Raw genomic sequence first — 461,373 nt, forward strand, 5'->3', positions numbered from 1 at the left:
AACATCGATCAACTATGAACTCGGCGTTCAGGATACCGTCGTCAACCTGGTCAAGGTCAAATCAAATTTCTTTGTTGACGCCATCAGCGACTATATCGCATCCGTCAACACCGGCATCCTGGTAACCAATTACAACAACAAAAAAGTAAATCAGACCCAGAATAGAAACACTGGAAGGGTCAACCGGTACGGATATGAATTCGAAGCGTTGGCGCCAATTGGCGACACGGCAGAAGCAGGTTTCAACTACACGTTCATCTACAATGACAATTTGAGCAGTTCCGACAACATTACCGATATTCCCAAACACAAGCTGTTTGCCTACGGCAAAGTGTCTCCCATAAAACAGCTGAGTGTTCTTGCCTCGGTGGAGTACGACACCAAACGCTTCAGCAGCACCGATGGTTCAACCACTGCAAGAGAATTTGTCGTCGTCAACACCAAGGTCGGCTATGAAGTGATAAAAGACGGCACGCTGGAAGCGGGGATCAACAACCTGCTCGACAGGAACTATTCCTACAGCGACGGCTACCCGGAACCGGGCAGGACCTATTTCGTCCAGGCAAGGTATCGGTTCTAGACGGTACCACGGAGTCTGAACGGATTTTCGCCATCTTCCGCAAAAAAATACGCCCCGGTCCGCCGGGGCGTTTCACCATCCACCGAGCAACTATGACAAGGACAGAACATGAACGGACATACCATAGACTGGAACCATGCCTGGAAACAGGCCAAGGGAGAACTCGCGCGCATCGACAACCGGGAATTCTGGAACAAGCGGGCGCCGTCGTTCTCCAGCCATGTGCGGGAAACGGATTACGAAAAGCATTTTTTGCGGATGATGCCGGTCGATCCGTCCTGGAGCGTGCTCGATGTGGGATGTGCGGCCGGGACCCTGGCCATTCCGCTGGCAAAGAGCGTCAGGTCGGTGACCGCACTCGATCTTTCGCCCGTCATGATCGATCTGCTGCGCCAGCGCTGCACCGAGTCGGCAATCACCAACATCACCCCCCTCGTCGGCAGATGGGAGGACGACTGGGACAGCCTGGGCATCGGGGAATACGATGTCGCCATCGCCTCGCGGTCCCTGGTAATGGACGACCTTGCCGAAGGCATTGCCAAGCTGAACCGGGCGGCACGGCGGATGGTCTGCATCTCCGCCCTGGTGGGCGACGGCCCCTTCGACCGGCGGCTCTACGACGCCGTGGGGCGGCCGCTCAAAATGGGACCCGATTATATCTATGTGTACAACTACCTGTACCAGATGGGCATATACGCGGATGTCGGCTTCATCGGCACCACGGAATGGAAGAACTATGAAAGCCCGGCCGAGGCGCTGGAAAAGATGCTCTGGATGCTGGACGGGATTACGCCGGAAGAAGAACGCCGGCTCAAGGAGTATCTCGACGCCCAACTGGTCAGGCATGATGGTGGATGGCGCCTGCCGGAGCCAAAGGTGGTGCGCTGGGCCTTCATCAGGTGGGAAAAGGAGGCCTGACCATGCGGTGCAACTTCTGCGAATGGCGCTGTGAACTGGGTGCCGATACCTATGGCCGATGCCGGATGTATTACGCGGACGGTCAGGCCATCAGGGAACGCTTTCCGGGAATGTGGTGTTCCTACGAGGTGGGAAAGATCGAAGCGGTCCCCTTTTACCATGCATATCCCGGAAGCCGGTGCCTGACCACGGGCACGAGCAGTTGCAACTTTTCCTGCACCTACTGTTCGAATGCCTTCATTGCCAAACAAAACCCCGCCGCCATGCAGGGGAGCATGTTTCATTTCTCGGCGCAACGCATGGTGGGGATGGCGCTGAAACTGGGGTGCCGCAGTATTGTCTTTAATGTGAACGAACCGACCGTGTCCCTCCCCACCCTCCGGGAATTGGCGACAGAAGCGGCAGCGGCGGGCATCCCCCTCGGTTGCCTGACCAACGGCTACACGACCCCGGAAGCCACCGAACTGCTGGCCACCATCTTCACGTTCTTCAACATCAGCCTGAAAGGGTTGGCCGACGACTTCAACCGGAGCCATATCGGCATCCCGTCGGTTGATCCAATCCTGCGCACCATCACCCGGTTGGCGGGAACGCATCATGTCGAGGTGACAACGCCGGTCATTCAGGGGGCCAATGACCATGAGCTCGACGATATCGCGCGCTTTATCGCCGCTGTTGATCCCGAAATCCCGTGGCACGTGCTCCGTCTGCTCCCCGAAGACGAGATGAAGGACGCGGTCTATCCCGATATCGTGCGTATCAACGAGACGTTGCACACGGCAAGAAGGCACCTGCCCTATGTCTATTTTCACAATTTCGTCGGCTCCGACTGGGTGAACACCCTCTGCCCGGAGTGTGCCGCGCCGGCCATGGAACGTTTCAGCCTGGGGTGCGGGGGGGACCAGCTGCAACGTTTCTCATGCCCCGACGGGAACTGCCCATCCTGTGGTCACACCATCAAACTACTGAGGGACGAAACGCCATGAAACCGACGACGCACGACCACCACGCAAGCCTGGCCATAATAGACACCCGGGAGTGGCAGAACCGGTTTGACCTGAGAACCGGCGACAAGTCGGGCGAGCAGGGCCCCCTGGTCGAGATGATGCAGCAGGTGCTGAGCCGGCACCACTACCCTGGCGATCTCCATGCCGACAGCAACCGCTGGGTAACCGACATCGCCCTGGACCTGGCGGCCGGCTACCAACCGCGCTTCACCTTCCTGACCTATGCCCAACAGTATTTTGCCAGCAGGGTCGGCCCCATGGATGTCGCGGAACGCCGCCGGATGATGGCGGAACTGTTCCGCGAAGTGGAACGTTTTCTCGGCGAATCCGGATGTATGCCGGTAATCGTCGGACGGGGTGGCGTGACGTCCCTCAACGGCATCATCGACCTGAGCATGCTCGACGGAATCGGCATTTCCACCCATTGGTCGGCCAGATACGCCGGACTGCACGAACCAAGCGGGGCGGACCTGAAACGGCTGCGCGAGGAACCGGGCCTGGACAGGATCGTGACCAGGAGCGAGTTCCTGGAACTGTTCGATGGTTCCCCCGGGGACGGGAGACTGCTCCCCGATTACCTGCTGGTCGCCCGGCGGGGCTATGCCTTCAGGGCACTGGGGTGCACCATGCGGAAACCGGTCATGATCCCGGATGCCGCCGACCACATCCCGCTTTCCAGCCCTCTGGGGACGGCAGCCGACATAACCGCCATCCGGGGGCTCGTCGAACGGGGGTTGCAACAGGGACACCGGGTCGCTCTCATCGTCCTCGAGGGGGTGGGCAGCGACGATTTCCTGCTGCCCTTCACCCCCTGCGGGAACAACCGGGCCTGGTTTTGTTACGAACCGGGCGACGCCCAGTTTCTGGCCATTACCACCGGGCAACACCGGATATTCGACTACCCGCCGGGCTACCTGTTTCACGATGAAGACACCAGGGAGAAGGAATACCCGCTTTCCGGGTACTTCAAGAAAATACCGGCCGGGACCATCGGCGCCGAATTTTCCGGCAGGAGCATCGCCGTGGGCAACAAAAGCATGGCCATGCACATGGTAGCCGGTGCGGACCTGTGTGTGGAGTGCTTTGCCAGAAATTATTACAACCAGGGGACGCTGGGGGTGATCCACCGCCAGGATAAGCCGTGACGTCCCCCGTTATCCGTATTGGAGGTTATTACATGCTGCGTTTTGCCCTTACTATCGTCATGGTGCTTTCCCTTTGCGCCAGCGCATATTCGCGCACGATCACCGACATGACGGGGAGGCGGGTGGCCATCCCCGACCGGATCGAACGGGCCGTTGCCCTGTCGCCGCCGGCTACCTACCTGATCTATACGGTCGCTCCCGAGCTTCTGGCCGGGCTCAACTTTCCGTTATGGGAGAGCGAAAAGATCTTCACGCCGGAGCGGTTCAGAAAGCTCCCGGTCATCGGCGGCATGGTCGGCGAAGGGAGGAACCTCAACCTGGAGGTGCTGCTCAGGATCAAGCCGGACGTGGCCTTTCTCTGGGAACGGAACAGGGGCCAATTCAGTGCGGTCAACAGGGAATATGAACGAATCCTCAAGCCGCTGGGCATACCGCTGGTCTATGTGTACATCGACTCGCTGAAGGATTATCCCGCAGCGCTTTTGTTCATGGGAGACGTGCTGGGCAGGAAAGAGCGGGCGGCACGGCTTCACCGTTACGCGGTCAACGCGCTGCACAAGACGGAGCGGGCAGTGGCGGCCCTGCCGGAGGGCAGACGGGTGCCGGTCTATTATGCCGAAGGTATCGACGGACTCTCCACCGAGGGCGAAGGCTCCATGCACACGGAGCTCATTCAGCTGAGCGGCGGCAAAAACGCCTGCCGTCTGAAACCGACCAGCCCCAACGGCATGGAGCGGATCTCCATGGAGCAGCTTCTGGTGTACGATCCCGAGGTGATCCTGGTGAAGGAGCGGATCTGCTACGAACGGATTCTGAAGGATGCGCGCTGGAGACAACTGCGGGCCGTCCGCAGCAAAAAGGTCTATCTCATCCCCCATGTGCCGTTCAACTGGTTCGACCGGCCGCCCTCCTACATGCGGCTGTTGGGCGTCCAGTGGCTGACCAACCTCCTCCACCCAACCCGGTACCCGGCCGATATGATGAAGGAAACCAGGGAGTTTTACAGTTTGTTCCTCGGCAAGGAACTCTCGGACCGGGAAACCCGCGACGTGTTGCAACCGTGATTCCCTTTGCGGATCGTGGCGCCGGATGCTATTTTAGCCGCTATACGGAACGGGCGACGGTACGCCGGCCGATCGCCCGGCCTGAAGCGGAGCATGTATCGGAGCGGGATGAAAAGGGGGGGAAGACTATGGGAAATATGGCAACGATGCTGTTGTGCCTGGCGTTCATGGCCGGTTGCGCAACACTGGAAAAGCACGACACGACACCGGTCACCAAGGGAAGAGTTCAGGGCTACCTGCCCTCCGGCTCCCTGCCCGATATGGTGGCACTGATCCCGCCGCCGCCCGCCGCCGGTTCAACCGCGTTTGCGCTCGACCAGGAAACCGGCCGCGCCAGTTTCCCCCTGCGGGATTCGGCCCGCTGGGCGCTGGCCGTCCAGGATGCCGACCTCTCCTTTCCGGCCGCGGCAGAGAGTTTTTCCTGCGTCCTGAACGCCCGCATCAGCGAACAGGATACCCCCCGCCTCTTCCGTCTGCTGCGCCGTACCCTGGCCGATGCGGGCAACGCCGTTTCCCGGCCGAAGGATACCTATAAGCGCCCCCGCCCCTTCATGGTGAACGGAGAACGCATCTGCACCCCGGACTACGAGCAGCGTTTGCGCACCAGCGGTTCCTACCCGTCGGGGCACACCACGGCCGGTTGGGCCTGGGCGCTCATCCTGAGCGAGATCGCGCCGGAACGGGCCGAGGCGATCCTGGTTCGGGGAAGGGCCTATGGCCAGAGCCGGATCGTGTGCAACGTGCACTGGCTGAGCGACGTGAATGAAGGGCGCACCGTTGCCGCGGCGGTGGTGGCCCGGCTCCATACCGATCCCGCCTTCCGGGCGGATCTGGAGGCCGCCAGGGCCGAGCTTGCCGCGGTCAGGGCCAAAGGGCTGGCGCCTGTCCGCGACTGTCGCGCCGAGGCCGAGGCGCTGGCCCTGTCCCAGGTTCCCGGGCCGCAGCCGCCATCCCACTAGTGCCCGGAACCGCCACCGAAACCATCTGGCTCAAAACGGCCGGCATTGCCGAAAACCCACGACAGATCACACGTTCCAACTACCAAAGGGGGAAACGCCATGAATCACACCGAAAATACGAACCCGGAAACCAAACCCCATGGCAAGCATAAATACGGCCCGGAATACATGTCCCACGAACTGAAGGTGACCGGACGCGTGGAGAGGCCGCTTTGCTTGAGTGTCTCCGATCTGCGGGAGATGGCCGCCCTGGAGATCGAGGCGCTGCCCATCATCTGCGGCAGCGGCACGGAGAAGGGGACCATCAAGAGCTACCGCGGGGTATTGCTGCAGGAAATCCTGGACCGGGCGGCCGTAATCATCACGGAACATCATGCACCCAACAGGCTGTACCTCAAACTCACGTCCAACGACGGCTATATGGCGCTCTTCAGCTGGCAGGAGATCAACAACACCGCGGTCGGCGACAAGGCGATCGTGGTGTTCGAGCGGGAGGGGCAGCCCCTGGACGAGAACGAGGGCGAATTCGCCTTTGTCTCGGCCAACGACGACCGCCCCGGCCCGCGCCGCATGCGCTACCTGGGACAGATCGAGGTGTGCGAGGCCGTCTGATCGCCCCTGCCCCGGTATGGCCGCTCCCTCACGCGGGGGGCCATGCCGGGCCGGTTCGTCAGGGTTGCTCTATCAACTCGATGAACTCTTCCCGCTTGATTTCATCGACGATCCAGGAGCAGGCGGCAAAGCAGCGGTCCCGGGTCGCGCCGGAGACGATCGCCAGCAGCACCGAATCGCAGGCGCCGATGGTCCCGAGGCGGTGGACGATCAGGACCTGATTGAGCTTAAACCGCTCCTCTGCCCGGCGGGCAAGTGCGGCGAGCCGTTCGTCGGCATCGGCGACGAGCGGTTTAAGCTCGACGGCGGCAAAGTTCGGGACCTGCTTTCCCGGCCGTTTCACCCGGCCGTGGTGCATGACCACCGTGCCGGTGCTGTCGGTTTCACGCTCGAGAAAAGCGCGGTAGAGCCCCAGGTGGTCAAACTCCTCTGTGGAACAGAATGCGGTAATCACGTGCGTACACTCCTTGTTGTATAAAATCGGTCATGGGCGGACCGGTATCAGGTTCAAGGCAGCATCGGCGGCCCGGCCTTTTCCCCGTTCTCCCGGGTCTGCCGACAATGATCCGCAATTTATCAGAGTTTTACCGATTCTGCACCCACTCCGTACGCCTCCCCCGTCATCCAACCGGATCATCCGTGCGCTTTCCGGGATTTTTCACAAAAAAATCCCCGTAGCACGGAGGGATAGCTACGGGGCGCCTTATGGGCAATTCCCATCATGAATAGCGTTATGAATGGATATCCTTAGCCCGGAACAGACCTTGCGGGCGAAAAAACCGGCGAATTAGTGGGTAACCCACCACATCCTGGCCATGAAACCGGCAAAAAGGATAACGCCAAGCGTGAACATGCCCGTCACCCCAATGGGTACGATGGCATCCACCAGCATCATCTGCTGCCGCGCCCCCTGGCTTCGCTCCCGGTTGCTCTCATAATTTTCGTTTGATCTCTGCATGATATGCCTCCTGCTCGTACACTGCACACCTATTAAGGATAAACAATACCATTTTTATCCTTAATGTCAACCATTCTATTGAAACGCCCGGTATCCCCCGTCCCCGCGACAGGAGCAATGCAGAACAAAAAATATCACCGCTGCCGACAGCGGGAACGGGCGTATAATAGAAATGTAGGGCAGAAACGGTCCGCCCGGAAAGGATGGCCGATATGTCGGTCTTTCTCAGCTTCATCTCTGCGACGGGTCTGATGCTCGGATTATTCATCCTGGCGTTTGTGGGGGTGTACATATTGGCGTTGCTTTTATCGCCGATTGAACGCAGAATATCCAACTACGTATGGTCACACCCCGTGCATGCGCCGGCAACAGGCCCCCATAAGGGATCATTCAGAACATTCAGCAAGAGAATTCAGCATGGTCACGACACCAGATAACCGCATGCGTGGAGCAAGGCGTCACAGGAGGTTCCTGGGAGTGGCGGCCGTACTCTGCGGTGTCGTGCTGCAAGCCGCCGTTTGCCGCGCCGGCGAGGAGAAGGACGGTTTCTCGCTGGGGTACGGCATCCTGCGGCCTGTTGCCAACGATACGACCGGCAAGAGCCCCGGCCTGCTGACCGCGAAGTACGGCTTCAGCCTGCTGAAAAACGTCACCCCGTACATCGGGACCGGGGTGGCCTATATCCTCCCCCAGGATGCAACCGCCACGGACGCCGCCACAAAACTGAAAACCGGGGTGGCGGGCCAGGCCGGCGTCAGCTTCAGCCTGAGCGGCACGTCGTCCCTCGTCATCGACTACAAATATCTGCACTTCACCAACGAACCCGCCACAAACGACAAGAGCACGCCCCCCCAATCGCTGGGTATCGGCGTGCACATCAAGTTCTGAAAACTCATTAAATTACAATAAGCTTGTTTTTTCGAATGATTATAAGTGTATACACTTTTTTCACCATTTGACTTACCCGACGGCCATCGGCTATAGTTTCCACTTCGGCATACTATAGAGGGAGAGGGAGAGGGAGAGGGAATGCTCAGAAAAAAACTGGCTTTCAAGGTATTGGTAATCCTGGGGATTTCGCTCGGCTGCGGCCTGGCAGCCATGATGGTGATTTCGATCTGGCAGCAGGCCAGTTCGACCATGAAGCTGCAGTTGAAGAATACCCGCAACCTGGCGGCCATCTTCATCAGGGACATCGACGATTACATGATGAAGGGTGACTCCAAAGAGGTCAACAAGTACATCCGTGAAAACAAGGAAAAGAAGCTGTTCCTCGACCTCAAGATCTACGACGAGCACGGCAAGGAGTCGGAAGCCAAGGACGGCGCCGTACAGCCCGCCATCGTGAAAGCGCTTGAAACCGGCAAGACCATCGAGTTCAAAACCGAGGAAAACGGCGTGAAGGCGCTCAACCTCGCCATCCCCTTCGAGAACGAGCAGCGCTGCAAGCAGTGCCATGACGCCGCCCCCAAATTCCTGGGAGGGATGCTCCTGAAGACCTCCATCCAGGAGGGCTACGACAGCGCCAAAGAGACGTCCATTACCCTTCTTCTGACCAGCGTTCTCTTCTTCTTCGTCCTGCTCGGGACGATCTTCCTCTTCCTGAGAGCGGCGATCATCAAACATATCCTGGCGTTTTCCCAAAAGGTCGATGAGCTGTCCAGCGGCGCCGGCGACCTGACCACGGTTATCCAGGTGTCGTCCGACGACGAGATCGGCCACCTTGCCGTCGGGATCAACAAGCTCATTTCCAAAATCCACGACATCATGTCCCAGATCGCCCAGAATGCGGCGGCACTGTCGGTCTCCGCCGACCAGTTGCTCGCCACCTCCCGGAAAATGACCGAAGGGATCGACGATGCGGTCAGCCAGACGGACACGGTGGCCACCGCCAGCGAAGAGATGGCGGCGACTTCCGGCACGATCGCCACGAATTGCACCGCAGCGGCGGAGGAGTCCGACAGGGCGAACGATTCCGCCACCGCCGGCGCCCAGGTGGTGTCGAGAACCATCGAGGTCATGGCGCGCATTGCCGACAAGGTGCGGGAATCGGCATCGACCATCGAGTCCCTGGGCAGCAGGTCGGACCAGATCGGGGAGATCGTCGGCACCATCGAGGACATCGCCGACCAGACCAATCTCCTGGCCCTGAACGCCGCCATCGAAGCGGCCCGGGCCGGAGAACAGGGGCGCGGTTTCGCCGTGGTCGCCGACGAGGTCCGCGCCCTGGCGGAACGGACCACCAAGGCCACCCACGAGATCGGCAAAATGATCAAGGCCATCCAAAACGAGACCAAAAGCGCGGTCGCCACCATGGAAGAGGGTGTCAAAGAGGTGGAGGCCGGTACCGAAGAGGCCGCCAGTTCGGGAGAGGCAATCTTCGAGATCATCGAGCAGATTCGCGCCGTCGTGACCCAGGTCAACCAGATCGCCACCGCGGCCGAACAGCAGACGGCAACCACCAGCGAGATCAGTTGCAATATCCAGCGGGTCACCACCGTCGTCCAGGGGGCGGCAAACGGAGCCCAGGAATCGGCCGCAGCGGCCAACCAACTGGCGGACCTGGCCCACGACCTGAAACGGCTCGTGGGGCAGTTCAAACTCTCGTAACGGCAGGATAGCGCCCAGGCGGGGCAATTCCCCAACCGCCCGACATACAGCTGCACCAACGAAACGGGAGATGCCATCTCCCGTTTCGTGTGCGCAGGGCTGCAAGACACCATGCCGCCGCCCTTTTCCCCCCCAGGAGCGGATGCTGCGCCGCAAACAGCATCCGCATGCACTTTTGCCCTCATCTGTGGTACACTGTCTCTCGGCAAAAGACCCATCGGCACATCCAGCAAACATCCATCGAGGACCGAACGTGGCGATACCCGGCAACACGTGCATGACCACGCTGCTCGACACCTTGAGCCGCGATTACCTCCACGGCAAGGAAGAGGTGCTGCGCCTGTCCCTGGTCGCCCTTTTGACCGGCGGGCATATCCTGATCGAGGACCTTCCCGGCCTGGGCAAGACGACCATCGCCCTGGCCCTGGCCGGGATCACCGGCCTCTCCTTCGGCAGGGTGCAGTGCACCAGCGACCTGCTCCCGTCGGACATCACCGGCCTGTCGGTCTTCAACCGCGAGGAGGGGCATTTCGCCTTCCTGCCGGGGCCGATCTTCAACAACATCGTCCTGTTGGACGAGATCAACCGGGCCATGCCGCGCACCCAGAGCGCCATGCTGGAGGCCATGGAAGAGCGGCGGGTCACGGTGGAGGGAACGACGCACCACCTGCCCGACCCCTTCATGGTGTTCGCCACCCAGAATCCCTCCGACCAGAGCGGCACGTTCCCCCTGCCCGAATCCCAGCTCGACCGTTTCCTGATCTGCACCGGCATCGGCTACCCCCCGGAACATCTGGAAAAGGGCATCATCGCCGGCGGCGGCATCCGCGAGCGGATCGGCGGCATGACGCCGGTGGCCTCCACGGCCGACATCCTGGCCGCGCGCCGGTGCGTCGAAACCGGCATCTATCTCTCGGACAAGGTGGTCAACTATATCTACGCCCTGGTGGAAGCCACCCGTAGCCACGCCATGATCCAGACCGGCCTCTCCACCCGGGCCGCCATCAGCCTGGCCCAGGCAGCACGCGCCGCCGCCTTCCTGGAAGGGCGCGATTACGTGGCGCCGGACGACGTCAGGGGGATTGCGGCCGCGGTCTGCGCCCACCGCCTGGTCATGCGTCCCGATCAACAAACCGTTGACAGGGGAGAATTGTTACGGGCACTCGTCGCCGACATAGCGCTGCCTTTGGCCTGAAGATCAGCAAGGCGGGGGCGCTCTACATCGCCATCACCCTCCTTTTGGGCTTCTCGGCCGTCAACACCGGCAACAACCTGCTGTTCCTGGTGGTTTCGGGCCTGCTGGCATTCATGTCGGTTACCGGGTATGCCGGCATGCGCAACATCAAGGGGCTCGCCCCCGAGATAGTTCCGCCGGCCGAGATCTTCGCGGAAAGCGCCGCCCCGTTCCGCCTGCGCATCCACAATACCAGGCGGCATGGCGCCTCCTTCCTGGTCCGCCTGGAATGCCCCGGCGGCCAGGGTGTCACCTTCCCCCTGATCGGCTCCGGCGACTCGGCCGAGGGCAGCATCCCTCTCACGTTCCCCGACCGGGGACACGCCGCCATCGACCGGCTCACCGTCAGCTCACCATTTCCGGTGAACTTCTTCACCCGCTACTGGACCTACGCGACCGGCTGCAACTTTATCGTCTTCCCCCGTCTGCAGGCCGGTGTGACGATCGGCGATGGCGACGAGGCAAAACGCCAGGGCGGCGCTTCCCGGCATGATCGGGGCCTGGATGGCGAACTGGAACGGATCTCAACCTATTCCGGCCGCGAGCCGCTGCGGATGATTCACTGGAAACTTTCCGCCCGCAGCGAGGAGCTGCTGGTCAAGGAGTTCGGGCGCCAGACGGCGCCGCCCCTGGTCATCGATCTCGACTCCCTGCCGGGGCTGGGCCTGGAGCAGCGCATCTCCCGCGCCGCCTGGCTGGTCAGGCGCTGGGTGGGGTTGCGGCCGGTCGGCCTCAGGTGCAACGGAAGGATCATCCCGGCCGAAACCGGCCGGCACCACGGCCGAAAACTGCTGGCGGAGCTTGCCCTCTATGGTCGCGATTAGTTCGCTTACCGCCGTTCTCTCCTACGCCATCGCCCTGTGCGGGATCGTACCGCTCTTCCCCTGGCTGACCGCTGCGCCGCGAACAGCCCTGGCGGCAGGCCTCCTGGCCGGCATCTGGCAGGACCGCCGGGGCGCCTGGCCCATCAAAAACTGGCAGTTCAACCTGGCCGTCCTGCCGGTATTCCTCTACTACGCCTTCCAGTTCAGCCGCGCCAACCCGGTCCAACCGGTGGTAAACGCACTGGCCATCATGCTGGCGGCCAGGTTGTGCGGCGAGAAGAGCGTGCGCCACTATCTGCAGATTGCTGCCTTGTCACTGTTCTGCCTTGCCGCCTCCTCCCTGTTCGACCTCAGCCCTGTCTTTCTCTTCTACCTGGCCCTGCTGCTGCTGTTGGTGGCGGTGTCGCTGGTTCTGCTCACCTTTCTCGCCCAGGACAGCCGCCTGATCCTGTCCGGCGCCCACCTGCGCAAGGTGCTGGCCGCCGGCGTTCTGATGCCCCTGGCTTCGCTGCCGCTCCTGATCCTCTTCTTTCCGATCCTGCCCCGCACCCAGATCCCCCTGTGGAATATCGCGGCCGCTCCGGCGCCCCGCCCCTCCGGCTTCAGCGACAAGGTCGAGCCCGGCACCAGCGCCGCTGTCGGGGAATCGCGAACCATTGCCTTCCGGGTCGAGATGCCCCGGCAGCCGCAGCAGCAGCTCTACTGGCGCGGCACGGTCTTCAACCGCATGGAGGGGCGCCGCTGGGTGCGGGATGCAGCCGTGCCATCGGAACACCTGCTGTACAAAGGGGCGCGCATCGCCCAGACCATCTATCCCGAGCCGGGGCTCTCCCGCGCTCTCTTCAGCCTGGATGCCCCCGCCCTCATCGCCCTGGCCAGGGCGCGGAGCACCTCGGACGGCGTCTTCGAGTATCCGGGGCCGATCACCCGGCGCCTGGGCTACCGGGCGGAGTCGGTTGCCGCAGGTATCCTGCCGACGGCCGGGGGGATCGACCGGGCCTTCTACCTGAAGCTGCCCGACGGCATCCCGGAGCGGGTGAAACGATTGGCGAACGACATCAGACGCCGGGGGAGCAATGATGTCCGCAGGCTGGAGTTGCTGGAGCAATATTTCCGCGACGGCAACTACCGTTACAGCATGCGCGACCTCCCCACCGGAGAACATGCCCTGGAACAGTTCCTGTTTGAAAAGAAACAGGGACACTGCGAGTTCTTTGCCTCCACCTTCGCCCTGCTCCTGCGGGCCGCCGGCGTCCCGGCGCGGCTGGTGGGGGGATATCTGGGGGGAGATTACAACGACCTGGGGGGGTACTACCTGGTCAGCGACGATATGGCCCATGTCTGGGTCGAGGCATACCTGGACGGGCGCGGTTGGCTGCGGGTGGATCCCAGCAGCCTGGCCCGCAACGCCGGCGAGGTCTGGGGCGGCGAAAAGCAGCGCAGCCTGGCGACGAGGCTGCGCCTGTTCGTTGACTCCCTCGACCACACCTGGAACCGCACCATCGTCACCTACGACTTCGAGCAGCAGGTGGAAATCGCCCGCAGCGCCGGCAAGCGCCTGCAAAAATTCGAGGCGGGCAAGGCGGCCCGGGCCGCCCTCCCCTACCTTCTTCCCTCCCTGGTCCTGGCCTTCGCTCTGGTGGCGGCCGTGCGCCGTCCACGGCTGTTCCCATCGCAAAACGAGCGGTTGTTGCGGCGCTTCTACCGTTTGATCGAGCGGGATTGCGGCATACGGGTCCAGCCGGGCCGCCAGGGGCTCCTGGAAATTGCCGGACAGACCGGGAACGACAGGGTGCGGGAATTCGCAGGCGTCTACGCCGGAGCCCTGTACCGGGATCGGAAGTTGACCCACGCCGAGGCGGCACGGCTTCGCCGCATCCTGAAAGACGGTTTTGTTACAAGAACATGACAGCGTGCCGTAACACTTGCATTAATCGGCCCAAGGCATACAATAATCACACCTTCTTCCGGTTCGGGGCGGCTTGCCATCCCGCCGAAACGGGACGGGATTCCGAGTGGGTTCACATGCCGAATTACGGGGGGTGATCCGTGCCGAAGCCCGGCGACTATCGGGAACGCATCAATGCCGTTGTCAAAGCCCGCTGGAAAGGCCTGCTCAAGAATCGGGAGGCCTGCCTGCACAGCGACGATGTGGACGCCGTCCATGACCTGCGGGTCGCAACGCGCCGGCTCAGGGCGGCGCTCGGTCTTTTCGGGATCTTGTGCCCCGGCGGCGAGGCGCCGCGCGCCCGCGCGGCGATCCGGCGCCTGACCCGCGGCATTGGCGAGTTGCGCAACCTGGACGAAGGGATCATCTTCTTTTCCCGAAACATACCGGGCAAACGGACGGACGGCGATACCTTTGCCCCCCTGCTGGGCCATCTGCGCGGCAGACGGGAAGCCGAGGCCCGCCATGTGCACAGGTTATTGGAAAAACTGGATATAACCGGGATGGAACGGGCGATCGGCGGCCTCGCCGGATGCCTGCGGGAACCGGATCGCGGCAGGAACGGGAAAGGGGCGCCGGCCTCCATCCCGGCATACTTTTCAGAGGAGGGGCTGCGCCTGTATGGCGAAATCCGTCGCCACCTTCCCGGAGCGCTGGCGGCGGAGAACGTCCAAACCCGCCATGCGTTGCGGATTGCCATAAAGCGCTGGCGCTATTTTCTGGAGATAGCCGCGGAAATATTCGAGCAGGATTACCGCGAGACGCTGGAATTGCTCAAGGAGTACCAGCAACTGCTCGGCGACCTGAACGATCTGCGGGTATTCGGGGCTTTCACCAGCGAAACGCCGCTGGCCCCTGCCGGTTCGGCGCTGCTCGACACCCGGATCGAACGCCTGACAGCGGGCCATCTCAAGCGCCTTGCCCTGCTGCTCGACAAACGCCCGATCCGTTACCAATTTTCGGTGTAAGAGGTCTTCTGCAATGAAAAAGACACGACTGGCAGCTATCGACATAGGCACCAACTCCATCCGCTGTATCGTGGTCGAAGCGGAGCAGCAGGGGCGCTTCATGGTCCTGGACGACGAGAAGGCCACGGTGCGCCTCGGCGAACAGTTGAGCAAGACCGGCGCCATCTCTCCCGCCGCCTTTGCCCGGGCTGTCGAGGCCATCAGCCGCATCCGCAAACTGATCGGCGGCCTGAAGGTGACCGAGGTCGAGGCGGTGGCAACCAGCGCCGTCAGAAGCGCCGCCAACGGGCCCGAACTGGTGGAGGTACTGAGCCGGGAGCTGGGCCGGGAGATCAGGGTGATTTCCGGGGAAGAGGAGGCCGAGCTGGCCGCCATATCCGCCCTGCACAACTTCGAGATGAACGGCAAGCGTTATGCCATGATCGACATCGGCGGCGGCAGTGTGGAGATCGTCACGGCCCAGGGGAACCATATCGAAGAGTACTACTCCCTCGACCTGGGCGCCGTGGTGCTGACCGAACGCTTTTTCCCCACCGACCCGATCAAGACGGGCGATTTCCAGAAGTTCCAGCGCCATGTGCGGGCAGAGCTCAAAAGGGTCTTCGCCGGGCAGAAACTCGCCGTCCAGACCTTCATCGGCTCCGGCGGCACCATTACCTCCCTGGGCTACATGGTCATGAACATGCGGCGGCAGGAGTATTCATCGGTCCACGGCTACGAGACCCTGCGCTCCGAACTGGTGCACCTGCTGGCCATGCTGATGCGGCGTGACATCAAGGGACGGCGGGCGATACCGGGGTTGAATCCTGACCGGGCCGACATCATCGTGGCCGGCCTGGGGGTCGTCGACGAACTCATGCGCTTTTTCGGCGCCAACACGCTCCTGGTCAACGAGCGCGGCATCCGCGAGGGGTTGATCCTCCGCGGCATGAAGCGGCTCGGGCTCATGGCCGAGGAACAGGGGCAGCGCACCTGGCGCCGGTCGGTGCTGGAGTTCGCCCGTTCCTGCCACTTCGACGAGGCCCACTCCCGGCATGTGGCCGGCATGGCGCTGGCCATGTTCGATTCCCTGGCCAAGGAGTTCCGCCTGAAGAAAACGGAACGCCGGATGCTCGAAGCAGCGGCCTACCTGCACGATATCGGCTACTTCATAAGCTACACCAGCCATCACAAGCATTCCTACCACCTGATCCGCCATGCGGACCTGTTCGGCTTCACCCCCCAGGAACGGGAGATGGTCGCCCAGGTCGCCCGGTATCACCGCAAGTCGCTCCCCAAGAAAAAACACGCGGAATTCCTGCGCATGTCGGAAAAGGATCAGCAGACCGTCTGCAGGCTGGGGGGCATCCTGCGCATCGCCGACGGCCTCGACCGGCGCCGGAGCGGCCTGGTGGAGGTGGTGGAGCTTCTCCATGGCGGGAATGATTACCGGATGAAACTCTTGGGGACCGAGGACATCTCGGTGGAGATCTTCGGCGGCAATGCCAAAAAGGACCTGTTTGAAAAGGCCTTCGCGGGGAACATCGTCTTTGTGACCAGCTAACCTTACCGATTCTGCCGCATTACTGCACCCAGGACCGGTCCTCCGGCCATGGCCCTCTCACGTCGGGACGGGGAACAACCGCACCAGCTTTTCGAAGTCGTCCGGCGGCAGCGGCCTGCTGAAATAATGCCCCTGCATCTCCTCGCATCGCTGGCCCGCAAGGAACAGGTATTGATCCTCCGACTCGACCCCTTCGGCAACGAGCTTCTTGCCCAGGCTGTGCCCCATGGTGATGATCGCGGAAACCACCGCCGCCTCGCCCGGATCGAAGGTGATGCCGTTGACCAGGGATTTATCGATCTGCAATTCGTCGATGGGGAGGCGGTTCAGGTAACTGAGCGACGAGTAGCCCGTACCGAAGTTGTCGAGGGAAATCTTGACGCCGATCTCCCGCAATTCCCCCAGTTTGCGCACGCTTTCGGTGATATTGTCCATGATGATCTTTTCCGGGAGCTCGATTTCCAGGTACTGCGGGTCGAGCCGGGTAGCCGAGAGGGCCCGGGCCACCTTTTCCGTAAAATCGTCCTGGTGGAACTGGCGCGCCGACGTGTTCACCGCCACGCGGAGCGGCTCCATCCCCCGGTCCTGCCACGTCTTGTTCTGGCGGCACACCTTGTCGAGCAGCCATTCGCCGGCCGGGACGATCAGGCCGCTTTCTTCCAGCATGGGGAAAAATTCCCCGGGGAAAGCCAGGGGGGCCCCCTTGGGCTGCCAGCGCATCAGCGCCTCCATCCCGGTGATCTTCCCGGTGGTGGAATCGATGCGCGGCTGGTAGTGGGGCAGGAATTCCTCCCGTTCCAGGGCGGAACGCAACCGTTTTTTCATGACGGCCCGCTCGTCGCTCTTGAGGCTCATGGATTCGGTGAAGAACTGGAACGAGTTCTTGCCGTCCCTCTTGGCCTGGTACATGGCCATGTCGGCCGTTTTCAGCAGCCCTTCGATGGTGGTGCTCTGCAGCGGGTAGATGGAGATGCCGATGCTGGTCGTCACATAGGTGGGCTGTTCAAGGATGTAGAACGGCCGCTGGAACAGGTCCCGGACCTTCTCGGCAAACTTTACGATATCGTGGATGTCCGGCATCTCGTTGACCACGATGACGAATTCGTCGCCGCCGAACCGGGCGACCGTATCGTACTGCCGCATGCACTGCTGGAGACGCCTGGCCACGTCCTTCAGGAGGATATCCCCGACAACGTGGCCGAGCGTGTCGTTGATGTTTTTGAAGTTGTCCAGGTCGAGGATCATCAGGGCCAGCAGGTTGTTATGCCGGTCCTCGTAGGCCAGGGCCTGCTTCAGGCGGTCGAAGAGCAGTTCCCGGTTGGGAAGGCCGGTCAGGGAATCGTGGTTTGCCTGATGCTTGAGCTGTTTTTCCGAGTTTCTGCGCTCGGCGATCTCTTCCTTCAGGAGCGTGTTCACCTTGATAAGCTCGGCATTGAGGGCGCGAATTTCCTCCTGGGCCCGCTGAATCTCGGTGATGTCGATCATCGACACGACGCACCGCTCCGTGCCGGGCACCTTCTTGATCTTGGTGCAGACGTGGCTGGTACGCTGGTTGTTGCCGATGAACAGAGAGGTGGTATCCAGCGAAGCCGTCCCGTTGGTCGTCCCTTTCAGGCATTGTTGTATCTCTTTGGCGGCAAACTGCTCCATGACAAAGAAGTCGGACCACTCTTTCCGAGATTCCACCGCCTCCCTGGGGTAGCCGGACAGGTGTTCGAACTCTTCGTTGACCATGGCAATGGTGCCGTTTTCGTCCACGATCATCATGGCGCTGCCACTGACCTCGAAAATGGTGCGGTACTGCTCGCCGCTCTCCTTCAACCGCCTTTCCATCGCATGCTTGGCGAGCGCGACTTCGATGGTCTGGCGCAGGCGCAGGGAATCGAACGGCTTTAAGAGGAAGGCGAAGGGGCCGGTCAGGAGCGAGCGCCGGAACGTGGCGTCATCGGTGCGGGAGGAGAGGTAAATCACCGGGAGGTCGAAGCGGGTGCGGACCTTTTCGGCGATCGTAATGCCGTCGTCGCCTTTTCCGAGGGAGATGTCCATCAGGATAAGATCGGGCCGTTCCTCCGCCGTCGCATCGAGGACAAATTCTCCGGAATGGACCGCGGCGGGCACGTCGTAGCCCATCCCCAGCAGCGTCTGCCTGAGGTCTTCCGCGACAACGGCCTGGTCCTCGACGACCAGTATCTTCACCTTACCGGACATGCTCGCTCCCCTCCCGGGGCTATCCTCTGAATGAAATTTTACACACCGTTCCGGAAGTGCCGATAAACTCGACCACCCCCTGGAGCTGTTTGGTCAACGTGGCGACCAGGCTCAGGCCAAGGGTGGACGGAGCATCCAGGTCAAGCCCCTTGGGGAGACCGATGCCGTTGTCGCCCACCACAAGCGTGTACAACCCCGCTTCATCGCGATCGAAATCGATGCTGATCATGCCGTTGCGAATCTCCGGGAAGCCGTGTTTCAGGCTGTTGGAGACCAACTCGTGGATAATGAGGCCGCAGGGGACGGCTATCTCAAGGCTGACGACGATCCTGCCGATGCGCATCTCCACCTGAAGGTTGCTCTGGCTGGGACTGTAGGCGCTGATGATGCCCCCCACCAGGCTCCGCGCATATTCGTTGAAATCGATCCGGCCCTGATTGCCGGAGTTGCCCAGCATCTCGTGGATAAGCACCATGGCCCTGACCCGCTCCTGGCTCTCCCTGAAAAACTCCGTGGTGTCGGGATTGGCCAGATACCTCGACTGCAGGTTGAGCAGGCTCATGATGACCAGCATATTGTTCTTTGCCCGGAGGTGGACATCCCGGAGCATGTCGTCCTTTTCCTGAAGCGCGGTCTTGAGATCGTTTTCGGCGCGCTTGCCCGCGGTAACATCCATGGCCATGGTGATGAACAAACGACGTTCGTCGGGAAGGGTGCCTGCGGGGGCGGAGCAGAAGCTCCATACGAGTTTCTCGCCGCTGCTGGTGCTCACCGGCAGTTCCTCATACGTACAGGGCGTCTTGGTTTTATACAGGAAACCGAACGTCTCGAACATGGAAGCGGAGTCGGCGCCAAAAGCCTTCTTCACCCAGGCATCGATCGTGGGAATATCCTTGAAGGCATAGCCGGTTCGCCTGGTCCATTCGCTGTTGAGCATCACCACGACGCCGTCCTCGGCATGCACCATGATCGGAAGCGGTGCGGAAAAGACCGCCTGCCGGAACCTGCCCCCCGTTTCCAGGAGGTCCTTTTCCACCCGCCGGTACAGGGTGATATCACGCATAAAGACGCAGATGAGGTCCTTTCCCCCGGAACGGATCAGGCTCAGCCTCAGTTCCACGTCAACCAGCCCGCCGTCGGACCGCCGGCACTTCACCTCGCCTACATACTGTCCCTTCCCGGCAAAGACCTGGGTATAGAGCCTCTCGATCCCCACCGGAGAAAGATCGATAACATCGTTGAGGGTCATGGAGAACAGCAGTTCTTCCGGATAGCCGACCAGTTCGGCAAAGGCTTTATTGACCTCCAGCAGGTATCTGCTGGCGCCATCGATCAGGACAATCCCTTCCGATGCCTGCTCGAAAACCGTCTGAAAAAAATGCTCGCTCATACCAGTTCCTTAACCCTTCAAATCGGCGGCCCTACGAAACCATGTGCGCAGGAGGTTCGATTCCGCCTAATTGCGGCCCTCACCGGTTAAACACCGGAGTGGTGGAAAGACCCTGCCGAGGCACAGACCACCCCCTGGCCCCGAGGATACCCGTACCGTACCGGCGTCCTCTCTTGCCATACATCCCCATGCAGAGGGGGAGAGTCCCGACACCGGCAATCTTTGCAAGAATTGATCCTCAATCGGCAGAGAAATCAGGAAGGGTCACGATGGCGCTGTTTACAAAAAAACCTCGAAGACATAGCATGTTACCGCCATGAATTCGAGGCCTCCGTTTCTCTTGGATAAAGTTAGGGACAGTCGTGGGTACTAGCGATTTTTTAGCAGATTTCCCCCCCAACATCAAGCTGGAAATTGGTCCAGCACCCCACGATACGCCCCCAGTAAAGCGCCACCCAGGCGCTGCGTCTGTAAAGTAATCAAGAATCCTTGTCGATATATTTTACACAATACCGTCTCTCCCGCTCAATCGTCGGCGGCAGGCGGCGGCGATTTCCAGTCCACGTCCCGGAACGGCCCTCTATCCGCAGGCCTGATCACCGGATTGAAGCCACGATGGTGGAGATGTCCCAGCCACATCACCAACATCCGGCGGCCGCTTTCGTCAAGGGCGGTGATGCCCCGCAGATCGATCTCGGTGGTTATCCCGGCACCGGGACAGAGCTCGCTGAAGCGCAAGGCCTGTTCAGAGATCAGCTGGGATTGCCGGGCGATCCAGGGGATCCGGCCGGCGACCGAATTGACGGTCCATTCGCCTTCCAGTGAGACATGACATACCTTGCATTCGTTCCGATTGGCTCGCATCACGGGTGACCTGGTGCTACAGCTTGAACTGGTTCACGAGCCGCTGCAACTCCTCGGCCTGCCGCGAAACATTGTCGGCCGTCTCGGCGGTTTCCTGAATCGCGGCGTTGTTCTGGTGCGCCAGTTCGTTCAGGCTCAGCACGTTGTGGCTTATCTCCCGGGTCGTGGCGGTCTGCTCTTCGGCAGCCGTGGCGATCTGGCTGATCTGTTCGGTCACATCGTTGATGATCGCAAGGATTTCCTGCAGCGATTTGCCGGAGGCGGATGCATGGGTGCTCCCCTGCTCGACCTGGGCAACGCTCTGTTCCATGGTATGGACCGCCTCGCGGGTTTCTTTCTGGATCGCCTTGATCATCTCGCCGATCTCCTTGGTGGCGCGGGTAGTGCGCTCCGCCAGGGCCCGCACCTCGTCGGCCACCACGGCGAAGCCCCGCCCCTGCTCCCCGGCCCGGGCCGCCTCGATGGCCGCGTTGAGCGCCAACAGATTGGTCTGGTCGGCGATGTCCTCGATGGTGCCCACGATGGTGCCGATCTGATCGGAGCGGTTGCCCAGGGTCTCGACCGTATCGGCTGCGCTCTTGACCCGCTCGGCGATGGCCTGCATGATCCCGATGGACTGGTTCACGACCCCGGCGCCCTCGGCGGCCTTGTCCGAAGCACCGCCGGCATTGGTGGCGGCGTGATGGCAGTTGCCGGCAATGTCCGACGAGGTGGCCGACATCTCTTCTCCGGCGGTGGCCAGAGAGGTGGACTGGGACGACAGGTGCGCCACGCTTTGCGACATCTCCTTTGAAGTCGATTGCAGCTCATTGGCGGATGAGGAGAGTTGGAGGGCGCTGCCCGATACCTGGGAGATGATCCCGTGCAGTTTGTCCACAAAGGTATTGAACCATTCGCTCAATTCGCCGATCTCGTTGTTGCCGCTGATCGGCAGACGCTTGGTCAGATCACCCTCCCCCTGGGCGATGTCCTTGATGGTTTCCACCACCTCCTTGACCGGCCGGGTGATGGATCGGGAAACCAGACCGGCCACAAGGACGCTGAGCCCCAGGATCACCAGAAGGCCGGCCCAGATGCCGAACTGCACATGCCGCATATCCTCGTCCACGCCATCGATATAGATACCGGTCGCCACCACCCAGCCCCACGGTTTGAAAAGTTTGGTGTAGCTGAGCTTCGGCAGCGGTTTGGACTCCTTGGGCTTGATCTGGCGGTAACTGACGAACCCGCCCCCTTTGTCGCCCAACGCCGCCTTGGTGAATTCCTGGTACATGAGCATCCCGTCGGCATCCTTGAAGGAACTCATGTCCTTGCCTTCGTTTTCCGGACGCAGCGGATGGGCTATGAGCCGATTGTTGAGATCGCTGATGAAGAAGTATTCCTTGCCGTCGTAGCGCAGTTGCCTGATATCCGCGGCGGCCCGTTTTTTAGCGTCTTCCGGGGTGAGTATTCCCGCCTCGGCCTGTTTCTGATATGTGGCAAGGATGGTCGACGCCTCTTCGACCAGAAAGCGAACCATATCCTTTTTCTCATCCATGATCAGCCCGCGGATGTACGGCACCAACGCAAAGGTGGCGGCCAGCGCCAGAATTGCCCAGGTCAGCAGCGACAGGCTCATGATCTTGGAAAAGATTCCCCAGTGTTTGTAGCTTTTCATGGTGATGACTCCTCCGCGCATTCGTTGATAAGACCGTCAAATGCCAAAAAAACCGGCTGCGGTTTCCCGTATTGCAGCTTCCCACGGTAAAGAGCATGACACGTGCCAAGGGGATCTGCCAAATTTTTACTTATATTACAGTATGTTGCAATTGCACCACGGTGACGCCCCTGCGTCGCAAGTTGACAGGCCGGCAGGCAGGGCGGAATGGGTTGCAACGGATAGCAGGGGTTGCGGGGCAACGACAGAAATTGCGGCTGCAATAATTGTCGCAGGGGTGGGGCGTGCTACGCAGGTGAGCGGGAGAGGCGCTTGTTGAGGGCCTGACGGGTAATGCCGAGATATGAGGCGGCCAGGCGCTGGTTACCGCCGGCCAGCCGCAACGCCTCGGCGATCAGGTATTCTTCGGCTCCCTTCAACGTGGGGAAGCGGTCCCGCAAAAGGCAGGTATGGCACCGCTCCACGTTCGACGCTTCATCCTGCGGGAGGGCGAGATCGCTGCTTATGGCGCTCAGAAATGGTTCCAGGGAGAGGACACGGCCCGGGTGCCGGGCCACGGCATCCCGTACCAGGGCCTCGAGCTCGCGGATATTGCCCGGGAAACGATAGGCGGCCAGGTAACGGCTCAACTCCGGGGGGGCGGACGGACGGGCCTTATTGAGCGCCCGGGCGGCATTGTCGAGGAAATGCTCCAACAGAAGCGGGATATCCTCCGCCCGCTCCCGCAGGGGGGGGAGCGCCACATGATGGGCGCAGAGGCGGTAATAGAGATCGGAGCGGAAGCGGCCCGATTCCATGCCGGCCTTCAAGTCCACATGGGTGGCGACGACAATCCGCGCTTCACAGGTGCGGGGCGTATCGGCCCCCAGAGGCAGGTACTCCCTTTCCTGCACCAGGCGCAGCAGCTTGACCTGGGACGAGGGGGAGAGATCACCGATCTCATCCAGAAAGAGCGTCCCCGCCTCGGCACGGCGGACCAGCCCCTCCCGGGCCCGGTCCGCGCCGGTGAAGGCCCCCTTCTGGTGGCCGAAAAGCGTATCGCTGAACATGGTATCGTCCAGGCCGGCCAGGTTCACCGCGACAAACGGGCCGCCCCCCCCGCTCAGGGAATGAACGGCGCGGGCGACCAATTCCTTGCCGGTGCCGGTTTCGCCGGTGATCAGCACCGGCTGCCGGGAAGGCGCTACCGACTCGAGATAGAAAAAGATGCTGCGCATGCGGGGCGAAGCCGTGATGATGTCGCGAAAAGCGCCCTCGTTCTCCAGGTGCCCTTCCGACAGATGCCGGCGCAGGCGAGCCAGTTCGGTGCGGGTGCGCCCCAGGTCGTGGCAGGTCCGGACCGTGGCGACCAGCCTGGTGCGGTCCACCGGCTTCACCAGGTAGTTGTCCGCCCCGGCCTGCATGCAGGTCACGGCGGTGTCCACATCATTGACGGCCGTCATCATCACGATCGGCAGGCCGGGATGGGTTTCCTTCACCTGCCGGAGCAGATCCAGGCCGGAGAGATGCGGCATGGTCATATCCAGCACCAGTACGGCAATCGGATGCTCGTCGAGCATGGCCGCCACCAGGCGGCTGTCCGACTGGGTCAGGACGTTGGCGAAACCTTCCCGCCGCAGAATCAGGCGGGTGCTGAAGAGGAGTTCCTCTTCGTCATCGACCAGAAGTATGGCAGGTTCCTTGGCGTCAGTTTTCATGGAATGGCCCCCTGCCCCGGCACGACGCAGGGCGGTAAATGGATGATGGCGCGGGTTCCCTTTCCTTCTTCGCTTTCGAAGCACAAGGCGCCGCCGTGTTCCCTCAGGATCGAGTCGCTTATGGAGAGGCCCAGCCCGGTGCCGCCGGACTCGTGCCTGGTGGAGAAAAAGGGCTCCGTGAGACGCGCCAGGGTTTCGCGGGACATCCCCACCCCCTCGTCGGCGACCATTATCGTCCCTCCGCCGCGTTCCTCATCCCTGGCCGTACTGACCACAATCCCCCGCTCGCGCCCCGGCAAAGCCTGCAGAGCATTGCTGATCAGATTGATCAGGACCTGTTCGATCTGTTGCGGAAACCCGCGCACCGGCGGGAGATCGGGAGACAACTTGAGTTCGAAACGGTCGGTTATGCGCTTTATCTGATGATCCAGCAGCGTAACGGCGCTGGTGACCGCCCGGTTCACGTCGCACCCCTCGGCTCCCGTCCCACCGGGACGTGCGTATTGCTTGAGCTGCCCCACAATGGCGTCGATGCGGCGGGAACCATCCACAAGGCCTTTGAAGAGACGGTCGGTGGTGACGGGGACCTCCCCGAAGGGAAGCCCCCCAAGGGTGAAGCCGGGATGTGTTCCGGCGTGGCCGGCGAGGACCGGCAGGGAGTCGCGCCAGACCTCGGCCAGCAGATCGGTGTTGAAGGCGATCAGATTGTTGGGATTGTTGATCTCGTGGGCGATCCCCGAGGCCAGCATGCCTATGGACGCCAGCTTATGCGCCTGGATGAGGCGGGTCTGGGAGTCCTGCAACCGCTTCTCGAGCATGATTTTTTCCGTGGCATTGCGCAATGAGCAGTAGAGTACGGTTTCATTGCCGATGGTTATGGACCAGGCCTTGAGGGATACGACAAGCTCCGTGCCTGCGCGGTCCTTTGCCTCGAGGTGCTCCCTCAGGAAAAACGATTCGCCGGTCAGGCGTGCCAGGCCCGCGATCAGATCCGGCCGCTCCGCCGTTGCGAAGAACAGCGGCAGTTTTCGGGCGAGTATCTCCTGGCAGGGAAATCCGAACAGCTTGGACGCAGCCGGATTCGCATCCAGGATAACCAGGTCCGGGACCCGGCAGAGGATGATGGCATCATCGTGCTTGAGGAAAAACTGGTAGAAGCGCTGCTCGCTTTGCCTGAGCTGCCGTGTCCGCTCCTCCACGAGGTGTTCCAGGCGCTGGCGGTACTCCAGGTTTTCCCGCACCAGGCGGGCGCGTTCCAGCACGCGGGCTATGGTGATGCCGATCTCATCCAGGTTCATGATCGGCTTGGTGATATATCCCCAGGCGCCCAAATGCATGGCGCGAATGGCTTCGCCGAAGTTCCCCACGCCGGACATGGCGATGATGGGGACCTCCGGGAGTTCCTGCGTCAGCCGCTCCACCACCTCAAAACCGCTCATGACCGGCATGCGGAGATCGGTAAACACCAGGGTTGGCCGGTGACGGTACAACAGTTCGAGCCCCTGGCTGCCGTCGGAAGCCTGAAGCACGCAATAGCCCTGCTCCTCCAGGCAGCTTGCCAGGGACTCGCGGGCCAGCATCTCGTCATCTATGACGAGTATGGTGATGGGGGCTTCGGACATATGCCTCCGGGCACATGGTGAGGTACGGGGACAACCGCACTTCCCGACGTCTGCACTATATCATAAGCGGGCGGCATCTCAAGCATCGCCGCTTGATTTACCCGCGGTATTCAAGTATACCAATGACAAGGAATATTGTATACACATCTCGGAGACGTGATGACGGGATTTCTCAGAAAACTAAGACTGCGCTGGAAGCTGCTGGCACTGGTGCTGCCCCTGGTGATCGGCCCGATCTTCATCGTCGCCGGGGTGATCGGCTATATCGCCAACCACCAGGCATATCTCGGGGTCACCCAGACCAGCAAGGACGACCTGCAGCACATCACCGCCTTCACCATCGACCTGCTCAATTCCCATTATCAGCAGTTTCAGGTCTACAAACAGGACAAGATCAAGAACTTCAACAGCGAATTGGCGACCCTCACCAATCTCTCCTATAATCTGGTGGAGTCCGAACACAAGCAGTACAAACAGGGGCGCTTCGACCTGGCCACCGCCAAACGCGAAGCGCGGGACGCGCTGAAAAAGGTCAACGTGGGGGAGACCGGCTACATCTATGCCATGACCAGCCGTGGCGACCTGAAGGTGCACATCGCCCGCGAAGGGGAGAACGTCTACAACGAAATGGACGAGAACGGCCGCCACTTCATCCGGGAGATGTGCGAAACCGCCAAACGTTCGAAACCGGGCGAGGTGCTGTTCATCATCTATCCCTGGCGCAATGCCGTCCTGGGCGACAAATACCCCCGCAAAAAGATCGTTGCCTACCGTTACTTCCGGGAGTGGGACTGGATCATCGCCACCGGCGGCTACCTGGAGGAAACCTACGACGAAGCGGCCTTTGAGCGCAAATCCTTTGCCGAACTGAAGGAAAAGATCAAGGCCAAGAAAGTGGGCTCCACCGGCTACATCTTCTGCATGGACAGCGGGGGCACCTTCACCGTCCATCCCGACTCGGAGGGCATGAACTTCTTCAATGCCCGCGATTCCAGCGGCTTCCCCTTCATCCGCGAGATGTGCGCAAAAAAAAGCGGCTGGATCCGTTATCCCTGGAAGAATACCAGCGACAGCGAACCGCGCATGAAGATCGTGCGTTACGCGTATTTCAAACCCTGGGACTGGATCGTGGCGGTCGGCTCCTACGAGGACGAGTTCTACCGGGAGGCCAACAAGATCAAGGACCGCATCGTGATCAGCATGGTTCTCCTCAGCCTGCTGGTGGGGCTGTTCGCCGCGGCTCTGGTCTTCCGCGCCTCCACCATCATCACCAGCCCCATCACCCACATGATCGACGTCATTCGGCGCGTCAAACGGGGCAACCTGGAGGAGAAAATGGAGGTTGAAGGGCAGGACGAACTGGCCGAACTGGCCGGGGTGTTCAACCGCATGACCGACATAATACGCCGCAATAAGGAGATGGAGGCAAGCCTTGCCCAGCACGGCAAGATGGCCTCCCTGGGCGTACTTTCCTCGGGCGTGGCCCACGAGATCAACAACCCCCTGGGCGTGATCCTGGGGTACGCCGGCTACCTGGAAGGCAAGATGGCCGAGGATGACCCGAACTACAAATACATCCACGAGATCAAGCGCGAGAGCAAGCGCTGCAAGAAGATCGTCCAGGACCTGCTCTCCTATGCCCGCACCCCCCGGCCGAGCCTGGAACCGGTCGACCTGAACGACCTTCTGGCGCAGATTGCCGATTTCGCCGCCAACCACACCGATATGCGTGGCGTGGTCATCCGGACCGAGTTTGCCCCCGACCTGCCCAAGGTTCACCTGGACGGCGACCAGATGCGCCAGGTAGCCATCAACCTGATTCTGAACGCGGGTGGCGCCATGCCGGACGGCGGCACCCTTACGATCCGCTCCGAAGCGGTTGACCCCGGCCATGTACGCATGGTATTCAGGGACAGCGGCTGCGGCATCCCGGCCGAAAACCTGGAGAAGATCTTCGAGCCGTTCTACACCACCAAGGAGCGCGGCACCGGCCTGGGACTGGCCATCACCCGCCAGATCATCGAGCACCACCACGGTGAAATCAGCATCGCAAGCGATCCCGACAAGGGGACGACGGTCACCGTGACGCTGCCCATCGAACGGGACGAATTGTAAATTTCTAAACAAAAAAATCTGCCACGGAGACGCAGAGACACAGAGAACGTCAAAGACAGAACCTATTTTACAAGGATGAACAGGATGAACAGGATGAAAGGGATAAAAAGCCTAAACCCACGCTGTTGGCTGAATCGTTACATGGCTATCCAGTTTACCCCTGTTTTTTGCTTTTTCTCCGTGTCTCTGTGTCTCCGTGGCAGATTCTAGTACTTGGTATAACAAAGGAACGACGTAAAGATGCCCGACAAGAAACGCATCCTCCTCATCGACAACGAAGAAGGCCTGTGCCGCATGATGGAGCAGGTGCTGCTGGACAACGGCTACCTGGCCCGCGCCTACACGTCGCCGCTCAAGGCGATCGAGGAGTTCCGTCCCGGTGCCTGGGACCTGCTCATCACCGACATCAAGATGCCCGGCATGAGCGGCTTGGAAGTGCTCCAGAAGGCCAAGGAGAAGGAAAAGGACATCCCGGTGATCATGATCACCGCCTACGCCACGGTTGACATGTCGATCCAGGCCCTGCGCAAGGGTGCCTACGACATGCTGACCAAGCCGTTCGAGCCGGAGGAGCTGGTCTACCGGGTCAAGAATGCCCTGCAACAGTCGCGGCTTTTGGAGGAAAACCGCGAACTGCGGGCCGAACTGGAGGGCAAGTTCTGTTTCGACAACATCATCGGCGCCTCGGGCGGTCTGAAGGGGGTGCTGGAACGGGTCGAGAAGGTGGCGGTGCGCGACACCTCGGTGCTGATCACCGGCGAATCCGGCACCGGCAAGGAGTTGATCGCCCAGGCCATCCATTACAACTCGCCGCGGCGGGAGCGCAAGTTCGTTGCCATCAATTGCGGCGCCCTGCCCGAGACCCTGCTGGAAAGCGAACTGTTCGGCTACAAGAAGGGGGCCTTCACCGGCGCCAGGGAGAACCGTCACGGCCTTCTGGAAGCGGCCGACGGCGGCACGCTCTTCCTGGACGAGGTGGGCAACCTGCCCATGAACGTACAGAAGACGCTGCTGCGTTTTTTGCAGGAAAAGGAGTTCAACCGCCTGGGGGAAACCGCCCCCACCCGGGTGGACGTACGGGTGCTGTCCGCCACCAATTCCGACCTGAAAGAAGCGGTCAGGAGCGGCGCCTTCCGGGAGGACCTCTACTACCGGCTGAACGTGGTCAACATCCATCTGCCGCCGCTCAGGGAGCGGGCCGACGACATCCCCCTGCTGGCGGCCCATTTCATCGCCGTGCAGAACCAGAAGTTCGACGCGGCGGTCAAAGGGTTCGACAAGGAGGCCATGCAGGCGTTGTGCGACTGTGCCTGGCCCGGCAACATCCGCCAGTTGAAAAACGTGATCGAGGCCTGCATGGCCATGGCCGGCGAGGAACACATCTCCCGCGAGACCCTGGACCAGTTCGTGGAGATCGACCACGAACCGGTCGGCATCCCCCCGGCGGCGGCCACCACGGCGGGAGAGCTTCCCTTCAACGCCGCCCTGGAGCGCTTCGAAGCCGACCTGCTCACGGGGCTCCTGAAGAAACATGGGGGCAACATCGATGCCGCAGCCCGCGAAGCGGGCATGAACATGGCCACCATCTACCGCAAGATCAAGAAATACGGGCTCAAGAAGGAAGACTACCTGTAATGCCGGTTTCAGCTCCGGGGCAGGATCGAGGCGGCGAGGAGTGAGGCCATGTTCAATTGGTTTCGCAGAAAAGAAGAGCCCCCGGTGAATTTCCCGGATAATGGCGCCGCCTTTGCCCATGCCTGCACCATGGGGTATCGCCTGCTGCTGAATGCGCTGATCCCGGCCCTGGTGATCGGAACGGGACGGCGCGGCGGCGAGGGGGAACGCTGTTTTCGCCTGCGCCTGGCCGGGCCCGACGGGATGGAGATCTGGGGCTGCACCATGGCCGACGCTCCGGGCTACCCGGAGGTCGGGGACCTGGTGGCTTTCCGTATTGTCAGGATCGCCACGGAACTGCCAAAGGAAGCACAACTGATCGGCTACATCGCCTGCAAGCTCTCACCGGTCCTGAACGGGAGCAAGGGGTGGCGGATCGCCGCCAGTTTCACCCCCGCCCATCTCAAGCCGGAACTGCACCTGTAGAATCTCCCCCCAGCACCTCCCATCCCCTGGCCCCTCCCGCGGGCCACTGCCGTTTCCGCCCGCCTCCGTGCTTACTTTCCCCTGCCGACCTTCCGCCAGCGCCATAATGGGGTATACTAACGATAGAAGAGAAAGGAGGGCCTATGCGCCTCGGCCTCTGCATCTGCCTGTGCCTGCTGCTGGCATGGGCAATCGCCCCGGCAGCCGAACGGGCCAGGGTGCGGGTCGTAACCATCCACGACCCGATCACCCCGGTGACGGCCCAGTTTCTCCAGCGCACCCTGAATGAGGCGGCCCGGAGCGGCGACAGCCTGGTGCTGGTGGAACTGGACACCCCCGGAGGCCTGGATAAGGCCATGCGGGAGATCGTCAAGGACATCTTTGCCAGCCCGGTGCCGCTGGCGGTCTATGTGGCGCCCTCCGGCGCCCGGGCCGCATCGGCCGGCGCCATCATCTGCCTGGCGGCGGATGTGTGCGCCATGGCCCCCGGCACCAATATCGGCGCGGCCCACCCGGTCTCCCTGGGCGAAAAGCCCGACAAGACCATGGCGGAAAAGGTGGTCAACGACGCCGAGGCCTATGCGGAGGGGATCGCCCGCAAACGGAGCCGCGACGAGACCCTGGCGCGCAGGATGGTGCGGGAGAGCATCTCCCTGAGCGCGGAAAAGGCCCTGGCCGGCAAGGTTATCGACCTGGTCGCCCGGGACCGGGCCGACCTGCTGCACCAGATGGAGGGACGCAGCATCGTGCGGGACGGCCGGGAGGTGCCCCTGCGCCTGTCCGGGGCTGAAACGGTTTCGGCCGGGATGAGGTCGGGAGAGCGGATACTGAACGCCATCAGCAACCCCAACGTGGCCTATGTCCTGATGATGCTCGGCATGCTGGGCCTGTTCTTCGAGCTGTCCAATCCGGGGGTGATCCTGCCCGGGGTGATCGGGGGGATCTCCCTGATCCTGGCCTTCTTCGCCTTTCAAACGCTGCCGGTCAACTATGCCGGCGCCCTGCTCATCCTGCTGGCGCTGGTGCTTTTTATCGCCGAGATCAAGGTCGTCTCCCACGGCATGCTGACGGTGGGAGGGATCATCGCCATGGTGTTCGGCTCGCTGCTCCTGTTCGAATCCCCGGCGCCCTACCTGCGGGTTTCCTGGAGCGTGATCCTGGTGACCGTGCTCTTCACGGCCGGATTCTTCTCGGTGGCCGTTGCCAAGGCGCTGCGCGTCCATCGTTTGAAACCGGCCACCGGCGTGGAAGGGCTGCTGGGGAGGGAGGGGCGGGCCGAGAGTGCCATCGCCCCCGAGGGGAAGGTTTTTATCGACGGCGAGTATTGGGATGCCTGGAGCGACCGGCCGATTGCCGCCGGCACCAGGGTCGCAGTGGTGGCGGTGGAAGGCATGCGGCTCAAGGTGCGGGAGATGGCGTAGGGGCCAGGTGCCTCGCCGGGGCGCATCGTGCGCCGTTTCAGGCGTCCCGCGGACGCCTCACACGAAAGCGGAGGTTTGTCATGTTCAACCTGTTCAACTACATCCCGGTCCTTTTCCTCGCCGTCCTGTTCATCATGTTCGTTGCCAGCGCGGTGCGCATCCTCCCCGAGTACGAACGGGGCGTGCTGTTCCGCCTGGGCCGGTTGGCCGGGGTGCGGGGCCCGGGCCTCTTCTTCATCATCCCGGGCATCGACCGTCTGGTGCGGGTGACCCTGCGCACGGTGGTCATGGATGTCCCGCCCCAGGACGTGATCACCCACGACAACGTCACGGTTAAGGTGTCGGCGGTCATCTACTTCCGGGTCATGGAACCCCAACGGGCGGTCGTGGATGTGGAAAACTACCTGTACGCCACCAGCCAACTGTCCCAGACCACCCTGCGGAGCGTCCTGGGGCAGGTGGACCTGGACGAACTCCTGGCCAACCGGGAGAAGATAAACAAGGAACTGCAGGAGATTCTCGACCGCCATACCGGGCCGTGGGGGGTCAAGGTGGCCAACGTGGAGGTGAAGAACATCGACCTGCCCCAGGAGATGCAGCGGGCCATCGCCAAGCAGGCCGAGGCGGAGCGGGAGCGCCGCGCCAAGATCATCCACGCCGAGGGGGAGTTGCAGGCGTCGGAAAAACTGGCCCAGGCGGCGACAACCCTGGCCGCCGAGCCGACCGCCCTGCAACTGCGCTACCTCCAGACCCTGACCGAGATCGCTGCGGAAAAGAACTCCACCACCATCTTCCCGATCCCCATCGATCTGATCAAGATGTTTCTGGAGCGCGGGAACAAGGTGTGATGCTCCCTCGCGTCTTGCGCGGCCGGCCGGTCAGCCCGAAAAGGCGACGAACACCGTGCGTTCCCGGGGACCGTCGAACTCGCAGAAATAGATCCCCTGCCAGGTCCCGAGCCACAGGGCGCCGCCCCGCAGGATGACCTGCACCGACGAGCCGAAGAAGCTGGCCTTGATGTGCGCGTCGGAGTTTCCCTCGCTGTGGCGAAAATGAGGGTGGCGGGGAACCAACTCGTCGCTGAACCACTCCATGTCCCGCGCCACATCGGGGTCGGCGTTTTCGTTGATCGTCACACCGGCGGTGGTGTGGGGCACATACACGGTGAGCACACCGTCCTGCCATCCGTTCCGCCCCACGAGATCCGCGATCTGGCGGGTTAAGGAAATGAACTGGGTTCTTCTGCCGCTCGAAACGGAAATTTCGGCCGTAGCCGGCATACGGGCCTCCTTGCGCAGAGTCGGAACCGATACCCTTCAGGTCCTGGAATTGTGTTATACTGTAAATGGAGAGGAATGCAAAGGAGGTGGCGGCCATGAGAGATGCCAAAGGTCCGTTCGCGAAGCCTCGGAAAACAATGAAGACGGCCATGCCCGGCAAACATGAGATGATGATCCGCCGCGCGGGCAATCACAATGTCCATGTCATCACCCCCCACGGCAAGATTCAGGCCGGCCGCAAGGGACGCAAGGCGTGATGACGCACCGAAGACGCAAAAAAAGCCCGGTGTATGCCGGGCTTTTTCGTGACGCCATCCCTCCCCGCTATTCCCCCAGCCCGGGGGACACGCCACCGCTGGCGGCGGGAAGAACTATCTCGAAACGGCTCCCCACGCCGACGGTCGAGGACACCTCGACGGCCCCTCCGTGCTTTTTGACGATGGAGAGCACCGAGGGGAGCCCCAGGCCTGTTCCGCTGGGCTTGGTGGTGAAATAGGGGTCGAAGATCTTCTGGAGGTCCTCGGGGGGGATGCCGCTGCCCTCGTCCTCAACGGCAAGCCACACATAATCCCCCGGAGGCAGGCGATACGGTTTCCCGTACTCCAGATGCAGGTTGGCGGCCCGGACCGCTACCCTCCCCCCTTCGGGCATGGCCTGAACCGCATTGATCAGCAAATTGCTCAGGGCCTGGCCGATCTGTCCGCCATCCGCTTCAACCGGCCAGAGGCCATCCGCCACGTCCACCACCCGCTCAATCCGGGAGCTGTGCAATATGAACAGCGCCACATCCCGGATCAGGGGGGGGAGAGCGATCCGCTTCTTTGCCGCAAGTTCTCCGCCAAAATTGAACGCGAGCAGCTTGCGGGCCAGTTCGCCGGCCCGGACTGCCGCCTTTTCCGACTCTTCCAGCCGCAGGGCGGCCCCGTGGCAGGGTTCCAGCTGCATCCGTGCCAGGGAGATGTTTCCCAGGATACCGCAGAGGATGTTGTTGAAGTCGTGGGCGATCCCACCGACCAACACCTCCATGGCATTCAGCTTCTCGACTTTGTTCCGGTCCTCATGCTCAAAGCGGCCTATGGCATCCTCGAGACGGTGTATTTCGGCTATCAGTTCGTCCCGGGACCTTGTTTCCAAAGGCATGAAAATTCCTCTCACGAGCCATCGGCTGGTATAAGAGACCGTGAAATTCGGACTTTGCCGGACGTTCCCGTGGTGGCCCTGCGATGGCGACCGCAGCGGCATGAGACGCGCCTGCCGGCCGCGAGGGGAGCCATTCCATCCCCGACGACGTTTTTCAAAAGAACCGGGGCCGCCACACGGCCTCCCTGCCGTTGTTGCAGGACAACCTGACACGGATTAAGCAGTTTTGCGTATTCATCGTGACGAAACAGTATGCATCGCCGGCCAAATGTTGATATACTATAATTTTTCTAAATTAGAATTTCTGTCTCGTGGCCATTCCCTGCCAACGTCCAAGGTAGTGGGGTTGACAGCAGCGCCCAAACCCCATGGGAGGAGACGACACGACTCATGATTTCAGCCGGAAGAATTACGCACCATTACCGCGCTACCCGTGCATCATGCGGGCAGGGACATCGCCCATGACCTGTCCACCGGCGCATACCCCGCTTCTCCATACCCAAAAGGAAACCTGTCTTCGGCCGGCCGGTACGGCAGCGCCCGCCGGCTCGCGACGTTTTAATGAGACGCGACAGTTTTGCGTAAATTTAATCGCATGTCAACAAAAATATACTCATGAACGAACCTGCCCGGCACCAAGAAGCCGCGGCGCATCGGCCGGCCCGGATACGTTCATCGGAAGCTGCCTGGCCTCATCATCACCATTATGTCCAGCCATCGGCCCCCGGGCCTGCCGGCCGTTTCTTTGTCATCTTTATTTTTTTACGCAATGAGGGATAATGGGACGAAAAGGGAACACATCGCACACACCGAAAGCGCCCGATTCGCAAACGCCCGAAAAACCGGAGCCCACCCCCGAGCTCTTGGGCTTTTCGGAACGTCTGAAGAACGTCATCGGTGCGGAAAGCCTGCGCACCTTCGGCAGCCGCTGCCGTCTGTCGGAAGGGGTTCTGAGAAGCTATCTGCGCCGCAGCACCTTTCCCAGCCTCGACCGGCTGGCCGCCATAGCACGAGCGGGCGGCGTCAGCCTGGCGTGGCTGGCCAGCGGCGCGGCCCCCATGTATCCCGCGGGCAACGCCCCCCCGTCACGGGACGGGCAGCGCCTGAACGAAAGTTATATCCTGCCGCTTCGCGAGATCGTCGCACATGGGGGGGCCCGGCTGAGCAGGCAGGTTGTGGATTATCTGGCGTTGCATGCCGAATGGCTGACGGCGTCTCTCGGGCTTTCACCGGCCCATGTGGCGTTGATCAGCGTGATCGGCGACAGCATGGAGCCCTACCTGGCCGACGGCGACCTGGTCCTGCTCGACACCAGCGTGACGCACGTGGAGGCGGACAACGTCTATGTCCTGCAATACGGGGATGTGTTGCTGGCGAGGCGCATCCAGATCAAACTGGACGGCACGGTGGCAGTAAGAAGCTATAACGGCGCCTATGAATCCGAGGTGCTGCCGGCGGAGATGGCCGATAAGCTGCAGGTGATCGGGCGCGTCGTCCGCCGCATCGTGCGCTGACCGGGAGAACCCGGCCCGTGGTGCGGCACCATTACCCTGTAAAAACCCTTTTCCAGATCAGGCTGGCACCGATGCCCCACATGGTGCACCCCACCAGAATATCGAGAACCCGCCAGGCAACCGGCTTGCGAAACAGCGGCGCACAGACCCCGGCGCCATAGCCGATGCCGTAAAACCAGACAAGCGATGCCGTCATGGCCCCCACGGCAAAGAGAACCCGGGCCTGTCCGCTGAATTGCGCCGCCAGGCTGCCCAACAGCAGTACCGTATCCAGATAGACGTGGGGGTTCAGAAGGCTGAGGGCCAAGGTGGTCGCCACCACGGCGGCAAGCCCTCCATCCCCCGTGCTTTTCCCATCGGCCGCCAGCCCCTGCGGCCTGGCCGCCGACCAGAAGGAACGGATGCCGTAGCAGAAGAGGAAAGCGGCCCCTCCCCACAGGGCACAGACGAGCAAGCGCGGCGACGAGGCGACGACCGTGCCGAAACCGCCGGCCCCCAGCGCGATCAGAATCATGTCGCACAGAAAACAGATGGTGCTTACCGTAAAGACGTACTCACGGCGCAGCCCCTGCCGCAGGACAAAGGCGTTCTGGCTGCCGATGGCGATGATCAGGCTTGCGCCGAGGCTGAAACCGTGCACCAGGGGTTCATAGGACAAGACAGGGGTCATGGGGTCTGCGCTCCTGCCGCAAGAATACCGACTTCGCCACCATTAATCAACGCCGTTGTCCCCCGGCAATCGGGCCGCATGGCAGAAAATGCCTGTTTGTTGTCATTGCGCCCTCTGCCGCTTTGTGAAAAAATGCGCATCATGAATCGACGCAATCACGACCAGCATAGCAAGACCGGGGCACGCGAACCGCGCACCATCGTCGTGGTGGCCCATGAGGGGTGCGAGCTCCTGGATGCCACCGGCCCCGCCGCGGTATTCGGGGTGGTGAACAGGACGCTGCGGGAGCAGGCGGCGCCCACCGGCTACCGGACCATCATTGCGGCAGAGGAGCGGGGGGCCGTCACGACCTCCGCGGGGGTGCAACTGGTGGCCGACGCGGCATGGCGCGACATTGCCGGCCCCATCGACACCCTGCTCGTGGTGGGAAGCCCGGACGAGCCCCTCTGCCGCACCATGGCAAACCGGGAGTTGATCCACTGGCTGAAAGAAATGGGGGGACGGGCCAGGCGGCTGGTATCGGTCTGCACCGGCGCTTTCCTCCTGGCGGAGGCGGGTCTCCTGAACGGGCGGCGGGCCACGACCCACTGGATGGACGTGGACCGCATGGTCAGGGAGTACCCGGAAGTAACCGTGGAGCCGGATGCAATCTATGTCAGGGACGGCTCCGTAGCCACCTCCGCGGGCATTACGGCCGGGATCGACCTGGCGCTCGCCCTGGTGGAGGAGGATTACGGCAGGAAGCTGGCCCTGGCAATCGCCCGCCGGCTCGTCCTCTACCTCAAACGCCCGGGCGGGCAGAGCCAGTTCAGCAGCCGCCTCCGTTCCCAGATGGTCACGGGCGGGCCCCTGGCACCGCTTCTGGCCTGGCTTGAGGAAAACTCCCATCAGGATATCACGGTCGATGCCCTGGCAGACCGGGCAGCCATGAGTCCCCGCAATTTCGCCCGGGTGTTCCTCCGGGAAACCGGTACGACGCCGTCGAAATACCTGGACCGGTTACGGATCGAACGGGCCAAGCATCTCCTGGAGGAGACGAATCATCCCATGGAGACGGTGGCGCGGGAGAGCGGTTTCGCCAGCGCCGAGCAGTTGCGGCGCACTTTCCAGCGCTGCCTGGGGATCACGCCCCGCGCCTACCGCGAACGTTTCTGACCATTACCCCGAGGAGCCATGTATGGACTACCTGCTGAAACGAGGCGAAACCATTGCGGTCACCGCCGGTCCCGAGGGGTGTTCCCTGCGTACGGACCGGGGAAGCGTGTGGCTGACCCGCTACGACGACCCGCGCGATTATTTCCTGAAACCGGGCGAGGCCTTTGCCGTACGCGCTCCCGGCGCGGTGGTCATCGAGGCGCTGGAGGATGCGGCGATCTCCCTGGAATACCCCGGCGCCGGCCGGCCGGCCCGGGCCACCATCCAGGTCGGCCTCGGCATCCCCTCCTTGATTGCCATGGAACTGCACTGAGCCCCCCTACCCTCCCCCTTTGATTGACTTTTTCCCTTGGGCGGTATATTCAGAAAGGTCGCAATCTTGCCCAAGGAGTCCCGTGTGTCCGATACCCCCAAACCGAGCCGTCTGTTCGCCTTCGTCGCCAGGCGTCCGCGCCTGATCCTGGCGCTGGCCCTGTTCTTTTCCGTCGTTGCCGTCGTCTACACCAAACAAAACATGGAGTTTCTCACCGGCCGCGACGACCTGATGGCCAAAAACGCCCCCTTCCAGATGGATTACCAGGCCTATCGCCGGGAATTCGGCGACCAGGAAGAGATCGTGGCGGTCATCGAGTCGGACGACGCCGAGAAATCGACCCGCGCCGCCGATGCGCTCTACCAGCGCCTGAACCGGGAGACCGGCCTGTTCCGCGACGTGTTCTACCCGGGCGGCCTCCCCTTTTTCCGCAAGAACGGCCTGTTGTTCATGCCGCTGGAGGACATCCGGCGGCTGCGCCACACCCTGACCATGGCCGCCCCGGTGCTGAAGGACCTGGCCGCCTCCCCCTCGGTGCAGACGCTCTTCACCAGCCTGACCGGCCAGATTGACGGTTACCTCGCCTCCGGCGACCCGGCTGCCCTGGAGAGTCTGACCTTCATGCTGGGCACCCTCGACAAGGGGTTCAAGGCCGTTGACGGCAAGGGGAGCGGCATGTCCATGGACGCGTTCCTCAAGGGAGGGGGCGACGGCACGCCATCGACCCTGGAAAGCGCCGGCAGGCAGCAGGTCATCACCATGCGGCCGGTCAAGGACGAGGGGAGCTTCGTGGCCTCGGAAAAACCGATCAAGGCGGCCCGCGCCGCCCTGGCCGAACTGGTGAAGCGCCCCGAATTCAAGGGGGTCACGGCCGGCCTGACCGGCGTGCCGGTGCTCGAGTACGAGGAAATGGCCACCAGCCAGCGGGACATCGAGATCGCCACCATCCTCTCCCTCTCCCTCACCGTGGTCCTGCTGCTGTTCGCCTTCCGCGGCCTGTTGAACGTGATCAGCGCCATGGTCTCCCTCATGGTGGGCATCTGCCTCTCCTTCGGCTTTGCCACCGCCGCCGTGGGGCACCTCAACATCCTCTCCATGGTCTTCGCCATCATGCTCATCGGCCTGGGGATCGAGTACGGCATCCAGGTGGTCCTGCGCTATCAGGAGGAGTTGCGGAGCGGCTCGTCCGGCATGGCGGCCATCGAAACCGGCCTTACGGCCAACATCCGCTCCATCGTCATGGCCGCCGCCACCGTGGCCCTGGCCTTCGCCACCTTTGCCTTCACCGATTTCAAGGGCATCGCCGAACTGGGCATCATCGCCGCCGGCGGGGTCGTGATCTGCGTCATCACCACCTTCACCGTGCTGCCCGCCATGCTCATCCTGCTGGAACGGTTCAGGAAGCCGCTCCCGAGCGCCCCCGCGCAACAGGCTCCGGCGGAGCTTGCCGAAAAGCCCTTTTTCCGCGCCCTCTTCGCCAACCCGCGGACCGTCGTCGCTGCTACCCTGCTCCTGGCCCTGGCCTGCATCTATCCGACCCTGACCATGCGCTTCGACTATAACCTGATGAACCTCCAGGCCAAGGGGCTGCAATCGGTGGAATACGCCTACAAGCTGATGCGCAGCAAGGAAAACTCCGGCTATTTCGCCGTGGTGACCGCCAAGGACCGGGCAGAGGCCAAGGCGTTGACCGAACGCCTGGAGAAGCTCCCCAGTGTAGACCACGTGGTCAGCCTGACCGCCCTGGTGCCGGACGGCCAGGAGGCCAAGCTGGCGGAACTGGCGGCGCTCCGGCAGGTCCTGGCGGAGGTAAGGCCGGTGCCCTACGAGGAGAACCTGCGGGTCATGGAACTTCCCCGGGTCTTCGAGGCGTTCCGCGACCGGGTGGGCAAGCTGAAGGCCGCCCTGGATGCCAAAAAGGCGCCCGAGGCCAAGCCGGTGGGGGCTTTCCTGACGACCCTGGACGGCTTCTTCGCCACCCTGGAGAAGGAAAAGGACAAGAACGCTCTGGGGATGCTCCGGGAGTTTCAGGGGAGCATGTTCGCCGAGTTGCCGGTCAAGCTGACCATGATGAAGGAGAGCCTCGAGGCGTCCCCGGTCGTCGAGGCGGACGTGCCGCCCCAGCTGAAGCAGCGCTTTGTGGGGAAAAGCGGCGTGCTGCTGCTCCAGGTGGCCCCCAAGAGGGAGGTCTTCGAGCACGAGCCGCTCCAGGAATTCGTCACCCAGGTCAAGGGGGTCGTTCCCAGCGCCACCGGCGAGCCGGTCATGGTCTACGAATCCCTGACCACCATGCGTGACGCCTACCTCAGGGCCTTTGCCTATGCCTTCCTCGGCATCGCCGTGATCCTGCTCATCAACTTCAAGAGCGTCCGGTTCGCCGCCATGGGCGCCCTGCCGCTGGCGGTGGGCCTGTTGTTCATGGTGGGGGGGATGCGGCTGGGAGGGGTCAGCTTCAATTCGGCCAACATCATCGTGCTGCCGCTGATCCTGGGGGTGGGGATCGACTCGGCCATCTACATCATCAACCGCTACCGCCAGGGGAACGAAACCCCGGGCCAGGTGGCCACCCGCAGCGCCGGCATCGGCGTGTTCCTCAACGCCCTGACCATTCTGTTCAGCTTCGGCGCCCTCATGGTGGCCCACCACCAGGGGGTCTTCAGCATCGGCGCGGTCATGTCCCTGGGCATGACGGCCAGCGTGGCGGTCTTCCTGATCTTCCTGCCGGCGCTGCTCTCCCTGTGGGGGAGGCGGTAAGGCTCGCCGTCCATTCCGGGAATGGTGCGGATGGCAAGACCTCCGGGGTGGAACGCCCCGGAGGTCTTTTTGTCTGGTGGTGCGTGATGCCCGCTCCTGTTGCCGGGCCTTCTTCACATGCCCCCTGAATGGGCTGCGGCCGGGATTCGATACGGCGTGCGACATGCTTCACCGCAACGTTTCATTGTGGCCATGATGGTCATGGCCATAAATGGAGATGCAAGCGGGATCGTGAGAGGACATGGTATAACGTTCCGTATCGTGTGCGGTCGGTTCGCCGCAGTAATTTCGAGAGGTTAAAGTTCCAGGCAGAGGGGTTTTCCAACTTGAGGCCTTTTGGGATGAAAACCAGATGAAAACTAGGGACATCCATGATAAGTTTTGTCACATGGTCAATGCCCTATGGTTCTTTTTCGGTATAAATTGCCGGCAGGACATGGTGGGTTCCTTTCTCGGCAGTGAGTTGGCCGTGCTGCTCACATGACTGGAAAATCCCATCATGTCCTGCCCTTACCTCTTGCGGTGGATTTACGAATAGAACCCAGTACCCGGGGTTGCAGAGAAGGGACTCCCCCCAAAGTAAGCTCCGAAAATATCGCAACAGTTGACATCCTGTCCGCACCGTTTAGTATTTGATGCACAATAACTTCCAAGGAAACCGAATATGAAGAATCTCGGAAAGAAGAGCGGCACCCGGAAGACGGCCCCTGTCGAACCCGCTGCGGTACCCGGACAGGAACAGAAAAGCGACGAGGCAAACTTCCCGATCGTCGCCATCGGCGCGTCGGCCGGGGGTTGGAGGCGCTGACCCAGTTCCTGGAGCCGGTAGCGCCGAACTGCGGCCTTGCCTTCGTCGTCATCCAGCACCTCGACCCCGACCACGTCGGGATGCTTCCCGAACTGCTCCAGCGGGCCACCAAGCTGGAAGTGGTGCTGGTCAAGGACCGGATGCGGGTCAGGCCGGGCTGCGTCTACGTCATCCCCCCCAACCGGGAGATGTCGATCCTCCACGGCGTCCTCCACCTGTTCGAAGCGGCCGAGCCCCGGGGGCTGCGCCTCCCGATCGACCACTTCTTCCGCTCCCTGGCCGACGACTGCAAGGAACGGAGCATCGGCGTCATCCTCTCCGGCATGGGGTCGGACGGCACCCTCGGTCTCAGGGCGATCAAGGAGAAGGGGGGCCTCGCCCTGGTGCAGGACCCGGAATCGGCCAAATTCAGCGGTATGCCGAACTCGGCCATCAGCTTTGGCCTGGCGGATATCGTGGCCCGCGCGGAGGTCCTCGCCGCGAGAATCACCGAAATCCTCCAGCACGCCCCGCTCGGTGCGGTCCCGAAGGTGAAGCTCGAAGAGAAGGATCTCTCCGCCCTCGACAAGATCGTCATCCTCCTGCGGTCCGAGACCGGCAACGATTTCTCCCTCTACAAGAAGAGCACCCTCTACCGCCGGATCGAACGGCGCATGGGGATTCACCAGATCGACACCATCGCCTCCTATGTCCGCTTCCTCCAGGCGAACCGCCAGGAACTGGACCTCCTCTTCAAGGAATTCCTGATCGGCGTGACCAGCTTCTTCCGGGACCCGGTCGCCTGGGACCACCTGAAGAGCGACGTCATCCCGGGGCTTCTGACCGAACAGCCGTCCGGGGGGTGTTCAGGGCCTGGTCGGCGGGGTGCTCCACCGGGGAAGAGGCCTATTCCCTGGCCATCGTGTTCAAGGAGACGCTGGAGGAGCTCAAGCCCCAGTCCCACTACACCCTGCAGATCTTCGCCACCGACCTCGACCGGGACGCCATCGACAAGGCCCGGCTCGGGATGTTCCTCCCGAACATCGCCGGCGACGTCTCGCCGGAGCGGCTCAACCGGTTTTTCACCAAGGAGGATGAGGGGTACCGGATCAACAAGGAGATCCGGGAAATGGTCACCTTCGCCACCCAGAACGTCATCACCGACCCCCCCTTCACCAAGCTCGACTTCCTCGTCTGCCGCAACCTCCTGATCTACCTGGACGTGGAGATGCAGAAGAAGCTCCTGCCGCTCTTCCACTACGCCCTCAACCCCGGCGGCGTGCTGTTCCTCGGCAGCGCCGAGACGCTCGGCGTCAGCTCGGACATGTTCTCCCCCCTAAACGCCAAGATGCGGCTCTTCCGGCGCGACTACAGCATCAACCGGCCGAACGTGGTCTCGTTCCCCTCAACCGTGCTTCCCCCCGCCCCGGCGGGCTTCAAGGAACCGCCCGCCGTGAAACCGGACATCAATCTGCAGATCCTGGCCGACCGGGTCCTGCTGCAGAAGTATTCCCCCCCGCCGTGCTGGCCACGCACGAGGGGGACATCATCTACCTCAGCGCCCGGACCGGGAAATACCTGGAGCCGCCGGTCGGGAAGGCGAATCTCAACCTCTTCGCCATGGCCCGGGAAGGGCTTCGCGTCGAGCTGTTCGGCGCCTTCCAGAAGGCCCAGCACCAGAGCGATCCGCTGGTCGTCCAGAACATCCGGGTCGGTCCCCACGGCGGCAGCCAGACCATCGACCTGGTCGTTCAGAAGCTGGACGAGCCGGAGCTGCGGGGGATGGTAATGGTCGTTTTCCGGGATGTCCATACCTGCCCGGACATCCCCCGGAAGCGCTCCGGCAAGGCCAAGGATGCCGTGAGCACCCGGATCACCGAACTGGAGTCGGAACTCCAGCAGGCCCAGGAAAGCCTGCGGGTCAACCGGGAGGAACTCCAGACCACCCGGGAGGAGATGCAGACCTCCCAGGAGGAGCTGAAAGCGTCCAACGAGGAGCTCCAGTCGATCAACGAGGAGCTCCAGTCGACCAACGAGGAGCTGACCACCTCCAAGGAAGAGATGCAGTCGATGAACGAGGAACTCCAGACGGTCAACTCCGAACAGCAGGCCAAGGTGGACGAGCTCTCCCACTTGAACGACGACATGCGAAACTTCCTGAACAGCACCGAGGTCGCCACCATCTTCCTCGACAGCCGGCTGAACATCCGCCGCTTCGCCAACGCCTCCAGCAAGCTGTTCAAACTGATCCCGAGCGACGTGGGGCGCCCCCTTTCGGACATCGTCAACGAACTCTCCTATCCGGAGTTGACCGCCGACGCCGAAAAGGTGCTCCGGACCCTGGTCTTTTCCGAGAAACAGGTTTCCACCACCGACGGCCGCTGGTTCTCGGCCCGGATTCTGCCGTACCGGACCGTGGGTGACGTGATCGACGGGGTCGACCGACATCACCTCCTTCAAGCAGTTGGAAGATGAGCTGCGGACGCAGATCCGGCACTACGAGGAGGCGCGGAACAATGAATGATCCCCCCAGCGGCGGAGCCGGGGCACCCCGGCTCCGCCGCAAGGCCGAAAAGCTCGTCGACGGTTCCGCCACGGCGGCGCCCCCCCAGGGACGGAGGCGGACACCCTGAAGCTCCTCCACGAGCTGCAGGTCCATCAGGTCGAGCTTGATCTGCAGAACGAGGATCTGCAGCAGGCCTACGAAGACCTGCGGGCCTCCCGGGACCGGTATGCCCTCCTGTACGACTTCGCCCCGGTCGGCTATTGCACCATCGACCGGGACATGGTGATCCGCTCCGTCAACCTGACGGGAGCGGTCCTGCTCGGGATGGAGCGCTCCCGCCTGGTAAAGCGGCACCTCTGCCAGTTCATCGCCGACGGGCACCGCGTAACCTGCGCCAACTTCCTGGCAAAGACGTTTTCGGACCAAGGGATCGCGTCGTGCGAGCTGGCGCTCAAAACGGGGAAAGGCCGGCAGCTCATCGTGCAGGCCGAGGCCGCAACCGTCGGTCCGGGTAATGAATGCCTCGTCGCGCTGATCGACATTACCGCACGCAAGGAGGCGGAAGCAGCACTCCGCACGTCACGGGAAGAATTGGAGCAGCGGGTCGTCGAGCGGACGGCCCAGTTGGCCTTGTCGGCCGACCGGGAACGGGAGGAGATGGCCGGCCGGTTGCGGGCGCTGGAAGAGTTGCGGCAGAACGAGCTCCTGATGGTTCAGCAGGGGCGGCTGGCGGCCATGGGGGAGATGCTCGGCAACATCGCCCACCAGTGGCGCCAGCCGATGAACTACCTCGGGCTCCTGCTCCAGGAGATCGGACTCTCTCTCGAACTTGGCTACATAAACAAGGAGAAGTACAACGAGAACCTGGCCAAGGCGATGGTGACCCTCCGGCACATGTCGGAGACCATCGACGATTTTCGCTGGTTCAGCGCTCCGGACAAGGAAAAGAGGGTATTCCGGGTCGATGAGGTTGTCACCAAGGTGCTCCACCTCGTCGGGGACCACTTCAAGGCACAGGGGATCGCCATCGACCGGAGCACCACCGGCGCCCCCGCCATCAACGGCTATCCCAATGAGTACGGCCAGGTGCTGCTGAACCTGCTGATGAATGCCCGGGATGCCTTCCCCGAATCGGCGGAGGCAGGCAAACGGATACGCATCCAGCTCTGGGCCGAGGGGGAAAAAGCCGTCCTCACCGTCGCCGACAACGCCGGCGGCATCGACGACCGGATCGTGGACAGGATTTTCGACGCCTATTTCACCACCAAGGAACTCGGGAAGGGAACCGGCATCGGCCTGTTTTTATCGAAGATGATCATCGAGAAGAACATGGGGGGGCGCATCACCGTACGAAACGTCGCGGAGGGAGCAGAGTTCAGGGTCGAGGCCTGACATGAAAGCCGGAAGCGTCACATTCCCCACACGGATTATCCTGATCGTCGAGGACGACCATGCATCCGGCGTGATTCTCCGCGACATGGTCGCCAGGAAATTCCCCGGTTTCGCCATCTACGTCGCGGAAGATGGCGAAACCGGGATAGATTTTTGCCGGGAGCACTCCCCCGGCATTGTGGTGACCGACATCAACCTGCCGGGAATCGACGGCGCCCTGATGGCCAAGAGAATCAAGCGCCGGAAGCCGGACACGAAGTTCATCGTTCTGTCCGGCTACAGTGACACGGTGCACTTGCAGGAGTTCAACGCTATCGGCATTCACGACTTCCTTGTCAAGCCGGTCGATCTGAAACAGCTGTTCGCTGCGATTCAGGCATGCATCGATGCGCCCTGAGAGCAGTCCTCCGCAGGGTGGGTGTATGCCACCCGAAAGCCTCACTTGCCCGCTCCCCGTCCAATCCGATTCTGGAGGCATCGTTTGATTCTTCCCACGCCGCAAAAGCTGAGGGGCCAGCCCCCGACATGAGACATTTTCAGAGCGCACCAAGTCAATTCTTTCGTGGCACGGGCTGCCCCTTCAAGACACTTTCTCCCGCATGCGTTGATGGGGCGACCCCGAGATCACCTCGTTAGCGCAATAACTGCCATCACGCCAGCGACACCAGCCGCACGCAGTGGGCGCTGGCCTCGGCCCGGCTTCGGGCCTCGTCGGTGGACGCCCCCTGGACCAGGGCCACCCCCATACGACGGCCGGGACGGGTATCCGGCTTGCCGAACAGGCGCAGCTTGGCCCCGGGGACGTCCAGGGCCTCCGTCAGCCCCTCGAAACGCACGTTGTCCCGGCTTTCCTCCGCCAGGATCACATGGCTGGCCGAAGGGGCCAGGTTGAGAATCTCGGGCACCGGCAGCCCGAGGATGGCGCGCACGTGCAGTTCGAACTGGCTTGCGTTCTGGGAGATCATGGTCACCATTCCGGTGTCGTGGGGCCGGGGGGACACCTCGCTGAACAGGACCGTATCGCCTTTAACGAACAGTTCCACCCCGAAGATGCCGTACCCTCCCAAGGCGCCGGTGACCGCCGCCGCCTGGCGCCTCGCCTCGGCGAGGGCCGCCGCGGACATGGCCATGGGCTGCCACGATTCGTGGTAATCCCCCTTGATCTGCACATGGCCGATGGGGGGACAGAACGAGGTGCCCCCGGCGTGGCGGACGGTCAGCAGGGTGATCTCATAGTCGAACGGGATGAACTCCTCGATGATGGCGGTATCGGACGCGCCGCGCGCCCCCTCCATGGCGTAGCGCCAGGCGGCGTCCACCTCCGCGGCGGTCCGCACCACGCTCTGCCCCTTGCCGGACGAACTCATGATCGGCTTCACCACGCAGGGAAAGCCGATGGCCGCGGCATTGACGCGCAACTCTTCCGCACTTTGCGCAAAGGCGTAGCGGGCCGTGGGCAGCCCCAACTCTTCGGCGGCCAAGCGCCGGATGCCCTCCCGGTTCATGGTCAGGTTCGTCGCCCGCGCCGTGGGGATCACCCGCTGCCCCCCCTGTTCCAGTTCCAGCAGAAATTCGGTATCGATGGCCTCGATCTCCGGCACGATCAGGTCGGGGCGTTCCTCCGCCACCACCCGCCGCAGCGCCTCCCGGTCCAGCATACTGATGACGTGGCTTCTGTGGGCCACCTGCATGGCCGGGGCATGGGGATAGCGATCCACGGCGATCACCTCCACACCGAGACGTTGCGCCTCGATGGCGACCTCCTTGCCCAATTCTCCCGCTCCCAGCAGGAGCAGTCTGGTTGCGCCCGATTTCAGTGGGGTTCCAAGGTTCATGATGCAAAATCCTCCCAGATTCGTGAGTAGCGATTCTTCCCGCAAGCAGCGGTTTTAGCCGGAAACTATGCCCGACGCCCCGGCGAATGTCAAAGCGTAAATAAACCGCCCACGGGGCGCCAAAGCGGCCCCATCGACAGGCCTTATGCCTCTTGCTTCAGGTGGTCCCCCGCCGTGTCGTCCCTGCCGAAGCAATAGGTATTCTTGCCGCTGCGCTTTGCCCGGTACATGGCGACATCGGCGCAGATCAGGAGTTTTTCGGCGCTGTCGGCGTCATCGGGAAAGACACCGATACCGATGCTCGCCCCAAGACGTACGGGGGAACCGTCGGGCACCACCAAGGGCTGGCTCAGGGCGCCGATGATATGCTCGGCGACCTGGCCCGCGTCCTTGCCCTGGGACAGGGTGGCCAGGATAAGGGTGAATTCGTCGCCCCCCATGCGCGCCACGGTATCAGACCCCCGTACGCAGGAGGTCAGACGATCCGCCACGATCTTGAGAACGTGGTCCCCTGTTTCGTGGCCATGGGCGTCGTTGATCTCCTTGAAGCCGTCCAGATCCAGGTACAGGAGGGCGAAACGGTGACGGTCGCGGGCCGCCAGGGCGGCGGCCTGGCGGAACCGGTCGAAGAAGAGGGTCCTGTTGGGCAAGCCGGTCAATTCGTCGTAATGGGCCATCTGCTGCAGGCGTTCAACCAGCAGCTTCTTTTCGGTTATGTCTTCCTTGACCGCCACGTAGTGGGTTATCACGCCCAACCCGTCGCGGATGGGGGAAATCGATGCGGACTCCCAGAACAGTTCGCCGTTCTTCTTCCGGTTGTGGAACTCCCCGCGCCAGACCTCGCCCCCCTGGATACGGCGCCACAGATCGACGTAAAACTCCGGGGGATGCTCGCCGGCCTTGAGGATGCGCGGATTGCCGCCGCAGACCTCGTCCGGTCCATAGCCGGTCTGGTGGCAGAAGGAGGGGTTCACGTACTCTATGGTCCCCTCGCGATCGGTGATGACGATGGAAACAGGGCTCTGTTCCACGATGGTGGAGAGCTTGCGGATAGCATTCTCCGCTTCCCGTCTCCCGGAGATGTCGCGAGTAACGCCCACATACCCGATGATCGCGTCATTCTCGTCGCGATAGGGAGTGACATCGACCTCAACCCAGATATGGCCGCCATCCTTGCAGAGCATCTGGACTTCATAACGCAAAACGCCGCTCGCCGTTCCCTGGGCATCCATCTGCATCCGTTCGGCCTGTTTCCTGGTGACCTCGGCAACCCCTTCGGGCGTCAAAAGCGAAAAAAGCGGCTTGCCGATCAGTTCCTCACGGGTATAGCCGTGAAAATCCGTATGGCCGTTGACGAACACAAACCTCAACTCGGCGTCCAACTGCCAGATCGCATCGGAGACGTTTTCCGTGACAAAACGGTACTGTTCCTCGCTCTGCCGCAACGCCTGCACCACCCGCTTCAGGCCGGTGACATCCCGCAGCACCACCAGCCGCCCCCGGTCCACATCGTTGCCTTCGCTGATACGGCTGACGCTGACCTGCCAAAAACGCCCGTCGCGGCGGTCCTGCCAGAGGGGGCCGTCCCCCTCGTCCCGCGGACCGTCCACGACAGCGCCCAGCCCCGGCAGATGTTCCAGGGCCGGGGATACCGGAAGGCCGACCCGGTCTTCCATGCCGAAGCGGGCAGCGGCCCGGTTGCAGTCCACAAACCGCCCCTGGTTATCGAATACCAGGACCGGTTCGCTCATACGGTCGAAAAGGGTTTCCCGCGCCACCGGGGCCAGATCGAAAAGCCGGGTGGAGAGGATTCCCCAGGCGTAGAGCGGACCGGCCAGGGACAGGGCGATGGGGACCAGGTCGATGCCCCACGGGTTGAACCCCGCCAGGTAGACCAGGAAGGCGCACCAGGGGAAGAGCGACCCCACCAGCATGACCATATCCTGACGGCGGTACATGGTGGAGCGATACCTTGGCTTGACCCCGATCAGGAGGGTTCCGGCCAGCATGGCCAGATTGGTGTACGTGGTACTGACCCAGTACCAGGGGCCGGGCGTAAAGGCCAGCAGGGGAAACGGCGCGGCCGTATTGATCCAGGCACCGCGATAGACGAGCCATGAAAAGGCAGGGATCGTCCGCAGCACCAGGATCACAAGCGGCACAACGAACAGTCCGGCAGTGACCGGCACGGTAAGCCAGCGGCCCCTGCCGGAATAATGCAGCGTGGCAATGATCCACAAAGGCGCGATCAGCACGATCCCCAGGTACTGGACGCGGCTCCAGGCCAGCATGGCTTCCAGGGTGTCGCTGGACAGTTCCAGGGCATACCCGAAGGAATAACAGCCGACTGCCGCCATGAGCGCGGCAAAAGCGGGCGCGCCCGGCAGGTGGTTGCGCCGCCAGGCAAAACAGGCCAGGAAAACATCGCCGATGGCAGAGAGCAGCAGGAAACCTATGAGAAGAGGACGCAGTACTGTCATGATTTCAATCGATCATTTTGGCTGCTTCTGCACCAATGTGAGGCGCCTCCCGGTATCGGGAACGGGAAAACGGCCGTGGGTCACGGCGCGCTGACGTTGACCACCTGGCTCCCGTCGTTGCCCGGATTCACCACCTGGAGGCGGAAATCCTTGGCGACCGGCGAATAGGGAAAACGCTGGTAGACGAGCCTGGTGCAGTCGATGAAGATCACCTTCTCCCGCGCCGCCGAATCCTGACCGCCACTGCCGCCGATGCGCTGGCCGTCCACGTAGAGGGCCGAGTTCTGTTGGAAGTTCTTCCCCTCGATCAGCAATTCGTAATAATTCACGTACTCGTTGCCCCGGGTCACCAGGCTGATCTCCGGCTTGGTCTCGATCTCCAGCGCCAGCGGCACCGAGGCGTTCTCGGGGGAATTTTTCACCATGACCTGATGCAGCCCCCCCGCCACCTGGGGCACCCGGAAGGCGATGGCCTCGGGCGAAACCACCCGGCTCTTGATGGAGGCATTGTCGAAGAAGAGGAACGTCGACTCGCCGAAGTTCCTGCCTACGGCGGTCACGTCCCGCTCGCCCCCCTGGGCGCAGGAACTGATCCTGTCGGGGGAAAGGGCGAGCAGCACCGGGCGCAGCGGGAGTACGGAGAAGTTGTAGGCCCGCCCCACAACACCGTCGCCCCGCTTGAGGTACAGGGCGTACAATCCCGTATCCAGCGGCGGGACGATGAACTCGAGCTGTCTGCCGTCGGTCACCTTGGCCGGGATCTCCACACTGCCGAGGAACGCCGAGATCTGCTCGCCGAAATTGGCGCCGAAGATGGTCACCCTGCCGCCCGGTTCCGCCTGGGCCGGGATGATGCTGAGGATGGCGGGTGACGTGTCCGGGGCGGAGGCCGCAGGCTTCACCACGCGCTGCGGCCGTTCGGCCGCCAATGGCGGCGTATTCCCTGCCAGGCAGAACGTCGCGACGATCAGGACAGCGGCAATGCTCTTCATGTTCGGCCTCCTTGTTGCTTTCGGCGACAGGGTGCGTCGCCCGTCAAAGGGAAACCGCCGGGGCGTCTGGCGCATCCGGCCGGCATGTGTGCTCGATCGGGCTCAATTCCTCACGGTCATGGCCAGCCATGCCCCGCCCAGGCTGAAGATGATATTGGCCCCCCAGGCCGCGACCAGAGGCGGCAGAACCCCGCTGCGCCCGTAGGAGAGCAGCATGGCGTTCACCACAAAATAGGCGAAGCCGATGCCGATGCTGGCCCCGACCCCGAGGGCGGCGCCGCCCGAACGGCTGTTCCTGAAGGCGAAGGGAATGCCCAGGATGACCATCACAAAGGCGGCGAACGGCCCGGAAAGCTTGGTGTGCATCATGGTCAGGTAGCGAAAGGCCTGGTAACCGCCGTTTTGCAGGTTGTCGGCATATTCCCTGAGCTTCCGGTAGCTCAGGTTGTCGGCATTGTTGTCCAGGACGCGCAGATCGTCCAGTTTCAGATTCAGGGCCACATCCATGCTGCCGGTCCGCTGGGCGGCATAGCCGCGCCCCCGGCTGAAATCCTTCGTCACCACGTCCTGCAGGGTCCAGCGGCCGTCATGGTATTCGGCCGAGTCGGCATCCATACGGCTGGTGGGGTTCATGGAACCGTCCAGCTTCCAGAGGGTTATCCCCCGCAGCACCCTGGCCTGGGGATCGAACAGGCGGGCCTGAAGGATCTGGTTGTCGGAACGGAACCAGATATTGTTGCGCCGGAACACCGCATTGACCCCCTGCTTCCGGATATCGACCCGCTCGATCTTCTCCATGCGCTCGTAGCTGCCGGGCACCACCAGTTCGGCGTTCAAGAGCAGCGCAAAGCTGGCCGCCAGCCCCAGGAACAGCATGGGGAACGCGATGCGCAGCAGGCTGATGCCGCAACTGCGCATGGCGATGATCTCGCTGTTGCGGGAGAACATCCCCAGGGTCAGCAGGGTCGCCATCAGGATAGCGAACGAGGCGGTCTGTCCCACCATCTCCGGCAGCTTCCAGACGAAAAAACGGAGGATGTCAGCCGCCGAGCCGCCGGCGCGGATGAAGCGCGGGATCTTGTCCATCATGTCCAGCACCAGGTAGACGGCCACGAAACTGCCCAGGCAGAGGGCCAGAAGGCGCAACCAGGCAACCGCTATGTAACGGGAGAGGATCGTCATCGAACGGCGCTCCTCTTCCCGATCAGGGCCAGGAGCGCATCCTGGGCCGCGCTCAGGATGCTGCGTTCCAGGGACGCCATCTTCAGGAAATACCACCCCGCGGCCAGGAAGATCACGTTGGGGAGCCAGAGTGCCAGTTCAGCCGGCACGGTTCCCCGCTCCGCCAGGGTTCGCAGAAGCGACAGCAGCACGTAATAGGCCAAAAGAATGGCGATGCTCAGGGAGAACCCGGCGGATTTGCCCGAACGGCGATTCTGGATGCCCAGCGGCACCGCCACCACGGCAAAGACCAGGGAGGCGAACGGGAAAGCGAAACGGCTCTGGAGTTCGGCCGCCATCTTGAGGCGGGTCGCCTGGGGCGTGGCCGGATCGGCGATCTGCTGCCGCAGCTCGCCGATCCCCATATCCGTCTCGTTGCGGCCGATGCCCCCACCTTTGCCGGGACCGGCCACGGTCATGGCGTACTCGCCGAAATGGACCAGCCGGTACCCGTCCCCCTTGCCCGCCGCGTGGATGCTGCCGTTGTTGAGCACCAAACAGATATCCTGCTGGTTGGGCGTACAGCCCACATTCCCGGTAGCGGCGAAGATGGTCATGGGGCGCGCCTGGTCACGGCCATCGTGGATGATGACCCCCTTGAGGGTGTGGTTCTGCTCGTCGTACTGGTCGGTGTAAAGGATGATGCCCGGGATCTCGTCCCAGAACACCTTCTCGCGGATGGTCACGGCCACGTTCTGCTTCAGCATCTCGAAACTGATGCGCTTGAAGGCGCTGTTGCCCCAGGGAACCCCGACGGTGCTGGCGGCAAGGGTCAACAGCACGGCAACCATCCCGCACAGCACCACTGGTGGCATGATCTGCACCAGGCTGAGCCCGCCGGATTTCATCACCGTGATCTCGTTATCGGCCGAGAGGCGGCCAAAGGCCAGCAACACCGCCAGCAGAAAGGCCATGGGGATCGTGAACACCAGGAACGAGGGCATCAGGTACAGGATCATCCGGCTGATATCCGCCATGGGGACGCCGCGGGAGATGACCAGATCCGTCAGCTTGATCAGCCTCCCCATCAGCAGGATCAGGGTGAAGACCGCAATGCCGAGCAGGAAGAGCGAGGCGATCTCGCGGATTATGTAGAGGCTTAAGATGCGCTTCATGATGGCACGATGATACATGAGCCGCGGGCAGGTGTAAAGGGAGGCGGGAAGAAAAGAGAGAGCAAAAACGGGGTGAGCGTCCGGCCGGCCTCAGACGGCGCCGGCCAGCCCCAGCAGCGCGCCGGCCCCGATCAGCCAGAGCGGGTTCCGCCGGGTGTTCAGGACGACCAGCACGGTCGCCGCCGTGAGGGCGTATGCCCCCCGGCTTGTATCGGCTCCGCGGGTGATGATGCAGCCGCTCGCCAGCACCAGGCCGATGGCCAGGGGCGCGATGCCGGCCTGGATGACGAGCTGCCAGCGCGTGCCGTGGATCTTTTCCCAAAAGCGCATGAGAACGTAGATCAAAAGGCTCGACGGGCCGCACATGGCTATCGTGGCGGCCAGGGCGCCGGCCAGTCCCGCCACATGCCAGCCGATCAGGGTGACGATGATCGCGTTGGGCCCCGGCGTGGCCTGGGAGATGGCCACCAGATGCGCAAAGGTGGCGTCGCTCATCCAGTGGTGGGTCACCACCGCCAGGCGGTGCAGCTCGGGCAGCACCGCCCCGGCCCCGCCAAAGGCGACCAGGGAGAGCATCCCGAACTGGAGTACGATCTCGACGATGATGTTCATGGCGCCCTGTAGTAGCGGCGTGCCGCAAGCCACATGCTGAAGGGGGCCAGGCCAGCCATCACCGCCAGCAGTGGCCAGTGGAGGAAGACCACCGCTCCCAGGATCGCGGCGCTGAAAACCAGCAGGAGCGGCCGTTTCCGGAGGTCGGCAGCCATGCGCACCCCCATGGCCAGGATCAGGCCGGCTGCGACGGCGGCGATGCCGCGCAGCATGGCCTGGATCGCGGGCAACTCCCCGAACCGGCCGTAGAGCGCCCCAAGCGCGATGATGATGCCGAACGGGGCCAGCAACAGGCCGAGCAGCGAGACGACGGCGCCGCTGGCCCCCTGAAAGCGGGCCCCGATGCAGACCGAGAGATTGACGATGTTCGGCCCGGGCATGAACTGGCACAGGCCGAACAGGGAGGTGAATTCTTCGGAGGAGAGCCACCCCCGCTCCTCGACGATGGCGCGCCGGGCCCACGCCATGACGCCGCCGAACCCGGACAGGGCGATCCGGGTGAACCCCCAGAAAAGCTCCCTATGGCTGATTTCGCGGCGGTGCTCCATGTGCCCCCCAGGTTACCGGTGCCGTCATCTCCCCACACCTTGTTGAATACCATTCCGCCACGCGCTGTCAATATAAATTCATACAGGACGTTCGACGGTGGGGAGCAGGGAGAGGAGGCACGGGGCAGCAGGCCGAAGCGAGGGAGGGGGAGCGCCGCCACCGCAGGCGGTTGCGCGCCCGGAGCGGTACGCTGTTGAACCGGTTGCCACGAGTTCGATTAGTACCCGCCGTGTGGCGAAGTGAAGTTGATCAAGGGACCTTGGCTTCGAACTTGTGGCAGTCGTTGCAATACAACCGTGATTCTTTATGAATGCCATGGCACAGCGTACACCTCACCATGCCCTCATGGGAGGCGTGCATGTTCACCGAGCGCTGGTTCCCCTGATCGAGATACGTTTTGACCGAACCGGGAGCCTCGGTATGGCAGGCGATGCACGCGGCACTTTTGGCGGCTCTTTGCGGAGCGGCCTCTTCATGGCAATCACTGCATTTGATCCCGTTGTCCAGATGCTTTTTATTTATGGTGACGGCCCCTGAAATACAGGGAACGGATAAGGCAAGCGTTACCAACACGAAAAAACGAACGTAGTGCATGTCTCTCCCCTGAACTGTGGGGAGTTGGGCACAGCGCGCGGTCGTGCCCAACTCCACGGTTTTTAGTGATTATTCAACTGATTTGATGTACCCGGCCGCATGCTCTGCGGCCATGCGGCCCGTGTTGACGGCAAACCCGATGGTGCTCCCCGCCATCAGCAGGTCGTAGCTGTCGCCGTACATGCCGCCGGCGTCATTCCCGACGGCGTAAAGCCCGGGGATAACCGGCCCTTTGGTACTGACCACCTGCATATCCTTGGTGACCTTGGCCCCTCCCAGGGTTCCGAGGGCCGCGGGGTATGCCTTCACCGCATAGAAAGGTCCCTTCTTCACCGGCTGGAGATACTTGGGGTCCTTGGCGAATTCGCCGTCATGCTTTTTGTCGGCAAAGGTGTTATAGCGCTCGATGGTCGCTTTCAGGGTCGCCGCATCCGCCCCTATCTTCTTGGCAAGGCCTTCGACGGTGTCGGCCGAAAAGGCGACGCCCTTCCTGATGCCGCCCTCAAGCTCCTTGTCCAGGTTGGTCAGCTTGGTCTTGACGGGCACCATGACGCCGACCCCCACATCAAGCCCCTCTTCCATCATGTACCGCTTGGTCTCGGCATCGTACACGGCAAACATGGTGCCGCCGGCGCGTTCCAGGGCATTGCCGGCAAAAGGCCACTGGAAGATAACCATTTCGTCGCAGAAACGCTCCCCCTTCCTGTCCACCCAGAGGTAGGGCTGGCGGACGGTCGCCACGAGCTGGGAGGTGGTCGGCTCTCCCGGCAGGCCCGGCCGGTACGACTGCACGACTTCCATCCCTTCCGTGTCCGCCCCGGCGGCGATCATCATCCGGATGCCGTCGCCGGTCTTGCCCACATTGCCCACCGGCACCTGGTCGGGGAACCGGGTGTACTTCTTCATCATCTCCTTGTTGTTGAGGAACCCGCCCGTACCGACGATAACTGCCTTGGCGCTGATGACGATCTTCTCGCCCGTGGCGTCCTCGGAAACGACACCGGCAACCCGGCCGTCTTTCATGATCAGTTCCTTACCGGCGGTTTCGCTCAGCACCTTGACGTTCATCTGGGGGAATTTCGCCTTGAGCGTCTCCAGCATCGATTTGCCGCGTCCCTTGAAGATGTGCCAGGACTGCAGTCCGCCGGGGTAGTTGGCGGTCAGCTCCGTGAATTCGACCCCCTGCGCCTGCAGCCACTCGACGGTGGTCGGCGATTTGTCCACAAAGGCCCTGACGAGCTTGGCATTGGCCCGCCAATGGCTGTAGTTCATGATCATCTTGAAAGCGTCATCCCTGTTGAGGACAATGTTCCTCTCCTGCTGGATCTTGCTGTCCGCGGCAAAAATCCCTTCCGAAAACTTTCCGGTGCCGCCGGTTGACGGCTGTTTTTCGAGAACGATGACGCTTTTGGCGCCGGCCTGGGCCACGGCATACGCCGCGGTGATTCCCGAAGCGCCCCCACCCACGACCACAACATCGGCCTCCAGCCTTTTTTCGGCAAATGCCGCCGGTGCCCACGCGACAAGCGCCGCCAGCAAAGTACATACTACGGCAAACGTTCTGTTCATTTTTCCCTCCACGACAATTTTTCCATCATTTTCATTGGTTACCCTCCTCCGGGCCAGCCCCTTTCCGTGACCTTCGCGGCAGACTTCCGCGAAGCCGGGACAGGCGGCTTGGCAGCCCGGCCAAACCGGTGCGGTTCGCACCAGCGCAAAACGGCATCGACGTCATGCCAGCCGTTCTGCCGAATTTCCGGCCTCCTTTCCTTGATGGTGTCCGTACCAACAGCCTCCGTGCCGAATCCGTTTTTTACCCTGGCCTTACGGGGAACGACAACACCACCCCGCGCCACTCCGGATTCCGGACGGCAACGGAGCATGCGCAAGGAGCGTGCCGTCGAATAAAACGATGCAAAAACAGTTTGTTGCATTCAAGCGACAATTAAACTGCCAATTACGACAATTTAATTGTCGCATTCCGCAATAGTAGCTAAATAGTGCCGCATGTGGTAATTTGAGGCGCGAACAGTGCCGACAATTGGGGGAAACGATTATGGTCAGAGACGAAAACATATTCTTCCGCAGGGCGACCACCCACATCTGCAGCAGCCTCGACTGCGCGACAGCGCTGCACCGCTGCCTGCTGCACCTGAGGGAATTCATGCCGATCGACATGATGATCCTCTGGGTGTTTGACGAGAGCGCGCAGGGGTTGCGGCGAATCGCCGTGGCAACCCCGGAAGAGGGGCTCCACTCCGACATGGTCATGCTTCTTCCCCCCGCAACCAGGGAAAAGCTCCTGAAGATGGACATCCCCCACATGATCATCGAGCGTTCGGGATTTGCCCCGGTGGTCATGCGGCTGGTCAACCAGCCCGACAGCGACCCCATGGCGCGCAGCCTGAAACAGTACTTCGAGCCGAACGATTATTCGTCGATGGTGCTGTATCTGGAGATTGAAGGGAAACGGCTGGGAACCCTCTTTGTTCGGGCGGAGGGGAAGGACCGCTACACGGAATACCATACCCGGCTGCTTGCCTTGCTGCACGAGCCATTCTCCCTGTCGGTGGCTCATACGCTGCTCTTTGAAGAAAACAGAAAGGCCAGGAACCGGGAAAAGGATGGCGAAGGCTATTTTTTGCAAAAGATCGGCATGCCGGGGAACAAGGTAATCGGCGCGGATTGCGGTTTGAAAGGGGTCATGGAGATGGTGTCCCAGGTCGGGCTTTTGAACAGCCCCGTGCTGCTGCGCGGAGAGACCGGCGTGGGCAAGGATATGATCGCCAACGTCATCCACCACTGTTCACCCTTCCGGTGCGGCCCGTTCATCAAGGTGAATTGCGGGGCAATCCCGGAAACCCTTATCGACAGCGAACTGTTCGGCCATGAAAAGGGGTCGTTCACCGGTGCGACCATCCAGAAGCGCGGTTATTTTGAACGGGCGAACCACGGGACCATCTTCCTCGATGAGATCGGCGAACTCCCGGCCCATGCGCAGGTACGATTGTTGCGCGTCCTGCAGTTCAAGGAGGTACAGCGGGTCGGGGGGGCGGAACCGGTGCCGCTGAACATCAGGGTGATCGCCGCGACCCACCGGAACCTCGAAGAAATGGTCGAGGCGGGGCTCTTCCGTGAGGACCTCTGGTTCAGGCTCAATGTTTTCCCCATATTCATCCCGCCGCTGCGCCACAGAAAGGAAGACATCCCGGAACTGGTCCACGACCTGGTGATCAAGAAATCGCGGGAACTGAAACTGCTACGGGTACCGGCCCTTGCGCCGGGCACCATCGGCCGGCTCACGGCCTATCACTGGCCGGGCAACGTCCGCGAACTGGAAAACATCATCGAGCGGGCCCTGATCCTGTGCAAGGGGGACACCATCACCGCGGACGCCTTCCTCTTCCGCGACGAACGGGCGATCGCCCCGGCACAGCAGGAAACCGACGCCATCCCTCCATTGGACGAGGTGGTCACAGCCCACATCAAAAGGGCACTGACGAAAGCCAACGGCAGGGTACACGGCCCTGACGGGGCCGCCCGGCTCCTGGGGATGAATGCGAGCACCCTGAGGAACAAGATGGACAAGCTGGGGATAACATACGGCAGGGCGCTGCGGGCGAAGGGCACGACCGGTTATCAGCCCGCCTGAGTTTCATTGCCATCGCTGCCCGCCGGAAGCCCATGGTTCCCTAGTACCGGCATATGACGCGAGGCTCCTTCTCCCCACCGCCGGAGCGGGATGACAGGAGGAAGAGCAGGGCCGCCCCGAGCCCCAGAACCCCGGCGGCGTAGAACACCGCCGTCAGCCCCAGGGCGCTCTGCAATCCCGCACCCAACAGCGGGCCAGAGACGAAACCCAGGTTCAGCACCGCGTTGCAGGTGCCCACCGTCGCACCCATGCCGTGGCGGCTCCCCTCCTCCACCAGCAGCGCCGTGCTCGCAGGCTGGGACAACACGCTGAACAGGCCGATACCCACCCCCAGCGCCAGGATCTGGCTAAAACCCGCCGCCACCGGGATCAGGAAGTAGAGCAGCGAGACCGCCGTGCCCCCGGCAACCACCAGGGACTTGCGCGGCGCCCGGTCCGAGAGCATGCCCATGGGGCGGAGCAAGAGGGTCATCACCAGGGTGGAGGAGGCCATGACCAGCCCGGCCCGGGTGCCGCTCAGCCCCAGCCGGGCCGTGAGCATGATGGGGAGAAAGGCCCCCAACAGCGAGATGCCGCAGGCCCGGCCGAAGACGAAGGCCAAAAGCCCCCGCAGGGAGCTGTGGCGGGTGGCGCCCAGGAGGTCACCGAGGCGTTCGCTGTGGCTGGCTTGGCGTGGCGGGGGCTTATGGCCGGGGATGCAGATGAGGGCCACGGCCAGGGCGACGACGCACAGGAGGGCCAGGGTGGCAAAGATCCCCTGAAAGCCCCACAGGTCCTTGAGCATCCCCCCCACCACCGGCCCCAGACTCAGGGCGCCGTAGAAGGAGATGTCGAAGGTGCCCATGACCGTAGCCCGTTTGTGGTCCGGGGTGGCTTCGCCCACCAGGGAGAGCACCACGGGGCGGAACATGGCGCAGCCGATGCCCTGGAGCAGGCGCAGGAGGGTGATGAGGGGGAGACTGACGGTGAAGAGGTAGCAGAGGGAGACGAAGAGGTAGAGGCCGAGGCTGGCGGCGGCGACCTTCTTGCGGCCGATGCGGTCGGCCCAGGCGCCCATGAAGGGGCTGAGGACGATCTTGGAGAGGGAGTAGAGAACCAGCGGCAGTCCCAGGAGCGCTCCCCTTGCGCCCAGGCTGAAGACGTAGAGCGAGAAGAAGGCGTCGGCGATGCCGAAGCCCAAGGTGATGGCGAAGTTGATCAGGAACAGCCCCCGGAACAGGGTGCGGGTCTCCATGGTTTCTCCCCTACCCAGCCAGGAATTCCTCGAAGGCCCGGTCCTGGCAATGGATGTGTTCCAGCCAGAGGAGGCGGATGTCCGCCAACTCGTCGGGCAGCACCTCCAGCCCCCTGCCGAAGCGGGGGGCCAGTTCGGCGGTGTTCACCCAGAGGAGCTGGTGATGGAGGCGGTGCCGGGTGGCCTGGGGGAAGCCCACCAGTTCCATGTAGCGGTTCTCGGAACCGATGTGCTCCATCATGACCTCCAGGAGCCGCTCCAGTTCCCGGGTGAGGTCCGCGCCCGGTTTGCGGCGCAGCGCTTCGATCATGGCGTCCAGGTGGCCGATGATGCTCCGGTAGCGGCTGTCGCAGGCGAGCTTTCGCTCGGTCAGTTGGTGCGGGTCGATCGACATATCGTATCCCGGAGTGGTGCAGTGTCCGTAGGTCTGCAGTTCCATGTTTCGTGTCCTTTGAGGAAAGAAAGCCCGTGGACCGGGGTCACTTCTTGCCCGGCCAAGCGAAGCCGAACCCGTGGCAGGTCGAGCAGAAGTCCTTGAACGGGTCGTGGGACTGGTGGCAGTTGGTGCATTTCAGGGTCGGGTAGTGGGACTTGTGCGGATTGCGCGGGAACCTGGTTTTTGCCGTCCTTGCCGTCAAGGTATCGTACGTGCCGTGACAGGCGATGCACTTCTCGCTGTAGCTCTCGTCGTCGTCTTCGTTATAGGCCCGGTGGCAGGCCTGGCAGGAAACCCCGTTGTTCCGGTGAACATGGGCAAGTTTGTCCGAATCCAGCCAGGTGGCCATCTTCCTGGCCAGTTCGGGCAGGTCGCCGCGTGCGACCGTTGTCGTACCGGCACAGGAGAGCCGCATGTTCCCGGCGGCGTCGCCGGGGTGGCATCCCAGGCAGGTCTCGGCCGTTACGGTTCCTTTGGCAAGATGGGCCGCGTGGATTTTGCCGGACAGGCGGGGGGCCTTGCCACCGGCGGCATGGCAGGTGGCGCAGCCGGAAAAATCAGCGGCCTTCTGGTGCGTGGCCGGCAGTATTTCGGCGGTTTTGGCGTGACATGCCGCGCACTGGAAGACAGGCGCAGCCGCCTGCGCCTGGGCGATGCCGCCCCCCCCACAGCAGGTTGTCCCCCAAAGTGCCGCCAGGATGGTCATTACTTGAAAGTTTTTCATACTACGCTCCTGAGAATAAGTTCATCGGTATCTTACATGGTGCCACGGCCCGGGGGTGACGTTGCAAACGGCACCTTACGGCGCCATGAGTGCGGCATGGCCTGCCCGGGCACGCCATGCCGCATGCGGCGCGCCTTAAAACGCCCAGATCACCTTGACCCAGTACTTGTCGCCTTCCGGCCTGTTCTCCACCAGCATCTCCTTCTGGTATTTGGCCTCGATGCTCATATTCCTGTAGTCGTACTTGACCGTGGGGCCGACGGCGAAGACCTGCCCCTTGTTGCCGTCGTTGGCGGCAGCGCCGGCGCCATGGTCATCGGACACCTGCCGGTAGAAATAGCCGGTGGCGCCCATGGTCCAGGGGCCGGCATGGTAGGCGGCCGCGTAGTCGAAGTGGAATTCTTGGCCGGAGGTATACTTGGTGGCCGTATTCTCGGTATTGAAGTCGTACATGAACTTGCCGGACAGCTCCACACCGTTATCGCTCAGCAGGGTGCCGGTGAAGATCGGCTGGATGGTCCAGTAGTTTCTGCCGATATTGACAAGCCGGTTTTTGTCGTACTGCCCGGTAGGTGCGGTAATATCGAGCCCGGTGGCGGCGTGCCAGTTTTTGGCGTGCCATGCCAGCACGAACGGCGAAAAGGAGATGTCGCCCAGCCCGCTCTTGGTACTGCTCGAACTGCCGGCCGGCGTGCCGAGCGTGCCGCTGGCATTGACCAGAGGAGCGATCACGTACACGCCGTAGTTGGCGCCCAGCAGTTGATGCGTGGTCATGTAGACGAAACGGGACACGTTGGCGGTGACGTTGACGTGGAAGTCAAGGGGCTGTTTGTTGCCGTTTTTGTCGTTCAGCCGGTCGGCGGAGTAGTGGGTGAGGTAGTTGAGATAGTAGAGGCCCGGTGGCGGCAAGGCCCCCGCCATGACCCCTTCGGCACCGTTCGGGTAGGTGCCGCCGCCCCCCTCGGTTGCGCCGGCGGGCAGGGCCGACAGGGCCGACAGGGCCGACAGGGCCGACAGGGCGGCACAGGCACACAGGGCGAACGCCGCGATACTCCGTTTCGGCATGGTAAAGCGCTTCATTGAACTCCCCCTTCATCAAAGTGATGTGAAATCGGCAGTGCATCGCCTGCCATGCAGGCTGGTGCGCACAAAGGCGGCATGGATCAGCCGATGCCATGCCGCCTCGACCGCACTAGCGTTTGCCGTAGGCGGCGGCCTGCTCGCCGGCAATCTTGCCGGATTGGGCCGCCCACTGGAACATCATGCCCGACGTCCAGGTGGCGTAGGTATCGCCGTAGAGCCCGCCGACATCGGCGCCGGCGGCATACAGCCCGGGGATCGCCTTGTCGTTCTTGTCGGTAACCTCCATCTTCAGGTCCGTTTTTACGCCGCCGATGGAGACGAAGTTGTAGGGGAACACCTTGAGGGCGTACAATTTGCCGGTCTTCACCGGGACGATGGTATCGGCCTTCCGGTAGAACTTCTCGTCGCGGCCGGTCTCTTTTGCGTGGTTGTACTGATCGACATTTTCTTTCAAGCGGGCCGGCTCCACACCCATCTTCTGGGCAAGCTCTTCGATGCTGTCGCCGACGACGATGCTGCTGCTCTTCTGGGCCACGGCAGTGGCGATCTCGGCGCGCAGGTCCGTCAGCTTCGTGCCGATGGGCACGAGCACGCCCAAGCCGTTGTCGATCCCATGCTCTTCCATGTAGCGTACGGTTTCGTCGTCCCAGATGCTCCAGACAAAACCGTCGCGCTGGCGCTCGATGGCGTTGCCGGCAAAGGTGAAGGCCCATACGGCGTTTTCGTCCACAACGCGGTCGCCGTATTTGTTGACCCACAAGAGCGGCTGCCAGGTCATGGCGTACAACGGCCCCAGCGGTTTGATCCCTTCGCCGTGGGTCCCGGGATGCAGCATCAGGCCCCAGCCCTCGCTGTCCGCACCGGCGGCCAGCGCCATGTTGATGCCGTCGCCGGTCTTGTTGATGGGCACGGTGGGGAACACCTTGTCGGCGTCGAAGCGGGTCCACTTCCTGACCATTTCCTTGCTGTTGTTGAAGCCGCCGGTGGCGATCACGACCGCCTTGGCGTTGATGGTGTAATGATCGCCCTTGGCATTGACGGCCTTTACGCCGGCGACGGCGCCACCGTTATAGATCAGTTCCTTGGCCGGGGTTTCGAAGTAGATCTTGACGCCCAACTCCTTGGCCTTGGCCTGCATGGCCTGGACCAGGGCGGCGCCGTGGTGGGCGGTTCCCCAGTCCTTGATCAGGTGCCAGGTCGGCGCCTCGGTCGGCGACATGGTCACCACTTCAAACCCGACCCCCTGTTTTTCCAGCCACTCGATGATGCTGGTGGAATTGGCGACGGTCTGCGCCAGCAGGCCGGCATTGTTCCGGTAGTGATGGTAGTCCATGGCGTGCCAGTACGCCTCTTCCTTGGTAAGCCCGATCGCTTTCCGGCGCTGCTGGTCGGTTTTTACCGCAAACAGCCCCTCGGCAAAGTTGGAGCTGCCGCCGGCAAACGGCATCTTTTCGAGAACGATTACTTTTGCCCCCGCGTAGGCGGCGCTGACGGCGGCGGACAACCCGGCCGAACCCGCGCCGACCACAACCACATCGGTACTGATGCTCTTATCCGCGGCATTGCCGATGCCGGAAAACAGCACCACCAGCGAAAAACAGACCAACGACAGCCTTGAACTGCACCTCTTCATTTCCTTGCCTCCTTGCACGTTTGTTGAGTAACTCTGGTACAAACACGTCGACACGCCCTGCATTGAACCGCGACAGATCACCTCCTTCGCTTGAAGCCGCACCGTTAGCGCATGGTCACAGTATCTCCCGATTACCGCAACAATGTAATTGGGCATATTATTGTTTTTTAAAGGAAAATATCCCTAGAACCCGTGGGACGTTTTTTCTTAGGGGGACGAGGAAATCCAACCGTATTTTGCCGGGGTTTTTTACCTGGAGAGGGCTAGGGAAAACTACCAATGGCACGGCTTCGATACCGTCGCCACGGCCTGTTGACAGGCCTGGCTGCACCAGGGGCCGGATGAGCCGGGAACCGGCGTGGGTGGGAGCATGGGCCGGTTATCCCGGCCCAATTGCCCTGAATATGTTGATTAGGGATTACAAAAAAATGCGATCGCTCTTATACTAGGGCGTAGTTACGGGTAGTCCATTTCTCATGGTCCAGGGGAGACGAACCGCTGGGTATGGTGACGACATGAATTCATCGGAGGCACGGCGTGCGCCCGAAGCGGCGGAAACGCACACCACGGCAGGCGGGCTTGAAGAGGAACTGCTCCGGCTTCGGACGGCGTACGACAATCTGAAGAAGAGCGAGGAGCGCTACCGGCTCATGTTTGAGAACGTGCCGCTGGGCTACCTTTCCATGGACCAGAATGCGCGTTTGATAGATGCCAACAATGCGCTGCTGGATTTTCTCGGCTATTCCCGGGACGAATTCATCGGCAAGAGGTTTGCCGACCTGCTCGTGGAAGGGGTGGATTACCACCTGAACGTCACCTTCCCCGCCTTCAAGAAGAGCGGCATCTCCCAGAACATCGTCTGGAAGGTCCGCAAGAAGGACGGCAGCGTCGCCATCATACAGATGAACGGCAGGGTCCGGTATGACGAAAACGGCAATTTCATACAGACCCACTGCATGATGCAGGACATCACGGAACAGAAAAAGGCGGAAAAGGCCCTCAGGAAATCGGAACAGGAAAAGGCGCTCATACTCGGCGCCATGTCGGACCGGGTCATCTATCATGACGCCGACATGAGAATCCTGTGGGCCAACCGGGTGGCGGCCGACTCTTCGGGCCTGCCCCTGAGCGAGATGGAAGGGAAGTACTGCTATGCGGTATGGCACCAGCGGACGGAGCCGTGCGAGGGGTGCCCGGTTGCGGCCGCCTTTCAGACGCGCCAGGTATGCACGGGCGAGATGCACGTCAACAACAAGGTGATGCTCATCGGTGGCTACCCGGTTCTGGACGATAACGGCACGTTCCTGGGCGTGGTGCAGGTTTCCAAGGATACGACGGAGCGCAGGCTCCTGGAAAAGCAGATTCTGGACATGAGCAGCAGGGAGCAGCAGCGGATCGGCCACGATCTCCACGACGGCCTGGGACAGCACCTGACCGGAATTTCGTTCCTCGCCTCCGCCCTGCACTGCCAGCTCTCCGGCGCATCGCCGGAGGAATCGGACGACGCGAAACAGATCGCGGAACACGCCAATGCGGCGTTGAGCCTGATGCGCAGCCTGGTCAAGGGGCTCTGCCCGGTGAACAAGGATGCCAAGGGGCTGATGCTGTCATTGGACTCGTTGGCGGCGAACGTGGAAAACATGTATGGCATCGCCTGCCGTTTCCGTTGCGACGAGCCGGTTTTGATCCACAACAACCTGATCGCCACGCACCTCTACTACATCACGAACGAAGCGGTCAACAACGCCGTCAAGCATAGCAAAGGCAGTTGCATCGCCATATCCCTTTCGTGCGATGGGGATATGATCAGGCTTGCGGTGGCCGACAACGGCCAGGGCGGTTTTCTCGAAACCTATAATGGACAAAAGGGTATCGGCCTGCGCACGATGGAGTATCGCTGCAAAATGATCGGCGCCGCGCTGAGACTGCAGAGTACCGCTTCAGAAGGGACGACGGTGACATGCTCTCTGCCGGTCAGCGAGACCATGGCGGCGTTTGCGGGTGAATACGGTGAGTGATGCCAAAAACAAATCCAGGATTATGGTGGTCGATGACCATGCCGTCGTGCGCGAGGGGCTATCGAAGCTGATCAACCATGAAAACGACATGGTGGTCTGTTGCGACGCCGAGGACGGCCCTTCCGCGCTCAAGGCGATTGCCGCGCACAAACCGGACCTGGCCATTGTGGATATTTCCCTCGCGGCGTCCAGTGGTCTCGATGTGACCAAGAATATCAAGATTCACTACCCGGAGATTCCCGTGCTGGTTCTCTCCATGCACGAGGAGGCGCTTTTCGCCGAACGGGCGCTGCGGGTGGGGGCCTCCGGGTACGTCATGAAGGTCGAGCCGCCCGCGACACTGATACACGCCATCAGGCGCGTCCTGAGCGGCAAGACGTTTCTCAGCGAAAGGATGACCGAGTACTTCCTGAGCCAGGTGGTACACCCCTCCACCACGAAAAAGGAATCCCCCATCCACGGCCTGACGGACCGGGAGTTCGAAGTATTCCTGATGATCGGCAAGGGGTTGGCCACGCGGCAGATCGCCGAACGCATCAATCTGAGCGTCAAGACCATCGACGCCTATCGGGAGAACCTTAAGAAGAAGCTGAATCTGAAAAACGCCGCGGAATTGCTGCAGTATGCCATAGAATGGTCACGCAACGACGATGTGTGACCGGGGGACCGGCCGCGTGGCCTGCTCCATCCCCGACAGCAACTCCAACGCCTCCCCTGCGTCATGACCGCACATATCCGGGCTCGGTTGCAGGCTGGCGCAGACGCGGGGACGCTCGGGACGGCCAAAGATGCGGCAGCGGTTGTCGGTCGTCAGTTGCACGCACCGCACCCCCGCCGGCTTGCCGGCGGCCATGCCCGGGATCGGCGAGGAAATCGAGGGGGCTATGCAGCAGGCGGCGCATCCGGCGCGGCATGCCATGGCGGCCTTGTTTTTCATGGTATCGCCCGCAGGAGAAAAAAAGCCCGTCGGAATCCCCGGCGGGCTTTGCTTGTTCCTCGTTTGTTGCCGATGCCCATCAGGCCCGGGCAGACCAGAGACCGTGCAGATTGCACAACTCGCGGGCCGTCAGGCTGGTGGCGGTGATGTTGAACGTGGCGGTCGGCACATCCCCCGGCTGAAGGGCCTGGCGGTAGACCTTGCCGTCGGCAACCAGTTCAATCCACTCGATGTAGTGCTTCTCTTCCATGGGATGGAGTACGCTGCCCACCGTGACCTTGACGATGCCGTCGCCGATTTCGATGACCGGCACATGTTTTTCCTTGGCAGCATCGACGGTGTTTTCCGTCAACTGCTTCATCGGCTCGCCGCAGCAGTGCAGCGGAGCGCCGCCGGCGTGGACGATCTCGACGATATTGCCGCAATGTTCGCATTTGTAGATTTCAAGAAGCTTCGGCATGATGATCTTCCTCCTGTGTAGTGTTGTTTAGACCTGTTTCCAGGCAGCTGGTTACTAATCTTCGCCCGGCAATGCAAAATGGGCCTTGGGATGATGCAGCATTTCCGTAGTCCGCTCAGTCCTGCTCTATGCTACCGATTTCTGCTTTGGGATTCACCCGCTCCAAATACGACAATTTTTATCCTTTATACCTTATTTTTGCAGTTTTGCAAGTCCGAAAATGAAAAAAGGGGGATGCGCTGTCGCATCCCCCTGTCGCATCTCATGAAAAACCGGATCAGGACAGCTGGCGCCCGCCGTCGGCGGCCCACTTCTCCAGCATGGCCGTGGTAACGGACTTGGGACGCTCGATGGCGTAGCCCAGGCCGCGGTCCCACGTGATGTTGGCCATGCAGCCCAGGGCACGGCCGACACCGAACAGAACGGTGTAGAAGTCCCACTCCTTGACGCCGTAGTACCACTGGATGACGCCGGACTGGGCATCGACGTTCGGCCAGGGGTTCTTGGTCTTGCCGTGTTCGGTGAGGACGCCCGGTGCCGTTTCGAAAATCATGGCGACCAGTTTGAACAGCGAGTCGTCCTTGAGGCCCGGGGTGTTGAGGCAGAACTCACGCTGGGCGGTATAGCGCGGATCGGTTTTGCGCAGAACGGCGTGACCGTATCCCGGAACGACCTGGCCGGCATTGAGGGTGTCCCAGAGGGCCTTGGTGACGTTCTCTTTGGTCGGCTCGGCGCCGTTGAGCTTCTTCTGGAACTCCATGATCCAGCCCAGGACCTCCTGGTTGGCCAGGCCGTGCAGCGGGCCTGCCAGGCCGTTCAGGCCGGCGGCATAGGCATAGTAGGGGTCGGACAGGGCCGAATGCACCAGGTGGGTGGTGTGGGCCGAGACGTTCCCGGACTCATGGTCGGAGTGCAGGATGAAGTACATGCGCGCCACATCCTTGTATTGCTCGCTCTGCCCGATCATGTGGGCAAAGTTGGCGCCCATGTCGAGGGTCGGATCGATGGCGATCTGCTTGTCGCCCTTGTACTTGAGGTTGTAGATGAAGGCGGCGATGATGGGAATGCGCGCCACGATGTCGCTGGCATCTTCATAGACCGATTCCCAGGCGACCATCTTGTTGAATTTGCCGGAGTTGTAGAAAGCGGCAAACTTGGAGTCCTTCTGCAGGGCCATGATGCCGACCGAGAGCATGACCATGGGGTGGCTGTCCCTTGGCAGGGCGCGAATGGCGGTGAATACGTACTCGGGTACCGCCTGGCGCGTCTTCCACTCGGCCGCCACTTCGGCGACCTGGGCGTCGGTCGGCACGTCGCCGGTCAGCAGGAAGTACCAGAAGGACTCGACGGTCGGGTAGGCCGAACCGGCGGCCTTGGGCAGCGCCGCAAAGGTCTCGGGGATGGTCTTGCCGCGGAAGCGGATGCCCTCCTGGGGATCGAGATAGGAGATGTCGGTGACGAGGCTGCGGATATCGCGGGCGCCGCCGATGCACTGTTCGATGGTCACCTGATCGATGATCACCTTGCCGAACTCCTTGGTAAGCCTGGTGGTGCGGGGGCGGTGCTCCTCAATCTTCTGTTTGAGCGTCTCTTTCAATGACATGTCGGTACTCTCCTTTCGTTGTGAGGGTTAAGCTGAAATCAACAGTGAGCCGGACTTTTCGACACCATCAAAGCCAACCGGAACGGTCGTCTACCCAATACAATAATATTTTTTTAGGATACTGTATACACTTAAGAAGTGTCGTAGTTATACCAAAGCCTTGACAAATTGCAACAAAAATTTTGCTGGGGCGCTATGGCGACAGAATCACCAGATCCTCGCTCGAATAGGTCAATTGCTTGAGGCCGTCGTCGCTGATATAGAAGGTGTTTTCGATGCCGATCGCCCCCTCTCCCGGAAAGACCACCTTGGGTTCAAAGGCGAAGGCCATCCCCGCCTGGAATGTCATGTCATTGAACCCCCTGGCGATAAAGGGGTATTCATCGATCTCGACCCCCAGTCCATGGCCGATGAAGGAAACCTGCGAGCCTTTGGCCCCCATGAAGCTGTCGGCATACCCCTGCTCCACCGCCAGGGCCAGACACCGGTCGTACACCTCGCCCCAGGGGGCGCCCGTAACGACGGTCCGCTTCATCAGCTCCTGCACCTTGAGCATGTCGTCATACCCCCTGCGCAGGCGGTCGGAGAGGCCGCCCAGGGCGAAGACCCGGGTCTGGTCCACCAGATAGCCGTCAAAACTCCCGGCGAAATCCACAATGATCGGTTCGTTGCGGCCGATCGGCTTGTAGCTCGCCCCCTGGCCGAAGCAGGGGCTGGGCCCCACTCCGCCGAAGGGGGTGTCGGTATAGGCCGGAACCGCGCTATCCGTACCGGAAAAGGTGTGGCCGAAGAGCATTTCCCCATTGAAGACCCGCATCCTGATCACCCCCAGGTGACCGTTGAGGCGGGCCGTATGCTCAAGCTCCGCCGCCAGCTCCAAGTCGCTCATCCCCTCGCGGAGCACCTCCCGCACCCGGCGCGTCACCTTGTCCACCTGGTCGGCCGCATCCTTCATCACGTGGATCTCGTAGTGGCTTTTGATCATGCGCACCAGTCGGATCAGCGGCGTGGCATCGCTGAACTGCGCATGGGGAAAGACCTTGCGGTAGCGTTCGAAAAGAGCGACCGGCAGCACGTCGAACTCCATGCCGATCCTCTTCGGCTCGGGGTAGCCGTAGCCGGCGGCCAACCCGGGGATGTCCCGGGGAGAACTAAAGGGCATCACCTCTTTCAGGCCCGACTCCATCCGCGCCCGGGCGGCGTCCCGGCGCACCAGGTACAGCGGCTGTCCATGGACCGGAACGTACAGGCAGCCGCTCTGGACGGTACCGGTGAAATAGAAGAGATCGGCATTCTGGGCGATGATGACGGCATCCAATCCTTCGGCTGCCATATGGTTTTGCAGCATTTTGCAGCGGTATTCCAACTCGGTGGCGGGGGTCAGACGCATGAATCCTCCAGAAACGGCGCAGGTCGCCGGCATGGTCCCAACAGCCATTCAGCCTGCGGGGACGTGCTCCGTCCGCAGGGACGACAGTGGCGTTGCGGCGGACAGAGGAATTTTACACATGAACGGGAAATATGCAAGCGGGAGAGGCCGTGCAAGCTGGCGGCAGCCGTTCCCGGGCGCATGCTCAAACGGCACCACGCCGCGTTCGTCCCGATATTTCGATATGACGAAATTAATTTTGTGTAACACAAAAACAATTTTCTTGACTTGCATCATTTTTTGCACAAAGATCCATCGAAAAAAGACAAAGCGAATCGTATATATCTTTTTATTGGTTCTCGATATCGGGCTTGGGGCGTAAGCCCCAAATAACCACATTATGGGGAGGATCAGGCTGATGAGAAGAAGGCTACTTGGAGTGGCAGGAATTGCGGCAGCGGTGATGATGCTGGGAATGACAACCATGGCCGGGGCGGCGGATGACTACCAGAAGTTTGGCGTGCGGGTCAGGGCGATCTACGTCAAGCCGGATGAAAGTACAACTTTTAAGGCGGCAAGCGTAAAAGTAAGCGATGACATCATTCCCGAACTCGACCTGGAATACTTCTTCCTGAAAAACCTATCCACCGAGTTGATTGCCGGCGTAACCCGCCATGACATCAAACTCAACAATTCCTTCGCAGGTTCCACTTGGCTGCTCCCCCCCACCCTGACGGTGAAGTATCACCCGCTGGCAGGCAATACGATCAGCCCCTATGTCGGCTTTGGTGTTAACGTCATCTTCCCCTTCAATTCCAAAATCAGCGGCGTTGACCCCTCCTTCAGAATCGACAACAGCGTAGGGTGGGCCGCCCAGGCCGGCGTGGATTTCAAAATCAAGGACAGCCTCTACTTCAACATCGACTACAAGTATCTCAATGCCGACACCAAAATGACGGTCGGCAGCACGAAATACGACCTGGACCTCAACCCGCACCTCTTCGGCATCGGTGTCGGCTACCGTTTCTAAGCGGACCTGATACGTACTGAACCATGAAAAAAGGCGGGGGCATTATGTCCCCCGCCTTTTTTCATTCCCACTCCAGTACCGCGCGCAGCGCACAAAAGCCGCTTCACGATCCGCCCGCTTACCGTTGGCTTTCCGGATTCATCGCCTCGGACTCGGCCCGCCGCTGGCGTTCCAGCTTTCGCCGACGCTTGCCCCCCAGAAACAGCTCCTCGATCACAATGGCGATAAAACAGATTACGAACAACAGAAAAACGACGCCGATAAGTTTTTGCAATATCATGTCAGACCACCTCGCCATCCCGAAATCCTGCTGGTGAGCGGACAGCCCGTTCAGCCTGCCCTCGTTTCCAGCGTTACGCCGTCTCGCCGGCATCCTCCAATTGCAATTCCTTGATGGCCATCTCCCGGAGCTTGAACTTCTGGATCTTGCCCGAAGCGGTCATGGGATAACCGTCCACGAACTTGACATACTTGGGAATCTTGTAGTTGGCGATCCGCCCCTTGCAGAACTCCCGGACCTCCGCCTCGGTCATCTCCATCCCCTTCTTGAGGATGATGGCCGCCATGACCTGCTCACCGTACTTGCGGTCCGGCACGCCGTAGACCTGAACATCGGAGACCTTGGGATGGGTATAGAGGAACTCCTCGATCTCGCGGGGGTAGATGTTCTCCCCTCCCCTGATGATCATCTGCTTGATCCGGCCGGTTATCTTGCAGTAGCCGTTCTCGTCCATGATGGCCAGGTCACCGGTATGCAGCCAGCCGTCGGCGTCGATCACCTTGGCGGTTTCCTCCGGCATCTTGTAGTAGCCCTTCATGACCATATACCCCCGGCCGCACAACTCGCCCTGCTTGCCGGGGGGCAGGGTGGCGCCGGTTTCGATGTCCACGATCTTGACCTCGGCGCCCGGCAGAGCCCGGCCCACCGTGGCCACCCGCAACTCCACCGGGTCGTCGGTGCGGGTCTGGGTAATGCCGGGGGAGGATTCGGTCTGGCCATAGACGCTGGTGATCTCGGTCAGGTTCATATCCTTCACCGCCCGTTTCATCACTTCGATGGGGCAGACCGAACCGGCCATGATGCCGGTGCGCAGGGTGCTGAGATCGAACTTCGGGAATTCCGGATGTTCCATTTCGGCAATGAACATGGTCGGCACGCCGTGGAGCGCCGTGCACTTCTCCTGTTCCACGGTCTGCAACACCCTGAGCGGGTCGAAGATCTCCACCGGCACCATGGTCGAGCCGTGGGTGACGCAGGCCATGACGCCCAGCACGCAGCCGAAGCAGTGGAAGAACGGCACCGTGATGCAGAGGCGGTCCTTTTCGGTGAACTTCATGCATTCACCGATGTTGAAACCGTTGTTGACAAGATTGAAGTGGGTCAGCATGACCCCCTTGGGAAAACCGGTCGTGCCGGAGGTGTACTGCATGTTGATCACGTCATGGCAATCGAGGGTCGCCTCCACGGCATTCAGCTCCGCGTCGGACACCCGCTGTCCGGCCGCCACCATCGCCTCGAAATTGAACATGCCGGCCGGGGTCTCATCGCCGATGAAGACCACATTCTTGAGGTAGGACAGCTTGGGGCACGACAGCTTGCCCGGCTCCGCGGCCGGGAGTTCCGGCGCCACGTCGTACACGGTCTGCACATAGTCCGTATCCTTGAAGGATTTGACCATAAAAAGCGTGGTGGAGTCGGACTGGTTGAGGATATAGTCGAGTTCGGCCGATTTGTAGGCGGTGTTGACCGTTACCAGCACGGCGCCGACCTTGGCCGTGGCGAACTGGAGGATCACCCACTCGGGGACGTTGTAGGCCCAGATGGCCACGTTGTCCCCCTTCTTGACCCCCAGGGCGAGGAGCCCTTTGGCCACCTGCCGGCAGACCTCGTTAAACTCCCTGTAGTTGTACCGCAGGCCGCGCTGCGGATGGACCAGGGCGTCGTTTTCCGGAAAACGCCGCGCCATGTCATCCAGAAGCCCGCCTACCGTCAAAGTGATTTGCTGTGACATCGCCGCCTCCACATCAAAATAAAATTTGCTCGCGCAAAAACCATATGCAATTTAACATATTGATTTTAAAGAACTGTTTAAATAGCACAGGGAAACAGGCGCGTCAAGATGCAAAAGAGCGGGAAGCAGTGGGATTATCGGGCTGGAGGGTAAAGTAGAACGCGGCACCTTTTCTGGGTTCGCCTTCGGCCCAGATCCTGCCGCCGTGGCGATTGACGATGCGCTGCACCGTGGCCAGGCCGATGCCGTTTCCCGCAAACTGAGCCGGGTCGTGCAAGCGGGTGAACACCCGGAAGAGCCGGTCCACATCCTTCATGTCGAAACCGGCGCCCGTGTCGCTGATGAAGAAGACCGGGACAGGGCCGTTGTGCAAAGCCCCGAACTCGATCCGTGGAGCGGCGCTGTGGGCGGTGTACTTCCAGGCATTGCCGAACAGGTTGGTCAGCAGTATCTTCAGAAGCCGCAGGTCGCCGACGACGGTCAGGCCGGGGGCGATGACCACTTCGGGCCTCCGCTCCGGCTCCGCGGCCCTGAAGTCGATCGACAGACTTTCCACAATAGCGCTGAGATCCACCTGCTGCGGCTGGAATTCGCTGCGTGCCAGCTGGGCCAGCCTGAGCATGGCGTCGATCATCTCGTTCAGCCAGCAACAGGATTCGTAGATTCGGGTTGCGTAGGAGCGGGTCTGGGGGTCGAGGGCGGCCTCGTCCTCCAGTATCAGCTGACTGTACCCGGAAATGCGCGTGAGCGGGCCGCGCAAGTCATGGGATACCGAATAGTTGAAGGCCTCCAGTTCGCTGTTGGCCGCTTCCAGGCCGTTGGCCTGGCGGGCAAGCTCGGTGTTCAACTGGCGGATCTGCTCCATGTACATATGATCGGTCTCTTCCGCCAGTTTGCGGGACGTGATGTCCCGATCGAAGCCCAGGATATAGTTTTTGCCGTTGAGCCTGACCGGACCGGCATGCACCTCCAGGGGGAAGCGCGCCCCATCCCTTCTGAAATGCCACACCTCGAAGGTGATCCACTGGCCGCTGAAGATGCGTTCCATCCAGTCGCCCGCGGCTGCACTGGATTCCGGGACCGTAAGGTCGCGGATATTCATGGTGCACAGCTCTTCCACCGTACAACCGTGCTGGATGGCCGAGGCCTTGTTGGCGGCCATGATCCTGCCGGCCTCGTCCCCCTCCGTACCGAGCAGCAGGATGCTGTCCGGCGCCCGTTCGAACAGGATGCGATACTGTTCTTCCCGCTCCCGCAGGGTGGCTTCGGCCCGCTCCAGCGATTCCAGCATGCCGTTGATGGTCAGGGCCAGGTCGTCAAGCTCGTCGTTATGTTCCGTGACCTTCAGACGCGAGGAGATGTCGCTGTCATGGCTGATCTGCCGCACGGTGGCGCTGAGCCGTCCCAAACGTTTGAGGACCGTCCCCCGGACAAAAAACAGCATCACGCAGCAGAAGACAAAGCCGGCGATGCACAGGGCGGCCAGGATATAGGTAATGCTGGCCCTCCCCTGCTGGTACAGCAGGCGCCGCTCGGTGAGTTTGGCGATAAACAGCGGCTGCCCGTCGATATCGTTGAACAAGGCGTAGCCCGCTATGCGCGACTCGTCAAGCGGAACCGCATGAAAGGGCGCCCCATCGCCGAGGACGGCAAGTGCCTCCCGGAAATCGGCCGACAGTGCTTCGTCCCGGACCTGCCGGACTTCGAGGGCGAACTCGTTGATGTCGGACAAGCGGGCGATTTCTTCCCGGTCCATGTTCCTGCCCACAAGCAGGACGCCTCCACCGCTGCACGGCAGGGCAACGACCTGATGCAGGCGCGTACCGTTACGGATGGAACCGCTCAGATGCCGGTCCTTACTCTTGATGGCAAAAAGCGCGGCCTTGCCGAGACAGCGTGCCAACGCATCATCGAAATCGGTCGGACGGCGGAAGTGATAATCCGCCGACTTGGCCGAAAGCAGTTCCCCGGCGGCGCTGAACACGGCGACAAAATCCACGTGATGGTTGACAAGCGAGTCGGTATCCAACGCGCCGATCTCACGAGGCCCACGCCCCTGAACCAGGGTGACGTAATCCCGGGCGCACGACTCCATGTCGGCCAGCCCCTCCCGCAGTTCATACTTCATCTTGGCGATGTTTTCGCCCAGCAGTTTGTTTTCAAGCTTGGCAAAGCTGTTGAGCAGGATGAAGTCGGAGGTGATGGCCAGAATAAAGACCAGCCCGATAAAGGTGCTGACGATGACGAGAATTGTCTTGCGGGAGATATCCATTGCAATCCGTAGCGCGCTGGCGCCAACCGTACACACATGTGTAGTAAAACAACTCAAAAATAGCGAAAACGGAACACACCCTACCGAACGGCCCGGAAGCACGATACCGCCGCCACGGGAGAATGTCGGCAAATCTCTTACTATTTCAAGGGGTAATAATACCCATGGTCCCCCCTCGGCCGCAACTGTTTTTTCGGGCACAATGGTTGCTTAAGTAAATGGTCCGCTATCAGCCCACAAGCTCTCGGCATGCCGATGACAGCGGCCGCGCGCCCCGTTCGGCGCAGGAACCCGGTCCGTACCGGAGGAGGTAGAAAGTGCTTTATAAATCCGTCAACGAATCATTCAACGAGTTCATCATCGAACGTAGCGACCCAAAGTGTATCCGCTGCAAGGTATGCGTCCGCCAGTGCGCTTACGAGGTCCACAGCTACGTGGAAGCGGATGACCGCCTGGCTGAAGACAATACGCTCTGTATCGGCTGCCGCCGCTGTTCGGCGCTCTGCCCCACCGGCGCCATCACCATCCGCTCCAACCAGGAAACCTTCAAAAAGAACGAGTCCTGGTCCGCAGCCCATATCCGCAACGTCTATGCCCAGGCCGATACCGGCGGCATCCTGCTGACTGCCATGGGCAACCCGGCCAAGTACCCCATCTACTGGGACCACCTGCTCCTGGATGCCTCCCAGGTCACCAATCCTTCCATCGACCCGCTGCGCGAACCGATGGAGCTGCGCACCTACCTGGGCAAAAAACCGGACCATATCGAAGTCGTCCACAACGAAAAGACCGGGAAGCCGGAGCTGACGACCAAGTTATCGCCCCAGCTCACCCTGGAATATCCCTTCATCTTCTCGGCCATGAGCTACGGCGCCCTGAATCTGAACGCCCATCGCGCCATGGCCGCCGCTGCCCAGGAACTGGGCACGATTTACAATACCGGCGAGGGGGGCTGCACAAGGACCTCTTCAAATACGGCAAAAACGTCATCGTCCAGGTGGCCTCGGGCCGTTTCGGCGTCAGCGAGCAGTACCTCAACGCCGGGGTCGGCATCGAGATCAAGATCGGCCAGGGCGCCAAACCTGGTATCGGCGGCCACCTGCCGGGCGAAAAGGTGGATGACCAGATCTCCGAGACCCGCATGATCCCCATGGGCTCCGACGCCATCTCGCCGGCGCCGCACCACGACATCTACTCCATCGAAGACCTGCGCCAGTTGATCTACGCCTTGAAAGAGGCCACCAACTACACAAAACCGGTGTCGGTCAAAATCGCCGCCGTGCACCACATCGCCGCCATCGCCTCGGGCGTGGCCCGGGCCGGCGCCGACATCATCACCATCGACGGCTTCCGCGGCGGCACGGGAGCTGCTCCCCAGGTGATCCGCGACAACGTGGGCATCCCCATGGAACTGGCCCTGGCTGCGGTGGATTCCCGACTGCGCGACGAGGGTATCCGCAACCAGGTATCCATCGTGGTCGGCGGCGGCGTACGCAACTCGGGCGACGCCATCAAGGCCATCGCCCTGGGCGCCGATGCCATCAACATGGGGACCTCGACCCTGCTGGCCCTGGGCTGCACCCTGTGCCAGCGCTGCTACACCGGCAAGTGCCCCTGGGGCATCACCACCAATAACCCCTACCTGGGCAAGCGCCTCAACCCCGAGATCGGCGCCGAAAAACTGGTGAACCTGGTCCACGCCTGGGGGCACGAGATGAAGGAGATCCTGGGCGGCATGGGTCTGAACGCCCTGGAATCACTGCGCGGCAACCGTTACAAACTGCGGGCCGTCGGATTGACGGAGAAAGACATGTACTTGCTCGGCGTCATGCCGGCTGGAGAATAGACCATGAAACGAATCTACACCATCGAAGATGCCTGCATTGGCTGCCACCTGTGCGAGGTGGGCTGCATCACCGAGCATTCGCTCTCGAAAGACCCGGTCAAGGCCTTTCTGCATGAGTCCGAGCGCCCCATCTCCCGCTGCACGGTGGAGGAATTGCACGGCGGCATCATCTCCCTGTCCACCACCTGCCGGCACTGCGACGAACCGGACTGCCTGCGGGCATGCATCTCGGGCGCCATCCAGAAGAATGCCGAAGGGGTCGTGCGCATCGACACCGAACAGTGCGTGGGCTGCTGGTCCTGCGTGATGGCCTGTCCCTATGGCGCCATCCAGCGCAACCTCAAAAAGAAAAAGGCCAACAAATGCGACCTCTGTCCGGACAGGAAGTCGCCGGCCTGCGTTGACGCCTGCCCCAACCGGGCATTGGTGTACAGGGAGGGGAGCCAGAAATGAACTATGTAATCGTCGGCAATTCCGTAGCTGCCGTGGGCGCCATCCGCGCCATCCGCGAACGGGACCAGCAGGGCACCATCACGGTCATATCGCGGGAAAAGCATAACGTCTATGGCCGGCCGCTGATCTCCTACCTGCTGGGCGGCTTGATCAGCGAAAAACGCATGGCCTATCTGCCGGATGACTTTTACGCCCAAAACCGTATCAACCTGCTGCTGGCGTCGGAAGTCGTGGGGGTGGATACCACGGCCAGGAGGGTCAAACTGGCCGACGGCGACGCCATTGCCTATGACAAACTCCTCCTGGCCACCGGCGGCGACCCGTTCGTCCCGCCCATTGAGGGGATGGCCGACAAGGACCGCGTCTTTACCTTCACCACCTGGGAAGACGCCGCCAAGCTGAAGGGGATCGCCCCGGACATCAATCGCGCCGTGGTCATCGGCGGCGGTCTGATCGGCCTCAAGGCGGCCGAAGGGTTGAACCTGCTGGACAAATCGGTGACCGTCGTCGAACTGGCCGACCGGGTGCTTTCCTCCGCCTTCGACCGTCCCGCCGGCAAGATCGTGGCCCGCAAGATGAAGGCCAACGGCATCGACGTCATCACCGAGGACACGGTCGTCCGCATTGAAGGGGACGGAGCGGAGATCAGCGGCGTGACCCTCAAGTCGGGCGACTTCATCCCCTGCGATACCGTTGTCGTGGCCATCGGCGTCCGTCCGGCGGCTACCTTCCTCAAGGGAAGCGACATCGAGGTCAACCGCGGCATCGTGGTGGACGCAACGATGCAGACCTCCAACAAGGACGTCTATGCCGCCGGCGACGTGGCCGAGGCGACCGATTTTTTCAGCGGCCAGAAAAACCCCATGCCGATCTGGCCCGACGCCTACATTCAGGGCGACATCGCCGGCGCCGCCATGGCCGGCGGGACCAAGGAATATGTGGGAGGCCTGGCCATGAACTCCATCGAGTTCTTCAAGGTTTCCACCATCTCCATGGGGGTCACCAATCCCAAGGACCCGGCCGAATACGAAATCCACACCTATCAGGACATTCAGAATTACCAGTACCGCAAGGTCGTGCTGCAGGGCAACCGCCTGGTGGGCGCGGTGCTGGTGGGGAACGTTGACCGGGCCGGCATTTTCTCGGGCCTGATCCGGGAAAAAATCGACATGACCCCCTTCAGGGAAAGCCTGCTCACGCCCGATTTCGGGTTCCTCCAGCTCTCCAAGGAAATCAGGAACAGACTTTTCGCGCCCCAGGGGAAAGTGGCCGATAACGGCCGTGCCGCGCAGGCTGCAGGACATTAAACCTATGTTGGGGCATTCCTGACGAATGCCCGTCAAGCGGGTGAATGCAAACATCAGCCCCGCATTGAGGACGATCTATGAAACCACAACCTACCCACATTTTCCAGAAGGACATCTCCAACTGCGGCCTGACCGGCTTCATCTCCAAAAAGGGGCAACGGGTCGAGGGCTCGGTGATCATCAAATCCATCGCCCTCATGCATGACCGGGGCAACGGGTTGGGAGGCGGTTTCGGCGCCTACGGCATCTACCCGGAGTTCAAGGAGTTCTACGCGTTCCACCTCATGTACGAGAACGCCATGGCTCTGCAACTGGCAGAGGAATACCTGGATGCGAACTTCCACATCGAGTTGCAGGAGGACATTCCGACCCGCCGCACCAAGGCGATCGCCAACCCGCCGGTGTTCAAGCGCTATTTCGTCACACCGCTGGAGTCCGATGAATACCGGGAAGCGGTGGAATACCAGGGCATGACCGACTCGGACATCATCGTCCGCCACGTCATGGCCATCAACCACGAGATCGAGGGAGCCTTTGTGGTCTCCTCCGGCAAGAACATGGGCGCCTTCAAAGGGGTCGGCTTCCCCGAAGAGATCGCCGAGTTCTTCCGTCTTGAGGAATACAGCGGCCACATCTGGACCGCCCACAACCGGTTTCCCACCAATACCCCCGGCTGGTGGGGCGGCGCCCACCCCTTCACCCTTTTGGACTGGTCCATCGTCCACAATGGCGAGATCTCGTCCTACGGCATCAACAAGCGCTATCTGGAGATGTACGGCTACCTGTGCACCATGCTGACCGATACCGAGGTGGTGGCGTACATGCTCGACCTTTTGATCCGCAAGCACGGGCTGTCGCCCGCACTGGCCTGCACCGCCCTGGCGCCCCCCTTCTGGTCGCTGATCGACCAACTCCCCCAGAACGAACGGGAGCTGTACACCGCCATCCGCCAGGTCTACGGCAGCGCCCTCCTGAACGGCCCCTTCGCCATCCTGTTCGCCAGCAACAAAGGGCTGATCGGGCTCAACGACCGGGTCAAGCTGCGGCCGCTCGTCTGCGCCGAAAAGGACGACTTCGTCTACATGGCCTCGGAAGAGTCGGCCATCCGCGAGATCTGCCCCGCTCCTGCCCGCATCTGGACGCCGCGGGGGGGGGAGCCGGTCATCGCCATGGTGGAGGGAAACGTTTAGCGGTTGTTGAAAAACAGCCATCAGGCCTTCGTCCTCGAATGCCCTTTTGTGCGGCGTAGCGCCCGGCCTTCGCAGCCAAGGCTGCTTCGGCGGAGTAGGCCTGCTACGCCTCCGCAGGGCCTTCTGCGGGTGCGACGATCTGACTGTTTTTGAACAACCTGAGTTTTCAACGACCTGTCAGTCAACCATTACATCCGAAGTTTGTGGAGTTTGACATGAAAATAGATGCACAGGGAACCTACTACCGCGACCTCAACACCGCCATCCGCGAGGCGGTGCTGGCCGGTGCGGACCAGATCGAGCTGGACAACGTCAATGGCCAGTATTTCATCGGCGACGGCATCAACAAGCCGGTGACCATCACCATCAACGGCGTCCCGGGCAACGACCTGGCCGCATTCATGAATGGTGCGACCATCATCGTGAACGAGAACGGCCAGGACAATATCGGCAACACCATGAATGCCGGCAAGGTCATCGTCCACGGCCACGCCGGCGACGTCCTGGGCTACGGCATGCGCGGCGGCCGAATCCACATCAGGAAGGACGTGGGGTACCGGGTCGGCATCCACATGAAGTCCTACCAGGAGAACAAGCCGGTCCTGATCGCCGGCGGCAAGGCGGGCGACTTCTTCGGCGAATACATGGCCGGCGGGGTATTGATCCTCCTGGGCATGTTTACCGACGACCCGGCCAAGGACAAGCATGGCTACCTGTTCGGCACCGGCATGCACGGCGGCGTGATCTACGTGCGGGGCAACGTGGACGAGTCCCGCTTGGCCAAGGAGGTCGGTGTTTTCGAACTGGATGACAGCGATCGTGCGGAGCTGGAGGGATACGTCACGGAATTCTGCCGGGATTTCAAGCTCGATGCACAAGAGGTGCTCAAGGAGCGATTCGTCAAGGTGCTGCCCCGCAGTAAACGCCCCTACGGCAACATGTACTGCCCGATGCCCAAGTAGTTCGCGTCACGCCTCGATTTACCCATAAAAAAACCCCGCCGGGCCAGCCCGGCGGGGTTTTTCTGTACAATTTGCCGCATTTCCGGGTGAAAAGCCATCAAACCACACCGCTGCCTGCTCCCGGTTGCCCGGCGGCATGCTTCGGGTTATCCCGTCACCCTTCGCCACAATACCACGCCATTTAACCAGAGAATATCTCCCAAAACGTCATATGCCGCACACGAACTCCTTGACATTTCGCCAATAAATCAATATGTTTACAAACAAATAAAATAAAATCACCTATTGAACCAACACATAATATGCCGTCAAAAGACGCAAAAGGAACAACGATGCCGGTCTCGCACACAATCGACACCGCCCGATGCCGCGTTCAGACAACGTGCACGGGAACCATCACGGTCGATGACATCCTCGGACACTACGAAACCGAAATTCGGGAAGGATTCCTGAACTATCATGAACTGATCGACACGGGCGGCGTGACCCCTCCCTACCTTTCCGGCACGGATATATGGCGCACGGCCATGACGGTGAAGAATGCCCTGAAGGGGCAAAAGGTCGGGCCGCGGGCGATCATTGCCCCGAGCGACGTCCTGTACGGCATGGTGCGCATATTCACGACAATCCTCTCGGATGACGTTCCCATCAGAATCTTCCGCGACCCTGCAGCGGCTGCAACATGGCTGGAAACATGGTCCGAAACCTTCGCCAACACGGCCTGGGAGTGCATGGAAGCTACCGACTGACCCCCGCCGCATCATAGCCTCAGACTCCCAACTCCCTCAGGACAATGGCCGTTTCCGGCTGTCGGTCCAACCAAGCGGCCAGACGCTCCACTGCCGTCGCCTGATCGGAGGCGGCCTCATGGGGCCAAACGCCCAGCACCGGCGCGCCGCACAGGGAGCCGATGTAATGGGGTGCGCTTTGTTCGGCCAGGTCCGGCTCTTTGGGGAAATTATTGATGATGACCCCGGTCAGGGGAAGCCCCATCTGCCGGGCGGCAAAACAGGTCAGGACGGTATGGTTGACGGTCCCCAGATTGGGACGCGCCACCACCAAAAGCGGCAGGTCCAGTTCCCGCGCCAGGTCCGCCATGAGGAATCCGCCGACCAGCGGCACCATCAGTCCTCCGGCCCCCTCCACGATCACGAAGTCGTAGGTCGCCGTCAGACGATCGAAGGATTCCCGGATTCGGGCAAACTCGATCCTGACGCCGTCGATCTTCGCCGCTTCGGCCGGGGCCAGCGGTTCCCGGAGCAGGTAGGGGGTGACGTCGCCGTTGCAGGGGGTGCCGGCGGCATGGCACGCCAGAAGCGCGTCATCGGAAACCAGCCCCCCCTCCCCCTCGCGGCAGCCGCTGGTCACCGGCTTCATGACGCCGACGCGGATGCCCCGCATCCGGAGAAGCCGCGCCAGTACGGCGGTCACAATCGTCTTGCCCACGCCGGTATCGGTGCCGGTTACAAATACCCCTTTCCCCATTTCCCCCCCTATCTCAAGAAAATCTGCTCCATGCCGGGATGATCGCTGCCCCGAAAAGCAGGCTCCATCCTCCCCCCGAAGGTATCAGCGAAGCAAAAGGAGCTTCGCTCAGGAACATCCGCAGGGAGCGACGGTCAACCCGAGATCGGCCACCATTTGACGGTCGAGCGCAGGATTCCTGCCGGCCCTGGTCAGATAATTGCCGGTCATCATCCCGCTGGCGCCGGCCATGAAGATCCAGGACTGCAATTCGCGCAGGTTTTTCTCACGGCCGCCACAGACCGTTATCTGCCGGTCAGGCAGGAGAAAGCGGTACACCGCGATGGTCCTGAGGCACTCCAGGGGCGTCAGAAAATCTGCGTGCTCAAGGCGAGTCCCCTCCACCGGGTCGAGAAAATTGACCGGGATGGAATCGACCCCCAGTTCGCGCAGTGTCAGAGCCATCTCGACACGCTGGGCAAAGGTCTCGCCCAAGCCGAAGATGCCGCCGCAGCAGACCTTCAGACCGGCGCGTTTGGCCGCCCGGACCGTTTCCACGTCCTGCTCGTAATCATGGGTGCTGCAGATGTTCGGGAAAAAACTGCGTGCGGTTTCCAGGTTGTGATGATAGGTCACCATGCCGGCGTCCCTGAGCAGGCAAGCCGTTTCATAATCGATGATCCCCAGGGAGCAGGACGGCGCGATGCCCGCCTCCTGGCGGATGCGTCCCAGGGTGCGGCAGATCCGGTCCAACTCATCCCTGCTCCCGATCCCCGTGCCGCTGGTGATGATGCCGTAGCAGGAGGCGCCGTGCTGTTCGGCGTTTTTGGCGCAGGTGACCATCTGCTCCTCGTCCACGAGCGGATACGCCGCCGCCTGGGTCGAATGATGGGCGGACTGGGCGCAAAACGCGCAATCCTCGGGGCAGGTCCCTGATTTGGCGTTGATGATGGAACAGAGCGTCACCGCACTGCCGATAAAATGTTCCCGGATGCGCCCCGCCTCGGCCAGCAACCGGTAGAACTCCGCCCCCTCAACTTCCCCGAGGCGCAGGGCGTCGTCACGCTCCAGGGTGTGGCCCGCTATCACCGAATCAGCCAGCTTCTGCATCGTATCTTTCATGATTCCCTCCTCCGGCTTGCAATATCACGACTTACCGGTATTGTCAACCCGCCAGCCATTACAAGTTTACCACCATCAATCAACCAGCAATATATATTGCACCTGCCACATTGTTTTCATAGATGGGATTTTCCTTCTGGGGGCATAGTTCTGCCACATTTGCCCCATGATCCTGCAACTATTGTTGCATGGAGGCCGCAGGGGCACTTCCCGACTGCCCCAAAATACTCATTAATTTTAGATGGATGTGCAACCACACCAATTCGGTATACATAGTGCATCATATGGCGACTAACACGTTTTTTTATTGTCCATAGCCCCCTGTTTGGGCACATCGGACTGCAAAACATGGCACACGGATGCACCTGCCTTTCGTGAAATGAACGGGGGATTATCTATGAAAAAACTCGCCGTAACGATCTCGGCACTCCTTATTGCTTGCTCGGCATTTGCCGGGGACCCGCCAAAAACAGAGGAACAAAAAACCCTGTATGCCCTTGGCCTGCTGGTGTCACGCTCGCTGGCGACCTTCAACCTCACCCCGGCGGAACTCGAGTTTGTCAAACGGGGCCTTACCGACGCCGCAAGCGGTACAAGCCCGCAGGTCGATCTTGGCGTCTACGGCGGCAAGGTCCAGGAATTGGCCCGGGCGCGCCGCAAGCTTCAGGGTGAACGCCTGGCGGCCGCAAACAAGGATTTTCTCACTAAGGCAGCCACGGAAAAAGGCGCCGTCACAAGTGATTCGGGGCTGGTGTACCTTTCGCTGAAAGAGGGCACTGGAACCGTTCCGGGCCCTGCCGATGCGGTCAAGGTCAATTATCGCGGCACCTTGCCCGACGGCCGGGAGTTCGACAGCTCGTACAAACGGGGCAAGCCCGCCGAGCTCCGCCTGGACGGCGTCATCAGATGCTGAACCGAAGGGTTGCAAAAGATGAAGGCCGGCGGCAAGGCAAGACTCGTGTGCCCTTCCAGTATCGCTTACGGCGACGCCGGTGCGGGTGACCTGGTCCTGCCGGGCGCTACGCTGGTATTCGAGGTGGAGCTGCTTGAGGTGAAGAAGTAGCGGGCGGACGCGACCATGACGCGAACACGACAACTGACAGTGGCCATGGCCTTTGCCGTGGTGGGATGTGTGGACGCCCATGCTGCGGATAATTGCGGGATCACGGAGTATCTGGACCGCATCGAGGCGAGCTGCCAGGGAAGCCCTGCCGCCCCCCAGGAATCTCCGGAGACGTCCATGGTTCCCGTTGCCGCTCCAAAGGCCGAAGAGTTTCCGAAAGAGCCGGCCACGGACATCGGCCGCACTGCGGCGGTGCCGGCCCATGGCGAGCTCACGGAATCAGCTCCCCATAATCCCCCGCCACAAGTGGCAGACAGCCATCAGCAGCGCCGCATGGCGGCAGGCATCATGGAGAACGCCAGAGCGGCGCGCCTCCAGAAGATTATGAGCAACAGGCAGTGATCAAATTTATTGCGAACGGAAAGTGAGGCTTCCATGCGCTGTGCATCGTTCTTGTTTCCATGCCTGGTGTCCCTGGCGGGAATATGCCTCATTGTCCCCCGGCCCATGGGGAAGACCGGCACCAGCTCAACTCTCCAGGCGACAAAATTCAGTACGCCATAGGGGTCGAGGTTGCCAGAAACTTCAAAAACCAGGGGCTTGACCTGGACCTGGAAATGGTTGCGAAAGGTATGCGGGATGGATTGTCCGGGGGGGAACTCCTTGTTTCGGAAAAGGAGCTTCGAAGCATCCTGATCTCCGTCCAGAGCGATATACGGCGCAGGCAGTCGTTGGTGAAACAGGGAGCGGCCGGTGACAGGAAGCCGTAAGGGAACAAGCGATAACCATCTTTGAGAATATGCAAACGCAGATACGGAGCGACAGACCTTTCACCATGTAAAGAGAGGGCATCATGAAAAGAGAACTGTTCTGGCGGTTGATGCGACTGGTGCTGGTAATTGCCGTTTTCCTCTGGAGCCCGCCATGGGTCCAGGCAGGCCCGGGAGGTGGCACCTACTATGCCAACAGCCCTGCCGGGGGTGTTTCGGGTACGGGCCTTCGGAAATTTGTGGACAAGCTCCCGGGCTTGGGGCTCCCCAACTGCACCATGAGCAGCCCGCCGGGGGTGGGAACCTGCAACGAAAACAACCTGGGGAGCTACATCCCGATCGCCAACAAGGTCACCAGCCCCACATTCCCGGCAACAACGGCAACGGACGGCGTGACCGCCATACCCGCTTCCGACTATTATGAGGTCGGGCTCGTGGAGTATTCCCAGAAGATGCACTCCGACCTGCCGAAAAAGACCAGGCTGCGCGGATACCGGGATCTCAACGCCAGCTTCGCCAACATGTCCACCCAGTACCTGGGACCCCTGATCATCGCCCAGCGGGATGTGCCGGTCCGCGTCAGGTTCAGAAACCAGCTCCCCACGGGTAATGCCGGCAAGCTCTTCATTCCGGTGGATACGAGCCTGATGGGTGCCGGACGGGGCCCGGCGGTTACCACGTCCGCAATCCCCAGCACGATCGGCGCCACAGTCCCGGCATTCACCAATTACAGCGGCTCCTACACCCAGAACCGCGCCACGATCCACCTCCATGGCGGCAACTCACCCTGGATCAGCGACGGCACCCCCCACCAGTGGACGGTGCCGGTCAACGAGATATCCACCCCCTACCAGAAGGGGGTATCCGCCCGGGACGTGCCCGACATGGTGCCGACGAATCCGGGTGAATTGACCTTCTACTGGACCAACCAGCAGAGCGGCCGTCTGATGTTCTACCACGACCACACCCTCGGGATCACCCGCCTGAACGTCTATGCCGGCGAAGCAGCAGGCTACCTGATAACCGACCCGGTGGAAGAGGGGCTGATCAACAACGGGACCCTGCCGAACATCTGCCCCGGTGGCGGGACGGCGGTCTGCGAATACCGTTACGGGATCCCCCTGATCATCCAGGACAAGACCTTTGTTCCCAAGAATATCGACACCCAGGACGCCCTCTGGACAAAGAGCTCCAAGGGGGTTGCCAACAATTGGGGCGTCTACGGCGACCTCTGGTTCCCCCACGTCTATGAACGGAACCAGGACCCCACCAGCCCGGCCGGGGCCAATCCTTTCGGACGCTGGGACTACGGCCCCTGGTTCTGGCCGCCGGTATCGATCGCGGCGGACAAGGCGACCCTGCCCGAGCCTTCCACGACACCGGAAGCGTTCATGGACACCATGCTGGTCAACGGTACCGCCTATCCCTATCTGACGGTGGAGCCGAAACCGTACCGGTTCCGCATCCTGAACGCCTCCAACGACCGCATGCTCAACCTGAGCCTCTTCGTTGCAGACCCCAACGATCCCCTGGGTACGGAAGTGAAGATGGTGGCGGCCGCCCCCAACCCGACCTTCCCGGCCGGACCGTTCCCGGATGTGGCTATCTGGCCGACCGACGGCAGGGCCGGCGGCGTGCCCGACCCGACCACCATGGGACCGAACATCATCCAGATCGGCAACGAGAGCGGCATCCTGCCCAACCCGGTCGTTCACCCCAACCAGCCGGTCAGCTACAACTATAACCGTCGCGACATCGTGGTGCTGAACGTCCAGGAAAAGAACCTCTTCCTGGGCTCTGCGGTGCGGGCCGACGTGATCATCGACTTTTCCGACCCGAAATACATCGGCAAGGACATCATCCTGTACAACGACGCCCCGGCGCCGGTCCCGGCCTTCGATACGCGTATCGACTACTACACCGGCAATCCGGACCAGACCACCAGCGGCGGCGCCCCCTCGACCCTGCGCGGGTACGGTCCCAATACCCGCACCGTTATGCAGTTCCGGGTAGCGGGTACGCCGCAGCCCAATCCCAATCTGCTGGCCAACCTCAAAGCGGCCCTGCCGGCAGCTTTCAAGGCCAGCCAGCCGGCGCCCCTGATCCCCGAGCCGACCTACCCCGTGGCGGCGTGGGGCGTTACCGCTCCGACCGAGCAATACGCCAAGATCCAGGATTATGCCATTACCCTGAACCCGCTGAACCGCGACTACACCGCGAGCACCATACCGGTTACCATTCCCTTCCAGCCCAAGGCCATCCAGGAGTTGTGGGACCCCTACGGGCGCATGAACGCCACCCTGGGGATTGAACTCCCCTTCACCACCCAGCTCAACCAGACCACCATCCCCATGGGGTACGCCGAACCGACCACGGAGCGGATCGTGGACGGACATCCCCAGATCTGGAAGATAACCCATAACGGCGTCGATACCCATCCGGTGCACTTTCACATGTTCGACGTGCAGGTCTTGAACCGGGTCGGCTGGGACGGCGCCATCCGGCCGCCCGACGACAACGAACTGGGGTGGAACGAAACCGTCCGCATGAACCCGCTGGAGGACATCATCGTCGCCCTGCGGCCCAAGGCGCAGGCGCTTCCCTTTACCCTCACCACCAGCACGCGCCTCATCGACCCGACCCTGGCGCTCAACGCCCCCATAAGCGCCACCGACATCGGCAACCTCGGCCAGGGGGGGACACCGGTAGCGGGCCTTGCGGTCACCGTTCCCAACATACCGACCGACTACGGCTACGAATACGTGTGGCACTGCCACATCCTCGGCCATGAAGAAAACGACTTCATGCGGCCGGTGGTATTCAGCATTTCCACGGCGCCGCCTCCCGATCCGAGCCTGCTGAACGCCTACATCGGCGGAGGGTCGGTGCCGGGCAAAACCAACTATGTCACCACCTACACCAACTCGAACATCAACCAGATCGTGCTCCAGTGGACGGACAACGCGCCCGTTTCCACCCCCAGCCGTTTCCAGGTGCTGCGCGCTTCCGGCGCCGGCCCCTATACCTATCCGGCAAGCTATACCCCCCTGGCGGAGATCTCCTACCTGCCGGGCTATCCGCCGATCTTCACCGACGCCAACGTGGATCCGGGGACAGCCTACGGTTACGCCGTCGTCTCCCTGAACGATTTCGGAGCACCAAACACGAAATCGAACCCCGCCGTGAGCGCGCAGGTCACCACGGCCTCCTGGACCGCCGCCACCGGCGTGACCGTCACCGACAGCAAGCCGGTGGGGCATGTGGTCGGCACCAATGTGTCGTTTACCGCCGCCGGCACGGGCGCAACATCGAGTGATCCCGCCCTTGCCGTGGTCTACCAGTATCGTTTCCTGCTCAACGGCGTCGAGGTGCAGGCCTTCAGCACCAACAACATGTGGACCCTGCCGGATACCGCGGCCGTCGGCACCTATACCATCACGGTAGAAGCGCGCACCAGCGCGGGGCAAACCCCGGTGGCGACCACGACCGTCACCCATGTGGTCAACAATCCCCCCAGCCCGCCGGTGACGGTTGCCAGCCCGGTCCCCGCCGTCTATTCGGCGGCACCGGTGGTGGTGTCCCTGACGGCAACGACCAACGCGCCGCCGGCGACCATCTACTACACCCTGGACGGCAGCACGCCCACCACGGCGATGCCTCCCTACACCGGCCCGATCACGCTGAACCAGACCACCACCATCAACTACTTCGCCGTTGACGTCAACGGCACGGCCGAAGCGGTTCACACCGACACCTGGTACATCCATGTGCCGGACCTGGTGGCCACCATGCAGATCAACAACGGCGCCGCCCAGACCAAGTCCCTGGCTGTCACCCTGAATCTGAACGCCTATGACCCGGTAGGCGTCGCCACCATGGAATTCTCCAACGACGGCACCAACTGGAGCGGCGAGGAACCCTACGCGACCTCCAAGACCTGGACCCTGCTCACCGGCAGCGACGGGCCGCGCACGGTGTATGCGCGTTTCCGCGACAAGTCGTTGCCCACCGGCGTCCAGTATCCGCCGATCACCGCCGCCATCACCCTGGATACGACCCCTCCGGCCACCACGCCGAGCCCGATTCCCGGTTCGTACACCAACGGCAGTTCGCTTGCGGTCACCCTGACGGCCAACGAGACCGCCACCATCTATTACACCGCCGACGGCACCACGCCGACCACGGGCTCGCTGACCTATCAAACACCGATCCAGGTCAACACCGCCGCCGGCTCATCCACGACCATCAAATACTTTGCCGTCGACAGCGCCGGCAACCAGGAAGCGGTCAAGACCGCCGTCTGGAGCATGGCGACGATCGATCTGGTCGCCAGCGCCCAGATCAACAACGGAGCAAGTTGGACACCGACCCCCGATGTCACCCTGACGCTGAAGGCTTTCGATCCAACCGGCATCGCCAGTTACGAGCTCTCCAACGACGGGTCAACCTGGTCGGGCCCCTTCGCCTCGCCGGATACGTCCGCGGGAGTCACCGTAACCATAACGCCAAGCTGGACCCTGACCAGCGGCGAGGGGTTGAAGACCGTGTATGTGAGATTCACCGACACCAACCTGGGCGGCGGCACGACCTATCCCCCCATCACGGCCTCGATCCTCCTGGGTAATAAGGATGGCCTGCTGCCGGGCACCAGCGGCTACCTGGCCAGCGCCCTGAAAGCGCTCCACATCGCCACCGGCTTCGCGTCGCCCACCCCGATGGACCTTGTTCATGCCGACGTTGCTCCCTACAATAACGGAACGGCAAAACCGGACGGCAAAATCGACTTGGGCGATGTGACCATGATCCTGCTCCGTTCGCTGGGGCTCATCGCAACGTTCTGACACCATTACCGAGCCCCCTCCCCGCCTTTGCGGCGGGAGGGGGCCATATTTCTTCACCCCCGGAGGAACGATCCCTATGAAAAAACATAGTATTCCTGCAATCATCTGCGCAATGTCCCTCCTGACGCTGGCGGCCTGCGGCGGTGGCGGCGGTGGCGGAGGAGGGGCGGCGACACAGGCGGTCACGACGCTGTACCTGTTCGGCCAGATGTCCTCAACCACCAACAGCAAGATAGACAGCATCCAGACATCCTTCGTTGTGCCGGCAGGCGTGCTGGTCAACTACACATCGGCCCCCGGAGCCCCTGCCGGCAACTATCCCGTCCGTTCCGGCTTCGCCGTGCCGTCAGGCCCGGTCAAGGTTGCGGCAAGCGATATCAGCGGCACATACCATACCGGCACCCGATTGTTGACCATCAGCTTGCAGAACGTTTCCAACCCGAAGGTTGCCTTGCAGAGTTATACCACCGCAAAAAATGGAGCTACCATCAAGGGCGCCGAGGTTGCCAAAGTAACCTTGAAACTGGCAACAGCGGGGAGCGCCCCCACCTACCCGTCGCAAGACCTTCTCGCCACGGTCTGGCAATACCGGGAGTTGCCGTCGATTTACCTTGGCTTGTTGAGCGGTTGCCGTATAAATTACGACACGAAGTTTCAATAACCTCACGCCATCGCACGTGTATCCATTCAAAAGGCTGGCGACGGAGAACCTGCCCGTTGCCAGCCTTGTCCTTTTGCCGGGGCTATGCATGCAGCAACCTTTTCCAGCCAGCTTTCGGCGTCTTGACCGCGTAAATAGTGTTGCCATCAATTACGCCCTCAGCTATGCTCATACCTACTAAATTCCATCCGACAGAAAGAGGCAAACCATGACTCGACATATCGGACATATCTTTATGGCGGCCTTCCTGCTCCTGGCAAGCGCCTCGCTTTGCCTTGGGTCTGTGACGGTCACCTCCACGGGTAGCGGCACCTACACCGTCCAAGGGAGCAACATGGATGGTATCGCCGCTTTCGACCTGGTCCTGAAGTACGACAGCCCGGCCTTGGCATCGCCGACGGTAAGCCAGGGCAGCCTCATATCCGGCGCAATGCTGGCAGCCAACACCAACGTGGCCGGGACTATCAGGATAGCGGTCGTCAGCAGCAAGTCATTTTCGGGCAGTGGGCCGCTTGTCACCATTAAATTTGCGACCCATACGGGGGGCACCGTTTCAGTAGCCTCCTTCAGCCCGATCAACAGCAACGGGGCCGCTGTAAGCAGCGGCGACAGTGGCAGCAGTAGCAGCGACAACAGCAGCAGTAGCAGTGACAACAGCAGCAGCAATGGCAGTAGTAGCAGTAGTAGCAGTAGTAGTAGCAGTAGTAGTGGCAGTAGTGGCAGTAGCAGTAGTAGTGGCAGTAGTGGTAGTCCCACCTATCTCGGCACGGTCACCATGCCGTCGGACAGCCAGATGAAGAGTGAAACGAAGACAGCCGCCACTGAAACGCCCGCCCCGGCCAACGCCCCGGAGGCGACCGCCAAGCCGGGCGAGACGCCTCCCGCGGGCGAAGCCCCCGCCGCCGGAGAAACGCCGGTCGCGACCAAGGCTCCGGCAGCGGCCAAGAAAAACGAATCGATCAGCGTCGCTTCCAACACGGCGGTCCTCGAACGGTTCCGGGCCTACCAGGGCGACAAGACTCCGGCCATCATGATCGCGCTCTTCAAACAGCAGATCTCCCCACTCTTCCGCCAGGAGCCCTTTGTCGTCCTGAGCGACGGCGCGACCACCGTGACCATAGTCGCCGACCTTTCCGCAGAGACGGGAAGTTCGCCCAATTTCGCCCTGACCGGCGCAAAAATGGTTTCCCTGAAGAAAGACGACGCATCATCCACCTGGTTCATCGAGGCCCTTCCCGCGAAAGGCGCCCTGAGCGCAAGCCTGATGGTGCTCAATGAAAGCAAGGTCACCGAATACCCGCTGACCATCGCTCCGGCCATCAAAAAAGCGGCAGCCACGGAGAAAGAATTTGCCGCATTCCTCAAGGATGCCGCCAAGACCCCGGCACAGCACGACCTGAACGGAGACGGGAGCTACGACGGGATCGACGATTACATCTACACCGCGAACTATCTTGTCCGGCAGCAGAAGGCCAGGACGAGCGCAAAATAGGCATCACCACCCCAGGCCGAAAACAGGAAAGCCGCCCGGAATCGCCGGGCGGCTTTTTTTATGCTTCCCGTAAGGGGGGCACCTTCTCCTGCCATGGCCTCTTCATCGCCCCCCCCTTACTTTAGTTCGTGAATTTGTTCTTTTTGGCCGCATCGGCCTTCTGGGTCTCTATGCGCTTCACCACCTCTTCCACCACCTGGTCCGGCGAGAAGCTGGGCGTGGACGGGAGTTGCCCCTTCACCACTTTTTCGGGCTGAACGTTCACCCGTTCCTGCGTCTCCGCCCGGCGAGGCTGATGCACCGGCGGCGCGTCCTGATACTGCGCCATGGCGGCCGTCAGGCTGCGCAGCAGACGAATCCCCATGATCACGGAAATCCCCAGCGCCACGATATCCTCACGCCAGTACGCCAGGCTGAGGTTGGTCGTCATGGAACCGGCCAGCAATCCCGCTGACGCAATCAGCAGGCAAAAAGCGTTGCCGATCACGGTTATTTCGATGTCCTGAGGCTCTTTTCGCCCGACCGCATGGCTCGCCATGGTAGACCTCCCGTTCCCGTCCTCTACGTTTCCTGATCGGCACCGGGTGCTGAAAGCTTTAGCCTGATACGCTGCATGACCCACGCCTGCATACGGTCCATATAATAATATACCACCGGAGTGATGTACAGCGTCATCAGTTGCGACACCAGCAGGCCGCCCACAACCGCCAGCCCCAGCGGCCGGCGGGCATCGGCACCGGCACCGATTCCCAGCGCTATGGGCAGGGTCCCCATGAGCGCCGCCATGGTGGTCATCATGATCGGCCGGAAACGGACCAGGCACCCCTCATAGATGGCGTCGATCGGCGCCTTGTTCTCTTTCCGCTGGGCCTCCAGGGCAAAGTCGATCATCATGATGGCGTTCTTTTTGACGATGCCGATCAGCATGATGATCCCCACGAAGGCGTACAGGTTGAGTTCCTTGCCGAAAATCATGAGGGTCAAGAGCGCCCCCATGCCGGCCGAGGGGAGGCCGGACAGGATCGTCAGGGGGTGGATGTAACTCTCGTACAGGATGCCGAGTACGATGTAGATGACCACGATGGCCAGGATCAGCAGCAGGGCCAGCCCCTTGGTGGACTGCTGGAAGGCCTGGGCCGTCCCCTGGAAGGCGGTGGTGATCTTGACCGGCAGGGATGCGGCCGCCGTTTTTTCCACCGCCGCCGTGGCGTCCCCCAGCGGTACGCCCGGCTTGATGTTGAAGGAGATGGTCACGGCGTTGATCTGCCCCAGGTGGTTGACGGAGAGCGGCCCCAGGGAGGGGGTCAGCCGGCCGAGCATGCTGAGCGGCACCAACTGGCCGGTGCCGGAGCGCACATAGAGCAGCGAGAGGGCCGCCGGGTCCATCTGGTACCGGGGCTCCACCTCCAGGATCACCTGGTACTGGTTGGTGGGGGCGTAGATGGTGGATACCTGGCGGCTGCCGTAGGCGTAGTAGAGGGCGTCCTCCACCTGCTGCGCGCTGATCCCCAGGGCCGAAGCCCGGTCCCGGTCGATGTCCAACTGGATCTGGGGGTTGTTGATCTGCAGATCCGAGGTCACGTCCTGCAGCAGGGGGAGTTCGCGCAGTTTATGTTCCAGTTCTGCGGCGCTTTTGTAAAGCTCGCCGGTGTCCGGGGAGAGCAGGGCAAACTGGTACTGGGCCTTGGCCAGGGTGGCGTCCAGCCGTATGGGCGGCGGGTTCTGCATGAAGCACATGATGCCCGGCACCTTGGCCAGCTTGGGCCGCAGTTCCTGGATCACCTGGTCGGCGTTCAGCTTCCTCTGGCCGGGCGGCTTGAGGCGGATGAACATGAAACCGCTGTTGGAGCCGACCCGGTTGCCGGTCGCCCCGGCCGAGGACATGAACCCCGCCACATTGGGGTCCTGGTTGACGATGGCGGCCACCTGCTGCTGGTGCGCGGCCATTTCCTGAAACGAGACCCCCTGGGCCGCTTCGGTGATGGCAAAGATGGCGCCGGTATCCTCACTGGAGAACAGGCCGGTCGGCATACTTTTGAACATCGCGACCGTCACGGCGGTCATCACGATGGTCACCACCATGACCGCACGGCGCCAGGCGAGGGCCTGGCGCAAGGTTCGCTCGTAAAGGTGCAGCATACCGTTGAAAAAACGCTCCATGGCGTTATACAGACGGCCATGCCGCTGGTCGTGGGCCGGCTTGAGAAACCGGCTGCACAGCATGGGGGTAAGGGAGAGCGAGACCAGGCCGGAGATGAGGATGGCCATGCTGATGGTCACGGCGAATTCGTGCAGGATGCGCCCCAGCATCCCCGGCATGAAGAGCACCGGGATGAAGACCGCCACCATGGAGATGGTCATGGAGATGATGGTGAAACCGATCTCCCGGGAACCGCTGGAGGCCGCCTCCATGGGTTTTTCCCCCTGTTCCATGTGCCGGACGATATTCTCCAGCATGACGATGGCGTCGTCCACGACAAAGCCGACCGACAGGGTCAGGGCCATCAGGGAGATGTTGTTGATGGAGAAATTGAGGGCGAGCATGGCGGCAAAGGTCCCCACGATGGAGAGCGGCAAGGCCAGGCTGGGGATGATGGTGGCCGAAAGATTGCGCAGGAACAGGAAGATGACCATGATGACCAGGCCGATGGTCAGGATGAGGGTGAACTTGACGTCCTGCACCGACTCCCGGATCGTTTCGGAACGGTCATAGAGGACGTCCATGTTGACGGAACCCGGTATCTGGGTCCGAAAGCCGGGCAACAGCTTCCGGATGCTGTCCACCACCTCGATGGTGTTGGTGCCGGGCTGGCGCAGCACGGCCAGGACGATGGCGCGGGTCGCGGTGCCGTCCGTGTTGTACCAGGCGGCGATCTTGTCGTTCTCGATGCTGTCCACCGACGCGCCCACATCCTGTACCCGTACCGGAGAGCCGTTGCGGTAGGCCACGATGACCGGCTTGTAGTCCTCGGCCGTGTAAAGCTGGCCGGACGCCTGGATGGTGAGCGCCTTGTGCTGCCCCTGGAGGATGCCGGTGGGTATGTTCACATTGGCGTTGGAAAGCGCCGTGGCAATTTCGTCGATGCCGATCTTGCGGGACGCCAGCCCCTTGGGATCGACCCTGACCCGCACGGCATACTTCTGGGAGCCGTAGACCAGGACCTGGGCCACGCCGCTCACCATGGAGATGCGCTGGGCCAGGAGGGTATCGGCGTACTCGTGCACCTGGGACAGCGGCAGGGAGGGGGAACTGAGGGCCAGGTAGATGATCGGCTGGTCGGCCGGATTGACCTTCCGGAAGGAGGGGGGCGTCGGCATGGTCGGCGGCAATTGGCGGGCCGCCGCGGCGATGGACGATTGCACGTCCTGGGCCGCGGCGTCGATGCTCCGCTCCAGTGCGAACTTGAGGGTGATAATGGAGATACCCTGGCCGTTGGTGGAGGACATGGAATCCATGCCGGCAATGGTGGAAAACTGCCGTTCCAGGGGCGTGGCCACGGCCGAGGCCATGGTGTCCGGGTTGGCGCCGGGGAGCTCCGCCCTGACCTGGATGGTCGGATAGTCCACATTGGGCAGGTCGTTGACCGGCAGTTTCAGGTAGGCGGCAATCCCGAACATCAGGACCGCCAGCATCACCAGGCTGGTCATGATGGGACGTTTGATGAAAAGCCCGGAGATACTCATGCGCCCGGGACCGCCCCTTTCGCAGTTGCGGGAGCCGGAGCGGCGGCGCCGTTGGGTGCCGCCTTGGCCGGGCCCGCGCTGCCTGGCTGCTTGACCTCCACCCGGGCGCCCGGGATGACCCGCACCTGGCCGTCGATCACCACCTGTTCCCCAGGCTGTATCCCCTTCTCGATGACCGTCCCCCCCTGGTAGACAGGACCGACGCCGACCGGCCTGAGCTCGGCCATCATGCCCGGTTTGACCACAAACACGTACTGCCCCTGCTGACCGGTCTGCACCGCCTGGGACGGCACCACAACGGCATTCTTCCTGACCGACAGGGTTATGGAGACCGTGACGAACTGGCCGGGCCAGAGCAGCTTCCGGCTGTTCTCGAAGGTAGCCTTCAGCTTGATCGTGCCGGTGGCGGCATCGACGCCGTTGTCCAGGAAGGTTACCGTACCCTTTTCAACCACCCCCGGCTGGTTGGGCACCTCGGCCTCCACCACCACCCTGCCGCCGGCCATGTGCCGCTTGATCTCGGCCAGATCTTTTTCGGGAAGGGAAAAGGTGGCAAAGATGGGGGTCAGCTTGTTGATGGTCACCAGCGATGAGTCGTTGGCCTTGACCACATTGCCCTGATTGACGGTCAATACCCCCAGCCTGCCGCTGATGGGCGCGGTGATGGTGCAGTAGGAGAGCTGGGCGCGTGCGTTCTCCACCTCGGCACGGTCGGCCGCCACGCTGGCCTCGGCCGACTCTGCCGTGGTTCGATACCCCTCGGCCTGTTCCTGGGTAACGATCCCCTCCTTGACCAACTGGTGATAACGGCCGTAGTTTTCCCTGGCGTTCTTCATGATGACCAGATCGCGGGCCAGGGCCGCCTCGGCCTTTTTCAGCGCCGCCCGGTAGGGACGGGAGTCGAGTTGGCACAGAAGGTCACCCTTCCGCACGTCCTGCCCCTCCTTGAAGGCGACCTTGGTAAGCTCTCCGCTGAGCTGGGTCTTGATGGTGACGCTTTCGGAGGCCTCCATGGTGCCGATGGCCCGGAGGAGCACCGGCACGTCCCGCTGGGTGGCGGTGGCCACCACCACCGGCGCCGGGGGGCGGGGGGCTTGTTCAGGCTTCTTTTTGCCCGAACAGCCAGGAAGCAGCAGCGATAAGCCGGCAATCAGTACGGCGGCATTGGTGCGAAGCGGCATGAAGCGGACCTCAAACATGAGATAATCTGAATTTACCAAATAGTGCAAAAATATAGCACACAACACCGTTGAAACACATTACTTTAATCGCCAACGCCCCTCCATCCGGCGGATGAAGGGGCGTTGGCGTACCATGCCGCACTGTGCAAAAAAAGACGGGTTACTCCCTCACGTAGGTGTCCATATCGGTTTCATGCACCATGCCCATGACACGCGCATATTCGGATTCGATCATCAGGTAGTGATTGTGGGTTTCCCTGGCGTTCAGTTCGTACACCGCCCGGACACCGGCGTCGTCAAATTTTGCCGCGGTTTCCAGCAGGGTTTGTTCCAGGTTTTGTTCCCGCTCCATAGCCAGTTCCAAGGCCTTTTGCTCGGTAAACTCCTCGTCGATGAGCCGGGAGATCGACGCCATCCAGCTTGAGGCATTGTCGGGAGGGGCATCGAGAAACAGGTCCAGGGACGGGATGTCGTTGCCATCATATATCCGGTAGAATTGCCCGGCATGCTCCCGCTCTTCCTTTGCCAGCACTTCGAAGGTGCGGCGGGCCGCCGGGTCCTTCATCTGTCCGGCCCCCACCTGGTAGAAATTCATGGCGTTCTTTTCGGTCTGAATTGAACGTTTGACAGCCTCCTGAACGTTGATACTCATGAGACATGATCTCCTTTCCCTGGATTCTGATACGGCCGGCACCTGCCGTGCGGATAGACATAAACACTACCTATGAAGCCTTATTTGTCAAGCGATTGCCGAAAAAAATCCAAAGCGGTTGACAGCCGCAACGAGCGGCGTGTAAAAGGATGTGACATTTTTGGTTCCCAAAGGAGGCGGCGCGTGGCACAGGAAGTCAATAAAATCATTTACTCGATGATGCGGGTCAGCAAGTTTTACGACAAAAAACCGGTCATCAAGGACATATCCCTTTCCTACTTCTACGGCGCCAAGATCGGCGTGCTCGGCCTGAACGGTTCGGGCAAGAGTTCCCTGCTCAGGATCATGGCGGGCGTGGACAAGGATTTCAACGGCCAGGCCGTGCTCTCCCCCGGCTACAGCGTGGGCTACCTGGAGCAGGAGCCGCACCTGGACGAGACCAAGACCGTGCGCCAGGTGGTGGAGGAAGGGGCCCAGGAGACCGTTGACCTTTTGGCCGAGTTCAACGCCATCACCGACAAGTTCTCCGAGCCGGACGCCGATTTCGAAAAGCTGTGCGAGCGTCAGGCCACGTTGCAGGAGAAACTGGACCATCTGGATGCCTGGGACCTGGACAGCCGCCTGGAGATGGCCATGGATGCCCTGCGCTGCCCGCCGGGAGACACGCCGGTCAACGTGCTTTCCGGCGGCGAGAAACGCCGCGTGGCGCTCTGCCGGCTGCTCCTGAAAAAGCCGGACATCCTGCTCCTGGACGAGCCGACCAACCACCTGGACGCCGAAACCGTGGCCTGGCTGGAACACCACCTGCACAGCTATGCCGGCACCGTCATCGCCGTGACCCACGACCGCTATTTCCTGGACAACGTGGCCGGCTGGATCCTGGAACTGGACCGGGGCGAGGGCATCCCCTGGAAAGGCAACTATTCATCCTGGCTGGAGCAGAAACAGAACCGCCTGGCCCAGGAGGAAAAGCAGGAGAGCGACCGCCAGAAGACCCTGCAACGCGAACTGGAGTGGATCAGGATGTCCCCCAAGGGACGTCACGCCAAGTCCCAGGCCCGCATCAGCGCCTATGAGCAGTTGGTGGCCCAGGAAAGCGAAAAGCAGGCCAAGGACCTGGAGATCTACATCCCGCTGGGGCAGCGCCTGGGGGATATCGTCATCGAGGCGGACAACGTGGCCAAGGGCTTCGGCGACCGGCTGCTGTTCGAGGCCATGAACTTCCGGCTCCCCCGGGGCGGCATCGTGGGGATCATCGGCCCCAACGGCGCCGGCAAGACGACCCTGTTCCGCATGATCACCGGTCAGGAGCAGCCGGACAGCGGTTCGTTCCGCATCGGCGACACCGTGCAGTTGGCCTACGTGGACCAGAGCCGCGGCGCCCTGAACCCGGACAAAAACATCTGGGAGGAGATCTCCGAGGGGCAGGACACGGTCCAGCTCGGCAAGGTGGCGGTCAACTCCCGGGCCTACGTGTCGCGCTTCAACTTCTCCGGCGCGGACCAGCAGAAGAAGGTGGGCATGCTCTCCGGCGGCGAACGCAACCGGGTGCACCTGGCCAAGATGCTCAAGAGCGGGGCCAACGTGATCCTTCTGGACGAACCGACCAACGACCTGGACGTGAACACCATGCGCGCCCTGGAGGAGGCGCTGGAGAACTTCGCCGGCTGCGCCGTGGTCATCAGCCACGACCGGTGGTTCCTGGACCGCATCGCCACCCACATCCTGGCCTTCGAAGGGGATTCCAGCGTGGTCTTCTTCGACGGCAATTATTCGGAGTATGAAGAGGACCGCAAGAAGCGGCTGGGGACGGCGGCCGAACAGCCGCACCGCATCAAGTACCGCCAGTTGACCCGGGCCTGACGCGCAACGGAACGGCTTCGAGCCAAAACCCGACAGCCCCGGACCTCCGTGAGCGACTCACGAAGACCGGGGCTGTCGGGTTTTTTCGTATTTCACCTGCCTGACGGTGAGCGACCCCGTTCGAACGAGGTCGTCATCAGCGCGGCAAAGGCCTCCCGGATTTCAGGGTCGGCAATGCCGGCCGCCTGTTCGGCAACAAACATCCTTTGTTGCTCGCTCAGCGTTCTCGGCGGCTCCGGTTCGTCCTCAACGTCGGACAGCGTCTTTTCAAACGTACCGGGCCGGAGCACGATCTCCCTGATCAACTCCGCCCCAAGCTGCTCGTTGAGCTTTTGTTTCATCATGGTGGTGAGGAAGCGCAACTCCTGCATCCAGGCGGCGCTCGACACGGCGACGGTCAGGGTGCCGTTGATGATCCGCAGCGGTTGCGCCCGCGAAGCCACGGCCGGGCCGACCACCTCGGGCCAGAGGCGCCAGATCTCCACCTCCCGCAGCCGCTCCGCCACCCCGAGCCCCGCCATCTGTTGCTTGAGCAGGTCCGGCAGGGGTTGGGGGAAGCGCATCCGTGTCCGTCTAGCCATTCTGTTTTCTCCGCCGGTTGATGATGCCGCCCGTAATCTGGCCGGCCACCGCCCCGCCCACGGTGAGGGGGATGACACGCCAGCTGAGGCCGGCAGAGATGCGCAACAGGGCAATGATGGGGATCGAAACGTGGATGAGCAAAAACCACATGAAGGAATATTTTTTGTAGTTCTGGCGCAGATACCCGCACGGTACACTGGAAAGGAACGCCGCACAAACCACCAGTACGACTATCAAAGACTCTTGCATGAACAACTCCTTTCAAGCATAGTAGAAATTCGTCTACAGTTTGTCAATCCGCTTATGTTCTAACAGGATGGGGAGATGGAGAAACGCCTTATGGTGCAGGAGGGACATTTACTGGCGGTATTCAATTCCGGCCACCGGGTCATGAAGGCCGAGGGCGTGCTCAAGGCCCTGGGGCTGCCGGTGCTGCTCATACCCGCCCCCCGCCAGCTCCAGACCGACTGCGGGCTGGCCCTGCGCTTCGGCGAGGAGGCCCGGGAGGAGATCATGCAGGCCCTGGAGCGGGAGGATCTGCTGCCGGCCTTTGTCAGCCGCTACACGGGGGGGGAGTTCGTTACATCCTGGGTCAACGAGGCACACGAGCCTCCAACAATGTGAGAAAGAGGTTGAAAGAATGACTACCATCGATTGCAGGAACCTGGCCTGCCCGGCCCCGGTGATTACCGTGAAGAAGGCGCTGGCGGAACAGACGGAGCTGAGGGTACTCCTGGACGACGGCGCACCGCGGGAGAACGTCACCCGCTTTGCCCGCAACCGCGGCTGCCAGGTGAGCGAGGAACGCGACGGCAACGGCTGGGCCCTGACCATCACCGGTGGCGGCGAACCGGCACCAAAACCGGCGACGGCCGCCGCCACCGGCGAACGGGTGCTGTTGATCACCTCCGACCGCCTGGGGGACGGCCCGGAGGAATTGGGGCGCCTGCTGATGAAAAACTTCATCCACACCCTGCTGGAGACGAGCGAACTCCCGGCGCGCATGCTCTTCCTCAACACCGGGGTATTCCTTACCACGGAAGGGTCGGATCTGCTGGAGGCGCTGGAAAAACTGGGGGGCATGGGGGTGGAAATCCTCTCCTGCGGCCTCTGCCTCGACTTCTTCAAACTCAAGGACAAACTGAAGGCCGGAGGCACCACCAACATGCTTACCACCGCAGAAAGCCTGCTTTCGGCAGGACAGGCAATACGGCTTTAAAAACAAATAGTTCTTGACAGTTCTCCAAAGGCTACTTTATAGTAAACCCCTTTTGGAATATTCCGTACCATGAGACGACGCAACGACGATGTTTGACAGCCTTTCGGAAAAACTTGAATCGGTCTTCAAAAAGCTCCGCGGCCAGGGGGTAATGACCGAGGAGAACATCAAGGAGGCGCTGCGGGAAGTCCGCCTGGCGCTCCTTGAGGCCGACGTCAACTTCAAGGTCGTCAAGGACTTCGTCGAGAGCGTGCGCGTCAAGGCGGTCGGCACCGAAGTCGTGCAGAGCCTGACGCCCGGCCAGCAGGTCATCAAGATCGTCCATGACGAGCTGGTGGCCGTCATGGGCGGCAACGAGGACAATGGCCTCAACCTGGCGGCCAAACCGCCGGTGGCGATCATGATGGTCGGCCTCCAGGGGGCGGGTAAGACCACCACCTGCGGCAAGCTGGGCCGGCACCTGAAAAACCTGAAACGCCGCCCATTGCTGGTTCCGGCGGATATTTACCGGCCGGCGGCCATCGAGCAGCTTACCACCGTCGGCAGGCAGCTCGGCCTTGAGGTGTTCCCCTCCTCGGCCGACCGGAAACCGGTGGACATCTGTGCGGACGCCATGCGTTTCGCCGAACTGAACGGCTTCGACACGGTTATCCTCGATACGGCCGGCAGGCACCAGATCGACGATTTCCTGATGAACGAACTGGCCGAGATCAAGGCCTCCGTTTCGCCGCTGGAAATCCTCTTCGTAGCCGACGCCATGACCGGCCAGGAGGCCGTCAACGTTGCCGGCGGCTTCAACGAGCGGCTGGACATCACCGGCGTGGTCCTCACCAAGCTGGATGGCGACGCCAAAGGTGGCGCCGCCCTTTCCGTCAAGGCGGTCACCGGCAAGCCGGTCAAATTCGTCGGCCTGGGGGAAAAACTCGACGCCCTGGAGGTCTTCCACGCCGATCGCCTCGTGTCGCGCATCCTGGGCATGGGCGATGTCCTCACGCTGGTGGAGAAGGCCCAGTCGGTCTTTGACGAAAAAGAGGCGGCCCGGCTCCAGCAGAAACTGAAGAAAAGCCAGTTCGACCTGGAAGATTTCCTGGCCCAGCTCCAGCAGATCAAGAAGATGGGCTCACTGGAATCGCTCATGGGGATGATCCCCGGCATGGGCAAAATGATGAAGCAGATGCAGGGGGCTCAGCCCAGCGAGAACGAGATGAAGCGGATCGAGGCCATCATCCGTTCCATGACGCCGGGAGAGAGGGCCAACCACGGCATCATCAACGGCAGTCGGCGCCTGCGCATCGCCAAGGGGAGCGGCACCACCGTGCAGGAGGTCAACCAGCTGCTCAAACGCTTCACCGAGGCGCAAAAGGTTGTGAAACAGCTCCAGAAACTCGGCCCCAAGGGGCTCCTCAAGGGTATGGGGGGGCTTGGCAGGGGCATGCTTCCGTTCGGCTAGACACCATACCGCATTAACGGTTTTACTTAAACTTCGCAGAAGGAAAGAATCAGGAGGATTCAGATGGCAATCAAGATCAGGCTTGCACGCGCAGGCGCAAAGAAAAGACCTTTCTACCAGGTGGTTGTGGCCGATGAGCGCTGCCGCAGGGATGGACGTTTCATTGAGAATGTGGGAACCTACGACCCTACCAAGAATCCGGCGGCCGTCAAGCTGAACGCGGAAAAGGCCCAGGCCTGGCTTGAAAAGGGCGCACAACCGACCGACACCGTTCGCCAGCTTCTCAAGAATGCCGGCATTCTGGACAAGGCGGCGGCTCCGACGGCATAGCGAGTGTATCCACCCCGGTCCGCCGGCGATTCTACATGAGCAGAGGATACCGACATGAAAGCACTTGTTGAAACCATCGCAAAGGCATTGGTTGACGATCCGACTCAGGTCAAGGCGGCCGAGGAAACGGAAGAGGACACCCTGGTCATCAAACTGACCGTCGCCAAAGAGGACATGGGGCGTATCATCGGCAAGGAAGGCCGCACTGCCAAAGCGATCCGCACGATCCTCAACGCCGTGTCCACCAAGGACAACAAGAAAGCTATCCTCAAAATCGTAGAATAATGGGCGATCCGGACGAACTGATTACCGTGGGCAAGATCAGCGGGACCCATGGGATCAAGGGGCATCTCAAGGTCTACTCCTATTCGGGCAACCTCGAGAGCCTGGGCGCTGCACGGATCATCACCCTGAGAAGCCCCGACGGCGCGACCCTACGGGAATTCGGCATCAAGGGAGTAAAGCCGCACAGTGCCGGCTTCATCCTCGGCCTGAAGGATTTCGACAGTATCGACCAGGCCCTTCCCCTGGTGGGCAGCGAGTTGTGCCTCCGGCGCAGCCAGTTGCCGGAACCGGAAGATGACGAGTATTACTGGTGCGACCTGCTCGGCCTCCGGGTCGTGACCGACACCGGGGTCGAACTCGGCACGCTGGCCGACATCTTCGAGACCGGAAGCAACGACGTCTACGTGGTGCGCAAGGACAAGCAGGAGTACCTGATCCCGGCGGTGGCCTCCGTCGTCAGGTCCGTTGACCTGGCGGGCGGCACCATGGTCATCACTCCGCTGGACGGGCTTCTGGATTTATGATTTTCGATATATTGACCCTCTTCCCCGGGATGTTCGCCGGTCCGTTCGACGAGAGCATCATCAGGAGAGGGAAAGATAAGCAGCTCATTGAGATTGGCTTGCACAACATCCGCGACTGGGCCGTTGACCGGCACCAGACCGCCGATGACGCCCCCTATGGCGGCGGCGCCGGCATGGTCATGAAGGTGGAGCCGCTGGCCGCCTGCATCGAAACGGTCAAGGCCCGCCGACCCACCTCGACGGTGGTGATGACCTCCCCCCAGGGGCGGCGCCTCACCCACCAGGTGGCTGCGGAACTGGCCGGACGCGACGGCCTGATCATCATCTGCGGCCGCTACGAAGGGATCGACGAACGCATCCGGCAGTTGTACGTGGAAGACGACATCTCGTTGGGCGACTACGTTCTTTCCGGCGGCGAGATCGCCGCCATGGCCATCGTGGATGCCGTGACGCGGCTGGTGCCCGGCGTGCTCGGCAGCGACGAATCGGCTGAGACCGATTCGTTCTGCGACGGTCTTCTGGAATACCCCCAGTACACGCGCCCACCGGCATTCGGCGGCATCAGCGTGCCGGAGGTACTCCTGTCCGGCAACCACGAGCTGATCAGGAAATGGCGACGGCGCGAATCGTTGCGCAAGACGCGCTCGCTCAGGCCGGACCTGCTGGAGGGAATCGCCCTGAACAAGGAAGACCGCGCACTGCTGGCCGAGATCCAACGGGAAGAGGGCGCCTGTGGCTGCTGACAGGCACAACCTGGCCATAGCGCTGCTGCACCACCCGGTGTACAACAAGCGCCGCGAGGTGGTGACCACCGCCCTGACCAACCTGGACCTGCACGATATCGCCCGTTCATCGCGCACCTTTGGCCTGGAGCGCTTCTATATCGTGACCCCGTCCGCCGAACAGCGCAACCTGGCGGAGCGGATCACCGGCCACTGGCAGGAAGGATGGGGCGCGGACTACAACCCGGACCGTCGCGAGGCGCTCGGCATCGTCAGGATCTGCACGGATCTGGAAGCCGCCATACGCGATCTCCAGGCCGGCTTTGCCAAGCCGGTCAAGACGATCATCACCGGGGCGGCACGGCGGCCGGACAGCATTACCTTTCCGGCTTTCCGACGGATGCTGAACGAGGCCGACCAACCGCACCTGCTTTTGCTGGGTACCGGCTGGGGCCTGACGGATGAATGCTTTATCGCGGCAGACCACGTCCTTGAACCCATTGCGGGCACAGGAGCTTACAATCACCTCTCGGTCCGTTCGGCGGCGGCCATCATGCTCGACCGCCTGAGGGGAACACAACAAGAGGCACTTTAACAGGAAGCAGATACATAGAGGAGGAAGGCACTCATGAACACCATCGATATTCTGGAATTCGAACAGATGAAGAAAAACATCCCCCCCTTCAAGGTCGGGGATACGGTCAAGGTACAGGTTGCGATCGTCGAAGGCGACAAACGTCGTCTCCAGGCCTATCAGGGCGTGGTGATCGCCCGTCAGAACGGCGGCATTCGCGAGTCCTTCACGGTCCGCAAGATCTCCAACGGCATCGGCGTGGAGAGGGTGTTCCCGCTCCACTCCCCCAGCATCGAGGCCATCGAGATCGTGACCCGCGGCCATGTCCGCCGCGCCAAGCTGTACTACCTGCGCAAACTGCGCGGCAAGGCGGCCCGCATCCGCGAGAAGAAATACATCGCCGAAGCCTGAGAAGAACCGAAAAAGCCCCGCTCAGCGGGGCTTTTTCGGTTCAGGGACCGACCATGCGCCAAACGGAACTCTTCGCCTCCCCCCCCTGGACACCCTGGCATTGGAGCAGCACGCCTGCAGCCGGGGCTTTGCCCTGGTCGCCGGCGTGGACGAGGCCGGGCGCGGTCCCCTGGCCGGCCCCGTGGTTGCTGCGGCGGTCATCCTCCCCGAAGGGCTGCGCATCCCCGGGGTCGATGACTCGAAAAAACTCTCGCCGGAGACCCGCGAACGCCTTTTCGACGTCATCCAGTCCCAGGCCCTGGCCATCGGCGTCGGCATGGGCAGCCCGGAGCTCATCGACCGCATCAATATCCTGCAGGCCACCCGGCACGCCATGCTGGAAGCGGTGTCCGCCCTGTCCCCCCTGCCCGATTTCATTCTGATCGACGGGATCACCCCGATCGACTCCGTCATCCCCCAGCAGACCGTCAAAAAAGGGGACTCCCTCAGCCTCTCCATCGCCGCCGCCTCGATCATCGCCAAGGTCACCCGCGACCGCCTGATGCGCGAACTTGACGCCGTGCATCCCGGCTACGGCTTTGCCGGGCACAAGGGGTACGGCAGCGCCGCCCACCTTGCGGCGATCCGCCGGCTCGGCCCATCACCGGTCCACCGCCTGAGCTTCGGCGGGGTAAAGGAACACGTCCCATGTCCCTCTTCCTGATCACCTTCCTGAGCCTCTACGGCGGCATGCACGCCTACGCCTTCGTCCGGCTGCGCGGCGCCTTCCTGCCGAGCCACCCCCTCACCCTGGCCCTGGCGGCATGGATGGTCCTGATGACCGTCGCCCCCCTGCTGGTACGCCTGGCCGAAAGCGCCGGCCTGGAACGGGGCGCCCTTTTTCTGGCATGGCCCGGCTACACCTGGATGGGGGTGATCTTCATCTTCGTCGCCACCCTGCTGGCATGCGACGCGCTCCGACTGTTCGCCTGGCTGTCGCACCGCCTCTGGGGGACCGCCACCCCGGGATTCCTGAGCGCGACCGCCACCTGCGCCGCCGCCCTGGCGGTCGCGTTCCTTGCCAGCGCCTACGCCTTCTACGACGCCCGGCGCATCAGGACCGACCAGGTGACGGTGACCACCGCCAAGCTTCCGCCGTCGGCCGGCCGGATCAGGATTGTGCAGATCTCCGATGTCCACATTGGACTCCTGTTCCGCGAGTCCCGGCTGAACGGCATCCTGGCGGCCGTCCGCGCCGCCCGGCCCGACGTTCTGGTCTCCACCGGCGATCTGGTGGACGGCAGGCTCTCCCGGGAGGACGTCATGTCGCACCAGAACAGGCTGGCGGCCATACTGGCGTCGGTCGCGACCCCGGGCGGAAAATACGCCGTGACCGGCAACCACGAATTCTACGCCGGCCTGGACCAGGCGCTTGCCTTCACCCGCACGGCCGGCTTTACCGTGCTCCGCAACCAGGCGGCCCCCCTGCCCAACGGCATCACCGTCGCCGGGATCGACGATCCGGCCAGCCGGCGCGTGGGGGGTTCCGCCCCGCCCCTTTCGGAACAGGCGCTGCTGCAATCCGTCCCCAGGGACCGTTTTTGCCTGCTGCTCAAGCATCGGCCGGATGTACCGGCCGCCAGCGACGGTCTTTTCGACCTGCAGCTGTCGGGGCATGTCCACAAGGGGCAGATATTTCCCTTCAACCTGCTGGTGCGCCTCCAGTACCCCATCCCCTGCGGAACCACCGCCACCGCGAAAAAGTCCCTCATCCACGTCTCCCGCGGCAGCGGCACCTGGGGTCCGCCGCTGCGCCTGCTGGCACCTCCCGAGGTCACCGTCATCGACATCGTGCCCCAAGGGGCGCAGAGCCCTCCGTAGGGTGGTTTCGTCCGCCCCCTGCCCTCCCCCTGTGGTGACGCCGCGCCGGGGGGCAAAACGGGGCCGGCACGGAAAACCCATTGATTTCTCGGACTTGATACGTGTAAAGTACGGGGCAATCAGACCTGTCTCCTGTGAGGGCCCCATGACCCAAGCAAACACCATCAGCCCGGCCACAGTCCCCCCCATGGAAAGCACGGGGCTCATTTCGGCGCTTCTGCTGAAAGACGGCGTCATCGACGAGCGGCAACTCTCCTATGCCACCAGGGTCCGTTCCAAGCTCAGCACCCCCCGGACCATGATGGACACCCTCCTGGACCTGGGCTACGTAACCCAGGAGCAGCTCCAGAAAACCCTGCGCAGCAACCAGATGAACATCCGCCTCGGCGACCTCCTGGTGGAGCTGGGGTATCTGCGGCAGGCAGACCTCCAGCAGGCCCTGGGGATACAAAAAGAGTACCTGGGCAAAAAGCGGTTGGGGGAGATCCTGGTGGAACGGGGCTTCATCGAGGAGCGCCGGCTGCTGGAAACCCTCGCCTACCAGCTCGGCTACCCCCTCATCGAGTTGAGCTTCGTCACCCTCGACCGTTCCCTGCTTGCCACCATACCGCTCAACGTCTGCCGGGAACACAAATTCGTGCCGGTCAGGCGCGAAGGCGACGACATTGTCCTGGCCTTCTCCGACCCCCTCGACCAGAAAGCCCAGGATGCGGCCCGGAAGATTCTGGGACAGGGTCTCAAGATCGCCATCGCCCCCCGGGAGTCGATCCTGGAGAATCTGGCCGCCCTGGAGCGGACGTCGAGCCAGGCCGCCATTTCGGACGAATCCACCATCATCGGCATGATCAACACGCTCTTCGAGGAAGCCATCGAGGAATGCGCCAGCGACATCCACATCGAGCCGATGAAGGACCGCCTGCGCATCCGTCTCCGCTGCGACGGCGTCATGCAGCAGCACAAGGACTTTCCCCGGGAGATAGCCCCCCAGCTCACCAGCCGGATCAAGGTCATGGCCCAGGCCGACATTGCCGAGCGACGGCGCCACCAGGACGGGCGCATCCTGTTCGCCAGCGCCAAGCACGGCATCAACCTGGACATGCGCGTCTCCTTCTTCATCACCATCTACGGCGAGAAGATCGTCCTGCGGCTTTTGAACAACAAGGGGACCCTGCTGGACATCAGGGAGATCGGCATGGCGCCGCGCATGCTGGAGCATTTCATCTACGAGGCCCTGGAGGTCCCCACCGGCGTCATGATCATCACCGGCCCCACCGGGTCGGGCAAGACCAGCACCATGTACAGCTGCGTCAACTTCCTGAACAACATCAACACCAGCATCATTACCGCCGAAGACCCGGTGGAATACATCATCAACGGCATCACCCAGTGCTCCATCAACCCCAAGATCGGCGTCACCTTCGAGGAGACCCTGCGCCACATCGTCCGCCAGGACCCGGACGTCATCGTCCTGGGGGAGATCCGCGACCATTTTTCCGCCGAGACCGCCATCCAGGCGGCCCTGACCGGCCACAAGGTACTTACCACCTTTCACACCGAAGACAGCATCGGCGGCCTGATCCGTCTGATGAACATGGAGATCGAGGCCTTCCTCATCTCCTCCACCGTGGTCTGCGTGGTGGCGCAGCGCCTGCTCCGGCGGGTCTGTCCCGACTGCGCCGAGACCTACATCCCCACCCCCCTCGACCTGTCCCGTCTCGGCATGTCGCCCAACGACCTGGTGGGGGCGGAGTTCAGGGTCGGCCGGGGATGCACCTCCTGCCGTTTCAGCGGCTATCGCGGCAGGGTCGGCATCTTCGAACTGCTGGTGATGAACGAGATGGTCAAAAACGCCATCCTGAACAACAAGAGTTCGTACGATATCCGCAGGATCAGCATCGAGACCTCGGGCATGGTGACGCTCGTGGAGGACGGCCTCGTGAAAGGGGCGCAGGGTCTGGTCTCCATGAAGGAGATCATCACCGATCTGCCGCGCCTGGGAAAACCACGCCCACTCGGCGAACTTCGAAGGATACTGGGGGTCAGGCAATGACCACGGAACAACCGCTCGTTGAGATGATCAGAGACCGGCTGGCCGGTGACCTGCGCGGCCTGCCGGTCTTTCATTCGGTGGCGGTCAAGCTCCAGCAGATGCTTGCCAGCCGGGATTTCCGCATGGAAGAGGTCATCAGGCTGATCGGCGAGGACCAGGCCCTGGCCAGCCAGGTGCTCAAGATGGGGAACTCGTCCTTTTATACCGGCCTCTCCAAGGTGGCCACCATCAAGGACGCCGTCGTCCGCCTGGGCGCCCAGGAGATCGCCAATCTGGTCATGATGGCGTCCCAGGCCGAACAGTACACGTCCGGCCACCCGGTCCTGGACAGCTTCCTGCAGAAGCTGTGGGACCATGCGCTCTGCTGCGCCACGGGGGCCGCGTGGCTGGCCTCACGGGCGGGCTACGCCTCACTCGCGGCCGAGGCGTTCATGGGGGGCCTGCTGCACGATATCGGCAAGCTGGCCATCATCAAGGCGCTGGACGGGATCCTGCAAGCCGGCGGTACCAAGGCCAATGTCTCGGAGGTACTCATCAACGAGATCCTGGACACCATGCACGAGGATGTGGGCCACCGCCTGATGCTCGCCTGGTGCCTCCCCGAGACCTATTGCTCCATCGCCGTCAACCATCACCGTGCCGAGTATGACGGCAACGACATCCTGCTCGTCATCGTCAGGCTTGCCAACCTGGCCTGCCGCAAGGTGGGCAAGGCCCTCTCCCCCGACCCCACGGTCGCCCTTTTCGGGGCGCCCGAGGCGCAATTCCTGGGGGTCAAGGAGATCACCCTCGCCGAGTTGGAGATTGTCGTGGAGGATGCGGGAACGCAGGCGGCCGGCGTGCCGGGGTAAACGGACACGCGTGGCGCGGTTTACGGAAATTTTACCTTTTTCGCCACACTCGCTTCACATTTTGCCGTTAGATTTGGTATAATGCATAACATTTCGGGAGGTGCTCGGCAAAGGCTGAAAAAGGAGGTAGATAATGGGTAAAAAGATCCGCAATTCCATCGAAATCGTTGTGGAACAATTTCAGAATCTTCTCGAGAAATGCCTGCAAACCAAGGACGACAACGAAAGGGTCGTGCTGGTCCGACGACTCATCAACCTGGTTGGGGTCATTCAGTTCCTGGTCTCGGTGCAAAAGGCCACGCCCCACGTCTGAAACCCGTATCAACAAAAGAAACGGAAAGCCGGGGACCTGCGACAGGTCACCCGGCTTTTTTCTTGCGGAACTCCCCCATGGCGCGGGGATCAGTTTTTGAGATAGCGGGCGACGGCCCGGTTGTGTTCCTCCAGGGTACGGGAAAAATAGTGGGTGCCGTCCTGGCGGGCCACGAAATAGAGGTAGTCGCTGCGGGCCGGATGGAGGGCGGCGCGCAGCGCGTCGGCCCCCGGGTTGCCGATGGGGCCGGGGGGCAGCCCCTTGACCAGATAGGTGTTGTAGGGGGAAGGGCGGCCGATGTCGGCCTTGGTGACCTTGCCCGAAAAGGCCCGCACACCGTAGACCGCCGTGGGATCGCTCTGGAGCGGCATCCCCAGGCGCAGGCGGTTGTAAAAGACCGAGGAGATTACGGGTTTTTCCTCGCCGGAGACCGCCTCCTTTTCGATGAGCGAAGCCAGGGTCACGATCTCGTGGGACGACAGCCGGGTCTGCCCGCGGCCGGCCGCGGTCACATCGGCGTACACCTTCCGGAAGCGGCCAACCATCTGGGTGACCAACTGTTCCTCCGTACCGTTGCGCGCCAGGTTGTAGGTGGCCGGAGCGAGGTACCCCTCGGCGCTGGCGGCGTGGATGTCCAGGCGTTCCAGCAGCGCGGCGTCACGGCAGGCGGCCAGAAACGCATCCCGCTTGAAATATCCTTTCTGATCGAGCAGTTCGGCGGCCTGGTAGACGGAGTACCCCTCCGGCAGGGCAAAGCGGCGGTAATCCACGTCGCCCGTCGCCAGCTTGCGCAGGATATCCCCCGGCGTCATGGCGTCCGTAAGGCGATAGTCGCCCGCCTTGAGGCGGTGGGCCTGCCCCCGCAGACGGGTGAGAAGGATGAAGTGCCATGAGCTGCGGATAACACCGCCCTGTTTCAGCTCCCCAGCCAGCTTTCTGATGCCGCTGCCGGCCGGAAAAGAAACATCGCGGACAAGAGCGCCCTTTCCCGGCGGGATGAAGGTGCACGCCAGGTACCAGCCCAGCAGGAGCAGGAGACCGGCGCGGATGGAGAGTACGGCAATTTTTCGAGGTGTGGGGTTGAACGAAGGCATTGGCCGCATTATGGGTTTTTTCCGGCCCACAGTCAAGCCCGTGGGCGTTCCTTGACATCGGGGGCGAATGTTGCTACAAAAATTCGTACCGGGAGGGCCGGAACAATTGGTGCACCGTCGTACTGGACCGCCCCGATAGGGCGGCGAAAGGGGAGTCCATGCAACCGTTCAGGGATATCCGCGAGGTATTCGACTTTGCCATCGAAAAGGAAGAGGCATCCTACCAGTTGTACACCAAGGCCGCCGCCATGGCGTCGTCCACCGCCAGCCGCAAGATGCTGGAGGAGATGGCAGGACAGGAGTTGGGACACAAACGCCTCCTCCAGGGCCTGGACCGGGAAAAGGTCCATGAATACCGCTTCGTCAAGGTACCCGACCTGAAGATCGGCGATTACCTGGTGGACATCGAGTACCGGGACGACATGACGTTCCAGGAGATCCTGGTCTTTGCCATGAAGGCCGAGGAAAAGGCGGCCCGGCTCTACAGCGAGGCCAGCCACCTGAGCGACGTTCCCGAGATCCAGCGCATGCTGCTCATGCTGGCCAACGAGGAAAAGAAACACAAATTCAACCTGGAATCCCTGTACGACGACAAGATACTGACCGAAAATTAGCGGCCGGTTCTCCGCGCCGGGCACGAGCGATGCCGCCCCAGGGCGGCATTTTCTTTATGAGGTTATTATGACGTTTCCCGAACAGGTTCATCTCCCCTTCAATTTCGGCATCATCAAAGAGAGCTTCAAACTCTGCTATCCCGCTGTGCACGAACCGACGGAAGAAGGCTACTGGGCTATCATCCAGGGCACCAGCATGCTGGTGGTGCGGGAGAACGCCGCCCTGGCGCTGCCCCGGGGCGGCCTGCCGGAGTGGCTCCACCCGGAAAGCCGCCCGATCTTCATCGGCCACTGGCACGGCAGGCCGCTCCGCGCCTTGAGCGTCGGCAGCGACCTGCCCCTGCAGCCCCCCTTCGAGGCCGAGGCATTCAACGCTGCTGAACAGCGTCTGGACATGGCGACCCTCAGCGTGGGCGGCCTTGCCAAACAGATTCTGCATTGGGACCGACAGAGCCGCCACTGCTCCCGCTGCGGCGCCCCCACCGAGCCCATGACCGGCAATTGGGGCAAACGGTGCACCGGCTGCAACGCGGAGCACTTCCCCCACATCCACCCCTGCGCCATCGTGCTGGTCAAACGGGGCGACCACCTGCTCCTCACCCGCAAGGCCGAATGGCCGGCGGGCAGGTACAGCCTGGTGGCCGGCTTCGTGGACTTCGGCGAATCCCTGGAGGAATGCGCCATGCGCGAGGTCAGGGAAGAAACCGGGATCGGGATCGAAAACGTCCGCTACGTGGGCAGCCAGAACTGGCCCTTCCCGGCCCAGCTCATGGCCGGTTTCGTGGCCGACTATGCCGACGGCGAGATCGAGGTGGACACGAGCGAACTGGAGGACGCCCGCTGGTTCCCCCTGGACGCCCTCCCCTCGCTCCCGCCTCAGCGCAGCATTGCGCGTTGGATCATCGACAACTTCAAAACGCCGACATCCTACCCCATTTGAGGCAGCCCGGGGGACCGGCCCGCCGGAAAACGCCCGGTTACGCCATTTCTCCCCACGGCATGCTCTTTGCGTTATACTCAATCAAAGAGACACCATCGCCCCAACCGGGGCAAGGAGGTTGTTATGCAACGTATACTCTGGATAATTCTCGTGCTGTTCATCGCCATTCCGCCATCCCTGTCCCTGGCCGGGGTCATCAGCCCGGCCAGGGTGCGCCTGCAGGCCGGAGACGCCTATTTCCGCACCCCCAGCGATGCCGACTGGCTGCCGGTTGCCGCCAACACCCCCCTGGACGAGGGGGATTCGGTCTGGTGCCCCGACGGCTCACGACTTGAGATCCAGTTGAACGACGCGTCCCTGATCAGGATCGATGGCGGCTCCACCATGGAGATGCTCGCCGTGGAGGAAGGCTTCACCCAGATCCACCTCTCCTCCGGCCGCATGTACGTGCACACCGTCAGCAGCACCAAGGAACGCAGCCTGCAGATCGATGCCGACGACACCACGGTGCTCCCCGCCAGCCGCTCGCGCTTGCGCATCGACATGCTGCCCGACCGTGAAGAGGACGTATCCATTTTCAAGGGTTCGGCCTATGTGGAAGGCAACGGCAGCCGCACCAGGGTGCGGGCCGGCGAACAAATCGCTCTGGAAGAGGGGCATAACGAACTTCTGGCGCTGAATCCCCCCGACGATTGGGAGCGCTGGAACACGGACCGCGACCGGGGCATCGTACGCAGCTCGCGCTCGGAGGCCAATCTCCCCGAGGAGATCAGGGGATATGCCGGCGAACTGGACGCCAGCGGGGAGTGGGTGCGGGTTCCCGACTACGGCATGGTCTGGCGCCCGACGGTGATCCTGGCCGACGACTGGGCGCCGTACCGGAGCGGCCGCTGGATATGGAAAGGGGACGACTACGTCTGGATCTCCTATGAGAGCTGGGGATGGGTCCCCTATCACTACGGGCGCTGGATCGTGGTAAGCGGCCGCGGCTGGTGCTGGGTCCCGCCGGGGCGTGGCGATGTCTACTGGGGCCCGGGGTACGTGGGATGGTACCGCACCGGCGACCGCGTCGGCTGGACGCCGCTGGCGCCGGGTGAAACCTATTACGGGCATCGTTCCTACGGCCGCAACAGCGTCAACGTGAACATCACCAACGTCAACGTCAGGAACACCACCGTGGTGTACCGGAACAGCCGGGCCCGGGGCGGGGTGACCATCGTTCCCCAGAACGATTTCCTGCGGGGCAGAACCGTGCACACCCCGGTGGGCGGAAGAAACGCAGCTCCCCCCCGGCGGCCGTATCGGTGGGCAGCCCGCGCATCCAGCCGACCCGGGAATCGCGCATGCCGGTGGTCAAGACCCTTCCCCCGCGCGTCGCACCGCCGGAGGTGAAACGGGTGGCGCCCCAGGAGATGCGGCAGCGCTTCCCGCGGATAACCCCGTCGGCGCCCGCCTCTGCCACCGCTCCGGCACGAACGCCGGCGGCAACGGCTGCCCCTGCGGCAGCACCGACGATGCGGGACCGGAAGAATACCCCCGCCGCACAACCGGCTGGCAGAACGGCCCCGGCCGAGACCCGTGCCCCATCCACACCGGCACCGGCGGCCCAGGAGCGGGAGCGGCGCTCCATCATGCCGGTAACGACGCCGACGGTAACGGCGCCAACCGTGAAGACGGCCCCGGCCCCCCGCACGACGGCACCGGCGAGCCCCGCCCCCAACGCCGGGCAAATCCGGAGGGCGACGCCGTCGCCCCAGGCGCAGCCGAGAAAGGTCTGGAACGTCACCGCCCCGGAACAGCGCAATGAGAACAGGGGCACGTCGGCCACGGGAGGAGGGCGTTCGGAAGAACGCCGCGAAGGCCCGAAAGGCAGGTAAGGGGCTGTGCCCCGCTCCTTTGCCCCGTGATACCACAAAAGGCCCTCCTGATGGAGGGCCTTTTGCAATGGCAACACATACGAAAGCGGGTGGGGATGCGCCATGAGAGCGGCGGCTACTTCACCAGCATCGCCATCAGGTCGTGCCCCTTCACCACCAGTCCGGTCGCCCCGGCCTGCTCCTCGTCGTAGGAGCCGGCGCCGTTGCCCGGCCCTTCTCCGCCGCGATAGATGACAAAGGGAACCGGCTCCGCCGTGTGGGTCATCAGGCGCACCGGCGTGGGGTGGTCGGGGGTGCAGAGGATGGCGAAGTCGCCGAACTTCCCGATCCCCTCAAGCACCGTGCCCACCACTTGGCGGTCGAAATCCTCGATGGCCTGAATCTTGTGGTCCATCCTGCCGGAATGGGATGCCTCGTCCGGCGCTTCCACATGCACGTAGACGAAATCGTGGGTCTCCAGGGCCGCCAGGGCGGCCTGGGCCTTGCCCAGGTAGTTGGTGTCGATGTAGCCGGTGGCGCCTTCCACGTTGATCACGTCCAGCCCGGCGCAGACGCCGATCCCCCTGATCAGGTCAACCGCCGAGATCACCGCTCCCGAGAGACCAAATTTTTCGCGGTAAGAATCGACCCGGGGGGTCTTGCCGTGCCCCCAGAGCCAGATGGAATTGGCCTGGCGCTTCCCCTCCTCCTTGCGTTTCTTGTTGAGGGGATGGTCGTGGAGCACCATCTGGGCGTGGTTCATGATGTTGTGCAGGGTGGCGGCGCCGTCGCCGCTGGGGAGGTACTCCAGTACCGCCTTGCCGGTGATGTCGTGGGGGGGGTGGCCGTCATGCCGTCCTTGCCGCCGCGCCAGACCATCAGGTGGCGGTAGCCGACCCCGGGGTGGAATTCGAACTCGGCGCTGCCGATCTCCTTCTGGAGCGTTGCCACCAGGCCGCGCCCCTCCTCGGTGGAGATATGGCCGGCCGAAAAATCCTCCATGTAGAGCGAAGCGCCGTGGGGTTTGAGGGTCACCAGGTTCATGCGGAAGGCCACGTCGTCGGGGCCGAGGGAGACCCCCATGCTGACCGCTTCCAGGGGGGAGCGGCCGGTGTAGCAGCTGCGCGGGTCGTAGCCGAAGATCGACAGGTTGGCCACGTCGCTGCCCGGCGGCAGCCCCTCGGGGACGGTGGCGGCCAAGCCGACCTGGCCGTGCCGGGCCATGAAATCCATGTTTGGGGTCGCGGCCGCCTGGAGCGGCGATTTGTTGCCGAGTTCGCTGTAGACCACGTCCGACATGCCGTCGCCGAGGAGGATGATGACCTTCATATGCGCCTTTCAGGATGAAGATGGGGAACACGAAACTGTCGAGGTCACTAATATTAGTTTCCGAATCCCCCCCTTGTCAACCTTCCTGGCCCCTATTTCCGCACAAAAATCTCTTTTGCCAGGTTGCTGTCGATGGCGAACTCGGAAAATCCGACCCGGAAGATATAGGAGGGAAACGCCTGCACCAGGACGATCCGGTTGCCCGGCAGGACCCCCATGGCCATCAGTTTCTGCATCTTCTTGCTGTCTTCGGTCTGGATGTAGGCGATCTCACCCTCCTGCCCCGACTTGAATTCGGTCAGGGCCACCACGCCAAGGTCGCCCTGGGCCCGGGCATCCGTGCAGCAGTCGCCCGGCGGAATCGGCTTGCCATGGGGGCAGGTGGCGGGATGGTTGAGCATGGTGCAGATCTTCACGTCCACCCCTTCATTGAGCAGGTGTTCGAACTGGCACGCCTTGTCGTCGCCCGCATCGCCGCGCAGGTTGAACACATCCATCATCAGCCGCTCCGCCAGGCGGTGGCGGCGGATGGTCATCTTCCCCTCTTCACGCCCCTCGGGCCGGAAATAGACCATCCCCTGGCGCAGTTCCACCAGCGCGCGGTCGGTCAGCTCCCGGTAGGCCGGGTCGTCGGCCGGGAATCCCATCTTCTCCGGGTCGAGAAAACGCCCCCCCTCTTCTTCCACCGCGATCCACAGGGCTTCCAGGATCTCTTCCGCCTTTTCGGACAGTTTCATATACGCTCCTTCTTTGCCGCCAAAGATGTCAGGCATGCAGGGGAACAACCATCAGATCGGACATCGCGCCACAGCCGCTCCATCGGGAGCAACCATTTTAAGATGCCTTTGATTTTTTGTCCTCTGAATTCTCTGCGTCCTCGGCGCCGGATGATGTTTTCCGTTTCAACATATTTTTCAGCTTGCCGATAAAGGCCGGTTCCAGGGGGTTCTTGTAGTTGCAGCGCGGGCAGTGCACGCTGTGGCACCCGCCGGGGCAGCCGCCGCACCCTCGCTTTCCTGCATTTTCGTCGAATTCGTGTCCGCAAAATCCGCAAATCATCTTCATGTCTCCAAGGGGGCCACGGGGCGCTAGGAAAGAATCCCCGTTGCCAGAAGAAAACGGTTGAGCACATAGCCGCTGCCGAAGGCCAGCAGGCTGACGAACACACCGATGCTGCCCGCCACCTTCCACCCCCGCTCCTTCTTCATGATGAGAAACTGGGCCACACAGGGGATGAACAGGGTCAGGGTCACCGCGGCCACCGTCAGTTGGCGGGCGTCCATCAACCCCTTGGTCTGCAGTTCGTACAGGCCGGCGGCACCGTAATCCCGGCGGAAGAAACCGAAGATGAAGGCCACGGCCGTCTCCCGGGGGAGGCCGATGGAGGCCATCACCGGCGTCATTGCCGCTATCAGTTTTTCGAAGAAGCCGGTGATCTTGCCGAGCCAAAGCAGTACAGAGGCCAGCACGAACAGGGGAAGGATCTCCATGAAATACCACTGCATGCGGGTATAGGTCTTGGTCAGCACGTTGGAAAACTGGGGCAGCCGCATGGGGGGCAGTTCCATGTAGAACATGGGGGCCTCGCCCGGCATGACCCGGGCCGCCAAAAGCCCCACCACCACGAACAGCAGCAGCAGACAGATACCCCACACCGCCAGGGCGCCGGGGAACTTGGACAAGAGCGCCAGGATCACCCCCAACTGGGCCGAACAGGGGATGGTCAGGGCCAGCAGCACGGTGGCGATGACCCGTTCGCGGGTCGTTTCCAGGGTGCGGGTCACCATGGTCGCCATGGTATCACAGCCGAACCCCAGCACCATGGGGATCACCGCCCTGCCGGTGAGCCCGAACCTCTTGAAGATCCGGTCAACCAAAAGGGCCAGGCGCGGAAAGTAGCCGGTGTCCTCCAGGAAGGAGAAGAAGATGAAGAAGGTCGCCACGATCGGCAGGATGATCCCCACCGCATAGCGAATCCCCAGGGTGATGATGCCGTACTCCCCCACGAACAGCTCCCGGATGATCTCCCAGGGGATGGCCGCCTTGACGATGCCGGTTATCCAGGGGTTGAACAGCTCCACAAAGAGCTGCTTCTCCAGCACGTCCACCAGCGTGCCGGCGCCGAAGTCCCCCACGAATTTGTACAGGCCGAAATAGAGCACGATCAGGAGCAGGGGGATGCCGGTCAGGGGCTGCACCGAGATGCGCGACAGCCGCTCCCCCAGGGTGACGACCCGCTTCTCCGGGGTGATGAAAACCTCCTGGACCAGTTTCCTGACGATCTCCTTGCGCTCCAGGGAGAGGTCCAGGTGGAAGGACCCGCGGCGGTTGAAGGCAATGTCCCGCACCTTTTCCGCGATCACCTCGAACCCCTCCCCCTCCCTGCGGCGCACCAGCGAGGTGATCTCCTCGTCCTGCTGGAACAGCAACAGGGCCAGGGAGCGGCGGGAAAGGATGTACTCCCCCGCCATGAGCCCGGCCACCTCGTTGATGTCGTGCTCCAGGAGCCGGCTGTAGGCAAAGTGCGGGGGACTGCCCGCATCCCGGCAATAGGTTGCGATGGCGGAGCGGATTTCGCCGAGCCCCCGCTTGCGGGCCGTGGCCGCACCAATCACCGGGATGCCGAGCCTCTGCTGCAGCAGTTCCAGGTCGATCCTGAGCCCCATTCGCTCGGCCTCGTCCATGATGTTGACCACCAGGATCACCGGCAGGTCCGCCTCGATCAACTGGAGGGTCATGGCCAGCATCCGTTCCAGGTTGCGGGCATCGAGCACGTGCAGCACCACGTCCGGCGTTTCGTGCAGCAGGATCTCCCGGGCGACCCGCTCCTCCTCCGTGATGGTATGGATCGAATACATCCCCGGGGTGTCGATCACCTCCCACGGCTGGTCGTTGATCGTCGCATGGCCGCGGGATACCTCCACCGAGGTGCCCGGATAGTTGGAAACGGTCACGTACGACCCGGTCAGGGCATTGAACAGCACACTCTTTCCCACATTGGGATTGCCCACCAGGGCGACCCGCCGGGCATTGGGCACCTTCCCCGGTGCTTCCGTCTGTTTACCGCAGCATGTAGCCATTACCTCATCCTTTTATGCTTTTGATTTTCAATTTCAAATATGGCGTAAAAAAAATTACTGGTTAGCTCTGCATGCCGCGCACAGACCGTAAATCTCCAATTTATGGCTCCTGATCGTGAAGCCGTGGAGCTCGGCTATCTCCTTCTGCAACTTTTCGATGGTCTCATCCTCGAACTCGATGATCGCGTTGCACCCGGTACAGACCAGATGGTCGTGGTGCTCGCCCGCCGACACGTGCTCGTAGCGGGTCTGACCGTCATGCAGCAGGATCTCGCGGGCCAGGCCGGCCTCGGTGAACAGCTTGAGGGTGCGGTACACCGTGGCATGGCCGATGCCGGGGTGGCTGGCCTTGATCTTCAGGTACAGCTCTTCGACGCTGACGTGCTGGCGCGTGGAAAGAAAAAAGTCCAGGATGATGTCCCGTTGGCGGGTGGAGCGGAGCCCTTTGGCCGCAGCGAATGCGTTGAATGCCTTTTTCTTTTCGAGGATCATCCCGCCCCCTTGTTGAACTTGAAATTCAATATAGTGGATGTGCCGCCGTCTTGTCAACGCAAAAAATAGCATTATTTAACGGCCTGTCGAAAAGGGACAGCCGCAGGAGGACAGCGGCTACGAAAGAGTGCGCGATAAGCCATGACCTTCAGTCGCTTTGCCTTCTCCCCGCAGGCGGCACGTGCTCATAGGCCTTTTCTGCCGGAATCTGTGCCATGAACAGCGCCACGGCCCCGAGCCCCAGAACCCCGGCGGCGTAGAACACCGCCGTCAGCCCCAGGGCGCTCTGCAATCCCGCACCCAACAGCGGGCCAGAGACGAAACCAAGGTTCAGCACCGCGTTGCAGGTACCAACCGTCGCACCCATGCCGTGGCGGCTCCCCTCCTCCACCAGCAGCGCCGTGCTCGCAGGCTGGGACAACACGCTGAACAGGCCGATACCCACCCCCAGCGCCAGGATCTGGCTAAAACCCGCCGCCACCGGGATCAGGAAGTAGAGCAGCGAGACCGCCGTGCCCCCGGCAACCACCAGGGATTTGCGCGGCGCCCGGTCCGAGAGCATGCCCATGGGGCGGAGCAAGAGGGTCATCACCAGGGTGGAGGAGGCCATGACCAGACCGGCCCGGGTGCCGCTCAGCCCCAGCCGGGCCGTGAGCATGATGGGGAGGAAGGCCCCCAACAGCGAGATGCCGCAGGCCCGGCCGAAGACGAAGGCCAAAAGCCCCCGCAGGGAGCTGTGGCGGGTGGCACCCAGGAGGTCACCGAGGCGTTCGCTGTGGCTGGCCTGCCGTGGCGGGGGGGTGTGGCCGGGGATGCAGATGAGGGCCACGGCCAGGGCGACGACGCACAGGAGGGCCAGGGTGGTGAAGATCCCCTGAAAGCCCCACAGGTCCTTGAGCATCCCCCCACCACCGGCCCCAGGCTCAGGGCGCCGTAGAAGGAGATATCGAAGGTGCCCATGACCGTGGCCCGCTTGTGGTCCGGGGTGGCTTCGCCCACCAGGGAGAGCACCACGGGTCGGAACATGGCGCAGCCGATGCCCTGGAGCAGGCGCAGGAGGGTGATGAGGGGGAGACTGGCGGTGAAGAGGTAGGAGAGGGAGACGAAGAGGTAGAGGCCGAGGCTGGCGGCTGCGACCTTCTTGCGGCCGATGCGGTCGGCCCAGGCGCCCATGAAGGGGCTGAGGACGATCTTGGAGAGGGAGTAGAGAACCAGCGGCAGTCCCAGGAGCGCTCCCCTTGCGCCCAGGCTGAAGACGTAGAGTGAGAAGAAGGCGTCGGCGATGCCGAAGCCCAGGGTGATGGCGAAGTTGATCAGGAACAGGCCCCGGAACAGGGTGCGGCTCTCCATGCCGTGCGCTCCCATGCTTGTCACGCACAGCTTCTCTGCGCATTTTGGCGATAGATGGGACATGAGGCGCTGTCATCGATACAGAACGTAATTATGCTGGGAATGTTTCTGCTGGTAAGCTCGAAACAGTAACATTCGGGAAAAGGCTGTTCCACAAAACGGCACATTACCGCCTCAGCACCCTGTTTTTCGCGTTTGACGCCCGTACCGCTTTCCATGCCACCTCCCCGTGCGGATATGCCCTATCGCGGCTTCGCTGCTGCCGGCTGCCATGATCCTGCTCCTCCATGAACCGCCGGCCGCTCGCCCGGGAAAAGCCCGTGGAGGAAGGAGGAACAACTCCACGGGCTCCCGTTACGCAGGCTTCGGGTCGGCGAACCCTTTCTGCGTTCAACGCCCACATTGACCTGATGGCATTTGATACCGGCGGGGACGCATCCCCCAAGCGCCGCCGCAGCCGTAGTATGCGGGGAATCAATCAGAATACGTACAACAGGCGCGTGCCGAAGATATCGACTGCCGCGCCGTTTTTGGTGGAGAACGTATTCTGATACTGAAGCATCACCTGGACGCTGTCCGTGAGTTTGAAGTTGAAGCTGGCTCCCGCCTTGTGGCTGTCGATACGGCTGTTGGCATCGGAAACGCCGGCTGTTTTCGTTGCGGCGCCATTTTGATAGGTATAATCGCCTGCGATGAAGAAGGAGGGGGTGACGTCATAGCTCAGGTGGGTCTGGAGTTGAAAGAGCGGCTCCTTCGACTGGGTCACCTTTGCGCCGCCGCTCCCCGCATAGTCCGTGTTGTCGGTGTAAAACTCGACAGAGGGCTGAATGCCGACGACAAATCTGTCGCCGATGCCCTGTTCGATGCCGAACTCTTCCTTGAACGCCCATTGATTCGTTCCTGCGTTCAGGGTACGCGAACGGCTGTACTCGCCCAACGGCACGGTAAAGTAGGGTGAAAATCCTACGTATGTCTTGGAGGCGCGATTGTTGACCAGCCAAAACGTCGCCAGAAAACAGGGGTCCCCCATGCCCGAGGCCGAAAACTCGGGTTTGCCGCCACCTCCAAGATCAAGGTGCTGATCGTTAAAGAAAAACAGGGCTTGGTAATCAGCCATGATGCCGAAGGTCTCCTTGAAATGGACCAACCTGAAGAAGCCCAGGTTCTGGGTATAGTTGAAGTCGCCATTTCTCTTGCCGTTGACATAGGTGCTGTCGGCGGTGATGTGTTTCGCGTACGTCAGCAGCAGGGTTGTGCCGTCGGGAGCGGGGATATAGTCCCTGGCATCGGTCTCGCCGCACCAGGCCGCTTTCGGCAGGGCCAGACAAAGACCCAACAGCAGGGTAACTCCTATTTTTCCATTCATTTATGCGGTTCCTTTCACGAGGTTGGGCTTTGCTCCATGCGCTCATCCCACGATCTCTCCACATTGCACGTCGTGGCAACGCGCACCTGCCCGTCTTGACAAGGCGCTGGCCGTTACGGAACAGCTACCTTGAAATGATGGCATTTATTGCACGACAGCGTCGAGGGGGCATGGACCTTGTGGCATAAGGCACATCTCAGCGTCTGCCCGGCGTCATGGGGCCCTCTGTGGGGGACAATGGTAATGTCCCTCCCCTCGTGGGATACGTGAAGCTCCTTCATGGGGATATTCTCGTGACACTTCAGGCAAGCCGACTTTGGGGCAGCCTTTTCCGGGGCAGCGGTACCATGGCAATCGGCACAGCTCACCTTCCCGTTATGCTTGCCCTTGACATCGTTGGAAAACGCCACGGCGGACGTCATGCTGATGCATGTGAATACGACGAAAGGCAGAACGACGATTCCTCTTTTCATAACAACTCCTGGGTGTGGTTATTGGTGCCATTTCAGCAGTTAGCCCCGCTGCTGCGGACGTTTTGCCGCAGCAGCGGGGGGGCAACTATTTTTTGCCAAGCTCCTTGGCGATATGCTGTGAGGCAAAACGACCGGAAGCGATGGCGAAAGAACTGGCCATACCTTCCAGCTGCAGGTTGTAAGAATCGCCGTAAACACCGCCGGTCTCACAACCGGCAACATACAGGCCCGGGATCGGCTTCATGGTGGAGGCCTTGAGGACCTGCATGTCGGCGTTGGTGGAGGGACCCCCCAGGGTGATCAGGGTGGCATTGGCGCCCCTTACGGCAAAGAAAGGTGCTTTGGATATAGTGCGGATCAGCGTGCGAGGTTTCGGGAATTCAGCATCGTATCCCTGAGCAGCGTAACGGTTGTTGTCTTCCACCGTCTTGGCAAATGCGGCAGGATCGACGCCCATTTTGTTTGCCAGTTCATCGGTGGAGTCGGCAACGACGATATATCCCTTCTTCACGCCATCGGCAATGGCCTGGTCGAAGGTGTTCTTGTTGAGCTTGGTGCCGACACGGACCCAGTCGCTGTTGGAAACGTCGATCCCTTTTTCCTGCATGTAGGTTCTGATGTTGTCGTCAAATACGGACCAATATGAACCGCCGACACGTTCAACAGCCTTGTCCGCAACCATCCAGAGCGGGGCATAGCTTTCATCCATGAAGCGCTTCCCGTCTTTGGCCACCCACATATACGGCTGCCGCAACAGTGCGGCGCCAAGGCAGTCCGGCGTCGTTTTATTGGGCCTGCAAAGCTGGGTGTTGGGGTCCTGGCCGTACAGCCATGCGGCGATAGAGAGATGGGTGGACATGCTTTCGAGGCGGGCGCCGATCTTTTCAAACATCTTGATGCCGTCGCCCATATGGGAAGTCTTCGGCCCGATGATCAGGTAGTCCTGGCGAATGCCATACTTCTTCATCATTTCCGGATTGTTGTTGAAACCGCCGGTAGCCATGATGACGCCGCCCGTGGCATGCAAGCTGATCTTTTCGCCATCGGCATCAACGGCGACAAGGCCGGTGACCCTGCCATTATCGACAATCAGTTCTTTGCCGGTTGTTTCCGTCATAATGGTGCCGCCGGCCTTCTTGAATGCTTCCGTCAGCCTGGCGATAAACTCCACACCCTGGCCGTCCTTGAAGATGTGCCAGGTCCTGTTGCCGTCGTTAAACAGGGTACGAACATCGTGGAAGGTAATGCCACGGTCAGTCATCCAGTCGATGTTTTCCGCCGATGCATTAATCCAGCGCCGGATCAGCGGTCCGTTTATATGGCCATGATTGAATTCCATGGCATTCTTGAATGCCCAGTCCTTTGACAGAGCGATATACATCTGCTTCTGGAACTTTGACTCCACGGCAAAAGTCCCTTCGATATAAAGGGAAGAACCGCCAAGAGTGGCTTCCTTTTCGACCAAAACCGTTTTGAGGCCGGACTCTGCGGCCTCGACAGCCGCGGCCAAACCGGCAGCGCCGGAGCCAACGACAACAACGTCAAAGTTCGCGTCTTTGGCATACGATGCCGTTGAAAAACCCACCAGGGAAACGGCAACAGCAGTTAGTGAAATCATTCTTTTAATAATGCCGATCTTACTCATAACGCCTCCTTATTGTTTTTGTGGAATAGATACTACTGTTACTATGAAACCATCTCCTTTCCGTCGAATATCCAACACTATTCGACTAATAGCAATTTCAAGCATCGAGAATAAAATACTGGTGTTGAGCAGAATTAACCCAAACATTCAATAATTTGAGGTTTTAAAATACTAACCTGACAGTATGGCTTGCCTTGCTTATCCAGTATTCAACACCAATAACAAATGCCAAAACCAAATAGCATTTAATATGCCATAACATAATATATTGTAATTATTAACTTTTTATGTTTACACATTGAAAGCGAAGTTCCGTTATGGTACCATTAGTTCCATTTTGGAACTCAAGCGCGCTTTTGGGAAGGAGAGCAGATGCAGGCGAGGGACTTCAGCGTTAAAGACCTTCTTACGTTTATCCCCGAGGAAGGGATCGTCCGCCTCATGGAACACCGCGTGCTCATCTTCGATGCGGTAGCCCTGGGACTCCTCCGGAAAGAGATCGTCGACACGTTTGGTGTTTTTGCCGCGCGAAGCATACTGACACGCTTCGGCTATGCGCACGGCTGGCGGACCGCGGAGATATTGCGGTCGGAATATCCTGCGATATTCGCGGACTGGAGGGCCGGCTCCCACCTCCACATGATGTCGGGACTGACCAAAACGGTCGAGTTCAACCAGTCCGACGGCAATGGAGACGAACCTTTAATCGAGGTATGTTGGCATAATTCATACGAAGCCGAGCAGCAGCTCTTGTCGTGCGGCTTGGCAGATGAACCGATATGCTGGACGCTTACCGGGTTTGCGAGCGGCTACGAGTCGTGCAAGAATCTGCGTGAAGTATATTTCGTCGAGGACAGATGCTGCGGCAAGGGGGACTCCCATTGCCATATTGTTGGTCGCTTCAAGGAAAAATGGGGACCGGAACTCGAGCACCACATCCCCTTCTACAGCATGGAGTCCGCCGACGCCCTGCTCAGGGATTTGACCGACAAATTGAAAATCACGGAGAAACGGCTCAAGTCGAAACAGCGCCAATTGAATTTTTATGCTTCGGAAACGGAGGAGATATCCGGATTCATATCGCGCAGCAACGAGATGAAGGGCGTTATAGAACTTGCCCAGCGCATTGCGAAAGTGGATTCCTCAGTCATCGTCACCGGAGAAAGCGGCGTCGGAAAAGAGCGCATATCCCGTTTTATCCACGACCAGTCGGTACGCACGGCCCACCCTTTTGTCGCCATAAACTGCGGGGCGCTCACGGAAACGTTGCTGGAAAGCGAACTCTTCGGCCATGCAAAAGGGGCATTTACCGGTGCGGACCGAGACCGGGCAGGACTGTTTGAAGACGCCAGCGGTGGAACCCTGTTTCTGGACGAAATAGGGGAGATCTCTCCCGCCATGCAGGTAAAGCTGCTCCGCGCGCTCCAGGAAAAGGAGATTCGGCGGGTTGGAGACAACACGGTACGCCCCGTTAACGTCAGGATCATCGCGGCGACGAATCGCAACCTGAAGGACGATGTCGCGGCGGGGAGGTTTCGACGCGACCTGTACTACCGGCTCTGCGTCATCCAAATCACCGTCCCCCCGCTTCGTGAACGGTCTCAGGATATCCTGCCCCTTGCAAGGCTCTTCCTCGGCAAAACAGCCAGCACCATGGGACGCGACATCGACGGTTTCTCTCCCCATGCATCGGAGCTGCTTTTGCGTTACACCTGGCCGGGAAATGTCCGCGAACTCCAAAACGTCATCGAACGGAGCCTGGTGGTCTGCAACGGGAGACGTATTGAGCCGGAAGACTTTCCCGAGGAAATCCACGTATCGCCCAGGACCCAGGTGCTGACAAACCAGGATCTTTCCCTGGAGGAAATGGAGCGGGAATATATTTTGGCCATGCTTCGCTCATGCGACGACAACAAGAAGCTTGCTGCGGCCAGACTCAAGATCGGCAAAACGACTCTGTACCGGAAACTCGCCGAGTACGGAAAATTGTGACCCCTGCCCAATTCCGCCGAACCTTCGCGAGGCCAGGGTCATCAACTCAAAAAATACCGGCCGGCGGCGTGCCAATACCTTGAGTTACCCGGAACAGAATGCTATATATGAGCGGATACAAATTTTACAGCTGCGCGCATTATCGAGCCCCGCAGGCGGGGCAGCGTGCGGTTTTGCCGGTTTTCCCGGCACCCAGGTGACGTGTGGGACTGACCCAGATCGACAACCTTGAAGTGGGCATGACCCTGGCAAGCGACGTTCACGACCGCACCGGCAGGTTGCTCTTGGGCGCGGGCGTGGAGTTGAGCCAGAAACACCTTATGGTGTTGCGCACCTGGGGGGTGATGGAGGTCAACATCGTCGGCCTGGAGGAGGGTGACCCCAACGGCCACCTCCCCGCCGAGATCACCCATGAGCAAGTGGACGCCGCCATGGCGGCACTCGGACCGCTGTTCTGCAACAGCGATGTCCAGCATCCGGTCATGCGCGAACTGCTCCGCCTCGCCGCGTTGCGAAAGGCTGCCCATGAGCTTTGCTGAACGCCCCCCCATCACCCTGGAGCAGCTTGTGGAGCAGACGCGGACGATCTACTCCCTCCCCTATTTCTACGAGCGCTTCAACGAAGCCATCAACCACCCCCGCAGCTCCATCGCCGATATCGCCAAGATCATCATCGAGGACCAGGGCCTCACCGCCCGCATCCTCAAGCTGGCCAACAGCCCGATGTTCGGCTATTACTCCCGGGTCGATTCCATCACCAAGGCCGTGACCATCATCGGTACCCAGCAGTTGCGCGACCTGGCGTTTGCCGCCTCGGCCATGGGCGTGTTCAAAGGCATCCCCGAAGAACTGATGAACATGGCCTTTTTCTGGCGCCACAGCATCGCCTGCGGCATCGTCGCCCGCAATCTGGCGGCCTGCCTGCGCGAAAGCAACGTGGAACGTTTCTTCGTGGCCGGCATCCTCCACGACGTGGGGCAGTTGATCATGTGCGCCGCCATACCGGACACGGCCGGCGAACTGCTGGCGCTCAGCCGCTCGCGCCGGGAGCATTACCACCATACCGAGCGGGACCGGCTGGGATTCGACCACGCCGACCTGGGCGGGGCGCTGCTGCAGGCCTGGAAACTGCCAGCCAATATCTTCGAGCCGGTGGCCTGCCACCACACCCCCCGCGCCGCGGCCCAATTCCCCCTGGAATCGGCCATCATCCACCTGGCGGAGATCATCTGCCAGTCCTTCGAGTTCGGCGCCAGCGGCGAATGGTGCGTCTCCCCCCTGGACCCGGCGGCCTGGGAGCGCCTCGGCATGCCGGTCAGCATCCTGGCGACGATCCTCAAACAGTCGGAACCGCAGATCGAGGAGACCTTCGACATCCTCATGGAGGGGCAATGACGAGCAAAAACGCCCCCCTTTCCCACGAATTCCTCCAGGAGCGGGTCCAGTTTCTGGAAGAGGCCAACCGGCGCTACATGTCGATTCTCGACCTGCTGGCGTCGAGCCTGGATTTCCACGGCGACCTCAACCGCGCCAAGGATTTTTCCGACATCTTCCGGGCCACCCAGGCCCAGATTTGCAGGATTCTGGCATGCCGCACCATGGGCTGCCTCGAGGCGATGGAGGACGGCAGTTTCGAGTTGGCCTCCTGGGAGCCCGGGGAGGCCCGGGACGAGATCCAGGCCGAGATCGACGCCAAGATCATGGACGGAACCTTTGCCTGGGCCCTGAACCGCAACCAGGCCATTCTGGTGCCCCTTGCCGGCAACCGGACCCTGCTCCTGCACAGCATTGCCACCCGCTCCCGCATCCTGGGGATGTTCGCGGCCATCCTGCCCGGAGATTCCACCGCGGTGGATGCGGCGGCCCTCAACGCCATCTCCATCATCCTGTACACCTGCGCCCACGCCCTGGAGAGCACCACCCTCAACGCCAAGCTGCATGAAAATATGGTCACCCTGGAGGAGAAGGTCCTGGAACGGACCCACGACCTGGCCATCGCCCGCGAACAGGCCGAAGAGGCCAGCCGCGCCAAAAGCGCCTTTCTTGCCAACATGAGCCACGAGATCAGAACCCCCATGAACGGCATCATGGGGATGACCGACCTCCTGCTGGCGGGCGGACTCGCCCCCGGCCAGGAACGGCAATTCCACCGCGCCATCATGGACTCGGCCGACAGCCTGATGGTCATCATCAACGATATTCTCGATTTTTCCAAGATCGAGGCGGGCAGGATCGTGCTCGACCACTCCCCGTTCCTGCTGCGTACGGTCATGGGGCAGGTGCTGCGCTCCCTGGCGCCCAAGGCGGCCGACAAAAACCTGGAACTGCTCTGCGTCCCGGAAACGAACGTGCCCGACGCGCTTTTGGGCGATGCGGGAAAACTGCGGCAGGTGCTGGTCAATCTCGTGGGCAACGCCATAAAATTCTCCGATCGCGGAGAAATCGCCGTGCATGCCATCCTCCTGGCAGACGACGGCGATCAGGTGTCGCTCCAGTTCTCGGTTTCGGACCGGGGGATCGGGATCACCCCGGAAGCCTGCGGCCGGATCTTCAACATGTTCGAGCAGGCCGACTCGTCCACGACCAAACGTTTCGGCGGCACCGGGCTCGGCCTGACCATCTCCCGGCGGATCGTGGAGCTGATGGGGGGCAGAATATGGGTTGACAGCACGCCGGGACAGGGGAGCACCTTTCATTTCACCATCCGCATGCCGGTGCAGCAGCACGTCCCTCCCCGCCCCGAGCCGGCCGAAATGGCGGGCCGGCGGGTCGTGGTGGTGGAGCAGATTGAACTGAACCGGCGCACCTTGGCCGAATACCTGACGGCATGGGGCATGCGGCCGTTCTGCGCGGCCCATGGGGAAGAGGCGCTGGAGCTCGTCCGCCGCCTGGCTGACGACACCAAGCCGCCCCTGCTGGCGCTGGTCGATCTGCAGACCCTGGGCGCCGACTGCTGGGGCCAGGTGGAACGGCTTCGGGACGCCGGGCGCGACGGCCTGTTGATGATCGTCATGACCAGCGCCGGAATCCGCGGCGACGCCGAACAGTGCCGCCAACTGGGGGTCGGCGGCTATCTCGCCAAACCGTGGGTGCATGACGAGCTGCGGGACGTCATCCTGGAGGTCCTGACCGGCCGGGGCACGGGGCAGCAGATGCCGGTAACCCGGCACACCCTGCAGGAGGAGCGGGCCCGTCTCGACATTCTGGTGGCCGACGATGTGGAGGTCAACCGGATGCTGGCCATGGCCGTCCTCGAAAAACAGGGGCACCGGGTCACCCTGGCGACCAATGGCCAGGAGGCCGTTGCGGCGTATGCCGCGGGGCATTTCGATGCCATCCTCATGGATGTCCAGATGCCGGTCAAGGACGGGTTGCAGGCCACACGGGAGATCCGGGTGTTGGAGATGGCTGCCGGCCGAAAGTGTCCCATTCTCGCCCTGACGGCCTATGCCGGCCAGGAAGACCGGGACAAGTGCCTGGCCGCGGGTATGGACGGCTATCTTTCCAAACCGTTCAAGGCGAGTGAACTGGAAGTGGCCCTGCACCGGCAATGCGGCCTCCCCTTGCCTCCCCAGGAGCCCGATTCAGGGGCAGCCGCCTCCCGGAATGCCGCAGAGCCGGACCTGCCGGTATTCGACCGGGGGGGGCTGCTTTCCCGCCTGGGGGGCAAGATCGAGCTGATCGGCAAGTTTGTGGCATTGTTCCGCAAGGGTATGGACGCCAACCTGGCGAATCTTCTCGCCGCCGCGGAACGCCATGACAGGGAAGGGATGCGGGTCAGCGCCCACACCATCAAAGGGGCCGCCGGCAATATCGGGGCGCCGCGGGTCCAGGACATCGCCCGGCGCATCGAGGAGGCCGCCCGGGAAGAGAGGCTGGCGGAGGCACAGAATCTGCTCCCCCGCCTCGACGACGAATACAATGCTTTTGTGCATCTGATCGAGGAAGGCCCATAACCGGCCGACATCCCGCGATCGGAAGTCCCCAAAGGAGGAATCACATGGAACTCAAGAAATGCCTCGTCGTGGATGACGACGAGTTGGGCCGCGAGATCGTTGCCCAGTACCTGCAGAACGTTCCCGTCGTCGACACCGCCGCCGGCGGCCGGGATGCGGTGGAAAAATTCCAGGCAGCCCTGACGGAGGGCGTCCCCTATGAGCTGATCCTGCTGGATATCGTCATGCCGGATATGGACGGGATCTCTGCCGGCAAAGAAATGAGGAAACTGGAGAAGCAGCTGGCCCTGCCGGTGGACAAGCAGGTCAAAATCGTCATGCTGACCGCCCTCAACACCCCCCAGGACGTCATGCAGTCCATGCTGACGGTGCAGTCGTCCGCCTACTTGGTCAAGCCGGTGGAGCCGGAGAAGGTCCGCAAGACGATCAGCCAGTTGGGGCTGCGGATCGCCGGTTAGGGAATCCGGCACGCCGGCGTGGCGAATTGCCGGCGCAGGCGCGCCCTTGCCTTGCAATCGGGCCGTTTTGTGGTATGAAACCGGACTATGGCGATACCATCACTTTAATTCTTCGGGCGTGCAACCTATGACTGTTCCGACAATCCTCGTTGTTGACGATGATGAACTGAGTGTCCGCATGCTGGAGGCCCAGCTCGGCGATGCGGGTTTCACCCCCGTAGCCGCATTCAGCGGCGCGGAAGCCCTGGACATTATGGAACAACGGCAGATCGATCTGGTCATCTCCGATCTGGTCATGCATGAGATGGACGGCCTGGAACTCATCGAACAGGTGAGGAAGCGGCACGAAGGAATACCGGTCGTCGTGGTGACGGCAAACGGCAGTGTGGAGAGCGCGGTGGAGGCCATGCGGCGCGGGGCGTACGACTACCTGGAAAAACCGATCAATCCCGCCATCTTGCACATCACGCTCCAACATGCCCTCAATTACCACCACGTTGTCCGGGAAAACGAGCAGATCAAAGGGCTTTTGGGAGAGCGGTTCACCTTTCAAAGCATCGTAACCGTGAACCCGGCGATGAAAGAGCTGTTGCGGTTGGCCGCCAAGGTCGCCTCGGCACGCCAGACGACCATAGCCATCTATGGGGAAAGCGGTTCCGGCAAGGAGGTCCTGGCGCGGGCCATCCACTTTGCCGGTAACGGGCTGCCCAACGGTTTCGTCGCGGTGAACTGCGCCGCCATTCCCGAACACCTGCTGGAAAGCGAACTCTTCGGCCATGTGCGGGGCGCCTTCACCGGCGCCGATCGTGACCGGGAGGGCAAGTTCAGCCTGGCCCGGGGGGGCACCATCCTGCTCGACGAGATCGGCGACATGCCCCTGCCGCTTCAGGCCAAGCTGCTCCGGGTTCTCCAGGAGCGCGTGTTCGAAAAGATCGGGAGCAACGCCCCGCTACCCGCCGACTGCCGGGTCATCGTGGCCACCAACCGCAATCTGGCCGAATGGGTCGCCGCCGGGCGATTCCGGGAGGATCTCTACCACCGGATCAACGTCTTTCCCCTCACCATCCCCCCCCTGCGGGACCGCACGGATGACATTCCCCTGCTCTGCGAGCATATGCTCGACCATTTGCGCCAGCATCTGGGCAAGGCGCTACCCGGCATCTCCCAAAAGGCCATGGACGTCATGCTCAACTACCACTGGCCGGGCAATGTCCGTGAACTGCGCAACTGTCTGGAACGCGCGGCCATCCTCACGGAAGGGGAGTTGATCCGGCCTGCCCATCTGGGGATCAGCCCGGCAGGTTCCGACGATGCCGCTCACGGTGCCGCCGGGGACAGCATCACCTATACGCTGACGGTGCCGGGCGAACTCCTCTCCCTCGATACGCTGACGAAACGCATTCTCGCCATTACCCTGGAACGGTGCAACGGCAATAAATCAAAAGCCTCCCAGATGCTCAAGATCGGCCGCAAGGCGTTCTATCGCCCCTGACCCGCTGCGCCGCGCCCCGCCGGACAGCTTCCCGGGCAAGGCCAAGGACGCAGGCCGCCCCACCGCGTACCGGCCGTCACGGAGCCGGCGGCGGGAATCGGGAGGGGGAATGCCACGAAAGGATTTCAGTAGGTAATACGGAGAAGGCCGACCGACAGGGCAAGCTTGTTGGAGGCCGCGGGCGAGTCCACAAACTCGGGAACGATGGTGGGCATGGCAAATTTGACTTTGCCGTCTTCGACTTCCGCCAGCGTCTTTACCGCCTTGGCCAGGCCGAAGATTGTGCCGCCAATGGCGCCGCAGCCCGCGCCTATCCCAAAATTGACGAGGTGTTTCGCCGGTTTTTTGGTGAAAGCGACGGTGGCCCCACCGACTAACGTACCGATCATGACGCCGTACAGGGCATCCTGGAATGTTTCCTGGAGGGCCTGATCAACGGCGGAAGCCGGAATGGCCCCCAACAACAGGGAAGAGATAACGATCATCGAAACGATTTTACGGGTTTTAGGTGCTTTCATCGAGCCTCCTGTGCATGGTGTAACCGGCTCCCGGTTCATAGTTCCAGGCTTTTGATCTGACTGATGGAGCAAGAGCCGGATTGTATCCTGTGGACCCCGCCGCTGAAGTTTTCCTCGAAGGGGATGGTCAGATAGCGCCACTCGCCCGCGCGCCTGAGCAGGAACGTGATCGGGGCCCGAGGCTGGTGTGCGGCCAGACACTCCTCGATATCCCTGAGCGTCCTGGTCGGCTTCCCGTCCATGCCGGCGATGATGTCGCCGGTCTCAATACCCGCGGTGGCCGCCGTCCCGCCCCAGCCGACGACCATGACGATAAGCCCATCCGCCATGTCCATGCCGCTTCGGATGGCAGAGGCACGGCCGACCGCGGTCACAATCATCCCGAGAAAATCCAGCATGGCGGGAGATTTCTCCTGCATCGTCCTTGTACCTCTGTCCGGCCTCATCGTCGTCTCCCGTCTATCCGTTGCCATGGCTTCCCGGCATCACCCCGCCAACGAGGCATCCCCGCGCGATGCGCTTTCAGGGCCATCCGCCGCTCGCGCAGCCATATACTGCATCTGCAGCAATTTTTCGTGAACATCCTTGCGGCAGAACACCTCGACGGCGATGATCTCGCCATCGACCACGTCAACCAGGATATTGCCCTGTTTGGGAGCGAGGACAATCGTGGTCTGCCCCGCCCCCCACCCTCGTGAAGGCTGCAGCCCGGTACAGAGCATGGCGCAAAACTCCTCGCTGATGACACATCGATCCATATCCACCGGCATATTCTTCACTTGACAGGCAAACTCGGGCCTGTCTTCCGCAAGAAGCAGGCGTTCCAGTTCGCCCACGAAATCCGGCAGGCAGTCTTTCAGATATATTTTTTGCATGGCCCTACCACATAATCGCTCATCTCGCCGGGCCGAGGTGCCGCCTCGCTGCGCCGACGGGGATCAAGGTGTCCGAAATTCACTCGGATTTCGTTTGTGCGGCCAGTGATTCGGGAAGTGCTTCCTTGATATCGGCCTTGCGGATCAAAGATTTCATGAGTTCCATGGCGGTAAGATTCACGCCCTCCGATGTATCGTTGATGGTCACCCCCCACAGCAGTCTGCCGGTTGCGGTGTCGGCGATCTTGGCGGTCAGGGAAACGGTACAGCGGTTTTTCTTGTCCATATTGCTGGCCAGGCTGGCAACCAGCGAGGGGGACCGGATCGTTTCGCAACTGAAGTCATTGACGCTGCCGAAAACCACGGCAGCGATATTGTGGGACTGCAAGGTGTTGCGCATGTCGTCACTCAAGCCCGAGCCGTAGAATTTCGTCTCGTTCACCAAGGCGGTGGCAGTGCTTCGATCGATCACGACATACCCCTTGGCCACCATCTCCAATGCCACGCGGTCGGCAGCCTCCTGGCCGATGCTTTTGGTGCTGGAGGTGGAAAAGAAAGGCATGAGCGCCACCGTCTTCGAGTCAGGGGGGCTTCTGAACAGGGAACAGCCGGCCAGCGGTATGCAGAGAATAAGGTGGAGAATGATTCGTTTCATTGATGCTGTCTCCGTAACGTTTCTATGGTAAGTGCCGAGGAGAAAAAAATCATGCGGCCTCGAATTTGTAGCCCGCGCCATACACGGAATGAATGAACTCCGTGTCCGGGTTGGCATCGGCAATCTTCTTGCGCAGCTTTTTGATGTGGCTGTCGATGGTTCGGCTGCTGACAACACGGCGATCGATATAGATCTGTTCCATCAGTTGCTGCCGGCTGTAGATACGCCCCGGCTTTGCCGCCAGAAACTGCAGCAGCTTGAATTCCACGGCGGTGAGATCGAGCTCGTGTTCGGCAAGCGTGGCCCGATACCGTGATTCGTCGAGCATAAGCCCGGCGGCTTGCGTGGTCTGTTCGTCGCCCATGCGGCGCAGGACAGCCTTGACCCGGGCGACGACCTCCCGGGGACTGAACGGTTTGCAGATGTAGTCGTCGGCGCCCAGTTCAAGCCCGAGCAGGCGATCGACCTCATCGATGCGCGCGGTCATCATGATGATCGGCACATTCGAGAAGGTCCTGATCTCTTTGCAGATATCTATTCCATCCCGCCCTGGCAGCATCAGGTCGAGAAGTATAAGGCTCGGACCATGTTCCTTCACCCACGGCGTAACTTCAGTACCATTGAACAAACTGGACGCTTCAAATCCGGCAAGGTAGAGATAATCTTTCAATACATCGACAAGCTTCAGCTCATCTTCAACAATAAGTATCTTTTTCGCCATAGCCAATTCCCCGCTTCATGGAGTACGTAATAAAACAATAAGGCCACTTGCCGTGCACACTATTATCACAAGTCGGCTCGCCAGTATCGATACCTGCATGTCTTTTCCTATTTCTGACACATTGTGTTGACGTTTCCTTCTTTTCTGACCTTTTTGACACTGTCGCGCAGCGGCGGGTTGCATGACGTCACTCAAGCGTACCGCATACGACGAGGGACAGGGGGGCCGATGCTGTGGCCACCGTCGCCGCAGCCGCTGTCAGCGCCCCGGTCGTCTGGCTGACGGTGTACAGGGAGATGGAGTTGTCATAGTAGTTTGCCGCGTAGGCGTATTTACCCGAGGGGTCGATGGCCAACGAGCGGGGCTGCTTGCCGGAAGTCGCGGCCGTACCGGCTGTCAGCGTCCCGGTGGACTGGCCGATGGTATAGACGGATACGGTGCCGGAGCCGGAGTTCGCCGCATAGGCGTATTTCCCCGTGGGATCGACGGAAACCGCATAAGGGCTCGTGCCCGCAGCCACATCCGTCACCTTGACCAGCGCCCCGGTGGATTGTGTGATGGAGAATACCGAGATGGTGTTGGAGCCGCTATTGGCCACATAGACGAACCGTCCCGTGGGATCGGTGCTCACGGAGACGGGGTTGGTGCCGGCTGCCGCTGCCGTCCCCCCGACGCTGGTCAAGGCCCCGCTGGTCTGGTCGATGACAAAGGCAGCGATCGTGAACGTGGTGTAGTTCGCGGCATAAAGAAACCTTCCCGAGGGGTCAACGGCAACCGAGACGGGGTTGGTGCCGGTTCCCGTCGTTACCGTGGTCACCGCGGTCAAGGCGCCGCTGGTCTGGTCGATGGCGTAGGCCGAAATGGTGCTGGAACCGTAGTTCGCCACGTAGGCGAACCTTCCAGAGGGCTCCACGGCAACGGAGCGCGGCTCGCTGCCGGCAGCAACCGCCGTCCCGGCGGTCAAGGCTCCCGTGGTCTGGTCGATGGTATACACCGAGACATTATCGGACGAGCGGTTTGCCACGTAGGCGTGTTTCCCGGAAGGATCGACGGCAATGCCGTAGGGGCCGGTCCCGGCGGCAACCGCCGTCCCGGCGGTCAAGGCCCCGCTGCTCTGGCTGATGCCGTAGACCGAGATGCTGTCCGAAGCATAATTTGCCGCATAGGCGAATTTCGGCACGTAGGTGACGGCGGAGGTTCCCGATGTCATGGCCATGTGCACGGGACCGCTGCCGGCGGAAACCGTTCCCGCGGCGCTTAAGGCGCCGGTGGTCTGGTCGATGGCATAGACCGGGATGGCATAGGAATTGAAGCTCGTCGCATAGGCGAACTTGCCCGAAGGATCGACCATGACGGAAGCCGGGTTCGTCCCCGCGGCCACCGACGTTCCCTCGGTCAATGCCCCCGTGCTCTGGTTGATGGTGTAAACCGAAATGGTGTTGGAATCATAGTTGGCCACATAGGCGAATCTACTCGCAGAATCTACGGTCACGGCCATGGGGGTCACCTCGGTGAGGGCCGCCGTCCCTTTGGTCAAGACCCCGGTGGTCTGGTTGACGGTGTAGACCGAAATAGTATTGGAACCACTATTGGCGGCATAGGCAAATTTGCCGGAGGGAGCTATGGTCACGGATACGGGGGTCGTGCCGGCGGCAATGTCGGTCTTCCCGCTCAGGGCTCCCGTGCTCTGATTGACGGTATAGACCGAGATGGTGTTGTCGCCGCTGTTGGCCACATAGGCAAAGCCGCCGGAGGGAGCGATGGTCACCGAGCTGGGGGTCGTGCCGGTAGCCACGGCGGTTCCGGCGGTCAGGGCACCCGTAGTCTGATTGATGGTATAGACCGAGATGGTCTTGTCGCCGCTATTGACCGCATAGGCGAATTTGCCCGTGGGGTCGACGGTGACGGACGAGGGGGCCGTGCCCGTGGCCACGGCGGTTCCGGCGGTCAGGGCCCCGGTGGCCTGGGTGACGGTATAGACCGAAATGTTATTGGAACCGTAATTTGCGGCGTAGGCGAATTTGCCGGATGGGGTAACGGTCACGGAACGGGGGTTCGTCCCGGCGGCCACATAGCCGCTATGGCGCAGTTGGCCGGTCGAGGCATTAACGCTGTAGATGGAAACCGTTCCGTCATTGTAGTTGGCGGCGTAGGCGAAGCGGGGATAGGTGGAGGTGGTGCTTGTACCGCTGTTTTCGCCGCTGCCGCACGAAGCCGATGCCAATAGAACAAGAATCAAGACCGCCGTTTTCATTACATCCCGGATCATAGCCGTACCGCCCTCTTTGGATAGTATTTTTATCTAAAAAACAGATCTGTGCCGTTGCATGGGATTGTGCTGCCTTTGGGGAAAAAACACCGGTATACGGTTACTGTGCACGCTCTTTCGAGCGCCGGAATCTTCCAACCCGATAAACCGGATGCACCTGAACCTGCGATGGCAACCTAGAGCAGGAATGTGATTTAAATATGTTACAATTGAGCAAATGTGGCAAAGCACAGCAAATTGTTTCGTTGCCGGCGGCATCATCCGCGCACGGGAAAGGCGCATGCCCGCCCTTGTCACGGGGCAATTTGATGTGTATACTGTGTTTGCATTAACAAAATCACATTTTAGGTCCACATTTTCCCAAAAAGAGTGGTGCACCACATCGTTCGACACACCAGATTCAACCGTTGCCACTGACCGCCATACCACCCAAAAGGAGATTTCCCATGAGCAACCTGCCTGTCGCCAAAACCGAAGTGGGCCAGATGGCCCACGAGATCATCCAACTCGTCAGCTTCGAACTAGGAGGTGAGGAGTACGGGGTGGACGTGCTTGCCGTCCGTGAGATCATCCGCATGCCCGGCATCACCAAGATGCCCAACACCCCGGATTACGTGGACGGCATCATCAACCTGCGCGGCACGGTGGTGCCGATCATCTCCCTGCGCCGCCGCTTCGGCCTGGACGAACGGGAAAACGACCGCCAGAGCCGCATACTGGTCATGGAGGCCGGGGGGAGCCTGACCGGTTTCGTGGTCGATGCCGTGGCCGAGGTCATCCGCATTTCCTCCTCCGACATCCAGCCTCCCCCGGCCATCACCCAGGGCAACCTGGCCCAGGAGTGCATTACCGGCGTACTCAACCGCACGGAGCGGCTGTTGATCGTACTTGACCTCAACCGCCTGTTCAGCGACGAGGAAAAGGCCCAGTTCGAGGGGTTGGCCTGAAGACACCGGCCGCACCATCAGAAGGGCACCATCACTCCCGGTCACGCCTCACCAGACAAAAAGGAGAACGACCATGGCATGGATACGAGACATGAAGATTGGCGCCAAGATGTTGGCAGTGGTATCGGTGGTGATCCTGCTGACGCTCCTTCTGGGGATCTTCTCCATCCGTCAACTGTCCCAGGTGAACAACTCGACGGTGGACCTCGCCACCAACTGGATGCCGAGCATCAAAGTGCTGGGAAAGGTCAGCAACGACATGAACCTGCTCCGCCGCAGGGAATTCCAGCATCTCCTCTCCACGGAGAAAGCCGATATGGATTCGTGGGAGAAAAAGATGGCGGTCGTCTTCGACGATTTGAAAACTGACCTCCAGGCGTACGAGAAGCTCGTCTCGTCACCGGAGGAAAAGGCGCTCTATGAAGAGATAAAAAAGAATTGGGCAGCCTACCTGGTGGAGCACGAGAAGCAGCTCGCCCTGTCGCGGCAGAACAAAACCGCCGAAGCCCTTGCCGTCATGCGGGGCGACTCCACGAAGTTCTTCAACGGCACCATAGCGCTGGTTGACAAGGGCATCGCCATAAACAGCAAGGGGGGCGACGACTCCTACCAGAAGTCCATCGCCACCTACAACAGCGCCCGGATCTATATCGTCGTGGCGATTGCCGCAGCCATACTGGCCGGGATACTCCTGGCGCTGTTTCTCAGCCGCATCATCACCAGAGCCCTCATAGAGGCGGTCTCCGTGGCCAACAGCCTGGCCAGGGGGGATTTGACGGTGGAAGTCGAGACGAACTCCAAGGATGAGACCGGCCAACTGCTGCTGGCCATGAAGGACATGGTCCGGAACCTGCGCGACATGATCTCCAAAACGGCTGAGATCTCGTCGGGAATAGCCTCGGCCTCCAATCAGCTCCACTCCACCTCGGAGCAGATCTCCACCGGCGCCGAGGAAGTGGCCTCCCAGACCAGCACCGTGGCCACCGCCAGCGAAGAGATGGCCGCCACCAGCGGCGACATCGCCCGCAACTGCACCATGGCCGCAGAGAGCTCCAAACGGACCAGCGAATCGGCAACCAGCGGCACGACCGTGGTTCACGAGACGATCGTCGGCATGGGCAAGATCGCCGAGCGGGTGAAGCAGACCGCCGACACCATCGGCGCCCTCGGCACACGCTCCGAGCAGATCGGCGCCATCATCGGCACCATCGAGGACATTGCCGACCAGACCAATCTTCTGGCCCTGAACGCCGCCATCGAGGCGGCCCGCGCCGGAGAGCAGGGACGCGGCTTCGCGGTCGTCGCCGACGAGGTGCGCGCCCTGGCCGAGCGGACGACCCGCGCCACCAGGGAGATCGGGGAAATGATCAAGGCCATCCAGGCCGAGACCAGGGAGGCGGTAAAGGCCATGGAGGAAGGCGTCCGCGAGGTGGAGAAGGGGGCCACCTCTTCGCAGAAATCGGGCGAGGCCCTGGACGAAATCCTGAGCCGGATCAACGATGTGACCATGCAGATCAACCAGATCGCCACGGCCGCCGAAGAGCAGACCGCCACAACCGGAGAAATAACGTCGAACATTCAGCAGATAACCGAGGTGGTCCATCAAACGGCCCGGGGTGCGGAGGAAACGGCATTGGCCGCCGGCCAGCTTTCCGAACAGGCCCAACAGCTCCAGAGCCTGGTAAGCAGATTCAGGATAGCGTGATCCGGCTTGCAGATGGGGGAGCGGCAAAAGTTTTTTCATAAATGACCGATAATGAAATTACTGCTGCTTTTTGAATTAATATAGTATAATGCGTCCACATTTCGCGAAGTCATGATGCTTGAGGACGTTCATTCTACAGACCCCCAACGGAGAGGGAGGAAGTTCCATGAGTTTCTGGGCTGACCTGAAAGTACGGACGAAGCAACTGGTGTTGATCGGTATCTGCTGCCTTGCCATGCTTGTGGTGGGCGGCGTGGGAATGCTGGACATGAAGAAGCTGAATACACACCTGGGCGCGTCCAACGAAAACCTGCGGCAGGTTGCCATCCTGGGGGAAATGAAGAACAGCTTTCTGACGATGCGCCTCATGCTTTTGGCCAACGGCCTCACCAAGGAGCCGGCCAAGATACGGGAACGGCTTGTCGACTTCGGCAAGACCACGGCAAGCATCCGCGAAAAGATCAAGGCCCTTGAGGCCACGTCGCTGACCCCGGAAGGGAAGGAGAAACTGGACACCTTTAAAAAGGGGTTCGAGCTCTATGCAAGCACCGGACAGAAGTCGGGGGAAACGACCGCGGCCGCCATCGAAAGCCAGGACCCGAACGCGATAGACGCGGCCAACAAATGGGGACTCCAGAATCTCGCCCCGCTCTACGCCAAACCGGCCGAAGCGATCTCCCTGCTGGTGGAATCCCAGGTCAAAAGCTCGCAAATCAGCTATGAGACAGACCAGTCCATCTACCGGCGCGACGTGCTGCTCATGATGGTGATCATCTTTCTGGCGGTGACGGCATCCTTCACCATCGGCCTGTTCATCTCCCGTTCCATCACCGGCCCCTTGGGCAGGGTCTTCACCACCATGTCCAAGGTGGCTGCGGGGGACCTGACCGCCCATTCGGACGTGGATTCGCGTGATGAAATGGGGCTTTTGTCCACCGAGGTCAACACCATGTCCGCAAAGCTGCAGGGCATCATCACCCAGGTTGCGCAGTCCGCCGTACGGGTGGCGTCGTCCTCGGGCCACCTCCAGAGCACCTCGGACCAGATCGCCACCGGCGCCGAGGAGGTTGCCTCCCAGACCGGCACCGTAGCCACGGCCAGCGAAGAGATGGCCGCCACCTCCAGCGACATTGCCCGCAACTGCCTGAGCGCCGCGGAGAGTTCGAGTTTCGCCAGCGACACGGCACGCTCCGGGGCAGCGGTGGTTCAGGAAACCATCACCGGCATGGAGCGCATCGCCGGGCGGGTGAAGCAGGCGGCCAAGACCGTGGAGGAGTTGGGGGCGCGTTCGGACCAGATCGGCGCGATCATCGGCACCATCGAGGATATCGCCGACCAGACCAACCTGCTGGCCCTGAATGCCGCCATCGAGGCCGCCAGGGCGGGCGACCAGGGACGCGGCTTTGCGGTCGTTGCGGACGAAGTCAGGGCGCTGGCCGAACGAACCACCCGCGCCACGCGCGAGATCGGCGAGATGATCAAGGCGATCCAGACGGAAACCAAGGGGGCGGTAAACGCCATGGAAGAGGGGGTAAGCGAGGTCGAGAAGGGGACCGCCTCCTCCATGAAGTCGGGCGAGGCGCTCCAGGGGATCCTCAATCAGGTCAACGAGCTGACCATGCAGGTCAACCAGATCGCCACGGCCGCCGAGGAGCAGACTGCCACCACCGGCGAGATAACGGTCAACATCCACCAAATCACCGATGTGGTCCACCAGACGGCCAAAGGCGCCACCGAAACGGCTACGGCGGCGGCCGACCTCGCCCGCCAGGCCGAAGAGCTGCAACGGCTGGTCGGCCAGTTCAAACTGGCCTGAGGCGCGCAGGCTGAAGCTCCGTTCCCGCCGGGCATGGCGGGAACGGGTACGCACGCGGAAAAGGGATTCCACTATGGACCGCATTCTGGTTATCGACGACGATTTCCACATCCGGAAGACGTTGATCGACATCCTGAACTACAAGGGGTACGAGGTTATCGCGGCAAAGGACGCTGCCGAGGGCCTCGCCCTGCTGCGCGAAAACAGCTTCAGCCTGGCGCTCATCGACCTCGGCCTGCCCGACATGCCCGGCTTCGAGGTGCTGGACAGGCTCAAGACGGAGTCCCCCGCCACCGAGGCCATCATCCTCACCGGAAACGCCCCCCTCGATTCGGCCGCGGAGGCGGCAAGCCGGGGCGCCTTCGCCTGCCTGGGCAAGCCCTGCGAGATCGACCAGCTCCTGCTGCAGGTGCGGCGAGCCATGGAAAAGCGGCAGGCGGCCCGGGAACCGGAGAAAAAGCAGCATGACGCCGTCTCCCGGCGATAGACGTCCGTTGGTTCGAAACGGCCCCCCGAAGCGGTACGACAGCCAATGATACGACAGAATACGTCAATAGCTCGCATCGTTATTTTCGTCCTGGTGGCGGTTACGATCTTCGTGTCAACCGCCTTCGGCTTTTTCAGCTATTGGCAGGAGCGGAGCATACGCCTCAAGGAGCTTCATGCGGAGCTCACCATCGTTTCCGGGCAGCTCTCGAGCAGCCTGGCCCTGCCCGTGTGGAACTTCGACCAGCAGCAGACCGAGAAGATACTCGAAAGCGCCATGCAGAACCGGCAGGTCGCGGGCATCATCGTCAAGGAGCCCGGCCCGGGTAAAGTCGTGGCGGGCCGGACGCGGGATCCCCAGTGGCGCGTCATCCCGACCGGGAGCGACATCCCGCCGCACGGGCTGCTCTCCGTTCAAACCCCCATCACGATCCACGACCGGCAGATCGGCACCGTGCACCTCTATCTCACCCCCCGGTTCATGAAGGAACTGCTCCACAGCTATCTCATACGGTTTGCGTGCGGCATCGCCGTGCTCAATACCTGCATGGTCCTGATCCTGTTCCATCTGCTCAGGCGCGCGGTCATCAATCCGCTGAAAGCCGTCGTAGGCTATGCCCTGAAGGTCGGCGCCGGAGGGGCGGAAAAGGCCGCCATCGGCGCCGCCGGCTTCTACGGCGAACTGGACAACCTCAGACGCTCCATCGAGGATATGACCCACGCCCTCCTGGAGGCCCAGGAGCAACTGGTACGCAAGGAAAAGCTGGCGATCCTCGGACAGCTTGCCGGCAGCGTGGGGCATGAGCTGCGCAATCCGCTCGGCGTCATGAACAATGCCGTGTATTTTCTGAAGACGGTCCAGCCGGAGGCCGACGACACCGTCAAGGAATACCTGGAGATCATCAAAAAGGAGATCGACACCTCCCTGTGCATCATCACCGATCTCCTTGACTTCGCCCGTACCAGGAAACCGCGGATTGAAGCGGTAGCGGTCCGTCATCTGGTGGACGAGGCCCTCCAGAGATGCGCCGTGCCGGAAAATATCTCGCTTCGGATCGCGCTTCCCGACACCCTGCCCGCTCTCAGGGTTGACCCGCTCCAGATCGGCCAGGTGCTGTACAACCTCATCACCAACGCCATCCAGGCGATGCCCGACGGCGGAACCATCGAAATCCTGGCACTGAAGCTTCCCGCCTCCTCCACCATGAAAATCAGCATCATCGACAGCGGTGACGGCATCCCGCCGGAGAGGGTGGCAAAACTCTTTCAACCGCTTTACACCACCAAGGCGCGCGGTATCGGGCTGGGGTTGACCCTCTGCCGGAACCTGAGCGAAGCCAATGGCGGCACCATAGAAGTAGCGAGCCTCGTGGGGCGCGGAACCACCTTTGCCGTGACATTGCCGGCCGAGGAACCGGAGGAGCCATGAACGACGGAACAGTGACCGTCCTGGTGGTTGACGACGACCGGCGCATGGTCAAGACCCTCTGCGACATTCTGGAGATAAAGGGGCACAGGACGCTGGCAGCCTATGGCGGTGACGAGGCATTGGGGCTGATGGGGCGGGAGAAGCCTGACTGCGTGCTGATGGACATCAAAATGCACGGGATGAGCGGCATCGAGGTGCTGAAACGCATGCAGGCGGCACACCTGGACCTGCCCGTGGTCATGATGAGCGCCAATGCCACGGAAGAACAGATCGAGGAAGCCAAACGCCTGGGAGCCTACGCGGTTCTCTCCAAGCCCATCGACCTGCAATCGATCCTCATGTTCCTCTCGCTCATCAAGAAAGAAGAGAGCATCCTCATCGTGGACGACGATCCGCTCTTTGCCAGAACGCTCAGGGACATCCTGCAGGCCAGCGGGTACCGGGTGGAAACGGAGTTCGACTCGGACAAGGTGCTTGGCCACATGGAGCATGACGATCAGTTGATCGTCGTCCTGGACCTCAAGCTCGGCACGGCGAACGGCCTGGATGTGCTGAAGGAGATCCGCTCCCGCTATAAAGCGAAACCGGTGGTGCTCGTCACCGGATACGGGAGCGAAATGACCGCCGCCATCGTCCAGGGCATGCAGATCGGCGCCTATACCTGTCTTTACAAACCCTTCGAGGCGGAGGTGTTGCTGCGCCTCATCGAAGAGGTCAGCCTCACCAAGCTGCAGGCGGTGCTCGGATAGCCCCCGCAATCGTACCCGGCGGACACACATTGTATCCCACGGGTACACTTCCCCTCTCCCGCCAAATCATAACCCGCCGTAATTAATGCTTTCTTAATATTGGCATCCAACCTGCTAGATAAGTCCTGTAGCGCACGGACTGTCCCCATCCCGCGCAGACAGGGAGTGAGTACGGTGAGCGCCGTTGTGGGAATCATATCGTTACGGGGGGGGAAACATGGGATTTTCATCGGTCTTGCTGGAGAGACTTCATACAACTGAGGATGTGCTGGCAAAGCAGCTCGTACGGGACGTGAAAGATGTCTTCAACACCATGGTCGGCATGGACGACCTGCTGCATCTCCCGCTGGAGATCAATCCCGTGAATCATTTTTCCGGCTGCACCAGCGCCCTGGTCGGCCTGGCGGGCACCTACAACGGCCTCATCAGCCTGCATGTCCCGGACGAATTGGCCAGAGGCATCACCACCAACATGCTTGGTCAGGACGTGAGCGATTCCGGCGATGACATCCAGGACGCGCTGGGAGAGGTCGCCAACATGATTGCCGGCTCCTTCAAACAGCACCTGACCAGCAGCGGCCTGGACATCCGGCTCTCGACGCCCTCGGTGGTCACCGGAAAGCGGTACGCCATCTCCCTCACCAACAAGCCGGAGGCGCTGGCGCTTCGTTTTGCCGCCTCGGACGAGGACTGGTTCATGGTCGCCGTGGCCCTGGAAGAGGGCTAGGCGCCACCGTTATCCCTGGCCGACGAAATACCTGATGATATCGTTGTAGAACGCCAGGATCATCAGCCCCAAAAGCAGCATCAGGCCGACCTGTTGGGCATATTCGCGGGCCTTTTGGCTGACCGGGCGGCGGAATATCAATTCCCAGAAAAAGAAGAAAAGATGCCCGCCGTCAAGAACCGGCACCGGCAGGAGGTTGAGTACCCCCAGGTTGACGCTGAGCAGCGCCATGAAGGCCAAAAAGCTGGAGCCGCCGGCCTGGGCGGTTTCACCGGCCATCTTGGCGATCATGATCGGCCCGCCGAGCGAATCCAGCGGCACGACGCGCTGGGCCAGTTTTACCAGCGACATGACCGTGATCTCGATCACCTTCCCGGTTTGGACCGTACCCTTGCCGATCGCCTCGATGGGGCCGAAATGCTCGGTTACCACCTCGCCGGCCGAAGCCACGCCAATGGCGAAGCCGTTGACCTTTTCGCCGAACAGGTTCTTGCTGATGCGCGGTTCGGGCACGATGGTGAACTGCAGGTCCGCCCCATTGCGCTTCACCGCCACCACGACCGGTTGGCCCTTGGTCGCGGCAATCGCTTCGGCCACCTCTTCCCAATGGGCAATGCCCTTACCGTTGATGGCGGTTATGACGTCGTTCTTCTGAACGCCGGCCTTTGCCGCGGGCTTGTCCTTCAGGACCTCGCCGATCTTGGTGGTGATGGAAGGTACGCCCAGCATGCAGAGCACGATGAAGGCCAGCCAGGCAAAGACCAGGTTGAATGCCGGCCCGGCCATAACGATGGCGATCCGCGCCAGGGGCGGCTTATGGGCGAAGGAGCGGCTCTTTTCCTCCGCCGTCAACTCCCGAGGGACGGCGACAGCCTCGCCGGCAGGTGCGGCACCGTTTTCCTCCCCTTCCTCCGAAGCGGGATGGTGCGATTCCGCCCCCTCGATGAAGCCTCCCTCGCCGAACATCTTGACATAGCCGCCCAAGGGGAAGGCAGAGACCAGGTATTCCGTCTCGCCGATCTTCTTGCCCACCAGCTTGGGTCCGAAGCCGAGGGAAAACTTCTCCACCTTGACGTTGAACAGCTTGGCCACCAGGAAATGCCCGAACTCATGGACGAAGATCAGTACCCCCAGGACGATTACGGCATAGACGATCATCATATCAGTTCACCATTCCCCGGCAGATCTCGCGGGCCCGGTCGCGCCCCCAGCGGTCGGCCAGCAACACCTCTTCGATGGATTTCAGGTTATGGGCCTGGTGGGCATCCATGGTCCGCTCAATGACCTGGGCGATCTGCATGAAGCCGAGCCGTCCCTCCAGGAACGCCTCCACGGCGATCTCGTTGGCGGCATTCATCACGGCCGGCATGCTCTCCCCCTCCTTGATGGCCCGATAGGCCAGTCCGAGGCAGCGGAACTTCTCCTGGTCCGGCCTGAAGAAGGTCAGCCCGGACAGGGCGGTCAGGTCGAGCGGCTTGACCCCGGTTGCCACCCTCTCCGGATAGGACAGGGCGTAGGCGATGGGAGCCTTCATGTCGGGCGTGCCCAACTGGGCGATGACGCAGCCGTCCACGTATTCGACCATGGAGTGGATGATGCTCTGGGGGTGGATATTGACGTCGATCTTCTCCACCGGCACATCGAACAGCCAGCGCGCCTCCAGCACCTCCAGCCCCTTGTTCATCATGGTCGCCGAATCGATGGAGATCTTGCGCCCCATGCTCCAGTTGGGATGATTGAGGGCATCCCGCACGGTGACGCCGGCCAGCTGCTCGGTCGGCGTGTTCAGGAACGGGCCGCCCGAAGCGGTCAGGATGATCCGGGTGATGTCTTCGCTGCGATGCCCTTCCATGGACTGGAACACGGCGCTATGCTCGCTGTCCACCGGGTAGAGCTTGACGCCGTACTCGGCCACCATCTCCATGAAGAGATGCCCGGCGGTGACGAGGGTCTCCTTGTTGGCCAGGGCGATGTCCTTGCCGGCCCGGATGGCGGCGGCGGTGGGAACCAGACCGGCGGCGCCGACGATGGCGGCCACCACCATCTCCGTTTCGTCGGCGACGGCGGCGGCGATCAGGCCTTCAACGCCTCCCAGAATCTCAACCGCAATCCCGGAACACATCTCCCTGAGCCGGGGGACGTCCTCCTGGGCGGCGACAACGGCGATGCGCGGCGAGAACGCTTTGATCTGGCGGGCGAACAGTTCGAGATTGCGGCCGGCGGTCATGGCAACCACGCGGAAACGGTCCGGGTACGCGGCGACGATCTCCAGGGTGCTGACGCCGATGGAGCCGGTTGAACCGAGAATGGTGAGATGTTTCATAGAGCTATCCCTTGAAAAAATAGATGACGTAGTAATAGAGGGCCGGCGCGGCGAAGATGATGCTGTCCAGACGGTCCAGAACGCCGCCGTGGCCGGGGATGATGGTCCCGGAATCCTTGACCCCGAAACTGCGCTTGAGGAGCGATTCGAACAGGTCGCCGGCCTGCCCGAGGGCTCCGATGAACAGGGCCGTCGCCAGGGCATCCCGAAAGCTCAGCTGGGGGAAAAAGCTGAACTTGGCGATCAGGGTGCCGCCAATGCTGCCGGCCAGCCCGCCCAGGGCCCCCTCGATGCTTTTCTTGGGGCTGACCAGCGGGTAGAGGCGGTGTTTGCCGAAGGCGCCGCCGGTGTAATAGGCCGCCGAATCGTTGGTCATGACGATCAGCATGATCACCAGGAGCCACTGGATGCCGTAGGGGGTCTGGCGCAGCATGACCAGATGCATCAGCAGGAACGGGATGTAGAGAAACGCCAGCATGGCATGGGCGATCTCCCGCGCGGCATCGGCCACCTCCCGGATGCGGAAGAGAAACAGAAGGGCAAAGGCCAGGAACAGGAAAGCGACCCCTGCCAGGAGGTGGCGGTCGTTGCCGAAAAAGGGGACGAAAATGAGGAGCGTGCCGCAGACGGCCGCCGGCCACACCTCGACGGTCCTGTCCGGCAGGGCCATGCGGTAGAATTCGTGAATGCCGATGAAGACGAAGATGGCCAGCAGGCAGGCGAACAACAGCGGGCCGCCCTTGAGAATGGTCAGGATCAGGACCGGCAGGAGGATAAGCGCTGAGATCAGGCGTTTAATAAGGAGCCCCTATTCAGTAGTTGGTCGCTGGTTTTGCCGAAACGCCGCTCCCGGGACTGGAAATCGGCCAGCGCCTTGTGGAACTCGTTGATGGTGAAGTCGGGCCAGTAGGTTTCGGTAAAATACAGCTCGGTGTAGGCCAATTGCCACAAGAGGAAGTTGCTGATGCGCATTTCTCCGCTGGTGCGGATCAGGAAATCCGGATCGGGCAGGCCACCGGTGTCGAGATAACCGGAGAAAAGTTCCATGGTAATGTCGTCCGGCCTGACCGTGCCGGCCGCCACGTCCCGGGCCAGCCGGCGCGCCGCCATGCTGATCTCCTGCCGGCCGCCGTAGGAAAGCGCCAGGGTCAGCACCATGCCGGTATTGCCGGACGTTTCGCGGATGGCGTCCTCCAGGGTGGCGTTGACGTCGTCGGGTAGTTCGCTGCGGTTGCCGATGACGTTATAGCGGATGTTCTTGCGCATCATGCGCGCCGTTTCCTGGCGGATGTACTTCTTGAGCAGCGCCATCAGCGCCTTGACCTCCATGGCGGGCCGCGACCAGTTTTCCGAGGAAAAGGCGAACAGGGTCAGATACCTGATCCCCAGAAGGGACGCCTGCTCCACCACCATTTTGATGGTCTCGGCCCCGCGCTGGTGGCCTACGATGCGCTTGAGCATGCGCTGCTGGGCCCACCGCCCGTTGCCGTCCATGATGACGGCAAGGTGCGTGGGCAGTTTGCCCGGTTCGAGCGGCTCCATCAGACTTCCATGACCTCTTTTTCCTTATGGGCCACCGCTTCGTCGATCTTGGTCTCGAAGCTCTTGGTAATATCCTGTACATCCTTTTCATACTTCTTCAGTTCATCTTCCGTGACCGCCTTGTCCTTCTCCAGCTTCTTCAGCTTGTCCATGGCGTCGCGGCGGATGTTGCGCAGGGCGATCTTGTCCTCTTCGGCCTTTTTCTTGAGATCCCTGACGATTTCCTTGCGGCGTTCCTCGGTCAGCGGCGGCAGGTTGAGACGGATGATCTTGCCGTCGTTGGAGGGGGTCAGGCCGATATTGGCGTTGAGGATCGCCTTTTCGATGGGGCCGATCATCTTGGCCTCCCAGGGGGCGATGGTGATGGTGCGCGGCTCCGGCACCGCCAGGGTCGCCACCTGGCTGATGGAGGAGGGGTTGCCGTAATAGTCAACCTTGACCACATCCAGAATGCCGGTGCTGGCGCGACCGGTCCTGATCTTCTGGAATTCCCCCTTGAGAACGCTGACGGTCTTTTCCATATGGGACTTCATGTCGTCGATCACGGCCTTTGGCATATGTCTATTCTCCTTGTACGATGGTTCCGATTTCTTCACCGCAGATGACCTTCGTGATGTTGCCCTCGGTGGTCAGATCGAATACGATAATCGGCAGGTTGTTGTCCATGCAGAGTGAGGTGGCGGTGGCGTCCATAACCTGCAGCCCCATCTTGAGCACTTCAAGATAGGTCAGTTTCGGCAGCTTGACCGCCGTGGCGTCCTTCTTCGGATCGGCCGAGTAGACGCCGTCCACCTTGGTCCCCTTGAGGATCACCTGGGCGTTGATTTCCATGGCCCGCAGGCTGGCTGCGGTATCCGTGGTAAAGTACGGGTTGCCGGTGCCGGCGCCGAAGATCACCACCCGCCCCTTCTCAAGATGCCGTATGGCCCGCCGCCGGATATACGGCTCGGCCACCTCCTGCATGGCGATGGCCGACTGGACCCGGGTGGAAACTCCCACCTTCTCCAGGGCGTCCTGCATGGCCAGGGAGTTGATCACGGTGGCCAGCATGCCCATGTAGTCGGCGCTGGCACGGTCCATCCCCTTGGATGAGGCGGCCAGGCCGCGGAATATGTTGCCGCCGCCGATCACGAGCGCCAGTTGGACCCCCGAGTCCACAACCTCTTTGATCTCCCGGGCGATGGTGCTGATGGTCAGCGGATCGATGCCGTATCCCTGGTCGCCGGCGAGCGATTCGCCGGACAGCTTCAAGAGCACTCTGGAAAATGACGGCCTGTTCATATGGTCTGCTCCCGTCCTGAATGTGATGTATGTAGAAGTCGTCAGATGTGCGATGATGACAAGGCGGCGAGCATAAAAAAAAGCCGGCCATGACGGCCGGCTTCGGCGTCTGACTACATGCCGGCCGCTGCTGCCACTTCGGCAGCAAAGTCCGATTCCTTCTTTTCCAGTCCTTCGCCGAGGACGTACTTGGTAAAGCGGCGAATGGACATATTCTCGCCGATCTTGGCGATGGTTTCGTTGAGATACTGTTCGATGGTCTTGTCCGGGTCCTTGACGTACGCCTGCTCCAGCAGGCAGACATCGGCGTAGAACTTGTTGACCTGACCCTCGATGATCTTCTCGATGATATTTTCCGGCTTGCCGGTTTCGCGGGCCTTGGCGCGGTAGATTTCCTTCTCCCGTTCCAGAACGTCGGCAGGCACTTCCTCGCGGCGCACGCAGGTAGGCGAGGCGGCAGCGATATGCATGGCAATGTCCTTCACGAAGATCTGGAAGTTTTCATTCTTGGCAACGAAGTCGGTTTCGCAGTTGATCTCGACCATGACGCCGATCTTGCCGCCGGCGTGGATATAACAGCCCACGGCACCTTCAGTGGCGGCTCTGCCGGCCTTCTTCGCGGCAGCGGCCAGCCCCTTCTTGCGCAGGTAATCCACGGCCTTCTCGAAATCACCGGTACTTTCCTCAAGGGCCTTCTTGCAGTCGAGCATGCCGGCCCCGGTCGATTTTCTCAATTCGTTGATCTGTGCAGCAGTAACAGCCATCATATCCTCCTTCCCCGTTCCAGGGGATCAATGTGTGGATCAGTCCTTATTCGGCGGTCTCGCCGGCGACGTCTTCAACCGCTTCGGCGGCGAATTCCTCGCCCCCTTCGCTGTCGGCCTGGAGAGCGGCGCTACGGGCCTGGGCCCCTTCGATGGAAGCGTCGGCGATCTTGGAGCTCAGCAGGCGGATGGCGCGGATGGCGTCGTCGTTGCCGGGGATGACGTGGTCGATGGGATCGGGATCGCAGTTGGTATCGACGATGGCCACAACGGGGATGCCCAGTTTGTTGGCTTCCTGAACGGCGATTTCTTCGTTCTTGGGGTCGATGACGAACATCAGGCCGGGAAGCTTGCTCATCCCCTTGATGCCGCCCAGGATCTTCTGGAGCTTTTCACGCTCCTTGTCGAACTGGAGGGATTCCTTCTTGGTGTAGGCGTCGATGGTGCCGTCCTCGAACATGGCGTCGAGGCGCTTGAGGCGGTCGATGCTCTGCTTGACGGTGGCGAAGTTTGTCAGCATGCCGCCCAGCCAGCGCTGATTGACGTAAAACATGCCGCAACGCGTCGCCTCTTCGGCTACCGAATCCTGGGCCTGCTTCTTGGTGCCGACGAACAACACGGTGTTGCCGTTTTCGACCGATTCTTTTACGAAGTTGTAAGCGGATTTGAAATAACGGACGGTCTTCTGCAGGTCGATGATGTAGATTCCGTTACGTGCCCCGAAGATGTAGGGTTTCATCTTGGGGTTCCAGCGTTTGGTCTGGTGGCCGAAATGGACGCCGGCTTCCAGCAGTTCCTTCATGCTGATGCTTGACATACTCTTCTCCTTTGGTTTTTCCTCCGCCCCGTTGAATCCCCGCAAGCCACAAGGGACACCGCCGGTTATTATCCGAGGCGTGTGAATTGTAATCGAAATTTTATAGCACAATCGCCCAGAGGATGACAAGTAAAATTAACTATCTGGAACCGCACCCTTACCCACGCCCCTTCCCCGGAGTTACGCAATTTTTCATTCTGGGGCTTGACAGAAACCGCGCGCTCTGCTATTCAATGGGAACAATCGGGCGCTTAGCTCAGCGGGAGAGCACTGCCTTCACACGGCAGGGGTCACTGGTTCAATCCCAGTAGCGCCCACCAACAAAAACCATAAAATGGCTGGCCAACTGGCCGGCCATTTTTCGTTCCAGCGCCCACAGGGCGCCACCGCTCCGCTATCGAAACCCCCGGGGACCTCGCAATGAAAAAGCTCATTTGGTTATTGCTGACCTGCCTTACCATTGCAACGGGGTGCAGCAAGCCCGAGTCCCAGATATACGGCACCTGGAAAGCCGAGGGCTTCGATTTTGTCGCCGAATTCGTGAATGACCACACCGGGATCTCCACGAACAACATGGGAAAGACCCCTTTCACCTGGATGGTTCTGGACGATGGCCGAATCAAGATCATCGACCCCTTCAAAAAAGAGATTTATCTGAAATTCCACGGGGACGCCCTGAAAATCGACGGCAGCAACCTCACCCTGATCAAAATCAAATAACCCGCACAACATACCCGCCACACGACCAAAGGCCGAAGGAATCCATTCCCCGGCCTTTGGTCGTGTCGGCATCCGGCAAAACCCAGCCCCCTCCCCCCTCCAAAAGCTTGGTACGACTCCGCCACCGGACAATTTATCACTAAAATGAGTTACAATTTTATATAATAATATAAGATAATTACATTCTATAGTTCTTGAAAATCGTCCAGGTGTCACATTCATTCGAATAAAATACATCACCAATATGATAAAATTATCTCAAATATTTATTGACAGAATATGTGTAGTTTAGTAAAGATTGATTCAAGACAATTTAACAGTACCCAGACCTTATTGAGAGTGGTGGAGGGAAAGGCCCGACGAAACCACAGCAACCGGCCCGCACGGGGCGTCAGGTGCTAATTCCTGCCGATACGGGCGAAGATGAGGTGGGGATTACGAAGCCCATCCTTCGTGATACCCATCCCATCTCCCCCCGGATGGGATTTTTTTATGGAGACACACCGCATGGATACACCACTACGCTTTGATTCGCTCCTCGTGCACGGCGGCCTGGAACCGGGACCGGCGGGCGCCACCTCGGTCCCCATCGTGCAATCCAGTTCCTTTGCCTACGAGAGCGCCGACGCCCTGGAAGATGTCTTTCGCGGCCGTGCGGCCGGCCAGGTCTATACCCGCCTGGGCAACCCGACCACCGAGGCCCTCGAGCGGCGCCTGGCGCTGCTGGAAGGGGGCGGCGCAGCCCTGGCGACCGCCTCCGGCATGGCGGCCATCACCACCACGGTCATGACCATCGCCCGGGCCGGCGACGAGATCCTGGCCTCCTCATCCCTGTTCGGTGGCACTTTTTCCCTGTTTCGGGATACCCTCGCCAACTTCGGCATCACGGCCCGCTTCGTCGATCCCCTGGATCAGGAATCGGTCCAGGCCGCCATCAACGACCGGACCCGGCTTCTCTTCGTCGAAACCGTGGGCAACCCCAAACTGGATGTGCCCGACATCCCCGGACTGGCCGCGATCGCACATCAGGCGGGACTGCCGCTGGTCGTGGACGCCACCGTGACCACCCCCTATCTTGCCGACGGCGCCAAACTGGGGGCCGATATCGTGATCCATTCCACCAGCAAGTACATCAACGGCAGCGGCACCTCCATCGGTGGCGTCATCATCGACCGCGGGGTCTTCAACTGGAATTCGACCCGCTTTCCCCATTTTGAACTTTTTCATAAAAAGTACCGTCAATTCGCCTTCACCGCCCGCGCCCGCAAGCTGGTGCACAAGGATGTGGGGGCCTGCGCCGCGCCGTTCAACTCCTTCCTCCTGACCGAGGGCGTCCAGACCCTGGCCCTCAGGATGGAGCGGCACTGCAGCAACGCCCTGGCCCTGGCGCGCTTCCTCTCGACCCACCCCAAGGTGGCGTGGGTCAACTACCCCGGCCTGGAGAACACCCCCGGCCACGAGGTCGCCACGCGCCTGTACGGCGGACGTTACGGCGGGCTTTTGACCTTCGGCACCGGCACCAAGGAAACGGCCTTCCGCGTCATCAACGCCCTGCGCATGGCCAAAAACCTGGCCAACATCGGCGACGCCAAGACCCTGGTGATCCACCCCGCCAGCACCATCTGCGCCGACTATCCCCTGGCGGACAAGGCGCTCATGGGGGTGAGCGAGGACCTGGTCCGGGTGTCGGTCGGCATCGAAGACAGCGCGGACATCATCGGGGATTTCAACCAGGCCCTGGACGCCATCTAGACATCGAGACATCTATTAAAATTGAGATACACTGGAGAGTAACATGACCATCACTATTAACGGAAAAGAAACCGCCCTCGCCGAAAACCCGGCCCGCACCGTCGAATCGCTGCTGGAGGAACTGGACGTGGCGCAACGCCAGTACGTCACCGTGGAACTGAACGGCGAAATCCTGGAACGGGACGCCTTCGTGAAGACACCGGTACAGGGCGGCGACGCGCTGGAATTCATCTATTTCATGGGCGGAGGGCGCTAAACCATGCTGACCGACGAGCAGATCGAACGCTACTCCCGCCACATCATGCTGAAAGAGGTGGGGGGCAAGGGGCAGCAGCGGCTCTTCGACGGCCGCGTGCTGATCATCGGCGCCGGCGGCCTGGGGGCGCCCATCGCCCTCTATCTGGCGGCGGCGGGAATAGGAACCATCGGTATCGCCGATGCGGACGACGTGGACCTGTCCAATCTGCAGCGCCAGGTGATCCATTTCACCCCCGATGTGGGCAAGCCCAAGGTGGAATCGGCCCGGGAAAAGATGCAGGCCATCAACCCCGCCCTGCAGGTCAGGGCCTACAAGGAATGGATCAGTGCCGCCAACATTGCGGACATCATCCGCGACTACGACTTTGTCATCGACGGCACCGACAACTTCGCCGCCAAGTTCCTGATCAACGACGCCTGCGTCCTTGCCGGCATCCCCTACTCCCATGGCGGCATCCTGCAGTTCGACGGCCAGACCATGACGGTGCGGCCGGGGGAATCGGCCTGCTACCGCTGCATCTTCCCCGAGCCGCCCCCCAAGGACGCCATCCCCACCTGCTCCCAGGCCGGGGTGATCGGCGTGCTGCCGGGGGTCCTGGGCACCATCCAGGCCACCGAGGCGATCAAGTACCTGCTGGGCAAGGGGGAGCTGCTGACCAACCGCCTCCTCACCTACAACGCCCTGCGCATGAAGTTCCGGGAGATTCCGCTGAAGCGCAACCCGGCCTGCCCGCTCTGCGGCGAGCATCCGGCCATTACCGAGGTGCAGGACGAATTGGACGCGTTGACGGTGTGCGATTTAAAAAATTAGATAGTGCAAGAACTCGTTCTCTCACTCGCTCGCTGCGTTCGCTCGAGCTCACAGAGACACAGAGAAACAATTTGTGATTCTATCATTTGAATTCCTCCGTGCCTCTGTGTGCTCTGTGAGAGACCGTTTTTGATCGTTTTTCTTAACTTACGAGGTTTGAACATGCTGAAAATCCCCGTTTCCATCCATGACGACCTGATCGCCCATGCCCGGGAGGGATTCCCGCTGGAAGTATGCGGGATTCTCGGCGGGGCGGACGATACCGTCTCCGCCATCTACCGCATGACCAACACCGACGCCAGCAACGAGCATTTCATGATGGAACCGCGGGAGCAGTTCAGCGTGGTGAAGGATCTGCGGGCCAAGGGGCTTGCCATGCTGGCCATCTACCACTCCCACCCCGAGACGCCGGCCCGTCCGTCCCGGGAGGACATCAGGCTGGCCCTCACCCCGCAGGTATCCCACGTCATCGTCTCCCTGGCGAATCCCGGGGAACCTGTGGTAAAATCCTACAAGATCAACGACGGAAACGTAGAGCCCGAGCCGCTTGAAACCATTTAACACCAAATCGATAAAAAATGAAAAAATATTCTTGACAATGTCTATGTATTTAATATAGGTTTAAACCATACTTTTCAGGAGAGCAACCAATGTCCAAGGCACAACAACCCACAAAGATTGATTTGAGCAATCTCAAGTCAGGCGGCTTCATCAAGGAACGGGGCAAGGACCTGTTCACCGTGCGCCTGCGGGTTCCCGGCGGCAGGATGTCGGTTCCCCGCCTGAAAAAGATTGCGGAAGTGGCAGAGAAATACGGCGGCGAATTTGTCCATCTTTCCGTGCGGCAATCCATCGAGCTGATCAACATCAACTTCAGGGATTTCGACGTAGTGGTGGAGGAGTTGGGCGAGGCGGCCCAGAAGGTAGCCTCCTGCGGGGCACGGGTACGCGTCCCGGTTGCCTGCGGCGGGTGCGAGTACAACCCCAACGGCCTGGTGGACACCCAGAAATCGGCCCTGGAGGTGGATGAAAAGCTGTTCGGCACCGCCACCGGCCATCACAAGTTCAAGGTGGCCTTTGCCGGCTGTCCCTTCGACTGCCCCAAGTCGGCCACCAACGATGTGGGGTTCCAGGGTGCGATCTATCCCCAACTGGACAAGGACGCCTGCATCAGTTGCGGTCTGTGTGCCAAGAACTGTGTCCCCAAGGCGATCACCATGGGCGAGGACAACAAGCCGGTTTTCGACGCCGAACGCTGCATCTGGTGCGGCGACTGCGTCAAGGTCTGCCCCACCAGCGCCTGGAGCGAGAAACGCCGCGGTTATACGGTGCGCATCGGCGGCAAGTGGGGACGCAACCCCCTGGTCGGCACGCTGTTCGCCACCTTCCTCCCCGAGGAACGGGTCGTGGATTTCATCTCGACCGTATTGGCGTGGTACAAGGAAAAAGCCGAGGCCCTGGGCCGCATCAGGCTGGGGGACGTGATCATCAAGGAAGGCCCCCAGGCCCTGCTCGACCATCTGCGGCAACAGTTCCCGGAAAATACGGTTACAGCGACCATACCGCCCCAGGTCATCGAGACCCAGGTGGGAATACGATCATGAAAGGAGCATGCTCATGCAGGTGATCGATCTGCGGGGCGTGGGTTGTCCCACGAACTTCGTCAAGGCCAAGCTGGCCCTGGAGGACATTGCGGCCGGAGAAACGGCCCAGATCCTCCTGGATGACGGGGAACCGGTCAAGAACGTCCCGCGCAGCCTCAAGGCCGAAGGGCACAAGCTTCTGGGACTGCGGCAGACGGATGAAGGCCACTATGTCCTGGAACTGGAAAAGGTTGAAGATTAACGCAGCATCAGCGTATTGTTTTAGGCTTTATATCTACAAATTCTATAGACAAAACACAGGAGGTAACGCCGTCATGCACCCACGAAAGCTCGTCACCATCGTCTCCGTACTGTCGTTAACCCTTGCCGCCGCCCTGCCCGCCTTCTCCGCGCCGGGCGTCACCCTGCAGAACGTTTCCTACGACCCGACCCGCGAACTGTATCAGGATTTCAACAGCGCCTTTGCCAAATACTGGCAGAAAAAGAGCGGCCAGAGCGTCACCGTCAAACAGTCCCACGGCGGTTCCGGCAAACAGGCCCGTTCGGTCATCGACGGCCTCGACGCCGATGTGGTCACCCTGGCTCTGGCCTACGACATCGACGCCATCCAGGAGAAAGGGCTGGTCAAGCCCGGCTGGCAGAAGCGCCTGCCCCACAACAGCTCCCCCTACACCTCGACCATCGTCTTTCTGGTGCGCAAGGGCAATCCCAAGCATATCAAGGATTGGGGCGACCTCATCAAGCCCGGCATCTCGGTCATAACCCCCAACCCCAAGACCTCCGGCGGCGCCCGCTGGAATTACCTGGCAGCCTGGGGCTACGCCCTGCATCAGAAGGGGGGCAACGAGGCCAAGGCGAGGGAATTCATCACCAAACTCTTCAAAAACGTGCCGGTGCTTGACTCCGGCGCCCGCGGCGCCACCAACACCTTTGTGCAGCGCGGCATGGGCGATGTGCTCCTGGCGTGGGAAAACGAGGCCTTCCTGGCCATCAACGAGCTTGGCCCGGACAAGTTCGATGTCGTAACCCCGCCCGAGAGCATCCTGGCCGAACCGCCGGTGGCCGTGGTGGACAAGGTCGTGGATAAGCGCGGAACCCGCAAGGTGGCCGAGGAATACCTGAAATATCTCTACAGCGCCGAAGGGCAGCGGATCGCGGCCAAACATTACTACCGCCCCATCGACAAGAAGGTGCCCACCAAACTGGCCAAGCTCAAACTCTACACCATCGACCAGGCATTCGGCGGCTGGCAGAAGGCCCAGAAAACCCATTTCGCCGACGGCGGGGTGTTCGACCAGATCTACGGCGCCAAAAAATAAGGAAGACACCTGTACCGCACCGTCGGGGGCAGGCCCTCCCTGCCCCCGACACGACAAACCCATATACGTTTCAGCATGATCCCGAGCGAGAGGAAGCGCATGAAACCGACATCCCCCACACCTAGTGATGGGAACCGTCACCGCTCTTCCTCCCGGCTCGGCAGCATCCAGGGGCCTCAATCATGAAACTTTTCAAGCGCCATAACAACGTCCTGCCCGGCTTCGGGCCGACCATGGGCTACACGCTCCTCTACCTGAGCCTGATCGTGCTGATCCCGCTTTCCGCCCTGATCTTCAAGACCGCGGGGCTGGGCTGGCACGACTTCGTGGCGGTGGTGACGGCGCCGCGGGTGCTGGCCTCCTACAAGGTCACCTTTGGCGCCGCCCTGGCGGCAGCCGGCATCAACGCCCTGTTCGGCGTCCTGGTGGCCTGGGTGCTGGTGCGCTACCCCTTTCCCGGCAAGCGGTTGGTGGACGCCCTGGTGGACCTCCCCTTTGCCCTGCCCACGGCGGTGGCCGGCATCACCCTGGCAACCGTCTACTCGGCCAACGGCTGGGCCGGGCGCTACCTGGAGCCCCACGGCATCAAGGTGGCCTTTACCCCCTTGGGGATCATCGTGGCCATGACCTTCATCGGCCTCCCCTTCGTGGTGCGCACGGTCCAGCCGGTCATCGAGGAATTGGACAGCGAGATCGAGGAGGCGGCCGCCTGCCTGGGGGCCAACCGTCTGCAGACCTTCCGCCGGGTGCTTTTCCCGCTCCTGCTCCCGTCGGTTTTGACCGGTTTTGCCCTGGCCTTTGCCCGGGCCGTGGGCGAGTACGGTTCCATCATCTTCATCGCCGGCAACATGCCCATGGTCTCCGAGATCACGCCGCTGATCATCATCACCAAGCTGGAGCAGTACGACTACCAGGGGGCAACGGCCGTAGCCACGGTGATGCTGGTGGCATCCTTCGCCATACTCCTGGTCATCAACCTGCTCCAGAAGTGGAGCAGAAGGTACGCCGAGTAATCGGCAGGCATTCAACACCCGCCACAGAGACACGGAGACACAGAGGTACACGGAGAGAGACGCAATGCTTTTGAGTAACACACATTATCTGGAATCCTTGTTCTTTGTTTGCCTTACCCCTGGTTTTCTCTGAGTCTCCGTGTCTCTGTGGCAGGTTTAAATTTTTTGCACAGATTTTTTAAATCGAGGTCCCCATGTCCGCACCGATCACCACATACTCAGGGAAGACCACCGCCAACCACCGCATCACCGAACCGGCCCTCGTGCGCTGGGGTTTGACGGCCGCGGCCCTGGTCTTCCTGGCCCTGTTTCTCGTCCTCCCCCTGGCGGCGGTGTTCAGCCAGGCCTTCGACAAGGGGCTGGCAATCTATCTGGACGCCCTCAAGGAGCCGGACACCCTGTCGTCCATCAAGCTGACCCTGATCACCGCCGCCGTGGCGGTGCCGCTCAACCTGGTGTTCGGCGTGACGGCCGCCTGGGCCATTGCCAAGTTCACCTTTCCGGGCAAGAACCTGCTGATCACCCTGATCGACCTCCCCTTCTCGGTCTCCCCGGTCATCTCGGGCCTGATCTTCGTGCTGCTGTTCGGCCGCCAGGGGTGGCTCGGCCCGTGGCTCGACGCCCACGACACCAAGATCGTCTTCGCCGTGCCGGGCATCATCCTGGCCACCATCTTCGTCACCTTCCCCTTCATCGCCCGGGAGTTGATCCCGCTCATGGAAGCCCAGGGGAGGGACGAGGAGGAGGCGGCCCTGGTGCTGGGCGCCAGCGGCTTGCAGACATTCTTCCGGGTGACCCTGCCCAACGTCAAGTGGGGCATCATCTACGGCGTGATCCTGTGCAACGCCCGGGCCATGGGGGAATTCGGGGCCGTGTCGGTCGTCTCCGGCCATATCCGCGGCAGCACCAACACGGTGCCGCTGCACGTGGAGATCCTCTACAACGAGTACAACTACACGGCCGCCTTTGCCGTGGCCTCGCTCCTGGCCTTCCTGGCCCTGATCACCCTGGCGGTGAAGAGCGTGGCGGAATGGAAAGTGCGGCAGCAGTTGGGCGACTGATAGTTTAAATCTAAAATCTGCCACAGAGACACAGAGACACGGAGAAAGTCAAAAGAGACACGACGGAAAGACAAAACGAGCTTTTCAACGCAGTTTAAGATTTATGTTTCCTCTGTGTCTCCGTGTCTCTGTGGCAGAAGTTAAAGAATCTGATTTTATAGGTGATCCCATGAGTATTGAGGTAGAAAACATCCATAAGCAGTTCGGCAGCTTCACCGCCCTGGACGACGTCACCCTTTCCATCCCCTCGGGGGAACTGGTGGCGCTCCTGGGGCCGTCCGGGTCGGGCAAGACCACCCTGCTGCGGATCATTGCCGGCCTGGAGCGCACGGACAGCGGGCGCATCCTCTTCAACGGCGAAGACACCACCGAGCGCCATGTGCGGGAACGCAAGGTCGGGTTCGTCTTCCAGCACTACGCCCTGTTCAAGCACATGACCGTCTTCGACAACGTGGCCTTTGGGCTGAACGTCAGGCCGCGCGGCACCCGCCCCGCCAAATCGGAGATCAACGCCAAGGTCATGGAACTGCTCCGCCTGGTGCAGTTGGAAGGCCTGGCGCAGCGCTACCCGGCACAGCTTTCCGGCGGCCAGCGCCAGCGCATCGCCCTGGCACGCGCCCTGGCGGTGGAGCCGCAGGTGCTGCTCCTGGACGAGCCCTTCGGCGCCCTGGACGCCCAGGTGCGGGCCGAACTGCGGCGCTGGCTGCGCAAGCTGCACGACGAGATCCACGTGACCAGCGTCTTCGTTACCCACGACCAGGAGGAGGCGCTGGAGGTGGCCGACCGCATCGTGGTCATGAACAAGGGACGGATCGAGCAGGCCGGCACGCCGGACCTGGTCTACGACCACCCCGCCAACCCGTTCGTGCTCAACTTCCTAGGCAACGTCAACCTGTTCCACGGCCGCCTCAACCAACCGGGCGCCGGCCTGCATGAAAGCGACGAGAACGCCGTGTCCTACGTCCGCTCCCACGACATCGAGATCGAACGCAGCCCCCAGGACTCGACGGCGCTGAAGGCCGAGATCAGGCATATCCAGAAGTTGGGCCCCTCGGTGCGGGTCACCTTGGCCATCGATGCCACCGGCGAGTTCATCGAGGCGGAGTTGACCAGGGACGTGTTCAAGAACCTGGGGTTGCAGCAGGATGAAGCGGTGTTTGTGCGGCCGCGGCAGGTCAGGGTGTTCGTGGAGGACTACCAGATATGAAACGCGCCTTTTCCTCCAGCTCTACGTAAGTCTTCGGCAGCCCTTGTGCGGCGTAGCGCTGCTACGCCTCCGCGCGCTACCTCGACAGCCTTGATCTGACGAAAAATTCGCGTTTCAGAAAAGGCTTTAAACCCTGCAAAAGGAGCAATTGATGGATAAAACAATTCCCACTCTACCGGCAAACGCCACCCCCGCGGAGATCCTCCGTGCCGGCATCGCGGCCGCCGGGGGACCGGTATCCCTGGCCTGCTCCTTCTCCCTGGAGGATGTGGCCATCATCCATATCGCCCATGAAGCGGGGCTCCCCCTGGGGGTCTTCGCCCTGGACACCGGCCGCTTGAACGAAGAGACCTACGAGGTGGCCGACGCCCTGGTGGAGCGCTACCGTCTGCACATCGACTGGTTTTTCCCCCGCCACGAAGCGGTCGAGCACCTGGAGCGGGCCGAGGGCCTGTTCTCCTTCCGCGAATCGCTGGACAAGCGCCACGCCTGCTGCCATATCCGCAAGGTGGAGCCGCTCTCCCGGGCCCTCAAGGGGCTTGCCGGCTGGGCAACCGGCATGCGCCGCGAGCAGAGCGTCACCCGCAGCGACCTGCAGGCCATCGAACGGGACACCCTGAACGGCGGCATCCTGAAGATCAACCCTTTGATCGACTGGAGCGAGGAACAGCTCACGGATTTCACCGAAGAGCAGCGGCTGCCCAAAAACCGCCTGTACGGCCAGGGGTACCGCTCCATCGGCTGCGCCCCCTGCACCAGGGCGGTGCAGCCGGGCGAGGATGCCCGCGCCGGCAGGTGGTGGTGGGAGAACCCGGAAAACAAGGAATGCGGGCTGCACCGGCGGTAAAACCGAAGCCGCAGCCAAAACCCGGAGACACGGGGGAGTGAGAGAGATGGAACCAGGCAACAACAGACGCGTCGTGGTCGCCATGAGCGGCGGCGTCGATTCTTCGGTCAGCGCGGCCCTGCTGAAGGAGCAGGGGTACGAGGTAACCGGGGTATCGCTGCAACTATACGACCCGGTGCCCCGGGAGCCCGGCTGCCGAAGCAAGACCTGCTGTTCCCTCGATGACGTCCTGGATGCGGGCAGGGTGGCCAAGCGGCTGGGGATCCCCTTCGAGGTGATCGATATGCGGGCCGAGTTCAGGGAACTGGTCATGGGGTACTTCATCGCCGAATATGCGGCCGGGCGCACCCCCAATCCCTGCATCCGCTGCAACGAGCTGATCAAATTCGATCTGCTGCTGAAAAAGGCGCGCGAGATGGGCGCGGACCTGCTGGCGACCGGCCACTATGCCCGCACCGCCGAGGATGGGGCCGGCCGGAAATGGCTTCTGGCCGGTCTCGATGCCGCCAAGGACCAGTCCTACTTTCTCTTTACCCTGACCGGGGAACAGTTGCAGCGGATCGTGTTTCCCGTAGGCCGGTTGGAAAAGACGGAAGTAAGAAGACTGGCTGCCGGATTCAACCTCCCGGTGGCGCAGAAACATGAGAGCCAGGAGATCTGCTTCATCCCGGACAACGACTACGTGGGCTTTCTGGAGAGCCACGGCACCGCGCAGAAACCGGGCGACATCGTGACCGCCGACGGAACCGTGGTCGGCCGCCACGCCGGCGTGCACCGCTACACGGTCGGACAGCGCAAAGGGCTGGGGATCGCCTGGGCGCATCCGCTGCACGTACGGGCCATCGACACGGCGCACAACCGGGTCGTGGTGGGGGGGCGCGCAGAGTTGGCGGCCCGCTCCCTGAACGCGGCCCGCGCGACCTGGAACAGCCCCCCGACAACGGCGGAGTTCCGCGCCGCCTGCCGCATCCGCTACCGCCACACACCGGCCCCCTGCCGGGTGGTCATACGTGCGGAAGACCGCTTCGAGGTGCATTTCGACGAGCCCCAGACCTCCGTGACGCCGGGGCAGGCCGCAGTGCTTTATGATGGGGAGCGAGTACTAGGCGGCGGTTGGATAGAGTGAAACAAAAAAAAGGTTCAACCTGTCGGATGTGGATTTTTCGTCAGGGCAAGGCTGTCGAGGAACCCCGCGGAGGCCCTCACCCGGCCTTTGGCCACCCTCTCCCGGAGGGAGAGGGTAACGGTATCCCTTCTCCCCTGGGAGAAGGACAGGATGAGGGGCGTACGTCGTACAGGGAATCCCGGGGACGTACACGGCCCTGACGCAACATCCGCATCCGCTGGACATTAAGGGAGAAACCATGAGCAAAAACTTGACCCATTTACAGCAGCTCGAAGCCGAAAGCATCCACATCATCCGCGAGGTCGTGGCCGAATTCGCCAACCCGGTGATGCTCTACTCCATCGGCAAGGATTCGGCGGTCATGCTGCACCTGGCCCGCAAGGCCTTTTACCCGGCCCCGCCGCCGTTTCCCCTCCTGCACGTGGACACCACCTGGAAGTTCCGGGAGATGATCCGCTTCCGGGACCGCATGGCGGCCGAATGCGGCCTGGAGTTGATCGTACACGTCAACGAGGACGGGGTGCGCCGGGGTGTTTCCCCCTTTACCCACGGCTCGGCGCTCTACACCGACGTCATGAAGACCGAGGGGCTGAAGCAGGCCCTGGACCGCTACAAGTTCGACGCCGCCTTTGGCGGCGCCCGCCGGGACGAGGAGAAGTCCCGGGCCAAGGAGCGGATCTTCTCCTTCAGGAGCAGCAACCATCGCTGGGACCCCAAGAACCAGCGCCCGGAGCTGTGGAACCTGTACAACACTCGCATCAAGCCGGGCGAGAGCATCCGCGTCTTTCCCCTCTCCAACTGGACCGAGCTGGACGTGTGGCAGTACATCCACCTGGAGCAGATCCCGATCGTGCCGCTCTACTATGCCGCCGTGCGGCCGGTGGTAGAGCGGGACGGCATGCTCATCATGGTGGACGACGATCGCCTGGAACTCAAGCCGGGGGAAGTCGTGCAGCACAAATCGGTACGCTTCCGCACCCTGGGGTGCTATCCCCTGACCGGGGCCGTGGAATCCACCGCCGACACCCTGCCGGCAATCATCCAGGAGATGCTCCTCACCCGCACCTCGGAGCGTCAGGGGCGCCTGATCGACCACGACCAGGCAGGGTCCATGGAGAAAAAGAAACAAGAGGGGTATTTCTAATGGCACACCAATCGGATCTGATCGAAAAGGATATCCTCGCCTACCTCAAGAGCCAGGAAGAAAAATCCCTGCTCCGCTTCATCACCTGCGGCAGCGTGGACGACGGCAAGAGCACCCTCATCGGCCGTCTTTTGTGGGACTCCAAGATGGTGTTCGAGGACCAGTTGGCGGCCCTGGAGGCGGACAGCAAGAAGGTCGGCACCCAGGGGGGCGCCATCGACTACGCCCTCCTCCTGGATGGCTTGCAGGCGGAGCGGGAACAGGGGATCACCATCGACGTGGCCTACCGGTACTTCTCCACCGACCGGCGCAAGTTCATCGTCGCCGACACCCCGGGCCACGAGCAGTACACCCGCAACATGGTCACCGGCGCCTCCACCGCCCAGGTGGCGGTGATCCTGGTGGACGCCCGCAAGGGGCTTTTGACCCAGACCAGGCGCCACAGCTACCTGGTGTCCCTGGTGGGCATCCGCCACATCGTGCTGGCGGTGAACAAGATGGACCTGATCGATTTCGACCGGGAGCGTTTCACCGCCATCCTGGACGACTACCGGCAGTTCGCCGCCCCGCTCGGTTTCGATTCCATAACGGCCATCCCCATCTCGGCCCTGAACGGCGACAACATCATCGAGGCGAGTGCCAACACCCCCTGGTACCAGGGCCCCACCCTGATGAACTATCTGGAGACCGTCCGGATCGAGGGGGAGGACCGGGAAAAACCGTTTCGCTTGCCGGTGCAGTGGGTGAACCGCCCCCACCTGGATTTCCGCGGCTTCTGCGGCACCATTGCCGCCGGTACGGTTCGTCCGGGCGACGAGGTGCGGGTCGCCTCGTCGGGACGCACCAGCCGGGTGGCCCGCATCGTCACCATGGACGGCGACCTGCCCGAGGCCACCGCCGGGCAGGCGGTGACCCTGACCCTGGCGGACGAGATCGACATCAGCCGGGGGGACATCCTGTCAGTTCCCGACGCCCCGCCGCTCCAGACCCGTTTTCTGGAGGCCCACCTGGTGTGGCTCCATGACGAACAGTTGCATCCGGGGCAGAGCTATCTGATCAAGACCGCCTGCGCCGTGATCCCCGGCCGCGTCACCAGCCTGCGCCACGCGGTGGACGTCAACACCCTGGAACAGAAGCAGACCACGACGCTCAGGCTCAACGAGATCGGTGTCGGACTCCTGGAACTGGACCGTCCGGCGGCCTTCGACCCGTACCGGCAGAACCGTGCAACCGGCAATTTCATCGTCATCGACCGCTACACCAACGCCACCGTGGCGGCGGGCATGGTCATCGCGGCGGCGCCGGAGATCCTGCAACCCCAAGAGCTGGTGGCGGGAGACCTCCCGAAGCCTGCCGCCGCAGGCGCCGCCACCCGGCGGATCGACCTGGGGGCCAGCTTCATCAACGGCGACGAGGGGAATCTGGTGGATCTCACGGAAGAGCCGGAGCAGATCGAATTCGCCGTTGCCCCGGCCTTTCTCGACGCCCTGGCGCAGGGGAACCGGGTGCTCTTCCGCCTGCGCAGCCCCGAACAGCTCCCGCCGGTGGCCCTTCTGGCCTACGAGCACAGCCTCCAGTGCACCTTCAGCCGGGCGGGCGACCGGATAAACCTGGTCCTCTTCAGCGGTCCGGCCATCACGGTGCCCCGGGACGGGGAAGCCGACACCGGCCTCTGATTTTGCTGTCGGTACCGGCCGGATTCCGGTAAGATTGACACGATGCATCACGCTTGACTGAAAGGAACGGCACCACCCATGGATCAGGTACTGCTGAACAAAACCGCTGAACTCAAGACAATTCTCGCAGGAATGGGGGGGTGCGTGATCGGCTTCTCCGGCGGGGTGGACTCGACCCTCCTGTTTGCGGTGGCGGCGGAAGTGCTCGGTGAGCGCGCCCTGGCGGTAACCGCCACCTCCGAGACCTATCCCGAACGGGAGCGGCGCGAAGCCGAGGCGCTGGCCAAGCGTATCGGCGGCCGTCACCGGGTGGTCGTGTCCGAGGAGCTGGATATTCCCGAGTTCCAGGACAACCCGCCCAACCGTTGCTATTACTGCAAGCACGAACTGTTCGGCAAGCTGCGCGCCATCGCCGACCAGGAGGGGCTGCCCCATGTACTGGACGGCACCAATGTGGACGACCGGGGAGATCACCGTCCCGGCCGCCAGGCCGCGGCGGAGATCGGGGTGCGCAGCCCCCTGGAGGAAGCGGGCTTCACCAAGGAGGACATCCGCCAACTCTCCCGGGCCATGGACCTGCCCACCTGGGACAAGCCGGCCTTTGCCTGCCTCTCCAGCCGCTTTCCCTACGGCACCGCCATCACTGCGGAGCGGGTCCGCAAGGTGGGGCAGGCCGAAGAAGCCCTCCGGGAACTGGGGTTCCGCGTCCTGCGCGTCCGCTACCACGACAGCGTGGCGCGGGTCGAACTGGGGGAGGAAGAGTTTGCCCGGGCGGTCGGTCCCTTGCGGGACGAGGTGAGCCGCCGGGTCAAGGCGGCGGGCTTCACCTATGTCGCCGTGGATTTGCAGGGGTACCGCACCGGTGCCATGAACGAAGGCATTGCTGGGGCGCCGTGACGGGCGCCCCAGCAATGCCCGGCGAGAGGTTCACCGAGTCGGACAGGGGGAGGCACGGGGTATTGTAACGGGGAGTTACCATGACCCGCCCGCACAGGTTTTTCGGACGGTTGGTGTTCATGGGCCTGGTTGGCACTTTTTTTTAGTGTTGCTACACCTTACTCAAGGATCAGCCCTTGATAAGTTTCCGCAAGCTGTGGATATTCAGGATTCCGCTTCTTGTTAACGTACCGACTTAGGCACCCACATGCGTTGAAAGCTGCCGAATATTTATTACGGCAGGCGGGACAACACAAGGCAGTCCCTTTTCTATGTTGTTTTCTGATGCTTTCATTGAACTTCCCCACTACGTGTAAAACCACCCCATTTGCTTTATACGGAGAGTTGGAAGCCGTACAATGTGCACTTCGGTGGCCAGCCATTCCTCCGCGACCTTCTTGGTATGGGTAGTCGCGCCCACCCCGCCCATGGACATGCCAAGTCCTACAATGGATGCACCAGAAATGAAGGTGAACTTCCTCGTCATCGTATGCCCTCACGACAGGTAAGCTCTTTCCGTTTTCTTGTTTCTCGACGTCAATAACCTCAGGTTCCAACTCAAATATCCGCAGCAGCTCAGATTGCGACAGCTCTTTCTGTGTCATATTTCCTCCTTGTCTTTCGTGTGCCGACGAGGTGGGAGATCACCAAGCGGCTTTTGACCCGGTGCATCTTCCTGGTTGTATAATGCTCAAAAAATTACGTGATAAACCTTTACAGCCACCTCAACTATGGAACCAAGAAAGGCTAAGGATGCAAAGGTTACTGTAAATAGTCCACATGAGATAGCCTTTCCTGCCAAAATAAGTTGTTCGTCATAATATGGGTCAGCGGACACAAATTGCCGCATCGTATTTTGTAAAACAGTTTCTGAATGGTAGCGAGGAATCCCCTCATCAGTATTATGTGTTGGCCTTTCAACCCATTTTGCCCACATAGCGGAAATACCAGCGAACATAAACTTGATCTTGAAGCTTTTAGTGCTTCGATATCGAAAATATTTCATTGCTGTATGAGTAACTGTACCTCCTTCAAGGAGGTAAATTACAGTTTGTCTTAAAGATAAAATTGAAGCCGCAAAACATCCCGTTTTCATTATCTCTGCTGCTTTGAGTAAAAGATCATGCGGCTGGTCGCTCATTCTTTACCACCCATCATTCCATGGCCGTCAATCAACCGCAAATCGCCTTTAACTGACTCGCCATCTTCGACATACCACCGTTGAGCCACATAAGGGTAATAGCCTGTCTCTTCAAATATTGCCATCTGGAAAATAGCTCCCCAATAAGTTGCTTTTGGCATGACCCAAACCACCTGCTTTCCAACGTCGCGGAAAATCCCAGCTTTCTGAATATTTTTCCTTACGAGAGCGATATGTGGCTCAGGGCTGGTTTCCTTGTATTTTCCATTCGTATTAGGCGCAGGCCAAACTCCTGGGACTCTTATCTGCTCAAATAGCTTCACGCTAACAAGTTCAGAAAAGTCTTTCTCTAGCACACTCTTAGTAACGAAAGTTAATTCGTCATTACTTAACGGTTCATCGAGATAATATATTCGCATAGATTTAATTATCCTTAGTACAACGTCTCAAGGCGTCAGCGGAAACCGCTAGCGCCATTGGTTGAACATGAAGCGGCAGACGCATAGAAATGTTGGCTCAAGCGGCGGACATTCCGAATTTCTTTCTCAGAGCCAGTACGAATTCAATTTCCTTTGGCGGACGCGATTCCTTGAAAGTCGGCCAGTAATCCGCCTGACGCTCCGGCATATTCACCACCTCGCTGTTCTGGGCGATCAAATCCAGGAGCTTATCAATGTCAGTACCGGGAAGTCCTCCAGCGGCTATACTCATTGAATCGGGGTAGTACTGAACTGGCAGAAAAGCATAGCGATCAAACGATAGAACTTGATACATGGTGTTGATGAGGTCTCTCGTGTCAAGGAGCTGTTTTAAGTCAAGCTGCCTTTCTTCTATTTCTTCCTCGCTTGGCGTAGTCGCTTTTTTAAAATTGAAGTGTGCGACATAATTGTGCCGAATCTCTGTGCATACTTTTTGCACCGCTGCCATTTTTTTATCGTAATCAGCCGCCCTTAGCTTGTCGGCAAATTCGCCTTTAAATCCTGCCTTGATATAGTCTTTAAAAATTTTATTTCGCAGCTGGCCAAGTGTCAGACCTTGGGATTCTGTATCAATAGTCAACTTCCAGATTGAAAGAATTACGCTGTCGAAAAGCGCCTTCTCGACATATTCCCAAAATGGTCCGTAGTCGTCCAGTATCAGGCTCCACGGGAAGTTTAAAATTTTTTCCATGAGGTAGAGGTTTGCGTTAAAGTTCGTTACTTCGTTCGCAATAGCACTCACTTCAAGCTCATATGCTGCCAAATGGGCAGGGTCGATTATTTCGGCAGTCTGGTGATCATTCAGTGACACTGCATTCTCCTTTTAGGTATGGAATCTCCATATTCTTTCTTCCTTCATTCCTTCACAACCTTCTCCACTGGGTTTCCTGTCCTCTCGAATCAACCCTATAGGCTGCCCATCCTTTTCCGCCCCCTCCCCTTCTACTCCACACAAACGCGAATTTCAACGCAATTTCAACATGTTAATAAATTTAACACAAATAAGACCATCACCTATCCCCCTGTTTTCACATTAAAAACGGCACCAGAAACCTGTTCGGGCACCACCGTTTGTGACATTTTGATACAAAAAAACATTCCGACCTGGCACAGAGAGTGCCGGCGGGGGGTGCCACCTAGGGCAACCGACCTTACGACACTGCCCTACAGCCCGCCACGCCGCCCCACCAGCCGTGCGTCTTGATCTTTTCTTGACGCTTTCCCCCCGCATTTTCACACCATCTTTACCCGGTACGTCCTATGGTAACAAATGAAGGACAAACGAACGCCCACGGGCGACCCGTTCCAAAAGGAGCCGGATTACATGGTACACTTTCAGGAAGACGCGACACGGGGCGGCATCGTGCAGAACGCCGCCCGCCCCATGGAGAAACGGCCATGAACCTCTACGAATGGTTGCAGACGATCCTCTTTTTTGCCCTGCTGCTGGCCCTGATAAAACCGCTGGGGATGTTCATGGCCAAGGTCTACCAGGGGGAGCGCACCTTCCTGTCGCCCCTCTTTGTCCCCTGCGAAACCATCCTCTACCGGATCTGCGGGGTGAACAAGGACGAGGAGATGGATTGGCGGCGCTATGCCCGGGCCATGATCCTGTTCAACCTGGCCCTCTTCGCGGCGCTCTTCGCCCTGCTGACGCTGCAGCACCTACTGCCCCTCAACCCGCAGAAATTCCCGGCCTTTACCTGGCAACTGGCGCTCAACACCGCCGTAAGCTTCGTCACCAACACCAACTGGCAGGCCTACAGCGGCGAATCGGCCGCCAGCTACTTCACCCAGATGGCGGGACTGACGGTGCACAACTTCGTCTCCGCCGCCACCGGCATGGCCGTCGCCATCGCCCTCATCCGTGGTTTCGTGCGGCGCAGGAGTTCGGCCCTGGGCAATTTCTGGGTCGATATGACCCGCGGCACCCTCTACATCCTGCTGCCGCTCTCCCTGGTCGGGGCGATTGTGCTGGTCTCCCAGGGGGTGATCCAGAACTTCGGCGCCTACCGGACCGTGCCGCTCGTGCAGCCGCTCACCTACGACAAGCCGAAGCTGGACGACAAAGGCAACCAGCTCAGGGACGCCGCGGGGAATCCGGTCACGGAGAGCGTAACCGTGAAAGAGGTCACCATCCCCATGGGGCCGGTCGCCTCCCAGGAGGCGATCAAGGAATTGGGGACCAACGGCGGCGGCTTTTTCAACGCCAACTCGGCCCACCCCTTTGAAAACCCGACCCCGCTCTCCCACGTCGTGGAGATCCTCCTGATCCTGCTGATCCCCGGCGCTCTCACCCACACCTTCGGCGTCATGGTGGGCAACACCCGCCAGGGGTGGGCGCTGTTGGGGGTCATGCTCCTGCTGCTGCTCGCCTCTTTCGCCGTACTGCAGGGGGTCGAGGCGAGCGGCAATCCCCTGGTGGCCAAACTCGGCGTCGAGGGGGCCAACATGGAGGGGAAGGAACTGCGCTTCGGCCTGCCCGGCACCAGCCTGTTCGAGGTGGCCACCACCGGCACCTCCTGCGGCGCCGTGGCCGCCATGCACGACTCCCTCACCCCCCTGGGCGGCATGGTGCCCCTGGGCCTGATGCTCTTGGGCGAGATCGTCTTCGGCGGCGTCGGCTCCGGCCTCTACACCATGCTGGCCTTCGCGGTGATCGCGGTCTTCGTGTCCGGCCTCATGATCGGCCGCACCCCGGAATACCTGGGCAAGAAGATCGAGGTGCGGGAGATGTGGCTGTCGATCGTCACCATCCTGACGGCCGGGGTCGTGGTCCTCATCCTGTCGGGGCTTGCCATGATCACCACGCAGGCAACGGCGGCCATGGCCAACCCCGGCGCCCACGGGCTTTCCGAGGTGCTCTACGCCTTTGCCTCCCTGGCCAACAACAACGGCAGCGCCTTTGCCGGCCTGAACGCCAACGTCCCCTTCTACAACCTTCTCGGTTCGCTGGCCATGGTTCTCGGCCGCTACGTTCCGGCGGTGGCGGTGCTGGCCATGGCGGGTTCCCTGGCGGGGAAAAAGTATGTCCCCCCCAGCCTGGGCACCCTGCCGACCGACAAGGTGCCCTTTGCCCTCTGGCTGGCCCTGGTCATCGTGATCATCGGCGCCTTGACCTTCTTCCCGGCCCTGTCGCTGGGACCGATTGCGGAGCACCTGCACATGGTTCAGTGAAGTCCGGCTGATGACGCAGGAACCAAGGAGATACCCCCATGTCCACCCATATCCCGCAACAGAAATCCATCTTTGATCCGGAGCTCATGAGGGGGGCGTTTATCGCCTCGCTCAGAAAACTCGACCCCCGCGACCTCTGGCGCAATCCGGTCATGCTGTGCGTCGAGCTCGCCGGCCTCGTCACCCTGGCGACTTTCGTCATGTCGCTCGCCGGAGCGAACCGGGAACCGGCACTGTTCACCGGAAGCGTATCCCTGTGGCTCTGGCTGACGGTCATCTTCGCCACCTTTGCCGAGGCCCTGGCCGAGGGGCGGGGCAAGGCGCGGGCCGCCTCGCTGAGAAAAAGCCGTACCGAGGTGACCGCCAGGCTCCTGGCCAAGCCGGATTTCCAGGGCGCCGCCACCACGGTCGATGCCGGCCGGCTCCGCAAGGGGGATCTGATCCTGGTCGAGGCGAACGCGACGATCGCCGGCGACGGCGACGTGGTGGCCGGCGCGGCCCTGGTGAACGAGTCGGCGGTCACCGGCGAGTCGGCCCCCGTGATCCGCGAGTCGGGCGGCGACCGCAGCGCCGTCACCGGCGGCACCACGGTCATCTCGGGCAGCATCATCGTCAGGATAACCGCCAATCCGGGCGAGACGTTCCTGGACCGGATGATCTCCCTGATCGAGGGGGCCAAGCGGCGCAAGACCCCCAACGAGGTCGCCCTGGAGGTGCTGCTCATCGCCCTGACCCTGGTGTTCCTGCTCGTGTGCGCCAATATCAGCCCGCTCTCCGTCTACAGCGTCAAGGCCGCCGGCCAGGGCACGCCCGTATCCCTCACCACCCTGGTGGCCCTGTTTGTCTGCCTGGCGCCCACCACCATCGCGGCGCTCTTGCCCGCCATCGGCATCGCCGGCATGGACCGGCTGTTCCAGAAGAACGTCATCGCCTTGTCGGGGCGCGCCATCGAGGCGGCCGGCGACGTGAACGTCCTGCTGTTGGACAAGACCGGCACCATCACCCACGGCAACCGCGAGGCGGTGGCCTTCGTGCCGGTGGGCGGGCACACCGAACAGGAACTGGCCGAGGCGGCCCTGACGGCGTCCCTGGCCGACGAGACCCCGGAAGGGCGCAGCGTCGTCGCCCTGGCCGGCAGCAAATACGGGCTGAGACGGGATGCCCCGCCGGCCGATGCCGAGGTTATCGATTTCAGCGCCGAGACGCGGCTCTCCGGGATCGACACGGGCGGCAGGCACTACCGGAAGGGCGCTGCCGACGCCACCATTGCCTTTGTCAGAAGCCTGGGTGGGCGGGCCATCGCCCCCGATCTGGAGGATGTGGTGGACAGGATCGCCCGCGCCGGCGCCACGCCGCTGGTGGTTAGCCGGGACAGCGAGATCGTGGGCGTCATCAACCTCAAGGACATCGTCAAGGCGGGTATCCAGGAGCGTTTCCTGCAACTGCGCACCATGGGGATCAGGACCGTCATGATTACCGGCGACAACCAGCTGACCGCAGCGGCCATCGCCGCCGAGGCCCAGGTGGACGACTTCCTGGCCCAGGCCAAGCCCGAGGACAAGCTGCGCCTGATCCGGGAGAACCAGGAGGCCGGCTACATGGTGGCCATGACCGGCGACGGCACCAACGACGCCCCGGCCCTGGCCCAGGCCGATGTGGCCGTGGCCATGAACAGCGGCACCCAGCCGGCCCGCGAGGCGGCCAACATCATCGACCTGGACAGCAATCCGACCAAGCTCCTGGACATCGTCGAGGTGGGCAAACAGATCCTCATGACCCGCGGCAACCTGACCACCTTCAGCATCTCCAACGATGTGGCCAAGTACTTCGCCATCGTCCCGGCCATGCTGCTCACCATCTACCCCCAACTGGGACGGCTCAACGTCATGCACCTGGCCACCCCCTCCAGCGCCATCCTGTCGGCGGTCATCTTCAACGCCGTCATCATCCCGCTTTTGGTGCCGCTGGCCCTGAAGGGAACCAGGTTCCGCCCCCTGCCGGCCGAGAAGCTCCTGATCCACAACCTGCTGATCTACGGCGCGGGGGGGATCGTCGCGCCCTTTATCGGGATCAAGGCCATCGACATGGTTGTGGCGATGATTGTGTAGCCAAAGCCGCCCTCCCTCATTTAAGAGGAGAGGTGGTTACAAAAAAGGAGAAGACCCCATGAAAGAGCTGCGTCCCGCCATCATGACGCTCATACTGTTCACCGTCATCTGCGGCGGCATCTACCCGGCACTGGTCACCGGCATCGCCCGGGCCGTTTTCCCGAAGCAGGCCAACGGCAGCCTCATTGCCGGCAAAAACGGCGCAGAACTCGGTTCGGCCCTGATCGGCCAACCCTTTTCCGCTCCGCAGTACTTTTGGCCGCGCCCATCGGCAACCGCTGATTTCGGCTACAACCCCATGGCGTCGGGAGGTTCCAACGCGGGCCCCACCACCCCCGATTACCTGAAGACGGTCGGCGACAGGGTAAGGGCGCTGCGCGACACGGGCGTGGCCGGCCCGATTCCCGCCGACCTGGTGCAGGCCTCGGCCAGCGGGCTCGACCCCCATATCACGCTCGCGGCCGCAAAGCTCCAGATCCCGCGGGTAGCCAGGGCACGCGGCTTGGGGGAGGAAACCGTGGCCGAACTGCTTGCCCGGGCTGCCGAAGAGCGTCAACTGGGCTTCCTGGGGGAACCGCGGGTGAACGTGCTCATGCTGAATCTGGCGCTGGACAGGCTGGGTTCGTTGCCGGGATAGGGGCGCGATATGGCGTAACGGTGCGTATATGATGGGTCATACTGACGGCCTCGCCCACGGGGGGGCCGTTTTATTTTTGCGGAAAATGGTGGGGGTAAAACCCGTCAAACCGCAACTAACTTATGCATAAATAAGCATAATTGTTTGACATGATTTTTGAACAGGTATACAAATATGAAACTTTCGCCTGCTGCTGTCATGATGATTTCTACTCTAGGAGATAGTTATGTTCCTTCTTCCGAAAGGCAACCCTCTTTTTGAGAATCTGGCAGTCGGCACGCTGAAGCTGCCTGAAGTCATGTCGAAGCTGAGCACCGGCAATTTCACCGGGTATGCCAGCTTTGTTTTTCAGGAATCCACCATCATACTGGTGTTTGAGGCCGGCAAGGTAGTCAGCGCGCTGCACGAAGAAGCGAACGGCAACCGGGAAACCGGTTTCGAGGCCCTGTCGGCCCTGAGCCACCTGATGGTCGGCACCAGCGGCGGCGTCCTCAACGTCTACAAGCTCTCCAAAGACCTCACCATGTGCATCCATGCCCTGCTCCAGGGCGAGATCCTCTACAAGGCGCAGGAACTCAAGCTGATCGACATCAAGGGGCTCCTGGAAAGGATCGGCTCCGAGAAGATGAGCGGCTGCCTGCGGGTGTACACCGATGAACGTTCCGCCATCATCTTCTACAAGGACGGCGCCCCCCTGGGATTTTTCCACGACGGCTCCCAGGATATCGAAACCTCGTCCACCGAATCCCAGAAGATCGCCGGGCTGCCCGGCGCCAAGATCGATCTCTTCTCGACCCAGGGGAGTGAACACCTGAAGGGGCTGAACCTGCTGGAGGTCGTCAACATCCAGAACATCTGGGAAACCGCCGTTGCGCAGCAGCAATCCGAGATCGACAGGATCAATGCGGCCCGGGAAGAGCGGGAAAGAAAGAACATTGCCGGTAAACTTGCGGAGCTGGAAGAGCAGGTGAAGGCCATTGTCGTCGAATCGGTCGGCAGGGTCGGGCGGGGCATCGTCGATAAGGAGTTGAACGACCAGGGAGGCAACAGCTGCCTGCTCGACGAGACCAATGTGGTGAAATTCCTCGCCGGCGTCGAACGTTCGGCAAAGCTTCTTATCAGCGCAACCAGCCTCAAAGTCATGATGGAGCAGCTTTCCCGGACCATCACCGCGGCCAAATCGGAACATTGAACGACTTTTCATAGCGCAATCGGAGGCCAAGAATGGAACAATTCATCGAACTGCTCTCCCAGGTCAACACCTTCGAGCTCATCAGGACGATCTCCTGGGGCTTGGCCGGTGCCATAAGCTTTTACTTCAGTATCGGCAACGCCCGGGTGTGGACCAGCATTTCCATCGGCTTTTTTCTCATCTTCCTCGGTCAGGCCTATGCCATCAATCCCTGGGTAAACTACTACAAGCTTTCCGCGTTCCACAATATCGTCGGGACCGTGGCCATTGTGGTGATCACCCACGGCTTTCTGGAATACTATGTTTTTTGCCGCACCTTCGAGATTTCCGGCAAAAAGGTTGTCGTCTATCTTTTCTCGCTGCTGATCCTGGTCGCAGGGGGGGCCTTCCTGCTCGTCAACCCGACCCCCAGCCCCAACACCATCAGAAACTTCAAGATTGTCGAGAACGCCATCTGGGTGTTCCTCTCCATAATGAACCTGGAGCTGATCCGCAAGATCTACGTCGCCATCAAGGACTCCCCCATTTCAAAGGGCTTCATCGCCTTTGGCATCGTTTTCTTCCTGGTCTTCCTCTGGAGGGGGTCGGAGCTCTATCTGCAAATCTTCCAGTGGGATAAGGACTGGCAGGACATCATCGCCGTCATGACCGACGAGGTCTCGGATATCGACAACTTTGCCGGCCGGGTGCAGGTTTCGGTCCTCGTCAACAAGTATGCGGGCTTCCTCTCCAGCCTGTCGGTCGGGGGGACGTTCATCTATATCTACCGTTTGCTCAAATAGCCGAACTGCCGCGGGAACGCATGTTGCGCATTTTTCCAGGAGGATCACGCATGGTCTCAAGAATTGTCGCTGCATCACTGTTTCTGGCAACGTGTCTGTTCAGCCTGGCCGGTTGCGGCGAGAAAACGGTAACGGTCAGCGGCAGCACCAAGCTGGCCCAATCGGAAGCCTGTTTCAGCAACAACTGCCACCAAAACGCCGTCAGCCCCGGCACCGGCAAGAATATCGCCGAAGAGTGGAAACTTTCGGTCCATAACACCTCCAACGCCGCCGGCTGCGCCGACTGCCACGAGCCGGAGGCGGGACACCCCAACAGTTGCAGCCGTTGCCACGGCGGTACGCCGAGCGGCACCCCGGGCAGCGCGAACCACGTCAGCAGCAACCCCGATACGGACGGCAAATGCGACAAGTGCCACGCCAAGGCAAACGGGGTGTTCAATACCACCACCTACGACGCCGTCGCCCTGGATACGAAATTCAATCATTTCAGCAGCGGCAGACATGCCGTCTACGTTGCGGCCAACTACAAGTATTACTGCCGCAAATGCCATAATCCCCACGACACCACCACCGCCAGGACCATGCTTCGGCAGTGGGCCCGCTCCGCCATGGGGGGCACCACCCTCCCCAGCACCGTCGATTTCAAAACCCGCGGGAGCGCCCTGACGGCGAGTGCCAACTATGGCAACTTCTGCGTTCGCTGCCACACCTCCACCGGCTTCATCAACTTCGTGACGTCCGGTTTTACCAACGTACATGCTCTGCCCGACCTGGACGGCGTACGAAACGATTACCCCGTGAACGCGCGCTCCACCTATCAGGACACGACCCGTGAGCCCACCGCGGCCTGCGACACCTGCCACAGCGACGGCAGGGCCTATGACGGCAGCGCCTACAGCGGCAAGTTGCGCAGCGTGCCGGCAGCTTCGATCTGGTACATGTACTCGTCCCATCCCGCAGGCGCCCCCCTGATCCGGGCCGCCCTGAACATCGCCTATGACTCTCTCGGCAATTCGAACGTCTGCATGCCGTGCCACGCCGGGCGCGAAGTCGGGGAGATCATCAAAACCGCCGACAAGCTCGGCCTGTTCAACTACAACGGCACCAATCCGGCAGGCATCGCGCCCCACGATTTTGCCTCCGGGGCCAACCTGCAGGGCAGAAGCGGCTTCCAGTTCTTCAGCAGCTCCCGGTACACGGCCGGCACGGCTCACAGAAATGTCGGCGCCGGCCTGAACATGACGGCGCAAGGCGCCTGCATCGTCTGCCATATGGTCAATGATCGCCCCCACTACGCCCTGGCGGCGAGCTGGGGCAATTCCAGCACGGTCAGCAACTCCATCAAAAGCATGCCGAGCGAGCAGCAGGTCTGCAGCACATGCCATTACGCCGGTTCCGCGGTCGCGGACCCGAACCGGCGCACGGCGACGTTCATGAACGCCGAACGCGACAGCTACCGGGCCGCGGTACTGGTGCTCAACGCCCTGCTGAGAAGCTACGGCATCTATGGCGCCAGCCCCAGCCTGAGTCCCAACAACAACTGGAAGAAATTCGGCAACTATACCGTTGCGGCCTCCGGTTCCGGCAAAATCCGCGCCGGCGCCTACACCATGGGCGCCTACTTCAACTACAGCCTCTTTTTCAACGACCCGGCCGGATACACCCATAATCCCATCTATTCCAAGCAGCTCATCTACGACTCCATCGATTGGCTGGTGAACAACAACCAGAACTTTACCGCCGGCGCCAACCCCGGCACCGTCTATACGGCCGTCCACAACGCCGCCATGCCGGCATTGCCGCTTACCAGCAGCGGCATAACCTACTCGGGCCCCTACACCACCGACCAGGCCCTGAGTTTCATCTGCAAAAACTACGTCAGCGGCTCAGGCCTGTGCTACCGCTGGTAACGATCTGCCTTTAACCCACGAGGAGGAAGACACCACCATGACAAGAAAGCCGGCTTTGATTCTCTGCCTGATAGGATCGTGTCTTGTCCAACTGATTGTGGTCGCCCCGTCCCACGCCATCCCGGCGTTCAGCCGCGCCTACAAGGTGGAATGCAGCACCTGCCACACCATCTACCCCGAACTGAACGAGTACGGCGAGGCGTTCCTCAAAAACTCCTACGTCTATTTCGGCAAGGGACAGAAAGGGGCCAAGGCCAAGGAGGCCACCCCTCCCCCCGCCCCCGCTCCCGGGGCGACGACCCGGCCGGCCGGCGGTGCCCTGGAGGTGAAAGGGGAAGGCGACGCCGACAAATTGAGCAAACTGAAGGCCGGGGCCATGGGCGCCTCCGACGTCCCCACGCCCCAGCCGGCCCCGGAAGCGGCAGCACAGGCCGCCCCCCCTCGCCCCAGGGCGAGGCCAAGTCCGAAGGGCTCCTCCTGGCGGCCATCCCGGAACTGTTGCCCATATCCTTCACCGCCTCGGTGCACGCGACCTACGACCACAACGCCGTCAACGAACTCGACCTCTCGACGCGGGTCCTCAAGCTGAACGCCGGCGGCAACTTCCGGGAAAAGGCGGCCTTTTTCGCCACCTATGTGGCCTACAGCGAGAACACCAGCAACATCACGACTACCACGAGCGCCACGCCCAGCAACAACGGCACCAACATCAACGAGCTCTTCTTCATCTGGCGCCATGCCCTCGACACCCCCATCAACCTCAGGGTGGGGCGCATGCAGCCGAAGCTCGGGCTCTGGAAGTCCAACAACAAGCTCTCCACGACCAACTCCTTTGCCCCCTACGCCTACACGGTCGGCGTTTCGGAGTTCACGGTCCAGCAACCCCAGGACGCCCTGGAGGCCAATGCCGTCCTGGCAAACCGCTTCTTCATCGCCGGCGGGGTGGTGAACCGCAAGCAGCAGAACGCCAAAGAGGGCTACGGCCACATCTCCTACAAGTTCGGCGGGGCGGATTACCTGGCGAACGAACCGGAGGTGGACCTGGCCAAGGAGGAGAGCATCCTCGACTTCCTGACGGTCACCGTCGGCGCCTACGGCTACTACGGCAAGAACGGCACCCCGAACACCACGGCAGGCGTATCACCCATCCAGAACACCTACTACCGCAGCGGCCTGGACCTGGATATCCTCTACAAGCTCTTCAGGCTCAGGGTGGCCGGCGTCCTGGGCAAGGACGACAACGCCTGGCTGGCCACGACCCCGACCGAGGTAAAATCCTATGTTGCCGCAGTCGAGGGGGAGTACACCTTTCTCCAGAATCTCATCGGCGCCATGCGGTTCGAATATCAGGATGACGGGCGCGGCCTGGTGCGGCGCTTTATCCCGACCCTGGGATACGCCCCCCTGGAGAACGTCAAGGTCGCCCTGGAGTACAAACATGAGATCGCCTCTGCGTACAAATCGTCCCCGAGTTCGAGCGCCCAGGATTTCACCAATAAGATCGGAACCCTCGGGGTGACGTTCAGTTTCTGATGGATACGCCATGACCGGGTGGCCTTACCCCGTTTGGCCATACCAGCCGCCATAATCTCGTCTGAAGGAGTCTCACATGCGGAAACTCATCATACTGGTCACGCTCTTCACACTCGTCATCGCCTCGGTTGCCGACGCACGCATCAGGGTAAAGGGACGCGGGGACAAAATGAATTTCGATCCCGACAGCATCCCGGCCAACTTCAAGGCATCGTTCGACCTCATGACGCGGAAATGCGTCAAGTGCCATACCATGGAACGGACCGTCATTGCCGTGCAGACCGGAAGAGCCCCCATCACGGGCCAGCCCTTCGACCGGCAGGCGGTCAAGGCCTATGGCATCAAGATGCTGCGCAAACCCAATTCCAATATGAACAAACAGGAGATCAGGGATGTTGTCGTACTGTTGAATTTCCTGCTCGACGAGAACGCCAGGTAAGGGGAGCCGGCCATGCCGGCACATGGCCCGTTGTCGTCGCCTGCTTCCGACAGCCCCGCCCCTCCCGGTGCGGGGCTGTTTTTGTAGTATAATCGCCTTATTTTATTCTTGAAAATTCCGTTCCGATTATGCAGAGTAGGGTTTCATTCCCATGCCGTCGAACGGAATGAACGACTTCCCGCACGTGCGGCGGACAGGGCTGTGTGCCGGAAAACCGGGAAACGGCGCACCTTCCGCCATGCATGATCGATCCCACGGACAAAGGGGCGCGCAATGCCGCTGAAACAGGACCTGCTGGACGCTCTTCACATAAGCGAAGACGAATTGCTCAGGCATCTCATCCGTGATGTGGAGGAGGTTTTCTGCACCATGGTGGGCATGGAGGACCTGCTGCACCTGCCGCTCCAGGTCGCCCCGGAGACGCATTTCAAGGATTGCATCACGGCAATGGTGGGCTTTGCCGGTGTGTATAACGGCCTGGTGAGTCTGCATGTCCCCCGGAAGCTGGCGCTGGCCTTCACCTCAAGCATGCTCGGCATGGAGGTCACCGAACTGAACGACGATGTTCGCGACGCCTTGGGCGAAATCTCCAACATGATCGCCGGTTCCTTCAAACAGCATATCTCGCCGGGCGGGGCCGACATCAAGCTGTCGACGCCTTCGCTGGTCAGCGGCGAGGACTACTATGTCAACGCCGGCAACAATCTCGACACCCTGACCCTCCGCTTCGCGACCGACGAGGAGTGGTTCATGGTGGCGATCGTGCTCGAAAAGGAATAGGCACAGGCGGGCCGGGGCACGGCCCCGGGCCAAGGGTAATAACCCCCCGGTTCGCTATCCCTTTACCTCTTCCGTCAAAAATAATTATTGACAGGATTGGTGGCATACCGTAGGCTCAAGCCACAACAATTCTCACAAAAACCGCATACATTTCTTATCGAGAGCGACCGAGGGACTGGCCCGACGACGTCGCGGCAACCAACCTGCAAGGGTAAGGTGCCAATTCCAGCGAAACCACACGGTTTCGGGAGATAAGGAAGAGAAGCCCTCGAGGAATCCTCTTCCGCACCCCGGAAGGGGATTTTTATTTTGGGAGGTAGCAGATGAACATCAGTACGCAGGCGGTCCAGATCGGCCTGGAATGGGATACCAGGACCGGCGCGGTTTCGGTGCCCGTTTACCAGACCGCCACCTTCAGGCACCCGGGGCTCGGCCAGAGCACCGGCTATGATTACACCCGCTCGGGCAATCCGACCCGCCAGTCCCTGGAAGACGGCATGGCCCGCCTCGACAACGGAACACGCGCCTTTGCCTATGCCTCCGGCATGGCCGCCATCGCCAACCTGCTGTTGCTGTTCCGCTCGGGGGACCATCTGGTCGTCACCGAGGACCTGTACGGCGGCACCTGTCGCCTGTTCGACAAGGTGTTCAACCAGTTCGGGCTGACCTTCAGCTATGTGGATACGAGCGACGTGGAGGCGGTGCGGGCGGCGCTCACCCCCCGCACCAGGGCGGTGTTCGCCGAAGCGCTCACCAACCCCCTGCTGAAATTTGCCGATATCCCGGCCCTGTCCACCCTGTGCCGCAACCACGATCTGCTGCTCATCGTGGACAACACCTTTCTCACCCCGTACCTTCTGCGCCCCCTGGATCTGGGAGCCGATATCGCCGTCTACAGCGCTTCCAAATACCTGGCCGGCCACAACGACACCATCGCCGGCCTGGCGACGGTCAGGGACGCCGAACTGGCCGAGCGGGTCTACTACCACCAGAACGCTGCCGGCGCAATACTGGCCCCCCAGGACTCCTGGCTGGTGATGCGCGGCATCAAGACCCTGGGGGTCCGCCTGGACCGGCAGCAGGAAAACGCCGCCAAACTGGCCGGCTGGCTGAAAAATCACCCGGCCGTGGCCAAGGTCCACTACCCGGGCCTGGCGGAACATCCCGGCCATGCCCTGATGCAGCGAGACTCCCGCGGCTTCGGCGCCATGATCGCTTTCGAGGTCGCGAACCACGAGCTGGTGGAACAGGTGCTCCTGAAAACGCGCCTGATCTCCTTCGCGGAGAGCCTGGGCGGCGTGGAAAGCCTGATCACCTTTCCCGAGGTGCAGACCCACGCCGACATACCGCAGGAACTCCGGGCGCGGCTCGGCATCAACGATACCCTGCTGCGCCTGTCGGTCGGCATCGAGGACAGCAACGACCTGATCGCGGATTTGAACCAAGCCCTGGGGGCGTAAGGAGACGACCATGAAGTTTGCAACCCAACTCATCCACGGCGGCCAGACCGCCGATCCCCTGACCGGCGCGCTGGGCGTGCCCATCTACCAGACCTCCACCTATCGCCAGCAGTCGGTGGACCACTTCGGGAAATACGACTACGCCCGCTCCGACAACCCCACCCGCGAGGCGCTGGAAGTGGCCATCGCGGGCTTGGAAAAGGGGAGCCGGGCCTTTGCCTTTGCCTCCGGCATGGCGGCCATTTCCTCCACCCTGTTGATCTTCTCCCCCGGCGACCACCTGGTGGTGTGCGACGATGTCTACGGCGGCGCCTACCGGGTGCTGACCAGCATCTTCCAGCGCCTCGGCATCAGTTCCACCTTCGTGGACGCCACCAGCCTCGAGGCCATCGAGGCCGCCATCAGGCCGGAAACCAGGGGTATCTACCTGGAGAGCCCTTCCAACCCGTTGCTCAAGGTCACCGACCTGCGCAGGGTCGCGGCGCTGGCCCGGCCGCGGGGCATCATCACCCTGGTGGACAACACCTTCATGACCCCCTACCTGCAACGCCCCCTGGAATTGGGATGCGATATCGTCCTGCACAGCGGCACCAAGTTCCTGAACGGCCACAGCGACGTCATCTGCGGTTTCGCCGTCGTGGCCGATGGGGAGCTGGGCAATCGCATCCGCTTCATCCAGAACGCCTTCGGCGCCATCCTGGGACCCCAGGATTCCTTTCTGACCCTGCGAGGGCTCAAGACGCTCAAGGTCAGGATGGACCAGAGCCAGCGGAGCGCCGAAAAGATCGCGGCTTGGCTCCAGGCGCAGAAGACCGTCTTCAAGGTGCATTATCCCGGTCTCGCCGACCACCCCGGCCATGCCGTCAATGCCGCCCAGGCCGACGGCCCCGGCGCCGTCCTCTCCTTCGAGCTCGAATCCTACGAGCTCACCAAGCGACTGCTGGAGCACACGCAGTTTTCCGCCTTTGCCGTCAGCCTGGGAGGGGTGGAAAGCATCATCTCCTACCCGGCCAAGATGTCCCACGCGGCGGTCCCTCAAGAGGAACGGGAAAGGAAGGGGATCAAGGCCACCCTGATACGCCTCTCGGTCGGGCTGGAGGATGCCGACGACCTGATCGACGACCTCGGCCAGGTCATCGGGAGCTAGAAAACTCTTGCCCCGCCGGCAGTTTGGGGTTACACATCCCCTACGCCGGAACGCCCGGTGACACCAACGCAGACGAAAACGGTTTACCCATGCGCATACGGATAAACGAGATAGCGGCCGAAATCTGCCCGGGGGCCTCTCTGGCCTCCCTGGCCGAACAATGGAAGCCGGGGGCGGATGTGCTGATCCGCAACGGCTTTCCGGCTCCGCCCGAGACGATGGTCCGGGATGGCGACGAGGTCTACCTGATCAAACGGGGGGAGCGGCCGACGGCGGAGGAGTTGCAGCGGCTCATGGCGGCCCGCCATACCCCGGGGGTCCATGCCCGGCTGCAGGCGGCCGTGGTCGGCATCGCCGGTGTCGGCGGGCTCGGTTCGGCGGTGGCCGTGGCCCTGGCCCGGACCGGCGTCGGCAGGATCGTGATCGCCGACTTCGACGTGGTGGAGCCGTCCAACCTCAATCGGCAGCAGTACTTCATCGACCAGGTGGGCCAGCCCAAGACGGCCGCCCTGGCCGACAACCTGGCCCGCATCAATCCCGCTGTCACGGTGGAACCGCACCAGGTCATGCTGGGCCCCGCCACCATCCCGACGATTTTCGCGCCGTGCGCCGTTGTGGTCGAGGCCTTCGACCGGGCCGACATGAAGGCCATGCTGGTGGAGACGCTCCTCGGCAGCCTGCCCTCCGTCACGGTGGTGGCCGCCTCGGGGGTGGCGGGGTATGGTCCCAACAACGCCATCGCCACCCGGCGGGCAGCCTCCCGGCTCTACCTCGTGGGGGACGGCGCATCCGAGGCCCGGCCCGGGTGCGGCCTGATGGCCCCGCGGGTCGGCATCGCGGCCGGGCACCAGGCCAACCAGGTGCTCCGCATCATTCTCGGCGAGGAGGGGATCTGATGGCCCGTGACAAGAAACCGGCCGTCGCCGTGGCCATGAGCGGCGGCGTGGATTCATCGGTCACCGCCGCCCTGCTGCAACGCCAGGGCTTCGAAGTGTTCGGCATTACCATGCGCCTCTTCGCACCGTCCGGCACGGGCGTCGGTTCGGCCGCCCACGATGCCGCCACCGTGGCCCGGCACCTGGGGATCCCCCACCACGTGATCGACCTCGAACCGGATTTCCGCCACCTGATCATCCAGGATTTCATCGACGAGTACCGGTGCGGCCGCACCCCCAATCCCTGCGTGCGCTGCAACCGCTTCGTCAAGTTCGGCCTGTTGCTGGAACAGGCGCGCGCGGCGGGGGCGGACCTTCTGGCCACCGGCCACTACGTCAGGAAAACCGTCGACGGCGCCGGCGTCTGCCACCTGCGCCAGGCGCGCTGCATCGGCAAGGACCAGTCCTACTTCCTCTACGCCCTCTCCCAGGAGCAGCTGGCACGGGTGCTCTTTCCGCTGGGCGAGATGGAGAGCAAGGAGGAGGTGCGCCGCCTGGCCCGCGAGTTTGCCCTGCCGGTGGCCGACAAGGGGGACAGCCAGGAGGTATGTTTCATCCCCGGCGACGATTACGCGGCGTTTCTGGAAGAAAGCGGCGGCCTGGCGGGAACGCCGGGGGACATCGTTCATGTGGGAGGACAGGTCATCGGCCGCCACCGCGGGACGCACCGCTATACCGTGGGGCAGCGCAAGGGGCTGGGAATCGCCTGGAGCAGGCCCCTGTACGTAACGGCCATCGACGCCGGGCGCAATGTCGTGGTGGTGGGGGAAGAGGAGTATCTGGCCGCTGCCGGCCTGCTTGCGGGAGATGTGGGGTGGATCGTCCCCCCGGATGGCGGGGAATTTGAAACGGCCTGCAAGATCCGCTATCGCCATCAGCCGGTGGGGTGCCGGGTCAGGGTGCTGCCGGAAGGCGGGTGCGAGGTGCGCTTCCATGAACCGCAGCGGGCGATCACTCCGGGGCAGTCCGTGGTCTTTTACCGGGGCGACGAGGTGCTGGGGGGCGGAAAAATAGTGGGGGCGGTGACCGCCTGACCACGGTGAAAAAGAAACGGTCCAACCGCCGGCCCGGAAAGCCATCCCCCCGGCCGGTGGTCACGGTTTGCCATCACCCCTGGGGTGCGCCGATCTGATCCCAGGTGGGATTTTCATCGGGCTTGCGGATCTTGAACTCCAGGTACTGGGCCGCCATCTTGAGCTTCTCCGTGGCTGCCGCCGATTTTGAGAAAACCTCCAGCGATTCCAGGACCCGCTCCGCGGCAAGCCGGCTGGAAAGCCCCCTCCCCTCGACCATGCTCCGGATGTGGCTGAGGACGGCCTTCTGCTCCTCCGCGGTATCGAGCCTCTCGGGACCGGTAAGGAAGAGCAGGTAGCGGGCCATGTTCCGCAGGTCGTCCACCAGGCGCTTCTCGTTGAGCAGCGACTCCATCACCGTGGCGATGCTCCCCTTTTCGGCGTAGTTAAGATTCTTGTTTTCGGCGTAACTGGTGAGATAATCGAGGGCCACGGCCCGGTTCCGGGCGTCCTGCAGCTTGAAGATCAGGATGTTGGCGGCCAGCAGCTTGAGCGCGTCGTTCTCTTCCGGGAGAAAGAAGCAGTGGAGCATGAGGGAGATCTTCTCCCGTGCGGCTTCGCTGAGGGTCTCCGTATCCAGCTTTGCCCTGATCTGCTCCAGCAGTTCACGTTTGTCGGTATACTCGCCATACATGATCCTGATGATGAGCGCGCGGACCTCGGTCTCGTCGCTCACCCCCCACAACTCTTCGGCCGCGGCGATGATGCGGCGGCAAATCCTCTTGAGTTTCTCCTCCTTGGGCAATTCATCGTTGTTCCAGTAATCCGGGTAGATGTCCATGACCGTATCGGCTTCTTCGGGGTTCCGGGCCTTTTCCAGCACAAACTTGAAATAGCCGAGCATCTTGAGCTGGAACGTCTTGCCACCGTCATTCAGGGGACGCAGCAGGTCCTCGAGAAAGGTCATATTCAGGCCCGAAGCGCCGCTGCACAGGTAGCGGTATATCCCCTCGGCCTTCTCGACCTGCTTTTCGATGTACTTCTGCCGCAGGGCTTCGCCGAGGTTGGTGGACTGCACCTTCTTGAAAAAAACGCTCAGCAGGTTGGAGGCGTGGTGTTTGATGTTATAATCTGCATCGTCGGACAGGACGATGTCCAGGCAGGCGTCGAAGATCTTGACCTGTTCGCGCTCGTCTTGCGATGAATCGATGTAGGCTTCCAGAATGGCGATGATCTCGGCCATGTGGGTCCGATTCCTGCTGTTGAGCAGGGTCATGAAGGTGTCCCGCAGGCTGCTGGAATCGATGATGCCGAAAAGGAACCGTATCGCCGCATTGCGATGGGTCCCTCCCTTGGTGTCCATCGTCTTGAGCAGCTTGAGGATGCTTTCGGCCGGATCGGAAACCCAGCCGGGGAGCAGGTCCTCCAGCAGGATCTCGGCCTTTCTCCGCACCCGTGCATCCAGGTCGTAGACGAAATATTTGGCGACCTCAATCTTAAACTCGTGGCTGCCGGGCGAGGCGGCAATGATCTCGAAAGCGGTGGCCTTGTCCTTGGCGGAAAGTTTGGCGATATCCTTCTTGGCCTTGGATGCATCGTTGATTTTTATGTAAAAATTGACTATGTCTTTAACCGAGACTTCGGCATCAAAGGCCATGACCGACCACCTTCCACAAAGATTTGCAGAATTATATACTTAATAGCCATCCGAGCGCAACCACCAGATTGGCTGGCCCCGCGGGGCGGCCACCGGGTCCGGCCGGGCTGAAAGGAACCCGCATGCATGTCATCCTCCCCGCCATCATCCTGCTGCTGACAACCGCCGCTTCCGCCGGCGCCGGCGGCAAAAGCGTCACCTTTTTCTCCGACGGCGCGGTCGTGGAGCTGACGGGCGCCGCCGTCAAGGGGGTCGTCGAGATTCCCCTGCCGGCCGGCATGCTGGAAGGCACCTTGCGGATCAGACCCGAGAACGGCACCGGCATTCAGCGCGTCGATACGGTGCCGCTACGCCGGGACACCAGTGGGGCAAAGGAATTGGATGCCCTGGTCGAGCAGCGCAACCGCCTGGAAGACCGGCTGAGGGCCCTGGCGATGCGCGAAGAGATCTTCAAGTCCGCAGCCAAGTCCCAGAGCGGCAAGGCACCCCGCAAGACCAAATCGAACCCGGACCCGATGCAGTCGATCCGCCAGGGGACCGACTTCGCCATCGCACAACTGGAAACGGTTTATACGGCCCGGCGCAGGGCGGAGTTGGAAATCCGGCGCATCGACGCCCGGATCGCAGCCGTACGGAAGGGAGGGACAGGGGGAGAGCGCGTGGCCCGGGTGACCGTTTCTCCGAGGAACGGACGGATCACGGCCCGCTTTGCCCTTGGCAGGACCGGTTGGACGCCCTGCTACGACATCCGCAGCACTACGGGGGGGAGCGCCCTGGTCACGCTCTACGGCCAGGTGCCCGCGTTTTCCGCCGGCTACCAGATCCGCGTATCCCCCACATCCCTGGCGGGCGCCGGCGCGGGACGGGGCGGCGTGCTGCCGGCCGCGGGACAACGCATCCGACTGGCGGAATACCGGATGGCCACCGAAGCGGAATACTTCGGCGCCGGGCCGCTCCCATCCTTTGACTTCACGCTGAGAAACGCGACCGGGGCCGATCTGCCGGCGGGCGAGGCGGCCCTCTACCGGGCCGGGGAATATTGGGGCACCGTCAGATTTGCCGGCATCTCATCGGGGCGCAGCGCACGGATCACCTCGAAGGCGGCGCCCTGAAAACAAGGCCGGCCCCGCTGTCGCGAGGCCGGCCTTGTTTCGCTGCCGCTGGATGAGCCCCCGGCTACTTCAGCAGGATCTCAACCTTGGCGGTCTTGCGGAGTTCCGTCAGGAAATCGCCCACCGCGGCGTTGACCTTCTGGTTCTTCAGGTAGTCGTCTATCCGGGGGCGGGCCGCGCTGAACGGTACGGTTTCGGCCTTGGTCTTTTCCGTCTGTTTGATGATGTGGTAGCCGAACTGGGTTTCGACCACATCGCTTATCTCACCCGTCTTGAGGGCGAACGCGGCCTGCTCGAACGACGGCACCATCTGGCCCCTGCCGAAGAAGCCCAGGTCCCCCCCTGCTTGCTGCTGGGGCAGGATGAGTTCTCCCGGGCCAGGGTGGCGAAGTCGGCGCCGCCGGCCAACTCCTTGCGCAATTTTTCCGCCTTTTCCCGGGCCTTTTTCTTTTCCTCGGCACTCGCCTTGGTATCGATGCCGCACAGGATGTGGCTGGCCCTCACCTTCTCCTCCTGCCGGAATTTATCCATGTTCTGATCGTAAAACTTCTTGCTTTCCTCTTCGCTGACCGCCACCTTGGGGACAATGGTCGAAGCGACGAAATTGGCGATGATCAGATCCCTGCGGGTATACTCCCGAAGGTCCTTCTCCGTCATGTCAAGTTCCTGGATGGCCTTGGCAAAGTCCGCCTCGCTGGCGAAGCGCGCCTTCCCCTGGGCGATCCTGGCGTCCACCTGCTGGTCGAGATCCTTGATCTCCAGCTTCTTGGCCGACTGGTAGAGCAGTTCGGCGGAAACGAGCTGATCCGCCACCCGCAGGTTCAGTTCCTTCTGCTCGTCTGCGGACAACTGCCGGCCCGGCTGGTTGGCCAGTATGACCTTCTGGGCCCGTTTCAGTTCGACGACCGGGATTTCCGTGCCGTTGACCCGGGCGACCGGCCCCTGAAGCTGGGCGGCGGCGGGAGGCGGTGTGGTTTTCGCTTCCGGCTCCGCGGCCGAAGCAGAGATGGCGAACAGGCAGAATGCCGCGATCAGGGGCAGCGATCTGCATGTAACGGTGCAGAGTGTGCGCATGGGCGAATCTCCTTCTTGAAGGTGGAATGACGCTTTTATATAACACGCTTTACGGGCCAGTCAAAGACAAACATGTTTTTGACATTTTGCCCCTTTTCGAGTACATTCACACCGCTCATTAAATTCCGAACAGCCCGGCGCGAAGCGGCCGCAATGCGCATCAGGAGGATACACCATATGAAGAAGGTCCTTGTCGTTGACGACAGCCTTTCCGTAGCCCGACAGCTTGAGAAGATCATTTCTGAATCTGGCGAATTCACGTGCGTCGGACATGCCAAGAACGGCGCCGAGGCCATCAAGATGAATCATGCCGAGGACCCGGACATCATCTGCATGGACATGAACATGCCCGGCATGGACGGCCTGACCGCCCTGCGCAGCCTGTCGATGCTGGACAGGGAGGTCAAGGTGGTCATGGTCACCTCCCTGGGCGGCGTCGGCGACAAGTTTACCGAAGCGCTCAAGCTGGGTGCCAAGAATGTCATCTCAAAACCGTTCGAGGCCGACGACGTCCTGAAGATACTTCGGGATCTCTGATTTTCAGCACCAATAAACTCACGATACAAGGGGATATGTGCATGGCCGTCAAATTTTTCGGGCAATTTCTGGTGGAAAAGGGGATCGTTTCACGGGAAGCCCTGCTCAAGGCGATTGAACTGCAGGAACAGAAAAACCTCAAATTTGGCGAGATGGCCCTGGCGATGGGCTACGTAACCCCGGACGACATCGAACGCGCCCACCATGCGCAGCTCTCCCGCGACATAAAGCTGGGGGACCTGCTGGTGGAGATCGGTATCCTGACCCTGACCCAACTGAACGAGGTCATCACCCGCCAGAAGAACAACCACCTCTACATCGGCGAGGCGCTGGTGCTCGTCGGCGCCCTCTCCAACGAACAGTTGCAGCAGCACCTGGACGAATTCAAGGCCGACCAGGCGCCGTACATCTCCGAGCGGGTCGAACTCCCCGCCGGCATCCCCAATCCCGAACTATGGGAAATGGCCGCGGACCTGACCTACAAGATGATTACCCGCATTCTCGGGCTCCCCTTCAGGGCCGGGAAATGCCAGACCGTCACCACGGTGGACGCCAACTTCGTCATGGCGGCCATGGATCTGTCCGGCGATCAGGATGCCCGCTTCATCATCTCGGTTTCCCGGGAACTTCAGAAAGCTGTGGCCAGGGCGATCCTGCGCGAGGCAACGGTGGATGACGAACCGCAGGAGGTCCTCGAAGACACCGTGATGGAATTCGTCAACGTGGTGTGCGGCAACATCGCCGCCAAGGCGTCCCAGGCCGGCAGGATCGTCAACATCAATCCCCCGGTCACCATCCGGCCCGACGCCGGAGGGGTGGCCGTGCCGGCGGGCCATACCGGCCTCTGCTTCCCGATCCTGGTCGGGGCCGGCGAAACCATGCAACTGGTGCTCTTCGTCAAGAACTGACGGCAGCACACCCACCGAAGCCGTACGAAAAGGGCGCCCTGCGAAGGGGCGCCCTTTTTTGCATGCCGGCGCGGCGGCCTATGCACCCAGAATCCGTTGCGCCTCCGGCGAATATCCCCCCTGCTCATCACGGAGAATGAGCGGCGGCAGGACTACCGTATCCCCTTTCCTCCCCTTGGCGAGCCGCGCCAGAAACATGGTTGCCGGGGCAGCGGCGCAATCGTGCACCATGCGGAGCCCGAGCAGCGCAAGCTTGAGCTCCCCGGCGCCGCACACGAACTCCGCCAGCCGGGAGGGGTGGCTGATGAAACAGATGGCTCCCGACGGCTTTACCAGATACTTGGCAACGGACAGGAAATCGTACAGGCCGGCGCTCGACTCGTGGCGAGCCAGGTCCCGGCCGGCGCGCGGGCTGATGCGGCCGCTGCCCGGTTTGCGGTAGGGGGGGTTGGCGGTCACCAGATCAAACGACGAAACCGGAAACCTCCCGCGCAGGGAAAGAATATCGTCGCAGACGATCCCGATCCGTTCCCGGAGGCCGTTGTGGGCCACATTGCGCATGGCCAGCCCGGCCGCAGCCTCCTGGAACTCCACTCCCACCAGGGAGGCGCCGGGCGCCTTCCGGGCAAGAACGAGGGGGATGATGCCGCAGCCGGTGCCGAGATCCATGATCCGGCCGGCGGAAGCGGCTTCGGCGAAATCGCACAGCAGAAGCGGATCGAGGGAAAAACGGTAGCCATCCTTCGGCTGGTGGATCCGCAGGTCGTAGGCGCGGAGTTCGTCGGTGGTTTCGTCGGTCGCGCGCTCCATGTCACTCGGTGCGTTACAGAAGCTCAAATGCGTTCGCCACTCACCACCCCCTGTTTTCTTCGCACCTGCCACTCCCGGCCAAACAGGATGGCGAAGAAGACGAATGAGGCCAATGTCAGGTATTTGCCCGTTTCAAAGGGGACGGAATAGAACGAGAACACGACCGTATGCTCTCCGGCGGGCACATAAACACCCCTGAGGATGTGGTCCGTCGGCAGGATTGCCGCGCGCTTGCCGTCGACCTCGGCCCGCCAGCTTTTATAGTATTTCTCGCTGAGGACAAGCAGCGTGTTTTCCGAGGCCTTGGTTTTCACCACAATCCGGTTCGGCCCATAGGACTCGAGGCTCGCGCTGCCCATGGCGGGCCGCGGACCGTAGGGTGCCATGGGGAGAGCGGGGGCCGACTCGACCAGGGCGATCGCCGCAGGCTTGAAATTGGGATCCGAATTCATGATGGCAAGACGCTGCTGCGGTTCGTTCACCACCGCCACTGAAGGTACGAGCCAAGCTTTCGGCAGGACCGTCTTGTTCTCCAGTACGACATCGCCCGTGGAGGCGGATCTGAAGACCGGCATGAACTTTTCGGAAAGCGACGCTTTCTGGGATTCATACTCGGAGCCGGGCATAACAAGATACTTCAGGCTCATTATGTCAGACATCCCCCCCTGCAACGATAAACTATCCAGGTATTCCTTGTAACGTCGCTCGCTGACGGTCACATAGGCAGATATGTTGGGGAGGCCGTAGTCGGAGTAGTAGAAAGAATCCCGTCCCAACGCCTGCATCCGGTAGGTGCCGATGTTCTTCTCCAGAAAGCCGATCACATCGTTTTTCGCCTGTTTCCTGTCCGCTGCCGGCGGAGGGCAGAGGACAAAAAACTTGTCGTTGACCCGCCACAGGTCCACCAGCAAGAGGGCCAAGAGGCCCGCAAGCAGATACTTTGCCGGCAACCGCCGGAAAAACCAGGCCACTAACAGGACAAGATAGACACACAACACGCCCACGGCAAACCACGTCTCGCGGATCATGTTGGCGTACCTCTCGCCGATGAGCGATGGGTCGTTCTGGTATCGGGTCGGCTGGTTTATAAACCCCTCGGTCCAGGAAAGCACCGTTTGCGGCCCCAGTTGCAGGAACAGCGCCAGGAGGATCAGCGCGCAGGCAAAGCCGCCAAGGCCGATCAGCCAGCCGCGCAGCCTCTTTCGTTCCTCCCCTTTCTCCGACAGCAGGTCGAGCCCGCGTGCCATGAGTACCGACGCCGCAAAGGCAAAAATGAAGAGTATCATCTTCGGGACGCGGAAGGTGGCAAAGCCCGGCAGATGATCGTACATGAAACGATAGACAAAGGTGTACTTTCCGAGAGCCATGACCAGCGTCATACCCATGAAAAAGGTGAAGGTCCAGGTATACCGGTCGCGGCGGAAGGCCAGCAACAGGGGGATTATGAGCCAGGGGAGGAGCCCCAGGTAGTCGTTGGTCTGGGTAAAGTGCATCCTGCCCCAATAGAACACCTGCCCCGGCTTCGGCACATCTCCGGCCTCCTGCCGCGAATACCCCACCAGCCCGGGGACGTAGAATGTCAGTATCTCTTCGGGGGGCATGGACCAACTCATCCCTTCCTCGCGGTTCATCCCCCCGCCCCCGCCGCCGCCACTCACCACCGCACCGCTCCGTTCAGACTGTTGCGACCAACTGACCAGAGGGACGAAGGACATGCCAATGGTGGTGAAGAAGAGGATCACCATAACCAGGGCGAGCAGGACGTCCTTGCCAAGGCCTTTGCGCAGATAGCTCTTTTGGTCCTGCACATATTCGGCACCGGCGTGAAAAACCCAGTAAGCACCCGCAGCAAGACAGGAGTAGAAGGAAATCTGCCAGTGCATGTTGAAGAATTGCAGGGCCAGCATGAGGGCGGTCAGGGCGTAATTGAAGAGACGGCCGTTGCGCAGGGCTCTTTCCAGGAAGAAGAGGACCCAGGGGAACCAACTGATGGTCTCGATTTTCTGGATATGCCCCGCATTGATGAGAGAGGCGTTTTCCGTACAGAGCGCAAAGAGAAGCCCGGCGGCAAAGGAGCTGAAACGGCTGACGCCGATCAGGCGGCAATAGCAGTAGGTGCCCGCCCCGCCCCACAGGAGTGAGATGACCGCCAGCCAGGCGATGCTGGTCGGGAAGGGGAGAAAATGGAGGATCAGATAGCGATGGAGCAGGAGGCCTATGGCATTGGCCCCCCCTTCCAGCGTTCTTCCGCCGTCATTCAAAGGGTCCCACGCGGCCCGGAACAGCACCGGGATCCCCTGGATATACTGCAGGAGCGTCTGATCCTTGTTCTGCTTGGCCGTCCAGAAAAACTGGGTGATGACGTCGGAAGCCCTGATGATCTGGTCCGTAAACAGGAGGCGGCTGCAAAAAAGGACGACTATCCCCCCCATCAGGGCAATCCAGAACCAATCTTTTTCCAACAACAGGTCCAAACGTTTCTTTTCCACGACTACTCCTTTAGGGAATGGTGTCTTCCGGTGGCGCCAGACTTCGCCACCACATCCAGATAAATCTCGTCCAGCCTCTCCATCATGCTCTCGGGAGTGAACCGGGCAAAAAACTGCTTCCCGCTTCTGACCAGCCGCTCGGACAGTTCGCGGTCGGTCAGGCAGGTGACGATCCGCTCCGCCAGGAGGGCCGTATCGGCGAGGGGAAAGATAAAACCGGTCTTCCGGTCCTCCACCACCTCCGGCATCCCCCCCACGTCGGCCAGGATCGGCGGCACCCCCGCCATGGTCGCCTCGGCGGAAACGAGGGAGAGCGCCTCGATCTCGGAAGGGAGAACCAGGGCCTTCGCCTTCCCGTACTCCCGGTACACGTCCGCCCGCGGCATGCCGAAGACGAATTCCACCGGCAACCCGCGGCTCAGAAACCTGGCCAAGGCCCGGGCGTACCAGTAATCTCTTCCGATCACCCGGAGCCGGGCGGTCGGCACGCGTCTCAGCACCAGGGGTAGTGCCCGCAGGAGCCGGGGCAGCCCCTTCCTGAAGAAGTCCCCTCCGACGAACAGGATCAGATCTTCACGCTCTTCCCAGGCTCTCTCCTCCATCTCGCCGTAATCGAGGCCAAAATAGAAGGAAAGATACTTGTTGGGATGGTCGTAGATATCGTACATGAATCTGCCGTGCAGAATCATCGCGTCGATATGCCGGAAAAGATAATGGTACTTGATCCGGCGGTACTTCTGTAACAGGAAGCGCAGGGGGAAATCGAGACAGAAGAAGTGATAGTACCTGATCCAGTAATAATCGTGGGCATCCACAACCAGCGGGCAGCGGAGCTTTCGTGCCACGCTCGGGGAGAGATGCTTCAGATCGGAACAGTGGGCGATGTCCCACTCCTCCTCCAGGTCCCGTTCCGACTCGTAAACCCTTACCTGATGCCGCTTTTGCAGTTCCCGGACCAGAATTTCCTCATAGGTCCCCGCACCGGTCAGGGAAGAGGCGCGTTTTAAAATCAGCAGCACTTTCACCGGGCATTCCCTCCGACGCGGTGAAACTTGGGATGAAGGCGGATTATGGAGAAAAGGCCCAGCCGCCGCAGGGTGTTCTTCACCGAGATGAGAACCGCCTTGAAACAGAACCAAAAGCACGCCTTGGGCCGGGCATACCCCTGGCGGACCGCCGCCCTGAACACCTCTTTCAGGCCGGCCAGATAGCGGGTATCGCTCTCCCCGCCGTAGCGCATGTTCGCCAGCACCCGTTCGATGTAGTGGAACGTGCCTTTTGTGGTGTAAATGCGTAAGAGCAGATCGTAATCCATGGCGACCCGAAAGCTCGTGTCGAACCCGCCGACCCGCCGGTAGGCCCGGGCCGTAACGAAGGTGGCGGGATGATTGAGCGGCATCTCGTGCCAGATATTTTTGGCGACGTCCGACGGTTTGAGCAGGAAAAGCGGGATATCGCCCTGAAACCGGAGCATGTCGCCGTGGAACACATCGCACTCGGGATGCGCTGCGGCGCTCTCGGCAACCGCCTGCAGCGCACCGGGCGCGTAGGAGTCATCCGAATTGAGGATGCCGACGACGTCACCCGTCGCCATCCCTATCCCTTTGTTGAACGCATCGGCTATCCCCTTATCCGGTTCCGAGATCCAGCGGACCCGGTCATCGGCCGCCGCATGCCGTTTGATAATGTCCAGCGTGCCGTCGGTGGAACCGCCATCCACCACGATGTATTCGAGACAGGGACCATCCTGGGAAAGGACGCTGGTGATCGTCTCATCCAGGTACGTTTTGCTGTTATACGTTATCGTGATAATCGAAAACTTCAAAAGGTTCTCCCGTTTCTGGCGGTACGATGCGCCGACAGTGCGCCTCGCGATCGTGCCATGAAATCAGATGAGTACGTGATCTATCGCTTCCTGCACCTCGCCGACGCTGATCGTGTCGATATCGAGGCTGGACCGCACGCGGTACCGCTCGCACAGGGCGTCGAAATCCGCCGGGGACGACCTGATCGGCTCGGGATAAACGTAGAGCGCCTTGCCGTAAACCGCCGCCGGATAGGGAGAGAACCGGCCCAACTGGTTGCCGTTGGATATGCAGACAACCCTTGTGCCGACCGCCGCCGCCATGTGCACGGCGCTCGTTTCATTGGCAACGAGGAGAGCCGCGCCGGAAATAAGCCGCGCAAGTTCGGAGAGCGACGTTTTGCCGGCCAAATCCACAACCTTCGCGGTTTTCGCCTGTGCCGTGATCCGGGCCGCCAATCCCTTTTCTCCCGGGCTCCCGGCGACGATGGCCGTCAAACCATACCGGGCCGTCACATAATCGGCCACCCTTGCGAAGTTACCGGCGCCCCACTGCCTGAACTCCTCGCCGGCGCCGGGGAAGAGCACGGCGTAGCGCCCCTCGGGGATGTGCCTCCCCGAAGCGCCCCCGCACTCCAGCACCGGCTTCCCCAGCTCCAGGGGTACGCCGAGCAGGGCCTCGAAGAATTCACGGTTCCGGTAAAACTCGAAGAGCGTCTTCCCGCCCGCCGGAATCAGACGGGTGTAAAAGGAATCCGACAGCCGCTTCTGCCAGCCCCTCATGTTGGTGGTGTCGCCGCTACTGCCAACCCGCTCGCGCGCACCGCATACCTTGACGACAGAGTCCCCCCAGTAGAAGATCCGCGAGTATGCCGGGTGGATGGCCGTTTCAAATCCCCGCCCGCTGATGTCCCTGACCAGCCGGAAGCGGTAGGTGAGATTATAGCGAAACCGGTTCCTGTCGATCCAGATGAAATCGTCGATAACATCGCTGTCCAGGCTTTCGGCCAACTCCCGGTAAATCGTATTCCCGCACAGGGTGATCCTGTACCCCCGGAACCTGTCGCTCGTCTTCAGCAGCCGAATGAAGTTCCTGACGAGAATATAGTCACCGATGGCATCAAGATGCACCACCAGCAGGGTCTGGGGCCGGAGCTGCCCCTCCCTTGCGGCAACGCTGTCCACAAGGGAAAGCAGCGTGGTCTGGACAAGATGCTTCAAATTTCGCAGCAAAGGTATGAGCACGTTTCCGCCGTCCCCCGTCACGGCACTGATTTCAGCAGCGCCGATAGGCCTCGAGGTGTCCCTGGGCCCACTTTTTCCACGTAAACTGGCTGGCGTGAACGAGCCCCCTGGCTTTCAGCTCCTCCGCCAGGGCGGTATCGTCCAGGACCCGCTTCATGGCCTCCGCCATCTGGTCGCAGTCCTCCGGGTCCACCAGCAGGGCGGCGTCGCTTCCCACTTCCCGCAACGAGGTGCTGTTGGAGGTCACCACCGGCACACCGCACGACATGGCCTCCACGACCGGAAACCCGAACCCTTCGTACAGGCTGCAGTAAGCGAACAGCCGCGCCCCGTTCAAAAGGAGCACCAGTTCGTCGTCGGGGACGTAGCCCGTGATATGTATCCGCTCCCTGGCCTCGGCCGACTCTATCTGCTGCAATACCTTGCTCGTTGCCAGGCTCGGCGGTCCCACCAGCGCAAGATGGAAATCCTTGAAACGCCTATCCTCCGTCAGGCGCTCAAAGGCCTGCACGTGCCCCGTGACATTCTTCCGGGGGTCGAGAAAACCGATGCTGAGGATATAGGGGTAGTCTTTCAGCCCATATTTAGCCAGGACGGCCTCTATGGCCTGCCGGTCATCCACCGGCCTGAACACCCGGCGTATCCCCGGGTAAACCACCGTGATCTTCGACTCGGGAATCCGCGCCTTTTCCACCAGGTCCCGCTTGGTATACTCGGAAATCGCCAGTACCTGGTCGGCCTTGTCCCGGGCGAAGTCGAGGCTTGTCCGGGTCGCCGCAATGAAATGCCGCCCGAACAGTTCGGGATAGATAAGCGGGATCACATCCGGGATATTGATGACGTGCGCCGCCCTCCGGGACGTTCTGATATCCCAGTTCCAGACCTGCACCACGTCAAGATCGGCCATGATACGGTTCACGTAGCCCGGGTGCCGGGTCAGGCGTTTGCGCAAAAACCTGACACCACAGTTCCAGATATCGCCCGCAGCCTTGAAGGGCTGTGCCCCCGTATCGCCGAAACCCTGCAAGAAACCGAGGGGGACCTCGCCCCGGAATTCGAACCGCCCGCTCTCGCCGAGCGGCAGGGAGTGCCCCGGCTGCCCGGACAGGTCCACAAAGACGAATTTCGTGTCGTCATGCAGCGCAAGCTGCTGCAAACCTTCCAACAGCCCGTAATACAATACCTGCACGCCGGTCCGGTACTTCCAGAACAGACCAGAGACATCTATGCCTACCTGCACGTTATGGCTCCTTCCCGTGACCAACACGACTAAATAAGCAACTGCCGATAAAATTTTACATGTTTTTTTGCGAAGCTTTCCGCGCTCAGTTCGTCATGGACTCTTTTTGAACCTTTTGCAGCAAGCTCTTGTGCCATTTCAGGGTGTTCAACAAGCTTCAGTAATTGTTCACCTAATGCCTTTACATTTCCTTCGGGGAAAATCAAACCGGCATCCCCGATCACCTCAGGAATCGCGCCAGAATCGGAGCCGACAACCGGCACGTTGCATGCCATGGCTTCTGGAATTACTTTTCCGAATTGCTCTTTCCAAGTTGACGTTGTCCGGGATGGAACCGCCAACACATCAAAACAACTCATGTAGTCAACCATTTTTTCAGGCGGCACCTGCCCCATAAAGTGGACGCGACCTGCCAAATCCGGAAGGGAAGCACGCTCCTTGAGTACCCCCTCCATGGGACCGGAGCCGATGAGGACACAATGGGCTCGCGGCGGAAGCAGCGCCACAGCATCAAGAAGCGTATCAAACCCCTTTTGGGGCAGTAAGCCCCCCACACCGCCGACAAGAAAAGGGAACTCCAGTTGCTGTGCTTTCTTCGCCGTATTTCTCTCTTTCCCGACAAAAAACTCAAGCGGCGTACCCCAGAAAATACGTTCGGAAACACGGGGGGCCAACAAATTCATGCTTTCAAGATTCATCAGAGCTTCCGAATTGCTCGCGGTAATGCCGTCAACGCTCCGCCAGGCAAAACGCCACAATGGATCGAACAAAGGCTTGAAGCGAAATGGTAAATTTTCAAAAGCATAACAGGCAAGCCGAGCCTTTAGTCCTAAGAGTCTCTGTATAAACAGCGTCTGCATTAAAATGAAGGAACGGGCCTCATCCCATACATGAATCACATCAGGCGCATTGGCTCTTATCGCTTTTAGCAGCGGGAAAAGGCGAAAACCGCGCGTATAATTGTGCGGGTCTTTCAGCGGCACCGGTACAAGCCGATAGCCTTCACTGGCTCTCGGCCGCTCTAAAGCTAGTGCATTGGCCGTCCCGACATGGTGAGGGTAGAAAATCTCCGGCACAATAACCGTTAATTCAACCTCGTCCCTCAAGAATCTAAATATTGCCTGACAATATTCATGCATGCCCGCCTGGCTGATAACAAGAACTTTCACAGTTTTATTCCTTACGTGCTACAACAAACGCAACGCCCTGAGCAAATGCCATTGCACCGTAGTCATCATACTCCAGCACATCAAGTTCCCCGGATGTCCCTTCTCGCCATGTCGAATATCGAGTCGGTTTATAAAAGAGGCGCAATGCCTCAATTCCCGGTACTAGTTCTCTAATTGCAGCAGTATCATACACTTTATACCAGCCACCTTTTACTGTTGCCTTCCCGGCCGGCACGGTCAAGTAGAGCCTGCCACCAGGCTTTAGTGCTTGGAAAAGCTTTTGTACAGCAATCTGGTCCCCCCGGTTCTCTTTCGGGTCACCATAGCCAGATAACCCAACATGTTCGATGACCGATATAGAAACCACTGCATCAAAACCGCTATCAGGTGGTTGCCATTTCAAAATATCTCCCTGGATAAAATCAAAATTTTCATGACAAAAGGGGTAGGGGCGGAAATCCATGCCAGTAACGTGATATCCGAGGCTGCAAAGTTGCATCGGAAGCAAGCTTTCGACACATCCAAAGTCAAGTATACGCTGCCCAGGCTCAAGCGATAGATAATGGTAGAAAAGTGGGTATTCCACCAACCGTTCGCTAAACACGGGTCTGACCTCCCGGGGGTAGAAGAAAAAACCACTGACAATCCGGATTATTTTACGTAATGCCTTTATTAGAATAGTTTCTTGGACATTTTCGAGGTATATGGCCAAATTTTCCTGGTACCCTTTGAGGCTGTTATAATTCAACAATTTTCGCCCTCCTCAATCACTTTATAGGCAATCCACTAAAGCTATTTTTTATTGAAACAACTTATTATCAATATCTTTTCTTATTGCTACAATATTTTGATAAACAAACAGTTCACACTGCATAGATGTATATCTTACCAATGGCAATAATTCTTGTGGCAATAAGCGATAAATGTTATATTTATCCGACAATAAATCATAAAAATCTTTAAAAAAAACTCTACTATGTACGTTCATTTCATTGAATTCAAATTGAATCATCTTTATTTTACCATCAGAAAGCGTATTTTTACCACCAGACAATACGGCGTATTCATTTCCTTCAGTATCTATCTTTAGTAAATCTATAGAGTCGATTTGATTCACCGACACAAAGTCATCCAAAGTTTTAATTTGGATTGCATATTTATTAATCGGAAGTCCTGGCTCATTGTCTAGTGCCGCGCGATGTATCGAAGCAAAAGGCGAACCATCTTGCTGCGCGTAGTCAAACAATTCCAGATTCCGCTCAACATCGCCAAGTCCGAAATTATAACATTCAAATCGGTACGTATGTGCCATTTGCTCTAACACCTTAAAGGTAGTCGGATGTGGTTCAAAAGAACATATCCGTGCATCAGGATAAACCTCCCTGATCATTTGTGCATATTCACCTTTATGTCCACCAACGTCGAAAACCGTTTCAAGTTTCAAGCGTGCGGCAACCATAGCAATAAAAGATCGTTCACCACTGACCTCGTCATTTTCATGATTAAGCATTCCCATCCCTTTCAGACAGCAGAAGAGAAGGAACTTGTTTAGCTTGTATGTAATTTTACGAGCAAATAAAAAACGGTACAGTCCAAATATCGCCTGTTTCATCAAACTCTCCATTTAGCTCCCAATAATAAGATAGCCTTCGTTTTTATTATAAATAGGTGGCGCGTTCTTTCAGTAAAGAGGTCAAATAGGTATACAGCCGTAAACTGAGAGGCAAGAGTTGCCATCGCAGCCCCTTTGGCGCCATACTTGGAAATGAAAAAAAGATTCAGCACAATATTTACAACCGCCCCGGTGAGAGTTCTCAGCAAAGCAAGCCGGGTCATATTCTCGGTTAAATCCCAAACACTCTGAGCACCCGCGAGAAACACAAAAAGCGTTGCCCAAATGTGTATTTGCAAGACACCAACTGACGGCAGGAATTTATCCCCATAGAGAATAAAAATTATCCTAGGAGCCAAGAAGGTCATTGGAACGGCAATAAGCAACGCCATGATTGCCATCAACGAAAAGAGCCGCTGTAACCTTCTGTGATAAAAATCCTTATGAACATTTTTTGTCTGTATTATTGCAGGAAGAACCGATGATATAATTGCTGACGGTATGAAATACCAAACCTCCGATATCTTGGTGGCGGCGGTATAAATGCCGACCTCCGCATTGCCGAGCATGTCGCCGAGCATGATCTGGTCGATCTTCATATACAGCATGACCGATATGCTGCCCAGGATCAGCGGCCAACTGTCCCGGAGCAGTTCCCGGCACCGGCCCTGGCTCCTGCGCCATGCCGTGAGCCGCAGGCCGCTGCGGCGGTATGCGAGGACCAAACCCACGGCGCCAAGGGCGGTTTCCGCCAGGGCGGCCAGGGCAAAGGCCGTCAGTGGGGCAGCGGCCAGGATGAGGAACACCTTGACCCCGGCAATGATCAGGAACGCCGTGTTCCGGGCATACACCGTATATTTGGAGCGCACCTGCGACTGAAACCAGAAATCGATGACGTCGAATGCCTGGAAGATTGTGCCGGCGGCCACGATACCGACCAGAAGCCGTGTCGAGGCATCCCCGTGGCGCAGGAACGAGACGGCCGCGACCGCCATGAGAAGCGTCGCTACCCCGCCCGCCAACTTCATGGCGAACACCGAACCGAGAATTTCATCGCGGCGGGCCGGTTCCTTGACGATTTCCCGCACCACAATCCCGTCCAGGCCGAGGGTAGCGAGGGCGGAAAACAGGGCAACGAACGCTACGGCATAGTTGAAAAGTCCGAACTGTGCCGGCCCCAGGTAGCGCGCCACCCAGACATTGACGACCAGTCCGACCCCCATGCGCACAATTTTGTCCAGGAAGAGCCAGCCGGTATTGCCGATTATGCCGTGGAGATGTTCCCGTTCCTCCAGCCAGCGGCGGGCAACAGCGGGCAGATATCTGGCCCAGTGCGGATTCACGCTACGCCCTCCCCTTTTCGGCAGCACCGGCACCCAAAGAAATCGCCATGTTCATGGCCGGGCGCCGTGTCACCATACCTGCCCCAGATTCACGCAGTCGGGTACGTCCACTCCTGATGCGGAAAAGCTGATGCGGTAACACCCGTGGCTCTTGTCGAGGGTGTTCAACGGTGAGAAGCCGGAATAGAGCCAGCCGCCCTTGCTCCCCCACCGTGACAGCGCCAGGAGATCGGCGGCCAGATCCTTGTCAAGTTTACTCTGAGTATATTGGGGGCGCTGGTAGAGGTACAGGACAAACCGGTTTTTGACACCGAAGGTCCGCAGAAAAATGGATAGTGAGCCGATAGGCTCGTGGTCTCTGGCGCGGAAGCTTATGAAAACCAGATTCGCCGCCGGATCGTTGCGCAGCTTCTGGGCGAGGGAAGAGACCCCGCTGGTGAATGTCCGGGTTTGCTCGGCATTTTGATGGCTCGCCGCACGCAAGGGCTCGAATCCCTGGAAAACGATCAGTCCCCCCAGCACGAGCGAAAAAACCACGAGAACCCCAGCGCGCCAGGCCGTCGAGGCAAAAAGGAGGCGGGCCATCTCGCTGATCAGCATTGCCGTGGCAAACATCAGCACGGGGCCGCACAACCCGCCGGGGAAGTCGTAGCGCATGCCGGCCGGCCATTGACCGTTGTAAAATGCGAATTGCGAGGCATAGACCAGAAGAAGGGCTGCGGACAGGCACAGGTAGGTTGCGAGGCTGCGGTAGCATCGCCTGATCGCTCCGCGATCATTCCGGTTGTGCAGGCAGACCAGCACCCATGCTGCGATGACGGCAACGGTGAGCAGCCCGCCCAGCACATAGCCGTTGCCGAGGGCCTTGACCATCCCGTAGTAGAGCAGCTCCAGGCGGCCAATGGGTTTGACGCTGTTGGCATAGATATCTTTCTGCGCTTTTCCCAGTGCCGTGGCAACCGCTGCCGCGATGAAGATCCCGTAACCGCACATCAGCGCCGACACCGCAACTGCCGTCTTATCCGCGCGCCCTTTTTTCCAGAGGATGAACAGCAAGGCCACCACGGGCAGCAGCAGGAACAGAAGATTTTCTTTCGACCCCATGGCGACAAACGCGCCGACGAGCATCAACAGCCAGGGGCTGAACGGGGAGGAGGTTGCCGGTCCCTCCTGCCGTGTTGATTCCAGCACCAGAACAAAACCCGCGGCATACAGGGCTGTTCCAAAGACCGCATACGTCTCGGCAGGTCCAAGCTTTGCCCAGATATCGGCCCACCAGGGGAAGGTACAGACGTACAGGGTGAACAACAGCCCGGCAATGAAGCCGGCGCATCTCTCCGCCAGCCACCACAGGATCATGACCGAGAGCGCAAAGAGAACAACCCGGCAGGCATACCACCGCACAGGCGAGTCGCCCCAGACGAAGGTTTCGCAGACACGGAGCAGGTAATAGGCGGGCCGGTATCGTAGGGAGGTGCCCGGCAAGGCGAATTCGGTGCCGAGCAGCACTTGCCAAAAATCGTGCGCTGCCAGGCGGCCGTCAGGCCCAAGGAATTTCATGATCTCGTGGTCGTCGATGATCCCCCACCGGGCGCGGAGGTTGCTGCCCCAGAGATAGAGGGCTACCAGGAGGGAGCCAAGAGCCATGGCGGGCACCTTCATCTTTTCGGCTGCAAAGGCGAGTTTCATGGCGTGCGCATCTCCGCTATCTCCGTTGCCCGTTTCATTTCACCGTGACCAGATAGATACCGGACATTATCAAGAGCAGGCCCGACACTGTTTTTGCCGTCACGGCCTCATCGAGAAAAAAATATCCCAGGAGCGCCGTCATGACCACAAGGGACCCGGCAGCACAGGCAAAGATCGTGGACAGGTTGTTGAGCTTCAACAGAACGAGCCAGATGACAAAACCGGTTCCGTACAAGAGGGAGCCGGCCCAGAAGCGCCAATCACCGGCAAGCGCCGACAACATGGCGCCTGCGCCCCTGTTCAGGGACACTTTGAGCAGGGTCAGCCCCACGGAACTACTCGCCGCGTAGACGGCCAGGATACAAAGCGTTTTGATCATAGTGCTCCTGCCAGGCCAGGGAGTCAGATTTTTTCAGCTATCGTCCAGGTGGCAAAGGAAAAAATTCTGCCAAACGCTCCTGTGCCGAGGCGCAGATCGAGCCCGGCCAGCATCCGCGCCAGGCCGGGCGGGCCAATATTCAATGCGGGGAAGGCATCGGGGTTGTAATAGAGGACGTACCCCAACAGCCCGGGATAGAACTGGTCGAGAATGCGAAAATTGTTCGCGGTAAGGCAAGTGTTGTATTCCTGCAAGGTAAAGGCGCGCTCGCTGTTTTCCTCGAAGATGGCATTGTCTTTATAAATTTTTTCCCTGACAGCCCTCCAGAGACGGTTGTTGTGGGTGGGCTCCAGATTTAGGAATATCCCTCCTTTTTTCAGGGAATTGCCGATGTTGTGCACGCCTTTATGCACATCGTAGGGTATGTGGTGCAGGCCTCCGATGATGACGGCAAGGTCGTACCGGTCCTCTTCGCAGAACGTGAGGAGATCATTCCGGCAGGTGGTTACCCTCTTTAGCTGCGAGGTTTCTGCCGCCTTTACCATGGCGTCGGATAAATCAAAAGCGTGCATGGTCAGGTGCGGAAAGAAGTTCACCAGCCTCGCAGACACCTCCGCATTACCGCACATGGCCTCCAGGCCGGTCAGCGGAGATCGGGCCGGCAGGAACCGGGCCAGCCTCTCCAGAACATGATTCCAGATGACCTGTTTGTACGCCAGGTGGTTCTTTGCGGAGCGTCCCTTAAGATAGACATCCGCAATGGCATCGAAGTGTTTGCGCTGTGCCTCTACCTTATCCATCGTGTGCCCGCGCACCTTCCCGAAGCTGTACCCATATTCGTTTCCTTGACGATATAATGCGGTCTCCGTTTGACCTCGATAAACATCTTGCCGATATACTCACCGATGATCCCGAGGATAATCAACTGGAAGCCGCCGATGAACAGCACGCTCGCCAGAACGGAGGTCCATCCGGCAACGGCCGTGTCGGTAAAGAAATAAACGTACAACGCATACAAAGCATAGAGCGTTGCCAGCCCCGACAGGGCGAATCCGGCCAGGGTGGCGAAATGTAGCGGCTTGACGCTGAAGGACGTGATCCCTGCCAGGGCAAAGGCGACCATCCTCCTGAGGGAATACTTGGTGGCACCCGAGAAACGCTCGTTTGGCACGTAGGATATGCCGTACTGCCGGAAACCGAGCCAGCCGAACAACCCGCGGTAAAACAGAACCGATTCGTTGATCCTTTTCAGTTCATCCACGACGGCGCGGTCAAGGAGACGGAAATCGGCCCCCCCCTGGGCGAGATTGAGATTTGCGCAGCTGTTGATGAAGCGGTAGAAAAAGCTGCTGGTAATCTTCTTGAACAGGTGGGTATCGTGCGAGTCGTCCCTGACGGTATAGACGATGTCGTACCCTTCCCGCCACTTATCAAGCATTGCCCCGATCAATTCGGGCGGATGCTGCAGGTCGGCATCCATCGATATGACACAGTCGCCCGATGCATGGTCGAATCCCGCTTTAAGAGCATTTTGATGGCCGAAGTTCCTGGAGAAGGAAAAGTACTTGACCTTATCATTCCGTTCGGCAAGCGCGACGATAGTGGCCAGGGTCCTATCGGAACTACCGTCATCGACAAGAATGAGCTCGTACGCTTCATGGCCTGCGAGGGCGGCAATTATCCTGTCGTGCAGATAGTGAATATTGCCCTCTTCGTTATAACAGGGCACGACGATCGAAATCTTGCATGGTTCCATCATAAACGATCACGCCACTTTCTGTGCTTCAAAGGCCGATCGGCCCCATTCCTCCACCATCATGCGCGCCACATCCCTCATTTTATAGCTGGCCCGCCAGCCAAGCGCGTTGGCCGATTTTTCCGGATTGGCCCTGCTGACCATGATTTCGGATGGCCGAAGCAGCGCTGCGTCGCTTTCGACGTGGTCACGCCAGTCAAGCCCCACGCATGCGAAGACTTCCGCCACGAAATCAGCCAGTTTGTTGGTTTCGCCCGTTGCGATCACAAAATCGTCCGCCTGCTCCTGCTGGAGGATCAGCCACATGGCCTCGACATATTCGGGGGCCCATCCCCAGTCTCTGGCGATTTCGATATTGCCGAGCATCAGCTTTTCCTTGGCTCCATTGGCGATCCGGCAGGCGCTTTTGACTATTTTCTGGGTAACGAAGCGCTCGGGGCGCAGGGGTGATTCGTGGTTGAAAAGTATTCCGGTGCTGGCATAAAGACGGTATGCCTCCCGGTAGTTGGCAATCTCCCAGAAGGCTGTCGCCTTGGCCACCGCATAGGGGCTCCGCGGGCGAAAGGGGGTATTCTCGTCAGCCGGCTGGCCGCCGGTGTTGCCGAAACATTCGCTTGAACCGGCGTTGTAGAGCCTGGTCCGGCACTTCATGAAACGAATCGCCTCGAGAAGGTTCAGCGTGCCGACACTGATACTTTCCAGTGTTTCCACCGGCTGGTCAAAGGAAAGCCCAACCGAACTCTGGCCGGCCAGATTATAAATCTCGTCGGGCCGGACTTCCGACAAGACATGGAGCACGCTCCGGAAATCATTCAGCGCCATGGAATGAAAGATAATGCGGTCGCGGATGCCCAGTTTGCCGAGGTTCGTAAAGCCGGCCACCTGGGCATCCCGCGCGGTGCCATGGACTTCATATCCCTTACCCAGCAGAAACCGGGACAGATATGCGCCATCCTGGCCTGATACGCCGCAAACAAGAGCCTTTTTAGTCAATGTCTTCCCCCCATAATTCATGTACCGAAACGCTGCCGGCCTATCCTGCGGCACCGGCAACGAAAATTCTGGTTGCCGGCACGCCCATCTCGCCAAGCATTCCCACAAGCTGGTCTCTCCGTTTCAGAGAGGATATGATCACCGGCAGGCCGGATTTCTTCACCCCTTCCAGCAATGACACGACCTGTGCACCGAAGAAATCGCTCCCCGCGTGCGCGTCGTCCATGACCGTCACCAGCCTGACCTCGGTCTCCCGCAACGACAGATGGGCCACCTCCGCCACCTCGTCCACCCCGCAGAAAGCGACCTCTTGCACGCCGGCGGCTTCCAGGCGGCGGAACAGGTCCAGGTAGTCCTGGCGGGCAACGGTGTAGAGGCTGGTGAAGTAGCTGAGATGCTGGTAGGCGAGGCGGCTCTTTTCGGCCAGCCCCTGGGGGGTGAGGAGATAGGCGTAGCGGTTGCGGGGAAAGTTTTTGACCCGCACGTAGCCTTTGGCGACAAGATTCTTCAGGTAGGAATTGACCAGGCCGACGGCGATGCCGAGCCGCCGGGAGAGCTCACGCTGGGACAGGGGCTCTTCGCCGGCAATCTCGGAGAGCAGCAAAAGGGAACGATAGGATTCGAGAGATTTTTCGTTGTTGTTCATATTTTGAACACTAGCGAAAAAGGGGCGAATAATGCAAGCGAAAAGTGTTCATTTCGTGAACACCCGCCCGAAGAATGGTCAACTCCGAATCGCCTGGGACGCCCCGGCGTTCAGGAACCAGGCATAGGTATCCCGCAGCCCCTGTTCGAGTTCGATGCGGTGCCGCCAGCCGAGGCCGTGGAGCCGGGATACGTCACAGAGCTTGCGCGGCGTGCCGTCGGGCTTGCCGGCGTCGAAAACCAGGTCCCCCCGAAGCCGACCACCTTTTTCACCAGCAGGGCCAGGTCGCGGATGGTCAACTCCTCGCCGCTGCCGATATTGATCAGCGCCGGTGCCGCCGGGTCCTCCAGCAGCCCGTTGTATTCCGCCTCCGGCAGGTTGATCAGGTGCAGGCAGCCGTCCGCCAGGTCATCCACGTGGAGAAACTCCCGCAGGGGCGTGCCGCTGCCCCAGATGGACACCGTGGCGTCGCCGCGCTCCTTCGCCTCGTGGCATTTGCGGATCAAGGCCGGCAGCACGTGGGACGAGGTCAGGTCGAAATTGTCGTTGATCCCGTAGAGGTTGGTGGGCATGGCGGCCAGGTAGCGGGTGCCGTACTGGCGGTTGAAGGAGCGGCACATGGTGATGCCGGCGATCTTGGCCACGGCATAGGCGTCGTTGGTCGGCTCCAGCGGCCCGGTCAGGAGGTATTCCTCCTTGAGGGGCTGGGGCGCCAGCTTGGGATAGATGCAGGTGCTGCCCAGGAACAGCAGGCGCTTTACGCCCGCGCGCCACGAGGCATGCACGACGTTGTTCTGGATCATCAGGTTGTCGTAGATGAACTGCCCCGGCAGCGTGCTGTTGGCAACGATTCCGCCGACCTTGGCCGCGGCCAGGAATACGTACTCCGGGCGTTCCTCCCGGAAGAAGGCCTCGACCGCAGCCTGGTTGCACAGGTCCAACTCCGCCCGCGAAGGGAGCACCAGGTTGGCGTAGCCCGCCTCCTGAAGCCGGCGCACGATGGCCGATCCCACCATGCCGCGATGGCCGGCCACATATATCTTGTCCTGCTTGTCCATCCCACATCACTCCTGACGGTAGATTATTTCAGATACCCGAATTTCTTCATCCGGTAGCGGAAGGCGTCGATGCCCAGGCTGAGCTTCTTGGCGGCCTTGGACTGGTTCCACTCCGTGCTGTCGAGGGCCTGACGGATCAACTCCTTTTCCACCTCCTCGATATCGATCCCTTCGGCTGGCAGCCGGAAGGTCGCCAGGGGGGGGCCGCTCTGGGGCGTGCTCTTGGCGACGATTTCCAACGGCAGATGTTCCAGCATGAGCGTGTCCTCGTTGCCCAGGATAATGGCCCGCTCGATGACGTTCTTCAGTTCCCGCACGTTGCCCGGCCAGCCGTAATCCGTGAGGATCCGTTCGGCCATGCCGGCGATGCCCTGCACCTTTTTGTTGAAATCCTTGTTGTAGACCCCGATGAAATGGTTGGCCAGGGGGATAATGTCCTCCTTGCGGTCCCGCAGGGGCGACAGGTGGATGGGAATGACCTGCAGCCGGTAATAGAGGTCGTTGCGGAAGGATTTTTCCTCGATGGACTTCTGCAGGTCCTTGTTGGTGGCGGAGATGATGCGCACATCCACCGTAAAGACCCGGCCGCCGCCGATACGGCGGAACGAGCGGTCTTCCAGGAAGCGGAGCAGCTTGGCCTGCATCCCCATCTCCATGTCGCCGATCTCGTCCAGGAACACGGTGCCGCCGTCGGCCAGCTCGAACAACCCCTTCTTGGTGTTCTTGGCGTCGGTGAAGGCCCCTTTTTCATGGCCGAACAACTCGCTTTCCAGGAGCGTGGCCGGCACCGCCGCGCAGTTGATGGCAATGAACGGCTTGTCCGAGCGGTTCGAACTGTAATGGATCCATTTGGCCACCAACTCCTTGCCGGTCCCCGATTCGCCCTGCACCAGGACCGTGGAGGCCTCGCTCTTGGCCACCTTGTCCAACACCTCCATCAACTGCTTTATCTGCCTGCTGTCGCCAATGATATTGGGCGGAAACGATTTCTTCGTTTCGGAGCGGAGGCGGGCCACCTCGCGTTTGAGGTCCGTGGTTTCCAGGGCCTTTTTGATGATGATGGCCAGCTCGTCCAGATTGAACGGCTTGCTGATGTAGTCGTAGGCCCCCAGCCGCATGGCGTTGACGGCGGTTTCCAGGCCGCCGTGGGCGGTCACCATGATGACCACGATCTCCTCGTCGTACTCCTTGAGCTTTTCCAGGGCCTCGATGCCGTTGATGCCCGGCATCTGGATGTCGAGCAGCACCAGGTCGGGCTGTTCCTCCCGGGCCAGGCGCAACGCCTCTTCCCCGTCGCCGGCAGTAACGACCTCGTAGCCCTGCTTCTTCAGGTTCTGCTCCAACGACCAACGGATCAGGTGCTCATCGTCAACGACCAGAATCTTGTTACGTTTCATGCGCTCTCCTTACCTCATCGATGTCATGAACGCTGCAGGCGGGCAGTTCTATGGTGAATACGGTGCCGCGCGGGGTGTTGTTGGCAACTGTGAAGAAACCGTTGTGCAGATTGATCAGCTTGTAGCATATGGGCAGGCCCAGGCCGGTGCCCTGGGCCTTGGTGGTAAAAAACGGCGTGAAGATCTTTTCCTGAATCTGGGGAGGGATGCCGGGGCCGGTGTCGGCAACGTCGATCCGCACATGGTCGCGTCCCTGGCGGGTGGACAGGCTAGTGCTGATGGTCAGCGTGCCCCCTTCGTTCATGGCCTGGAAGGCGTTCAGGATGAGGTTGAGGAATACCTGCTGCATCTGCTTGCCGTCGGCATACACCGTGGGAAGATTGGGGGCGAACTCCAACTGCCGTTCGATGTGCTTCACCCCCCGGTGCTGGGAAGCGAACTTGAGGGTCTTCTCGATAACGTCGCTGATGTCGATGCAGGCCAGTTCGGGGACCGACGGCTTGCCGAAGAAGAGCAGGTCGTTGACTGTCTTGTCCAGGCGTTGCACCTGTTGCAGCACCTCTTTGAGAATACCGCTGCGGGGGTCGTCGGGCTCCAGGTCGTCCCTGATGATGCTCACGGCGGCGGAGATGCCGGCCAGCGGGTTCTTGATCTCGTGGGCGATGCCGGCCGCCATCTCACCGATGGCGGCCAGGCGGTCCGCCCGCTCCAACTGCTGGAAATGATACTGCTCCAACTCCTTTTTGGTCACCTCGAGCCGGTCCACCATGGAGTTGAAACTGTTGATCAATTTGCCGATCTCGTCATCCGTGCCCCGGTAATCGATGCGCACGCTCAGGTCGCCGTTTTCCACCCGCGACATATTGGCGGTCATGCTGTCCAGGGGCTTTTTGACAAACTTGAAGAGTATGAACGAAATGGTGATGGAGAGAAAGAAGGTGATGGCCACCGAAGAGGCGATGAAGATGCGCGAAGCCGCGAGCATCTGCATCTTGGTCCGGTAGAGCGAATAGTCCACGTTGAGGATGCCGATGACCTTGGCCTTGCTGCCGTGGCAGGTGTGGCACGCCGCCTCGTTGTAGATCGGCTTGACCATGGACAGCACCTCGCCGTAGGGGGGGAGGTCGAAGATACCGTAATGCTTGGGGTTCAGGTAGAGCCGGTAGTCATCCATGCCGACCACCTTGCCGACCTCGGCCGGGTTGGACGAGCGCAGGATCACCCCGTGGGGGTGGAAGATGCGCACGCCAACCAGTTGATTGTGCTGCCCCACCATGGCCAGGATCGAACTCACATCCTGGACGTTTCCCAGGTGCATGGTGTTGTAAATACTGTTTTCTACGGTATGGAGCAGCAGTTCGGTGCTTTCGCGGGCCGTATCGATCAACTGGGATTGCTGCTGACGGACGTTGAAAAAGGTATAGATGAAGATGCCACCCACAAGCAGGACAATGGTTGTGGCGATAATGCGGGTTGTCAGGCTCTTGAACACTAAGCTATCCCTGTGCGATGCCGACGCGTCGCTGTTGCGGCCGAAGGACCATGCGTGTCCTTCCGTCTGGGGCGAAGCCCCCGCGGCCAGGATTATTTCTCATTGGCACCGAAAAACGAGAGGATGGCGTCGTCAAGGTTGACCACCTTCTTCTCGGCGCTGCCGCGGCCTGCCGCCTCGTGCCGGGCGATGCCGCCCTGTTGCGGCACAGGCGTTGCGAACAGGAGCGAGATGTCGGATTTCGCGGATGACGCGGGCGGCGGGGAGAGCGGCGCCGGGAAGGGCGCGGGAACCGTATCCGCCGGGGGAACTGACGGCGTGTCGGCGACAGCTCCGACCTGGGGAGAAGGGGCCTGAAAAGCGCGCTGGTCGAATTCCCCCGATTTGAGACGCCGCATCATCTCCTTGTGCTGGTCCTTCATCAACTCTTCCACCACCGCCTCAAGGTTCTCGATCTTGAGGATGTCGGCGTAGCTGGTCTTCTTGGAACAGAGGATGACTCCCCCCCGGTAGAGCAGGGTAATGATGTGGGGTGAGGCGACACCGCTGTCCTCGGTTTGAACGTGGAACACCTCTCCCCGGTACATGACGTTGTGGTTGAATCCGAGAACCATGGGCAAACTCGTACGCGAAATAACGTAACCGATCAGACGTTAACACAAAAGCAGTAGTAACCGCAATAGGTTAAATAGTTGAATAAAAAAGAACTCCGCGTCAAATCGCCACGACAGGTCACCCTTCGGCGCCCAACAACCGTTTGATCCGGGCAACCGCCTCCATGGCGTCCCGGGCATAGAGATCGGCGCCGATCCGGTCGGCATATTCCTGGGTCACCACCGCCCCCCCACCATGGTAAAGGTTTTTACCCCGGCGGCCTTGAGCCGCCTGATCACGTTGTCCATCTCGGACATGGTGGTGGTCATGAGGGCCGAGAGCCCCACCGCGTCGACGGCGTGCTCCTTTGCCTTGGCGATGATGGTGGCCGCCGATACGTTCTTGCCGATGTCGAAGACCTGAAAACCATGGCTTTCCAGCAGGGTGCAGACGATATTTTTGCCGATGTCGTGGATGTCGCCTTCCACGGTGGCCATGAGGATGCGGCCGCGGCTTTCGAACGCCTGTCCCTGCATCTCCTCCTTCAGGCGGACGAAACCGGCCTGCATGGTGTCGGCCGACTGCATGACCTGGGGCAGAAAGAAGATGTTCTTCTCAAAGCGCCGCCCCACCTCATCCAGGCCGGGCAAAAAGCCCTCGTTGCTCACCTGCATCGGAGCAAGCCCTTCCCGCAGGGCCTCTTCCACCAGGGGGACGATGCCGTCCTGGTCGCCGTCGATAACCGCTTGGGCGAGGCGTTTGCGGATAGAGAGCGGGGTGCCCGGGGCAGCCACCGCCTGAGCGGCCGCCGCTGTCGGTTCGCCGCGATAGGCTTCGATATAGGCCGCCGCCTGGAGATCGCGGTTCAGCAGCACCATGGCCGAGCGCCAGGCCGCCATCATGGCGCCGTCCTTGGGGTTGATGATGGCGGCATCCAGCCCGGCCTCCATGGCCATGGCGAAGAATGCCGACGAGATCAGCGGCCGCTGGGGCAGGCCGAAGGAGATATTGCTGACCCCCAGCACCGTGGCGAGCCCCAGCTTCTGTTTGACCAGCCGGATGGCCCGCAGGGTCTCGGCGGCCCGTTTCTGCTCGGCGCTGACCGTCAGGGTCAGGCAATCGATGATGATGTCGGCGTCGGGGATGCCGTAGCGCCGGGCGGCGTTGCGGATGCGGCGGGCAATGGCCAGCCGCCCCTCGGCGGTATCGGGGATCCCCTTCTGGTCCAGGGCCAGGCCGATGACGGCAGCCCCGTACTTTTTAGCCAGGGGCAGCACACGGCGCAGACTCTTGGCCTCTCCGGAAACCGAATTGATCAGCACCTTGCCGTCGGCCGCCTTGAGTCCCCGCTCCAGGGCGGCCGGATTGGACGAATCCAGTACCAGCGGCACGCCGGCGGCAGCGGCGGCACAGAATACGGCACGTTCCATGGCGGCCGGTTCGTCGATGCCCGGGGCGCCTACGTTCACGTCCAGCAGGGTCGCTCCGGCCTCCACCTGCTCCATGGCCTCGCGGCGGATGTAGGCCACCTTGCCGTCCTGAAGCTCCTGGGAGTAGGCCTTTTTCCCGGTGGGATTGATGCGCTCGCCGATGATGGCGGTCTTGTGGCCGCCCCCCACCGCCGTCCAGGAGGAACGTCCGGAAAGGAACGTCACCCCTGCCGTCTCCGGGCAGGGCCGCCAGGGCTGCTGCATCGTGCCGAGCGCCGCCTTCATGACGCGGATATGGGCAGGCGTGGTGCCGCAGCAGCCGCCGATGACGCGCACCCCCGCCGCGATCATCCGTTCGTGATAAGCGGCCATCTCCTGCGGCGTACCGGGAAAGACGGTGGTGCCGTCCACAAGCTGCGGCAAACCGGCGTTGGCCTGGGAGATCAGCGGCAGGCCGGTCACCGTGCGCATCCTGCAGAGAATATCGTAGATGCCGTCAACCCCCAGCCCGCAGTTGGAGCCGACGATATCGGCCCCGGCAGCGGCCAGGGTGACGGCGGCGGACTCGGGGGGCGTGCCCAGCACCGAGCGGCCGTTGTCGTCGAAGGTGAGCATGGCGATGACCGGGATCGTCCCGGATACCTCGCGGATGGCGATCAGGGCGGCGCGGCATTCCTTGATGTCCAGAAACGTCTCCAGGCTGATCAGGTCCGCTCCGGCATCGATCAAGGCCGCCGCCTGCTCGCGGAAGGCCCCCTTCATCTCGTCGAAGGGGATCTCGCCCAGCGGCTCCACGAATTGGCCCGTGGGGCCGATGGAACCGCCCACGTACGCCCTCCCGTCCGCTTCTTTACGGGCTATTTCGACGGCACGGGCATTGATCTCGGCCAAACGCCCTTCCAGGCCGAAGTGGGCCAGTTTGAAACGGCTGCCGCCGAAGGTATTGGTGATGATGATGTCGGCCCCGGCCTCGATATAGTCGCGGTGCACCGATGCCACGACTTCCGGCATGGTCAGGTTGAGCTCTTCGGGGGACTGCCCCGGTTTCAAGCCCCGCTCCTGGAGCAGGGTGCCCATGGCCCCGTCGAGAATAAGCACCTTTTCGTGGAGAGCTTCGAGGAATGGTTTCATCAGTTTCCCTTTTTCGGTATCGGTATGGATGGTGCGCCGGCCAGGGCCGGCCCGGACGTTTGTTCCAGAGAATAGTCCGGCGCCAGGGGGGCGGACAGGTCCAGATGGTTGAGCACGGTCGAGCCGTTTCCCGCAACGGTCAGTTTCACCCGGCTGATCTGGGGGTAGTTGGCGCAGACCGTATCCACGAGGGAGTACACCGCCATCATCTCCGCCGAGCTGCCGGACGGCAGGTCCGCGGCGAACTCCCGGCTCAGGTCCACGACGGCCGTACCCCCTTCGAGGCGGACACTGTTCAAGGTGGTGCTTTCCGGCAGGGCCTCGTCATAGTCCCCCAGGGGACCGCTCAAGAGCGCATCCAGCGTATCCTTGATGCAGGCCCCGGTCTCGCGGCACGGTTCCAGTTCCCGGGCCTCGCGCACCAGCCGGGTGCCGTCGGCCACGAAGAACAGCACCGCCGTACGCGTGCCCGAAGGCTGCCTGGTTTGCGGTGCCGTGGGGATCTTGTAGCTGGTTTGGTACTTTCGCCAGAGCATCCCCCGAATACCAGGGCGATCACCAGAAACGGCAGTACCAGGCCGATATTGACACGCTTGCGCCGGACCGATGGCATGGCTCAGCACTCCTCTCCGTCGTTGTCCAGGTCCACCTGATACACATCCCCCAGGCGCCCCCCAGGAAACGGTTCCCCACCCGGATGAAACCTGCCGGGATGTCGCTGACGTAGTAGTGATGGTTCCCCTTCTCCGCGGCAGGCCGCAGGAGGTGTTTGTCGGCCAGGATGGCGGCCACGGTCCGGGCGGTCTCCTCAGCCGAATCCACCAGGGTGACGTCCGGCCCCATGATGTCGGCGATGAGCGGCTTGAGCAGCGGGTAGTGGGTGCAGCCCAGCACCAGGGTATCGATGCCGGCTTCTTTGAGTTCCTGCAGGTAGCTTTCGGCCGTAAGGCGCGCCACCTGATTGTCGGTCCACCCCTCTTCCGCCAGGGGGACAAACAACGGGCAGGCCCGGGTCAGCACACAGGCGTCGGGCCTGAGACGCTTGATGGCACGGGTATAGGCGCTGCTCCGGATGGTCCCGGCGGTGCCGATCACCCCCACCCGCCCGCTGCGGGTCACTTCGGCCGCCCGGCGCGCCCCCGGCTCGATCACCCCCACAACCGGCAGGGAAAATTGCCGCTTCAGGCCGGGGAGCGCTACGGCAGAGACGGTGTTGCAGGCCACGACCAGCAGCTTGATATCCCGCCGGAACAGGAACGAGGTAATTTCGTGGGCGTACCGGGACACGGTTTCGGGGGATTTGGTGCCATAGGGCACCCGGGCCGTGTCGCCGAAATAGATGGTATCTTCCTGGGGAAGCGCCCGAATGATCTCGCGCAGCACCGTCAGCCCCCCTACTCCCGAATCGAATATGCCGATGGCCTGCCAAGACACGCCTGAACCCCTCCTCCGATATCCCCTAAACGCTGATTGAATTTGAAATTATATACTCCTTTCCCTTTCCGAGGCAAGCCATTTGACGGACCGGGGCAATCGCCGGAATGCTTCTTTATTGTCCTTGACAAATCAGGAACCACTTATTACCTTGAAACCAAGAACTAGCACTCCCTGATGTTGAGTGCTATTTTTTTGGGGTTTGGCCATGGACGTGGAACTGTCGACCAGAAGCAGACAGATACTTGAAGCGATTGTCGAGGATTACATTGCCACCGCCGAGCCGGTGGGCAGCGGCTCCGTGGCGCGCAGACACGCCCTGCCCCTCTCGACGGCCACCATCAGAAACGTCATGGCGAATCTCGAGGAGATGGGGCTTTTGACCTCGCCCCACACCTCGGCCGGCCGGGTGCCGACCGAAAAGGCCTACCGCCTCTACGTGGACTCCCTGGTGGCGCTCCGCCAGGTCAGCCGCGACGAAAAGAAACTGATCATACGCCGCTGCCGCGAAGCGGGGGCCGGGCTTCTGGGGATTCTCAAGGAAACCAGCCGCACCCTGTCGTCGCTCTCCAATTATATGGGTCTCGTGGTGGCGCCCAGCTTCACCGCAGACGTATTCCGCCATATCGAATTCATCCGCATCGGGAGCCACAGGGTACTGGCGATCCTGGTGTCCAGCAACGGCACGGTGCAAAACCGCCTGGTGGAAAGCGACACGGAATTTTCCCAGGGCGACCTGGTCGCCATGGGCAATTACCTGAACGAGTTGATGCAGGGGCTGACCATCTCCCAGGCCCGCAAGCGCATCGTGGAAGAGATGCACACCGAGCAGGTGCAGTACGACAGCCTCATGCTGCGCGCCCTGCGCCTGAGCGAGCAGGCCGTTTCCGTCGAGGGTGACGAGATCTTCGTCGAGGGGCAGGCCCGTATCCTCGACCAGCCGGAATTCAGTGATGTGGGGCGCATGAAGGACATTTTCCGCGCCTTCGAGCAGAAGGGGCAGTTGCTGAAGCTCCTGGAGCGCTGCATGTCCGCCGACGGCGTACAGATCTATATCGGTTCCGAATCCCCCTTGAGCCAGTCTGCCGGCGTCAGCCTGATCACGTCCCGTTTCGTCACGAGCAGCAATACCGTCGGGCTGCTGGGGGTGATCGGCCCCACCCGGATGGGCTACTCCAGCGTTATCCCCATTGTCGATTACACCGCCCGCCTCGTGAGCAGGATGCTCGCGGAAACCTGAACCGAAGCGCAGCACTATCTAGAGAAAAGGAATCATAAGCAACCATGAAAGCGCACGATACCGTTGAACCGAAGAACACCGAACAAGCCGCCGCCCCGGGTACTGGCGCTGCCGACCAGGCCGCTGCCGGAGCGCTCGAGGTCGAGCCCTTGTCCCTCGAGGAGCAACTGGCCGCCAAGGAAAAGGAAGCACGGGAGAACTGGGACCGCTTCCTGCGGGAACGGGCCGACCTGGAAAACCTGCGCAAACGGACCAACCGCGAAAAAGAGGAATTGCTCAACTACGGCTACAAATCGCTGATCGAGGAGATCCTGCCGGTGCTGGACAACCTGGAGCGCGCCTTGGGCCATGCCTCCGAGGACGGGCTGCCCGCCCTGGTGGAGGGGATCCGCATGACTCACACCATGCTCCTGACCTCGCTCCGGAAATTCAACGTGACCCCGGTCGAGGCGGTCGGAGCCCCCTTTGACCCGGCCTTCCACCAAGCCATGGCCCAGGTGCCGACCGGGGAATTCCCCCCCAATACGGTGGTGGAGGAATACCAGAAGGGCTACCTGTTGAAGGACCGCCTGTTGCGCCCGTCCATGGTATCGGTGTCAACTGCACCCAAGAACCCGGAAGCCTGAGAGGGGAGCCGGGGGGGGGCGGGACGTTCGCCGGCCGCCCCTCCCCTGACCGCTTCACACATTATTTTCGCCGGGCCCTTGTTTTTTCCCAAAACGATGACTAGTTTGATTTCTACAGGAAGATATGAAAAGGAGGATTATCCGTCATGAGTAAAGTAATCGGAATCGATCTGGGAACCACCAACTCCTGCGTCGCGATCATGGAGGGTGGCGAACCGGTTGTTATCGCCAATTCCGAGGGAAGCCGTACGACTCCCTCGATGGTGGCTTTTGCCGACAATGGTGAGCGCCTCGTGGGACAGCAGGCCAAACGTCAGGCCGTCACCAACCCGGAAAACACCCTGTACTCCATCAAGCGCCTGATCGGCCGCAAGTTTGAAACGGATGCGGTCAAAAAAGACATCGCCATTTCGCCTTTCAAAATCGTCCGGGCAGACAACGGCGACGCCTGGGTCGAGGTGCGCGACAAACGCTATTCCCCCCCCGAAATCTCGGCCATCGTGCTGCAGAAGATGAAGAAGACCGCCGAGGATTACCTGGGCGAGACCGTCACCGATGCCGTCATTACCGTGCCGGCCTATTTCGATGACTCCCAGCGCCAGGCCACCAAGGACGCCGGCAAGATCGCGGGCCTGAACGTCCTGCGTATCATCAACGAACCGACCGCCGCCGCCCTGGCCTACGGCCTGGACAAGAAGAAGGACGAAAAGATCGCGGTCTTCGACCTGGGCGGCGGTACGTTCGATATTTCGATCCTTGAACTGGGCGATGGCGTATTCGAGGTGAAGTCCACCAACGGCGACACCTTCCTGGGGGGCGAGGATTTCGACCAACTGGTGATCGACTGGATCGCCGACGAGTTCAAAAAGGACCAGGGCATTGACCTGCGCGGCGACAAGATGGCCCTGCAGCGTCTGAAGGAAGCGGCCGAGAAGGCCAAGTGCGAACTCTCCTCCTCCGTGGAGACCGACATCAACCTCCCCTTCATCACCGCCGATGCCTCCGGTCCCAAGCACCTGACGCTGAAGCTTTCCCGCGCCAAGCTGGAATCGATCTGCGCCCAACTGCTGGCCAAGCTGGACGGCCCCTGCCGCACCGCCTTGAAGGATGCCGGCCTCTCCCCCAGCGAGATCGACGAGGTTATCCTGGTGGGGGGCATGACCCGCATGCCGGCCGTACAGAAACGGGTCGAGGACATCTTCGGCAAGACCCCCAACAAGGGCGTCAACCCGGACGAGGTGGTGGCCATCGGGGCAGGTATCCAGGGCGGCGTGCTGAAGGGCGACGTGAAGGACGTGCTGCTTTTGGACGTCACCCCGCTGTCGCTCGGCATCGAAACCCTGGGCAGCGTCATGACCAAACTGATCGAAAAGAACACCACCATACCCTGCCGCAAAAGCCAGGTGTTCTCCACCGCAGCCGACAACCAGCCGGCCGTGTCCATCCATGTCCTGCAGGGTGAGCGCGAGATGGCGCGGGACAACAAGACCCTCGGCAATTTCGAACTGACCGGTCTGCCGCCCGCCCCCCGCGGCGTGCCCCAGATCGAGGTCACCTTCGACATCGACGCCAACGGCATCGTCCACGTTTCGGCCAAGGACCTGGGCACCGGCAAGGAACAGTCCATCCGTATCACCGCATCCTCGGGCCTCTCCAAGGAAGAGATCGACAAGATGGTGCGCGATGCCGAGGCCCACGCGGAAGACGACCGCAAGAAACGGGAAGCCATCGAGGCCCGCAACCATGCCGACAGCATGGTCTACAGCACCGAAAAATCCCTCAAGGAGTTCGGCGACAAGATCGACGCCGTTGAAAAGGGGAATATCGAGAACAAGATCGCCGAACTGAAGAAGGTTATGGAAGGCGAAGACGCCGAAGCGATCAAAAAAGCTACCGACGAACTGGCCCAATCGGCCCACAAACTGGCCGAGGCCATGTACGCCAAGACCCAGGAGGCCGGGGCCGAGGGTGAGGGTGCTGCCGGCGCCGAGCAGTCCGGCGCGTCGAAACACAAAGACGAAAAGGTTGTCGATGCTGATTTCGAAGAGGTGAAGGAAGAGAAGAAATAGGCCGGAATAACGGGTAAACGGGTAACTTCATCAAGCACGGGCAGGCCTCCTCCGGGGGCGCTGCTCGTTGCGTTATCAGAGGCTGTTGAAAAAACCCAGGTTGTTCAAAAATAGTCAGATCGTCGCACCCGCAGAAGACCCTGCGGAGGCGTAGCAGCGCTACGCCGCACAAAAGGGACTTCGAGGATGGCGGCGAGATGGCTGTTTTTCAACAACCTCATCAAGGACACTATTTTGGCAAACGGCGAAAAACGCGATTACTACGAGGTGCTGGAGATCCACCGCAACGCCTCCGAGACCGAGGTCAAGAAGGCCTTCCGCAAGATGGCCATCCAGTATCATCCCGACAAGAACCCGGATGACAAGGCGGCCGAGGAGAAGTTCAAAGAGGTGACTGAGGCCTACGAAGTCCTTTCCGACGCCGAGAAGCGCGCCCAGTACGACCAGTTCGGCCACGCCGGCGTCTCCGGGGCCGGTTTCGGCGGTGGCGGATTCGGCGGGTTCGGGGCCGGTACCCCCTTCGGCGACATCTTCAGCGACATCTTCGGCGACATCTTCGGTGGCGGCGGGGGTGGACGCGGACGTGCCCAGGGGCGGCGCGGCGACGACCTGCTCTACAACATGGAGATCAGCTTCGAAGAAGCCGCCTTCGGCACCGAGCAGAAGATCGAGGTACCCTTTGCCAAGCGGTGCGGGACCTGCAACGGCTCCGGCTCGAAACCGGGCACCGAGCCGAAGGTTTGCCCCACCTGCCGCGGAGCGGGCCAGGTCCGGTATCAGCAGGGTTTTTTCAGCGTCAGCAAGACCTGCGGCCAGTGCAACGGCGAAGGCAAGGTCGTGGACAATCCCTGCCCGGATTGCCGCGGCAAGGGAAGCGTCAAGGACACCAAGACCCTCTCGGTCAAGGTGCCGGGCGGGGTGGAAACCGGGTCGCGCCTCAAGCTGACCGGCGAGGGGGGCCAGGGCAAAGGCGGCCCCAACGGCGACCTCTATGTAGCCATCAACGTCAAGGACCACCCCATCTTCCAGCGTGAAGACAACAACGTCATCTGCGAAATCCCGATCAGCTTCATCCAGGCGTCCCTGGGATGCGAGCTGGACGTGCCGACCCTGGACGGCAAGGTCGCCATGAAGATCCCGGACGGCACCCAGTCCGGCAAGATCTACCGCCTGCGGGGCAAGGGCATCCCCTCGCTGCAGGGCTACGGCCGGGGTGACCAGTTGGTGATCATCAGGGTGGAAACCCCCACCAACCTCAACAAGAAACAAAAGGAACTGCTGGAGGAGTTCGCCAAGATCAGCGGCGAGGAGGTCCACCCCCTGAAAAAGGGGTTCCTCGACAAGGTCATGGACATCCTGAGCTGACGGCCCGCTGCGCCATCCTTTAAGTGGGGAACGGATACGGGATGCCCGCGTCAAATTGACTTGCCGGGCATCCCGTTTTGCATTACTATTCCACGAAATCGAGTCCAGACCTGTCAGAACGGAGCGCATGCATGGACAAACAGCAGCTGGCGGAAAAGGCGACCGAGACGCTGCGCCCCTTTGAAACCGCCAACCTGATGAACACGATTCAGCACCTCACCCTGAATCAGATCTTCACCCACCCGGCGGTTTTGCTCGTTATCACGGCGGTTTTTTTCTTCGGCGTCGTCAAACGGTCGAAGACCGTCCTTTTGACGCTGTTCACCCTGATCGGGATGATCGTCATCGTCCGCTTCGCCATGCCGGCACCGGGCGAGGAATTGTCCATGAAATCCATGCTGCCGTTCATCGGCGGCGGCTTGGTCATCGGCGGCGTGATCATCTACTTTTCGCTCATCAAGTCGGACTGAATCCAGGAGAAGGGGCGTTATTTCATGAAAATCGACAAGCGGGACTGGCTGTTCATCGGGCTCATCGTTGTGGTGCTGGGGGTATTCTTCGCCATCTCCGGCAAAGAAAAGACCAAGTTCGTCCCCCTGGACGACAAGCATAAACCGTTTTACGACACCTTCGCCCAAACCGGCAGCAAAAAGGAAGCAGAAAAGGGGTGTGAAACCTGCCACAATGAAAAAGGGGTCCCCTTCCCCCCCAACCACCCCCCCAAGAACCGCTGCCTCCTCTGCCACAAGCTGAAACGTTGACGAGTGTTCAGGCAGTCTCCGCGTCAGGAGGCTGCCTATTTTTTCACCTTGCTCAGACTATTTTCCCTTCACCGTGGGGCGGTATCGGACCGGCGCCACACCTAACCATTCAACCGCCGAAACGGCGGGTTGGCCACAGAGCCGCGAAGGTTCTGGGGCAAATGTTTTTCCCGGTTCAATTTAAACGGCATCTCGTTTTGGCCCTGATTTTGCTTCGTTCTTTACCGAGCCGCACACACCTCACGTAAAAAAACGAGCGCGCTATGGCAGCCATCTCCTCCGACACATCCCGAAAACCCCGCATCTCCTACCACGAGTTCTATACCGATGGCTTCACCCCCCGCGAGCACTACCGGCCGTTGTGGGAGCATATCCAGTCGGTCGGCCAGAACGCCTTTGAGGCCAAGGTCCACGAATCGCAACTGGCCCTGCACGCCGAGGGGGTCACCTTTACGGTTTACGGGGATTCGGACGAGGGGATCGAACGCATCTGGCCCTTCGACCTGATCCCGCGCATCATCCCGGCCAGCGAGTGGAACATCATCGAATCGGGCCTCAAGCAGCGGGTCCGGGCCCTGAACCTGTTCCTCAAGGACATCTACCACGACCAGCGCATCCTCAAGGACGGCGTCGTGCCGGCCGAACTGATCTACCAGGGCAAGGACTTCCGCCGGGAGATCATGGGCGTCGACCCGCCCCACGACATCTACACGCACATCAGCGGCATCGACATCATCCGGGACGAGGACGGCAAATACCTGGTGCTGGAGGACAACCTGCGCACGCCCTCCGGCGTATCCTACATGATCGAGAACCGGGTCATCGAGCGCCGCATCCTCCCCGAGTTCTTCGCCAAATACCGCGTGCGCCGGGTCGAACACTACCCGGCCCTGCTGCTTGAGGCGTTGCGGGCCGTATCGCCCCGCGGCACGGGGCAGGCCGAGATCGTCGTGCTGACGCCGGGCATCTACAACTCGGCCTATTTCGAGCACACCTTCCTGGCCAAGGAGATGGGGGTGGAGCTGGCCGAGGGGCGCGACCTGGTGGCCAAGGACGACGTGGTCTACCTGAAAACCACCACCGGCCTGCAGCGGGTCGATGTCATCTACCGCCGGGTGGACGACGACTTCCTCGACCCGCTGGTGTTCAGGTCCGATTCCACACTGGGGGTAGCCGGGATCATCAACGCCTGGCGGGCCGGCAACATCGCCATCGTCAACGCCCCCGGCAACGGCATTGCCGACGACAAGGCGGTCTATCCCTATGTCCCCGACATCATCCGCTACTACCTGGCCGAGGCCCCCATCCTGCAGAACGTCCCCACCTACCAGATGACCGACCCCGAGGAGCGGGCCTACGTGCTGGACAACCTGGAACGCATGGTGGTCAAGGCGGTCAGCGAATCGGGCGGCTACGGCATGCTGATGGGGCCGGCCTCCACCCCGGCCCTGCGCAAGGAGTTCGCCGCCAAGGTGCTGGAAAATCCCCGGAACTACATCGCCCAGCCGGTGGTCCAGCTCTCGCGCCACATCTGCTACATGGACGGGGAACTGGAGGCGCGCCACCTGGACCTGCGGCCGTTCATCATCTACGGCGACGACATCGACGTGGTGCCGGGGGGGCTGACCCGCGTCGCCCTGACCAAGGGATCGCTGGTGGTCAATTCGTCCCAGGGGGGCGGCAGCAAGGACACCTGGGTCCTGGCCGAGTGAGGAAACGCGCCGCATACAGACAGGCTGTCGAAAAATCAAGGTTGTTCAAAAATGGTCAGATCGTCGCACCCGCTCGACAAGCCCCGAGGAGGCGTAGCAGGCCTACGCCGCACGAAAGGGCTTTCGAGGACGAAGGCCTGATGGCTGTTTTTCAACAACCTCCCGTAATCACAGAGGACACACCATGCTGAGCCGCATAGCCGATTCTATCTACTGGATGTCCCGCTATCTGGAGCGGGCCGGCGATACCGCCCGCCTGATGGAGATCAACCTGCTCTACCTGCTCGAGGCCGAGGAGGACATGTCCGAGGGGGACAAATGGCGGCCGCTGCTCAGCATCACCTCGGCGGAGACCGCCTTCAGCGGGCTGTACGGCGAGGGGCAGCTCACCCAGGGGCGGGTGTTGCAGTTCATGACCGCCGAAAAGAGCAACGGCAACTCGATCCGCACCTGCCTGCGCCTGGCGCGGGAAAACGCGCGCATTGCCCGCGACCGCATCTCGCGGGAGATGTGGGAGGCCATCAATGAACTCTGGCTGAACGTTGACCAACAGTTGAAAACACCGCTGCATCCCCTGCGGGCCAGTCAGTTTTTCTCCTTGGTGCGCAGCGAGGTGGCCCGTTTCCACGGCCTGACCAGCACCACCATGATGCGGGGCGAGGCCTTCGGCTTCTACCGCCTGGGCACGTTCCTGGAGCAGGCCGACATGACCGCCCGCATCCTGGACGTGAAGTACCACCTGCTCCTGCCGGACCTGAACCTGGTCGGTTCGGCCCTGGACTACTACCAGTGGGCGGCCCTCCTCAAGTCCCTCTCCGGGTACGAGGCGTTCCGCCGCAAGTACCACGCCGGCTTCCGCCCCATGGATGTGGTGGAGTTCACCATCTTCGAGCAGGAGTTCCCCCGCTCCCTGGCCTATACGGTCAAACGGATGCACCGGGCCCTGGCCGATACCGGCATCACCGGCAAGCAACGCTCGCCGATTGCCCTGGAGCGTCTGGAGGCCATGCTGGCCGGCAACTCGGCGGAGCAGATCTTTTCCACCGGCCTGCACGAATTCCTGGAGGAGTTCCTCGCCGCCATCGCCGCCCTCAACCAGGCGGCCCAGGCCGATTTCCTCGACACCCACATGGAAGAGCCGTGACATGCGCTACTTCATAGAACACGAAACCGTCCTGGAGTACCCGGAAGCGGTGCGCGAGCACCACGTGGAACTGCGTCTCACGCCCCGCGAGGATTCGCACCAGCGGCTGATCGCCATAGAGCTGGCAACCGAGCCGCCGGCCGGGTTGCGCAGCTACCGGGACTATTACGGCAATCACGTCACCGCCTTCGACATCATCCGGCCCCACCGCCGCCTGGTGACCCGCATGCGGGCCGAGGTCGAAAATACGCTGGAGAACCCCTTCGACTTCCCGCCGCTCCCCCCGGCGACGAACGGGACTGGCTCCGGGAGGCGCTCCGCACGACCCCGGCATGGTACGATTATATCCTCAGCCGCAGTCCGGCCACCCCGTCTCTGGGACAGTTGGACCCGGATCTGGCCTTCCCGTGCCATGAGCCGGGCCGCACGGTGCTGGAATCGGTGCAGCGGGCCATGGCGTGGATCACGACGGTGCTCCGCTACGAAACCGGCGTGACCACCGTCCACTCAGCCCTGGCCCAGGCCCTCGCCGCCGGGGCCGGGGTCTGCCAGGATTTCGCCCATCTCCTCATCGCCATAGTCAGATCGTGGAAAATTCCCGCCCGATATGTTATGGGATATCTGGCCTCCCGGAACGAGGAGGCGCAACCGCTCGCCCCCGCAACCCATGCCTGGGCCGAGGTGCTCGTCCCCGGCCGCGGCTGGACCGGTTTCGACGCCACCCAGCAGATCCTGGCCAACGACCTGTTCATTCCCGTGGCCGTGGGGCGCGATTACCTGGATGCGGCCCCCCAGCGGGGCAGTTTCAAGGGGGATGTGGCGGGCGACGAACCGGTGATACGGCTGTCCATATCTCAACAATAACCCTGGAGCAACGACGCGCCATGCCCGAATCATCACTCTCCATCACCACCTCGTGCATCCTCTCCCTGGAGATGCCCTACAGCGAACGGCTCTGCATCCGCCGCACCGTGTACCGCGGCGGCAACGGCCCCCGCGTCGCCATCGTGGCCGGCATCCACGGCGACGAACTGGAAGGGCTCTACGTCTGCCAACTGCTCGCCGACTGGCTCGAACGGATGGCCCGGGAGAACCCCGCCGGACTGACCGGCACCGTGGAGCTCTACCCGGCCATGAACCCCCTCGGGCTGGATACCCTGACCCGCGCCATCCCGGTCTTCGACACCGACCTGAACCGCAACTTTCCCGGTTCGCCCAGCGGCGACCTGCCGAAGCGGATCGCCCATGCCGCCATTGGGAACCTGTCCGGCGCAGCGCTGGTCATCGACATCCACGCCAGCAACATCTACCTGCGGGAAATCCCCCAGGTGCGGATCAACACCGATTTCGCCGACCGCCTCGTGCCCCTGGCCCAGCGCCTGAACCTGGACCTGATCTGGCTGCACGGCGCCATGACCGTGCTGGAGGCCACCGTCGCCCACAGCCTCAACAGCGTCGGCACCCCCTGCCTGGTGGTGGAGATGGGGGTCGGCATGCGTATCACCCCCGATTACTGCCGCCAACTGATGACCGGCATCCTGACCCTCTGGAAGGACCTGGGCGTACTGGCCCCGGACGTGGAGTTGCCGTCGCTCAACCACCTCCCCCTGATCGCCGACGACAGCAACGTTCACTACCTGAACGCCCCCACCTCGGGGCTGTTCGTGCCGGTCATCGAACACTGGACCGACGTGCGCAAGGGGCAACTGCTGGGCAACATCGTCTCCCCCCTCCAGGGGGGTATCCTGGCCGAGGTGCGCTCCCCGGTGGACGGCATCCTCTTCACCCTGCGCGAATATCCGCTGGTATACGAAGGTTCGCTCATGGCGCGGGTCATGGCCAGGAAAGGGAGGTTGGCATGAGCAGCCGCGATCTGGTACTCATGACCGCCCCGCTGCGGGAGGACTTCACCATCCCCTGCCACGAGATCGGCCCGGCCGCGGGGAACCCGGCCGTATCGTTCGTTTCCGGCCTGCACGGCGACGAGATCAACGGCATCTACATCCTGGCCCGCCTGGCCGATTTCCTCACGGCCGTGGAGGAGGGGGCATATCCGAAGCTGCGCCTTGCGCAACGGGTGCTGATAATCCCGGCGGTCAACGTGCTGGGCGCCAACACCCTGCGCCGCGCCTGGCCCTTCGACCAGAGCGACCAGAACCGCATGTTCCCCGGCAACCAGATGGGCGAAACCACCCAGCGTATCGCCTACACCGTGCTGGAGGCCACCAAGAAGTCCGCCTACCGCGTGGACCTGCACGGTTCCAACCTGTACTTCGAGGAGTTGCCCCAGGTGCGCCTCTACGATCCAACCCCGGAGGAGCGGGAAACCGCGCGGCTGTTCGGGCTCCCCGCCATCATGGAGCGTTCGGTAAGCCCGGTATTCACCACGACCCTGATGTACTCCTGGAAATACTGGCCCGGTCAGAGCTTCCTCCTTCAGGTGGGCCAGGCGGGTTCCATACAACTGCCCCACTGTCAGCAGGTCTTTCGGGGGCTGGTCGCGTTTTTGGGGAGGATCGGCGTGCTGGAAGGGGTGGAGGTGGCCGAGGCGGACCAGGAGGCCCTCTACTTCACCAGGGAGTGCTCCGTGCGCATCTATGCCGACCGGGCCGGCATGTTCGTCTCGGACAAAACTCTGGGGGGCTGGGTGAGCAAAGGGCAGGAGTTGGGGTACATCTACGACAGCTTCAACGGCGCCGTGCGCACCAGGGTCACCGCGCCGGCCGCGGGGCTCTTGACCGGCATCCGCCGCCAGCCGATGCTCTTCGAAGGGGACCTTTTGGTGCGGATTTGCACCCGGTAGCCCTGACGGGCCGCCCGGTTGGTTGTGGCGTGAGTAAATTCATTCTCTCACCCGGTCAATACAGCTCGTACTTCAACAAGCGGCATTCGATCGGCCCGTTGAAGAGCACATAGCGGCGCGCGGCCTTCAGGCCGATGTATTTGGCCAGCTCCAGGTTGCCGGTCAGGACGAAACCGGTCCAGCCGCGGCAGCGCTTTTTCAGGACATCGCCGATCTGGCAGTACAACTCCCGCAGTTCGTCCTCATCCCCCAGACGCTTGCCATAGGGGGGGTTGATGATCACGACCCCCGTGTCCCCCTCCGGCCTGAACTCCTCCAGGGCGGCGTGAAAAAAGTGCAACTGCCCCTCGAATCCGGCCAGCGCGGCGTTGCGGGCCGCCAGGACCAACGCCCGGCTGTCCCGGTCATAGCCGGTGATCAGGCCGAGTGGGAGCCGCTTGATGCCGCCCTCCGCCTCCCTGAGCAACTTTTTCCACACCCTGTCGTCGAAATCCTGCCAGCGCTGAAAGCCGAAGGTGCGCTTCAGCCCCGGCGGCACATGGGCTGCCACCAGGGCCGCCTCCACCGGGATCGTCCCCGAGCCGCACATGGGGTCGGCCAGGGGGGAGGAACCGTCCCAACCGGTCAGGGCGACCACGGCGGCGGCCAGGGTCTCGCGCATGGGGGCCTCGTTGCGCTCCAGTCGGTAGCCGCGGCGGTCGAGGGCGTCACCCGAGCTGTCCAGGCTGACGGTACAGACGTTGCGGGACAGGTGGACATTGATGCGCAGGTCGGGCGCCGCCGTATCCACGCTGGGGCGGCTGCCGCACGCCTCCCGGACCCGGTCGACCACGGCGTCCTTGGTCTTGAGGGCCACAAAGCCCGAGTGGGTCAGGACCGAGTCGCGCAGGCTGCAATCCACCGCCAGGGTCATGGCGGGGGTAATCAGCTCCGGCCAGGGGATGGCGTGCACCCCGGCGTACAGCTCGTCGGGGGACGAGCAGGGGAATACGGCGAGCTGCACCAGCACGCGGCTGGCGGTGCGCAGCCAGAGGTTGGCCCGGTAGAGCCCCTCGCGGTTGCAGGTAAAGGAGACCCCGCCGCGACCGGCGGCCACGTCCCCCGCCCCCAACTGTTCAAGCTCGTGGGCCGCAATCTCCTCGGCGCCGCGGGGGACGGCGGCAAAGCAGGTCATCTTCGGATCGGGCCGCTCGGCCTGGCGCGGGCCGCGCCGTAGTATGTGGTTCTTTTCACTCATGGTGTACCGCCTGTCTCCTGTTCCCATAGTGCCGCCAGCAGGCGGCGCGTTTCCTCGGGGGTCCCGCTGTTGTCGATCACGATCCTGCCATGACGTTCCTTCTCGGCCAGAGGCATCTGGCTGGCAATGATCCGGCCGGCCTCGTCCCGGCCGATGCCGTCCCGCGCCATGAGCCGCTCCACCTGGATCCCGGGCCGCACCGTCACCACCCAGATCTCGTCCACCCGGTCGGTGGCGCCCGCCTCGATCAAGAGAGGCGCCATGTATATCACGATCCGCTCGCCCGCGGCCGCGGCCCGGGCGATGCGTTCCTCCGCCAGACGCCGGATCTCGGGATGCAGGACCGCCTCAAGCTGCCGCCGTTTTTCCCCGTCGGCGAAAACCATACGAGCCAGGCGCTTGCGGTCGAGGCTGCCGTCCCCGTGCAGCACACCGGTTCCGAACAGCGCGGCGAGCCGGGCCAGGCAGGGGCTCCCCGGTTCCACCGCCTCCCGGGCCAACCGGTCGGCATCGATGACCGGCACCCCCCGTTCCTCGAAGAAGCGGGCCACGCTGCTCTTGCCGGTGGCGACCCCGCCGGTCAGGCCGATGACGCGGATTCCGGGCGGCTTCATTGCAGCTCCCTGAGCTCGGTGTACGCGCGGCGGAAATTGGCATCGAAAAAGGTGCGGAATCCGGGCATGGCCTGGAACTGCGGCAGGGAAAACTCCCGCTTGGCGGCGTCCGCATCCAGACCTTTCGCGGCAAGCCGCAGGATCTCGGTGGTGAAGTCGCGGAAGAAGGACTGGAACCGCCTGATGCCGTCGCCGTTCGTCACCCCCCCCAACCCCGGGACGACCGTGCGCGCCCCCACCTCGGCCAGGGTATCCAGGTCCATGAGCCAATCGCGGAAATAGCCGTCCCCCATGTAACCGCCCACATCGTTGAACAAAAGGTCGGAGGCGAACAGGACCCCGTCCTCGGGAAGGGTGACGAACACATCCCCTTCGCTGTGCCCGCGCTCGGTGGCGGTCATGACGATCTCCCGGGAACCGCGCTTGATGGTGAGCCCCTGATCGAAGAAGATCACCTGGTTTTTGATCCGGCCCGGTTCCTTTCTGAGGATCTGCCAGGTGCGCCGGGAGGTGATGATGTCGGCATTGCGCGGGAAATCCGTATCCAGGGCGTCGAAACCGCTGTGGTGGTGGGTCAGGACGACATAGCGCACCTGGAGCGGCGTTACGGTCCCGACGAAGTCGATCAGCTCCCTGGTGGTGGCCTTGGTGAAATGGGCACCGGCCAGGATAACCTGATAGTCGGCCACGACGATCAGGCAATTGCTGGCGGCCCTGCTCCCCGGCTCGGCAATGGCCGCATACACGTCATCCCCGACCTTTTGGAACCTGAAGCTGGCCGCAGCGGCAAAAACCGGCACGGAGAGCGCAATAAAGAACACCATGGCAAAGGACGCGCGTTTCATGGTTTTCCCCCGAAAACGCATTCTAACAGAGCATCCGCCAAAAAGACAGATTTTTGGCTTGAGTTGGCCGTTCAATTAGTGTAATTTGTCTGGATAATGTTCGATGTTGGGCAGGAACGGTGCGGGCGGTTAGCTCAGTTGGATAGAGTACAGGCCTCCGAAGCCTGGGGTCGTGGGTTCGAATCCCATGCCGCCCGCCAATCCTGCAACACGGTATGGATGTCGTACCTCTTCGTTCGTCATGGCGTCACGCGGGTAACAGTCCCATGCCAACACGCGGCACATCAAGCATTTTCCACAACCTTCTCCAGCCGTCTCCAATCGCCATCTCCATCGTAAACATCGTGCTGCTGGTCATGCTCGGCTGGCTGGACTACATAACCGGCGATTACTCCCTGATCATCTTCTATCTGATCCCGGTATCGCTCGCAGCGTGGCATGCGGGCAAGGCGGTCGGTGCGTGTTTTTGCCTTCTTGCGTTCATCACCCGCCTGGTCGCCGACGGAGCCGGTACCTCATTCTCCTTTTCCTATTCACCGCTCCATTACTGGAATGTCTTTGTCGAGTTCGGCTTCCTGCTCATCATGAGCTTTCTGGTCGCGACCCTGAAACGGCACCTGCACACGGAAAGGTCGCTGGCGAGCAACGACCCCCTGACCGGGCTGCTCAACCGGCATTCCTTCTTCGCGTCGGCCGACCACCAGGTGAACCGTTCGCGCCAGAGCGGGCATCCGGTCTCCATCGCCTGCATCGACCTGGATAATTTCAAGGAGGTCAACGACCGGTTCGGCCACCACACCGGGGACAGCCTGCTCAGGGAGGTGGCCGCCATCATCAGGGCAACCGCCCGGGAGAACGATCTCCACGCCCGGTTGGGCAGCGACGAGTTCGTCGTGCTCATGCCCGGTACCGACAGTAGCGCGGCCCTGCCGCTGCTCGAAACGCTCCACCGCCATCTGCGGCAGGCGATGGCCCACAGGGACTGGCCGGTCGGCTTCACCATCGGCGCCGTCACCTGCCGTAACGATCTGCCCGCCATCGGCGCGTTCGTCCACCGGGCCGAAGAGCTGGCGCGCAGCGCCAAGGGGAGCGGAATGGACGGCATCGCGCATGTGGTGGTATGATCATCTTCACATCGTGACTATCACGGAGGGATTTCATGGCAAAGGGCAGTTTTGACGCAACCGATCTCTTGGCCCCGCTTATGCTGCGGATACCGCTGGGGCTGATCTTCATGGCCCACGGCTCGCAGAAACTGCTGGGCCTGTTCGGCGGGCAGGGTTTGACCGCCACCCTGAAGACTTTCGAGGTGAAGCTGGGGGTTCCGCCGATCTTCGCCCTGTTGGCGATCATTGCCGAATTCGGCGGCGGCTTCGGCGTGTTGTCCGGGTTCCTGACCCGGTTGTCGGCGGCCGGCATTTCCGCGGTCATGCTGGTGGCCATCTACAAGATCAGCTGGGTGAACGGTTTTTTCCTGAATACCTATTGCGTGCCGGGCCGCGGCCATGGCATCGAGTTCAACATTGCGCTTTTGGGCATGGCCCTCTACCTGGTTATCGCCGGCGGAGGCCGCTGGTGCCTGGACCGCCTGGTATTCCGTTCCTAGGGGCCGAGCACGCAGCACCTCTGAACCCATCATGAAAACCAAAGGCGGGCCGAGCCCGCCTTTCGATTGCCAAAGGAGCACACGTGGAAATGCATAACCAGCAGGAAGTCGGCAAGCGCCGAACCTTTGCCATCATCAGCCATCCCGACGCCGGCAAGACCACCATCACCGAAAAACTGCTGCTCTTCGGCGGGGCCATCCAGCAGGCCGGGGAGGTCCGTGCCCGGAAGAGCTCCCGCCATGCCACCTCCGACTGGATGGAGCTGGAAAAACAGCGTGGCATCTCCGTCACCTCCTCCGTCATGAAGTTCACCTATGGCGGCTGCGAGATCAACCTGCTGGACACCCCCGGCCACAACGACTTCTCCGAGGACACCTACCGGGTCCTGACCGCCGTTGACTCGGTGCTGATGGTGATCGACTCCGTGAAGGGGGTGGAGAGCCAGACCAAGAAGCTGCTGGAGGTCTGCCGCCTGCGCCATACCCCGATCATGACCTTCATGAACAAGCTGGACCGGGAGGGGCAGGACCCCCTGGACCTGTTGGACGACATCGAGAAGAACCTGCACATGCAGACCGCCCCGGTCACCTGGCCGGTGGGGATGGGCAAGCGCTTCCGCGGGACCTACCACCTCTACACCAAGGAGCTGACCTTTTTCGACCCCGATGCGGCCAACGGCACCGGCCAGGTGCTGACCGCCACCGGCCTGGACGACCCGCTGCTGGACGAGTTGCTGGGGGGTCAGGTGGACGAACTGCGCCATAACGTGGAGCTCCTGGAGGGTGCCGCCCACCCCTTCGACAAGGAGGCCTACCTGGCCGGCCGGCAGACGCCGGTCTTTTTCGGCAGCGCCATCAACACCTTCGGCGTCCAGCAGCTTTTGGACGCATTCGTGGAGCACGCCCCCGCGCCGCTGCCCCGCGAGACGACCAGCCGCATGGTGTCGCCCTACGAGGAACCCTTCAGCGGCTTCACCTTCAAGATCCAGGCGAACATGGACCCGGCCCATCGGGACCGGATCGCCTTCTTCCGCATCTGCTCCGGCAAGTTCACCCGCGGCATGAAGGTCAGGCACGTGCGCCTGGGACGCGAGGTGCAGATCGCCAACGCCACCATCTTCATGGCCCAGGACCGGACCAACGTGGAGGAGGCCTGGCCGGGGGATATCATCGGCATCCACAACCACGGCACCATCAAGATCGGCGACACCTTCACCCAGGGGGAGGAGCTGAAATTCACCGGCATCCCCAGTTTCGCCCCGGAACATTTCCGCAAGGTCCGGCTGCTCAACCCCATGAAGTCAAAGGCCCTGGAAAAGGGGCTGGTGCAGTTGGCCGAAGAGGGCGCCACCCAGGTCTTCAAGCCGCTCATGGGGGCCGACTGGGTCATCGGGGCGGTCGGGCTTTTGCAATTCGAGGTGGTCATGCACCGCCTGGAGTTCGAATACGGGGTCAAGGTGGCCTTCGAGCCGGTCAGTTACGTGACCGCCCGCTGGGTCCTGGGGGAGAAGAAGAAGATCGAGGAGTTCGAGAAGAAGGAGGTCATGCACCTCTACATCGACGGCGAGGGGAAACTGACCTACATGGCCGGCAGCCAATGGCGCCTGGACAATACGATCGAGAACTGGAAGGAACTGGAGTTTCACGAAACCAGCGAGCATTCATGATCCCGAAAGCCACAGCAGAGACGCAGAAGCCCGGGGAACGGCGGGACAGGCGCACGTTTCGGGCAACACTCGGGGCGATCCTGGATTTCCCGCTGTCGCACTTTCCGCTCTTCCTGCCTGGGGTCCACCCCATCGCCGCCTTCTTCATCCTGCGGCGGCTGAAGCGCCGGGGATACTCCAACTGCACGGTGCACACCACCGCCAAAGGGCTGGTGGTGCATGCCCAACGTTAAAACAGCGGAGGGCGGCTCCTGACAGGGCCGCCCTCCGTTTGTTTCCCACCGTTCAATTCCCGCCCGCGGCAGCCTGACGGCTACCCCATGAACTTGGATATCTCGAAACCGATCTGCCCCAGGGGCAGCACCTCATCGGCCACCCCGCCTTCGACGCAGGCCCGGGGCATGCCGTAGATGGTGGACGTGGCCTCATCCTGGGCAATGGTCAGCCCCCCCTTGCTTTTCAGGAGCTGCATCCCCTTGAAGCCGTCGTTGCCCATGCCGGTCAGGATAACCCCCAGCATGGAGCCGTTGGTTGCCTCGGCCATGCTGGACATCATCAGGTCCACCGAGGGGATGTACACGTACTGCGGATAGGCGCTGGTGGGGACGGTTTTGACCACAATGCTCGTCCCATGGCGCACCAGGGTGGTATGCATGCCGCCGGGGGCGATCAGCGCCAGCCCCGGCTTGAGCACATCGCCATCCACCGCCTCCCGGATGGTCATGGAGCATTTGGCGTTCAGGCGGTCGGCATAGGGGCCGGTAAAGGCCTTGGGCATGTGGATGCCGACGATGATGCCGTAGGGGAAATTGACCGGAATACGGGACAGCACCTCCTGGAGCGCCACCGGCCCCCCGGTGGATGCCCCGATCCCCACGTAATTGATCTTTTTGCCGGTAAACCGCGACGCCGTGGGGCGTGTCGGAGGTGCGGCAACGGGGGTGACGCCGGCCGTCCGGACCGGGGAGGAGGCGGTTGCGACGCGCCCGACATAGGACTTGCCCGCTTCCCGGACCTTGCGCAGCAACTCCTCGCGGAAGATGTTCTGGGCCTCGGCCGAGTCGGTGACGTTCTTGGGAATGTAATCGATGGCGCCGGCATCAAGGGCTTCGAAGGTGGCCTTGGCCCCTTCGTTGGTCAGGGTGGAGACCATGAGCACCCGGGTGGGGGCCTTGGCCATGATCTGGCGCAGGGCTGCGATGCCGTCCATGCGCGGCATTTCCACGTCCATAGTGATGACGTCCGGCTTGAGGGCAATGGCCTTTTCCACCCCTTCCATGCCGTCTGCCGCCGTGCCGACGATATCAAAGGAGGGGTCCTTGGAAAGGACGCTTCGTATTGCCATGCGCATGAACGAAGAGTCGTCGACGATAAGTACCCGTGTTTTTCCGCTTCGGGAAGTAAGCATCAATCCCCCGCCTGTTCGTGTGAAGTAAATATTGACCTGACCAGTTCCTTGACATCGGGAATGGCGTCGTCCAGTTCATAGCAGAAACGCTCGACATCGAGGTTTGCCAGATTCGGGGCCTCTTTTCGGAGGATCTGCCACCCTTCCTCGTCGGACAGGTTGAAACTGACCCACTCCCTGCCGCCGTAATTGAGTTCGCGCACGCTGCAGAACAGGTCCGACAGGTTGACGATGGCGCACAGGACCGGGTCGATGGTCGCCTCGGAGGGGGTGTGGTGCTGGGAAATCAGCTCGCAGTACACCTCGGGGAAGTTCCATTTCCGGGCCATGCACAGGCCGATCTCGCAATGGGTCGTGCCCAGCCGCTCCGCCTCGGCGTCCACCAGCTTGATCGGCTTGTCCTTGATGCGGTCCAGGATCGCCTGAAAATCTCCGCGCTGATACTGGCTCAGGAACACCACGCCCAGGTCGTGGATGATGCCGCCGATATAGGCCTTCTCGAGATCCGGGTAGCCGATCTTCTCGGCGATGATCTTGGCGACCATGCCGACCCCGAAGGAGTGTTCCCAGAAGGCGCTGATCTGAAAATCGTCCGTATCGGAGTCAAAGGCGTTGATCAGGGAGGTGGTCAGCGCCAGTTCGCGGATATGCTTCAAGCCGAGGTAGACCAGGGCCAGCCGCAGGGAGGTGATGTCGTGGCCGGGCTTGAAGACCGGCGAGTTGACCATCTTCATCACCCGGGCGGTCATGACCTGGTCGGTCAGCATCAGGTCGGCCACATCCTCGACCCGTACGTCCGGCTGGTCCAGGAGAAGCAGCACCTGGGTGGCGACCACCGGGATCGTCGGCAACTCCTCGATGGTGCCGACCAGCTCTTCCGCTCTCTGTATCATCGCGAGCTTGTCCATGGAATATACCTTTCAGGCTACTTTTTGTAGGTGAAACCACCGGGGAAGTGGACGGTCTTGAACTTGTCGTTGACCCCATGCAGGGACTCGGATTGGCCTACGAAGAAATAGCCGTACGGTTGCAGGTTGTTGTAAAAGTGTTGGACAACCTTGGATTTCGAAGCAGTATCGAAGTAAATCAGCACGTTGGCGCAAAAGATGAAATCGAAGCTCTTCATGAAGATCATCTTGGAATCATCGTACAGGTTGAGCTTGTTGAAGGTGACGAACTTCTTGACCTCCGGCGAAAGGAGGAACTTGCCGTTCTCCTCCTTGATATACTTGCGCTTGTAGAGGTCGGGGATGTTGCGGACCGAATAGGCGTTGTACACCCCCTCCTTGGCCTGGGCGATGACGGTCTCGTTGATGTCGGTGCCGACAATCTCGATAATCCAGTCCTTGAGAAGCGTCGTACGTTTTTCCAGCAGCATCATGGACATGGTGTAGGCCTCTTCCCCCGAGGAGGAACCGGCGCTCCAGATGCGCAGTTTGCGAAACCCCATTTTGTTCTTGATCTCGACGAGTTCGGGCAGAAGCTTCGTTTCCAGCGCGGTCAGTTGCGGCACGTTGCGGAAGAAGTAGGTTTCATTGGTGGTGATCTCGTCCATCAGGTACTTCAGTTCTTCGGCGCCGCGGGGCGACTTGAGGAGCTGATAGTACTCCATGTGCGTCTTGGTGCCGGTCGTCTCCATCCTCCGGCTGAGCCGGCTCTCCAGAAAATACTTCTTGGTGGTATGGAAGTACATTCCGCAGATATTGTAGATGAAGTCGCGCAGTTGTATGAAATCATTATCGGATATTGACACGGTCGATCCTTTTGGGCTTATGGTTGGTGCCTGCTCCAAGAACGCCAGCATCCCTCTGACAGTTATCGGGTCGGAAACCTTCAGTGGTACTGTTTCGTCCAGGTACTCGTTTTATGCGGGTCCAATCGCCGGCTCGGGCCGCCGGGAAGAAAACCTTGGGGCGGTGCCGCCGGTTACCTGCCCGGAGCGCCTTCGCCGTCGTCGATGAGCCCGACCGGATCGACGATCAGGGTGACCCGGCCGTCGCCGAGGATGGTGGAGCCGGCAATGCCCGGGATGTTGGCCAGGTAGTTGCCGAGCGACTTGATGGCCACCTCCTGCTGGCCCACCAGGCGCGTGACCACGAGGCCCATGCGCTTGTCCGCGGCGCCGACGACGACCACATAGCAGAAATCGTCGTTTTCATAGCGCTGCTGCACGTTGAACTTCCGTTGCAGGCGCATGAGCGGCAGCACCGATTCGCGCAGTTTGAGCACCTCCTGACCGCCGACCATGTGGAACATGCGCTGTTCGACCCGCAGGGTCTCCAGCACCGAGGAGAGCGGAATGGAGTAGACCTCGCCCTCCACCTCCACCAAAAGCGACTGAATGATGGCCAGGGTCAGGGGGAGACGCAGGATGAATTCCGATCCCAGCCCCTTTTCGCTCTTGATCTCGATCAGGCCGTTGAGCTTCTTGATGTTGGTCTTGACCACGTCCATGCCGACCCCCCTGCCCGAGAGGTCGGAAGCCTTCTCCTTGGTGGAGAAGCCGGGCAGAAAGATCAGGTCGAAGATTTCGCGCTGGCTCATGGCGGCCAGTTGATCTTCGGAGACCAGCCCCTTTTCCACGGCCTTGCGCCCGACCCGGTCGGTGTCGATGCCGCGGCCGTCGTCCTTGATGCTGATGATGATCTGGTTCCCCTCGTGGACGGCGGCCAGGATCAGGGTGCCCACCCGCGGCTTCCCGGCGGCCACGCGTTCGTCCGGAGTTTCCAGGCCGTGGTCCATGGCGTTGCGGATCAAGTGGATGAGCGGGTCGCCGATCTCGTCCACCACCGAACGGTCCAGTTCGGTCTCCTCGCCGAAGATCTGCAGATCGACCTCTTTCCCCAGGTCGCGGGCCAGGCTGCGGACGATGCGGGGGAACTTCTTGAAAACCTTGTCCACCGGGATCATGCGCATCTTCAGGACCTGCATCTGCAGTTCCGAAGTGACAAAACTCATCCGCTTGGTGAGCTTGCCGAATTCCTCATTGAAATCGAGCCGCTCCGAGTCCCCCTGCTGCAGGTCCTGGTTGAGCTGGATCATGCGGTTGCGTTCGAGCACCAGTTCGCCCACCTGGTTCATCAGGTCGTCAAGGCGCTTGACATCGACGCGCACGGTGGTGTTGTCGGAAAGGTCTTCGCCCTTGCCCTCGGCCGGCTTGGGCACCGGCGCCTTCTTGGCGACCGCGTCCCCGGCCGGTTTCGGCGGTGGGACCGGCGCCACCTCCTGCGTGACCGGCGCCGGCGGCGGTTCGGCCGGCGCGGCCTCCGGGGAAGGGGCGGCGGCAGGCTCGGCAGCCGCTTGCTGGCTCGTCCCGGAAGCGGGCTCCGCCGCGGCCGGAGCCGGAGCGGCAGCGTTCTCGGAGAGAAGCGGCAGCAGCTTGGCGATGGTGCCGTCGATCTCCCGCTCCTGAATCTCACCCGCCTTGATGTCGCTCACCAGCACCTTGACCAGGTCCGTGGCTTCGAGTATGACATCCATGATCTCGGAGGTCACCGCCAGCTCCCCCTTGCGCAGGCGGTTGAGCACATCCTCCGTCTTATGGGTCACCTTGACCAGGAGGTCGAAGCCCAGAAAGCTCGAAGCGCCCTTGACGGTATGGATCGACCGGAAAATCCGGTTGAGAAGTTCCGGGTCGTCCGAGGCCTTCTCCAAAGCCACAAGGTCGTCGTCGAGCTTTTCAAGCAACTCGGTCGTCTCGGTAAGGAAGCCTTCCAGCAGTTCCTGGTCTTCACTATCAAACGGTGGCATTAACGTCTCCTTGAAAAAAACTGGACACTACGCTACATGGATGCGAACAGCTGCCTCTCGTCGCCGGAGAACATCTTCTCCAGGTCGAGCAGCACCAACAGGCGCTCGGCTTGGTTTATTACACCCGCAATGCACTCCTGGTCAATGCCGCTGGCAACGACCGCGGGAGAAGGCTGGATTTCGCTGCCGGAAATGCGGATGACCTCCGAAACGGCATCGACGATGAACCCCATCAACTCCCCTTCCACGTCCATGACCATAATGCGGGTCTGTTTGTCGTTGTCCACTTCCATCAGGCCGAATTTCTTGCGCATGGAGATGATCGGAATGACCTTGCCGCGCAGGTTGATGACACCGTCCACATAGGAGGGGGTATTGGGAACGCGCGTTACGTTCGGCATCCGGATGATTTCCCTGACCTTGAGGACATCGACCCCATATTCCTCCTGATCGAGATTGAAACTTACCAACTGTATCAGTTTGTCGCGAGATTCATCAGATTTCACCGGCACGAGCGCATCGTTCATCGTTCCCTCCTCCCTGTGGGTAGCCATGCTCGAAATGATCAAAATAGTTATGGAAGTTTGCTGGCGCACCATTCCATAAATAAATTAGAATACTAAATTATGCCTAATATTTATCACGCAGGCCACCATTTATCAAGCACGATAAAAATATTATTCGCGGCGGCTCGCGCCGGACGAACCAAGCCACCCGGCGATCCCGCGAAGAAACATAAAGTCATTTTCTTGACTTTAGTGTCAATGCGCCCTATTATTCATTTTCACTGCCTTTCGAAAGGCACATCGCCGCGCACCTCCGTCTGCAATGGAATACGTCAATGGATACTCCAGGCACCATTTTCATAGTCGAGGACGATCGCAAGACCTGCGATCTCGTATCGGCCTTTTTGAAATACCAGGGGTACGACATCGTTCACGCCACCCAGGCGTCCACCATTTTTGACACCATCCATGAAAAGCATATCGGCATCGTGATCGCGGACTTGAAGCTGCTGGCCGATATTGCCCCGGACTTCATGGATCGGGCCAAAAAGATAAACCCGCTCCTCGTGTTGATCGGCTACGGCAGCGACGTCCATATCGGCTCGGCGAGCGAAGAGAATGTGTTTCTCCTCTCCAAGCCCCTCAACCTGGACGAGCTGGAAAGCCTGGTCATGCGCGCCCGGGAGTTCCAGACCATGAAAATGCCCGATGCCGCGACGGTGCCGCACCCCCCGCACACGCTCTCCTCCTCCATAATCGGGAAAAGCGGCCGCATGGTCGCACTCTTCGAATTGATCGAAAAGATAGCCGCGTCCAACGCCACCGTGTTGATCCAGGGAGAATCCGGCACTGGCAAGGAACTTGCAGCCCGTGCCATACACCAGTTGAGTTCCCGAAGCAACAGGAACTTTGTCCCGATCAACTGCGCGGCTATCCCCGAGGATCTGATCGAGAGCGAGTTGTTCGGCCACGTCAAGGGCTCTTTTACCGGCGCGTACGCCAATCGCGCCGGACGCTTCGAGATGGCGGACAAGGGCACCCTGTTCCTGGATGAGATCGGCGACATGAAGGCCAACCTGCAGGTCAAGCTCCTGCGGGTCCTGCAGAGCAAGGAGTTCGAGCCGGTCGGATCGACGAAGTCCCAGAAGGTGGACGTCCGCATCATCGCGGCGAGCAACAAGAAGCTGGAGAACCTGGTGGAGTCCCAGGATTTCCGGGAAGACCTCTTTTACCGGCTGTCGGTCATCCCCATCACCATCCCCTCCCTGCGGGAACGGCGCGAGGACATACCGCTGCTCATCGACTTCTTCCTGAACCGCTTCAACGGCGAGAAGCGGCACGCGGTGACCGGCTTTTCCAGCGAAACCCTCGCAATCCTCTGCGCCTACGACTGGCCGGGGAACGTGCGGGAATTGGAGAACCTGGTGGAGCGCCTGGTGATCCTCAAGGACAGCGGCTTCATTACCCCGGATGACCTGCCGGAGAAATACCTTGCCCGGCCGGTTCAGGTGCAGGCCCCGGCAATCCCGGACGGAAACGCGTTCCCGGAAAACGGCATCTGCCTCAACACGGTCCTCGACGAGTTCGAGAACCGGCTCATCCTCCAGGCCCTGGAGCGGACGGGGGGCAACAAGAAGGAAGCGGCCATGCTGCTGAACCTGAAACGCACGACCCTGATCGAGAAGCTGAAGAAAAAGAACCTGGCCTACGGCAAGGAGTTCGAGGCGCAATGACCATCGACATCAGCGGCAGCCTGTCGCTTCTCAAATCGGTTCTGGCGCAGGAATTGCGCAAAAACGGGTCCCAGGACGCCGCCGGACAGCCCGACGGCGTCTTCGCCGAACGGCTCGACCGCGCCCTGGAAACGGCGGCGTCGGAACAGACCCGGCAGTCCAGTGCCCAGAACCTTGCCGAGGTCCTCAGCCTGCAGATGCTCCACACCACCCTGAGCCTGGCGGGAGACGGCGCGCCCGACGCCTCGCCGGCCCAGGCGCTCGGCGCACAGCAGCCGTCCCTGCTCCAACCCCTCATCAAGGCCTATGCCGACGCCGCCGCGCAGGCAACGCCCGGGCAGACGTCCTCCAACAGGAGCGAATCCCCTGCGGAACCGGCCTCTGCCGCGTCTCCCTCCTCCTCGGCGCCGCTGGAAAGCGGCAAGGAGTGGCTGGAACCGATCATCGCCAAGGCCTCGCGCCGCTACGGGGTCGATACCGGGCTCATCAAGGCGGTCATCAAGGCCGAGAGCAACTTCAACCCCACGGCAGTTTCCTCCGCCGGGGCCCGGGGCCTGATGCAGCTCATGCCCGGCACCGCCCGCTCCCTCGGGGTCAGCGACTCCTTTGACCCCGAACAGAACGTCATGGCCGGGACGCGCTTCCTGAGCGACCTGCTCGACCGCTACAACGGCGACGTGGACTCGGCCCTGGCCGCCTACAACTGGGGCCCGGGCAACGTGGACAGAAAACCGGAACGCATGCCCCGCGAAACACGGAATTATCTGGCACGGGTCAAGCAGCTTTACGCATCGTACAGCGCCTGATTCTAAGAGGTTGTTGAAAAACAGCCATCTCGCCGCCGTCCTCGAACGCCCTTTCGTGCGGCGTAGCGCTGCTACGCCTCCTCAGGGCGTTCTGCGGGTGCGACGATCTGACTATTTTTGAACAACCTAGCAGCCTGCTAATGCCCCACCCCAACCGAATAGGTGATTTCATGCCCCCCCTGTATATTATCGGCACCGGCCCCGGAGACATCGTCCACCTGACCGATGCCGCCCGCCAGGCCCTGGCCGAAGCCACAACCATTATCGGTTACGACAGTTACCTGGAGCAGATCGCCCCCCTCCTTGCCGGGAAAGCCACGGTGGCAACCGGCATGATGCGTGAGATCGAACGCTGCCGCGAGGCCATCGCCAGGGCGCGCGCCGGCGAGGCGGTCGCCCTGGTTTCCGGCGGCGACGCCGGCATCTACGGCATGGCCGGGCTGGTGCTGGAACTTTTGGAACACGAAGCCGAAAACGGCCAGCCCCAGCCCGATATCCGGGTCATACCGGGCATTTCGGCCATCCAGGCGGCGGCGTCCGTCCTGGGCGCACCGCTCATGCACGACTTCGCCGTCATTTCCCTTTCCGACCTGCTCACCCCCTGGGACCTGATCATGGCGCGCCTTACGGCGGCTGCCCAAGCCGATTTCGTCATCGTGATCTTCAACCCCCGCAGCGCCAAACGGGTCACCCAGATCGAGGAGGCCCGCCGCATCATCCTGGCCTCCCGGCCGGCCGGGACCCCGGCGGGCATCGTGCGCAACGCCTGCCGCCCGGACGAGCAGAGCACCGTCACCACCCTGGGGGGGCTGTTGGAGCACCGGATCGACATGTCCACCATCGTGGTCATCGGCAACAGCAAAAGCTTTGTGGACAGCCGGGGCCGCATGGTCACGCCCCGCGGCTATGCCGGCAAATACGGCATCGCCACCACTACGGAGCCTGAAGCCGTGACACCGGAATGCCGCAGCGGCCGGAAGAGCCGGGGCCCGCACGCCGCCCATGCCGCAGCAGACCAGGCGCCATGCCGGCCCTCCGTCGGACGGCCGCCTATCTCCTTGCCGGCAAAGGCAGAGGCCTTCCGGTCGAACGGAGGCATGGAGGCGTCACGGCTTCAGACGGAACAGGATACGCCGCCGACGCCCCGGCCGGGCGCCGTCATGTTCTGCGGCACCGCGTCCGACGTGGGCAAATCGGTCGTCACGGCCGGCTTTTGCCGCCTGCTGGTCCGGCGCGGCATCAGCGTCGCCCCCTTCAAGTCCCAGAACATGTCCCTCAACTCCGCCGTCACCCCCGAGGGGGGCGAGATCGGCCGTGCCCAGGCCGTGCAGGCCCAGGCCTGCCGCATCGCCCCCCATACCGACATGAATCCGGTGCTCCTGAAGCCCAATTCCGACACCGGCAGCCAGATCATCGTCCAGGGGCGGCCGGTCGGCTCCATGAATGTGGCCCAGTACGATGCCTACAAGCCCCAGGCCTTTGCCCGGGTCACGGAGAGCTTCCAGCGCCTGAAAAGCGGATACGGCTTCATCGCCATCGAAGGAGCCGGGAGCATTGCCGAGATCAACCTCAGGCACAACGACATCGCCAACCTCCGGGTTGCCGCCATGGCGCGCTGCCCGGTCATCCTGGTGGCCGATATCGACCGCGGCGGCGTCTTCGCCCAGATCGTCGGCACCATCGATCTGCTGGAGCCCCACGAGCGGAAGATGATCCGGGGGATCGTCATCAACCGGTTCCGCGGCGACGCCGCCATCCTGCGGCCCGGCCTCGACTTCATCACGGAGCGGACCGGCATCCCGGTCATCGGCGTCCTCCCCTGGCTCGCGGACCTGGATCTGCCGGCCGAGGACAGCATGGCGCTCAGCCGCCCGCCCCGCCCCGCCGACGGCGCAGCCGGTCCCAACGCCATCCGCATCGGAGTCGTCAGGCTGCCGCGCATCTCCAATTTCACCGATTTCGACGCCCTCGGCCGCGAACCGGACTGCGCCCTCACCTACCTGGAATCGCCCCAGCAGATGGCAGGGCTCGATGTCCTCGTCCTCCCGGGGAGCAAGACCACCATCCCCGACCTGGACTACCTGCAGGAGCGCGGCTTCTTCCCGGCGATCAAGGACTTCACGGGGCACATCGTCGGCATCTGCGGCGGCTACCAGATGCTTGGCCAGCGGGTGCTGGACCCCCACGGCGTGGAATCGGCGATCCGGGAGATGGCCGGGCTCGGCCTGCTCCCGGTGGAGACGGAACTGCTGCCGGAAAAGAGCACCCACCAGGCGGTGGCCCGCCTCGCTGCGGCCGGGCAGGCGCTCGCCCCCGGTTGCCGTGAGGAGATGGCCGGCTACGAGATCCACATGGGCATCACCACCCCGGTCGGCCCGGGGCGCCCCTTTGCCGGCATCTCCCGACGCGGGACCGCCCCGGTGGACGTCCAGGACGGCGCCGTTTCGCCCGATGCCAGAATCTTCGGCACCTACCTCCACGGTATCTTCGACAACGCCCGCTTCCGGGAGGCCTACCTCAACCGCATCCGCGGCCCCAAAGGGCTCCCCCTGCGGCACGACGCCCACGAGCGGGATCACGGCGACCCCTTCGACCGGCTGGCCGACCATCTCGAACAGCACCTGGACATCCCCCTGCTGCTGGATATCTGCGGGCTGGCACGGTGACGCCACTGGAGCCGGCAGTACTGTTCCTGGCCCTGGTCCTGGACCTGGCCCTGGGCGATCCCCGCCGGCTGCCCCACCCGGTTGTCCTGATCGGCCGTTTGATCACTCTCCTGGAATCAGGGCTGCGCACGGCAACCGGCCACGAGCGGGCGGCCGGCGTCGCGCTGCTGCTCCTCACCGTAGGAGCGAGCGCCGCTGCCGCCTGGTTGGCGTTGCGCGGGTTAACGGCCCTGCATCCCCTTGCCGGCCTCCTGGGCGCGGCCTACGTTTCCTACACCTGTCTGGCCGCCCGTTCCCTCCACCGGGAATCGGCCCTGGTTGCCGACGCCCTGGCGGCCGGAGACCGGGAGGCGGCGCGGCGCGGCCTGTCCCATATCGTCGGCCGGGACACCCACGACCTCGGCGATGCCGACATATGGCGGGCCCTGGTGGAAACCGTAGCGGAGAACACCGCCGACGGCATCGTGTCCCCCCTGTTCTGGCTGACCCTCGGCGGGCCGGTGGCCGGCGTGGCCTTCAAGGCGGTCAGCACCCTGGACTCCATGGTGGGCTACAAGAGCGAACGCTATCTGCGGCTGGGGTGGGCGTCGGCCCGCATGGACGACCTGCTGAATTTCCTCCCCGCCCGCCTGACCGCCCTGCTGATGGTCATGGCGGCCCCCCTGGCGGGGCTTTCATGGCGCAACGCCGCGCGCATCGCGCTACGCGACCGCCGCAACCACCCTTCGCCCAACAGCGGCCACCCGGAGGCCGCGGCGGCCGGGGCTTTGGGGGTGCGCCTGGGGGGTGCGGCCAGCTATGGCGGCATCCCCTCCTGGAAGGAACACATCGGCGATCCGCTCCTCCCCCTTGACGGCCGGGCATACCGGAGTATGATCAGGCTGATGTACGCCACCACCCTGCTCATGGCTGCCGGCTCCATTGCCGCCGCCTGGGCGCTGAAAGGCCTCCATGTCCCGCAGCTATGATCACGGCGGCACCATATTCGCGACGGCGCGCCGGATGGGCGTCCCGCCGTCCGCCCTGGCCGATTTCTCCGCCAGCATCAACCCGCTGGGGCCGTCTCCCCTGGTGAGATCGGCCATTGACCACGCCCTTGACAGCCTGATCCACTACCCCGACACCGGTCATGAGGAGTTGAAAGAAGCCCTGGCCCATTACCACGGGCTTCCCGCAGCCCACTTCGTTGTCGCCAACGGCTCGACGGAACTGATCTACCAACTGCCGGCCATCCTCTCCGGGAGACGCGCCCTGCTTGCCGTGCCCTGCTTCAGCGAATACGAGCGGGCCCTGGAGCGGCAGCAGTGGGAGGTGCACCACTTCCCGCTCCTGCCGCAGGACGGTTTTTCCCTGGACCCGGCGCGGCTGGAAGCGAAACTTGCCGAGGGGTACGACGCATTCTATCTCTGCAACCCCGGCAACCCCAGCGGCACGCTCTATCCGCCGCAGACGATCGAACGGGTCCGCGACCTGTGCAGCGCCGCCGGCACTTTTCTGGTGCTGGATGAGGCATTTATGGACTTCTGCGAGGAGGCGTCCGCCAAACACGCCGTCGTCGCCGGCGGCAACGCCCTCATCCTGCGCTCCATGACCAAGTTCTTCGGCATCCCCGGCCTGCGCCTGGGGTATGCCATGGCCAACGAGCCGTTGTGCGGGCGCCTCGACGCCCTCGGCGTGCCGTGGAGCGTCAACACCCTGGCGCAGGCGGCCGGCAGGGCAGCCCTCCGGGATGAGGAGCACAACCGGCAGACCCTGCTCTTCATCGACCGGGAACGGCGCTTTCTTGCCGACCGGCTGGCGGGCCTGCCCCGGCTCAGGGTTTATCCCGCCCGCGCCAACTTCCTGCTGGTGGAGATCACTGGCGGGATGACGGCCCGGGAACTGGCGCAGATGCTCCTGCCCGAATTGGTCATTATCCGCGACTGCGCCAGCTTCGACGGCCTGACGCCCCGCTTTTTCCGGATTGCGGTGCGCACGCGCCCGGAAAACGAACATCTCGTCGCATGCCTGGAAAAGATCCTGACGACATAACAAGGGGGGAGCAATGGGAGAGACCATACGTTTCGGCATATCCATCGACGACGGGCTGTTGGAGCGCTTTGACCGGCTGGTTACGGAGAAGGGGTACATCAACCGCTCCGAGGCCATCCGCGACCTGATCCGCGACGCCCTGGTGGAGCAGACCTGGGAGGAGGGCAACGAGGAAACGGTCGGCACGGTGACCCTGGTCTACGATCACCACGTCCACGACCTGGCCGACCGGCTGACCGCCATCCAGCACGACCACCACGACCGCATCGTCTCGACCCTGCACGTGCATCTGGACCACCACAACTGCCTCGAGGTGCTGATCGTCAAGGGCAAGGCGAGTCAGATCAAGGCCATAGCCGACTCCCTGATCGGCGTGAAGGGGGTCAAGCACGGCAAACTGGTGATGACGACCACGGGGCGTGAATTGGGCTAGTTTCACATCCGGATGTTCCCGATGGAAACGGGACTAAGGGACGCCACGTTTATCCTGAATCCGTGACGCCTCCCTGCCTTCGTGCCCGGAAGAGCCGGGGCCTGCCCGCCGCCATGTCGTGGCATCCCACCTGCGAGTCCCGTCCGCCGCCTGATGGTCGCAAACCCTGCAAGCGCAATGGCAGAGGCCTTCCGGACGGTAGAGGCAGGGAGGCGTCACGGATTCAGGCTCACAAACACAAAAAAAGGGGAAGCGCGAGGCTTCCCCTTTTTTTACTCATTCTCTCCACCCTGCCGTCGGCTAAAGGACCTCCGGCGAGTTTCCTCAACCGTGGGAGTCAATATGCTGCTTCAGGCAAATCCCGCGCAATGGGGCAGCACACCACAGCAGGGAGCGACCCCCTTTTTGTTTAGCATTCCGCCCGGGTGCTACCGCCGACCAACAGGGTAGAGAGAACGATCAGGTGGTTTCATTATTACACCGGCGGCCTGATCATTACAAGCCTTTTATCTACGGTCACGCATACCCGAGAAACCCGTTCAGCCGCTGCACTTCTTCCATCAGGCGGCCGAAGCCAGGGAAGGTGAGGGACTGGGGACCGTCGGAGAGCGCCTTTTCCGGTTCCGGGTGCACCTCCACCAGCACGCCGTGGGCGCCGGCCATCAACGCCGCCAGGGCCATGGGGGGCACCAGGCTGCGCTTGCCGGTGGCGTGGGAGGGATCGACCATGATCGGCAGGTGGGACATCTCCTTGATCAGCGGCACCACGGCCAGGTCGAGGGTGTTGCGGGTAGCGGTCTCATAGGTGCGGATGCCCCGCTCGCACAGGATGACCTGGTCGTTCCCCTCGGCCAGGATATACTCGGCCGCGGCCAGAAACTCCTCAACCGTGGCGCTCATGCCCCGTTTGAGCAGCACCGGCTTGCGGATCCGGCCCAATTCCCGCAGCAGGTCGAAGTTCTGCATGTTGCGCGCCCCCACCTGGAGCAGGTCGGCGTACTCGGCCACCAGCCCCACGCTGTCCGGGCTCATCACCTCGGTAACGATGGGCAGGCCGCTCTCCTTCCCCGCCACGGCGAGCAGCTTCAGCCCCTCCTCCCGCAACCCCTGGAAGGTATGGGGACCGGTGCGCGGCTTGAACGCCCCGCCCCGCAGCATGTCGGCGCCGGCCTGTTTCACGAAGAGGGCGGTCTTGACGATCTGCTCCTCGCTCTCCACGGCGCACGGCCCGGCCACCACCACCGGCCGGCACCCCTGGCCGACACGGACCCCGCGCACATCGACGATGGTATTTTCCGGATGGAAATCGCGGGAGACCAATTTGTATGGTTTGGAAACGTGGATCACCTGTTGTACGCCTGCCAGTTCCAGAATCTTGCTGTCATCCACATAGCCCTGGTTGCCCAGGACGCCGATGGCGGTCCGCTCGCGGCCCGGGATCGGCGCCGCCGTAAGGCCCATCTCGCTCACGGTCCGGACAACGGCTTCGATGTCCGCCGTGGTGGCATTATGACTCATGACGATCAGCATGGATAGCTCCTTTTAGCCACATCAGACAAAAATTTACCCCAAAGAGACGGCAGCCCGCTGTCGCTGCCAAACCCGCCACCGTTCCGCCGCCCCTGATTCGGTTGGTTCTCCGCGCCGCTCCGGCTCCGCGGCAAAAACACCACGACCTCATTCATGGCGTTCGGACAGTTTTTGCAGCTTCTCCATCTGGTGGATCACCACCCGGCTCCCCTGGACCTCGATAATCCCCTCGTCCTTCAGTTTGCGCAGGGTGCGGGAGATGGTCTCGCTGGCGGTGCCGAGCCGCGAGGCCAGCTCCCCCTTCTTGACCCCCAGGTCGATGTAGGTGATGCCGCCGTAGCTGGCCGATTTTTCGGCGGACCGCCGGACCAGAAAGGAGGCCAGCCGCGAGGTGACGTCGGCAAAGGAGAGCTCCTCGATCTGACGGGCGAACTGCCGCAGCATGAGCGACAGGGACACCACCAGGTTGAGGGAGAAGTTGGGATTGCGCCCCATCAGCTCCAGAAACCCCTCCTTGGGCAGATAGAGCGCCTCGCCGGCCGCCAGGGCGCGCGCCTCGGCCGGATAGCGGCCGTCGCCGAAGAAGGCGGCTTCGGCAAAGGTTTCCCGGGGCTGCACGAAATGCAGCACCTTTTCCCGGCCGTCGTGGGCGATACGGCAGAGCTTGATGCTGCCCGACACCAGCAGGTAAAAACCGGTCGCCTCATCGCCTTCGCTGAAGAGGGACTCCCCCTTCCCAAACCTGCGGCGGACCGTAATGGCGGCCAGTTCAGCCAGGTCGTCATCCTTGAGACCGGAGAAGAGCAGGGATTTTTTGAGCAGTTCGATCAGTTCCATACTTGCACCTTACATCTGCCACAGGGACACGGAGAACGTCAAAGACAGAACCGACTTTACATGGATGAACAGGATACACGGGATAACGGCCTATACAACAAACAGATGTTTATAACCTGAATCGATCTAAGATGTTATCCCCTCCATCCTGTTCATCCATGTAAAACGTTTTTGGGTTTTCTCTGTGTCTCAGTGCCTCTGTGGCAGATGTTCAAGCCTATTTTTTCAGATAAGCGGCGATCTGCTCCGCTACCTGGGGCGCGGTGAAGCCGAACTGTTCCGCCAGCACCTTGTCAGGGGCCGAGGCGCCGAAGTGTTCGATGCCGATGAACAGGCCGTCGCATCCCAGGAGCTTGCCCCAGGATTCGCCGCGGCCCGCTTCGAAGGCCACGCGGGGCACGCCGGCCGGGAGCACCTCGTCGCGGTAGGCGGCCGGCTGGGCCAGGAAGTGCCCCAGGTTGGGCACGGAGACGACGCGGGCGCCGATCCCCTGCGCCGCCAGGAGGTTTGCCGCATCGGCCGCCACGTGCACCTCGGAGCCGCTGGCCATGATGACCACGTCGGGCTTCCCGGCCGGCGAGGATGCCACATACCCCCCCTTGAGCCCATCGGCGCTGTCGAAGGAGGCGGGACGGGCGATGACCGGCAGCTTCTGGCGGGTAAGGATCAGGGCCGTCGGCCCGTTGCCGTGCTGCAAAGCCGCCTGCCAGGCCTGCGCCGTTTCCAGGCCGTCGGCCGGTCGGATCACCTGGAGGCCGGGGATCATGCGGAGCGAGGCCACGTGTTCGATCGGCTGATGGGTGGGGCCATCCTCGCCCACAAAGAAGGAGTCGTGGGTGAAGATATAGAGCGCCTGCAGGTTCATCAGGGCGGAGAGCCGGATGGAAGGACGGCAGTAGTCGGAGAAGACCAGGAACGTGGCGCCGTAGGGGATGAAGCAGCCGTACAGGGCCATGCCGTTCACCACCGCCCCCATGGCGTGCTCGCGGATGCCGAAATGCAGGTTGCGGCCGGCAAACGCGCCCGGCTGCACGGAAGCCGCCCCCTTGATATCGCTGTTGTTGGAGGGTGACAGGTCGGCCGATCCGCCCACCAGGGCCGGAACGAGGGCGGCAGCCTTCTGGAGGGCCGCGCCGGACAGGGCACGGGTGGCGCCGTCCTTGTCGGCAACCACGGCGAGCAATTCATCGGCCAGTGTGGCCGGGATCTGCTTGTTCCACATCTCATCCCACAGCTTGGCCTTTTCGGGATTGGCGGCATGCCAGCCGGAAAAACCGCGCTGCCAGGAGGCGTAGCGCCGCGTGAGCGCTTCCACCCGCTCACGGCAGATGGCCCGGACCTCTTCAGGCACCTCGAAGGGGGCATGCTGCCACCCCAGGTTGGCCCGTGTGGCGGCGATCTCGTCCTTGCCCAAGGGGGAGCCGTGGGCCCCGGAGGAGTCCTGCTTGGCAGGGCTGCCGAAGGCGATGTGGGTGGTGGCGATAATGATCGACGGGCGCTCCGTCTCGGCCTTGGCCGCGGCAATGGCGGCCAGGATCTGGGCGTAGTCGTGGCCGTCGATCTTCTGCACATGCCAGCCGCTGGCGGTAAAGCGCCCGGCCACGTCCTCGGACCAGGCCAGGTTGGTCGTGCCCTCGATGGTGATGCCGTTGTCGTCGTAGAGATACACCATGTTGCCCAGCTTGAGATGTCCGGCCAGGGCGGCGGCCTCGTAGCTGATCCCCTCCTGCAGGTCGCCGTCGCCCACCAGGGCATAGATGGTGTGGTCGATGGGGCTGAAGTCGGCGGCATTGAAACGTTCCGCAGCCATCCGGCTGGCGATGGCCATGCCGACCCCGTTGGCGAAGCCCTGGCCCAGCGGGCCGGTGGTCACCTCCACCCCGACGGTGTGGCCGAACTCGGGGTGGCCCGGCGTCTTGCTGCCCCACTGGCGGAAGCTTTTCAACTCCTCCAGCGGCAGGTCGTAACCGAACAGGTGCAGGAGCGAGTAGAGCAGCATGGAGCCGTGGCCGGCCGAGAGGATGAAACGGTCGCGGTTGGGCCAGCGGGGGTCTTCGGGATTGAAGGAAAGAAAATTGCCCCACAGGGCGAAGGCGCAGTCTGCGGCCCCCATGGGTAATCCGGGGTGGCCGGAATTGGCCTTTTCAACCGCGTCGGCGGCGAGGAAACGGATGGCGTCGGCGCAGAGCCGGGCCTTGTCTGCGGGAATGACTGCCTGCTGCATATCGTGTGATGCTCCTTTCGGAAGTTTATGTAAAGTGGTTGTATCCCTTGTGCTGCGGGGCGTAGGCACTGCCGTCGGCGAAAACGGCCGTGACCCCGGGCAAGGCTGTTACTATACCAACAGGCCGAGCATCAATGCCACTTTTTTTCATAAGTTGGGCAATTTTTTCCCGGTTGGCAACCGGCGCGGTGAATGCCAGTTCGTAGTCTTCGCCGCCGGCCAGGGCAAGATCGTGGGGGGAGGAGGAGGGGGCGTGGAGGGCGGCGCGAAAGGCCGGCGAAAGCGGGAGGGTATCGAGGCGGATCGCACCGCCGCACGCGGACTGTTCGGCAATATGGCCGAAATCCGCCAAAAGCCCGTCGCTGACATCGATCATGGCCGACACGAGCCCCGCCTCGGCCAGAGCCCGGCCGGCAGCGGCCCGGGGGGACGGATCGAGCAGGCGGGAGGCGAGGCATTCCCTCTCCTGCGCCGTCACGTGGGGGGGGAACTCCCCCTTTTCCAGCGATTCCAGCGCCAGGGCAGCGTCGCCCAGGGTGCCGGTCACCCAGATGTCGTCATCGGGACGCGCGCCGGAGCGGCGCACGACCTTCGCCGGTTCCTGTTCTCCCATGATGGTCACGGATATGACCAGGCCGGCGCGGGAGGAGCAGGTGTCGCCGCCGATCAGGGCCACCCCGTGTTCCGCGGCCACGGCAAGAAAGCCGCGGGTGAACGCGTCCAGAAATTCAAGGGACAGGTCAGGGGGAATGGCGAGGGAGAGCAGCGCCCAGCGGGGGATGCCCCCCATGGCGGCGATGTCGGAGATGCTGACCGCCAGGGACTTGCGCCCCAGGCGGCAGGGGTCGTGCCAGGCGCGGCGGAAGTGGACGTCCTCCAGCAGCATGTCGGTTGAGGTCAACAACTGCATGCCGGGGGAAAGGGCCGTAACGGCGGCGTCATCACCGATGCCGGTGATGACGCCTCTGCCGTTGGCTGCGCCGGAAGCGATACGGGAGATCAGGCCGAATTCGCCCAACTCTCCAATCTTCACCCCTGTGCCCCGGCCGAAATCTCCTTGCGGGGGCGCATCAAAACCTTGGGGGTGGTTTCGCCGCTGCGCGGCTTCTTCGCAGGCTCCTTGGGGGTGGACGGCGCGGGAGGCGGGAACTTCTCCAGGGCCAGCTTCAGCACCTCGCTCACCTCGTGCACCGGGACGATCTTGACCTTCTTGAGGATCTCGGCCGGGATGTCCTCCAGGTCCTTCCTGTTCTGCTCGGGGATGATGACCAGCCGCATCCGCGAACGCACCGCCGCCAGGATCTTCTCCTTGAGGCCGCCGATGGGAAGCACCTTGCCCCGCAGGGTGACCTCGCCGGTCATGGCCACGTCCTTTTTGACCGGAATGCGCGTCAGGACCGACACCAGCGCCGTGGTCATGGCAACACCGGCCGAGGGGCCGTCCTTGGGAATGGCGCCGGCCGGGACATGGACATGGATCTCATGGTCCTGGAAGAAGTCGGGATTGATGTGCAGGATGTCTGCGTGGGCGCGGATATAGGAATGGGCCGCCTGGACCGACTCCTTCATCACGTCCCCCAACTGCCCGGTCAGGGTCAGGGCGCTCTTCCCCTTCATCAGGGTGGCCTCGATGTGCAGGATCTCTCCTCCCACCGGCGTCCAGGCCAGGCCGTTGACCACGCCGACCTCGTTCTTGTCCAGATCTTCTTCCCGCAGGTATTTGGGCGCCCCCAGGAAGGTGTGCAGGCTCTTGGCCGCGATCTTGATGGTACGCGTGCCCCCCTCGGCCACCTTGCGCGCCACCTTGCGGCACACCGTGCCGATCTCCCGCTCCAGGTTGCGCAGGCCGGCCTCGCGGGTGTACTTGGTGATGATTTCGCGGATGGCATCGTCCTCGAAGCTGATGTGCTTCGCCTTGAGGCCGTTTTCCTTGATCTGGCGCGGCACCAGGTAACGGCGGGCGATCTCCAGCTTCTCCTCCTCGGTGTACCCGGCCAGGTTGATGACCTCCATGCGGTCGCGCAGGGCCGACGGCACCGGATCGATCTGGTTGGCCGTGGCGATGAACATCACGTTGGAGAGGTTGAACGGCAGGTTGATGTAGTGGTCGGAGAACGAGTGGTTCTGTTCCGGGTCCAGCACCTCCAGGAGCGCCGACGAGGGATCGCCCTTGTAGTCGTAGCCCAGCTTGTCCAACTCGTCCAGCATGAAGACCGGGTTGTTGGTGCCGGCCTGCTTCATCCCCTGGATGATGCGCCCCGGCAGGGCCCCGATGTAGGTGCGGCGGTGGCCGCGGACCTCGGCCTCATCCCGCACGCCGCCCAGGGAGATGCGCACGAACTTGCGGTTCATGGCCCGGGCGATGGATTTGCCCAGGGAGGTCTTGCCGACCCCCGGAGGGCCCACGAAGCAGAGGATCGGCCCCTTCATCTTTTTCTTCAGCTTGCGCACCGCCAGAAACTCCAGGATGCGCTCTTTTATCTTGTCCAGGTAGTAGTGATCGTCGTCCAGGATTTCCCGGGCGCGGGTGATGTCCAGGCTGTCGCGGCTGGACTTGCTCCAGGGGAGTTCCACCAGCCAGTCCAGGTAGGTGCGGATGATGCCGGCCTCGCCGGCGTCCGGATGCATGTTTTCCAGGCGGCTCAATTGCTTGAGCGCTTCCTTCTGGGACGCCTCGGGCATCTTGGCGGTCTCGATGGCCTTTTTGATCTCGGCGATATCCTCCTTGCCCTCGCCGTCCCCCAGCTCCTGCTGAATGGCGCGCATCTGCTCCCGCAGGTAGTACTCCCGCTGGTTCTTGCCCATCTCCTCGCGGGCGGCGCTCTGGATCTTGGCCTGCACGCTGAGCAGCTCCACCTCGCGGTTCAGGAAATCGTTGACCTTGGTCAGGCGCATGACCGGATCGCCCATCTCCAGCAGCAGTTGGGCATCGGCCACCTTCAGCCCCAGGTTGCTGGCGATCAGGTCGGCCATGCTCCCCGGGTCCTGGATATTCTCCAGGATCACCATCACCTCGGGGGAGACCTGCTTGCCCAGCTCGATGACCTTGGTCAGCTGCTCGCGCACGGTGCGCACCAGGGCCTCCGTCTCCAGGGAGACATCCTGCAGCGGGGCGTCAACCATCTTCTCGATGCGCACCGTATGGAACGGCTTCTCCGTCACATACTCGGTGATGCGGGCCTTGCTCAGCCCCTGGACGAGAATCTTCACCCGGCCGTCCGGCAGCTTGAGCATGCGCATGATCATGGCGACCGTGCCGACCTCGTAGATCTTGTCGGGGGTCGGGTCCTCCTCGCCGATCTCGTGCTGGGTGGCCAGAAGGATCATCCGGTCCCCGGCCAGGGCGCTGTCCACGGCCTTGACCGACATCTCGCGTCCCACGAAGAGCGGGATGATCATGAAGGGGTAGACCACCACGTCGCGCACCGGCAGGAGCGGCAACACCTCGGGAATCTTCAATTCTTCCGATTCCGGCTTTTCCATATCCTTATCTATCTCGCTCAATCTGGTATCTCCTTTATCGTTACCCGCCGGTCACCGGTCTTGGGGTATCTCACCCGCAGAACGCCGTAACGGTATTCAGCCTTGATGGCGCACGTGTCAATACAACCCGGGATGTGAAGCGCATGGTGGAAACGGCCGTAACCCCGTTCGAGGCAGACATAGCGGGCGTCGCCGGCCGCCTGCTCCCGGGGGCGGTGCGCCTCGAGAACGAGGGTCGCGCCATGCTGCGTCAGGCTGATGTCCTCGATGTTGAAACCGGGGAGATCGAATTCCAGAACGATCTCGTTGCAGGTCTCGTACATATCCACCGGCGGACGGTTCTCCCCCTCGCCAAAGACATCACGAAGCTCGAGGGCATCCAGCAGGTCCCGGATCTCACCGAGATGCCGGCCAAAGAGTTCCTGCTGAAACGGCTGTCTGCGAGAAAAACGTGGCATATGACCACCTTGCCTACCATTCGGTAATGAAACAGACTCTTGGACTGGCTGAAAGGTAAACATTCCCCACGACAAAGTCAAGGTACACATGCAGCGGGTACGCACAATTCGGGATGAGCCCGCGCCATCCGGCGCAATCGCTCGTCACGGCGCCATCGAACCGCCCCGAAATCGGCCCATCTCCCGGGGCATATTTTTATTTGATTGACTTACTCCGTAATATTCAATAGAAGAACAAATTTGTTCATTTTTCGTTCCCGCCCCCGGCGGGCACATTATGTGGGTGCTGTTCGACAATTGATATGCAATAATGGGGCAGCATGCCATTCGCCCCCTGTTGCACAATGGCTTTCAGCAAATAATGACGAAAGTTGGTACACGGCCTATGGAACGCTGGACAATTAACGAGTCCGTCAAGCTCTACAACATGGACAACTGGGGCGCCGACCTGTTCTCTATCAACAAGAAGGGGAACATCTGCGTCCATCCCTCCTCCAGTTCCAAGCAGTCCATCGATCTGCGCGCCCTGGTTGACGACCTGATCAAACGCAAGATCAAGCCCCCCATCCTGCTGCGCTTCATGGACGTGCTACAGGGGCGCATCGCCAGCATCAACCGCGTGTTCAAGAACGCCATCCAGGAGAACGACTACCCGGCCAAGTACCAGACCTTCTTCCCCATCAAGGTCAACCAGCAGCGCCAGGTGGTCGAGGCCATCGCCAACTTCGGCAAACGTTACAACATCGGCCTCGAGGTGGGTTCGAAACCGGAGCTGGTCGCCGGTATCTCCATCTCCACCGGCAACGGCCTGCCGATCATCTGCAACGGCTACAAGGACACGGAATACATCGAGACGGTGCTCTACGCCACCAAGATCGGCTACGACATCACCCTGGTGGTGGAAAAGCTGTTCGAACTGGAAAAGATCATCGAACTGTCCCGGAAGACCGGCATCCAGCCCAAGCTCGGCATCCGGGTGAAGCTCTCCTCCAAGGGTACCGGCAAATGGGCCACCTCCGGCGGCGAGGACGCCAAGTTCGGCCTGCGCATGTCCGAGATCATCGCCGCCATCCGCATGCTGGAGGAGCACGGGCTGCTCGGCTCCGTCAAGCTGCTCCATTTCCACATCGGCAGCCAGATCACCAAGATCGACAAGATCAAGACCGCCCTGATCGAGGGGACCCGCATCTACACCGAGATGCGCAAGCTGGGGGTCGGCATCGATTTCCTGGACATCGGCGGCGGCCTGGGCGTGGACTACGACGGCTCCAAGTCCAGCTACTTTTCCAGCGTCAACTACACGGTTGAGGAGTACGCCAACGACGTCATCTACCAGATCAAGAACATCTGCGACGAGGCCGGGGTCGAGTGCCCCAACATCATCTCCGAGTCGGGGCGCGCCACGGTCGCCCATTACTCGGTGCTGATCACCAACGTCCTCAACACGAACACTCAGAATCTGATGCCCGATTTCGAGGAGATCCTGACCCAGTCCGAAAACCTGGCGCCCACGGTCAAGAAACTCATGGACATCTACAAGAGCATCGACCGCTACTCCCTGCGCGAGGACTACCACGACACGCTGCAGTTGATCAACGAGGCGGTCAGCCTGTTCAACCTGGGCTACCTGACCCTCAACGACCGCGCCATCGCCGAGTGGCTCTACTCCAAGATCATCAAGAAACTCAACGGCATCGTCGAGAAGATCAAGCCGATCCCCGAGGAGTTGCAGAACTTTCACCTGGCCCTGCGCCAGACCTATTTCGCCAACTTTTCCCTGTTCCAGTCGATCCCCGACTCCTGGGCCATCGACCAACTCTTCCCGATCATGCCGCTGCAGCGGCTCAACCAGAAGCCGGACGTCATGGCCTCCATCGCCGACATCACCTGCGACTCGGACGGCGAGATCACCAGCTTTGTCGGCGAGACCGGCAGGACCAAGTTCCTCCCGCTCCACCGCATCCGCAAGGAGGAGGACTATTTCATCGGCTTCTTCCTGATCGGCGCCTATCAGGAGATCCTGGGGGACATGCACAACCTGTTCGGCGACACCAATGCCGTGCATATCACCTTCAACAAGAAGACCGGCTACCTGATCGACACCGTGATCAACGGCGACGCCTGCTGGGAGAGCCTGAAGTACGTCCAGTACAAGGGGCCGGAGATCCTCAAGCACGTCAGGGACAACCTGGAGAAGAGCGTGGCCCTGCGCAAGATCTCCATCGAGGAGAGCAGCCACTTCATCGAACTTTTGGACCGGACGCTTCTGGGGTATACTTACTTGGGCGAGTAACGAACAACCCTCCATCACTTGTAAAAGTTTTGTTACGGGCATTGTGCCGACCGGCGAATGCCCGTACTATATCTTGCCGAACTACCCCATAAACAAGCAGCGCCGGATTCGCGATGATAACGGCGACGGTGAGGAGGCAGGCCCGCAGGCGTAGCAGCGCTACGTCGAGGAGCATGCGGACGAACCGGCGGCGTTAGGGCGCGAATATGACGCTGCGCCCCAGGAAGGAGTTTTCCGTGAGCAAAGTCCTTATAATCGGCGCCGGCGGCGTCGGCCAGGTTGTGACCCACAAATGCGCCCAGCGCCGGGATATCTTCAGCGAGATCACCCTGGCCTCCCGCACCAAATTCAAATGCGATGCCATTGCGGCCCAGATAGCCACACCCATCGCAACCGCCCAGGTGGACGCCGACAACGTGCCGGAACTGGCGGCCCTGATCCGCCGGGTGCAGCCGGACCTGGTGATCAACGTGGCGCTCCCCTACCAGGACCTGCACATCATGGACGCCTGCCTGGAAACCGGCGTGGCTTACCTGGACACCGCCAACTACGAACCGCTGGACACGGCCAGGTTCGAATACTCCTGGCAGTGGGCCTATCAGGAGCGCTTCAAGCAGGCCGGGATCATGGCCCTGCTCGGCTCCGGCTTCGATCCGGGCGTGACCAACGTCTATACCGCCCTGGCGGCCAAGAGCCATCTGGACGAGATCCAGGAACTCGACATCATCGATGCCAATGCCGGCTCCCACGGCCAGCCCTTTGCCACCAACTTCAACCCGGAGATCAACATCCGCGAGGTGACCGCCCCCTGCCGCCACTGGGAAAACGGCCAATTCGTCGAGACGCCGCCGCTCTCCACCAAGCGGGTCTTCGACTTTCCCGACGGCATCGGCCCCATGAGCATCTACCGCCTCTACCACGAGGAGATGGAGTCCATCGTCAAACATATCCCCACCATCAAAAAGGCCCAGTTCTGGATGACCTTTTCGGACAACTACCTGAAACACCTGGAGGTGTTGCAGAACGTGGGGATGACCCGCATCGACGAGGTGGAGTTCAACGGCCAGAAGATCGTGCCGATCCAGTTCCTGAAGGCCCTGCTGCCCGATCCCGGCTCCCTGGGGCCGCTGACCAAGGGGAAGACCTGCATCGGGGTCATCGCCCGCGGCCTCAAGGACGGCAAGCGCAAGCAGGTCTACATCTACAACATCTGCGACCACGAGGCCTGCTTCCGGGAGGTCAAGTCCCAGGCCATCAGCTACACCACCGGCGTACCGGCCGTGGTGGGGGCCATCATGATGCTCACCGGCAAATGGCGCAAACCGGGTGTCTGGAACATGGAGCAGTTCGACCCGGAGCTGTTCCTGGAGGTGCTGGGGCCCATGGGACTGCCCACGGTGGTCGTGGACGGCGGCGAATGGCCGGAACTGTAGAATCAGATAAAATCCGCCACAGAGACACGGAGACACAGAGAAAAATCTAAAGCTAATAAATTCAAATGGATGAACGGGATAAACAGGATAAGGACTTAAAGATTTACCCAAAAACCGGTTTAAGGTTCTATCCCCTTCATCCTGTTCATCCCTGTAAAATGGTTTTGACGTTCTCCGTGTCTCTGTGTCTCTGTGGCGAAAAAGGTTTTAGACTTTGACCGATATCAATATCGATAAAATCTTGCAGCTCGCCCCCTCCCCGGCCTACGTGGTGGACCTGGGCAGGCTGCGCCACAACCTGGCCATCCTGGCAGAGGTCCAGAGGCGCAGCGGCGCCAAGATCCTCATGGCGCTCAAGGCCTTCTCCATGTGGAGCGTGTTCCCCATCATCCGGGAGACCCTCCAGGGGGTCTGCGCCAGTTCCCCCTGGGAGGCGCGCCTGGGGCGGGAGGAGTTCGGAGGCGAGGTGCACAGCTTCGCCGCGGCCTTCAAGGAGAGCGACGTGGTGGAGCTGCTCTCCATCTCCAACCACCTGGTCTTCAATTCCTTCAACCAGTTGGAGCGCTTCCGCCCCCTGTGGGAAAAGGAGCGGGGACGCGTCTCCGTCGGCCTGCGGGTCAACCCCGAGCATTCCGAGGGGCAGACCCCCCTCTACGACCCCTGCGCCCCGGCCTCACGCCTGGGTATCCCGCGGGCGGAGTTCGAGGGGCGCTCCCTGGAAGGGGTGGAGGGGCTCCATTTCCACACCCTGTGCGAGCAGTTGTTCGAACCGCTGGAGCGGACTGCGCGGGCGTTCGAGGAAAAGTTCGGCGAGTTCCTGCCCCGCATGAAATGGCTCAACCTGGGTGGCGGCCACCACATCACCCGGGACGGGTACGACATCGACGGCCTGGTGGCGCTGATGACCCATTTCAGGGAAAAATACGGCCTGGAGGTCTACCTGGAGCCGGGCGAGGCCATCGCCATCGGCACCGGCATCCTGGTGGGCGAGGTGCTGGACGTGGTGCATAACGAGCTGGATATCGCCATCCTGGACCTCTCGGCCACCTGTCACATGCCGGACACCCTGGAGATGCCCTATCGCCCCGATATCGAGGGAGGCTTCGCCCCCGACGAGAAGGCCCATACCTACCGTCTGGGCGGCCCCTCCTGCCTGGCGGGAGATATCATCGGTGACTGGTCCTTCGACCGGCCGCTGCACGCGGGCGACCGGCTGGCTTTCCTGGACATGGCCCACTACACCATGGTCAAGACCACCACCTTCAACGGCATCCAGCACCCGGCCATCTGCACCTATGAGCCGGAAACCGGCGAATTGCGGGTGGTGCGCCGCTTCGGCTACGCGGATTTCAAATCGCGGCTTTCGTAAATTACACTCAATCTCCTGCAACAGCAGAGACAATCCCCTCTCCCTGAGGGAGAGGGCTAGGGTGAGGGGGAAGAGGTGGATAGAGCAGCACTGTTGCCCCCTCATCCGGTCTTCGGCCACCTTCTCCCTCAGGGAGAAGGGTTCAGTTGGAGATTGATACTATTCGGGCAAATTAGCTGTACCATCTGCCGCAGAGACACGGTTTGACTTTTATTTTTCGAGGTATCCCATGGAACTGAAAACGAGAATATGGATGACCGGCGCTTTGGAATGGTACGGCTATGTGGGCGACCAGGAGATGTTCCTCGGCCAGCGTTCCTTCCCCAGCCCCCTGGAGGAGGGGGACGAATGGACCACCGAGATCGGCGACATGTTCAAGGTCATCGACGGCGAAATCCGCCTCATGGGGAAAACCGAGCCCCCCCGGAAATACTGGTAGGCCCGGAGGACGGCGCCCCCGCCCTCCCCTTTTTCGCAGCTCCGCGCTTTACTTCGCGCCGGTACTCTGCTATCACCATCCCCATGTCCACCCCTGCGCCCCACATCGTCGAAGTAGCCATCCCGCTCCACCTGGACCGGACTTTCCACTACCGCGTCCCGTCCGGCATGGCGGGGCAGCCCCTTGCCGGGCGGCGCGTCTTCGTCCCCTTCGGCCGCCGCAGAATGACCGGCTATATCCTGGGCGACGTTGCCGAAACCCCACCCCACGACTTGAAAGAGATCCTGGAACTGCTCGACCCCGAGCCGCTCTGGACGGACAGCGAACTGGAGTTCTTCCGCTGGGTGGCCTCCTATTACCTGCACCCTCTGGGCGAAGTGCTCAAGACGGCCCTTCCGGCCGGCATCAACATTCAGGACCGCAAAGGCTCGGACCAGAACGCCCCAACGGTCGGCGGCGGCAAGGCCATCAAGACCGAGATGGTCTACCGCGCCGCGACGGCGCCTGAGCCCCTCCCCCACCTGGGCGCCAAGGCGGCGGCCATCCTGGATCTGCTCAGGGAGGGGAGGAGCGGTATCCCGGCGGCCGAGTTGCGGCGACGTTTCGGCACCTGTTCGCCACAGCTCGGACGTCTGACGGAACTGGGCCTGGTGACGGGCGAAGCGCGGGAGGTCTACCGCAACCCGTTCGGCGACGACGTGGTGGAACGCGACACCCCCCGGCTCCTCTCCCCCCACCAGCAGACGGCCCTGGACGCCCTCTGCGCGGCGCTGGACCGGCGCGCCTTTGCCCCCTTCCTGCTCCACGGCGTAACCGGCAGCGGCAAGACCGAAGTCTACCTCCAGGCCATCGCCCAGGCCCTGGGACAGGACAAAACCGCCCTGGTGCTGGTGCCGGAGATTTCCCTGACCCCCCAACTGGTGCAGCGCTTCCGCGCCCGTTTCGGCCACGGCATAGCCATTCTCCACAGCGGCCTCTCCGACGGCGAACGCTATGACGAGTGGCGGCGCATCAGGCGCGGCCAGGCCCGCATCGTCATCGGCGCCCGCTCGGCCATCTTCGCCCCCCTGGAGCGGATCGGCATCATCATCGTCGACGAGGAGCACGAGGCGTCCTTCAAACAGGCCGACGGCCTGCGCTACAACGCCCGCGACCTGGCCCTGGTCAGGGGACGGATGGAGCACACCGTGGTCCTGCTCGGGTCGGCCACGCCGCTGGTCACCAGCCGGTATGCCGCGGAGCACGGCAAACTGGCGCTGCTCACCCTGCCGGAGCGGGTTGAGCAGCGCCCCATGCCCACCGTCGAACTGGCCCCCATGAAGGGGGTCGCCACGGCCATCAGCCCGCTCCTGATCCCGGCCCTGGAGACGACCCTGGCCGCCGGCGGGCAGGCGATCATCTTTCTCAACCGGCGCGGCTTCGCCACCTACCTGGTGTGCGCGGAGTGCGGCGCGCCCCTGGCCTGCCCCAACTGCTCCGTGTCCCTCACCTACCACCGCCAGCGGGGCCAGAGCGTCTGCCACTACTGCGACTACGCCATCCCAGCCCCCGGCATCTGCCCGGCCTGCGGCTGCCAGGAGCTGAAGGAATTGGGGGCCGGCACCGAGCGCCTGGAGCACGACCTGCGCGAACTGCTGCCCCAGGCGCGCATCCTGCGCATGGACAGCGACACCACCGGGGGCAAGGGGAGCCACGGACGCCTCTTGGCCCGCATGTCCGACGGCAGCGCCGACATCCTGGTGGGGACCCAGATGATCGCCAAGGGGCACGACTTTCCCGGTGTGACCCTGGTGGGGGTGGTCAATGCCGAAGCCAGCCTCGGCATGCCCGATTTTCGCGCCGCCGAACGCACCTTTCAGATCCTGTCCCAGGTCATCGGCCGGGCCGGGCGGGGGGACGCCCCCGGCCGGGTGGTCGTCCAGGCCCAGAGCGGCGACCATTACGCCATCCAGTGCGCCGTACGGCATGACGACGACGCCTTCTACCGCCAGGAGTTGGAATTCCGCCGCGAGGTCGGCTACCCCCCCTTCAGCTTTCTGGCCTGCCTCGGCTTTTCCGGCACTGCGGAGCGGCCGGTGGAAGAGCATGCCGAGACCACGGCCCGGTTGCTCATGCATCTGAAACGGGGAAAAGGCCTGCGCGTGGAGATCCTGGGGCCGGCCCCGGCGCCCCTGTACCGGCTGCGGGGCCGTTTCCGCCGCCAGATCCTGCTCAAATCCCCCACCCGTGGCGATCTGCGCCGTCTGATCGCCGCCTGGCGACAGAACCGCCCCGCCGCTTCGGCCATCCGCACGTATGTGGACATCGATCCGGTCGATATGATGTGACGCTGGACCTGAAATCGGCGAATACTTTTCCGGGAGGGAAAGCGGCCCTTCCGTTTGGGGGAGGGGCCGGTTCTCATGGCGGGTGCATGCCTGGCGGGGTCAACTCCGGTTCGGCCGGGCGACCAGGAAGATCTCGACGGTGACGATCTCGTTCACCAGGTGCTGGCCCAGTTTTTCGAAAAACCTCCCCGAGCCGTAAATGGCCCCCCAGCGCGTGCGGTCGAGGTCGCACAACACCCTGGCCTTGAGCAGGCCATCCGGCTGGGGCGCCACTTCGGCCGTGAGCGGCAGCTCCCTTTGCACGCCCCTCAGTTCGAGACTCCCCATCACCCGGTAGACAAGGGAGCAGGCGGACGCCTCGGGCAAAAGCTCCGAACCGGCGATGTCGTAGACCGCCCACGGGTAGGAGGCCACATCGAAGAAGTCGTCGGATTTCAGGTGGCTGACCAGCAGGCGGTTGTAGCCCTCGTCCTCCAGGTCGGCGTCTGCGATGGACCCCATGTCCAGGGTGATGCTGCCGCCGGCCAGAACCCCGTTTTTCACCAGGACCTCCCCGCCCCATAGGGCGATGGTGCCGTAGTGCCTGCCGTTCAGGTTGCGCCCGATCCACTCCAGCCGGCTGGCGGCGCTCTCCACCACATACGCCCCGTCCTGAACGGCGGCCTCGGGGGCCGCCGGCCCCTCCCCCACCTCCAGGGCATAGCCGGCCGCCCGCCAGGCGGCCAGGCCGCCGGCCAACTCCCGCACCTCCCGATACCCCGCCCGCCGCAGCTTTTCCACCGCAACCGCGGCCTCCCGCGAGCGGGCGCTGGCGCCATACACCACCAGCGGCGTATCATGGTCGCCGACGGTCTTCGTCAAATTCTCCAGAAACGCCATCTCATACACGCACACATTGCTTGCGCCCGGGATATGGCATTCGCCGAAATATTCGGGGGGGAGCACGTCGATCAGGCAGACCGGGCCGCCCGAATCCAGCAAGGATTTCAATTCACCTGTCGAGATGTTGGACAACATACTATCACGCACCTTTCATTCCCAATGTCCGGTTCCGCAGTCGTTCATCCATAGCCGCCCGCTGGGCGGGCACACCTTTCGCCCAACGGGCGGGCGAGCCACTTTCATTAACCGTCCGTTCCACCCTCCCTTTGCGGCGACGTATACACGGCGGGCGTGGCATTTTATCCCTTTGTTTTTAATTATATGTCCGCCGCGCCGCCCGTCAATCGGATTATTTCCAGCCCATGCGGCGGCCAATTTTCCTTTGCCCCCCGGTGCCGCTTTGTGCTATACAAATCCTCTGATTTTGCGCAATGTTCCACCCCAATTTCGACAGGAGCCCCCGATGATTACCTTTCAAGGCGTGCACAAGTGGTTCAAGACCCTGCACGTACTCAACGATATCAATCTGCACGTAACCCCCGGCGAAGTGCTGGTCGTCTGCGGCCCCTCGGGTTCCGGCAAGTCCACCCTGATCCGCACCATCAACCAGCTCGAGCCGATCGACAAGGGGGCGCTGGTGGTTGACGGCATGGACCTGCTGGACAAAAAGACCGATATCAACAAACTGCGGGCGGAGGTCGGCTTCGTTTTTCAGCAGTTCAACCTGTATCCCCACCTTTCCGTCCTGCACAACATCACCCTGGCCCCCATCAAGATCCGCAAGACCGCCAAGAAAGAGGCCGAAGAACAGGCCATGGCGTTGTTGGAGCGGGTTGGGCTGGCCATGAAGCGCGACGCGTACCCGTCCCAGCTTTCCGGCGGCCAGCAGCAGCGCGTGGCCATCGCCCGCGCCCTGGCCATGAAACCGAAGATCATGCTCTTCGACGAGCCCACGTCGGCCCTCGACCCGGAGATGATCGGCGAGGTTCTCGCGGTCATGAAGGACCTGGCCGTGAGCGGCATGACCATGGTGGTGGTCACCCACGAGATGGGATTCGCCCGGGAGGTCGCCCACCGGGTGGCCTTCATGGATGCCGGCACCGTCCTGGAAGAGGCGACGCCCGACGAGTTTTTCAGCAGGCCGAAGCACGAACGCGCCCAGCAGTTCCTGCGCCAGCTCTTGACGCCGATGCACTGCGAATGTCCCTAGAACCGGATGTACCGGTCCGTACTATCACTCTTGAAGGAGGAGTTCGACATGAGAAAACTGGCAATAGCATTCATGATTACGGTGTTGGCCGCGACGGCCGCCAAAACGGTGCTGGCCGCCGATACGCTGGCCGACGTGAAGAAAAAAGGGGTACTGGTGGCCGGGGTCAAGGACTCCCTTCCTCCCTTCGGCTATGTGGATGAGAAAACCCGCACCATCGTGGGGTACGACATTGATTTCATCAACGCCATCGCCAAGAAGCTGGGCGTCAGGGTAGAACTCAAGCCGGTCACCTCGGCCAGCCGCATGCCCCAGTTGCAGGAAGGGCACATCGACATCATCGCCGCCACCATGACCAAGAACCCCGAGCGGGCCAAACAGATCGACTTCAGCCATACCTACTTCTTTACCGGCCAGAAGTTCATCACCAAGAAGGGAACCGTCAAGAGCCTGAAGGACCTGGACGGCAAAAAGATCGGCACCGCCAAGGGTTCCACCTCGGAGCAGAACGCGAAGAAGGCCATCCCCACCGCCACCGTGCTCTCCTTTGACGACTATCCCCAGGCGCTGCTCGCCCTGGAGCAGGGCAAGGTATTCGCCGTGACGACCGACGAGGCCATCCTGGCCGGCATCCTGGCCAAGGCCCCCAACAAGGCCCGCTTCGAGATCCCCAATGTCCAGATCTCCGACGAACCCTACGGCCTCGGCATGCGCAAAGGGGACAAGCACTTCGTGGACTTCGTCAACAAGACCATCCTGGATATGGAAAAATCCGGCGAAGCCGCCAGGATCTTCAACAAGTGGTTCGGCCCCTCCACCCAGTTCCACCTGCAGCGCAACTTCAAGATCACGGCCGGCAAGTAACACGCAATTTGCAACGTTCAGCAGGCGGGGGGTGTGGAGAGGCATCCTGCCCCCCGCCCCGCTCTTCATGAGGGTTTCACGTGCTTAAATATCAATTCGACTGGTCGATCGTCACCTCGGGCAAGTATTTCGAATGGCTGGTTTCTGGGTGCAAGGTTACCCTGCAGCTCTCGGCACTCTCCATCGTACTGGCCTTCCTGCTGGGGCTCCTGATCGCCGTCATGCGCATGAGCAACAACAGGCCGGTCCGCTGGATTGCCCATGCCTATCTGGAGTTTTTCCGCAACACCCCGCTTCTGGTGCAGATATTCTTCTGGTACTTCGGGTCGTACAAGATCCTGCCGACCGCCGTCAACGACTGGTTGAACAACACCAACTTCGAGTTCGCCGCCGCCGTGATCGCCCTGACCATCTACACCTCGGCCTTCATCGCCGAGGATATCCGTTCCGGCGTGCTCTCCATCCCCAAGGAGCAGATGGAGGCGGCCCGCAGCGCCGGGTTCTCCTACCTGCGCTCCATGCAGTACATCATCCTGCCCCAGGCGGTGCGCCTCACGGTGCCGCCGCTGGTGAACCAGTTCCTCAACCTGGCCAAGAACTCGTCCCTGGCCATGACCATCGGCGTCATGGAGCTGACCTACCAGGCCCGCCAGGTGGAGAGCTACTCCTTCAAGGGCTTCGAGGCGTTTACCGCAGCAACCGTAGTCTATGTGGCTATTTCGCTTGTCATCACCGCCCTGGTGAACATCTACAACGAGAAAGTCCTCAACATTCACAAGGCGGCCTGATATGGATCAATTCTTCAATATATCGGTGATTGCCGACAACTTCACCTACTTCATGATCGGCCGTTTCCCCCACGGTCCCCTGGGCGGCCTGGGCCTCACCCTGTACCTGGCGGTGATCTCCTGCATCCTCTCCTTCTTCGGCGGCCTGATCCTGGGACTGCTCAGCATCTCCCGGTCCCCGGTGGTGCGCTACCCCGCCGTCGCCGCCATCAACCTCGTGCGCGGCATGCCGCTTCTGATGGTCATCTTCTGGATGTACTTCCTCCTGCCGGCCCTGTTCGGCAAGGTGGCCGAAAGCCAGACCGTCATCATGGGGCTGACCCTGTTCACCTCCGCCTACATGTCCCGCATCGTGGTGGCCGGCATCGAGGGCATCCCCAAGGGGCAGACCGAGGCGGCCATCTCCACCGGCCTCAAGCCGTGGCAGGCCATGCTCTATATCGTGCTTCCCCAGGGACTGCGCAATATGATCCCCTCCTTCGTCAACCAGTTCGTTTCCCTGATCAAGGACACCTCCCTGGCCTTCATCGTCGGCGTATCCGAACTGACCCACGTGGGAACCCAGATCAACAACCGCACCATGGCCTATCCGACGGAAATCTTCGTCTTCATCGCCCTGGTCTATTTCATCGTCTGCTACGCCTTCACCTCCCTTTCCCGCTGGCTGGAGCAGCGGTTGGCCTGGCGCAAGGCGATTTGACACAATCTCTGGATAATTTCATTAAAGCGGCTTGTCACCGGTCGGATCTCTGGTAAAATTGACGTCGGTACGGATGGGCCATCCCGATGGCGTCCGTATGACATCTCTCTCGTTTGGGGAACAACGTGAACCGTCATGTCCCAGCCAATCCAGCCCCTCCCCAGCCGGGTTTTTTCCTGTTCCCCTGCCCGACGCCGGTCATGCCGGCCTCCGCACAGGCCCAATACCCCATCCTCCCGCCCCCGGCCATGATGTAGCCGGTGGTGCATCCGCCGCCAGCAGGCTGGCCCCTCGTTGCGAGGTATGACATGACGGACGCCCCCTCCCCTGACGACGACCTCACGATCCTGTACGTAGAGGATGAAGCCACCTCGCGGGAGCAGGTCAAACGCATGCTCGGCCTGCGCGGCTACCGGCTGATGGTGACCGAGGACGGCCGGGAGGGGCTGGCACTCTACCAGGCGCACACCCCCGACATCGTGCTGACCGACATCATGATGCCGTTCATGAGCGGCCTGGAAATGGCCCGGGAGATCCGCAGCAGGACCCCCGATGCCCAGATTATCGTCATGACCGCCTTCAACGACATCGATTACCTGCTCCAGGCCATCGATATCGGCATCAACCAGTTCGTCCTCAAACCGGTCGCCTTCCAGAAGCTTTACGAAGCCATCGAGCGGAGCATCGCCGTCGTGAAGATGCAGCGGCAACTCCGCCGGCAAAACGAACACATCCGGCTCCTTTCCAACGCCCTCGAGCAAAGCCCCAGCATGGCGCTCATCACCGACACCACCGGCACCATCGAATACGTGAACCGCAAGTTCTGCGAGGTAACCGGCTTCGCCGCCGACGAAGCGGTCGGGCAGACGCCGCGCATCCTCAAGTCGGGCGAGACCTCCTCCGAAACGTACCGGGAGCTGTGGGCCACCATCCTCCAGGGGAACGAATGGCACGGCAGCCTGCTGAACCGGAAGAAAAACGGCGAGCTGTTCTGGGAGAGTGTGAGCATCTCCCCGCTCAAGGCTCCCGACGGTTCAGTCGCCAAGTTCATCAAAAACGGGGAGGATGTCACCCGGCAGAGAAAGCTGGAAGCGGAGAGCCTCCGCTCCCGGAAGATGGAAGCCATCGGCATCCTGGCCGGCGGCATGGCCCACGATTTCAACAACCTGTTGCAGGTGATCCTCGGGTACATCTCCCTGGCCAAGCTGAACATCTCCGCCCCCCAGACCATCGCCGAGATGCTCGAGATCGCCGAACAGACCTCCCTGCGCGCCAAGGAGCTCAGCCTGCGCCTGCTGACCTTTTCCAAGGGGGGGACTCCTTCGTGCATCCCGCCCCCTTGCGCCCCTGATCACGGAGGCCATCTCCGCCGCCCTCAGGGGCAAGCCCGCCATAACGAGCGAGTTCCGTATCGCCCCCGGCCTCCATCGGGTGAGGATGGACGACACCCAGATGGAGCGGACCTTTGCCAACCTGACGCACAATGCCGTCGAGGCCATGCCCCACGGCGGCACCGTGCGGGTCGAGGGGGAGAATGTGACCCTCGGCGAGCAGGACACCCTCTCCCTCCCGGCCGGCGAGTACGTTCACCTGGCGTTCCACGACACCGGAATCGGCATCCCCCCCGAGAACCTCCCCAGGATCTTCGACCCCTACTTCACCACCAAGGAGATGGGGAGCCAGAAGGGCATGGGGCTCAGCCTGGCGCTCTGCCACTCCATCATCCGCAAACACAAGGGCGCCATCACCGCCGAATCCACGCCCGGCAAAGGAACGACCTTTCACATCTATCTGCCGGCCCTTGTGGAGGGGGCGGCCGCGACGCCGGGGGAGTCCGCAAGCAAGATTTGACAAACGCCCACACACCGGATCTGGTACAGACTCGAACCCTCCAACTCTATTTGACCCTCCACCCGGCCACCCTCACTACCATTTCCCTTCCGCCGCCGATTCTGCTATTCTGGGCACATCCAGCACACGTTCGGAGCACCAATGCACCACGGCGGCATCTATGAAGAGGAAATAGCGGGCAAGGCCTACGACACCCGCCTTTTGACCCGCTTTGCCCGCTATGTCGCCCCCCACCGCACGGCGATCGTCGCGGTGCTGGTCACCATACCGCTGGTTGCCGCCTGCCGCCTGGCCCAGCCCTGGATTATCAAGCTGGCCATCGACGGCCATATCACCACCGGCAGGTTGGCCGGGCTGGAAGGGATTGCCCTGGCTTTTCTGTCCGTCCTGCTGTCCGAATCGCTGCTCGCCTTTCTGCAGATCTACCTGCTCCAGTCCGTCGGGCAACGGGTCATGGCCGACATGCGCAACGAACTCTACCGCCATGTCATGCGCCTGCCGGTTTCCTGGTTCGACCGGGTCCCCACGGGGAGCGCCGTGACCCGCCTGACCAGCGATGTGGAGGTCCTGGGCGAGATGTTCGCCTCGGGGATCATTACCATCGTGGGTGACGTCATGCTGCTGGCGGGCATCATCTCGGTCATGCTCTGGATGAACCTGAAGCTGTCCCTGGTGACCTTCAGCGTCCTCCCCCTGCTCCTGTACGTCGCCTGGGCCTTTCGCCGCAAGATGCGCCAATCGTTCCGCGAGGTGCGGGCGCGCCTGGGACGCCTCAACGCCTTTCTGGCCGAATCCATCGGCGGTATCGGCATCATCCAGGCGTTCAACCGCGAACGGGACGAAGAGCGGCGCTTCAGCGACCTGAACGCATCCTACCGGGACGCCAACATGCCGGTCATCTTCTGGGATGCGTCGCTGTACGCCATCGTGGAGGCCCTGTCGTCCATCGCCGTGGCCCTGATCATCTGGTACGGCGGCGGAGAGATCGTCCGGGGGGCCCTCACCTTCGGGGTGCTGGTGGCCTTCATCCAGTACATCGAGAAATTCTTCACCCCCATCCGCGACCTGTCGGCCAAGTATTCGGTCATGCAGGGCGCCATGGCGGCCCTGGAACGGATCTTTGCCCTGCTGGACACGCCGGCGGACAAGCCGGCTCACCAGCCCCCCGCGCCCGCCTCTGCCGAAGAAGGCCGCCCGCCGGGGGGGGGAAGCTTCGGGCAGACGCCCCCCCTGATCGAATTCCGCACCGTCTCCTTTGCCTACCGCGAGGGGGAGAACGCCCTGGAGGGGTTCAGCCTGGTCGTCCGGCGCGGCGAGCGGATCGCGCTGGTGGGCGAAAGCGGCGGCGGCAAGACCACCATCACGCGGCTTCTGACGCGCCTCTACGAGATCGACAGGGGAAGCATCCTCGTGGACGGCGTCGATGTGCGCACCATGCGGGGAGGCGACCTGCGCCGGCGCATCGGCATCGTCCTCCAGGACCCCTGCCTGTTCGCCGGCACTATCGAGTTCAATATCTGCCTGGGGGACGAGGAGGCGCGGGCGCGGGTCCGAACAGCGGCCGCCGCGGTGGGGGCCGACCGTTTCATCGAACGCTTGCCCCGGGGGTACGGGGAGGAGGTCAGGGAGCGGGGCAACAACCTCTCCGTGGGGGAAAAGCAGCTCATCTCCTTTGCCCGGGCCGTGGCCTTCGACCCCGAGGTGCTGGTGCTGGACGAGGCCACCGCCAGCGTGGACTCCGCTTCGGAGCAGATGATCCAGGACGGGATCAAAGGGCTGATGGCGGGGCGCACCTCCCTGATCATCGCCCACCGTCTCTCCACCATCCAGGACGCCGACCGGATCGTGGTCGTGCACCGGGGGCGCAACTCGGAGGAGGGGACGCACCAGGAGCTCATGGAGGCCAGGGGGCTCTACTACCGCCTGCACCGGTTGCAGTTCAACGGCCAGTGAACCATGGCCATGACCCTGTTGCATAACGGCGCGGAAACTGATACGGTTACACCATCATCAGGACCCATTTTCGGAGGAACCCATGTGCACCACTTGCGGCTGCGGCCCGACCGATACGCACGACCATGACCACCAGCACGGCGACCATCACCACAGTCACAGCCATAGCCACGACCACGAGCATCAGGGCCATGATCACCAGCACGAGCACCACGACCATGATCACGCCGCCCACGACCATCACGACCACGACCACGGCGACCGGAAACGGACCGTCATAGCCATCGAAGAGGACATCCTGGCCAAGAACAACCGCCTGGCCTCCTTCAATCGCGCCCTGTTCAAGGACAAGGGCATCTTCGTCCTCAACCTGGTAAGCTCTCCCGGATCGGGCAAGACCACCCTGCTGGAACGGACCCTGCGGGACCTGGCGGAGCGGTTCCGCTTTGCCGTGATCGAGGGGGATCAGCAGACCGACAACGACGCCCGGCGCATCGCCGCCACCGGCGTCGCGGTCCGGCAGATCAACACCGGCGCCGGCTGCCACCTGGATGCCCACATGGTCATGCACGGCACCGAGGGGTTTGATCTGGACAACCTGGACGTGCTCCTCATAGAAAACGTGGGCAACCTGGTCTGCCCCGCCTCCTTCGACCTGGGCGAACACCACAAGGTGGCGGTCCTCTCGGTGACCGAGGGCGAGGACAAGCCGCTCAAGTACCCCCAGATGTTTCACAACTCCACGGTCATGCTGCTCAACAAGACCGACCTGCTTCCCCACCTGGACTTCGATGTGGAAAAATGCAAGGAATACGCCCGCAGGGTAAGCCCCGGCATCATCATCTTCGAGGTGTCGGCGCGCACCGGCGAGGGGATGGACGGGTGGTACCAATGGCTGGCAACGGGGACGGCACGGCCATAGTCCGCAGGCGTTTCCTCATCGGCGGCATCGTCCAGGGCGTCGGGTTCCGTCCCTTCGTGTTCCGCCTGGCCGGCGAACTCGGCCTGAGCGGCTGGGTGCGCAACACCCCCGCCGGGGTGGAGATCGAGGTCCAGGGCACGGCAGACGCCCTGGCCGCCTTCCAGCGCGCCCTGGACCACGACCTTCCCCCCTGGCCGTGGTCACGTCCCGCTTCGCCGAGGACCTGTCCCCGGTCGCGGAGCGCGGCTTTGCCATCCTCCCCAGCGCCGACGGCGAAAAGAACATCCAGGTGGCGCCCGACTCCGCCCTCTGCGCCGATTGCCTAGCCGAGCTGTTCGACCCGGCGGACCGGCGCTACCGTTACCCGTTCATCACCTGCACCAACTGCGGCCCCCGCTACAGCATTATCACCGGCATCCCCTACGACCGCCCCCGGACCACCATGGCCGCATTCCCGCTCTGCCCCGACTGCCGTCGGGAGTACGACGATCCGGCGGACCGGCGCTTCCACGCCCAGCCCATCGCCTGCCCGGTCTGCGGCCCGCAGCTGCGCCTCTTGGATGCCGATGCCGCCCCGGTCGCGGAGCGGGACGACGCCCTCGTCCAAGCCGTCGAACTCCTGCGCGCCGGCAAGATCCTGGCGGTCAAGGGGATCGGCGGGTACCACCTGGCCGTGGACGCCGGCAACCCGGAGGCGGTCGGGCGGCTGCGCGCACGGAAGAAACGGGACGAAAAGCCCTTTGCCGTCATGGCCGCCGACCTGGCGGCCGCCCGCAGGCTGGCGCTCTTGGACGACCGGGAGGAACGGCTCTTAGCCAGCCCGGAAAGCCCCATCGTCATCGCCCGCAAGACCCCGGGCTGCCCGGTCGCGCCCCTGGTGGCCCCGGCCAACGGCTGGCTCGGCCTGATGCTCCCCTACGCACCGGTGCATCACCTGCTGCTGCGCGACCACTTCCCGGCGCTGGTGATGACGAGCGGCAACGTGTCCGACGAGCCGGTGGCCTTTGAAGACAGCGACGCCCTCAAACGTCTGGCCCCTATCGCCGACTTCTTTCTCGTCCACGACCGGCCGATCCACATCCGCAGCGACGATTCGGTGCTGCGCCTCTTCCAGGGCAAACCGCTCTTCTACCGCCGGGCCAGGGGGTATGCGCCGCGGGCAGTGCGGCTCCCCTTCGCGGTTCCCCCGCTTCTGGCCGTGGGGGCCGAGCTGAAGGGGGCGGTCTGCCTGGCCCAGGGAGAACAGGCATTCCTGAGCCAGCACATCGGCGACCTGCAGAACAGTTCCACCGCAGCGTCGTTCCGCCACACCATCGGGCACCTGTCGGGGATTCTCGAAATAACGCCGCAGGTGGCCGCCTGCGATCTGCACCCCGATTACATCTCCTCGCTCCATGCGGCGGAATCGGGGCTGCCGCTCGTAACGGTTCAGCACCACCACGCCCACATGGCGGCCTGCATGGCCGAAAACGGCCTGGAAGGCCACGTGATCGGCATCGTCTTCGACGGCACCGGCTTCGGCACGGACGGCACCATCTGGGGCGGCGAGTTCCTGGTGGGCGGTTACGAAGGGTTCCGGCGGGCCGGCAATGTCCTTCCCGTGCCCCTGGCCGGCGGGGATGCGGCGGTGCGCGAACCCTGGCGCATGGCCCTGGCATGGCTGTACCGTTCCCTGGGCAAAGAAGCCTTCGATCTGGACCACCCGTCTGCCCGGCAGGTGGCCGATGCCCAGAAGGACATCTTTGCCGCCATGCTGGAGCGGGGCATCAACGCGCCGCTCACCTCCAGTTGCGGCCGGCTGTTCGACGCCGCGGCCGCCCTGCTGGACGTGCGGCAGACCGTATCCTACGACGGCCAGGCGGCCATCGAGCTGGAGGCCCTGGCCGAGACCGCGGAGGTCTCGGGGACCTATTCCTTCCATATTTCCGGCAACGAGAGCCTGGTCATCGACTTCGCCCCGCTCTTCCGGGACCTCCTGGCCGATGCGGCTGCCGGCGTGGAGCGGGCGGCCATGGCCTACCGCTTTCACGCCACCGTGGCCCGCGCCGCCGTGGAGACGGCGTGCCGAATCGCGGGGCAAACCGGGCTCGACCGGGTGGTGCTCTCCGGCGGCGTTTTTCAGAATCGCCTTTTGAGCGAAATGGTGTATACTGGTCTGCTTGATCGGGGCTTGCAAATATTCACCCACCGGCTGGTACCCCCCAACGACGGCGGCATCGCCCTCGGGCAGGCGGCGGTAGCGGGGTGGCAAGGAGGTTGTTGAAAAAACAGCCATCAGGCCTTCGTCCTCGAAAGCCCTTTCGTGGGGCGTAGCGCTGAGGTCCCTCACCCTCTGGGGGAGAACTCGTGAGAGGGCTGCCTCCGCAGGGTTTGTCGAGCGGGTGCGACGATCTGACTATTTTTAAACAACCTAAGCCGCGAGGACCGCGCTCGGATTTGCGGCAGATTTGACCTGGACGATTGAGCAAAACCGCAGGCGTAGCAGCGCTACGCCGAGGATTTTGCGATTGAGGCCGGGGCAAAGATGCCGTGAAGGCGGGCGCGGAGGAAAGGAGATAAACAGGTATGTGTCTTGGTGTACCCATGAAGATTCTCAGCAGGGACGGCGACACCATCGTGGCCGAGGTGGACGGTGTGCAGAAGGAGGCCAGCGTCATGCTGCTGGGCGAGGAGGTCGGGGTGGGCGACTACGTCATCGTCCATGCCGGATTCGCCATCTCGCGCCTGGATGAGGAATATGCCCAGGAGACCCTGCGGATGATGAAAGAGGTCTTTGCCCCCGAGGATATGCGATGAGCGGGCGGGCGGGCGGCTCTGCCGCGGAGGAGGAAGCATGAAATTTCAGGACGAATTCCGCGACCGCGAACTGGTGAAAAACATGGCCGCCAACATCCGGCGCATGGCGGAGCGGTTGACCGAACCGGTCAACTTCATGGAGGTCTGCGGCACCCACACCATGTCCATCTACCAGTTCGGCATCCGCTCCCTGTTGCCGGAGAACGTGCGGCTCGTCTCCGGGCCCGGCTGCCCGGTCTGCGTGACCCCGGTGGGCTACGTGGACAAGGCCGTGGCCTGCACGGCCGATGCCCGCAATATGGTGGCCACCTTCGGCGACATGCTGCGCGTCCCCGGCAGCCGTTCCTCCCTGATGGAGGAGCGGGCCAAGGGCGCCGACGTGCGCATCGTCTACTCCCCCCTGGATGCGGTGGCCCTGGCGAAGTCCAATCCCGAACGCCGGGTGATCTTCCTGGGGATCGGCTTCGAGACCACCGCCCCGACCATCGCCGCCAGCATCCTGGAGGCGACGAAACTCGGCCTGGACAACTACTACGTCCTGGCCTCCCACAAGACCATGCCGGTGCCGATGGAGATCCTCACCGCCGACCCGGACCTGGCCCTTTCCGGCTACCTCTGCCCGGCCCACGTCAGCACGGTCATCGGCGGCAACGCCTACAAGCCGCTGGCGGAGAAATACCGCATCCCCTGCGTGGTCACCGGTTTCGAGCCGGCCGACGTCATGCAGGGCATCGAGATGCTTCTGGCCCAGATCCTGGCCGGGGAAAGCCGGGTGGAGATCCAGTACAGCCGCGCCGTGAACTGGGAGGGCAACCCCAAGGCCCAGGCCATCATGGAGCGGGTTTTCGTGCCGTGCGACGCCTCCTGGCGCGGCCTGGGGATGCTCCCCGGCAGCGGCCTGGCCATCAAGCCGGAACTGGCCCGGTTCGACGCCGAAAAGGCGTTGGCCATCGAACCGGGGGAAGAGCGGGAGCACCCCGGCTGCCGGTGCGGCGAGGTGCTCAAGGGAAAACTGTCCCCCTTCGACTGTCCGCTCTTTGCCACGGCCTGCACCCCGGAATCTCCGGTGGGCGCCTGCATGGTCTCCAGCGAGGGGACCTGCGCCGCGGCGTACAAGTACGGGAGATAACCGAACATCCCGGATGAGGAACCGGCTGTTTTCGATGCCGGAACGGACAACGGCGGGAAAGCGGAGAGAGCGCCGACCGCCGCCTACCCCGGCCCGAGGCGTGACGCCGCCTGGCGAAAAAAGAGCTGTTTTCCCATAAAACCGACTACGGAAAAGGGTTTTCGTTATGACCTCCATGCAGGAACTCAAAGACCATTACGGCTTCACCGACGACGAAGAGGAATTGCTCAGGGCCTTTCAACCCCTGGCCGCCCAGCACCGGGAGCGTTTCTCCGGTGAATTCCACGACTATCTCTACGGTCTGCCCGAAACCACCGCCATCCTCAACGCCAGCAATCGCCAGCGCCTCCTCGAGATGCACAGCAACTGGTTCATGTCGCTCTTCGGCGGCACCTACGACAACAACTACCTGAACCACCTGACCCGCATCGGCCACGCCCACGTCAAGGTCGGCCTGAATGTCCATTTCGTCAATGTCGCCATGAACCGGGTCCGCCACTTCCTGCTCAACCTGATCGACGAAAACTACCCCGACCGTGACGAGCGGCGCGCCCTGCGCGAGGCGACCGAGAAGATCCTCGACATGAACCTGGACGTCATGAGCGCCTCCTACCGCGAAGAGGAGCTGAAAAAGGTCTTTGTCTCCCGCAAGCTGGAATCCCAGCTCATCAAGCTGACCGAACGCTTCACCTACGGCCTCAACCTGGTGCTGGTGCTGGCCCTGGCCGGCGTCTCCATCTCGGTGGTCATGCTGTTCGGCTGGGACATCATCAATATCTTCCGCGGGGATGTGGAGAAGGGTATCCTGAGCGCCCTGGGGGAACTCCTGATACTCTGGATGATGATCGAGCTGATGGACAACGAGATCAAGAACCTCAAGGGGGGCAAGTTCAACATCCTGGTCTTCATCGGCGTCATCATCGTGGCCATGATCCGGGAGATCCTGATCTCCACCCTCCGCCACGACGACCTGGCCACCCAGGCCTTCCTGGCCGGCACCCTGCTGATCCTGGGGATACTCTACTACCTGGTCTCCCGGGCACAGAAGGACCTGGACAAGGCCTAGCCCATGCCCCCTTTCGCGCACGTCCTCGCCGGGTTCACCCTCGGTTTCAGATTTCGGCAGGGGCTCGGCCAGACCCTGCGGGAAACGCCCCGCGATGCGGCCATCACGAACCTGGACCCGGAGCGGCTCGCCGCCGGGGGCATCACCGCCCTGGCCCTGGATTTCGACGGGGTCCTGGCGCCCCACGGCTTTCCCGCGCCGCTCCCCGAGGCCCGGGAGTGGCTGGCCCGCTGCTGCGCGGTTTTCGGCGCGGACAGGATCTTCATCCTCTCCAACAAGCCGACCGAGGCCCGCAGAATCTGGTTCAGGAACCATTTCCCCGGCATCCGCTTCATCTCCGGCGTCCGCAAGAAACCCTACCCCGACGGTCTCCAGAGGGTGGGCGAGTTGGCCCGCGTCCCCCTGTCCACCGTCCTGATGGTGGACGACCGCCTGCTCACCGGCTGCCTGGCGGCCCTCAACGCCGGCGCCCGCCCCCTCTACATCCGCCGTCCCTACCGTTCTTTCCGCCACCGCCCCCTGGCCGAGCTGTTCTTCATGGTACTACGGGCGGGGGAACGGGTACTTTTCAGCTTTTTTCCGCATTGTTGAATCACAACGACGCACTTCCCCCTGGGGAACCATCCGCCAAACCGTATCAATTTTATTGACCTATTACAAAAATGGAGCGTAAAAAGAAACGGCTCCTCGGGCTGGAGACATTTCTCTGGCGCGCATCGCCCCGCTGGCTGTCGCATTCGGAGACACGGGGATATAGCTGCGCCCGTTGCAACCTTGTACGTTATTACCGTGCGGTCATGATCATACAGGAGGCATTACCAAATGATGAGAATTTTTCTGCTGTTTGCCGTGGCGTTCCTTCTCGCCGGACGCAGCCCGGCTGTCGCGGCACCCCCGGCAACCATCACCTACCAGGGCTACCTTTCCTCGGCAACAGGCCAGGCCATCAACAGCACGGTCACCATGACCCTGGCGCTCTATGCCGCCCCCACCGGGGGAACACCGCTCTGGAGCGAACAGCAAACTGCCGTTCAGGTGGTCAACGGTGCCTACAGCGTCCTCATGGGAAGCGTCACGCCGATCAGCCTCCCCTTTGATGCGACCTACTACCTGGGAGTTGCCGTCGGCAGCGATGCCGAGATGACCCCCCGCCAGGAATTGTCCTCGGTACCCTATGCCTTCCGGGCCACGAGCGCCGACAAGCTCAATCAGGCCTGCGCCGATGGCGAGGTGCTCAAGTACAGCACCGCATCATCGAGTTGGAGTTGCGCCGTTGCCGTCGGCACCCAGACCGTCGCCGTCGGGACCACGACCACGGGAGCGGCGGGGACAGCGGCCAGCGTGACGAACTCGGGAACGGGCAGCGCGGCGGTCCTCAATTTCACTATCCCCCAGGGGGCACCCGGCCCGACCGGTGCTGCCGGCCCGACAGGAGCCACCGGAGCTACCGGCACCACCGGAGCTACGGGCGCGCAAGGGCCGCCAGTCAGTTTCATGGGGACATGGAGTAGCGCGACAACGTACGCAACCGGTGATGCCGTTTCAGAGAATGGAACAAGCTACATCGCGCTCACCATGAATATCAACACAGACCCGGCCGCGGATGTGGCAGGTTCGGGAGGGCACTGGGCGGTGTTGGCGCTGAAGGGGACAAATGGGACGAATGGCGTAGCGGCGACCGTCTCAGTCGGTACCACAACCACGGGAGCGGCAGGGACATCGGCCAGCGTGACGAACACGGGAACGAGCAACGCGGCGGTCCTCAATTTCATCATTCCGGCAGGGGCAACCGGAGCTACCGGCGCCACCGGAGCTACGGGCGCTACGGGCCCGCAAGGGCCGCCGGTCAGTTTCATGGGGACCTGGAGCAGCAGTACGGTATACACATCCGGTAATGCCGTGTATGAAAACGGAACAAGCTACATCGCGCTCGCGGTGAATTACAACGTAGACCCGGCCGCGGATGTTGCCGGTTCGGGAACGACCTGGGCGGTATTGGCGCTGAAGGGTGCCAGCGGCAGCAGCCCGGACAGCGGCATCCCGTTCACCACGGTGGTGCGCACCATCTCTTCGTACGTTTATTTCAACCCCGTGCAGGCTCTTGTCGGCGCTTCCTCTACCGACAACATGTTCACCTGGGTGCCCAGCAGCTGCACCATCTCGAAGCTCAACGTCTACTCGAAGTACAGTCAGGATCTGAAAGTAGACCTCCAGAGCAGCACCACATCCGGGACCGGCGCGTCCCTCACGACCACGGGGTTGTCGTGTACGGTGCTGGCCGACGGAAACAGTTGCACCGCTACGGGCCCGGTGGTCGTAAGCGGAGGGTCCTTCCTCATCTTCCATATCACCCAATCCGACGGGACCAGTGCGCCCTCGGGCAGCGGGTATCTCTGGACCGCATTCGGATGTCTGTGAGCCGGGCTTCCCGCTACAGCGGGGCCACCTCATCCGGGGAGACCAAAAAACGGTAGCGGTTTGGCCAGGCCGGCCGCTACGTATCGAACTCTTTGAAGCCAGGGAAACAATCATCGGGGGAAAGCAGCATGAAAACAGGCTTGGCTGCACGACTAGCCGTCACGCTTCTGCTGTTGCCCGTTGCGGCATTTGCCGCCACGAGCAGCAGCACCAACTATACCATCTCCGTCGGCCGGAGCGTCGGCGGTGGCGGCAGCGCCACCGATACCGCAGGTTTGAGCGCGACCGGAGCCGCCATCGGCCTGGGAGTGCTCATCCCGCCGAAAGGCAGCAGCAGCACCGGTTATAGCGTTACACCGGCCACCCTTGCCGCCATGCCATCGGGGACGCTTCGCAGTGGCGACATCAATGGAGACGGCGCAGTGGATGTCATCGACGCCCTGTTGGCTCTCAAGGCCAGTGCCGGACTTGTCCAGCTCTCTGCCCCGGAAGTGACGCGCGGCGATGTTGGCCCGCTGGTGAACGGCGTACCGGTGGGGGACAACCGCATCGACATTGAGGATACCGTTTTGATTCTGCGCAAGGCGGTCGGCCTGGGCTGGTAAAAGCAGAGAGCCGTCCCGGGAAGATCCGGGACACCTTGCCGCTTCGCGCCTGTTTTCTTGTGTTCCTGCACGGCCCATCGAACGCCCGGGATGCTCACTTTTCCCCCAGCGCCGCCTCGATCCGTTCGCAGAGGGTCTTCAGGATCTTGATGCGGGCGTAGTACTTGTCGTTGGCCTCCACCAGGGTCCAGGGCGCGATGTCGGTGCTGGTGCGGTCGATCATGTCGCAGACCGCCACCTCGTACTCGCCCCACTTCTCCCGGTTGCGCCAATCCTCGTCCGTGATCTTGAAACGCTTGAAGCCGATCTTCTCCCGCTCCTTGAAGCGCCTTAACTGTTCCTCCCGGCTGATGGAAAGCCAGAACTTGACCACCACCGTATGGTTGCGCACGAGCTGCTCCTCGAAGTCGTTGATCTCGCCGTAGGCCCGCATCCAGTCCCCCCGGCCGCACAGCCCCTCCACCCGCTCCACCAGCACCCGGCCGTACCAGGACCGGTCGAAGATGGCAAAGCGCCCCTTGCGGGGGATGTTGCGCCAGAAGCGCCACAGATAGGGCTGGGCCAACTCCTCGTCGGTGGGGGCCGCCACCGGGATGATGCGATAGTGGCGCGCGTCCAGGGCCTGGGTGACGCGGCGGATGCTGCCCCCCTTGCCGGCGGCGTCGTTCCCCTCGAAGACCGTCACCACCGAGAGCTTCCGGAAGCCGGCATGGCGGGTCAGCAGGTTGAGCCGCCCCTGGTATTTCTCCAGTTCGTCCTCGTAGTCGGACTTTTTCAGCTTCTTCGCCAGGTCCAGGGTTCTCAGGATCAGCAGGTTGTCGATGGTGGACATGATGGGGGGGATCGGTTCGTCGTGGCGCGGCGGCTCGGCGGCGTCCAGCCGCTGGCGCAGGGCGGCCAACAGGGCCGTGCCGATGGTCAGGTAGCGGTAGTTGGGGTCGCTCCCCTCCACGATGGTCCAGGGGGATTCGGCGGTGCTGGTGGTGCGCAGCATCCGCTCCGAGACCTTGCGGAATTTGTCGTACAGCTTGTAATGCTGCCAGTCGGTATCGGTGACCCGCCAGCGGGTCTTGGGGTCCTTCTCCAGGCTCTTCAGGCGCTTTTTTTGCTCGCTCTGGGAGAGGTGCAGCCAGAATTTGAGGACCAGCGCCCCCTCGTTGCAGAGCATCCGCTCGAAATGGACGATGCGTTCCAGCCGCTGGTCCAGTTCGGCGTTCTTGATGGTGCCGTAGACATTTTCCAACAGGGGCGCCGAATACCAGGTGCCGATGAAGATGCCGATCTTCCCCCGGGGGGCAGCACCCGCCAGTAGCGGAACATGGAGGGCCGCTCCAGTTCTTCGTCGGTCAGGTCGCGCAGGGCGTGGGTCTCGATATGGCGCGGGTCCATCCATTCGTTGAGGAGGTTGACCGTTTCCCCCTTGCCGGCACAATCCACGCCGGCCACCAGGAGGATGACCGGAAATTTCTTCGACTGGAGCAGGTCGAGCTGGGCGTCCAAGAGGGCCCCGCGCAGTGCGGGGACCTCCTTCTTCCAGACGGCTTTGCTGATCGCGTGTCCCAATTCTGCAGACTCGAACATGGCGTTCCTCCTTCAGTATCGCAGCACCTTGTCCAGAAACCCCCGCAGTTCGGGGGTGGCCGGCTGTTCAAAGAGCTGTGGGGCGTCCCCCCACTCCAGCACCCGCCCCTCGTGGAGAAAGACCACCTGGTCGGCCACCTTGCGGGCGAAACCAATCTCGTGGGTCACCAGCACGAGCGGCCGCCCCTCCTGGCGCAGCTCGGCGATCAGGTCCAGCACCTCCACGGTCATCTCCGGGTCAAGGGCCGAGGTCGGCTCGTCCAGGAGCAGCAGGCGCGGTTTTATGGCCACGGCACGGGCTATGGCCACCCGCTGCTGCTGCCCCCCCGAAAGCTGGGCCGGGGTTTTGAGGGCATGTCCGGCCAGGTGGAACCGGGCCAGCAGCTGCAGGGCATAGGTTGCCGCCTCGGAGGCCTCGTAGCCGTGCACCTTTTCCAGGGGGAGCGCGATGTTGTCCAGGGCGGTCAGGTGGGGAAACAGGTTGAATGCCTGGAACACCGTCCCGATCCCCCGGCGGTGGCGCAGCAGGTATGCCTCGTTGAACTGTATCGGGTCGCCGTCCAGGGCCATCTCGCCACCGTCGGGGGTTTCCAGGCCCGCCAGGATGCGCAGCAGGGTGGATTTCCCGCTGCCGGACGGCCCCAGGATGGCGACGGTACGGACCTGGGGGATGGCCAGGGTCACGCCGTCCAGGGCCCGATGGTCGCCGTAGGCCTTGACGATGCCGCGCGCCTCAAGTCGCATAGCGGAACCTCTTTTCCAGGCGTTTGGTCCAGAGGGAGATGGGCAGGGTCAGGACGAGATAGCCGACCGCCAGGGGCAGGTAGCTCTCCAGGGTGCTGAAGGTGAAGGCGTTCACCTCCTGGGCGTTGAGGGTGAACTCGTTGACCGAGATGATGGAGAGCAGCGACGAATCCTTGATCAGCGAGGCGAATTGCCCGGCCAGGGGGGGAAGGACCTGGCGGGTCACCTGGGGGAAGATGACGTAGCGGTAGATCTGGGCGCGGGTAAAGCCGATGGCCCGCGCCGATTCCAACTGGGTCTCGCCGACGCTTTCGATCCCGGCCCGGATGATCTCGGAGATATAGGCCCCGGCGAACATGGCCAGGATGACGACCCCCACCAGGTAGCGGTTGTTGATCCCGAAGGCGTCGGCCACCACGTAGAAGAAGATCAGGATCTGCACCAAAAGCGGGGTGCCGCGGATGACCTCCATATACACCTGCGCCAGATACCGCACCGGCAGGAAAGGAGCCCGCTGGGCCAGGGCCGTGGCCAGGCCGGCCACCAGGCTTAACGCCATGGCGGCCGAGGAAACGGCCACCGTTATCAGCCACCCCTTCAGAAACTTGTAGCGGTAGGCGTAGACCGCATCCCAGCCCCAGGCGAATTTGACCTGGCTGAAAGCGAACCAGAACAGCAGGGAGAGGAGCAGAAACACCGCCAGCCAACTGGCGGCGACTGCGGCAGCCGGAATCCTCTCCCCGCGGCTGTCGGGGGTGATGAAGAAGTAGCGTCGCACCGTGGCCCGGTTAAAAGAAGAATGGATAGTTCAGTTCCTTGAAAGTTGCCTTCTGCTCGTGCAGCCAGGCATCGCCCAGCCGCTCGAAACCGCCCTGCGCACGGAACTCGCCCAGGAACCGGTTGATCTGCTCCTTGAGCCGGTCGTCGCCCTTGCGCAGGGCGATGCCCCATTTTTCCTGCTGGAAGGGGTTCAACAGGGCGCGGGTGGTTTCCCGGTTTTTCATCCAGTTGGAATAGGTGGACATCTGGTCGTAGATAAAGGCGTCCGCCTTCCCCTGAACGACCTCGAGCACCGCGGCGGCCTCCTTGTCCAGCACCAGGACCCTGGCGTTTTTGATGTGCCCGGTGGCGTAGGTGTGGCCGGTCGTCCCCTTTTTCACGGCTACGGTGACGCCCGGTTTGTCCAGATCGGCGATCGATGTGACCGGCGAGGCCTTGCCCACCAGCAGGCAGAGGCCGGTGGCAAGATAGGGATCGGAAAAATCCACGGACTGGCGACGCTCGTCGGTGATGGTCATGGAGGAGATGACCAGGTCGATCTTGCCGGTCTTGAGCGCCGGGATCAGACCGTCGAAAGCGGTGTTCTGGATCACGACCTTCTTGCCGAGCGCCTTGCCCAAGGCATTGGCCAGGTCAACGCTGACCCCCTTGGGCGCCCCCTTTTCATCGGTCATTTCAAAGGGGGGGTAGGCCAACTCCATCCCCACGACCAGGGTGTCTTTGGCTGCCGGTTCCTGTTTGTTCACGCACGCGGCCAGGGCAAGAAGCACCGCCGCCAGCATGAAGCACGCGACGCCGCGAAGGACGGGTGTAATCGTCATGTTCCAGTTCCCCCTTTTGTCTGCGGATAGGGGCAAAGGCCTGCCCCTCACCATGGCCCCAAGCGGCCAATGATTGAAAAGTCTTCGATTTTAAAGAAAATTATCGTCAGCGCATTTTTTAAAAGTGTACTTGACTTTACCCGGCTCGTAAAGCGCCCTTTTGAAATTTCTTTCGGTTCGCCCGGCCGAACTGCGGCGGCCCGCCCCGCCTGCGCAACAAGATGATTACCCCCAAAACGGCGTATGATGGTATAATTGAACAAAAAACAAGCCACCGGCAACGAAGGGAGAAGGGATATGGCTGAGACGATTCCGGCAGTTTACGGAAGGTACCGCTGCTTGCCGCCGCCACGCAACGAGGAGTTGCAGACGTAACAGAGGCTTCCCATGTTCAAACGCAACGAGATAACGATGTTGTCGGTCGTACCGTTTTTGTCGTTCACCGTGGTGGCGACCATCGCGGTTTCCGGCGCCTTCTACAACACGGGGATTCCGGACGAGGCCGACCTTTTGAAGTGGTTCGACAGCGCCGTGCACGCAACGGCCAGCAACAAGCTGACGGAGCTGGCCTCCGGGGCCACGAAGGAAACCTCCCCGCTTGACAAAGCGGCACAGGGGCGGGTAGCCGATGCGTGCTACGATATCCTGGCGGTGAAGTACTACAACGCCGACAACAGCCACCGGGTCGACCGGTTGCAGGCGGAGTGCCAGAACCTGCCCGAACGCACGCTCACGGTCGGGGAACTGCGGGAATTGGACCGCAGGACCATGGACACCATCAACGGGCAGCACCGCTGACTCCCGGCCCGCGGGTTTCCGGCCCATGGCCGCCCCAAGGGGTGGTTGCCGCCTGCCGTCAACCGCAAGGTTTCGTTGCGTGCCGCGGAAGCGCGTGTCAGGACATGACCGTACCGTGAGCAGGGCGCTGGCAGTGGCTGGAGCGGCGTATCCCGTATACTTCCCAACTTTTTTATTGGAACATGAGAATAAAATGTGATAGAAACAGTTGTTACTAAAAATCAGGAGGTTGCAGGTGAAAAAAATAGTATTATCTCTTCTTGTTATCTCTGCACTTGCCGTTGCCGGGTGCAAAGAAAAGCCCAAAACCGAAGCCCCTCAACAGCCCGCTGGCATGCCTGCACAAGGCCAAATGCCTCCTGGACACCCCGGCACCGCTACTCCGGGTGGTGACCCCCACGCCGGCATGAAGGCGCAGGAAATCCCCGCCGGCGCCGGCCAAAAAGGGAAGGTAACCCAGACCATGAACTCCGGCGGCTACACCTACGTGGAAGCGGCCAACGACAAGGGCGAGAAGCTGTGGATGGCCCTGCCCGAATTCAAGGTCAAGGTTGGCGACACCATTGAGTACCCCGTTGCTCCGCCGATGGTGAACTTCCAGAGCAAAACCCTGAACAAGACCTTCGACAAGATCATGTTCATTCCGGGCATCAGGATCGTCAAATAGTACGTTTTTCCATCAGATTAGACAAAAGAAGCGGGGCCTCACGGCCCCGCTTCTTTCATTTCGTGCCCAGCGCCCGGCGCGCCGCGCCGTGGTTCGGCACCAGGCCAAGGACCCGGCGATAGCATTCGGCGGCCATGCGCTTTTCGCCGCGCTCGTCATGCACCTCCCCCAACAGCAGCCAGCCCCAGGGGTTATCCGGTTCGCGCTCGGTTATCTCCCGGAACTCGCGCTCGGCGGCCTCGATCATACCGGACTGCCGGTACCACTCCCCCACCATGACGTTGGTGGTCGCGCAATACCCCAACAGCGCCTTTTGCTGCCGGAAACGGCGTTCGCTCCCTTTCCCCCCGCCGGCCGTAAGTGCCGCCAGGACCCGGCGGGACGCCGGACCCGGCTTTCCCGCGGCATGGAGGGCCGTATCGGGGGTTTCCTCGAAGATGCCGGGGCGCACCAGGCCGTTCGCGACCGCCTGCTCGAACAGCCGGGTGCCGGGGTAGTAGACCAGCGGCGAAACATAGCCGTCATCCGGCTTGATGCGCCGGACCAGTTCGATGGTCATGCGGATATCGTCCTCATTCTCCCCCGGCACGTCGGAGATCAGGTACACGGAAAGACTGATGCCGACCTTTCGCACCAGGGCGGCCGTCTGTTCCACCTGCTGCGGCTGGATCGACTTGTCGAGCTGGGCCAGGATACGCGGCGAGCCCGATTCGACCCCGATCTGGACGCACTCGCAGCCGGCCCGCTTCATCCAGGTCAGGACCTCCTCGTCCAGGGCGGTGACGCGGGATTGGCAGTTCCAGAGCACCGCGGCCCGACGCTCGATCATGAGACGGCAGAATTCAATGGCCCTCGTGCGGTCGGCGGTAAAGGTGTCGTCCCGCAACGAAAAGTAGATCAGGCCGAACCGGTCCCGAATATAGAGGATCTCGTCAACGATATCCGCCGGTGAGCGGAAGCGCACCCGGCGCCCCCAGAACCCGGGCGAACTGCAGAAACTGCACGCAGAGGGACATCCCCGGGCGGTCAGGACGAACTCCGGCTGCAGCTCCAGATCGACCCCGACGGAGCGCTCCAGATAGCGGGCGGGAAACGGGAGCGTGTCGAGCGTCCCCCGCGGCACGCGCCGGTCCGTGAGTACGACCCGGGCGCCGTCGCGAAAGGCGATCCCGGCCACATCCCGCCAGGACACCCCCCGCCCGATCCTCTCGGCCAGTTCCCGCAACGTTTCCTCCCCCTCGCCCACCACGACGATATCCACCGGTGAGCCTTCGGCCAGCATTTCATGGCAGCGGAAGGTGGCGTGTCCTCCCCCCAGGACGATGGTGCCGTCCGGATTCGACCGGCGCGCCAGGCGCGCCACCTCAAGAGATGCGTGTCGGTTGTGGGTCCATTGGGAAATGCCGACGATGTCCGCTTTCAGGGAGGTGAGCTGTTTTTGGATTGCAGGGCGGGACCACCCGGAAAAATTGGCCAGAACGGCATCGTAGCCCGCCTCGCACAGCACGGCATGCAGATAGCAGAGCCCGCTGGGCAGCAGACTGATATAGGGGTCGCTACGGTCGTTTTCCCCGGATATGTACGCTAAAAGTATCTTCATAGTCGAACAAAAAAAATCCGGGCACAAAGAGCCCGGATTTCATTCCTGCCACGAATCGATGGCGGCACTAATTCAGATTGAGGCTGATGCCCAGGGTGTCGTTGGCCGGAGCGTCGTTATCCTGCTCTTCCTCAACCCCTTGCAGCAATTCGTTGAAATTGATCGTTTCGCCACTGGTCACGGAACCGACGCGCCGCGCCCCCAGGTAGCGAGAGAGATAGTAGGGGGTATCCATGGAGGAGATCACCACCCTGCGGTCGCGGGAGGAAGCATGAATCATCTTGCGGTTGCCGAGGTAGATGCCCACATGGGACGGGAAGCGGGCATAGGTCTGGAAGAACACCAGATCGCCCTTGCGCAGGTCGCCGCGCACGACCTCGTTGCCGACGTTGAACTGCTCGCGGGCGGTGCGGGGGAGATTGATCTTCTGCTCGCGGAACACCTGCTGCACAAAGCTGGAGCAATCGAGCGAACCGCGGCTGTTGCCGCCGAAACGGTAACGGGCCCCCAGGAAACCGTAGGCGGTCTTTTTCAGGCCGCTGATGCCCTGGTTGTTCTCTTCGATATTCTTGGCAAGGTCAACCGGCCGGTCGGCGTCGATGTCGCTCAGTTCAGCCAGGGTTGACGAGAGTTCCTGTTCATTCAGGAGCTCTTTGCTGACCAGTTGCAATCTGGTGGACGCGGCCGCGACAGGGGCCTTTTCCTCCACTGCCGGCGCGGGCTCATTCAGGGCCAGCACCTGTCCGGTCTTGATCCTGTTGCCCTTCAGGCCGTTCAGCCGGCGCAGTTCCGACATCTTGATGCCGGTCTTCCTGGCGATCCTGGGCAGGGTGTCCCCCTTGACCACCTTGTACGACGATGCCGCCACCGCCTTTGCCGCTTTCTGCTCGGCACGGGCGGGAATGATGAGACGGGCCCCCTGCTCGATGCGGGTGCTGCTCAGATTGTTGACCGATTTGAGTTCTTCGACGGATACGTGATATTTGCGTGCTATGGAATGAAGCGATTCACTTCTGCGCGCGACATGGGTTTTGGAGGCCAGAACCAGTTGCGGGAAGGAAAGCAGGATGAGACAGATCGCGGCGAGACTGCGGATATGTGTCATTTCCCCTCCTATTCTGTTCTAGTTTCGGTGCAGCGGTTTTGGCTTTATATAACAATGCGTCCCGTTTGTCAATCCTTTACTGCCCGGAGCCCCCTTCACACATGCAACCCATATGCCAACCAGCATCACTGATGCAGCGAACGGCGGGAGACAAGTTTCAACGTCAGCGGTTCGTCCCGGAGGATCGTGACATTCTTGTACGGCGGCAGCAGGTTCTTCTGATATTCCTTCCCTTTGACAAGCTTGCCGGCATCGACCTCCTCCGTTGCCACCGTTTCAAGCTTGGCAATCTGGCCGGACGGCCCCTCCACCTCGACCATGGCGGGCGACGCGACCACCTGGTACACCCCCAGCCCCCGGGGCAGCCTGCCGCGCAAATTAACGCGGACCGGCACCGTCTTACGTACCTTCTTCTCCATAACGATGCGTATGGACGAAGGAGTGACGCTGCCGACCACCATGCCGGACGGAAGCTTGAAATCGGAGTTCCTGATCCTGACGACCGCCTGCCCCTCCCGCGCCCCCGACAGGTCGATATCGGCGGCAATATCGAGCTTCGCCGGCGTAGGCGTCAGACTGGAAAAGGATTTCACCTGGACCTCGACCTCTTCGGGAGAGCTGCGCAGCAACACCAGATCCTGCGGTATGCCGTGCAGCCGGACAGGTGCCGTGACCGTGGCGATCGCCCCCTGGCGGGAGGTAATCAGGGCCCAGAATGCCGTAACAATGAGCAGAACCGCCGTTTTGGGCAGCAGGTCGGCAAAAAGCCGCTGCCGCAGGCTCGCCCGGGGTTTTTCCTTTTCCGGCGAGATCAGCTCTTCAAGGAGCGCCACCAATTCCCCGGTCGAGGAGAGGCGGTGCAGTTCCCCCCCACGGCCAGCGACACCTCGCCCCGCTCCTCCGAGACCACCGCCACCACGGCGTCGGTGCGCTCCGAGAGCCCAATGGCGGCGCGATGGCGGGTACCGTAAAACTGGGGGATTTCCGGGTTCTGGGACAAGGGCAGGTGGCACGACGCCAGGGCGACCTTCCCCTCCCTGATCAGGGCGGCGCCGTCGTGCAGCGGCGCACCGTCGTAAAAGATGGCCTCCAGTATCTGCGGGGTAATCTCGCAGTTCAGGCTCACGCCGTTCAGCATCTGGTCCACCAGGGATTCGCTCCGCTGGAAGACGACGATCGCCCCGGTCCTCTTCTTCGCCAGACCGAACAGGGTATCGACGATCTCCTGAAACCGGCTCAACTGCTGGGATTCCTGGCGGCTGCCGAAGAAATGCCGCATGAGGCTGAAACGGTACAGCGCCTGCCGGATCTCGGCCTGGAACACCACGATGATCAGGACGATCAGCACCGTGCCCAACTCCTGCAGGATCCAACTGGTCATATAGAGGCCGAGAAACCGGGTGACGAAGTAGATGACGGTCACCACCCCCAGCCCCAGCAGCACCTGCATGGCGCGGGTCCTGCGGAACCAGCTGTAGAGCTGGTAGAGCAGCAAGGTCATGATCAGGATATCGGCGACATCCTGTATTCTCAAAAAAGAAGGCACGTCAATTCCCTTTTGCTTTTCTCCGGGGCTTGTGGATGGACGGTTTCTCCTGTTTGACCGAGGTGGAGCGATTCTGCATGGCAAGCCGGGCCGTGTCGTGCTTGCGGATATCCTCCAGCACCTGTTCCCTGAGCGGCGGGGCGGGATTCGGCTCGGGCAGCTTTTCCAGGTAGGCGGCGTCGGTGTAGACGTTGCGGGCATTCCACATGCTGAAACCGAAGACCTTGGCGTCCCGGGCGGCCTGGATCTGGTCAAGGACCATCTTCTTGTCGTACACCGCCCCCAGTTTGAAGTCCTGCAGCCAGGGGCGCATTTTGGCCCGCTTCCCCTCAAGCCGTTTCATACCCCGCAGACAGGCATCGTAAATGACGCGATAGGGGTGCTCGGCCGGGTTTTTCAGCCCCAGGTGCCCGCGGGGGTAGTGGGACGGATAGATCATGGGGCAGACGAAATCCACATGGTCGGCCACGTCCTGGATGCGCTGGCCGATGTTCATGTCGTCGTCCACCATGGTCGTGAGGCCGAAGATGTCGGCCGAGGTCATCACGTCCACCGGCTTCATCTGCTCGTCCACATACTGGAAAAAACGGCGGATGATCTCGTATTTCGGCACGTCGCGCTTGTAGACCGGATAGGTCATGGTCTTCAGCTTCCCGTCGGTGGGGAAACGGACGTAATCGAACTGGATCTCGTCGAAACCCTTGGCGGCCACTTCTTTGGCAATGGCAAGATTGTAGTCCCAGACCGTCTTCGAAGCCGGGTCAACCCAGGCCAGACCCTTGCGATCCTTCCAGACCTTCTGGCCGCCGCCGGACACCGCCAGGTCCGGGCGCGCCTTGGCCAGGTTGGGGTCCTGAAAAACGGCGATCCGGGCAATGGTGTAGATCTTCTTGTCGCGGCACTGCCTGAGAATGGCGTCCAGGTCGCGGATACGTTTCTCGTAGGCTCCCGTCTGGGCCACCAGCGGCACCTTGGAGTCATAGCCGACCTTGCCGGTACTGTCCTTGACGTCGATCACCACCGCATTCAGGTGGGAGCGGGACACCATGTCGGTAAGCGTCTGAAAACGGCTGATCCCGGCGGTCCAGGAGGTAATGTAGAGCGCCCGCACCTCCGTGTTCAGCAGTTGCTGGCGCTTGGATGGCGCCGGGGGGGCCGGCACGGAAGCGGCCGGAGGAGTGGCGGCTTTCTGCTCATCCCGGCAGGAGACAAGGGCGCAACAGACTACAACGATAAGGGCGACACGACCGGCAAGGGCGACAACATCTTTCACTCACGACACTCCGTTGGTTTTTTCTGGTTTATGCCCTGAAAATGTGCTACAAGGCAAAATAGTAATTTATAGCAGTAAATTATCGAAAAAGGTAGTACAAACTTATGTTCAGATTGTCCGAGAAGGGTGAAAAGATTCAGGGGATGTTCGGGAGTATCGCCCCACGGTACGACTTCCTCAACCGCCTGCTCAGCTTCGGCATCGACCGGCGCTGGCGCAAAAAAGCCGTGCGGCTTATCAAGTACCGGGAGGGTTCCCGGATTCTGGACGTGGCGACCGGCACCGGTGACGTGGCGCTGGAAATCGCCCGCTCGACCCCTGCGTCCGTAAGGATTACCGGGGCCGACTTCTGCAAGGAGATGGTGGACCTGGGCCAGGTCAAGGTGGCCACCTCGCCCTACTCCGGACGGATCGACTTCAAGGTGGCTCCCTGCGAGGACCTTCCCTTTCCGAACAACACCTTCGATTCGATCACCATCGCCTTCGGGATCAGGAACGTGGTGGACAGGAGGCTGGGTCTGGCGGAGATGTGGCGGGTGCTGCGGCCCGAGGGGCGGATGGTCATCCTGGAGTTCTCCACGCCGCGCTCCCAGCTCTTCAAGCAGATCTACTACTTTTACTTCCGCCGCCTTCTGCCGGTCATCGGCGGCCTCTTTTCCAAATACAACGCCTACAAGTACCTGCCGGACTCGGTGCTGGAATTCCCCTCCCACGAGGAGTTTTCCCAGATGATCGCCGACGCCGGCTTCCGCAACATCCACATCCACCCGCTGACCTTCGGCATCGCCACCATCTACGCCGGCGAAAAGGAATAGACAAATAGCATTCGAGGATAATCCCTTCCCACAGGCTGTTAAAAAACTCAGGTTGTTCAAAAATAGCCAGATCGTCGCACCCGCAGAATGCCCTGAGGAGGCGTAGCAGCGCTACGCCGCACGAAAGGGCCTTCGAGGATGGCGGCGAGATGGCTGTTTTTCAACAACCTCCTACGCCTTGAACTTGCTCTCCGTCCCGTTCACCAGCCGTTTGATGTTTGCCTGATGCCGCACAATCACGATTGCGGCAACAATCCCCGTCACCAGCAGCATCGCACGCCCCCCGTGAAGCACGTACACGGCGAGCGGCATGACCGCCGCCGCAGCTACGGAGCCGAGGGATACGTAGCGCCATTTCAGGACCAGGCAGAGAAAGACCGCCAGGGCCACGAGCACGGCCAGGGGCGACAGGGCCAGGAAGACCCCCAGGGCGGTCGCGACCCCCTTGCCCCCCTTGAATCGCAGAAAGACCGAGAACACATGGCCACAGAAGGCGGCCAGCCCGACCCAGGCGGCCAGGTCCGTGGCAGGGGCGTAGTGGTGAGCCGCCAGCACCGGCACAAGTCCCTTGAGACAGTCGCCGACCAGGGTCAGCGCACCGACCTTGCGCCCCACGGTACGGTACAGGTTGGTGGCGCCGATATTGCCGCTCCCCTCGTGGCGCACGTCGATGCCGCAGGCCTTGCCCAGAAGGAGCCCCGTGGGGATCGACCCCAAAAGGTAGGCCGCCGCGCAGGCGGCAGCCAGTATCAGGTCCGGTTGCATTGTCATGAGCGCAATCCCGGCATCACTTGCCCGCCGCTTTCGGGATGCCGGCCGCAAAGGTGCTGCCGGGAAACTCGCGCACCAGCCGGTCGAACGCCTCGCGGCTCTTCTCCTGCTGTCCCGCCCCACGGTAGGCCGTCCCCAGATAATACAGCAGTTCGTCGTTGCGCTGCAGCCCGGAAAACGTCTTGAGCGCCTCCTCGAAACGGGCGACGGCGGCCGGGTACTTCTCGGTCCTCAGGTAAAAGCGGCCGACGTAGATCTCGTACTGCAACTGCTTGTCCCTGCAGTCGCGGATCCTCTCCTGGGCCTCCTGGACGTGCGCGCCGCCGGGATACAGCTTCACATAGGAATCAAAGACGGCCAAGGCGTTTTTGACCGGCGTCTGGTCCGTGTCGATGCGGTTTATCTGGTTGAAATAGCTCAGGGCCTGCCGGAAAAGGGCATAATCGGCCCGCTCATGCTTGGGGTGAAGCTTGCGGAAATCCTCATAGGCGGCAGCGGCTTCGATATAGTCCCTGTTGAGGAAATAGGCATCGGCAATGCCGATCTCCGCCTTGGCCGAAAGCTCCGGCGACTTGTAGCTCTCCTTGACCTTTTTCCAGTTGGTGATGGCATTCTCATACTTGCGCCGCTGGAAGGCCTGCTCGCCGTCCTGGTAAAGCTCGTCCGGCGATTTGTTCGCCGGAGTCGTCGCGCACCCCGGCAACAGGGAGGCGGCAAGGGTGCAGAACGCGATGGCACTCAGTAAGCTCTTCATGGTTTTCCTCGCAACGCCGCGGCGCGGGCGCATGTGTTCGACAGATAGGGTAGTTTCACGGCGGCCCGCCATCAGAGGATTCCCACCCCAAGCTCATCGCGCAGCAGGTACGCAATGATTTCGTGGTTCAGCCAAAGGGCGGCGGCCCCGGGATTCCAGGAGGCGTGCAGCATCAACCGGCCGGTGGACAGAAAAACGATACGGGAAAGCTCCGCGCAGATCAACTGTTTCTGGTCGGCATGCATGCCCATCAGTTCGGTGGAACTGGCCAGCATCAGCTCCATCTGCTCCCGGGTGCTATGCTGGGGCCAGGTGGCGAAATCCAGCATCCCGGCCAAAAGCGGCGACGACAGGTAGGCGTCGGCCCGCTCCAGCAGATGCTCCACCGTCTCACCGTCCTTGAGCATGGCCTGGCAACGTTCGTAAAGCGGCGCGGCGGCCGGCTCGCCCGCCACATACCGGATGGCGGACAGAAGCGGATAGAGGGAGATTTCCACGCCGAGGAACAGGGCGCTGGAATTGGTCTGGATCTCGGGGCAGTTGAAGACCGTGGCGACGACGCCGTTCCCGGTGGCCTCGGCGGCGATTGCCTCGAGGCGCATCTTGGCCCACCCCTGGACGTAGGGGGTGTAGGACTGCCAGCGGTACTCGCCCCCCACCATCACGGCGGTGCCGTGGTAGCCGTAGGCACAGTAGCGCACCTGCCCGCCGGCGGCGGCAAGACGCTCGCGCAGGGCAGCCGATTCCTCGATCAGGTAGCGGAAGGTGTCTCCCGTGACCTCGTTGAAACTGGCGTCGCACAGGCGCCCCAGATCGCTGTTCCAGAAACCTTCCGAGGCGAGGTACTTATCGCCGGTTCCCTTGAATACGCGGTTGAGGAGCGGCATGAAGACCCGCGCCCGGGGGATGCCGCCCGCCATGGAGTGGGCGAAGAGCACATTGGCGCCGGCCGGAATGCGCTGGGCGAGCTGGTGCATCACCTGCGCCAGCGCGGCACGCACGCGGGCCGTTCCGGCACTCCTGGCCTTCTCGACAAAATCGGGGCTGAAACCGATGGCAGCCCAGTCGTCCGGCTTGGCCTTCTTGAGCTGCTCGGCCACCGACGGCTCTCCGTCCACCTGCTCCATGTCGAAGCCGGCCTCCAGGGGGACGTTGATGATGCTCCCCCCCAAAAGTGCCTCGGCATCCGCCAACTCCTCCGCGGTCAGCGGCCGCAGGGTGCCGTCGCTGTCGCGCCGCCCCACGGTGGTGCCGATCACCGCCATGCCGACGCGCCGGGCTTCCTCCACCAGGCCGTTGGCATACCCGCGGCCGAAAAGCTCTCCCACCAGGACCAGCACGTCTCCCGGCCGGTATCCCGCCGTATCCGGCAGTTTTTCCAGTGGCTTATATTCAGTCATGCAATCCTCCGCCTGCTTTCCCGTTTTCCAACGAGAGTATTCAAAACTTGGTACTCTTATCACGAACCGGCCGGCAAAGTGAACAGAAAAAGCTGCCGTGACAATGGGGGGCTTTCGTGCTATCGTGGGTAAAAACAATCAGCAGGAGACCCAATCTCACCGTGAACAGCGACCTCATCCTTCTCGGCCACGGCAGCGGCGGCCGGCTTTCCCACCAACTTCTGGACGAACTGATCATCCCCGCCCTGAGCGGCATCGCCCCTTCCGGGCAGAACGACGCGGCCCTGCTCCCTCCGCCCGCCGGCCAGTTGGCCTACACCACCGACTCCTTCGTGGTCGATCCGATCTTTTTCCCCGGCGGCACCATCGGTAGCCTGGCGGTCCACGGCACGGTCAACGACCTGGCCATGATGGGCGCGCGGCCGCTCTACCTGAGCGTCGGCCTGATCATCGAAGAGGGGTTCAGCCGGGCGGACCTGAAAACCGTGCTGGACGACATGCGCCAGGCCGCCGACAAGGCCCAGGTGCGGATCGTGACCGGCGATACCAAGGTCGTCCCCCGGGGCAAGGCGGACAAAATCTTCATCACCACCGCAGGCATCGGCACGGTCGAACACGACATCGCCATCCACGGGGCCAATGCCCGACCGGGGGACAAGATCCTCATCAACGGCACCGTGGGCGATCACGGCATCGCCGTCATGGCCGGCCGCGAGGGGCTCAACGTCGGCACCGACATCCGCAGCGACTCGGCCGCCCTCAACAGCCTGGTGGCAAGCATCATCGCCGAGGCGGGAGACCAACTGCACGTGCTCCGCGACCCGACCCGCGGCGGCATCGCCACCACCATCAAGGAGATCGCCCACCAGTCGGGCGTGGCAATAACCCTGCACGAGGAGCAGATCCCCGTGAACCAGGCGGTGCGCGGCGTCTGCTCGATCCTTGGCCTCGATCCGCTCTTCGTCGCCAACGAGGGGAAGCTGCTGGCCTTTGTGACCCCCGATGCCGCCGAGCGGGTCGTGGCGGCAATGAAACGGCACCCCCTCGGCACCCATGCCGCCATCATCGGCGAGGTAGCCGACGGCGAGCCGGGCCGGGTCCGCATGGAGACCAGCATCGGCGGCACGCGAGCGGTGGAGATGCTGGCCGGGGAGCAACTGCCCAGGATCTGCTGAAGTACAAAACAACATCTGCCACAGAGACACAGAGAAAACCATGAGTAAGGCAAACCGAAGGGCAGTTTTTGATGACGACTTTGCCCCGAAAATGTTCTTTTGCCTTTCTCTGTGAACCTCTGTGTCTCTGTGGCAGATTCAAGGTTTTATGAAAATGGCAAAGGAAAAGACACCCATAACCCCGGCCATCCGCCAGTTACGGGCCGAAAAGGTCGAGTTCGCCGACCGCCTCTACACCTACGAGGAAAAAGGGGGCACCGCCGTTTCCGCCCGGGAACTGGGGGTTGACGAACACCGCGTGATCAAGACCCTGATCATGGAGGATGAGGCAAAAAAACCGCTCATCGTCCTGATGCACGGCGATCTGCAGGTTTCCACCAAAGAGCTGGCCCGCATCATCGGCGTCAAACAGATCACCCCCTGCACGCCGGAAACCGCGCAGAAGCACAGCGGCTACCAGGTGGGGGGCACCTCGCCCTTCGGCACGCGCAGGCAGATGCCGGTGTATCTGGAAGAGACCATAACCGGGCTGGACAGGATCTACATCAACGGCGGCAAACGCGGTTACCTGGTGGCGCTGGCGCCGTCGGAACTGGTGAGGGTCCTGAAACCGATGCCGGTACATGTGGGGATACGTTAGGAGAGAGACGGCATGATCCGTAAGGCACAGATAAGCGACGTCAAGGAAATCCAGAAGCTGTTGATGAAGTACGCAAGCCAGGGAGACATGCTCTCCCGCTCCCTGTCGGAACTGTATGAATCGTTGCGCGATTTTTACGTCGTTGTGGACGACGGCACCCTCCTGGGAGCGGCCGCCCTGCACATCGTCTGGGATGACCTGGCCGAGGTGCGCTCCGTGGCGGTGGCCGAGGAGGCCGGCCGCAGGGGCATCGGCAGCCAACTGGTGCAGGCCTGCATCGACGAAGCGCGCCAGATCGGCCTCAAGCGCATTTTCTGTCTGACCTACAAACCGGAGTTCTTCGCCACCCTCGGCTTCCGCCTGGTGGACAAGTCCGAGCTCCCTCAAAAGGTGTGGGGCGACTGCATCAAGTGCGTCAAGTTCCCGGACTGCGACGAGAACGCCATGATCCTGGACCTGCCCTGAGAGCATTTAGTTGGCCCGCCGGTCTGCTTCAAGGCCCTTTCCTTCACCGGAGAGGGCTTTTCTTTTTTGTCCCGCTGCTCGTTGAGTATCGTCGGGCCGGTGGTAGTATTGACGTGACAGGAACTATCCCGGTTCAACGCAAAGGCCCATCAGGATGGATACCCACGGCACGCATCGGCAGAACGACCGTTTCCGGGGCATCGAGCGCGTCATGCGGCAGCACCGCCTGCGCCCGGACAGCCTCATCGAGGTGCTCCACGCCGCCCAGCGGCAGCACGGCTGGCTGGATCGCGAGTTGCTGGGGTTCGTAGCCGCGCGGCTCGGCCTGCCTCCCAGCCTCGTCTACGGGGTTGCCAGCTTCTACCACGCCTTTCGGCTCGAACCGCCCGGGCGGCACCGCTGTACGGTCTGCACCGGCACCTCGTGCCACCTCAAAGGGGGCTCCCGGCTTGTGCGGCAGTTGGAGCGGCATTACCGCATCCCCTGTGGCGCAACCACCCCCGACGGCAGCCTGACGCTGGAGAACGTGCGCTGCCTGGGCGCCTGCGGCCTGGCGCCGCTGGTCATGATCGACGGCGAGCCCTGCCCCCATGCCGCGTTTGCCCCGGTCGTGGCACTGGTTACGGCCCGCCGGGATGGCTGGGAGCCCGCTCCGTGAGGACGTTGCCGCCGCGCACCGCCGACCCGGCGGCAGACGCCGGGGGCCTGCGGGTTTCCGTCTGCCTGGGCTCCCCCTGCCTGGCCTCCGGTGCCGCCGGGGTGCTGCGGGCCCTTCGCGAAACCTGGGGCGAGGAGGGCGTTGCCGTCATCGGCACCGGCTGCATGGGGCCGTGCAGCCGCGGCCCCATGATCAGGATCGAGCGGGAGGGGCGCCCGGAGGCCTATTATGAACGCATGACGCCCCAGGCCGCCCGGAGGACGGTGGCGGCCCACCTGGCCGGCACGCCTCCCGAACAGGGACGCCTGCCGTCCGACTTTCCCTTCATCGCCCGCCAGAAACGCGTCGTCCTGGAACAGTGCGGCAGGATCGACCCGAACGACCTGAACAGCGCCCGGGCCGCCGGCGGCTACCGCGCCCTGGCCCACGCCATCGGAGAGATGACGCCGGAGCAGGTCTGTGGCGAGATCGGCGCCAGCGGCCTGCGCGGCCGGGGCGGGGGCGGCTACCCCACCGGCGCCAAATGGGAATCGGTACGGACGGCACGCGGCAGGCGCAAATTCGTGGTGGCCAACGGCGACGAGGGGGACCCGGGCGCGTTCATGGACCGCACCCTCATGGAGTCCGACCCGCACCGGCTGCTGGAGGGCATGGCCATTGCCGGGTATGCCGTGGGAGCCCGCGAGGGCTTCATCTTCGTCCGGGGCGAATACCCCCTGGCGGCCCAGCGCCTGGCTGCGGCGATCGACGATGCCGGCAAGGCCGGCCTGTTGGGGCGGAACATCCTGGGGAGCGGCTTTTCCTTCCGCATCCGCCTGCGCATCGGGGCGGGCGCCTTCGTGTGCGGCGAAGAGACGGCCCTCATGGCGTCGGTCATGGGACGGCGGGCCCAGCCGGTCATCCGCCCCCCCTACCCGGCCCAGCGCGGCCTGTGGGGCGCCTCGACCCTGATCAACAACGTGGAGACCTTCGGCTGCATCGCCCCGATCATCCGCAACGGCGCGGCTTGGTTCAGGGCCATGGGCACGCCGGGCAACAGCGGCACCAAGGTCTTTTCCATTTCCGGCGACGTGGCCACCGAAGGGGTGCTGGAGGTGCCGCTCGGGACGCCGCTCAGGGAGCTGCTGGCCATGGCCGGCGGCATGAGCGGCGGCGACTTCAAGGCGGCCCAGACCGGCGGCGCCGGCGGCGGCTGCATCCCGGCCAGCCATGCGGATGTGCCGGTGGACTACGAGGCGCTCAAGGACCTCGGTTCCATCATGGGCTCCGGCGGCCTGATCGTCATGAACGACCGGCGCTGCATGGCGGATGTGGCCCGCTTCTTCATGGGCTTCTGCCGGGACGAGAGTTGCGGCAAGTGCGTGCCGTGCCGGACCGGCACGCAGCAGGCGGCACGCCTGCTGGACCGGATCGCTGCCGGCGCGGCGGCTCCGGACGATATCGCCCTGCTGGAACAGCTCTGCCGCTTCATGCGGGAGGCCAGCCTGTGCGGCCTGGGCATGGCGGCTCCCACGCCGGTGCTCGGCACCCTGCGCTGGTTCCGGGAGGAATACGAGAGCCATATCCGGGACCGGCGCTGCCCGGCCGGGGTCTGCGCCATGGAGGGGGAGCCGTGCCGCGACTGACGCTCACCATAAACGGCCGCAGCGTCAGCGCACGGCGGGGCGACACCATCCTGGCGGCGGCACGCCGTTCCGGCATCCGGATCCCGACCCTCTGCAACCTGGAGGGGCTGATCCCGGCCGGTGCCTGCCGGGTCTGCCTGGTGGAGGTGGCCGGGTATCCCCGCCCGGTGCCGGCCTGCGCCACCGGCATCGAACAGGGCATGGCGGTGACCACCGATTCGGAGCCCCTGGCGGCGGCGCGGCGCACGACCGTGGAACTGCTCCTGGCGGAGCGCAACCACAGCTGCGCCGTGTGTGTGATGAACCGGCACTGCCGGTTGCAGGACCTGGCGGCGCGCCTCGGCATCGACCATGTGCGTTTTGCCTTCATCTCGCCCCTGGCCGGAGTGGATATGAGCCACGAGCGTTTCGGGATCGACCACAACCGCTGCATCCTCTGCCGCCGCTGCGTGCGGGTCTGCGACGAGATCGAGGGTGCCCATACCTGGGATGTGGCGGGACGGGGGGCGGCCAGCCGGATCATCTGCGACCTGGCGCAGCCGTGGGGCACCAGCGCCACCTGCACCGGCTGCGGCAAATGCGTGCAGGCGTGCCCCACCGGCGCGCTCTTCGAAAAGGACGCTCCGACGCGAAAAGGGACCATGGACCTGGCGGGGTTGGCGCAGTGGCGGAGGAGCAGGAAATGACGCGCCCCAGGCTGGCCACCGTCTGGCTCTCCGGCTGTTCGGGCTGCCACATGAGCCTGCTCAACCTGCACGGCGACTTGCTGGAGTTGCTGGGGCGGTGCGATCTGGTCTATTCGCCCCTGGCGGATATCAAGGAGTATCCCCGCGGGGTGGATATCGCCCTGGTGGAGGGGGCGGTGGCGAACGAGGAGAACCGGGAGATGGCAGGGATCGTCAGAAGCCGGACCGCCTGCGTGGTAAGCCTGGGGGATTGCGCCGTGAACGGCAATGTGAGCGCCCTGCGCAACCCGCTCGGCCGGGAGGGCACCCTGGAGCGGGTGTATGGCGAGGCGGCCCCGGAACACGGCGTGGCGCGCCTGTTGCCCACGGCGCTGCCGCTGCACCAGGTCATCGGGGTGGATCTGTTTCTCCCCGGCTGCCCACCGGCACCGGAGAGGATCCGCTGGGTCCTGACCCGCTTGCTGGAGGGCAGGCCGGTGGCGTTGCCGCCGGAGATGCTCAGCTTCGGCTGACCGCCGATGCCGGGGCTAATCGAATACTTCCATGGAGAGGTAGCGTTCCCCCGTATCCGGCAGGATCACGACCACGTTCTTGCCGGCCCCCAGTTTGCGCGCCACCCGTAGTGCGCCGACCAGGGCCGCGCCGCTGGAGATCCCGCACAAAAGCCCCTGCTTGGCCGCCAGGGCACGGGCCGCGCTGAAGGCCTCCGCATCCGGCACGGCGATCACCTCCTGGTAAATCGAGGTATTGAGCACTTCAGGGATGAAGCCGGCCCCGATCCCCTGGATCTTGTGGGGTCCCGCCAGGCCGCCGGAGAGGACGGGCGAGCCGGCCGGCTCGACGGCGGCGATGTGGACGGCCGGGTTGTGGCGGCGGAGCACCTCGCCGACGCCGGTGATGGTTCCCCCGGTGCCGACTCCGGCCACAAAGCCGTCAATGGTCAGCCCTTTCATGGCGGCGACGATCTCCGGGCCGGTGGTGCGCCGGTGGGCCTCCGGGTTCGCGGGATTGTTGAACTGCTGCGGCAGCAGCCAGCCTTTTTCGGCCGCCAGTTCCTCGGCCTTCTGCACCGCCCCCTTCATGCCCTGGGAAGCCGGAGTCAGCACCAGTTCGGCCCGGTACGCCGTCAGGAGGCGCCGCCGTTCAAGGCTCATGGACTCGGGCATGGTCAGGACCAGCCGGTAGCCCTTCACCGCGCAGACCAGCGCCAGGCCGATGCCCGTATTGCCGCTGGTCGGCTCGACGACGGTTGCCCCCGGCTTGATGCAGCCATCCTGCTCGGCCCGCTCGATCATCGCCAGGGCGATGCGGTCCTTGATGCTGCCGCCCGGGTTGAAGGATTCAACCTTGGCATAGATGTCGGCCGCCCCCGCCTCCGTCAATCCGGAGAGCTTCACCAGCGGCGTGGCGCCGATCTGTTCGATGGCATTGGTGCTGAGAGTGATGGGCATGGTCTTGTCCTTGAACGGGGTCGGCGGGATGCGGATTCCTGCACCGCTGCGGCGCGGGGAAAAGGGCGGGGGGAAACGCACCGGATAGATGCGGCGCACGCGGCCTTTTCCCAGGGCAACGCCGAAACGGCGGAACCTGCGCTCCCTAGATATAGTACATGAAGCGGTGGTCCTGCTCCTTCTTGATCCCCATCTCCAGTCCGCGCTGGCACAGCGTCTGGAGGGTTATGCCGGAAAACAGGGTGTTGAGCAGCGTGGTGGCCTCTTCCCACACCGTCTGGGTCACGCACTGTCCCTCGAAGGGGCAGTCGCTCTTGCGCTTGCGCTTTTTCGGCGTCGTCCCGGTGCAATCCACCAGGAGCACGTCCAGTTCGGTGGCGCACAGCACGTCCAGAACCGTGATCTCCTCCGGCTTTTTGGCCAGGCAGTAGCCCCCCTGGGGTCCGCGCTTGCTTTTCAGTATCCCGGCCCGCTTGAGGTTCTGGAAGATCTGTTCGAGATACCGGGGAGAGATCTGCTGACGGCGGGAGATGTCCTGGATCTGGGCCGGCATGGTGCCACAGTTGTAGGCAATGTCGAAAAGGGCCCGCAGGCCGTACCGACTTTTCGTTGACAGACGCATAGCTTCCTCCCGGACGGTGACATCGTTGGTAGCACCATCTATAGCAAAAATACACCGTATCCGTCAACAAAACTAACCAAAACAATTCCGCTATTCCACACAAGCTGGCGCTGGTTTTCGGCAGGATTCCACCAGGTGCAGCTCAACTTTCCACAGCCCTGGCGACCGTGACCACCGCACCCCGTCGGCGCCGGCCGCCCTGAGCACGCGGGCGCACTCCCGCACGGTGCTGCCGGTGGTATAGACATCGTCCACCAGCAAGACGCGCCGCCCCCGTACGAGGCCGGCATCCCTGACGTCGAAGGCGCCCTGGACATTGGCGCGCCGCTCTGCCGCCGTCAGGGTGATCTGCGGCTCGGTCCAGCGGATGCGCCGCATGGCGGCGCGTTCCAGGGGGATACCCCATTCCCGCGCCCAGACCTCGCCCAGCAGTACCGCCTGGTTGAAACCGCGCTCCCTGAGCCTTCGCACGTGCAGCGGCACCGGCACCATCAGCTCCGGGGCGCACGCGGCCACGAACTCCCGCAGGGGGGCGGCCGCCAGCAGGGCCAGGGGACGGCGCAGGTGGGTCTTGTACCGGTATTTGTAGGCGTGGATCAGTTCGCGGCACTCCCCCTCGTAGAGCAGGGCCGCCCGGGCGGCCCCAAAGTCGGGCGGCGAATGACGGCACGCGCCGCACACATGGTCGTCGCCCGCCCCCGGGAAGGGAATGCCGCACACCGGGCAGAGCGGGTGGGGCACGCCGGACAGCCGTTCCCGGCATGCCGGGCAGATGTGCAGGGGGCCGGCATCGGGAACGAACGCCCGGCAGAGATGGCACAGCGGGGGAAAAAGGACATCCAGAAATGCTGAGAAGAATCCGTTCACGGCCGGTCACCGTAGGTCGCCCGCCCCGGCGGGGGAAAACCGGGGGCGGGCCTTTCAGCTAATAGCGCATCACCACCCGATAGGTCAGCTTCGCCTCCCCATCCGCAGCCACCGGTATCCGGTACTCCAGGACGCCGGAGCCGGCCTTGACGTAATCGTGGCTGGAGCTGAGCACCTGCCAGTCGCCCGGGACCGGTTCCGTCACCCGCACCACGACCGCCTCTTTCTTGTGGTTGCGGATCGAGATCTCGTAGGCCGCCTCGTAGCTGTCCTTGGCGCGTTTCTTCCAGTCGGTCTGCTTCTTGTCGGCCACCACGTCGAAGGCCTCCCCCAGCTTGATGCGCACCTTCTCGTCCCGCGGGGTATGGTCGATGGCGTCCTCGCCCACGAACTGGAGCGACTTGTCGCCGTCCTTTTTATAGACCCGCACGGTCCCCTTGGGCAGCGGCATCCCCAGGTGGTTTCTCTCCCGGTTCTCCAGTTCGATATACACGCCGATCTTCTGTTTTTTGGCGATATCCCCGCCGTAGGCGTCCTGGTAGTAATAGGAAGCGCCGGCGAGGAGCAGTTCCTTGCGCACCGGTATGTCGGCGGCGTCAAAGAGGCTGATCTGCTTGGACTGGTTGTCCTTGATGGTGGTGGGGCGCTGGAGCGTGTACAGGTGGTACTCCAGAAGCCCCTCCTCCCTGAACTGGGGGGCGGGAGCGGGCGCCGCCAGCATGGCCTTGGCGGCATAGCGCGGCTGCACCTCGTCGCGGACCCGGTTCACGTCCCCGGCCACCAGTTTGACGGCGGCGTTGGGATAGGTTGCCCCGCTGTTGTTGGTGATGGTGACCCACCCCCCCAGATCGGCCTTGTCGTCCCGTTCGTTGAGGGTCATGACGTAGTCGGCGCGCCAGGTTATGCCGCCGGTCAGGTAGGCGGCCTCCACCGTCTGCGCTTTCTCGCGGCCGTTTTCCAGGAGCCACACCAGGGTCGGGCTGGCGATAAGGCTGTCCGGCACCTGGGGGAAGATCACCCGCCCCGGATGGCCGTAGGTGATCTCGTTGCCGATCCTGAATACCGGGCCGTTGTTGTTGGCGAGGAGCGTGGCGGTCACCACCTCTTCCCGCTCGCTGTAGGGGTTTTTCTGGTAGAGTTTGACCTCTTTGCCCACGTACTTGTCCATCAGCTTCTGGGGGCTGAGCAGGTCATACTCGTAGTTCTGCTCCAGGACATTCAGGCCGCCCCCGTCCGCAAGGGACCGGATATGGACGCTGGCCGGCATGATGGCCGTGGCCACATCCATGAAACGGAGTTCGCTGCGGCCCCGGGGCAGGTGCAGCACGCGCAGGTCCTTGACCAGACCGAGGCTGGAATTGTAGATGGTCACCGCCACGCCGGTCTGTTCGGCCATGGTCGAGGTGGTCACCGCAGCCCCACCACCGCCCCCCCACGCCTGATGCGCCATGATCGAAACCAGCGCCGCTGCCGCCATCATCGTGCGAATCCCGCGAATCGTCATACCCCCCCCACTGTCGGGCCGCGCAGCGTACCGCAGCACAACCTATTTCAAAACCTTCACGGACTTGATCACGACCTGCTGTTCGGGCACATCCCTCATGCCGTTATGGTATCCGGTCCTGACCGCCTTTATCTTGTCCACCACGTACATCCCCTCAACCACCTTGCCGAAGACGGCATAGCCGTAGCCGTCCGGGTTGGGGCGGTTCAGCATGTCGTTGTCCACCACGTTGATGAAGAACTGTGCCGTGGCGCTGTCCGGCATGCCGGTGCGGGCCATGGCGATGGTGCCCCGGTCGTTTTTCAGGCCGTTGGCCGCCTCGTTTTTGATGGGAGCCACGGTCGGCTTCTGGACGAAGTCGGCGGTGAAGCCGCCCCCCTGGATCATGAAGCCGTTTATGACGCGGTGGAAGATCGTGCCGTTATAAAACCCGCTGTTGACATAGGCGAGGAAGTTCTTGACGCTGAGGGGCGCCTCCTTTTCGAACAGCTCCAGCTTGATGGCGCCCTGGCTGGTTTCCATGAGGACGACCGGATTGCCGCCCCCCTTCGGCGCGGCGCAGGCGACGCCGGCGGTGAACAGGAATGCGACGACGACCAGAAACTGTTTCAGCATGATGCCTCCTTGACGGCAGTATGGGATAGGGTTATGCCGGGATGGATTTTACGCCAACCGGGCGGCTAATTCAACTGCCGTAACGCGGCGCCGGCAGGAGCACCCGGAAACGGCTCCCCTCCCCTTCCCGGCTGTGGACCTCGATCCGCCCGCCGTGCCCCTCCACCAGCTCCTTGACGATGGCCAGCCCCAATCCCAGGCCGCCCTGGGGGCCCTTGTAGAAACGCTCGAAGACGTGGGGCAGATCGGCGGCGGCGATGCCGCGCCCGTTATCGGCCACGTCGATGACGATCCCCTCATCCCCGGTTCCGGCGACCACGGTGGCCCGGCCTCCCGTGCCGACCGCCTTGAGGGCGTTGCTCAACAGGTTGATGACGATCTGGCTCAGGCGGTCCGGATCGGCCTCCAGTTCGAGATCGCGCGAGCAATCCAGGAGGAGGACCGCCTGCTTTTCGGCAAAGAGGCGCTCGAAACGACCCACGATGGCGGCGAGGAACGGCCGGAGCAGGATGCGCTCCGGCCGGAGGTTCATGCTGCCGGCCTCGGCCCGGGTCAGGTCGTCCACCCCGTCCAGGATCGCGGTCAGGCGGACCGCCTCGTCGTGCAGCGATTGGAGCGCCTCCCGGGTGACCGGCAGGACATGGTCCATCATCCCCTCCAACTCCCCCTTGATGATGGCCAGCGGCGTACGCAGTTCGTGGGCCGTTCCGGAGAGCAGCCGCCGGCGCAGCTTCTCCTGGGTCTGGAGGGCGGCGGCCATGCGGTTGAAACTCTCGGACAACCGGCCCATCTCGTCGCTCCCCATGACCCGCACGCGGCGCGCCAGATCCCCCCCGGCGATGTCGCCGGCCGCCGCCGCCAGTTCCAGGACCGGCCGGGCGAGCCTGCGGGAGGCCGCCAGGCTGAGCAGAAGGGCGGCGATCCCCAGCACCCCCAGGGAGACGGCCAGGAAGCGGTTGGACGAACTGATGAAATACGCCTCCTTGAGCGGGTTGAGCACCCGCACATCCAGGCGGCCGATCTCCTCGCCCCTGAGGAACAGCGGATACGGGACGAACTCGCCCGGCGCCTCGTCGGGATCGTAACTGCTGGCGTCGAGAACCCGCTTCCGCATCAGGGGGGTCAGGCGTTCCAGGGCACCTGCCGTATCCAGGACCGCTCTGCCCGCTTGGTCGAACAGGCGCGCCTCCACATCCAGCTGCAATGCCCAGGCAAGATCCTCGGCCACGGCGGCCGGCTCCCAGGCGCCGCGTTTTTCGTACCCACCCTCGACCATGGCGATCACATGCTGGACCCGGTCCTGGGCGTCGCCGTCCCGATAGCGGTTGAAATCCCGCATGATGAAGCCGCGCAGGACGATGGACGCCGACAGGGCCACGGCCGACACCGCCAGGAACAGGAGCAGGAATTTGCAGCGCAGGCTACAGCGCATCCCGCTCTCCGCAGAACAGGTAGCCGACCCCGTAGACCGTCTTCAGAAATTCCGGTTTGCGGCTGTCGTCCTCGATCTTATGGCGCAGGTTCTTGACGTGCGAGTCGATGCTGCGTTCGTAGCCCTCGAATGAATAGCCGAGCGCCTTGGAAACCAGTTCGTCGCGGGTGAAGGTTCGTTGGGGGGATGAGGCCAGGGTGAACAGGAGCTTGAATTCGGTGGGGGTGACGGTAATGATGGTCCCCTGCTTGGTTATCTCGTAGCGGTTGCCGTCCAGCACCAGCTTCCCGTTGTTGAAGGAGAGCGGCCGACCGGGGGCCGAACCGGCCTCGGAACGTCTCAGAACCGCCTTGAGGCGGCACACCAGTTCCCGCGGGCTGGCGGGTTTGACCACGTAATCGTCGGCCCCCAGGGAGAAGCCGGCGATGCGCTCCTCCTCGGACGACTTGGCGGTCAGCATGATGATCGGCATGTCGCCCAGCGCTTTCAGGTCCTGGCACAACTCCTCGCCGCTGCCGTCGGGCAGCCCCAGATCGAGAACCACCGCCAGGGGCACCTCCTGCGAGGCCCGCGCCAGGGCTTCCCTGACGGTGGCCGCGTGCACCACCCGGAAATCGGCCCCTTCCAGGTAGGCCTTGACGATCCGGGCCAGTTTGAGATCATCCTCCACGACGAGTACGGGTGAAAGCACGGCAGCCCCTCAAACAGGGAAGTTCGGGAGATCTCTCCCGTTGGAGTCACACAGCGGTCAATAGAGGGAGCGGATACGGCCCGAGCGCTTGTCGATCATGACCCTGTCGACGAGCGTCCCCTGCCGGTCGAGGATGTCGGCCTCGTAGCGCCACTGCTTTTCCACCAGCTTGGCAACGGTCACATCCTGTCCTTCCAGGTAGCGTACGATCTGGTTGCGGGCATCGGCGGCGCCGGCGACGGGGCGACGGGCACCATAGCAGTCGCCGCGCCGCTTGCCGCACCTGCCGTGCATGCCGTGCTGACCGTGGCCGGGCCCCGGCCCGTGCAGGCTCCGGTCCTCCCCGCTCCCGCCGGTGCCCTGCGGCATCTCCGCCCGGGCAAAGGGGGCCGAGGCAACAAGCAGCACGGTTATGTATGCCAACAGGCGATGCATCATGACGTTCCCACACCTATCCGCTCAGGCGGGCAGGCCGCGCGGGAGGGGAAGCGCAATGGTGATTTTCCCCCCTCCCGTGCCGCCGGTCCCAAGGTTAACGGGCCATCGGGCCGTTGCACGGTACGCCGCCGCATCCGCCCATGCCCTTCCCCATCCCTTTCCCGTATCCCATGCCGCCGCACTCGCCGTCCCACCTGCCTGCGGGGAGGCCGTTCTTGGCGCGGATATCGCGGATCTTGGCCTGAAGCGCGCCGATTTCGGTCTGGAGCGCTGCCATACGCGCCGCATCGGGAGCAGCCTTCAGGTTTTCCCGCTGCAGTTCGAAGCGCTTGATCATCATCTCCTGCCGCAGATCGATGGTATCCCGTTGAAACGTGCGGAACTGTTCCTGGTGCGCGGCGCTGGGGGCGGCACAGTTGCCGCATCCGCGGCCGCCGTTGCCGTAGGCGAACGCGCCGCTCGTGGCGGCAAGGGCAACGGCAAGGGCAATCATCGGCATCAACAGCTTTTTCATGGTGTAGATCCTCCTCGTTTCGTGATGTGATGATTGCAGGTTACCCGACAACTGCGCGGTTATCGTGGAGAAATTATGGGCAATTATGGAGACGCTTCGGCACCCCGCACCAGATCGGCCAGGCACTGGATGAAGGCGGGCGAGCTGTTGAGGGACCCGCTGCGCCGGAAGTCGGCAATACCCAGTTGCCGGGCCTCTTCCCGGTACTGGATATCGATCTCGTAGAGGGTCTCGATATGGTCGGAGACGAAGGAAAGGGGCACCACCAGCAGCTCCTTGCACCCCGCCGCCGCCAGTTCCTCGATCTTGCTCTCGGTGGACGGCTCCAGCCACTTGACCGGTCCGGCCCGCGACTGGAAGGCCAGATGGTGCGAGATGCCGCCGAAATGTTCCATTACCAGCCGCACCGTGGCCTGGATGTGGTCCAGGTAGGGGTCGCCGGAATCGATGAACGACTGGGGCAGGCCGTGGGCCGAAAAGAGCAGCTGCACGGCGCTTCGGTCGGCATATTCGGCCAGCCCCTCTTCGACCTTCTCCACCAGGGCGCCAATATAGCCGGGATGGTCGTAGAACTGGCGGACAGAGGTCAGATCGAAGCGGACCTTCGCCTGGGCCAGCACCCGCTCCAGCTCGTTGAAACTGGAACCGGTGGTGGCCCGGGAATAGTGGGGATAAAGCGACAGCGCCACGATCCGGCTGATGCCCTCGCGCCTGATGGCCGCCAGGGCTTCGATGGTGTCCGGCTTCCAATAGCGCATGGCCACGAAGCAGCGATACCCCCCCCCAAAACCTTTTCCAGCTCGGCGCCCTGCTGCTCGGTCAACTCACGCAGGGGCGACTTTCCCCCCATCCGGCGGTAATACTCGACCACCGTGCGGGCGCGCCGGCGGGAGATGATGCGCGCGATCACCGGCTGCAGGAAAGCCGGCCCGATACGGATGATGTCCCGGTCCGAAAACAGGTTGCAGAGAAACGGTTCGACGGCGTCCAGGGAATCCGGCCCCCCCATCTGGAGCAGCAATACGGCGGTTTTTTCAGGCATAGTGTCCCTTCTCTTGCCCCGCCAGGCAGCGGGGGCGTCGCACGGCAAAAGGTCCGCAACGGAAAGCGTCTCCGTTCCCCGTTTTCGTCGGGCCGGCATGGCCTGGAGCGGTCACGCGCGGATCATCACCAGGAGCATCTTGAACGGCTTGACCGCCTTGAGCGCATGGGGCTTGTTGGCCGGCATGATGATCATCTGGCCGGCCCCCACCGTCTGGGCGCTCCCTTCGATGGTCACCTCGGCCTCGCCGTCCACCACCTGCACAAAGGCGTCGTAGGGGGCGGTATGTTCGGAAAGCCCTTGCCCGGCATCGAAGGAAAACAGCGTCAACGTCCCGATCTTCTTGTCGATCAGGGTCTTGCTGACCACCGAGCCGTCCTGGTAGGCAACCAGGTCGCTCATGGTCAGGGCTTTTCCGATCAGGTCCATGCTCTCCCCCTCTTTCAGCCAATAGAGTCTGCCAGCGGCCTCATAATATGACGTAAATGCCCTCCGGGCAACTGATTTAAACGCAAAAGGCCGGAGACATGATGCCTCCGGCCTTTTGCCCATACACGTGCGGGAACGTCGCCTTTGGAAAACGCTCTATTTTTCGTCCTGGGCAGGAAATCAAGGGGTTGCGCGGAGGCGTAGCAGCGCTACGCCGCACAAGCAAGCCCGCCGATTGACGCAGCCAGGGCGGAAAAGAGACGTTTTCCCGGTTAGTACATGCCGCCCATGCCGCCCATACCACCCATACCGCCGCCCGGCATGGCGGGCAGTGCGGATTCGTCCTTCGGCTTCTCGGCGATCAGGGCCTCGGTGGTCAGCATCAGGCCGGCGATGGAGGAGGCATTCTGCAGGGCCGAGCGGGAGACCTTGGTCGGGTCGATGATGCCGGTCTTGATCATGTCCACGTACTCGTCGGAGGAGGCGTCGTAGCCGAAAGCGTCCTTGCCGTTTTTGACCTTGTCCACCACGATGGAGGCGTCGATGCCGGCGTTCTCGGCGATCTGGCGGATCGGGGCTTCCAGGGAGGCCTTGATCACGTTCACGCCGAACTGCTGCTCGGCGGCCAACTTAAGGCCGTCCAGCACCTTGAGGGCGCGGATGTAGGCAACGCCGCCGCCCGGGACGATGCCCTCGTCAACGGCTGCGCGGGTGGCGTGCAGGGCGTCTTCCACGCGGGCCTTCTTCTCTTTCATCTCCACTTCGGTAGCGGCACCGACCTTGATGACGGCAACGCCGCCCACCAGCTTGGCCAGGCGCTCCTGGAGCTTTTCACGGTCGTAATCGCTGGTGGTTTCCTCGATCTGGGCACGGATCATCTTGACGCGGCCCTGGATGGCTTCTTCCTTGCCGTCGCCGTCGATGATGGTGGTGTTGTCCTTATCGATGGTGATGCGCTTGGCGCGGCCCAGCATCTCGATGGTCGTCTGGTCGAGTTTGAAGCCGACCTCTTCGGAGATCACCTGGCCGCCGGTCAGGATGGCCAGGTCTTCCAGCATGGCCTTGCGGCGGTCGCCGAAACCGGGGGCCTTGACGGCGGCAACGTTCAGCACGCCGCGCAGTTTGTTGACCACCAGGGTAGCCAGCGCTTCGCCTTCGATGTCCTCGGCGATGATCAGCAGCGGACGGCCGGTTTTGGCGGTCTGCTCGAGGACCGGGAGCAGGTCCTTCATGTTGGAGATCTTCTTGTCGTGGATCAGGATCACGGCGTTCTCGAGGGTGGCCTCCATGCGCTCCGGATCGGTGACAAAGTAGGGGGAGAGGTAGCCGCGGTCGAACTGCATGCCTTCCACGGTTTCAAGGCTCGTTTCCATGGCCTTGGCTTCCTCGACGGTGATCACGCCTTCCTTGCCGACCTTTTCCATGGCCTCGGCAATGATGTCGCCGATGGTCTTGTCGTTGTTGGCGGAGATGGTGCCGACCTGAGCGATTTCCTTGTGGTCCTTGATCGGCTTGGAGATCTTTTTCAGCTCATCCACGATGGTCTCGACGGCCTTGTCGATGCCGCGCTTGATCTCCATCGGATTGTGGCCGGCAGCCACCAGCTTGGAACCCTGACGGTAGATGGCCTGGGCCAGGACCGTGGCGGTGGTGGTGCCGTCGCCGGCGACATCGGAGGTCTTGGAAGCGACTTCCTTCACCAGCTGGGCGCCCATGTTTTCGAACTTGTCTTCCAGTTCGATCTCCTTGGCGACCGTTACGCCGTCCTTGGTGATCAGCGGCGCGCCGAAGGATTTGTCGATAACGACATTACGGCCTTTGGGGCCGAGGGTAACCTTAACGGCGTCAGCCAGGGTGTTGACACCCTTCAGAATGGCGTTGCGGCCATCCTGGTCGAACTTGATGATCTTTGCAGCCATGTCTTATTCCTCCATGTAGGTATTTAAGAATTTAATAAAGCTTTTTGAAACGAGGATTTTTTTGTCCTGGGACTGTCAATTGAGAAATGCCGCGGAGACGTACCGGAGGTACGTCGCACAAAGGCATTGCGACAATTGGCGGGGCCAGGGCGAAAAAAGACCGTTTCTTTATTCTACGATGGCCAGGATGTCGTCTTCCCGCATAATCAGATACTCTTCACCGTCCACCTTGATCTCGGTACCCGAGTACTTGCCGAACAGCACCTTGTCCCCCACCTTCACGTCCAGGGGCAGCACCTTGCCGTCTTCGGTCTTCTTGCCGTTGCCGGCGGCCACGATCTCGCCACGCTGCGGTTTTTCCTTTGCGGTTTCAGGGATGAAGAGCCCCCCAGCCGTCCTGGTTTCTTCTTCGACCCTCTTGACGAGGATGCGGTCCTGAAGTGGTCTCAAACTCATGTTGTCCTTCTCCTTTCCATTACCGTTGGTGGTGTCAAGTCATAGACGAGATTAGCACTCAAACCGACTGAGTGCTAACGGAAAGAAATATAATCAACGGGGGGGTAAAAATCAAGGGGTGTGATAATTTTTTTCCCAACAGGCCGTTATATTTGCCGAAACGGTTCATCATCCGATCCGCCCGCCCCATCGGGACACGTGTTCCGTTTTCAATGTTATGGCAACCGCCTGGTCCACGCGAATTAAATATGCAAGCAAATACGGGCAACTACCGGAATACGCGTAACGATGGCATGCCGCCCGTCACTTTCCGTTTTGACAATTGCCGTGCCGTCTGATACAAAATCCGTAACTGTTTACCAACCGGTCTGGTGCCGCGCTCTTGAGCAGCGCGGTTAAAAGGGAAGAGGGTGCGACTCCCTCGCTGTCCCGCAACTGTAAGGGGGGACCGATGCCGCTTCATGCCACTGGGGAGACCTGGGAAGGCGCGGCAAAGGAATGATCCCCAAGCCAGGAAACCTGCCATTCCGACGCTTTTGGGACCTCCGTGGAACGAGGGGCCGGAGCCGGATAGCATCTTCATCCTGGTATTTTCGAGCCCCTGCCCATGTAAGTTCATGTGCAGGGGCTTTTTTCGTCAAGGGTTTGTTCGCAAATAACTGCCGCGAGGAGCGCATGACCAAAACGATCTTCATTACCGGTGGAGCGCGAAGCGGCAAGAGCCGTTTCGCCGAGGAGCTGGCCCAACGATTCGGTGCGCCGCTCGGCTACCTGGCCACGGCCCAGACCCTGGACGACGAGATGGCGGAACGGGTCGGGAAGCATCGCCTGCGCCGCGGCGACGCCTGGCAGACCATTGAGGAGCCCCTGCACCTGTCCCGGGCGCTGGCAACCTGCGACGGCACCTGCAATGCGATACTGGTGGACTGCCTCACCCTGTGGCTCTCCAACCTGCTTTTTCACTATGAAGAGCAGAGTGACGACGCCGAGGCGCGCATCCTGGAGGATGTGCACCGCCTGACGGCCGCCCTGCGGGAGATGCAGACCCCGGTGATTGTCGTATCCAACGAGGTCGGCCAGGGGATCGTGCCGGAAAACCGCCTGGCGCGCCGCTTCCGCGACATTGCCGGCCAGGCCAACCAGATTCTGGCGGCCATGGCGGACGAGGTCCACGTGGTCATCAGCGGCATACCGCTCAGGTTGAAATAGCATTCACACAAAAACAAGCTCACCACGGAGGGCACAGAGGACACGGAGGAAAAACGCGAGAAAAGCACAAGCTTATTTTACAGGACCAAACCCGGTATGCCACCCTTTGTCCTCATCCCTGTAAATTTGGCCTTTGATTATGTTGTGCCTTTTCCCTCCCGCCTTTCTCCGTGTCCTCCGTGGTAATGCTTTCTTTCCCCAAAAGGAGAATACAACCATGAACATCGTAGAAGCCACGCTGGAACGCATCAAACCGGTCAGCCCCCAATTGCTGGAACAGGCCCAGGGCCGGCTGGACATCAAGACCAAGCCGCTCGGCTCCCTGGGCAGGCTGGAGGAGTTCGGCCGCCGTTTCGCCGCCATCAGCGGCACCTTGAATCCCGACACCGCGAAAAAGGTCATCTTCACCTTTGCCGGCGACCACGGCGTGACCGACGAGGGGGTCTCGGCCTTCCCGAAAGAGGTCACCCCCCAGATGGCCTTCAACATCCTGGCCGGCGGGGCCGGCGTCAACGTGCTGGCCCGCCATGCCGGGGCCGAGGTGCGGTTGGTGGACGTGGGGGTGGACTACGACTTCAACGGCGTCGAAGGCCTGATCGACCGCAAGGTGGCCCGCGGCACCCGGAACTTCGCCAAGGGACCGGCCATGACCCGTGACGAGGTCCTGGCCGCCCTGAAGGTCGGCATCGACCAGGCCGACCAGTGCAAAGCGGAAGGTGTGGCCATGGCGGGAACGGGCGAATTGGGCATCGGCAATACGACCCCCTCCTCGGCCATCATCGCCGCCATCTCCGGCATTCCGGTCAGGGAGCTGACCCACCGCGGCACCGGCATCAACGACGCTGGCCTGGAGAACAAGATCCGGGCCATCGAACAGGGCCTGGCCGTCAACCGCCCCGACCCGAAGGACCCGCTGGACGTGCTGACCAAGGTGGGGGGGCTGGAGATCGCCGCCATTGCCGGCCTGGTGCTGGGGTGCGCGGCCAACGGCATCCCGGTGGTGGTGGACGGCTTCATCTCCACCGCCGGCGCGCTGATCGCCTCGGAAATGCACCCCCATGTGCGCGACTACATCTTTGCCGCCCACGCCTCGGTGGAGATCGGCCACCGCTTCATGCTGGAACGGATCGGCGCCACGCCGATCCTGAACCTGGACCTGCGCCTGGGGGAAGGCACCGGCGCCGCCCTGGCCATGGGCCTGATCGAGGCCGGGGTGAAGGTGTTGAAAGAGATGGCCACCTTCGAGCAGGCAGGAGTAACGGAACAGCTATAAGAAGGTTGTTGAAAAACAGCCATCAGGCCTTCGTCCTCGAAAGTCCTTTCGTGCGGCGTAGCGCCCCTCATCCTATCCTTCTCCCAAAGGGAGAAGGGATACTGTTACCCTCTCCCTCTGGGAGAGGGTGGCCAAAGGCCGGGTGAGGGCCTCCTCAGGGCTTGTCGAGCGGGTGCGGCGATCTGACTATTTTTGAACAACCTGAGATTCTCAACAGCCTGATAAACCTTAATCCAAAATGAGAGTGGAGTCGCACCCCATGAAAACCCAGATCGAATCCGCCCGCGAGGGCATCATCACCCCCCAGATGGCGGCAGTGGCCGCAGACGAGGCGCTTGCGCCGGAGTTCGTGCGCGCCATGGTGGCCGAGGGGCGGATCGTCATCCCCTGGAACCACAACCGCAGGCCCAGAGCCACCGGCATCGGCTTTGGCCTGCGCACCAAGGTCAACGCCTCCATCGGCACCTCATCCGACATCATCGACTACCAGGCCGAGGTGGCCAAGGCGCGCGCCGCCCTGGAAAGCGGGGCCGATACCCTGATGGAACTCTCCGTGGGGGGCGACCTGGACCGGGTGCGCCGCGAGGTGATCGCCTGCGTGGACCTGCCGGTGGGCAACGTACCGCTCTACCAGGCATTCTGCGAGGCGGCCCGCAAATACGGCGACCCGAACCGCCTCGACCCCGAAGAGCTCTTCGACCTGATCGAGCGCCAGTGCGCCGACGGCATGGCCTTCATGGCGGTGCACTGCGGCATCAACCGCTCCACCATCGAGCGCTTGAGGAAACAGGGATACCGCTACGGCGGCCTGGTTTCCAAGGGGGGGGTCTCCATGGTGGCCTGGATGCTGGCCAACGACCGCGAAAACCCGCTCTACGAGCAGTTCGACCGGGTGACGGCGATCCTGAAAAAGTACGACACCGTGCTCTCCCTGGGGAACGGCCTCAGGGCCGGCGCCATCCACGACTCCAGCGACCGGGCCCAGATCCAGGAGCTGGTCATCAACTGCGAACTGGCCGAACTGGGACGCGACATGGGGTGCCAGATGCTGGTGGAGGGACCGGGGCACGTCCCCCTGGACGAGATCGAGGGGAACATCAAACTGCAAAAACGCATGAGCGGCGGCGCCCCCTACTACATGCTCGGGCCGATCACCACCGACGTGGCCCCCGGCTTCGACCACATCACCTCGGCCATCGGCGCGGCCCAGTCGGCCCGCTTCGGCGCCGACCTGATCTGCTACATCACCCCGGCCGAGCACCTGGCGCTGCCCACCGAGGAGGACGTGCGCCTGGGGGTCAAGGCGGCCAGGATCGCCGCCCATATCGGCGACATGAACAAATACCCGGAGCGGATGCGGGAGCGGGACAAGGAGATGTCCAAGGCCCGCCGCGACCTGGACTGGGAGAAGCAGTTCCAACTGGCCCTCTATCCCGGGGACGCCCGGGCCATCCGCGCCAGCCGGGTGCCCGAGGACAGCGCCACCTGTACCATGTGCGGCAATTTCTGCGCCTCCCGGGGGGCAGGAAAGCTCTTTGCAGATGACCTGAAACAGGATAAGATCTGACCGATCGCATCGGCAGGACAAACCACAGGGATACCACCCGATTGCAGGAGTGCAGATCAAGGCCGCGGGGTTTGAGGCGTCACCGGCGTACAGCGTCACGCCGGGGGGTCGGAGAAACCGGCGCGGATGACGCCTTGCTTCGGAGCTGGTATACGAGGCGCAATGTACAGTTCCATCACATCGCTGTCGGTACGGCTGCGGCCGGGGGATGACATTCGAAACTCCCTATCCCGCCTGCTCCTGGACCGGGAATTGCCCGCCGCCTGCGTGCTCAGCTGCGCCGGCAGCCTGAGCAGGGCTGCTCTGCGGCTGGCCGGGAACGGCGGCGGCACCATCATCGAGGGGCCGCTGGAGATCGTCTCCCTCTCCGGCACCCTCTCCCCCCAGGGGCCGCACCTGCACATCGCCTTTGCCGACAGTACCGGCCGGGTACTGGGAGGGCACCTGCTGGACGGCTGCATCGTCCTGACAACGGCCGAGATCGTACTGGCGGTCCTGCCCGACGTGCGTTTTTCGCGCCGCCACGATGCCGCCACCGGCTATGCGGAACTGGCCATCACCGCCCCGGTCGAAATGACGCCATGAAACCCTATCTCGTCGCTTTCCAGTTTCTGACCATCATACCGCTCCCCTTCAAGGTGGATTGCGAGGCCCGGGACCTGGGGCGCTCCACGGCCCTGTTCCCCCTGGTGGGGCTCACCATCGGCGCCCTGCTGGCTGGGCTAAACTGGCTGCTCACCCCCTGGCTGGCCCGGCCGCTGGTCGACGCCCTGCTGATTACCGCCCTGGCCGCCGTAACCGGCGCCCTGCACCTGGACGGCCTGGCCGACGTCTGCGACGGCATCGCGGCCCGGGGCGGCCGGGAACGCTTTCTAGAGGTCATGAAGGACTCCCGGGTGGGCGCCGTGGGCGTCGTCGGCATCGTCTTCGGCCTGCTCCTGAAATGGCAGGCCCTGCTGGCGGTGCCGGCCGGCATCAAGATGCCGGCCCTGCTGTTCTTTCCGGCCCTAGCCCGTTGCGCCCAGGTCCTCGCCATGACCGGCGCCCGCCATGCCCGCAAGGAGGGGCTGGGAGCGGTCTTCATCCAGGGCACCGGCAACGGCCGGCTGATTGCGGCCCTGGCCCTCACCCTGGCGGCGGCCTTTGTGCTGCCGCCCCTTACCGGCCTCTCGGCCTACATCGTCGTCATCCTGTTGACCGTGGCACTGCGCTGCTACTTCCAGCGCCGCCTGGACGGCCTGACCGGCGACGTACTGGGATGCATCAGCGAACTGGCCGAAATTACGGCCCTGGCGGTCATCGCCGTCAGGTTCCCCTGATCCCCAGGCCCCTTTGAAAGGAAGCGCATCGACATGACCCCGGCAACCCGCATCTATCTCATCCGCCACGGCCAGGTGGCAGGGCACGACCAGCCCCGGTACAACGGCCAGACCGACGTGGGCTTGACCGACGTCGGTCTGGAGCAGTACCATGTCCTCAAGGAGCGCCTGGCCGGGAAACCGCTCTCGGCCTGCTACACCAGCGACCTGTCCCGCTGCGCCATCGGCGCGGATATCATCTGCGGCCAATTCGGCATCGAGCCGGTGAAGAGGCCGGAGCTCAGGGAACTGAACATCGGCGTCTGGGAAGGGCTCACCTGGAAGGAGATCGCCCAGCGCTGGCCCATGGAATGGCAGGCCCGCCTGAACGACCTGGTCAACTACCGGGTGCCCCGGGGCGAGAACCTCCTGGACGTGGAGGCACGGGTCATGCCGGTCATCGGGGAGATCGTCGAACGCCACAAGGGGCAGGAGGTTCTGGTGGTGGGGCACGGCGGGGTCAACCGCATCGTGCTCCTGAGCGCCATCGGCGCTCCCTTGGCCGGGATGTTCAACGTGGAGCAGAACTACGGCTGCCTGAACATCATCGACTATTATATGGACGGCAGGGCCACGGTCAAGCTGCTGAACGGGTAAACGGCCGGTATTATGACTCTCACAAAGCCTACTAAGGCACAAAGGAAAGGATAAAACGGCACAACCGATTCTCACAGAGCACACAGAGGCACAGAGGAAAGATTGAACCCATGTTTTATTGTTTTTTGCTTTTCTCCGTGCCTTTGTGAGTTTGAGCGAACAAAGCGAGCGGGTGAGAGATATTTCAAAAAAGTAAAATCAGAACGTCACAATCGGCTCTCACAAAGCGCACAAAGTGAGCGAGTGAGAGAAAAATAAGAGAGGATCGCCATGGCACGCCCCAAACGACCGGTCACGGTCAAACTCCCCACGGCCGCCGAGGCTGCGGCCCGCATAGAGGCCATGCGGCGGCAGACGGAGGACAACACCAACTACCGGACAAAGTCCCTGAAGATCCACGGCCCGATCTGCGCCAAATGCGGCCGGGAGTTCGACCAGTCCAACCTGCACCTGCTCACCGTCCACCACAAGGATGGCAACCACCACAACAACCCGCCCGACGGCAGCAACTGGGAAAATCTGTGCGCCCACTGCCACGAGGACGAGCACAGCCGGGACCTGCTGGGGGATTATCTCAGCAAATAAGGTGATCCGGCCTGCCGAGACGCCGCCAATCCGGGTCCCCCGGCCCCGACGCCCCTCCCCAAGGAATCCGCTCCGGTACGACACATCAAGGCACACAACAATCTGGTATTACCGATATTTTTAAGCAAACTGCAACTTTTGCCGTTCGTGTTAATTAAATTAACATGGTGCACACAGGCGTATCTCATTACAATAACGGCATTTTTCTAACAACCAGGACAAAATGATACAAAACCCGTAACGATATAACCTATTGTTTTTTGATTCATTTTGCTTTAATGAAGTATGATCTGGACACAAACGACAACGATACCCACTCACGGTTACGAGACATGAGACTTTTTTGTTCTATCATCTGCCTGCTGCTGACGCTGTCCGCCCCTGCCGCGGCCACGGATCGCAGCCTGGCCGTGCAGGTGCTGGAGGAGATCAACCTGGCCCGCATCGCACCGCACACCTATGCCGGCTTTCTGCGGGAGTTCCGCAACCGGTTCAAAGGAGAATATTACCTGCTGTCGGGCAGCGACACCCGCATTCAGGCCTACGAAGGGGTCAGGGCCGTGGACGAGGCCATCAGGTACCTCGTGCGCCAGCCCCCCCTGCCGCCCCTTACCTGGTCGGATGGGCTGGTAGCGGCAGCGGCCGAACTTGCCGAGGAGCAGGGACGCTCCGACGCCACGGGCCACGCCGGCCTGGGAAGCTACGGCATGCGGCAGCGGATCGACCGGCACGGGATATGGGACCGGCAGATCGCCGAGAATATCGGCTATGGCCCCACAGCGGCCCGGGACATGGTCATGCAATTGATCATCGACGACGGGGTGCCGGACCGGGGGCACCGCACGAACACGTTCAGCACGGTTTTCAGGACCGCCGGGGTCGCCTGCGGTCCCCATCAGATTTTCGGCAGCATGTGCGTCATCGATTTCGCGGATGCGTTCAGGGAATAGAAGACACGGGAATCCCTTGGGGGAAAGGAGAGAAAAAGCAGCGACAAGGTGATCGGATGGGAAGAGAGAAAGGAACGTCCCCTTGGATGTTCCCTGTTTTGAATGCTGCACATGAACGGCGAAGGCCGGCCCTGATTCCAGAGTGGGATACTCACAACAAAACGGAGGGGAGATGCCATGCACGATGAAAAAACAGGAGGATTCGGACGACGTGACTTTCTGAAAGGGGCTGTCTCGGCAGCCATTGCCGCCGGTTGTATCGGCCTGCGTGAACCCGCCGCCCATGCCGCTTCACCGGCCTGCAGCCTGACCAGCGGCCTGCCCGGCACCCTGCTGCCGCCCCCGGCCATCAATGCCGTTCCAGGCACGGAAAAATTCTGGAAACAGGTCAAGAAAGCCTTTCCCCTCCCCGACGACTACATCCACATGAATACCGGCACCACCGGTTCCCAAGCGCTCTTCTCCCAGCACAACCTGGCCGTGTACAACACCTACAAGAGCGCCGACCCGCGCGACTGGCAGGCAAACCTGAATGCCGACTTTCCCGACCTGTTCGCCACCGAGAACTCGATCCTGGGGGTATCGGGCATCGGGCCGCGCCAGGCAGCCGTTGCCGCCGCCTACGGCGCCAACCCGGATGAAATCGTCCTGAGCTACAACACCACCGACGCCTGCAACCTGATCTTTGCGGGTACCCCCTGGCAACCGGGGGACCGGATCATCACCACCTCCATGGAACATAACGCCATCATCGGCCCCATCGCCTGGGCCCGGGATTACCACGGCGTCGAGGTGGCCGTCATCGATATCCCGTCCAACTTCGACGCCTCGATCACCGTACCCGAGGTGGTTTCCTGGTTCGAGACCGAACTGGCCCGGCCTTTGCCCCTGGGGGCCAAGCAGTATGTGGTGTTTTCCGAGATCTTCTACAAAAACGGCGTCCGCATGCCGGTAAAGCAGATCTGCGGGGCCGCCCGGAACCACGGCGCCTTCTCCATCGTCGATTCCGCCCACGCCTGGGGCATGATCCCGGTCGACTGCCACGACTACGGGGCGGACTTCATCGCGGGAGCCGGCCACAAGTGGCTCTGCGGCGGGCCGGGGACCGGCATCTTCTATATCCGCACCTCGGGCAGCAACCTGCCCCCCTTCGCCATGGGGAACTTCTTCCTCTACGGCGATCAGTTCACGGCTCCGAGCCTCAGCTACAACACCAGGGAGTGGAGGTTTACCCCGGCCCTGGCCACGCCGCCGAGCATCGCCGTGCAACTGCGCGGCGAGAGCAACACCCCCGCCCTGTTTGCCATGACCGACTCCTTCTCCTTCTTCGATGCCGTCGGCCTCCGGAACATCCATGACCGGGGGGTCGCCCTCGGCACCTACCTGAAGCGGAAGATCGAAAACAAATGGGGTCCCGGCGCCCTCTGGGTGCAACGCAACGCCGATCCGGCCTTCGCCTCCTTCCTCACCAGCTTCAACCCGTTCCGGGGGAAAAACGACAGCGCCCAGTTCTCGGCCATGAGCAGCGCCATGAGCACCATCCTCGCCAACCTGGCGGCCCAGACGCCCAAGATCTACCTCCGCAGCACCACCTGGCACAACAGCAAGGACGATACCGCCGACAACAGGATCGGCTTCAGGATCTCCACCCATGCCATGTACAACAACTACAGCCAGATCGACTGGATGTTCGACCAGCTCGTGGCCGAGATCGACGCCAGCGGCCTGCCTCAGTTGTAGATCGCAGGGACTTTCGGGCACCGGGCTGCCGCCGTATTGTCCGGCCCGGGACACCAATGCCTGCACACCACTTAAGGAGGCCTTATGAAACGAATCATTGCATCACTGCTGCTCACATCCGCTCTTCTTGCGGGCTGCGTTTCCGTGCCGGTCAATATGGGGGCGCCCCCGAACCAGCTTGAAGGGAAGGACTACACCGTCGTGGGAGAAGGGGAAGGGAGTTCGGTGGGGATCATGCTGTTCAACTTCATCCCCATCAACCAGAACGACCGCTTCCAGAAAGCCTACGACGAGGCGGTGCAGAGCAAGGGCGGGGACAGGCTGATCAACCCGGTCATCGAAGAACGGTGGTTCTGGGCCTATCTGCTCAACGGGTATATCTTCAAGGTGAAGGGCACGGTGGTAAAGAATGTGAAGCCGGCTGCGGCCAACTGATTTGGCGTGTAGGGGGTGGTGGCGCTGAACGCCGCCACCGGCCAGGCCTATGTGACCAATAGCGCCAGCAGCACGGTTTCCGTCATCGACACCGCCACCGCTACGGAAACCACGGCTGTATCCGTCGGCAGCACTCCCCGGGATATTGCGCTCGTTCCCTAGGCCGGAGTCCGAGGCCGACAGGTAACGGGCACTCCGCAAAACGGCGAAAGTCCATGAGCACATATTCATGAACTTTCGCCGTCCCTTTGCGCCACAATGCCTTCAGCAGTCTATCCCCGACTGCGGCTCAATCCCATCCCGATAGGCATGCTTGATCTCCCGCATCTCGGTTACGGTGTGAGCCCGTCGGCACACCTCCGGGTGCGCGTCCCGCCCCGTCAGCACCAGATGCTGCTCCGGCGGCTTGCTGTCGAGCAGCTCCACTACCTGGGGCAGGTCCACCAACCCGAGCTTCAGCGCATTATTGATCTCGTCCAGGATGACGAGGTCAAAATGGCCGCTTTGGCAGCGTTCCCGGGCCAGTTCAATGGCGCACTGGGCATTGGCCCGGTGCTCGTGGTAGGGATAGGGGTTGCCCTGGATGCCGCAGAACCCCTTGCCGGTCTGATGAAACTCCACCAGCGGGTGGAGCCACTTCAGGCCGTCGATCTCGCCCGTGTAGAGATCACCTTTCATGAACTGGATGATGCAGACCCGCTGTCGGTGACCAACCGCCCGCAGGGCCATGCCCAGGGCAGACGTGGTCTTCCCCTTGCCGTTACCGGTCAGCACCACGATCAGCCCCACCCTCGTGCGCTGTTCCAGATGCCGCATCTTCGGCACCGCCCTTTCTCCCGGCCGCCGGTCACCGTGTTCCGTCAGTGCCGTTCGCCCTCCACCCCGCATCATGCCGCACGCTCGCGGGGTGGTTGTGATGGTGGCGTCCCCTGACGCCGTAGTGGGCGTGCCTGATCTTGACGTCATCCAGGGACAGGGGCCACAATCTGTCGCAGAATTTCGCGATCGCGTTCCGCGCAAGATCCAACTCTTCGGTGTCGGTTTCCCCACGCGCTCTGAGCTCTTTTATCTCGACGGTCAGGGAGTTCACGATCCGCTTCAGAATCCTTGCCCGCGCTTTTCTTATTTCGATGTTCATGGCCGAGCTCCTTACGGACATTCGCTCATGCATATATAGTATACTCCACTTGTCCTCAGGTTGGAGCCATCCGTTTGCCGCCGCCCGAAAACGTATTGAGTTTTCCGGCAGTTATGGCTACAGTTATCTCAAGGGCACGGCACGTGCCCGACCGAGGGAGGTGGTGAGCACAATGAGGATACGGGAAAGGGTACTTCTGCCCCTGGCGCTCGCTCTGACGATGTACGTCGCAGTGGCCTTTGGCGCCGGCAAGGAGCCCGTGGTCATCGACGTCAGGACCGAGGCGGAATGGAATACGGGACATGTGAAGGGGGCGGTGCTGATCCCCCATGAGCGGATCGGGGCAGGCATCGGGGCGGTGGCAGGGGATAAAAAGAGCAGAATCTACCTGTACTGCCGCACCGGCCGTAGAACCGCGCTTGCTTTCGATGTACTGAAAAAGGCGGGGTATGAGGACGTCATCAACCTGGGGACCGTGGAGAATGCGGCCAGGGAACTGGGCAGACAGATCGTCAAGTAGCCGTTGCCCGCGCGGCCCGGGAGGATCGTCTTGCTGCGGGGCGCGAGGGTGACCATCATTTTCGCCGAGGCGCTGCGCCCGCCGTCACACGAAAAATCCCCCTGCCGCGGAACGGCAGGGGGAGCGGAGGACGCCTGCCGCGGAGAGCGGCAGGCTAACGTATGCAACCTTCTTTACAATGCGATACGGGACGAATCCTGAAACGTTCGGTAAACATGGCGGTTCCTCCTTTCTCTAGGATTTGGAATCGAGCCCGCAAGCTCGATTCCCGGCCTGCTTCCGCCGGTGGCCACTGCGGCTGGCCACCGCGGCGGGGAAAGGTGCGTCGTGGCGACTCCCACACGCTGAATCCTCTCCCCAATACTATTTTTTAACGTCGGCAATGACCTCTTCCAGGGTGATGCTCTTCAGGCTCTCCTCAACCGAGAGCTGCGTTTTCTTTAACACCCTTTCCAGGGCGGTTTTGATGTTGCAACTCACGGGACACGGCTTTTGCACGTCATAGCCATGGATTGAAAAGGCCTTCGGCGCATCCACCGCCTCATAAATATCGAACAGCGATATCTCGCCCGCCCTCTTGGCCAGCGTACACGCCCCCGCCTTGCCGGTGGTCGTATGGACCAGCCCCGCCCTGGACAGCTTGGCAAGAACCCGCCGCACAAAACTGGGGCACGTGTTGACGCTCCTCGCCAGGCTGCTGGAGGTCAGGTCCGCCCCATCCTCGTAGCCAAGGCCGGTCATGATATGCACCGCTATGGAGAATTGCGTGTTGTTCGACATATTGTTACGATATTAGTAACAGAATAAAAATGCAAGCATTATCTTCGACGGTTCTGCCCATTGCCGCCAAGGGCCCGTTGCTCCCGCGCCACAGGCGCATCCCCTCTTTACGCCCAGGCAGAAAAAAACTCCCCGGGAGTGCCCGGGGAGTTCATCGACGAACGAAACGGCATGCCGGGGAGGACATCACCCCCCGTGGGAAATTTCCTCCAGATTGCCGGCAATGACCGTCGCAGTGGCAGCCTGTTCCTCGGACGCCGTGGCGATCTGCGAGATCACGTCCTTGATCTGGTCGATGGAAATGACGATCCCGTTCAGGGATTCCTCCACATGCTTGGAGAGACGCTCGCTTCCCTCTGCCTCGTTCTTCCCCTTTTCGATAGACTCCACCGCTTCGGCGGCCCCGGCCTGGATCTCCGCGACCATGGCGCCGATCTTCTTGGTGGAGGCCATGGTGCGATCCGCCAGGCGGCGGACCTCGTCGGCGACCACGGCGAATCCCCGCCCCTGCTCCCCGGCGCGGGCCGCCTCGATGGCCGCGTTGAGGGCCAGCAGGTTGGTCTGTTCGGCTATTTCATTGATCACCGTGACAAACTCGCTGATCTTTTCCGATTTTGCCCCCAGGTCGCCGACGATGACGGCCGAACTGCGGACGATCTCGGCCACCTTCTGCATCTCCCTGACGGCCTGGTTGACGATCTTCTGCCCGTCATAGGCGTTTGCGGCGACATTGGCGGCCGAATCCGAGGCATTGGTGGTGTTGCGGGCCACCTCGTTGACGGTCATGCTCATCTCTTCCATGGCCGTGGCGATCTGCACGACCCTGGTTTCCAGGTAGTTCTTGCGCTCGATCTCCCGCTGCTGGTGCTCCACCACCGCCTTTTCGGCCGTAATGTCGCTCCAGCAGGCCATGTAGCACAAGACCCTGGAGGAGTCCAGGCTGTCCCAGACGGGGTAGGCCGTGGTCCGCAGGGTAACGCCGCCGATGGGAATCTCGGCGGTGTGGGGCAGATCCGTCCGGGGATTGCCGAATATGCGGCGGATGCGGGACGGGTCCTTGTGGTACTGGTGGATGGAATTGCCGAAGGCATTGCCTGCGTCGGCCCCGTTCAGCCCGGCGTTGAGTTCGCTGCGGTGCCGGGCGAGCATATCCTTGGCCCGCCTGTTCATGTAGAAGATTTTGTTGTCGGTCGTCGTATCGCAGAGCATGACGATGTTGTCCACATTGTCCAGCATCTGCTCCAGCTTGGAGACCTCCGCGTCCTTTGCCTCCAGCTCGCGCTTGTTTGTACCACCGAATATACCCATGATTCCTGACTCCTTATGAAAAATTCGCACATTATCGTTACGACAAATGATTTCGACCTATTTTCGGACTACTTCTTCTTTGGCCAGTAGTTCCCCCCCACCAGGGTGGCGCTGATGCTGCCGATCTTGACCTTGGATTTCATCAATACCGGAATGCGGCGGTCATCGTCGGTCAACCAGATGTACATGTCGCCGGTGCGGGCAAAGATCCCCTCCGATTTGAGCAGCGGCTTGATCACCACCGTCCGGAACTTCCCGAGGGGAGTCTCGATCACCTCCCGGCGCAGGACCTGAACTTCCGTATTCCAGAGCTTTTTGCAATCGAAGATGTCGATATAGTAGGACGTGCCCACCTGGAGGGGGATGGAACGAAAATAGAAAAAGCTGGACAGGGTGTCGTAGGTCCTCTTGGTGATGCTCTTGGTGGTTTCGCTGTTCTTCAGCAGGTCCTTGGTATGGACCTCGAGCTTCTGGCGGTCGAAGACCGCATCCTTCTGGAAACGGGTCCACCCCTCGCGGATGCGCTCGCGGTACAGCCGGGGCACCCCGATGTAGAGGGGGGGCGCACCCGAGATCAGCACCGATTCAATCCGGTCTTCCACCGGGAAAAAGACCTTCAGCCAGTCGGCGGATTTGGCGGTGGAGACGATGTGCACCTCAGTGCCTTCGAGGGTCACCTCCTGCACCGCCCGGCCGGCAGGGATGCCGGTGTAGGATATCTCGAACTCCAGCCGCTCCGGCATCGGAAATGCCGCTGCCGGGCGCGGCGGCACCGCCACTCCCGCCCAGAGCGCCAGCATCATGACCAGGAACACGGTACTCCCCGGTTTATTCATTGCCCGTCCTCACTTTCATCCTGCACCTGCCGTCAGGCCTGGCCGCCGGCGGGAGTGTTCTCAAACGTGGTGCGCAGCTTGTGCAACTCCTCCATCTCCCGCAGCTTGTCGCCCAGCCAGGCGTGAAAGACGCGGGCGTTTTCATAGCTCATCGCCACGCCGGTATCGATGAAACGCACCATGCTGTTGCTCAGCCCCTCGGGTTCAACGGCGATTTCCCGGCCGATGGCGCCCTCGGGGGTGATCTCGTGGGTGATGGACCCGGGCAGGGGCTGGCGCTCCAGATAGAAATGTATCACCATTTCACCGCGGGGCGAGAAGCCGCCCTGGGCGCCGTTGACGTAGGTCGGGTTGTACCCGTAGTTGAAGATATACTTGAAGGTGATCTCCGGTTTCTTGGTGTTCATTCATAATCTCCTTTTCATATGATCCATTGTCCGATCGAGCGATGTGTTCCTATGTCACTTACCATACCCGGCCGAATGAGGAAAAGAAAATCTTGCAAAATTGTTGGCCCGGGCCTATAAAAGACTCGAAAAGTCTTGTTTCAGAGGAGGAATTCCCGCGCATGAATAAAGCTACCATCGCATGTTGTCTCATATTCGCAATGATCCTGGCGGTTTTGCCATCGTTTGCCGCAGAAGGCGCGCCGAAGGTCATCTTCGACCAGGGTCACGGCCAGCGTTTTACGATCGGCGACCCGGGCGAACTCCAGTTTTCAAAGCTGGCCGACACCCTGCGGGCCTCCGGGATCACCATCACCACGGTCACAGCGCCCCTGACCGACGGGGCGCTCAAGGGCGCGGCCGGGCTGGTCATATCCAGCGCTTTCAAGCCGCTCCGGCCTGAGGAGGTTGAGGCGGTCGACCGCTTTGTGCACAATGGGGGGAGGCTGGCCGTCATGCTGCACATCGCCCCTCCCCTGGACAGCCTCCTGTCCCGGCTGGGAATCGACTTTTCCAGTTCCGTGCTGCACGAGCGCAACAACGTCATCGACAGCGACCTCAACTTCCGCGTCACCGACCTGTCCACCAACCCGCTCTTTTCCGGCATCAAGAGTTTTTCCGCCTATGGCGTCTGGGCCATCAGGCCCGGCGCGTCAGCCATCGCCATCGCCCGCACCTCTCCCGAGGCCTGGATTGACCTGAACGGCGACAAGGCCCTGTCCAAGGGGGACGCCGTGGGCGCCTTCGCGGTCGTCGTCATGGGGACCCGGGGGCAAGGCGAATTCACCGTCTTCGGGGACGACGCCATCTTCCAGAACCGCTTCATGGATGACAACAACCGGAAGCTGGCGGCCAACCTAGGAACATGGCTGACCAGGCACTAAGGGACGGGGAGGGATACTTCCATCCCTTCTCCGGCGACCGTATCCATTATCGCGTGACCGGAAGCGGCGGCCGCCACATCCTGTTCCTGCACGGCTTCGCCGCTTCGCTCCACACCTGGGACGACCTCGCGCCGTTCTTTCCGGCCGACGAGTACACCCTCCACCTGCTGGACCTGAAGGGGCACGGCGGCTCGGTGAAACGCTGCCGGGGCGACTATTCGACCCTGCACAACGCCCGGATCGTCGGCGCCTATATCCGTTCCCGCGGTTTGAACGAGGTGTGCGTGGCGGGGCACTCCTTCGGCGGGCTAGTGGGGATGTCGGCAGCCCTGGACTGCCCGCAGATCACCCGCCTGGTCCTGATGGATTCTCCCGGCTTCCCCCAGGGGTTCCCCCGTTTCATGCGCATCCTGCGCATTCCGTTTCTCGGCCCGCTGTTCATGGCGCTCCTGTCCCCCCGGCGGATCGCCCGCAAAGGTCTCGAATCGGTCTTTTACCGGCTCGAGCGGATTACGGAGCGGCTCGTGGAACGTTACGCCGCAGGGTACGGCGGTCTGGCCGCGGCCCGCGCCCTGGCGGCAACGGTGCGGCAGATGATACCGGAGGATGCGGAGCAGATGACCCGCCGCTATGCCGACCTCACCATTCCGGTCCTGATCCTGTGGGGGGAACACGACCGGATCGTCAAGCCGTGGCAGGGAAACAAACTGCACCGGGAAATAACCGGCTCCCGGCTCACCACCATCGCCGACTGCGGCCACAACCCCCACGAGGAGCGGCCCCGAAAGACCGCCAACCTGATCCGGGCGTTCCTGGCCGGCGAGACCGATTGACAGGCCGGGCCGGAACTGTTAGAAGGAGTCAAGGTGACTACTCTCTGGAGGTATCCCATGAAGAAGACCCTGTTCAAAGCAGCCATGACCATCGTTTCCCTGTTATTGGCCGTCGGCCTCTCAGGTGCCGCCGACACCAAAGTCCCGGCCAAGCCTGCCGCGGAGGCGGCAAAGACCAAGACCGACGGCGCCAAGGGTGCGACCGCCGCCAAAACGGCCCCGGTGGACATCAACAGCGCCGGGGAAGCGGAACTGAAGGCCATCCCCGGCATCGGGGACGCCTATGCCGCCAAGATCATCGCCGGTCGCCCCTACGCCAACAAGACCCAGCTCAAGTCGCGCAACATCCTGCCCCCCCAGGTCTACGAAAAGGTCAAGGATCGCCTCGTCGCCAAACAGCCGAAAAAATAGCCGGGCAACAACCGCGCGGTTTCCGGAAGGGGGGTGGTCGCAAGCGGCCGCCCCCCTTCCGTTTTGCCCCCGGGACAATGGTATGCCTTGACTTAATCGGCGAATATCTGTAAGTTTATTATTTTACAATAGCTGTAAGGAGTTGAAATGAAACCACTCTTTTTAAATCCTCCCACCTTCGAGGACTTTGACGGCGGCGCCGGCGCCCGCTACCAGGCATCCCGCGAGGTGACCTCATTCTGGTATCCCACCTGGCTCTGCTATCCGGCCGGGATGATCGAGGGGAGCCGCGTCGTGGACGCGCCGGTGCAGCGTCTCTCCATCGAGGAGTGCCTGGCTATCGCCAAGGATTACGATCTGGTGGTGATGTACACCTCCACGCCGACCCTGAAGATCGACATCGAGACCGCACGCCGCATCAAGGCCCAGAAGCCGGGGACCGTCACGGTCCTGACCGGTCCGCACGTCACCATCCAGCCGGAGGAATCCCTCAAGGCCGGCGCAGGCATCATCGACATCGTCTGCCGCGGCGAGTTCGATTACGCCGTCAAGGAGTTGTGCGAGGGGCGTGAGTGGGAGCGTGTGGAGGGGATCAGCTTCCTGCGCAACGGGCAGGCGGTCCACACCCCGGACCGGCCGATTCTCACCGACCTGGACGCGCTGCCGTTCGTGGCGCCGATCTACAAACGCGACCTGCCGATCAAGGACTACATCATCCCCCATTTCAAGAGCCCCTACGTGGCGATCTACACCAGCCGGGGCTGCCCGGCCAAGTGCACCTTCTGCCTCTGGCCCCAGACCTATTCCGGCCAGAAGATGCGGACCCGCTCCCCCCAGAGCGTCTACGAAGAGGTCAAGTGGATCAAGGAAAACCTCCCCGAGGTGCGGGACATCTCCTTTGACGACGACACCTTTTCGGCGGACAAGAAACACGCCCGCGCGGTGGCCGAACTGATCAAGCCCCTGGGCGTCTCATGGGTGATCAACGCCCGCGCCAACTGCGACTTCGAGACCCTCAAGGTCATGCGCGACGCCGGCCTGCACCACGTCATCGTCGGCTTCGAGAGCGGCAACGCCCAAATCCTCAAGAACATCAAGAAGGGGGTCACCAAGGAACAGGCCATCCAGTTCGTCAAGGATTGCAAGAAGCTGGGGATCACCATCCATGGCGCCTTCATCATGGGGTTGCCGGGCGAGACGAAGGAGACCATCCAGGAAACCATCGCCTACGCCAAGATGCTGGACCTGGAGTCGATCCAGGTATCCCTGGCCTCCCCCTACCCCGGCACCGAGTTCTTCGAGCAGTGCAAGCGGGAGGGGTGGATCGCCTCGGACGCCTACATCGACGACACCGGGCACCAGATGTGCGTCATCAACTACCCGCATCTCTCCAACGCCGAGATCTTCAAGGCGGTGGAGGATTTTTACAACAAGTTCTACTTCCGCCCCAAATACATCCTGCGCAGCATCGGCAAGATGATCGTCAACGGCGAGGAGCGCAGAAAGCTGCTCAAGGAAGGGAAACAGTACCTCGACTACATGCGCAAGCGCAAACAGACGGCGTCCTGAGGCACATCGCACCGGCATGAGACGACTCATCATCACCTCCGACGACTTCGGCCTCTCCCCCGGCGTCAACGCCGCCGTGGAAAAGGCCTGGCGCGACGGCATCCTGACCTGCGCCTCGATCATGCCGGGGGGGGCGGCGTTCGACGAAGCGGTGGCGATCGCCCGCCGCAATCCCGGCCTGCAGGTGGGTCTGCACCTGACCCTGGTCCAGGGCTCCGCCGTGCTGCCGCCTGAGAAGATCCCCGGCCTGGTGGATGCCGCCGGCACCTTCAGGGACAACCCCGTAGCCGCCGGCATGCGCTATTTCTTCGACAAGGGGCTGTACAAACAGTTGCAACGGGAGATCGAGGCCCAGATCGGGCGGGTGCAGGATGCCGGCATCCCGGTGACGCACATCGACGGGCACCTCAACATCCACCTGCACCCCACGGTGTTCGCGTTTCTCCGGGAATTGATGCCCCGCTACGGCATCACCAGCCTCCGCCTCTCGCGGGAGCGCCTCATGCACAACCTGGCCTTCGACCGCGAGCGCATCGCGGGGAAGGCCCTGGAACGGGTCATCTTCGGAGCCCTCTCCTCCCAGGCCCTGCCGGAACTGAAACGGCTGGGCGTCCGCCACGCGCAGGAGGTCAAGGGGGTCCTCAACTCCGGCCGGATGAGCGAGGCGTACATCCTGGGCATCCTGGACGGGCTGGAAGAAGGGCTGACGGAAATATACTTCCATCCCGGCATCCTGCCGGACAGCGAGATTACCCGCCGCATGCCGGATTACCGTCACGAGGACGAACTGGCCGCCATCACCAGCCCGCGGATCAGGCGGAAACTGGCGGATTTGAGCATAGAATTGACCAATTATCGGGGAGACAGGAAACCGTATGTTTAAGACCGTGATTATCATGTTCATGGCGGTAAGCGCCGGAACCGTGGGCGACATCCTGCTGGCCAAGGGGATGAAGGAGATGGGCGACATATCGGCAATGAACCTGCGGGGCATCATGGACGCGGCGTTCAGGGCGCTGGCCACCCCCAAGCTCATTATAGGCACGGTCATGCTGGCCATCTTTTTCTTCCTCTGGCTGGCGGTGCTCTCCTGGGAGGACCTGTCGGTGGCGCTCCCCATGCAGGCCCTCAACTACGTGCTGGTGGCGTTCCTCTCCCAGTACTTCCTGCACGAAACCGTGACGCCCCTCCGTTGGGCCGGTACCATGCTGGTCTGCGTCGGGGTCATGATGATCACCAAAAGCGGCGGGGCAAACTAGGGGCAGCCCGGGCGATGCCCGCAAAGGAGAAGAACCATGCTTGACGGAAAGACTATCGGATTCATCGGCGGCGGCAACATGGCCGAGGCGATCATCAAGGGGCTCCTGGTCGGGGGGGTCCCGGCGGCCGCCATCGCGGTGGCCGAGCCCGCCCCGCTCCGCAGGGAATTCCTCGCCAGCGAGTACGGCGTGGCGCTCCACGACGAAAACGCCGACGTCGCACGCCGTGCCGACATCATCCTCCTGGCCGTCAAACCCCAGGTGGCGGGCAGCGTCCTGGCCGGGCTGGAGCAGACCATCTCGCCGGACAAGCTGATCATATCCATCATGGCCGGCATCGCCACCGGCTTCATCGAGGCGAGCTTCAACAACGGGGTGCGGGTCGTGCGGGTGATGCCCAATACCCCGGCCCTGATCCAGGCGGCGGCCACGGCCATCTGCCCCGGCAGAAAGGCGACGGAGCAGGATCTGGAGACCGCCCGCGAGATATTCTCCCTGGTCGGCACGGTCGTCACCGTACCGGAAAAACAGATGGACGCGGTAACGGGGCTGTCCGGCAGCGGTCCGGCCTACGTTTTCGCGTTCATCGAGGCCCTGGCGGATGCCGGCGTGAAAAACGGGCTGCCGCGGGATATCGCGGCCAAGCTGGCGGTGCAGACCGTGGTCGGGGCCGCCCGCATGGTGGCGGAAACCGGCGAGCACCCGGCACTGCTGCGGGAAAAAGTGTCATCTCCCGGCGGGACCACCATCGCTGCCCTGCACACCCTGGAAAACGGCCGTTTCCGGGGCCTGGTCATGGACGCCGTGGACAGCGCCAGCCAGCGTTCGAAGGAATTGTCGGGAAAATAGTCACCCCTTGACGACAAAAACGGACGGCACCGGGCCGTCCGTTTTTATGTATCTGCCGCGCAGCTGCGCGTACCCTCTCCCCCTGTTTCACAGGCCTTTTTCGGGTCACTCCGCCTCATCCCGCACAAACCGGAACGCCACCCCCTCGTCCGTGACCCGCACCACTCGCGCCTTGAGCACCGGCGGCTCCTTGCCCAGCACCAGCCCGTCGAGCTGCAGGTGCATCTCGGTATCCACCGGCGGGTAGGGCTCGAACGCCACGAGCACAAACGCCCCGCTGTCGCTGAAATCCTTGGTGACGGCCCGCTTGACCTGCTGCGCCGCGGGCCAGGTGACCTTGATGTCCAGCGGGGCTTCGATCCGTTCGCTTATGCGCGTGTTCTCCATCGTCTGCCCTGTACGGCCGCCTTCACATCGCCACGCCGGCGACCCCTTTCGAAGTAATCGCTATTTCGGTCCGGCCACCGGCTGTTTTCGCGGCAGGTTGACCTCGGAGGACAGGATCAGATGGGGGGGGATTTCCTGGGCGCCCAGGATCTTGACCATGCGCTCGAAGCCACCCGCGATCGTGCGCAACTCCGTATCAGGCAGGATTTCCAGCCCCCTGACGAGGAGCCCCTGGGCAACCTCCGGCGAGGTCGCCACGACCTGCCGGCCCGCGTCCGTCAGCCCCACATGCACCACCCGCCGGTCCTTGCTGCACCGCTCACGCTCCACGAGCCTCCGTTTTTCCAGCCGGTCAACGATCCCGACGATGGTTGCGGGATGCAGGTACATCCTGCGGGCCAGTTCCGATATCTTGATCGGCGCGTGTTCGGCAATCACCTTGATTGCCCACAGTTGCGGCCCGGTCAGGCCGGTTTCCCGTTCAACCCTCTTGGATTGTTCGTTGACGACCTGAAATACGCGCCGCAGGTTGTCGATGATCTCCGCGACCAGAGTGGGTGTTGGCTGCTGCATACGGCTCCTTTTGCGCGGCCTGTCCGGAAGGCCGTTCGTGTCGTCGCTCATACCGGCGTTGATTATAAAGGTCCCGGCGCCTCCCGTCCAGACATGATGACGTCCGCAGAGGACGAGCGGCGCCACCGGAGGGCGCCGCGGGAGACATCACTCCTCGTCGTCCGGCCCGGGCTCGCCGGCAGCCCTGTTGAGCGCCTCATACCGTGCGATCTGCTCGGCCAGCGACAACTTGCGGCGGCAGCAGGCCCCCCTGGTGCGGCACAGCCGGCAGCGGTCGTCGGAGCACCATTGGCAGTAGGTGCAATCGGGGCAAGGGTGCTTCTTTTCGTTTTCCCGGGTCATGGCAGCCTAGTAGACGACGTTCCGCTTGACGGCATTCCCCTCCAGAAGCTGGATGAACGCCTTGCCGCTGTCGGAATTGATCAGCAGGTAGCGGGGGAGTTTCATGATTGGATCGCGGGGCGTGGCATGGCGGCGCTCGATGGTGAAGCTGGCCACGTAGCCCGCCGCAACGGCCTTTTTGATCAGATAATCATCGTAGATGCCGAAGGGCCAGGCGAGCAGATCGACCTTCGTACCAAGCTCCGATTCGAGCTTGGTCTTGGATTTCAGAAGCTGGGTCGTGACGAACTTGTCATAGGCCTCGCCGCTGAGCTTCTTCCGCTCCTTCTTGAAGTTCGGGTGCCAGTAGGTATGGGACTGGATATCGAAGAGCCCCGTTTTCCTGAGCTCACGCAGCTGTTCCCAGGTCATGGCGTACTTTGCGTTGGAAATGGCGGAGGGGTAGGTAAAGACCGTGACCGGATAGCCATACCTGCGGATAACCGGCAGCATGTCGCTGTACACGGATTTGTGGGCATCATCGGCGACGATGACCACCGATTTCGGCTTCGGGGCCGGGGCCTTGCCGCGGTAATGGTCCACGAGGCGGCGGAGCGGGATAACCGTATAGCCGTTGTCGTGCAGGTACTTCATATGGGACTCGAATACCGGGGTCGTGACGGTCATGCCGTCGGCAACCGTGGGGCCGAAGCGGTGATAGAGCAGGATCGGAACGCGGAACTCTTCGGCGGCACAAGCGGAACCGGCGGCAAACCAGGTGGAAACGGCGATGAGCAGACAGCAGACGAAACGCAACAACGGCATACACAACCTTTCTGAAAGAGATTTGGCGGCCGGGGAGATCATCCCCTGACGATATACACGGAACAGGGGGCGCTGCTGGCCACCCGGTGGGAAACGCTTCCCTTGAGACGGCGCTGGATGAACCCCTTGCCGGAACTGCCGATGGCAATGACGTCGATGTGTTCGCGTTTGGCGAATTCGATCAGCTTTTCGGCCGGCTCGCCGTATTCGACGATCATCTCCAGGGGGATATCGTGCTCGGAAGCGCTTTTCTCGATGACGTAGAATATGCGGCGGCGCAGGTCATCCCACTGCTCCGTCTCGGTGACCGGGGCCGACGGCACGAAATCGGTATAGGTCGAAGTCGGGGAATTGGGCAACACCAGCATGGCATAGATCTGGCTCTTGAACTGGCTTTTGTTGCCGGCGGCAAGCCTGACCGCCTCTTCGGCCGCCTTATCCGACTGCGGCGAACCGTCGATGGCGACGAGTATCTTTTTTCTCAGGTTCAGCATGCCGCACCCCGCATGTTTTATTCATACCTCTTTATCAGGGGAACCGTGCAATCCCCTCCCTAAGAATATAATGCAATTTTTAGGACTTGACAATTATAAAACATTATTCTACATTTATGTCGTTCCATCGTTTTTTCGGCATTTTTCGGGATGGTTAGGATTTTTCATTAAATTTCGCAATCTTGTTTCCCTCTTTTTTTCATTATACATCTAACGAAACAGGGTACCGACCATGGCAAAGAAAGAAAAATCGGAGTATCTCATTCAGGCCGTTTCCCACGCCTTGGACCTGCTGGAGCAATTCCACGGCGAAACGGACGAACTGGGGGTCACCGAGCTCAGCAAGCGCCTGAAGCTGCACAAAAACAACGTATTCAGGCTTCTTGCCACACTGGAGGCGCGGGGTTACATCGAGCAGAACCGGGTGACCGAGAACTACCGCCTCGGCCTCAAGACCCTTGAACTCGGCCAGACCTTCATCCGCCAAATGGGCCTTCTCCGCCAGTCGAAACCGGTCCTGGAAGCCCTGGTCAAGGAGTGCAACGAAACCACCTACGTGGCGATCCTCAAGGACTTCAACATCATTTACCTGGATGCCGTGGAGACCGACATGACCGTCCGCGTCGTCCCGCGGGTCGGTTCGAGGCTGCCGGCTTACTGCACCGCGGCGGGCAAGGTCCAGATCGCCTACATGAGCGACGAGGAGTTGGAGAACTATCTCCCTCCCAAAGAGATCAAGCGCTACACGAAGAATACCGTCACCGACCGCGACCTTCTCAAGAAGCAGCTGAAGACCATCGCCGATCAGGGCTACGCCATCGACAACGAGGAACTGGATGTGGGCGTCAAGTGCGTCAGCGCGCCGATTCGCGACTATACCCGCCGGATCATCGGCGCGGTCAGCATCTCCGGCCCTTCCATGCGTTTCACGGACGAGCGGATGGACAAGGAACTCATCCCCCTGGTGACAAAGGCGGCACAGGAGATCTCCTCCAAGCTCGGCTTTCAATAGGTCCCCACCCCATCATACCCGTAACGAGGGCGGCTTTCGGGCCGCCCTCTCCGTTTCCGCTTGAAGATATGCCCGCCGTTGGCTACTATTGCCGGAAACCTTCCGGAGTGGAAACATGCCGACCTATAAAGTGATCGAACTGGGCACCGTCACCGAAGAGGCCATCGAGGAGACGCTCAACGAATGGACCGCCAAGGGATGGCGCTTCGACAGCATGCAGTTTGCCATGCGCGAGTCCAGCCGGCGGCCGAGCATGGCCTTCGTGCTGTTCACGCGGGACCAGACGGAGAAAAACTCACCATGAACAGCCACGACGACACCCTCTACCTGATCGACGGTTCCTCCTACATCTACCGGGCCTATTATGCCATCCGCCACCTCTCCTCGCCCAGCGGCCACCCCACCAACGCCATCTACGGCTTCATCCAGATGCTGCTCAAGCTGATCAAGGACCACGATCCCAAGCAGCTGGCGGTGGTCTTCGACGCCGGCCGGATCACTTTCCGCACCGGCATCTACCCGGAATACAAGGCCAACCGGGCCGCCATGCCCGATGACCTGCGCCAGCAGGTCGGGCCGATCCGCGAGGTGGTACGCGCCTTCAACATCCCGGCCCTGGAACGGGAAGGGTTCGAGGCGGACGACATCATCGGCGCCCTGGCCGCCCGTTACAGCGCCCGGGGAGGCCGGGTCGTGGTGGTGACCGGCGACAAGGACCTGATGCAGGTTGTGACGGAAAACGTCACATTGTTGGACACCATGAAGGACAAGCGCTCGGGCCTGGCCGAGGTGCACGAGCGCTTCGGCGTCGGTCCCGAACTGGTGCCGGACATCCTGGGCCTGGCCGGCGACAGTTCGGACAACATCCCCGGCGTGCCGGGCATCGGCGAGAAGACCGCCATCAAGCTGGTCCAGGAGTTCGGCTCCCTGGACGCCCTGCTGGAGCGGGCCGGCGAGGTCAAGGGGAAGAACGGCGAAAAACTGCGGGAGTTCCGCGACCAGGCGCTCCTGTCACGCACACTGGCCACCATCGAGCGCAACGTCCCCTGGAAATCAACCTGGACGACCTGGCCGCCCGGGAACCGGACACCCCGGCCCTGAACGCCTTCTTCAAACAGTACGGTTTCACCACCCTGATCAAGGAGTTGACCGGCCACGCCACCCTCTCCACCGAGAGCTACCGCACCGTCACCACGGCCGCGGAACTGGAGGCGCTCGCCGCGGCCCTGGAGCAGGCCGGCGAATTCGCCTTCGACCTGGAGACCACGAGCCTCGACCCGCGCCTGGCCGAGATCGTCGGCCTGTCGTTCTCGTTTCGCGACCACGAGGCCTATTATCTGCCGGTGGGGCATGTGACCTCATCCCCCTCCCCGCCCCCGCCCGAAGACGCGGGGACCCTGTTTGCCCCGCCCCAGGCCGAGGCCCCGGGGGAGGCCGGTTCCACCCTCGTCCCCGGCCAGCTCCCGCGGGACACGGTGCTGGAACGCCTCCGCCCCCTGTTTGTGAATCCCGGCCTGCGCAAGGTCGGCCAGAACATCAAGTTCGACATGCAGGTGCTTGCCAACAGCGGCATCACGGTGGCAGGGGCCTGGTTCGACACCATGCTGGCCTCCTACGTGCTCAACCCGGCCCGCAGCGGGCACGGCCTGGACGCCCTGGCCCAGGAGCATCTCAACCACCGCATGATCAGCTACAGCGAGGTGACCGGAACCGGCAAGGGACAGAAGAATTTTTCCCAGGTGGCGGTGGCGGCCGCCGCCACCTATGCCTGCGAGGATGCGGACGCCACCTGGCTCCTGCGGCGCAAATTCGGGCCGCAACTGGCCGAAACCGGTCTTGAGCAGCTTTTCCGCACCCTGGAGATGCCGCTGGTGACGATCCTGGCCGACATGGAGAATTACGGGGTGCTGCTGGACCGGGAGATGCTGAAGGAACTGTCTGAGGACTTTTCAGCCCGCCTGGCGGAGCTGGAGGGGCGGATATTCGCCATCGCCGGCGCCCCCTTCAACCTCAATTCCCCCAAACAGCTGGGCGAGACGCTCTTCGAACGCATGGGCCTGAAGACCGGCAAGAAGACCAAGGGGAAGACCGGCTGGTCCACGGACAACGAGGTATTGAGCGCCCTGGCCGAGGAGCACGAGGTCGCTCGGCTGATCGTGGATTACCGCGGCCTGACCAAGCTCAAATCCACCTACAGCGACGCCCTGGCGCGCCTGGTGTGCCCCAGGACCGGCCGGGTGCACACCTCCTACAACCAGACGGTCACCGCCACCGGGCGGCTCTCGTCCTCCGACCCGAACCTGCAGAACATCCCGGTCCGCACCGACGAGGGGCGCCGCATCCGCCACGCCTTCATCGCCCCGCCGGGGCACGTCATCCTCTCGGCCGACTACTCCCAGATCGAACTGCGCGTGCTGGCCCACCTCTCCGGCGACCAGGTCTTCTGCCACGCCTTCGCCCACGACGAGGACATCCACACCCGCACCGCGGCCGAGGTCTTCGGCCTGTTTCCCGAGATGGTCACCAGCGAGATGCGCCGCCAGGCCAAGACCATCAACTTCGGCATCATCTACGGCCAGGGGGCGTTCAGCCTGGCGAAGCAGCTGGGCATCGCCCGCAAGACGGCCGAGGAGTTCATCGCCGCCTACAAGGAGCGCCACAGCGGCGCGGTCGGCTTCCTGGACTCCTGCATCCGCCAGGCGGAAGAGACCGGATACGTCACAACCATCCTGGGCAGGCGGCTCCCCATACCGGATATCCACAGCACCAACGGCAACGTGCGGGCCTTTGCCCAGCGCAACGCCATCAACTACCCGATCCAGGGCTCGGCGGCCGACATCATCAAGAGCGCCATGATCCGGGTGGACGGGCGGATACGGGCCGAGGGGCTGAAGAGCCGCCTGACCATGCAGGTGCACGACGAACTGGTCTTCGAGATACCGGAGGAGGAGTTGCTGCATATGGAAGTGCTGGTGGAGGAGGAGATGTCCCGCGCCGTGGAACTGAAGGTCCCGCTCAGGGTGGACATCAGCTACGGAAAGAACTGGAGCGAGGCCCACTAAACTACAGCGGCACCCTGCGCTCATTGCCGTCGGGATAGGGATACTCCATGTGCCGGGCCGTGGCCCGGGCCACCGGCTCGCCATGGTAGCGGGCAACCACCGTAAGCGCCATGTCGATGCCGGCCGAGATGCCGGCCGAGGTCACGACCCGCCCGTCCGCCACCACATGCTGGTCGTACTCCACCGTCACGGCGGGAAACGAGTCGCGCATCCACTCCAGGGAGCGCCAGTGGGTCGTGGCGCGCAGCCCGTCGAGCAGACCGGCGCGGCCCAGCAGCATGGCCCCGGTGCAGACGGAGGTCAGGATCTCCACCTCGGCGTTGCGTTCCCGCAGCCATTGGAGCATGACCGGGTTGTCCAGTTCCCTGCGGGTGCCCCAGCCGCCCGGCACCACCAGGATATCCAACCGGGGGCAGGCCGCAAAGGTGGCGTCGGGCACAACCCGCATCCCGCCCGAGGCGGTGACGGGATCGCCGTTCCCGGCCACCAGCAGCAGCTCGAAGGGGGATGGTTCCTGGCGCCGTTTCGCCTCATCGAGCCGCACCGCGGAAAAGACCTCGTACGGCCCGCAGAAATCGAGCACCTCAACGGCGTCGAACAGCACGATCCCCACCCGTTTCCTCTCCATGGCCCCCTCCCGTTTTTCAAAGTGAACGGCTAGCGCTTGCCGTGTTCCTTCTGCTGCGCCAGGAACACGATCTCCAGTTTCAGCACCGTCCCCTGCCGCTCGGCCTGCACGACCCCGCGGTCGCCGGGACGTTTCTGCTGCACGGCATAGGTCAGGTCAAAATTGCCCGCGAGCGGCTCGCCGTCAAGGGAGAGGAGCAGGTCCCCCTGGTGCAGGCCGGCCCGCTCGGCATTGGAACCGGGCAGCACCCCCTTCACCACCAGGCCGCGGCCGCCGGGCGCCGGTTCGATCATCACGCCGAGACGGACCCCGGTTTCGGGCAGGTCTTCGTAGGCCTGGTACACCAGGAAATCGTAGGGCACCATGGGAAAGTCGGGGATGGTGACGTTCATCAGGCGGTCCTGCTTGTCGGGCGGGATGTCGAGTTCCTTGCCGCCGATGATGACGGAGGAGGCGGGGAAACGGCGGAACACCCGGCGCGGGATGCCGAAGCCGTTGCTCACGTGGTCGCCCCCGGCGACCACCAGCAGGTGTTTGTCCTTGCCGTCCGGGCCGGCCAGGTAGCGGGCCGCCGATTCGGCCATGGTCTCGTCCCGCAGGGTCTGGGCGCGGATGAAGCCGTCGATCGCCAGCGCCCCGTGGCTGTGATCGCCGAAGATGGCCGTCACCAGGCCGCGCTGGTAGGGATCGGTCAGGTCGAGCTCCGGCACCTGGGCCCGTTCCGCCGGGCCGAGCTGTTCCGGCGCCGTGCTGCGCACCGCCTTCACCAGGCTCTTCTCCGCATCCAGGGCGATGACCGGGATACGCCGCTCCCGGGCGAGGTTCAAAAGGTCGCGGTAATAGGCAAAATCCATGTTCCAGTTTTCGAACCAGCGGGATTCCTTGAGAAACGCCTTTTCATCCAGTTCGCCGGCAACCCAGCGGTCGAGGGCCGGCTGCTGGGAACGCGCGAACATCTCCATCCCCAGGGCCAGGCGGCCGGGATGGCGCCCGGCGAGGGCCTGGAGGACCTGGAGTTCCAGGCGGTGCGAGGCCGGGTTGTCATGGGTCTCGCCCACGTAGACGATGCGCGCGTCCGTGGCCACGGCCAGCATCTGGGCGGGGCTGACCAGGGTGCCGGTCGGCAGGTGGACGATCTGGCCGATCCGGGGCGGCTCCGCGAGCGGATAGGGGTCTTGGGGGTCGCCCATCACCTGCCTGCCGGCGGGGGCGCAGGCGGTCAGGGCGGACAGACACAGGGCGGCCACACACAAAGATGGAGAGAAACGGACCATGCTGCCTCCTTCGCGGAAACGGACACGTTCATATTTTTTTCTTGCCATGCCGTACGGCCTAGAATAAATAAATTCATCTTACTTTTCAACACATCAACCAAGAAAAGGCATCTGCCGCAGAGCCCCGGAGAGGCCGGCCGACATCTGCCACGGAGACACGGAGCCCCGGAGAACACCAGGGGTAAGGCAAGAAAAACAAAGAGCCCTGATGGCGGCTTTGCCGAAAAACCGTTTTTTGCTTTTCTCTGTGGACCTCTGTGCCTCTGTGCCTCCGTGGCAGGTTTTGATTTTCTCTGCGCCCCTGTGGCCGGATTGCCCGTTTCAGGATCAATGGAATCGCCCATGCATGCCGAAAAGCTCCAGGCCATAGTCCTCGCCACCATCGATTACGGCGACAGGGACCGGATCGCGTCGCTGTTTTCCCTGGAGCATGGGCGCATCAAGGCCTTTGCCCGGGGCGCGCGCACGAGCCGCAAGCGTTTCGGCGCGGCGCTGGAGGCCTTTGCCCGCATCGAGGCCCAGGTCCGGGTCAAGGAGGGGCTGGCAGGCCTGCAACAAGCCGAGATAGTCACCATCTACCCCCGCATCCGCGGCGACCTGTCGGCCATCGCCCAGGCGCTCTACGCCTGCGAGGTGGTGGAGGCCATGACCCCCGAAGGGCATCCCCTGCCGCGCCTCTACCGCCTGCTGGCCGCCTACCTGGACCGCCTGGAAACGGCAACGGCGGCCGATGACAGCGACCGCCGTTTCTTTGAAATCAACCTGCTGAACATCCTGGGCTATCGCCCCGCGCTGGAGAGCTGCCCCCGCTGCGACACCCCCTTTGGCGCTGCCGGCGCGCTGTTGCAGGACAGCGGCGAGCCGGTGTGCCGGGCCTGCGCCCCGGCCGGCAGGCCGCTGCATCCCTCCGCCCTCAAGGCCCTGGGCGCCTGCATGGCAACCGGCACCTTCGGCAAGGTGGTCTTTCCCCCCGACCTCCTGGCGGAAGGTGGGGCGCTTCTGGACCGGGCCATCGCCACCCATGCCGGACGCCGGCTGAAGAGCCTGGAGTTCCTGGGGCAGGTCACTCCTTAGCAGGTTGTTGAAAAACAGCCATCTCGCCGCGTCCTCGAAAGCCCCTTGTGCGGCGTAGCGCGGCTACGCCTCCGCGGGGCTTTTCTGCGGGTGCGACGATCTGACTATTTTTGAACAACCTGTCAATCGCGCGGCACATCAGTCTTGCCGTCTTGCCTTTTCCTCCCGTCCAGCAGGGCGCGCCAGTAATATCCGGCCGCAAAGCCCCCCACGGCCCCCGCCAGCAGGAACATGAACAACTGCATATCCCCTTCGCCGGTATCGATCAGCGGCTTTCTGGCCTCGCGGCCATGCTCCCGGGCGATCTTCTGGACGACGGTCTCGTCGATCCCCTGCCACTGTTCCGCCGCCGGGGAGACCGTTGCCACCGACCACAAAAACACACCCATCAAGATCATGGCGTGACGTTTCATCGCTTTTCACCCCCGACTCCCGCCAGGGCGGTGCGGGCAAGCAGGTCCGGGCGTTTTTTCCGCAACAGGGAAACCATGCCGGCGGTGATGACCCCTTCGATGATCCCCAGGGGCAACTGGGTGGGCACGAACGCCAGGCCGATCTTGCCGGCCAGGGGCCAGAACGGGCTCGTCCCCCGGATACCGGCCGCCAGGATCATGGCGGTCGTGGCATAGGTGGCCCAATCGGCCAGCAGCCCGGCCGCGAAGGCGGCCGGCACCGGCCCGGCACCGCAGGCGCGCGCGGCCCGAAACACCACAAACCCGGTAAAGGAGCCGACAACCCCCATGGCAAAGAGGTTGGCGCCCCAGGTGGAGAGGCCGCCATGGGAGAGGAAGAGCGCCTGGATCAAGAGGGCGACCGCCGCGACCACCACCCCCATGGCCGGGCCGAGCAGGATCGCGGCCAGCCCGGTGCCGCAGGGATGGGAACAGGTCCCGGCGGTGGGCACCGGCACCGGCATGCAGGAAATGACGAAGACCACGGCCGCCACCATCCCCACCAGCGGCTTGCTGGACAGGTCCCGGGCCGAGCGGCGCGTCAGGGTGCGCAGCCCCAGGGCCAGAAACGGCGCCGACGCGGCAAACCAGATCGCCGCCCAGGAGAAGGGCAGGATCCCCTCGGAGATGTGCATGGCAAATGAAGAGGACGGCAGAAGAACGACAGGCAGGCAAACGGCTGACAACAGTAACGCTGGATGTTTCATGATACGCTCCCTTCCCCACGGTTGGAGTGTTTATGTGGCTTCCAGTCAGGTCTCCTGACTCGGGGATCGTCCCGTCACCGCGCCTTCCCATCCTTTACGGACAGTGGCCTCCTGCGGTGACCGTCCCCCCTCACAGTTGCGGGGCAGCGCCGGATTCGCACCGGCTTCCCTTGGACCGGAAGCAGTTTTCGTACTGTGTAACACGGCGAACGGCAAAAGACAACCCGAATCCGCAGCGGCTGACCGACGGATCGAGCGACATGCCTCCCCGCGTCCACCCCCCTTCGGGGCACCTTCTCCCCGTGGCCCCCAAGGGCCTCAAGGACCTAAAGGAGAAGGGATAGGGAAGGGATGCTCATCAGCCCCTCTCCTTTAGGCCCATTGGGTCCCCGGGGAGAGGGTGGCCGCAGGCCGGGTGAGGGGATAATAACTCCACCACGCCTCAAATGCCGCCATGGCGCCGGCAGGCGGCCGTGAAGGCGGGCGCGATCCCCCCGTTGCTGCCGAAATGCAGGTGGATGTAGGACGCCAGGCAGTTGTGGTGACGATACCCCTCCCGGCCCAGCTCCCTGCCCTGCCGGGACACCCGGTAACAGCGCTCCACGGCATCCGGCATCGTCCCGACCTCCGAATAGTGGAACTCGTGACCGCGGGCGCTGCCGGCGGCGGCGATCACACCGGAAGCTGCCGTGAATTCGACCTGGCGGTACCCGAGCGCCTTGCGCTTCGGCAGCATGCGCGCCCGCACCGGGAAGACGCCGACGAAATCGGCCGGCGGCCCCCCCTCCCCGTCCTCCATGCCGCGGGTCAGGTAGATGAAGCCGCCGCACTCGGCATACACCGGCATGCCCGCCTCGACGGCGGCCCCCACGGCAGCCTTCATGGCGCTGTTGGCGGCCAGGCGTTCGGCATACAGCTCCGGGTACCCTCCCGGCAGGTAGATGCCCTGGACATCGGCCGGCAAGCGCTCATCGGCCAGGGGCGAGAACGGGACGATCTCGGCCCCCGCCTCCCGCAGCAGCCGCAGGTTGTCCTCGTACACGAAGCAGAAGGCCGCATCCCGCGCCACGGCGATACGCACGGGCGAGGGGGAGGCATCGCCGGATGCCTGCAAGGGTTCTTCTCCCCCCTTTATAAAAGGGGGGCCGGGGGGATTTGAATTGCGGCCAGCCCGTCCAGGTCCAGGCTTGTCTCCGCCAGGTCCGCCAGGCGTTCCAGATAACGGGGCGGCAGGGGGTTGTCCTCGGCCGTGACCAGCCCCAGGTGGCGCGAAGGTATCTCCAGGGCGGCGTCCCGGGGGATGCAGCCGAACACCGCCACCTCCGGCAGCGCCGCTGCCAGGGCGTGGCGCAGCAGCTCGCCGTGGGACGCGCTCCCCACATTGTTGAAAATCACGCCCACAATCCTGACCCGCCCGTCGTACCCGGCAAACCCCTTGACCAGGGCCGCGGCGCTGGCCGCCATGCCACGGGCGTTGACCACCAGCACCACCGGCACGCCGCACATGGCGGCCACCTGGGCGCTGCTCCCCTCCATGGGTGCGTGGCCCATGCCGTCGAACAGCCCCATCGCCCCCTCCACCACCGCCACGTCGGCCCCGGCGACATGCCGGCGGAAGGTGTCGGCCACGAACGCCTCCGGGCACATCCAGCCGTCCAGGTTGATGGAGGGGCGGCCGGTGACCAGGCGGTGATAGCCGGGATCGATGAAATCCGGGCCGCACTTGAAGGGCGCGACCGTCATCCCGCGGCGCCTGAAGGCCGCCATGACGGCCAGGGCCACGGTGGTCTTGCCGGAACCGCTCTGGGGGGCGGCGATGAGGAAGGCGCGCCGGGTCACCGCAGCGACCTGCGGGCGCCGCCATACTGGAAAAACGCGATGAGGTGGAACTCCTCCTTGTCGTAGCCCCGGGGAAACGATCCCACCGGGCCGATGGCGCGCAGGGTGCGCATGACCTCGTCATCCAGTATCCGTGCGCCGGAGCTTTCCAAGAGTTCCACCTTGGTGATCTCGCCGCGCCGGTTGAAGGTGATCCGCACCGGCGTCACCCCCTCGATCCCCTTCATGGCCGCTTCCTGGGGGTAGCGCCAGACGCCGTACACGGCGTTCTCGAAGTGGCGCAGGAACGAACCGAACTGGATGTCGTCGCTGTTGAGGAAGCGGGTATCCCCTTCGGCCACGTCGTTCTCGAACTTGCGGCGGTACCCCTCTTCCAGCGTGGCCAGGCGCTGGGCGCCGGGGAAGAGCTGCGGCTGGGCGGCCTGCGGCCGGCTGGGGGATTTCGGCCTGAGCAGGCTGGAGACCGACGAGCCGGGTGCCAGGGGCGGTTCCTGGCGTTTGGCGGGCAGCGGCTGGGCCTGCCTGGCTGGCGGCGCCTGCCGTTGTGCGGCCCTGCCGGGTTCCTGGGGCTGCGGCCGCGTGGCCGGCCGGGGTGCCGGCCCGAAGCTGTCCCGGGGTGCGTTTCCCCGGGGGGCCATCTCCTTGGGAACGCGCTGCCGCTGCTCGGAGAAGCGCTTGGTCTCCTGCTGCGTGGGCTGCTGGGGCTTCAGTTCCGGCATCTGCTGGATGTCGATGAACACCGGTTCCTTGGGAGGGGGCTTCTCTTCGTGGGGCAGGTAGTAGATCAGGACGAACATGCCCACATGCAGTGCCACGGAGATTGCCAGGAGATAGATAAAGTTTTTTTCGATATATCTGTCAGACATGCAGGGTGGTCACTCGGGAAAAAAGATAGAACTCGGATATGCCGCCGCCGGGTGTACGGGCGGCTAGCCCGCCTCGGGCAGGGGAACGGTCTGGAAGCCCCGGTCGTAGTTCAGCACCGCGTCGTTCTGTTTGCCGGTTTCGGCACGAAGGTACATCAGGATCTCTTTCAGGCTTTCCAGGATGATATGCTCCGCTTTGGGGAATTCGGTCGGATCGAGTTCCAGCGTTACCGTACTCTGATAATCGGTATTTCGCAAGTGGTTCAGGAAGCGGGTCAAGGGCAGCATGCCGTGGCCCGGCAAAAGATGCTCCCGCCCCTGGCCGTAATCGGAAAAATGGATGTTCCTGATGCGCCCGGATTCGTAAAACTGGTAGAAGTCATTGATGAAATTGGCCTTGCCCGACCCCATGTGGGTGCAGTCGAAGGTCATGAACAGGTTGTGGTCGCGAATGAACTCGATCATCCGCTGGGTGTTGGACAGTATGTGGGGATTGATCTTCATCCTGCCCACCCAGGGCATGTTCTCCAGGGTGACGGTCACCAGGCCGTCCATCCCCACGTCCTTCTGAAAATCGATCACACTGTAGAGCCAGCGCCAGTAGCCGATCTCGAACCCCAGCCACGACGGCGGATGAAAGTTCACCAGCGGGATGCCGCATTCCGCCGCCAAAGCCACGCTCCGCCGCAGGGAGGCCGCCGGGCCGCCCCAGCCGTCCAGCGGCATGAAGGGCGCATGGATGGAGTGGATCACCGTGATCTGCTGCAGCGACCTGATCAGCCTGACCGGATTGACCTTCTGGAAGTTCTGGCTGATGATCAACTCGACGCCGTCGAAGCCGGCGGCCGCCGCAAGCTCGAAGACCCGCGGCAGGGGAAGCGTGAAGAGGCTGCCTGTGGAGAGCGAGATCTGCACGGCTGCTACTCTTCCGTCCCGTTATAGACGACGACCGCCAGGCGCTGGACCGTGGCGACGGTCTCCAGCGCATCCCTGAACATGCCGCGGGTATCCTCGTCCAGGCTCGCGACGTCCAGGTAGAGGGGCGCCCCATTGTTCCGGGCCGGAAAGAACTCACGCTCCCGCATCAGGCGCAGTTCGTTCAGGGTATGCCATGACTGCAGCAGGCGCTCGGCGGTATCCACGTCCAGCGCCTGGCGGCCGAGCAGCACCCGGATACGCCGGGGGGTATCGGGGGCATCGACCCGGTGGATCAGGGCCAGGGCGGCGACCGCGGCCGAGAGCGGCAGCAGGGCATGTTCGAACAGCCGGAACATCCCCCGGTGCGGGCCGCTCTTTTCCAGACGCCACCCGCCCATGATCCCGAGGCCGTTGGACAGCCCCAGCAAGCGGGCGACAAGATCGCCCATGGCGCGGCGGCTCTGTTGCAGGTGCGGCAGCACCAGTTCGCGGAATTCCCCCTCCTCCCCCCCGGCGGAAAAAAGGACATCGTGATCGGACAATCTGAGCAGTTCGACCAGTTCCTTCTGCGTGCCCCGCGCCAGCCCCTGCTCCAGGCGCTGGTCCCACTGCGGCAGGCTGCCCCGCCACTGGGGATGCACCGGGGCGATGTCGCCATCGACCCGCAGGCCGCAGGCCCCAAAGCCCTCCAGGAGAAGACGGGCATACCGGAAGCCCGCTTCCGGGTCGCCGCCGTCGTCCCGGCCAAAAACCAGCGCCAGTTGCAGCGGACAGAGGGGGGAAAACTCCCGGCGGCCGGCCGGCCCGACAGCTACGAGCCTCGTGTCGTGCAGCCCCCCGGCGGCCGCCCCGAGCTGGTGCAGGGCATAACGGTGTAAGGAACCGGCCAACCCGTGCAGGAACAGCGTGCTGAGCTGGTAAAAGGCCACTGCCGAGCCGTAGCGGCCGACGTGATCGTAGAGCCCGGCATAGAAGGCGGTGCACAGTTCCCCGAGGCGTGCCGGGTCCGTGCCTGCCGCCGCCTCGGCTGTGAGGCGTTCGAGGCGCGCCACCCGCTCGTCGTTTTCCCCGGCGAGCGCTTCAAGCTCCCGGCAGGCCTCGTCGAAGAGCCGCTCCGCTTCCTCGGAGCGGCAGGAGGCGCTCCGCTGCAAAAGCGCCTGGCGGAAGGCGGCGCCAAACTCCCCGGCCGCCCGCCAGGTGCTGATGTCGCTCCCCTTTGCCGTGGCCAGAACCGCCATTACTCCTCCGCAGTGTCGTGTACGTTGCGGGCCAGAAACAGCTTGATCCCTTCGCCCGGCGGCGGGGTCAGGAGCGAAACCGCCACCATGACCAGGATGACCAGCGGCGCGCCCAGGAAGGCCGATGACGTGGCGGGGGGCAGTACTGAAAGAAGCGGCAGGACGCCCGCCAGCAACGGGGCGAAGGTGATCGCGACCCCGGCCAGCATGCCGCTGATGACCCCGGCGGCATTGGCCCTCCCCCACCAGATTCCCAGCAGGAAAGCCGGGAAGATGGTATTGCCGGCCAGGGCGAAGGCCAGGGCCGCGATCTCGGCGATCATGCCCCACGGCCTGAGGGCCAGCGTCATGACGATCACCGCCAGGACCAGAAAAAAACCTTTCGCCGCGAAGACCTTGTCCGTCTCGCTGGCATTCGGCCTGATGAGGCGGGGATAGATATCATAGGAAAACGAGGCCGAACCGGTCAGAAGCATGCCCGCCACCGTGGAAAAGGCGGCGCTCATGCCGCCGGCGGCCAACAGGCCGATGCACCACGGGGGCAGGCCGCTGTAGCGGGCGGCGGAAAGCACCGCCATATCCGCCGCCATCGGGTCGGAACCGTTCAGCGCGATGCCGCCGCGCGCCTCGAACAGCCGGGCCAGGACGCCGTAGGCCGGGGCCGACCAGTAGATCAGGGCTATGAAGAACAGCCCCCACACCACCCCCCAGCGGGCATCCCGGATGGAGGGGACCATGTAGAAACGGGAGAGGACATGGGGCAGGCCGGCCGTGCCGAACATGAGGGTAAAACAGAGCGCCAGCCAGCGAAAGGGGGTCACCGTGGCAAACGGCTCCGACCAGGCGAAGCCGAATTGCTGCTGCAGGTCCCTGATGGCGGCGCCGTAGCCGAACTGGGGGAGTATCCAGAAATACCCCAGTTTGCGGACCATGAGCATGAGCGGCAGGATAAAGGCCGTGATCAGCACGAAGTACTGCAGCTTCTGGTTCCGCGCCACCCCGAGGGCGCCGGACACGACCACGAACCCCACCACCAGCGCGGCGCCGACGATCACCGCCGGGGCATAGGCGATGCCGAACAGCCACGAGACGATCAGGGCGATGCCGCGGAACTGGGCGACGCCGTAGATGATGGTGATGCCGATGGCGATGAGCGCCGCCAGGGTGCGCGCCACCTCGGATTCATAGCGGAAGCCGACGAAGTCCGGGGCGGTGTACTTGCCGAAGCGCCGGATCTGGGTGGCCATGAGCACCAGCAGCAGGACGTAGCCGCCGGTCCAGCCGACCACAAAGGCCATGGCGTAGTACCCCGTGAGGTAGAACATGCCGGCCAGCCCCAGAAAGCTGGCGGCGCTCATCCAGTTGCTGGCGATGGCGGCGCCGATGCCGATCCGCCCGGTGTACCCCCCGGCGACGCCGTACTCCGAGGCCTGCCTGCTGCTGGTGCGCAGTCCCGAGACAATGAACAGGGCAAACATGCCGACGACGATGGCCAGGGGCAGAAGCTGCACCGCGGATTCGGACATTTACTCATCCTCCCGGTCGCGGCGGATCCGGAAGCGCAGCGCGCCGTCCAGGCGGCGGGCCGCATGGCGGTCCATCCAGATGTTGAAGAGCACGCAGAGAACGATGAACCAGAGCGGCAGCACCTGGCCGGTCAGCCAGAAGTGGATCGGGAGGTTGAAGAAGGTCATCTCTTCGAGCAACAGTTCGGAATAATTGATTTCCAGCAGGTAGACGCACGCCTGGATGCCGACGATGGCGGCAAACCAACCGGCCAGGACCAGCCGGATGACCCGGACCTCGCCGCGCATGGCGGTTCCCCGCGGCCTGAAAAAACTGATCTCCCTGTCCGTACTGGGCTCCCCCATGGCGTTACCCCCGTTTGCAATGCCCTGTTATGAAACCTTGCGGTAATGGATAAAGTAGATCTGCTTGCCAGCATCCATGAATTTTAGCATATATTTGGAAAGCGGATACCCCTCCAGGGCATGCCGATAGGGATCGGGAGCCAGCACGTTGGCGAATCCGGGCATCTCCGGCATGAAGCGGGCCACATCCTCGCCGTAGTCGTCGAAGTCCGTGGCAAAATGGAAATCGCCGCCGGGCAGCATGAATTCCGCCAGATAGCCGACGAACTCTCCGTTGACCAGCCGCCGCTTGCGGTGGCGTTTCTTGGGCCACGGATCGGGGCAGTTGATGACCACCGCCTGCAGCGACCGGCGCGGGATGCAGCGCTCCATGAAGGAACGCGCCTCGGCGCGCACGACCCGCACGTTGTCCAGGCCGGCCTTGTCCACCCGCTTGGAGGTCTTCAGGCATCCCTTGTTGTAGTAATCCACGGCGATGAAATTCCAGTCGGGGTGCAGTTGGGCCATCTGGGCCACGAAATGCCCCGTACCGCAGCCGATCTCCAGCGCCAGCGGGTTGTCGTTGCCAAAGATCTCGTTCCAGGCCGGCATGGAAGCCAGCGATTCCGCGTCGATAAATCGGGGGGAGGTTATGGGAATAAGCGTCACGCATTCACCTTTTCTGGTAGTAAATCGTTTCAATTTACCACATCTCACGGCAATTTTTCATCGCTTTTTGCTCCCGGGGGCAAAATAGCCGCGCCGGCGGCGACAACAGTGGCCGGACAGCGTTCCTCCGCACTTTTTTCCTTAGTTTCCGGACGGAAACACCTTAACATTTCCCCTATGCTGTGGTATAAATATGCAGCTATTATGCAGTATCGGAGAATACATGGAAATATTTGGCGGTTTCATGGTAATGATGAGCATTATCGGCTTCTTTTTGGCGGTTATCTGGCTCATCATGCCGTTCGTGGTGTTCGCCATCAAGGGCAAGCAGGACCGCACCCTGGACGTGATGGAGCGTATCGAAAAACGGCTGGCCGAGGTGGAAAACCGGCTGGCGACGCTCCAGCAGGTTGGCCGGCCCGCCGCAGCCGAGACTATTCCGCATGTTACGGCCCCCGTAGCGCCGGCCCAGGACCGGCCCGACGACGTACCCGCCTCCTCCCCCCTTGTCTGATTACACGTTGTATTGTACATATTCATCACCGCACCAATAAGAATCGGAGGACATGACAGATGCCGCTGCTGCAGGGCAAAAAAGTACTGATTTTCGGGGTAGCAAACGAAAAGAGCATCGCCTGGGCCATTGCCCGGGCTTTTCATGAGCAGGGGGCCGAACTGGCCATCACCTATGCCGGCGAAGCGATCGAAAAACGGGTCAGGCCCCTGGCCGAATCGGTGAGCGCCGCGGCGGTCCTCCCCTGCAACGTCACCAGCGACGACGACATCACTGCCGTCTTCACGGAACTGGGCAAAAGGTGGGACGGCATCGACATCATCATCCATGCCGTGGCCTTCGCCAACAAGGAAGAACTGAAAGGCACCATCGTCAATACCACCCGCGAGGGGTTTGCCACCGCCATGGACATCAGCGTCTATTCCTTCCTCGGCATACTGAAGGCGGCCCAGCCGATGATGCAGGGGCGCAATGGCGCGGCATTGACCCTTACCTATCATGGCGCCGTGAAGGTCTTCCCGAGCTACAACGTCATGGGCGTGGCCAAGGCCGCCCTGGAGGCGTCCGTACGCTACCTGTCCGAGGCGCTCGGCCCCGAAGGCATCCGCGTCAACGCCATCTCCGCCGGCCCCATCCGCACCCTGGCCGCTTCCGGCGTGAACGGCTTCATCCACATACTCAACCACGTGGAGTCCAAGGCCCCCCTGCGCCGCACCATCACCCAGGAGGACGTGGCCCGTTCCGCGGTCTACCTGTGCAGCGAACTGGCCAGCGGCGTGACCGGCGAGATCCACTACGTGGACGGCGGCTACAACGTAATCGGCCTATAACGCAAGGCCGGGCACGGGCGGATAGGCGCCTGTGCCCGGCTTTCTCCGGAGCCTTCCCATCAAAGAACCTTACGGCAATCTCGCAGGACTCAAACAGAGCCAGATCCAGGCACTGGAACGCCTCTACCGGCGGCGCGTCCCGCCGGCCGAATTCTGCTCCTCCGAACTGGCCGCCCGCCTCGTCGAAATCTCCTCCGACATCCGCCGCCAACTCGGCATCCTGGTCAACCGCCAGGGCATGGTGGAGTACGTCGTCGTGGGTGATGAAAAGGGGCTCGTCATCCCCGAACTGCGGGACTACCCCCTAGGCAAGCATCCGCTGCGGGGCCTGCGCCTCATCCACACCCACCTCAAGCACGAACCGGTCAGCGAAGACGACATCACCGACCTCGCCCTCTTGCGCCTCGATCTCCTGGCCGCCCTGCTCTTCACAGCGGAACGGCACCAGATCTCGGCCCAGATCGCCCATCTTTCCCCGGCCCACGGCGGCCCCTCCACCGTTACCGGCCCTGTCGCGCCGCTTGAGCGCATCGACCTGGACTGCAGCCATTTCTTTGCCGAGCTGGAAGCCGACCTGGAGCGGGCCGCGCGCACGACCGGCCGGGGCGGCGAGGCCCTGGAGCGCGCCATCCTGATCTCGGTCACCACCAGCGGGACGCGCCAGGAGGCCGAGGACTCCATCGCCGAACTGCGCGAACTGGCCAGGACCGCCAGCATCGAGGCGCTGGACACCTTCATCCAGCGCCCCCGCAAGCTCAATCCCCGCTTCCTCATGGGCGAGGGCAAGATGCGCGACGTGGTCATCCGCGCCCTCCAGAGGGGCGCCACCATGCTGGTCTTCGACCAGGAACTGACGCCGGCCCAGATCCGCTCCATCTCGGCCATGACCGAACTGAAGGTCATCGACCGCAGCCAGTTGATCCTGGACATCTTCGCCCGCCGGGCCAGGAGCCTGGACGGCAAGGTCCAGGTGGAACTGGCCCAGCTCAAGTACCTGCTGCCGCGCCTGACCGGCCGGGGGGTGCAGATGTCGCGCCTCATGGGGGGCATCGGCGGGCGCGGACCGGGCGAGACCAAACTGGAGACCGACCGCCGCCGCATCCGCGACCGCATCGCCAGCCTGGAGCGGGAGCTGAAGGAACTCTCCCGGGGCCGCGACCAGCGCCGCCGCCAGCGGGTCAAGGCCGGCGTGCCGATCATCTCCATCGTCGGCTACACCAATGCCGGCAAATCCACCCTGCTGAACGCCCTGACCCAGAGCGAGGTCTTCACCGAAGACCTGCTCTTCGCCACCCTGGACACCTCCACCCGCCGCCTGCGCTTCCCCCGGGAACGGGAGGTGATCATCACCGACACGGTCGGCTTCATCCGCTCCCTGCCCGCGTCGCTGCTGGGCGCCTTCAAGGCCACCCTGGAAGAGCTGCAGGACGCCGACCTGCTGCTGCACGTGGTGGACGCGGCCAACCCCCGCTTCGAGGACCAGATCGCCCAGGTGCGGGCCATCCTCGCGGAACTGGGGCTGGGGGACAAACCGGAACTCCTGATCTTCAACAAGTCCGACGTCCTGAACGACCTGAAGAAGAAGGACACGGTGGCCTTCCTCAAGGTGCGCCAGGTTGCCCGCACCACCGGTGCCCTGACCATCTCGGCCCGGGACCGCAAAAGCCTCGCGCCGCTGGTCGAGGAGCTACAGCGGCGCTTCTGGCCGGCAGAACAGGCCGAGTGGGACGCAACTACTCAAACTGCGCCTTGAACTCCTCCACCGCCTGCCGCAGGGCGGCTACCTCGGCCCGCAGCAGGGCCACCTCCCCCTCCAGCGCCCCGATCCGTTCCTGCTCCGCCGTCACCCGCTGCCGGGCCGCTTCGGCGGGCAGAGCCCCCTCCTCCGGCACGGACTCGGGCTCGCCGCTGAAAAGCTGGGCGTAGCGGGACTCCTTCCGCCCCGGTTGCCGGGGCAGGCGCATCACCAGGGGCGTTTCCCGCTCCGTAAGCTCCCGCAGCACCTCCTCCACCGCGGCCAGGTCGGCAAAGGGATGCATCCGCTCCCCCCTGGTGCGCAGCTCGCCCACGGTCTGGGGACCGCGCACCATCATTTCGCAGACAATGGCCAGTTCGGCCGCCACCAGCCCCAGCTTTTCCGCCAGGATATGGCGATATTTGGGCACCCGCCCGCCGTCGGCCGCGACCACGGCCAACTGCTTGAAGCGCAGGCCGTCCAGGGCGCGCACCACGTCCTCCTCGGCCAGGGCCATGATCGGGTCGCGGTTCGACTTCTGGTTGCAGGCGTTGGTAAGCCCGTTCAGGGTGAGGGGATAATACTCCGGCGTGGTCAGCTCCTTTTCGATCAGGCACCCGAGAACCCGCACCTCCACACTATCCAGCAGATTATCCATGAAAAGCTCCTTTCGCGCAGCGCATAACCACGTGCCGCCACTATATCACGATGCGCGCGGCCGGGCACCGGATTTTGCCGGCCGCACGCCGCAATCTGTATACACGTCTACAGGTATACGTGATTGGTAATGACGCAGCCGGCCGCTATACTTATCATGTTATACGTATGTCTTGTGCGCTCAGGGAGTATTCGTTCATGTGCAAAAAGCTCTTCATTGCCGCCACTGGCCAGCACTGCGGTAAAACCACCATCAGCCTCTCGCTGATGCATCTGGCGCGGCAGCGGTATGAACGGGTCGGCTACATCAAGCCGCTGGGGCCGAAATGCTTTGAATTCGGCGGCGTCGTCGTGGATAAGGACGCGGCCCTGATGGCGCAGGTCTTCGGCATGGAGAGCGAGATCGCCCTCATGTCGCCGCTGGTCATCGGCAAACACTCCACCAAGAAATTCGTGGACGGCGAGCTGTCCCGGGAATGGGCCATGGAGAAGGTCGTCACGGCCTGCCGGGAGCTGGAATCGCGCTACGACCTTCTGCTGATCGAGGGGGCGGGGCACGGCGGCGTCGGTTCCGTCATCGGCCTCAACAACGCCGACGTGGCCAAACTGCTGGATGCGCCGGTCGTGATGGTGGCGGGCGGCGGCATCGGCAACGTCATCGATTCCGTGCGGCTCAACCTGGCGCTGTACGAGCAGGAAGGCGTGGATGTGCGCATGCTGCTGGTCAACAAGCTGCTGGCGGAAAAGCGCGCCTCGTCCCTTTCCTACCTGGAGCGTTATTTCGAGAGCAAACGGATTCGGGTCTGCGGGGCCTTCGATTATTCTCCGGTCCTGGCCAACCCGACCCTGCACAGTATCGCCAAGCTGCTCGAACGGCCGCTGATGGGGGACCCGGGCAAAAAACTGCGCATCATCCACAACTTTCAATTGGGGGCCGCCTCTTCCCAAAAGGTCATCGACAACCTGCGGGAATCGACCCTGCTGATCTCGACCAGTTCCCGCGACGAACTCCTGGTCACCCTCTCGTCGCTGTACAACATCCCCTCGTACCACAAGCTGATCGCCGGGATGGTCATCCCCGGGCACGCGCCGGTGTCGGCCATTACCCAACGGATCATCGACGACAGCGGCATACCCTACATCCGCATCGAACAGACCACGGCCGAGACCTTCACCGCGCTGAGCGGCCATGTCTCCAAGATATCGGCCGAAGATACCGAAAAGATCTCGCTCATAACCAGCCAGGCCGAGAAGGTCATCGACTTCGACGCCATCGAGACGCTTCTCGAAATCGGCGCGCCGCCGGCAATCGACAAGATGCCCCTTGCCCGGGCGGCGTGAGGAGATACCCTGTAATTGAGAAAGGCGGCCAAGCGGTCGCCTTTTTTATTTAACAGATCAAAGCATACCATCATATTTGAATTTTGGAGACCTGCCCCCTTGTAAGTTCCCTGTAGAATGTAGACCTGACCCTTATAAGTTCTCCTTATTGAGGAGATCAACCTTGGTCTCGTTGTCAGTCAGAATCACAAGCAATCCTCATTATTGGCGTCTTCACAATTTTAACTCAAACTAAAGTGCTTTTTGATACGTAAAGGTACTAAATTTAGGTTTTGCATTTTCATGATTTCATTTAACAGATCTGATTCAGTCTCTACATTTTGTGTAACTGCTAATAAAATATCTTCAATGTAATTACTAAGTTCAAGTTTGCGTTGCTCATCATTAATATTATTTTCAAAATTTAGAAGTTCCTTTATTCTATTGTTTTTTTCTAAAACATTGGAACCAAATCCATAACTAATATGCATTCGCAAACTACCAAGTTCGATTTTTTTGAGAATAAAACCATAGTCCAAATAATATGAATTACCGTATAATGATCTCTGCAAATCAACAACTTTCAACAAATCATTGCTTTCACCAAACCATTTGTTACCTTTTTTTTTAAAACCATATTGTGTAAGTATTTCATTTAAAAATTTAATAAATTCTTTATGTTCCATATTTGTGCCTCTTCAATAAAGATCTAGTACAGTCTTCCACTCGCCGCCAAATTTTTGTTCAAATGCTTTTTGGTATTTATTTAGTTGGTTCAGTCCTTGTCTTATCGATCTAGGATTATTTAATACCCTCAAAGGGTCAGGTCTACATTCTACACATTTTCAACCTACCCGTTATTCTCTCCACTACTTCCCTTAGTTTCCTATCGCCTTCCAGTTCTCTGGCAAACCTCCTGCTTGCTTCACTTATCCCGGTATCGCGCACGTTGAATCGCTCGCCTAGTTCCCGAAGTCTCATGCCGCTGTATTTGTGGCAAAGATGAATGCTTGCCCGTCGAGCGAGCTTTATGTCTTCGCCAAATTCGGCTTCCACATCTTTTATTATCTGTTCCGGTGTAGGTCGCATGGCAAATTGCCGCAGCACTGGAATATCCCTGTCTTCTTTCCCTTTGAGATGCGTCGCGGCTATTTCCTCAACAAAAGTCGGGCTCCCCAATATTGATGCGCCTATGGCTCCCCTCAAAGGACTCTCGTATTCCTTGCCAAGCCGGTCTTCGACAAAGGCCCGATACTTTTTGTGCGCATCCGCGTTCTTTTTCCCAAAACAACCGAGGATGAATCCGGTCTTCAGCCATTCAGGCGGCTCGCTTTCTCCGCAATAATCCCGATAACTTGACCACTGGTATTGTTCCGGCCTCTCGACGATTCCCACTCGCACTGGATTCAGGTGAATATAACGGGATAGTTCCGCTGCATAATCATCAGCTTCAACAAGGATTGCCTTGTATCTTCCCTGAAACAGATGCCCCGCCCTCTTCCTCTTGACGTTGAAGTAGGTGGTGTATGCGCCGTTTATGTGCCTCATGATCTGAGACAGGTTCCCTCCGGGCGTTTCCAGCAACAGGTGATAATGGTTGCCCATCAGGCAATAAGCATGAATCACTGCGCCATACCGCTCTGTTGCTGTGGCCAAGTAGACAAGAAACTTTTCCCTGTCCCTCTGGCTCTTGAATACGTCCTTCTGCTCGTTGCCTCTCGATGTCACATGGTAAAAGGCACCCGGATATTCGATCCTTAATGGTCGTGCCATTTCACTCTCCTTTGATCGCTAGAGTTTCCTCCTATTCTATCAAAGAAATATGTAGAATGTAGACCTGACCCTTATAAGTTTTATTTGTTAAAATATTTTTCTATATTATTTTCATACATATATTCTAGCATCTTATTAGCAATGATATATCCTATAGGGTAGCCTAGCCTTAAGAAGTACAACAAGTAGTATTTAAGTAACTTATAACCAACCTTAAGTTTATATATAATACTAAAACATATAATCAAATGAATAATTCCAAACAAACAACAAAATTTATAAAATAACTCTGAATTTTGACCACCACTTTTTCCAGTCAAAGGTATTGAAAAGATTAATAGCGAAGTACCTAAGAAATATAAATATGCAAACAATTTTACTGGAAAAAAAATGTGGTCATTTCTCATATTTAATAGTGCTCCATATGTACAGAGTTCCCTTATAAGTTACCCAGCCAGAAAACTAACATGAAGTCAGGTCTCCAAAACTCAAATTTTAAATGACACTCTCCAAGGGCCAGCTCTACATTCTACATATTTTCAACCGACCCTTTAACACCACCGATCCCTGTGCACTTGTCCCTTGCCCTTCTACACCCCGCAAACTCAAATTTCAACGTAAAATCAAAATGTTAATAAAATTAACATAAAACGTTCACCCCTCTCAACCTTCTGTTTTCACATAAAAAAAGGCCCCAAAACCTGCTTGGGAGCCTTTCGTTGTATCATTTTGATGCAGAAAAAATTGTATCAATGAGGACGCTTACTTACAAAAAACAACGGAACGGTGACCAAAACAAAGGCACTGTTTGTCTTCACCCTTTGCCAAAGGGGGGAACCGGCGCCAACCTGTTCTTTGGGGTATCGTCGTCCTGGGGCACTATATCCCGTCAACCGTGGCAAAACGCACCCCGGCTTCCGCCATCTCCTCCAGGGCCCGGGCCGAGTCCCCCGCTTGCAGCTCCACCCCTGCCACGCAATCCGTCAATACCGTCACCGTGAGGCCCGCCCGTACGGCATCCAGGGCCGACGAACGGACGCAGTAGTCGGTGGCCAGGCCGCCGACGTAGAGATGGCCCACTCCCAGAGCGGCAAGGCACGCCCCCAGGGTGGCCCCGTCTTCGCGGGTCCCCTCGAAGGCCGAGTAGCTGTCGCTGTCGGGTGCGGTCCCCTTGGAGATAACCGTCGTGCCCGGCGGCAGGCGCAGAGCGGGGTGAAAATCGGCCCCCCGGCTCCCCTGCACGCAGTGAGGCGGCCACATCCCGCCGTACTCCTTGAAATGCCTCGTCACGGCGGGATGCCAGTCGCGGCTGGCAAATACCGGCAGCCCGGCCTCCCGGAACCGTTCCGCGGCCCGGCTGAGCGGTTCCGCCACCCGGTCGCCGTCCGGTACGCCGAGCGCCCCGCCGGGGCAGAAATCGTTCTGCACGTCCACGATCAAAAGCGCACTGTCCCGTTCCACGGCTATACCCCCCTTTTGCTCACTTCGCTGATGAGACGGCAACGCAGTTCATTCAGGCGGGGGGACACCGACACCTTGTAGCGGTGGGGGTTGATGAAGCGCAGGCACCCCTGGGGCAGCAGGGCCAGCTCGCGCCGGCAGCGGGCGGCCATGGCGGAGAGCGGCTCCCCGGCAACCGTGCGGCGCCCCTCTTCCATGACCACGCCGCGCAGATCGGACAGCCGGGCCCCCTCGGGAAGGATCTTGTGGTGCAGCGGGTTGGTGGGGTCGTAGACCGTCTCGCCCGGTTGCAGGTCATCCTCATCCAGGCAGATCACATCCTGAATGAACGCGCCGTCCGGCCCGGTTGCCCGCAGGAGGCGCTTCTTCCCCGGCAGGGTCGCCTTGGCCATGTCGCTGGTCACCTTCAGCTTGGGCTGGTCATCGACCCGGACCAGCTTGTAGACCCCGCCCAAGGAGACGCCCCCCGGCCCGGAGCAGGTCGCCAGCTTGGTGCCGACCCCGTAGACGTCCACCCGCCCCCCTTCGTTGCGTATGGACTCGATCACGTATTCGTCGAGTTCGTTGGAGGCGACAACGCGGGCATCCGGGAAGCCGGCCTCGTCCAGCATGCGCCTCGCCTCGCGGGACAGGTAGGCCAGGTCGCCGGAATCGATGCGGATGCCCCGCAGTTCATGGCCCTGTTCCCGCAGTTCCCGCGCCACGACGATGGCGTTGGGCATGCCGCTCCCCAGGGTGTCGTAGGTGTCCACCAGCAGGATGGTGGCGTCGGGGAAGACCTTGGCATAGGCGCGAAACGCGGTCAATTCGTCGGGAAAGGCCTGGATCCAGCTATGGGCATGGGTCCCCCGCACCGGCAGGCCGAAAGCCATGCCGGCCAGGACGTTGCTGGTGCTGCCGGCCCCGCCCACGCAGGCGGCCCGGGATGCGGAAAGCCCGCCGTCCGGCCCCTGGGCGCGCCGCAGGCCGAACTCGATCACCTCGGCCCCACCGGCAACGTGGCAGATGCGCGCCGCCTTGGTCGCCACCAGGGTCTGAAAGCTGATGATGGTGAGGAGCGCCGTTTCCACAAGCTGGGCCTCCGCCAGGGTCCCCTCCACCGTCAGCAGCGGCTCGTTGGCAAAAACCACCGTCCCCTCCGGCGGCGCGGTCACGCGCCCGCGGAAACGGAAGTCGCGCAGGAAATCGATGAACCGGGGGCGAAACAGGCCGAGTCCCGTCAGGTAGGCCAGCTCTTCGTCGGAAAAGCGCAGGCTCTCCAGAAACTCCAGGGCCGGTTCCAGCCCGGCAAATACGGCATAGCCCCCCTCGAAGGGGTTGGCGCGGAAAAACAGGTCGAAGACGGCCCGCTTGTCCGCCATCCCCTCGTCCAGGTAGCCGGCCAGCATGGTCAATTCGTACAGATCGGTCAAAAGAGGTGAATAGCGCATGATGCTTCTCCCGGGATGCGGCGGTATGGCGGACGGCAGGGGGCCCGTGCACGGCACCTGCCACGTAAAGTATACCATGGTGGTGTCCCCGGCAACCGGCTACCATAACGGAAAAGGGAGATGCGGAAATAATCCCGCAACCCCCTTTGGCCGTGTGCTACACAACGTACATACTTTTTGTTCCCGCGTCAAGAGCACCCGGGAATGCCCGGGGCGTTTTCTTCCGGCCCCGGCTACCGCCGCACGCGGTCGGCTTACGTCACCTTGAACTGGCTGACCATGCGCTGCAACTCCTCCGACATGGCCGACAGGCTCTTGGCCGCTTCGGCGGTCTCTCCCGCGCCTCGTGACGTTCTTTGCACGACGGCGGTTATCTGCATCATGTTGCTGCTGATCTCGCCGGTCGTGGCGGTCTGTTCTTCCGCCGCGGTGGCGATCTGGTTGGCCTGGGTGGTAACGGCGGTGATCTGCTCCAGAATATCCTCAAGCGCCCTCCCCGAACGGCCGGCCTCCTGGGTTCCCCGCTCGACCTCGCTGTTGCCCTCTTCCATGGCGGAGACGGCGCTTCTGGTCTCGTTCTGGATGGACTTGATCATGTCCGAGATCTCTTTGGTTGCGCGGGTCGTCCGCTCGGCAAGCGCCCGGACCTCATCGGCGACAACGGCAAAACCGCGCCCCTGCTCGCCGGCACGGGCCGCTTCGATGGCGGCGTTCAAGGCCAGAAGATTCGTCTGGTCGGCGATATCTTCGATGGTCCCGACGATGGCGCCGATCTGGTCGGAGCGTGAGCCAAGGGATTCGACGGTCTTAGCCGCGCTTTTGACGCGTTCCGCTATCGAGCCCATGACGGCAACCGTCGCCTGCACCACGCCGGAGCCCTCCACGGCGGCATCGTTGGCGCGCTGGGCGCTCTCGGCCGCCAGATGGCAGTTGTGGGCAATATCGTTGGAGGTCGCGGCCATCTCCTCGCCGGCGGTCGCGACGGTGCTCGCCTGGGCCACCACCTCCTCGGAGCCTTCCGCCATCAGGTGCGCCGTGCTCATGAGCTGGGTGGAAGCCGAAGCGACCTTGCTGGCATCGGTGACGAGTTGCAGCATGATGTCCTGGAACCTGCCGACAAAGTCGTTGAAATGGGCGCACAGTTGCCCCAGTTCATCCCTGCTCTCGTACGCGACGCGGCGGGTCAGGTCCCCGTCGGCGATATGGGTAATGGAAGCGACGATCTCGCCCAGAGGCCGCCTGATGCTCCGGGTGATGGCCAGGGCGGTCAGGAAGCTCAGGACGAGGGCCACGGCCCCAAGGCCATACATCGCCGTCATGGCCGTCTTGCCGGCATCCTTGGCGCTCGCCACGCGCAGGTCCACCCGCTTTTCGTAAAAACCGAGCAAGGCGTTGGCGGCCTGGGTCGTCCGCCTGATTGCCGCCTCCCCCTCGCCGTTCATCAGGGTTTTGAACTGGGGGCCGTCACTGGCCAGGGCCGCCGCCGTAAGCTTCTTGTTGACCTCTATCTCGGCGTCGAGCGCCTGCTTGAGTTCCCCGAGCAGTTTCTTGCCATCGGGGGTCTTGGTGTTTTTATCGACAATGTCCATATTCTCGCGATATGTTTTCCGGTATTCCTCGATCCGGGCGCTGAGTTTTTCCCGATCCGCGGGGGTATCGGCCAGGATCAGCCCCTTGATGGCTTCATCGATATTCTTGAGGCTCAGTTGCACCTTTGCGGTCCTGTCGCTCAGGTCGCTGACCCGGTTGACGTTTTCGAGCTGGTCGGCACTCTTGTAGAGACCGTTGACCGCCGTGGCGATCACGATGACCAGCAAGAGCGAACCAATACAAAATCCCGTTTGCAGACGGGTTCCAATAGTCAGATTCTTCATTGTGCTACCTCCTTGGATGTGGCTCAGCGCCAATAACATTTCAATTTCTGCAGCTTACCGGCATGGCCCGCTGGCAAGGCATGTCCCACGCCCATGGCGCCCCTGGGGCCTTCCTGCGTCACTCCGCCCCCAAGTGCCAGTTGAAGGCCTTTCTCTGGCAGTCCAGCACCGACAGGAGCGGGATGCCCAGCACCTCGAAGCATTCGGCCGCCTCGCCGAACTCGTTCGCCTCCAGCATCCTGGCCAGGGAGAGGAGCACCGTCATCTCCCCTTTGCGGTCCGCAAGGGCGTTGCGGATGTCGTCGGAGAGCCCCAGCCCGGACACCACCTCGTCCACGGGAATCTCGTACACCTCTTTCAGCACCGAGAGGATGCCCACCATGAACGCTTCGTCGGGGGAACAGCTCCCGACGCGCGGCGGCGTCCGGGCCAGCTCTTCCATGAAGGTGGCGCGGGCCACCGCCAGGTGCATGACCGGGTTGTCGGCGCCCTGGCGGCCGTCGCCGGCAAAGAGCGCTATCTGCACCCACCGCTTGAGCTGCTGCCGGCCGATGATGGTCAGGGCGTGGCGGATGGTGCGGATCTTCTCGTGCAGGCCGACGGACACCGAGTTGACCAGCATGAGGAGTTTGTAGACCAGGGCCGGGTTTTCCTTGAAGGTGGCCTCGATCTCGTCGGTCTCGGCGCCGCTGGACAGTTGCTGCATGAGGGTGAGGAAGCCGGAGAGGGCGTTTCGTACCCGTTGTTTCTGGACCAGGGTGGGACGGGCGAAGAAGTATCCTTGGAACAGTTCCATGCCCAGGCTGCGGCAGCGCAGGAAGACGCCCCGGGTTTCCACCTTTTCGGCCAGCAGCCTGACCGGGTAGCGCCGCAGGCGCTCCACCATGGCGGGGAGTTGGCCGAGGGGGGTCCTGACCAGGTCGATCTTGACCACGTCCACCAGGCCGTCGTAGAGAGGCTCGAAGGCCGGGCTGTACTCGTGGTCGTCCAGGACCAGCCGGTAGCCCCGTGATTTGAGCGCCCGGCACCGTTTGACGATCTCCGGGTGGGGTTCGACGGTTTCCAGCAGTTCCAGCCCGATGCGCTCGGGGGGGAGCAGTTCGATGACGTCGCTCATGAGGAGTTCGGTATCCACGTTGATAAAGCCGTGCTGCCCCCCCAGGAGCGCTTCGATGCCCATGGCGGAGACGGTGGCGACGATTACCTGGGAACTGGCCCGCAGGGAGCTCGAGAACCGGGCGGACGCGATCGATTCCGCCGACCTGAAGAGCAGTTCGAAGGCCTCGACCTCCTCCCGCACGTTCAGGATCGGCTGCCGGCCAATCAGATATGCTTCGTCGTACATTGGTTTCCTCCGTCCGGTTGGGCGGTCAGCACTCGCCGAGGTACTCGCGCTCGGTCCGGGAGAGCATTTTGTCGGGGTCGAGCAGGATGAGCATGCGGTCGGCGCGGTTGACGACGCCGACGATGAATTCCTGTTCCATGCCGCCGCCGGTCACGCTGGGGGGCGGCTGGATCTCGCTGCCGGAGATGCGGATCACCTCCGCCACCGAGTCCACAATGAAGCCGGTCAGCGTACCGGCGATGTCGATGACGATGATCCGGGTCTGGCTGTCGCTGGCCGTCTCGGCCAGCCCGAACCGTTTGCGCATGGACATGATCGGGATCACCTTGCCCCGCAGGTTGATGATCCCCTCCACGTAGGGAGGGGTGTTGGGCATGTGGGTGATGGCGGTCATGCGGATGATCTCCCGCACCTTCAGGACCTCCACCCCGTACTCCTCGTTGAGGATGGTGAAGCTGACCAACTGGGCCAACTCACCCACTCCGCCGCCCCCTGCCACCGGTACCAGTGCGTTCGACATTCCTTCTCCTTTCGACCTTTCGACGGTCGTCACCGTTCTAAGCGAGCTTGAATTTAGCGACAATTTCCTTCAATTCCACGGCCAGCTTCGACAGCCCGCTGGCAGACGCCGACGTTTCCTGGGCGCCCTGGGCGGTCTGTTGCACAACCTGGCTCATCTGATGGATGTTATTACTGATTTCATTGGTTGTGGCGGTCTGCTCCTCGGCGGCGGTGGCGATCTGGCTCACCTGCATCGTCACCGCGTTGACCTGGTCGAGTATGGCCTGGAGCGCCGCGCCCGACCTGGCCGCCTCGGCGGAACCGCTCTCGACCTCGCGCACCCCTTCCTCCATGATGCCGACGGCGCCTTTGGTTTCGCTCTGGATGCTTTTGATCATGTCGCTGATCTCTTTGGTGGCTTTGGTCGTGCGCTCTGCCAACGCCCTGACCTCATCGGCTACCACCGCGAAACCGCGCCCCTGATCGCCGGCCCTGGCCGCTTCGATAGCGGCGTTGAGCGCGAGGAGGTTGGTCTGGTCAGCAATGTCCTCAATGGTGCCGACAATCGCGCCGATCTGGTCCGAGCGCGCCCCGAGGGTGTCAACGGTCCGCGCCGAAGCCTGGACCTTCTCGGCAATTCTGCCCATGACATCCACGGTGGACTTTACGATACCCGCCCCTTCGATGGCCGAGCTGCTGGCCTGGTGCGCCCCTTCCGCAGCCCTGTTGCAGTTCTGGGCGATGTCGCCGGAGGTCGCCGCCATCTCTTCTCCGGCCGTGGCCACCGTGCCGGCTTGGGCTGCGACCTCTTCGGAGGCCGTGGCCATCTGCTCGGATGCGGCATGCAGCTGTGTGGCGGCGGAGGCCACTCGATCGGAGGTACCGGCCAGATGGCCAATAATGCTTTGCAGATTCTCGACCATCAGCCTGGCCGATCCATTGAGCTGCCCGATTTCATCCTTGCGGTCAACGGCAACGACGACATTCAGGTTTCCATCCGCGATCAGGCGGTTGACCCTCACCGCCTCGGCAAGAGGCGCGGTGATGCTGAGGGTGATGACGAAACCGATCAGGCCTGCGGCGCACAGGGAAACCACGAGGGTTGCAATCATGATCCCTTCAGCCCCCTTGTAGGTTTTCTCCACATCATCGCCTGCCTTGACCAGTTCCCTGGCCTGGTATTCGATCATCTTGCCCACTGCGTCGAAGTAGGCCTTTTGCAACGGCCGAAGCGTCGTGATCAGGGCCTGCCCCGCCTCTGCCTTGTTATCCGCTTCGATCTGGGAGATGATCTCCTTTTGGGCCTGAGCGTAGGCGGCCCGGCTCTCCCTGATCGCCTGCAGCATGGCCTTTCCTTCACTACCGGTGATCGTCCTGGCAAGCTTTTCCAAACAGTTCGTGACCGCTTCCCGGGACGCGTCGATCCGCTGGAGCTCCTTTTTGATCTCGGCGGGATCGCTGAGGATGACGGCGTTCCGCAGGGAACGGGCCACCACGTTGATGTGGTTGTTGATCTCATTCAGGAGAACCGCCTTGGGCCACCGGTCGTCCGTAATGACGTCAACCTTTTTGTTCATGCGGCCGAAGCTGGTCATGGCGATCCCGCTGATCACGACCATGAGCAGAAGCATCACCGAAAATCCCAAAGCCAGACGGGTACCGATCTTAAGATTCGAGAACATGGATACTGTCCCTTTCGTCGGCCGACGCTCGTTCCGCAAAATTCCGGAGCTGCTTCCGACAACCTGTATGATCTCTGCTGAAGTTCGCCACAAAAAAAGGCCCAACCTTTACGCAAAGGTGGGCCTTGTCACAATAAGCCTGATTATTGTGTCACTTCGGCGGCCCCTCTATCCAACACCATGTTGGACAGGTAGCTTTGCGTCGCCAGGTCACCCTGGTTTTGCCTCTTCGATGAGCTTAACTAACCAATAGAGAATACATTATGAAAATTTCGAAAGCAAAATTGTATACCACTAATCTGCGGGGCAATCAATTATAAATATCTTATCGTCGGCACGTTATGCCGTGTCCCACCCTCAGTAATGGGGCGGCGGTTCCTCCTCCTCGTCGCTGCGGTTGATGGAGGGCGCCAGCAGGCGAAGCTGTTCGCGAATCAGGCTCTGTTCCCGTACAAGCCGCTCGATGGTCAACTCCTGGCGACAGACCGTGTCGTTCAATTCCTGAATGGTGTGTTCCTGCTGCATGAAACGCAGCTCCAGTTCGATAATCCGTTCCTTCATGGTTTCCTCCGATGTCATGTCAACTCCCATATAGTCATTTCGGCAATGGTGTGCTGGAACTTGCGCCGGGTTTCGCGGATCACGAAGGGGACGTCGCGCGGTTCGCCCACCATGCGGAAACGGGGGGCAAGTGCCTTGCGCAGCCCCTCCAGCGAGGTCACGTTCTCCCCTGCATCCCTGTACCCCCCCAGCCATTCTTCTTTTTTTGTGAACTCCTCCAGCCAGGTGTAGGGGGAGGTGATCACCAGCACGCCGCCCGGGTTGAGGCGCTCGTGGATGGTTGCGAGGAAACGGCGGGGCGAGTAGAGCCGGTCGATCAGGTTGGCCGCCAGGACCAGATCGTAGCCGGTGAATTTTTCCGGCAGGTTGCAGGCGTCGGCCTGGTAGAACTCCACCCGATCGCGCGCGCCCTCCAACCCCAGGTCGGCCAGGCCGACCTCGTGGAACGAGAGGATCTCCCCCTCCTCGGGGAAGGCGTAGCGCAGATGCCCCTCCTCCTGCATGCGGGCCGCCAAACGGAAGAAGCGGGTGGAGAAATCCAAACCGGTTACCCGCTGAAAGCCGCCCCGGGCCAGTTCGAAAGAGGCCCGCCCCAGGGCGCACCCCAGGTCCAGGGCCCGCCCCGTGGCGCGCCCCGCCATGGCCTCCAGGCAGAGCCTGGCGCAGGTCGCCGGAAAATTGGCCACGCCGAACCGTTCCGCCCCGTAATGGGCGTCGCAATACTGGGCCGTCAGGGTATCGGTCTCGTACTGGTCCTGGTGCACCTCCACCGGCGCGGCGCTCTCCACGTAACGGAACCCGGCGTGCTGGAAGAAGTGCCGGCGGAAGGCATAGCGCGCATCCCGCGTCGCCTCGTTGCCGGTGGCTATCCACGACCCTCCCTTGATCAGGTTGTGGCGGGTATCGAAGGTGGGGGTGGAGAAGTCGTCGTACCAGGGATGAATCCGGAAACCGTGGAAGGGGTAGATGGGGGTTTCGGTCCACTGCCACACATTGCCCACCACGTCGCAGAAATCGCCGAAACGGAAGCGGTCCACCGGACAGGAGGACGACCACTGTTCCAGATTGATGTTGCCCGGCGCCTTCTCCCACCAGGGCTGGTCCGGGATGGCGCACACATCCCTGAGCCGGGTCCATTCGTCCTCGGTCGGCAGGCGGATGGGGAGGCCGGTAGCGGCCGCCTTCCAGGCGCAGAAAGCCTGGGCCTCCAGGCAGTTTACCTCCACCGGCCAGTTCCAGGGGAGGTCGATCTCCGAGGCCATGGTGCGCAGCTTCCAGCCGCCGGCGTTGTTGATCCAGAAGAGCGGGTGCTCGGCCTGCCGGAACTGGCGCCACCCCCACCCCTCCTCGGTCCACCACTGCCGTTCCCCGTAGCCGCCGGCCCGGACAAAGGCCAGGAACTCCCGGTTGGACACCAGGTATTGGGAGGCCTTGAACCCGGCCACCGCGGCCTCGTGGCAGCCGTACTCGTTGTCCCACCCATAGAGCGGATGATCCAGGGGCTTGCCCAGGACCACCCTGCCTCCCGCAACCTGAAGCAGCCGGTTTTCCGGCGGTTCCCCCGCCTCGTCGCAGATCGACCAGAGGGGAAGCTGCACCACCTGGTCGATGGGTAGCTGGCGGATCAGCACCGATGAGGTCTCCAGGTGGATACGCTCGTGCTCAATGCCCATCATGACCGCCCAGAACGGATCTTCCCAGGTAATGGGCAGCTTGAGCGGCAGGCGGCGGATCAGGCCGTCCACCAGTTCCCGCGCCTTATCGCGATACTCCTTGACCGCCTGCCGGGTCGGCCAGTCGTAATGGGTGGCATCCAGGTCGTCCCAGGACATCTCGTCCACCCCCACGGCGAACAGGGACTCGAAACCGGGGTTGATGCGGGTCTCGATCGCCTTGGCGATGGTCAGCTTGTTGATGAAGAAGGTGGCGGTATGGCCGAAGTAGAAGATCAACGGGTGCCGCAGCCGGTCGGCCCGCAGGTGGAAGGTGTCGTCGTACCGGAGCGTCTCGTAGAGTTTTTCGTCGATGTCGAACGTCTTGTGGAAATAGTCCAGGATCTCGGCCCGTTTCTGCTCCGGGTCACCCTCGTTCAGGATGGTGGTGCGGGTATTCTTAAGGTCCATGGCGTGTCCTCTCTATTCAATGACGGGAGATGGAAAGCGCTGCGTGTTGGGCAGTATACCCCAAGAAAGACGAACGGCAAGCGATGCAGCCTGATTGAAGGAAATAACCTGAATCCGTGAGGCCGGAATACCGCAGTGTTCGGAAGAGCCGGAGCCCGCACGTCGCCCCTGTCGTGGCACGTCACTCATGCTGCCGGCCCTCCGATGGGGTGCCGGCATCTTCTGAGAGGCAAAGGCTGAGGCCTTCCGGGCACTGTGGCATGGAGGCGTCACGGATTCAGGAATAACATGTCTGCCATGTTACGCAGGCCTACACGTCCAGCACCACCACGGCGCGCCAGATTCCGGCTTCGCAGGCGACCCGCAAGCGGTGCAGGGTGACCGCCTTGACATCCACCACCAGGGGATGGCGCCGCCGGTCGATCCGCTCGCCCCGCACGGCCGAGTCCAGCCGGAAGCGGCCGCCATTCTCCGCAATCCGCACCTCATCCGGGTGTAACAGCAGTTGCCGCGCATCCTTGAGAAAGACCAGCTCCTGCAGGAACGAGAAGAGCAGCAGGTCCAGCTCCCCCTCCTCCAGGGCGATGGCGGCATGTTCCCGGCGCTCCACGGCCCCGGGATCGTGGACCATGGTGTGCAGGAGGGCCTCCGCGCCGGCGGCAAACAGCTCTTCCCGCGTCGCCCCCCACGCCTCGAAGGCCACGTCGGCCGTGGCGATGTGATCCAGGAACCGGTAGGGCATGGCCGGAGAGCCCCCTATCCCTTGATGTTGCCGATGGGCACCAGCTTGACCACCCGCCGGGACAATCCGGCCTCTTCCGTGGCCGCGGCGACCAGGTCGATATCCTTGTAGGCAAAGCCGGCCTCCTCCGCCAAACCGCCCCAGGAATCGGTGCGCACGTAGATGCCGCGCTGTGCCATTTCGCCCAGGAGCTTCTGCCCCTTGACCATCTTCCTGGCCTGGTGGCGGCTCATGGTGCGCCCGCTGCCGTGGGCCGTGGTGAAGAAGGTGGCCGCCGCCCCCGCCGCACCCGCCAACAGGTAGGAGCCGGTCTCCATGCTGCCGCCGATGATCACCGGCTGGCCGGTCTCGCGGTAGCACGCGGGGATGCCGGCCATGCCGGGGCCGAACGAGCGGGTGGCCCCCTTGCGGTGCACCAGCACCTCCCGCAGGGTGCCGTCCACCAGGTGCCGTTCCAGCTTTGCCGTGTTGTGGGCCACGTCGTAGACCATGCGCATCCCCAACTCCTCGGGGGAACGGTGGAACACCTGGGAGAACACCTCGCGCAGACGGTGCAGGATCACCTGGCGGTTGGCGAAGCCCATGTTGACGGCGCATTTCATGGCCGCGAAATAGGCCTGCCCCTCGGGAGAACTGAACGGGGCGCAGGCCAGTTCCCGGTCGGGGAGCCTGATGCCGTACTTTGCGGTCATGACCCGCAGGAAGCTTTGCAGGTAGTCGGTGGCCACCTGGTGGCCGAAGCCGCGGCTGCCGCAATGGAACATGACCACCACCTGGTTGGGGATGGTGATGCCGAAGGCGCGGGCCGTGGCGGCATCGTAGATGTTTTCGGGCCGGGCCACCTGGATCTCGCAGTAGTGGTTGCCGGAGCCCAGGGTGCCGATCTGGTCGAAGCCCCGCTCGATGGCCTTGTCGCTCACCGCGTCGGGGTCGGCGCCGCCGAAGCAGCCCCCCTCCTCGGTCATCTCCAGGTCCTCGGGCCAGGCGTAGCCCTTTTCCCGGCACCAGCGGGAACCCCGCTCCAGCACCTGGCGAAACTCGGCGCGGGAGCAGCGCACGAAGCCGGTGCAGCCAACCCCGGTGGGGATGCGGGCGAACATCAGGTCCACCAGCTGGTGCAGGCGCGGCCGCACCTCCTCCTCGGTCAGGGAGGTCAGGACCAGGCGCATGCCGCAGTTGATGTCGAAGCCGATCCCGCCGGGGGAGATCACGCCGCTCACCGGGTCCATGGCCGCCACGCCGCCGATGGGGAAGCCGTACCCCCAGTGGCCGTCGGGCATGCAGTAGGCGTATTTCAGGATGCCGGGCAGGCAGGCCACGTTGGCCGCCTGGTCGAAGACCCCCGCCTCCATGCCGGCCAGCAGCCCTTCCGTGGCGACGATCCGGGCCGGGACCAGCATGCCGTCCTTGTATGACACGGGGAGTTCCCACAACGTGGGAGAGATTCTGCGCAGTTGGGGAGGAAGTGACATGATTGTATTCCTCCTTCGCGGGTACGGCGTCGTGGATCAATCGGTTTCCGTCCAGGACTTCATTATATCACAACGGCGAACCTGTCTCAGCCCGTCTTCAGGCGGACCGTCCCGCCGCACACCCCGGCGATGACCAGCATTCCCCCCCACAACTGGGGCCAGCCGAGCCGTTCCCCCAGGAGCAGGGCCGCCAGCAGGGTGCCGAAGAGCGGCACCAGGTTGACGAACAGGGCCGCCCGGCTCGCCCCCAGGGCCTGGACCCCCTCGTACCACCAGACAAAGCCGGCCACCGTGCCGAGCAGGGCCAGCTGCAGAATGGCCACCCAGCCCAGGATGCTGAAATGGTGCGGCCCGGCCCCGCCCAGCGCCTCCAGGGCGGCGGCCGGGATCAACAGCAGGGTGCCGGACAGGGCGGCATAGGCGGTCGCCACCAGGGGTGAAAAGGTGCCCATGGCCCGTTTGCCCAGGATCGAATAGGCCGCCCAACTGAGCGGCGCCCCGAGCAGCAGCAGATCGCCGTGGTTGAAGGTCAGGGTGCGCAGCACGCCGGGATCGCCCCGGGTGACGATCACCCCGACGCCGGCCAGGGAGACCGCCAGCCCGGCACCCTGGAGCGGCCGGATTCGCTCCCGCAGCCACCAGGCGGACAGCACCGCCGTGAGCAGCGGGTTGATGGCGACGATGAGGGAGCCGTTGGCCGCACCGGTCAGCTTCAGGCCGCTGAAAAAGAAGGCGTTGTAGCAGAAGATCCCGGTCAGGCCAAGGAAAAAGAGGCCCAGCACCTCTCGCAGGCTGCGGGGCACCGGCACGGCCTCCCCCCGGCGCTGCGCCTGCCGGGCCACCAGCGCCATCAGCACCACGGCCGCGATCGCAAAACGGCAGCTCGCGGCAAAGAACGGCGGCGCTTCATGCACCGCAAAACGGGCGGCCACAAAGGTGCCGCCCCAGAAAAAGGTCGTCAGGACCAGCTTGCAATAAATCCCTGCCCTGTCGGCCTGCTGTGCGTCGTTCGTCACCCTGCCGTCGGCCCCCGATCGTCGTAGTCCCTGGAGCATGCGCCGCGGGCGCCCGCCAGGTTGCCAGCGCCCTCCTCGGGGATATTGACCGATACCAGGGTGAGTTCGTCTGTCCCGGTATTGCGGTAATAATGCTCTTCCCCAGCCCGGATGCGGACCGCCAGCCCCGGCCGTATGGCCGTTTCCTCACCGGCCACCCCCACCACGCCCGAGCCGGACAGGAAGTAGAGCAGGTGGCCGTAGGCGTCGTGATGGGCCGCAAAGCCGCTCCCCGGCACGACGCGAGTCACGGTCATGGTGACCCCCTCGTCGAGGATGGTCGTGCCGAGCACCCCGTGCGCCACGTCCGGCCGCACCTGCCGCCACTCCTGGGCGCCGATGTCGATGAATCTGCCCATTGGCCGCAGCCCCTTTCCGCCGGCCGGCCATCGCGTCGGTCCCGGTCAGCGGGCCTTAGCGTAGTCGATCATGCCTTGAAAGTCTACCACGACGGCCGTCTCGTTGCCAACTACCCAGGCATCGTGCCCCATGGGCAGGAGCGATACCTCGCCGGGACGGCAATCGAACTCGCTGCCGTCATCCATGACCACATGCACGGTGCCGGCAACATGGTATTGGAAATGGGGCGCCTCACAGCTCTTCGTCTTCGCCAGCGGCTGCACCGACGTCAGCCAGCGCCACCCCGGCTCGAATATGGCCCGCCCCACCGTTGCCCCGCCGATCGTGATCAGTTCGACCCGTCCCTTCGGAAAGGTCCTGACCTCATCCGGAGCGGCGAAATTTTTAACCTCGGCTTTTCCTCCTACCGTTTTCATGGCGTGCTCCTTGGTCCCCATACAGACACCATCGTCTGTATCTGATCTGATTGTCCTCCTCCGCCCGGGGCATGTCAAGCCGCACGCCCGACGGGATGCGCGCCGTCCCCCCGCGGGCCGTTTCGAGCCGGACCGCCCTGCGGCACACCCGCCATTATCGATATGAAACGGATCGTTGCCCGGACGAGTGCCGGCCGTATACAATCTTGTGTTTGTTTCGTCATGTCGTATACCATAAAGTCGGCCCTCGGGCCGCATATCTCATTTGGGCAGGTAGCGACATGTATGAAGTAGTAAGCAACGACATCCTGGCACCGTCTCTCCACCGCATGGTGGTCAGAGCCCCGCGGGTGGCGGCGTCCCGGAAACCGGGACAGTTCGTCATCGTTCGCTCAGCACCGGGGGAAGAGCGTATCCCCCTCACCATCGGTGACGCCGACAACGCAGCCGGCACCATCACCCTGTTCATCCAGGCTATCGGCGCATCGACGCGCACGATCGTCGCCATACCTGCCGGCGGCTTTCTGCGCGACGTGGCCGGACCGCTCGGCCTGCCGACCCACATCGAGCAGTGGGGGCGGGTGGCCTGCATCGGCGGCGGCGTGGGGACGGCGGTCCTCTACCCCCTGGCCAAGGCGCTGGCCGAAGCGGGCAACGACGTGACCACCATCATCGGCGGCCGCGCCGAGCCCTACATCATCCTGAAGGACGAGTTGTCCGCCTTTTCCCGGGAGGTGCTGGTCACCACCGAGGACGGCAGCATGGGGCGCAAGGGGTTTGTTACCGCCGAACTGGCCGACATGATGGCCAACCCGGCCACCTGCCCAAAGGCGGTGTTCGCCATCGGCCCGGTGCCGATGATGCGGGCCGTGGCCGAACTCACCCGCCCCCAGGGCATCACGACGATCGTCAGCCTCAACCCGATCATGATCGACGGGACCGGCATGTGCGGCGGCTGCCGCGTCCTGGTGGGAGGCGAACCGCGGTTCGCCTGCGTGGACGGCCCCGAATTCGACGGTCACAAGGTAGACTTCGAAAACCTCTTCGACCGCCTCTCCACCTATCGGAGCCACGAGGCCGCCGATTGCAAACTGAACAGGCAGGTGCAGCCATGACCACACCCATGACAACCAAGGAACGTCTCGCCATCGACCGGGTCAGGATGCCGGAACTGGCGGCAACCATACGCAGCACCAACTTTGAAGAGGTCAACCGCGGACTCGGACACGACGAGGCGATACGCGAGGCGCAGCGCTGCATCCAGTGCAAGAACCGCCAGTGCGTCGAGGGCTGCCCGGTGGGGGTTTCGATCCCCGAATTCATAGGCCTGCTGGCGGACAACGACCTGCCCGGCGCCGCCCGCATCCTGCAGCACGACAACGCGCTGCCCGCCGTCTGCGGCCGGGTCTGCCCCCAGGAAACCCAGTGCGAGGCGAAATGCGTGCGCGGGATCAAGGGCGAGGCCGTCGCCATCGGCTATCTGGAGCGCTTCGTGGCCGACTGGGCCATGGCGAACGCCGCCCGGCTCGACGCGGAGACGCCCCCACCCCCTACCGGCAAGCGGGTGGCCGTGGTGGGGTGCGGCCCGGCCGGACTCACCGCGGCGGGCGAGCTGGCCCGCGCCGGCCATGACGTGGTGATCTTCGAGGCGCTGCACGACACCGGCGGGGTATTGCGCTACGGCATCCCCGAATTCCGCCTCCCCAAGGCGATCATCGACGTGGAGGTTGACCGTCTGCGGGCCCTGGGCGTTGCCATCGAATGCAACGTGATCGTCGGCAAGACCCTCACCCTGGCCCAACTCAGCCAGGAATTCGCTGCCGTGTTCATCGCCAACGGGGCCGGCCTGCCGACCATGCTCAACATCCCGGGGGAGAACCTGAAGGGGGTCTACTCGGCCAACGAATACCTGACCCGGGTCAACCTCATGGGGGCCGGGCGCCAGGCCGACGCCGCCACGCCGATCATCAAGGGGCGCAACGTGGCGGTCATCGGCGGCGGCAACACGGCCATGGACTGCGTACGCACCGCCCGGCGGCTGGGCGCGGAACGGGCCATGATCATCTACCGCCGCAGCGAGGCCGAGATGCCCGCCCGCGTGGAGGAGATCAAGCATGCCAAGGAGGAGGGGGTGGAGTTCCTCATGCTGACCGCACCGGTGGCCATCTTGAGCGAAGGCGACGGCTGGGCGGCCTCCCTGCGCTGCCAGCGCATGGAGCTGGGTGAACCGGACGCCTCCGGCCGGCGCAAACCGGTGCCGGTGGAGGGGGCCCAGTACGACATTCCGGCCGACGTGATCGTCAACGCGGTCGGCACGGGGGCCAACCCGCTCCTGACGGCAACGGCTCCGGACCTTGCCCTGAACAAGTGGGGCAACATCATCGCCGACGGGAACGGCCTGACCAACCTGGCGGGGGTCTTTGCCGGGGGCGACATCGTCCGGGGCGGGGCGACCGTCATCCTGGCCATGGGGGACGGCAAACAGGCCGCAGCGGCCATCTCCGCCTTCCTGTCCTGACAACGGGCGGCTCCGGCCGCCGGGGCCGCCCGCGACCCCTTCTGCGCTGGGGGCCCGCACGATTTTTGTAGACGAAAGGCCGTGTTCTCTCGTACCTTATAGAAAGAGACAACGGCGATGAGCCGCATTACAGGTGAAAGGTATACGACACATGGCACAGGCAAAACAAGGCGACAAGGTTAAAATCGACTACACCGGCACGCTGGAAGATGGTACCGTTTTTGATTCGACACTGGAGAGCGAATGCGATTCCGAGGAGTGCGGGTGCGAGGAAGACGGCGACTGCGGCGATGACGATTGCGGCTGCGGCTGCGAAAGCGGGCCGATGACGCTGACCATCGGCGAGGGGGAACTGTTTCCCCAGGTCGACGAGGCCCTGATCGGCATGGCCCCGGGCGACAAGAAGACCGTCGTGATCCCCGCCGCCAGCGCCTTTGGCGAATACGACAAGGAGCGGGTCTTCACCGTGCCGCGCAGCGACCTCCCGGACGATCTGGAGCCGGTGGTGGGCGACGAGCTGGTGCTCGCCAACGAAGATGAGGAAGAGCTGGGCGTGCTGGTCATCGAGGCCACCGCGGAGAGCGTCACCTTCGACGCCAACCACCCCCTGGCCGGCGAGGATCTCACCTTCGAGGTATCGTTGCTGGAGATACTGTGAGGCGTTGAGACGGCGCTTCCCATAACCACATGAAAAAGGCGGCCTTCGGGTCGCCTTTTTTGGTTTTGATCGTCCTGCGCCTTGGGGCCCGGCGGACTCCCCGGCATGAAGCCCAAATTGAAATTGTACACGGAAATAAATTATTTAACAGTCTTTTCATCTGTCGTTCCCGGGGGTATAGTGTACTTACAGTAGCGCTACTGGAACAGACTGCCACGACAAGGAGGGGGAAACATAGCGGAAGTTTCACCCGAAAATGATGGTGCAGCAGAGATCCGGCAGGTGGTGCGGCCGGAATAGCCCGTGAAGAGGGCGACAGGACAGACACTTACAGAGGCCCGCGAAGCTCGCGGGCCTTTCATTTTTGCCGGCGCCGCCCGCCCCCGCCCCCCCTTTTCCAACAGACCGCTTGACATAACCCGCCAAAAGCTGTTACCGTTGCACTAATTAGCAGTACCGGACAACACGTCACGTCATCGTAGGCCCCGGAATAGCCGGGGCTTTTTTTTGTAAACCAAACCGAAGAGAGAGGCACGTATGGGATTCACCCATTTCAAGTTTCACCCGGCAGTGTCGGCCGGCATCCGCGAGGCAGGCTACTCGCACCCGACACCGATCCAGAAGGAAGCCATACCCAGAATCATGGAAGGACGCGATGTGCTCGGCTTGGCCCAGACCGGGACCGGCAAGACGGCCGCCTTCGCGTTGCCCATACTTGACCGGCTGAGCAAGGGGGCGCGCCATGCGACCCGGGCGCTGGTCATCGCCCCCACGCGGGAGTTGGCGGAACAGATCGAGGCATCCTTCCGGCTGTTCGCCGGGCAGACCGGCCTGAAAAGCGCCACGGTTTACGGCGGCGTCGGCCAGACGCCCCAGATGGCGGCCCTCAAAAAAGGCACCGAAATCATCGTGGCCTGTCCCGGGCGGCTGCTGGACCTCATGCAGCAAGGGGTGGCGCTGCTCGACAGCGTCGAGGTGCTCGTCCTCGACGAGGCCGACCAGATGTTCGACATGGGATTTCTGCCCACGATCAAGAAGATCATCCAGAAGCTTCCCGCCAAGCGGCAGACCCTGCTGTTCTCGGCAACCATGCCGGACGAGATCCGGAAGCTGGCGGAGGAGATGCTGAAGGACCCCGTGACCGTGCAGGTCGACAAGATCAAGCCCGCCACCACGGTGCGCCACGCCCTCTATCCGGTGGAACAGCACCTGAAAACGGCCCTGCTGATGAAGATACTGGAAAAGCACACCGAAGGTTCGGTCCTGGTCTTCACCAGGACGAAACACCGGGCCAAACGGGTCGGGGAACTACTGGTCAAGGGCGGCTACAAGGCCGCCTCGCTGCAGGGCAACCTCTCCCAGAACCGGCGCCAGGAGGCCATGGACGGCTTCAGGGACGGTTCGTACCGGATCCTGGTGGCCACCGATATCGCCGCCCGGGGGATCGACGTGTCGTTGATCGGCCTGGTCCTGAACCTGGATATGCCGGAGACGGCAGAATTCTACGTGCACCGGATCGGACGGACCGGCAGGGCGGAGCGCACCGGGGAAGCCATTACCTTCGTCACCCGGGACGACACCGGCGCCATCAGGACGCTGGAAAAACTCCTGGGCAAACAGATCGAGCGCAGGACGCTGCCGGATTTCGACTACACGGTTCCGGCCCCGGCGAAGGATGAAGAGTTCAAGCGGCACCCCCATGAGATGGGCAACCGCCGGCCGGCGGCCAAAAGCGACGCCAGGCAGCAGGCGAAAAGCCCTGCCAGCGGTTCCGGGCCATTCCGGACCAAGAGCGAGGTAGCCGGCGAGGAGACGAAAACCGCCGGGGCGAAACCGGCGGCGAAACCGGGCGCCAAACCCGCAGCCGGGGGCAGCCGCAAACCACGGTCGTGGCGGGGTTCCGGCAGCAGGCCCTGATCACCTCCCATGACATCCCCTAAAACTGTGGCCGCCGCAACCGGGGCGGCCGCAGCCCCTCGCCGTCATTCGCCGCCGCACTTCCCGGCGCAACAACAGGCCATCCCCCTGGCTTTCCCAAACGCTTCGCGCCCCTCCCGCCAACTCAGCCAGGCGATCAGCATGGCGCCCACGGCATCGAGGCTGCCGATCCCGGTCGCTTCGTAACCGAGGCTGGCGGCCAAAAGGACCAGCGACAGATACATGCAGGCCCGCGAGCGACGTGGCCGGTGTGATCGTACACCACATCGACCCGTACGTTCACGACAAAGAGCCGAATATCCCGCGCACGGTGTCGAATATTCTTCACCATCGCGCCATGCCGGCGGAACACATTGTAATCATATCAAGCGGTTACGATCCTGGCACGCCCCATGCTATCCTGAAGGCATACGGAGAGAATTTCCGCCCAAAGGAGACCATCACCATGAAAAGACTAACCGTAACGCTCGCCGCCGTTCTGGCCCTGTCCGCCCCGGTGCTGTCCCATGCCCATGAGCAGGGGGAGCATGGCGATCAGGCAACCATGGATATGTCCCATGAGACCATGCACAACCACCATGACGACCAATGCGCCAAGGAATGCGACATGCTTCTGAAGGAATGCGCCCGCGAGGCCGACACCATCCAGCAGCGTATCCAGCGGCTCCGGACCGAGATACGGGAAAAGGGGGCGACGACCGCCAACCGCGACGAATTGCAGCTATTGAACAGGAAACTGAAGGAAACCAACGAGCTGATGCGGGCGCTCCAGAAACCGGGCCACTGATCGCCCGGACGAAGCGGAGAGCCGCGGGATGTGCCGGCGTAGGGGCTTCGGCAGCGTGGCGGGAACAGGACATAAAGCCGGGCGGAACCAAGAGATTGTGCCTTGGATGACGCGTGGCTTTATGCTATCATGCACCATCCCCCATGTTCAGAAAAATCTCCACAATTCTCGTGCCGGCGGCCGTTCTCTTCGCCGCCTGGATCACCGTCTTCCAGATCCCCCAGCTGCCCCCTGAGCAGCAGGGCCTGGTGCCGCTCGCCACCTATCTGCTCTACGTGGCAGGGGTGTTCCTTGCCTGCCATTTCCGGCGGGGGCGGGTCTTCCTCGCCCTGCTGGCCGTGGGGGCCTGCTACCACCTCTTCCGCACCCAGCTCGCCCACGGCACCGATACCCCGGAGGCGTGGCTCATCTACCGCGCCCTGACGGTGGTCGTGCCGTTCAATATCCTGCTCGTTGCCCTGATGCGGGAAAAGGGGTTCTGGACCGTGGCGGGGCGCATGCGCCTGTTGTTCGTCGCCATGCAGATCGGCGCCGTGTGGCTGACGGTGCGCCTCGACCAGCATGCCCTGTGGGTCGCCCTGACGCGGCCCATTGTCCACTGGCCGGCCCTCGAGCGCTTCGCCATGCCGCAACTGAGCCTGATCCTGATCCTCCTGGCGGCCGGCATTGCCGTGCGGCGGGCCGTTTCCCTCGGCTCTCCCATCGAGGGGGGCGTGTTCGCCAGCTGCGTCACCCTCTTCGTGCTGTTCCGGTGGATGTGGTCCCCCCATGTGCCGGAGACCTTCTGCGCCGCCGCCGCCCTCATCCTGATCATGGCCGTCATCCAGGATTCCTACAACATGGCGTTCCGCGACGACCTCACCGGCCTCCTCTCCCGGCGGGTGCTCAACGAGCAGCTGCCCGGCCTGGGGAGCCGGTACGCCATCGCCATGGTGGATGTGGACCATTTCAAGAACTTCAACGACAGCTACGGCCACGATGTGGGGGATCAGGTGCTCAAGATGGTGGGGGCACGCCTGATGAACATGACGGGCGGCGGTTCGCCGTTCCGCTACGGCGGCGAGGAGTTCACGGTGCTGTTTCCCGGCAAGAGCGCCAAGGAAGCGCTCCCCCATCTGGAACGGCTCCGCCAGACCATTGCCGATTACCGTATGACGCTGCGCGGCGAGGACCGCCCCAAGGACGAGGAGCGGGGCAAAAGCCGCCGTTCCAACTCGCGCAGGGCCGGTGAAGTCTCGGTGACGGTCAGCATCGGCGTGGCCGAAGCGGGGGGACGGCAGACAGCGCCTCAGGAGGTGCTCAAGGCGGCCGACGGCGCGCTTTACAAGGCAAAGAACAGGGGCCGGAACCAGGTCTGCCTCGGGGGAGGCAGATGACAACACCGGCCGCACTTGGAAATAACACCCCCGCCACAGGAGCGACGCCCATGACCTCCCCTTCCCGCCTCCCCTGGCAGCCGGGCCATCCCCCCCTGATGCTGGCCCCCATGCAGGGGTTGACCAACCAGGCCATGCGGCGGCTCTTCATCGACTGGGTCCGCCCCGATGCGGTCTTTACCGAATTCATGCGGGTCAATGCCGCGGCGCCGGTGCGCCGGCTTTCGGCCGCCGACCTGCGCGAGATCGCTCCCCACGAGGGGGGCGTGCCCCTGGTGGTGCAGTTGATCGGCCACGGCCGCGAGGCCCTGGTCTCCGCCGCCCGCTCCGCCCAGGCTGCCGGGGCCGTGCATATCAATCTCAACCTGGGCTGTCCCTACGGCAGGATGACCAGCGGCCTGACCGGCGGCGGCATGCTGCAACGCCCCGAACTGCTGGAGGAGATCGTCACCGCCCTGCGCGGCGCCATCACGGGCGGTTTTTCCGTCAAGCTCCGCGCCGGCTACGACGATCCGCACCAGATCTTCGAACTGCTCCCCCTCCTGGAAGCCGCCGGCGTGGATTTCCTCGTGCTGCACCCCCGGACCGTGGTCCAGGAATACGGGGGGCTGGCGGACCACGGCATCACCGCCCGGGTGGTGCGGCAGACGCGGCTGCCGGTCATCGCCAACGGGGATATCCGCACGGCCGCCGCCGGAGCCCGCCTGCTGGAGGAAAGCGGCGCCGCCGGGCTCATGCTGGGCAGGGGCGCCATTGCCGACCCGCTGCTCTTCCAGCGGCTGCGCGGCAGTGCCCCCGCCGAACCAGCCAGGGGCGAGCGGGCGGCCATGCTGCACCGGTACCTCGGGGAGCTTCTGGCCCGTTACGGCGAACTGTTCTGCGGGGAGACCCAGGTGCTGAACAAGGTCAAGGGGGTGTTGGCAACCTTCGACGATGCCGACTTCGAAAAGGCCGTCCGCCAGCTCCGCAAGGCCAAAACCGCGGCGGCGTTCAGCGCGCGGCTCGCGGAACTGGAGTAAGCCATGGACACATCGTCGCCACAGGTGGACCCGCAGCAGTTGATCGACCTGGCCGAGGCCCGCATGCCCTTCGGCAAGTACCAGGGGCGGCTGCTGATCGACCTGCCCGAGCCCTACGTGGTCTGGTTCGCCCAGCAGGGCTTTCCCAAAGGCAAGCTGGGCGACCGGCTGCGCATCGTGTACGAGATCAAGGCCAACGGCCTGGAATACCTTTTCGATCCCCTGCGCTAGCCGCTTGCGTAAAAAAACGCCCACGGCGGCCGGCGGCTGCCATGGGCGTTCCCTCTTTGACCGCACGTGGCGGTACTGCCGTCAGGCCACCCGAAAACGGTTGACGACGGTCTGCAGGCCGTCGGCCAACCCGGCAAGCCGCGAGGCCGAATCCGCACACTCGTGGGAGCCTTTTGCCGTATCCTGGACCAGCAGGGTTATATGCTGGATGTTGTTGCTGATCTGTTCGGTGGTGGCCGTCTGCTCTTCGGCTGCCGTGGCGATCTGGCTGATCTGGAGCGAAACCGAATTGACCTGCTCCAGGATCTCGTGCAGGGCATGCTCCGACCTGGCGGCCACGGCCGTCCCCCCTTCCACCTCCCGGACCCCCTCTTCCATAGCCCTGACCGCCCCGCTGGTCTCGGTTTGAATGACCTTGATCATCTCGCCGATCTCGCGGGTCGCCTTGGTGGTCCGTTCCGCCAGCGCCCGGACCTCGTCGGCGACCACGGCGAATCCCCGCCCCTGCTCGCCGGCCCGGGCCGCCTCGATGGCCGCATTGAGCGCCAGCAGATTCGTCTGGTCCGCAATGTCTTCGATGGTCACGATGATCGCGCCGATCTGGTCGCTCCGCTGCCCCAGGGTCTCCACGGTGGCCGAGAGCGCCCGCACCTGTTCCGCGACCCGTCCCATGACCGTGATGGTCTGCTGCACCACATCCACGCCGGTCGTGGCGATGGAACTGGACGCCTGGGAGTTGTCGGCCGCCGCATGGCAATTCCGCGAGATCTCGTGGGACGTGCCGGCCATCTGCTCGCCGGCGGTCGCCACGCTTTCCGATTCCGAGGCCACCTTCCCGGTCGTTTCGGCAATGCTCAGCGAGGTCGTGGAAAGGTTCCGGGAGGCGGTGGCCAGATCGGCGGAGGTGACGCTGACCTGGCCGATGACGACGCGGAAATTCTCCACCATGCTCTTCAGGCTGCCCAGCATGGTCCGCACGCTGCCACGCCCGGCAACGGCGACCTCGAGGGACAGGTCGCCGGCCGCAATCCGGTCGGTGATGGCACTGCAGTAGGCAAAGGTGCCGCTGATGCTCCTGATGATCAGAGCGCTCAGGATGGCGCACCCCAGGAACACCACGAGACACACCCCGATCATGACCGCCTGGGACCGCCCCAGCAGCTTTTCCGCGTCCTTTTCGATCTGGCTCCCCTTGGCCTCGGTAAGGGTCACCAGCTTGTCGATCTGCTTGCGATGGGCCTCGTAAAACCCGGCCAGGGACGTTTTCACGATGTCTCCGGCCTTCGCCGCATCCCCCCGCTGGATGGCCGGAAAGAACTCCGTGGCGGCCGTGTCGAAAAACATCGCGGCCGGCTTATAGGAAGCGTCCACCAGCAGCTGTTTCATCTCCCCCTCCGGCAGCTCCTTCTGCCAGTAAGCATGGCGTTCGTCATACTCTTTCTTCAGCTTGACGAAGCTTTCGTACAACTGCTTCTGCCTGGCGCCGTCCGACTCGTGCAGCGCCTGGAGCACGACCAGATACGGCTCGATAATGTATTCGGGGGGAGGCAGGATATCGGCAACCACGTCCTTTCCCTGGACGATCTCACCGTACACCGGACCATTGACCTTTACCTTGTGGAGCACGGTGAACGCCGTGAGGGAAAAAACCATGAGCCCGACCAGGGACACGCACGCCAGGGCAATGATCTGCTGCAGGATGCTGAAGCGGGAAACCTTCCGATGAACCATCTAGAACTCCTCGTTGAGTTGAATTTTGTACAACCATAGGTGCATCGGCATCAAACGGCGTTACCTTGAGCACTTTCCTCATTAATTCCCCATTGCCGGGCGCCCGGCACCCGGTGCCGGCCCTCCCGGCCCAAAGCCGCCGTCGCCCCTGCTCCGGGATGTGCGCTTAGTTCGTGACTCCGGCCCCGAATAGTGCTATAGGAATGACATGTATTATCCTTGCCTGAGCATACTGCCACCGCCGCCACCTATCCCTGCCTGACAGGACAGGTTGGCACCCGCTTTTCCTCCACCCGCACGTCATTGAACGTCAACGCCGGAGTTGCGCCCGCCTGTCCGTAACACGCCTTTACCACCCACACAACGGATAGGGAGACATTTATGCACAACTCCATCACACGCCACGCCGAGGCGCGGCGCGGTTTGTTATTGGTCATGCTGGCGGCGGTCCTCTGGGGCACCGTCGGCGTCAGCAGCAAGACGCTCTACGCGATATCGGCAACCACCCCGCTTTCCATCGGATTCTTTCGCCTGGCCCTTGCGGTGCCGGTCCTGCTGCTGGCCTGCTGGTTCAAGCTCGGGAGGGGGATGCTGCGGGTTACCCGCCGCGATTTCGCCCTGATGGTGCTGATCGGGGCCATGACGGCCCTCTATCAGGCCTGCTATTTCGCCGCCATCGCCCGGGTGGGCGTTGCCGTGGCCACCCTGATCACCCTCTGCACCGCCCCGGTCATGGTCGCCCTGCTGGCGACACTCTTCACCGCCGAGAGGCTGACGGGCCGCCTGCTCCTGGCGTTGGCCCTGGCTCTGGCCGGCACGGCCATGCTGGTCGGCATCGGGCCAGGGGGGCCGGGGCCAAAAAGCGGCGTGACGGGGCACCTGCTGGCGCTCGGCTCGGCATTCGGCTATGCCGTCGTAGCCCTGGCAACCCGTATGCTGGCCGGCCGCCATCATCCCTTCCAGCCCATAGCCATCAGCTTCAGCATTGGGGCACTGCTCCTGTTCCTCTGCAACCTGCCCCAGGGGCTCGTTGTCCGGTATCCGGCAGAGGGCTGGGGACTGCTCGTCTACCTGGGGGTGGTACCCACCGCCCTCGCCTATGTGGCGTTCATCGCCGGCATGCGTTCCGTGACCGCCACCACGGCGAGCATCTGCACCCTGCTGGAGCCGCTGACCTCGACGCTCCTGGCGTGGCTGATCTTCGGTGAACGACTCGGTTCGTGGGGGATCTTCGGCGCCCTGCTGCTGGCTGGCGCCATGGGCATGCTCTTCACCGGCGGGAGGAGGATTCGGGACGCCTGACCCCATGAGAAGAGGCGGATCGTCGGCCGTGCTGCCATGATTGGTCAAAATGGCGCTTGAGAATCGGACAGAGTGGGGTATGTTTCTTTCAGGGGGAGAATCGCCGGCCCCATCCCCACAACCACACGAGGAGCAAGCCCATGGAAGATACCGTTTTCAAGGCCATGATCGTCGAGGAGCCGCACAAGGGAGCTTTCAGCCGCCGCATCGGCGAACGGCGGGTCGGCGACCTGCCGCCGGGAGAGGTTCTCATCAGGGTCCACTATTCGTCCCTCAACTACAAGGACGCCCTTTCCGCCACCGGGCACCCCGGCGTCAGCCGCATCTTTCCCCATACCCCCGGGGTGGACGCGGCCGGCGAGGTGGCGGCCTCCGCCACGGACGCCCTTGCCCCCGGCGACCGGGTGCTCGTCACCGGCTACGACCTGGGCATGAACACCCCCGGCGGTTTCGGGCAGTACATCCGGGTGCCCGCGGCCTGGGTGCTGAAGCTGCCGCCGGGCCTGAGCCTCCGGGAGAGCATGATACTCGGCACCGCCGGGTTCACCGCCGCCCTCTCGGTGCTTCGGCTCATGGAGGCGGGGGTGCGGCCGGGGAGCGGCGATATTCTCGTGAGCGGAGCCACCGGCGGCGTGGGCAGCATCGCCGTGGGGCTGTTGGCAAAGGCCAGCTACCGGGTCGTGGCGGCCAGCGGCAAGGAGCATGAAGGGGAGTTCCTCCGCTCCCTCGGGGCCGCCGAGGTCATCGGCCGCGACGAATTGCTGCTGGGGAGCGAGCGCCCGCTCATGAAGGAGCGGTGGGCCGGCGCCGTGGATGTGGTGGGGGGGACCACCCTGGCGGCGATCCTCAAGGGGACCCGCTACGGCGGGACCGTCACCTGCTGCGGCCTGGTCGGCTCCTCGGAGCTTCCGGTCAACGTCTTCCCCTTTATCCTGAGGGGGGTGAGCCTGGTGGGGATCGACTCGGTACAGTGCCCCATGGCCCCGCGGGTCACCGTCTGGAACCGGCTGGCCGACGACTGGAAATTGCCGTCGCTCGCCGGGATGGCCACCGAATGCGGCCTCCACGAACTCGAGCAGAAGATCCAGACCATGCTGCACGGCGGGCTCCGGGGAAGGACCATCGTCAACCTCTCGGAGTGACCGCCGTCCCTCACCGCTGCCACCCCTCCTCCGAGGCGGCCGACGGCCGCCTTTTCCGTCCCGCCGCGCCGGGTACCCCATTTTTTCGCTCTGTTCCAGGGGGTTAGAGCCACCCGACGGCGCCCCGCTCCGAGCCCTGCCGGCCAATCCGCCACGGGGCCGGCACCCTTCTGCGCGATTACCAAATATTGTTTGTTTTATTTTTTTACTTTTATTTCGGCATGTTATAGTAATACTAAATCCAACTGGCGGTCAAAAATAGAAAACATATCTAACCAGTAATACAACAGTCATGTAACATTTTGTTTTGTTTGAATAATTTTGGTATTACCACTTGCATTTTTAAAATGCGCCGATTATAGTATTACTAAATAAGAGAGGTAGTTCAAGAGGAGAAGAACCATGACATGCCCAGTATGCAACACCAATGGACACTATTTCGGGATTGATTCCGCCGCCGATGGGTCCGCCGAGAATGTGGTGACCTGCCTGTTCTGCGGAACGACCCGGACGACGGATAGTACGCTGACGGAGATCATCAGGAACGGCAAGGAAAAATCCTTCCTCAAGGCGTTCTCCAAATATACGGAGAACGACGATCTCCATCTGGCGGCGTAACGGCCAGCCAGGCATTGCATGAAGGAGCGACAATCAAAAAGGCGGCCAATCGGCCGCCTTTTGTCGTTCGGGTACGTGCTGCATGACCGGTTTTCCCCATGTACCTCGGGGTAGAACCGGCGCCGCCGCCAACCGTCCGCGACCCCGCCGCGGGATCACCGGGAAGCGAAGGGCGAAACAGCCTCCCGGCACACACCGAGGGACCCCTTCCCGCAGATCCTGCCATCCTGCCAGATGGCCCCGTCAAGAATGGCGTTATCCAGATTCGCTCCGGTCAGGCCGCTCAACTTCAGACTGACCATCCTGAGGTTTGCCCCGGCAAGGTTGGCCCGCTCCAGGTCCGCTTCCCCCAGGTCGGCCCGCTCCAGGTTGGCATTGCTCAGATCGGCGCCCTTCAGGTTGCACTTGCCGAGATTGACCCCCGTCAGGTTCATGCCGCTCAGGTTCCTGCCCGACAGGTCCCGTCCCGCTTTCAGAAGTGCCAGGACCTCCTCCAGGGAGAGCCGTTTGCCGGGAGCGGTTTCGCTTATCGCCGGCGCGGCCTTGTGCAACGCCTTGCTCTTGGCCAATGTCTTTTTCTTCTTCACCTTCTTGGGAACAACCGCGCCGAGACTCTTCTTTGGGGCCGGCGAAGCCTGATCGGCCGCAACCGGGACTGCGGGATCGCTCCCCCCGCCCGCACCTTCCGCGGCCCACGCGCCTGAAGAGCAACCATCCGTGACTGCGGCAGCGGCACAGAGAGCCGCTGCGACCCCAAACACCCTGAATATGGTCATGACGTACCTGCCTGGCGACCTCGAAAACCGGCTCACGACGGTTCACGGGAGAAAATGTGTGCCCGATAGTATCATGCCGGCGGAAAAAAGCAACAAACCGGGATGCGGCCGCCCCCCTTCCGCCGGTGGTCCCTGTTTTCTACCTGAAGGCGTACAGCACATACTCGGCGATGGCCCGGGCATCCTCGTCCGGAATGGTTGCCGGATCGAAGGCGATCATGCGCGACAGGGGGGTGCGCATGATCCGCACGATATCCTGGGGCCTGGCGATGCGGCGCGAGCGCAGGACGTCCCCCCGCAGGGTCCGTTCCGGGTCGCTGACGTTGCCGCCATCGGGGTGACAGGCGGCGCAGTACCGTTTGAACAGCTCTTCGCCCCTGCGCACCTGCTGCTGCGACACCGCCCCCGGGGGGGCCTCGCGCCGGGGCGCTTCATCCCGGCACCCTCCCAGCGGCAGCACGGCGACCGCCACGAGCGCACACGCCTGTATCATCGTTCTGAACATGGGAGCCTCCTGGGCAACCGGGCGCTACCAGCGGCGAAAGAACCCGCCTGCGGTTCAGCAGCGGCCGAGGGAAAGCGCGGCGGTCACCAGCAGCGGGAACAGGTTGAGGTACGGGAACAGCAGCCTTTCGGAACGGGCCAGGGCGATGACGGCCAGCGGCAGGGGAAAGAGGGCGTACCAGAGGGCGGCCGGCCGCCCGATGATGCCGAAGGCGGGCAGCAGCATGGCCGCGGCGGTCAGAGCGGCCATCCAGAGCCACATCAGTCCGTCCTCCCCCGCCGGGGAGCAGGGGAGCGGGATGCCGGCGGCGCGGTAATCGGCGACGTGGCGGCGCCGGAAAAGCCAGAAGTGGGGGATCTGCCACAGGTACAAAAGCCCGGTCAGGAACATGGCCCGGTAATCCGTGGGACTCCCTCCGGCCAGGCACCAGCCGATGAGCGGCGGCACGGCGCCGCACACCGCCCCCGCGGCCAGGGCAAGAGAGGTGCGGCGCTTGAGGGGGGTATAGACCGCCAGGTACCACAAAAGGGCCGCGATGCCGAACAACGGGGGCAGCAGCCCCCCCGCGGCGGCCAGGAGAGACAGGCCGCCCGCGACGGCCGCCGCGCCGAGAGCCGTGGCGGAACGGGGCGTCAGATCGCCCTGGGGAAGGGGGCGCCGTCTGGTGCGCACCATCCGGCGGTCCAGGTCCCGCTCCAGCACCTGGTTGATGGCGGAGCCCCCCGCGGCCAGGAGCGTCACCCCGCCCAGGAGCGCCCCCAGGGGGAGGGCCTGCACCCCGGCGGGATGGAGGAGGTAGCCGCTCACTGCGGCAACGCCGTTCAAAAACGCCAGGCGCGGCCGGAACAGCCTGACCAGGGGGGCAATCACCGGAGCCCCTCGATGAATTCCACCAGGGCCGTCACCTCGTCGTCCGACAGGCCGGGGTCGGCGGGCATAACCGGCTGGAAGCCCTCCACCACGGCGGCCCCGGGCTGGCGGATCGATTCCCGCAGGTACCCCTCGTCGGCCGTGACCGTGCTCTTCGCCCGCCCCTTCAGCACCGTGACCCGGGCACCGAACAGCCCCTTGAAGGTGGGGCCGACGCCGCGGCTGCCGTCCAGGGAGTGGCAGACCAGACACCCCTTTTCCTGGGCCAGCTTCCTGCCGTCGAGTTTGGGGGAAGCGATGCCGCCGCTGCGGAGGTAGCCGATGATCGCCTTGATCTCCCCTTCCTTGAGCACCCCGGCAAAGGGAGGCATGATCGGCTGGAAGCCCTTGACCACATCGGCGTTCGGTTCCAGCAGGGAGCGCCGCAGGTAGGCCTCGTCCACGGTGATCCGCCGCTCCCGGCCGTTGCTCATGACCGTCGTGCTCCGCCCCCAGATCCCCTTGAAGGTCGGCCCGATCCCCGGCCTGCCGTCCAGGGAATGGCACCCCAGGCAGCCGTGTTTTTCCAGGAGTTCATGGCCGGCGGGCTCCTCCCCGGCCGCCTTCCGCTCCAGCCAGGCTCCGAATTCCGCCTCGGGCAGCGCCTCCACGGTGGTGATCATGGCCGAATGGCCGGTGCCGCAGTACTGGGAGCAGAACAGATCGTAGGAGCCGGGCCCGGTGGCCACGAACCAGGCGTGGTTCCTCATCCCCGGCACCACATCCCGTTTGACCCGGAAGGCGGGCAGGTAGAAGCCGTGGATCACGTCCCGGGAAACCAGCTCCACCCGCACCGGCCTGTTCACCGGCACGTACAGCTTGGCGCTGGTCTTGCCGTTGGGGTAGGCAAAGCTCCACGACCACATGCTGGCCGTGGCCGTCACCTCCATGGCCCCCGTGGGCACGTTGCGCAGCGCCAGGTAGCCCGCCCAGCCGTAGTAGAACATGGCCAGCACCAGGAGGGTCGGGAGCACGCTCCAGACGATCTCCAGCCAGAGGTTGCCCGCGGCCCGGGAGGTCGGCTCCGGGGCCCGGGAGCGGTGGTAGCGGACCACAAAGAACACCATGGCCGCGGTGATGCCGACCAGGAGCACCAGAGAGGCCCCGAAGATGAACATGAAGACCGGGTCGATGGCGTCGGTCGTGGTTGTGAGATATGCGCTATTCACGGTAGCTCCTCAGCGGTAGAGCACGTCGAAGAAGGTAAGGCCGATGAAGATGGCCAGGATCGTCAGGGCCACGAACAACAGCCAGCGCAAGAGCCGCCCTTCGTACTTCATGTGCATGAAGAATGCGATCACGAGCCCCGACTTGAGGCAGGCGATGGCAAGCGCCCCCGCCACCTTGTAGCCGCCCAGCTCGACGCGGGTGACAAGAACGGTCAGGGCGGTCAGAAGCAGCAGGGCCAGCCACACCAGCGTCAGTTTGCCGTAGCCTACGATATGATGACCGCCTGTGTCGGATGTCATGGGGGCTCCTAAAGAATCAGGTAGTACAGCGGGAAGATGAAGATCCAGATCAGGTCCACCAGGTGCCAGTAGAGGGCGCTGTTCTCCAAAAGGACGTAATCCCCGCCATGGACGGCGCCCCGTTTCACCCGGCACCCCACCCAGGCCAGCAGCGTGGCGCCGATCAGCACGTGCAGGCCGTGGATGCCGGTGGTCATGAAGTACAGGCTGAAGAACACCGACTCCCCCGGAGGGGCGGCGGCAAGGTGGGGGGAGTTGGGATAGATGCCGTGCCGGATCTTGGCGCTCCACTCCACGTACTTGATCGACATGAAGATGGCCGCGCAGAGGATCGTCCCCCCCAGCAGCCACAGGGCATGGCGCCGCTCGTCCCGCTGCACGGCGGTGACCGCCATGGCCACCAGCAGGCTGCTGGTCAGGAGGACGACGGTGTTGACCGTGCCGAAGACCATGTCCAACTGGCGGCCGGCCGCGGAAAACTCGTGGGGGTAGCGGGAGAGATAGGCGGAATAGAGCAGGAACAGGCCGCCGAACAGGAGCAGTTCGGTGAACAGGAACAGCCACATGCCCAGCTTGGCCCCGTTGTCGTCCTTGTGGTGGCTCATGGGATACCGGTCCCCCTGAAGTCGTAGGGGCCGTGGGTGACGACCGGCTCCCGGGTGAAGTTTTCCGTGGGGGGGGCGTGGGGGTCGTCCACTCCAGGGTTGCCCCGCCCCAGGGGTTGCCCGTGAACGGCTCCCCGCGGAACAGGCCGCGGAACAGGTTCACCAGCATGAGGACCAGGCCGGCGGCCAGGACCCAGCTGCCCACGGTGGCCACCAGGTTGAGCGTGGCGAACTCGGGCAGGTAGTCGTAGTAGCGCCGCGGCATCCCCTGCATGCCAAGCACCTGCATGGTGAAGTACATGACGTTGAATCCGACGAACATGAACGCCCAGGCCACGATGGCCGGCCGCTCGGCGTAGCGGCGGCCGTAGAACTTGGGCAGCCAGTAGTGCATGGCGGCGAAGAAGGCGAAGCCGGCGCCGCCGAAGATCACGTAGTGGAAATGCCCCACCACGAAATGGGTGTCGTGCACGTGGATATCGGTGGCGGCCGCCCCCAGGATCAGGCCGCTCAGACCGCCGATGGAAAAGAGCAGGATGAAGGAAAGGGCGAACAGCATGGGCGCGTCCAGGGAGATGGAGCCCCGGTAGAGGGTGGACACCCAGTTGAACACCTTGATGGCGGAGGGGATGGCCACGATGAAGGTCAAAAACGAGAAGACCAGGATGGCGGTGTCGCTCATGCCGCTGGTGAACATGTGGTGCCCCCAGACCAGGGAGCCGAAGGCGGCGATGGCGATGCTGGAAAAGGCGATCATCTTGTAGCCGAAGATCGGTTTGCGGGAGAAGACCGGGATCACGTCCGAGATCACCCCCATGGCGGGCAGGATCATGATGTAGACCGCCGGGTGGGAGTAGATCCAGAACAGGTGCTGGTACATGAGCGGGTCCCCCCCCCGGCCGGGATCGAACAGGCCGGTGGCCAGGAGCCGCTCGGCCATGACCAGCACCAGGGTGATGGCCAGGATCGGCGTGGCCAGGAGCTGCACCCAGGCGGTGGCGTACAGGGACCAGACGAACAGGGGGAGCCTCCCCCAGGTCATCCCCTCGGCCCGCAGGCGGTGGATGGTGGTGATGAAGTTGAGGCCGGTCAGGATCGACGAGAAGCCGACCACGAAGACCCCGAACACCGCCAGGGAGACGTTGGTGCCGGTGCGGGAGCTGAAGGGGACGTAGAAGGTCCATCCGGTGTCGGGCGGGCCGCCGCCGGTGAAGAGCGAGGCGATGATGATCACGGCGCCGATCATGTAGAGCCACCAGGAGAACAGGTTCAGGCGGGGGAACGCCACGTCGCGGGCGCCGATCTGGATCGGCATGACCAGGTTGCCGAAGGAACCTTGAAAACCGGGGATGATGAAGAGGAAGATCATCACCACGCCGTGCACGGTAAAGAGGGCGTTGTAGGCCTGGGGCCCCATGATGGTGCGCCCCGGCGCCATCAGTTCGATCCTGATCAGGAGCCCCAGGAGGACCCCCACCAGGAAGAAACCGAAGGTGGCGTAAAAATAGAGCAGCCCGATCCGTTTGTGGTCGGTGGAGAATATCCAGGCAGCGAGGCCGGTCTTGCCGGTATCGTTCCAGAAACTTGGCTGCGTTGGCTGAGCGGTGGTCATCAAACCTCCCGGTAAGAGCAACGTTCGAGAAGAACGGCCAAATCACGAATGGTTACAGGGATGAACAGGATAAAAGCCGAAAAGAAACAGGCAGTTCGACCTGCGTCCGACTAATCCCGCCCACCCGCATCGGCTTGCGTACCTGTCTTTCTCCGCTTCTTCCCGCCCAGCAGCAAAAAGGCCAGGAAGCCCCCGGCGCAGAGGATGACCACCGTGGCGCTCACCCGCAGCAGATTGAAGACATAGGTCTTGCCGACGGAATCGAAGCTGAAGCAGAATTCCATGACTTTGCGGATGGATGCCCCCGCCTTGCCCTGCCGCGCCTCGAGCAGGGCCAGGGAGACATCCTTGGCCAGGAACGTGGTGCCGTACAGGTACCGGACGATGGTGCCGTCCCCGGCGACCACCAGCGTCGTCACCGGGTGGATGAAGTCCCGCCCCCGGCGCTGGAAACGATACCCGGCGGCATCGGTCACGCGCCGGATGTTTGCGGTATCGCCGGTGAGAAAACGCCAGCCGGCCTCGGGAAAGGGGACCTTCATGGCGGTCAGGTACATGCGCTTGTAGCGGGCGGCCAGTTGCGGGGTTTCGCTCTCGTCGAAGCTGACCGAGATGACCCGGTACTCGGTCGCCGGCCGGTTCTTCAGGGTCGGCAGGACCCGCGCCAGCCCCCCCTGCAGGTAATTGCACACATTGGCGCAGCCGTAGTACACCGGGACAATGATGGTCGGCCCGGTGATCAGCTCTCCCAGGCGGACCTGCCTGCCGGTCTCGTCGCGAAAGGTCGCATCCAGGGGGATCTTGGCGCCCAGGCGTTCATCGACCCCCACCACCGGTCCCTCGTCCCGGGGGAAGGGATCGGCGCGCCGCTCCTGCTGCGGGGCCTCCTCGACATGGGCGACGGCACGGCAAGGGGAGAACATGAGCGCTGCAAGCAGTATCGCCGCCCCGCAGCGCGTTATCCGAGCCATTGTACCGTTCAGCCATGCCATAGCGTTGCTCCCATTATCCTGAATCCGTGACGCCGGAATGGCGTAGTGTCCGGAAGAGCCGGGGCCCGCACGTCGCCGTGTCGTAACAATTCACTCACCAGGCCCGTACCCCGACTGCTTGTCGCAAACTCTTCAAGCGCAGGGGCTGAGGCCTGCCGGACCAGCGAAGGCATGGAGGCGTCACGGATTCAGGATTGTCTCTGCCGCTATGACGGAAGCTGCCGGCTTCAGGTCAGATTGAAATTGTTTTCGTAGGCCATCAGGGTGTTGATCATGAGGGCCGCCACGGTCATGCGGCCGACGCCGCCCGGCACCGGGGTGATCCAGGAGCATTTCGGGGCGACCGCGGCGAAATCCACATCCCCCACCAGCTTGCCGTCCGCCAGGCGGTTGATGCCCACATCGATCAGCACCACCCCCTCCTTGACCATGTCCTCGCCGATGAAACCGGGGATGCCCACCGCCACGATCACGATGTCGGCCCGGCGCGTCTCGTCCAGCAGGAGCGGCCGTGGGGTCTCGATGTGGGTCAGGGTGACGGTGGCGTTGCCGATGTCGAAGTCATTGGCCAGCATGATGGAGATCGGCTTGCCGACGATGTTCGAGCGGCCGATGACCACGCAGTGCTTTCCCCTGACCGGTATGTCGTAGAACTGCAGCAGCTTGCAGATGCCGTAGGCGGTCGCCGGGCGGAAGGCCTTCTGGCCGAGGGCCATGCGGCCGAAATTGGTGGGGTGGAAACCGTCGATGTCCTTTTCCGGGGCGATGGCGTTGATGACGTTCTGCTCGTTGATATGGGACGGCAGCGGCAGCTGGACGATCACGCCGTCCGTACCCGGGTCGTTGTTGATGGCGCCGATCTTCGCCAGGAGTTCCTGTTCCGTGACCGTTTCCGGCAGGCGGATCAGGTTCCCCTCGAAACCGGCCCTGCCGCAGGAGGCGATCTTGGATTTGACATAGGATTCGCTGGGGGCGTGCGTGCCGACCAGGATGATGGTCATATGCGGCTTGCGCAGGCCGGAATCGAGATAGCCGGCGACCTTTCGGGAAATATCGGCCACCAGGCTCTCAGCGCACTTCTTACCGTCCAGCAGTTCCATGGTTTATACGGCTCCTCGTTTCAGAATGTCCCTACGCCCCGCTTCCATCGGAGAAACCGGGCACCTTGAAGTAGTACCACAAATCGGCGGGAGCCGCAACCAAGGGGCGCCATTTGGTCGCCCGGCCACCGCCGGGACCTATTCGGCTACCATCATGAGGCGGTCGCGCCCGCCGGCCTTGGCGGCGAACAAGGCGTCATCCACCTTCTTCAGGCATTCGTCGATGCTCATCCCCGGCCTGAACGCGCCGAGCCCCACGCTCATGGTCGTCGTGATCTTCCGTCCCTCCCACGGCACGGCCGTTTTCCGCATATTGACCAGGAGTTTCTCCGCCACCGTCCGGGCCTTGGGCAGGTCGGTCTCCGGGAGGATGACCAGAAACTCCTCCCCTCCCCAGCGCCCGCAGAAATCCCCGGCGCGGACATGGGTGCGCAGGACCTCGGCGATGGCCCTGAGTACGCGGTCGCCGGCCATGTGCCCGTAGCCGTCGTTGATGGCCTTGAAATGGTCCAGGTCGCAGAGCAGGATGGAAAAGTGTTTGTGGTACCTCTCGGAACGGCTCTTTTCCGACTCCAGCCGGGCCATGATCTCCCAGCGGTTGGCAAGGCCGGTGAGGAGGTCGGTCCGGGCCGAGAATTCCAGCCGGGCATTGAGCTCCATGAGCTGGGACTGGTAGCCGTCGCTGATGGAAACGATCTTGTTGAAGCGCCGCACGAGCTTGGCATGCCTGCCCACGACCCGCTCCAGTTCGGACGTGAGCGGGTTGCCGGCGGCGGCGCTCTCCTGGAGCAGGGTGCGCAGCTCCTTGAGCGTCTCGTCCTCGGCCGGCTTCCGGGCGGCCGGCGCGGCAGGCCCGGCGGACGGCTCCGCAGACGCCGGCAGGTCCGGGAACTTCTCCTTGTGCTGCCACGCCCCCAGCTGCCGGGTGGTGGACTTGATGCACTCGGGGCAGATCCCGTGGCTGAACATGATCTCCGCATGGGTGCCGAAATAGGTTTCCAGGCGCTGCCAATAGTCGTTGTCGGTACGGATGTTCTTGCAATAGATGCAGAGCGGCAGGGCGACGTCCTTGAGCTGGCGGTACTTGTAGGTGGTGTCCTCGATCTGCTTCATCATCTCCCGGAGCTGCATCTGGTAGGTGTCGCTGATGACCAGCGTCTTGTTCAGCTTGCGCAGGAGCGCGCGGTAGCCCTCGGCAAGGGCGCCGTACTCGGCCATCAGGTCCGGTGGCGGGGAGGAGGACTCGGCAAGGATGCGGCCGGCCCGCTCCAGGGTGGGGTCCGTCGCCGCTATTTTCGTTTTTTTGCGGGCCATGGCGCCTCCCTATTCGGTGGCGGCAACAATGGAAAACGGCAGCGTAACCTCTTCCTGGAACTCTTCGGCCAAATCGAGGGAACGGGGATTCTCCGTATCGTAGCGCCAGACGATGTCCACCTTGGCCCCCCTGGCATGGGCGTCCTCCAGGAGGTCGAGCAGGTCGAGCACGCACTTGGTGCTGCTGCTGTTCATATAGCTGATGTCGATGTCGAGATGAAGCTCGTCCGCACCGGCGAGGTACTCCTTCACCCAGTCGAAAACCGGGGCATAGAAGCCGAAGGAGTTCTCGGGGTAGGACTCCCCCGAGATGCGCATCTTCCGCTCGGCAAGGTCGAACCGGATCAGCGGCGTGGATGATGACTGCGGCATATCAAGCATATTCATTCTGTTTCCCCCTACACCTGCGCGGTCAGCGTAAAAAAGGCATACTGCCCGTCAATGTCCCGTATGGAATATTCCAGCTTGGCGACGGCCCGCTTGGCGATTTCCATCAGCCCGATCCCCGCCCCCAACGCCCCCGGCGGCACCTCGTTGCGCAACTGCTGCCGGATCCGTTTTTTCAGCTCGTCGCGCTCATAGCCGTTGACGGCGTCGATCCGCGCGCTGAGTTCGGCAATGTCCGCCGTCTTGATCAGGTTGCCGGAGGTCACGGCGTAGCTCTCGCCCCGCTTGGCGATGATGATGGTGGCCGAGGCGGTGTCTCCGCTGTTGATCTCCCGCGAAACCAGATAGTTGCGGGCGTTCTGGGTCATCTCGATGTAGACGGCGAACACGTCCTGCACCGCCATGCGGGCGATGTTCTCCGCCGCCAGGTGGTTCCTGATGGCGGTGCCGATCTCCTCGATGATGCTGTGGGAAAACGGCCCGTTGAAACACATCATGATGCCTTCCTGGGAAAATTCCTCTCTGAGCTTAAAGAGGTCCATCGTTGCCTCCTTGCCTGAAATGGCCGATCAATCGTTTGTGGGGCGCTCCGGACGGAACCCCACCAGGGTGACGTCGTCGCGCTGCCGGTTCGCGCCCCGGTACTCCGACAACGTCCGTTCGAAGGCCTCGGCCTGCGCCGGCATGGCAAGGCGGGCCTGCCCGGCCAGCATGGCCTTGAAGCGCTGCGAGCCGAAGCCGTAGCGCAGGTCGCCGCCCGGTTCGTCCAGAAGTCCGTCGGTGGTGAGATAGCAGGCGTCGCCCGGGGCCAGCGCCACCTCGTGGTTCGTATAGGCGAAATCCTGCCTGGAGCCCTTGTAGCCCACCCGCTGGTGGTCCCCCTTGATTTCGCGCACCCCTTGAGCCGAGGCGATGTAGAGCGACAGCCCCGCCCCGGCGAACAGGAGCCGCCCGGCCCGCCGGTCGAGCAGGCAGAGGGCGATATCGAACCCGGCATCCACGTCCCGCAGCCGCAGCGTCTGCTGCATGACGCGGTTCAATTCCCGCAGGATACGGGCCGGGTCGTCGGAACAGATCACATCGACCACGTGGTTCATGACCGAGTTGACGGTCATGGTCATGAAGGCGCCGGGGACGCCGTGGCCGGTGCAGTCGATGCACGCCAGAAGGCTGTGGCCCGGGAACTCCCGCAGGTAGTAGAAATCCCCCCCCACGATCTCCTTGGGACGGTACAGCACGCAGTGCTCGCCCAGGCAGCGCGCCATGAGCTCCGCTTCGGGCAGGATCGAGGTCTGGAGCGTGCGCGCATAACTGATGCTCTCCATGATCCGGTTGCGGGACTCCTCCAGCATCCGGTTGGCGGTGGAGAGCTCGTCCGTCCGCTCCCTGACCTTGGCCTCCAGATTGTTGGTGTAATCGGCGACCGTCCCGGTCATGGCGTTGAAGGTGGCCGTCAGTTCGCCGATCTCGTCCCGCCGCGTGACCGGCAGCGTGATGTCGTAGCGCCCGCCGGCGACCTGGCGCGTGGCGGCCGACAGGTTGGTAAGCGGCGCCAGCACCATGCGGTTCATGAGGAGGGCGATGGTCACGATCACCAGCAGCAGCGAAGCAAACATGATGACGACGATGGGCAGGAATTCCCCCATGCTGATGACGCGGGAGACATCCACCAGGACTACGTTGAACCAGTCCACCCCCGGCATGAAGGAGATGGCCGCCAGGTAGTTCTTGCCGCCGAAGCGGGCGGGGAACGCCACCACCTCGCTCTTCTGGGAGGCCAGCGTGGCGATGGCCGCACGCAACTCCTCCCGTTTCCCGCGTTCGTCCATCAGGCTGTAGATGGTGACCTTCTTGTCCTTGTCCCGTTCGTTGGCGTTGTGTTCCACGATCTTGCGGTTTTCGTGGGCCTGGACAATGCCGGAGCGGTCGATGAGTATGGTCGAGAGCCCCTTTTCCTTGGAATAGACGATTTCGTTGAGGAAGTCGGTGATGTCGAGGCCGCTGCTGGCGATGCCGATCTTTTTGCCGTCCGCTCCCTTCATGATGGCGTTGATCCACACCTTGCTCTTGTCGATCAGGCGGTCGTAGTCCAGGTTGAGGGCGTAGCCGTCCACCTCGCGCATGGTGGCGAAGTACCACGCGTCCGCCGGGTTGCCGGCGTGCAGGACCGTGGTCTTGGGAGCGCCCCGCTTGTCCCCCTCCGAGATGGAGTAGTAAGTGCGGGAGGCGGCGAGGGTTATGTTGCAGCTGCGGTCCCGGAACGAGCGCCGGTAGCTTTCCAGCTGCTCCAGGGCCTCCCGCCTCTGCCGGGGGTCCGCCTCCGCCACGGCCCAGTTCTTCAGGACCGGATCGTCGGACATCTTCCGGGCCAGGGCCACCTCCCGGTCGATGATGGAAATGATTTTGTTTTTCTCCAGCAGGGCTTCCTTGGTGGCGAAACGCTGGGCAAAAACGGCGATGATGCGATTGCTCCCGCTGTAAAAGGCAAACAGCGTCACCACACCGACCGCCAGGTACACAAGGACGATGATGGTAATGAACTTTGCTTTGATGCTGCGGAGTTCCATGAGGGGTTCCCGGTGGCCGGATCAATGCGGCTTCGTGTTTACAGTGATGCACAAGATTACAAAAAAATTGCCCGAATGCAATCTCTGATTGTATGCGGAAGGCTTTTCGCGACTCGGTTCGGATCAGGGCCGGGATTCGCGTACCTGGCGATTATGGCGGGTGAGTTCGCGCAGATGGTGGCGCAGGGCCGGCTCGGACACCAGGGAGTTTACGACGAAATAACGGCCGAGGGGCTGCTGCATCGACCGTTGATGCAGCAGAATGATATTGAGTTGCGACGGGGAAAGCAACCCCAGCGCCACCGCCCGCTCGCCGAACGAACCGACGATATGGGTCGCGCGCAGGATCGCCGCCACATCCTCTTCCCTGAGCCACCCCCACCTGCAGGCGTAATCCCCCAGCGGAGGGCGCAGATCGCGCTGCCACATGAGCGCGCGCACCACCGCCTGGTAGGACACGACGCCGCGGTAGTAGAGATAGAGCCCCAACTTCAATTCGATGGCGGGGAGCTCCCCTTCGTAGTACTGCTCGCCCTCGGCACGTTCGGCGACCGGGGCCTGGGAGAGGACGGGCTTGGTGCCGTGCCCGCGGCGCAGGTGAATCACGGCGGGCTTCCGGGTCTTGAGGTAGTCGCTCAGCAGCTTGTAGGCCTCGACCGAGCGGCGGAACAGCTCCGTGCGCCGGAACGGGTCACCCACCCCGCCGCAGGCGTCGGGATGGCACTCCCGGGCGCGGTTCCGATACGCGTTCTTCAGCCCCTCCGGCTGGATGTAGCAGAGAAAGTCCCTGGTGACCTCCGCCGTGGGGAACAGGATGCGGCACGCATCCATCAGTTGTGTTTCCTGATTGGGTGTCATACGTTCGGGACCATGTACCGGCAAGTTGCCATCTTCTTGCTGGTATACCCGAAATCGGGACGAATGACCAGCCGGTATTCAGCGGCGGGTGGTGCCGGACCACTTCTCCGTTGTGCCCGCCCCCCTGCCGGGGGCAGGAACAACAATGCGCGGCACCGTTTCCCGCCGTATTTCACGGAGATGCCCGTGCCGCGCCCGACGTCCGCCGGGGCGGCACGCCCTTTTGTTTGACAGCGACCCGGCAAAGCTGGTACGCTGGTAACATCCGTGGACGACGACATCACGGTGCAGACCGTGTCACGTGCGTCGCCACATCATGCTCCGGAGCAGTCCGGAGTTTTTTTATTGTGATGAATGATGGAAATTTAATCGTCGGGAATACGGGGGAGCAGTATGGCAACCAAAAAACTAGCGGCGGGGGATTGTATCGAGGCGCGCTGCACGCGCTGCCGGGCGGTGCTCAATCATACGATCGTCGCCATGGTCGGGGAAAAAATCATCAGGGTCGAGTGCAACACCTGCCGCGGGATGCATAACTACCACGGCGAGAAGGCGGCCAGGGAGCCGGCGGCACGGACCGCCCGGACGGCAGCAACCGCCGCCCCCCGCAAAACGAGGAAGGACCCGGCGGCAGCCGAACGGGAAGAGTGGGAGGCCCTCAGCCCGGCCATGGAGCCGGAGCGGGCGCTTCCCTACGACATGAACGGCAAGTTCCGCGTGAACAGCCTGGTGGCGCACCCGGTGTTCGGCCTCGGCGTCGTCAAGGCGGTCGCCGCGCCCAACAAGATGCAGGTGCTGTTCCAGGACGGCAAAAAGCTGCTCCGCTGCGGGTAGCCTTGCCTTTGGGGGCAAGGGGCGATGGCGGACGGGATGCCGGGCGGCCGCGCTGTTTCGTGGCGGAAGAGGCAGCGAAACAGGCTGGTGCCAGCCAGAATCTTTTAAAAAAGGGACTCCCGCGAGTCCCCTTTTTTATGCCCGGAACGGGCCTGCGCAGCGGCGCAGGCTCCCGGCCGGAAAGCGCTAGCCCAGCTCCAGCGGCGGCTCCGCAAGGGCGGCCAGTTGCTCGCGCAGGTCGAGGATGTGCTCCCCCCAGTAGCGGACGGTATTGAACCAGGGGAACGTGGCGGGAAAGACCGGGTCTTCCCAGCGGCTGGCGAGCCAGGCGCTGTAATGGAGCATGCGCAGGGCGCGCAGGACCTCGACCAGGCGCAGCTCCGCGGGATTGAAGTCGAAGAACTCGTTATACCCCTCCGCCAGCACCTCCAGTTGGGCGATCCGGCGCTGGCGGTCGCCGGAAAGCATCATCCAGAGATCCTGAACCGCCGGGGCCATGCGCGCGTCATCGAAATCCACGAAGTGGGGGGCATTGTCGCGCCACAGGATGTTGCCGCTGTGGCAGTCGCCGTGGGAGCGGAGGTAGCGGACCGGCCCGACCTCGGCCAGGATGCCGTCCACCGCCTCCAGCAGTTGATCGGTCACGGCGGTGTAACTTGCCCGGTACTCCTCCGGGATGAAGCGTTCGCGGATCAGTGCCACGCTGGCATGGCCGAAACTCCGGCTGTCGAGGACAGGCCGGCAGGCGAACGGCTGCACGGCCCCGATGAGATGGATGCGGCCCAGCATGCGGCCGAGGATCAGCAGGTTGTCCAGGTTGTCGAACTCCGGGGCATGCCCCCCCTGGCGCGGGTACAGGGCGAACCGGAATCCGTCGTGGTGAAAGAGGCTCTCGCCGGCGGCATTGGTCCAGGGGGCCACCACCGGCAGTTCGTGTTCGGCCAGTTCAAAGCAGAAGCGGTGTTCCTCGACGATCTGCGCGTCGCTCCAGCGGCCGGGGCGGTAGAACTTGGCGATCAGCGGCAGCCCGTCCTCGATGCCGACCTGGTACACGCGGTTCTCGTAACTGTTCAGGGCAAGGGTGCGGCAATCGCAGCGAAACCCCTGGCTTTCAACGGCATCCATGATGAAAGCGGGGACAAGGGTCTGGAAGGGATGGGGGCTTTGGGGCATTGGGCGTAGGTCTCCGTGGCGCTGCGAGCTGGAGGCACCATACCACCAATTGGCGCGGGAGCCAAGGACAAGCGTGCCGACAACGCCCCGATGCCCGCAACTACCCGTTCCCAGCAAAGAAAGGCGGCCTTCCGCACGGGAGAGCCGCCTTTCTTGCCGTGCCTGCAGCGCAATGCCCAGGGCTTCAGAGCCCCCGGGGCTACTTCCCTCCCGGAATCTTCATGTTGATCTTGGCATGGCAACCGTTGCAATAGGCCTCCGAAACGTCGTGCGCCCGATGGCAGACCGTGCAGCCGATCTCTCCCAGGTGGGATTTGTGCGGGTTGCGCACGGGAGGTTTGGCGGATGTGGTCTTGGCCGCCAACTCCTCATAGCTGCCGTGACAGGCGAGGCAGCGTTCGTTCGCCACTTCGGCCCCCTTCTCCGGCAATCCCTTGCCGTGGCAGGCCCCACACCCCACGTTGCTTTTGGCATGGATCGCGTCCAGATGCGCAGAGCCGGCCCACGACACGGTTTTTTCCTCGATCAGGGCCATATCGGCCTGGGCCGGTTTGCCCCAGGAGGTCTTGGTGCCGGCAAGCCCGAACACCTTGCCCGGCTTGTACACGTGACAGGCGGTGCAGGGCACCTTGGGCGCAGCCTTGGCATGGGCAACGTGCAATCCGGTGAAAAAGGCGTTCTTCTCCGGCTTTCCCGCCGCTTTGGACAGGTGGCACTTCAGACAGGCGCCGAGGGAGGTGCCGGATAGTGCCGGATGTTTTTGGGGCAGGAGCTGGGCCAGGTTTTTATGGCATTGCCGGCACGACGCGCCCCCCTTTGCGGCGTCGGCCGCGAAGAGCGGCCCCGCGCCGAGGAGCCCGGCCACCAGGGCCAGGCAGAACAGGTATGACGAACAGCGTAGTATATTCATTGAAGATCGTGCCTCCTTTGAGCGATTGAACGTGAATGGTACCGTATGGATCAGGCCTTTTCCCTGGCCGCGTTCGCTCCGGCGATGCGGCCGAAAACCACGGCGTCGGGCCCGGCGTTGGCGCCCAGGCGGTTGGAGCCGTGCACGCCCCCCGTGACCTCGCCGGCGGCATACAGGTGGGGAATCGGGCTCCCCCAGATGTCGATGACCTGCCCCAGGGCGTTGATCCTGAGCCCTCCCATGCAATGGTGGACCGCCGGCCATTGGGCGACGCTGTAGTAGGGGCCTTCGAGCGCCATCATCTGCGGCGTGAACGGCTTGTTGAACTCGGGGTCCTTGCCCGCCTTGAGGTAGCCGTTGTGTTTCGCGACCGTCTCTTCGAGCGCGGCCGCCGGCACGTCCATCTGCTTGGCCAACTCCGCCAGGGTGTTGGCCTTCCAGACGCGTCCCGCGGCGATGCCTTCGTTGACCTCTTCCATGGTGGTCATCTTGGGGATCATCTTTTCGCCGAACACGGTGAAGGCGCGCTTCATACCGGTATTGATCTCGGCCCGCGCCACGTTGTCGCGCCGCTCCAGCTCGCTGACGAAACGCTTGCCGAGCTTGTTGACGAACACGGAGCCGTTGCCGGGGGAGCGGGACGGATAGAGCGCATAGCGGTCGAGGGTGCCGCTGTCCGGGTCGGCGGTGGGGTACAACTGGATGAAGCACAGTTGGAGGGAGTCGGCGCCGATGGCCTGGGCAAAGCGGATCACCTCTCCCGTGGCGCCGGGTTGGTTGGTGCAGTTGAACGCCGCGGTGATGCTGGGATTGAACATCTGGCGCATCTTGACGTCCCGGCCGAAACCGCCGGAGGCGATGATGAGCGCCTGTTTCACCTTGATATTGCGTTTCCCCTTGCGTGTTTCCACCTCCACGCCCAGCACCGGGCTGGCGGGATCTTTGCGCCAGATCCAACTCACCTTCGTCCCCAGGCGCATCCTGGCCCCGGAACGGTCCGCAATCTTCTTGAGCGCGTACACGAAGCCCCGTCCGGTCCCGTCGAGCGTGACATGGCCGCGGTAGGCCGAATGGCCGCCGATGCGGTTCAGGACCTCTTTCAGCTTGAGGCCCCCTTCATCGATCATCCAGTCAAGCGCCACCGGGGACCCCTCGACCATCATCCGCACCAATTCGGGGTCGTTGTAGAAGTCTCCCCCTTTGAGGGTGTCCTTGACGTGCAGTTCCACACTGTCGTCGCCGCGATCGAGCTTCTGGCGCAACTTGAGCTTGTCGGTCCAGGCGTTGTAACCGCCGCCGTTGATGATGGAGTTGCCGCCGAAGATCGGCATCTTCTCCAGGATGACGACGCTGCTTCCCCGGGAAGCGGCTTCGGCCGCCGCGGAGAGCCCGGCAAAGCCCGAGCCGATAATGACGACGTCGATCTCCTCGTCCCAACTTTTGGGCAGAGGGCGGACGGCCGCGGCATCCGCATCCCGGCCCAGAAGATTCAACGCCAGCCCCGAGGTGGCCGCGAGCGCCCCCATGCCGCCGACGGTCTGGAGGAAACCGCGGCGGCTCATGGCACCGTTGCCGGTTTCCGCCTCCTGATTCGTTCCCGTGTCAACTTCCTGCATACTCTAACTACCTCCCTGAAGAATGAAAATACGGATACCGGGTATCCGCTCACGACCTGAAGCCCTGGCTGCCGTCGCGCCCACGGACAAAACGCCCGGGAGAAAGGGGAGCGGTCCGGTGTTGCCGCAGGCAACGTGGTGTCGCCAGGCCTTTGCGTGTTTAGCATCAAGAATGCCAATGTCCAGCGGACCACAGCCTATTGATTTGTTTGAGTTTTTTTAACAGGATCAAATGGAGCGTGAAAGGCGGGTATTGACTCTGGCAATCACCGGCGAAAAACAAAGGCGAACAATGCAGTGAATACCGTGAGTTACCGCGGTTATTCCCAAAAGCTATCGTTCAATAGCCTTTGGGAATAACGGTCAGCGATGTCCACGTTTGATGCGTTTCCAGAGGGATGGCTGGGAGATGGTGAGCAGGCGCGCGGCAACCGTCTGGTTGCCGTTGGCGCGGGAGAGGGCCTCGTCGATGAGGAGCTCGGCGGCCTGGGTGAAGGTGGGCAGGCTCTCGAAGTGGGCAAAGGGGTTTTCCCGGGGATGCACCCCCGTTTTTTCCGGATCGTGTGCCGCCTGCCCTATGGCGCGGCGAAAATGGTTCACGGAGAGAACGCCCCCCTTGTGGAGACTGACGGCGTCATACACCATTGACTTCAGTTCCCTGACGTTCCCCGGGAACGGGTACGTCATCAGCAACGGCATCAACTCCGGGGGGAGCGTCGGCATTTCCCTGCCGAGCACCCGGGCCGCTTCCTCCAGGAAATGTTCCATCAGAAAGCGGAGATCGTCCTTGCGCTTCCGAAGCGGCGGCACCTCGATAAAATGGGTGCGCAGCCGATAATAGAGATCGCGCCGGAAGGTCCCGGCCGCCTCCTTGGCCGCCAGGTCCTGGTGGGTGGCAACCACGATGCGCGCCGAGAGGCGTTTCGGGTGGTCGCTGCCGAGGGGAAAGTACTCCCCCTCCTGGAGGAGGCGCAGCAGTTTGACCTGGGAAGGGATGGCCAGGTCCCCGATCTCGTCCAGGAAGAGGGTGCCGTTGGCGGCCTCCTCCACCATGCCGTTGCGCACGCCGTCGGCGCCGGTAAAGGCGCCGCGCACGTGGCCGAAGAGGGTGTCGGAAAAGACGGCGTCATCCAGCCCGGCAACGTTCACCGTCACCAGCTTGCCCCTGCGGGCGCCGAGTTGGTGGACCGCCTTGGCCAGAAGCTCCTTGCCGACGCCGCTTTCTCCGGTAATCATGAGCGGTTGCGGGCTTCCGGCCACCGCCTCGATATAGGCGAATACCGCCTGCATGGCGTGGTCGCGGGTGATGATTCCGGCAAAGGCCTCCGGGTGGCTCAGCGTCCCGGAAACGAGGTGATCGGACATCTCCTGGTATTCCCGCCGCATTTCCAGCATCCTGACGGCACGCAGCACGCCCCCCACGATCCGGTCCTCTTCATCGGTTTTGATGAAATAGTCGTACGCGCCGAGCTTCATGCACCTGACGGCCGTATCCAACTGGTTCAGGCCGCTCACGATGATGGTCGTGATCTCGGGGTGGCGTTCTCCTATCTGCTTGAGAAGCTCTTCGCCGGGGAGATGGGGCATGGTGAGATCCAGGAGGACGAGGCCGATCCCCCCCCGGTCTATGATCGACATGGCCTCCCTGCCATCCTGGCACATGAACGTATTGGTGACCCCCGCGCTGCTCTTGAGCGTCAGGGAGAGCCCTTTGAGCCATGCCGGTTCGTCATCGATGATGAGAATGCCAAACGACGGATATTTGTTCATACGCTGTCAACCTCCTGTGCGCAGGGAAACGACAGGGTTACCGTGGTTCCCCGGTTGGGCGCCGAATCGAACGCCAGGGTCCCGCCGTGGTCTTTGACGATGCCGGCCGAGATCGACAGTCCGAGACCGGTTCCGCCGCGGGTCCGTTTGGTGGTGAAGAACGGATCGGTCACGTGGGGCAACTGCTCGGGGGCGATGCCGACCCCCTCGTCCCGTATCCGGACGATCACGGTCCCGGCGGCGGGGTCGAAACGTGTGGCGAGGAAGATGCTCCGGCCGCTGTCGGGAAGGGCCTGGCAGGCGTTTATTATCAGGTTCACGACCACCTGCTCGATCTGCTGGGCGTTGCCGGAGATGCCGGGGAGGCCGTCTGCGAAGTCAACGATGAAGGTACCGGTTGAGCTGCTGATGGTGGGCCCGACGAGTTGAATCGCCGTCCGGGCCACCGCGTTGACGTCGAGGCATTCCCTGTCGCCGGCATCGTCACGCCGGGCGAAATCCTTGAGGCCGTTCACGATCCGCTTGATTCGCCGGGCCCCTTCGTAGATCTCGTCGAGCACCCGGGGCAGTTCCTCCCGCAGTTCCGTATAGGGGATGCCGCCAATGGGGAAGTCACCGTGGGCGCGGTAGTGTTCTTCGAGGATGCGCACCGCATCCCGGTGGGATCTCTGGATAAACGGCATGTGGAGGAGGGTCAGGCCGTTGGGGTTGTTGATCTCGTGGGCCACGCCGGAAACGAGGGTCCCGAGTGCGGCCATCTTGCCGGCCTGAACCAGTTGCTGCTGGTTGAGGCGCAGCTCCTCCAGCGCCCGGGAAAGCGATTCGGTTCGCTGCCGGACCTTTTCCTTCAGCGAATAGGACCAGAGGACCATCCCCCCCAGGACGACCGAGAGGACAATGATGACCGCCGAAGCCGATTTCGCTATCGCCGCCCCGGAAATCCTCCGTGGTTCCAGGACGCCGAGCCATTTGTTGTAGATCGCGTCGTACTGACCGGTCTTCTTGAGGATGGTAAGCCCCTCGTTGAAGCGCGACAACAGTTCGGTATTCCCCTTCCCGACGGCAAAGGAAAGCCGCTGGGTCACGACGTTTTTTGCAACCGGCACCAGATTGGTCAGCTTGTTTTCGCGGATGATGTACGTGCCGGGGAGCATGGCCACGACGGCGTAATCGGCGTTCCCCGCGGCAAGCAGGCGAAGCGCCTCGGCGTGGGTATTGGTCGGTATCAGGTCGCGCGGGTCGCAGATCGGGCTCAGGTAGTCGAACATGCTGCCGTTGCGGAGCAGCAGGACCTTTTTGCCGCGCAACTCCTGCAGCGAACTCACCATCGGCGTCCCCCTGCGGGCGAAGATCGTCTGATTGACGATGGCATGGGGCGCCGAAAAGTCCATGATCCTGGATCTCTGCTCCGTGTTGTTGACCCCGGCGATCAGGTCCACCCGCCCCGTCACGAGCCAGTCCAGCACATCTGCCAGGGGCCCGACCCGGATCTCCACCTTCAGCCCCATCACGTCTGCCACGGCCCTGGCCAAGTCAATGGTGAACCCGGCCGGCTGCCCGTCCTTGTCCAAAAACTGGTACGGAGGGTAGTTGTTCATATGGCCCACGACGATCTTGTCGCGCCATTCCGCCGCTGTCGCCGGCGCGGCGGCAATGCCCGCAAGAAAAAAAGCCAGCACCGCGGCGGCCGCCAGGGGGGGTGCCGACAGGGCACGACAGCAAACGAGCGCCTGGGCGAGACACCGCCCCGGCCAGCGGAAGAGAGTGGTTTTCCGGAGAGACGGGAGGGGCGGAGGGATGGCGGTACCGTTACATCCGGAAGGTCTCATACGGGTTGAACATCCTTTCGACAACTCGACGCAACGGACACAGGGAACGAGGGCTGGGGCACATGGGGAGCGTGCGGCATGGGGAGCCGGCAAGGAGCGTACCTCTGCCACCGGAACGTGTCAACGTATACTTTTCAACGACTTAGCACTGAAACGGGCGGAAGCTCAATGGGGGGAGAACTGCCGGGTGCGCCATGGCGGGAGCAAAAAGTCCCCGGGTGCGCTAGCGCGAGAACTCCTGCGGGGTCGTATCCCCGGGAGCGGGTGGCGGGTTGCGCAGGGTCTGGCGGGGGACGCGCACATAGGGGACGAACTTGACGACCTTTTTTTCCGCCCTTCCCTGTTGTGCGGATTCCACCAGGTCGTTGATCTGGCCCAGCATGACCGCTTTCATGGTGCTGTCCACCGGCTGGGGCTCTTTATGGCGCTCCAGTTGCTTGAGGCGGTCGAAGACCTTCTTGGCATAGACTTCGCTTTTTCCCGGCGTTTGGCTGTTGTAGCAACCGATGGCCTTCCAGTTGTAGCCGTATTTGCTGATGCAGGTGGCCAGTATCCAGGCCCCGGTCTTCGTATTGTAACAGGCGTCTCCGAGATGTTGCCACCGTTTTTCCCCGAGCACCGGCTTCCAGATGGTGTTGATCTGCATCAGCCCGATATCGAAGGTCCCGTTGCTGTTCCTGTTGATCGTTTCCGGGGCGAAATTCGACTCGACCTTGGCGATGGCCCGCAATACCAGCGGGTTGATGCCGTACATCTCTCCGGCCTCATCGAAGCAGAAGGAGCAGGCATCCCGCCGGGCAACGCCGACAACGACGAGCGCCAGAAGGCACGCCATTTTCAGATGTTTCGTCGTCATGACCTCTCACCCTTCACCATCGGGGAACGCGGGGGCCGGCCGGCGCATCATGCCGGAGCAGGCAGGAAAGAAACGCGGCGGGACCCATCCAGCACCTTCCCGAGTTCTGCGATCAGTTGTTCGTCCAGGCCGAGCCGGGCCGCTTCGGGGAATTCCACGAGCGGCCGGTCCGGCTCGGCGCCCAGGCTCAGGCCGCAGGTCCTGGTGGCCGCGTTCACGAGCCGGACGATGGCAAGGACCGTGTCATCGGGATCGAAATGCTCACCGGAATGCCGGTCCACGGCCGCGCGATACACGGCGGGCATGTTCCAATGCTCCATCAGGCGGGTGCCCTGCTCCACGTGCAGTTCGCCGAAGATCTCCAGGAGCAGCTCCCGCTCCAGCGCGGCCTGGGCGACCCCTGCGCCGGTTATCCGTTCCAGGGCCTTGATCAGGTACAGCTTGCCCACATCGTGGAGCAACCCCGCCAGGTAGGCCTGCTCCGCCAGGCCGCGGTTGCCGGTGTTCATGGCGACCCAGCGGCAGCCGACGGCGCAGCCGTGGGAATGGAGCCACAACTCCTGCATGATGGCGTTGACCGTGCCGTTGTGCGAGGCGTGGAGCGCAGCCTGGGAGGCCGCCATGGCCAGGTTGGACACGTGATGCGCCCCCAGCCGGATCAGGGCGTCCTTGATCGTCTCCACCTTGACCCGCCCGCTGTAGCTGGACGAATTGGCCATATTCAGGATCTGGCCGGCAAGGGCTTGGTCGTCGTTGGCCGTGTCCGCCAGTTCGTCTATGGTGTAATCGAGGTCGGAGAGCAGGTGGATCAGCTTGAGGGCTATGGGATGGAAGACCGGCAGGTCGATGGGCTGTATCGACAGAAGCCGCCGGATCGTCAGCGAAATGGGCATTCGGCAATCCTTGGGAACTGGCTGGGCAAAACCGGCCATGCGGTATCACGTGTCTGCAACTGACGGTGTCACGAAGATCCGGCGCGCGACCGGGTACTGGGTACTCCCGGAGTACCCGGCGGCCCGGTGCTCCTCCCCGGCGCCGGCAGCGTCCCGTCGCCGCGCAACCGCGCTCCGTATGCGCACGGGGGGAAATCATAGCGTCGATAGCCGAAAAAAGCAAGAAAGGTGAACGTCCCGGCCAGGGGCAAATCCCATAAAAATTGTGGATTTGCCCAACGGCGCATCTGTTGGTTGTCTCATCCGCCAATTCTGCTAAAATAAAGCTTTCTTCAAATCCATGCCCGTTGAAAGGAACATCATGCGCAGATTGCTCCTGGCCGTCCTGGCCACCCTGATTGCCATCCCGGCTTTTGCCGCCGAGGCCCCGCAAACCGAAGAACAAAAGACCCTCTATGCCATCGGCCTCATCGTGGCCCGCCAATTGTCCGTTTTCAACCTCACCCCGGCAGAGCTCGACCTGGTGCGGCAGGGGCTGACGGACGGAACCGCAGGGACCAAACCCCTCGTGGAAGTGGAAGCCTATCTGAAGAAGGTCCAGGAGCTGGCAACCGCGCGGCGCAATGCCAAGGGAGAAAAACTGGCTGCCGCGGCGGCGGCGTTCCTCGCCCAGGCCGGCCGGGAGAAGGGGGCCGTCACCACCAAGAGCGGCATCGTCTACCTCTCCCTGAAGGAAGGCGCCGGCGTCGCCCCCACGGCCAGCGACAAGGTCAAGGTGCATTACCGCGGCACCCTGACCGACGGGACCGAGTTCGACAGCTCCTACAAGCGGGGCGAACCGGCCGAATTCCCCCTGAAGGGGGTGATCCCCTGCTGGACCGAGGGGGTACAGCTGATGAAGGTGGGCGGCAAGGCCCGACTGGTCTGCCCCGCCGCGACCGCCTACGGCGAACAGGGCAACAGTTCCATCCCCGCCAATGCGGCGCTGGTCTTTGAGATCGAACTGCTCGGCGTGACGAAGTAGGCCGTCCGCAGCCGGCAACGGGTGCAGCGGTTCTGTCGCATCCGTTCGCAGCCGTTGCCGGTTACGCCGAGGTCATGAGGGTTCTTCCCCCTCATGGTCGTCGCCGAGGAAATCCCCGAAGTCGATCACATCCCGCACCTTGGCCAGCAGCCTCTTCGGCCACCGGTCGATGGGAATCCTGGTCAGTATCTTGACCTCCTCGAACGTCAGGTCCACGTCGCCGGGCAACTTGTCGGCAAGCTCCGAAGCCCAGCGGGTCTCTTCCGGCGTCAATGCCGCCACCAGCAGCGCCTTATCGGCCTTTGTCATAGGGTCCTCCGGGATCTCGCATGATTTTTCCGCAAGCCTACAGGGAAATTTTCGGGGACACAACCCCTATTTCCCGGCGCAGCCTCCCGCTCCGTGAGCCGTAGCCCCCTGGCGGCCGCTTGCTTTTTCCGTCATCGTGATAGACTTTCCTTCAGGGGCCGTCGGGCCTCTCAAGCCAACGCCGCACAGCTATCACATCACGTAAGAAGGAGCTATCATGGACTTGCAACTGAACGGTAAAAAGGCGCTCGTCTCCGGCTCGACCAAGGGGATCGGCCTTGCCATAGCCACCGCACTGGCGCGGGAAGGGGCGCACGTCGTCGTCAACGGGCGTGACCGCGACTCCCTGGCGGCGGCACTGAAACAGATCGCCAACGCCCTGCCGGGCGCATCGGTGGAAGGCTTCCACGGCGATCTCGCCCACGTCGAAGAGGTGGACCGGCTGCGCCGGCACCTCCCCTCCCTGGACATCCTGGTGAACAACCTGGGGATCTACGAGCCAAAGCCTTTCGAAGAGATTTCCGACGAAGAGTGGCTGCGTTTTTTCCAGGTCAACGTGTTGAGCGGCGTCCGCCTTGCCAGGGCGTACCTGCCGGGCATGAAGGAGCAAAACTGGGGGCGGGTCCTCTTCATCAGCAGCGAGAGTGCCATCCAGATCCCGGCCGAGATGATCCATTACGGCATGACCAAGACGGCGCAACTGGCGGTTTCCCGCGGCCTGGCCGAGACCTGCGCCGGCACGGGAGTGACGGTCAATGCGCTCCTGCCGGGCCCGACCCGTACGGCGGGCGTGGACGGGTTCGTGGCGAAACTGAGCGGCGGCACATCCTTTGCCGATTTCGAGAAGGAGTTTTTCCGGACCGTGCGCCCGGCCTCGCTGCTCAAACGCTTCGCCACCCCGGAAGAGGTCGCCAGCCTGGCCGTCTACGTGTGCAGCCCCCTCTCCTCGGCCACCAACGGCGCGGCCCTGCGGGTCGATGGGGGGGTGGTGCGGGCCTGCTTCTAGCGGCTCTTCGGGGATGATGCAGGCCGGAAAAAAAGGCCGGCACCCCACCCGGGGTGCCGGCCTTTCGTCTTCGCAGCATGCCGATCATGCGTCCCCCGCCCGTTCCAGGAAGTGGAGGCCGATCCGGGGCGGATTCAGGCGGACAACCGTGCGCTGCCATTCACGGAGAGAGCAGCGCCTTGTCGTCCCCAAAGGAGGCGTGGCGGATCTCATGGAACTTTTCGATCAGCTTTTCCACCGTCAGTTCCCGTTTCGCCTCCCCCTCCACGTCGAAGATGATCTCCCCCTTGTCCATCATCAGCAGGCGGTTGCCGAACTCGATGGCATGGCTCATGTTGTGGGTGATCATCATCGAGGTGAGCTTGTACTCCCTGATGAACTTGTCGGTCAGCTCCAGGACGATCTGGGCGTTCTTGGGATCGAGCGCCGCCGTATGCTCATCCAGCAGGATGAGTTCCGGCTTGGAGAGGACCATCATCAGCAGGGTCAGGGCCTGGCGCTGCCCGCCGGAAAACATGGCGAGGTTTTCCTTCATCCGGTCCTCCAGCCCCATCTTCAACTGGACCAGCTCCGAGCGGAAGAACGCCCTCATCCTGTTGTTCAGGCTCCGTTTCAGCCACTTGAACCCCTTCCGGTAGGTGATCATCATGTTGTCTTCCAGGCTCATGTTGGAGGCGGTGCCGAGGAGCGGATTCTGGAAGATCCTGCCGATGTACCGGGCCCGCCGGTACTCCGGCTCCCGCGTGATGTCCCTGCCGTTGGCCAGGATGGCGCCGCGGCTCGGGATAATGGTGCCGGCCACGAGGTTGAAAAGCGTGGACTTCCCGGCGCCGTTGCTGCCGATGACGGTGATGAAATCCCCCTCCTTGACCTTCAGGTCGATATTGCTGATGGCCAGGTTCTCGTTCACCGTGCCGGGATTGAACAGCATGGATACGTTCTTGAGCTCGATCATTTCTCCACCACCGCCTTGATGGCAACCTTTTTCAGTTTTTTGGCCTGGGTCAGGACCAGCAGTATGATGATCAGGATGCCCTTGATCAGGTTCAGGTCGTTGGGCGTCATGTGGATGACATAGCCGTAATACCTGCCCAGGTACAGCACCGCATGGAAAAGTATCGAACCGAGGATGGCGCAGAGGGTCAGGACGCCGATGCGGTTGCTCTTCATGATCAGAAACTCGCCGATCATGACCGAAGCCAGGCCCGAGACGATGATCCCCTGCCCCAGCCCCACATCGGCAAACCCCAGATACTGGGCCGCAAAGGCGCCGGACACGGCCACCAGGCCGTTGGACAACCCCACGCCGATGGTCTTTAGGGTCTTGGGGTTGACCCCCTGGGAGATGACCATCTGCTCGTTGTTGCCCATGGCCCCCAGAGTCATGCCCAGGTCGGTGCGGAAGAACAGGTCGATCAGGACCTTGATCACGATGGCCACCACGATGAAGAACAGGAGCAGGATGTACTCGTCCGGGATCACGTCCGTGAAACGCTCGGAAACGTTCGTCAGGATGGTTTCATGCTGCAGGACCGGCACATTGGCCCGGTTGCCCAGGATGCGGATATTGACGGAGTAGAGCATGGTCATGGTCAGGATGCCGGCCAGGAGGTTGGGCACCCGCAGGTGGTTGTGGATCAGCGCCGTGACCATGCCCGCCAGCACCCCGCCGGCGAATGCGATCAGGAGCGCCAGCCAGAGGTTCACATCCAGCAGGATGCACTGCACCATGAGGGCGGCCCCCAGGGGGAACGAGCCGTCCACCGTCAAATCGGGGAAATCCAGGACCCGGAAGGTGATGAACACCCCCAGGACCATGATCCCGTAAATCAGTCCTTCTACCAGAATGCCTTCGATCATAGCGATGCCGTGTACCCTTCGTGAAATGATCCTCAAAAGACAGGTTTGCCACGGAGACGCGGAGACACGGAGGTGAGCAAAGCCCCAAGGCCGCACCAAAACCGGGCGGCCCGGCGCCGGCTCACCATTTTAGTCAAAAAATCCCGTGTCTCCGCGGCTCCGTGACCCAACCGCCGGTTGCTACTTTTTGGTCAACTTGCCGTTTTCCACGACCTTGTTGGCGCTCTTGACGATATCCTTCGGGATGGTCAGGCCGAGTTTCCTGGCCGTATCCAGATTGACCAGCAGGTCGATGTCCGAGGTCTTGGTCATGAAGCGGGTCGGCATCTGCTCCGGCTTTTTGCCCTTGAGGATCTCGACGATCATCTTGCCGGTGGCACGCCCCATCTTGTAATAGTCGAATCCCCAGGCGGCCAGGATGGCGTGATTCTCGGCCGAACTCGGGTCGGCCGACATGATCGGCACCCGGTTCTTCATGGCCACGTCGGCGACGGCGCTCATGGCCGACACCACCGTGTTGTCGGTGCTGACGTACAGTGCATCCACCCGGCGGACGATGGACTGGGTGGCCTCCTTCACCTCGGACGACTTGGACACCGTGGTCTCCACGTACTCGATCCCCAGATCCTTGCAGGCCTGCTTCACGACACCGGCCAGCACCACGGCGTTCTCCTCGGAACTGGTGTAGATATGGCCGAGGCGTTTGACCTTCTTGATCTTGAGCAGCAGTTGGATCTGCTGCTTCACCGGGGTCATATCCGAAACGCCGGTGACCGTCTTGCCCCCCTTGTGCAGGGAGGCCACCAGACCGGCCTTCACCGGATCGGTCACCGCCGAGAAGACGACCGGCGTCCCCTTCAGGGTGTTCACCAGCGACTGGGCGGTCGGCGTGGCGATCCCCACCGCCAGGGTCACCTTTTCCGACTTGAACTTGTTGGAAATGGACGAGGCGGTGCCGATATCGCCGTTGGCGTTCTGCAGGTCGTAGTCCGCCGCGATCTTCGCAGCGGCAAGCTCATCCTTGATGCCTTTTTCAACGGCATCGAGGGCGGGATGGGCCACGATCTTGGATATGCCGATGAGCACCTTTTTCGGCGGGGCAGCGGCAAAAAGCGACGTGGCCGCCATAAGAAAGACCGCGAGGAACACCAGCAACGAACCGAGTTTCTTGTTCATGGAACACCTCCTGACAGGGATAGGTAACGCTTCGCATATCACCACGCACGACGACAAAGGATTTCACGATTGCGGGTGGCGAGAATATCACTCCGCAAGATCGGTCGTCAATGTGATACTGGACTTTTCAGGCTCTTTTTTACCGGGTTACGGCGGCTGGGTGCAGTTCATGGCGTATGAGCACAGATACCATTTGACAAATGGGCCGGTTCTGTGGCACCCGAGTAGGCTGCGAACAAAACACACCAAGGAGAACCAGACATGAACACCTGTCCCTGCGGAAGCGGCGCCGCCTATGCCGACTGTTGCGAACCGGTCATCAACGGGACGCGCCCTGCCGAAACGGCGGAACAACTCATGAGGGCCCGCTATTCGGCCTATGCCGGCGTGCAGATGGACTTCATCTTCGAAAGCACCCATCCCGACCATCGCCAGGGCTACGACCATGCCGGGACCAAGGAATGGGCGCAGAATTCCGAATGGCTGGGCCTCGACATCATCGCCACCGACAAGGGGGGGCAGGAAGACAGCATCGGCCAAGTGGAATTCGTCGCCCGGTTCAAGGACAAGGGGGGCGCCCACGAACATCACGAGTGCGGCCAGTTCAAACGCAAAAGCGGTACGTGGTACTTCACCGAGGGGGCCATGGTGAAGCCCAAGCCGCTCACCGTCGTCAAGATCGGCCGCAACGATCCCTGCACCTGCGGCAGCGGCCTCAAGTACAAGAAGTGCTGCGGGAAGTGACCCTTTCCCTGGCGGAAGAGCTCCACCACCTGGAAGGCGGCCCGATCGGCCGCCTTTTTCGCTCCCCCCATCCCCCAAAACCCTTTATTGACCTGCCCGAGTCTGCTAGTATGGCGCCTCATCCTGCCGCCGTCACCTGGGCGGCGCTCTTGTGGAGGAAGGAATCCGTGACAAAGACTACTGCCAAAAAAGTTTGTACGACGCTCTGCCCGCCGGCCGACCTGAACGGTGAGGCCGGCTGGACCCCCTTCGACGCCCCGTCGCTGGTGGGGGAGTCCCTGCGCTTCGTCTCCGGCGAGCCGGACGGCAACCGTTTCCGGGCGCGCTATTACCGTGACGGGGAACAGCAGTTGCAAGCCCGCATCTGGTTCGGCCCCGAGACCGAAGGCCCCCCGGGCCATGCCCATGGCGGCGCCATGGCCGCGGTGCTCGACGAGGTATTGGGATTGGCCGCCTGGGCGGCCGGGTATTCGATCGTGGTCGGCAACCTGAACGTCAGTTTCCGCAATCTGCTGCCGCTGCAACAGGTCGTGACGATCGAAAGCAGGGTCGTCTCCGCCGAGGGGCGCAAGGTGCTGGTGCATGGCCGTATCTGCAGCGGGGAAACGGTCTACGCCGAAGGGGAGTGCCTCTGCATCACCCTGAAAAAATGAGCCCGTCCCCCGGCCGTTCCCACCAGGGCCGCCATCCGGGGCACGCACAGGCGGCCACACGGCCGCCTGTGCGCAACACCTCGCTCATCCCCCCCGTGAATCCCCGTGGAGGGGGCATCCGGGACCTTAGAGCAGCATGATCTTCGTTGCCGGGACGTTCCCGCCGAGACCCTCGACCGGAAGCCCGGCCTGGAGATAGGCATTGAAGCCGCCCGCCAGCGGGTGGACATCGTCCCAGCCATGCTGCCTGAGGACCTGAGCCGCCCGCACACTCGCCTCATCCCCCGGGCAGCTCGAGTACACCACAACCGTACGGTCATGGGGGATCTCGTCGAGATGCCGTTCCACCTCGTCATCAGGTATGCGTAACGCCCCCCTGGCTTTGAAGAGGCCGCTGTCCCAATCCTGATGATGGCGCACATTGACGAAGACCGGCAGAACTGCGTCATGCATATGGGCCTTGACCGTTTCCGCGCTCACTTCGAATCCTTGCAACATTTCAACCACCCCTTTCGCCAAACGGCCCTTCATCCCACCCTCCGGGCAGGCATCCCCCCCGGCGCAACGATGACGGCCATGGAGACTACACCATAATTATAGCATGGAAGCGGCGGTGTCCGTCCCCCCTGGTCCCCGCCCCCCAAGGGCATTGACCAGCTTCGGGCGGGGGCATAGAATATAAGAAGGACACCGGTACGTGGTGGCACGTTGTCCGGCCCGGAAGGGAGATCGGGCAGCAGAAAGGGGGCAGCATCATGGCAGTCCTCGAATTGACGGAAAAGGAACGGATCGTCCTGATAGATGCGCTGGAATCCTACCTCTCCGACCTGAAGACGGAGAGGAGCAAAACCGACAATCGTGCGTGGCGAGCGGATTTGCGGGAAGAGGAGGCGATCCTCAACGGGCTCCTGGGGCACCTGATCGCCAAGGCAGCCTGACGGGGGACATCAGGGGCACGGAAGAGCGGACGGCCGGGGGGCTGGCTCGTGAAGAAGCGGCGGCGTGAAGCGTCCCGGAAGCGCCGATGCCGGTCCATGGGGCGGGTTCCCCTGATGGTTGACGCGGGGAGATTTGTCCTCTATAATGTCGCCTGTTTCAGCATCAGGCAGCAGATACGCGACAAGACTAAACCACCCGCGAGGGTGGGGCGGAAAGCCCATAGGGTCTCACTGAGACAGCCGGGATGCCGAACTATCACCATATTCGGCGTCCCGGCTTTTTTCGTGCCGGGATGCCGGAGACGCACGGCAGCTCCAATCACGAAAGGAAACGAACATGAACAGGTATGGCATGAAAGCAATCATCGGGGCAGTGGCCGGGACAATGACGATGGCAACCGTGGCCGGCGCGGCCGACGTGGCGGTGGGAGTCGATGCCAACACCCCCAACGTGCGGGTGCAGGTCGGCACGCCGGCACCGCCGCCGCCCCCCCTTGCCCCCCGCACGGTCATTGTGGAGCGGGAGCGCGTCATCACCCACGAACGGGGAGAACGGCACGACCGGGGCAAACACAAAGGGCACTACAAGAAACACCACCGTAAGGATAAGCACCACCGGGATTAATCCCCGTCACGGGGCCGGGCTGCAGCGGGAACGCAGCCCGGTCCGCGCACAACGCCGGCCGGCGCCTCAGACCGGCCGCAGGGTGGTCACGACCCGCACCCCTGCCGTCAAGGTGCGGTGCACCGGGCAGCGCCCGGCGATCTCCAGCAGACGCTGCCGCTGCGCCTCGTCCAATTCCCCCCGCAGTTCCACTTCCCGTTCGAAGGTATCCAACCGGCGTTCCTTCTCGTCGCAGTCACGGCAATCATCGGCGTGGACCTTGCGGTGCGACAGCCGCACCACCACCTCTTCCAGCGGCCACCCCTTGCTGCGCGCATACATCCGGAGCGTCATCCCCGTACAGGCGCCCAGGGCGACCAGCAGGTAATCGTAGGGGGAAGGCCCCTCGTTGCCGCCGCCGTCCGCCACCGGTTCGTCGGCCACCAGGGAAAAACCGTCGGCAAACAGCTCGGTGCGAAACCCCGCCGCCCCGGTGCGGGCCGTCACCCGGCTGTCGGCTGCCTCCGGCGGGGCCTGGGAGGGGACCGGCGTCTCGGGCACCCCCAGGTAACGGCCAGCCCAGGCGGCGATGATCCCGCCGGCGTAGCGGGAATCCCGGCTGTCGGACAGCAGATGGTCGGCCGAGTCGAGGGAGACGAAGCTCTTGGGGTGGGGGGCGGCCCGGTAGATGTCGGTGGCGTTGTCGATCCCCACCACCTGGTCCCCGGGGGCGTGCATCACCAGCAGCGCCGCCCTGAGCCGGCGCAGCGTATCCTCCGGGTGATGGGCATCCAGGTCGTCCAGCAGGCTCTTGCGGATGGTGAACGTGCGGCCGGCGATGGTGACGGTGCCCTGCCCGGTTTCCTCGATCCGCTCCGCCGCCTCTCCCAGCAGATCCCACACCTGGACCGGCCGGAACGGGGCGGCGATGGCCACCACGGCGGCGGTCGTGGGGATCTCGGCCGCCGCCGCCAGCACGGCCGCCCCCCCCAGGGAATGGCCGATGAGCAGCCGCGGGGCCTCATACTCCTGTTCCAGGAAACGGGCCGCCGCCACCAGGTCGCTCACCTCGGAGGAAAAGGTGGTGGCGGCAAACTCCCCCTCGCTCTCGCCCAGGCCGGTGAAGTCGAAGCGCAGCACGGCGATGCGCCGGCTGCTCAGGGCGCGGGCGATGTGCACCGCCGCCGTGAGATCCTTGGAGCAGGTGAAGCAGTGGGCAAACAGGGCGTAGGCCAGGGGCTGCTCGTCCTCGGGGAGTTCCAGCCGGGCGGCGAGCCGTTCCCCCCGGCTGTTGGCAAAGGTTATCCTCTTGGTGTTCATCCGCATCACCTCGTTTTTTCTCTGCGACGTTATGGTGTGCCGATACCCGCGGCCAGGTCGGCGGCCAGCCGGCACAGGGCGGCGGAATCCTCCAGGCCGTCCAGAAAGCGCTGCGGGATCCGGGAGAGGCCGACCTGGGCACCCACCAGGGCCCCGGTCAGGATGGCCCGCGCCTGGTTCTGCCCGCCGCCGTTGACGGCATGCAGCAGGGCCGCTTCGAAATCGTCGGGGAAACGGGCCGCCAGGTAGTAGGCCGCCGGCAGTTGGTGGTAGATCGCGCAAGGCATGCCGTAGACGATGGACACCTTCCAGGCCGGTTCGATGCGGATATCCGGGTCGGCGGCCGCGCTGGCCATGTACGACGGGGTCAGCAGGGCGTCGGGGGAGGCGAACCTCCCGGCCCGGGGCGGATCGGGGTCGCCGGGCCGTGGCGGCTGCAGGTTGTCGCCGGTGACGGCGTGGAAGGGGAGCGCCCCGCTATGCACCAGCTTCATCAGCCGGCCCGACAGCCGGGCATCCAGGGGGTGCCCCTGCACCAGTTGCCCCAGCACCGCACCGTAGGCCACGGTCATGGACACCACCGTATCGTCCGACTGGGTGAGGACGGCATTGCCGGCAATGGCGCCGGCCAGCCGGGCGGGGTCCTGGGCGTAGCGCACCCCCAGGGCCAGGGTGCGTTCGATGGCCTCCGTCGTGTCGGCATGGCCGCCGGTCTCGCCCCAGGGACGCCCCTGCTCCACGCGCCGCCGCCACAACTCGCGGATCGACTGGCTGGTGTACCCCCCCGGCCCGCTGATGGGGGTGCCGTCCAGGAGCGGCAGCAGTTCTCCGTCCATGCGGCGGCAGAAATCAGCCTCGTCGTACCCGCCCCGCTCCACCAGCGACGCGACCAGCAGCCTGAGGATGAAGCCGGCCTGGGAGAGCTGGCCGGCCGTGCAGCCGTCGTGGTAGCGGCCGGGCCGGGGATCGGTGTAGCCGCTGATCCATTCGCCGTAGTCGCGGCGCAGTTCGGCAAGGTCGTAATACCAGTGCGGCCCGAGCCCCAGGGCGTCGCCGATGAAAGCGCCCATGACGGCCCCGGCCCCACGGTCCTGTATGGTGGCGGCGGACATGATGACCTCCTGGTGGTGCTCCCCGGCGGCCCGGTTGCGGGGCGCCGGAGAGCAGCGCATCGTTTGTTTATTTGATTATATCCCGTTATTTCGAAGTGCCAAGGCTTGTTTTCGGGGGCGGAAACGTGGTACGACGGCGTATGTTCGCCGCTCACCAGAAACCCATGTTCCGTTTCCTGGCCGTCCTGACCGCCGCCTCCATGGTGGGGATGCAGGGTTACGGCATCCTTTTCAACAACTTTGCCGTGGAAACCGTGCACCTGGAGGGGCAGCACATCGGCCTGACCCAGTCGGTGCGCGAGATCCCCGGCTTCCTCGCCCTGACCGCCGTGTACGCCATGATGGTCATCCGCGAGCACCGCCTGGCGGCCCTCTCCATCGTCCTGCTCGGCATCGGCGTCGGCCTGACCGGATTTTTCCCCAGCTTTGCCGGCGTGGCGCTGACCACCCTGGTCATGAGCTTCGGGTTCCACTACTATGAAACCGCCAACCAGTCCCTGACCCTCCAGTACTTCTCCACCCACCTCTCCCCGCTGGTGATGGGCCGGCTGCGCAGCCTGGCGGCCGTCTCCAGCATCGTTTCGGCAGGGATCATCTGGGTTCTCGGGGGCTACGTGGGCTATCGGGGGATGTTTCTCATCCTGGGGGGCGTGGTGGTCTGCCTGGGGGTCTGGGCCATGTTTCAGGACCCGACCCACGAGAGCATCCCGCCCCAGCGGTTGCGCATGTTCCTGAAAAGGCGCTACTGGCTCTACTACGCCCTGACCTTCATGTCCGGGGCCAGACGCCAGGTATTCATGGTTTTCTCCATGTTCCTGCTGGTCAAGATGTTCCACTTCTCGGTGCGGGAGATGACCCTGCTCTTCATCATCAACAACGCCATCAACTGGTTCATCAACCCGCTCATCGGCCGGGCCATCAACGCCTTCGGCGAGCGCCTGCTCTGCAGCATCGAGTACATCGGCGTCATCGCGGTGTTTCTCACCTACGCCTACGCCTCGTCCAAGGGGATGGTGGCCGCCATGTACATCATCGACTGCATCCTCTACAACTTTGCCGTGGCCATCCGCACCTACTTCCAGAAGATCGCCGATCCCCAGGATATCGCCCCCACCTCGGCCGTGGGCTTCACCATCAACCACGTCGCCGCCGTCTTCCTGCCGGCCCTGGGGGGCTACCTCTGGATGATCGACTACCGCATCCCCTTCCTCGGCGGCGCCGCCCTCGGGGTGATCTCCCTCGCCCTGGCGCAGTTCATCCGCATCCCGGCCCACGGCGGCACCGCCGCCGCCCGCTGACCGGGAGCTATCCCCAAACGGACAAGGCGGCCATGCGGCCGCCTTGCGCTGTGGGTCATCCCCCCGGGACCGATCCCGGAGAAGATCTCATTCCCCGCCTTCGGGAGTGTTCCGATTAATGTTTGATGGTGGCGATTGTTTCGCACCAACGATGCTGGGTCTCCTTGAGCCCGAACGTGAAGCAGCCGATTTCATACAGGGCCGCCACACCGACAACGGCGTAGATGAGCCTGGTGATCGCCCCCGCCTCGCCAAACAAGGCGGCCACGAGGTTGAAGCCGAAGAAACCTACCAGGCCCCAGTTAAGGGCCCCGATAAGCAGTAATACCGTTACGATGACATCCAAGACTTTCATGACGTACCTCCCGACTTGTTCCGAAGGCGGCGTGCCCTTCCAGACTATTATACACCCGTAGCGAGCACCCCGGCATAGGGAATATGAACGGCAACGGGCCCTCTGCCGATGACAGGGGGCCCGTTGCCGCTGCAGGTTTTCCTGACGGTTTTACAGTTTCTTTCTGGGTGCCTTGGATGTCTTGGGAGCCCGGACCGCCTTCATCACGACAGGTACTTCGGGAGCGGGTAAAAAGGAGCCCGGAGCGGCCGGTTGCAGGGTGGGAAAGTGGGATACGGCGATTTTTCTGTTTTTGCCGTCGCTGAACTGGATCAGCGCCGAGGAGGACGTTATTTCCATAACCTTGCCGGCGCCCCATTCAAGCGCGCCCGTGTGACTTACAATGTTACCGACTTTGATTACCATGGTGTCATATCGCTTTCTTTTTAGAAATGATTGAAATCACCATTTCCGGTCTGCCCCCATTACAAGTATCGCCCGTTCAAATTCAGTAATATTATTAATAATACGCCTCAATACATATATTAGCAAGGTTATTTATAATATTTACCGTTTGTACTCGGTAGTAAGTTCAGTATAACTTCCGGCAACAATCACGGTTAGCATCATTCAGACACAATATTCACAACGTAATGTTATAATTGTTTTTATTATCTAAAAGTCCACATTTCAACAGGTATATTATTGTATCTGGCAAAATATTATGTTTTTTAGCTTGACTTGCCTCATTCAAAGCTGATAGGGTCACACTACGTTCGGAATATTTCCCGACGAAATTTAGAGCAGTATCAGGAGAAAGCAAGAAAATGGTAAACGGAACAGTAAAATGGTTTAATGACAGCAAGGGGTTTGGTTTTATCGAGCAGGAAAATGGGGAAGACGTTTTTTGTCATTTTTCCGCAATCGAAGGCAACGGCTTCAAATCCCTTGCTGAAGGCGATAGCGTAACGTTTGAAATCACCAAGGGTCCGAAAGGGCTTCAGGCCGCCAACGTACAGAGAGCCTAATCAGCGCCGTAATTGGCCTCAAAAGCCCCGGGGAATACTCGGGGCTTTTTTTGTTGAAAATCACCTCGTCAGGGAGTGACACGATGGCCAAACCTAATTTCCAGTTTCAGAAAAAGCAGAAGGAACTGGAGCGGAAGAAAAAGAACGAGGAAAAGCAGCAGCGCAAGCTGGCGGCCAGGAACAGCGCCTCAAGCGACGAAAACCGCGAAGAGGCCCCTGCCGGGGAGGAAACAGCCTAAATCCGGGCGCAAAGGCGGCGCGGGGCGGCACAAGCCGTCAGCGGCCGAGCCATTGCTGAAGGAACTCCACACAGACCCGCACCTTTGCCGATTCGGTCAGGCGCAGCGGATAGACCGCTGCGATGTGCGCCTCCTGCTGGTAATCGGGGAGCACCCTGACCAGAAGCCCTTCCCGCACCCGGGAAGCCACGTCCCATGTGGAACGCAGCATGATTCCATGCCCATCAAGAGCCCACTGCCGGGTAATCTCGCCGTTGTTGCACGATAGCGGCCCCGATACGTGGACCGTCTCCACCCCGTGGGGTCCCTTCAGCCTCCATACCCCGAAACTCTGGTCGCGCTCGCGGATGACGAGGCAATCGTGCCGCTCCAGGTCGGAGACCCGCGCGGGCACGCCGCGCCGTTCCAGATAGGCGGGCGCAGCGCACAGAATGCGCGAATTGGCGGCGATGCGCCGGGCGATCAGATTCGGTTCGGACGTGCCGCCGATCCTGATGTCGATGTCGAACCCTTCCCCGATCAGGTCAACCGGGCGGGCAAGCAGTTCGAGCTGTATGCGCAACTGGGGATACAGCTCGACAAGCTCTGAAAGCGCCGGGGCAATGCGCTTTCTGCCGAAACCGGCGCTGGCGCTGATCCGCAGGAGCCCCCGCGGGGTCGTCTTTGCCGTCGTGACCGACTCGGCCATCTGCTCCACGTCCTCGATAATCCGCTGGGCCCACCGATACACCAGTTCCCCGTCTTCGGACACGCTCACGCGCCGGGTTGTCCGGTGCAGCAGGCGCACATGCAGCACATCCTCCAGCAGGGCAATCCTTTTGCTGACATAGGCCGGGGACACCCCCAGTTCCGTGGCGGTGGCAACGAAACTCCTGTTGCGCACCACGGCGCACAACAGTCGCAGATCTTCGAGCGGCGGCAGATTATTCACTATTCGTGTCCTTTATATTCACATATTAGCTGATTATTTCACGGAATTGAAATGATAAAGTGGTTTTGACTCGCATGAGCCGCAAAAATCACGCAGCACGGGAGCGAAGGATGAAATCTCACAAAATCGCGGTTATTCCAGGGGACGGCATCGGCAGGGAAGTGATGCCGGAAGGGCTCAGGGTACTCGAAGCCGCCGCCCGCAGGTTCGGCATCGAGCTTGACTGCACGCATTTTGACTGGGCGTGCGCCGACTATTACCTGCGGCATGGCCGGATGATGCCAGCCGATTGGTTCGAGACGCTCAAGACGTACGACGCCATCTATTTCGGCGCGGTCGGATGGCCGGAGGTGGTACCCGATCACATCTCCCTCTGGGGGTCGCTGCTCAAGTTCCGCCGGGATTTCGACCAATACGCGAACCTGCGGCCGGTACGGCTGATGCGGGGGGTGCCCTGCCCCTTGGCCGGCAAAAAACAGGGTGATATCGACTTCTATGTGGTGCGTGAAAATACCGAGGGCGAGTACTCCAACGTCGGCGGCAGGATGTTCGAAGGCACCGAGCGGGAACTGGTCCTGCAGGAGTCGATTTTCACGCGCAAAGGGGTGGACCGGATACTGAAATTCGGCTTCGACCTGGCCCAAAGCCGGCCCAAACGGCATCTGACCGCCGCCACCAAGTCGAACGGCATCGCCATCAGCATGCCCTACTGGGATGAGCGGCTGGCATTGGTGGCCCGGCAGTACCCGGAGGTCGCCTGGGACAAGTACCATATCGACATTCTTGCCGCGCGCTTCGTCCTCAGCCCGGAACGTTTCGACGTGGTGGTGGCCTCCAACCTCTTCGGCGACATCCTCTCCGACCTTGGCCCCGCCTGTGTCGGCACCATCGGCATCGCGCCATCGGCCAACCTCAACCCCGAGCGCACCTTTCCTTCCCTGTTCGAACCGGTGCACGGTTCCGCCCCCGACATTGCCGGCCAAAACATCGCCAACCCCACTGCCATGATCTGGTCCGGAGCGATGATGCTCGACTTCCTGGGCAATGGCGAACCACGGTACCGAGCCGCGCACGACGCCATCGTCAACGCCATGGAAAGCGTACTCGGCGAAGGACCGCGAACACCCGACATGGGCGGCAATGCCGACACCAGCCAGGTAGGCGCAGCCATCGCGGCGGCACTCTAGCCGGGAAGGAGCAGTAAAAGCCATGACCAGCGTTATGGCCAGATTTACCGATCATACCGGAAAACATCTCCCGGATGAATCCAGAATTCAACGCGTTGCCGCAGGTGGTCAGAAGGTACCAATTCCTCGCTACTCACGGATTCCTGGGGAATCTGGCGGGGCTCTCTGTCCATAAGATCATAAAAAAAGTCCCCGCCAATGGCGGGGACTTTCAGACTGCTGACAAAGTCCTCGCCTCTGGCGGGGACTTTTTTTATAATGCTTGCATGCTTATCGAGAACGACACCCGTCAGATTTCCATGGAGTTTGTGAGTATTGAGGAACTGGTTCCTTCTGATCATCTGCTGCGCAAAATTGACAAGGCTATCGACTTCGGGTTTATCCGTGAGCGAGTAAAGAGCCTCTACTGCGCCGACAACGGTCGTCCGGCAATTGATCCAGTAGTCCTGTTCAAGATGCTCTTTATCGGCTACCTGTTCGGCATTCGCAGTGAGCGGCAGTTAGTCCGGGACATTCAGGTCAACGTGGCCTATCGCTGGTTTCTGGGCTTTGGCCTGACCAACAAGGTGCCCGATGCTTCAACTATCAGCCAGAACCGCCGCCGGCGTTTTTCCGAGAGCACGATCTATCAGGACATCTTTGACGAGATCGTGGTCCAGGCTGCCAATCGCAAGATGGTGGATGGCAGTGTTCTTTACAGCGATTCAACTCACCTCAAGGCCAATGCCAACAAGCACAAGTTCGAAGTCCTCGATGTTCAGAAATCGACTCGCGACTATATGGCACGACTGGAAGAGGACATTGACCAGGACCGAGAAGCCCACGGTAAGAAACCGCTAAAAGCCAAAGAGATTGCCCCGGAAGTCAAGGCAACCAAGGTAAGCACCACCGATCCCGATAGCGGCTATATGGTGCGTGAAGGCAAACCGGAAGGGTTCTTCTATCTAGACCACCGCACGGTTGACAGTCGTCACAGCATCATCACCGATACCTTTGTCACCCCTGGCAACGTCCATGACAGCATTCCCTATCTTGCTCGCCTCGACCGTCAGCGGGAACGCTTCGGCTTCGATGTGGAGGCGGTAGGTCTCGATGCCGGCTACTTCACCGCCGGCATCTGCAAAGGGCTTGAAGAGAGGGATATCTACGGCGCCATTGCCTATCGCCGCCCCACCCATATCAAAGGCTATCTGCGTAAGAGCGACTACCGCTACGATGCGGCAACCGACGTCTATAGCTGCCCTCAAGGCCACCTTCTTCGTTACCGAACCACCGATCGCATAGGCTATCGTCATTACGCTTCAGATTCATCCCAATGCAAGTCCTGCCCTCTTCAGCCCCAATGTACCAAATCTGCCAACTTCACCAAGATAGTTACCCGGCACATCTGGCAGGACCATAAAGACCGGATCAATGAGCATCGCTACACGGAACAGGGTAAAGAGATCTATCGCAGACGAAAGGAAACGGTCGAGCGGAGCTTTGCCGATTCCAAACAACTGCACGGTCATCGTTATGCGCGACTACGTGGGATCGGCAAGGTCTTTGAGCAGTGTCTGTTATGCGCAGCGGTCCAAAACATGAAAAAGATCGCCTTGGTGGTAGACCGGGACGACTTATTGCGCTTATTGGGGCTGTTACAGACGTTTAGAAAGCCATGGAAGCTCTATAAATGGATTGCCAAGGACCTCTATTCGCTAATAACAACACTCAGGCAAATTACACTCGAACCGTTCATAACCCTGAAAATAGAAAACCCCGCCTGAAAAGACGGGGTTTGTCAATGGTCTGAAAGTCCCCGCCAATGGCGGGGACTTTCTTGGTAGCACGCCGGGGTGGGCCATCGCCCTCCCCCTTTTCTGCATGATGGGTAAACCGGTGTGCCTATATACGGATGCCGGCGATGCGGAAGAGCGCCTCGCGGTACTTCTCGGCGGTCTTTTCGACGATCTCCGCCGGCAGGGGCGGGGCCGGGGCGGTCTTGCCCCAATCGAGGGTTTCCAGATAATCCCTCAGGAACTGCTTGTCGAAGCTGGGTTGCTGCCCACCCGGTTTGTACAGGTCTTTGGGCCAGAAACGGCTGGAGTCCGGGGTCAGGCACTCGTCGATGATGATCAGCTCCCCCTCGTACACGCCGAACTCGAATTTGGTGTCGGCAATGATGATCCCCTTCTGGGCGGCCAGGTCCCGGGCCCGGGTGTAGATCCTGATGGTATAGTCGCGGGCCTGCTCGGCCAGTTCGCGGCCGCAGATGTCAGCCATCTTCTCGAAGGAGATGTTTTCGTCGTGGGTGCCCAGTTCCGCCTTGGTGGAAGGGGTGAAGATCGGCTCCGGCAACCGGTCCGACTCCAGGAGCCCGGCCGGGAGCGTGATGCCGCAAATGGAGCCGCTGGCCTTGTAGTCCTTCCAGCCGGAGCCGGAGACATAGCCGCGCACGATACACTCCGCCGGCAGCGGTTTGGCCTTTTTCACCAGCATGGACCGTCCCGCGAGCACATCGGCGTAGGGCTGGCACGCCGCCGGGTAATCGGCCACATCGGTGGAGATGATGTGGTTCTTGACGATGTCCTCCATCTGGCGGAACCAGAAGGCGGATATCTGGGTCAGCACGAACCCCTTGTCCGGGATCGGCTCGTTCATGATGACATCAAAGGCCGAGATACGGTCCGATGTGACCAGCAGCAGGGTGTCTCCCAGGTCGTAGATGTCGCGCACCTTGCCCCGGGCCATGAGATTCAGGCCGGGAAAATCGGTCTGCAAAACGGGTTGTGACATGATCTCTCTCCTATTTTTCAGCAATAAGCGTCTGGTTGATCTCGATCTTGGCCTTGCTCCTGAGGCCCTTTGTCCAGGCAGCCAAGGCTTCTTCCTGTTTCTTGGGCAGCATCTTCAGCTTGAGTTGCTGCTTGGTCTTCTCGAAGTCCGCTTTCGGGGCCTCGATGCGTTGCTTGAGGCGCGCCACATACCAGCGGTTGCCTACCTTGAACGGTTCTTTGGTCACCGGCGCTGCTGCGGTCAGCTTGAAAGCCGCCTCCATCAGGTCGGGGGCGTTGCCGATCGCCGGGATGTCGCCCTTGTCCGAGAAGCCGAAGGTACCGGTGGCCTGGGTCCTGAGCGTCCCTTTGGCGGCAAGTTGCCGGGCCGCGTCGGCAGCCTTTTTCTTGGCGAGTTCCACCGCCATGGCTCCCTTGACCTTTGATTCCACAGCCCCCCTGATCTCGTTGAGCGGCGGGACGGATGCGGCCTTGCGCTCCCTGGCCTTGATGATGTAGATCCCCTTGGCGGTCTCGACCGGGCCGCCCACTTCGCCTTCCTTGAGTTCAAAGGCCTTTTTGATGACGGCCGTCTCACCGTTCAGGACGGCTGCCGGGGCATTTGCGTCGAACAGCGGCGTTTCCTGCACCTTGAGGTTCAATTGCCCGGCGATCTGTTTCAGATCATTGGATTTGGCATTTTTGTAGAGGGTATCGGCCGCCAGCTCAAAGGCCTGTTTGGCCGCCTTCTGCCTGAGGGCGTCGGCCTTGACCTTCTCTTTGACCTCCTTGAGGGGGAGGATGCCGTCTTTGCCCTGCCAGCGGTCGATATTTTTCTGGTAGAAGGTTTGGATCTCTTCTTCGGAAACCGTCACCTTTGCCGCCTGGGAGGCCGGGTCGAGCAGGATATAGGAGAGGGCCGTCTTTTCAGGCGTCTTGAACTCGTTCTGGTTTCTCTGCAGATAGTCGTTGAGCTCCCCGTCGGTCGGCTTCACCTCGGCGATCACCTCGTTCGGCGCATAGGACACATACTCCAGATCGATCTTGTCGTTTTCCTTCTTGTACTGGGCCAGGGCCTCGTCGTCGCTGACCGTAGCCTTGTCCTTGATGGCCTGGCGGGTCTTGGAAAGGAGCAGCTCCTGTTTCTGTCCCTCCTCGAAGTCCTTGGGGGTCAGGCGGTTGCTCCGCAAAAGCTGCTGGTACAGGTCGAAATTGAACTTTCCGTCCTTCTGGAAGGTGGGCAGCGCTTCAATGGAGTTTGCCACCTCTTCCTTGGACACCTTGATTCCCATGGACTTGGCTTCCCTGGCGATCAGGACGTTGTCGATCAGACTGTCCAGGGCCACCTTTTTCAGGCCCAGCGTCTTTTCCATGTCCGGCGTGATGGATTGGCCATAGATCTGCTGGTAGATGTTGCGGATGCGCTGATAGGCGTTCTGGTATTCTTCCAGGGATATCTTGGTGCCGTTGACCTTGGCCGCGTACCCCCCGCGCCCGCCGATTCCCTCGCTCCCCTTGCCCCATACCAGGAACATGGTGCCGATAAAGGAAAGCACGATGACGACGAAGACGATCTTGATGATGATGGATTCCTTCTTCCTGCGCATGAAGTCCAGCATGGCCGAAACACTCCTTGAATTGATTGGTTTTCGTGGATAAGTGCCCTAGTGGCGGAAGAAAAAGAGAGCAAATAGTACTATACGTCCCACCTGAATGCAAGATGGTTGTTTGGCGCCATGACCGGGCGGTCAAGCTCTGTCGGTGGCGTTTGATTTGCGCCCTGACCTGTGGTAGGGTGCATCTGGTCATCTCCCCAATCCATCGCAAGGATGTGGTAATGGAACTCAGCTTTTCACGACCCAACGCCGAAATCGACCAGGTGATCAACCGGCTGGTGGAGGCGGCCGGCGGCATCCACCACGCCGAGATCATCCGCGAGATGATCCTGTCAACCCTCAAGATCGGTCAGGAGGTCGATTATCCGGCGGATCTCAAGCTGATCAACCGCACGCTGCGCGAGATGCGGTTCACGGCCCGGGTCTTCGGCCCGTATCGCGACCGCAAGAAGGTCACCATCTTCGGCTCGGCCCGCACCGGGCGGGATGAGGAGATGTACCGCAAGTGCGTCAGCTTCAGCCGCCTTCTGGCGGATAAGGGCTATATGATCATCACCGGCGGTGGCCCCGGCATCATGCAGGCCGGCAACGAGGGGGCGGGCAGCGAAAATTCCTTTGCCGTCAATATCCGGCTCCCCTTCGAACAGCAGCCGAACCCGGTCATGTACCGCAACCCGCGCCTGATCACCTACAAATACTTCTTCAATCGCAAAGTGGCTTTCGTCAAGGAGGCCGACGCCATTGTGGTCTTCCCCGGCGGTTTCGGCACCCTGGACGAGGCCATGGAGGTGTTCACCCTCATCCAGACCGGCAAGACCTCGCCCAAACCGCTGATCCTGGTGGACGACGAGGGGGGCTACTGGGAGCAGTTCTTCGCCTTTGTCAAACGGAGCCTGCTGGTGAAAGGCTTCATTTCCGGGGAGGATTTTTCCCTGTTCACCATCACCAGGGACGAGCGGGAGGCGGCCGAAGTCATCGAGACCTTTTACCGCATCTACCACTCCATGCGCTTCATCGACCACCGCCTCGTCATCCGGTTGAACAAAGCGCTCGACCCGGATCAGGTCCGCACCCTGGAGGAAGAGTTCCCCGAGCTGCTCCAGAATGGGGAGCGCATCGTCTGCTGCGGGGCAATGCCCGAAGAGGCGGACCAGCCGGACCTGATCGACCTGCCGCGCATAACCATGAAGTTCGACCACCACCACTACGGCCTGCTGTTGGCCTTTATACACCGGATCAACACCTTCTGAGGCCGGACGTTCTCATCGACGCGCCCGGCATTCGTTGACAAAGACCGCCAATTGACGGTATAGTCTCATTATCTTACTTGGACTCACTATTCCCGGAATGCCATGCAGGACCTTAAACATCTATCCAGAAAAAAGCAGTTTTCCGGCTTCCGTTTTTTCGGCTTCTATCGCAGCAACAGGAGAATCAAGGACTCTGGCGAGCGCACGGTCTTGCGGCTACCCATCCCGGTAGGCAAACAACGCGAACGGCTGAAGCACCTCCTCCTGTTCCTGGCCATCGTGCTGGCGCTGACGCCGGTCTGCGCCCTTGTGTACCAGAAGTCACCCCATGCGGTGCGGGCGATGACGCTATGGCTCCATTCCCACTCCACCCCCGACATCAAGGCGGCCGAGGCGGCGAAGCCCCCGGCCAACGGCAGTTTCGAGGCGGCGGTGCGCCTGTTCGATACGGCGGTTGCGACCGATGGACAGCTCACGGCCCGCAGCACGGGCGGCGACACCCTGCACTACAGCATCAGGGACGATCTGCAGAGGCGGGTTCATGATTTCATGGCCCAAAAACAGGTGCCCTTCGGGGTGTTTGTGGCCATTGAACCCTCAACAGGCCGGATCCTGGCCATGACGTCCTACTCTTCCGTCGATCCCCAGTGGGTGCAGTCCGCGTTCTTCGATCTCTATCCCATGGCGTCGCTATTCAAGATCATCACCGCTTCCGCCGCCCTGGAAAACAAGAAGATCACCCCCCAGACGGTGGTCGAATTTCGGGGTGCGCCCTATTCGGAGAATCCCCGCTACTGGGATATCAGCCCCCGGGGCAACAACAATCGCATGGATGTGGGCTATGCCATGGGCAAGTCCATCAACCCGGTCTACGGACGGGTCGCCAATGATATTGCCGGCAAGGCGTCGGTCATGGAGTATGTGCATAAATTCGGCTTCAATCAGGCGCTTTTTCCCGGCGTTCCGGTCAAGGTAAGCAAGGCCGGCGACCCCCAACCGGGTCACGCGTTGATGCTGATGGGTGCGGGTCTCGACCACGAGGTCAAGATATCGCCCCTGCACGCGGCGGTGATCATGGGAGCCATCGCCAATCAGGGGCGGATGATGGCCCCGACCCTGACCGACAAGGTGGTCAGCGCCACCGGGGCGGAAAAAGAGGGGCATAAGCCCCGTGAGTTGCGCCGGCTCGTCTCGCCCGAAACGGCGGCATCCCTCACCCAGATGCTCTCCAATACCGTTACCCGGGGCACCTCCCGGCGCGCTTTCCATGATCGCCGGGGACGGCCGATGCTGGCCGGGATCGATATCGCCGCCAAGACCGGCTCCATCGACGGGACCTCCCCCAAGGGGCATTATTCCTGGTTTGCCGCGTACGCGCCGGCCCATGAGCCGCGCATAGCGCTGGTGGCGCTGGTCATCAATCAGGACCGGTGGAAGATCAAGTCGTCCCAGGTGGGGGAACAGGCGCTGGAGGAGTTTTTCAGGCGGTAGGGGGCTTCGGGCGGACGAAGGGCTGTTATGGCCGGTAGGCACACAGGTGCAGCTCCCCGCCCCGCATCTCGCCGTAGGTGAGCTGTTCCATCCAGTCCCCCAGGGAAAGGACGGTAAAGGACGGGAGGGACAACTCCTCGCGAAACGCCAGGTGAAAATGGCCGGTAACGAGCCCATCGTACCCCTGTCGTTGCATTGAGCGGGCAAAGGCGAGGATGATCTCCCGGTAGTTCCAGCGTTCCCGTTTGACCTGGTAGCCGGACTGACTGGTGCGTTGCAGATGCTCCTTGACCTTCAGCGCCAGGGATGGCGGGAAATGCCGGACGGCGGAGGCGACCAGACGGTTGTGCAGCACAAGGCGCAGCAGGCGGTAGCCGCGGTCTTCCCGGTTGATCTGGTCCCCATGGCAGAGAAAAAGCCGCTTCCCCTGTACCGTCACAGCGGCCGGGCCGCTGTGGATTTCGGCTTTCAACTGCTTGCTGAAGATGGTGCCCAGATGGAAGTCGTGGTTGCCTTCGAAGTACACGATGCGGCAGCCGCTGCGGGCCAGATCCCCAAGTGCTTCCAGGACGGCGTCGTACTGGCGGAACGGGTGGGAGGGAAAGCCCAGCCAGAAGTCGAACAGGTCACCCATGATGAACAGGGTTTCCGTGCTCCCCTTCAGGGAATCGAGGAAGCGGAGCAGCAGGCGGTAATTCGGGTCCGTCGGCGCTTTCAGGTGGGCATCGGCCAGGAAGATGGTTCGCATGCCGGAGATTGTGCTGTCACTTGCATGATATGTCAACAGGATAAGAGGAACGAGCGTCATGGCTGTTATACATAATGTGGAAATTGTCTGGGATGAACTGATGGATGCCTTCACCAGCGGGCAGAGCGACCGGGTCTACTTTCTCGACCGCTATACCGGCGAGGTCTTTTTCATCCCCACCACACTGGAGGACGAAGACGTCTGGCAGCAGATGGACAACGGCCGGGACCGTTTTCTGGAGATTCCCCGCTTCGATTACGGCGTCGAGCGGCAGCTTATGTCCGGCTTCATCGGGGCCATCCAGGATACGGGCCTGCGCAGCATCCTGAACGGCTCCCTGGCCGGCAGAAAGCCCTATGGCGACATCAAGGAGATCCTCTCGTTCTTTCCCGAAGAGGAGGAACGGCTTATGGCAATGAAGGACGATTTCCTTGCCAGCAGGGTCAAAACCTGGCTCGACGAGAACAACCTGTTCACGGTCGATTCGGAAACGCTGCTTTCATCGCGTATGTAAGGAAGGCGGCCATGGAACACCATAGCGAACACCAGGGGGTCCACCGGAGCGATTACGGCCGGCTGATCGCCATCATTTTGCTGCTCTGCCTGCTGGCCGCCGCCGGATACGCCCTTCAGCACACCATTTCCTGTTTTCTCCTCTCGTGGATAATCGCCTATCTCCTCGATCCGCTGCTCGTGCAGGCCGAACGGCGCGGCATGAAACGGCTCGTTGCCCTGGGGCTGCTCTACGTCGCCCTCAGTATCCTGATCGTCTTCTTTTTTGCCTTCATGCTCCCCAAGCTCACCATCAGTTGGAACGGTATCCTCGCGGAACTACCCACCTATATCCAGAGGATCAAGCAGGCCGCTCTGGAATGGAAGTCGCGGCTTCCCGACCGTTACGGTTCGGAAGAGATCCAGTGGCTGCTGGACAAGGTTTCGGCCAATGTGGATACGGCGGCAGAAAAGGCCGGTGCCTGGGTGTACGTCTTCGGTACCCGGATATTTTTCAACATATTCAATATCGTCCTCTCCCCGATCCTGGTCTTTTTCATGCTCTACTACAAACAGACCATCATCGATACCGCTGCCTCCTGGGTGCCGGAACAGCGCCGCGAGATCCTCCTTCATATCGGCCGCGAGGTCAATACCAGCATAGGCGGGTATCTGCGGGGGCAGGCCATCGTCTCCATCATCGTGGCGGTCCTGTCCCTGACGGCGCTTTTCATACTGGACATCCCCCACCCCATCATCAGCGGCATCTTTGCCGGCGCCGCTTCGGTGCTCCCCTTTATCGGGGTGTTTATCGCCGCATTGCCGGCACTGTTCTTCGCCTGGTTCAAATACCAGACCATGTCCAGCCTGGCCCAGACCGCCGCCGCCTTCGGAGTGATCTACTTCCTGGAAGGGTACGTGATCAAACCGCTGGTATTCAAGGGTTCCATGAATCTTAATCCCCTGGTGACCATCATCATGGTCATGGCGCTGGGCGAGTTGCTCGGCTTCTGGGGTATCCTGCTGGCCCTGCCCATCGCCGCCGCCATAAAGATAACCTGGGGGCACCTGCATAACGGCGATTTCAGGGATTGATTCTCACGGGACGTTCCCACCTCCACCCGGTTTCCTTGACCAAGGGTGAAGGGCGAACCTCCGGAAAGTCCGCCTATGACTACGATCAGCATGAAAATCACCGGCATGTCCTGTGCCAATTGCGCCGCCCGGATCGAGAAGGAAATCGGAAAACAGCCCGGCATCTCCACGGCAGCGGTCAACTTTGCCATGGAAGAGTTGACCGTCGGCTTCGATGAAACGGCCGTTTCACTGGAGGAGATCGCCGGTCGCGTCGAAAAACTCGGCTACGGCGTTGTCCGCCCCGAACCAGCCGATGAGTTGACCTTCGGCGTCCAGGGACTGCACTGCGCCTCCTGCGTCAACCGACTGGAAAAGAAACTGCTGGAGAACCCGGCCGTCAGTGCCGCCATCGTCAACCTGGCGGCCGAGACCGGGTTTGTACGCTTCGATCCGCACCGCCTCGGCATGGCGGATATTTTCGCCATGGTCCACGAGGCCGGCTACACCCCGGTCGAGTTGCGCGGCGCCGAAGCTTCGGCCGACGATGCGCTCCGCCGGCAACGCAACTGGTTCCTCTTCTCCCTTGCGGCTTCATTGCCGATCATGCTGACCATGGGGGTCCATGCCAACCGGGCCGTGATGCAGCTCAACCTGCTTTTGGCCACGGCGGTCCAGTTCTCGGCCGGACTGACCTTTTACCGCGGCGCCTGGAGCGCCCTGAAAAGCCGCAGCGCCAACATGGATGTGCTGGTGGCCCTAGGGACCTCGGCCGCCTATTTTTATTCGCTCCTTGCCTATGCCGGACTGTTGGGACCCCACCGGGAGGTGTTCTTCGAAACCTCGGCCATGCTCATCGCCTTCATCCGCCTGGGCAAGTACCTTGAGGCCCGGGCCCGGGGCAAGGCCGGCGAGGCGCTGAAGAAGCTGCTCCGCCTCCAGGCCGACAAGGCCCGCCTGGTGACGGAGGAGGGGGAGCGGGAAGTGCCGGCCTCCCTCATCCGCGTGGGGGACGTGGTGCTGGTGCGGCCCGGCCAGGCGATCCCGGTGGACGGCGAGGTTATCGAGGGGAACGGCGCGGTGGACGAGTCCATGGTGACCGGCGAGTCCCTGCCGGTGGAAAAGAAGGCCGGCGATACGGTGACCGGAGCCACCATCAATAAAAACGGGGTCCTGCGGGTCCGGGCCACCCGTGTCGGGGAGGCCACCCTCCTCTCCCAGATCGTCCGCATGGTCCGGGAGGCCCAGGGGGACAAGGCCCCCATCCAGCGGTTTGCCGACGCGGTTTCCGGCTGGTTCGTACCGGTGGTGCTCCTCCTCTCCCTTGCGACGTTTTCCGTCTGGTTCTATACCCTCCACGCCGGTTTCCTGGCCGCCTTCCGCTTTGCCATCGCCGTGGTGGTGATCGCCTGCCCCTGCGCCATGGGGCTGGCCACACCGACCGCCATCATGGTAGGGAGCGGCGTGGCCCTGGCCCGCGGCATCCTCATCAAGAAAGGCTCGGCCCTGGAGGCCATTTCCCGCATGCAGGTGCTGCTGTTGGACAAAACCGGTACCCTGACCATCGGTACGCCGGCCATGACCGATCTGGCGGCCGTGGCGGGGGTTGATCCGGCGCGGCTCTTGGAGTGCCTGATAACGGCCGAGATCCATTCGACCCACCCCCTGGCTCAGGCCGCGGTGCGGGCGGCCGAGGAGGCGGGCATCAAGCCGGGGGCGGCGACGGACTTCGAGGAGCGGGGAGGATTCGGCATCACCTGCATTCATGAAGGGTTCCGCCTGGCGGTGGGCAACGAACGGCTGATGGAGGATGAGGGGGTCAGCCTCAAGGCGTTGGCCGACAAGGCCAAGGAACTTGCCGGCGCCGGCAAGTCGCTGATCTACGTTGCGGCCGGCTCGACCTTGGTGGGGGTGGCTGCTTTCGCCGATACGCTCAAACCCGGTTCCGCCAAGGCGGTGGCCGAATTCCGGCGTATGGGCATTCAGACCTGCATGATCACCGGCGACCATGCCGATGTGGCCGGGATCGTTGCCGGACAGGCCGGTGTGGACAGTTTCGAGGCCGAGGTGCTGCCGGACCGCAAGCAGGAGGTGGTCAGGGAATATCAGCAGCGCGGCATGATCACCGGCATGGTGGGGGACGGCATCAACGACGCCCCGGCCCTGGCCCGGGCCGATATCGGCATTGCCATCGGCGGCGGCACGGACGTGGCCAAGGAGACCGGCGATATCGTCCTGATGCGCAACGACCTGACGGATGTGGTGCGGGCCATCGCCATCGGCCGCGCCACCCTGGCCAAGGTCAAGCAGAACCTGTTTTGGGCGCTGTTCTACAACATCCTCGGCATCCCGGTGGCGGCCGGCATGCTCTCCCGCTACGGCATAACCCTCAAGCCCGAGTACGCCGGCCTGGCCATGGCCTTTTCCTCGGTCTCGGTGGTGCTCAATTCCATCCTGCTGAAGCGGGTGGAAAAACGGCTGTAGCGGCCGCCGCCCGTCGATGATGTCGAAATTGGAGGAAATTGTCCTCGAATGGGTGTGCCTCGACTATGAACGGTTGCCCGCTATCCTCGACAATGTCTCGGCCGATCTCGGCCGTCCGGTCACCGGCCGTGAGGTGTGGGGGACACTGCTTGTCCATTGCAAGCGTGGCCTGGTGAAGGCATATCTCTACCGGGAAGACACGAAACGGTTCACGCCGCTCTTGCACCCTGCCGCCCATGATCCGCAAGAGGTGTGGTGGTACATCACCGAGACCGGGAAGAGGGCGCTGGTCTGAACCCCATTCTGGTAAAGGTTCGTCGCATTCGACGGCAATCCCCGCAACGAGGACGCTACCCCGTTGCTCACCAAACATGTCTTCAGGGGAATCGGGGTGGAACCTGGCGTGGCTGCTAAAGAGGATGGAGGGGTGATGGGTGGTGCGGGGCGGCCCTTCCCGGACCACCCCGCCGGAACCTGAAACGGCCTACAGCAGCGCTTTGGCCGCCGCAATGGCGGCGGCGTAGTCCGGCTCGCTGGTCACTTCGGGCACGATCTGGACGTAACGGACGGTATCGTCGGCATCCACCACGAAGACCGCCCTGGCAAGCAGTACCAGCTCTTCGATCAGGACGCCGTAGTTTTTGCCGAAGGAACGGTTGCGGTAGTCAGACAGGGTGACCACCCGGTCGATGCCCGCCGCGCCGCACCAGCGTTTCTGGGCAAAGGGGAGATCCTGGCTGACGGTCAGCACCACCACGTTGCCCGGCAGAGCGGCGGCTTCCTGGTTGAAGCGGCGGGTTTCCGTGTCGCACACCGGCGTGTCCAGGGACGGCACGGCGCTGATGATCTTGATCTTGCCGGCGTAGGTCGCCAGGGTTGCTGTCGCCAGGCCGTTATCCGCAACGGTAAAATCGGGTGCCTTGTCGCCGACCTTTACCTCCGGGCCGACCAGGGTCATGGGGTTACCCTTGAAAGTGATGATTCCTTTGCGTTCGCTCATGAAGGTCTCCTCCTCTTGATTGGCTGCATATCTGTTTTCCGGACAATTTTACTCCCAAACCGAAAAAATGCAACCCTTCCCCGTCACAGCAAGCCATGCAGGTGGAGAAACTGCATCACCAGCCGGTAGGTGATGCCCCACAATACCGGCTTGCCCGGCTGCGGCAGGCGAATGGCCGGGATCTCCATCGACTTGCCGCGAAAGTGGACCGTGGTGGTGATGTGCCGCCGGCGATCCGCAAGGTCGGCCAGGCAGACCCAGAATGCATCCCGCGATTCGTGGTTGATGGCCACAGCCGGGAAGGCTCCGAAGCCGTATGCGAAACAGGCGATCCGCACCGGCAGATGGGCGCCGACGCAGTCGTTCAGCCTGCCCAGGTGGCTGGCCGCGGTCAGGTCGATGGCAGCTTCTTCGCGGGTTTCCCGCTCGGCGGCCTGACGCAGTGTCTCCCCCGTTTCGACCCGTCCCCCGGGAAAGGCCAGATTGCCTGACCAGGGATCGCGGTCGTCGGTTGCCCGCTCCAGGAACAACAGGCGCAGGCCGGCGGAGTCTTTGGTCAGAATCATGGCCACCGCGGCCCGGCTGCGTCCGTCGGCGGGCGCAGCGTCGTGCTGCAACCGGGAAAGGTTCGTGCGTATGGCGTCAAATGAGAGGGACATGCCGGAGCCTGTCATTGTTTTATTTTCCGCAGCGGTAAGCGGCGAGCGGGAGGGAGTCACTGCCATTTCCCGCCGGCCGGAATAACGGACCAAACCGCTCCCATACTTTTTGACTTTTCATGCTCCCCATGTTATAAATATCCACTTTTTCCTGAATTTTTCACCTGAATTGTTTACGGAATCATTATATAGTTCCTACAGGAGGCATGCAATGAACCACTTTCAGTACAAAGCCAGCGAACTCTATGCGGAAGGTGTGCGGCTTGCGGATATCGTCGCCAAGGTCGGCTCGCCGGTCTACGTCTATTCCCACGCCACCCTGGAACGGCACTTCAAGGCCTTTGACGATGCCTTTGCCCCGGTGCCCCATACCGTCTGCTATTCGGTCAAGGCCAACTCTACTCAGTCGGTGCTCAAAACCTTCATCAACCTGGGGGGCGGGGTGGACATCGTCTCCGGCGGCGAACTGTACCGGGCGCTCAAGGCCGGCGTTGACCCGAAGAAGGTGGTCTACTCCGGCGTGGGCAAAAAGGACGACGAGATCGAATACGCCCTGAATACCGGCATCCTGATGTTCAACGTGGAGTCTGAGCAGGAACTGACCAGGATCAGCGAGATCGCCTCTCGCATGGGGAAGAAGGCCGGCATCGCCATCCGGGTCAATCCGGACGTGGACCCCGGCACCCATCCCTATATCACCACCGGCCTGAAAAACGCCAAATTCGGCATCACCATCGACCGGGCCATGGAGGAGTATAAACGCGCCGCCGGCCTGCCGGGCATCGAGGTGATCGGCATCGACATGCACATCGGCTCCCAGTTGACCAAGGTCAACCCCTTCGTGGATTCCATCGAAAAGCTGAAGGTCATGATCGGCAAGCTGAAGGAGATGGGCATCAGCCTGCAATACCTGGACTGCGGCGGCGGCCTGGGCATCCAGTACAATAACGAGGAACCGCCCCTGCCGGCCGACTACGGCAAGGAGATCATCGCCGCCACCAAGGATCTGGGCCTGCACCTGGTGTTCGAGCCGGGGCGCAACATCGTCGGCAATGCCGGCATCCTGGTGGCCCGCTGTCTCTACACCAAGGAGCGGGACGAAAAGAACTTCATCATGATCGACGCCGGCATGAACGATCTGGCCCGGCCGGCCCTGTACGGATCCTTCCACAGTGTGCAGGCGGTGAAGAAGGACCAGGACGGCGTGATCACCGCCGACATCGTTGGGCCGATCTGCGAGTCGGGCGACTTCCTGGTCAAGGACCGGGAGGTGCCCATGTTCAAGCAGGGAGACCTGATGGCCTTCATGTCGGCCGGCGCCTACGGTTTTGCCATGAGCAGCTCCTACAACAGCCGCCCCCGCGTGGCCGAGGTAATGGTCAAAGGAGACGTATTCGAGGTCGTCCGCGAGCGCGAGACGATCGAAGACCTGGTCAAGGGCGAGAAGGTCGCCACATTCCTGTAGCCGAGATCGCAAGAGCCCACCCGCAAGGAGGAAAAGGGTATGTTTAGAGGAAGCATTGTCGCCATCGTGACGCCATTCAAAAATGGTGCGGTTGACGAAGAGAAGTTGCGTGAACTGGTGGAATTCCAGATTGCGGGCGGTACCGATGCCATCGTGCCCTGCGGCACCACCGGCGAGTCGTCCACTCTGGATTACGAAGAACACGACCGGGTGATCGAGGTCGTCGTGCATCAGGTCAACAAACGGGTCCCGGTCATCGCCGGCACCGGCTCCAACTCGACCCGCGAGGCGATCGAGATGACGGCCCATGCCAAGAAGATCGGCGCCGACGGCGCCCTGCTGGTCACCCCCTACTACAACAAGCCGACCCAGGAAGGGCTTTATCGCCACTACACGGCCGTTGCCGACGCCGTCGAACTGCCCCTGGTCCTCTACAACGTGCCCGGCCGCACCGGCGTGAACCTGCTGCCCGAGACCGTGGCCCGTCTGGCGCCCCACCGGAACATCGTGGCCATCAAGGAGGCCACCGGTTCCCTGCAGCAGGCGTCCGAGATCCTGGCCCTGTGCGGCGACCAGATCGACGTGCTCTCCGGCGACGACTTCATCACCTTCCCGCTGATGGCCTGCGGCGGCAAGGGGATCATCTCGGTGACCGCCAACATCATGCCCGCGGAGGTTGCCGCCCTGGTGGACGCCTTCGAGGCCGGCAACATGGATGAGGCCCGCCGCCTGCACCTGAAACTGCTCAAGATCAGCAACGCCATGTTCCTGGAAAGCAACCCGATTCCGGTCAAGACCGCCCTGGGACTGATGGGCAAATGCAGCGACGAGATGCGCCTGCCGCTCTGCCCCATGGGGGAGGCCAACAAGGCCAAGCTGGCTGCCATCATGCAAGAGTACAACCTGATTTAGACGCTCATTAATCTGCCACAGAGGCACAGAGATAGGCGGGAGAAACGCGTAGATGCCGAGGTAGATCCCGTTTGGGTTTGCAGCAGGGTTGTCGCTCTCTGATTCCTGTTTCTGCCGTCCTCTGTGAACCTCCGTGTCTCTGTGTCTCCGTGGCGGAAGTTAAAGGACTTTACCATGATCAATATCGCCGTTTGCGGCGCTGCCGGCCGTATGGGGCAGCGCATCATCAATGCCATTGTCGAATCCGAAGGGGTCCGGTTTTCCGGCGCGCTGGAGCGCCCGGGACACCCGCTGGTGGGCCAGGATGTGGGCCTGATCGCCGGCTGCGGCGCATTGGGAGTCGCCGTTTCCGACGACTTGAACGGCGTGATCGCCGCCTGCGACGTGCTGATCGATTTTACCGCCCCCAAGGTATCCCTCAAGAACCTGGAGGCATGCGGCCTGCAGAAGAAGGCCATCGTGATCGGCTCAACCGGTTTCACCCCCGAGGAGCGCGCCCTGGCTGCGGAACTGGCCAAGAGCACCCCGGTGGTGCTGGCGCCCAACATGTCGGTGGGGGTGAATGTCTGCTTCAAGATCTTGAAGGACATCGCCGCCACCCTGGGAGATGATTTCGACGTGGAGATCGTGGAGGCGCACCATCGCCTGAAAAAGGACGCCCCTTCCGGCACGGCCGTGCGCATGGGCGAGGTGGTGGCCGAGGCCCTGGGACGCGATTACAACAAGGTGGCCACCTTTCATCGCGAAGGAATCACCGGCGAGCGCACCAGGGAAGAGATCGGCATGCAGACCATCCGCGGCGGGGACATCATCGGCGAGCACACGGTCTACTTCATCGGCATGGGCGAGCGTATCGAACTGTCCCACCGCGCCATGACCCGCGACATGTTTTCCCGCGGCTCGGTTCGCGCCGCCAAGTGGGTCGTGTCCCAGAAGCCGGGTTTGTACGATATGCAGGATGTCCTGGGGCTGCGGTAGGCCCAGACAGAGCGCAGCGGCCACAGCACGCCCATTACAACGGGGAGTTTTCTGACCAATGAATGCCGGGGTTCCGTTCAGGCGACACAGCATCACCGTAAGGATGACCGTGGCGGTTTGCACCTTCGTCATCCTCTTCTCGTCGCTTTTGGCGGTCGCCTCCCTGCACTATTTCAAGCAGGAACTCAAGGAAACGATCTCCAGCCAGCAGATGACCCTGCTGACTGTCGTGGCCCAAGGCATCGACCAGAAGCTGACGGCCGCCCAAAAGACGGTCGTCGAGGCGTCCCGCGACGTCACTGCCGACATGGTCGCCGACCCGGATGCGGCACAACGGTTCCTCGACGGCCTGCACAGCGTCAAGAGCCTCTTCGACAACGGCATCTACCTGTTCTCGAAAGACGGGCGGATCATCGCCGAATCCCCTTTTCTGCCCGGCCGCCGCGGCAAGGACGTGTCGTTCCGGCAATTTTACCGGCAGACCATTGCCACGGGAAAACCGACTATCTCCACCCCCTTCATCTCGACCCACTCCCCCGGGACACCGGCGCTCAACATCACCGCTCCGGTGAGGGACAAGAGCGGTGCCGTGGTCGCCATACTGGGGGGCGGCATAAACCTGCTCCAGGACAATTTCCTCGGGGATCTGTCCCATACCCGCATCGCACAGAACGGGTATCTTTTTCTGGTGTCCGGCGACCGGACCGTCATCATGCACCCGGACAGGTCGAAGATCATCTCCGCCAAGATCGCGCCGGGCACCAACAAACTGCTGGACAAGGCACTGGACGGCTTCGAGGGGGTGGCGGAGAACACCAACTCCCAAGGGGTGCACGTCCTCTCCTCCTTCAGGCGCCTCCAAACCACCGACTGGGTCGTGGGGGGAGACTATCCGCTGGACGAGGCCTATCGATCGGTCTACCGGCTGGAGAGGTATTTCGCCGTGGCGGTGGTGGTCAGCGCCTTCCTGATCATCCTGATCATCAGGCTGATCATGGGCAGCTACACCAGTTCCCTGGTGCGTTTTGCCGAGCACGTCAAGCAGATTTCGTCCAAGAACGGCGCGGACCGGCTGTTCAAGCTCGAGAGCAGGGACGAGGTCGGGTTCGTCGTGCAGACCTTCAACGCCATGATTGAGGAGCAGGACAAGAAGAACGAGGAGCTGTTCTACATCAGTACCCACGACGCCCTGTCGGGGCTCTACAACCGCGCCTATTTCGACGACCAGATGGACCGCCTCTCCGCCGGCCGCATCGCACCGATTTCCGTGGTGATGGCCGACATCGACGACCTCAAGGTCTTTAACGACAGCCACGGCCACTCGGCCGGGGACGTGCTGATCACCACGGTCGCCATGATCCTGCTGGAATCGTTTCGCGCCGAAGACGTGGTCGCCCGCATCGGCGGCGACGAGTTCGCCATCCTGCTGCCGGGCGTGGATGCCCCCCATGCGGAGGTCGCCCTGAAGCGGGTCAGGAGCGTGGCCGACAAGTATGCCGCCCAGGCAAACGGCCTTTCCCTCTCCATCTCCCTGGGGTGTGCCACGGTGGAGGACCCGGCCAGGCTCGACGAGGCCCTGCAGCAGGCCGACCAGCAGATGTACCTGGATAAGGTGAGCCGCAAGCTGGTGGAAAAGGAAGCGGAACTGTAGGAGGTTGTTGAAAAACAGCCATCAGGCCTTCGTCCTCGAAGACCCTTTCGTGCGGCGTAGCGCCCGGCCTTCGCAGCCAAAGCTGCTTCGGCGGAGTAGGCCTGCTACGCCTCCTCAGGGCATTCTGTGGGTGCGACGATCTGACAATTTTTGAACAACCTCAGTTTTCACCAGTCAGTTGTAGCTTTCCGTTACGTTATATCCCTATCTTCAAGGAGGATTGAGGCACCAATGGCAAAAATCAACGACAACTACCTGAAACTCAAAGCGGGCTACCTGTTCCCGGAGATCGGCCGCCGCGTGCGCGCCTTTAGCGAGGCCAACCCGAGCGCCAAGGTGATCCGCCTGGGTATCGGCGACGTCACCCGCCCCCTGGCCCCGGCCGTGATCAAGGCCTTCCACGACGCCGTGGACGACCTGGCGACCACCGACAAATTCGCCGGCTACGGCCCGGAGCAGGGCTACGACTGGCTGATCGACGCCGTCATCGAAAAATCCTACAAGCCGCTGGGGGTCAGCCTCAAGACGGACGAGATGTTCATCTCCGACGGCTCCAAGTGCGACTGCGCCAACATCCTGGACATCTTCGCCCTGGACAACGTGGTGGCCATCGGCGACCCGGTCTACCCGGTGTACAACGACACCAACGTCATGATCGGCCGCACCGGCGAGGCCGACGACAAGGGGTACTACAAGAACATCGTCTACCTGCCGTGCAACGAGGCCAACGGCTTCATCCCGGCCCTGCCGGACCGGAAGGTGGACATCATCTACCTCTGCTTCCCCAACAATCCCACCGGCGTGGTGGCATCCAGGGCCGAACTGAAGAAGTGGGTCGATTACGCCCTGGCCAACGACGCGGTGATCTTCTTCGACGCCGCCTACGAGGCATTTATCACCGATCCCGCCATCCCCCACTCCATCTACGAGATCGAAGGGGCCAAGAAGTGCGCCATCGAATTCCGCTCCTTCTCCAAGACCGCCGGCTTCACCGGCGTGCGCTGCGGCCTGGTGGTGGTGCCGGAAGAGGTCATGGGCACGACCCCGGGCGGCGAGCGCTACAGCTTCAACAAGCTCTGGCTGCGCCGCACCACCACCAAGTTCAACGGCGCCTCCTACCCGGTGCAGCGGGCCGCCGCGGCGGTCTACAGCGACGAGGGGTGGCCCCAGATCAGGGAGATCATCGACTACTACATGGAGAACGCCCGCATCATCCACGAAGGGCTGGCGGCGGCGGGGCTCACGGTCTACGGCGGGGTCAACGCCCCCTACATCTGGCTCAAGGTGCCGGCCGGCATGACGAGCTGGGACTTCTTCGACAAGCTCCTGCACGAGGCCAACGTGGTCGGGACCCCCGGCTCCGGCTTCGGCCCCAGCGGGGAAGGATTCTTCCGGCTGTCGGCCTTCGGGAACCGGGAGAACGTGATCGAGGCGGTGGAGCGGATCAGGAAGAATTTGAAATAGATTGAGGAAGGGCGGCCGATTGGCTGCCCTTCTTGCTTTTTAGCCCGGGCATCAGTATACTTCCCTTAAGAAACATCAAGGGGTTATGCATGTTCAAGAACCTGAATGAGAGAGAAGAACAGGCCTTGCGGGATTTTCTGGCCAAGGTTGCCCAGCGCTTCGGGGGCAACTACCTCTACAGCCTCATGTTCGGTTCCAAGGCCCGCGGTGACGCCCACCCCGGCTCGGACATCGATGTGGCCGTGGTCATGCAGACGGCTGATTTCGATACCAAGCGCGCCATCTACGCCATTGCCTACGATGAACTGTTGAAAAACGAGGTGGATATCTCGCCGGTAATCTTTTCGCGGGAGGCTTTCGAATGTCAGAAGGCCGCTCACTTTCCGCTGCTTCGTGAGATCGAACGGGATATGGTGGCGTTGTGAATGATGCCATTCCCTCCGACGATCCGATGGCCCTATCCGGTATTCCGAAAATTACCGATTGGAGCGGGGCGGTTGTCGGCAAGTTCTATCGTCCCGTGAAAGAGGCGGTTACCGTCAGGCTGGATGCGGATGTGATTCATTGGCTCAAGCGCGATGGCAAAGGATATCAAACCCGCCTCAATGCGATTTTGCGCCGGGAGATGGAACGGAGCGGCCGTAAGGCGGCTTGAGAAGCTTTTTTGTTTTGTCGAGCTTGATGAAATATCGAAAGGATTCCGCATTCCTATTATCTTGTGCCCAGGGTGACGGGCGCGTTACAGGGAAGTGCCCCCGATTTTGCCGGAGCAGCGGGTTTCCTGTTGCCACCTCCTTGCACTTGCGCTAGCATTCCCGCCATGCTCCACATCCCCCAATTCACCTATCGTCCCATCGGCATCCTGCGCTCCCCCTATGCCCGCCGTATCGACGCCCCCCATCAGGGTACGGTGGTGGCAGGCACCGAAGCCGGAGAGGCCGCCACCGCCACACTGGAACTTGCGGAATGGCTGGACGGGAAGGTCATCCGGGATATGAACGGCTTTGACCGGGTGTGGCTGATCTTTGCCTTCCACCGGAGCGAAGGGTGGACCGCCAGCGTCAAGCCGCCGCGGGGCGGTCCGAAGCGGGGCGTGCTGGCCACCCGCTCCCCCCACCGTCCCAATGCCATCGGCCTGTCGGCGGTGGAACTGGTCGCGATCACGGGACGGACGCTCCATCTGCGCGGCGTTGATCTTCTGGACGGCACGCCGGTTCTCGACATCAAGCCATACGTACCCTATGCGGACGCCTTTCCCGACGCCAAGGCCGGCTGGATCGACGAGTTGGACGCCAAGCTCGGGTGCAAGTCGGCACCGGGTCCGCGTAGGCCGAGGTAATGGGGGCGCAAAGAGACATGCGTAACGCCGCCACTGCCGGCATCGTGCCCTCGGCTGCTGCGATGATGGTGCTGCGCGTCTGCGCCATTCACGGCAACTGGGCATTGCCGCGGGACCAGGGGCGCCCGGCGCCGCCTTTACGCGCCAACCGTTGACAAAAGCACCACAGCCGTGCCATAAGATACGCCGCGCCGCCAAAAGCCGCTTTCATCCAACGAAGCGGCTTTTGCTTGTCGGTGCGCGAGAAATGACCTGGAGATGTGTGTGGACAACAGAAAACAACTTTTGATCAAAAACAAGACGATAGCAACGGGATTGATGATCGGCGCGGCCCTTTTGTTCGTGGTGGCCCGCCTGCACAAGGGGCAAGGGGGCTGGGAGTGGGCCGCCGCTTTCGCGGAGGCGGCCATGGTCGGCGCCCTGGCCGACTGGTTTGCCGTGGTGGCGCTGTTCCGCCACCCCCTGGGGGTACCCATACCCCATACGGCCATCATCAAGAACAAGAAGGACGCCATGGCCGGGAACCTGGCCGGTTTCATCCGCGACAAGTTCCTGGCCGGCGACACCCTGATCGCCAGGGTGCGGGAGTACAATCCGGCCGAGCATCTTGCCGTGTACCTCATGTCCCGAGACAACGCCGCCGGGCTGGCCAAAGGGGTGACCCGCGTGCTGGCCGACTCCCTGGATTTTATCCATGACGAGCGGGTACAGTCGCTGGTGCGGGCCGCCCTGGGCAACCGACTGGAAAGCTTCGACCTCTCCGCCTCCGCCGGGTCGCTGCTCGATGCCCTCAGAAAGGACAACCGCCACCAGATCGTGCTCGACGACCTGCTGCGCCGCTGCGCCGCCTGGCTGGCGACCGAGGAGGCGCAGGCCAGACTGGCCGGCGCCATCGACACGTTTTGCACGAAAGAGTATCCGCTCCTGAGCGCCTTCATCCCCAACCGGGACCAGTTTGCCAAAGGGGTGGGGGAAAAGGTCGCACACCGGGTCAACGCGTTTATCCAGGAGGTCAATGCCGATCCGGTCCACGAGGTCCGGTACCGGTTCGACACCACCGTGACCGAGTTCATTGCCCGGCTGAAATCCGACCCGGCGCTACGCGCCAAGGTGGAGACGATCAAGGGTGAGGTCGTCCATAACCAGGCCATCGCCGATTATGCCCGGAGCATCGGCGACGATCTGAAGAGCTGGCTGAACAACGATCTGCACCAACCCGAGTCGAAGGTGCAGGAGAAGATCGGCGCGGCGGTTGCGGGCCTGGGCGCCGCCCTTCTGCGCAACCGGGGGCTGCAGGAGTCGTTGAACGCATACCTGGAACGGCTGATACTGCACCACGGGGATACGCTGCGGGCCGCGGTTGCCGGACATATCTCCGGCACCATGCAACAATGGGAAAGCGACGACTATACCAGCGAGATCGAACTGAGCATCGGTTCCGACCTGCAGTTCATCAGGATGAACGGCACCCTGGTGGGGGGCGTGATCGGCCTTTTGCTCCACGCCGCCTCCCTGTTGCTGGGGTAGCGGTTTCCGGAGGTACGATGAAAATACAAACCGTGACCATGGAACACCGGCCCAAGGTCTACGCCCTGCTGCGCCGCGCCTTTCCCGGCAGCGACCATGAAGCCACGCTGGTGGAGAAACTCCACGCGCATGGCAGGACCGTGCACGAATGGGTCTGCATCCATACCAACAAGGTTATCGCCTACGTCGCCTTTACCTCTGCCTATCACGGCAATGAAATCTGCGGCCTGCACCTGGCCCCTCTGGCCGTGGCGCCCGATTTCCAAAAGCAGGGGGTGGGTTCGGAGCTGCTCAGGTTCGCCCTGCGCCAGGAGGCGGTCAAAAGCCGGCCCCTGTTTGTCCTGGGCGAGCCGGGCTACTACAGCCGGTTCGGCTTCGAGCCGTGTAATATGCCCATCTGCCCGTTCGATACCGGCAACGCCCATTTCCTGAGCATGCGGAATAACGCCGCCACCAGTTTTGTGGTGGGCTACGAGCCCGAGTTCAGCGTCGCCGCCGTACCGCCCCGTCTCCACGGGAAGAAGCGCCGGACACGGTGAGCCGGGGAATCAGGGAGGGGGATTCAGGAAACGGACGTCGCGGCGGGGAACCGGGGTCTCGATCTTCTTCTCCCGGAAGGCTTCGATGACGGTCTGGTAGATCACCGCCTGGGCGGGAACGAAATCCTCGACCTTCACCCACGGCTTGATGGCCAGGACGACGGACGATTCAGTGAGGGCGGCCACGCCGACAACGGGGGCGGGCTCCCGCAGGACGCCGGGATGCTGCCGGAGGATGGCGTCCACGAGCGAAAGCGCCAGGGTAATGTCCGCACCGTACCCTACGGCCACCGTCAGATCAAGCTGGCGAATCGTGCCGTAGTTGTGGAGGATCTCCCCCACGATCTTCCGGTTGGGGACGATGACGCGGGAATGGTCCGTATGGAGCAGGGTGGTGGAAAACAGGGCGATGTCGGTTACCTGGCCGTAGACCCCCAGCAGCTCGATATAGTCGCCGATGGTGAACGGCTTCGCGAAGATGATCGTCAGCCCGGCCACAAGGTTCCCCAGGAGCCCCTGCATGGCAAGGCTGACGCCGACCCCGGCCACGCCGATCCCGGCGATGAGCGGCGTTACCTGCACCCCCATCTGGCCAAGGGACATAATCCCTATTAACCCTATGATCAGGAGCTTGACCACCTTGACGATGAGGTTGCTCACCGGCTCGTCATAGGCCCTTGACTTCAGCCAACGGTGGATGAGGTTGCCTGCCCAGCGGGCGATAAACACGCCGACGCCCATGAGGGCGATGGCGGTGAGGATCTGCATCCCGTGGTCGACGAAATAGAAAATCACCTTGTCGGTCAGTTCCGGCGAGGTCGCCACGGCCGCCTTTTTTACCAGTGTGCTGTCTGTCATGGGAGGAAGGGTATCACGGGATGGCGCGGCACGCAAGGGAGTCCGGGCAATTGTGTGGTGAATACGCACCGCATGGCGATTGAGGGTGGAAGTTCTGCGTACGATAGTGCATACTGGCAAAAAAGACCCCGCGCGGGAGGCCGCCTGAGGGCGCACGCGGTAATCCTGCTGGAGCGTAATGAATGAAAGTTGACCTGGATTCGATGAAAAACCTGCTGAGCAGGCGGGGCGACGAGATTGAAAAGAGTGTCGCCGGCACCGGCTACCTGGCAAAGACCGTCATGGGCGTCGGCACCTTTCTGCTCGATAACGAAGGTGACGTGGACCTGCTGACCGCCAAGCAGAAGGCCACGTTTGAAAGATTCCTGCTGCCGCTGCTGGGAAAACCGCCCCGCTAGCCGTTTGGGTGCCCCGAACCGGATGCAGATTCGACGACAGAGGCGGCCCATCGGCCGCCTTCCGTTTCTTCGGGATACCGGTGCCGGGGCGGCGCATGCCTCCGGGAGGAGGCAGCGCGGCGGCGCAGAGGAACGGACACGTTTGAGAAAATACCGACTGAAGGTGAAATCATGAGTCTATTCAACCTGTGGAACCCCGTGAAGGTTTGCCGCACCCGCATGATCAGCAAGGATTTTTTCGAGTGCAAGGTGAAACGCCCCGACCCCGAATTCTGCGAGCACTCCCTCCGCATGGGGGGAAGCTACATCTGCAACCATCTGGACCGCCTCGAATTCTCCAACAGGAAATAGCGGGGCGGCGCCGTTTCCCGTGCGCCCTGAAACCGCCTGAACGCCACCCCGTGGCGATCGAGGAGACCCTATGGGGATTTCCACACATCCTTCCGTCGTGACCATGCCGCCGGCCGAGAGGCCGTATCCCTCCATCCTCGCTTTCCTGTGCGGGAGATTCCCCGCTATCCCCCGGGAGGTCTGGGAAGAGCGGATCAGGGAAGGCAAGGTCATCGGCGAAGGGGGGCACCCCATAACCCTGGACGCGGAATACGCCCCCCTGCGGCGGATCTTCTATTTTCGCGAGGTCGCCGCCGAGCCGGTCATCCCCTTTGCCGAAAAGATCCTGTTTCGGGACGACCATCTCCTGGTCGCCTGCAAGCCCCATTTCCTGCCCGTGACCCCCGGTGGACGGTATGTGGACGAATGCCTGCTGAACCGCCTGCGCAAAAGCACCGGGATCGAGGAGTTGGCGCCGCTGCACCGCATCGACCGGGAAACGGCCGGCCTGGTGCTTTTTTCCGTCAACCGGGAGAGCAGGGGGCTCTATAGCCGGCTGTTCCCGAATGGCCTCGTCGAAAAGAGCTACCAGGCCCTGGCGGTGTGCCCGCCGCTCCAGGAGCCGGGGACGTGGGACGTGGTGAACAGGATCGAACGGGGTGAGCCGTGGTTTCGGATGAAGACGGTGCCCGGCACCGCCAATGCCCGCTCCGTCATCCATCTGGTGGAGGTCAGGGGGGGCGTGGCCCGCTTCGTCCTGCACCCGCACACCGGCAAGACCCATCAGTTGCGGCTCCATATGAGCGGTCTCGGTTTCGGGATCCTCAACGACCGGTACTACCCCGAGCTGCAGCCCGAGGGAGAGGACAACTTCGCCACCCCGCTCCAGCTTGTCGCCCGAAGGCTGCGCTTCAGGGACCCCCTCAGCGGCCGGGACCGGGAATTCGTCTCCGGACGCACGCTGTCGTGGTAGCCCGGCAGGGCCGCCCCGTGGGGATGGCCCCGATTCGCGTGACCGGCATCACAACATTTGCATCCGTTCCCATGTTATGGTAATCACTGGAGTGTCATAGCCGCCCCGGATAATCGCCCGGACACCTGCGATCAACAGCCTGTACCCCGTAAAGGTCTATCGTGCGTCTCTTTTGCTGCCTCATTTCCTGCTGCCTGTTTTTTTCCGCGTCGCCCCTCTTCGCATCGGACGACCTCCTTGATTACGGGCGTATGGCCACCATCGACCTTCTCATGGAGCGGGCCATTGCCGGCAACCTCATCGCCGGCGGCGTCGTGGTGGTCGGAGACCACAACGGCATCCTCTCCAGCACCGCCCGCGGACGGCTGAGCGCCCGCCCGGACGCGCCGCCGCTCGACGGGCGGACCATCTTCGACCTCGCCTCCCTGACCAAGGTCATCGCCACGGCGCCGGCGGTGATGAAACTGCTGGACGAGGGACGGATCTCCCTGACGGACCCCCTGCCCCTCTGGTTTCCCGAATTCAAGGGGTCCGAGCTGGAAAACGTCGCCATCATCCACCTGCTGACCCACACGTCAGGGCTCGCCGATTTCGACATGGGTACGGAAGAGGCCATGAAAAACGCCATCCTCAGGGCGGCGGCGGAGAAAAACCGGCCGCGGCCGGGCAGCAGCTTCCACTATGCGGACATCAACTTCATCCTGCTGGGCGAGCTGGTCCACCGGGTTTCAGGCAAGCCCCTGAACGCCTTCTGCCATGACGAGATCTTCGCGCCGCTTGCCGCTGCCGAGACCATGTTCCTGCCCCCCAGGACCTCGCGGGTCGGATCGCCCCCACGGTGGGGGGGGACGGCGGCATCGTGCAGGACCGGAATGCGCGCCGCCTCGGCAGCGTTGCGGGCCATGCCGGCCTGTTCAGCTCCGCCCAGGACCTTGCCCGGTTTGCCCGGCTGATGCTCGCCGGAGGGGCGCTTGACGGCAGGCGCATCCTGTCCGAGCAGACGGTGAAACAGATGACCACCCCGTTCTCCTGCCGCAACGGCACGGTCGTGCGCGGCCTGGGCTGGGACATGGCTTCTCCCTTTTCCGCGCCGAAAGGGAAACTCTTCTCGGAGGCATCCTTCGGCCACACCGGTTACAGCGGCTCTTCCATCTGGATCGACCCGAAGCAGGACCTGTTCGTGATTCTCCTGACCAATCGCCTGGACTACCAGAATATCAGGCAGTTCAACAAACTGCGCAGCGACATCTCCACCCTTGCCGTGGCCGAGTTCCGCAAACCGGGCGATGGCCACGACCCGGCGGCGGCGCCGGAGGTTGCACGGATCGCCCCGGACCCGCACCAGAAGGTGGTTGAGCGGAAGCCTGCAACCGTTTCACACCGCGTCAGACTGGTGGCGGCGGCCTCCAAGCACGCCAAGGCGTACCGTCAGTACGCCAAAAAGAGCGGCAAAAACCATCGGCACAAACCCTATGGCCGGACCCGCCGGGCGTAGAGCCCCGGAGGGGCCCCCGCAGCGCAGGGAACAGGTGACGGCAGAACGGCAAAGGGCGGCCCCACGGCAGCCCTTTGCCGTTTTCCGTGGGTGCGGCGTTTTCCATCTCCCCGGAGCAGCCGCTGGACGGCGGAACTGCGCCGTTCTTGACGGGGAAGCGGCATGGCGGCACAAGGCGCCCATTGCAGTGTACCCCCTTTTGTGCTATTCCCAGAACCTGGCGGCACAAAGGTATTTCACACGCGCCGCTGCAGGAGTCTGATGGATGGAACCGTTTTCCGTAGCCCAATGCGTCGGGTATGTTGCCTTCGTTCTCGGGGTGACGGCCTTTTTTCAAAAGATCGATCACCGCCTGAAGTTCTTCAACGGAGCGGAATGCCTCGCTTACGCGGTGCATTTCACGCTTCTGGGAAACCTCCCCGGCGCGGCCAGCGCCCTCATATCCAGCGGGCGCTCGTTCCTCGCCATAAAGATCCGTTCCCCCCTGCTGGCCGTGGTGATCATCGGCCTCAACATGGCCGTCGGGCTCACCCTGGCCAAAAGCGGGGTCGGCTGGTTTCCCGTGGGCGCCTCGAGCATCGCCACCCTGGCGGTCTTCACCATGCGGGGAATCCCCATGCGCCTGGCCCTGCTGGTCAGCACGTTCCTCTGGCTGGCCAACAACATCATCTGCGGCTCCATCGGCGGCACGCTCCTGGAAACGATCATCGCCATCGTCAACGGTTCGACCATGGTCCGCATTCTCAGGTCGCCCGAACGGGACCTTGCCGGGGCCGGCGGCGCGGTGGGCAGGGCGGAATGACGACAGGGTACGGCACCATGCGTAAAGCGTTTTTCGACACCTTGATAGTGTGGGACAGACTATTTTGAATCTCCTCAGCGACATCCGTGGTAAAAGGCTGCTGCATGCCGCCCTCCTGGCATTGTCCCTGGTCCTGGCCCTGACCGGCCGGGCCGCTGCCCAGGGCGGCTTTGCCGCCTACCCCCCCCTGGCGCCCGACTATAGCTCCATCAAGGTTTTCGACAACCAGGGGCGGTATGTCGGTCGCCTCCTGTCGGAGAAACGGTACTGGGCAACCATCGACCGCATCCCCTCCTTTCTGCAGAAAGCGGTGGTGGCGGTTGAAGACGCCCGCTTTTACGAACATGGCGGGATCGATATCCGCGGCATCGCCCGGGCCCTGGTGAAGGATGTGGTCAAGGGGAAAATGGTCGAGGGGGGCTCGACCATCACCCAGCAGTTGATCAAGAACAAGTACCTGTCCGGCGCGAAGACCATCGAGCGCAAGCTGGACGAAGCCCGCCTGGCCATGGATTTCGAAAAGAAATATACCAAGAAGCAGATTCTGGAGATGTATTTCAACGAGATCTATTATGGCAACGGGGCCTGGGGCATCGTCCAGGCGGCCCGCATCTATTTCGACAAGAACCCGGAGGACCTGACCGAGGCCGAGTGCGCCCTCCTGGCCGGCGTGCCCAAGAATCCGGGCCGTTACAATCCGCTGGGCAAGGGGGCCAACGTCACGCGGCGGCGGGATGTGGTCCTCAAACGGATGGTGGACCTGAATATCATCACCCCCCGCCAGAAACAGCGGTTGAGGACCCAGCGGGTTACCTTCATGCCGTCGGGACAGGCCCCCCAGTATCTGGCCCATATCCGGGCCAAACTCATGGAGCGGTACGGTGCGGAGGTTATCGAACAGGGGGGGCTGGAGGTGACCGCGGCCCTGGACTTGAACCTGCAGAAACAGGCGGAACAGGCGCTGGCCGAGGGGGTGAAACGCATCTCCCCCCACCTGCAGGGGGCCTTGGTGTGCCTTGATCCCGCCACGGGGGACGTGCTGGCGGCCGTGGGGGGCGTCGGCGTTACCAAGGGCTCCTATAACCGGGCCTTTTCCGCCAAACGCCAGCCCGGGTCGGCCATCAAGCCGCTGATCTACGCCGCGGCCCTGGAAAAGGGGATTACCGCCGGCAGCATCTGGAGCGATGCGCCGGTGGCCTACGACCGGGGCAACAATCAGGTCTGGAAACCGCAGAACTACGGGAGGGAGCAGTACGGCGAGCTTTCCCTGAGGCGAGCCCTGGCATATTCCAGCAACGTCGTCACGGTCAAGGTGCTCGAGGCCATCGGGGTGCCGTATTTTGCCGATTTCGCCGGGAAAATGGGGCTGCCGTTGCGGGCCCAGAACGGCCTTTCCCTGGCCCTGGGGACGGATGAGGTCACCCTGAACGACCTGGTCCAGGCGTATACCCCCCTGGCCACCGGGGGCATGCACTCCGAAGGGCGGACCATTATCCGGATCTATGACCACCGGCGCCACGCCTGGACGGAGAATCCCCCGATCGTCGCCCCGACCCTGGCGCCCGCCACCGCCTTTGTCACCACCCAGATGCTGAAGGACGTCATGACCTACGGCACCGCGAAATCCCTCAGAAAATTCAGCCAGCAGCACCCGGCCGCCGGGAAGACCGGCACCACGGACGACTACCGGGATGCCTGGTTCGTCGGCTATACCCCCCAGGTAATAACCGGCGTCTGGGTGGGGTACGACAAGCCCCGGCCCGGCGGGAGGGGCTTTACCGGAGGCGCGGTCGCCGCCCCCATCTGGGAGCGGTTCATGCGCCGGGCCGTGGCCGCGAGGCCGGCTGTCGATTTTCCCAGGCCGGATGCGGTGGTTTCCGTTGCCATCGACCCGGTCACGGGCTACCTGGCGACGGCGGAGTGCCCCAAGAAGCACGATGAATTCTATATCGCCGGAACCGAGCCCACCCGCTACTGCCCCAAACATGGCGGAGGCGAGGCCGTGCCCGTGCCGGCCCCGCCGGCACCACAACAGTGAAAAGGAGAAGGAATATGCCCCAGTTCGGTTTTCTCGGTCTCGGCATCATGGGTAACGCCATGGCGGCCAATCTGGTGCGGGCCGGTTTCCCGGTCACGGTCTGGAACCGCAACCCGGCAAAATGCGCCCCCCTGGTGGCCCTGGGGGCACGCCAGGGGGGAAGCCCCCGGGAGGTGGCGGCAGCCTGCGACATTACCTTTGCCATGCTCGCCGACCCCGCCGCCGCCACGGAGGTCTGCTTCGGCCCGGATGGGGTGCTGGAGGGGATCGGCGCCGGGCGCGGCTACATCGACATGTCCACCGTGGACGACGTAACCGCCCGCGCCGTCGCCGGGGCGGTGGCCGACCGCGGCGGCCGCTTCCTCGAGGCGCCGGTTTCCGGCACGAAAAAGCCGGCCGAGGACGGCACCCTGATCATCCTGGCCGCAGGCGACCGGGGGTTGTACGACGAGGCCGCCCCGGCCCTGGACAGGATGGGGAAGAAGCGCCTCTACCTGGGGGCGGTCGGCCAGGGGGCGCGCATGAAGCTGGTGGTGAACGCGATCATGGGAGGAATGGTGACGGCCCTCTGCGAGGGGGTGGCCCTTGGCCAGAAAGGGGGACTCGACGGTGCCGAGATCCTGGAGGCCCTCGATGCCGGCGCGCTCGCCAACCCGCTCTTCAAGGGCAAGGGACCGATGCTGCTCAAGGGCGAATACCCCACCAGCTTTCCGCTCAAGCACATGCAGAAGGACTTGCGCCTTGCCGTGGCCCTGGGGGATGAACTGGGGCAGCCGCTCCACTGCATCGCCGCGGTCAACGAGACCTTCAAGCGGGCGCGCATGGCAGGGCACGCCGACGAGGACCTTGCCGCGGTCTTCCAGGTCATCAAACAATAGGACGGAACCGGCGGGAGTGCGGCGGGGGAGAGGCATCGGCATGAACAAGAGGTCGCGGGTCACCGGGAGGATGGGCGGAGGGGGCATGACATGAAGTTTACCCTCCTGACCCATTCCAAGGAGTTCGGCAAACGTTCCAATACCGGGAAACTGGTGCTGGAGGTCCTGGGAGACGCGGCCGAGCAGGTCCGCTGGGACCGGCTGAACCCGCCCGCCGGACTCATGGAGGACATCGAGGCGGGCGGCGTGGCCCTGGTCTATCCCGGCGCACCGGACGAGAGTGACGACGACCTGACCGGTATCGATCATTTCGTCCTCATCGACGGCACCTGGCACGAGGCGCGCAAGATCCACCAGCGAAGCCCCTATCTCCTGAAACTCCGCCGGGTCTGCCTCAAGCCGGCCGGCACCTCCCGCTACAACCTCCGGAAGAACCAGAAAGAGGCCTGTCTCTGCACCGCGGAGTGCGTGATGGAAATCCTGCGCGGTACGGGGAGGAACGAAGAGGCGGAGCAGCTGCTGGAGCGCTTCCTGGCATTCATCAGGCCCCCCGGAGCCATGCGGGGAGCGGTGCCGGGACACTGAGACGGCGACGGCGAGCCTCGAAGCTCACATCATCCCCCCGGCCGGCTCTCGCCGCCTCTGAGGGCATCGACGCTCCAGATCCCGCCCCCCTGGGTGGCGATACACAGGAACACGAAACAGTAGATCACCGCCAGCTCGCCGTTGTTCTGGATCGGCAGCAGCGCCTTCGTTCCGTGGGCCATCCAGTACGCCACGGCCATCTGCCCGCTGGTGATGAAAGCCGCCCAGCGGGTGAAGAGCCCGATCATGACCAGAATGCCGCCAATCAACTCGATCGGGCCGGCGACGTAGGTAATGAATGGGGGAACCCCCGGCGGCATGGGGACCGGGATGCCGAAAAGCTTCTGGACGCCGTGCCAGAGAAAGAGAAAGCCGACGACGATCCGCATCAGGGCGTACCCTTGGGCGTTGTAGGGCGACAAAAAGGACTTCATGGCAGCACCTCCTGGTGATGGTGGCCGGTTACGGGGTCATTTCGCGGCACAGAGGGCCGCGGCGCGCGCACCGATCTCTTCCGGCGCCACGTCTTCCGTATGGGTGGCAATCGACCATTTGTGCCCGAACGGGTCGGCGACCGTGCCCATGCGGTCACCCCAGAACTGGTCCGCAACCGGCATCAGCAGCGTGGCGCCTGCCGCGACCGCACGGTTCACCACCTCGTCCACATCGGCAACGTACAGGACAATGGATACGGCGGTGCCCCCCAGGGTCTGCGGGCTGAGGGCATGCCACTCGGGCGATTCATCGCACAGCATGACCGGCGAATCGCCGATCACGATTTCGGCGTGCATCAATTTGCCGTCGGGTTTTGGCAGGCGCATGCACTCCGTGGCGCCGAACGCCTCTTTATAGAATTCAATGGCTTTGGCGGCGTTGGTGATGATCAGGTAGGGGGTCGCCGTGTGATAGCCGTCAGGGATCGGTTTTACCGTGGTGCCCATGATGTTCCTCCCTTCTGGAGCGTCACGCGAACGGGACTGTTTCTCCGCGCTCATGGGAATCGCCCCTTTATAAAGATTATTTTAGTCCCTTGCCGAAAAAAGGCAATACGCCGTTGTATGGCCGGGCGACCGGCAGGGGGAGCTGCGGAAAACCGGCCGCACGCGGGCCGGCCTTGCAGCGTTGCCGGGGCGTTCCGGCGCTTCTCGCGGCTTCAGCCGCTGATGGCCGCATGAAGACGGTTGAAATTTTTTGGCTCATCCCCAATACTTGTGCAGAAGGTTACAGACCACCCAAACCTCTGCGCCGGGACACGACCCGGCAGAGGAGCGAGGATATCACCACACATGGCACTGCCGTCCAAAGTCTACAAAGCGGCCCTCCAACTCTCGGACGTGGACCATGGCGTCTACGAAACCCTGCAGGCAACGGTCGCCCAGCATCCTTCGGAAACCGAGGAACGGCTTGTCTCCCGGTTGCTGGCCTACGCGATCTTCCATGAAGCCGAGCTGACGTTCACCAAGGGGATCAGCGCCACGGACGAACCGGACCTTTGGGTGAAACGGGGCGACGACAGGGTGCGGCTCTGGGTCGAGGTCGGCCTGCCGGAGGCGGACCGTGTCATCAAGGCGAGCCGCCACTCGGAACGGGTCGCCCTGCTCGCCTGCGGCAGGCAACTCGCCACATGGGACCAGCAGCAGTTGCCCAAACTGGAGAAGCTGGCCAATCTCACCATCGTCAGCATCGACCCGGCCATGATCGCCCGGCTGGTCGCGCTGCTGGACCGCTCCATCGCCTGGTCGGTCACCATCACCGAAGGCACGCTCTATCTGACCTGCGGCGCAGAAACCGTGGAGAGCCCCCTCCTGGTAAAGGTGGGCAGCCGGTGAGCCCGGCGGGCGGAACCAGCCGCATCGCCGCTCCATGTGCGACAGCCACACCCATCACGACCGTCACGAAGGGAACACCATGACCACGAACGATCTTCTCCGCGGCCTGCGGTACGCCCTGAAACTGAATGGCGAGGCCATCGCCGAACTGTGTGCGTTGGGCGGGCATGAAATCAAACCGATAGAGGTGCTGAAACTGCTGAAAAAGGAAGAGGAGACCGGTTTTATGGCCTGCGACGAGGCGGTGATGCGGGCCTTTCTGGACGGCCTGATCGTTTCCCGGCGCGGCGCGCAGGAGCCGAAACCCGGTGCGCCCACGGCGCCGGACGCGGCGTTGAACAACAACCTCATCCTGCGCAAGCTCAGAATCGCGTTGGAGCTGAACGACGAGGGGATGCTCGCGGTCCTGGCAAAGGCCGGGGTCCAGCTTTCCAAATCCGAATTGTCCGCCATGTTCCGGGCAAAAGGGCACAGGAACTACAAGCCCTGCGGCGACCAGGTCCTCCGCAACTTCATCCGCGGCCTGGCGCTTGGCGGGGGCAACACCTAGCCGGCAGCGGCATGTGCCCGGAATTTCGGGGGGCGGTCCGCTTGATGGCATGCGGTCCGCCCCCTTTTTTACGCCAGCGTTACCGAAACAGCCGGAGAGGTGCGAGCCATGACGAAGGAACAGATGATTCAGGAGATAACCGCACGGCTTGCCGCCGACCTTGCGGTGCTGGCCAGCGCCGCGCGGGCGGCCCACGAAGCGGCCACCCACGAGGAGTGCCTCCCCGACAACAAGTACGACACCACCGCCCTGGAGGCGTCATACATCGCCCAGGGGCAGGCCAACCGCGCCCAGGAGATCAGGATCGCCCTGGAGAGTTACCGCACCCTGACGCTGTCCGGCTTCGACGACGCCGCGCCGATCCGGCTGACGGCCCTGGTTACCCTCGAAAGCGAGCTGGGGGAGGTGCGGCGGCTTTTTCTCGGCCCCCAGGCCGGAGGCATGAAGATCGCTGACCGTGGCGGCGAGATCGTAGTCATCACCCCCCGCTCCCCCCTGGGGCGTTCCCTGCTGGGGCTGAGAACCGGCGACGAGGTGCAGATGGGCGAGGGGGCCGCGGCCC

General features: G+C 62.2%; 436 protein-coding genes, 2 tRNA genes, 18 pseudogenes and 6 riboswitches (2 of these 462 running past the window's edge). Of the genes and pseudogenes, 242 read left to right on the plus strand and 214 right to left on the minus strand.

From position 1 onward, the window contains the following. The 7 genes from FO488_RS12900 to FO488_RS12930 all read left to right on the plus strand — a co-directional run. Positions 1–580: the final stretch of a TonB-dependent siderophore receptor gene (locus FO488_RS12900; RefSeq protein ID WP_149210929.1), read on the plus strand. It extends 1,481 nt beyond the left edge of the window; 580 of the gene's 2,061 nt are visible here — the last part of the coding sequence; its start codon lies beyond the left edge, outside the window; it ends in the stop codon at positions 578–580. A 108-nt stretch (positions 581–688) separates the two neighbouring features. After that, entirely contained in the window at positions 689–1,498 is an 810-nt protein-coding gene (locus tag FO488_RS12905; RefSeq protein ID WP_149210930.1) for a class I SAM-dependent methyltransferase, read from the plus strand. A 2-nt stretch (positions 1,499–1,500) separates the two neighbouring features. Further along, entirely contained in the window at positions 1,501–2,484 is a 984-nt protein-coding gene (locus FO488_RS12910; RefSeq protein ID WP_149210931.1) for a radical SAM protein, read from the plus strand. Next, complete coding sequence (locus tag FO488_RS12915) at positions 2,481–3,650, plus strand: hypothetical protein (RefSeq protein ID WP_149210932.1); 1,170 nt, start codon at positions 2,481–2,483, stop codon at positions 3,648–3,650. Before FO488_RS12910 ends, FO488_RS12915 begins: the two co-directional genes overlap by 4 nt. Then, positions 3,647–4,714, plus strand: a complete 1,068-nt coding sequence (locus FO488_RS12920; RefSeq protein WP_240731914.1) for an ABC transporter substrate-binding protein — start codon at positions 3,647–3,649, stop codon at positions 4,712–4,714. Before FO488_RS12915 ends, FO488_RS12920 begins: the two co-directional genes overlap by 4 nt. Positions 4,715–4,842: 128 nt before the next feature. Further along, a complete protein-coding gene (locus tag FO488_RS12925; RefSeq protein WP_168206030.1) occupies positions 4,843–5,673 on the plus strand; it encodes a phosphatase PAP2 family protein in 831 nt (276 codons plus the stop codon). Positions 5,674–5,772: 99 nt separating this feature from the next. Next, complete coding sequence (locus FO488_RS12930) at positions 5,773–6,285, plus strand: molybdopterin-dependent oxidoreductase (RefSeq protein WP_149210933.1); 513 nt, start codon at positions 5,773–5,775, stop codon at positions 6,283–6,285. Between the two features lie 58 nt (positions 6,286–6,343). On the opposite strand, the gene FO488_RS12935 is transcribed toward FO488_RS12930, so the two are convergent. Both FO488_RS12935 and FO488_RS19475 read right to left on the minus strand, forming a co-directional pair. Continuing rightward, positions 6,344–6,739 (minus strand): molybdenum cofactor biosynthesis protein MoaE, encoded by a 396-nt coding sequence (locus tag FO488_RS12935; protein ID WP_149210934.1) that lies wholly within the window; start codon positions 6,737–6,739, stop codon positions 6,344–6,346. A gap of 333 nt (positions 6,740–7,072) precedes the next feature. Further along, entirely contained in the window at positions 7,073–7,243 is a 171-nt protein-coding gene (locus FO488_RS19475; protein WP_168206031.1) for a hypothetical protein, read from the minus strand. 477 nt (positions 7,244–7,720) lie between these two features. On the opposite strand from FO488_RS19475, the gene FO488_RS12940 reads away from it, so the two are divergent. The 7 genes from FO488_RS12940 to FO488_RS12970 all read left to right on the plus strand — a co-directional run bounded on the left by FO488_RS12940 (position 7,721) and on the right by FO488_RS12970 (position 16,370). Next, the gene (locus FO488_RS12940) at positions 7,721–8,131 is read left to right on the plus strand and encodes an OmpW family outer membrane protein (protein WP_168206032.1); all 411 of its coding nucleotides are present in this window, start codon (positions 7,721–7,723) and stop codon (positions 8,129–8,131) included. 141 nt (positions 8,132–8,272) lie between these two features. Then, complete coding sequence (locus tag FO488_RS12945; protein WP_149210936.1) at positions 8,273–9,853, plus strand: methyl-accepting chemotaxis protein; 1,581 nt, start codon at positions 8,273–8,275, stop codon at positions 9,851–9,853. A gap of 277 nt (positions 9,854–10,130) precedes the next feature. After that, positions 10,131–11,048: a MoxR family ATPase gene (locus tag FO488_RS12950; protein WP_149210937.1), complete on the plus strand. Its 918-nt coding sequence runs from the start codon at positions 10,131–10,133 to the stop codon at positions 11,046–11,048. A 44-nt stretch (positions 11,049–11,092) separates the two neighbouring features. After that, entirely contained in the window at positions 11,093–11,911 is an 819-nt protein-coding gene (locus FO488_RS12955) for a DUF58 domain-containing protein (RefSeq protein ID WP_240731915.1), read from the plus strand. Further along, positions 11,898–13,820, plus strand: coding sequence for a DUF3488 and transglutaminase-like domain-containing protein (locus FO488_RS12960; protein WP_149210939.1), 1,923 nt, complete (start codon positions 11,898–11,900; stop codon positions 13,818–13,820). Before FO488_RS12955 ends, FO488_RS12960 begins: the two co-directional genes overlap by 14 nt. Positions 13,821–13,960: 140 nt before the next feature. Beyond that, positions 13,961–14,827 carry a CHAD domain-containing protein gene (locus FO488_RS12965; RefSeq protein ID WP_149210940.1) on the plus strand — a complete coding sequence of 289 codons (867 nt, stop codon included), beginning with the start codon at positions 13,961–13,963 and terminating at the stop codon, positions 14,825–14,827. Between the two features lie 13 nt (positions 14,828–14,840). Then, a complete protein-coding gene (locus tag FO488_RS12970; protein WP_149210941.1) occupies positions 14,841–16,370 on the plus strand; it encodes a Ppx/GppA phosphatase family protein in 1,530 nt (509 codons plus the stop codon). 57 nt (positions 16,371–16,427) lie between these two features. Here FO488_RS12970 and FO488_RS12975 read toward each other — a convergent pair whose 3' ends face one another. From FO488_RS12975 to FO488_RS13000, 6 genes are all read right to left on the minus strand, one after another. Continuing rightward, entirely contained in the window at positions 16,428–18,578 is a 2,151-nt protein-coding gene (locus FO488_RS12975; protein WP_149210942.1) for a GGDEF domain-containing response regulator, read from the minus strand. Between the two features lie 19 nt (positions 18,579–18,597). Next, positions 18,598–19,968 carry a sensor histidine kinase gene (locus FO488_RS12980; RefSeq protein ID WP_149210943.1) on the minus strand — a complete coding sequence of 457 codons (1,371 nt, stop codon included), beginning with the start codon at positions 19,966–19,968 and terminating at the stop codon, positions 18,598–18,600. 525 nt (positions 19,969–20,493) lie between these two features. Further along, positions 20,494–20,832 (minus strand): hypothetical protein, encoded by a 339-nt coding sequence (locus tag FO488_RS12985; RefSeq protein ID WP_168206033.1) that lies wholly within the window; start codon positions 20,830–20,832, stop codon positions 20,494–20,496. Positions 20,833–20,848: 16 nt separating this feature from the next. Next, positions 20,849–22,489, minus strand: a complete 1,641-nt coding sequence (locus FO488_RS12990; RefSeq protein WP_149210945.1) for a methyl-accepting chemotaxis protein — start codon at positions 22,487–22,489, stop codon at positions 20,849–20,851. Between the two features lie 287 nt (positions 22,490–22,776). Then, entirely contained in the window at positions 22,777–24,186 is a 1,410-nt protein-coding gene (locus tag FO488_RS12995; protein WP_149210946.1) for a sigma-54 dependent transcriptional regulator, read from the minus strand. Then, on the minus strand, positions 24,183–25,808 hold the full coding sequence (locus FO488_RS13000) for a response regulator (RefSeq protein WP_149210947.1): 1,626 nt from the start codon (positions 25,806–25,808) through the stop codon (positions 24,183–24,185). The genes FO488_RS12995 and FO488_RS13000 overlap by 4 nt, the downstream gene beginning before the upstream one ends. A gap of 159 nt (positions 25,809–25,967) precedes the next feature. Between FO488_RS13000 and FO488_RS13005 the strand changes: the two genes are divergently transcribed. The 5 genes from FO488_RS13005 to FO488_RS13025 all read left to right on the plus strand — a co-directional run bounded on the left by FO488_RS13005 (position 25,968) and on the right by FO488_RS13025 (position 32,292). Beyond that, a complete protein-coding gene (locus tag FO488_RS13005) occupies positions 25,968–27,923 on the plus strand; it encodes a cache domain-containing protein (RefSeq protein ID WP_149210948.1) in 1,956 nt (651 codons plus the stop codon). Positions 27,924–28,163: 240 nt separating this feature from the next. Next, positions 28,164–29,558 (plus strand): sigma-54 dependent transcriptional regulator, encoded by a 1,395-nt coding sequence (locus tag FO488_RS13010; RefSeq protein ID WP_149210949.1) that lies wholly within the window; start codon positions 28,164–28,166, stop codon positions 29,556–29,558. A 48-nt stretch (positions 29,559–29,606) separates the two neighbouring features. Next, a complete protein-coding gene (locus FO488_RS13015; protein WP_149210950.1) occupies positions 29,607–30,023 on the plus strand; it encodes a hypothetical protein in 417 nt (138 codons plus the stop codon). 143 nt (positions 30,024–30,166) lie between these two features. Continuing rightward, entirely contained in the window at positions 30,167–31,444 is a 1,278-nt protein-coding gene (locus FO488_RS13020) for a nodulation protein NfeD (protein ID WP_149210951.1), read from the plus strand. A gap of 80 nt (positions 31,445–31,524) precedes the next feature. Continuing rightward, positions 31,525–32,292 (plus strand): slipin family protein, encoded by a 768-nt coding sequence (locus FO488_RS13025; RefSeq protein ID WP_149210952.1) that lies wholly within the window; start codon positions 31,525–31,527, stop codon positions 32,290–32,292. 30 nt (positions 32,293–32,322) lie between these two features. Here the strand turns inward: FO488_RS13025 and FO488_RS13030 are convergent, their stop codons facing one another. Next, complete coding sequence (locus FO488_RS13030) at positions 32,323–32,724, minus strand: secondary thiamine-phosphate synthase enzyme YjbQ (RefSeq protein ID WP_149210953.1); 402 nt, start codon at positions 32,722–32,724, stop codon at positions 32,323–32,325. 95 nt (positions 32,725–32,819) lie between these two features. Between FO488_RS13030 and FO488_RS19480 the strand changes: the two genes are divergently transcribed. Further along, entirely contained in the window at positions 32,820–32,981 is a 162-nt protein-coding gene (locus tag FO488_RS19480; protein WP_168206034.1) for a hypothetical protein, read from the plus strand. A 67-nt stretch (positions 32,982–33,048) separates the two neighbouring features. Here the strand turns inward: FO488_RS19480 and FO488_RS13035 are convergent, their stop codons facing one another. Next, complete coding sequence (locus tag FO488_RS13035) at positions 33,049–33,864, minus strand: sensor histidine kinase (protein ID WP_168206035.1); 816 nt, start codon at positions 33,862–33,864, stop codon at positions 33,049–33,051. A 779-nt stretch (positions 33,865–34,643) separates the two neighbouring features. On the opposite strand from FO488_RS13035, the gene FO488_RS13040 reads away from it, so the two are divergent. Next, entirely contained in the window at positions 34,644–35,378 is a 735-nt protein-coding gene (locus FO488_RS13040) for a S24 family peptidase (protein WP_149210955.1), read from the plus strand. A gap of 31 nt (positions 35,379–35,409) precedes the next feature. On the opposite strand, the gene FO488_RS13045 is transcribed toward FO488_RS13040, so the two are convergent. Beyond that, on the minus strand, positions 35,410–36,048 hold the full coding sequence (locus tag FO488_RS13045; RefSeq protein ID WP_149210956.1) for a LysE/ArgO family amino acid transporter: 639 nt from the start codon (positions 36,046–36,048) through the stop codon (positions 35,410–35,412). Between the two features lie 141 nt (positions 36,049–36,189). Between FO488_RS13045 and FO488_RS13050 the strand changes: the two genes are divergently transcribed. From FO488_RS13050 to FO488_RS13075, 9 genes and pseudogenes are all read left to right on the plus strand, one after another. Next, positions 36,190–37,203 (plus strand): GlxA family transcriptional regulator, encoded by a 1,014-nt coding sequence (locus FO488_RS13050; RefSeq protein ID WP_149210957.1) that lies wholly within the window; start codon positions 36,190–36,192, stop codon positions 37,201–37,203. A 22-nt stretch (positions 37,204–37,225) separates the two neighbouring features. Next, complete coding sequence (locus FO488_RS13055) at positions 37,226–37,516, plus strand: DUF2917 domain-containing protein (protein WP_149210958.1); 291 nt, start codon at positions 37,226–37,228, stop codon at positions 37,514–37,516. Between the two features lie 84 nt (positions 37,517–37,600). Then, positions 37,601–40,270, plus strand: coding sequence for an MMPL family transporter (locus FO488_RS13060; RefSeq protein WP_149210959.1), 2,670 nt, complete (start codon positions 37,601–37,603; stop codon positions 40,268–40,270). 664 nt (positions 40,271–40,934) lie between these two features. Then, positions 40,935–41,078 (plus strand): hypothetical protein, encoded by a 144-nt coding sequence (locus FO488_RS20070; RefSeq protein ID WP_240731917.1) that lies wholly within the window; start codon positions 40,935–40,937, stop codon positions 41,076–41,078. Continuing rightward, positions 41,066–41,728: pseudogene (locus FO488_RS20075) on the plus strand (chemotaxis protein CheB); the annotation flags it as partial. The gene FO488_RS20070 and the pseudogene FO488_RS20075, both read left to right, overlap by 13 nt. A gap of 191 nt (positions 41,729–41,919) precedes the next feature. Further along, positions 41,920–42,345, plus strand: a pseudogene (locus FO488_RS20080) (protein-glutamate O-methyltransferase CheR); the annotation flags it as partial. A gap of 332 nt (positions 42,346–42,677) precedes the next feature. Continuing rightward, positions 42,678–43,532, plus strand: a complete 855-nt coding sequence (locus tag FO488_RS20085) for a PAS domain-containing protein (protein WP_240732273.1) — start codon at positions 42,678–42,680, stop codon at positions 43,530–43,532. 154 nt (positions 43,533–43,686) lie between these two features. Continuing rightward, complete coding sequence (locus FO488_RS13070) at positions 43,687–44,955, plus strand: ATP-binding protein (RefSeq protein WP_149210960.1); 1,269 nt, start codon at positions 43,687–43,689, stop codon at positions 44,953–44,955. 1 nt (position 44,956) lies between these two features. Then, positions 44,957–45,352: a response regulator gene (locus FO488_RS13075; RefSeq protein ID WP_149210961.1), complete on the plus strand. Its 396-nt coding sequence runs from the start codon at positions 44,957–44,959 to the stop codon at positions 45,350–45,352. Between the two features lie 253 nt (positions 45,353–45,605). Here the strand turns inward: FO488_RS13075 and purT are convergent, their stop codons facing one another. The 9 genes from purT to FO488_RS13120 form a co-directional block, all read right to left on the minus strand. Then, on the minus strand, positions 45,606–46,790 hold the full coding sequence (purT, locus tag FO488_RS13080) for a formate-dependent phosphoribosylglycinamide formyltransferase (RefSeq protein ID WP_149210962.1): 1,185 nt from the start codon (positions 46,788–46,790) through the stop codon (positions 45,606–45,608). Between the two features lie 143 nt (positions 46,791–46,933). Then, entirely contained in the window at positions 46,934–49,270 is a 2,337-nt protein-coding gene (locus tag FO488_RS13085) for a histidine kinase N-terminal 7TM domain-containing protein (protein WP_149210963.1), read from the minus strand. Positions 49,271–49,350: 80 nt separating this feature from the next. Continuing rightward, entirely contained in the window at positions 49,351–50,262 is a 912-nt protein-coding gene (locus FO488_RS13090) for an IPT/TIG domain-containing protein (protein WP_149210964.1), read from the minus strand. A 102-nt stretch (positions 50,263–50,364) separates the two neighbouring features. After that, positions 50,365–51,444 carry an LPS export ABC transporter permease LptG gene (lptG, locus tag FO488_RS13095; protein ID WP_149210965.1) on the minus strand — a complete coding sequence of 360 codons (1,080 nt, stop codon included), beginning with the start codon at positions 51,442–51,444 and terminating at the stop codon, positions 50,365–50,367. After that, positions 51,441–52,598 (minus strand): LPS export ABC transporter permease LptF, encoded by a 1,158-nt coding sequence (lptF, locus tag FO488_RS13100; protein ID WP_149210966.1) that lies wholly within the window; start codon positions 52,596–52,598, stop codon positions 51,441–51,443. Before lptF ends, lptG begins: the two co-directional genes overlap by 4 nt. A gap of 90 nt (positions 52,599–52,688) precedes the next feature. After that, positions 52,689–53,210: a chromate transporter gene (locus FO488_RS13105; protein ID WP_149210967.1), complete on the minus strand. Its 522-nt coding sequence runs from the start codon at positions 53,208–53,210 to the stop codon at positions 52,689–52,691. After that, positions 53,207–53,758, minus strand: coding sequence for a chromate transporter (locus tag FO488_RS13110; protein ID WP_149210968.1), 552 nt, complete (start codon positions 53,756–53,758; stop codon positions 53,207–53,209). Before FO488_RS13110 ends, FO488_RS13105 begins: the two co-directional genes overlap by 4 nt. A 250-nt stretch (positions 53,759–54,008) precedes the next feature. Next, the gene (locus tag FO488_RS13115; protein ID WP_149210969.1) at positions 54,009–54,353 is read right to left on the minus strand and encodes a cytochrome c3 family protein; all 345 of its coding nucleotides are present in this window, start codon (positions 54,351–54,353) and stop codon (positions 54,009–54,011) included. Between the two features lie 69 nt (positions 54,354–54,422). Continuing rightward, entirely contained in the window at positions 54,423–55,922 is a 1,500-nt protein-coding gene (locus FO488_RS13120) for an FAD-dependent oxidoreductase (RefSeq protein ID WP_149210970.1), read from the minus strand. 487 nt (positions 55,923–56,409) lie between these two features. Here FO488_RS13120 and FO488_RS13125 point away from each other — a divergent pair, with 487 nt between their 5' ends. Continuing rightward, a complete protein-coding gene (locus FO488_RS13125; RefSeq protein ID WP_149210971.1) occupies positions 56,410–58,005 on the plus strand; it encodes a sigma-54-dependent Fis family transcriptional regulator in 1,596 nt (531 codons plus the stop codon). A gap of 40 nt (positions 58,006–58,045) precedes the next feature. Here FO488_RS13125 and FO488_RS13130 read toward each other — a convergent pair whose 3' ends face one another. From FO488_RS13130 to FO488_RS13150, 5 genes are all read right to left on the minus strand, one after another. Continuing rightward, positions 58,046–59,239, minus strand: coding sequence for an MFS transporter (locus FO488_RS13130; RefSeq protein WP_149210972.1), 1,194 nt, complete (start codon positions 59,237–59,239; stop codon positions 58,046–58,048). Positions 59,240–59,249: 10 nt separating this feature from the next. After that, positions 59,250–59,678: a hypothetical protein gene (locus FO488_RS13135; protein WP_149210973.1), complete on the minus strand. Its 429-nt coding sequence runs from the start codon at positions 59,676–59,678 to the stop codon at positions 59,250–59,252. Between the two features lie 40 nt (positions 59,679–59,718). After that, positions 59,719–60,399 (minus strand): cytochrome c3 family protein, encoded by a 681-nt coding sequence (locus FO488_RS13140; protein ID WP_149210974.1) that lies wholly within the window; start codon positions 60,397–60,399, stop codon positions 59,719–59,721. A gap of 135 nt (positions 60,400–60,534) precedes the next feature. Further along, entirely contained in the window at positions 60,535–61,479 is a 945-nt protein-coding gene (locus FO488_RS13145) for a transporter (RefSeq protein ID WP_240731919.1), read from the minus strand. A 112-nt stretch (positions 61,480–61,591) separates the two neighbouring features. Further along, positions 61,592–63,115 carry an FAD-dependent oxidoreductase gene (locus FO488_RS13150; protein ID WP_168206036.1) on the minus strand — a complete coding sequence of 508 codons (1,524 nt, stop codon included), beginning with the start codon at positions 63,113–63,115 and terminating at the stop codon, positions 61,592–61,594. Between the two features lie 515 nt (positions 63,116–63,630). On the opposite strand from FO488_RS13150, the gene FO488_RS13155 reads away from it, so the two are divergent. Both FO488_RS13155 and FO488_RS13160 read left to right on the plus strand, forming a co-directional pair. Next, entirely contained in the window at positions 63,631–65,133 is a 1,503-nt protein-coding gene (locus FO488_RS13155; protein ID WP_168206037.1) for a PAS domain S-box protein, read from the plus strand. Continuing rightward, the gene (locus tag FO488_RS13160) at positions 65,126–65,791 is read left to right on the plus strand and encodes a response regulator transcription factor (RefSeq protein ID WP_205743277.1); all 666 of its coding nucleotides are present in this window, start codon (positions 65,126–65,128) and stop codon (positions 65,789–65,791) included. The genes FO488_RS13155 and FO488_RS13160 overlap by 8 nt, the downstream gene beginning before the upstream one ends. Here FO488_RS13160 and FO488_RS13165 read toward each other — a convergent pair. From FO488_RS13165 to FO488_RS19705, 5 genes are all read right to left on the minus strand, one after another. Further along, positions 65,771–66,052, minus strand: coding sequence for a YkgJ family cysteine cluster protein (locus tag FO488_RS13165; protein WP_149212190.1), 282 nt, complete (start codon positions 66,050–66,052; stop codon positions 65,771–65,773). The genes FO488_RS13160 and FO488_RS13165 overlap by 21 nt on opposite strands. A 97-nt stretch (positions 66,053–66,149) precedes the next feature. Then, positions 66,150–66,530 carry a desulfoferrodoxin gene (locus tag FO488_RS13170; RefSeq protein WP_149210977.1) on the minus strand — a complete coding sequence of 127 codons (381 nt, stop codon included), beginning with the start codon at positions 66,528–66,530 and terminating at the stop codon, positions 66,150–66,152. Positions 66,531–66,807: 277 nt separating this feature from the next. After that, complete coding sequence (locus FO488_RS13175; RefSeq protein ID WP_149210978.1) at positions 66,808–68,133, minus strand: citrate (Si)-synthase; 1,326 nt, start codon at positions 68,131–68,133, stop codon at positions 66,808–66,810. A 193-nt stretch (positions 68,134–68,326) separates the two neighbouring features. Next, positions 68,327–69,523: a Xaa-Pro peptidase family protein gene (locus tag FO488_RS13180; protein WP_149210979.1), complete on the minus strand. Its 1,197-nt coding sequence runs from the start codon at positions 69,521–69,523 to the stop codon at positions 68,327–68,329. 48 nt (positions 69,524–69,571) lie between these two features. After that, positions 69,572–69,988 carry a hypothetical protein gene (locus FO488_RS19705; RefSeq protein ID WP_205743278.1) on the minus strand — a complete coding sequence of 139 codons (417 nt, stop codon included), beginning with the start codon at positions 69,986–69,988 and terminating at the stop codon, positions 69,572–69,574. Between FO488_RS19705 and FO488_RS13185 the strand changes: the two genes are divergently transcribed. Continuing rightward, positions 69,978–70,532 (plus strand): OmpW family protein, encoded by a 555-nt coding sequence (locus tag FO488_RS13185; RefSeq protein WP_205743279.1) that lies wholly within the window; start codon positions 69,978–69,980, stop codon positions 70,530–70,532. The genes FO488_RS19705 and FO488_RS13185 overlap by 11 nt on opposite strands. Before the next feature lie 118 nt (positions 70,533–70,650). Here FO488_RS13185 and FO488_RS19485 read toward each other — a convergent pair whose 3' ends face one another. The 3 genes from FO488_RS19485 to FO488_RS13195 form a co-directional block, all read right to left on the minus strand. Next, the gene (locus FO488_RS19485; RefSeq protein WP_168205802.1) at positions 70,651–70,812 is read right to left on the minus strand and encodes a hypothetical protein; all 162 of its coding nucleotides are present in this window, start codon (positions 70,810–70,812) and stop codon (positions 70,651–70,653) included. Positions 70,813–70,885: 73 nt separating this feature from the next. Continuing rightward, on the minus strand, positions 70,886–72,544 hold the full coding sequence (locus FO488_RS13190; protein WP_149210981.1) for an AMP-binding protein: 1,659 nt from the start codon (positions 72,542–72,544) through the stop codon (positions 70,886–70,888). Between the two features lie 103 nt (positions 72,545–72,647). Continuing rightward, entirely contained in the window at positions 72,648–74,816 is a 2,169-nt protein-coding gene (locus FO488_RS13195; RefSeq protein WP_149210982.1) for a PAS domain S-box protein, read from the minus strand. A 317-nt stretch (positions 74,817–75,133) separates the two neighbouring features. Here FO488_RS13195 and FO488_RS13200 point away from each other — a divergent pair. The 6 genes and pseudogenes from FO488_RS13200 (at position 75,134) to FO488_RS13225 (ending at position 81,323) form a co-directional block, all read left to right on the plus strand. Further along, positions 75,134–76,662 (plus strand): annotated as a pseudogene (locus FO488_RS13200) (glutamate synthase-related protein). A gap of 3 nt (positions 76,663–76,665) precedes the next feature. Then, entirely contained in the window at positions 76,666–77,115 is a 450-nt protein-coding gene (locus FO488_RS13205; protein ID WP_149210983.1) for a 4Fe-4S dicluster domain-containing protein, read from the plus strand. Then, on the plus strand, positions 77,112–78,422 hold the full coding sequence (locus tag FO488_RS13210; RefSeq protein WP_149210984.1) for an NAD(P)/FAD-dependent oxidoreductase: 1,311 nt from the start codon (positions 77,112–77,114) through the stop codon (positions 78,420–78,422). Before FO488_RS13205 ends, FO488_RS13210 begins: the two co-directional genes overlap by 4 nt. Before the next feature lie 77 nt (positions 78,423–78,499). Further along, complete coding sequence (locus FO488_RS13215) at positions 78,500–79,612, plus strand: glutamine amidotransferase family protein (RefSeq protein ID WP_149210985.1); 1,113 nt, start codon at positions 78,500–78,502, stop codon at positions 79,610–79,612. 215 nt (positions 79,613–79,827) lie between these two features. Continuing rightward, positions 79,828–80,574 (plus strand): hypothetical protein, encoded by a 747-nt coding sequence (locus FO488_RS13220; protein ID WP_149210986.1) that lies wholly within the window; start codon positions 79,828–79,830, stop codon positions 80,572–80,574. Positions 80,575–80,906: 332 nt separating this feature from the next. Then, entirely contained in the window at positions 80,907–81,323 is a 417-nt protein-coding gene (locus FO488_RS13225) for a hypothetical protein (RefSeq protein ID WP_149210987.1), read from the plus strand. A gap of 19 nt (positions 81,324–81,342) precedes the next feature. Here FO488_RS13225 and bioD read toward each other — a convergent pair whose 3' ends face one another. Next, entirely contained in the window at positions 81,343–82,059 is a 717-nt protein-coding gene (gene bioD / locus FO488_RS13230; protein WP_149210988.1) for a dethiobiotin synthase, read from the minus strand. A gap of 108 nt (positions 82,060–82,167) precedes the next feature. Then, a complete protein-coding gene (gene bioB / locus FO488_RS13235; RefSeq protein WP_149210989.1) occupies positions 82,168–83,160 on the minus strand; it encodes a biotin synthase BioB in 993 nt (330 codons plus the stop codon). Positions 83,161–83,557: 397 nt separating this feature from the next. Here bioB and FO488_RS13240 point away from each other — a divergent pair. From FO488_RS13240 to FO488_RS13265, 6 genes and pseudogenes are all read left to right on the plus strand, one after another. Beyond that, positions 83,558–84,223: pseudogene (locus FO488_RS13240) on the plus strand (FKBP-type peptidyl-prolyl cis-trans isomerase). 15 nt (positions 84,224–84,238) lie between these two features. Further along, entirely contained in the window at positions 84,239–84,625 is a 387-nt protein-coding gene (locus FO488_RS13245) for a hypothetical protein (protein WP_149210990.1), read from the plus strand. Positions 84,626–84,708: 83 nt separating this feature from the next. Then, entirely contained in the window at positions 84,709–84,993 is a 285-nt protein-coding gene (locus tag FO488_RS13250) for an FKBP-type peptidyl-prolyl cis-trans isomerase N-terminal domain-containing protein (RefSeq protein WP_168206039.1), read from the plus strand. Between the two features lie 83 nt (positions 84,994–85,076). Continuing rightward, the gene (locus tag FO488_RS20450) at positions 85,077–89,834 is read left to right on the plus strand and encodes a chitobiase/beta-hexosaminidase C-terminal domain-containing protein (protein WP_149210992.1); all 4,758 of its coding nucleotides are present in this window, start codon (positions 85,077–85,079) and stop codon (positions 89,832–89,834) included. Between the two features lie 76 nt (positions 89,835–89,910). Continuing rightward, positions 89,911–90,495 (plus strand): hypothetical protein, encoded by a 585-nt coding sequence (locus FO488_RS13260; protein ID WP_149210993.1) that lies wholly within the window; start codon positions 89,911–89,913, stop codon positions 90,493–90,495. 208 nt (positions 90,496–90,703) lie between these two features. Continuing rightward, positions 90,704–91,987, plus strand: a complete 1,284-nt coding sequence (locus FO488_RS13265; RefSeq protein WP_149210994.1) for a cohesin domain-containing protein — start codon at positions 90,704–90,706, stop codon at positions 91,985–91,987. Positions 91,988–92,108: 121 nt separating this feature from the next. On the opposite strand, the gene FO488_RS13270 is transcribed toward FO488_RS13265, so the two are convergent. From FO488_RS13270 to FO488_RS13285, 4 genes are all read right to left on the minus strand, one after another. After that, on the minus strand, positions 92,109–92,525 hold the full coding sequence (locus FO488_RS13270) for a hypothetical protein (RefSeq protein WP_149210995.1): 417 nt from the start codon (positions 92,523–92,525) through the stop codon (positions 92,109–92,111). Between the two features lie 23 nt (positions 92,526–92,548). Further along, a complete protein-coding gene (locus FO488_RS13275) occupies positions 92,549–95,671 on the minus strand; it encodes an efflux RND transporter permease subunit (protein WP_149210996.1) in 3,123 nt (1,040 codons plus the stop codon). Then, on the minus strand, positions 95,668–96,852 hold the full coding sequence (locus FO488_RS13280) for an efflux RND transporter periplasmic adaptor subunit (protein WP_149210997.1): 1,185 nt from the start codon (positions 96,850–96,852) through the stop codon (positions 95,668–95,670). Before FO488_RS13280 ends, FO488_RS13275 begins: the two co-directional genes overlap by 4 nt. 160 nt (positions 96,853–97,012) lie before the next feature. Then, positions 97,013–97,504: a ferritin family protein gene (locus FO488_RS13285; protein ID WP_149210998.1), complete on the minus strand. Its 492-nt coding sequence runs from the start codon at positions 97,502–97,504 to the stop codon at positions 97,013–97,015. Between the two features lie 183 nt (positions 97,505–97,687). On the opposite strand from FO488_RS13285, the gene ettA reads away from it, so the two are divergent. Further along, positions 97,688–99,367 carry an energy-dependent translational throttle protein EttA gene (gene ettA / locus FO488_RS13290; protein WP_149210999.1) on the plus strand — a complete coding sequence of 560 codons (1,680 nt, stop codon included), beginning with the start codon at positions 97,688–97,690 and terminating at the stop codon, positions 99,365–99,367. 92 nt (positions 99,368–99,459) lie between these two features. On the opposite strand, the gene FO488_RS13295 is transcribed toward ettA, so the two are convergent. Continuing rightward, positions 99,460–99,948 (minus strand): DUF721 domain-containing protein, encoded by a 489-nt coding sequence (locus tag FO488_RS13295; RefSeq protein WP_149211000.1) that lies wholly within the window; start codon positions 99,946–99,948, stop codon positions 99,460–99,462. Further along, positions 99,941–100,198 carry a hypothetical protein gene (locus tag FO488_RS13300; RefSeq protein WP_149211001.1) on the minus strand — a complete coding sequence of 86 codons (258 nt, stop codon included), beginning with the start codon at positions 100,196–100,198 and terminating at the stop codon, positions 99,941–99,943. Before FO488_RS13300 ends, FO488_RS13295 begins: the two co-directional genes overlap by 8 nt. A 75-nt stretch (positions 100,199–100,273) precedes the next feature. On the opposite strand from FO488_RS13300, the gene FO488_RS13305 reads away from it, so the two are divergent. From FO488_RS13305 to FO488_RS13370, 14 genes are all read left to right on the plus strand, one after another. Further along, the gene (locus FO488_RS13305; RefSeq protein ID WP_149211002.1) at positions 100,274–100,573 is read left to right on the plus strand and encodes a DUF3343 domain-containing protein; all 300 of its coding nucleotides are present in this window, start codon (positions 100,274–100,276) and stop codon (positions 100,571–100,573) included. A 16-nt stretch (positions 100,574–100,589) separates the two neighbouring features. Continuing rightward, positions 100,590–101,168: a sulfurtransferase-like selenium metabolism protein YedF gene (gene yedF / locus FO488_RS13310; protein ID WP_149211003.1), complete on the plus strand. Its 579-nt coding sequence runs from the start codon at positions 100,590–100,592 to the stop codon at positions 101,166–101,168. Between the two features lie 88 nt (positions 101,169–101,256). Further along, positions 101,257–102,618 carry a signal recognition particle protein gene (ffh, locus tag FO488_RS13315; RefSeq protein ID WP_149211004.1) on the plus strand — a complete coding sequence of 454 codons (1,362 nt, stop codon included), beginning with the start codon at positions 101,257–101,259 and terminating at the stop codon, positions 102,616–102,618. Positions 102,619–102,681: 63 nt separating this feature from the next. After that, on the plus strand, positions 102,682–102,948 hold the full coding sequence (gene rpsP / locus FO488_RS13320) for a 30S ribosomal protein S16 (protein ID WP_149211005.1): 267 nt from the start codon (positions 102,682–102,684) through the stop codon (positions 102,946–102,948). Between the two features lie 54 nt (positions 102,949–103,002). Further along, positions 103,003–103,233: a KH domain-containing protein gene (locus tag FO488_RS13325; protein ID WP_149211006.1), complete on the plus strand. Its 231-nt coding sequence runs from the start codon at positions 103,003–103,005 to the stop codon at positions 103,231–103,233. Continuing rightward, positions 103,233–103,757, plus strand: a complete 525-nt coding sequence (gene rimM, locus FO488_RS13330; protein WP_149211007.1) for a ribosome maturation factor RimM — start codon at positions 103,233–103,235, stop codon at positions 103,755–103,757. Before FO488_RS13325 ends, rimM begins: the two co-directional genes overlap by 1 nt. After that, positions 103,754–104,500 carry a tRNA (guanosine(37)-N1)-methyltransferase TrmD gene (gene trmD / locus FO488_RS13335; protein WP_149211008.1) on the plus strand — a complete coding sequence of 249 codons (747 nt, stop codon included), beginning with the start codon at positions 103,754–103,756 and terminating at the stop codon, positions 104,498–104,500. Before rimM ends, trmD begins: the two co-directional genes overlap by 4 nt. Then, positions 104,490–105,074 (plus strand): RNA methyltransferase, encoded by a 585-nt coding sequence (locus tag FO488_RS13340; protein ID WP_149211009.1) that lies wholly within the window; start codon positions 104,490–104,492, stop codon positions 105,072–105,074. Before trmD ends, FO488_RS13340 begins: the two co-directional genes overlap by 11 nt. 33 nt (positions 105,075–105,107) lie before the next feature. After that, a complete protein-coding gene (gene rplS, locus FO488_RS13345; protein WP_149211010.1) occupies positions 105,108–105,464 on the plus strand; it encodes a 50S ribosomal protein L19 in 357 nt (118 codons plus the stop codon). 94 nt (positions 105,465–105,558) lie between these two features. Further along, entirely contained in the window at positions 105,559–106,167 is a 609-nt protein-coding gene (locus FO488_RS13350; protein WP_240732275.1) for a ribonuclease HII, read from the plus strand. Further along, positions 106,152–107,324 (plus strand): metallophosphoesterase, encoded by a 1,173-nt coding sequence (locus tag FO488_RS13355; protein WP_149211012.1) that lies wholly within the window; start codon positions 106,152–106,154, stop codon positions 107,322–107,324. The genes FO488_RS13350 and FO488_RS13355 overlap by 16 nt, the downstream gene beginning before the upstream one ends. Positions 107,325–107,469: 145 nt before the next feature. Next, on the plus strand, positions 107,470–109,374 hold the full coding sequence (locus FO488_RS13360; protein WP_240731925.1) for a GspE/PulE family protein: 1,905 nt from the start codon (positions 107,470–107,472) through the stop codon (positions 109,372–109,374). 23 nt (positions 109,375–109,397) lie between these two features. Continuing rightward, complete coding sequence (locus FO488_RS13365; RefSeq protein WP_240731926.1) at positions 109,398–110,225, plus strand: HDOD domain-containing protein; 828 nt, start codon at positions 109,398–109,400, stop codon at positions 110,223–110,225. Positions 110,226–110,358: 133 nt separating this feature from the next. Beyond that, positions 110,359–110,538: a hypothetical protein gene (locus FO488_RS13370; protein WP_149211014.1), complete on the plus strand. Its 180-nt coding sequence runs from the start codon at positions 110,359–110,361 to the stop codon at positions 110,536–110,538. An 89-nt stretch (positions 110,539–110,627) separates the two neighbouring features. Here the strand turns inward: FO488_RS13370 and mltG are convergent, their stop codons facing one another. Then, positions 110,628–111,632: an endolytic transglycosylase MltG gene (mltG, locus tag FO488_RS13375; protein ID WP_149211015.1), complete on the minus strand. Its 1,005-nt coding sequence runs from the start codon at positions 111,630–111,632 to the stop codon at positions 110,628–110,630. Between the two features lie 158 nt (positions 111,633–111,790). Between mltG and FO488_RS13380 the strand changes: the two genes are divergently transcribed. The 4 genes from FO488_RS13380 to FO488_RS13395 all read left to right on the plus strand — a co-directional run bounded on the left by FO488_RS13380 (position 111,791) and on the right by FO488_RS13395 (position 115,063). Continuing rightward, a complete protein-coding gene (locus FO488_RS13380; protein ID WP_149211016.1) occupies positions 111,791–112,246 on the plus strand; it encodes a ferritin family protein in 456 nt (151 codons plus the stop codon). A gap of 67 nt (positions 112,247–112,313) precedes the next feature. Next, a complete protein-coding gene (gene nudC, locus FO488_RS13385; protein WP_149211017.1) occupies positions 112,314–113,186 on the plus strand; it encodes an NAD(+) diphosphatase in 873 nt (290 codons plus the stop codon). Between the two features lie 123 nt (positions 113,187–113,309). Further along, positions 113,310–114,578, plus strand: coding sequence for a DUF6600 domain-containing protein (locus FO488_RS13390; RefSeq protein ID WP_149211018.1), 1,269 nt, complete (start codon positions 113,310–113,312; stop codon positions 114,576–114,578). Further along, positions 114,530–115,063 (plus strand): hypothetical protein, encoded by a 534-nt coding sequence (locus FO488_RS13395; protein ID WP_149211019.1) that lies wholly within the window; start codon positions 114,530–114,532, stop codon positions 115,061–115,063. The genes FO488_RS13390 and FO488_RS13395 overlap by 49 nt, the downstream gene beginning before the upstream one ends. A gap of 115 nt (positions 115,064–115,178) precedes the next feature. On the opposite strand, the gene FO488_RS20680 is transcribed toward FO488_RS13395, so the two are convergent. The 10 genes and pseudogenes from FO488_RS20680 to FO488_RS13440 all read right to left on the minus strand — a co-directional run bounded on the left by FO488_RS20680 (position 115,179) and on the right by FO488_RS13440 (position 124,777). Then, positions 115,179–115,805: a hypothetical protein gene (locus FO488_RS20680; RefSeq protein ID WP_370514343.1), complete on the minus strand. Its 627-nt coding sequence runs from the start codon at positions 115,803–115,805 to the stop codon at positions 115,179–115,181. A gap of 18 nt (positions 115,806–115,823) precedes the next feature. Beyond that, a pseudogene (locus FO488_RS20685) lies at positions 115,824–116,371 on the minus strand (phosphoglycerate mutase); the annotation flags it as partial. Between the two features lie 92 nt (positions 116,372–116,463). Further along, positions 116,464–117,108 (minus strand): metal-dependent transcriptional regulator, encoded by a 645-nt coding sequence (locus FO488_RS13405; protein ID WP_149211020.1) that lies wholly within the window; start codon positions 117,106–117,108, stop codon positions 116,464–116,466. A 351-nt stretch (positions 117,109–117,459) separates the two neighbouring features. After that, positions 117,460–119,451: a ferrous iron transport protein B gene (feoB, locus tag FO488_RS13415; protein WP_149211022.1), complete on the minus strand. Its 1,992-nt coding sequence runs from the start codon at positions 119,449–119,451 to the stop codon at positions 117,460–117,462. Between the two features lie 54 nt (positions 119,452–119,505). Continuing rightward, positions 119,506–119,943, minus strand: coding sequence for a Fur family transcriptional regulator (locus FO488_RS13420; protein ID WP_149211023.1), 438 nt, complete (start codon positions 119,941–119,943; stop codon positions 119,506–119,508). Between the two features lie 148 nt (positions 119,944–120,091). After that, complete coding sequence (locus FO488_RS20100) at positions 120,092–120,601, minus strand: MFS transporter (protein WP_240731928.1); 510 nt, start codon at positions 120,599–120,601, stop codon at positions 120,092–120,094. After that, positions 120,577–121,308, minus strand: coding sequence for an MFS transporter (locus tag FO488_RS20105; protein ID WP_240732276.1), 732 nt, complete (start codon positions 121,306–121,308; stop codon positions 120,577–120,579). Before FO488_RS20105 ends, FO488_RS20100 begins: the two co-directional genes overlap by 25 nt. Before the next feature lie 463 nt (positions 121,309–121,771). Further along, positions 121,772–122,659 (minus strand): transporter, encoded by an 888-nt coding sequence (locus FO488_RS13430; RefSeq protein ID WP_149211024.1) that lies wholly within the window; start codon positions 122,657–122,659, stop codon positions 121,772–121,774. 113 nt (positions 122,660–122,772) lie between these two features. After that, the gene (locus FO488_RS13435) at positions 122,773–123,132 is read right to left on the minus strand and encodes a cytochrome c3 family protein (RefSeq protein WP_149211025.1); all 360 of its coding nucleotides are present in this window, start codon (positions 123,130–123,132) and stop codon (positions 122,773–122,775) included. 85 nt (positions 123,133–123,217) lie between these two features. Continuing rightward, positions 123,218–124,777 carry an FAD-dependent oxidoreductase gene (locus FO488_RS13440; protein ID WP_149211026.1) on the minus strand — a complete coding sequence of 520 codons (1,560 nt, stop codon included), beginning with the start codon at positions 124,775–124,777 and terminating at the stop codon, positions 123,218–123,220. Positions 124,778–125,149: 372 nt separating this feature from the next. Between FO488_RS13440 and FO488_RS13445 the strand changes: the two genes are divergently transcribed. From FO488_RS13445 to FO488_RS13470, 6 genes are all read left to right on the plus strand, one after another. Continuing rightward, positions 125,150–126,769 carry a sigma-54-dependent Fis family transcriptional regulator gene (locus FO488_RS13445; RefSeq protein WP_149211027.1) on the plus strand — a complete coding sequence of 540 codons (1,620 nt, stop codon included), beginning with the start codon at positions 125,150–125,152 and terminating at the stop codon, positions 126,767–126,769. 203 nt (positions 126,770–126,972) lie between these two features. Continuing rightward, entirely contained in the window at positions 126,973–127,308 is a 336-nt protein-coding gene (locus FO488_RS13450; protein WP_149211028.1) for a hypothetical protein, read from the plus strand. Then, on the plus strand, positions 127,295–128,164 hold the full coding sequence (locus tag FO488_RS13455) for an HDOD domain-containing protein (RefSeq protein ID WP_149211029.1): 870 nt from the start codon (positions 127,295–127,297) through the stop codon (positions 128,162–128,164). The genes FO488_RS13450 and FO488_RS13455 overlap by 14 nt, the downstream gene beginning before the upstream one ends. Continuing rightward, entirely contained in the window at positions 128,161–130,725 is a 2,565-nt protein-coding gene (locus FO488_RS13460) for a response regulator (protein WP_149211030.1), read from the plus strand. The genes FO488_RS13455 and FO488_RS13460 overlap by 4 nt, the downstream gene beginning before the upstream one ends. 44 nt (positions 130,726–130,769) lie before the next feature. After that, entirely contained in the window at positions 130,770–131,183 is a 414-nt protein-coding gene (locus FO488_RS13465) for a response regulator (RefSeq protein ID WP_149211031.1), read from the plus strand. Between the two features lie 127 nt (positions 131,184–131,310). Further along, entirely contained in the window at positions 131,311–132,675 is a 1,365-nt protein-coding gene (locus tag FO488_RS13470; RefSeq protein WP_149211032.1) for a sigma-54 dependent transcriptional regulator, read from the plus strand. Positions 132,676–132,800: 125 nt separating this feature from the next. Here the strand turns inward: FO488_RS13470 and FO488_RS13475 are convergent, their stop codons facing one another. The 6 genes from FO488_RS13475 to FO488_RS13500 form a co-directional block, all read right to left on the minus strand. Then, positions 132,801–133,193 (minus strand): hypothetical protein, encoded by a 393-nt coding sequence (locus FO488_RS13475; protein WP_149211033.1) that lies wholly within the window; start codon positions 133,191–133,193, stop codon positions 132,801–132,803. 35 nt (positions 133,194–133,228) lie between these two features. Continuing rightward, positions 133,229–133,639: a PDZ domain-containing protein gene (locus FO488_RS13480; protein ID WP_168206040.1), complete on the minus strand. Its 411-nt coding sequence runs from the start codon at positions 133,637–133,639 to the stop codon at positions 133,229–133,231. Between the two features lie 39 nt (positions 133,640–133,678). Further along, the gene (locus FO488_RS13485; protein ID WP_149211035.1) at positions 133,679–134,068 is read right to left on the minus strand and encodes a hypothetical protein; all 390 of its coding nucleotides are present in this window, start codon (positions 134,066–134,068) and stop codon (positions 133,679–133,681) included. Between the two features lie 79 nt (positions 134,069–134,147). After that, a complete protein-coding gene (locus FO488_RS13490; RefSeq protein WP_168206041.1) occupies positions 134,148–134,723 on the minus strand; it encodes a CsgG/HfaB family protein in 576 nt (191 codons plus the stop codon). A 49-nt stretch (positions 134,724–134,772) separates the two neighbouring features. Further along, positions 134,773–135,444: a response regulator gene (locus FO488_RS13495; RefSeq protein WP_149211037.1), complete on the minus strand. Its 672-nt coding sequence runs from the start codon at positions 135,442–135,444 to the stop codon at positions 134,773–134,775. Between the two features lie 187 nt (positions 135,445–135,631). Then, complete coding sequence (locus FO488_RS13500; RefSeq protein WP_149211038.1) at positions 135,632–137,713, minus strand: beta-propeller fold lactonase family protein; 2,082 nt, start codon at positions 137,711–137,713, stop codon at positions 135,632–135,634. Between the two features lie 446 nt (positions 137,714–138,159). Between FO488_RS13500 and FO488_RS13505 the strand changes: the two genes are divergently transcribed. The 7 genes from FO488_RS13505 to FO488_RS13535 all read left to right on the plus strand — a co-directional run bounded on the left by FO488_RS13505 (position 138,160) and on the right by FO488_RS13535 (position 145,572). Then, the gene (locus FO488_RS13505; protein ID WP_149211039.1) at positions 138,160–138,660 is read left to right on the plus strand and encodes a chemotaxis protein CheW; all 501 of its coding nucleotides are present in this window, start codon (positions 138,160–138,162) and stop codon (positions 138,658–138,660) included. Positions 138,661–138,733: 73 nt separating this feature from the next. Continuing rightward, positions 138,734–140,365, plus strand: a complete 1,632-nt coding sequence (locus tag FO488_RS13510) for a methyl-accepting chemotaxis protein (RefSeq protein ID WP_149211040.1) — start codon at positions 138,734–138,736, stop codon at positions 140,363–140,365. Between the two features lie 166 nt (positions 140,366–140,531). Continuing rightward, positions 140,532–142,181: a methyl-accepting chemotaxis protein gene (locus FO488_RS13515; protein WP_149211041.1), complete on the plus strand. Its 1,650-nt coding sequence runs from the start codon at positions 140,532–140,534 to the stop codon at positions 142,179–142,181. A gap of 73 nt (positions 142,182–142,254) precedes the next feature. Further along, the gene (locus FO488_RS13520) at positions 142,255–142,668 is read left to right on the plus strand and encodes a response regulator (protein WP_168206042.1); all 414 of its coding nucleotides are present in this window, start codon (positions 142,255–142,257) and stop codon (positions 142,666–142,668) included. 45 nt (positions 142,669–142,713) lie between these two features. After that, positions 142,714–144,096, plus strand: coding sequence for a sensor histidine kinase (locus tag FO488_RS13525; protein ID WP_149211043.1), 1,383 nt, complete (start codon positions 142,714–142,716; stop codon positions 144,094–144,096). Beyond that, complete coding sequence (locus tag FO488_RS13530; RefSeq protein ID WP_149211044.1) at positions 144,093–144,845, plus strand: response regulator; 753 nt, start codon at positions 144,093–144,095, stop codon at positions 144,843–144,845. Before FO488_RS13525 ends, FO488_RS13530 begins: the two co-directional genes overlap by 4 nt. A gap of 217 nt (positions 144,846–145,062) precedes the next feature. Next, on the plus strand, positions 145,063–145,572 hold the full coding sequence (locus FO488_RS13535; protein WP_149211045.1) for a chemotaxis protein CheX: 510 nt from the start codon (positions 145,063–145,065) through the stop codon (positions 145,570–145,572). Between the two features lie 9 nt (positions 145,573–145,581). Here FO488_RS13535 and rseP read toward each other — a convergent pair whose 3' ends face one another. The 8 genes from rseP to rpsB form a co-directional block, all read right to left on the minus strand. After that, positions 145,582–146,733, minus strand: coding sequence for an RIP metalloprotease RseP (gene rseP / locus FO488_RS13540; protein ID WP_149211046.1), 1,152 nt, complete (start codon positions 146,731–146,733; stop codon positions 145,582–145,584). Between the two features lies 1 nt (position 146,734). Continuing rightward, positions 146,735–147,895, minus strand: coding sequence for a 1-deoxy-D-xylulose-5-phosphate reductoisomerase (locus tag FO488_RS13545; protein ID WP_149211047.1), 1,161 nt, complete (start codon positions 147,893–147,895; stop codon positions 146,735–146,737). A 4-nt stretch (positions 147,896–147,899) separates the two neighbouring features. Then, positions 147,900–148,694 (minus strand): phosphatidate cytidylyltransferase, encoded by a 795-nt coding sequence (locus tag FO488_RS13550; RefSeq protein WP_149211048.1) that lies wholly within the window; start codon positions 148,692–148,694, stop codon positions 147,900–147,902. Next, positions 148,682–149,437, minus strand: coding sequence for an isoprenyl transferase (locus FO488_RS13555; protein ID WP_149211049.1), 756 nt, complete (start codon positions 149,435–149,437; stop codon positions 148,682–148,684). The genes FO488_RS13550 and FO488_RS13555 overlap by 13 nt, the downstream gene beginning before the upstream one ends. Next, positions 149,437–149,994, minus strand: coding sequence for a ribosome recycling factor (gene frr / locus FO488_RS13560; protein ID WP_149211050.1), 558 nt, complete (start codon positions 149,992–149,994; stop codon positions 149,437–149,439). The genes FO488_RS13555 and frr overlap by 1 nt, the downstream gene beginning before the upstream one ends. A 4-nt stretch (positions 149,995–149,998) precedes the next feature. Continuing rightward, on the minus strand, positions 149,999–150,718 hold the full coding sequence (gene pyrH, locus FO488_RS13565) for a UMP kinase (RefSeq protein WP_149211051.1): 720 nt from the start codon (positions 150,716–150,718) through the stop codon (positions 149,999–150,001). Between the two features lie 113 nt (positions 150,719–150,831). Beyond that, the gene (tsf, locus tag FO488_RS13570) at positions 150,832–151,482 is read right to left on the minus strand and encodes a translation elongation factor Ts (protein ID WP_149212192.1); all 651 of its coding nucleotides are present in this window, start codon (positions 151,480–151,482) and stop codon (positions 150,832–150,834) included. 46 nt (positions 151,483–151,528) lie between these two features. Further along, a complete protein-coding gene (gene rpsB, locus FO488_RS13575; RefSeq protein ID WP_149211052.1) occupies positions 151,529–152,299 on the minus strand; it encodes a 30S ribosomal protein S2 in 771 nt (256 codons plus the stop codon). A gap of 245 nt (positions 152,300–152,544) precedes the next feature. On the opposite strand from rpsB, the gene FO488_RS13580 reads away from it, so the two are divergent. The 17 genes from FO488_RS13580 (at position 152,545) to larE (ending at position 167,734) form a co-directional block, all read left to right on the plus strand. Further along, positions 152,545–152,619, plus strand: a tRNA-Val gene (locus FO488_RS13580). Between the two features lie 100 nt (positions 152,620–152,719). Then, a complete protein-coding gene (locus FO488_RS13585) occupies positions 152,720–153,019 on the plus strand; it encodes a hypothetical protein (RefSeq protein WP_149211053.1) in 300 nt (99 codons plus the stop codon). A 327-nt stretch (positions 153,020–153,346) separates the two neighbouring features. Then, a riboswitch (SAM riboswitch) is annotated at positions 153,347–153,449 on the plus strand. Positions 153,450–153,526: 77 nt separating this feature from the next. After that, positions 153,527–154,771 carry an O-acetylhomoserine aminocarboxypropyltransferase/cysteine synthase family protein gene (locus FO488_RS13590; RefSeq protein ID WP_149211054.1) on the plus strand — a complete coding sequence of 415 codons (1,245 nt, stop codon included), beginning with the start codon at positions 153,527–153,529 and terminating at the stop codon, positions 154,769–154,771. Positions 154,772–154,814: 43 nt separating this feature from the next. After that, complete coding sequence (thiS, locus tag FO488_RS13595; protein WP_149211055.1) at positions 154,815–155,027, plus strand: sulfur carrier protein ThiS; 213 nt, start codon at positions 154,815–154,817, stop codon at positions 155,025–155,027. Between the two features lie 3 nt (positions 155,028–155,030). After that, complete coding sequence (locus FO488_RS13600; protein ID WP_149211056.1) at positions 155,031–155,840, plus strand: molybdopterin-synthase adenylyltransferase MoeB; 810 nt, start codon at positions 155,031–155,033, stop codon at positions 155,838–155,840. Between the two features lie 162 nt (positions 155,841–156,002). Beyond that, the gene (locus FO488_RS13605; protein WP_149211057.1) at positions 156,003–156,401 is read left to right on the plus strand and encodes a M67 family metallopeptidase; all 399 of its coding nucleotides are present in this window, start codon (positions 156,003–156,005) and stop codon (positions 156,399–156,401) included. An 89-nt stretch (positions 156,402–156,490) separates the two neighbouring features. Continuing rightward, on the plus strand, positions 156,491–157,444 hold the full coding sequence (locus FO488_RS13610; RefSeq protein WP_149211058.1) for a 4Fe-4S dicluster domain-containing protein: 954 nt from the start codon (positions 156,491–156,493) through the stop codon (positions 157,442–157,444). 13 nt (positions 157,445–157,457) lie between these two features. After that, entirely contained in the window at positions 157,458–157,685 is a 228-nt protein-coding gene (locus tag FO488_RS13615; RefSeq protein ID WP_149211059.1) for a sulfurtransferase TusA family protein, read from the plus strand. Between the two features lie 73 nt (positions 157,686–157,758). Further along, positions 157,759–158,763, plus strand: a complete 1,005-nt coding sequence (locus FO488_RS13620) for a sulfate ABC transporter substrate-binding protein (RefSeq protein WP_149211060.1) — start codon at positions 157,759–157,761, stop codon at positions 158,761–158,763. 182 nt (positions 158,764–158,945) lie between these two features. Then, entirely contained in the window at positions 158,946–159,776 is an 831-nt protein-coding gene (cysT, locus tag FO488_RS13625) for a sulfate ABC transporter permease subunit CysT (protein ID WP_149211061.1), read from the plus strand. A 194-nt stretch (positions 159,777–159,970) separates the two neighbouring features. Next, positions 159,971–160,837, plus strand: a complete 867-nt coding sequence (gene cysW / locus FO488_RS13630; protein WP_149211062.1) for a sulfate ABC transporter permease subunit CysW — start codon at positions 159,971–159,973, stop codon at positions 160,835–160,837. 169 nt (positions 160,838–161,006) lie between these two features. Continuing rightward, positions 161,007–162,044, plus strand: coding sequence for a sulfate/molybdate ABC transporter ATP-binding protein (locus FO488_RS13635; RefSeq protein ID WP_149211063.1), 1,038 nt, complete (start codon positions 161,007–161,009; stop codon positions 162,042–162,044). A gap of 151 nt (positions 162,045–162,195) precedes the next feature. Continuing rightward, positions 162,196–162,891: a phosphoadenylyl-sulfate reductase gene (locus FO488_RS13640; protein WP_149211064.1), complete on the plus strand. Its 696-nt coding sequence runs from the start codon at positions 162,196–162,198 to the stop codon at positions 162,889–162,891. Positions 162,892–162,937: 46 nt separating this feature from the next. After that, positions 162,938–164,017 (plus strand): tRNA 2-thiouridine(34) synthase MnmA, encoded by a 1,080-nt coding sequence (gene mnmA, locus FO488_RS13645; protein WP_149211065.1) that lies wholly within the window; start codon positions 162,938–162,940, stop codon positions 164,015–164,017. A 238-nt stretch (positions 164,018–164,255) separates the two neighbouring features. Further along, entirely contained in the window at positions 164,256–165,161 is a 906-nt protein-coding gene (cysD, locus tag FO488_RS13650; RefSeq protein WP_149211066.1) for a sulfate adenylyltransferase subunit CysD, read from the plus strand. Then, complete coding sequence (gene cysN / locus FO488_RS13655) at positions 165,161–166,837, plus strand: sulfate adenylyltransferase subunit CysN (RefSeq protein WP_149211067.1); 1,677 nt, start codon at positions 165,161–165,163, stop codon at positions 166,835–166,837. Before cysD ends, cysN begins: the two co-directional genes overlap by 1 nt. Positions 166,838–166,915: 78 nt before the next feature. Then, positions 166,916–167,734: an ATP-dependent sacrificial sulfur transferase LarE gene (larE, locus tag FO488_RS13660; RefSeq protein WP_149211068.1), complete on the plus strand. Its 819-nt coding sequence runs from the start codon at positions 166,916–166,918 to the stop codon at positions 167,732–167,734. Positions 167,735–168,464: 730 nt separating this feature from the next. Here larE and FO488_RS13665 read toward each other — a convergent pair. The 3 genes from FO488_RS13665 to FO488_RS13675 all read right to left on the minus strand — a co-directional run bounded on the left by FO488_RS13665 (position 168,465) and on the right by FO488_RS13675 (position 170,204). Then, positions 168,465–168,914 carry a hypothetical protein gene (locus FO488_RS13665; RefSeq protein WP_149211069.1) on the minus strand — a complete coding sequence of 150 codons (450 nt, stop codon included), beginning with the start codon at positions 168,912–168,914 and terminating at the stop codon, positions 168,465–168,467. Beyond that, positions 168,911–169,333, minus strand: a complete 423-nt coding sequence (locus tag FO488_RS13670) for a hypothetical protein (protein WP_149211070.1) — start codon at positions 169,331–169,333, stop codon at positions 168,911–168,913. The genes FO488_RS13665 and FO488_RS13670 overlap by 4 nt, the downstream gene beginning before the upstream one ends. A 97-nt stretch (positions 169,334–169,430) precedes the next feature. Further along, positions 169,431–170,204, minus strand: a complete 774-nt coding sequence (locus FO488_RS13675) for a hypothetical protein (protein WP_149211071.1) — start codon at positions 170,202–170,204, stop codon at positions 169,431–169,433. 587 nt (positions 170,205–170,791) lie between these two features. Between FO488_RS13675 and kdpA the strand changes: the two genes are divergently transcribed. The 14 genes from kdpA (at position 170,792) to mnmA (FO488_RS13745) (ending at position 186,527) form a co-directional block, all read left to right on the plus strand. Beyond that, entirely contained in the window at positions 170,792–172,570 is a 1,779-nt protein-coding gene (kdpA, locus tag FO488_RS13680) for a potassium-transporting ATPase subunit KdpA (RefSeq protein WP_149211072.1), read from the plus strand. A gap of 38 nt (positions 172,571–172,608) precedes the next feature. Next, positions 172,609–174,678: a potassium-transporting ATPase subunit KdpB gene (gene kdpB, locus FO488_RS13685; RefSeq protein WP_149211073.1), complete on the plus strand. Its 2,070-nt coding sequence runs from the start codon at positions 172,609–172,611 to the stop codon at positions 174,676–174,678. A gap of 58 nt (positions 174,679–174,736) precedes the next feature. Beyond that, the gene (kdpC, locus tag FO488_RS13690) at positions 174,737–175,315 is read left to right on the plus strand and encodes a potassium-transporting ATPase subunit KdpC (RefSeq protein ID WP_149211074.1); all 579 of its coding nucleotides are present in this window, start codon (positions 174,737–174,739) and stop codon (positions 175,313–175,315) included. A 226-nt stretch (positions 175,316–175,541) separates the two neighbouring features. Continuing rightward, positions 175,542–176,507: a DUF2226 domain-containing protein gene (locus tag FO488_RS13695; RefSeq protein WP_149211075.1), complete on the plus strand. Its 966-nt coding sequence runs from the start codon at positions 175,542–175,544 to the stop codon at positions 176,505–176,507. 32 nt (positions 176,508–176,539) lie between these two features. Then, the gene (locus FO488_RS13700) at positions 176,540–177,289 is read left to right on the plus strand and encodes a hypothetical protein (protein ID WP_149211076.1); all 750 of its coding nucleotides are present in this window, start codon (positions 176,540–176,542) and stop codon (positions 177,287–177,289) included. A 50-nt stretch (positions 177,290–177,339) separates the two neighbouring features. Further along, entirely contained in the window at positions 177,340–179,199 is a 1,860-nt protein-coding gene (locus tag FO488_RS13705) for a hypothetical protein (RefSeq protein ID WP_149211077.1), read from the plus strand. A 37-nt stretch (positions 179,200–179,236) separates the two neighbouring features. Beyond that, on the plus strand, positions 179,237–179,788 hold the full coding sequence (locus FO488_RS20110; RefSeq protein WP_240731931.1) for a hypothetical protein: 552 nt from the start codon (positions 179,237–179,239) through the stop codon (positions 179,786–179,788). Beyond that, a complete protein-coding gene (locus FO488_RS13715; RefSeq protein ID WP_149211078.1) occupies positions 179,698–180,732 on the plus strand; it encodes a hypothetical protein in 1,035 nt (344 codons plus the stop codon). Before FO488_RS20110 ends, FO488_RS13715 begins: the two co-directional genes overlap by 91 nt. Before the next feature lie 76 nt (positions 180,733–180,808). Next, the gene (locus tag FO488_RS13720; RefSeq protein ID WP_149211079.1) at positions 180,809–181,171 is read left to right on the plus strand and encodes a cytochrome C; all 363 of its coding nucleotides are present in this window, start codon (positions 180,809–180,811) and stop codon (positions 181,169–181,171) included. Positions 181,172–181,444: 273 nt separating this feature from the next. Continuing rightward, complete coding sequence (locus FO488_RS13725) at positions 181,445–181,951, plus strand: chemotaxis protein CheX (RefSeq protein ID WP_149211080.1); 507 nt, start codon at positions 181,445–181,447, stop codon at positions 181,949–181,951. A 151-nt stretch (positions 181,952–182,102) separates the two neighbouring features. Further along, positions 182,103–182,209: riboswitch (SAM riboswitch) on the plus strand. A gap of 65 nt (positions 182,210–182,274) precedes the next feature. Next, the gene (locus tag FO488_RS13730; protein WP_149211081.1) at positions 182,275–183,411 is read left to right on the plus strand and encodes a PLP-dependent aspartate aminotransferase family protein; all 1,137 of its coding nucleotides are present in this window, start codon (positions 182,275–182,277) and stop codon (positions 183,409–183,411) included. 10 nt (positions 183,412–183,421) lie between these two features. Continuing rightward, on the plus strand, positions 183,422–184,558 hold the full coding sequence (locus FO488_RS13735) for a PLP-dependent aspartate aminotransferase family protein (RefSeq protein ID WP_149211082.1): 1,137 nt from the start codon (positions 183,422–183,424) through the stop codon (positions 184,556–184,558). Positions 184,559–184,647: 89 nt separating this feature from the next. Beyond that, positions 184,648–185,454, plus strand: a complete 807-nt coding sequence (thiF, locus tag FO488_RS13740) for a sulfur carrier protein ThiS adenylyltransferase ThiF (RefSeq protein ID WP_149211083.1) — start codon at positions 184,648–184,650, stop codon at positions 185,452–185,454. Beyond that, positions 185,454–186,527: a tRNA 2-thiouridine(34) synthase MnmA gene (gene mnmA / locus FO488_RS13745; RefSeq protein ID WP_149211084.1), complete on the plus strand. Its 1,074-nt coding sequence runs from the start codon at positions 185,454–185,456 to the stop codon at positions 186,525–186,527. The genes thiF and mnmA (FO488_RS13745) overlap by 1 nt, the downstream gene beginning before the upstream one ends. Positions 186,528–186,600: 73 nt before the next feature. On the opposite strand, the gene FO488_RS13750 is transcribed toward mnmA (FO488_RS13745), so the two are convergent. Then, on the minus strand, positions 186,601–188,163 hold the full coding sequence (locus FO488_RS13750; RefSeq protein ID WP_149211085.1) for a hypothetical protein: 1,563 nt from the start codon (positions 188,161–188,163) through the stop codon (positions 186,601–186,603). 122 nt (positions 188,164–188,285) lie between these two features. Here FO488_RS13750 and FO488_RS13755 point away from each other — a divergent pair, with 122 nt between their 5' ends. Further along, positions 188,286–189,275, plus strand: a complete 990-nt coding sequence (locus tag FO488_RS13755; RefSeq protein ID WP_149211086.1) for a hypothetical protein — start codon at positions 188,286–188,288, stop codon at positions 189,273–189,275. Between the two features lie 162 nt (positions 189,276–189,437). Here the strand turns inward: FO488_RS13755 and FO488_RS13760 are convergent. Continuing rightward, a pseudogene (locus FO488_RS13760) lies at positions 189,438–190,349 on the minus strand (peptidylprolyl isomerase); the annotation flags it as partial. Positions 190,350–190,526: 177 nt separating this feature from the next. Between FO488_RS13760 and FO488_RS13765 the strand changes: the two are divergent. Together FO488_RS13765 and FO488_RS13770 are read left to right on the plus strand one after the other, a co-directional pair. Continuing rightward, the gene (locus tag FO488_RS13765; protein ID WP_149211087.1) at positions 190,527–190,886 is read left to right on the plus strand and encodes a response regulator; all 360 of its coding nucleotides are present in this window, start codon (positions 190,527–190,529) and stop codon (positions 190,884–190,886) included. Between the two features lie 41 nt (positions 190,887–190,927). Beyond that, the gene (locus tag FO488_RS13770; RefSeq protein ID WP_149211088.1) at positions 190,928–191,794 is read left to right on the plus strand and encodes a chemotaxis protein CheX; all 867 of its coding nucleotides are present in this window, start codon (positions 190,928–190,930) and stop codon (positions 191,792–191,794) included. Between the two features lie 78 nt (positions 191,795–191,872). Here FO488_RS13770 and FO488_RS13775 read toward each other — a convergent pair whose 3' ends face one another. The 23 genes and pseudogenes from FO488_RS13775 to murI form a co-directional block, all read right to left on the minus strand. After that, the gene (locus FO488_RS13775; RefSeq protein WP_149211089.1) at positions 191,873–192,604 is read right to left on the minus strand and encodes a tRNA1(Val) (adenine(37)-N6)-methyltransferase; all 732 of its coding nucleotides are present in this window, start codon (positions 192,602–192,604) and stop codon (positions 191,873–191,875) included. Positions 192,605–192,627: 23 nt separating this feature from the next. After that, a complete protein-coding gene (locus FO488_RS13780) occupies positions 192,628–195,093 on the minus strand; it encodes a hypothetical protein (protein ID WP_240731937.1) in 2,466 nt (821 codons plus the stop codon). 2 nt (positions 195,094–195,095) lie between these two features. Beyond that, positions 195,096–196,118: a glycosyltransferase family 4 protein gene (locus FO488_RS13785; RefSeq protein ID WP_149211090.1), complete on the minus strand. Its 1,023-nt coding sequence runs from the start codon at positions 196,116–196,118 to the stop codon at positions 195,096–195,098. Beyond that, entirely contained in the window at positions 196,115–196,918 is an 804-nt protein-coding gene (locus FO488_RS13790; RefSeq protein ID WP_168206043.1) for a glycosyltransferase family 2 protein, read from the minus strand. The genes FO488_RS13785 and FO488_RS13790 overlap by 4 nt, the downstream gene beginning before the upstream one ends. A 63-nt stretch (positions 196,919–196,981) precedes the next feature. Further along, positions 196,982–198,118: a glycosyltransferase family 9 protein gene (locus FO488_RS13795; protein WP_149211092.1), complete on the minus strand. Its 1,137-nt coding sequence runs from the start codon at positions 198,116–198,118 to the stop codon at positions 196,982–196,984. A gap of 55 nt (positions 198,119–198,173) precedes the next feature. Then, a complete protein-coding gene (locus tag FO488_RS13800; RefSeq protein ID WP_149211093.1) occupies positions 198,174–199,382 on the minus strand; it encodes a glycosyltransferase family 1 protein in 1,209 nt (402 codons plus the stop codon). A gap of 29 nt (positions 199,383–199,411) precedes the next feature. Further along, the gene (locus tag FO488_RS13805) at positions 199,412–200,551 is read right to left on the minus strand and encodes a glycosyltransferase (protein ID WP_149211094.1); all 1,140 of its coding nucleotides are present in this window, start codon (positions 200,549–200,551) and stop codon (positions 199,412–199,414) included. Between the two features lie 4 nt (positions 200,552–200,555). Then, positions 200,556–201,299, minus strand: a complete 744-nt coding sequence (locus tag FO488_RS13810; protein WP_168206045.1) for a bifunctional 2-polyprenyl-6-hydroxyphenol methylase/3-demethylubiquinol 3-O-methyltransferase UbiG — start codon at positions 201,297–201,299, stop codon at positions 200,556–200,558. A 51-nt stretch (positions 201,300–201,350) separates the two neighbouring features. Beyond that, positions 201,351–202,163: an FkbM family methyltransferase gene (locus FO488_RS13815; RefSeq protein ID WP_168206046.1), complete on the minus strand. Its 813-nt coding sequence runs from the start codon at positions 202,161–202,163 to the stop codon at positions 201,351–201,353. Continuing rightward, positions 202,163–203,506: a flippase gene (locus FO488_RS13820; protein WP_149211097.1), complete on the minus strand. Its 1,344-nt coding sequence runs from the start codon at positions 203,504–203,506 to the stop codon at positions 202,163–202,165. Before FO488_RS13820 ends, FO488_RS13815 begins: the two co-directional genes overlap by 1 nt. A gap of 69 nt (positions 203,507–203,575) precedes the next feature. Continuing rightward, positions 203,576–205,195 (minus strand): hypothetical protein, encoded by a 1,620-nt coding sequence (locus FO488_RS13825; RefSeq protein WP_149211098.1) that lies wholly within the window; start codon positions 205,193–205,195, stop codon positions 203,576–203,578. Positions 205,196–205,229: 34 nt separating this feature from the next. Then, complete coding sequence (locus tag FO488_RS13830) at positions 205,230–205,574, minus strand: hypothetical protein (protein WP_149211099.1); 345 nt, start codon at positions 205,572–205,574, stop codon at positions 205,230–205,232. 23 nt (positions 205,575–205,597) lie between these two features. Continuing rightward, positions 205,598–206,374: a class I SAM-dependent methyltransferase gene (locus FO488_RS13835; RefSeq protein ID WP_149211100.1), complete on the minus strand. Its 777-nt coding sequence runs from the start codon at positions 206,372–206,374 to the stop codon at positions 205,598–205,600. Then, positions 206,362–207,333: a glycosyltransferase family 2 protein gene (locus FO488_RS13840; RefSeq protein WP_205743280.1), complete on the minus strand. Its 972-nt coding sequence runs from the start codon at positions 207,331–207,333 to the stop codon at positions 206,362–206,364. Before FO488_RS13840 ends, FO488_RS13835 begins: the two co-directional genes overlap by 13 nt. Positions 207,334–207,339: 6 nt before the next feature. Further along, entirely contained in the window at positions 207,340–208,323 is a 984-nt protein-coding gene (locus tag FO488_RS13845; protein WP_149211101.1) for a GDP-mannose 4,6-dehydratase, read from the minus strand. A 40-nt stretch (positions 208,324–208,363) separates the two neighbouring features. Beyond that, on the minus strand, positions 208,364–208,969 hold the full coding sequence (locus FO488_RS13850; RefSeq protein WP_149211102.1) for a winged helix-turn-helix transcriptional regulator: 606 nt from the start codon (positions 208,967–208,969) through the stop codon (positions 208,364–208,366). A gap of 78 nt (positions 208,970–209,047) precedes the next feature. Further along, positions 209,048–210,027 (minus strand): annotated as a pseudogene (locus FO488_RS13855) (GDP-L-fucose synthase family protein). Positions 210,028–210,050: 23 nt separating this feature from the next. After that, entirely contained in the window at positions 210,051–211,424 is a 1,374-nt protein-coding gene (locus FO488_RS13860) for a sigma-54 dependent transcriptional regulator (protein WP_149211103.1), read from the minus strand. After that, a complete protein-coding gene (locus FO488_RS13865; protein ID WP_149211104.1) occupies positions 211,414–212,916 on the minus strand; it encodes a HAMP domain-containing sensor histidine kinase in 1,503 nt (500 codons plus the stop codon). Before FO488_RS13865 ends, FO488_RS13860 begins: the two co-directional genes overlap by 11 nt. Positions 212,917–213,008: 92 nt before the next feature. Continuing rightward, the gene (locus FO488_RS20120) at positions 213,009–213,530 is read right to left on the minus strand and encodes a hypothetical protein (protein WP_240731939.1); all 522 of its coding nucleotides are present in this window, start codon (positions 213,528–213,530) and stop codon (positions 213,009–213,011) included. Between the two features lie 118 nt (positions 213,531–213,648). Then, a pseudogene (locus tag FO488_RS13875) lies at positions 213,649–216,071 on the minus strand (homocysteine S-methyltransferase family protein). Next, entirely contained in the window at positions 216,071–216,607 is a 537-nt protein-coding gene (locus tag FO488_RS13880) for a GerMN domain-containing protein (protein WP_149211105.1), read from the minus strand. The pseudogene FO488_RS13875 and the gene FO488_RS13880 overlap by 1 nt, the downstream one beginning before the upstream one ends. An 80-nt stretch (positions 216,608–216,687) precedes the next feature. Further along, a pseudogene (gene murI, locus FO488_RS13885) lies at positions 216,688–217,505 on the minus strand (glutamate racemase). Between the two features lie 208 nt (positions 217,506–217,713). Between murI and hrcA the strand changes: the two are divergent. The 12 genes from hrcA to FO488_RS13945 all read left to right on the plus strand — a co-directional run bounded on the left by hrcA (position 217,714) and on the right by FO488_RS13945 (position 229,225). Continuing rightward, on the plus strand, positions 217,714–218,745 hold the full coding sequence (hrcA, locus tag FO488_RS13890) for a heat-inducible transcriptional repressor HrcA (protein ID WP_149211106.1): 1,032 nt from the start codon (positions 217,714–217,716) through the stop codon (positions 218,743–218,745). A 44-nt stretch (positions 218,746–218,789) separates the two neighbouring features. Continuing rightward, positions 218,790–219,371, plus strand: a complete 582-nt coding sequence (gene grpE, locus FO488_RS13895) for a nucleotide exchange factor GrpE (protein WP_149211107.1) — start codon at positions 218,790–218,792, stop codon at positions 219,369–219,371. Between the two features lie 146 nt (positions 219,372–219,517). After that, positions 219,518–221,440: a molecular chaperone DnaK gene (dnaK, locus tag FO488_RS13900; RefSeq protein ID WP_149211108.1), complete on the plus strand. Its 1,923-nt coding sequence runs from the start codon at positions 219,518–219,520 to the stop codon at positions 221,438–221,440. Between the two features lie 186 nt (positions 221,441–221,626). Further along, positions 221,627–222,805 (plus strand): molecular chaperone DnaJ, encoded by a 1,179-nt coding sequence (dnaJ, locus tag FO488_RS13905; protein WP_149211109.1) that lies wholly within the window; start codon positions 221,627–221,629, stop codon positions 222,803–222,805. A gap of 131 nt (positions 222,806–222,936) precedes the next feature. Beyond that, positions 222,937–223,275: a hypothetical protein gene (locus FO488_RS13910; protein WP_149211110.1), complete on the plus strand. Its 339-nt coding sequence runs from the start codon at positions 222,937–222,939 to the stop codon at positions 223,273–223,275. Positions 223,276–223,299: 24 nt separating this feature from the next. Next, positions 223,300–223,566: a cytochrome C gene (locus tag FO488_RS13915; protein WP_149211111.1), complete on the plus strand. Its 267-nt coding sequence runs from the start codon at positions 223,300–223,302 to the stop codon at positions 223,564–223,566. A gap of 263 nt (positions 223,567–223,829) precedes the next feature. Continuing rightward, positions 223,830–225,278, plus strand: coding sequence for a circularly permuted type 2 ATP-grasp protein (locus tag FO488_RS13920; RefSeq protein ID WP_149211112.1), 1,449 nt, complete (start codon positions 223,830–223,832; stop codon positions 225,276–225,278). Positions 225,279–225,462: 184 nt separating this feature from the next. After that, complete coding sequence (locus tag FO488_RS13925) at positions 225,463–226,422, plus strand: alpha-E domain-containing protein (protein WP_149211113.1); 960 nt, start codon at positions 225,463–225,465, stop codon at positions 226,420–226,422. 1 nt (position 226,423) lies between these two features. Further along, complete coding sequence (locus tag FO488_RS13930; protein ID WP_149211114.1) at positions 226,424–226,918, plus strand: transglutaminase N-terminal domain-containing protein; 495 nt, start codon at positions 226,424–226,426, stop codon at positions 226,916–226,918. Further along, positions 226,876–227,286: a transglutaminase family protein gene (locus FO488_RS13935; protein WP_149211115.1), complete on the plus strand. Its 411-nt coding sequence runs from the start codon at positions 226,876–226,878 to the stop codon at positions 227,284–227,286. The genes FO488_RS13930 and FO488_RS13935 overlap by 43 nt, the downstream gene beginning before the upstream one ends. Before the next feature lie 20 nt (positions 227,287–227,306). After that, positions 227,307–228,284, plus strand: a complete 978-nt coding sequence (locus tag FO488_RS13940; RefSeq protein ID WP_149211116.1) for a M14 family metallopeptidase — start codon at positions 227,307–227,309, stop codon at positions 228,282–228,284. Further along, complete coding sequence (locus tag FO488_RS13945) at positions 228,281–229,225, plus strand: M14 family metallopeptidase (protein WP_149211117.1); 945 nt, start codon at positions 228,281–228,283, stop codon at positions 229,223–229,225. Before FO488_RS13940 ends, FO488_RS13945 begins: the two co-directional genes overlap by 4 nt. Positions 229,226–229,280: 55 nt before the next feature. Here FO488_RS13945 and FO488_RS13950 read toward each other — a convergent pair whose 3' ends face one another. The 3 genes from FO488_RS13950 to FO488_RS13960 are packed head-to-tail and all read right to left on the minus strand — an operon-like array spanning position 229,281 to position 231,921. Beyond that, positions 229,281–230,462 carry a class I SAM-dependent RNA methyltransferase gene (locus tag FO488_RS13950; RefSeq protein ID WP_149211118.1) on the minus strand — a complete coding sequence of 394 codons (1,182 nt, stop codon included), beginning with the start codon at positions 230,460–230,462 and terminating at the stop codon, positions 229,281–229,283. Then, positions 230,459–231,061, minus strand: a complete 603-nt coding sequence (gene coaE, locus FO488_RS13955) for a dephospho-CoA kinase (RefSeq protein WP_168206134.1) — start codon at positions 231,059–231,061, stop codon at positions 230,459–230,461. Before coaE ends, FO488_RS13950 begins: the two co-directional genes overlap by 4 nt. Positions 231,062–231,072: 11 nt before the next feature. Further along, a complete protein-coding gene (locus FO488_RS13960) occupies positions 231,073–231,921 on the minus strand; it encodes an MBL fold metallo-hydrolase (RefSeq protein ID WP_149211120.1) in 849 nt (282 codons plus the stop codon). A gap of 123 nt (positions 231,922–232,044) precedes the next feature. Here FO488_RS13960 and FO488_RS13965 point away from each other — a divergent pair. From FO488_RS13965 to FO488_RS13985, 5 genes are all read left to right on the plus strand, one after another. Beyond that, a tRNA-Arg gene (locus tag FO488_RS13965) sits at positions 232,045–232,121 on the plus strand. Positions 232,122–232,187: 66 nt separating this feature from the next. Beyond that, entirely contained in the window at positions 232,188–233,045 is an 858-nt protein-coding gene (locus tag FO488_RS13970) for a GGDEF domain-containing protein (protein WP_168206047.1), read from the plus strand. 35 nt (positions 233,046–233,080) lie between these two features. Next, positions 233,081–233,527 carry a DoxX family protein gene (locus FO488_RS13975; protein WP_149211122.1) on the plus strand — a complete coding sequence of 149 codons (447 nt, stop codon included), beginning with the start codon at positions 233,081–233,083 and terminating at the stop codon, positions 233,525–233,527. An 89-nt stretch (positions 233,528–233,616) separates the two neighbouring features. Further along, entirely contained in the window at positions 233,617–235,194 is a 1,578-nt protein-coding gene (locus tag FO488_RS13980; protein ID WP_149212195.1) for a peptide chain release factor 3, read from the plus strand. After that, positions 235,191–235,427, plus strand: a complete 237-nt coding sequence (locus tag FO488_RS13985; protein ID WP_149211123.1) for a hypothetical protein — start codon at positions 235,191–235,193, stop codon at positions 235,425–235,427. Before FO488_RS13980 ends, FO488_RS13985 begins: the two co-directional genes overlap by 4 nt. Positions 235,428–235,507: 80 nt before the next feature. On the opposite strand, the gene FO488_RS13990 is transcribed toward FO488_RS13985, so the two are convergent. From FO488_RS13990 to FO488_RS14010, 5 genes are all read right to left on the minus strand, one after another. Next, positions 235,508–236,602 carry a chemotaxis response regulator protein-glutamate methylesterase gene (locus tag FO488_RS13990; protein WP_149211124.1) on the minus strand — a complete coding sequence of 365 codons (1,095 nt, stop codon included), beginning with the start codon at positions 236,600–236,602 and terminating at the stop codon, positions 235,508–235,510. Next, on the minus strand, positions 236,602–237,510 hold the full coding sequence (locus tag FO488_RS13995; RefSeq protein ID WP_149211125.1) for an HDOD domain-containing protein: 909 nt from the start codon (positions 237,508–237,510) through the stop codon (positions 236,602–236,604). Before FO488_RS13995 ends, FO488_RS13990 begins: the two co-directional genes overlap by 1 nt. Positions 237,511–237,527: 17 nt before the next feature. After that, complete coding sequence (locus FO488_RS14000) at positions 237,528–238,355, minus strand: protein-glutamate O-methyltransferase CheR (RefSeq protein WP_149211126.1); 828 nt, start codon at positions 238,353–238,355, stop codon at positions 237,528–237,530. Between the two features lie 173 nt (positions 238,356–238,528). After that, the gene (locus FO488_RS14005; RefSeq protein WP_149211127.1) at positions 238,529–240,352 is read right to left on the minus strand and encodes a chemotaxis protein CheA; all 1,824 of its coding nucleotides are present in this window, start codon (positions 240,350–240,352) and stop codon (positions 238,529–238,531) included. Between the two features lie 32 nt (positions 240,353–240,384). Further along, complete coding sequence (locus FO488_RS14010; RefSeq protein ID WP_149211128.1) at positions 240,385–240,879, minus strand: chemotaxis protein CheW; 495 nt, start codon at positions 240,877–240,879, stop codon at positions 240,385–240,387. Positions 240,880–241,193: 314 nt separating this feature from the next. Between FO488_RS14010 and FO488_RS14015 the strand changes: the two genes are divergently transcribed. The 6 genes from FO488_RS14015 (at position 241,194) to nikR (ending at position 248,527) form a co-directional block, all read left to right on the plus strand. Next, positions 241,194–242,591, plus strand: a complete 1,398-nt coding sequence (locus FO488_RS14015) for a sigma-54 dependent transcriptional regulator (protein ID WP_149211129.1) — start codon at positions 241,194–241,196, stop codon at positions 242,589–242,591. Continuing rightward, positions 242,588–243,397 (plus strand): lytic transglycosylase domain-containing protein, encoded by an 810-nt coding sequence (locus FO488_RS14020; RefSeq protein WP_149211130.1) that lies wholly within the window; start codon positions 242,588–242,590, stop codon positions 243,395–243,397. The genes FO488_RS14015 and FO488_RS14020 overlap by 4 nt, the downstream gene beginning before the upstream one ends. 170 nt (positions 243,398–243,567) lie before the next feature. After that, positions 243,568–246,063 (plus strand): cobyric acid synthase, encoded by a 2,496-nt coding sequence (locus FO488_RS14025; RefSeq protein ID WP_149211131.1) that lies wholly within the window; start codon positions 243,568–243,570, stop codon positions 246,061–246,063. Positions 246,064–246,068: 5 nt separating this feature from the next. Further along, on the plus strand, positions 246,069–247,031 hold the full coding sequence (gene cbiB / locus FO488_RS14030; protein WP_240732279.1) for an adenosylcobinamide-phosphate synthase CbiB: 963 nt from the start codon (positions 246,069–246,071) through the stop codon (positions 247,029–247,031). Then, positions 247,015–248,094, plus strand: coding sequence for a threonine-phosphate decarboxylase CobD (gene cobD / locus FO488_RS14035; RefSeq protein ID WP_149211133.1), 1,080 nt, complete (start codon positions 247,015–247,017; stop codon positions 248,092–248,094). The genes cbiB and cobD overlap by 17 nt, the downstream gene beginning before the upstream one ends. A gap of 13 nt (positions 248,095–248,107) precedes the next feature. After that, positions 248,108–248,527, plus strand: a complete 420-nt coding sequence (gene nikR, locus FO488_RS14040; RefSeq protein WP_149211134.1) for a nickel-responsive transcriptional regulator NikR — start codon at positions 248,108–248,110, stop codon at positions 248,525–248,527. A gap of 516 nt (positions 248,528–249,043) precedes the next feature. Here nikR and aroF read toward each other — a convergent pair. The 6 genes from aroF to FO488_RS14070 form a co-directional block, all read right to left on the minus strand. Further along, positions 249,044–250,057, minus strand: coding sequence for a 3-deoxy-7-phosphoheptulonate synthase (gene aroF, locus FO488_RS14045; RefSeq protein WP_149211135.1), 1,014 nt, complete (start codon positions 250,055–250,057; stop codon positions 249,044–249,046). A 147-nt stretch (positions 250,058–250,204) separates the two neighbouring features. Beyond that, positions 250,205–250,894 (minus strand): Crp/Fnr family transcriptional regulator, encoded by a 690-nt coding sequence (locus tag FO488_RS14050; RefSeq protein WP_149211136.1) that lies wholly within the window; start codon positions 250,892–250,894, stop codon positions 250,205–250,207. Between the two features lie 217 nt (positions 250,895–251,111). After that, a complete protein-coding gene (gene tkt, locus FO488_RS14055) occupies positions 251,112–253,118 on the minus strand; it encodes a transketolase (protein ID WP_149211137.1) in 2,007 nt (668 codons plus the stop codon). A 25-nt stretch (positions 253,119–253,143) separates the two neighbouring features. Next, positions 253,144–254,151 carry a thiamine-phosphate kinase gene (thiL, locus tag FO488_RS14060; protein WP_149211138.1) on the minus strand — a complete coding sequence of 336 codons (1,008 nt, stop codon included), beginning with the start codon at positions 254,149–254,151 and terminating at the stop codon, positions 253,144–253,146. After that, positions 254,148–256,622, minus strand: a complete 2,475-nt coding sequence (gene lon, locus FO488_RS14065; protein WP_370514279.1) for an endopeptidase La — start codon at positions 256,620–256,622, stop codon at positions 254,148–254,150. The genes thiL and lon overlap by 4 nt, the downstream gene beginning before the upstream one ends. Beyond that, entirely contained in the window at positions 256,619–257,059 is a 441-nt protein-coding gene (locus FO488_RS14070; protein WP_168206049.1) for an Hsp20/alpha crystallin family protein, read from the minus strand. Before FO488_RS14070 ends, lon begins: the two co-directional genes overlap by 4 nt. Before the next feature lie 385 nt (positions 257,060–257,444). On the opposite strand from FO488_RS14070, the gene speA reads away from it, so the two are divergent. The 5 genes from speA (at position 257,445) to priA (ending at position 264,920) form a co-directional block, all read left to right on the plus strand. Further along, entirely contained in the window at positions 257,445–259,352 is a 1,908-nt protein-coding gene (gene speA / locus FO488_RS14075) for an arginine decarboxylase (protein ID WP_149211140.1), read from the plus strand. A gap of 236 nt (positions 259,353–259,588) precedes the next feature. Further along, entirely contained in the window at positions 259,589–260,785 is a 1,197-nt protein-coding gene (locus tag FO488_RS14080) for a saccharopine dehydrogenase family protein (protein ID WP_149211141.1), read from the plus strand. 214 nt (positions 260,786–260,999) lie between these two features. Further along, the gene (gene nspC / locus FO488_RS14085) at positions 261,000–262,154 is read left to right on the plus strand and encodes a carboxynorspermidine decarboxylase (protein ID WP_149211142.1); all 1,155 of its coding nucleotides are present in this window, start codon (positions 261,000–261,002) and stop codon (positions 262,152–262,154) included. Between the two features lie 229 nt (positions 262,155–262,383). Beyond that, positions 262,384–262,593, plus strand: a complete 210-nt coding sequence (locus FO488_RS14090) for a hypothetical protein (RefSeq protein ID WP_149211143.1) — start codon at positions 262,384–262,386, stop codon at positions 262,591–262,593. Positions 262,594–262,676: 83 nt separating this feature from the next. Beyond that, a complete protein-coding gene (gene priA, locus FO488_RS14095; RefSeq protein WP_149211144.1) occupies positions 262,677–264,920 on the plus strand; it encodes a primosomal protein N' in 2,244 nt (747 codons plus the stop codon). Positions 264,921–265,019: 99 nt separating this feature from the next. Here the strand turns inward: priA and FO488_RS14100 are convergent, their stop codons facing one another. Beyond that, the gene (locus FO488_RS14100) at positions 265,020–265,937 is read right to left on the minus strand and encodes a rhodanese-like domain-containing protein (RefSeq protein ID WP_149211145.1); all 918 of its coding nucleotides are present in this window, start codon (positions 265,935–265,937) and stop codon (positions 265,020–265,022) included. A gap of 328 nt (positions 265,938–266,265) precedes the next feature. Here FO488_RS14100 and FO488_RS14105 point away from each other — a divergent pair, with 328 nt between their 5' ends. From FO488_RS14105 to FO488_RS14185, 15 genes and pseudogenes are all read left to right on the plus strand, one after another. After that, positions 266,266–267,012, plus strand: a complete 747-nt coding sequence (locus FO488_RS14105) for an amino acid ABC transporter ATP-binding protein (RefSeq protein WP_149211146.1) — start codon at positions 266,266–266,268, stop codon at positions 267,010–267,012. A gap of 48 nt (positions 267,013–267,060) precedes the next feature. Then, complete coding sequence (locus FO488_RS14110; protein WP_149211147.1) at positions 267,061–267,876, plus strand: ABC transporter substrate-binding protein; 816 nt, start codon at positions 267,061–267,063, stop codon at positions 267,874–267,876. 80 nt (positions 267,877–267,956) lie between these two features. Then, complete coding sequence (locus FO488_RS14115; RefSeq protein ID WP_149211148.1) at positions 267,957–268,664, plus strand: amino acid ABC transporter permease; 708 nt, start codon at positions 267,957–267,959, stop codon at positions 268,662–268,664. Position 268,665: 1 nt separating this feature from the next. Continuing rightward, positions 268,666–269,364, plus strand: a complete 699-nt coding sequence (locus tag FO488_RS14120; protein ID WP_149211149.1) for an amino acid ABC transporter permease — start codon at positions 268,666–268,668, stop codon at positions 269,362–269,364. 392 nt (positions 269,365–269,756) lie between these two features. Beyond that, positions 269,757–270,401: pseudogene (locus FO488_RS20690) on the plus strand (response regulator); the annotation flags it as partial. 400 nt (positions 270,402–270,801) lie between these two features. Beyond that, positions 270,802–271,215, plus strand: a complete 414-nt coding sequence (locus FO488_RS14135; RefSeq protein WP_149211151.1) for an ATP-binding protein — start codon at positions 270,802–270,804, stop codon at positions 271,213–271,215. Between the two features lie 141 nt (positions 271,216–271,356). Next, on the plus strand, positions 271,357–273,168 hold the full coding sequence (locus tag FO488_RS14140) for an ABC transporter ATP-binding protein (protein WP_149211152.1): 1,812 nt from the start codon (positions 271,357–271,359) through the stop codon (positions 273,166–273,168). A gap of 82 nt (positions 273,169–273,250) precedes the next feature. Continuing rightward, on the plus strand, positions 273,251–274,090 hold the full coding sequence (gene hypB / locus FO488_RS14145) for a hydrogenase nickel incorporation protein HypB (RefSeq protein ID WP_149211153.1): 840 nt from the start codon (positions 273,251–273,253) through the stop codon (positions 274,088–274,090). Further along, a pseudogene (gene hypF / locus FO488_RS14150) lies at positions 274,060–276,353 on the plus strand (carbamoyltransferase HypF). The gene hypB and the pseudogene hypF overlap by 31 nt, the downstream one beginning before the upstream one ends. A 302-nt stretch (positions 276,354–276,655) precedes the next feature. Continuing rightward, on the plus strand, positions 276,656–276,886 hold the full coding sequence (locus tag FO488_RS14155) for a HypC/HybG/HupF family hydrogenase formation chaperone (RefSeq protein WP_149211154.1): 231 nt from the start codon (positions 276,656–276,658) through the stop codon (positions 276,884–276,886). Between the two features lie 37 nt (positions 276,887–276,923). Then, complete coding sequence (gene hypD, locus FO488_RS14160; RefSeq protein ID WP_149211155.1) at positions 276,924–278,015, plus strand: hydrogenase formation protein HypD; 1,092 nt, start codon at positions 276,924–276,926, stop codon at positions 278,013–278,015. Between the two features lie 166 nt (positions 278,016–278,181). Beyond that, positions 278,182–279,081 carry a protoglobin domain-containing protein gene (locus FO488_RS14165; protein WP_149211156.1) on the plus strand — a complete coding sequence of 300 codons (900 nt, stop codon included), beginning with the start codon at positions 278,182–278,184 and terminating at the stop codon, positions 279,079–279,081. A gap of 3 nt (positions 279,082–279,084) precedes the next feature. After that, complete coding sequence (locus FO488_RS14170) at positions 279,085–279,672, plus strand: YqeG family HAD IIIA-type phosphatase (protein WP_149211157.1); 588 nt, start codon at positions 279,085–279,087, stop codon at positions 279,670–279,672. Between the two features lie 231 nt (positions 279,673–279,903). Beyond that, complete coding sequence (locus FO488_RS19490; protein WP_168206050.1) at positions 279,904–281,499, plus strand: hypothetical protein; 1,596 nt, start codon at positions 279,904–279,906, stop codon at positions 281,497–281,499. 128 nt (positions 281,500–281,627) lie between these two features. Continuing rightward, positions 281,628–282,104 carry a dockerin type I repeat-containing protein gene (locus FO488_RS14185; RefSeq protein WP_149211160.1) on the plus strand — a complete coding sequence of 159 codons (477 nt, stop codon included), beginning with the start codon at positions 281,628–281,630 and terminating at the stop codon, positions 282,102–282,104. Between the two features lie 94 nt (positions 282,105–282,198). Here the strand turns inward: FO488_RS14185 and pap are convergent. The 4 genes and pseudogenes from pap to FO488_RS14205 form a co-directional block, all read right to left on the minus strand. Next, a pseudogene (gene pap, locus FO488_RS14190) lies at positions 282,199–283,685 on the minus strand (polyphosphate:AMP phosphotransferase). 12 nt (positions 283,686–283,697) lie between these two features. After that, positions 283,698–284,429, minus strand: coding sequence for an amino acid ABC transporter ATP-binding protein (locus FO488_RS14195; RefSeq protein WP_149211161.1), 732 nt, complete (start codon positions 284,427–284,429; stop codon positions 283,698–283,700). Beyond that, entirely contained in the window at positions 284,419–285,207 is a 789-nt protein-coding gene (locus FO488_RS14200; RefSeq protein ID WP_149211162.1) for an amino acid ABC transporter permease, read from the minus strand. The genes FO488_RS14195 and FO488_RS14200 overlap by 11 nt, the downstream gene beginning before the upstream one ends. 10 nt (positions 285,208–285,217) lie before the next feature. Then, a complete protein-coding gene (locus tag FO488_RS14205) occupies positions 285,218–286,030 on the minus strand; it encodes a transporter substrate-binding domain-containing protein (RefSeq protein ID WP_240731944.1) in 813 nt (270 codons plus the stop codon). Between the two features lie 387 nt (positions 286,031–286,417). On the opposite strand from FO488_RS14205, the gene FO488_RS14210 reads away from it, so the two are divergent. Together FO488_RS14210 and FO488_RS20130 are read left to right on the plus strand one after the other, a co-directional pair. Then, positions 286,418–286,828 (plus strand): hypothetical protein, encoded by a 411-nt coding sequence (locus tag FO488_RS14210; protein ID WP_149211163.1) that lies wholly within the window; start codon positions 286,418–286,420, stop codon positions 286,826–286,828. A 406-nt stretch (positions 286,829–287,234) separates the two neighbouring features. After that, positions 287,235–287,495: a hypothetical protein gene (locus tag FO488_RS20130; protein WP_240731946.1), complete on the plus strand. Its 261-nt coding sequence runs from the start codon at positions 287,235–287,237 to the stop codon at positions 287,493–287,495. A gap of 55 nt (positions 287,496–287,550) precedes the next feature. Here the strand turns inward: FO488_RS20130 and FO488_RS14220 are convergent, their stop codons facing one another. From FO488_RS14220 to FO488_RS14235, 5 genes are all read right to left on the minus strand, one after another. Further along, entirely contained in the window at positions 287,551–289,095 is a 1,545-nt protein-coding gene (locus tag FO488_RS14220; RefSeq protein WP_149211165.1) for a B12-binding domain-containing radical SAM protein, read from the minus strand. 67 nt (positions 289,096–289,162) lie between these two features. Next, positions 289,163–290,200, minus strand: coding sequence for a C40 family peptidase (locus FO488_RS14225; RefSeq protein WP_149211166.1), 1,038 nt, complete (start codon positions 290,198–290,200; stop codon positions 289,163–289,165). Positions 290,201–290,325: 125 nt separating this feature from the next. Next, positions 290,326–291,033: a YbbR-like domain-containing protein gene (locus tag FO488_RS20135; RefSeq protein ID WP_240731955.1), complete on the minus strand. Its 708-nt coding sequence runs from the start codon at positions 291,031–291,033 to the stop codon at positions 290,326–290,328. After that, positions 291,012–291,734, minus strand: a complete 723-nt coding sequence (gene cdaA / locus FO488_RS20140) for a diadenylate cyclase CdaA (protein ID WP_240731957.1) — start codon at positions 291,732–291,734, stop codon at positions 291,012–291,014. Before cdaA ends, FO488_RS20135 begins: the two co-directional genes overlap by 22 nt. 13 nt (positions 291,735–291,747) lie before the next feature. Continuing rightward, positions 291,748–293,019, minus strand: coding sequence for a putative glycoside hydrolase (locus FO488_RS14235; RefSeq protein WP_149211167.1), 1,272 nt, complete (start codon positions 293,017–293,019; stop codon positions 291,748–291,750). Positions 293,020–293,123: 104 nt separating this feature from the next. On the opposite strand from FO488_RS14235, the gene ubiE reads away from it, so the two are divergent. Next, entirely contained in the window at positions 293,124–293,834 is a 711-nt protein-coding gene (gene ubiE / locus FO488_RS14240; RefSeq protein WP_149211168.1) for a bifunctional demethylmenaquinone methyltransferase/2-methoxy-6-polyprenyl-1,4-benzoquinol methylase UbiE, read from the plus strand. Between the two features lie 171 nt (positions 293,835–294,005). Here ubiE and plsY read toward each other — a convergent pair whose 3' ends face one another. From plsY to FO488_RS14255, 3 genes are all read right to left on the minus strand, one after another. Further along, positions 294,006–294,599: a glycerol-3-phosphate 1-O-acyltransferase PlsY gene (gene plsY, locus FO488_RS14245; RefSeq protein WP_149212198.1), complete on the minus strand. Its 594-nt coding sequence runs from the start codon at positions 294,597–294,599 to the stop codon at positions 294,006–294,008. A 22-nt stretch (positions 294,600–294,621) separates the two neighbouring features. Then, complete coding sequence (locus FO488_RS14250; RefSeq protein WP_149211169.1) at positions 294,622–295,359, minus strand: outer membrane protein assembly factor BamD; 738 nt, start codon at positions 295,357–295,359, stop codon at positions 294,622–294,624. A gap of 71 nt (positions 295,360–295,430) precedes the next feature. Then, positions 295,431–296,759, minus strand: coding sequence for a hypothetical protein (locus tag FO488_RS14255; RefSeq protein ID WP_149211170.1), 1,329 nt, complete (start codon positions 296,757–296,759; stop codon positions 295,431–295,433). Positions 296,760–296,920: 161 nt separating this feature from the next. Here FO488_RS14255 and hypE point away from each other — a divergent pair, with 161 nt between their 5' ends. From hypE to FO488_RS14290, 7 genes are all read left to right on the plus strand, one after another. Continuing rightward, positions 296,921–297,934 carry a hydrogenase expression/formation protein HypE gene (gene hypE / locus FO488_RS14260; RefSeq protein WP_149211171.1) on the plus strand — a complete coding sequence of 338 codons (1,014 nt, stop codon included), beginning with the start codon at positions 296,921–296,923 and terminating at the stop codon, positions 297,932–297,934. 154 nt (positions 297,935–298,088) lie between these two features. Beyond that, a complete protein-coding gene (ybaK, locus tag FO488_RS14265) occupies positions 298,089–298,574 on the plus strand; it encodes a Cys-tRNA(Pro) deacylase (RefSeq protein WP_149211172.1) in 486 nt (161 codons plus the stop codon). A 12-nt stretch (positions 298,575–298,586) separates the two neighbouring features. Then, complete coding sequence (locus FO488_RS14270; RefSeq protein ID WP_149211173.1) at positions 298,587–299,039, plus strand: N-acetyltransferase; 453 nt, start codon at positions 298,587–298,589, stop codon at positions 299,037–299,039. A gap of 154 nt (positions 299,040–299,193) precedes the next feature. After that, positions 299,194–299,697: an NAD(P)H-dependent oxidoreductase subunit E gene (locus tag FO488_RS14275; protein WP_149211174.1), complete on the plus strand. Its 504-nt coding sequence runs from the start codon at positions 299,194–299,196 to the stop codon at positions 299,695–299,697. Beyond that, positions 299,694–301,322, plus strand: a complete 1,629-nt coding sequence (locus FO488_RS14280; RefSeq protein ID WP_149211175.1) for a NuoF family protein — start codon at positions 299,694–299,696, stop codon at positions 301,320–301,322. Before FO488_RS14275 ends, FO488_RS14280 begins: the two co-directional genes overlap by 4 nt. Beyond that, a complete protein-coding gene (hoxU, locus tag FO488_RS14285; protein ID WP_149211176.1) occupies positions 301,310–302,008 on the plus strand; it encodes a bidirectional hydrogenase complex protein HoxU in 699 nt (232 codons plus the stop codon). Before FO488_RS14280 ends, hoxU begins: the two co-directional genes overlap by 13 nt. Further along, the gene (locus tag FO488_RS14290; RefSeq protein WP_149211177.1) at positions 302,005–302,520 is read left to right on the plus strand and encodes an NADP oxidoreductase; all 516 of its coding nucleotides are present in this window, start codon (positions 302,005–302,007) and stop codon (positions 302,518–302,520) included. The genes hoxU and FO488_RS14290 overlap by 4 nt, the downstream gene beginning before the upstream one ends. A 15-nt stretch (positions 302,521–302,535) precedes the next feature. Here FO488_RS14290 and cysK read toward each other — a convergent pair whose 3' ends face one another. From cysK to groES, 13 genes and pseudogenes are all read right to left on the minus strand, one after another. Next, positions 302,536–303,459 carry a cysteine synthase A gene (gene cysK, locus FO488_RS14295; RefSeq protein ID WP_149212199.1) on the minus strand — a complete coding sequence of 308 codons (924 nt, stop codon included), beginning with the start codon at positions 303,457–303,459 and terminating at the stop codon, positions 302,536–302,538. A gap of 145 nt (positions 303,460–303,604) precedes the next feature. Beyond that, on the minus strand, positions 303,605–304,081 hold the full coding sequence (locus FO488_RS14300; protein WP_149211178.1) for an Rrf2 family transcriptional regulator: 477 nt from the start codon (positions 304,079–304,081) through the stop codon (positions 303,605–303,607). Positions 304,082–304,171: 90 nt separating this feature from the next. After that, a complete protein-coding gene (locus tag FO488_RS14305) occupies positions 304,172–304,948 on the minus strand; it encodes a ComF family protein (protein ID WP_149211179.1) in 777 nt (258 codons plus the stop codon). 58 nt (positions 304,949–305,006) lie between these two features. After that, positions 305,007–306,452, minus strand: coding sequence for a DUF4139 domain-containing protein (locus FO488_RS14310; protein ID WP_240731959.1), 1,446 nt, complete (start codon positions 306,450–306,452; stop codon positions 305,007–305,009). A gap of 42 nt (positions 306,453–306,494) precedes the next feature. Continuing rightward, positions 306,495–307,067, minus strand: coding sequence for a peptidylprolyl isomerase (locus FO488_RS14315; protein ID WP_149211180.1), 573 nt, complete (start codon positions 307,065–307,067; stop codon positions 306,495–306,497). A 70-nt stretch (positions 307,068–307,137) separates the two neighbouring features. After that, a complete protein-coding gene (locus FO488_RS14320) occupies positions 307,138–308,499 on the minus strand; it encodes a cell wall metabolism sensor histidine kinase WalK (RefSeq protein ID WP_149211181.1) in 1,362 nt (453 codons plus the stop codon). Further along, positions 308,489–309,190, minus strand: coding sequence for a response regulator transcription factor (locus FO488_RS14325; RefSeq protein ID WP_149211182.1), 702 nt, complete (start codon positions 309,188–309,190; stop codon positions 308,489–308,491). The genes FO488_RS14320 and FO488_RS14325 overlap by 11 nt, the downstream gene beginning before the upstream one ends. A 57-nt stretch (positions 309,191–309,247) precedes the next feature. Next, positions 309,248–309,628, minus strand: a complete 381-nt coding sequence (locus FO488_RS14330; RefSeq protein ID WP_149211183.1) for a hypothetical protein — start codon at positions 309,626–309,628, stop codon at positions 309,248–309,250. Between the two features lie 94 nt (positions 309,629–309,722). Continuing rightward, on the minus strand, positions 309,723–310,142 hold the full coding sequence (locus FO488_RS14335) for a hypothetical protein (protein ID WP_149211184.1): 420 nt from the start codon (positions 310,140–310,142) through the stop codon (positions 309,723–309,725). A gap of 83 nt (positions 310,143–310,225) precedes the next feature. Continuing rightward, positions 310,226–311,283, minus strand: a pseudogene (hemH, locus tag FO488_RS14340) (ferrochelatase). 12 nt (positions 311,284–311,295) lie between these two features. Next, positions 311,296–311,613 (minus strand): cupin domain-containing protein, encoded by a 318-nt coding sequence (locus FO488_RS14345; protein WP_149211185.1) that lies wholly within the window; start codon positions 311,611–311,613, stop codon positions 311,296–311,298. 272 nt (positions 311,614–311,885) lie between these two features. Continuing rightward, positions 311,886–313,532: a chaperonin GroEL gene (gene groL / locus FO488_RS14350; protein ID WP_149211186.1), complete on the minus strand. Its 1,647-nt coding sequence runs from the start codon at positions 313,530–313,532 to the stop codon at positions 311,886–311,888. Between the two features lie 168 nt (positions 313,533–313,700). Next, positions 313,701–313,988, minus strand: coding sequence for a co-chaperone GroES (groES, locus tag FO488_RS14355; protein ID WP_149211187.1), 288 nt, complete (start codon positions 313,986–313,988; stop codon positions 313,701–313,703). A gap of 352 nt (positions 313,989–314,340) precedes the next feature. After that, positions 314,341–314,530: riboswitch (cobalamin riboswitch) on the plus strand. Between the two features lie 133 nt (positions 314,531–314,663). On the opposite strand from groES, the gene cobU reads away from it, so the two are divergent. From cobU to FO488_RS14410, 11 genes are all read left to right on the plus strand, one after another. Beyond that, complete coding sequence (gene cobU, locus FO488_RS14360) at positions 314,664–315,197, plus strand: bifunctional adenosylcobinamide kinase/adenosylcobinamide-phosphate guanylyltransferase (RefSeq protein WP_149211188.1); 534 nt, start codon at positions 314,664–314,666, stop codon at positions 315,195–315,197. Between the two features lie 217 nt (positions 315,198–315,414). Further along, positions 315,415–316,470, plus strand: coding sequence for a nicotinate-nucleotide--dimethylbenzimidazole phosphoribosyltransferase (gene cobT / locus FO488_RS14365; RefSeq protein WP_149211189.1), 1,056 nt, complete (start codon positions 315,415–315,417; stop codon positions 316,468–316,470). Positions 316,471–316,729: 259 nt separating this feature from the next. Beyond that, complete coding sequence (thiC, locus tag FO488_RS14370; RefSeq protein WP_149211190.1) at positions 316,730–318,037, plus strand: phosphomethylpyrimidine synthase ThiC; 1,308 nt, start codon at positions 316,730–316,732, stop codon at positions 318,035–318,037. Positions 318,038–318,199: 162 nt separating this feature from the next. Beyond that, positions 318,200–318,622, plus strand: a complete 423-nt coding sequence (locus tag FO488_RS14375) for a PPC domain-containing DNA-binding protein (protein WP_205743282.1) — start codon at positions 318,200–318,202, stop codon at positions 318,620–318,622. Next, the gene (cobS, locus tag FO488_RS14380) at positions 318,619–319,356 is read left to right on the plus strand and encodes an adenosylcobinamide-GDP ribazoletransferase (protein ID WP_149211191.1); all 738 of its coding nucleotides are present in this window, start codon (positions 318,619–318,621) and stop codon (positions 319,354–319,356) included. The genes FO488_RS14375 and cobS overlap by 4 nt, the downstream gene beginning before the upstream one ends. 33 nt (positions 319,357–319,389) lie before the next feature. Beyond that, positions 319,390–319,992, plus strand: coding sequence for an alpha-ribazole phosphatase (gene cobC / locus FO488_RS14385; RefSeq protein WP_149211192.1), 603 nt, complete (start codon positions 319,390–319,392; stop codon positions 319,990–319,992). 270 nt (positions 319,993–320,262) lie between these two features. Beyond that, on the plus strand, positions 320,263–320,577 hold the full coding sequence (locus FO488_RS14390) for a YajD family HNH nuclease (RefSeq protein ID WP_149211193.1): 315 nt from the start codon (positions 320,263–320,265) through the stop codon (positions 320,575–320,577). 332 nt (positions 320,578–320,909) lie between these two features. Beyond that, the gene (locus tag FO488_RS14395; protein WP_149211194.1) at positions 320,910–321,527 is read left to right on the plus strand and encodes a CAP domain-containing protein; all 618 of its coding nucleotides are present in this window, start codon (positions 320,910–320,912) and stop codon (positions 321,525–321,527) included. A gap of 177 nt (positions 321,528–321,704) precedes the next feature. Further along, positions 321,705–323,267, plus strand: a complete 1,563-nt coding sequence (locus tag FO488_RS14400) for an aminotransferase class V-fold PLP-dependent enzyme (RefSeq protein WP_149211195.1) — start codon at positions 321,705–321,707, stop codon at positions 323,265–323,267. Between the two features lie 84 nt (positions 323,268–323,351). Continuing rightward, positions 323,352–323,702 carry a hypothetical protein gene (locus FO488_RS14405; RefSeq protein ID WP_149211196.1) on the plus strand — a complete coding sequence of 117 codons (351 nt, stop codon included), beginning with the start codon at positions 323,352–323,354 and terminating at the stop codon, positions 323,700–323,702. 15 nt (positions 323,703–323,717) lie between these two features. Further along, positions 323,718–323,864 carry a hypothetical protein gene (locus FO488_RS14410; protein WP_149211197.1) on the plus strand — a complete coding sequence of 49 codons (147 nt, stop codon included), beginning with the start codon at positions 323,718–323,720 and terminating at the stop codon, positions 323,862–323,864. Between the two features lie 102 nt (positions 323,865–323,966). Here FO488_RS14410 and cobO read toward each other — a convergent pair whose 3' ends face one another. Together cobO and FO488_RS14420 are read right to left on the minus strand one after the other, a co-directional pair. Next, entirely contained in the window at positions 323,967–324,518 is a 552-nt protein-coding gene (gene cobO, locus FO488_RS14415; RefSeq protein WP_240732282.1) for a cob(I)yrinic acid a,c-diamide adenosyltransferase, read from the minus strand. A 31-nt stretch (positions 324,519–324,549) separates the two neighbouring features. Continuing rightward, positions 324,550–324,840 (minus strand): hypothetical protein, encoded by a 291-nt coding sequence (locus FO488_RS14420; RefSeq protein WP_149211198.1) that lies wholly within the window; start codon positions 324,838–324,840, stop codon positions 324,550–324,552. Positions 324,841–325,012: 172 nt separating this feature from the next. Between FO488_RS14420 and FO488_RS14425 the strand changes: the two genes are divergently transcribed. Then, positions 325,013–325,360, plus strand: a complete 348-nt coding sequence (locus FO488_RS14425; RefSeq protein WP_168206052.1) for a rhodanese-like domain-containing protein — start codon at positions 325,013–325,015, stop codon at positions 325,358–325,360. Positions 325,361–325,723: 363 nt separating this feature from the next. Here FO488_RS14425 and FO488_RS14430 read toward each other — a convergent pair whose 3' ends face one another. From FO488_RS14430 to FO488_RS14445, 4 genes are all read right to left on the minus strand, one after another. Continuing rightward, positions 325,724–326,140 carry an Rrf2 family transcriptional regulator gene (locus FO488_RS14430; RefSeq protein WP_149211200.1) on the minus strand — a complete coding sequence of 139 codons (417 nt, stop codon included), beginning with the start codon at positions 326,138–326,140 and terminating at the stop codon, positions 325,724–325,726. A gap of 186 nt (positions 326,141–326,326) precedes the next feature. After that, positions 326,327–327,448, minus strand: coding sequence for a methyl-accepting chemotaxis protein (locus FO488_RS14435; protein ID WP_149211201.1), 1,122 nt, complete (start codon positions 327,446–327,448; stop codon positions 326,327–326,329). A 68-nt stretch (positions 327,449–327,516) separates the two neighbouring features. Continuing rightward, the gene (locus FO488_RS14440; RefSeq protein WP_240731961.1) at positions 327,517–328,284 is read right to left on the minus strand and encodes a DUF3108 domain-containing protein; all 768 of its coding nucleotides are present in this window, start codon (positions 328,282–328,284) and stop codon (positions 327,517–327,519) included. A 32-nt stretch (positions 328,285–328,316) separates the two neighbouring features. Then, the gene (locus FO488_RS14445; RefSeq protein ID WP_149211202.1) at positions 328,317–328,691 is read right to left on the minus strand and encodes a hypothetical protein; all 375 of its coding nucleotides are present in this window, start codon (positions 328,689–328,691) and stop codon (positions 328,317–328,319) included. Between the two features lie 161 nt (positions 328,692–328,852). Here FO488_RS14445 and FO488_RS14450 point away from each other — a divergent pair, with 161 nt between their 5' ends. The 7 genes from FO488_RS14450 to proC all read left to right on the plus strand — a co-directional run bounded on the left by FO488_RS14450 (position 328,853) and on the right by proC (position 334,535). Beyond that, a complete protein-coding gene (locus FO488_RS14450) occupies positions 328,853–329,614 on the plus strand; it encodes a DUF4350 domain-containing protein (RefSeq protein WP_149211203.1) in 762 nt (253 codons plus the stop codon). Beyond that, a complete protein-coding gene (locus FO488_RS14455; RefSeq protein ID WP_149211204.1) occupies positions 329,596–330,447 on the plus strand; it encodes an alpha/beta fold hydrolase in 852 nt (283 codons plus the stop codon). The genes FO488_RS14450 and FO488_RS14455 overlap by 19 nt, the downstream gene beginning before the upstream one ends. 57 nt (positions 330,448–330,504) lie before the next feature. Next, on the plus strand, positions 330,505–330,858 hold the full coding sequence (locus tag FO488_RS14460) for a helix-hairpin-helix domain-containing protein (protein ID WP_205743283.1): 354 nt from the start codon (positions 330,505–330,507) through the stop codon (positions 330,856–330,858). A 147-nt stretch (positions 330,859–331,005) separates the two neighbouring features. Next, entirely contained in the window at positions 331,006–332,427 is a 1,422-nt protein-coding gene (gene hpnJ, locus FO488_RS14465) for a hopanoid biosynthesis associated radical SAM protein HpnJ (protein WP_149211205.1), read from the plus strand. A 16-nt stretch (positions 332,428–332,443) separates the two neighbouring features. After that, positions 332,444–333,310: a hopanoid biosynthesis-associated protein HpnK gene (hpnK, locus tag FO488_RS14470; RefSeq protein WP_149211206.1), complete on the plus strand. Its 867-nt coding sequence runs from the start codon at positions 332,444–332,446 to the stop codon at positions 333,308–333,310. After that, the gene (locus FO488_RS14475; protein ID WP_149211207.1) at positions 333,303–333,686 is read left to right on the plus strand and encodes an EamA family transporter; all 384 of its coding nucleotides are present in this window, start codon (positions 333,303–333,305) and stop codon (positions 333,684–333,686) included. Before hpnK ends, FO488_RS14475 begins: the two co-directional genes overlap by 8 nt. A 36-nt stretch (positions 333,687–333,722) precedes the next feature. Next, positions 333,723–334,535, plus strand: coding sequence for a pyrroline-5-carboxylate reductase (gene proC, locus FO488_RS14480; protein ID WP_149211208.1), 813 nt, complete (start codon positions 333,723–333,725; stop codon positions 334,533–334,535). 105 nt (positions 334,536–334,640) lie between these two features. Here proC and FO488_RS14485 read toward each other — a convergent pair whose 3' ends face one another. The 5 genes from FO488_RS14485 to FO488_RS14505 all read right to left on the minus strand — a co-directional run bounded on the left by FO488_RS14485 (position 334,641) and on the right by FO488_RS14505 (position 337,135). Beyond that, positions 334,641–334,922: a PilZ domain-containing protein gene (locus FO488_RS14485; protein ID WP_149211209.1), complete on the minus strand. Its 282-nt coding sequence runs from the start codon at positions 334,920–334,922 to the stop codon at positions 334,641–334,643. Between the two features lie 60 nt (positions 334,923–334,982). Next, complete coding sequence (locus FO488_RS14490) at positions 334,983–335,495, minus strand: MarR family winged helix-turn-helix transcriptional regulator (RefSeq protein WP_149211210.1); 513 nt, start codon at positions 335,493–335,495, stop codon at positions 334,983–334,985. A gap of 147 nt (positions 335,496–335,642) precedes the next feature. After that, the gene (locus tag FO488_RS14495; RefSeq protein WP_149211211.1) at positions 335,643–335,837 is read right to left on the minus strand and encodes a hypothetical protein; all 195 of its coding nucleotides are present in this window, start codon (positions 335,835–335,837) and stop codon (positions 335,643–335,645) included. Between the two features lie 6 nt (positions 335,838–335,843). Continuing rightward, positions 335,844–336,641, minus strand: coding sequence for a polysaccharide deacetylase family protein (locus tag FO488_RS14500; RefSeq protein WP_149211212.1), 798 nt, complete (start codon positions 336,639–336,641; stop codon positions 335,844–335,846). Positions 336,642–336,679: 38 nt separating this feature from the next. Beyond that, complete coding sequence (locus tag FO488_RS14505) at positions 336,680–337,135, minus strand: universal stress protein (protein WP_149211213.1); 456 nt, start codon at positions 337,133–337,135, stop codon at positions 336,680–336,682. 232 nt (positions 337,136–337,367) lie between these two features. Here FO488_RS14505 and FO488_RS14510 point away from each other — a divergent pair, with 232 nt between their 5' ends. The 3 genes and pseudogenes from FO488_RS14510 (at position 337,368) to polA (ending at position 341,209) form a co-directional block, all read left to right on the plus strand. Continuing rightward, positions 337,368–338,147: an IclR family transcriptional regulator gene (locus FO488_RS14510; RefSeq protein WP_149211214.1), complete on the plus strand. Its 780-nt coding sequence runs from the start codon at positions 337,368–337,370 to the stop codon at positions 338,145–338,147. Positions 338,148–338,262: 115 nt separating this feature from the next. Next, complete coding sequence (locus FO488_RS14515; RefSeq protein WP_149211215.1) at positions 338,263–338,451, plus strand: DUF4177 domain-containing protein; 189 nt, start codon at positions 338,263–338,265, stop codon at positions 338,449–338,451. After that, positions 338,448–341,209, plus strand: a pseudogene (gene polA, locus FO488_RS14520) (DNA polymerase I). Before FO488_RS14515 ends, polA begins: the two are co-directional and overlap by 4 nt. A gap of 1 nt (position 341,210) precedes the next feature. Here the strand turns inward: polA and FO488_RS14525 are convergent. Further along, positions 341,211–341,837: a DJ-1/PfpI family protein gene (locus FO488_RS14525; RefSeq protein ID WP_149211216.1), complete on the minus strand. Its 627-nt coding sequence runs from the start codon at positions 341,835–341,837 to the stop codon at positions 341,211–341,213. Between the two features lie 29 nt (positions 341,838–341,866). Next, positions 341,867–343,084: a ChaN family lipoprotein gene (locus FO488_RS14530; RefSeq protein ID WP_240731963.1), complete on the minus strand. Its 1,218-nt coding sequence runs from the start codon at positions 343,082–343,084 to the stop codon at positions 341,867–341,869. 369 nt (positions 343,085–343,453) lie between these two features. Here FO488_RS14530 and recO point away from each other — a divergent pair, with 369 nt between their 5' ends. Further along, complete coding sequence (gene recO, locus FO488_RS14535) at positions 343,454–344,185, plus strand: DNA repair protein RecO (protein WP_149211218.1); 732 nt, start codon at positions 343,454–343,456, stop codon at positions 344,183–344,185. Positions 344,186–344,307: 122 nt separating this feature from the next. Here the strand turns inward: recO and FO488_RS14540 are convergent, their stop codons facing one another. The 9 genes and pseudogenes from FO488_RS14540 to trmB form a co-directional block, all read right to left on the minus strand. Further along, positions 344,308–344,574: a hypothetical protein gene (locus FO488_RS14540; RefSeq protein ID WP_240731965.1), complete on the minus strand. Its 267-nt coding sequence runs from the start codon at positions 344,572–344,574 to the stop codon at positions 344,308–344,310. A 20-nt stretch (positions 344,575–344,594) separates the two neighbouring features. Next, on the minus strand, positions 344,595–345,344 hold the full coding sequence (locus tag FO488_RS14545) for an energy-coupling factor ABC transporter permease (RefSeq protein WP_149211220.1): 750 nt from the start codon (positions 345,342–345,344) through the stop codon (positions 344,595–344,597). 26 nt (positions 345,345–345,370) lie between these two features. Further along, a riboswitch (cobalamin riboswitch) is annotated at positions 345,371–345,573 on the minus strand. A 213-nt stretch (positions 345,574–345,786) separates the two neighbouring features. Next, positions 345,787–347,183: pseudogene (locus FO488_RS20695) on the minus strand (cobyrinate a,c-diamide synthase). Continuing rightward, entirely contained in the window at positions 347,180–348,049 is an 870-nt protein-coding gene (locus FO488_RS14555; RefSeq protein ID WP_149211221.1) for a TonB family protein, read from the minus strand. The pseudogene FO488_RS20695 and the gene FO488_RS14555 overlap by 4 nt, the downstream one beginning before the upstream one ends. 63 nt (positions 348,050–348,112) lie before the next feature. After that, positions 348,113–348,964: a sugar phosphate isomerase/epimerase gene (locus FO488_RS14560; protein ID WP_149211222.1), complete on the minus strand. Its 852-nt coding sequence runs from the start codon at positions 348,962–348,964 to the stop codon at positions 348,113–348,115. A 5-nt stretch (positions 348,965–348,969) separates the two neighbouring features. Next, positions 348,970–350,205, minus strand: coding sequence for a putative nucleotidyltransferase substrate binding domain-containing protein (locus FO488_RS14565; protein ID WP_149211223.1), 1,236 nt, complete (start codon positions 350,203–350,205; stop codon positions 348,970–348,972). Beyond that, positions 350,205–351,731, minus strand: a complete 1,527-nt coding sequence (locus tag FO488_RS14570) for a cation acetate symporter (RefSeq protein WP_149211224.1) — start codon at positions 351,729–351,731, stop codon at positions 350,205–350,207. Before FO488_RS14570 ends, FO488_RS14565 begins: the two co-directional genes overlap by 1 nt. Continuing rightward, complete coding sequence (locus tag FO488_RS14575; RefSeq protein WP_149211225.1) at positions 351,732–352,076, minus strand: DUF4212 domain-containing protein; 345 nt, start codon at positions 352,074–352,076, stop codon at positions 351,732–351,734. Between the two features lie 27 nt (positions 352,077–352,103). Continuing rightward, positions 352,104–352,667: a tRNA (guanosine(46)-N7)-methyltransferase TrmB gene (gene trmB / locus FO488_RS14580; RefSeq protein WP_149212205.1), complete on the minus strand. Its 564-nt coding sequence runs from the start codon at positions 352,665–352,667 to the stop codon at positions 352,104–352,106. A gap of 280 nt (positions 352,668–352,947) precedes the next feature. Here trmB and FO488_RS20155 point away from each other — a divergent pair, with 280 nt between their 5' ends. From FO488_RS20155 to hflX, 3 genes are read left to right on the plus strand one after another with little or no spacing between them, the layout of a single operon-like run. Further along, positions 352,948–353,238: a hypothetical protein gene (locus tag FO488_RS20155; protein ID WP_240731970.1), complete on the plus strand. Its 291-nt coding sequence runs from the start codon at positions 352,948–352,950 to the stop codon at positions 353,236–353,238. Positions 353,239–353,297: 59 nt separating this feature from the next. Beyond that, a complete protein-coding gene (locus FO488_RS14590) occupies positions 353,298–354,068 on the plus strand; it encodes an enoyl-ACP reductase (protein WP_149211226.1) in 771 nt (256 codons plus the stop codon). A gap of 31 nt (positions 354,069–354,099) precedes the next feature. After that, positions 354,100–355,821, plus strand: coding sequence for a GTPase HflX (hflX, locus tag FO488_RS14595; protein ID WP_240731972.1), 1,722 nt, complete (start codon positions 354,100–354,102; stop codon positions 355,819–355,821). Here hflX and FO488_RS14600 read toward each other — a convergent pair. Then, entirely contained in the window at positions 355,802–356,461 is a 660-nt protein-coding gene (locus FO488_RS14600; RefSeq protein WP_149211227.1) for a YceH family protein, read from the minus strand. The two genes, hflX and FO488_RS14600, sit on opposite strands and share 20 nt — an antisense overlap. Before the next feature lie 197 nt (positions 356,462–356,658). Between FO488_RS14600 and FO488_RS14605 the strand changes: the two genes are divergently transcribed. Beyond that, on the plus strand, positions 356,659–357,801 hold the full coding sequence (locus FO488_RS14605; RefSeq protein WP_149211228.1) for a phosphotransacetylase family protein: 1,143 nt from the start codon (positions 356,659–356,661) through the stop codon (positions 357,799–357,801). Between the two features lie 221 nt (positions 357,802–358,022). Here FO488_RS14605 and FO488_RS14610 read toward each other — a convergent pair whose 3' ends face one another. From FO488_RS14610 to FO488_RS14685, 16 genes are all read right to left on the minus strand, one after another. Further along, positions 358,023–358,466 (minus strand): DUF4304 domain-containing protein, encoded by a 444-nt coding sequence (locus FO488_RS14610; RefSeq protein WP_149211229.1) that lies wholly within the window; start codon positions 358,464–358,466, stop codon positions 358,023–358,025. Positions 358,467–358,478: 12 nt separating this feature from the next. Beyond that, entirely contained in the window at positions 358,479–358,598 is a 120-nt protein-coding gene (locus FO488_RS20700) for a hypothetical protein (RefSeq protein ID WP_149211230.1), read from the minus strand. A gap of 10 nt (positions 358,599–358,608) precedes the next feature. After that, the gene (locus tag FO488_RS14620) at positions 358,609–359,553 is read right to left on the minus strand and encodes a transposase (RefSeq protein WP_149211231.1); all 945 of its coding nucleotides are present in this window, start codon (positions 359,551–359,553) and stop codon (positions 358,609–358,611) included. Positions 359,554–360,432: 879 nt separating this feature from the next. Further along, on the minus strand, positions 360,433–361,014 hold the full coding sequence (locus FO488_RS14625; protein ID WP_149211232.1) for a nicotinamidase: 582 nt from the start codon (positions 361,012–361,014) through the stop codon (positions 360,433–360,435). A gap of 2 nt (positions 361,015–361,016) precedes the next feature. After that, complete coding sequence (locus FO488_RS14630; RefSeq protein WP_149211233.1) at positions 361,017–362,444, minus strand: nicotinate phosphoribosyltransferase; 1,428 nt, start codon at positions 362,442–362,444, stop codon at positions 361,017–361,019. 254 nt (positions 362,445–362,698) lie between these two features. Next, entirely contained in the window at positions 362,699–364,318 is a 1,620-nt protein-coding gene (locus FO488_RS14635; protein ID WP_240731974.1) for a methyl-accepting chemotaxis protein, read from the minus strand. A gap of 118 nt (positions 364,319–364,436) precedes the next feature. Continuing rightward, entirely contained in the window at positions 364,437–365,663 is a 1,227-nt protein-coding gene (locus tag FO488_RS14640) for an EAL and HDOD domain-containing protein (protein ID WP_149211234.1), read from the minus strand. A gap of 25 nt (positions 365,664–365,688) precedes the next feature. Next, the gene (locus FO488_RS14645; RefSeq protein ID WP_149211235.1) at positions 365,689–366,183 is read right to left on the minus strand and encodes a chemotaxis protein CheW; all 495 of its coding nucleotides are present in this window, start codon (positions 366,181–366,183) and stop codon (positions 365,689–365,691) included. A gap of 37 nt (positions 366,184–366,220) precedes the next feature. Continuing rightward, positions 366,221–367,846, minus strand: a complete 1,626-nt coding sequence (locus FO488_RS14650; protein ID WP_149211236.1) for a methyl-accepting chemotaxis protein — start codon at positions 367,844–367,846, stop codon at positions 366,221–366,223. Positions 367,847–368,001: 155 nt separating this feature from the next. Beyond that, positions 368,002–368,082: riboswitch (cyclic di-GMP riboswitch) on the minus strand. A gap of 121 nt (positions 368,083–368,203) precedes the next feature. Continuing rightward, positions 368,204–368,425, minus strand: coding sequence for a SlyX family protein (locus FO488_RS14655; protein ID WP_240731976.1), 222 nt, complete (start codon positions 368,423–368,425; stop codon positions 368,204–368,206). Continuing rightward, positions 368,422–370,530 (minus strand): 5-histidylcysteine sulfoxide synthase, encoded by a 2,109-nt coding sequence (gene ovoA, locus FO488_RS14660; RefSeq protein ID WP_149211238.1) that lies wholly within the window; start codon positions 370,528–370,530, stop codon positions 368,422–368,424. The genes FO488_RS14655 and ovoA overlap by 4 nt, the downstream gene beginning before the upstream one ends. A gap of 310 nt (positions 370,531–370,840) precedes the next feature. Continuing rightward, a complete protein-coding gene (locus FO488_RS14665) occupies positions 370,841–371,272 on the minus strand; it encodes an archease (RefSeq protein WP_149211239.1) in 432 nt (143 codons plus the stop codon). A 14-nt stretch (positions 371,273–371,286) separates the two neighbouring features. Continuing rightward, on the minus strand, positions 371,287–372,744 hold the full coding sequence (locus FO488_RS14670) for an RtcB family protein (RefSeq protein ID WP_149211240.1): 1,458 nt from the start codon (positions 372,742–372,744) through the stop codon (positions 371,287–371,289). Between the two features lie 86 nt (positions 372,745–372,830). Next, positions 372,831–373,760, minus strand: a complete 930-nt coding sequence (locus tag FO488_RS14675) for a DMT family transporter (protein WP_168206053.1) — start codon at positions 373,758–373,760, stop codon at positions 372,831–372,833. Then, positions 373,757–374,158, minus strand: a complete 402-nt coding sequence (locus tag FO488_RS14680; protein WP_149211242.1) for a cupin domain-containing protein — start codon at positions 374,156–374,158, stop codon at positions 373,757–373,759. Before FO488_RS14680 ends, FO488_RS14675 begins: the two co-directional genes overlap by 4 nt. Before the next feature lie 45 nt (positions 374,159–374,203). Continuing rightward, positions 374,204–374,575, minus strand: a complete 372-nt coding sequence (locus FO488_RS14685) for a cupin domain-containing protein (protein ID WP_149211243.1) — start codon at positions 374,573–374,575, stop codon at positions 374,204–374,206. Positions 374,576–374,856: 281 nt separating this feature from the next. Here FO488_RS14685 and FO488_RS14690 point away from each other — a divergent pair, with 281 nt between their 5' ends. From FO488_RS14690 to FO488_RS14705, 4 genes are all read left to right on the plus strand, one after another. Beyond that, on the plus strand, positions 374,857–375,690 hold the full coding sequence (locus FO488_RS14690) for a sulfide/dihydroorotate dehydrogenase-like FAD/NAD-binding protein (RefSeq protein ID WP_149211244.1): 834 nt from the start codon (positions 374,857–374,859) through the stop codon (positions 375,688–375,690). Beyond that, positions 375,687–377,093: an NADPH-dependent glutamate synthase gene (gltA, locus tag FO488_RS14695; protein WP_149211245.1), complete on the plus strand. Its 1,407-nt coding sequence runs from the start codon at positions 375,687–375,689 to the stop codon at positions 377,091–377,093. Before FO488_RS14690 ends, gltA begins: the two co-directional genes overlap by 4 nt. Positions 377,094–377,244: 151 nt before the next feature. Then, the gene (locus FO488_RS14700) at positions 377,245–377,751 is read left to right on the plus strand and encodes a peptidylprolyl isomerase (RefSeq protein ID WP_149211246.1); all 507 of its coding nucleotides are present in this window, start codon (positions 377,245–377,247) and stop codon (positions 377,749–377,751) included. A gap of 537 nt (positions 377,752–378,288) precedes the next feature. Continuing rightward, complete coding sequence (locus FO488_RS14705) at positions 378,289–379,668, plus strand: DEAD/DEAH box helicase (protein ID WP_149211247.1); 1,380 nt, start codon at positions 378,289–378,291, stop codon at positions 379,666–379,668. Between the two features lie 65 nt (positions 379,669–379,733). On the opposite strand, the pseudogene FO488_RS14710 reads toward FO488_RS14705, so the two are convergent. Then, a pseudogene (locus tag FO488_RS14710) lies at positions 379,734–379,925 on the minus strand (hypothetical protein); the annotation flags it as partial. A gap of 209 nt (positions 379,926–380,134) precedes the next feature. On the opposite strand from FO488_RS14710, the gene FO488_RS14715 reads away from it, so the two are divergent. The 4 genes from FO488_RS14715 (at position 380,135) to FO488_RS14730 (ending at position 383,102) form a co-directional block, all read left to right on the plus strand. Continuing rightward, positions 380,135–380,476, plus strand: coding sequence for a hypothetical protein (locus FO488_RS14715; protein WP_149211248.1), 342 nt, complete (start codon positions 380,135–380,137; stop codon positions 380,474–380,476). A gap of 143 nt (positions 380,477–380,619) precedes the next feature. After that, a complete protein-coding gene (locus FO488_RS14720; RefSeq protein WP_149211249.1) occupies positions 380,620–381,852 on the plus strand; it encodes a diguanylate cyclase in 1,233 nt (410 codons plus the stop codon). A 50-nt stretch (positions 381,853–381,902) separates the two neighbouring features. Beyond that, positions 381,903–382,871: a tRNA-dihydrouridine synthase gene (locus FO488_RS14725; RefSeq protein ID WP_240731978.1), complete on the plus strand. Its 969-nt coding sequence runs from the start codon at positions 381,903–381,905 to the stop codon at positions 382,869–382,871. Positions 382,872–382,874: 3 nt separating this feature from the next. Beyond that, on the plus strand, positions 382,875–383,102 hold the full coding sequence (locus tag FO488_RS14730) for a DUF3820 family protein (protein ID WP_149211250.1): 228 nt from the start codon (positions 382,875–382,877) through the stop codon (positions 383,100–383,102). An 81-nt stretch (positions 383,103–383,183) separates the two neighbouring features. On the opposite strand, the gene FO488_RS19495 is transcribed toward FO488_RS14730, so the two are convergent. Next, positions 383,184–384,833 (minus strand): methyl-accepting chemotaxis protein, encoded by a 1,650-nt coding sequence (locus FO488_RS19495; RefSeq protein WP_168206054.1) that lies wholly within the window; start codon positions 384,831–384,833, stop codon positions 383,184–383,186. 381 nt (positions 384,834–385,214) lie between these two features. Here FO488_RS19495 and FO488_RS14740 point away from each other — a divergent pair, with 381 nt between their 5' ends. The 3 genes from FO488_RS14740 to FO488_RS14750 all read left to right on the plus strand — a co-directional run bounded on the left by FO488_RS14740 (position 385,215) and on the right by FO488_RS14750 (position 387,895). Next, a complete protein-coding gene (locus tag FO488_RS14740; protein ID WP_149211251.1) occupies positions 385,215–386,135 on the plus strand; it encodes a DMT family transporter in 921 nt (306 codons plus the stop codon). Between the two features lie 140 nt (positions 386,136–386,275). Continuing rightward, positions 386,276–387,277: a YhdH/YhfP family quinone oxidoreductase gene (locus FO488_RS14745; protein WP_149211252.1), complete on the plus strand. Its 1,002-nt coding sequence runs from the start codon at positions 386,276–386,278 to the stop codon at positions 387,275–387,277. Between the two features lie 402 nt (positions 387,278–387,679). After that, the gene (locus FO488_RS14750; RefSeq protein ID WP_149211253.1) at positions 387,680–387,895 is read left to right on the plus strand and encodes a hypothetical protein; all 216 of its coding nucleotides are present in this window, start codon (positions 387,680–387,682) and stop codon (positions 387,893–387,895) included. A gap of 155 nt (positions 387,896–388,050) precedes the next feature. Here FO488_RS14750 and FO488_RS14755 read toward each other — a convergent pair whose 3' ends face one another. The 14 genes and pseudogenes from FO488_RS14755 to FO488_RS14820 form a co-directional block, all read right to left on the minus strand. Beyond that, entirely contained in the window at positions 388,051–388,671 is a 621-nt protein-coding gene (locus tag FO488_RS14755) for a pentapeptide repeat-containing protein (RefSeq protein ID WP_149211254.1), read from the minus strand. A 139-nt stretch (positions 388,672–388,810) separates the two neighbouring features. Then, complete coding sequence (locus FO488_RS14760; protein WP_149211255.1) at positions 388,811–389,176, minus strand: c-type cytochrome; 366 nt, start codon at positions 389,174–389,176, stop codon at positions 388,811–388,813. 54 nt (positions 389,177–389,230) lie between these two features. Then, complete coding sequence (locus FO488_RS14765; RefSeq protein WP_149211256.1) at positions 389,231–390,046, minus strand: UbiA family prenyltransferase; 816 nt, start codon at positions 390,044–390,046, stop codon at positions 389,231–389,233. Continuing rightward, the gene (coxB, locus tag FO488_RS14770; protein WP_149211257.1) at positions 390,043–391,254 is read right to left on the minus strand and encodes a cytochrome c oxidase subunit II; all 1,212 of its coding nucleotides are present in this window, start codon (positions 391,252–391,254) and stop codon (positions 390,043–390,045) included. The genes FO488_RS14765 and coxB overlap by 4 nt, the downstream gene beginning before the upstream one ends. A 9-nt stretch (positions 391,255–391,263) precedes the next feature. Next, a complete protein-coding gene (locus FO488_RS14775; RefSeq protein ID WP_149211258.1) occupies positions 391,264–391,554 on the minus strand; it encodes a cytochrome C oxidase subunit IV family protein in 291 nt (96 codons plus the stop codon). A gap of 8 nt (positions 391,555–391,562) precedes the next feature. After that, complete coding sequence (locus tag FO488_RS14780; protein ID WP_149211259.1) at positions 391,563–392,159, minus strand: cytochrome c oxidase subunit 3 family protein; 597 nt, start codon at positions 392,157–392,159, stop codon at positions 391,563–391,565. Then, positions 392,156–393,771: pseudogene (ctaD, locus tag FO488_RS14785) on the minus strand (cytochrome c oxidase subunit I). Before ctaD ends, FO488_RS14780 begins: the two are co-directional and overlap by 4 nt. Before the next feature lie 110 nt (positions 393,772–393,881). Further along, positions 393,882–394,742: an SCO family protein gene (locus tag FO488_RS14790; protein ID WP_149211260.1), complete on the minus strand. Its 861-nt coding sequence runs from the start codon at positions 394,740–394,742 to the stop codon at positions 393,882–393,884. A gap of 248 nt (positions 394,743–394,990) precedes the next feature. Beyond that, complete coding sequence (locus FO488_RS14795; protein ID WP_149211261.1) at positions 394,991–395,863, minus strand: bifunctional 5,10-methylenetetrahydrofolate dehydrogenase/5,10-methenyltetrahydrofolate cyclohydrolase; 873 nt, start codon at positions 395,861–395,863, stop codon at positions 394,991–394,993. Positions 395,864–396,001: 138 nt separating this feature from the next. Further along, on the minus strand, positions 396,002–397,177 hold the full coding sequence (locus tag FO488_RS14800) for a diguanylate cyclase (RefSeq protein ID WP_149211262.1): 1,176 nt from the start codon (positions 397,175–397,177) through the stop codon (positions 396,002–396,004). Positions 397,178–397,186: 9 nt separating this feature from the next. Continuing rightward, the gene (locus tag FO488_RS14805; RefSeq protein ID WP_149211263.1) at positions 397,187–397,564 is read right to left on the minus strand and encodes a DUF1987 domain-containing protein; all 378 of its coding nucleotides are present in this window, start codon (positions 397,562–397,564) and stop codon (positions 397,187–397,189) included. An 11-nt stretch (positions 397,565–397,575) separates the two neighbouring features. Beyond that, positions 397,576–398,106, minus strand: a complete 531-nt coding sequence (locus tag FO488_RS14810) for a SiaB family protein kinase (RefSeq protein WP_149211264.1) — start codon at positions 398,104–398,106, stop codon at positions 397,576–397,578. Between the two features lie 27 nt (positions 398,107–398,133). Further along, complete coding sequence (locus tag FO488_RS14815; protein ID WP_149211265.1) at positions 398,134–400,131, minus strand: SpoIIE family protein phosphatase; 1,998 nt, start codon at positions 400,129–400,131, stop codon at positions 398,134–398,136. A gap of 123 nt (positions 400,132–400,254) precedes the next feature. Beyond that, the gene (locus tag FO488_RS14820) at positions 400,255–400,989 is read right to left on the minus strand and encodes a J domain-containing protein (RefSeq protein ID WP_149211266.1); all 735 of its coding nucleotides are present in this window, start codon (positions 400,987–400,989) and stop codon (positions 400,255–400,257) included. A 393-nt stretch (positions 400,990–401,382) separates the two neighbouring features. Here FO488_RS14820 and FO488_RS14825 point away from each other — a divergent pair, with 393 nt between their 5' ends. Continuing rightward, entirely contained in the window at positions 401,383–401,823 is a 441-nt protein-coding gene (locus tag FO488_RS14825; RefSeq protein ID WP_149211267.1) for a hypothetical protein, read from the plus strand. A 186-nt stretch (positions 401,824–402,009) separates the two neighbouring features. On the opposite strand, the gene FO488_RS14830 is transcribed toward FO488_RS14825, so the two are convergent. The 7 genes from FO488_RS14830 to FO488_RS14860 all read right to left on the minus strand — a co-directional run bounded on the left by FO488_RS14830 (position 402,010) and on the right by FO488_RS14860 (position 410,870). Next, positions 402,010–402,996 (minus strand): serine/threonine protein kinase, encoded by a 987-nt coding sequence (locus FO488_RS14830; RefSeq protein WP_149211268.1) that lies wholly within the window; start codon positions 402,994–402,996, stop codon positions 402,010–402,012. Between the two features lie 199 nt (positions 402,997–403,195). Further along, positions 403,196–403,906, minus strand: coding sequence for a cytochrome c3 family protein (locus tag FO488_RS20160; protein ID WP_240731980.1), 711 nt, complete (start codon positions 403,904–403,906; stop codon positions 403,196–403,198). Between the two features lie 50 nt (positions 403,907–403,956). After that, on the minus strand, positions 403,957–405,522 hold the full coding sequence (locus FO488_RS14840; protein WP_205743284.1) for a flavocytochrome c: 1,566 nt from the start codon (positions 405,520–405,522) through the stop codon (positions 403,957–403,959). Positions 405,523–405,885: 363 nt separating this feature from the next. Beyond that, a complete protein-coding gene (locus tag FO488_RS14845) occupies positions 405,886–407,292 on the minus strand; it encodes a sigma-54 dependent transcriptional regulator (RefSeq protein WP_149211269.1) in 1,407 nt (468 codons plus the stop codon). Next, on the minus strand, positions 407,289–409,121 hold the full coding sequence (locus FO488_RS14850; protein ID WP_149211270.1) for a transporter substrate-binding domain-containing protein: 1,833 nt from the start codon (positions 409,119–409,121) through the stop codon (positions 407,289–407,291). The genes FO488_RS14845 and FO488_RS14850 overlap by 4 nt, the downstream gene beginning before the upstream one ends. A 223-nt stretch (positions 409,122–409,344) precedes the next feature. Continuing rightward, complete coding sequence (locus FO488_RS14855; protein ID WP_149211271.1) at positions 409,345–409,977, minus strand: lytic transglycosylase domain-containing protein; 633 nt, start codon at positions 409,975–409,977, stop codon at positions 409,345–409,347. Positions 409,978–410,024: 47 nt separating this feature from the next. Continuing rightward, positions 410,025–410,870 (minus strand): HDOD domain-containing protein, encoded by an 846-nt coding sequence (locus FO488_RS14860; RefSeq protein ID WP_149211272.1) that lies wholly within the window; start codon positions 410,868–410,870, stop codon positions 410,025–410,027. A gap of 361 nt (positions 410,871–411,231) precedes the next feature. Here FO488_RS14860 and FO488_RS14865 point away from each other — a divergent pair, with 361 nt between their 5' ends. Beyond that, a complete protein-coding gene (locus tag FO488_RS14865; RefSeq protein WP_149211273.1) occupies positions 411,232–411,894 on the plus strand; it encodes an FKBP-type peptidyl-prolyl cis-trans isomerase in 663 nt (220 codons plus the stop codon). Positions 411,895–411,966: 72 nt separating this feature from the next. Here the strand turns inward: FO488_RS14865 and FO488_RS14870 are convergent, their stop codons facing one another. Next, positions 411,967–412,203 carry a hypothetical protein gene (locus tag FO488_RS14870; protein ID WP_149211274.1) on the minus strand — a complete coding sequence of 79 codons (237 nt, stop codon included), beginning with the start codon at positions 412,201–412,203 and terminating at the stop codon, positions 411,967–411,969. Positions 412,204–412,420: 217 nt separating this feature from the next. Between FO488_RS14870 and FO488_RS14875 the strand changes: the two genes are divergently transcribed. Next, positions 412,421–413,209, plus strand: coding sequence for an SDR family NAD(P)-dependent oxidoreductase (locus FO488_RS14875; RefSeq protein ID WP_149211275.1), 789 nt, complete (start codon positions 412,421–412,423; stop codon positions 413,207–413,209). A 160-nt stretch (positions 413,210–413,369) separates the two neighbouring features. On the opposite strand, the gene FO488_RS14880 is transcribed toward FO488_RS14875, so the two are convergent. The 3 genes from FO488_RS14880 to FO488_RS14890 form a co-directional block, all read right to left on the minus strand. Then, positions 413,370–414,164 (minus strand): ABC transporter ATP-binding protein, encoded by a 795-nt coding sequence (locus FO488_RS14880; RefSeq protein ID WP_149211276.1) that lies wholly within the window; start codon positions 414,162–414,164, stop codon positions 413,370–413,372. Then, positions 414,161–415,069 (minus strand): ABC transporter permease, encoded by a 909-nt coding sequence (locus tag FO488_RS14885; protein WP_149211277.1) that lies wholly within the window; start codon positions 415,067–415,069, stop codon positions 414,161–414,163. Before FO488_RS14885 ends, FO488_RS14880 begins: the two co-directional genes overlap by 4 nt. Positions 415,070–415,249: 180 nt before the next feature. Next, positions 415,250–416,245: an ABC transporter substrate-binding protein gene (locus FO488_RS14890; RefSeq protein ID WP_149211278.1), complete on the minus strand. Its 996-nt coding sequence runs from the start codon at positions 416,243–416,245 to the stop codon at positions 415,250–415,252. A gap of 261 nt (positions 416,246–416,506) precedes the next feature. Between FO488_RS14890 and FO488_RS14895 the strand changes: the two genes are divergently transcribed. Both FO488_RS14895 and FO488_RS14900 read left to right on the plus strand, forming a co-directional pair. Next, a complete protein-coding gene (locus FO488_RS14895; RefSeq protein WP_149211279.1) occupies positions 416,507–416,989 on the plus strand; it encodes a YchJ family protein in 483 nt (160 codons plus the stop codon). 167 nt (positions 416,990–417,156) lie between these two features. Beyond that, positions 417,157–417,642, plus strand: coding sequence for a PaaI family thioesterase (locus FO488_RS14900; protein WP_149211280.1), 486 nt, complete (start codon positions 417,157–417,159; stop codon positions 417,640–417,642). A gap of 126 nt (positions 417,643–417,768) precedes the next feature. Here FO488_RS14900 and FO488_RS14905 read toward each other — a convergent pair whose 3' ends face one another. Beyond that, positions 417,769–418,140 carry a rhodanese-like domain-containing protein gene (locus tag FO488_RS14905; RefSeq protein WP_149211281.1) on the minus strand — a complete coding sequence of 124 codons (372 nt, stop codon included), beginning with the start codon at positions 418,138–418,140 and terminating at the stop codon, positions 417,769–417,771. Between the two features lie 257 nt (positions 418,141–418,397). Here FO488_RS14905 and FO488_RS14910 point away from each other — a divergent pair, with 257 nt between their 5' ends. Then, the gene (locus tag FO488_RS14910; protein ID WP_149211282.1) at positions 418,398–418,580 is read left to right on the plus strand and encodes a hypothetical protein; all 183 of its coding nucleotides are present in this window, start codon (positions 418,398–418,400) and stop codon (positions 418,578–418,580) included. 176 nt (positions 418,581–418,756) lie between these two features. Then, positions 418,757–418,833, plus strand: a riboswitch (cyclic di-GMP riboswitch). A gap of 99 nt (positions 418,834–418,932) precedes the next feature. Then, complete coding sequence (locus FO488_RS14915; protein WP_205743286.1) at positions 418,933–419,205, plus strand: hypothetical protein; 273 nt, start codon at positions 418,933–418,935, stop codon at positions 419,203–419,205. A gap of 66 nt (positions 419,206–419,271) precedes the next feature. Here the strand turns inward: FO488_RS14915 and FO488_RS14920 are convergent, their stop codons facing one another. Both FO488_RS14920 and FO488_RS14925 read right to left on the minus strand, forming a co-directional pair. Next, a complete protein-coding gene (locus tag FO488_RS14920) occupies positions 419,272–420,504 on the minus strand; it encodes a bifunctional alpha/beta hydrolase/OsmC family protein (RefSeq protein WP_149211284.1) in 1,233 nt (410 codons plus the stop codon). A 29-nt stretch (positions 420,505–420,533) separates the two neighbouring features. Further along, a complete protein-coding gene (locus FO488_RS14925; protein WP_205743412.1) occupies positions 420,534–421,616 on the minus strand; it encodes an ADP-ribosylglycohydrolase family protein in 1,083 nt (360 codons plus the stop codon). Positions 421,617–421,756: 140 nt separating this feature from the next. Between FO488_RS14925 and FO488_RS14930 the strand changes: the two genes are divergently transcribed. Beyond that, positions 421,757–422,914, plus strand: coding sequence for an MFS transporter (locus tag FO488_RS14930; RefSeq protein WP_149212212.1), 1,158 nt, complete (start codon positions 421,757–421,759; stop codon positions 422,912–422,914). Positions 422,915–423,029: 115 nt separating this feature from the next. Here the strand turns inward: FO488_RS14930 and FO488_RS14935 are convergent, their stop codons facing one another. Continuing rightward, positions 423,030–423,269: a DUF378 domain-containing protein gene (locus tag FO488_RS14935; RefSeq protein WP_149211285.1), complete on the minus strand. Its 240-nt coding sequence runs from the start codon at positions 423,267–423,269 to the stop codon at positions 423,030–423,032. Positions 423,270–423,419: 150 nt separating this feature from the next. Then, a complete protein-coding gene (locus FO488_RS14940; RefSeq protein WP_149211286.1) occupies positions 423,420–423,674 on the minus strand; it encodes a DUF3553 domain-containing protein in 255 nt (84 codons plus the stop codon). Between the two features lie 401 nt (positions 423,675–424,075). Here FO488_RS14940 and FO488_RS14945 point away from each other — a divergent pair, with 401 nt between their 5' ends. Beyond that, a complete protein-coding gene (locus FO488_RS14945) occupies positions 424,076–424,276 on the plus strand; it encodes a cold-shock protein (protein WP_149211287.1) in 201 nt (66 codons plus the stop codon). An 83-nt stretch (positions 424,277–424,359) separates the two neighbouring features. Continuing rightward, positions 424,360–424,515: a hypothetical protein gene (locus FO488_RS19500; protein ID WP_168206055.1), complete on the plus strand. Its 156-nt coding sequence runs from the start codon at positions 424,360–424,362 to the stop codon at positions 424,513–424,515. 37 nt (positions 424,516–424,552) lie between these two features. On the opposite strand, the gene FO488_RS14950 is transcribed toward FO488_RS19500, so the two are convergent. Then, a complete protein-coding gene (locus FO488_RS14950) occupies positions 424,553–425,446 on the minus strand; it encodes a LysR family transcriptional regulator (RefSeq protein ID WP_149211288.1) in 894 nt (297 codons plus the stop codon). A 110-nt stretch (positions 425,447–425,556) separates the two neighbouring features. Here FO488_RS14950 and FO488_RS14955 point away from each other — a divergent pair, with 110 nt between their 5' ends. Together FO488_RS14955 and FO488_RS14960 are read left to right on the plus strand one after the other, a co-directional pair. Continuing rightward, positions 425,557–426,633 carry a tartrate dehydrogenase gene (locus tag FO488_RS14955; protein WP_149211289.1) on the plus strand — a complete coding sequence of 359 codons (1,077 nt, stop codon included), beginning with the start codon at positions 425,557–425,559 and terminating at the stop codon, positions 426,631–426,633. Between the two features lie 266 nt (positions 426,634–426,899). Further along, a complete protein-coding gene (locus FO488_RS14960; RefSeq protein WP_240732285.1) occupies positions 426,900–428,399 on the plus strand; it encodes an IS1182 family transposase in 1,500 nt (499 codons plus the stop codon). 118 nt (positions 428,400–428,517) lie between these two features. Here the strand turns inward: FO488_RS14960 and FO488_RS14965 are convergent, their stop codons facing one another. Both FO488_RS14965 and FO488_RS14970 read right to left on the minus strand, forming a co-directional pair. Then, positions 428,518–429,408: a phosphoribosylaminoimidazolesuccinocarboxamide synthase gene (locus tag FO488_RS14965; protein ID WP_149211290.1), complete on the minus strand. Its 891-nt coding sequence runs from the start codon at positions 429,406–429,408 to the stop codon at positions 428,518–428,520. A gap of 10 nt (positions 429,409–429,418) precedes the next feature. Then, positions 429,419–431,005, minus strand: a complete 1,587-nt coding sequence (locus FO488_RS14970; RefSeq protein WP_149211291.1) for a peptidylprolyl isomerase — start codon at positions 431,003–431,005, stop codon at positions 429,419–429,421. 218 nt (positions 431,006–431,223) lie between these two features. Here FO488_RS14970 and FO488_RS14975 point away from each other — a divergent pair, with 218 nt between their 5' ends. Beyond that, positions 431,224–432,252, plus strand: a complete 1,029-nt coding sequence (locus tag FO488_RS14975) for a TIGR00730 family Rossman fold protein (RefSeq protein ID WP_149211292.1) — start codon at positions 431,224–431,226, stop codon at positions 432,250–432,252. 102 nt (positions 432,253–432,354) lie between these two features. Continuing rightward, the gene (locus tag FO488_RS14980) at positions 432,355–433,743 is read left to right on the plus strand and encodes a penicillin-binding transpeptidase domain-containing protein (protein WP_149211293.1); all 1,389 of its coding nucleotides are present in this window, start codon (positions 432,355–432,357) and stop codon (positions 433,741–433,743) included. Positions 433,744–433,768: 25 nt separating this feature from the next. Here the strand turns inward: FO488_RS14980 and FO488_RS14985 are convergent, their stop codons facing one another. Further along, positions 433,769–434,491, minus strand: a complete 723-nt coding sequence (locus FO488_RS14985; protein ID WP_149211294.1) for a UDP-2,3-diacylglucosamine diphosphatase — start codon at positions 434,489–434,491, stop codon at positions 433,769–433,771. 58 nt (positions 434,492–434,549) lie between these two features. Between FO488_RS14985 and FO488_RS14990 the strand changes: the two genes are divergently transcribed. From FO488_RS14990 to FO488_RS15005, 4 genes are all read left to right on the plus strand, one after another. Continuing rightward, on the plus strand, positions 434,550–435,005 hold the full coding sequence (locus FO488_RS14990; protein WP_149211295.1) for a UPF0158 family protein: 456 nt from the start codon (positions 434,550–434,552) through the stop codon (positions 435,003–435,005). An 11-nt stretch (positions 435,006–435,016) separates the two neighbouring features. Then, entirely contained in the window at positions 435,017–436,078 is a 1,062-nt protein-coding gene (locus FO488_RS14995; RefSeq protein WP_149211296.1) for an AI-2E family transporter, read from the plus strand. Between the two features lie 75 nt (positions 436,079–436,153). Further along, positions 436,154–438,541: a heavy metal translocating P-type ATPase gene (locus FO488_RS15000; RefSeq protein ID WP_149211297.1), complete on the plus strand. Its 2,388-nt coding sequence runs from the start codon at positions 436,154–436,156 to the stop codon at positions 438,539–438,541. A gap of 16 nt (positions 438,542–438,557) precedes the next feature. Further along, positions 438,558–438,836 (plus strand): hypothetical protein, encoded by a 279-nt coding sequence (locus FO488_RS15005; protein WP_149211298.1) that lies wholly within the window; start codon positions 438,558–438,560, stop codon positions 438,834–438,836. A 189-nt stretch (positions 438,837–439,025) separates the two neighbouring features. Here FO488_RS15005 and tpx read toward each other — a convergent pair whose 3' ends face one another. Together tpx and FO488_RS15015 are read right to left on the minus strand one after the other, a co-directional pair. Then, on the minus strand, positions 439,026–439,541 hold the full coding sequence (tpx, locus tag FO488_RS15010; RefSeq protein WP_149211299.1) for a thiol peroxidase: 516 nt from the start codon (positions 439,539–439,541) through the stop codon (positions 439,026–439,028). Positions 439,542–439,624: 83 nt separating this feature from the next. Next, positions 439,625–440,200, minus strand: coding sequence for a CoA pyrophosphatase (locus tag FO488_RS15015; protein ID WP_149211300.1), 576 nt, complete (start codon positions 440,198–440,200; stop codon positions 439,625–439,627). A gap of 211 nt (positions 440,201–440,411) precedes the next feature. On the opposite strand from FO488_RS15015, the gene lysA reads away from it, so the two are divergent. The 10 genes from lysA (at position 440,412) to FO488_RS15065 (ending at position 450,075) form a co-directional block, all read left to right on the plus strand. Continuing rightward, positions 440,412–441,665: a diaminopimelate decarboxylase gene (gene lysA / locus FO488_RS15020; protein WP_149211301.1), complete on the plus strand. Its 1,254-nt coding sequence runs from the start codon at positions 440,412–440,414 to the stop codon at positions 441,663–441,665. A 39-nt stretch (positions 441,666–441,704) separates the two neighbouring features. Further along, a complete protein-coding gene (gene dapA, locus FO488_RS15025; protein ID WP_149211302.1) occupies positions 441,705–442,577 on the plus strand; it encodes a 4-hydroxy-tetrahydrodipicolinate synthase in 873 nt (290 codons plus the stop codon). 174 nt (positions 442,578–442,751) lie between these two features. Beyond that, complete coding sequence (gene dapB, locus FO488_RS15030; RefSeq protein ID WP_149211303.1) at positions 442,752–443,555, plus strand: 4-hydroxy-tetrahydrodipicolinate reductase; 804 nt, start codon at positions 442,752–442,754, stop codon at positions 443,553–443,555. 58 nt (positions 443,556–443,613) lie between these two features. Further along, positions 443,614–445,206, plus strand: coding sequence for a sensor domain-containing diguanylate cyclase (locus FO488_RS15035; protein WP_149211304.1), 1,593 nt, complete (start codon positions 443,614–443,616; stop codon positions 445,204–445,206). A 231-nt stretch (positions 445,207–445,437) separates the two neighbouring features. Then, positions 445,438–446,670: an LL-diaminopimelate aminotransferase gene (locus FO488_RS15040; protein ID WP_149211305.1), complete on the plus strand. Its 1,233-nt coding sequence runs from the start codon at positions 445,438–445,440 to the stop codon at positions 446,668–446,670. Positions 446,671–446,759: 89 nt separating this feature from the next. Continuing rightward, complete coding sequence (locus tag FO488_RS15045; protein WP_149211306.1) at positions 446,760–447,095, plus strand: nucleotidyltransferase domain-containing protein; 336 nt, start codon at positions 446,760–446,762, stop codon at positions 447,093–447,095. Beyond that, positions 447,092–447,325 (plus strand): BrnA antitoxin family protein, encoded by a 234-nt coding sequence (locus tag FO488_RS15050; protein WP_240731984.1) that lies wholly within the window; start codon positions 447,092–447,094, stop codon positions 447,323–447,325. The genes FO488_RS15045 and FO488_RS15050 overlap by 4 nt, the downstream gene beginning before the upstream one ends. Positions 447,326–447,490: 165 nt before the next feature. Further along, a complete protein-coding gene (tsaA, locus tag FO488_RS15055; RefSeq protein ID WP_149211307.1) occupies positions 447,491–448,009 on the plus strand; it encodes a tRNA (N6-threonylcarbamoyladenosine(37)-N6)-methyltransferase TrmO in 519 nt (172 codons plus the stop codon). A 258-nt stretch (positions 448,010–448,267) separates the two neighbouring features. After that, positions 448,268–449,536 (plus strand): DUF445 domain-containing protein, encoded by a 1,269-nt coding sequence (locus tag FO488_RS15060; protein ID WP_370514283.1) that lies wholly within the window; start codon positions 448,268–448,270, stop codon positions 449,534–449,536. Positions 449,537–449,553: 17 nt separating this feature from the next. Then, positions 449,554–450,075 carry a GNAT family N-acetyltransferase gene (locus FO488_RS15065; protein ID WP_149211309.1) on the plus strand — a complete coding sequence of 174 codons (522 nt, stop codon included), beginning with the start codon at positions 449,554–449,556 and terminating at the stop codon, positions 450,073–450,075. A 9-nt stretch (positions 450,076–450,084) separates the two neighbouring features. Here FO488_RS15065 and FO488_RS15070 read toward each other — a convergent pair whose 3' ends face one another. Beyond that, positions 450,085–450,933, minus strand: a complete 849-nt coding sequence (locus FO488_RS15070) for a mechanosensitive ion channel family protein (RefSeq protein WP_149211310.1) — start codon at positions 450,931–450,933, stop codon at positions 450,085–450,087. 182 nt (positions 450,934–451,115) lie between these two features. Here FO488_RS15070 and FO488_RS15075 point away from each other — a divergent pair, with 182 nt between their 5' ends. The 8 genes and pseudogenes from FO488_RS15075 (at position 451,116) to FO488_RS15110 (ending at position 458,432) form a co-directional block, all read left to right on the plus strand. After that, positions 451,116–451,331 carry a hypothetical protein gene (locus FO488_RS15075; RefSeq protein ID WP_149211311.1) on the plus strand — a complete coding sequence of 72 codons (216 nt, stop codon included), beginning with the start codon at positions 451,116–451,118 and terminating at the stop codon, positions 451,329–451,331. A gap of 171 nt (positions 451,332–451,502) precedes the next feature. Then, complete coding sequence (locus FO488_RS15080) at positions 451,503–451,682, plus strand: hypothetical protein (protein WP_149211312.1); 180 nt, start codon at positions 451,503–451,505, stop codon at positions 451,680–451,682. A gap of 70 nt (positions 451,683–451,752) precedes the next feature. After that, on the plus strand, positions 451,753–452,634 hold the full coding sequence (locus FO488_RS15085; protein WP_149211313.1) for a pseudouridine synthase: 882 nt from the start codon (positions 451,753–451,755) through the stop codon (positions 452,632–452,634). Positions 452,635–452,906: 272 nt separating this feature from the next. After that, positions 452,907–454,129 (plus strand): annotated as a pseudogene (locus FO488_RS15090) (serine hydrolase domain-containing protein). Positions 454,130–454,394: 265 nt separating this feature from the next. After that, positions 454,395–454,931 carry a YgjV family protein gene (locus FO488_RS15095; RefSeq protein ID WP_149211314.1) on the plus strand — a complete coding sequence of 179 codons (537 nt, stop codon included), beginning with the start codon at positions 454,395–454,397 and terminating at the stop codon, positions 454,929–454,931. A 97-nt stretch (positions 454,932–455,028) separates the two neighbouring features. Further along, positions 455,029–456,969 (plus strand): transglycosylase domain-containing protein, encoded by a 1,941-nt coding sequence (locus FO488_RS15100; protein ID WP_149212214.1) that lies wholly within the window; start codon positions 455,029–455,031, stop codon positions 456,967–456,969. Between the two features lie 14 nt (positions 456,970–456,983). After that, positions 456,984–457,847 carry an NAD(P)-dependent oxidoreductase gene (locus FO488_RS15105; RefSeq protein WP_149211315.1) on the plus strand — a complete coding sequence of 288 codons (864 nt, stop codon included), beginning with the start codon at positions 456,984–456,986 and terminating at the stop codon, positions 457,845–457,847. 90 nt (positions 457,848–457,937) lie between these two features. Then, the gene (locus tag FO488_RS15110) at positions 457,938–458,432 is read left to right on the plus strand and encodes a tRNA-uridine aminocarboxypropyltransferase (RefSeq protein ID WP_149211316.1); all 495 of its coding nucleotides are present in this window, start codon (positions 457,938–457,940) and stop codon (positions 458,430–458,432) included. Positions 458,433–458,461: 29 nt separating this feature from the next. Here FO488_RS15110 and FO488_RS15115 read toward each other — a convergent pair whose 3' ends face one another. Together FO488_RS15115 and FO488_RS15120 are read right to left on the minus strand one after the other, a co-directional pair. After that, positions 458,462–458,866, minus strand: a complete 405-nt coding sequence (locus tag FO488_RS15115) for a DoxX family protein (protein WP_149211317.1) — start codon at positions 458,864–458,866, stop codon at positions 458,462–458,464. Positions 458,867–458,902: 36 nt separating this feature from the next. Then, the gene (locus tag FO488_RS15120; RefSeq protein WP_149212215.1) at positions 458,903–459,373 is read right to left on the minus strand and encodes a VOC family protein; all 471 of its coding nucleotides are present in this window, start codon (positions 459,371–459,373) and stop codon (positions 458,903–458,905) included. A 345-nt stretch (positions 459,374–459,718) separates the two neighbouring features. Here FO488_RS15120 and FO488_RS15125 point away from each other — a divergent pair, with 345 nt between their 5' ends. The 3 genes from FO488_RS15125 to FO488_RS15135 form a co-directional block, all read left to right on the plus strand. Further along, positions 459,719–460,261 carry a YaeQ family protein gene (locus tag FO488_RS15125; protein WP_149211318.1) on the plus strand — a complete coding sequence of 181 codons (543 nt, stop codon included), beginning with the start codon at positions 459,719–459,721 and terminating at the stop codon, positions 460,259–460,261. 79 nt (positions 460,262–460,340) lie between these two features. Further along, complete coding sequence (locus tag FO488_RS15130; RefSeq protein ID WP_149211319.1) at positions 460,341–460,811, plus strand: DUF1456 family protein; 471 nt, start codon at positions 460,341–460,343, stop codon at positions 460,809–460,811. Positions 460,812–460,919: 108 nt separating this feature from the next. Next, positions 460,920–461,373, plus strand: the 5' portion of a protein-coding gene (locus tag FO488_RS15135; protein ID WP_149211320.1) for a GreA/GreB family elongation factor. Its footprint extends 29 nt past the window's final position; the window shows 454 of its 483 coding nt (coding positions 1–454); its start codon is at positions 460,920–460,922; the stop codon falls past the right edge of the window.

Origin of the sequence: Geobacter sp. FeAm09, from assembly GCF_008330225.1 — a bacterium.
In the GTDB taxonomy this organism is placed as follows: Bacteria; Desulfobacterota; Desulfuromonadia; order Geobacterales; family Pseudopelobacteraceae; genus Oryzomonas.

Coding starts and splice junctions, on each gene's coding strand:
- cobO (WP_240732282.1), bottom strand. CDS start 324,518: ATGCGGCATCTGGAACAGCGCACGAGGGTGGGGCTGATCGTGGTGCTG.
- lptG (WP_149210965.1), bottom strand. CDS start 51,444: ATGACGATCCTCTCCCGTTACATAGCGGTTGCCTGGTTGCGCCTTCTG.
- FO488_RS13705 (WP_149211077.1), top strand. CDS start 177,340: ATGGTCTCAAGAATTGTCGCTGCATCACTGTTTCTGGCAACGTGTCTG.
- FO488_RS12905 (WP_149210930.1), top strand. CDS start 689: ATGAACGGACATACCATAGACTGGAACCATGCCTGGAAACAGGCCAAG.
- FO488_RS13515 (WP_149211041.1), top strand. CDS start 140,532: ATGAGTTTCTGGGCTGACCTGAAAGTACGGACGAAGCAACTGGTGTTG.
- FO488_RS14290 (WP_149211177.1), top strand. CDS start 302,005: ATGACGCGCCCCAGGCTGGCCACCGTCTGGCTCTCCGGCTGTTCGGGC.
- FO488_RS14605 (WP_149211228.1), top strand. CDS start 356,659: ATGTGCAAAAAGCTCTTCATTGCCGCCACTGGCCAGCACTGCGGTAAA.
- FO488_RS14790 (WP_149211260.1), bottom strand. CDS start 394,742: ATGGCTCGGATAACGCGCTGCGGGGCGGCGATACTGCTTGCAGCGCTC.
- FO488_RS20105 (WP_240732276.1), bottom strand. CDS start 121,308: ATGGGAGCGCACGGCATGGAGAGCCGCACCCTGTTCCGGGGCCTGTTC.
- FO488_RS14685 (WP_149211243.1), bottom strand. CDS start 374,575: ATGAAAACGGTAGGAGGAAAAGCCGAGGTTAAAAATTTCGCCGCTCCG.
- FO488_RS20450 (WP_149210992.1), top strand. CDS start 85,077: ATGAAAAGAGAACTGTTCTGGCGGTTGATGCGACTGGTGCTGGTAATT.
- FO488_RS13985 (WP_149211123.1), top strand. CDS start 235,191: ATGATCCCGAAAGCCACAGCAGAGACGCAGAAGCCCGGGGAACGGCGG.
- FO488_RS14925 (WP_205743412.1), bottom strand. CDS start 421,616: ATGTCCGCCGCCACCATACAGGACCGTGGGGCCGGGGCCGTCATGGGC.
- FO488_RS14475 (WP_149211207.1), top strand. CDS start 333,303: ATGTTTAAGACCGTGATTATCATGTTCATGGCGGTAAGCGCCGGAACC.
- tkt (WP_149211137.1), bottom strand. CDS start 253,118: ATGCAGCAGGCAGTCATTCCCGCAGACAAGGCCCGGCTCTGCGCCGAC.
- FO488_RS13365 (WP_240731926.1), top strand. CDS start 109,398: ATGATCAGAGACCGGCTGGCCGGTGACCTGCGCGGCCTGCCGGTCTTT.
- trmD (WP_149211008.1), top strand. CDS start 103,754: ATGATTTTCGATATATTGACCCTCTTCCCCGGGATGTTCGCCGGTCCG.
- FO488_RS13980 (WP_149212195.1), top strand. CDS start 233,617: ATGCATAACCAGCAGGAAGTCGGCAAGCGCCGAACCTTTGCCATCATC.
- FO488_RS14405 (WP_149211196.1), top strand. CDS start 323,352: ATGAAACGAATCATTGCATCACTGCTGCTCACATCCGCTCTTCTTGCG.
- FO488_RS13215 (WP_149210985.1), top strand. CDS start 78,500: ATGAAACCACAACCTACCCACATTTTCCAGAAGGACATCTCCAACTGC.
- FO488_RS14165 (WP_149211156.1), top strand. CDS start 278,182: ATGACCTCCATGCAGGAACTCAAAGACCATTACGGCTTCACCGACGAC.
- FO488_RS14705 (WP_149211247.1), top strand. CDS start 378,289: ATGGGATTCACCCATTTCAAGTTTCACCCGGCAGTGTCGGCCGGCATC.
- dnaK (WP_149211108.1), top strand. CDS start 219,518: ATGAGTAAAGTAATCGGAATCGATCTGGGAACCACCAACTCCTGCGTC.
- dapB (WP_149211303.1), top strand. CDS start 442,752: ATGATCAATATCGCCGTTTGCGGCGCTGCCGGCCGTATGGGGCAGCGC.
- FO488_RS15120 (WP_149212215.1), bottom strand. CDS start 459,373: ATGGGCACCACGGTAAAACCGATCCCTGACGGCTATCACACGGCGACC.
- rpsB (WP_149211052.1), bottom strand. CDS start 152,299: ATGTCAAGCATCAGCATGAAGGAACTGCTGGAAGCCGGCGTCCATTTC.
- FO488_RS13105 (WP_149210967.1), bottom strand. CDS start 53,210: ATGAACATCATCGTCGAGATCGTACTCCAGTTCGGGATGCTCTCCCTG.
- FO488_RS20130 (WP_240731946.1), top strand. CDS start 287,235: ATGAAGGCGCAGGAAATCCCCGCCGGCGCCGGCCAAAAAGGGAAGGTA.
- FO488_RS14630 (WP_149211233.1), bottom strand. CDS start 362,444: ATGCGCTATTCACCTCTTTTGACCGATCTGTACGAATTGACCATGCTG.
- FO488_RS14495 (WP_149211211.1), bottom strand. CDS start 335,837: ATGACCCGGGAAAACGAAAAGAAGCACCCTTGCCCCGATTGCACCTAC.
- FO488_RS14225 (WP_149211166.1), bottom strand. CDS start 290,200: ATGACACATATCCGCAGTCTCGCCGCGATCTGTCTCATCCTGCTTTCC.
- FO488_RS20100 (WP_240731928.1), bottom strand. CDS start 120,601: ATGCTCACGGCCCGGCTGGGGCTGAGCGGCACCCGGGCCGGTCTGGTC.
- ybaK (WP_149211172.1), top strand. CDS start 298,089: ATGGCAAAGGAAAAGACACCCATAACCCCGGCCATCCGCCAGTTACGG.
- FO488_RS14680 (WP_149211242.1), bottom strand. CDS start 374,158: ATGGGCAGATTCATCGACATCGGCGCCCAGGAGTGGCGGCAGGTGCGG.
- FO488_RS15070 (WP_149211310.1), bottom strand. CDS start 450,933: ATGACAGACAGCACACTGGTAAAAAAGGCGGCCGTGGCGACCTCGCCG.
- FO488_RS14905 (WP_149211281.1), bottom strand. CDS start 418,140: ATGTTGCAAGGATTCGAAGTGAGCGCGGAAACGGTCAAGGCCCATATG.
- thiS (WP_149211055.1), top strand. CDS start 154,815: ATGACCATCACTATTAACGGAAAAGAAACCGCCCTCGCCGAAAACCCG.
- FO488_RS13170 (WP_149210977.1), bottom strand. CDS start 66,530: ATGCCGAAGCTTCTTGAAATCTACAAATGCGAACATTGCGGCAATATC.
- FO488_RS14430 (WP_149211200.1), bottom strand. CDS start 326,140: ATGTCGAACAACACGCAATTCTCCATAGCGGTGCATATCATGACCGGC.
- gltA (WP_149211245.1), top strand. CDS start 375,687: ATGACCACACCCATGACAACCAAGGAACGTCTCGCCATCGACCGGGTC.
- FO488_RS14760 (WP_149211255.1), bottom strand. CDS start 389,176: ATGTTCAGAACGATGATACAGGCGTGTGCGCTCGTGGCGGTCGCCGTG.
- FO488_RS13185 (WP_205743279.1), top strand. CDS start 69,978: ATGACAACCATGGCCGGGGCGGCGGATGACTACCAGAAGTTTGGCGTG.
- tsaA (WP_149211307.1), top strand. CDS start 447,491: ATGCTCCACATCCCCCAATTCACCTATCGTCCCATCGGCATCCTGCGC.
- FO488_RS13510 (WP_149211040.1), top strand. CDS start 138,734: ATGGCATGGATACGAGACATGAAGATTGGCGCCAAGATGTTGGCAGTG.
- FO488_RS15125 (WP_149211318.1), top strand. CDS start 459,719: ATGGCACTGCCGTCCAAAGTCTACAAAGCGGCCCTCCAACTCTCGGAC.
- FO488_RS13370 (WP_149211014.1), top strand. CDS start 110,359: ATGGGTAAAAAGATCCGCAATTCCATCGAAATCGTTGTGGAACAATTT.
- FO488_RS14730 (WP_149211250.1), top strand. CDS start 382,875: ATGGACACATCGTCGCCACAGGTGGACCCGCAGCAGTTGATCGACCTG.
- FO488_RS14885 (WP_149211277.1), bottom strand. CDS start 415,069: ATGATCGAAGGCATTCTGGTAGAAGGACTGATTTACGGGATCATGGTC.
- FO488_RS14420 (WP_149211198.1), bottom strand. CDS start 324,840: ATGAACATCGAAATAAGAAAAGCGCGGGCAAGGATTCTGAAGCGGATC.
- FO488_RS14740 (WP_149211251.1), top strand. CDS start 385,215: ATGCACAACTCCATCACACGCCACGCCGAGGCGCGGCGCGGTTTGTTA.
- FO488_RS13910 (WP_149211110.1), top strand. CDS start 222,937: ATGGACAAACAGCAGCTGGCGGAAAAGGCGACCGAGACGCTGCGCCCC.
- FO488_RS13140 (WP_149210974.1), bottom strand. CDS start 60,399: ATGAAAAACTTTCAAGTAATGACCATCCTGGCGGCACTTTGGGGGACA.
- FO488_RS13005 (WP_149210948.1), top strand. CDS start 25,968: ATGACGGGATTTCTCAGAAAACTAAGACTGCGCTGGAAGCTGCTGGCA.
- FO488_RS13405 (WP_149211020.1), bottom strand. CDS start 117,108: ATGAAACTGTCCGAAAAGGCGGAAGAGATCCTGGAAGCCCTGTGGATC.
- FO488_RS14635 (WP_240731974.1), bottom strand. CDS start 364,318: ATGAAGAATCTGACTATTGGAACCCGTCTGCAAACGGGATTTTGTATT.
- FO488_RS13455 (WP_149211029.1), top strand. CDS start 127,295: ATGAGCTTTGCTGAACGCCCCCCCATCACCCTGGAGCAGCTTGTGGAG.
- FO488_RS14050 (WP_149211136.1), bottom strand. CDS start 250,894: ATGGAACTGATCGAACTGCTCAAAAAATCCCTGCTCTTCTCCGGTCTC.
- bioD (WP_149210988.1), bottom strand. CDS start 82,059: ATGGGGAAAGGGGTATTTGTAACCGGCACCGATACCGGCGTGGGCAAG.
- FO488_RS13620 (WP_149211060.1), top strand. CDS start 157,759: ATGCACCCACGAAAGCTCGTCACCATCGTCTCCGTACTGTCGTTAACC.
- FO488_RS14650 (WP_149211236.1), bottom strand. CDS start 367,846: ATGTTCTCGAATCTTAAGATCGGTACCCGTCTGGCTTTGGGATTTTCG.
- FO488_RS13475 (WP_149211033.1), bottom strand. CDS start 133,193: ATGAAAGCACCTAAAACCCGTAAAATCGTTTCGATGATCGTTATCTCT.
- FO488_RS15035 (WP_149211304.1), top strand. CDS start 443,614: ATGAATGCCGGGGTTCCGTTCAGGCGACACAGCATCACCGTAAGGATG.
- FO488_RS13830 (WP_149211099.1), bottom strand. CDS start 205,574: ATGATCAAAACGCTTTGTATCCTGGCCGTCTACGCGGCGAGTAGTTCC.
- FO488_RS14575 (WP_149211225.1), bottom strand. CDS start 352,076: ATGGGGGAGCCCAGTACGGACAGGGAGATCAGTTTTTTCAGGCCGCGG.
- FO488_RS13470 (WP_149211032.1), top strand. CDS start 131,311: ATGACTGTTCCGACAATCCTCGTTGTTGACGATGATGAACTGAGTGTC.
- FO488_RS13165 (WP_149212190.1), bottom strand. CDS start 66,052: ATGGCATGCCGCGCCGGATGCGCCGCCTGCTGCATAGCCCCCTCGATT.
- FO488_RS13490 (WP_168206041.1), bottom strand. CDS start 134,723: ATGAAACGAATCATTCTCCACCTTATTCTCTGCATACCGCTGGCCGGC.
- FO488_RS13085 (WP_149210963.1), bottom strand. CDS start 49,270: ATGACAGTACTGCGTCCTCTTCTCATAGGTTTCCTGCTGCTCTCTGCC.
- FO488_RS13205 (WP_149210983.1), top strand. CDS start 76,666: ATGAAACGAATCTACACCATCGAAGATGCCTGCATTGGCTGCCACCTG.
- FO488_RS14020 (WP_149211130.1), top strand. CDS start 242,588: ATGACCATCGACATCAGCGGCAGCCTGTCGCTTCTCAAATCGGTTCTG.
- FO488_RS13750 (WP_149211085.1), bottom strand. CDS start 188,163: ATGGCCTTTGATGCCGAAGTCTCGGTTAAAGACATAGTCAATTTTTAC.
- FO488_RS13670 (WP_149211070.1), bottom strand. CDS start 169,333: ATGCGAATATATTATCTCGATGAACCGTTAAGTAATGACGAATTAACT.
- FO488_RS12950 (WP_149210937.1), top strand. CDS start 10,131: ATGACCACGCTGCTCGACACCTTGAGCCGCGATTACCTCCACGGCAAG.
- ovoA (WP_149211238.1), bottom strand. CDS start 370,530: ATGGACCTTAAGAATACCCGCACCACCATCCTGAACGAGGGTGACCCG.
- FO488_RS13590 (WP_149211054.1), top strand. CDS start 153,527: ATGGATACACCACTACGCTTTGATTCGCTCCTCGTGCACGGCGGCCTG.
- frr (WP_149211050.1), bottom strand. CDS start 149,994: ATGCCAAAGGCCGTGATCGACGACATGAAGTCCCATATGGAAAAGACC.
- FO488_RS19490 (WP_168206050.1), top strand. CDS start 279,904: ATGATGAGAATTTTTCTGCTGTTTGCCGTGGCGTTCCTTCTCGCCGGA.
- FO488_RS13950 (WP_149211118.1), bottom strand. CDS start 230,462: ATGAGTGAAAAGAACCACATACTACGGCGCGGCCCGCGCCAGGCCGAG.
- FO488_RS14860 (WP_149211272.1), bottom strand. CDS start 410,870: ATGCCCATTTCGCTGACGATCCGGCGGCTTCTGTCGATACAGCCCATC.
- FO488_RS12970 (WP_149210941.1), top strand. CDS start 14,841: ATGAAAAAGACACGACTGGCAGCTATCGACATAGGCACCAACTCCATC.
- FO488_RS13135 (WP_149210973.1), bottom strand. CDS start 59,678: ATGGAACTGCAGACCTACGGACACTGCACCACTCCGGGATACGATATG.
- FO488_RS13925 (WP_149211113.1), top strand. CDS start 225,463: ATGCTGAGCCGCATAGCCGATTCTATCTACTGGATGTCCCGCTATCTG.
- FO488_RS12915 (WP_149210932.1), top strand. CDS start 2,481: ATGAAACCGACGACGCACGACCACCACGCAAGCCTGGCCATAATAGAC.
- FO488_RS14320 (WP_149211181.1), bottom strand. CDS start 308,499: ATGCGCTGTAGCCTGCGCTGCAAATTCCTGCTCCTGTTCCTGGCGGTG.
- FO488_RS20110 (WP_240731931.1), top strand. CDS start 179,237: ATGACAAGAAAGCCGGCTTTGATTCTCTGCCTGATAGGATCGTGTCTT.
- FO488_RS13960 (WP_149211120.1), bottom strand. CDS start 231,921: ATGAAACGCGCGTCCTTTGCCATGGTGTTCTTTATTGCGCTCTCCGTG.
- FO488_RS15075 (WP_149211311.1), top strand. CDS start 451,116: ATGAAAGTTGACCTGGATTCGATGAAAAACCTGCTGAGCAGGCGGGGC.
- FO488_RS12995 (WP_149210946.1), bottom strand. CDS start 24,186: ATGAAAACTGACGCCAAGGAACCTGCCATACTTCTGGTCGATGACGAA.
- FO488_RS13125 (WP_149210971.1), top strand. CDS start 56,410: ATGGTCAGAGACGAAAACATATTCTTCCGCAGGGCGACCACCCACATC.
- tpx (WP_149211299.1), bottom strand. CDS start 439,541: ATGAGCGAACGCAAAGGAATCATCACTTTCAAGGGTAACCCCATGACC.
- dnaJ (WP_149211109.1), top strand. CDS start 221,627: ATGGCGGCGAGATGGCTGTTTTTCAACAACCTCATCAAGGACACTATT.
- FO488_RS19475 (WP_168206031.1), bottom strand. CDS start 7,243: ATGCAGAGATCAAACGAAAATTATGAGAGCAACCGGGAGCGAAGCCAG.
- larE (WP_149211068.1), top strand. CDS start 166,916: ATGGATCAGGTACTGCTGAACAAAACCGCTGAACTCAAGACAATTCTC.
- pyrH (WP_149211051.1), bottom strand. CDS start 150,718: ATGAACAGGCCGTCATTTTCCAGAGTGCTCTTGAAGCTGTCCGGCGAA.
- FO488_RS13285 (WP_149210998.1), bottom strand. CDS start 97,504: ATGAGTATCAACGTTCAGGAGGCTGTCAAACGTTCAATTCAGACCGAA.
- FO488_RS14105 (WP_149211146.1), top strand. CDS start 266,266: ATGATTACCTTTCAAGGCGTGCACAAGTGGTTCAAGACCCTGCACGTA.
- FO488_RS13030 (WP_149210953.1), bottom strand. CDS start 32,724: ATGCCGGCTACGGCCGAAATTTCCGTTTCGAGCGGCAGAAGAACCCAG.
- FO488_RS14610 (WP_149211229.1), bottom strand. CDS start 358,466: ATGGAACATAAAGAATTTATTAAATTTTTAAATGAAATACTTACACAA.
- FO488_RS14965 (WP_149211290.1), bottom strand. CDS start 429,408: ATGTCACAACCCGTTTTGCAGACCGATTTTCCCGGCCTGAATCTCATG.
- FO488_RS13360 (WP_240731925.1), top strand. CDS start 107,470: ATGACCCAAGCAAACACCATCAGCCCGGCCACAGTCCCCCCCATGGAA.
- FO488_RS13395 (WP_149211019.1), top strand. CDS start 114,530: ATGCCGGTGGTCAAGACCCTTCCCCCGCGCGTCGCACCGCCGGAGGTG.
- FO488_RS14460 (WP_205743283.1), top strand. CDS start 330,505: ATGAAGAAGACCCTGTTCAAAGCAGCCATGACCATCGTTTCCCTGTTA.
- ffh (WP_149211004.1), top strand. CDS start 101,257: ATGTTTGACAGCCTTTCGGAAAAACTTGAATCGGTCTTCAAAAAGCTC.
- dapA (WP_149211302.1), top strand. CDS start 441,705: ATGTTTAGAGGAAGCATTGTCGCCATCGTGACGCCATTCAAAAATGGT.
- FO488_RS14840 (WP_205743284.1), bottom strand. CDS start 405,522: ATGCAGGAAGTTGACACGGGAACGAATCAGGAGGCGGAAACCGGCAAC.
- FO488_RS13430 (WP_149211024.1), bottom strand. CDS start 122,659: ATGAATGGAAAAATAGGAGTTACCCTGCTGTTGGGTCTTTGTCTGGCC.
- FO488_RS13270 (WP_149210995.1), bottom strand. CDS start 92,525: ATGGCGAGCCATGCGGTCGGGCGAAAAGAGCCTCAGGACATCGAAATA.
- FO488_RS14400 (WP_149211195.1), top strand. CDS start 321,705: ATGCACGATGAAAAAACAGGAGGATTCGGACGACGTGACTTTCTGAAA.
- hrcA (WP_149211106.1), top strand. CDS start 217,714: ATGGACGTGGAACTGTCGACCAGAAGCAGACAGATACTTGAAGCGATT.
- FO488_RS14850 (WP_149211270.1), bottom strand. CDS start 409,121: ATGAGACCTTCCGGATGTAACGGTACCGCCATCCCTCCGCCCCTCCCG.
- FO488_RS13975 (WP_149211122.1), top strand. CDS start 233,081: ATGGCAAAGGGCAGTTTTGACGCAACCGATCTCTTGGCCCCGCTTATG.
- FO488_RS14890 (WP_149211278.1), bottom strand. CDS start 416,245: ATGAACAAGAAACTCGGTTCGTTGCTGGTGTTCCTCGCGGTCTTTCTT.
- FO488_RS14970 (WP_149211291.1), bottom strand. CDS start 431,005: ATGCTGGACTTCATGCGCAGGAAGAAGGAATCCATCATCATCAAGATC.
- FO488_RS14025 (WP_149211131.1), top strand. CDS start 243,568: ATGCCCCCCCTGTATATTATCGGCACCGGCCCCGGAGACATCGTCCAC.
- FO488_RS13325 (WP_149211006.1), top strand. CDS start 103,003: ATGAAAGCACTTGTTGAAACCATCGCAAAGGCATTGGTTGACGATCCG.
- FO488_RS14345 (WP_149211185.1), bottom strand. CDS start 311,613: ATGGACCTGATCGGAAAAGCCCTGACCATGAGCGACCTGGTTGCCTAC.
- FO488_RS14955 (WP_149211289.1), top strand. CDS start 425,557: ATGAAATCTCACAAAATCGCGGTTATTCCAGGGGACGGCATCGGCAGG.
- FO488_RS13600 (WP_149211056.1), top strand. CDS start 155,031: ATGCTGACCGACGAGCAGATCGAACGCTACTCCCGCCACATCATGCTG.
- FO488_RS13015 (WP_149210950.1), top strand. CDS start 29,607: ATGTTCAATTGGTTTCGCAGAAAAGAAGAGCCCCCGGTGAATTTCCCG.
- FO488_RS14985 (WP_149211294.1), bottom strand. CDS start 434,491: ATGCGAACCATCTTCCTGGCCGATGCCCACCTGAAAGCGCCGACGGAC.
- FO488_RS14915 (WP_205743286.1), top strand. CDS start 418,933: ATGAAAGCAATCATCGGGGCAGTGGCCGGGACAATGACGATGGCAACC.
- FO488_RS13225 (WP_149210987.1), top strand. CDS start 80,907: ATGCCGGTCTCGCACACAATCGACACCGCCCGATGCCGCGTTCAGACA.
- FO488_RS14750 (WP_149211253.1), top strand. CDS start 387,680: ATGACATGCCCAGTATGCAACACCAATGGACACTATTTCGGGATTGAT.
- FO488_RS14390 (WP_149211193.1), top strand. CDS start 320,263: ATGGCACGCCCCAAACGACCGGTCACGGTCAAACTCCCCACGGCCGCC.
- FO488_RS13725 (WP_149211080.1), top strand. CDS start 181,445: ATGCCGCTGAAACAGGACCTGCTGGACGCTCTTCACATAAGCGAAGAC.
- FO488_RS14870 (WP_149211274.1), bottom strand. CDS start 412,203: ATGACAAAGGCCGATAAGGCGCTGCTGGTGGCGGCATTGACGCCGGAA.
- FO488_RS13380 (WP_149211016.1), top strand. CDS start 111,791: ATGCAACCGTTCAGGGATATCCGCGAGGTATTCGACTTTGCCATCGAA.
- FO488_RS14100 (WP_149211145.1), bottom strand. CDS start 265,937: ATGTTGTCCAACATCTCGACAGGTGAATTGAAATCCTTGCTGGATTCG.
- FO488_RS13545 (WP_149211047.1), bottom strand. CDS start 147,895: ATGAAACATCTCACCATTCTCGGTTCAACCGGCTCCATCGGCGTCAGC.
- FO488_RS13615 (WP_149211059.1), top strand. CDS start 157,458: ATGCAGGTGATCGATCTGCGGGGCGTGGGTTGTCCCACGAACTTCGTC.
- FO488_RS14205 (WP_240731944.1), bottom strand. CDS start 286,030: ATGACGATTACACCCGTCCTTCGCGGCGTCGCGTGCTTCATGCTGGCG.
- cysN (WP_149211067.1), top strand. CDS start 165,161: ATGGCACACCAATCGGATCTGATCGAAAAGGATATCCTCGCCTACCTC.
- rpsP (WP_149211005.1), top strand. CDS start 102,682: ATGGCAATCAAGATCAGGCTTGCACGCGCAGGCGCAAAGAAAAGACCT.
- FO488_RS13220 (WP_149210986.1), top strand. CDS start 79,828: ATGAAAATAGATGCACAGGGAACCTACTACCGCGACCTCAACACCGCC.
- FO488_RS13500 (WP_149211038.1), bottom strand. CDS start 137,713: ATGATCCGGGATGTAATGAAAACGGCGGTCTTGATTCTTGTTCTATTG.
- FO488_RS13930 (WP_149211114.1), top strand. CDS start 226,424: ATGCGCTACTTCATAGAACACGAAACCGTCCTGGAGTACCCGGAAGCG.
- FO488_RS13945 (WP_149211117.1), top strand. CDS start 228,281: ATGAGCAGCCGCGATCTGGTACTCATGACCGCCCCGCTGCGGGAGGAC.
- FO488_RS15095 (WP_149211314.1), top strand. CDS start 454,395: ATGGAACCGTTTTCCGTAGCCCAATGCGTCGGGTATGTTGCCTTCGTT.
- FO488_RS14805 (WP_149211263.1), bottom strand. CDS start 397,564: ATGAATATGCTTGATATGCCGCAGTCATCATCCACGCCGCTGATCCGG.
- nikR (WP_149211134.1), top strand. CDS start 248,108: ATGGGAGAGACCATACGTTTCGGCATATCCATCGACGACGGGCTGTTG.
- FO488_RS13420 (WP_149211023.1), bottom strand. CDS start 119,943: ATGATCCTCGAAAAGAAAAAGGCATTCAACGCATTCGCTGCGGCCAAA.
- FO488_RS13825 (WP_149211098.1), bottom strand. CDS start 205,195: ATGAAACTCGCCTTTGCAGCCGAAAAGATGAAGGTGCCCGCCATGGCT.
- plsY (WP_149212198.1), bottom strand. CDS start 294,599: ATGCAACCGGACCTGATACTGGCTGCCGCCTGCGCGGCGGCCTACCTT.
- FO488_RS13355 (WP_149211012.1), top strand. CDS start 106,152: ATGTCCCTCTTCCTGATCACCTTCCTGAGCCTCTACGGCGGCATGCAC.
- FO488_RS13840 (WP_205743280.1), bottom strand. CDS start 207,333: ATGATGGAACCATGCAAGATTTCGATCGTCGTGCCCTGTTATAACGAA.
- FO488_RS14725 (WP_240731978.1), top strand. CDS start 381,903: ATGACCTCCCCTTCCCGCCTCCCCTGGCAGCCGGGCCATCCCCCCCTG.
- priA (WP_149211144.1), top strand. CDS start 262,677: ATGTCCACCCCTGCGCCCCACATCGTCGAAGTAGCCATCCCGCTCCAC.
- mnmA (WP_149211065.1), top strand. CDS start 162,938: ATGGAACCAGGCAACAACAGACGCGTCGTGGTCGCCATGAGCGGCGGC.
- FO488_RS13245 (WP_149210990.1), top strand. CDS start 84,239: ATGACGCGAACACGACAACTGACAGTGGCCATGGCCTTTGCCGTGGTG.
- hpnK (WP_149211206.1), top strand. CDS start 332,444: ATGAGACGACTCATCATCACCTCCGACGACTTCGGCCTCTCCCCCGGC.
- FO488_RS14515 (WP_149211215.1), top strand. CDS start 338,263: ATGCCGACCTATAAAGTGATCGAACTGGGCACCGTCACCGAAGAGGCC.
- yedF (WP_149211003.1), top strand. CDS start 100,590: ATGACTACCATCGATTGCAGGAACCTGGCCTGCCCGGCCCCGGTGATT.
- FO488_RS20160 (WP_240731980.1), bottom strand. CDS start 403,906: ATGAATATACTACGCTGTTCGTCATACCTGTTCTGCCTGGCCCTGGTG.
- FO488_RS13665 (WP_149211069.1), bottom strand. CDS start 168,914: ATGAGCGACCAGCCGCATGATCTTTTACTCAAAGCAGCAGAGATAATG.
- hypD (WP_149211155.1), top strand. CDS start 276,924: ATGAAATTTCAGGACGAATTCCGCGACCGCGAACTGGTGAAAAACATG.
- FO488_RS20085 (WP_240732273.1), top strand. CDS start 42,678: ATGGCCCGGGAAGGGCTTCGCGTCGAGCTGTTCGGCGCCTTCCAGAAG.
- FO488_RS13195 (WP_149210982.1), bottom strand. CDS start 74,816: ATGGATATCTCCCGCAAGACAATTCTCGTCATCGTCAGCACCTTTATC.
- FO488_RS13920 (WP_149211112.1), top strand. CDS start 223,830: ATGGCAGCCATCTCCTCCGACACATCCCGAAAACCCCGCATCTCCTAC.
- FO488_RS13765 (WP_149211087.1), top strand. CDS start 190,527: ATGAAGAAGGTCCTTGTCGTTGACGACAGCCTTTCCGTAGCCCGACAG.
- FO488_RS14005 (WP_149211127.1), bottom strand. CDS start 240,352: ATGCCACCGTTTGATAGTGAAGACCAGGAACTGCTGGAAGGCTTCCTT.
- purT (WP_149210962.1), bottom strand. CDS start 46,790: ATGAACCTTGGAACCCCACTGAAATCGGGCGCAACCAGACTGCTCCTG.
- FO488_RS14600 (WP_149211227.1), bottom strand. CDS start 356,461: ATGGATAATCTGCTGGATAGTGTGGAGGTGCGGGTTCTCGGGTGCCTG.
- FO488_RS14895 (WP_149211279.1), top strand. CDS start 416,507: ATGAACACCTGTCCCTGCGGAAGCGGCGCCGCCTATGCCGACTGTTGC.
- kdpC (WP_149211074.1), top strand. CDS start 174,737: ATGAAAGAGCTGCGTCCCGCCATCATGACGCTCATACTGTTCACCGTC.
- FO488_RS14875 (WP_149211275.1), top strand. CDS start 412,421: ATGGACTTGCAACTGAACGGTAAAAAGGCGCTCGTCTCCGGCTCGACC.
- FO488_RS14720 (WP_149211249.1), top strand. CDS start 380,620: ATGTTCAGAAAAATCTCCACAATTCTCGTGCCGGCGGCCGTTCTCTTC.
- FO488_RS13835 (WP_149211100.1), bottom strand. CDS start 206,374: ATGGATAAGGTAGAGGCACAGCGCAAACACTTCGATGCCATTGCGGAT.
- FO488_RS13640 (WP_149211064.1), top strand. CDS start 162,196: ATGGATAAAACAATTCCCACTCTACCGGCAAACGCCACCCCCGCGGAG.
- FO488_RS12980 (WP_149210943.1), bottom strand. CDS start 19,968: ATGAGCGAGCATTTTTTTCAGACGGTTTTCGAGCAGGCATCGGAAGGG.
- lysA (WP_149211301.1), top strand. CDS start 440,412: ATGAACCACTTTCAGTACAAAGCCAGCGAACTCTATGCGGAAGGTGTG.
- FO488_RS14210 (WP_149211163.1), top strand. CDS start 286,418: ATGTTCAAACGCAACGAGATAACGATGTTGTCGGTCGTACCGTTTTTG.
- FO488_RS13720 (WP_149211079.1), top strand. CDS start 180,809: ATGCGGAAACTCATCATACTGGTCACGCTCTTCACACTCGTCATCGCC.
- FO488_RS14815 (WP_149211265.1), bottom strand. CDS start 400,131: ATGGAACTCCGCAGCATCAAAGCAAAGTTCATTACCATCATCGTCCTT.
- FO488_RS13040 (WP_149210955.1), top strand. CDS start 34,644: ATGGGACGAAAAGGGAACACATCGCACACACCGAAAGCGCCCGATTCG.
- FO488_RS14505 (WP_149211213.1), bottom strand. CDS start 337,135: ATGCTGAACCTGAGAAAAAAGATACTCGTCGCCATCGACGGTTCGCCG.
- FO488_RS13505 (WP_149211039.1), top strand. CDS start 138,160: ATGAGCAACCTGCCTGTCGCCAAAACCGAAGTGGGCCAGATGGCCCAC.
- cobC (WP_149211192.1), top strand. CDS start 319,390: ATGACCCCGGCAACCCGCATCTATCTCATCCGCCACGGCCAGGTGGCA.
- cobT (WP_149211189.1), top strand. CDS start 315,415: ATGAACATCGTAGAAGCCACGCTGGAACGCATCAAACCGGTCAGCCCC.
- FO488_RS14640 (WP_149211234.1), bottom strand. CDS start 365,663: ATGTACGACGAAGCATATCTGATTGGCCGGCAGCCGATCCTGAACGTG.
- FO488_RS14300 (WP_149211178.1), bottom strand. CDS start 304,081: ATGCGTCTGTCAACGAAAAGTCGGTACGGCCTGCGGGCCCTTTTCGAC.
- grpE (WP_149211107.1), top strand. CDS start 218,790: ATGAAAGCGCACGATACCGTTGAACCGAAGAACACCGAACAAGCCGCC.
- FO488_RS13265 (WP_149210994.1), top strand. CDS start 90,704: ATGACTCGACATATCGGACATATCTTTATGGCGGCCTTCCTGCTCCTG.
- FO488_RS15105 (WP_149211315.1), top strand. CDS start 456,984: ATGCCCCAGTTCGGTTTTCTCGGTCTCGGCATCATGGGTAACGCCATG.
- FO488_RS13605 (WP_149211057.1), top strand. CDS start 156,003: ATGCTGAAAATCCCCGTTTCCATCCATGACGACCTGATCGCCCATGCC.
- FO488_RS13480 (WP_168206040.1), bottom strand. CDS start 133,639: ATGAGGCCGGACAGAGGTACAAGGACGATGCAGGAGAAATCTCCCGCC.
- FO488_RS14485 (WP_149211209.1), bottom strand. CDS start 334,922: ATGGAGAACACGCGCATAAGCGAACGGATCGAAGCCCCGCTGGACATC.
- FO488_RS13730 (WP_149211081.1), top strand. CDS start 182,275: ATGAACATCAGTACGCAGGCGGTCCAGATCGGCCTGGAATGGGATACC.
- FO488_RS20155 (WP_240731970.1), top strand. CDS start 352,948: ATGGAAATATTTGGCGGTTTCATGGTAATGATGAGCATTATCGGCTTC.
- thiC (WP_149211190.1), top strand. CDS start 316,730: ATGAAAACCCAGATCGAATCCGCCCGCGAGGGCATCATCACCCCCCAG.
- FO488_RS14570 (WP_149211224.1), bottom strand. CDS start 351,731: ATGTCCGAATCCGCGGTGCAGCTTCTGCCCCTGGCCATCGTCGTCGGC.
- FO488_RS13210 (WP_149210984.1), top strand. CDS start 77,112: ATGAACTATGTAATCGTCGGCAATTCCGTAGCTGCCGTGGGCGCCATC.
- FO488_RS14830 (WP_149211268.1), bottom strand. CDS start 402,996: ATGCCCCAAAGCCCCCATCCCTTCCAGACCCTTGTCCCCGCTTTCATC.
- FO488_RS13305 (WP_149211002.1), top strand. CDS start 100,274: ATGGAGAAACGCCTTATGGTGCAGGAGGGACATTTACTGGCGGTATTC.
- FO488_RS13190 (WP_149210981.1), bottom strand. CDS start 72,544: ATGTCACAGCAAATCACTTTGACGGTAGGCGGGCTTCTGGATGACATG.
- FO488_RS12985 (WP_168206033.1), bottom strand. CDS start 20,832: ATGCGAGCCAATCGGAACGAATGCAAGGTATGTCATGTCTCACTGGAA.
- FO488_RS14090 (WP_149211143.1), top strand. CDS start 262,384: ATGGAACTGAAAACGAGAATATGGATGACCGGCGCTTTGGAATGGTAC.
- FO488_RS13295 (WP_149211000.1), bottom strand. CDS start 99,948: ATGGCTAGACGGACACGGATGCGCTTCCCCCAACCCCTGCCGGACCTG.
- FO488_RS14940 (WP_149211286.1), bottom strand. CDS start 423,674: ATGGTAATCAAAGTCGGTAACATTGTAAGTCACACGGGCGCGCTTGAA.
- FO488_RS12925 (WP_168206030.1), top strand. CDS start 4,843: ATGGGAAATATGGCAACGATGCTGTTGTGCCTGGCGTTCATGGCCGGT.
- FO488_RS12945 (WP_149210936.1), top strand. CDS start 8,273: ATGCTCAGAAAAAAACTGGCTTTCAAGGTATTGGTAATCCTGGGGATT.
- feoB (WP_149211022.1), bottom strand. CDS start 119,451: ATGGCTACATGCTGCGGTAAACAGACGGAAGCACCGGGGAAGGTGCCC.
- FO488_RS14450 (WP_149211203.1), top strand. CDS start 328,853: ATGAATAAAGCTACCATCGCATGTTGTCTCATATTCGCAATGATCCTG.
- FO488_RS14745 (WP_149211252.1), top strand. CDS start 386,276: ATGGAAGATACCGTTTTCAAGGCCATGATCGTCGAGGAGCCGCACAAG.
- FO488_RS14655 (WP_240731976.1), bottom strand. CDS start 368,425: ATGACATCGGAGGAAACCATGAAGGAACGGATTATCGAACTGGAGCTG.
- FO488_RS14975 (WP_149211292.1), top strand. CDS start 431,224: ATGGAACTCAGCTTTTCACGACCCAACGCCGAAATCGACCAGGTGATC.
- FO488_RS13860 (WP_149211103.1), bottom strand. CDS start 211,424: ATGAAACGTAACAAGATTCTGGTCGTTGACGATGAGCACCTGATCCGT.
- FO488_RS19495 (WP_168206054.1), bottom strand. CDS start 384,833: ATGGTTCATCGGAAGGTTTCCCGCTTCAGCATCCTGCAGCAGATCATT.
- FO488_RS14620 (WP_149211231.1), bottom strand. CDS start 359,553: ATGGCACGACCATTAAGGATCGAATATCCGGGTGCCTTTTACCATGTG.
- cysK (WP_149212199.1), bottom strand. CDS start 303,459: ATGCCCATCACTCTCAGCACCAATGCCATCGAACAGATCGGCGCCACG.
- groL (WP_149211186.1), bottom strand. CDS start 313,532: ATGGCTGCAAAGATCATCAAGTTCGACCAGGATGGCCGCAACGCCATT.
- FO488_RS13025 (WP_149210952.1), top strand. CDS start 31,525: ATGTTCAACCTGTTCAACTACATCCCGGTCCTTTTCCTCGCCGTCCTG.
- FO488_RS13770 (WP_149211088.1), top strand. CDS start 190,928: ATGGCCGTCAAATTTTTCGGGCAATTTCTGGTGGAAAAGGGGATCGTT.
- FO488_RS19705 (WP_205743278.1), bottom strand. CDS start 69,988: ATGGTTGTCATTCCCAGCATCATCACCGCTGCCGCAATTCCTGCCACT.
- FO488_RS20070 (WP_240731917.1), top strand. CDS start 40,935: ATGAAGAATCTCGGAAAGAAGAGCGGCACCCGGAAGACGGCCCCTGTC.
- FO488_RS13180 (WP_149210979.1), bottom strand. CDS start 69,523: ATGCGTCTGACCCCCGCCACCGAGTTGGAATACCGCTGCAAAATGCTG.
- hpnJ (WP_149211205.1), top strand. CDS start 331,006: ATGAAACCACTCTTTTTAAATCCTCCCACCTTCGAGGACTTTGACGGC.
- FO488_RS14555 (WP_149211221.1), bottom strand. CDS start 348,049: ATGTCTGACAGATATATCGAAAAAAACTTTATCTATCTCCTGGCAATC.
- FO488_RS13120 (WP_149210970.1), bottom strand. CDS start 55,922: ATGAACAGAACGTTTGCCGTAGTATGTACTTTGCTGGCGGCGCTTGTC.
- FO488_RS13460 (WP_149211030.1), top strand. CDS start 128,161: ATGACGAGCAAAAACGCCCCCCTTTCCCACGAATTCCTCCAGGAGCGG.
- FO488_RS14665 (WP_149211239.1), bottom strand. CDS start 371,272: ATGCCCTACCGGTTCCTGGATCACATCGCCACGGCCGACGTGGCCTTC.
- FO488_RS13610 (WP_149211058.1), top strand. CDS start 156,491: ATGTCCAAGGCACAACAACCCACAAAGATTGATTTGAGCAATCTCAAG.
- FO488_RS13755 (WP_149211086.1), top strand. CDS start 188,286: ATGCATGTCATCCTCCCCGCCATCATCCTGCTGCTGACAACCGCCGCT.
- FO488_RS14540 (WP_240731965.1), bottom strand. CDS start 344,574: ATGGGTGTGTTTTTGTGGTCGGTGGCAACGGTCTCCCCGGCGGCGGAA.
- FO488_RS15080 (WP_149211312.1), top strand. CDS start 451,503: ATGAGTCTATTCAACCTGTGGAACCCCGTGAAGGTTTGCCGCACCCGC.
- FO488_RS13995 (WP_149211125.1), bottom strand. CDS start 237,510: ATGGACAAGCTCGCGATGATACAGAGAGCGGAAGAGCTGGTCGGCACC.
- cobD (WP_149211133.1), top strand. CDS start 247,015: ATGTCCCGCAGCTATGATCACGGCGGCACCATATTCGCGACGGCGCGC.
- kdpB (WP_149211073.1), top strand. CDS start 172,609: ATGTCCACCCATATCCCGCAACAGAAATCCATCTTTGATCCGGAGCTC.
- FO488_RS19485 (WP_168205802.1), bottom strand. CDS start 70,812: ATGATATTGCAAAAACTTATCGGCGTCGTTTTTCTGTTGTTCGTAATC.
- FO488_RS14135 (WP_149211151.1), top strand. CDS start 270,802: ATGGACGACACCCAGATGGAGCGGACCTTTGCCAACCTGACGCACAAT.
- FO488_RS13700 (WP_149211076.1), top strand. CDS start 176,540: ATGGAACAATTCATCGAACTGCTCTCCCAGGTCAACACCTTCGAGCTC.
- FO488_RS13110 (WP_149210968.1), bottom strand. CDS start 53,758: ATGGAGCACCGCCGCGAAATCAGCCATAGGGAGCTTTTCTGGGGGTTC.
- FO488_RS14275 (WP_149211174.1), top strand. CDS start 299,194: ATGGATACCCACGGCACGCATCGGCAGAACGACCGTTTCCGGGGCATC.
- cobS (WP_149211191.1), top strand. CDS start 318,619: ATGAAACCCTATCTCGTCGCTTTCCAGTTTCTGACCATCATACCGCTC.
- FO488_RS14500 (WP_149211212.1), bottom strand. CDS start 336,641: ATGCCGTTGTTGCGTTTCGTCTGCTGTCTGCTCATCGCCGTTTCCACC.
- FO488_RS14010 (WP_149211128.1), bottom strand. CDS start 240,879: ATGAACGATGCGCTCGTGCCGGTGAAATCTGATGAATCTCGCGACAAA.
- FO488_RS14810 (WP_149211264.1), bottom strand. CDS start 398,106: ATGGACCTCTTTAAGCTCAGAGAGGAATTTTCCCAGGAAGGCATCATG.
- FO488_RS14690 (WP_149211244.1), top strand. CDS start 374,857: ATGTATGAAGTAGTAAGCAACGACATCCTGGCACCGTCTCTCCACCGC.
- FO488_RS14930 (WP_149212212.1), top strand. CDS start 421,757: ATGTTCGCCGCTCACCAGAAACCCATGTTCCGTTTCCTGGCCGTCCTG.
- FO488_RS14775 (WP_149211258.1), bottom strand. CDS start 391,554: ATGACATCCGACACAGGCGGTCATCATATCGTAGGCTACGGCAAACTG.
- FO488_RS13155 (WP_168206037.1), top strand. CDS start 63,631: ATGAATTCATCGGAGGCACGGCGTGCGCCCGAAGCGGCGGAAACGCAC.
- groES (WP_149211187.1), bottom strand. CDS start 313,988: ATGAGTTTGAGACCACTTCAGGACCGCATCCTCGTCAAGAGGGTCGAA.
- FO488_RS13535 (WP_149211045.1), top strand. CDS start 145,063: ATGGGATTTTCATCGGTCTTGCTGGAGAGACTTCATACAACTGAGGAT.
- recO (WP_149211218.1), top strand. CDS start 343,454: ATGCATGCCGAAAAGCTCCAGGCCATAGTCCTCGCCACCATCGATTAC.
- FO488_RS14935 (WP_149211285.1), bottom strand. CDS start 423,269: ATGAAAGTCTTGGATGTCATCGTAACGGTATTACTGCTTATCGGGGCC.
- cysD (WP_149211066.1), top strand. CDS start 164,256: ATGAGCAAAAACTTGACCCATTTACAGCAGCTCGAAGCCGAAAGCATC.
- FO488_RS13585 (WP_149211053.1), top strand. CDS start 152,720: ATGAAAAAGCTCATTTGGTTATTGCTGACCTGCCTTACCATTGCAACG.
- FO488_RS13695 (WP_149211075.1), top strand. CDS start 175,542: ATGTTCCTTCTTCCGAAAGGCAACCCTCTTTTTGAGAATCTGGCAGTC.
- FO488_RS13530 (WP_149211044.1), top strand. CDS start 144,093: ATGAACGACGGAACAGTGACCGTCCTGGTGGTTGACGACGACCGGCGC.
- FO488_RS14455 (WP_149211204.1), top strand. CDS start 329,596: ATGGCTGACCAGGCACTAAGGGACGGGGAGGGATACTTCCATCCCTTC.
- FO488_RS14250 (WP_149211169.1), bottom strand. CDS start 295,359: ATGAAGAGCTTACTGAGTGCCATCGCGTTCTGCACCCTTGCCGCCTCC.
- FO488_RS14070 (WP_168206049.1), bottom strand. CDS start 257,059: ATGCCACGTTTTTCTCGCAGACAGCCGTTTCAGCAGGAACTCTTTGGC.
- FO488_RS13075 (WP_149210961.1), top strand. CDS start 44,957: ATGAAAGCCGGAAGCGTCACATTCCCCACACGGATTATCCTGATCGTC.
- FO488_RS14780 (WP_149211259.1), bottom strand. CDS start 392,159: ATGAGCCACCACAAGGACGACAACGGGGCCAAGCTGGGCATGTGGCTG.
- FO488_RS15130 (WP_149211319.1), top strand. CDS start 460,341: ATGACCACGAACGATCTTCTCCGCGGCCTGCGGTACGCCCTGAAACTG.
- ubiE (WP_149211168.1), top strand. CDS start 293,124: ATGTTCAGATTGTCCGAGAAGGGTGAAAAGATTCAGGGGATGTTCGGG.
- FO488_RS20120 (WP_240731939.1), bottom strand. CDS start 213,530: ATGGTTCTCGGATTCAACCACAACGTCATGTACCGGGGAGAGGTGTTC.
- mltG (WP_149211015.1), bottom strand. CDS start 111,632: ATGCCTTCGTTCAACCCCACACCTCGAAAAATTGCCGTACTCTCCATC.
- FO488_RS14920 (WP_149211284.1), bottom strand. CDS start 420,504: ATGAACACCAAGAGGATAACCTTTGCCAACAGCCGGGGGGAACGGCTC.
- FO488_RS13020 (WP_149210951.1), top strand. CDS start 30,167: ATGCGCCTCGGCCTCTGCATCTGCCTGTGCCTGCTGCTGGCATGGGCA.
- cobU (WP_149211188.1), top strand. CDS start 314,664: ATGACCAAAACGATCTTCATTACCGGTGGAGCGCGAAGCGGCAAGAGC.
- FO488_RS15045 (WP_149211306.1), top strand. CDS start 446,760: ATGTTCAAGAACCTGAATGAGAGAGAAGAACAGGCCTTGCGGGATTTT.
- FO488_RS13050 (WP_149210957.1), top strand. CDS start 36,190: ATGAATCGACGCAATCACGACCAGCATAGCAAGACCGGGGCACGCGAA.
- rimM (WP_149211007.1), top strand. CDS start 103,233: ATGGGCGATCCGGACGAACTGATTACCGTGGGCAAGATCAGCGGGACC.
- FO488_RS14310 (WP_240731959.1), bottom strand. CDS start 306,452: ATGACGATTCGCGGGATTCGCACGATGATGGCGGCAGCGGCGCTGGTT.
- FO488_RS14170 (WP_149211157.1), top strand. CDS start 279,085: ATGCCCCCTTTCGCGCACGTCCTCGCCGGGTTCACCCTCGGTTTCAGA.
- FO488_RS14590 (WP_149211226.1), top strand. CDS start 353,298: ATGCCGCTGCTGCAGGGCAAAAAAGTACTGATTTTCGGGGTAGCAAAC.
- kdpA (WP_149211072.1), top strand. CDS start 170,792: ATGAACCTCTACGAATGGTTGCAGACGATCCTCTTTTTTGCCCTGCTG.
- FO488_RS14800 (WP_149211262.1), bottom strand. CDS start 397,177: ATGGCCCGCAAAAAAACGAAAATAGCGGCGACGGACCCCACCCTGGAG.
- FO488_RS13435 (WP_149211025.1), bottom strand. CDS start 123,132: ATGAAAAGAGGAATCGTCGTTCTGCCTTTCGTCGTATTCACATGCATC.
- FO488_RS14315 (WP_149211180.1), bottom strand. CDS start 307,067: ATGCTGAAACAGTTTCTGGTCGTCGTCGCATTCCTGTTCACCGCCGGC.
- FO488_RS14820 (WP_149211266.1), bottom strand. CDS start 400,989: ATGACACCCAATCAGGAAACACAACTGATGGATGCGTGCCGCATCCTG.
- FO488_RS14440 (WP_240731961.1), bottom strand. CDS start 328,284: ATGAATAAACCGGGGAGTACCGTGTTCCTGGTCATGATGCTGGCGCTC.
- FO488_RS13145 (WP_240731919.1), bottom strand. CDS start 61,479: ATGAAGCGCTTTACCATGCCGAAACGGAGTATCGCGGCGTTCGCCCTG.
- thiF (WP_149211083.1), top strand. CDS start 184,648: ATGCGCATACGGATAAACGAGATAGCGGCCGAAATCTGCCCGGGGGCC.
- FO488_RS14220 (WP_149211165.1), bottom strand. CDS start 289,095: ATGAAGATACTTTTAGCGTACATATCCGGGGAAAACGACCGTAGCGAC.
- FO488_RS13850 (WP_149211102.1), bottom strand. CDS start 208,969: ATGAACAACAACGAAAAATCTCTCGAATCCTATCGTTCCCTTTTGCTG.
- FO488_RS13555 (WP_149211049.1), bottom strand. CDS start 149,437: ATGGAGCCGCTCGAACCGGGCAAACTGCCCACGCACCTTGCCGTCATC.
- FO488_RS13390 (WP_149211018.1), top strand. CDS start 113,310: ATGCAACGTATACTCTGGATAATTCTCGTGCTGTTCATCGCCATTCCG.
- FO488_RS13915 (WP_149211111.1), top strand. CDS start 223,300: ATGAAAATCGACAAGCGGGACTGGCTGTTCATCGGGCTCATCGTTGTG.
- FO488_RS13250 (WP_168206039.1), top strand. CDS start 84,709: ATGCCTCATTGTCCCCCGGCCCATGGGGAAGACCGGCACCAGCTCAAC.
- FO488_RS14185 (WP_149211160.1), top strand. CDS start 281,628: ATGAAAACAGGCTTGGCTGCACGACTAGCCGTCACGCTTCTGCTGTTG.
- FO488_RS14375 (WP_205743282.1), top strand. CDS start 318,200: ATGTACAGTTCCATCACATCGCTGTCGGTACGGCTGCGGCCGGGGGAT.
- FO488_RS14255 (WP_149211170.1), bottom strand. CDS start 296,759: ATGACTGAATATAAGCCACTGGAAAAACTGCCGGATACGGCGGGATAC.
- FO488_RS12910 (WP_149210931.1), top strand. CDS start 1,501: ATGCGGTGCAACTTCTGCGAATGGCGCTGTGAACTGGGTGCCGATACC.
- bioB (WP_149210989.1), bottom strand. CDS start 83,160: ATGAAAGATACGATGCAGAAGCTGGCTGATTCGGTGATAGCGGGCCAC.
- FO488_RS14425 (WP_168206052.1), top strand. CDS start 325,013: ATGAGGATACGGGAAAGGGTACTTCTGCCCCTGGCGCTCGCTCTGACG.
- FO488_RS14990 (WP_149211295.1), top strand. CDS start 434,550: ATGGCTGTTATACATAATGTGGAAATTGTCTGGGATGAACTGATGGAT.
- FO488_RS15000 (WP_149211297.1), top strand. CDS start 436,154: ATGACTACGATCAGCATGAAAATCACCGGCATGTCCTGTGCCAATTGC.
- FO488_RS15060 (WP_370514283.1), top strand. CDS start 448,268: ATGTGTGTGGACAACAGAAAACAACTTTTGATCAAAAACAAGACGATA.
- FO488_RS13055 (WP_149210958.1), top strand. CDS start 37,226: ATGGACTACCTGCTGAAACGAGGCGAAACCATTGCGGTCACCGCCGGT.
- cysW (WP_149211062.1), top strand. CDS start 159,971: ATGTCCGCACCGATCACCACATACTCAGGGAAGACCACCGCCAACCAC.
- FO488_RS14120 (WP_149211149.1), top strand. CDS start 268,666: ATGGATCAATTCTTCAATATATCGGTGATTGCCGACAACTTCACCTAC.
- FO488_RS14525 (WP_149211216.1), bottom strand. CDS start 341,837: ATGGAGAGGAAACGGGTGGGGATCGTGCTGTTCGACGCCGTTGAGGTG.
- FO488_RS14645 (WP_149211235.1), bottom strand. CDS start 366,183: ATGTCGAACGCACTGGTACCGGTGGCAGGGGGCGGCGGAGTGGGTGAG.
- FO488_RS13485 (WP_149211035.1), bottom strand. CDS start 134,068: ATGCAAAAAATATATCTGAAAGACTGCCTGCCGGATTTCGTGGGCGAA.
- FO488_RS12975 (WP_149210942.1), bottom strand. CDS start 18,578: ATGTCCGGTAAGGTGAAGATACTGGTCGTCGAGGACCAGGCCGTTGTC.
- FO488_RS14490 (WP_149211210.1), bottom strand. CDS start 335,495: ATGCAGCAGCCAACACCCACTCTGGTCGCGGAGATCATCGACAACCTG.
- FO488_RS13935 (WP_149211115.1), top strand. CDS start 226,876: ATGGCGTGGATCACGACGGTGCTCCGCTACGAAACCGGCGTGACCACC.
- FO488_RS13990 (WP_149211124.1), bottom strand. CDS start 236,602: ATGCTTACTTCCCGAAGCGGAAAAACACGGGTACTTATCGTCGACGAC.
- FO488_RS14880 (WP_149211276.1), bottom strand. CDS start 414,164: ATGATCGAGCTCAAGAACGTATCCATGCTGTTCAATCCCGGCACGGTG.
- FO488_RS13300 (WP_149211001.1), bottom strand. CDS start 100,198: ATGCAAGAGTCTTTGATAGTCGTACTGGTGGTTTGTGCGGCGTTCCTT.
- FO488_RS13525 (WP_149211043.1), top strand. CDS start 142,714: ATGATACGACAGAATACGTCAATAGCTCGCATCGTTATTTTCGTCCTG.
- FO488_RS13815 (WP_168206046.1), bottom strand. CDS start 202,163: ATGAAACAGGCGATATTTGGACTGTACCGTTTTTTATTTGCTCGTAAA.
- FO488_RS14270 (WP_149211173.1), top strand. CDS start 298,587: ATGATCCGTAAGGCACAGATAAGCGACGTCAAGGAAATCCAGAAGCTG.
- trmB (WP_149212205.1), bottom strand. CDS start 352,667: ATGCCGGCCTGGAACGAGATCTTTGGCAACGACAACCCGCTGGCGCTG.
- FO488_RS13260 (WP_149210993.1), top strand. CDS start 89,911: ATGAAAAAACATAGTATTCCTGCAATCATCTGCGCAATGTCCCTCCTG.
- FO488_RS14755 (WP_149211254.1), bottom strand. CDS start 388,671: ATGACCATATTCAGGGTGTTTGGGGTCGCAGCGGCTCTCTGTGCCGCT.
- FO488_RS14110 (WP_149211147.1), top strand. CDS start 267,061: ATGAGAAAACTGGCAATAGCATTCATGATTACGGTGTTGGCCGCGACG.
- FO488_RS13440 (WP_149211026.1), bottom strand. CDS start 124,777: ATGAGTAAGATCGGCATTATTAAAAGAATGATTTCACTAACTGCTGTT.
- nudC (WP_149211017.1), top strand. CDS start 112,314: ATGACGTTTCCCGAACAGGTTCATCTCCCCTTCAATTTCGGCATCATC.
- speA (WP_149211140.1), top strand. CDS start 257,445: ATGGAACGCTGGACAATTAACGAGTCCGTCAAGCTCTACAACATGGAC.
- FO488_RS14795 (WP_149211261.1), bottom strand. CDS start 395,863: ATGGAACTGCTGGACGGTAAGAAGTGCGCTGAGAGCCTGGTGGCCGAT.
- FO488_RS15015 (WP_149211300.1), bottom strand. CDS start 440,200: ATGTCCCTCTCATTTGACGCCATACGCACGAACCTTTCCCGGTTGCAG.
- FO488_RS14330 (WP_149211183.1), bottom strand. CDS start 309,628: ATGATGCATCGCCTGTTGGCATACATAACCGTGCTGCTTGTTGCCTCG.
- FO488_RS14155 (WP_149211154.1), top strand. CDS start 276,656: ATGTGTCTTGGTGTACCCATGAAGATTCTCAGCAGGGACGGCGACACC.
- FO488_RS13970 (WP_168206047.1), top strand. CDS start 232,188: ATGCCAACACGCGGCACATCAAGCATTTTCCACAACCTTCTCCAGCCG.
- FO488_RS19480 (WP_168206034.1), top strand. CDS start 32,820: ATGAGAGATGCCAAAGGTCCGTTCGCGAAGCCTCGGAAAACAATGAAG.
- FO488_RS14910 (WP_149211282.1), top strand. CDS start 418,398: ATGGCAGTCCTCGAATTGACGGAAAAGGAACGGATCGTCCTGATAGAT.
- FO488_RS13940 (WP_149211116.1), top strand. CDS start 227,307: ATGCCCGAATCATCACTCTCCATCACCACCTCGTGCATCCTCTCCCTG.
- FO488_RS14945 (WP_149211287.1), top strand. CDS start 424,076: ATGGTAAACGGAACAGTAAAATGGTTTAATGACAGCAAGGGGTTTGGT.
- rplS (WP_149211010.1), top strand. CDS start 105,108: ATGAACACCATCGATATTCTGGAATTCGAACAGATGAAGAAAAACATC.
- FO488_RS14395 (WP_149211194.1), top strand. CDS start 320,910: ATGAGACTTTTTTGTTCTATCATCTGCCTGCTGCTGACGCTGTCCGCC.
- hypB (WP_149211153.1), top strand. CDS start 273,251: ATGTGCACCACTTGCGGCTGCGGCCCGACCGATACGCACGACCATGAC.
- FO488_RS13445 (WP_149211027.1), top strand. CDS start 125,150: ATGCAGGCGAGGGACTTCAGCGTTAAAGACCTTCTTACGTTTATCCCC.
- mnmA (WP_149211084.1), top strand. CDS start 185,454: ATGGCCCGTGACAAGAAACCGGCCGTCGCCGTGGCCATGAGCGGCGGC.
- FO488_RS15085 (WP_149211313.1), top strand. CDS start 451,753: ATGGGGATTTCCACACATCCTTCCGTCGTGACCATGCCGCCGGCCGAG.
- FO488_RS13465 (WP_149211031.1), top strand. CDS start 130,770: ATGGAACTCAAGAAATGCCTCGTCGTGGATGACGACGAGTTGGGCCGC.
- FO488_RS14195 (WP_149211161.1), bottom strand. CDS start 284,429: ATGCGACTTGAGGCGCGCGGCATCGTCAAGGCCTACGGCGACCATCGG.
- FO488_RS13280 (WP_149210997.1), bottom strand. CDS start 96,852: ATGCCGCTTCGCACCAATGCCGCCGTACTGATTGCCGGCTTATCGCTG.
- FO488_RS14980 (WP_149211293.1), top strand. CDS start 432,355: ATGCAGGACCTTAAACATCTATCCAGAAAAAAGCAGTTTTCCGGCTTC.
- FO488_RS13045 (WP_149210956.1), bottom strand. CDS start 36,048: ATGACCCCTGTCTTGTCCTATGAACCCCTGGTGCACGGTTTCAGCCTC.
- lptF (WP_149210966.1), bottom strand. CDS start 52,598: ATGAAGCGCATCTTAAGCCTCTACATAATCCGCGAGATCGCCTCGCTC.
- FO488_RS15040 (WP_149211305.1), top strand. CDS start 445,438: ATGGCAAAAATCAACGACAACTACCTGAAACTCAAAGCGGGCTACCTG.
- tsf (WP_149212192.1), bottom strand. CDS start 151,482: ATGGCTGTTACTGCTGCACAGATCAACGAATTGAGAAAATCGACCGGG.
- FO488_RS14140 (WP_149211152.1), top strand. CDS start 271,357: ATGCACCACGGCGGCATCTATGAAGAGGAAATAGCGGGCAAGGCCTAC.
- FO488_RS13735 (WP_149211082.1), top strand. CDS start 183,422: ATGAAGTTTGCAACCCAACTCATCCACGGCGGCCAGACCGCCGATCCC.
- FO488_RS13495 (WP_149211037.1), bottom strand. CDS start 135,444: ATGGCGAAAAAGATACTTATTGTTGAAGATGAGCTGAAGCTTGTCGAT.
- FO488_RS13880 (WP_149211105.1), bottom strand. CDS start 216,607: ATGCTCTGGCGAAAGTACCAAACCAGCTACAAGATCCCCACGGCACCG.
- FO488_RS13130 (WP_149210972.1), bottom strand. CDS start 59,239: ATGGAGACCCGCACCCTGTTCCGGGGGCTGTTCCTGATCAACTTCGCC.
- FO488_RS14995 (WP_149211296.1), top strand. CDS start 435,017: ATGGAACACCATAGCGAACACCAGGGGGTCCACCGGAGCGATTACGGC.
- FO488_RS13000 (WP_149210947.1), bottom strand. CDS start 25,808: ATGTCCGAAGCCCCCATCACCATACTCGTCATAGATGACGAGATGCTG.
- FO488_RS12990 (WP_149210945.1), bottom strand. CDS start 22,489: ATGAAAAGCTACAAACACTGGGGAATCTTTTCCAAGATCATGAGCCTG.
- FO488_RS14670 (WP_149211240.1), bottom strand. CDS start 372,744: ATGTCACTTCCTCCCCAACTGCGCAGAATCTCTCCCACGTTGTGGGAA.
- FO488_RS12960 (WP_149210939.1), top strand. CDS start 11,898: ATGGTCGCGATTAGTTCGCTTACCGCCGTTCTCTCCTACGCCATCGCC.
- FO488_RS13010 (WP_149210949.1), top strand. CDS start 28,164: ATGCCCGACAAGAAACGCATCCTCCTCATCGACAACGAAGAAGGCCTG.
- FO488_RS14845 (WP_149211269.1), bottom strand. CDS start 407,292: ATGAACAAATATCCGTCGTTTGGCATTCTCATCATCGATGACGAACCG.
- FO488_RS15110 (WP_149211316.1), top strand. CDS start 457,938: ATGAAGTTTACCCTCCTGACCCATTCCAAGGAGTTCGGCAAACGTTCC.
- FO488_RS13775 (WP_149211089.1), bottom strand. CDS start 192,604: ATGGAGCGCGCGACCGACGAAACCACCGACGAACTCCGCGCCTACGAC.
- FO488_RS14865 (WP_149211273.1), top strand. CDS start 411,232: ATGCGCAGATTGCTCCTGGCCGTCCTGGCCACCCTGATTGCCATCCCG.
- FO488_RS14545 (WP_149211220.1), bottom strand. CDS start 345,344: ATGAAACATCCAGCGTTACTGTTGTCAGCCGTTTGCCTGCCTGTCGTT.
- FO488_RS13035 (WP_168206035.1), bottom strand. CDS start 33,864: ATGCCTTTGGAAACAAGGTCCCGGGACGAACTGATAGCCGAAATACAC.
- FO488_RS13150 (WP_168206036.1), bottom strand. CDS start 63,115: ATGAAGAGGTGCAGTTCAAGGCTGTCGTTGGTCTGTTTTTCGCTGGTG.
- FO488_RS15115 (WP_149211317.1), bottom strand. CDS start 458,866: ATGAAGTCCTTTTTGTCGCCCTACAACGCCCAAGGGTACGCCCTGATG.
- rseP (WP_149211046.1), bottom strand. CDS start 146,733: ATGATGATCGTCTATGCCGTAATCGTCCTGGGGGTACTGATCTTCGTC.
- FO488_RS14335 (WP_149211184.1), bottom strand. CDS start 310,142: ATGAAAAAGCTGTTGATGCCGATGATTGCCCTTGCCGTTGCCCTTGCC.
- FO488_RS15065 (WP_149211309.1), top strand. CDS start 449,554: ATGAAAATACAAACCGTGACCATGGAACACCGGCCCAAGGTCTACGCC.
- FO488_RS14825 (WP_149211267.1), top strand. CDS start 401,383: ATGGCAACCAAAAAACTAGCGGCGGGGGATTGTATCGAGGCGCGCTGC.
- FO488_RS14855 (WP_149211271.1), bottom strand. CDS start 409,977: ATGACGACGAAACATCTGAAAATGGCGTGCCTTCTGGCGCTCGTCGTT.
- FO488_RS13090 (WP_149210964.1), bottom strand. CDS start 50,262: ATGAAGAGCATTGCCGCTGTCCTGATCGTCGCGACGTTCTGCCTGGCA.
- FO488_RS14445 (WP_149211202.1), bottom strand. CDS start 328,691: ATGAACACCAAGAAACCGGAGATCACCTTCAAGTATATCTTCAACTAC.
- FO488_RS13115 (WP_149210969.1), bottom strand. CDS start 54,353: ATGCACTACGTTCGTTTTTTCGTGTTGGTAACGCTTGCCTTATCCGTT.
- FO488_RS14435 (WP_149211201.1), bottom strand. CDS start 327,448: ATGGGTATATTCGGTGGTACAAACAAGCGCGAGCTGGAGGCAAAGGAC.
- FO488_RS13635 (WP_149211063.1), top strand. CDS start 161,007: ATGAGTATTGAGGTAGAAAACATCCATAAGCAGTTCGGCAGCTTCACC.
- proC (WP_149211208.1), top strand. CDS start 333,723: ATGCTTGACGGAAAGACTATCGGATTCATCGGCGGCGGCAACATGGCC.
- FO488_RS14960 (WP_240732285.1), top strand. CDS start 426,900: ATGCTTATCGAGAACGACACCCGTCAGATTTCCATGGAGTTTGTGAGT.
- FO488_RS20680 (WP_370514343.1), bottom strand. CDS start 115,805: ATGAACCACGCCCAGATGGTGCTCCACGACCATCCCCTCAACAAGAAA.
- FO488_RS15005 (WP_149211298.1), top strand. CDS start 438,558: ATGATGTCGAAATTGGAGGAAATTGTCCTCGAATGGGTGTGCCTCGAC.
- FO488_RS14565 (WP_149211223.1), bottom strand. CDS start 350,205: ATGGCGGTTCTGGCCACGGCAAAGGGGAGCGACATCAGCACCTGGCGG.
- FO488_RS13275 (WP_149210996.1), bottom strand. CDS start 95,671: ATGAGTATCTCCGGGCTTTTCATCAAACGTCCCATCATGACCAGCCTG.
- FO488_RS14015 (WP_149211129.1), top strand. CDS start 241,194: ATGGATACTCCAGGCACCATTTTCATAGTCGAGGACGATCGCAAGACC.
- FO488_RS13520 (WP_168206042.1), top strand. CDS start 142,255: ATGGACCGCATTCTGGTTATCGACGACGATTTCCACATCCGGAAGACG.
- cysT (WP_149211061.1), top strand. CDS start 158,946: ATGAAACTTTTCAAGCGCCATAACAACGTCCTGCCCGGCTTCGGGCCG.
- aroF (WP_149211135.1), bottom strand. CDS start 250,057: ATGCTGATCGTCATGAGTCATAATGCCACCACGGCGGACATCGAAGCC.
- FO488_RS12930 (WP_149210933.1), top strand. CDS start 5,773: ATGAATCACACCGAAAATACGAACCCGGAAACCAAACCCCATGGCAAG.
- FO488_RS13175 (WP_149210978.1), bottom strand. CDS start 68,133: ATGTCATTGAAAGAGACGCTCAAACAGAAGATTGAGGAGCACCGCCCC.
- FO488_RS14715 (WP_149211248.1), top strand. CDS start 380,135: ATGAAAAGACTAACCGTAACGCTCGCCGCCGTTCTGGCCCTGTCCGCC.
- FO488_RS14700 (WP_149211246.1), top strand. CDS start 377,245: ATGGCACAGGCAAAACAAGGCGACAAGGTTAAAATCGACTACACCGGC.
- FO488_RS14510 (WP_149211214.1), top strand. CDS start 337,368: ATGGCAAAGAAAGAAAAATCGGAGTATCTCATTCAGGCCGTTTCCCAC.
- FO488_RS19500 (WP_168206055.1), top strand. CDS start 424,360: ATGGCCAAACCTAATTTCCAGTTTCAGAAAAAGCAGAAGGAACTGGAG.